Origin of the sequence: Bacillus sp. FSL K6-6038, from assembly GCF_038050455.1 — a bacterium.
Taxonomy (GTDB): Bacteria; Bacillota; Bacilli; order Bacillales; family Bacillaceae_G; genus Bacillus_A; species Bacillus_A pseudomycoides.
The window spans coordinates 75,172-517,500 of record NZ_JBBOUH010000001.1; the positions used below are offsets into that span (position 1 = coordinate 75,172).

The 442,329-nt window shown below is 37.4% G+C and carries 379 protein-coding genes, 24 tRNA genes, 25 rRNA genes, 13 pseudogenes, 8 riboswitches and 3 other annotated features (2 of these 452 cut by a window edge); of the genes and pseudogenes, 343 read left to right on the forward strand and 98 right to left on the reverse strand.

Annotation, left to right across the window (positions count from 1 at the left end):
- From NSQ40_RS00445 to NSQ40_RS00805, 73 genes are all read left to right on the forward strand, one after another.
- Window positions 1–1,019: ribosomal RNA gene (locus tag NSQ40_RS00445) — 16S ribosomal RNA — on the forward strand (it extends 533 nt beyond the left edge of the window).
- Window positions 1,020–1,165: 146 nt separating this feature from the next.
- Window positions 1,166–4,087: ribosomal RNA gene (locus tag NSQ40_RS00450) — 23S ribosomal RNA — on the forward strand.
- Window positions 4,088–4,137: 50 nt separating this feature from the next.
- Window positions 4,138–4,253: ribosomal RNA gene (gene rrf, locus NSQ40_RS00455) — 5S ribosomal RNA — on the forward strand.
- The 16S, 23S and 5S rRNA genes sit together here, the layout of an rRNA operon.
- 227 nt (window positions 4,254–4,480) lie before the next feature.
- Entirely contained in the window at window positions 4,481–4,942 is a 462-nt protein-coding gene (locus NSQ40_RS00460) for a CtsR family transcriptional regulator (RefSeq protein ID WP_003194296.1), read from the forward strand.
- Between the two features lie 148 nt (window positions 4,943–5,090).
- Complete coding sequence (locus NSQ40_RS00465) at window positions 5,091–5,639, forward strand: UvrB/UvrC motif-containing protein (protein WP_003194299.1); 549 nt, start codon at window positions 5,091–5,093, stop codon at window positions 5,637–5,639.
- Window positions 5,640–5,643: 4 nt separating this feature from the next.
- Window positions 5,644–6,708, forward strand: coding sequence for a protein arginine kinase (locus tag NSQ40_RS00470; RefSeq protein WP_003194301.1), 1,065 nt, complete (start codon window positions 5,644–5,646; stop codon window positions 6,706–6,708).
- Window positions 6,709–6,730: 22 nt separating this feature from the next.
- Complete coding sequence (gene clpC / locus NSQ40_RS00475) at window positions 6,731–9,166, forward strand: ATP-dependent protease ATP-binding subunit ClpC (RefSeq protein ID WP_003194302.1); 2,436 nt, start codon at window positions 6,731–6,733, stop codon at window positions 9,164–9,166.
- Between the two features lie 94 nt (window positions 9,167–9,260).
- Window positions 9,261–10,637, forward strand: coding sequence for a DNA repair protein RadA (gene radA / locus NSQ40_RS00480; protein WP_003194303.1), 1,377 nt, complete (start codon window positions 9,261–9,263; stop codon window positions 10,635–10,637).
- A gap of 3 nt (window positions 10,638–10,640) precedes the next feature.
- Window positions 10,641–11,714, forward strand: a complete 1,074-nt coding sequence (disA, locus tag NSQ40_RS00485) for a DNA integrity scanning diadenylate cyclase DisA (protein ID WP_003194305.1) — start codon at window positions 10,641–10,643, stop codon at window positions 11,712–11,714.
- A 160-nt stretch (window positions 11,715–11,874) separates the two neighbouring features.
- Complete coding sequence (locus NSQ40_RS00490) at window positions 11,875–12,993, forward strand: PIN/TRAM domain-containing protein (RefSeq protein WP_003194307.1); 1,119 nt, start codon at window positions 11,875–11,877, stop codon at window positions 12,991–12,993.
- Window positions 12,994–13,009: 16 nt separating this feature from the next.
- Window positions 13,010–13,690, forward strand: coding sequence for a 2-C-methyl-D-erythritol 4-phosphate cytidylyltransferase (gene ispD / locus NSQ40_RS00495; RefSeq protein ID WP_003194309.1), 681 nt, complete (start codon window positions 13,010–13,012; stop codon window positions 13,688–13,690).
- 109 nt (window positions 13,691–13,799) lie between these two features.
- Window positions 13,800–14,276 carry a 2-C-methyl-D-erythritol 2,4-cyclodiphosphate synthase gene (gene ispF / locus NSQ40_RS00500; protein WP_003205484.1) on the forward strand — a complete coding sequence of 159 codons (477 nt, stop codon included), beginning with the start codon at window positions 13,800–13,802 and terminating at the stop codon, window positions 14,274–14,276.
- 89 nt (window positions 14,277–14,365) lie between these two features.
- Window positions 14,366–15,823, forward strand: a complete 1,458-nt coding sequence (gltX, locus tag NSQ40_RS00505; RefSeq protein WP_098159364.1) for a glutamate--tRNA ligase — start codon at window positions 14,366–14,368, stop codon at window positions 15,821–15,823.
- Between the two features lie 48 nt (window positions 15,824–15,871).
- Window positions 15,872–16,118, forward strand: a binding site (T-box leader).
- 297 nt (window positions 16,119–16,415) lie between these two features.
- Window positions 16,416–17,081: a serine O-acetyltransferase gene (gene cysE, locus NSQ40_RS00510; RefSeq protein WP_003194315.1), complete on the forward strand. Its 666-nt coding sequence runs from the start codon at window positions 16,416–16,418 to the stop codon at window positions 17,079–17,081.
- A complete protein-coding gene (cysS, locus tag NSQ40_RS00515) occupies window positions 17,062–18,459 on the forward strand; it encodes a cysteine--tRNA ligase (RefSeq protein WP_018767351.1) in 1,398 nt (465 codons plus the stop codon). The genes cysE and cysS overlap by 20 nt, the downstream gene beginning before the upstream one ends.
- A 2-nt stretch (window positions 18,460–18,461) precedes the next feature.
- Window positions 18,462–18,869, forward strand: a complete 408-nt coding sequence (locus NSQ40_RS00520) for a Mini-ribonuclease 3 (RefSeq protein WP_003205491.1) — start codon at window positions 18,462–18,464, stop codon at window positions 18,867–18,869.
- A complete protein-coding gene (gene rlmB / locus NSQ40_RS00525; RefSeq protein WP_003194319.1) occupies window positions 18,866–19,609 on the forward strand; it encodes a 23S rRNA (guanosine(2251)-2'-O)-methyltransferase RlmB in 744 nt (247 codons plus the stop codon). Before NSQ40_RS00520 ends, rlmB begins: the two co-directional genes overlap by 4 nt.
- Window positions 19,610–19,611: 2 nt before the next feature.
- Window positions 19,612–20,124, forward strand: coding sequence for an NYN domain-containing protein (locus NSQ40_RS00530; RefSeq protein WP_003194321.1), 513 nt, complete (start codon window positions 19,612–19,614; stop codon window positions 20,122–20,124).
- Window positions 20,125–20,191: 67 nt separating this feature from the next.
- Entirely contained in the window at window positions 20,192–20,851 is a 660-nt protein-coding gene (locus tag NSQ40_RS00535; RefSeq protein WP_003194323.1) for an RNA polymerase sporulation sigma factor SigH, read from the forward strand.
- A 130-nt stretch (window positions 20,852–20,981) separates the two neighbouring features.
- Window positions 20,982–21,128 carry a 50S ribosomal protein L33 gene (gene rpmG / locus NSQ40_RS00540; protein WP_002055487.1) on the forward strand — a complete coding sequence of 49 codons (147 nt, stop codon included), beginning with the start codon at window positions 20,982–20,984 and terminating at the stop codon, window positions 21,126–21,128.
- A 32-nt stretch (window positions 21,129–21,160) separates the two neighbouring features.
- Window positions 21,161–21,340 (forward strand): preprotein translocase subunit SecE, encoded by a 180-nt coding sequence (gene secE, locus NSQ40_RS00545; RefSeq protein WP_003194325.1) that lies wholly within the window; start codon window positions 21,161–21,163, stop codon window positions 21,338–21,340.
- 131 nt (window positions 21,341–21,471) lie between these two features.
- The gene (nusG, locus tag NSQ40_RS00550) at window positions 21,472–22,005 is read left to right on the forward strand and encodes a transcription termination/antitermination protein NusG (protein ID WP_000415795.1); all 534 of its coding nucleotides are present in this window, start codon (window positions 21,472–21,474) and stop codon (window positions 22,003–22,005) included.
- Window positions 22,006–22,171: 166 nt separating this feature from the next.
- Window positions 22,172–22,597, forward strand: a complete 426-nt coding sequence (rplK, locus tag NSQ40_RS00555) for a 50S ribosomal protein L11 (protein ID WP_001085872.1) — start codon at window positions 22,172–22,174, stop codon at window positions 22,595–22,597.
- Between the two features lie 180 nt (window positions 22,598–22,777).
- Entirely contained in the window at window positions 22,778–23,470 is a 693-nt protein-coding gene (gene rplA / locus NSQ40_RS00560) for a 50S ribosomal protein L1 (protein ID WP_003205496.1), read from the forward strand.
- A gap of 49 nt (window positions 23,471–23,519) precedes the next feature.
- Window positions 23,520–23,662, forward strand: a sequence feature (ribosomal protein L10 leader region).
- 40 nt (window positions 23,663–23,702) lie between these two features.
- Entirely contained in the window at window positions 23,703–24,203 is a 501-nt protein-coding gene (rplJ, locus tag NSQ40_RS00565; RefSeq protein ID WP_003194331.1) for a 50S ribosomal protein L10, read from the forward strand.
- A gap of 66 nt (window positions 24,204–24,269) precedes the next feature.
- Window positions 24,270–24,629 carry a 50S ribosomal protein L7/L12 gene (gene rplL / locus NSQ40_RS00570; RefSeq protein WP_003194333.1) on the forward strand — a complete coding sequence of 120 codons (360 nt, stop codon included), beginning with the start codon at window positions 24,270–24,272 and terminating at the stop codon, window positions 24,627–24,629.
- A 75-nt stretch (window positions 24,630–24,704) separates the two neighbouring features.
- The gene (locus NSQ40_RS00575) at window positions 24,705–25,304 is read left to right on the forward strand and encodes a class I SAM-dependent methyltransferase (RefSeq protein ID WP_003194335.1); all 600 of its coding nucleotides are present in this window, start codon (window positions 24,705–24,707) and stop codon (window positions 25,302–25,304) included.
- Window positions 25,305–25,594: 290 nt separating this feature from the next.
- Window positions 25,595–29,125, forward strand: a complete 3,531-nt coding sequence (gene rpoB / locus NSQ40_RS00580) for a DNA-directed RNA polymerase subunit beta (RefSeq protein ID WP_018767348.1) — start codon at window positions 25,595–25,597, stop codon at window positions 29,123–29,125.
- Window positions 29,126–29,162: 37 nt separating this feature from the next.
- A complete protein-coding gene (gene rpoC / locus NSQ40_RS00585) occupies window positions 29,163–32,774 on the forward strand; it encodes a DNA-directed RNA polymerase subunit beta' (RefSeq protein ID WP_003194339.1) in 3,612 nt (1,203 codons plus the stop codon).
- Window positions 32,775–32,887: 113 nt separating this feature from the next.
- Window positions 32,888–33,136: a 50S ribosomal protein L7ae-like protein gene (locus tag NSQ40_RS00590; protein ID WP_016116949.1), complete on the forward strand. Its 249-nt coding sequence runs from the start codon at window positions 32,888–32,890 to the stop codon at window positions 33,134–33,136.
- 115 nt (window positions 33,137–33,251) lie between these two features.
- A complete protein-coding gene (gene rpsL, locus NSQ40_RS00595; RefSeq protein WP_001142341.1) occupies window positions 33,252–33,674 on the forward strand; it encodes a 30S ribosomal protein S12 in 423 nt (140 codons plus the stop codon).
- Window positions 33,675–33,703: 29 nt separating this feature from the next.
- Window positions 33,704–34,174, forward strand: coding sequence for a 30S ribosomal protein S7 (gene rpsG / locus NSQ40_RS00600; protein ID WP_003194344.1), 471 nt, complete (start codon window positions 33,704–33,706; stop codon window positions 34,172–34,174).
- 206 nt (window positions 34,175–34,380) lie between these two features.
- The gene (fusA, locus tag NSQ40_RS00605) at window positions 34,381–36,459 is read left to right on the forward strand and encodes an elongation factor G (protein ID WP_018767347.1); all 2,079 of its coding nucleotides are present in this window, start codon (window positions 34,381–34,383) and stop codon (window positions 36,457–36,459) included.
- A 117-nt stretch (window positions 36,460–36,576) separates the two neighbouring features.
- Window positions 36,577–37,767 (forward strand): elongation factor Tu, encoded by a 1,191-nt coding sequence (gene tuf / locus NSQ40_RS00610; protein WP_003205504.1) that lies wholly within the window; start codon window positions 36,577–36,579, stop codon window positions 37,765–37,767.
- Window positions 37,768–38,167: 400 nt separating this feature from the next.
- A complete protein-coding gene (rpsJ, locus tag NSQ40_RS00615) occupies window positions 38,168–38,476 on the forward strand; it encodes a 30S ribosomal protein S10 (RefSeq protein WP_001040596.1) in 309 nt (102 codons plus the stop codon).
- A gap of 34 nt (window positions 38,477–38,510) precedes the next feature.
- Entirely contained in the window at window positions 38,511–39,143 is a 633-nt protein-coding gene (rplC, locus tag NSQ40_RS00620) for a 50S ribosomal protein L3 (RefSeq protein ID WP_003194350.1), read from the forward strand.
- Between the two features lie 25 nt (window positions 39,144–39,168).
- Complete coding sequence (rplD, locus tag NSQ40_RS00625) at window positions 39,169–39,792, forward strand: 50S ribosomal protein L4 (RefSeq protein WP_003194351.1); 624 nt, start codon at window positions 39,169–39,171, stop codon at window positions 39,790–39,792.
- Complete coding sequence (rplW, locus tag NSQ40_RS00630; RefSeq protein WP_003194353.1) at window positions 39,792–40,082, forward strand: 50S ribosomal protein L23; 291 nt, start codon at window positions 39,792–39,794, stop codon at window positions 40,080–40,082. Before rplD ends, rplW begins: the two co-directional genes overlap by 1 nt.
- 28 nt (window positions 40,083–40,110) lie before the next feature.
- On the forward strand, window positions 40,111–40,941 hold the full coding sequence (gene rplB, locus NSQ40_RS00635; RefSeq protein WP_003194355.1) for a 50S ribosomal protein L2: 831 nt from the start codon (window positions 40,111–40,113) through the stop codon (window positions 40,939–40,941).
- A 60-nt stretch (window positions 40,942–41,001) separates the two neighbouring features.
- Window positions 41,002–41,280, forward strand: coding sequence for a 30S ribosomal protein S19 (gene rpsS / locus NSQ40_RS00640; RefSeq protein ID WP_000124454.1), 279 nt, complete (start codon window positions 41,002–41,004; stop codon window positions 41,278–41,280).
- 17 nt (window positions 41,281–41,297) lie between these two features.
- Entirely contained in the window at window positions 41,298–41,639 is a 342-nt protein-coding gene (gene rplV / locus NSQ40_RS00645) for a 50S ribosomal protein L22 (protein WP_003194358.1), read from the forward strand.
- Window positions 41,640–41,642: 3 nt separating this feature from the next.
- A complete protein-coding gene (rpsC, locus tag NSQ40_RS00650; protein WP_000529958.1) occupies window positions 41,643–42,302 on the forward strand; it encodes a 30S ribosomal protein S3 in 660 nt (219 codons plus the stop codon).
- Window position 42,303: 1 nt separating this feature from the next.
- Window positions 42,304–42,738: a 50S ribosomal protein L16 gene (rplP, locus tag NSQ40_RS00655; RefSeq protein ID WP_016116953.1), complete on the forward strand. Its 435-nt coding sequence runs from the start codon at window positions 42,304–42,306 to the stop codon at window positions 42,736–42,738.
- Complete coding sequence (rpmC, locus tag NSQ40_RS00660; protein WP_000855718.1) at window positions 42,728–42,928, forward strand: 50S ribosomal protein L29; 201 nt, start codon at window positions 42,728–42,730, stop codon at window positions 42,926–42,928. The genes rplP and rpmC overlap by 11 nt, the downstream gene beginning before the upstream one ends.
- Window positions 42,929–42,948: 20 nt before the next feature.
- Window positions 42,949–43,212 carry a 30S ribosomal protein S17 gene (rpsQ, locus tag NSQ40_RS00665; protein WP_016116954.1) on the forward strand — a complete coding sequence of 88 codons (264 nt, stop codon included), beginning with the start codon at window positions 42,949–42,951 and terminating at the stop codon, window positions 43,210–43,212.
- 43 nt (window positions 43,213–43,255) lie between these two features.
- Window positions 43,256–43,624, forward strand: coding sequence for a 50S ribosomal protein L14 (gene rplN / locus NSQ40_RS00670; RefSeq protein WP_000615912.1), 369 nt, complete (start codon window positions 43,256–43,258; stop codon window positions 43,622–43,624).
- Between the two features lie 38 nt (window positions 43,625–43,662).
- Complete coding sequence (gene rplX, locus NSQ40_RS00675; protein ID WP_000558201.1) at window positions 43,663–43,974, forward strand: 50S ribosomal protein L24; 312 nt, start codon at window positions 43,663–43,665, stop codon at window positions 43,972–43,974.
- A 26-nt stretch (window positions 43,975–44,000) separates the two neighbouring features.
- Window positions 44,001–44,540: a 50S ribosomal protein L5 gene (gene rplE / locus NSQ40_RS00680; protein ID WP_018767345.1), complete on the forward strand. Its 540-nt coding sequence runs from the start codon at window positions 44,001–44,003 to the stop codon at window positions 44,538–44,540.
- Window positions 44,541–44,573: 33 nt separating this feature from the next.
- Complete coding sequence (gene rpsN / locus NSQ40_RS00685) at window positions 44,574–44,759, forward strand: 30S ribosomal protein S14 (RefSeq protein WP_001085700.1); 186 nt, start codon at window positions 44,574–44,576, stop codon at window positions 44,757–44,759.
- A 29-nt stretch (window positions 44,760–44,788) separates the two neighbouring features.
- Window positions 44,789–45,187, forward strand: coding sequence for a 30S ribosomal protein S8 (gene rpsH, locus NSQ40_RS00690; protein WP_000245511.1), 399 nt, complete (start codon window positions 44,789–44,791; stop codon window positions 45,185–45,187).
- A gap of 32 nt (window positions 45,188–45,219) precedes the next feature.
- Window positions 45,220–45,759, forward strand: a complete 540-nt coding sequence (gene rplF / locus NSQ40_RS00695; protein WP_003194369.1) for a 50S ribosomal protein L6 — start codon at window positions 45,220–45,222, stop codon at window positions 45,757–45,759.
- Window positions 45,760–45,790: 31 nt separating this feature from the next.
- Window positions 45,791–46,153 carry a 50S ribosomal protein L18 gene (gene rplR, locus NSQ40_RS00700; RefSeq protein WP_000628816.1) on the forward strand — a complete coding sequence of 121 codons (363 nt, stop codon included), beginning with the start codon at window positions 45,791–45,793 and terminating at the stop codon, window positions 46,151–46,153.
- A 21-nt stretch (window positions 46,154–46,174) separates the two neighbouring features.
- On the forward strand, window positions 46,175–46,675 hold the full coding sequence (gene rpsE, locus NSQ40_RS00705; RefSeq protein WP_003194373.1) for a 30S ribosomal protein S5: 501 nt from the start codon (window positions 46,175–46,177) through the stop codon (window positions 46,673–46,675).
- A gap of 16 nt (window positions 46,676–46,691) precedes the next feature.
- A complete protein-coding gene (rpmD, locus tag NSQ40_RS00710; RefSeq protein WP_001085234.1) occupies window positions 46,692–46,874 on the forward strand; it encodes a 50S ribosomal protein L30 in 183 nt (60 codons plus the stop codon).
- A 33-nt stretch (window positions 46,875–46,907) separates the two neighbouring features.
- Entirely contained in the window at window positions 46,908–47,348 is a 441-nt protein-coding gene (gene rplO, locus NSQ40_RS00715; RefSeq protein WP_003194374.1) for a 50S ribosomal protein L15, read from the forward strand.
- Window positions 47,348–48,649: a preprotein translocase subunit SecY gene (secY, locus tag NSQ40_RS00720; RefSeq protein ID WP_018783074.1), complete on the forward strand. Its 1,302-nt coding sequence runs from the start codon at window positions 47,348–47,350 to the stop codon at window positions 48,647–48,649. Before rplO ends, secY begins: the two co-directional genes overlap by 1 nt.
- Before the next feature lie 54 nt (window positions 48,650–48,703).
- The gene (locus NSQ40_RS00725) at window positions 48,704–49,354 is read left to right on the forward strand and encodes an adenylate kinase (RefSeq protein WP_003194378.1); all 651 of its coding nucleotides are present in this window, start codon (window positions 48,704–48,706) and stop codon (window positions 49,352–49,354) included.
- The gene (map, locus tag NSQ40_RS00730) at window positions 49,354–50,100 is read left to right on the forward strand and encodes a type I methionyl aminopeptidase (RefSeq protein ID WP_018767342.1); all 747 of its coding nucleotides are present in this window, start codon (window positions 49,354–49,356) and stop codon (window positions 50,098–50,100) included. The genes NSQ40_RS00725 and map overlap by 1 nt, the downstream gene beginning before the upstream one ends.
- Before the next feature lie 68 nt (window positions 50,101–50,168).
- Entirely contained in the window at window positions 50,169–50,387 is a 219-nt protein-coding gene (infA, locus tag NSQ40_RS00735) for a translation initiation factor IF-1 (protein WP_001029884.1), read from the forward strand.
- 35 nt (window positions 50,388–50,422) lie between these two features.
- A complete protein-coding gene (gene rpmJ / locus NSQ40_RS00740; protein ID WP_000868344.1) occupies window positions 50,423–50,536 on the forward strand; it encodes a 50S ribosomal protein L36 in 114 nt (37 codons plus the stop codon).
- A gap of 21 nt (window positions 50,537–50,557) precedes the next feature.
- Window positions 50,558–50,923 (forward strand): 30S ribosomal protein S13, encoded by a 366-nt coding sequence (gene rpsM, locus NSQ40_RS00745; protein WP_003194382.1) that lies wholly within the window; start codon window positions 50,558–50,560, stop codon window positions 50,921–50,923.
- A gap of 24 nt (window positions 50,924–50,947) precedes the next feature.
- Entirely contained in the window at window positions 50,948–51,337 is a 390-nt protein-coding gene (gene rpsK / locus NSQ40_RS00750) for a 30S ribosomal protein S11 (RefSeq protein ID WP_003194384.1), read from the forward strand.
- Window positions 51,338–51,518: 181 nt separating this feature from the next.
- Window positions 51,519–52,463, forward strand: coding sequence for a DNA-directed RNA polymerase subunit alpha (locus NSQ40_RS00755; protein ID WP_000569645.1), 945 nt, complete (start codon window positions 51,519–51,521; stop codon window positions 52,461–52,463).
- 35 nt (window positions 52,464–52,498) lie between these two features.
- On the forward strand, window positions 52,499–52,861 hold the full coding sequence (gene rplQ, locus NSQ40_RS00760) for a 50S ribosomal protein L17 (protein WP_000331491.1): 363 nt from the start codon (window positions 52,499–52,501) through the stop codon (window positions 52,859–52,861).
- 111 nt (window positions 52,862–52,972) lie between these two features.
- Complete coding sequence (locus NSQ40_RS00765; protein WP_003194387.1) at window positions 52,973–53,815, forward strand: energy-coupling factor ABC transporter ATP-binding protein; 843 nt, start codon at window positions 52,973–52,975, stop codon at window positions 53,813–53,815.
- On the forward strand, window positions 53,791–54,672 hold the full coding sequence (locus tag NSQ40_RS00770; protein WP_018767976.1) for an energy-coupling factor ABC transporter ATP-binding protein: 882 nt from the start codon (window positions 53,791–53,793) through the stop codon (window positions 54,670–54,672). The genes NSQ40_RS00765 and NSQ40_RS00770 overlap by 25 nt, the downstream gene beginning before the upstream one ends.
- Window positions 54,660–55,454 carry an energy-coupling factor transporter transmembrane component T family protein gene (locus tag NSQ40_RS00775; protein ID WP_033795814.1) on the forward strand — a complete coding sequence of 265 codons (795 nt, stop codon included), beginning with the start codon at window positions 54,660–54,662 and terminating at the stop codon, window positions 55,452–55,454. Before NSQ40_RS00770 ends, NSQ40_RS00775 begins: the two co-directional genes overlap by 13 nt.
- A 14-nt stretch (window positions 55,455–55,468) precedes the next feature.
- Window positions 55,469–56,212: a tRNA pseudouridine(38-40) synthase TruA gene (gene truA / locus NSQ40_RS00780; RefSeq protein WP_098716193.1), complete on the forward strand. Its 744-nt coding sequence runs from the start codon at window positions 55,469–55,471 to the stop codon at window positions 56,210–56,212.
- Between the two features lie 152 nt (window positions 56,213–56,364).
- Window positions 56,365–56,802 (forward strand): 50S ribosomal protein L13, encoded by a 438-nt coding sequence (gene rplM, locus NSQ40_RS00785; protein ID WP_001260793.1) that lies wholly within the window; start codon window positions 56,365–56,367, stop codon window positions 56,800–56,802.
- Between the two features lie 21 nt (window positions 56,803–56,823).
- Window positions 56,824–57,216 (forward strand): 30S ribosomal protein S9, encoded by a 393-nt coding sequence (rpsI, locus tag NSQ40_RS00790; protein WP_000079986.1) that lies wholly within the window; start codon window positions 56,824–56,826, stop codon window positions 57,214–57,216.
- Window positions 57,217–57,629: 413 nt separating this feature from the next.
- Window positions 57,630–58,058: a DUF2521 family protein gene (locus NSQ40_RS00795; RefSeq protein WP_003194397.1), complete on the forward strand. Its 429-nt coding sequence runs from the start codon at window positions 57,630–57,632 to the stop codon at window positions 58,056–58,058.
- A 66-nt stretch (window positions 58,059–58,124) separates the two neighbouring features.
- A complete protein-coding gene (gene cwlD, locus NSQ40_RS00800) occupies window positions 58,125–58,838 on the forward strand; it encodes an N-acetylmuramoyl-L-alanine amidase CwlD (RefSeq protein WP_016116963.1) in 714 nt (237 codons plus the stop codon).
- A 148-nt stretch (window positions 58,839–58,986) separates the two neighbouring features.
- A complete protein-coding gene (locus tag NSQ40_RS00805; RefSeq protein ID WP_018783612.1) occupies window positions 58,987–60,054 on the forward strand; it encodes an Mrp/NBP35 family ATP-binding protein in 1,068 nt (355 codons plus the stop codon).
- 71 nt (window positions 60,055–60,125) lie between these two features.
- Here the strand turns inward: NSQ40_RS00805 and gerD are convergent, their stop codons facing one another.
- Window positions 60,126–60,746 carry a spore germination lipoprotein GerD gene (gene gerD, locus NSQ40_RS00810; protein ID WP_003205520.1) on the reverse strand — a complete coding sequence of 207 codons (621 nt, stop codon included), beginning with the start codon at window positions 60,744–60,746 and terminating at the stop codon, window positions 60,126–60,128.
- Window positions 60,747–60,884: 138 nt separating this feature from the next.
- Between gerD and NSQ40_RS00815 the strand changes: the two genes are divergently transcribed.
- On the forward strand, window positions 60,885–61,499 hold the full coding sequence (locus NSQ40_RS00815) for a KinB-signaling pathway activation protein (RefSeq protein WP_006093095.1): 615 nt from the start codon (window positions 60,885–60,887) through the stop codon (window positions 61,497–61,499).
- A gap of 215 nt (window positions 61,500–61,714) precedes the next feature.
- Here the strand turns inward: NSQ40_RS00815 and pdaB are convergent, their stop codons facing one another.
- Entirely contained in the window at window positions 61,715–62,479 is a 765-nt protein-coding gene (pdaB, locus tag NSQ40_RS00820) for a polysaccharide deacetylase family sporulation protein PdaB (RefSeq protein ID WP_006093094.1), read from the reverse strand.
- Between the two features lie 397 nt (window positions 62,480–62,876).
- Here pdaB and NSQ40_RS00825 point away from each other — a divergent pair, with 397 nt between their 5' ends.
- The 22 genes and pseudogenes from NSQ40_RS00825 to NSQ40_RS00930 all read left to right on the forward strand — a co-directional run bounded on the left by NSQ40_RS00825 (window position 62,877) and on the right by NSQ40_RS00930 (window position 79,011).
- Window positions 62,877–63,095: a hypothetical protein gene (locus NSQ40_RS00825; protein WP_003194409.1), complete on the forward strand. Its 219-nt coding sequence runs from the start codon at window positions 62,877–62,879 to the stop codon at window positions 63,093–63,095.
- Between the two features lie 222 nt (window positions 63,096–63,317).
- Window positions 63,318–64,869, forward strand: a 16S ribosomal RNA gene (locus tag NSQ40_RS00830).
- Window positions 64,870–65,015: 146 nt separating this feature from the next.
- Window positions 65,016–67,937: ribosomal RNA gene (locus NSQ40_RS00835) — 23S ribosomal RNA — on the forward strand.
- A gap of 102 nt (window positions 67,938–68,039) precedes the next feature.
- Window positions 68,040–68,155, forward strand: a 5S ribosomal RNA gene (gene rrf, locus NSQ40_RS00840).
- An 8-nt stretch (window positions 68,156–68,163) separates the two neighbouring features.
- Window positions 68,164–68,238, forward strand: a tRNA-Asn gene (locus NSQ40_RS00845).
- 4 nt (window positions 68,239–68,242) lie between these two features.
- Window positions 68,243–68,315, forward strand: a tRNA-Thr gene (locus NSQ40_RS00850).
- A gap of 23 nt (window positions 68,316–68,338) precedes the next feature.
- A tRNA-Glu gene (locus NSQ40_RS00855) sits at window positions 68,339–68,413 on the forward strand.
- Between the two features lie 5 nt (window positions 68,414–68,418).
- Window positions 68,419–68,494, forward strand: a tRNA-Val gene (locus NSQ40_RS00860).
- Between the two features lie 16 nt (window positions 68,495–68,510).
- Window positions 68,511–68,594, forward strand: a tRNA-Tyr gene (locus NSQ40_RS00865).
- Between the two features lie 65 nt (window positions 68,595–68,659).
- Window positions 68,660–68,734: transfer RNA gene (locus NSQ40_RS00870), tRNA-Gln, on the forward strand.
- A 5-nt stretch (window positions 68,735–68,739) separates the two neighbouring features.
- A tRNA-Lys gene (locus tag NSQ40_RS00875) sits at window positions 68,740–68,815 on the forward strand.
- Window positions 68,816–68,820: 5 nt separating this feature from the next.
- A tRNA-Gly gene (locus tag NSQ40_RS00880) sits at window positions 68,821–68,892 on the forward strand.
- A 10-nt stretch (window positions 68,893–68,902) separates the two neighbouring features.
- Window positions 68,903–68,975 (forward strand) — tRNA-Ala (locus NSQ40_RS00885).
- 162 nt (window positions 68,976–69,137) lie between these two features.
- Entirely contained in the window at window positions 69,138–70,283 is a 1,146-nt protein-coding gene (locus NSQ40_RS00890; protein WP_033795818.1) for a glycerate kinase, read from the forward strand.
- Window positions 70,284–70,503: 220 nt separating this feature from the next.
- Complete coding sequence (rocF, locus tag NSQ40_RS00895) at window positions 70,504–71,397, forward strand: arginase (RefSeq protein ID WP_003194411.1); 894 nt, start codon at window positions 70,504–70,506, stop codon at window positions 71,395–71,397.
- Window positions 71,398–71,648: 251 nt separating this feature from the next.
- Window positions 71,649–72,476: a diadenylate cyclase CdaA gene (cdaA, locus tag NSQ40_RS00900; protein ID WP_003204777.1), complete on the forward strand. Its 828-nt coding sequence runs from the start codon at window positions 71,649–71,651 to the stop codon at window positions 72,474–72,476.
- Entirely contained in the window at window positions 72,469–73,932 is a 1,464-nt protein-coding gene (locus tag NSQ40_RS00905) for a CdaR family protein (RefSeq protein WP_018767177.1), read from the forward strand. The genes cdaA and NSQ40_RS00905 overlap by 8 nt, the downstream gene beginning before the upstream one ends.
- A complete protein-coding gene (gene glmM / locus NSQ40_RS00910) occupies window positions 73,925–75,271 on the forward strand; it encodes a phosphoglucosamine mutase (protein WP_018767176.1) in 1,347 nt (448 codons plus the stop codon). The genes NSQ40_RS00905 and glmM overlap by 8 nt, the downstream gene beginning before the upstream one ends.
- A gap of 286 nt (window positions 75,272–75,557) precedes the next feature.
- Window positions 75,558–75,741, forward strand: a pseudogene (locus NSQ40_RS00915) (hypothetical protein).
- Window positions 75,742–75,753: 12 nt separating this feature from the next.
- The gene (gene glmS / locus NSQ40_RS00920) at window positions 75,754–77,556 is read left to right on the forward strand and encodes a glutamine--fructose-6-phosphate transaminase (isomerizing) (RefSeq protein WP_003194417.1); all 1,803 of its coding nucleotides are present in this window, start codon (window positions 75,754–75,756) and stop codon (window positions 77,554–77,556) included.
- 91 nt (window positions 77,557–77,647) lie between these two features.
- Window positions 77,648–77,869 (forward strand): annotated as a pseudogene (locus tag NSQ40_RS00925) (transposase); the annotation flags it as partial.
- A gap of 296 nt (window positions 77,870–78,165) precedes the next feature.
- The gene (locus NSQ40_RS00930; RefSeq protein WP_033798413.1) at window positions 78,166–79,011 is read left to right on the forward strand and encodes a DUF2785 domain-containing protein; all 846 of its coding nucleotides are present in this window, start codon (window positions 78,166–78,168) and stop codon (window positions 79,009–79,011) included.
- A gap of 507 nt (window positions 79,012–79,518) precedes the next feature.
- Here NSQ40_RS00930 and NSQ40_RS00935 read toward each other — a convergent pair.
- On the reverse strand, window positions 79,519–80,229 hold the full coding sequence (locus NSQ40_RS00935) for a MerR family transcriptional regulator (RefSeq protein ID WP_097787467.1): 711 nt from the start codon (window positions 80,227–80,229) through the stop codon (window positions 79,519–79,521).
- 149 nt (window positions 80,230–80,378) lie between these two features.
- On the opposite strand from NSQ40_RS00935, the gene NSQ40_RS00940 reads away from it, so the two are divergent.
- From NSQ40_RS00940 to NSQ40_RS00950, 3 genes and pseudogenes are all read left to right on the forward strand, one after another.
- Complete coding sequence (locus NSQ40_RS00940) at window positions 80,379–81,260, forward strand: alpha/beta fold hydrolase (RefSeq protein WP_033798542.1); 882 nt, start codon at window positions 80,379–80,381, stop codon at window positions 81,258–81,260.
- A gap of 339 nt (window positions 81,261–81,599) precedes the next feature.
- Window positions 81,600–81,907: pseudogene (locus NSQ40_RS00945) on the forward strand (heteromeric transposase endonuclease subunit TnsA); the annotation flags it as partial.
- Window positions 81,908–82,037: 130 nt separating this feature from the next.
- A complete protein-coding gene (locus NSQ40_RS00950; RefSeq protein WP_003205528.1) occupies window positions 82,038–82,493 on the forward strand; it encodes an AraC family transcriptional regulator in 456 nt (151 codons plus the stop codon).
- 259 nt (window positions 82,494–82,752) lie between these two features.
- Here NSQ40_RS00950 and NSQ40_RS00955 read toward each other — a convergent pair whose 3' ends face one another.
- The gene (locus NSQ40_RS00955; protein WP_341286044.1) at window positions 82,753–84,327 is read right to left on the reverse strand and encodes a glucosaminidase domain-containing protein; all 1,575 of its coding nucleotides are present in this window, start codon (window positions 84,325–84,327) and stop codon (window positions 82,753–82,755) included.
- A 776-nt stretch (window positions 84,328–85,103) separates the two neighbouring features.
- Between NSQ40_RS00955 and NSQ40_RS00960 the strand changes: the two genes are divergently transcribed.
- The gene (locus NSQ40_RS00960; protein ID WP_003194512.1) at window positions 85,104–86,300 is read left to right on the forward strand and encodes a multidrug effflux MFS transporter; all 1,197 of its coding nucleotides are present in this window, start codon (window positions 85,104–85,106) and stop codon (window positions 86,298–86,300) included.
- 38 nt (window positions 86,301–86,338) lie between these two features.
- On the opposite strand, the gene NSQ40_RS00965 is transcribed toward NSQ40_RS00960, so the two are convergent.
- Window positions 86,339–86,785 carry a hypothetical protein gene (locus NSQ40_RS00965; RefSeq protein ID WP_097786763.1) on the reverse strand — a complete coding sequence of 149 codons (447 nt, stop codon included), beginning with the start codon at window positions 86,783–86,785 and terminating at the stop codon, window positions 86,339–86,341.
- Window positions 86,786–87,070: 285 nt separating this feature from the next.
- On the opposite strand from NSQ40_RS00965, the gene NSQ40_RS00970 reads away from it, so the two are divergent.
- Window positions 87,071–87,583 carry a hypothetical protein gene (locus NSQ40_RS00970; protein WP_003205548.1) on the forward strand — a complete coding sequence of 171 codons (513 nt, stop codon included), beginning with the start codon at window positions 87,071–87,073 and terminating at the stop codon, window positions 87,581–87,583.
- Window positions 87,584–87,600: 17 nt separating this feature from the next.
- Here the strand turns inward: NSQ40_RS00970 and NSQ40_RS00975 are convergent, their stop codons facing one another.
- Complete coding sequence (locus NSQ40_RS00975) at window positions 87,601–87,816, reverse strand: DUF3951 domain-containing protein (protein ID WP_003194507.1); 216 nt, start codon at window positions 87,814–87,816, stop codon at window positions 87,601–87,603.
- A gap of 136 nt (window positions 87,817–87,952) precedes the next feature.
- Between NSQ40_RS00975 and NSQ40_RS00980 the strand changes: the two genes are divergently transcribed.
- Window positions 87,953–88,078 (forward strand): peptide-binding protein, encoded by a 126-nt coding sequence (locus NSQ40_RS00980; protein WP_098101771.1) that lies wholly within the window; start codon window positions 87,953–87,955, stop codon window positions 88,076–88,078.
- Between the two features lie 35 nt (window positions 88,079–88,113).
- Here NSQ40_RS00980 and NSQ40_RS00985 read toward each other — a convergent pair whose 3' ends face one another.
- The 7 genes and pseudogenes from NSQ40_RS00985 to modA all read right to left on the reverse strand — a co-directional run bounded on the left by NSQ40_RS00985 (window position 88,114) and on the right by modA (window position 95,412).
- On the reverse strand, window positions 88,114–88,581 hold the full coding sequence (locus tag NSQ40_RS00985; protein ID WP_258248537.1) for a YusW family protein: 468 nt from the start codon (window positions 88,579–88,581) through the stop codon (window positions 88,114–88,116).
- A 343-nt stretch (window positions 88,582–88,924) separates the two neighbouring features.
- Window positions 88,925–90,565, reverse strand: coding sequence for a peptide ABC transporter substrate-binding protein (locus NSQ40_RS00990; protein ID WP_341286045.1), 1,641 nt, complete (start codon window positions 90,563–90,565; stop codon window positions 88,925–88,927).
- A gap of 143 nt (window positions 90,566–90,708) precedes the next feature.
- A riboswitch (SAM riboswitch) is annotated at window positions 90,709–90,813 on the reverse strand.
- Between the two features lie 195 nt (window positions 90,814–91,008).
- A pseudogene (locus NSQ40_RS00995) lies at window positions 91,009–91,151 on the reverse strand (aldo/keto reductase); the annotation flags it as partial.
- Between the two features lie 38 nt (window positions 91,152–91,189).
- Complete coding sequence (gene proC / locus NSQ40_RS01000; RefSeq protein WP_341286046.1) at window positions 91,190–91,993, reverse strand: pyrroline-5-carboxylate reductase; 804 nt, start codon at window positions 91,991–91,993, stop codon at window positions 91,190–91,192.
- 434 nt (window positions 91,994–92,427) lie between these two features.
- On the reverse strand, window positions 92,428–93,279 hold the full coding sequence (locus NSQ40_RS01005) for a GRP family sugar transporter (RefSeq protein WP_003194497.1): 852 nt from the start codon (window positions 93,277–93,279) through the stop codon (window positions 92,428–92,430).
- A 646-nt stretch (window positions 93,280–93,925) separates the two neighbouring features.
- Window positions 93,926–94,600 (reverse strand): molybdate ABC transporter permease subunit, encoded by a 675-nt coding sequence (modB, locus tag NSQ40_RS01010; protein WP_003194495.1) that lies wholly within the window; start codon window positions 94,598–94,600, stop codon window positions 93,926–93,928.
- Window positions 94,601–94,605: 5 nt separating this feature from the next.
- Window positions 94,606–95,412, reverse strand: a complete 807-nt coding sequence (gene modA, locus NSQ40_RS01015) for a molybdate ABC transporter substrate-binding protein (protein ID WP_018767158.1) — start codon at window positions 95,410–95,412, stop codon at window positions 94,606–94,608.
- A 132-nt stretch (window positions 95,413–95,544) separates the two neighbouring features.
- Between modA and NSQ40_RS01020 the strand changes: the two genes are divergently transcribed.
- The gene (locus NSQ40_RS01020) at window positions 95,545–96,492 is read left to right on the forward strand and encodes a substrate-binding domain-containing protein (protein WP_003194491.1); all 948 of its coding nucleotides are present in this window, start codon (window positions 95,545–95,547) and stop codon (window positions 96,490–96,492) included.
- 63 nt (window positions 96,493–96,555) lie between these two features.
- On the opposite strand, the gene NSQ40_RS01025 is transcribed toward NSQ40_RS01020, so the two are convergent.
- Complete coding sequence (locus NSQ40_RS01025) at window positions 96,556–96,660, reverse strand: DUF3948 family protein (RefSeq protein ID WP_016116987.1); 105 nt, start codon at window positions 96,658–96,660, stop codon at window positions 96,556–96,558.
- A 339-nt stretch (window positions 96,661–96,999) separates the two neighbouring features.
- Here NSQ40_RS01025 and NSQ40_RS01030 point away from each other — a divergent pair, with 339 nt between their 5' ends.
- Window positions 97,000–97,605 (forward strand): lysophospholipid acyltransferase family protein, encoded by a 606-nt coding sequence (locus NSQ40_RS01030; protein WP_026008688.1) that lies wholly within the window; start codon window positions 97,000–97,002, stop codon window positions 97,603–97,605.
- A gap of 71 nt (window positions 97,606–97,676) precedes the next feature.
- Here NSQ40_RS01030 and NSQ40_RS01035 read toward each other — a convergent pair whose 3' ends face one another.
- Entirely contained in the window at window positions 97,677–97,772 is a 96-nt protein-coding gene (locus NSQ40_RS01035) for a DUF3948 family protein (protein ID WP_018767156.1), read from the reverse strand.
- Window positions 97,773–98,267: 495 nt separating this feature from the next.
- On the opposite strand from NSQ40_RS01035, the gene NSQ40_RS01040 reads away from it, so the two are divergent.
- On the forward strand, window positions 98,268–98,708 hold the full coding sequence (locus NSQ40_RS01040) for a YitT family protein (protein WP_003194487.1): 441 nt from the start codon (window positions 98,268–98,270) through the stop codon (window positions 98,706–98,708).
- A gap of 32 nt (window positions 98,709–98,740) precedes the next feature.
- On the opposite strand, the gene NSQ40_RS01045 is transcribed toward NSQ40_RS01040, so the two are convergent.
- The 5 genes from NSQ40_RS01045 to nirB are packed head-to-tail and all read right to left on the reverse strand — an operon-like array spanning window position 98,741 to window position 104,108.
- Complete coding sequence (locus NSQ40_RS01045) at window positions 98,741–99,190, reverse strand: precorrin-2 dehydrogenase (protein ID WP_341286047.1); 450 nt, start codon at window positions 99,188–99,190, stop codon at window positions 98,741–98,743.
- Window positions 99,183–99,893, reverse strand: coding sequence for a sirohydrochlorin chelatase (locus tag NSQ40_RS01050; protein WP_018767153.1), 711 nt, complete (start codon window positions 99,891–99,893; stop codon window positions 99,183–99,185). The genes NSQ40_RS01045 and NSQ40_RS01050 overlap by 8 nt, the downstream gene beginning before the upstream one ends.
- Complete coding sequence (locus tag NSQ40_RS01055; RefSeq protein ID WP_003205558.1) at window positions 99,890–101,314, reverse strand: uroporphyrin-III C-methyltransferase; 1,425 nt, start codon at window positions 101,312–101,314, stop codon at window positions 99,890–99,892. The genes NSQ40_RS01050 and NSQ40_RS01055 overlap by 4 nt, the downstream gene beginning before the upstream one ends.
- A gap of 58 nt (window positions 101,315–101,372) precedes the next feature.
- Window positions 101,373–101,690, reverse strand: coding sequence for a nitrite reductase small subunit NirD (nirD, locus tag NSQ40_RS01060; RefSeq protein ID WP_003194479.1), 318 nt, complete (start codon window positions 101,688–101,690; stop codon window positions 101,373–101,375).
- 12 nt (window positions 101,691–101,702) lie between these two features.
- Window positions 101,703–104,108: a nitrite reductase large subunit NirB gene (gene nirB, locus NSQ40_RS01065; protein WP_341286048.1), complete on the reverse strand. Its 2,406-nt coding sequence runs from the start codon at window positions 104,106–104,108 to the stop codon at window positions 101,703–101,705.
- Between the two features lie 270 nt (window positions 104,109–104,378).
- Between nirB and NSQ40_RS01070 the strand changes: the two genes are divergently transcribed.
- Window positions 104,379–104,735, forward strand: a complete 357-nt coding sequence (locus tag NSQ40_RS01070) for a YxeA family protein (protein ID WP_026008687.1) — start codon at window positions 104,379–104,381, stop codon at window positions 104,733–104,735.
- A gap of 188 nt (window positions 104,736–104,923) precedes the next feature.
- Here NSQ40_RS01070 and NSQ40_RS01075 read toward each other — a convergent pair whose 3' ends face one another.
- Window positions 104,924–105,151 carry a hypothetical protein gene (locus NSQ40_RS01075; protein ID WP_224796006.1) on the reverse strand — a complete coding sequence of 76 codons (228 nt, stop codon included), beginning with the start codon at window positions 105,149–105,151 and terminating at the stop codon, window positions 104,924–104,926.
- Window positions 105,152–105,521: 370 nt separating this feature from the next.
- Between NSQ40_RS01075 and NSQ40_RS01080 the strand changes: the two genes are divergently transcribed.
- Both NSQ40_RS01080 and NSQ40_RS01085 read left to right on the forward strand, forming a co-directional pair.
- Window positions 105,522–106,292, forward strand: a complete 771-nt coding sequence (locus NSQ40_RS01080) for a TatD family hydrolase (protein WP_033795823.1) — start codon at window positions 105,522–105,524, stop codon at window positions 106,290–106,292.
- Window positions 106,293–106,596: 304 nt separating this feature from the next.
- Window positions 106,597–107,130 carry a transglycosylase SLT domain-containing protein gene (locus NSQ40_RS01085; RefSeq protein WP_003205568.1) on the forward strand — a complete coding sequence of 178 codons (534 nt, stop codon included), beginning with the start codon at window positions 106,597–106,599 and terminating at the stop codon, window positions 107,128–107,130.
- Between the two features lie 17 nt (window positions 107,131–107,147).
- Here the strand turns inward: NSQ40_RS01085 and NSQ40_RS01090 are convergent, their stop codons facing one another.
- Together NSQ40_RS01090 and NSQ40_RS01095 are read right to left on the reverse strand one after the other, a co-directional pair.
- Window positions 107,148–107,933: a DUF4931 domain-containing protein gene (locus tag NSQ40_RS01090; protein WP_018767149.1), complete on the reverse strand. Its 786-nt coding sequence runs from the start codon at window positions 107,931–107,933 to the stop codon at window positions 107,148–107,150.
- Window positions 107,934–108,330: 397 nt separating this feature from the next.
- On the reverse strand, window positions 108,331–108,459 hold the full coding sequence (locus tag NSQ40_RS01095) for a hypothetical protein (RefSeq protein ID WP_026008686.1): 129 nt from the start codon (window positions 108,457–108,459) through the stop codon (window positions 108,331–108,333).
- 416 nt (window positions 108,460–108,875) lie between these two features.
- Here NSQ40_RS01095 and NSQ40_RS01100 point away from each other — a divergent pair, with 416 nt between their 5' ends.
- From NSQ40_RS01100 to NSQ40_RS01130, 7 genes are all read left to right on the forward strand, one after another.
- Window positions 108,876–109,010: an RAxF-45 family protein gene (locus NSQ40_RS01100; protein WP_018767146.1), complete on the forward strand. Its 135-nt coding sequence runs from the start codon at window positions 108,876–108,878 to the stop codon at window positions 109,008–109,010.
- 124 nt (window positions 109,011–109,134) lie between these two features.
- Window positions 109,135–111,009, forward strand: a complete 1,875-nt coding sequence (gene abc-f, locus NSQ40_RS01105; RefSeq protein ID WP_018767145.1) for a ribosomal protection-like ABC-F family protein — start codon at window positions 109,135–109,137, stop codon at window positions 111,007–111,009.
- Window positions 111,010–111,183: 174 nt separating this feature from the next.
- Entirely contained in the window at window positions 111,184–112,377 is a 1,194-nt protein-coding gene (locus NSQ40_RS01110) for a sensor histidine kinase (RefSeq protein WP_003194461.1), read from the forward strand.
- Entirely contained in the window at window positions 112,374–113,036 is a 663-nt protein-coding gene (locus NSQ40_RS01115; protein ID WP_018767144.1) for a response regulator, read from the forward strand. The genes NSQ40_RS01110 and NSQ40_RS01115 overlap by 4 nt, the downstream gene beginning before the upstream one ends.
- Window positions 113,037–113,174: 138 nt before the next feature.
- The gene (locus NSQ40_RS01120) at window positions 113,175–114,107 is read left to right on the forward strand and encodes an ABC transporter ATP-binding protein (protein ID WP_003194457.1); all 933 of its coding nucleotides are present in this window, start codon (window positions 113,175–113,177) and stop codon (window positions 114,105–114,107) included.
- A 15-nt stretch (window positions 114,108–114,122) separates the two neighbouring features.
- On the forward strand, window positions 114,123–115,319 hold the full coding sequence (locus tag NSQ40_RS01125) for an ABC transporter permease (protein WP_097786759.1): 1,197 nt from the start codon (window positions 114,123–114,125) through the stop codon (window positions 115,317–115,319).
- Window positions 115,320–115,330: 11 nt separating this feature from the next.
- Entirely contained in the window at window positions 115,331–116,476 is a 1,146-nt protein-coding gene (locus NSQ40_RS01130) for an ABC transporter permease (RefSeq protein WP_003205582.1), read from the forward strand.
- A gap of 16 nt (window positions 116,477–116,492) precedes the next feature.
- Here NSQ40_RS01130 and NSQ40_RS01135 read toward each other — a convergent pair whose 3' ends face one another.
- Window positions 116,493–116,690: a hypothetical protein gene (locus NSQ40_RS01135; RefSeq protein ID WP_018767142.1), complete on the reverse strand. Its 198-nt coding sequence runs from the start codon at window positions 116,688–116,690 to the stop codon at window positions 116,493–116,495.
- Between the two features lie 419 nt (window positions 116,691–117,109).
- On the opposite strand from NSQ40_RS01135, the gene NSQ40_RS01140 reads away from it, so the two are divergent.
- From NSQ40_RS01140 to NSQ40_RS01160, 5 genes are all read left to right on the forward strand, one after another.
- On the forward strand, window positions 117,110–118,837 hold the full coding sequence (locus NSQ40_RS01140; protein WP_097786758.1) for an ABC transporter substrate-binding protein: 1,728 nt from the start codon (window positions 117,110–117,112) through the stop codon (window positions 118,835–118,837).
- Between the two features lie 109 nt (window positions 118,838–118,946).
- Complete coding sequence (locus NSQ40_RS01145) at window positions 118,947–119,903, forward strand: ABC transporter permease (RefSeq protein ID WP_341286049.1); 957 nt, start codon at window positions 118,947–118,949, stop codon at window positions 119,901–119,903.
- A gap of 12 nt (window positions 119,904–119,915) precedes the next feature.
- Window positions 119,916–120,833: an oligopeptide ABC transporter permease gene (opp4C, locus tag NSQ40_RS01150; RefSeq protein ID WP_003194445.1), complete on the forward strand. Its 918-nt coding sequence runs from the start codon at window positions 119,916–119,918 to the stop codon at window positions 120,831–120,833.
- Window positions 120,834–120,843: 10 nt separating this feature from the next.
- A complete protein-coding gene (locus NSQ40_RS01155) occupies window positions 120,844–121,824 on the forward strand; it encodes an ABC transporter ATP-binding protein (protein WP_003194443.1) in 981 nt (326 codons plus the stop codon).
- Entirely contained in the window at window positions 121,821–122,786 is a 966-nt protein-coding gene (locus NSQ40_RS01160; RefSeq protein WP_033795825.1) for an ABC transporter ATP-binding protein, read from the forward strand. Before NSQ40_RS01155 ends, NSQ40_RS01160 begins: the two co-directional genes overlap by 4 nt.
- A gap of 38 nt (window positions 122,787–122,824) precedes the next feature.
- Here NSQ40_RS01160 and NSQ40_RS01165 read toward each other — a convergent pair whose 3' ends face one another.
- A complete protein-coding gene (locus NSQ40_RS01165) occupies window positions 122,825–123,697 on the reverse strand; it encodes a Cof-type HAD-IIB family hydrolase (RefSeq protein WP_367899872.1) in 873 nt (290 codons plus the stop codon).
- A 433-nt stretch (window positions 123,698–124,130) separates the two neighbouring features.
- On the opposite strand from NSQ40_RS01165, the gene NSQ40_RS01170 reads away from it, so the two are divergent.
- The 14 genes from NSQ40_RS01170 (at window position 124,131) to uvsE (ending at window position 137,706) form a co-directional block, all read left to right on the forward strand.
- Window positions 124,131–124,241 carry a DUF3948 family protein gene (locus tag NSQ40_RS01170; protein ID WP_018782013.1) on the forward strand — a complete coding sequence of 37 codons (111 nt, stop codon included), beginning with the start codon at window positions 124,131–124,133 and terminating at the stop codon, window positions 124,239–124,241.
- Window positions 124,242–124,318: 77 nt separating this feature from the next.
- Window positions 124,319–124,429 (forward strand): DUF3948 family protein, encoded by a 111-nt coding sequence (locus NSQ40_RS01175; RefSeq protein ID WP_018782014.1) that lies wholly within the window; start codon window positions 124,319–124,321, stop codon window positions 124,427–124,429.
- Between the two features lie 77 nt (window positions 124,430–124,506).
- A complete protein-coding gene (locus NSQ40_RS01180; RefSeq protein WP_033797748.1) occupies window positions 124,507–124,617 on the forward strand; it encodes a DUF3948 family protein in 111 nt (36 codons plus the stop codon).
- Window positions 124,618–124,686: 69 nt separating this feature from the next.
- Window positions 124,687–124,797: a DUF3948 family protein gene (locus NSQ40_RS01185; protein ID WP_016117022.1), complete on the forward strand. Its 111-nt coding sequence runs from the start codon at window positions 124,687–124,689 to the stop codon at window positions 124,795–124,797.
- 69 nt (window positions 124,798–124,866) lie between these two features.
- Window positions 124,867–124,977: a DUF3948 family protein gene (locus tag NSQ40_RS01190; RefSeq protein WP_016117023.1), complete on the forward strand. Its 111-nt coding sequence runs from the start codon at window positions 124,867–124,869 to the stop codon at window positions 124,975–124,977.
- A gap of 336 nt (window positions 124,978–125,313) precedes the next feature.
- Complete coding sequence (hppD, locus tag NSQ40_RS01195; RefSeq protein ID WP_097786756.1) at window positions 125,314–126,432, forward strand: 4-hydroxyphenylpyruvate dioxygenase; 1,119 nt, start codon at window positions 125,314–125,316, stop codon at window positions 126,430–126,432.
- A 77-nt stretch (window positions 126,433–126,509) separates the two neighbouring features.
- The gene (locus tag NSQ40_RS01200) at window positions 126,510–127,466 is read left to right on the forward strand and encodes a fumarylacetoacetate hydrolase family protein (RefSeq protein WP_003194522.1); all 957 of its coding nucleotides are present in this window, start codon (window positions 126,510–126,512) and stop codon (window positions 127,464–127,466) included.
- A complete protein-coding gene (locus tag NSQ40_RS01205) occupies window positions 127,432–128,601 on the forward strand; it encodes a homogentisate 1,2-dioxygenase (protein ID WP_033795826.1) in 1,170 nt (389 codons plus the stop codon). The genes NSQ40_RS01200 and NSQ40_RS01205 overlap by 35 nt, the downstream gene beginning before the upstream one ends.
- Window positions 128,602–128,980: 379 nt before the next feature.
- Complete coding sequence (locus NSQ40_RS01210) at window positions 128,981–130,396, forward strand: amino acid permease (RefSeq protein ID WP_097786755.1); 1,416 nt, start codon at window positions 128,981–128,983, stop codon at window positions 130,394–130,396.
- A gap of 108 nt (window positions 130,397–130,504) precedes the next feature.
- Window positions 130,505–131,779 (forward strand): MDR family MFS transporter, encoded by a 1,275-nt coding sequence (locus NSQ40_RS01215; protein ID WP_097786754.1) that lies wholly within the window; start codon window positions 130,505–130,507, stop codon window positions 131,777–131,779.
- A 447-nt stretch (window positions 131,780–132,226) separates the two neighbouring features.
- Window positions 132,227–133,312, forward strand: a complete 1,086-nt coding sequence (locus NSQ40_RS01220; protein ID WP_018767130.1) for a D-alanine--D-alanine ligase — start codon at window positions 132,227–132,229, stop codon at window positions 133,310–133,312.
- Window positions 133,313–133,373: 61 nt separating this feature from the next.
- Window positions 133,374–134,750: a UDP-N-acetylmuramoyl-tripeptide--D-alanyl-D-alanine ligase gene (locus tag NSQ40_RS01225; RefSeq protein WP_003205599.1), complete on the forward strand. Its 1,377-nt coding sequence runs from the start codon at window positions 133,374–133,376 to the stop codon at window positions 134,748–134,750.
- Window positions 134,751–135,055: 305 nt separating this feature from the next.
- Window positions 135,056–136,654, forward strand: coding sequence for a DEAD/DEAH box helicase (locus tag NSQ40_RS01230; protein ID WP_033797746.1), 1,599 nt, complete (start codon window positions 135,056–135,058; stop codon window positions 136,652–136,654).
- Window positions 136,655–136,743: 89 nt separating this feature from the next.
- A complete protein-coding gene (gene uvsE / locus NSQ40_RS01235) occupies window positions 136,744–137,706 on the forward strand; it encodes a UV DNA damage repair endonuclease UvsE (RefSeq protein ID WP_003205602.1) in 963 nt (320 codons plus the stop codon).
- On the opposite strand, the gene NSQ40_RS01240 is transcribed toward uvsE, so the two are convergent.
- Window positions 137,699–138,271 carry a rhomboid family intramembrane serine protease gene (locus NSQ40_RS01240; RefSeq protein WP_018767126.1) on the reverse strand — a complete coding sequence of 191 codons (573 nt, stop codon included), beginning with the start codon at window positions 138,269–138,271 and terminating at the stop codon, window positions 137,699–137,701. The genes uvsE and NSQ40_RS01240 overlap by 8 nt on opposite strands.
- A gap of 92 nt (window positions 138,272–138,363) precedes the next feature.
- Here NSQ40_RS01240 and acpS point away from each other — a divergent pair, with 92 nt between their 5' ends.
- The 6 genes from acpS (at window position 138,364) to NSQ40_RS01270 (ending at window position 144,403) form a co-directional block, all read left to right on the forward strand.
- Window positions 138,364–138,723: a holo-ACP synthase gene (acpS, locus tag NSQ40_RS01245; protein ID WP_003194538.1), complete on the forward strand. Its 360-nt coding sequence runs from the start codon at window positions 138,364–138,366 to the stop codon at window positions 138,721–138,723.
- Between the two features lie 156 nt (window positions 138,724–138,879).
- Window positions 138,880–139,827 carry a LolA family protein gene (locus tag NSQ40_RS01250; protein WP_029427332.1) on the forward strand — a complete coding sequence of 316 codons (948 nt, stop codon included), beginning with the start codon at window positions 138,880–138,882 and terminating at the stop codon, window positions 139,825–139,827.
- A 281-nt stretch (window positions 139,828–140,108) separates the two neighbouring features.
- Entirely contained in the window at window positions 140,109–141,278 is a 1,170-nt protein-coding gene (alr, locus tag NSQ40_RS01255; RefSeq protein WP_097786753.1) for an alanine racemase, read from the forward strand.
- Between the two features lie 248 nt (window positions 141,279–141,526).
- The gene (locus NSQ40_RS01260; protein WP_000004571.1) at window positions 141,527–141,814 is read left to right on the forward strand and encodes an antitoxin EndoAI; all 288 of its coding nucleotides are present in this window, start codon (window positions 141,527–141,529) and stop codon (window positions 141,812–141,814) included.
- A gap of 4 nt (window positions 141,815–141,818) precedes the next feature.
- The gene (gene ndoA, locus NSQ40_RS01265) at window positions 141,819–142,169 is read left to right on the forward strand and encodes a type II toxin-antitoxin system endoribonuclease NdoA (RefSeq protein WP_003194532.1); all 351 of its coding nucleotides are present in this window, start codon (window positions 141,819–141,821) and stop codon (window positions 142,167–142,169) included.
- Window positions 142,170–142,234: 65 nt separating this feature from the next.
- Window positions 142,235–144,403 carry a Tex family protein gene (locus NSQ40_RS01270; protein WP_003194530.1) on the forward strand — a complete coding sequence of 723 codons (2,169 nt, stop codon included), beginning with the start codon at window positions 142,235–142,237 and terminating at the stop codon, window positions 144,401–144,403.
- Window positions 144,404–144,512: 109 nt separating this feature from the next.
- Here the strand turns inward: NSQ40_RS01270 and cmpA are convergent, their stop codons facing one another.
- On the reverse strand, window positions 144,513–144,629 hold the full coding sequence (gene cmpA / locus NSQ40_RS01275) for a cortex morphogenetic protein CmpA (RefSeq protein ID WP_017154227.1): 117 nt from the start codon (window positions 144,627–144,629) through the stop codon (window positions 144,513–144,515).
- A 254-nt stretch (window positions 144,630–144,883) separates the two neighbouring features.
- On the opposite strand from cmpA, the gene NSQ40_RS01280 reads away from it, so the two are divergent.
- The 23 genes from NSQ40_RS01280 to tsaD all read left to right on the forward strand — a co-directional run bounded on the left by NSQ40_RS01280 (window position 144,884) and on the right by tsaD (window position 154,545).
- Window positions 144,884–145,369, forward strand: coding sequence for a SprT family protein (locus NSQ40_RS01280; protein ID WP_018767122.1), 486 nt, complete (start codon window positions 144,884–144,886; stop codon window positions 145,367–145,369).
- 83 nt (window positions 145,370–145,452) lie between these two features.
- Window positions 145,453–145,527, forward strand: a tRNA-Asn gene (locus NSQ40_RS01285).
- A gap of 3 nt (window positions 145,528–145,530) precedes the next feature.
- A tRNA-Ser gene (locus NSQ40_RS01290) sits at window positions 145,531–145,621 on the forward strand.
- Between the two features lie 8 nt (window positions 145,622–145,629).
- Window positions 145,630–145,704, forward strand: a tRNA-Glu gene (locus NSQ40_RS01295).
- Window positions 145,705–145,709: 5 nt separating this feature from the next.
- Window positions 145,710–145,785, forward strand: a tRNA-Val gene (locus NSQ40_RS01300).
- 24 nt (window positions 145,786–145,809) lie between these two features.
- Window positions 145,810–145,886, forward strand: a tRNA-Met gene (locus NSQ40_RS01305).
- A gap of 2 nt (window positions 145,887–145,888) precedes the next feature.
- A tRNA-Asp gene (locus tag NSQ40_RS01310) sits at window positions 145,889–145,964 on the forward strand.
- Between the two features lie 85 nt (window positions 145,965–146,049).
- Window positions 146,050–146,124 (forward strand) — tRNA-Gln (locus tag NSQ40_RS01315).
- Between the two features lie 5 nt (window positions 146,125–146,129).
- Window positions 146,130–146,202: transfer RNA gene (locus tag NSQ40_RS01320), tRNA-Lys, on the forward strand.
- Between the two features lie 15 nt (window positions 146,203–146,217).
- A tRNA-Leu gene (locus NSQ40_RS01325) sits at window positions 146,218–146,298 on the forward strand.
- Between the two features lie 3 nt (window positions 146,299–146,301).
- A tRNA-Leu gene (locus NSQ40_RS01330) sits at window positions 146,302–146,387 on the forward strand.
- 92 nt (window positions 146,388–146,479) lie between these two features.
- Window positions 146,480–146,556, forward strand: a tRNA-Arg gene (locus NSQ40_RS01335).
- Window positions 146,557–146,559: 3 nt separating this feature from the next.
- Window positions 146,560–146,636, forward strand: a tRNA-Pro gene (locus tag NSQ40_RS01340).
- Window position 146,637: 1 nt separating this feature from the next.
- A tRNA-Gly gene (locus NSQ40_RS01345) sits at window positions 146,638–146,708 on the forward strand.
- A gap of 76 nt (window positions 146,709–146,784) precedes the next feature.
- A 16S ribosomal RNA gene (locus NSQ40_RS01350) occupies window positions 146,785–148,336 on the forward strand.
- 146 nt (window positions 148,337–148,482) lie between these two features.
- A 23S ribosomal RNA gene (locus NSQ40_RS01355) occupies window positions 148,483–151,404 on the forward strand.
- A 50-nt stretch (window positions 151,405–151,454) separates the two neighbouring features.
- Window positions 151,455–151,570 (forward strand): 5S ribosomal RNA (gene rrf / locus NSQ40_RS01360).
- 11 nt (window positions 151,571–151,581) lie between these two features.
- A tRNA-Met gene (locus NSQ40_RS01365) sits at window positions 151,582–151,658 on the forward strand.
- Window positions 151,659–151,660: 2 nt separating this feature from the next.
- Window positions 151,661–151,736, forward strand: a tRNA-Asp gene (locus NSQ40_RS01370).
- 191 nt (window positions 151,737–151,927) lie between these two features.
- Window positions 151,928–152,401, forward strand: coding sequence for a tRNA (adenosine(37)-N6)-threonylcarbamoyltransferase complex ATPase subunit type 1 TsaE (gene tsaE, locus NSQ40_RS01375; protein ID WP_033795828.1), 474 nt, complete (start codon window positions 151,928–151,930; stop codon window positions 152,399–152,401).
- Window positions 152,382–153,074: a tRNA (adenosine(37)-N6)-threonylcarbamoyltransferase complex dimerization subunit type 1 TsaB gene (gene tsaB, locus NSQ40_RS01380; protein ID WP_018783544.1), complete on the forward strand. Its 693-nt coding sequence runs from the start codon at window positions 152,382–152,384 to the stop codon at window positions 153,072–153,074. The genes tsaE and tsaB overlap by 20 nt, the downstream gene beginning before the upstream one ends.
- An 11-nt stretch (window positions 153,075–153,085) precedes the next feature.
- Entirely contained in the window at window positions 153,086–153,529 is a 444-nt protein-coding gene (rimI, locus tag NSQ40_RS01385) for a ribosomal protein S18-alanine N-acetyltransferase (RefSeq protein ID WP_003205607.1), read from the forward strand.
- Window positions 153,529–154,545, forward strand: a complete 1,017-nt coding sequence (gene tsaD / locus NSQ40_RS01390; protein WP_003194551.1) for a tRNA (adenosine(37)-N6)-threonylcarbamoyltransferase complex transferase subunit TsaD — start codon at window positions 153,529–153,531, stop codon at window positions 154,543–154,545. The genes rimI and tsaD overlap by 1 nt, the downstream gene beginning before the upstream one ends.
- Before the next feature lie 280 nt (window positions 154,546–154,825).
- Here the strand turns inward: tsaD and NSQ40_RS01395 are convergent, their stop codons facing one another.
- Window positions 154,826–156,751, reverse strand: coding sequence for an ABC-F family ATP-binding cassette domain-containing protein (locus tag NSQ40_RS01395; RefSeq protein WP_218012137.1), 1,926 nt, complete (start codon window positions 156,749–156,751; stop codon window positions 154,826–154,828).
- Between the two features lie 183 nt (window positions 156,752–156,934).
- Here NSQ40_RS01395 and NSQ40_RS01400 point away from each other — a divergent pair, with 183 nt between their 5' ends.
- Window positions 156,935–157,564, forward strand: a complete 630-nt coding sequence (locus tag NSQ40_RS01400; protein WP_003205609.1) for a redox-sensing transcriptional repressor Rex — start codon at window positions 156,935–156,937, stop codon at window positions 157,562–157,564.
- A gap of 25 nt (window positions 157,565–157,589) precedes the next feature.
- Here the strand turns inward: NSQ40_RS01400 and NSQ40_RS01405 are convergent, their stop codons facing one another.
- Window positions 157,590–157,784, reverse strand: a complete 195-nt coding sequence (locus NSQ40_RS01405) for a YdiK family protein (RefSeq protein ID WP_016117046.1) — start codon at window positions 157,782–157,784, stop codon at window positions 157,590–157,592.
- 2 nt (window positions 157,785–157,786) lie between these two features.
- A complete protein-coding gene (locus tag NSQ40_RS01410; protein WP_016117047.1) occupies window positions 157,787–158,530 on the reverse strand; it encodes a CPBP family intramembrane glutamic endopeptidase in 744 nt (247 codons plus the stop codon).
- Between the two features lie 436 nt (window positions 158,531–158,966).
- Here NSQ40_RS01410 and groES point away from each other — a divergent pair, with 436 nt between their 5' ends.
- The 17 genes and pseudogenes from groES to rrf (NSQ40_RS01495) all read left to right on the forward strand — a co-directional run bounded on the left by groES (window position 158,967) and on the right by rrf (NSQ40_RS01495) (window position 185,304).
- Window positions 158,967–159,251, forward strand: coding sequence for a co-chaperone GroES (gene groES, locus NSQ40_RS01415; protein ID WP_000917305.1), 285 nt, complete (start codon window positions 158,967–158,969; stop codon window positions 159,249–159,251).
- Window positions 159,252–159,288: 37 nt separating this feature from the next.
- Complete coding sequence (groL, locus tag NSQ40_RS01420; protein ID WP_003194560.1) at window positions 159,289–160,923, forward strand: chaperonin GroEL; 1,635 nt, start codon at window positions 159,289–159,291, stop codon at window positions 160,921–160,923.
- A gap of 167 nt (window positions 160,924–161,090) precedes the next feature.
- A riboswitch (purine riboswitch) is annotated at window positions 161,091–161,192 on the forward strand.
- Window positions 161,193–161,352: 160 nt separating this feature from the next.
- A complete protein-coding gene (gene guaA, locus NSQ40_RS01425; protein ID WP_018783542.1) occupies window positions 161,353–162,891 on the forward strand; it encodes a glutamine-hydrolyzing GMP synthase in 1,539 nt (512 codons plus the stop codon).
- Between the two features lie 161 nt (window positions 162,892–163,052).
- A riboswitch (purine riboswitch) is annotated at window positions 163,053–163,155 on the forward strand.
- A 128-nt stretch (window positions 163,156–163,283) separates the two neighbouring features.
- Window positions 163,284–164,609, forward strand: coding sequence for an NCS2 family permease (locus tag NSQ40_RS01430; protein ID WP_003194563.1), 1,326 nt, complete (start codon window positions 163,284–163,286; stop codon window positions 164,607–164,609).
- 142 nt (window positions 164,610–164,751) lie between these two features.
- Window positions 164,752–165,453 carry a response regulator transcription factor gene (locus NSQ40_RS01435; protein WP_098159273.1) on the forward strand — a complete coding sequence of 234 codons (702 nt, stop codon included), beginning with the start codon at window positions 164,752–164,754 and terminating at the stop codon, window positions 165,451–165,453.
- A 25-nt stretch (window positions 165,454–165,478) separates the two neighbouring features.
- Entirely contained in the window at window positions 165,479–166,966 is a 1,488-nt protein-coding gene (locus tag NSQ40_RS01440) for a sensor histidine kinase (protein ID WP_050780597.1), read from the forward strand.
- A gap of 291 nt (window positions 166,967–167,257) precedes the next feature.
- Window positions 167,258–168,809 (forward strand): 16S ribosomal RNA (locus NSQ40_RS01445).
- 146 nt (window positions 168,810–168,955) lie between these two features.
- Window positions 168,956–171,877 (forward strand): 23S ribosomal RNA (locus tag NSQ40_RS01450).
- A 50-nt stretch (window positions 171,878–171,927) separates the two neighbouring features.
- Window positions 171,928–172,043: ribosomal RNA gene (gene rrf / locus NSQ40_RS01455) — 5S ribosomal RNA — on the forward strand.
- 686 nt (window positions 172,044–172,729) lie between these two features.
- Window positions 172,730–173,719: pseudogene (locus NSQ40_RS01460) on the forward strand (alpha/beta hydrolase).
- A 311-nt stretch (window positions 173,720–174,030) separates the two neighbouring features.
- Window positions 174,031–175,582, forward strand: a 16S ribosomal RNA gene (locus NSQ40_RS01465).
- A 146-nt stretch (window positions 175,583–175,728) separates the two neighbouring features.
- Window positions 175,729–178,650, forward strand: a 23S ribosomal RNA gene (locus NSQ40_RS01470).
- A gap of 50 nt (window positions 178,651–178,700) precedes the next feature.
- Window positions 178,701–178,816, forward strand: a 5S ribosomal RNA gene (rrf, locus tag NSQ40_RS01475).
- Between the two features lie 151 nt (window positions 178,817–178,967).
- Window positions 178,968–179,855, forward strand: coding sequence for a DMT family transporter (locus tag NSQ40_RS01480; protein WP_003202696.1), 888 nt, complete (start codon window positions 178,968–178,970; stop codon window positions 179,853–179,855).
- Window positions 179,856–180,518: 663 nt separating this feature from the next.
- Window positions 180,519–182,070 (forward strand): 16S ribosomal RNA (locus tag NSQ40_RS01485).
- Between the two features lie 146 nt (window positions 182,071–182,216).
- Window positions 182,217–185,138: ribosomal RNA gene (locus NSQ40_RS01490) — 23S ribosomal RNA — on the forward strand.
- A gap of 50 nt (window positions 185,139–185,188) precedes the next feature.
- Window positions 185,189–185,304: ribosomal RNA gene (gene rrf / locus NSQ40_RS01495) — 5S ribosomal RNA — on the forward strand.
- 526 nt (window positions 185,305–185,830) lie between these two features.
- Here rrf (NSQ40_RS01495) and NSQ40_RS01500 read toward each other — a convergent pair.
- The 6 genes from NSQ40_RS01500 to NSQ40_RS01525 form a co-directional block, all read right to left on the reverse strand.
- Window positions 185,831–186,277 carry an ASCH domain-containing protein gene (locus NSQ40_RS01500; RefSeq protein ID WP_170957110.1) on the reverse strand — a complete coding sequence of 149 codons (447 nt, stop codon included), beginning with the start codon at window positions 186,275–186,277 and terminating at the stop codon, window positions 185,831–185,833.
- 335 nt (window positions 186,278–186,612) lie between these two features.
- On the reverse strand, window positions 186,613–187,410 hold the full coding sequence (bacA, locus tag NSQ40_RS01505; RefSeq protein WP_003194571.1) for an undecaprenyl-diphosphate phosphatase: 798 nt from the start codon (window positions 187,408–187,410) through the stop codon (window positions 186,613–186,615).
- A 72-nt stretch (window positions 187,411–187,482) separates the two neighbouring features.
- Window positions 187,483–188,220 (reverse strand): ABC transporter permease, encoded by a 738-nt coding sequence (locus NSQ40_RS01510; protein ID WP_033795829.1) that lies wholly within the window; start codon window positions 188,218–188,220, stop codon window positions 187,483–187,485.
- Window positions 188,213–189,133, reverse strand: a complete 921-nt coding sequence (locus NSQ40_RS01515; protein WP_003194575.1) for an ABC transporter ATP-binding protein — start codon at window positions 189,131–189,133, stop codon at window positions 188,213–188,215. Before NSQ40_RS01515 ends, NSQ40_RS01510 begins: the two co-directional genes overlap by 8 nt.
- 63 nt (window positions 189,134–189,196) lie before the next feature.
- Complete coding sequence (locus tag NSQ40_RS01520) at window positions 189,197–190,240, reverse strand: sensor histidine kinase (protein ID WP_018768088.1); 1,044 nt, start codon at window positions 190,238–190,240, stop codon at window positions 189,197–189,199.
- Complete coding sequence (locus NSQ40_RS01525) at window positions 190,230–190,943, reverse strand: response regulator transcription factor (protein ID WP_003205619.1); 714 nt, start codon at window positions 190,941–190,943, stop codon at window positions 190,230–190,232. Before NSQ40_RS01525 ends, NSQ40_RS01520 begins: the two co-directional genes overlap by 11 nt.
- A gap of 458 nt (window positions 190,944–191,401) precedes the next feature.
- Between NSQ40_RS01525 and NSQ40_RS01530 the strand changes: the two genes are divergently transcribed.
- From NSQ40_RS01530 to rrf (NSQ40_RS01560), 7 genes are all read left to right on the forward strand, one after another.
- Window positions 191,402–192,953, forward strand: a 16S ribosomal RNA gene (locus NSQ40_RS01530).
- Window positions 192,954–193,099: 146 nt separating this feature from the next.
- Window positions 193,100–196,021 (forward strand): 23S ribosomal RNA (locus tag NSQ40_RS01535).
- Between the two features lie 50 nt (window positions 196,022–196,071).
- Window positions 196,072–196,187, forward strand: a 5S ribosomal RNA gene (gene rrf / locus NSQ40_RS01540).
- A 272-nt stretch (window positions 196,188–196,459) separates the two neighbouring features.
- The gene (locus NSQ40_RS01545) at window positions 196,460–197,398 is read left to right on the forward strand and encodes a DMT family transporter (RefSeq protein ID WP_170957120.1); all 939 of its coding nucleotides are present in this window, start codon (window positions 196,460–196,462) and stop codon (window positions 197,396–197,398) included.
- Window positions 197,399–197,897: 499 nt separating this feature from the next.
- A 16S ribosomal RNA gene (locus NSQ40_RS01550) occupies window positions 197,898–199,449 on the forward strand.
- Window positions 199,450–199,595: 146 nt separating this feature from the next.
- Window positions 199,596–202,517, forward strand: a 23S ribosomal RNA gene (locus NSQ40_RS01555).
- A gap of 50 nt (window positions 202,518–202,567) precedes the next feature.
- Window positions 202,568–202,683, forward strand: a 5S ribosomal RNA gene (gene rrf, locus NSQ40_RS01560).
- Window positions 202,684–202,704: 21 nt separating this feature from the next.
- Here rrf (NSQ40_RS01560) and NSQ40_RS01565 read toward each other — a convergent pair.
- Window positions 202,705–203,006: pseudogene (locus NSQ40_RS01565) on the reverse strand (hypothetical protein).
- A 394-nt stretch (window positions 203,007–203,400) separates the two neighbouring features.
- Window positions 203,401–203,502: riboswitch (purine riboswitch) on the forward strand.
- Between the two features lie 110 nt (window positions 203,503–203,612).
- Between NSQ40_RS01565 and purE the strand changes: the two are divergent.
- The 12 genes from purE (at window position 203,613) to purD (ending at window position 216,725) form a co-directional block, all read left to right on the forward strand.
- Entirely contained in the window at window positions 203,613–204,098 is a 486-nt protein-coding gene (purE, locus tag NSQ40_RS01570; protein ID WP_003194581.1) for a 5-(carboxyamino)imidazole ribonucleotide mutase, read from the forward strand.
- Window positions 204,095–205,246: a 5-(carboxyamino)imidazole ribonucleotide synthase gene (purK, locus tag NSQ40_RS01575; protein ID WP_018766463.1), complete on the forward strand. Its 1,152-nt coding sequence runs from the start codon at window positions 204,095–204,097 to the stop codon at window positions 205,244–205,246. Before purE ends, purK begins: the two co-directional genes overlap by 4 nt.
- Complete coding sequence (purB, locus tag NSQ40_RS01580; protein ID WP_341286050.1) at window positions 205,243–206,544, forward strand: adenylosuccinate lyase; 1,302 nt, start codon at window positions 205,243–205,245, stop codon at window positions 206,542–206,544. The genes purK and purB overlap by 4 nt, the downstream gene beginning before the upstream one ends.
- Window positions 206,545–206,633: 89 nt before the next feature.
- A complete protein-coding gene (gene purC, locus NSQ40_RS01585; protein ID WP_003194587.1) occupies window positions 206,634–207,353 on the forward strand; it encodes a phosphoribosylaminoimidazolesuccinocarboxamide synthase in 720 nt (239 codons plus the stop codon).
- A complete protein-coding gene (purS, locus tag NSQ40_RS01590) occupies window positions 207,346–207,600 on the forward strand; it encodes a phosphoribosylformylglycinamidine synthase subunit PurS (protein ID WP_000278826.1) in 255 nt (84 codons plus the stop codon). Before purC ends, purS begins: the two co-directional genes overlap by 8 nt.
- Window positions 207,597–208,280, forward strand: a complete 684-nt coding sequence (purQ, locus tag NSQ40_RS01595) for a phosphoribosylformylglycinamidine synthase subunit PurQ (RefSeq protein ID WP_018766466.1) — start codon at window positions 207,597–207,599, stop codon at window positions 208,278–208,280. Before purS ends, purQ begins: the two co-directional genes overlap by 4 nt.
- Window positions 208,264–210,483 (forward strand): phosphoribosylformylglycinamidine synthase II, encoded by a 2,220-nt coding sequence (gene purL / locus NSQ40_RS01600; protein WP_018766467.1) that lies wholly within the window; start codon window positions 208,264–208,266, stop codon window positions 210,481–210,483. Before purQ ends, purL begins: the two co-directional genes overlap by 17 nt.
- Entirely contained in the window at window positions 210,468–211,883 is a 1,416-nt protein-coding gene (gene purF, locus NSQ40_RS01605; RefSeq protein ID WP_018766468.1) for an amidophosphoribosyltransferase, read from the forward strand. Before purL ends, purF begins: the two co-directional genes overlap by 16 nt.
- Before the next feature lie 116 nt (window positions 211,884–211,999).
- The gene (gene purM, locus NSQ40_RS01610; RefSeq protein WP_003194596.1) at window positions 212,000–213,040 is read left to right on the forward strand and encodes a phosphoribosylformylglycinamidine cyclo-ligase; all 1,041 of its coding nucleotides are present in this window, start codon (window positions 212,000–212,002) and stop codon (window positions 213,038–213,040) included.
- On the forward strand, window positions 213,037–213,624 hold the full coding sequence (gene purN, locus NSQ40_RS01615; RefSeq protein WP_033795841.1) for a phosphoribosylglycinamide formyltransferase: 588 nt from the start codon (window positions 213,037–213,039) through the stop codon (window positions 213,622–213,624). Before purM ends, purN begins: the two co-directional genes overlap by 4 nt.
- Before the next feature lie 24 nt (window positions 213,625–213,648).
- A complete protein-coding gene (purH, locus tag NSQ40_RS01620) occupies window positions 213,649–215,184 on the forward strand; it encodes a bifunctional phosphoribosylaminoimidazolecarboxamide formyltransferase/IMP cyclohydrolase (protein ID WP_003194601.1) in 1,536 nt (511 codons plus the stop codon).
- Window positions 215,185–215,459: 275 nt separating this feature from the next.
- Window positions 215,460–216,725 carry a phosphoribosylamine--glycine ligase gene (gene purD / locus NSQ40_RS01625; protein WP_003194602.1) on the forward strand — a complete coding sequence of 422 codons (1,266 nt, stop codon included), beginning with the start codon at window positions 215,460–215,462 and terminating at the stop codon, window positions 216,723–216,725.
- Between the two features lie 121 nt (window positions 216,726–216,846).
- Here purD and NSQ40_RS01630 read toward each other — a convergent pair whose 3' ends face one another.
- A complete protein-coding gene (locus NSQ40_RS01630; RefSeq protein ID WP_003194604.1) occupies window positions 216,847–218,253 on the reverse strand; it encodes a sigma-54 interaction domain-containing protein in 1,407 nt (468 codons plus the stop codon).
- Between the two features lie 188 nt (window positions 218,254–218,441).
- Here NSQ40_RS01630 and NSQ40_RS01635 point away from each other — a divergent pair, with 188 nt between their 5' ends.
- From NSQ40_RS01635 to NSQ40_RS01655, 5 genes and pseudogenes are all read left to right on the forward strand, one after another.
- Window positions 218,442–219,218 carry an SDR family NAD(P)-dependent oxidoreductase gene (locus tag NSQ40_RS01635; RefSeq protein WP_003194606.1) on the forward strand — a complete coding sequence of 259 codons (777 nt, stop codon included), beginning with the start codon at window positions 218,442–218,444 and terminating at the stop codon, window positions 219,216–219,218.
- Between the two features lie 30 nt (window positions 219,219–219,248).
- Window positions 219,249–220,637 (forward strand): aminomethyl-transferring glycine dehydrogenase subunit GcvPA, encoded by a 1,389-nt coding sequence (gene gcvPA / locus NSQ40_RS01640; RefSeq protein ID WP_003194607.1) that lies wholly within the window; start codon window positions 219,249–219,251, stop codon window positions 220,635–220,637.
- Between the two features lie 29 nt (window positions 220,638–220,666).
- A complete protein-coding gene (gene gcvPB, locus NSQ40_RS01645; RefSeq protein ID WP_080548421.1) occupies window positions 220,667–222,238 on the forward strand; it encodes an aminomethyl-transferring glycine dehydrogenase subunit GcvPB in 1,572 nt (523 codons plus the stop codon).
- Window positions 222,239–222,391: 153 nt separating this feature from the next.
- Window positions 222,392–223,395 (forward strand): annotated as a pseudogene (locus tag NSQ40_RS01650) (amino acid permease); the annotation flags it as partial.
- On the forward strand, window positions 223,385–223,516 hold the full coding sequence (locus NSQ40_RS01655) for a hypothetical protein (RefSeq protein WP_341286051.1): 132 nt from the start codon (window positions 223,385–223,387) through the stop codon (window positions 223,514–223,516). The pseudogene NSQ40_RS01650 and the gene NSQ40_RS01655, both read left to right, overlap by 11 nt.
- A gap of 338 nt (window positions 223,517–223,854) precedes the next feature.
- On the opposite strand, the gene NSQ40_RS01660 is transcribed toward NSQ40_RS01655, so the two are convergent.
- The 3 genes from NSQ40_RS01660 to NSQ40_RS01670 form a co-directional block, all read right to left on the reverse strand.
- Entirely contained in the window at window positions 223,855–224,229 is a 375-nt protein-coding gene (locus tag NSQ40_RS01660; protein ID WP_309440340.1) for a hypothetical protein, read from the reverse strand.
- A 569-nt stretch (window positions 224,230–224,798) separates the two neighbouring features.
- Window positions 224,799–224,963, reverse strand: coding sequence for a toxin-antitoxin system HicB family antitoxin (locus NSQ40_RS01665; RefSeq protein WP_003194620.1), 165 nt, complete (start codon window positions 224,961–224,963; stop codon window positions 224,799–224,801).
- Between the two features lie 15 nt (window positions 224,964–224,978).
- Complete coding sequence (locus tag NSQ40_RS01670; protein WP_003194622.1) at window positions 224,979–225,824, reverse strand: SPFH domain-containing protein; 846 nt, start codon at window positions 225,822–225,824, stop codon at window positions 224,979–224,981.
- 411 nt (window positions 225,825–226,235) lie between these two features.
- Here NSQ40_RS01670 and NSQ40_RS01675 point away from each other — a divergent pair, with 411 nt between their 5' ends.
- Window positions 226,236–226,394: a DUF6241 domain-containing protein gene (locus tag NSQ40_RS01675; RefSeq protein ID WP_231398951.1), complete on the forward strand. Its 159-nt coding sequence runs from the start codon at window positions 226,236–226,238 to the stop codon at window positions 226,392–226,394.
- 202 nt (window positions 226,395–226,596) lie between these two features.
- Here the strand turns inward: NSQ40_RS01675 and NSQ40_RS01680 are convergent, their stop codons facing one another.
- Entirely contained in the window at window positions 226,597–226,977 is a 381-nt protein-coding gene (locus tag NSQ40_RS01680; protein WP_018766479.1) for a YgaP family membrane protein, read from the reverse strand.
- A gap of 357 nt (window positions 226,978–227,334) precedes the next feature.
- Here NSQ40_RS01680 and NSQ40_RS01685 point away from each other — a divergent pair, with 357 nt between their 5' ends.
- From NSQ40_RS01685 to NSQ40_RS01715, 7 genes are all read left to right on the forward strand, one after another.
- A complete protein-coding gene (locus NSQ40_RS01685) occupies window positions 227,335–228,024 on the forward strand; it encodes a heptaprenylglyceryl phosphate synthase (RefSeq protein WP_003194625.1) in 690 nt (229 codons plus the stop codon).
- A gap of 12 nt (window positions 228,025–228,036) precedes the next feature.
- Window positions 228,037–230,268, forward strand: coding sequence for a DNA helicase PcrA (gene pcrA, locus NSQ40_RS01690; protein WP_029427567.1), 2,232 nt, complete (start codon window positions 228,037–228,039; stop codon window positions 230,266–230,268).
- Between the two features lie 14 nt (window positions 230,269–230,282).
- Window positions 230,283–232,292, forward strand: a complete 2,010-nt coding sequence (gene ligA, locus NSQ40_RS01695) for an NAD-dependent DNA ligase LigA (RefSeq protein WP_003194631.1) — start codon at window positions 230,283–230,285, stop codon at window positions 232,290–232,292.
- A 16-nt stretch (window positions 232,293–232,308) separates the two neighbouring features.
- Window positions 232,309–233,502, forward strand: coding sequence for a CamS family sex pheromone protein (locus NSQ40_RS01700; RefSeq protein WP_003194633.1), 1,194 nt, complete (start codon window positions 232,309–232,311; stop codon window positions 233,500–233,502).
- Between the two features lie 95 nt (window positions 233,503–233,597).
- Window positions 233,598–234,368 (forward strand): TSUP family transporter, encoded by a 771-nt coding sequence (locus tag NSQ40_RS01705; RefSeq protein WP_003194634.1) that lies wholly within the window; start codon window positions 233,598–233,600, stop codon window positions 234,366–234,368.
- 156 nt (window positions 234,369–234,524) lie between these two features.
- On the forward strand, window positions 234,525–236,072 hold the full coding sequence (gene pruA / locus NSQ40_RS01710; RefSeq protein WP_003194636.1) for an L-glutamate gamma-semialdehyde dehydrogenase: 1,548 nt from the start codon (window positions 234,525–234,527) through the stop codon (window positions 236,070–236,072).
- A 458-nt stretch (window positions 236,073–236,530) separates the two neighbouring features.
- Window positions 236,531–237,424 (forward strand): DUF4097 family beta strand repeat-containing protein, encoded by an 894-nt coding sequence (locus NSQ40_RS01715; RefSeq protein ID WP_003194638.1) that lies wholly within the window; start codon window positions 236,531–236,533, stop codon window positions 237,422–237,424.
- Between the two features lie 58 nt (window positions 237,425–237,482).
- Here NSQ40_RS01715 and NSQ40_RS01720 read toward each other — a convergent pair whose 3' ends face one another.
- The 4 genes from NSQ40_RS01720 to NSQ40_RS01735 all read right to left on the reverse strand — a co-directional run bounded on the left by NSQ40_RS01720 (window position 237,483) and on the right by NSQ40_RS01735 (window position 240,274).
- Window positions 237,483–238,040, reverse strand: a complete 558-nt coding sequence (locus NSQ40_RS01720) for a cysteine hydrolase family protein (protein WP_341286052.1) — start codon at window positions 238,038–238,040, stop codon at window positions 237,483–237,485.
- 307 nt (window positions 238,041–238,347) lie between these two features.
- Window positions 238,348–238,542: a DUF3926 domain-containing protein gene (locus NSQ40_RS01725; protein WP_033795839.1), complete on the reverse strand. Its 195-nt coding sequence runs from the start codon at window positions 238,540–238,542 to the stop codon at window positions 238,348–238,350.
- Window positions 238,535–239,713, reverse strand: coding sequence for an ArsA family ATPase (locus NSQ40_RS01730; protein WP_003194643.1), 1,179 nt, complete (start codon window positions 239,711–239,713; stop codon window positions 238,535–238,537). The genes NSQ40_RS01725 and NSQ40_RS01730 overlap by 8 nt, the downstream gene beginning before the upstream one ends.
- A 78-nt stretch (window positions 239,714–239,791) precedes the next feature.
- Complete coding sequence (locus NSQ40_RS01735) at window positions 239,792–240,274, reverse strand: MarR family winged helix-turn-helix transcriptional regulator (RefSeq protein ID WP_003194645.1); 483 nt, start codon at window positions 240,272–240,274, stop codon at window positions 239,792–239,794.
- 231 nt (window positions 240,275–240,505) lie between these two features.
- On the opposite strand from NSQ40_RS01735, the gene NSQ40_RS01740 reads away from it, so the two are divergent.
- From NSQ40_RS01740 to NSQ40_RS01780, 9 genes are all read left to right on the forward strand, one after another.
- Complete coding sequence (locus NSQ40_RS01740) at window positions 240,506–240,742, forward strand: YiaA/YiaB family inner membrane protein (RefSeq protein WP_003194646.1); 237 nt, start codon at window positions 240,506–240,508, stop codon at window positions 240,740–240,742.
- A 141-nt stretch (window positions 240,743–240,883) separates the two neighbouring features.
- Window positions 240,884–241,174, forward strand: coding sequence for an Asp-tRNA(Asn)/Glu-tRNA(Gln) amidotransferase subunit GatC (gatC, locus tag NSQ40_RS01745; protein WP_003194647.1), 291 nt, complete (start codon window positions 240,884–240,886; stop codon window positions 241,172–241,174).
- Between the two features lie 15 nt (window positions 241,175–241,189).
- Window positions 241,190–242,647, forward strand: a complete 1,458-nt coding sequence (gene gatA, locus NSQ40_RS01750; protein ID WP_003194648.1) for an Asp-tRNA(Asn)/Glu-tRNA(Gln) amidotransferase subunit GatA — start codon at window positions 241,190–241,192, stop codon at window positions 242,645–242,647.
- Between the two features lie 13 nt (window positions 242,648–242,660).
- Window positions 242,661–244,088 carry an Asp-tRNA(Asn)/Glu-tRNA(Gln) amidotransferase subunit GatB gene (gatB, locus tag NSQ40_RS01755; protein ID WP_003194650.1) on the forward strand — a complete coding sequence of 476 codons (1,428 nt, stop codon included), beginning with the start codon at window positions 242,661–242,663 and terminating at the stop codon, window positions 244,086–244,088.
- 547 nt (window positions 244,089–244,635) lie between these two features.
- Window positions 244,636–245,541 (forward strand): diacylglycerol kinase, encoded by a 906-nt coding sequence (locus NSQ40_RS01760; protein WP_003194652.1) that lies wholly within the window; start codon window positions 244,636–244,638, stop codon window positions 245,539–245,541.
- Between the two features lie 174 nt (window positions 245,542–245,715).
- Entirely contained in the window at window positions 245,716–246,462 is a 747-nt protein-coding gene (locus tag NSQ40_RS01765; RefSeq protein WP_003194654.1) for an HAD family hydrolase, read from the forward strand.
- 157 nt (window positions 246,463–246,619) lie between these two features.
- Complete coding sequence (gene gabT / locus NSQ40_RS01770) at window positions 246,620–247,981, forward strand: 4-aminobutyrate--2-oxoglutarate transaminase (RefSeq protein WP_097786958.1); 1,362 nt, start codon at window positions 246,620–246,622, stop codon at window positions 247,979–247,981.
- A 327-nt stretch (window positions 247,982–248,308) separates the two neighbouring features.
- Window positions 248,309–249,670: a sigma-54 interaction domain-containing protein gene (locus tag NSQ40_RS01775; RefSeq protein ID WP_018782627.1), complete on the forward strand. Its 1,362-nt coding sequence runs from the start codon at window positions 248,309–248,311 to the stop codon at window positions 249,668–249,670.
- A 196-nt stretch (window positions 249,671–249,866) separates the two neighbouring features.
- Complete coding sequence (locus tag NSQ40_RS01780) at window positions 249,867–251,318, forward strand: NAD-dependent succinate-semialdehyde dehydrogenase (RefSeq protein ID WP_003194659.1); 1,452 nt, start codon at window positions 249,867–249,869, stop codon at window positions 251,316–251,318.
- Window positions 251,319–251,611: 293 nt separating this feature from the next.
- On the opposite strand, the gene NSQ40_RS01785 is transcribed toward NSQ40_RS01780, so the two are convergent.
- On the reverse strand, window positions 251,612–252,841 hold the full coding sequence (locus NSQ40_RS01785) for an aminopeptidase (RefSeq protein ID WP_003194661.1): 1,230 nt from the start codon (window positions 252,839–252,841) through the stop codon (window positions 251,612–251,614).
- 229 nt (window positions 252,842–253,070) lie between these two features.
- On the opposite strand from NSQ40_RS01785, the gene NSQ40_RS01790 reads away from it, so the two are divergent.
- Window positions 253,071–254,642 carry a vanadium-dependent haloperoxidase gene (locus tag NSQ40_RS01790; RefSeq protein WP_003194662.1) on the forward strand — a complete coding sequence of 524 codons (1,572 nt, stop codon included), beginning with the start codon at window positions 253,071–253,073 and terminating at the stop codon, window positions 254,640–254,642.
- Window positions 254,643–254,790: 148 nt separating this feature from the next.
- Here NSQ40_RS01790 and NSQ40_RS01795 read toward each other — a convergent pair whose 3' ends face one another.
- From NSQ40_RS01795 to NSQ40_RS01810, 3 genes are all read right to left on the reverse strand, one after another.
- On the reverse strand, window positions 254,791–255,876 hold the full coding sequence (locus NSQ40_RS01795) for a polysaccharide deacetylase family protein (RefSeq protein ID WP_018782624.1): 1,086 nt from the start codon (window positions 255,874–255,876) through the stop codon (window positions 254,791–254,793).
- Window positions 255,877–256,360: 484 nt separating this feature from the next.
- Complete coding sequence (locus tag NSQ40_RS01805) at window positions 256,361–257,479, reverse strand: polysaccharide deacetylase family protein (protein WP_097786959.1); 1,119 nt, start codon at window positions 257,477–257,479, stop codon at window positions 256,361–256,363.
- Window positions 257,480–258,017: 538 nt separating this feature from the next.
- Window positions 258,018–259,214 carry a NupC/NupG family nucleoside CNT transporter gene (locus NSQ40_RS01810; protein ID WP_003194669.1) on the reverse strand — a complete coding sequence of 399 codons (1,197 nt, stop codon included), beginning with the start codon at window positions 259,212–259,214 and terminating at the stop codon, window positions 258,018–258,020.
- A 399-nt stretch (window positions 259,215–259,613) separates the two neighbouring features.
- A riboswitch (purine riboswitch) is annotated at window positions 259,614–259,715 on the reverse strand.
- A gap of 121 nt (window positions 259,716–259,836) precedes the next feature.
- On the opposite strand from NSQ40_RS01810, the gene rlmD (NSQ40_RS01815) reads away from it, so the two are divergent.
- The 4 genes from rlmD (NSQ40_RS01815) (at window position 259,837) to NSQ40_RS01830 (ending at window position 264,424) form a co-directional block, all read left to right on the forward strand.
- Window positions 259,837–261,213 (forward strand): 23S rRNA (uracil(1939)-C(5))-methyltransferase RlmD, encoded by a 1,377-nt coding sequence (gene rlmD / locus NSQ40_RS01815; RefSeq protein WP_033795836.1) that lies wholly within the window; start codon window positions 259,837–259,839, stop codon window positions 261,211–261,213.
- A 261-nt stretch (window positions 261,214–261,474) separates the two neighbouring features.
- On the forward strand, window positions 261,475–262,464 hold the full coding sequence (locus tag NSQ40_RS01820; protein ID WP_018782621.1) for a tRNA dihydrouridine synthase: 990 nt from the start codon (window positions 261,475–261,477) through the stop codon (window positions 262,462–262,464).
- Between the two features lie 597 nt (window positions 262,465–263,061).
- Window positions 263,062–263,595 carry a YehS family protein gene (locus NSQ40_RS01825; protein ID WP_003205667.1) on the forward strand — a complete coding sequence of 178 codons (534 nt, stop codon included), beginning with the start codon at window positions 263,062–263,064 and terminating at the stop codon, window positions 263,593–263,595.
- Window positions 263,596–263,716: 121 nt separating this feature from the next.
- Window positions 263,717–264,424, forward strand: coding sequence for a M48 family metallopeptidase (locus NSQ40_RS01830; RefSeq protein WP_003194677.1), 708 nt, complete (start codon window positions 263,717–263,719; stop codon window positions 264,422–264,424).
- Between the two features lie 70 nt (window positions 264,425–264,494).
- On the opposite strand, the gene NSQ40_RS01835 is transcribed toward NSQ40_RS01830, so the two are convergent.
- Together NSQ40_RS01835 and NSQ40_RS01840 are read right to left on the reverse strand one after the other, a co-directional pair.
- Window positions 264,495–265,190: an N-acetyltransferase gene (locus NSQ40_RS01835; RefSeq protein WP_097786960.1), complete on the reverse strand. Its 696-nt coding sequence runs from the start codon at window positions 265,188–265,190 to the stop codon at window positions 264,495–264,497.
- A 14-nt stretch (window positions 265,191–265,204) separates the two neighbouring features.
- The gene (locus NSQ40_RS01840) at window positions 265,205–266,314 is read right to left on the reverse strand and encodes a mandelate racemase/muconate lactonizing enzyme family protein (protein ID WP_341286053.1); all 1,110 of its coding nucleotides are present in this window, start codon (window positions 266,312–266,314) and stop codon (window positions 265,205–265,207) included.
- A 236-nt stretch (window positions 266,315–266,550) separates the two neighbouring features.
- Here NSQ40_RS01840 and NSQ40_RS01845 point away from each other — a divergent pair, with 236 nt between their 5' ends.
- From NSQ40_RS01845 to NSQ40_RS01905, 13 genes are all read left to right on the forward strand, one after another.
- Window positions 266,551–267,657, forward strand: a complete 1,107-nt coding sequence (locus NSQ40_RS01845) for a M20 peptidase aminoacylase family protein (RefSeq protein ID WP_003194683.1) — start codon at window positions 266,551–266,553, stop codon at window positions 267,655–267,657.
- An 87-nt stretch (window positions 267,658–267,744) separates the two neighbouring features.
- Window positions 267,745–268,353, forward strand: a complete 609-nt coding sequence (locus NSQ40_RS01850; RefSeq protein WP_003194685.1) for a class I SAM-dependent methyltransferase — start codon at window positions 267,745–267,747, stop codon at window positions 268,351–268,353.
- A 354-nt stretch (window positions 268,354–268,707) separates the two neighbouring features.
- Complete coding sequence (locus NSQ40_RS01855) at window positions 268,708–271,749, forward strand: Eco57I restriction-modification methylase domain-containing protein (protein ID WP_258248420.1); 3,042 nt, start codon at window positions 268,708–268,710, stop codon at window positions 271,747–271,749.
- Between the two features lie 117 nt (window positions 271,750–271,866).
- The gene (locus NSQ40_RS01860; protein WP_258248419.1) at window positions 271,867–273,498 is read left to right on the forward strand and encodes an SAM-dependent methyltransferase; all 1,632 of its coding nucleotides are present in this window, start codon (window positions 271,867–271,869) and stop codon (window positions 273,496–273,498) included.
- Between the two features lie 444 nt (window positions 273,499–273,942).
- A complete protein-coding gene (locus tag NSQ40_RS01865; RefSeq protein WP_258248418.1) occupies window positions 273,943–275,253 on the forward strand; it encodes a hypothetical protein in 1,311 nt (436 codons plus the stop codon).
- A 131-nt stretch (window positions 275,254–275,384) separates the two neighbouring features.
- Window positions 275,385–277,343 carry a hypothetical protein gene (locus NSQ40_RS01870; protein WP_258248417.1) on the forward strand — a complete coding sequence of 653 codons (1,959 nt, stop codon included), beginning with the start codon at window positions 275,385–275,387 and terminating at the stop codon, window positions 277,341–277,343.
- 136 nt (window positions 277,344–277,479) lie between these two features.
- Window positions 277,480–278,427: a recombinase family protein gene (locus NSQ40_RS01875; protein ID WP_258248416.1), complete on the forward strand. Its 948-nt coding sequence runs from the start codon at window positions 277,480–277,482 to the stop codon at window positions 278,425–278,427.
- 122 nt (window positions 278,428–278,549) lie between these two features.
- Window positions 278,550–279,083, forward strand: coding sequence for a hypothetical protein (locus NSQ40_RS01880; protein WP_258248415.1), 534 nt, complete (start codon window positions 278,550–278,552; stop codon window positions 279,081–279,083).
- Window positions 279,084–279,202: 119 nt separating this feature from the next.
- A complete protein-coding gene (locus NSQ40_RS01885; protein ID WP_258248414.1) occupies window positions 279,203–279,763 on the forward strand; it encodes a lecithin retinol acyltransferase family protein in 561 nt (186 codons plus the stop codon).
- Between the two features lie 446 nt (window positions 279,764–280,209).
- Window positions 280,210–281,439 (forward strand): S-methyl-5-thioribose kinase, encoded by a 1,230-nt coding sequence (gene mtnK / locus NSQ40_RS01890; protein WP_041488248.1) that lies wholly within the window; start codon window positions 280,210–280,212, stop codon window positions 281,437–281,439.
- A 12-nt stretch (window positions 281,440–281,451) separates the two neighbouring features.
- Window positions 281,452–282,492 (forward strand): S-methyl-5-thioribose-1-phosphate isomerase, encoded by a 1,041-nt coding sequence (gene mtnA, locus NSQ40_RS01895; RefSeq protein ID WP_018766508.1) that lies wholly within the window; start codon window positions 281,452–281,454, stop codon window positions 282,490–282,492.
- Between the two features lie 443 nt (window positions 282,493–282,935).
- Window positions 282,936–283,721 (forward strand): DeoR/GlpR family DNA-binding transcription regulator, encoded by a 786-nt coding sequence (locus tag NSQ40_RS01900; RefSeq protein WP_003194691.1) that lies wholly within the window; start codon window positions 282,936–282,938, stop codon window positions 283,719–283,721.
- Window positions 283,722–283,757: 36 nt separating this feature from the next.
- Window positions 283,758–284,399 carry an L-fuculose-phosphate aldolase gene (locus NSQ40_RS01905; RefSeq protein WP_003194693.1) on the forward strand — a complete coding sequence of 214 codons (642 nt, stop codon included), beginning with the start codon at window positions 283,758–283,760 and terminating at the stop codon, window positions 284,397–284,399.
- A 57-nt stretch (window positions 284,400–284,456) separates the two neighbouring features.
- Here the strand turns inward: NSQ40_RS01905 and NSQ40_RS01910 are convergent, their stop codons facing one another.
- The 3 genes from NSQ40_RS01910 to NSQ40_RS01920 are packed head-to-tail and all read right to left on the reverse strand — an operon-like array spanning window position 284,457 to window position 287,461.
- On the reverse strand, window positions 284,457–285,458 hold the full coding sequence (locus NSQ40_RS01910) for a FecCD family ABC transporter permease (RefSeq protein WP_041488249.1): 1,002 nt from the start codon (window positions 285,456–285,458) through the stop codon (window positions 284,457–284,459).
- A complete protein-coding gene (locus tag NSQ40_RS01915; RefSeq protein ID WP_003205648.1) occupies window positions 285,455–286,489 on the reverse strand; it encodes a FecCD family ABC transporter permease in 1,035 nt (344 codons plus the stop codon). Before NSQ40_RS01915 ends, NSQ40_RS01910 begins: the two co-directional genes overlap by 4 nt.
- 48 nt (window positions 286,490–286,537) lie before the next feature.
- Complete coding sequence (locus NSQ40_RS01920; RefSeq protein ID WP_003194699.1) at window positions 286,538–287,461, reverse strand: iron-hydroxamate ABC transporter substrate-binding protein; 924 nt, start codon at window positions 287,459–287,461, stop codon at window positions 286,538–286,540.
- Window positions 287,462–287,782: 321 nt separating this feature from the next.
- Between NSQ40_RS01920 and NSQ40_RS01925 the strand changes: the two genes are divergently transcribed.
- Complete coding sequence (locus NSQ40_RS01925; RefSeq protein WP_003194701.1) at window positions 287,783–288,832, forward strand: NAD(P)/FAD-dependent oxidoreductase; 1,050 nt, start codon at window positions 287,783–287,785, stop codon at window positions 288,830–288,832.
- A 308-nt stretch (window positions 288,833–289,140) separates the two neighbouring features.
- On the opposite strand, the gene NSQ40_RS01930 is transcribed toward NSQ40_RS01925, so the two are convergent.
- Window positions 289,141–289,509 (reverse strand): hypothetical protein, encoded by a 369-nt coding sequence (locus tag NSQ40_RS01930; protein WP_003205643.1) that lies wholly within the window; start codon window positions 289,507–289,509, stop codon window positions 289,141–289,143.
- Between the two features lie 179 nt (window positions 289,510–289,688).
- Between NSQ40_RS01930 and NSQ40_RS01935 the strand changes: the two genes are divergently transcribed.
- The 9 genes and pseudogenes from NSQ40_RS01935 (at window position 289,689) to NSQ40_RS01975 (ending at window position 297,558) form a co-directional block, all read left to right on the forward strand.
- Window positions 289,689–289,928: a helix-turn-helix domain-containing protein gene (locus tag NSQ40_RS01935; RefSeq protein WP_080547158.1), complete on the forward strand. Its 240-nt coding sequence runs from the start codon at window positions 289,689–289,691 to the stop codon at window positions 289,926–289,928.
- Window positions 289,929–290,413: 485 nt separating this feature from the next.
- Window positions 290,414–290,950, forward strand: coding sequence for a hypothetical protein (locus NSQ40_RS01940; RefSeq protein ID WP_003194708.1), 537 nt, complete (start codon window positions 290,414–290,416; stop codon window positions 290,948–290,950).
- Between the two features lie 22 nt (window positions 290,951–290,972).
- A complete protein-coding gene (locus NSQ40_RS01945) occupies window positions 290,973–291,428 on the forward strand; it encodes a hypothetical protein (protein ID WP_003194709.1) in 456 nt (151 codons plus the stop codon).
- Between the two features lie 227 nt (window positions 291,429–291,655).
- Complete coding sequence (locus NSQ40_RS01950; RefSeq protein ID WP_003194710.1) at window positions 291,656–292,324, forward strand: hypothetical protein; 669 nt, start codon at window positions 291,656–291,658, stop codon at window positions 292,322–292,324.
- A 274-nt stretch (window positions 292,325–292,598) separates the two neighbouring features.
- The gene (locus tag NSQ40_RS01955; RefSeq protein ID WP_003194712.1) at window positions 292,599–293,864 is read left to right on the forward strand and encodes a hypothetical protein; all 1,266 of its coding nucleotides are present in this window, start codon (window positions 292,599–292,601) and stop codon (window positions 293,862–293,864) included.
- 300 nt (window positions 293,865–294,164) lie between these two features.
- A pseudogene (locus NSQ40_RS01960) lies at window positions 294,165–294,746 on the forward strand (ATP-binding protein); the annotation flags it as partial.
- 266 nt (window positions 294,747–295,012) lie between these two features.
- On the forward strand, window positions 295,013–295,393 hold the full coding sequence (locus tag NSQ40_RS01965; protein WP_258248413.1) for a hypothetical protein: 381 nt from the start codon (window positions 295,013–295,015) through the stop codon (window positions 295,391–295,393).
- Between the two features lie 108 nt (window positions 295,394–295,501).
- On the forward strand, window positions 295,502–296,611 hold the full coding sequence (locus tag NSQ40_RS01970) for a PRK06851 family protein (RefSeq protein WP_003194718.1): 1,110 nt from the start codon (window positions 295,502–295,504) through the stop codon (window positions 296,609–296,611).
- A 173-nt stretch (window positions 296,612–296,784) separates the two neighbouring features.
- Window positions 296,785–297,558: a nucleotidyltransferase domain-containing protein gene (locus tag NSQ40_RS01975; RefSeq protein WP_003194719.1), complete on the forward strand. Its 774-nt coding sequence runs from the start codon at window positions 296,785–296,787 to the stop codon at window positions 297,556–297,558.
- A gap of 28 nt (window positions 297,559–297,586) precedes the next feature.
- Here the strand turns inward: NSQ40_RS01975 and NSQ40_RS01980 are convergent, their stop codons facing one another.
- Window positions 297,587–299,113, reverse strand: a complete 1,527-nt coding sequence (locus tag NSQ40_RS01980) for an FAD-dependent oxidoreductase (RefSeq protein WP_003194721.1) — start codon at window positions 299,111–299,113, stop codon at window positions 297,587–297,589.
- Window positions 299,114–299,737: 624 nt separating this feature from the next.
- On the opposite strand from NSQ40_RS01980, the gene NSQ40_RS01985 reads away from it, so the two are divergent.
- Complete coding sequence (locus NSQ40_RS01985; RefSeq protein WP_003194723.1) at window positions 299,738–300,823, forward strand: fatty acid desaturase family protein; 1,086 nt, start codon at window positions 299,738–299,740, stop codon at window positions 300,821–300,823.
- A gap of 163 nt (window positions 300,824–300,986) precedes the next feature.
- Here NSQ40_RS01985 and NSQ40_RS01990 read toward each other — a convergent pair whose 3' ends face one another.
- From NSQ40_RS01990 to NSQ40_RS02005, 4 genes are all read right to left on the reverse strand, one after another.
- Complete coding sequence (locus NSQ40_RS01990) at window positions 300,987–301,679, reverse strand: amino acid ABC transporter permease (protein ID WP_003194725.1); 693 nt, start codon at window positions 301,677–301,679, stop codon at window positions 300,987–300,989.
- A 115-nt stretch (window positions 301,680–301,794) separates the two neighbouring features.
- Window positions 301,795–302,580: an ABC transporter substrate-binding protein gene (locus tag NSQ40_RS01995; protein WP_018766523.1), complete on the reverse strand. Its 786-nt coding sequence runs from the start codon at window positions 302,578–302,580 to the stop codon at window positions 301,795–301,797.
- A gap of 145 nt (window positions 302,581–302,725) precedes the next feature.
- Complete coding sequence (locus NSQ40_RS02000; protein ID WP_003194731.1) at window positions 302,726–303,448, reverse strand: amino acid ABC transporter ATP-binding protein; 723 nt, start codon at window positions 303,446–303,448, stop codon at window positions 302,726–302,728.
- A 192-nt stretch (window positions 303,449–303,640) separates the two neighbouring features.
- Window positions 303,641–304,975, reverse strand: coding sequence for an FAD-binding oxidoreductase (locus tag NSQ40_RS02005; protein ID WP_097786963.1), 1,335 nt, complete (start codon window positions 304,973–304,975; stop codon window positions 303,641–303,643).
- A gap of 397 nt (window positions 304,976–305,372) precedes the next feature.
- On the opposite strand from NSQ40_RS02005, the gene argR reads away from it, so the two are divergent.
- The 11 genes from argR (at window position 305,373) to NSQ40_RS02060 (ending at window position 320,524) form a co-directional block, all read left to right on the forward strand.
- Window positions 305,373–305,822 (forward strand): arginine repressor, encoded by a 450-nt coding sequence (argR, locus tag NSQ40_RS02010; RefSeq protein ID WP_018766526.1) that lies wholly within the window; start codon window positions 305,373–305,375, stop codon window positions 305,820–305,822.
- 276 nt (window positions 305,823–306,098) lie between these two features.
- Complete coding sequence (gene arcA / locus NSQ40_RS02015) at window positions 306,099–307,331, forward strand: arginine deiminase (RefSeq protein ID WP_003194737.1); 1,233 nt, start codon at window positions 306,099–306,101, stop codon at window positions 307,329–307,331.
- 30 nt (window positions 307,332–307,361) lie between these two features.
- A complete protein-coding gene (gene argF, locus NSQ40_RS02020; protein ID WP_003205627.1) occupies window positions 307,362–308,360 on the forward strand; it encodes an ornithine carbamoyltransferase in 999 nt (332 codons plus the stop codon).
- 95 nt (window positions 308,361–308,455) lie between these two features.
- Window positions 308,456–309,871 carry an arginine-ornithine antiporter gene (gene arcD / locus NSQ40_RS02025; RefSeq protein ID WP_003205625.1) on the forward strand — a complete coding sequence of 472 codons (1,416 nt, stop codon included), beginning with the start codon at window positions 308,456–308,458 and terminating at the stop codon, window positions 309,869–309,871.
- A 36-nt stretch (window positions 309,872–309,907) separates the two neighbouring features.
- Complete coding sequence (arcC, locus tag NSQ40_RS02030) at window positions 309,908–310,870, forward strand: carbamate kinase (RefSeq protein WP_003205622.1); 963 nt, start codon at window positions 309,908–309,910, stop codon at window positions 310,868–310,870.
- 199 nt (window positions 310,871–311,069) lie between these two features.
- On the forward strand, window positions 311,070–311,759 hold the full coding sequence (locus NSQ40_RS02035; RefSeq protein ID WP_018766527.1) for a Crp/Fnr family transcriptional regulator: 690 nt from the start codon (window positions 311,070–311,072) through the stop codon (window positions 311,757–311,759).
- Between the two features lie 138 nt (window positions 311,760–311,897).
- Window positions 311,898–312,581 carry a hypothetical protein gene (locus NSQ40_RS02040; protein ID WP_003194745.1) on the forward strand — a complete coding sequence of 228 codons (684 nt, stop codon included), beginning with the start codon at window positions 311,898–311,900 and terminating at the stop codon, window positions 312,579–312,581.
- Between the two features lie 445 nt (window positions 312,582–313,026).
- Entirely contained in the window at window positions 313,027–314,691 is a 1,665-nt protein-coding gene (locus tag NSQ40_RS02045; RefSeq protein ID WP_018766528.1) for a glycoside hydrolase family 13 protein, read from the forward strand.
- Window positions 314,692–314,880: 189 nt separating this feature from the next.
- The gene (locus NSQ40_RS02050) at window positions 314,881–316,518 is read left to right on the forward strand and encodes a PTS transporter subunit IIBC (RefSeq protein ID WP_003194749.1); all 1,638 of its coding nucleotides are present in this window, start codon (window positions 314,881–314,883) and stop codon (window positions 316,516–316,518) included.
- Window positions 316,519–316,521: 3 nt separating this feature from the next.
- Entirely contained in the window at window positions 316,522–317,313 is a 792-nt protein-coding gene (locus NSQ40_RS02055) for an endonuclease/exonuclease/phosphatase family protein (RefSeq protein ID WP_003194752.1), read from the forward strand.
- Between the two features lie 310 nt (window positions 317,314–317,623).
- On the forward strand, window positions 317,624–320,524 hold the full coding sequence (locus NSQ40_RS02060; protein ID WP_258248412.1) for a YhgE/Pip domain-containing protein: 2,901 nt from the start codon (window positions 317,624–317,626) through the stop codon (window positions 320,522–320,524).
- A gap of 34 nt (window positions 320,525–320,558) precedes the next feature.
- On the opposite strand, the gene NSQ40_RS02065 is transcribed toward NSQ40_RS02060, so the two are convergent.
- The gene (locus tag NSQ40_RS02065; RefSeq protein WP_003205730.1) at window positions 320,559–322,751 is read right to left on the reverse strand and encodes a DNA topoisomerase III; all 2,193 of its coding nucleotides are present in this window, start codon (window positions 322,749–322,751) and stop codon (window positions 320,559–320,561) included.
- Window positions 322,752–323,414: 663 nt separating this feature from the next.
- Between NSQ40_RS02065 and NSQ40_RS02070 the strand changes: the two genes are divergently transcribed.
- The 7 genes from NSQ40_RS02070 (at window position 323,415) to ilvA (ending at window position 330,554) form a co-directional block, all read left to right on the forward strand.
- Window positions 323,415–324,368 carry an ABC transporter permease gene (locus tag NSQ40_RS02070; RefSeq protein ID WP_098159102.1) on the forward strand — a complete coding sequence of 318 codons (954 nt, stop codon included), beginning with the start codon at window positions 323,415–323,417 and terminating at the stop codon, window positions 324,366–324,368.
- Window positions 324,369–324,426: 58 nt separating this feature from the next.
- Complete coding sequence (locus NSQ40_RS02075) at window positions 324,427–325,329, forward strand: iron chelate uptake ABC transporter family permease subunit (protein ID WP_371393780.1); 903 nt, start codon at window positions 324,427–324,429, stop codon at window positions 325,327–325,329.
- A complete protein-coding gene (locus NSQ40_RS02080; RefSeq protein WP_018782594.1) occupies window positions 325,323–326,081 on the forward strand; it encodes an iron ABC transporter ATP-binding protein in 759 nt (252 codons plus the stop codon). The genes NSQ40_RS02075 and NSQ40_RS02080 overlap by 7 nt, the downstream gene beginning before the upstream one ends.
- Window positions 326,082–326,154: 73 nt before the next feature.
- Window positions 326,155–327,102 carry a siderophore ABC transporter substrate-binding protein gene (locus tag NSQ40_RS02085; protein WP_258248411.1) on the forward strand — a complete coding sequence of 316 codons (948 nt, stop codon included), beginning with the start codon at window positions 326,155–326,157 and terminating at the stop codon, window positions 327,100–327,102.
- Between the two features lie 300 nt (window positions 327,103–327,402).
- Window positions 327,403–327,512: riboswitch (TPP riboswitch) on the forward strand.
- 60 nt (window positions 327,513–327,572) lie between these two features.
- Entirely contained in the window at window positions 327,573–328,397 is an 825-nt protein-coding gene (thiM, locus tag NSQ40_RS02090) for a hydroxyethylthiazole kinase (protein WP_338133144.1), read from the forward strand.
- A gap of 6 nt (window positions 328,398–328,403) precedes the next feature.
- Complete coding sequence (gene thiE, locus NSQ40_RS02095) at window positions 328,404–329,078, forward strand: thiamine phosphate synthase (RefSeq protein WP_003205735.1); 675 nt, start codon at window positions 328,404–328,406, stop codon at window positions 329,076–329,078.
- Between the two features lie 267 nt (window positions 329,079–329,345).
- Window positions 329,346–330,554, forward strand: coding sequence for a threonine ammonia-lyase (ilvA, locus tag NSQ40_RS02100; RefSeq protein ID WP_003205737.1), 1,209 nt, complete (start codon window positions 329,346–329,348; stop codon window positions 330,552–330,554).
- Window positions 330,555–330,628: 74 nt separating this feature from the next.
- Here the strand turns inward: ilvA and NSQ40_RS02105 are convergent, their stop codons facing one another.
- A complete protein-coding gene (locus NSQ40_RS02105; protein ID WP_033798021.1) occupies window positions 330,629–331,942 on the reverse strand; it encodes an anaerobic C4-dicarboxylate transporter family protein in 1,314 nt (437 codons plus the stop codon).
- Between the two features lie 277 nt (window positions 331,943–332,219).
- Window positions 332,220–332,462, reverse strand: a complete 243-nt coding sequence (locus NSQ40_RS02110; RefSeq protein WP_224796089.1) for a hypothetical protein — start codon at window positions 332,460–332,462, stop codon at window positions 332,220–332,222.
- A 59-nt stretch (window positions 332,463–332,521) separates the two neighbouring features.
- Window positions 332,522–332,623, forward strand: a riboswitch (TPP riboswitch).
- 104 nt (window positions 332,624–332,727) lie between these two features.
- Between NSQ40_RS02110 and NSQ40_RS02115 the strand changes: the two genes are divergently transcribed.
- The 5 genes from NSQ40_RS02115 to NSQ40_RS02135 all read left to right on the forward strand — a co-directional run bounded on the left by NSQ40_RS02115 (window position 332,728) and on the right by NSQ40_RS02135 (window position 337,577).
- The gene (locus NSQ40_RS02115; RefSeq protein WP_003203779.1) at window positions 332,728–333,048 is read left to right on the forward strand and encodes an MTH1187 family thiamine-binding protein; all 321 of its coding nucleotides are present in this window, start codon (window positions 332,728–332,730) and stop codon (window positions 333,046–333,048) included.
- Window positions 333,020–333,796, forward strand: a complete 777-nt coding sequence (locus NSQ40_RS02120) for an ABC transporter permease (protein ID WP_033795847.1) — start codon at window positions 333,020–333,022, stop codon at window positions 333,794–333,796. The genes NSQ40_RS02115 and NSQ40_RS02120 overlap by 29 nt, the downstream gene beginning before the upstream one ends.
- Complete coding sequence (locus tag NSQ40_RS02125) at window positions 333,793–334,791, forward strand: ABC transporter substrate-binding protein (protein ID WP_018766537.1); 999 nt, start codon at window positions 333,793–333,795, stop codon at window positions 334,789–334,791. The genes NSQ40_RS02120 and NSQ40_RS02125 overlap by 4 nt, the downstream gene beginning before the upstream one ends.
- Window positions 334,788–335,537, forward strand: coding sequence for an ABC transporter ATP-binding protein (locus NSQ40_RS02130; protein WP_003194769.1), 750 nt, complete (start codon window positions 334,788–334,790; stop codon window positions 335,535–335,537). The genes NSQ40_RS02125 and NSQ40_RS02130 overlap by 4 nt, the downstream gene beginning before the upstream one ends.
- 498 nt (window positions 335,538–336,035) lie before the next feature.
- Window positions 336,036–337,577: an ABC-F family ATP-binding cassette domain-containing protein gene (locus NSQ40_RS02135; RefSeq protein ID WP_003205747.1), complete on the forward strand. Its 1,542-nt coding sequence runs from the start codon at window positions 336,036–336,038 to the stop codon at window positions 337,575–337,577.
- 98 nt (window positions 337,578–337,675) lie between these two features.
- Here the strand turns inward: NSQ40_RS02135 and NSQ40_RS02140 are convergent, their stop codons facing one another.
- Entirely contained in the window at window positions 337,676–337,993 is a 318-nt protein-coding gene (locus NSQ40_RS02140) for a hypothetical protein (protein ID WP_003194427.1), read from the reverse strand.
- Window positions 337,994–338,228: 235 nt separating this feature from the next.
- A riboswitch (SAM riboswitch) is annotated at window positions 338,229–338,342 on the forward strand.
- Window positions 338,343–338,428: 86 nt separating this feature from the next.
- On the opposite strand from NSQ40_RS02140, the gene NSQ40_RS02145 reads away from it, so the two are divergent.
- The 9 genes and pseudogenes from NSQ40_RS02145 (at window position 338,429) to NSQ40_RS02185 (ending at window position 344,271) form a co-directional block, all read left to right on the forward strand.
- The gene (locus NSQ40_RS02145) at window positions 338,429–339,241 is read left to right on the forward strand and encodes a MetQ/NlpA family ABC transporter substrate-binding protein (protein ID WP_033795848.1); all 813 of its coding nucleotides are present in this window, start codon (window positions 338,429–338,431) and stop codon (window positions 339,239–339,241) included.
- A gap of 12 nt (window positions 339,242–339,253) precedes the next feature.
- A complete protein-coding gene (locus NSQ40_RS02150) occupies window positions 339,254–340,294 on the forward strand; it encodes a methionine ABC transporter ATP-binding protein (protein WP_003194431.1) in 1,041 nt (346 codons plus the stop codon).
- Window positions 340,269–340,937, forward strand: a complete 669-nt coding sequence (locus tag NSQ40_RS02155; RefSeq protein WP_018782580.1) for a methionine ABC transporter permease — start codon at window positions 340,269–340,271, stop codon at window positions 340,935–340,937. The genes NSQ40_RS02150 and NSQ40_RS02155 overlap by 26 nt, the downstream gene beginning before the upstream one ends.
- A gap of 148 nt (window positions 340,938–341,085) precedes the next feature.
- Window positions 341,086–341,378: pseudogene (locus NSQ40_RS02160) on the forward strand (thioredoxin family protein).
- Window positions 341,379–341,392: 14 nt separating this feature from the next.
- Complete coding sequence (locus NSQ40_RS02165) at window positions 341,393–341,647, forward strand: hypothetical protein (RefSeq protein ID WP_003205752.1); 255 nt, start codon at window positions 341,393–341,395, stop codon at window positions 341,645–341,647.
- A 147-nt stretch (window positions 341,648–341,794) separates the two neighbouring features.
- Entirely contained in the window at window positions 341,795–341,938 is a 144-nt protein-coding gene (locus NSQ40_RS02170) for a hypothetical protein (RefSeq protein ID WP_003194771.1), read from the forward strand.
- 80 nt (window positions 341,939–342,018) lie between these two features.
- Window positions 342,019–342,603 (forward strand): TetR/AcrR family transcriptional regulator, encoded by a 585-nt coding sequence (locus tag NSQ40_RS02175; protein ID WP_003194773.1) that lies wholly within the window; start codon window positions 342,019–342,021, stop codon window positions 342,601–342,603.
- Window positions 342,604–342,665: 62 nt separating this feature from the next.
- The gene (locus tag NSQ40_RS02180; RefSeq protein WP_003205754.1) at window positions 342,666–343,907 is read left to right on the forward strand and encodes an MFS transporter; all 1,242 of its coding nucleotides are present in this window, start codon (window positions 342,666–342,668) and stop codon (window positions 343,905–343,907) included.
- 112 nt (window positions 343,908–344,019) lie between these two features.
- Window positions 344,020–344,271, forward strand: coding sequence for a helix-turn-helix transcriptional regulator (locus NSQ40_RS02185; RefSeq protein WP_052100703.1), 252 nt, complete (start codon window positions 344,020–344,022; stop codon window positions 344,269–344,271).
- A gap of 268 nt (window positions 344,272–344,539) precedes the next feature.
- Here the strand turns inward: NSQ40_RS02185 and NSQ40_RS02190 are convergent, their stop codons facing one another.
- Together NSQ40_RS02190 and NSQ40_RS02195 are read right to left on the reverse strand one after the other, a co-directional pair.
- The gene (locus NSQ40_RS02190) at window positions 344,540–345,823 is read right to left on the reverse strand and encodes an MFS transporter (protein ID WP_003194782.1); all 1,284 of its coding nucleotides are present in this window, start codon (window positions 345,821–345,823) and stop codon (window positions 344,540–344,542) included.
- A 108-nt stretch (window positions 345,824–345,931) separates the two neighbouring features.
- Complete coding sequence (locus NSQ40_RS02195) at window positions 345,932–347,245, reverse strand: alkaline phosphatase family protein (protein ID WP_098114416.1); 1,314 nt, start codon at window positions 347,243–347,245, stop codon at window positions 345,932–345,934.
- A gap of 148 nt (window positions 347,246–347,393) precedes the next feature.
- Here NSQ40_RS02195 and NSQ40_RS02200 point away from each other — a divergent pair.
- The 3 genes and pseudogenes from NSQ40_RS02200 to proS form a co-directional block, all read left to right on the forward strand.
- A pseudogene (locus tag NSQ40_RS02200) lies at window positions 347,394–347,654 on the forward strand (YesK-like family protein); the annotation flags it as partial.
- Between the two features lie 182 nt (window positions 347,655–347,836).
- Window positions 347,837–348,121: a YesK-like family protein gene (locus NSQ40_RS02205; protein WP_018766549.1), complete on the forward strand. Its 285-nt coding sequence runs from the start codon at window positions 347,837–347,839 to the stop codon at window positions 348,119–348,121.
- A 104-nt stretch (window positions 348,122–348,225) separates the two neighbouring features.
- Window positions 348,226–348,435, forward strand: a binding site (T-box leader).
- A 44-nt stretch (window positions 348,436–348,479) separates the two neighbouring features.
- Window positions 348,480–349,910 (forward strand): proline--tRNA ligase, encoded by a 1,431-nt coding sequence (gene proS, locus NSQ40_RS02210; protein WP_341286054.1) that lies wholly within the window; start codon window positions 348,480–348,482, stop codon window positions 349,908–349,910.
- Between the two features lie 346 nt (window positions 349,911–350,256).
- Here the strand turns inward: proS and NSQ40_RS02215 are convergent, their stop codons facing one another.
- The 4 genes from NSQ40_RS02215 to NSQ40_RS02230 form a co-directional block, all read right to left on the reverse strand.
- Complete coding sequence (locus tag NSQ40_RS02215; protein ID WP_033798024.1) at window positions 350,257–350,955, reverse strand: CPBP family intramembrane glutamic endopeptidase; 699 nt, start codon at window positions 350,953–350,955, stop codon at window positions 350,257–350,259.
- A 379-nt stretch (window positions 350,956–351,334) separates the two neighbouring features.
- Window positions 351,335–351,796, reverse strand: a complete 462-nt coding sequence (locus tag NSQ40_RS02220) for a hypothetical protein (protein ID WP_003205764.1) — start codon at window positions 351,794–351,796, stop codon at window positions 351,335–351,337.
- 1,473 nt (window positions 351,797–353,269) lie between these two features.
- Complete coding sequence (locus NSQ40_RS02225) at window positions 353,270–353,653, reverse strand: hypothetical protein (protein WP_098114837.1); 384 nt, start codon at window positions 353,651–353,653, stop codon at window positions 353,270–353,272.
- A 12-nt stretch (window positions 353,654–353,665) separates the two neighbouring features.
- Window positions 353,666–354,847, reverse strand: a complete 1,182-nt coding sequence (locus NSQ40_RS02230; RefSeq protein ID WP_098114835.1) for a lipase family protein — start codon at window positions 354,845–354,847, stop codon at window positions 353,666–353,668.
- 60 nt (window positions 354,848–354,907) lie between these two features.
- Here NSQ40_RS02230 and NSQ40_RS02235 point away from each other — a divergent pair, with 60 nt between their 5' ends.
- The 11 genes and pseudogenes from NSQ40_RS02235 (at window position 354,908) to NSQ40_RS02285 (ending at window position 363,350) form a co-directional block, all read left to right on the forward strand.
- Complete coding sequence (locus tag NSQ40_RS02235; protein ID WP_098114834.1) at window positions 354,908–355,285, forward strand: DUF1433 domain-containing protein; 378 nt, start codon at window positions 354,908–354,910, stop codon at window positions 355,283–355,285.
- Window positions 355,286–355,364: 79 nt separating this feature from the next.
- Window positions 355,365–355,748, forward strand: a complete 384-nt coding sequence (locus tag NSQ40_RS02240; RefSeq protein WP_258248410.1) for a DUF1433 domain-containing protein — start codon at window positions 355,365–355,367, stop codon at window positions 355,746–355,748.
- A 79-nt stretch (window positions 355,749–355,827) separates the two neighbouring features.
- On the forward strand, window positions 355,828–356,226 hold the full coding sequence (locus tag NSQ40_RS02245; protein WP_098159486.1) for a DUF1433 domain-containing protein: 399 nt from the start codon (window positions 355,828–355,830) through the stop codon (window positions 356,224–356,226).
- Between the two features lie 134 nt (window positions 356,227–356,360).
- Window positions 356,361–356,657: a WXG100 family type VII secretion target gene (locus tag NSQ40_RS02250; RefSeq protein WP_003204763.1), complete on the forward strand. Its 297-nt coding sequence runs from the start codon at window positions 356,361–356,363 to the stop codon at window positions 356,655–356,657.
- Between the two features lie 621 nt (window positions 356,658–357,278).
- A pseudogene (locus tag NSQ40_RS02255) lies at window positions 357,279–357,470 on the forward strand (ROK family protein); the annotation flags it as partial.
- 128 nt (window positions 357,471–357,598) lie between these two features.
- A complete protein-coding gene (locus tag NSQ40_RS02260) occupies window positions 357,599–358,195 on the forward strand; it encodes a TerD family protein (protein WP_003194791.1) in 597 nt (198 codons plus the stop codon).
- A 23-nt stretch (window positions 358,196–358,218) separates the two neighbouring features.
- The gene (locus NSQ40_RS02265; RefSeq protein ID WP_003194793.1) at window positions 358,219–358,803 is read left to right on the forward strand and encodes a TerD family protein; all 585 of its coding nucleotides are present in this window, start codon (window positions 358,219–358,221) and stop codon (window positions 358,801–358,803) included.
- A 257-nt stretch (window positions 358,804–359,060) separates the two neighbouring features.
- Window positions 359,061–359,639, forward strand: a complete 579-nt coding sequence (locus NSQ40_RS02270; protein WP_003194796.1) for a TerD family protein — start codon at window positions 359,061–359,063, stop codon at window positions 359,637–359,639.
- 72 nt (window positions 359,640–359,711) lie between these two features.
- Window positions 359,712–360,500, forward strand: coding sequence for a TerC family protein (locus NSQ40_RS02275; protein ID WP_016112938.1), 789 nt, complete (start codon window positions 359,712–359,714; stop codon window positions 360,498–360,500).
- Between the two features lie 117 nt (window positions 360,501–360,617).
- Window positions 360,618–362,249: a YceG family protein gene (locus NSQ40_RS02280; protein WP_033798027.1), complete on the forward strand. Its 1,632-nt coding sequence runs from the start codon at window positions 360,618–360,620 to the stop codon at window positions 362,247–362,249.
- 18 nt (window positions 362,250–362,267) lie between these two features.
- A complete protein-coding gene (locus tag NSQ40_RS02285) occupies window positions 362,268–363,350 on the forward strand; it encodes a toxic anion resistance protein (RefSeq protein WP_341286055.1) in 1,083 nt (360 codons plus the stop codon).
- Window positions 363,351–363,385: 35 nt separating this feature from the next.
- Here NSQ40_RS02285 and NSQ40_RS02290 read toward each other — a convergent pair whose 3' ends face one another.
- Window positions 363,386–366,052 carry a cation-translocating P-type ATPase gene (locus tag NSQ40_RS02290; protein WP_003194803.1) on the reverse strand — a complete coding sequence of 889 codons (2,667 nt, stop codon included), beginning with the start codon at window positions 366,050–366,052 and terminating at the stop codon, window positions 363,386–363,388.
- A gap of 194 nt (window positions 366,053–366,246) precedes the next feature.
- On the reverse strand, window positions 366,247–366,471 hold the full coding sequence (locus NSQ40_RS02295) for a DUF1128 domain-containing protein (RefSeq protein WP_003194805.1): 225 nt from the start codon (window positions 366,469–366,471) through the stop codon (window positions 366,247–366,249).
- Window positions 366,472–366,642: 171 nt separating this feature from the next.
- Between NSQ40_RS02295 and NSQ40_RS02300 the strand changes: the two genes are divergently transcribed.
- From NSQ40_RS02300 to NSQ40_RS02310, 3 genes are read left to right on the forward strand one after another with little or no spacing between them, the layout of a single operon-like run.
- Window positions 366,643–367,107, forward strand: coding sequence for a low molecular weight protein-tyrosine-phosphatase (locus NSQ40_RS02300; protein WP_018767220.1), 465 nt, complete (start codon window positions 366,643–366,645; stop codon window positions 367,105–367,107).
- Window positions 367,108–367,160: 53 nt separating this feature from the next.
- Complete coding sequence (locus NSQ40_RS02305) at window positions 367,161–367,661, forward strand: DUF4075 domain-containing protein (protein ID WP_003205772.1); 501 nt, start codon at window positions 367,161–367,163, stop codon at window positions 367,659–367,661.
- A gap of 6 nt (window positions 367,662–367,667) precedes the next feature.
- A complete protein-coding gene (locus NSQ40_RS02310) occupies window positions 367,668–368,537 on the forward strand; it encodes a YihY/virulence factor BrkB family protein (RefSeq protein ID WP_003194809.1) in 870 nt (289 codons plus the stop codon).
- Window positions 368,538–368,718: 181 nt separating this feature from the next.
- On the opposite strand, the gene NSQ40_RS02315 is transcribed toward NSQ40_RS02310, so the two are convergent.
- A complete protein-coding gene (locus tag NSQ40_RS02315; RefSeq protein WP_003194812.1) occupies window positions 368,719–370,644 on the reverse strand; it encodes a heavy metal translocating P-type ATPase in 1,926 nt (641 codons plus the stop codon).
- A 269-nt stretch (window positions 370,645–370,913) separates the two neighbouring features.
- Between NSQ40_RS02315 and NSQ40_RS02320 the strand changes: the two genes are divergently transcribed.
- Window positions 370,914–371,864: a DMT family transporter gene (locus NSQ40_RS02320; RefSeq protein WP_003194814.1), complete on the forward strand. Its 951-nt coding sequence runs from the start codon at window positions 370,914–370,916 to the stop codon at window positions 371,862–371,864.
- A 143-nt stretch (window positions 371,865–372,007) separates the two neighbouring features.
- Window positions 372,008–372,688, forward strand: a complete 681-nt coding sequence (locus NSQ40_RS02325; protein ID WP_003194816.1) for a lysoplasmalogenase — start codon at window positions 372,008–372,010, stop codon at window positions 372,686–372,688.
- A 64-nt stretch (window positions 372,689–372,752) separates the two neighbouring features.
- Here the strand turns inward: NSQ40_RS02325 and NSQ40_RS02330 are convergent.
- Window positions 372,753–373,037, reverse strand: a pseudogene (locus tag NSQ40_RS02330) (hypothetical protein).
- Window positions 373,038–373,232: 195 nt separating this feature from the next.
- On the opposite strand from NSQ40_RS02330, the gene lepB reads away from it, so the two are divergent.
- Together lepB and NSQ40_RS02340 are read left to right on the forward strand one after the other, a co-directional pair.
- The gene (gene lepB, locus NSQ40_RS02335; protein WP_003194819.1) at window positions 373,233–373,766 is read left to right on the forward strand and encodes a signal peptidase I; all 534 of its coding nucleotides are present in this window, start codon (window positions 373,233–373,235) and stop codon (window positions 373,764–373,766) included.
- A 14-nt stretch (window positions 373,767–373,780) separates the two neighbouring features.
- On the forward strand, window positions 373,781–374,203 hold the full coding sequence (locus NSQ40_RS02340; RefSeq protein WP_098102032.1) for a hypothetical protein: 423 nt from the start codon (window positions 373,781–373,783) through the stop codon (window positions 374,201–374,203).
- Window positions 374,204–374,263: 60 nt separating this feature from the next.
- Here the strand turns inward: NSQ40_RS02340 and NSQ40_RS02345 are convergent, their stop codons facing one another.
- Window positions 374,264–377,056 carry a GTP-binding protein gene (locus NSQ40_RS02345; protein ID WP_341286056.1) on the reverse strand — a complete coding sequence of 931 codons (2,793 nt, stop codon included), beginning with the start codon at window positions 377,054–377,056 and terminating at the stop codon, window positions 374,264–374,266.
- A gap of 433 nt (window positions 377,057–377,489) precedes the next feature.
- On the opposite strand from NSQ40_RS02345, the gene NSQ40_RS02350 reads away from it, so the two are divergent.
- The gene (locus NSQ40_RS02350; RefSeq protein ID WP_003194825.1) at window positions 377,490–378,086 is read left to right on the forward strand and encodes a DedA family protein; all 597 of its coding nucleotides are present in this window, start codon (window positions 377,490–377,492) and stop codon (window positions 378,084–378,086) included.
- A 7-nt stretch (window positions 378,087–378,093) separates the two neighbouring features.
- On the opposite strand, the gene NSQ40_RS02355 is transcribed toward NSQ40_RS02350, so the two are convergent.
- The 3 genes from NSQ40_RS02355 to NSQ40_RS02365 form a co-directional block, all read right to left on the reverse strand.
- Window positions 378,094–378,522, reverse strand: a complete 429-nt coding sequence (locus tag NSQ40_RS02355; protein WP_003194827.1) for an EamA family transporter — start codon at window positions 378,520–378,522, stop codon at window positions 378,094–378,096.
- Window positions 378,523–378,663: 141 nt separating this feature from the next.
- On the reverse strand, window positions 378,664–378,810 hold the full coding sequence (locus NSQ40_RS02360; RefSeq protein WP_026008701.1) for a BH0509 family protein: 147 nt from the start codon (window positions 378,808–378,810) through the stop codon (window positions 378,664–378,666).
- A gap of 152 nt (window positions 378,811–378,962) precedes the next feature.
- Entirely contained in the window at window positions 378,963–379,379 is a 417-nt protein-coding gene (locus NSQ40_RS02365) for a pyridoxamine 5'-phosphate oxidase family protein (protein ID WP_003194829.1), read from the reverse strand.
- Window positions 379,380–379,566: 187 nt separating this feature from the next.
- On the opposite strand from NSQ40_RS02365, the gene cax reads away from it, so the two are divergent.
- Together cax and NSQ40_RS02375 are read left to right on the forward strand one after the other, a co-directional pair.
- Window positions 379,567–380,622 carry a calcium/proton exchanger gene (gene cax / locus NSQ40_RS02370; RefSeq protein ID WP_029427592.1) on the forward strand — a complete coding sequence of 352 codons (1,056 nt, stop codon included), beginning with the start codon at window positions 379,567–379,569 and terminating at the stop codon, window positions 380,620–380,622.
- 294 nt (window positions 380,623–380,916) lie between these two features.
- Window positions 380,917–381,714 carry a YfkD famly protein gene (locus tag NSQ40_RS02375; RefSeq protein ID WP_026008703.1) on the forward strand — a complete coding sequence of 266 codons (798 nt, stop codon included), beginning with the start codon at window positions 380,917–380,919 and terminating at the stop codon, window positions 381,712–381,714.
- 37 nt (window positions 381,715–381,751) lie between these two features.
- Here the strand turns inward: NSQ40_RS02375 and yfkAB are convergent, their stop codons facing one another.
- Window positions 381,752–382,879: a radical SAM/CxCxxxxC motif protein YfkAB gene (gene yfkAB / locus NSQ40_RS02380; protein ID WP_016112955.1), complete on the reverse strand. Its 1,128-nt coding sequence runs from the start codon at window positions 382,877–382,879 to the stop codon at window positions 381,752–381,754.
- A 257-nt stretch (window positions 382,880–383,136) separates the two neighbouring features.
- Between yfkAB and NSQ40_RS02385 the strand changes: the two genes are divergently transcribed.
- From NSQ40_RS02385 to NSQ40_RS02410, 6 genes are all read left to right on the forward strand, one after another.
- Window positions 383,137–383,319 (forward strand): SE1561 family protein, encoded by a 183-nt coding sequence (locus tag NSQ40_RS02385; protein ID WP_002174720.1) that lies wholly within the window; start codon window positions 383,137–383,139, stop codon window positions 383,317–383,319.
- 245 nt (window positions 383,320–383,564) lie between these two features.
- Window positions 383,565–385,088, forward strand: coding sequence for a class I fumarate hydratase (fumA, locus tag NSQ40_RS02390; RefSeq protein ID WP_018767229.1), 1,524 nt, complete (start codon window positions 383,565–383,567; stop codon window positions 385,086–385,088).
- Between the two features lie 127 nt (window positions 385,089–385,215).
- Entirely contained in the window at window positions 385,216–385,998 is a 783-nt protein-coding gene (gene pdaA, locus NSQ40_RS02395) for a delta-lactam-biosynthetic de-N-acetylase (protein ID WP_018767230.1), read from the forward strand.
- Between the two features lie 59 nt (window positions 385,999–386,057).
- On the forward strand, window positions 386,058–386,921 hold the full coding sequence (locus tag NSQ40_RS02400; RefSeq protein ID WP_016112958.1) for a DNA-3-methyladenine glycosylase family protein: 864 nt from the start codon (window positions 386,058–386,060) through the stop codon (window positions 386,919–386,921).
- Between the two features lie 10 nt (window positions 386,922–386,931).
- Entirely contained in the window at window positions 386,932–388,317 is a 1,386-nt protein-coding gene (rlmD, locus tag NSQ40_RS02405; protein ID WP_003194847.1) for a 23S rRNA (uracil(1939)-C(5))-methyltransferase RlmD, read from the forward strand.
- A 442-nt stretch (window positions 388,318–388,759) separates the two neighbouring features.
- Window positions 388,760–390,238 carry a WD40/YVTN/BNR-like repeat-containing protein gene (locus NSQ40_RS02410; protein WP_033794569.1) on the forward strand — a complete coding sequence of 493 codons (1,479 nt, stop codon included), beginning with the start codon at window positions 388,760–388,762 and terminating at the stop codon, window positions 390,236–390,238.
- A gap of 235 nt (window positions 390,239–390,473) precedes the next feature.
- On the opposite strand, the gene NSQ40_RS02415 is transcribed toward NSQ40_RS02410, so the two are convergent.
- Window positions 390,474–391,922, reverse strand: coding sequence for a L,D-transpeptidase family protein (locus tag NSQ40_RS02415; protein ID WP_003194851.1), 1,449 nt, complete (start codon window positions 391,920–391,922; stop codon window positions 390,474–390,476).
- A gap of 421 nt (window positions 391,923–392,343) precedes the next feature.
- Between NSQ40_RS02415 and NSQ40_RS02420 the strand changes: the two genes are divergently transcribed.
- Both NSQ40_RS02420 and truA (NSQ40_RS02425) read left to right on the forward strand, forming a co-directional pair.
- Window positions 392,344–393,195: a DnaD domain-containing protein gene (locus tag NSQ40_RS02420; RefSeq protein ID WP_041488256.1), complete on the forward strand. Its 852-nt coding sequence runs from the start codon at window positions 392,344–392,346 to the stop codon at window positions 393,193–393,195.
- Window positions 393,196–393,428: 233 nt separating this feature from the next.
- On the forward strand, window positions 393,429–394,166 hold the full coding sequence (truA, locus tag NSQ40_RS02425) for a tRNA pseudouridine(38-40) synthase TruA (RefSeq protein ID WP_003194856.1): 738 nt from the start codon (window positions 393,429–393,431) through the stop codon (window positions 394,164–394,166).
- A 64-nt stretch (window positions 394,167–394,230) separates the two neighbouring features.
- Here the strand turns inward: truA (NSQ40_RS02425) and NSQ40_RS02430 are convergent, their stop codons facing one another.
- A complete protein-coding gene (locus NSQ40_RS02430; protein ID WP_258248408.1) occupies window positions 394,231–395,646 on the reverse strand; it encodes a sigma-54 interaction domain-containing protein in 1,416 nt (471 codons plus the stop codon).
- Window positions 395,647–395,927: 281 nt separating this feature from the next.
- Between NSQ40_RS02430 and NSQ40_RS02435 the strand changes: the two genes are divergently transcribed.
- Entirely contained in the window at window positions 395,928–396,182 is a 255-nt protein-coding gene (locus NSQ40_RS02435) for a hypothetical protein (RefSeq protein ID WP_003194859.1), read from the forward strand.
- Between the two features lie 232 nt (window positions 396,183–396,414).
- Window positions 396,415–397,827: an amino acid permease gene (locus NSQ40_RS02440; protein WP_258248407.1), complete on the forward strand. Its 1,413-nt coding sequence runs from the start codon at window positions 396,415–396,417 to the stop codon at window positions 397,825–397,827.
- A gap of 192 nt (window positions 397,828–398,019) precedes the next feature.
- On the opposite strand, the gene NSQ40_RS02445 is transcribed toward NSQ40_RS02440, so the two are convergent.
- Together NSQ40_RS02445 and NSQ40_RS02450 are read right to left on the reverse strand one after the other, a co-directional pair.
- The gene (locus NSQ40_RS02445) at window positions 398,020–398,223 is read right to left on the reverse strand and encodes a hypothetical protein (protein WP_018767239.1); all 204 of its coding nucleotides are present in this window, start codon (window positions 398,221–398,223) and stop codon (window positions 398,020–398,022) included.
- A 377-nt stretch (window positions 398,224–398,600) separates the two neighbouring features.
- Window positions 398,601–399,254: a DUF1232 domain-containing protein gene (locus NSQ40_RS02450; RefSeq protein WP_003194865.1), complete on the reverse strand. Its 654-nt coding sequence runs from the start codon at window positions 399,252–399,254 to the stop codon at window positions 398,601–398,603.
- A 137-nt stretch (window positions 399,255–399,391) separates the two neighbouring features.
- Between NSQ40_RS02450 and ytaF the strand changes: the two genes are divergently transcribed.
- Together ytaF and NSQ40_RS02460 are read left to right on the forward strand one after the other, a co-directional pair.
- Window positions 399,392–400,000: a sporulation membrane protein YtaF gene (gene ytaF / locus NSQ40_RS02455; RefSeq protein WP_033795854.1), complete on the forward strand. Its 609-nt coding sequence runs from the start codon at window positions 399,392–399,394 to the stop codon at window positions 399,998–400,000.
- Window positions 400,001–400,117: 117 nt separating this feature from the next.
- Window positions 400,118–400,276, forward strand: a complete 159-nt coding sequence (locus NSQ40_RS02460) for a hypothetical protein (protein ID WP_000532411.1) — start codon at window positions 400,118–400,120, stop codon at window positions 400,274–400,276.
- A gap of 21 nt (window positions 400,277–400,297) precedes the next feature.
- On the opposite strand, the gene NSQ40_RS02465 is transcribed toward NSQ40_RS02460, so the two are convergent.
- Together NSQ40_RS02465 and glsA are read right to left on the reverse strand one after the other, a co-directional pair.
- Entirely contained in the window at window positions 400,298–400,639 is a 342-nt protein-coding gene (locus tag NSQ40_RS02465) for a DUF3969 family protein (protein WP_003194872.1), read from the reverse strand.
- Between the two features lie 176 nt (window positions 400,640–400,815).
- Window positions 400,816–401,745 (reverse strand): glutaminase A, encoded by a 930-nt coding sequence (glsA, locus tag NSQ40_RS02470; RefSeq protein WP_006093333.1) that lies wholly within the window; start codon window positions 401,743–401,745, stop codon window positions 400,816–400,818.
- Window positions 401,746–402,244: 499 nt separating this feature from the next.
- Between glsA and nagE the strand changes: the two genes are divergently transcribed.
- The 8 genes and pseudogenes from nagE to NSQ40_RS02510 all read left to right on the forward strand — a co-directional run bounded on the left by nagE (window position 402,245) and on the right by NSQ40_RS02510 (window position 411,619).
- Window positions 402,245–403,738: an N-acetylglucosamine-specific PTS transporter subunit IIBC gene (gene nagE / locus NSQ40_RS02475; protein WP_003205798.1), complete on the forward strand. Its 1,494-nt coding sequence runs from the start codon at window positions 402,245–402,247 to the stop codon at window positions 403,736–403,738.
- Window positions 403,739–403,999: 261 nt separating this feature from the next.
- Entirely contained in the window at window positions 404,000–405,211 is a 1,212-nt protein-coding gene (locus NSQ40_RS02480) for a serine hydrolase domain-containing protein (protein ID WP_003194879.1), read from the forward strand.
- 43 nt (window positions 405,212–405,254) lie between these two features.
- Window positions 405,255–405,407, forward strand: a pseudogene (locus NSQ40_RS02485) (sugar ABC transporter ATP-binding protein); the annotation flags it as partial.
- A gap of 107 nt (window positions 405,408–405,514) precedes the next feature.
- Complete coding sequence (locus NSQ40_RS02490) at window positions 405,515–406,165, forward strand: DsbA family oxidoreductase (protein ID WP_003194883.1); 651 nt, start codon at window positions 405,515–405,517, stop codon at window positions 406,163–406,165.
- Window positions 406,166–406,277: 112 nt separating this feature from the next.
- A complete protein-coding gene (locus tag NSQ40_RS02495; RefSeq protein ID WP_003194884.1) occupies window positions 406,278–406,424 on the forward strand; it encodes a hypothetical protein in 147 nt (48 codons plus the stop codon).
- Window positions 406,425–406,993: 569 nt separating this feature from the next.
- On the forward strand, window positions 406,994–409,243 hold the full coding sequence (pflB, locus tag NSQ40_RS02500) for a formate C-acetyltransferase (RefSeq protein WP_018767242.1): 2,250 nt from the start codon (window positions 406,994–406,996) through the stop codon (window positions 409,241–409,243).
- Between the two features lie 66 nt (window positions 409,244–409,309).
- Complete coding sequence (gene pflA, locus NSQ40_RS02505; RefSeq protein ID WP_003194887.1) at window positions 409,310–410,041, forward strand: pyruvate formate-lyase-activating protein; 732 nt, start codon at window positions 409,310–409,312, stop codon at window positions 410,039–410,041.
- Window positions 410,042–410,452: 411 nt separating this feature from the next.
- Window positions 410,453–411,619, forward strand: a complete 1,167-nt coding sequence (locus NSQ40_RS02510; RefSeq protein ID WP_018767243.1) for a diglucosyl diacylglycerol synthase — start codon at window positions 410,453–410,455, stop codon at window positions 411,617–411,619.
- 588 nt (window positions 411,620–412,207) lie between these two features.
- On the opposite strand, the gene NSQ40_RS02515 is transcribed toward NSQ40_RS02510, so the two are convergent.
- The 4 genes from NSQ40_RS02515 to NSQ40_RS02530 form a co-directional block, all read right to left on the reverse strand.
- Window positions 412,208–412,327: a YfhE family protein gene (locus tag NSQ40_RS02515; protein ID WP_003194890.1), complete on the reverse strand. Its 120-nt coding sequence runs from the start codon at window positions 412,325–412,327 to the stop codon at window positions 412,208–412,210.
- Between the two features lie 178 nt (window positions 412,328–412,505).
- On the reverse strand, window positions 412,506–413,063 hold the full coding sequence (locus NSQ40_RS02520) for a GNAT family N-acetyltransferase (protein WP_003205810.1): 558 nt from the start codon (window positions 413,061–413,063) through the stop codon (window positions 412,506–412,508).
- 241 nt (window positions 413,064–413,304) lie between these two features.
- A complete protein-coding gene (locus tag NSQ40_RS02525; RefSeq protein WP_003194894.1) occupies window positions 413,305–414,435 on the reverse strand; it encodes an amidohydrolase in 1,131 nt (376 codons plus the stop codon).
- 76 nt (window positions 414,436–414,511) lie between these two features.
- Window positions 414,512–415,450: a TIGR01777 family oxidoreductase gene (locus tag NSQ40_RS02530; protein WP_258248406.1), complete on the reverse strand. Its 939-nt coding sequence runs from the start codon at window positions 415,448–415,450 to the stop codon at window positions 414,512–414,514.
- Window positions 415,451–415,502: 52 nt separating this feature from the next.
- Between NSQ40_RS02530 and recX the strand changes: the two genes are divergently transcribed.
- Both recX and NSQ40_RS02540 read left to right on the forward strand, forming a co-directional pair.
- A complete protein-coding gene (recX, locus tag NSQ40_RS02535; RefSeq protein ID WP_003194898.1) occupies window positions 415,503–416,315 on the forward strand; it encodes a recombination regulator RecX in 813 nt (270 codons plus the stop codon).
- Between the two features lie 9 nt (window positions 416,316–416,324).
- Window positions 416,325–416,642 carry a YfhH family protein gene (locus NSQ40_RS02540; protein WP_033796965.1) on the forward strand — a complete coding sequence of 106 codons (318 nt, stop codon included), beginning with the start codon at window positions 416,325–416,327 and terminating at the stop codon, window positions 416,640–416,642.
- 63 nt (window positions 416,643–416,705) lie between these two features.
- Here the strand turns inward: NSQ40_RS02540 and NSQ40_RS02545 are convergent, their stop codons facing one another.
- On the reverse strand, window positions 416,706–416,858 hold the full coding sequence (locus NSQ40_RS02545; protein WP_003194901.1) for a YpzG family protein: 153 nt from the start codon (window positions 416,856–416,858) through the stop codon (window positions 416,706–416,708).
- Window positions 416,859–416,916: 58 nt separating this feature from the next.
- Window positions 416,917–417,075, reverse strand: a complete 159-nt coding sequence (locus tag NSQ40_RS02550; RefSeq protein WP_018767248.1) for a small, acid-soluble spore protein K — start codon at window positions 417,073–417,075, stop codon at window positions 416,917–416,919.
- A gap of 214 nt (window positions 417,076–417,289) precedes the next feature.
- On the opposite strand from NSQ40_RS02550, the gene NSQ40_RS02555 reads away from it, so the two are divergent.
- Entirely contained in the window at window positions 417,290–417,556 is a 267-nt protein-coding gene (locus tag NSQ40_RS02555; RefSeq protein ID WP_003194903.1) for a YfhJ family protein, read from the forward strand.
- 28 nt (window positions 417,557–417,584) lie between these two features.
- Here NSQ40_RS02555 and NSQ40_RS02560 read toward each other — a convergent pair whose 3' ends face one another.
- Window positions 417,585–418,565 (reverse strand): metal-dependent hydrolase, encoded by a 981-nt coding sequence (locus NSQ40_RS02560; RefSeq protein ID WP_018767249.1) that lies wholly within the window; start codon window positions 418,563–418,565, stop codon window positions 417,585–417,587.
- Between the two features lie 148 nt (window positions 418,566–418,713).
- Here NSQ40_RS02560 and mutY point away from each other — a divergent pair, with 148 nt between their 5' ends.
- The gene (gene mutY / locus NSQ40_RS02565) at window positions 418,714–419,808 is read left to right on the forward strand and encodes an A/G-specific adenine glycosylase (protein ID WP_003194906.1); all 1,095 of its coding nucleotides are present in this window, start codon (window positions 418,714–418,716) and stop codon (window positions 419,806–419,808) included.
- A 114-nt stretch (window positions 419,809–419,922) separates the two neighbouring features.
- Window positions 419,923–425,223, forward strand: a complete 5,301-nt coding sequence (locus tag NSQ40_RS02570) for a lamin tail domain-containing protein (RefSeq protein ID WP_341286057.1) — start codon at window positions 419,923–419,925, stop codon at window positions 425,221–425,223.
- Between the two features lie 11 nt (window positions 425,224–425,234).
- Here NSQ40_RS02570 and NSQ40_RS02575 read toward each other — a convergent pair whose 3' ends face one another.
- Window positions 425,235–425,459 carry a hypothetical protein gene (locus NSQ40_RS02575; RefSeq protein WP_018767252.1) on the reverse strand — a complete coding sequence of 75 codons (225 nt, stop codon included), beginning with the start codon at window positions 425,457–425,459 and terminating at the stop codon, window positions 425,235–425,237.
- Window positions 425,460–425,582: 123 nt separating this feature from the next.
- Here NSQ40_RS02575 and NSQ40_RS02580 point away from each other — a divergent pair, with 123 nt between their 5' ends.
- The 4 genes from NSQ40_RS02580 (at window position 425,583) to NSQ40_RS02595 (ending at window position 428,978) form a co-directional block, all read left to right on the forward strand.
- Window positions 425,583–425,870 carry a gamma-type small acid-soluble spore protein gene (locus tag NSQ40_RS02580; RefSeq protein WP_018767253.1) on the forward strand — a complete coding sequence of 96 codons (288 nt, stop codon included), beginning with the start codon at window positions 425,583–425,585 and terminating at the stop codon, window positions 425,868–425,870.
- 250 nt (window positions 425,871–426,120) lie between these two features.
- On the forward strand, window positions 426,121–426,375 hold the full coding sequence (locus NSQ40_RS02585; protein ID WP_003194914.1) for a YgaB family protein: 255 nt from the start codon (window positions 426,121–426,123) through the stop codon (window positions 426,373–426,375).
- A gap of 257 nt (window positions 426,376–426,632) precedes the next feature.
- Complete coding sequence (gene ntdP, locus NSQ40_RS02590; protein WP_003194916.1) at window positions 426,633–427,163, forward strand: nucleoside tri-diphosphate phosphatase; 531 nt, start codon at window positions 426,633–426,635, stop codon at window positions 427,161–427,163.
- Window positions 427,164–427,217: 54 nt separating this feature from the next.
- Complete coding sequence (locus tag NSQ40_RS02595) at window positions 427,218–428,978, forward strand: ABC transporter ATP-binding protein (protein WP_003194918.1); 1,761 nt, start codon at window positions 427,218–427,220, stop codon at window positions 428,976–428,978.
- Between the two features lie 13 nt (window positions 428,979–428,991).
- Here NSQ40_RS02595 and NSQ40_RS02600 read toward each other — a convergent pair whose 3' ends face one another.
- The 3 genes from NSQ40_RS02600 to hemL all read right to left on the reverse strand — a co-directional run bounded on the left by NSQ40_RS02600 (window position 428,992) and on the right by hemL (window position 436,818).
- Window positions 428,992–430,080 carry an FUSC family protein gene (locus tag NSQ40_RS02600; RefSeq protein ID WP_003194921.1) on the reverse strand — a complete coding sequence of 363 codons (1,089 nt, stop codon included), beginning with the start codon at window positions 430,078–430,080 and terminating at the stop codon, window positions 428,992–428,994.
- Between the two features lie 798 nt (window positions 430,081–430,878).
- On the reverse strand, window positions 430,879–435,315 hold the full coding sequence (locus NSQ40_RS02605) for a glutamate synthase-related protein (protein ID WP_003194923.1): 4,437 nt from the start codon (window positions 435,313–435,315) through the stop codon (window positions 430,879–430,881).
- A 207-nt stretch (window positions 435,316–435,522) separates the two neighbouring features.
- A complete protein-coding gene (gene hemL / locus NSQ40_RS02610; protein WP_003194925.1) occupies window positions 435,523–436,818 on the reverse strand; it encodes a glutamate-1-semialdehyde-2,1-aminomutase in 1,296 nt (431 codons plus the stop codon).
- 127 nt (window positions 436,819–436,945) lie between these two features.
- Here hemL and NSQ40_RS02615 point away from each other — a divergent pair, with 127 nt between their 5' ends.
- From NSQ40_RS02615 to perR, 6 genes are all read left to right on the forward strand, one after another.
- A complete protein-coding gene (locus NSQ40_RS02615; protein WP_003194928.1) occupies window positions 436,946–437,959 on the forward strand; it encodes an ABC transporter ATP-binding protein in 1,014 nt (337 codons plus the stop codon).
- Entirely contained in the window at window positions 437,952–438,743 is a 792-nt protein-coding gene (locus NSQ40_RS02620; protein ID WP_018768003.1) for an ABC transporter permease, read from the forward strand. The genes NSQ40_RS02615 and NSQ40_RS02620 overlap by 8 nt, the downstream gene beginning before the upstream one ends.
- 4 nt (window positions 438,744–438,747) lie before the next feature.
- Complete coding sequence (locus NSQ40_RS02625; RefSeq protein ID WP_003205800.1) at window positions 438,748–439,533, forward strand: ABC transporter permease; 786 nt, start codon at window positions 438,748–438,750, stop codon at window positions 439,531–439,533.
- 76 nt (window positions 439,534–439,609) lie between these two features.
- Window positions 439,610–440,014 carry a potassium channel family protein gene (locus tag NSQ40_RS02630; RefSeq protein WP_016112998.1) on the forward strand — a complete coding sequence of 135 codons (405 nt, stop codon included), beginning with the start codon at window positions 439,610–439,612 and terminating at the stop codon, window positions 440,012–440,014.
- A gap of 45 nt (window positions 440,015–440,059) precedes the next feature.
- Entirely contained in the window at window positions 440,060–440,515 is a 456-nt protein-coding gene (bcp, locus tag NSQ40_RS02635; protein WP_003194937.1) for a thioredoxin-dependent thiol peroxidase, read from the forward strand.
- A gap of 318 nt (window positions 440,516–440,833) precedes the next feature.
- On the forward strand, window positions 440,834–441,262 hold the full coding sequence (perR, locus tag NSQ40_RS02640; RefSeq protein WP_018768004.1) for a peroxide-responsive transcriptional repressor PerR: 429 nt from the start codon (window positions 440,834–440,836) through the stop codon (window positions 441,260–441,262).
- A 63-nt stretch (window positions 441,263–441,325) separates the two neighbouring features.
- On the opposite strand, the gene NSQ40_RS02645 is transcribed toward perR, so the two are convergent.
- Complete coding sequence (locus NSQ40_RS02645) at window positions 441,326–441,682, reverse strand: YgzB family protein (RefSeq protein WP_016113001.1); 357 nt, start codon at window positions 441,680–441,682, stop codon at window positions 441,326–441,328.
- 342 nt (window positions 441,683–442,024) lie between these two features.
- On the opposite strand from NSQ40_RS02645, the gene NSQ40_RS02650 reads away from it, so the two are divergent.
- Window positions 442,025–442,329, forward strand: a 16S ribosomal RNA gene (locus NSQ40_RS02650); it runs 1,247 nt beyond the window's last position.

Here is a 442,329-nt window from a genome sequence, read left to right on the forward strand (position 1 = left end):
CCGCGGTAATACGTAGGTGGCAAGCGTTATCCGGAATTATTGGGCGTAAAGCGCGCGCAGGTGGTTTCTTAAGTCTGATGTGAAAGCCCACGGCTCAACCGTGGAGGGTCATTGGAAACTGGGAGACTTGAGTGCAGAAGAGGAAAGTGGAATTCCATGTGTAGCGGTGAAATGCGTAGAGATATGGAGGAACACCAGTGGCGAAGGCGACTTTCTGGTCTGTAACTGACACTGAGGCGCGAAAGCGTGGGGAGCAAACAGGATTAGATACCCTGGTAGTCCACGCCGTAAACGATGAGTGCTAAGTGTTAGAGGGTTTCCGCCCTTTAGTGCTGAAGTTAACGCATTAAGCACTCCGCCTGGGGAGTACGGCCGCAAGGCTGAAACTCAAAGGAATTGACGGGGGCCCGCACAAGCGGTGGAGCATGTGGTTTAATTCGAAGCAACGCGAAGAACCTTACCAGGTCTTGACATCCTCTGACAACCCTAGAGATAGGGCTTCCCCTTCGGGGGCAGAGTGACAGGTGGTGCATGGTTGTCGTCAGCTCGTGTCGTGAGATGTTGGGTTAAGTCCCGCAACGAGCGCAACCCTTGATCTTAGTTGCCATCATTAAGTTGGGCACTCTAAGGTGACTGCCGGTGACAAACCGGAGGAAGGTGGGGATGACGTCAAATCATCATGCCCCTTATGACCTGGGCTACACACGTGCTACAATGGACGGTACAAAGAGCTGCAAGACCGCGAGGTGGAGCTAATCTCATAAAACCGTTCTCAGTTCGGATTGTAGGCTGCAACTCGCCTACATGAAGCTGGAATCGCTAGTAATCGCGGATCAGCATGCCGCGGTGAATACGTTCCCGGGCCTTGTACACACCGCCCGTCACACCACGAGAGTTTGTAACACCCGAAGTCGGTGGGGTAACCTTTTTGGAGCCAGCCGCCTAAGGTGGGACAGATGATTGGGGTGAAGTCGTAACAAGGTAGCCGTATCGGAAGGTGCGGCTGGATCACCTCCTTTCTATGGAGAATTGATGAACGCTGTTCATCAATATAAGTTTCCGTGTTTCGTTTTGTTCAGTTTTGAGAGAACTATCTCTCAGAAATAAATGTATGTTCTTTGAAAACTAGATAACAGTGTAGCTCATATTTTTTTAATTTTAGTTTGGTTAAGTTAGAAAGGGCGCACGGTGGATGCCTTGACACTAGGAGTCGATGAAGGACGGGACTAACGCCGATATGCTTCGGGGAGCTGTAAGTAAGCTTTGATCCGAAGATTTCCGAATGGGGAAACCCACCATACGTAATGGTATGGTATCCTTACCTGAATACATAGGGTAAGGAAGACAGACCCAGGGAACTGAAACATCTAAGTACCTGGAGGAAGAGAAAGCAAATGCGATTTCCTGAGTAGCGGCGAGCGAAACGGAATCTAGCCCAAACCAAGAGGCTTGCCTCTTGGGGTTGTAGGACATTCTATACGGAGTTACAAAGGAACGAGGTAGACGAAGCAGCCTGGAAAGGCTCGTCACAGAGGGTAACAACCCCGTAGTCGAAACTTCGTTCTCTCTTGAATGTATCCTGAGTACGGCGGAACACGTGAAATTCCGTCGGAATCTGGGAGGACCATCTCCCAAGGCTAAATACTACCTAGTGATCGATAGTGAACCAGTACCGTGAGGGAAAGGTGAAAAGCACCCCGGAAGGGGAGTGAAAGAGATCCTGAAACCGTGTGCCTACAAATAGTCAGAGCCCGTTAATGGGTGATGGCGTGCCTTTTGTAGAATGAACCGGCGAGTTACGATCCCGTGCGAGGTTAAGCTGAAGAGGCGGAGCCGTAGCGAAAGCGAGTCTGAATAGGGCGTTTAGTACGTGGTCGTAGACCCGAAACCAGGTGATCTACCCATGTCCAGGGTGAAGTTCAGGTAACACTGAATGGAGGCCCGAACCCACGCACGTTGAAAAGTGCGGGGATGAGGTGTGGGTAGCGGAGAAATTCCAATCGAACCTGGAGATAGCTGGTTCTCCCCGAAATAGCTTTAGGGCTAGCCTTAAGTGTAAGAGTCTTGGAGGTAGAGCACTGATTGAACTAGGGGTCCTCATCGGATTACCGAATTCAGTCAAACTCCGAATGCCAATGACTTATCCTTAGGAGTCAGACTGCGAGTGATAAGATCCGTAGTCAAGAGGGAAACAGCCCAGATCGCCAGCTAAGGTCCCAAAGTGTGTATTAAGTGGAAAAGGATGTGGAGTTGCTTAGACAACTAGGATGTTGGCTTAGAAGCAGCCACCATTTAAAGAGTGCGTAATAGCTCACTAGTCGAGTGACTCTGCGCCGAAAATGTACCGGGGCTAAATACACCACCGAAGCTGCGAATTGATACCTATGGTATCAGTGGTAGGGGAGCGTTCTAAGGGCAGTGAAGTCAGACCGTAAGGACTGGTGGAGCGCTTAGAAGTGAGAATGCCGGTATGAGTAGCGAAAGACGGGTGAGAATCCCGTCCACCGAATGCCTAAGGTTTCCTGAGGAAGGCTCGTCCGCTCAGGGTTAGTCAGGACCTAAGCCGAGGCCGACAGGCGTAGGCGATGGACAACAGGTTGATATTCCTGTACCACCTCTTTATCGTTTGAGCAATGGAGGGACGCAGAAGGATAGAAGAAGCGTGCGATTGGTTGTGCACGTCCAAGCAGTTAGGCTGATAAGTAGGCAAATCCGCTTATCGTGAAGGCTGAGCTGTGATGGGGAAGCTCCTTATGGAGCGAAGTCTTTGATTCCCCGCTGCCAAGAAAAGCTTCTAGCGAGATAAAAGGTGCCTGTACCGCAAACCGACACAGGTAGGCGAGGAGAGAATCCTAAGGTGTGCGAGAGAACTCTGGTTAAGGAACTCGGCAAAATGACCCCGTAACTTCGGGAGAAGGGGTGCTTTCTTAACGGAAAGCCGCAGTGAATAGGCCCAAGCGACTGTTTAGCAAAAACACAGGTCTCTGCGAAGCCGTAAGGCGAAGTATAGGGGCTGACACCTGCCCGGTGCTGGAAGGTTAAGGAGAGGGGTTAGCGTAAGCGAAGCTCTGAACTGAAGCCCCAGTAAACGGCGGCCGTAACTATAACGGTCCTAAGGTAGCGAAATTCCTTGTCGGGTAAGTTCCGACCCGCACGAAAGGTGTAACGATTTGGGCACTGTCTCAACCAGAGACTCGGTGAAATTATAGTACCTGTGAAGATGCAGGTTACCCGCGACAGGACGGAAAGACCCCGTGGAGCTTTACTGTAGCCTGATATTGAATTTTGGTACAGTTTGTACAGGATAGGCGGGAGCCTTTGAAGCCGGAGCGCTAGCTTCGGTGGAGGCGCTGGTGGGATACCGCCCTGACTGTATTGAAATTCTAACCTACGGGTCTTATCGACCCGGGAGACAGTGTCAGGTGGGCAGTTTGACTGGGGCGGTCGCCTCCTAAAGTGTAACGGAGGCGCCCAAAGGTTCCCTCAGAATGGTTGGAAATCATTCGTAGAGTGCAAAGGCATAAGGGAGCTTGACTGCGAGACCTACAAGTCGAGCAGGGACGAAAGTCGGGCTTAGTGATCCGGTGGTTCCGCATGGAAGGGCCATCGCTCAACGGATAAAAGCTACCCCGGGGATAACAGGCTTATCTCCCCCAAGAGTCCACATCGACGGGGAGGTTTGGCACCTCGATGTCGGCTCATCGCATCCTGGGGCTGTAGTCGGTCCCAAGGGTTGGGCTGTTCGCCCATTAAAGCGGTACGCGAGCTGGGTTCAGAACGTCGTGAGACAGTTCGGTCCCTATCCGTCGTGGGCGTAGGAAATTTGAGAGGAGCTGTCCTTAGTACGAGAGGACCGGGATGGACGCACCGCTGGTGTACCAGTTGTTCTGCCAAGGGCATAGCTGGGTAGCTATGTGCGGAAGGGATAAGTGCTGAAAGCATCTAAGCATGAAGCCCCCCTCAAGATGAGATTTCCCATAGCGTAAGCTAGTAAGATCCCTGAAAGATGATCAGGTTGATAGGTTCGAGGTGGAAGCATGGTGACATGTGGAGCTGACGAATACTAATAGATCGAGGACTTAACCATATAATATGAAGCAAATGTTATCTAGTTTTGAAGGAATATACCTTCAATAGTTTGGTGATGATGGCAGAGAGGTCACACCCGTTCCCATACCGAACACGGAAGTTAAGCTCTCTAGCGCCGATGGTAGTTGGGACCTTGTCCCTGTGAGAGTAGGACGTCGCCAAGCAATTAAAGCACGAGTCATTTGACTCGTGCTTTTTTGTATATTTTTATTTGGTATTAATATGTACAAATAAAAATGAGAAGTTAATTCTGTTGTATAAAATATAAACGTAGTGATTAAAGAAAAGAAATTTTGGCTAGGATAGTGAGGAAGCAAAAGAGTTGCAAATTTCTTTAATACGTATATAATTAAAGTCAAAGATAGTCAAAGTCAATAAAGGTGGCGGATAAATGAGAAATATATCTGATATCATTGAGCAATTTCTAAAGCAAGTTATTGACTTAAGCAATAATAATGTGATTGAGATTAAGAGAAATGAGATTGCGGATCGATTTGATTGTGTTCCGTCTCAAATTAATTATGTAATCAATACTCGCTTTACGTTAGAAAGAGGATTTGTAGTTGAAAGTAAACGAGGCGGAGGAGGTTACATTCGCATTATCAAAGTCAAATTGCATGACGATATAGACATTATTGATCAAATGCTTCATATGATCGAGCATAGTATTGCGCAAGGGAATGCGGAAAGTATCATTATACGATTAGTGGAAGAAGATATTGTGACCAATCGGGAAGCAAAACTTATGCTGAGCGTATTAGATCGATCTGTATTATTAATGGATTTACCTTCTAGAGATGAACTTAGGGCTCGAATATTATGCGCAATGTTAAGGACACTGAAATATAAATAAATACAGCTTTTGTTAAGAAATGTTTTTAGCGGTAATTCATTTTATAGTGGGACTTTTTACAGACAAGATTAAATGAACAAAATAATCTAGTGGTGTATAAAAAGTATCATGAGGTAGATCGTTCCTATTGTAAAGGTGGGGATATAAGATGACTTGTCAAAATTGTAATATAAGACCAGCAGCATTACATTATACAAAAGTAATAAACGGACAAAAGACGGAAGTTCATCTTTGTGAGCAATGTGCAGAGCAAAATGGCTATACGTCTTTCTTTCAATCACCACAATCTAGTTTTTCCTTCCATGACTTACTAGCTGGATTGCTACATGGAGAACCATCAATGTTTGAAAACCAAGAGGATAGTTTTTCAGATGCAAGAGTATTACGATGTTCAACTTGTAATATGACATATAAACAATTTGCAAAAGTAGGTCGCTTTGGATGTGCTTCTTGTTATGAGACATTTAAGGAACAACTAAAGCCAATGTTGAAGCGGCTTCATGGTGGTCATACACATCATTGTGGAAAAATTCCCGAGCGTATGGGAGGAAATATTCATCTAAAGAAAGAATTAGATGAACTAAAATTAAAATTAAAGCAATGTGTACAGAAAGAAGAATTTGAAAAAGCAGCTCAAACGCGTGATCAAATCCGAAGTATTGAAAATCAGCTTAGTGAGCATAGAGGGGGGGAATAGTTCTATGTCACTGGATCGTATTATGAATGAAGCAATTAGTCCGTGGATGAGGGGAGATGGCCCCGATTCTGATATTGTTTTAAGTAGTCGTATTCGTTTGGCTCGTAATTTAAAAGATTATCATTTCCCTATTATACAAACTGATGAAGAAGCTAAGCAGATTACTAATTTATTTCAAAAGAAGTTTGTAAATCAGAAAGTGAAATCCCTCGGGAATTTTGAACTATTAAAAATGAATGAACTAAAACCGCTTCAGCGAAGAGTTTTAGTAGAAAAACATTTAATTAGTCCTAATCTTGCTGGAACAGAATTTGGTACTTGTCTACTATCAGAAAGTGAACATATAAGTGTGATGCTTAATGAAGAAGATCATGTGCGAATTCAATGTTTATTCTCAGGGCTGCAATTATCAGAAGCACTGCAAAGCGCAAACAAAATGGATACATGGATTGAAAAAGCAGTTGAATATGCTTTTGATGAATCGCTTGGCTATATTACCAGTTGCCCCACAAATGTTGGTACGGGGTTACGAGCTTCTGTAATGATGCATTTACCAGCACTTGTTTTGACGAAACGGATAAATCGTATTATACAAGCAATTCAACAATTAGGTTTAGTCGTAAGAGGAATATACGGTGAAGGTAGCGAAGCCTTAGGTAATATATTTCAAGTTTCTAATCAAATGACATTAGGAAAATCAGAAGAAGATATTATAGCAGATTTAGAGAGTGTTGTTCATCAGCTTATACAACAAGAGAGAGTAGCTCGAGAACTAATTATGAAAAATTCAAGTATTGAACTGGAAGACCGAGTATATCGTTCTTACGGTGTACTGGCTAATAGTCGATTAATTCAATCGGCAGAAGCTGCTACTTGTCTGTCAGATATGCGGTTAGGTATTGATCTTGATTATATAAAAAATATATCAAGAAATATTTTAACAGAGTTAATGGTACTAACTCAGCCAGGAATTTTACAGCAATACGCTGGAGGTCCTTTAAGCCCAGAAGAAAGGGATTATCGAAGGGCGACATTAATCCGTGAAAGACTACGAATTGAACAAAATTGAGCGCAAGTAGGAGGCGATTTCTATGATGTTTGGAAGATTTACAGAAAGAGCACAGAAAGTATTAGCTTTATCTCAAGAAGAAGCAATTCGCATTGGGCATAATAATATTGGTACAGAACATATTTTACTTGGGCTTGTACGCGAAGGGGAAGGAATTGCAGCTAAAGCGTTAATTGCTCTTGGGTTAAGTCCAGAGAAGGTACAAAAAGAGGTAGAGGCATTAATTGGTCGTGGAACAGAGATGTCTCAAACTGTTCATTATACACCGCGTGCCAAAAAAGTAATTGAGTTATCAATGGATGAGGCACGTAAGCTAGGTCATTCTTATGTTGGAACGGAACATATTTTACTAGGGTTGATCCGTGAAGGTGAAGGTGTTGCAGCGCGTGTTTTAAATAACTTAGGCGTAAGTTTAAACAAAGCAAGACAACAAGTATTGCAGCTCCTTGGAAGCAATGAAGCTACATCAGGCCATCAAGGTGGTGCATCAGCAAATGCAAATACACCAACGCTTGATAGTTTAGCGCGAGATTTGACAGTTGTTGCACGTGAAGGACGCTTAGATCCTGTTATTGGCCGTAGTAAAGAGATTCAACGTGTTATTGAAGTATTGAGCCGTAGAACTAAGAATAACCCAGTATTAATTGGAGAACCTGGGGTAGGTAAAACAGCAATCGCTGAAGGTCTAGCACAGCAAATTGTAAATAATGAAGTTCCAGAAACATTACGCGATAAGCGTGTTATGACGTTAGATATGGGTACAGTTGTTGCTGGCACGAAATACCGTGGTGAGTTTGAGGATCGTTTAAAGAAAGTGATGGATGAAATTCGCCAAGCTGGTAATATCATTCTATTTATTGATGAACTTCATACATTAATTGGTGCAGGTGGTGCAGAAGGTGCAATTGACGCATCCAATATTTTGAAACCATCATTAGCACGTGGTGAATTGCAATGTATTGGGGCGACAACATTAGATGAGTATCGTAAATACATTGAAAAAGATGCAGCACTAGAAAGACGTTTCCAACCAATTCATGTTGACGAGCCAAGCTTAGAAGAATCGATTCAAATTTTAAGAGGGTTACGCGATCGTTACGAGGCGCATCACCGCGTTTCCATTACAGATGATGCAATTGAAGCAGCTGTAAAACTTTCGGATCGTTATATTACAGATCGTTTCTTACCTGATAAAGCAATTGACTTAATCGATGAAGCAGCTTCAAAAGTACGCTTACGTTCTTATACAACACCACCAGATTTAAAAGAACTTGAAGTGAAACTTGAAGAAATTCGAAAAGAAAAGGATGCAGCCGTACAGAGCCAAGAATTTGAAAAGGCAGCTTCTTTACGAGATATGGAACAACGTTTACGTGAAAAATTAGAGGATACAAAACGTCAGTGGAAAGAGCAGCAAGGAAAAGAAAATTCAGAAGTAACAGTAGAAGACATTGCAAATGTTGTTTCTACGTGGACGCGTATTCCGGTTTCTAAACTTGCACAAACAGAAACAAATAAATTATTGAATCTAGAATCCATTTTACATGACCGTGTAATTGGCCAAGATGAAGCTGTTGTCGCAGTAGCGAAAGCAGTGCGCCGCGCAAGAGCGGGTTTAAAAGATCCGAAACGCCCAATTGGTTCATTTATTTTCTTAGGACCGACTGGTGTAGGTAAAACGGAGCTTGCGCGTGCATTAGCAGAATCTATGTTTGGTGATGAAGATGCAATGATTCGTATTGATATGTCTGAGTATATGGAGAAACATTCTACTTCTCGCTTAGTGGGGTCTCCCCCAGGATATGTGGGATATGAAGAAGGCGGCCAATTAACAGAAAAAGTTCGTCGCAAACCATATTCTGTCGTGCTGCTAGATGAAGTAGAGAAGGCACATCCAGATGTATTTAACATTTTACTGCAAGTGCTAGAAGATGGGCGTTTAACAGACTCTAAAGGGCGTACAGTTGATTTCCGAAATACAATTGTTATTATGACATCTAACGTTGGTGCCGAAGCATTAAAACGTAATAAACATCTCGGTTTTAACGTACAAGATGAGAGTCGTGATTATTCAGATATGAAGGGTAAAGTAATGGATGAATTGAAAAAAGCATTTCGTCCAGAGTTCTTAAACCGTATTGATGAAATCATTGTTTTCCATATGCTTGAGAAAAAACATATTCAAGAAATTGTAACGCTTATGGTTAATCAATTAGTAAATCGGTTAAAAGAACAAGAGATTGAATTAGAGTTAACAAGTACAGCAATTGAATCGATTGCTGATAAAGGATTCGATCGTGAGTATGGTGCTCGTCCACTTCGTCGAGCAATCCAAAAACATGTGGAAGATCGATTGTCAGAAGAACTTCTAAAAGGAGCAATTGAGAAAGGTCAAAAAGTTGTCTTTGACGCCGAAGGGGAATCATTTGTCATTCGCAGTGCAGAAAAGGTAAAATAAGTATAGACAAACAAGGAGGGCTAAATAATAGCCCTCTTTCTTGTACGAGAAGGATGTATGTTTATAGATGAAAGTGAAGTGAAGTAAAAACAAGATGGCTAAAAAGAAAACGAAATTTATATGTCAAGAATGTGGTTATCAGTCACCAAAATATATGGGTAAGTGCCCTGGATGTGGGCAATGGAATACGCTTGTCGAAGAGATGGAACAAGTTGTATCATCGCGTCGCATCAACTATGCAAATGCGATTCAAACGGAAGTAACAAAGCCAAGGCGTCTTACAGAAGTAGAAACAAAGTCAGAGGCACGGATTGAAACAAAATTTCAAGAATTTAATCGTGTACTCGGTGGAGGAATTGTTGACGGTTCCCTCGTACTTATTGGAGGAGATCCTGGAATTGGAAAATCAACCTTACTACTACAAATATCATCGCAATTAGCAGATTCTTCGTATGATGTATTGTATATATCTGGTGAAGAATCAGCAAAACAAATTAAACTTCGTGCAGATCGTCTACATGTAAATGGAAGCAACTTATTTGTTGTTTCGGAAACAGATTTACAGCGAATTGCGGCACATATCGATGAAATGAACCCTTCCTTTGTTGTCATTGATTCCATTCAAACTATTTATTTGCCAGAAGTAACCTCAGCACCAGGTAGTGTTTCACAAGTACGTGAATGTACAGCGGAACTGATGAAACTTGCAAAAACGAAAGGAATTCCAATTTTTATCGTAGGACATGTAACGAAAGAAGGGGCAATTGCAGGACCGCGTATGTTAGAACATATGGTGGATGCGGTTCTTTATTTTGAAGGAGACCGTCATCATACATATCGTATTTTGCGAGCGGTTAAAAATCGCTTTGGTTCTACAAATGAGATGGGTATTTTTGAAATGAAGGAACTCGGTCTTGCGGAAGTATTAAATCCTTCTGAAATTTTTCTAGAGGAAAGACCTGTTGGAGTTGCTGGCTCTACAGTTGTTGCTTCTATGGAAGGGACAAGGCCTGTTTTAGTAGAAATACAGGCATTAATTTCTCCTACTAGTTTTGGAAATCCACGAAGAATGGCTACAGGGATTGATCATAATCGTGTATCACTTATTATGGCAGTGCTAGAAAAAAGAGCAGGTTTATTATTGCAAAATCAAGATGCGTATTTAAAGGTTGCTGGAGGATTGAGATTGGATGAACCAGCAATTGATTTGGCAGTGGCTTTAAGTATTGCATCGAGTTTTCGAGATAAGTCAACTGCCCCGACCGATGCGGTAATAGGAGAAGTTGGGTTAACTGGAGAAGTAAGAAGGGTATCGAGAATTGAACAACGAGTACAAGAAGCGGCTAAATTAGGATTTCAGCGTGCCATCATCCCGCAAAAAAATTTAGGGGGTTGGACAATTCCTGAGGGGATTGAAGTAGTTGGTGTTTCCAATTTAGGAGAGGCGCTTCGTTTGACATTAGGAGGCTAGGCTATGGAAGAAAACAAGCAACGTGTCAAAAGTATGATTAATATTTTGCAGCTTGTTGCACCAGGGACACCTTTGCGAGAAGGCATAGATAATGTACTTCGTGCGCAAACAGGTGGCTTAATTGTCCTTGGGTATAATGATCAAATTAAAAGCATTGTTGATGGAGGATTTCACATTAATTGTGCATTCTCTCCCGCTAGTTTATACGAACTAGCAAAAATGGATGGAGCTCTTATTTTAAATGAGACGGGAAGTAAAATTTTAATTGCAAATGCACAGTTAGTTCCCGAGTCATCTATTGATTCCATTGAAACAGGAATGCGTCATCGCACAGCAGAACGTGTAGCGAAGCAAACAGGAAGTCTTGTTGTTGCTATTTCACAAAGACGTAACGTAATTACGCTATATCAGGGAGGTTTACGTTATACACTAAAAGACATAGGCGTTATTTTAACAAAGGCAAATCAGGCTATTCAAACTTTAGAAAAATATAAAGCAGTATGGAATGATGGTATTACGAACTTGGGTATTCTAGAATTTGAGGAAGTTGTTACGATGTCTGAAGTGGTCCACGTCCTACATAGTGTCGAGATGGTACTCCGTATTAAGAATGAAATTCTAAGTTATATTCATGAATTAGGAACAGAAGGTAGACTTATTCGTTTACAGCTTACTGAGCTGTTGGCTGATTTGGAAGCAGAGGCAGCATTATTAATTAAAGACTACTATCAAGAAAAGACGCAGGATCACTATCAAATTTTAAAAAAATTACAGGAACTTGCAAATGCACAGCTTTTAGAAGATAGTGATTTAGTGAAATTGCTTGGTTACCCAGGGCAAATGAGTTTAGAGGAAAGTGTTACACCGAGAGGATATAGGATTACAAGTAAAATTTCTCGGGTACCACCTCTTATTATTGAAAATTTGATCAATCGATTTAAAACATTGCAAGGCGTTTGTCGTGCAAGTATTAATGAGTTAGATGATGTAGAAGGAATTGGAGAAGTTCGGGCGAAAAAAATACGAGAAGGTTTAAAACGAATCCAAGAGCATTTATATATGAGTAGACACAATTAAGAATATTACATTGATTTCATAATATAACGACACTAGCACATTTTTGGTATATGATATGATATATTGGTAAATAAACCAATTTATAAAAAGACACGTCCGCTTTTGCATTCGGCGTTTTGATTAGCAAAACAATGGTTAATAATGAGTAGGAGGTGGTTGGATGTTAAAACGGATCGTACAGCTCTTCGTTTTAGTAATCGGAGGAGCGTTAGGGATTTATTTAATCCCGAAAGTTATTAATGTATTGGACATGGGTGCAATCCCGTTACTGGAGGGCTCATATGTTCGTGCAATTATTGGTGCAATTATTTTATTTTTAACAACATTTTGGCTCGTAGATTATATTGTTCAGCTTATTAAACATATTGAGGAAGCTCTTGTAAAGGCGCCTGTAACAGATGTTTTATTTGGCACGCTAGGATTAATCTCAGGTCTTATTGTTGCGTATTTAATTTTGATACCAATTCGTGAATTTACAATTCCGGTCATTAGTACTGTATTGCAAATCTTCTTTACACTTCTACTTGGTTACTTAGGATTCCAGGTAGGATTTAAAAAGAGAAATGAATTGTTAGGATTATTTACACTACCACAACGCGGTGGCAAGAAGAAAAATAACAATAGTGATAATGAAGAGGCTGAAACGGAAACAGGAGTAGAGGAATCTTTTTCGCATTGGAAAATTCTTGATACTAGTGTAATTATTGATGGACGTATTGCTGATATTTGTCAAACGAAATTCCTAGAAGGAACGATTGTCATTCCTCAGTTTGTATTAGAGGAGTTGCAACATATTGCTGATTCTTCGGATGCATTAAAGCGTAATCGAGGACGTAGAGGATTAGATATTTTAAACCGTATTCAAAAAGAGATGCCAATTCCAGTAGAGATTTATGAAGGCGATTTCGAAGATATTCAAGAAGTGGACAGCAAGCTTGTGAAATTAGCGAAAGTAACTGGTGGTACTGTTGTCACAAATGATTTTAACTTAAATAAAGTTTCTGAACTACAAGGAGTAACAGTTCTAAACATTAATGATTTAGCAAATGCAATTAAGCCAGTTGTACTTCCCGGTGAAGAACTAAGCGTTTATGTTGTCAAAGATGGAAAAGAGCAAAATCAAGGTGTTGCTTATTTAGATGATGGTACGATGATTGTAGTAGAAGATGGTCGAGAATATGTTGGTTCACAACTTGATGTACTCGTTACAAGTGTACTACAAACATCTGCTGGTCGTATGATTTTTGCAAAGCGAAAATTACTAGAAAAAGCATTATAAGTAGAGGATTATTAGCATGTATACATTAATTATTCCGGCCGCGGGCCGAGGAAAGCGAATGGGTGCTGGTAAAAATAAATTATTTTTGCTTATTAATGAAGTGCCTATTATTGTGCATACATTACGTGTTTTTGAAAAAGATGAAGCATGTAAAAATATTATTATGGCAATTAATGAAGAAGAACGTTCCTATTTTGAAGGGTTAATACAGAGATATCCGATTCAAAAGAGTGTGAAGTTTATCCAAGGTGGGGCTGAAAGACAAGATAGTGTATATAATGCACTTCAATATGTGAAACAAACCGAGTATGTTCTCGTACATGATGGAGCACGTCCGTTTGTAACGAATAAAATGACCCGTGATGTATTGATTGCAGCGAAGCAGAAAGGTGCTTCGATTTGCGCGGTACCTGTAAAGGACACAGTAAAACGGGTAGAACAAAATACAGTTGTTGAAACAGTTGAACGTTCTCAGTTGAGAGCCGTACAAACACCTCAAGGATTTTCTGTTCCACTTTTACTAGAAGCGCATCAAAGTGCAAAACAGGGATGTTTCCTTGGTACAGATGATGCAAGTCTTGTAGAACGTATTGGTAAGGAAGTGGGCGTAGTAGAGGGTAGTTATTACAATATTAAAGTGACAACGCCAGAAGATTTATTAATTGCTGAAAGTTTCTTGCGTGTTCAGAAGGGGTAGTAGAAAGAATATAAAGAAAAGCCCGGTTACTGCCGGGCTTTTCTTTATAGGTGCATAGATATAATATAGAATCATAACGTTCAGTAGTTTAGCTTGAGGAGGATGTAAAATGTTTCGAATTGGACAAGGTTTTGATGTACATGAATTTGCAGAAGGTAGGCCGTTAATTATCGGTGGAATTACGATTCCGCATGAAAAAGGTTTGTTAGGTCACTCAGATGCAGATGTACTTTTACATACAATTGCTGATGCATGTTTAGGAGCAATTGCTGCAGGTGACATCGGAAAACATTTTCCAGATACAGATCCTGCCTTTAAGGATGCAGATTCAGCGGTGTTATTGCAAAAAGTTTGGGAGTTTGTGCGTGAACAAGGGTATGAGTTAGGTAATTTAGATTGTACAATTATTGCGCAGAAGCCGAAAATGGCACCACATATTGAAAATATGCGTAAGCGTATTAGTGAGTTATTAGAAACTTCTATAGGCAATATTAATGTGAAGGCAACAACAACTGAAAAATTAGGATTTACAGGAAGAGAAGAAGGGATTGCTTCTCAAGCAGTTGTATTATTACAGAAAAAATAGTTGTTTTTGATTCGTAAGATGGATAATCAGATTTTTTTGGTGTACAATTATAGAATGTGTTGACATTAAGAATGGAAGGTGTACCAATTATGGAAAAGCAAGTGAGAGTACGCTATGCGCCAAGTCCAACAGGACACTTACATATCGGAAATGCGCGTACGGCATTATTTAATTATTTATTTGCTCGTCATCAAGATGGCAAGTTTATTATTCGTATTGAAGATACTGATGTAAAACGTAATGTTGCTGGTGGTGAAGAAAGCCAATTAAAATACTTGAAATGGCTCGGTATGGACTGGGATGAAGGTGTTGATGTTGGTGGTGAATATGGACCATATCGTCAAACAGAACGTTTAGATATTTATAAAAAGTTATATGAAGATTTGCTAGAACGTGGTTTAGCTTATAAATGTTACATGACAGAAGAGGAATTAGAAGCAGAGCGTGAAGGACAAATTGCTCGTGGTGAAACACCTCGTTATGCAGGTAATCACCGTGATTTAACAGAAGAACAAATCAAGCAATTTGAAGCAGAAGGCCGCATTCCAAGTATTCGTTTCCGTGTACCGGCTGACCGCGACTACACGTTTAAGGATGTCGTGAAAGATGAAGTTGCTTTCCACTCAAATGACTTTGGTGATTTCGTTATTGTGAAAAAAGATGGTATTCCAACTTATAATTTTGCAGTAGCGGTAGATGATCATTTAATGGAAATCACACATGTTCTTCGTGGCGATGACCATATCTCTAACACACCGAAACAAATGATGATTTATGAAGCATTTGGATGGGATATCCCACAATTCGGTCATATGACATTAATCGTAAATGAGAGCCGTAAAAAATTAAGTAAACGTGATGAATCTATTATTCAATTTATTGAACAATATCAAGCGCTTGGATATCTTCCAGAAGCGATTTTTAACTTTATCGCATTACTTGGTTGGTCACCAGTAGGGGAGGAAGAAATCTTCTCTAAAGATGAGTTTATTGAAATGTTTGATGCGGCACGTTTATCAAAATCACCTGCATTATTCGATTCTCAAAAACTAAAATGGATGAACAATCAATATATGAAAAAGCAAGACCTAGATGCTGTTGTTGCATTAAGCTTACCGCATTTAGTGAAAGCTGGTCGTGTAAGTGAAAACTTAAGCGAACAAGAACAGGTTTGGGTTCATGATGTAATTGCTTTATACCATGAACAAATGAGCTTTGGAGCTGAAATTGTAGAGCTTTCTGAAATGTTCTTCAAAGATCATGTAGACTATGAAGAAGAAGGACAAGAAGTATTAAAAGGTGAACAAGTACCTGAAGTACTTCGTGCATTTGCAGCAGGATTAGAAGCTTTAGATGAAGTAGAACCAGCAGCAATTAAGAAGGCAATTAAAGCTGTTCAAAAAGAAACAGGTCATAAAGGCAAAAATTTATTTATGCCAATTCGTGTTGCAACTACGGGTCAAACACATGGCCCAGAACTTCCAAACGCAATTGCACTTCTTGGAAAAGAAAAAGTTTTAAATCGTATTCGTAAAGTAATTGGTTAACATTTGACGAATTTAGAAATATAATAAGAATACTTAAAAACCTAATAAGGGAAAGCGACGAGAAGGAGAAGTAGAAAATCAGGCTTTTTACAGAGAGAACCACCTTTTGGCTGGAAGTGGTTTATAAGTGGATTTTTGAAATGCCCCTTCGAGTCTTCTGCTGAACAACGAAGAGTTTCGGGACGTCATAAGGACGCAAAGTAAGCAGAAGCGGTATAAACCGTTATCATGGATGAGTTTGAGGCTTTATTTGAGCCTAAACAGAGTGGAACCGCGCTTATAAGGCGCCTCTGTCAATATGACAGAGGCGTCTTTTTTTATACCATGTAAATAGGTATGGGTATAAGTTTTTGTACAGATGGATAAAGACTAGGTAACAAACAAGGAAGTTAGCGATAAAGTGAACCTTTAATCAGTGGGGCTTCATTCCTCACTAATTATTAGCCTTCACCAATTGGGCCTTTACGGGTAATTCATCTCCAATCTAACTTCTTTTCTTTCACTGAATGATGAGGTGGAGGTAATACTGTCCACCAATAGCGGGGGAATCAGTTCACTCGGAATAGTAGTCCATAAAGGGGAGGGGACATCGATGTTTAAGAGGCTTCGAGAAGATATTGAAGTCGTTTTTGAACAAGATCCAGCGGCGCGAAGTTATTTCGAAGTCATTTTAACTTACTCTGGATTACATGCAGTTTGGGCACACCGAATTGCACACGCCTTTTATAAACGAAATTTTTTCTTTATTGCGCGTTGGATTTCACAAGTTAGTCGTTTTTTTACTGGTATCGAGATTCATCCAGGAGCCACAATTGGTCGCCGTTTTTTTATTGACCATGGTATGGGAGTTGTTATTGGGGAGACATGTGAAATTGGAGACAATGTAACCATTTATCAAGGAGTTACATTAGGTGGTACAGGGAAAGAAAAAGGAAAAAGGCATCCAACAATTCAAGATAATGTACTTATTGCAACTGGTGCGAAAGTACTCGGATCCATTACGGTTGGAGAGAATTCCAAAATTGGTGCAGGGTCCGTTGTGTTGAAAGAAGTTCCTGCGCATTCGACAGTTGTAGGTATACCTGGTCGTGTCGTAATTCAGAATGGAGTAAAGGTAGGTCAGGAATTAAACCATTCGGATCTTCCGGATCCAATTTTCGATAAATTGAAAGTGATGGAAGCTGAGCTTGAGAAATTAAAAAAGCAACTTGAAGTAAAAGTGGAAAGGAAGGATGAAAATGACTATTCACATTTATAATACGTTAACGCGTCAGAAAGAGGAGTTTGTTCCTTTAGAAGAAAATAAAGTGAAGATGTATGTATGCGGGCCGACAGTATACAACTATATTCATATTGGAAATGCAAGACCGCCTATGGTATTTGATACAGTGCGTCGCTACTTAGAATATAAAGGGTATGATGTACAATATGTTTCTAATTTTACGGATGTAGATGATAAATTAATTAAAGCAGCAAATGAGCTAGGAGAGGACGTTCCAACAATTGCAGATCGCTTTGTTGAAGCGTATTTTGAAGATGTAACTGCATTAGGTTGCAAGCACGCTACAGTTCACCCTCGTGTAACAGAAAATATGGATATCATTATTGAGTTTATTGAGGAACTTGTGAAAAAAGGATATGCATATGAATCAGAAGGAGATGTTTATTACAAAACGAAAGAATTTGAAGGCTACGGCAAATTGTCTCATCAACCAATTGCAGATTTGCGTCATGGTGCACGTATTGAAGTTGGAGAAAAGAAACAAGATCCACTTGACTTTGCATTATGGAAAGCTGCGAAAGAAGGAGAGATCTTCTGGGAGAGCCCTTGGGGGAAAGGTCGTCCGGGATGGCATATTGAATGCTCTGCAATGGCACGGAAATATTTAGGAGATACAATCGATATTCACGCTGGTGGTCAAGATTTAGCGTTCCCACATCATGAAAATGAGATTGCACAATCAGAAGCTTTGACTGGAAAAACATTTGCACGTTACTGGATGCATAATGGATATATTAATATTAACAATGAAAAAATGTCTAAATCATTAGGGAACTTCATTTTAGTTCACGATATTATTAAGCAATATAATCCGCAATTAATTCGCTTCTTTATGCTATCGGTTCACTATCGTCATCCAATTAACTTTAGTGAAGAATTATTACAGAATACGAATAATGGGTTAGAGCGTATTAAAACGGCATACGGTAATTTAAAACATCGCATGGAAAGCAGTACGGATTTAACGGATCATAACGAGAAGTGGTTAGCTGAAATGAAGAAATTCCAAGTTGCATTTGAAGCAGCGATGGATGATGATTTTAATACAGCAAACGCAGTAACAGAATTATATAACTTAGCAAACCATGCAAATCAATATTTACTAGAAGAACATACATCAAAAGCTGTGCTTGAGGCGTATGTAAAACAGTTTGAAACATTATTTGGCATCTTAGGATTAGAATTAACAAAAGAAGAATTACTTGATGAAGAGATTGAAGTGTTAATTCAAAAACGTATTGAAGCTCGTAAAAATCGTGATTTCGCATTATCAGATCAAATTCGCGATGATTTAAAAGAGCGCAATATTATTTTAGAAGATACAGCACAAGGTACAAGATGGAAAAGAGGATAAGCATGATTGATGCAAAGCAATTGAACAGCTTAGCGTTAGCCTATATGGGTGATGCGGTATATGAACAATATATCCGCTATCACCTCCTTCAAAAAGGAACAGTTCGTCCCAATCAACTACATCGTTTAGGGACAAGCTTTGTTTCAGCAAAGGCGCAGGCGAAAGTTGTTTATCATTTTTTAGAGACAGCATTTCTAACAGAGGAAGAAGAAGCGGTACTAAGAAGAGGACGTAATGCGAATTCTGGTACTGTTCCAAAAAATACGGATGTACAAACGTATCGCCATAGTACGGCCTTCGAGGCATTGCTCGGCTATCATTATTTATTGAACAATCGTGAACGATTAGAAGAGCTTGTATATAAAGCAATTGATGTATTAGAGGTAAAAGAAGGAGGCGCATCAACATGAGTAGTGAATACATTATCGGCCGTAACCCTGTAATTGAAGCGTTACGATCAGGGCGAGATATTAATAAGATTTGGATTGCAGAAGGTGCTGCCAAGGGACAAGTGCAAATTGTATTAGCGTTAGCGAAAGAGAATAAAATTATTTTACAGCATGCACCAAAGAAAAAATTAGATCAGCTTGTTGAAGGAAATCATCAAGGGGTGATTGCGCAAGTTGCGGCATATCAGTATGCGGAATTAGAAGATTTATTTGAGGTAGCTGCTAAGCGTAACGAAGATCCGTTCTTCTTAATTCTTGATGAAATTGAAGACCCACATAACCTAGGATCTATTATGCGTACAGCAGATGCAACGGGAGCGCATGGGATTATTATTCCAAAGCGCCGAGCAGTTGGGTTAACGGCATCGGTTGCAAAGGCTTCAACAGGGGCAATTGAATACATTCCAGTTGCTCGTGTGACAAATTTATCACGAACAATTGATGAGTTAAAGGAACGTGGTCTTTGGATTGCGGGCACAGATGCAAAAGGGAAAACAGATTATCGCAACTTAGATGGCAATATGCCGATTGGGTTAGTAATTGGTAGTGAAGGGAAAGGTATGAGCCGTATTATTGGTGAAAAGTGTGATTTCCTTATTCATTTACCGATGGTTGGTAAAGTTACATCCTTAAATGCTTCAGTAGCTGCTAGTCTGCTAATGTACGAGGTATATCGCAAACGTCACCAAATTGGTGAGTAAAAATGGACGATATTTTAATCGTTGACGGTTATAACGTTATTGGGGCTTGGAGAGACTTGAAAAAATTGAGGGATGTAGACTTACAGGCATCAAGGGACGCGCTAATTGATAAGATGGCGGATTATCAGGGCTATACAGGAACAAGAGTAATGATTGTATTTGATGCTTATACAGTTCAAGGTATTGAGAAGAAGATGAAGCAATCGCGTGTTGAAATTATTTTCACAAGGAGAAATCAAACTGCTGATGAAAAAATTGAACAGCTCGCGATTGAGCTTCGTAACATTAATACACAAATTTATGTTGCAACTTCCGATTATACAGAACAGTGGGTTATTTTTGCGCAAGGAGCACTTAGGAAATCAGCCCGTGAACTAGAGATAGAAGTACAGGCGGTGGAACAACAAGTGCGCCATCAAACGCGAGAGGTAAAAGATAAACAACCAGCTATGCGAACGATATTTAGCAAGGATATTACAGAAAAGTTAGAAAAATTAAGGCGAGGAGAGCGTTGAACCATTGACGCTCTTCAAGCGCTTACTGTATAATATTTCTAAATAAATAGCGGTCGGAGGGATCAGAGTGGAAACAGGCTTCGTAAGTACCAACAACGTTACGTTTCGCGATTTAGAGGATGAGGCAATAGTTGAGTTAGTTCGAAAAGGTAATATTGATGCTCTTGAATATTTAATTCACAAGTACAAGAACTTTGTTCGCGCAAAATCAAGATCGTACTTTTTAGTAGGTGCCGATCGGGAAGATATTGTTCAAGAAGGTATGATTGGATTGTTTAAAGCTATTCGTGATTATAAAGAGGACAAGCTCTCTTCTTTTAAAGCATTTGCTGAATTATGTATTACTCGTCAAATTATTACTGCTATTAAGACAGCAACGAGACAAAAACATATTCCTTTAAATTCATATGTTTCTTTAGACAAACCGATTTACGATGAGGAATCTGATCGTACGCTATTAGATGTTATTTCAGAAGCAAAGGTAACTGATCCTGAAGAGATGATTATTAGCCAGGAAGAATATACCGACATAGAACTAAAAATATCTGAATTATTAAGCGATTTAGAAAGGAAAGTCCTTTCTTTATACTTAGATGGTCGCTCTTATCAAGAAATCTCAGAACAGCTAAATAGACACGTAAAGTCTATTGATAATGCCCTGCAGCGTGTGAAAAGAAAACTTGAACGATATATGGAAATGAGAGAAAATACAACTTTAAACTCATAGTATATGTCGCAGGAGGTAAAGTGATTCTCCTGTTTTCTTTTTGTAAGGTAGTAAGCGGCATGTCATTGACATTGTCTTTTATTGTATGATACATTTTTAGGGACATAATGTTACAAGGTTGGTGTAACAAATGAGGAAAAAAGTTGTACTCTCATGTGAAGAGTGTAAGAATCGAAACTACTCCACAATGAAAGATACGAGCTCAGTAGAGCGACTTGAGATAAAGAAGTTTTGTAAAACATGCAATATGCATACAGTTCATAAGGAAACAAAATAAATAATCGAAACAATACACTGGAGGTCCCGTAAATGCGTTTGACGAACTTTTTCGGCGATGTAGGTCGCGAAATGAAAAAAGTAAGTTGGCCTAAGAAAGATGAATTACTCCGTTCAACAGCTACTGTTATTGCGACAGTTGTGTTTTTTGCAGTTTTCTTTGCAGTAGTTGACATGGGTATTTCTTCTTTAATTCGGTTAATTCTTGGTTAGTTCTTGAATAAGAAGCACTTATCCATGATATAATGTTATTTATACGAACTGTGTAAAAGCCCGATGAACGGGTTTTTTCATTTGCACAAAAAAATGTACGTCAGGGAGGGAAGGACGCTCGTCCTAAATGAATGGAAAAAAGTTGGTATGTTGTCCATACTTATTCTGGATATGAAAATAAAGTAAAAGCAAACCTAGAGAAACGTGTAGAATCAATGGGAATGCAAGATAAAATTTTCCGTGTTGTTGTTCCGGAAGAAGTAGAAGTAGAAATGAAAAACGGAAAAGAAAAGTTAACAAAAAGAAAAGTATTCCCAGGTTATGTATTAGTTGAACTAATTATGACTGATGATTCTTGGTATGTTGTTCGTAATACACCAGGCGTAACAGGTTTTGTTGGATCTTCTGGGTCAGGTTCAAAGCCATCTCCTTTATTAGAAGAGGAAGTTGTTACCATTATGAAGCATATGGGAATGGACAATGAAGTGGTTGATTTTGACTTTGAACTTCACGAAACAGTGCGTGTAAATGAAGGGCCATTCGCGAACTATACAGGCGCAATCGAAGAGATTGATATGGAAAAACAAAAAGTAAGAGTGCTTGTAGACATGTTTGGTCGTGAAACACCGGTCGAGCTGGATTTCCATCAAATTGAAAAATTATAAAATGAAACTTGAAATGAATTGTAAAAAGTGATAATATCTTTTAAGTCAGTACGTCTTCGGTAACGGAGACGTTTTTTGAAAAGATTTTATCGTACAGATAAAATAAAAGTGGGAGGGCAAATCACTGCCCAATTGACCACATCACGGACTTAAGGAGGTGTGTCTCGTGGCTAAAAAGGTAATTAAAATGGTAAAACTTCAAATTCCTGCAGGTAAAGCTAACCCAGCTCCACCAGTTGGTCCAGCATTAGGACAAGCGGGTGTTAATATCATGGGCTTCTGTAAAGAGTTCAACGCTCGTACAGCAGATCAAGCTGGTCTTATCATTCCTGTTGAAATTACGGTATTCGAAGACCGTTCATTCACTTTCATTACTAAAACTCCTCCTGCTGCTGTTCTTCTTAAGAAAGTAGCTGGTATCGAGTCTGGTTCTGGTGAACCAAACCGTAATAAAGTGGCAACTGTTAAGCGTGATAAAGTTCGCGAAATCGCTGAAACTAAAATGCCTGACCTAAACGCTGCTAGTGTAGAAGCTGCAATGCGTATGGTTGAAGGTACTGCACGCAGTATGGGCATCGTAATCGAAGACTAATTCGATTTGTTTTTTGTAAAAAAGGTTGCGGGTCTGGAATTCCAATTCGCAACCTTTATTATCGTAAATGAGTATCGTTTTTAAATAAATGGATGGGCGCACATCCTCGGGGGTTCCCGGAATGAAGGCGTAAACGTGGGAGGTTATTCCGCTAAAACCACATTCAAGGAGGAAATAAACATGGCTAAAAGAGGTAAAAAGTACGTAGAAGCTGCGAAGCTTGTTGATCGTGCAACTGCTTACTCTGCAACAGAAGCAGTAGAATTAGTAAAGAAAACAAACACAGCTAAATTTGATGCAACTGTAGAAGCTGCATTTCGTTTAGGTGTTGACCCTAAGAAAGCTGACCAACAAATTCGTGGTGCAGTTGTTCTTCCACACGGTACTGGTAAAGTTCAACGTGTATTAGTATTCGCTAAAGGCGAAAAAGCAAAAGAAGCTGAAGCTGCTGGCGCTGACTTCGTAGGTGATACTGATTACATCGGCAAAATCCAACAAGGTTGGTTCGATTTCGATGTAGTAGTAGCAACTCCTGACATGATGGGTGAAGTTGGTAAACTTGGTCGTGTATTAGGACCTAAAGGTTTAATGCCGAACCCTAAAACTGGAACAGTTACTTTCGATGTAACAAAAGCTGTTAACGAAATCAAAGCTGGTAAAGTTGAATACCGCGTTGATAAAGCTGGTAACATCCATGTTCCAATCGGTAAAGTATCTTTCGAAGATGCTAAACTAGTAGAAAACTTCAAAACAATTGCTGACACGCTGTTAAAAGCTAAACCAGCTGCTGCAAAAGGTACTTACATGAAGAACGCAACTGTTGCTTCTACAATGGGACCTGGCGTACGTGTAGACGTTTCTACAATCGCGTAAAAATTGGAAGTTGACTTCATAAAGAAGTTTTAATATAATCATTTATGTTGTGAATTTAAATAGTGTACCGTAGACAGTGGGTGCCAAATTGGCTTAATTTCCCACCTAGGTGTTAATATACGAAACGGAATTTTTTCTGTGACTATATGCCTCCATGTCTACAATTGGGCATGGGGGTTTTTTAGTGCACTGTCGGTACATCTTCTATATAATCTACAGGAGGTGTAATAACATGAGCAAAGCAATCGAAACTAAACAACAAGTTGTAACTGAAATCGCTGAAAAACTTCGCGAAAGTAAATCTACAATCGTTGTTGACTACCGTGGTTTAACAGTTGCTGAAGCAACAGAATTACGTAAAAACTTACGTGAAGCTGGCGTTGAGTTCAAAGTTTACAAAAACTCTTTAACTCGTCGTGCTGCAGAATCTGTTGAAATGGCTGGGTTAAACGAATTCTTAACAGGACCAAACGCAATCGCGTTCAGTAACGAGGATGTAATTGCTCCTGCGAAAGTTTTAAACGACTTCGCTAAAGATCATGAAGCTTTAGAAATTAAAGCAGGCGTAATCGAAGGTAAACTTGTATCACTTGATGAGGTTAAAGCTATCGCTACTCTTCCATCGCGTGAAGGCTTACTTTCTATGCTTCTTAGCGTTCTTCAAGCTCCAATGCGTGGTCTTGCAATCGCTACTAAAGCAGTTGCAGATCAAAAAGAAGAGCAAGGCGCTTAATTTTCAAAAGATAATTACGTGTTATCGATAAAACAATAAGAACCTAATTAAGGGAGGATATTTACAATGACTAAAGAACAAATCATTGAAGCAGTTAAATCTATGACTGTATTAGAACTTAACGACTTAGTAAAAGCTATCGAGGAAGAATTCGGCGTAACTGCTGCTGCTCCTGTAGCTGTAGCTGGTGGCGCTGGTGAAGCTGCTGCTGAGCAAACTGAATTTGATGTTGTACTTGCTAGCGCAGGCGCACAAAAAATCAAAGTTATCAAAGTTGTTCGTGAAATCACTGGTCTTGGCTTAAAAGAAGCTAAAGAAGTAGTTGACAACACTCCAAAAGCAGTTAAAGAAGGCGCTTCTAAAGAAGAAGCTGAAGAAATCAAAGCTAAACTTGAAGAAGTTGGCGCTTCTGTAGAAGTTAAGTAATTAACTTTTGAAGCTATAAAAAAGCTCGCTCTTATGCGGGCTTTTTTTTTAACTGTAAAGAAAAGAGGTGGCCATATGGCAGACCATTATTTTTCTAATGACCCTTCGAGTAAAAGTGATCGTAAACGATGGGAATATACATTGCGAGGATCTCAATTTGCTTTTTTATCTGATCATGGAGTGTTTTCGAAAAACGAGGTGGACTTTGGTTCTCGTCTTTTGATTGAAGCGTTTCAAATGCCGGATATTAAAGGTGACGTATTAGACGTGGGATGTGGATACGGTCCAATCGGTTTGTCGTTAGCAAAAGAGTTTCAAGAGCGTAGTGTTCACATGGTGGATGTGAACGAAAGGGCACTTGGACTTGCAAAGGAAAATGCTGCTAATAACAAAGTTGAAAACGTTCGTATTTTTCAAAGTAGTGTCTATGAAAATGTAGATGGCAAGTATGCTGCTATTCTATCTAATCCTCCAATTCGTGCTGGTAAGCATATCGTGCATGAGATTTTAGAAAAAGCTGCCCTTCATCTAGTGTCGGGTGGAGAGCTTTGGATTGTTATTCAAAAGAAACAAGGTGCACCATCTGCGCTTAAAAAACTAGAGGAAACATTTTCTGAAGTTGAAGTTGTAGAAAAGAAAAAAGGATATTATATCATAAAATCAAAAAAACGTTGACGGTTATTTTTGGCTATGTTAACATTATACAATGCCAATATATGATTTTCTGCGTTGAGAACGATGTATATTTTTGCTTCTCTTGGAAAAGATAGTAAAATCAGCAGATGATGAAACAGAATGATGGTTTTCTTATAGAAGCCATTTTTCTTTTTTGAGCAGATAGAAAGACTCAACGTATCTATCTTTGAGAGAAAAAAGCTGCGCTACTGGCGTTAGCTATATTTATTTGTGATTTTGCACAATTTTTTTGTGCATTTATAATACTCATGATTTGAGGGGTGAAGCAGTTGACAGGTCAACTAGTTCAATACGGACGCCACCGCCAACGAAGAAGTTATGCCCGTATTAGTGAAGTATTAGAGTTACCAAATCTTATCGAAATTCAAACCTCTTCTTATCAGTGGTTTCTTGATGAGGGTTTGCGAGAAATGTTCCAAGACATTTCTCCGATTGAAGACTTTACGGGAAATCTATCGCTTGAATTTATCGACTACAGCTTAGGTGAACCTAAATACTCTGTAGAAGAATGTAAAGAGCGTGATGTGACGTATGCAGCACCACTTCGTGTGAAAGTTCGTCTAATCAATAAGGAAACTGGTGAAGTAAAAGAACAGGATGTGTTCATGGGAGATTTCCCACTCATGACAGAGACAGGAACATTCGTAATTAACGGTGCAGAACGTGTTATCGTTTCCCAGTTAGTTCGCTCTCCAAGCGTATACTATAGTGGCAAAGTGGATAAAAACGGAAAACGTGGTTTTACTGCTACTGTAATTCCAAACCGCGGAGCTTGGTTAGAGTATGAAACAGATGCTAAGGATGTTGTATATGTGCGTATCGACCGTACGCGTAAACTTCCTGTAACTGTTTTGTTACGCGCATTAGGGTTTGGCTCTGATCAAGAAATCACCGAGCTTTTAGGTGATAACGAATACTTAAGCAATACGCTAGAAAAAGACAACACAGATAGCACAGAAAAAGCATTGCTTGAAATTTATGAGCGTCTACGCCCAGGTGAACCACCAACAGTAGAAAATGCGAAAAGCTTGCTTGTTTCTCGCTTCTTTGATCCGAAGCGCTACGATTTAGCAAATGTAGGTCGTTACAAGATCAACAAAAAGTTACACATTAAAAACAGATTGTTTAACCAACGCTTAGCTGAAACATTAGTAGATCCAGAAACTGGAGAAATTTTAGCAGCAGAAGGAACAATCTTAGACCGTCGTACACTAGATCGCATTTTACCTTACTTAGAGAAAAACATTGGATTCAAGACAGCGAAACCAATGGGTGGAGTGGTAGAAGGCGATGTTGAGCTGCAATCGATTAAGATTTATGCTCCAGAGTCAGACGGTGAACGTTCTATCAATGTAATTGGGAATGCAAATATCACTCGTGACGTAAAACACATCACACCAGGTGATATCCTTGCTTCTATTAGCTACTTCTTTAACTTACTATACAAAGTAGGGGATACAGATGATATTGACCATTTAGGAAACCGTCGTCTTCGTTCTGTAGGGGAGTTATTACAAAACCAATTCCGTATCGGTCTTTCTCGTATGGAACGTGTTGTTCGTGAGAGAATGTCGATCCAAGATACAAATGCAATTACACCGCAAGCGTTAATTAACATTCGTCCGGTTATTGCATCTATTAAAGAGTTCTTCGGAAGTTCTCAGTTATCTCAGTTCATGGACCAAACAAACCCATTAGCAGAGTTAACACACAAACGAAGACTATCTGCATTAGGACCCGGTGGTTTAACGCGTGAGCGTGCAGGCTTTGAAGTACGTGACGTTCACTACTCTCACTATGGTCGTATGTGTCCAATCGAAACGCCAGAGGGACCAAACATCGGTTTGATCAACTCATTATCTTCATTCGCGAAAGTAAATGAGTTTGGTTTCATTGAAACACCATACCGTCGTGTTGATCCAGAAACTGGACGTGTAACGGGCCATGTTGATTACTTAACAGCAGATGAAGAAGATAACTATGTTGTAGCCCAAGCGAACATGAAATTATCTGAAGAAGGGGAATTCCTTGATGAAGATATCGTAGCTCGTTTCCGTGGTGAAAACATTGTCACAAATAAAGAACGTATCGATTACATGGATGTATCTCCAAAACAAGTAGTGTCCGCAGCGACAGCTTGTATTCCGTTCTTAGAAAACGATGACTCCAACCGTGCACTTATGGGTGCGAACATGCAACGTCAGGCGGTTCCGTTAATGAATCCGGAATCTCCGATTGTAGGTACAGGTATGGAGTACGTATCAGCAAAAGACTCAGGAGCTGCAGTAATCTGTAAACATCCTGGTACTGTTGAGCGCGTAGAAGCACGTGAAGTTTGGGTACGTCGCTATGTAGAAGTTGACGGTCAAAAAGTAAAAGGCGATTTAGATCGCTACAAAATGTTGAAATTCATTCGTTCTAACCAAGGAACTTGTTACAATCAACGTCCAATTGTAAGTGTTGGAGATCAAGTTGTAAAAGGTGAAATCCTTGCGGATGGTCCTTCTATGGAAAAAGGTGAACTAGCACTTGGACGTAACGTGCTTGTTGGCTTTATGACATGGGATGGTTATAACTACGAGGATGCAATCATCATGAGTGAACGCCTTGTAAAAGATGATGTGTACACTTCTATCCATATTGAAGAATATGAATCAGAAGCTCGTGATACGAAGCTTGGACCAGAAGAAATTACACGTGATATCCCGAATGTTGGGGAAGATGCACTTCGTAATCTTGACGAGCGCGGTATTATTCGCGTCGGTGCTGAAGTAAAAGATGGAGATCTACTTGTTGGTAAAGTAACGCCAAAAGGTGTAACAGAATTAACAGCAGAAGAACGTCTATTACATGCAATCTTCGGTGAAAAAGCGCGTGAAGTACGTGATACATCACTACGTGTACCACATGGTGGTGGCGGTATTATCTTAGACGTAAAAGTATTCAACCGTGAAGATGGCGATGAATTGCCACCAGGTGTGAACCAACTTGTACGTGCATATATCGTTCAAAAACGTAAAATTTCTGAAGGTGACAAGATGGCCGGTCGTCATGGTAACAAAGGTGTTATCTCTCGTATTTTACCAGAAGAAGATATGCCTTACTTACCAGATGGCACGCCAATTGATATCATGTTGAACCCATTAGGGGTACCATCTCGTATGAATATCGGTCAGGTATTAGAGCTTCATCTTGGTATGGCAGCAAGATACCTTGGCATCCATATTGCAACGCCAGTATTCGATGGTGCTCGTGAGGAAGACGTATGGGGTACAATCGAAGAAGCTGGTATGGCAAATGATGCGAAAACAATCCTTTATGATGGACGTACTGGTGAACCATTCGACAATCGCGTATCTGTTGGTGTCATGTACATGATCAAACTTGCGCACATGGTTGACGATAAACTTCATGCTCGTTCTACTGGACCATACTCACTTGTAACGCAGCAACCTCTTGGAGGTAAAGCTCAGTTCGGTGGACAGCGTTTCGGTGAGATGGAGGTTTGGGCACTTGAAGCTTACGGTGCTGCTTATACTCTTCAAGAAATCTTAACAGTGAAGTCTGATGATGTTGTTGGACGTGTTAAGACGTACGAAGCAATTGTTAAAGGTGAAAATGTTCCAGAACCAGGCGTTCCAGAATCATTCAAAGTATTGATTAAAGAACTGCAAAGTTTAGGTATGGACGTTAAAATGATGTCTAGTGACGATACAGAAATTGAGATGCGTGATACGGAAGATGATGATCATCAATCAGCAGACAAATTGAATATCGAAGTTGAGACAACTAAGGAATAATTGGGATAACCTGTAGACTAAAAGGGAGGTAGGCCCCTTGATAGATGTAAATAACTTTGAATATATGAAGATTGGACTTGCTTCACCTGACAAGATTCGTTCTTGGTCATACGGTGAAGTTAAGAAACCAGAAACGATTAACTATCGTACGTTAAAGCCTGAAAAAGATGGCTTGTTCTGTGAGCGTATTTTCGGACCACAAAAGGACTGGGAATGTCATTGCGGAAAATATAAACGTGTACGTTATAAAGGTGTAGTTTGTGATCGATGTGGCGTTGAAGTAACGCGTGCAAAAGTTCGTCGTGAACGTATGGGCCATATCGAATTAGCTGCTCCTGTATCTCATATTTGGTATTTCAAAGGTATCCCGAGCCGCATGGGACTTGTCTTAGACATGTCCCCTCGCGCGCTTGAAGAAGTAATTTATTTCGCTTCTTATGTTGTAACAGAAAGTGGAGATACACCACTTGATAAGAAGCAATTACTTTCTGAAAAAGAATACCGTGCATATCGTGATCGATATGGTAGCACATTCCAAGCTGCTATGGGTGCAGAAGCAATTAAGAAGCTATTACAAGACATCGATTTAGATAAAGAAGTAGACTTCTTAAAAGAAGAATTAAAAACAGCACAAGGACAACGCCGTACTCGTGCTATTAAACGTCTAGAAGTATTAGAAGCATTCCGTAACTCTGGAAATGAGCCATCTTGGATGATCTTAGATGTTCTTCCAGTTATCCCGCCAGAACTACGCCCAATGGTACAGTTAGATGGTGGACGTTTTGCAACTTCTGACTTAAATGATTTATATCGTCGTGTAATTAACCGTAATAATCGTTTAAAACGTCTATTGGACTTAGGTGCACCAAGCATCATCGTTCAAAATGAAAAACGTATGTTACAAGAAGCTGTAGACGCATTAATCGATAATGGTCGTCGTGGCCGTCCAGTTACTGGACCAGGTAACCGTCCATTAAAATCACTATCTCACATGCTTAAAGGTAAACAAGGACGTTTCCGTCAAAACTTATTAGGTAAACGTGTTGACTACTCTGGCCGTTCTGTAATCGTTGTAGGACCGAACTTAAAGATGTATCAATGTGGATTACCGAAAGAGATGGCGCTTGAACTGTTCAAACCTTTCGTTATGAAAGATTTAGTGGAAAAAGGATTAGCACACAACATTAAGAGTGCGAAGCGTAAAATCGAGCGTGTACAACCTGAAGTTTGGGATGTTTTAGAATCTGTGATTAAAGAACACCCTGTACTTCTAAACCGTGCTCCAACGCTTCACCGTCTTGGTATTCAGGCGTTCGAACCTACATTAGTAGAAGGACGCGCAATTCGTCTTCATCCACTTGTATGTACTGCGTACAACGCGGACTTTGATGGTGACCAAATGGCGGTTCACGTTCCGTTATCATCAGAAGCTCAAGCGGAAGCTCGTCTTCTTATGTTAGCGGCACAAAACATCTTGAACCCGAAAGATGGAAAACCAGTTGTTACTCCATCTCAGGATATGGTATTAGGTAACTACTACTTAACACTTGAGCGCGAGGGTGCAATTGGTGAAGGTATGGTGTTCAAAGATGCAAATGAAGCATTGCTTGCATATCAAAATGGATATGTACATCTGCACACACGTGTTGCAGTTGCTGCAAGTTCAGTAAACAACGAAACATTTACTGAAGAGCAAAAGAGCAAACTTCTATTAACAACGGTTGGTAAATTAATGTTTAACGAAATCTTACCGAAGTCGTTCCCTTATATTAACGAACCGACAAATTCAAACCTTGAAAAAGAAACACCAGCGAAGTATTTCGTTGAAAAAGGTGCGAACATTAAAGAGATTATCGCTAGTCGTGAAGAAGTGGCGCCATTTAGCAAGAAAATCCTTGGAAATATCATTGCGGAAGTATTTAAACGTTTCCAAATTACGGAAACATCTCGTATGCTTGATCGCATGAAAAACTTAGGATTTAAATATTCTACAAAAGCTGGTATTACAGTTGGGGTAGCGGATATTCTTGTATTAGGTGAAAAAGATGAAATTCTCCACGAAGCACAAGCAAAAGTGGATAATGTAATTAAACAATTCCGTCGCGGTTTAATCACGGAAGAAGAACGTTACGATCGTGTTATCTCTATTTGGAGTAATGCGAAAGATGTTATCCAAGGAAAACTGATGAAATCCTTGAATAAGCGCAATCCAATCTTCATGATGAGTGATTCTGGTGCCCGTGGTAACGCATCGAACTTTACTCAGCTTGCTGGTATGCGTGGTTTGATGGCAAACCCATCTGGTCGTATCATTGAACTTCCAATCAAATCAAGTTTCCGTGAAGGTTTAACAGTACTTGAGTACTTCATCTCTACGCATGGTGCGCGTAAAGGTCTTGCCGATACAGCACTTAAAACTGCCGATTCTGGTTACTTAACACGTCGTCTTGTAGACGTTGCACAAGATGTAATTGTCCGTGAAGATGATTGTGGAACAGATCGTGGTTTACTAATTGGTGCGATTAAAGAGGGTAATGAAGTTATTGAGTCATTATATGACCGTCTTGTTGGACGTTTTGCAAGAAAAACTGTAAAACATCCTGAAACAGGTGAAGTATTAGTTGGTGAAAACCAATTAATTACTGAAGATATCGCTCATATCGTTGAAAATTCGGGTGTTGAAACTGTAAACATTCGTTCAGCGTTTACATGTAATACTCGCCATGGTGTATGTAAGAAGTGTTACGGTCGTAACTTAGCAACTGGTACAGACGTAGAAGTAGGAGAGGCGGTAGGTATTATCGCAGCTCAATCTATCGGTGAGCCAGGTACACAGTTAACGATGCGTACGTTCCATACAGGTGGGGTTGCCGGGGATGATATCACACAAGGTTTACCTCGTATCCAAGAGATCTTCGAAGCTCGTAATCCGAAAGGTCAGGCAGTTATCAGTGAAATCGACGGTGTTATCGCAGCGATCAACGATGTTAAAGATCGTCAAGAAGTAGTTGTACAGGGTGAAGTTGAAGCTCGTACGTATGCTATTCCTTACGGTGCTCGTCTGAAAGTAACTCCAGGACAGCCTATCAGTCACGGAAAAGAGCTAACAGAAGGTTCTATTGATCCGAAAGAATTATTAAAAGTAACTGATATTACAGCAGTTCAAGAATACTTACTACGTGAAGTTCAAAAAGTATACCGTATGCAAGGGGTAGAAATTGGTGATAAGCACGTAGAAGTAATGGTTCGCCAAATGCTTCGTAAAGTTCGCGTAAGCGATGCTGGTGAAACAGATGTATTACCAGGAACGTTACTAGACATCCATCAGTTCACTGATGCGAATGCGAAGGTGTTACTATTAGGTAAACAACCAGCAACGGCTAGACCGGTTCTTCTTGGTATTACAAAAGCTTCACTAGAAACAGATTCATTCTTATCTGCAGCATCGTTCCAAGAAACAACTCGTGTTCTAACAGATGCAGCAATTAAAGGAAAACGTGATGAACTTCTAGGATTGAAAGAGAATGTTATTATCGGTAAACTTGTTCCTGCTGGAACAGGTATGAATCGTTATCGCAAAGTGGATCTTGTGAAAACAACACAAGATGACATGAATGTAGAAAACGATGAAGTTTATGTGGAACAGTAAAATTTTCCGTCGTAAATTTTGTATAAAAACAGATAATCCTAGTTGACATTATATGAGTCAAAATGTTACTATAAGCAAGGTTGCTCCTGAACGATGCTTTGGAGGATATGTATATGTCTTATCAAAAAGTGTCAACTGCTGAAAATGTAGTCGTTGGTCATAAACGAACATTGGAAGCAATCAAAAATGGTACAGTTAAAGAAGTTGTCATTGCAGAAGATGCTGACATGCGGTTAACCCATGTGATTACTCGTACTGCATTGCAATATAACGTACCCATAACCAAAGTTGAATCAATTCGTAAACTTGGAAAAGTTTCGGGGATTCAAGTGGGAGCTTCAGCAATAGGAATAATAAGTTAAAACTGTTTTTGTGAGGAGAGAGCATTTGCTCTTCCTTGCAAAAACTTTGTTTTCAACTAATAATGAACCACCTGGATATGTGGTCATACAAACATGCGAAGGGAGGATAAATCAAATGCCTACTATTAACCAATTAGTGAGAAATGGTCGTACTGATAAAGTATGGAAATCTAAATCACCTGCGTTAAACAAAGGTTTCAACTCTTTAAAGAAAAAATCAACTGATATCTCTGCACCTCAAAAACGTGGTGTGTGTACTCGTGTTGGTACAATGACTCCAAAGAAACCGAACTCAGCGTTACGTAAATACGCTCGTGTACGTTTAACAAATGGTATCGAGGTTACAGCTTACATCCCAGGTATCGGTCATAACCTACAAGAGCATAGCGTAGTATTAATTCGCGGTGGTCGTGTAAAGGATTTACCAGGGGTACGTTACCACATCGTTCGTGGTGCGCTTGATACAGCTGGTGTTGACAAACGTATGCAAGGACGTTCTAAATATGGTACTAAGCGACCAAAACCTGCTAAAAAATAATAAACTTAAAATGAAAGGAGGAACTCAATATGCCTCGTAAAGGACCTGTTGCGAAACGTGACGTGTTACCAGATCCAATGTACAATTCTAAACTTGTAACACGCCTAATCAACAAAATGATGGTTGACGGTAAAAAAGGTAAATCTCAAACAATTCTTTATAACGCGTTCGATATCGTTCGTGAACGTGCTGGTAAAGAGCCTATGGAAGTATTCGAGCAAGCTCTTAAGAACATCATGCCTGTTCTTGAAGTACGTGCTCGTCGTGTTGGTGGTGCTAACTACCAAGTTCCAGTTGAGGTTCGTCCAGAACGCCGTACAACTTTAGGTCTTCGCTGGTTAGTAAACTATGCTCGTCTTCGTGGTGAAAAAACTATGGAAGAGCGTCTAGCTTACGAAATCTTAGATGCAGCTAACAACGCTGGTGCATCTGTTAAGAAACGTGAAGACACTCATAAAATGGCAGAAGCTAACAAAGCATTTGCTCATTACCGTTGGTAGGATTCAACGTAAAATAAATGTATGCATAAACCGCTTTATTTGTCGCTTATGGAAGTGTGGAGAGGGAGAATGCCTCTCCCTTTCGTTGGGCGCTCGTTTTACATAATGAGGGTACTGGACACTGGCATATGTAACAATATAAAGTGGCTTTTTTGCTACTTAAAATAAAATAATCCAATCCATATATGGAAGGAGCAAGACACCAAATGACAAGAGAGTTCTCTTTAGAAAACACTCGTAATATTGGTATCATGGCTCACATCGATGCTGGTAAAACAACAGCAACTGAGCGTATTCTGTATTACACAGGACGTATTCATAAAATCGGTGAAACTCATGAAGGTGCATCTCAGATGGACTGGATGGAGCAAGAGCAAGAGCGTGGTATCACAATTACTTCTGCTGCAACTACAGCTCAATGGAAAGGTCACCGTGTAAATATCATTGACACTCCAGGACACGTAGACTTCACAGTAGAAGTAGAACGTTCTTTACGCGTACTTGATGGTGCGGTAGCAGTACTTGATGCACAATCTGGTGTAGAACCACAAACAGAAACTGTTTGGCGTCAGGCTACTACTTACGGCGTACCTCGTATCGTATTCGTTAACAAAATGGATAAGATCGGTGCAGATTTCTTATACTCTGTAGGAACAATCCACGATCGTTTACAAGCAAACGCACATCCAATTCAGTTACCAATCGGTGCTGAGGACGAGTTCAATGGTATCATTGACCTTGTTGAAGAGTGTGCTTACATGTACGGTAACGATTTAGGAACAGACATCGAGCGTGTTGAAATTCCTGAAGAGCACAAAGAACTAGCTGAAGAATACCGTGGAAAACTTATTGAAGCGGTAGCTGAGCTTGATGAAGAAATGATGATGAAGTACCTAGAAGGTGAAGAAATTACTGTAGAAGAGCTTAAAGCTGGTATCCGTAAGGCTACAACTTCTGTTGAATTCTTCCCAGTAATCTGTGGTTCTGCATTCAAAAATAAAGGTGTTCAGATTCTGTTAGACGCAGTTATTGACTACTTACCATCTCCATTAGATGTACCTGCTATTAAAGGTACTCTTCCGGATACAGATGAAGCTGTAGAACGTAAGTCTAGCGATGAAGAGCCATTCGCAGCTCTAGCATTCAAAATCATGACTGACCCTTATGTTGGTAAATTAACGTTCTTCCGTGTATATTCTGGTGTGTTAAACTCTGGATCATACGTGAAAAACTCAACTAAAGGTAAGCGTGAGCGTGTAGGACGTATCCTACAAATGCACGCTAACAGCCGTGAAGAGATTTCAACAGTTTACGCTGGTGATATCGCTGCTGCTGTTGGTTTAAAAGATACTACTACTGGTGATACTCTTTGTGACGAGAAGAGCCTTGTTATCCTTGAGTCTATGGAATTCCCAGAGCCAGTTATCTCTGTAGCTATCGAACCAAAATCTAAAGCTGACCAAGATAAAATGGGTACAGCATTATCTAAGCTTTCTGAAGAAGATCCAACATTCCGTGCTCACACTGACCAAGAAACTGGCCAAACAATCATCGCTGGTATGGGTGAACTTCACCTTGATATCATCGTTGACCGTATGCGCCGTGAATTCAAAGTGGAAGCAAACGTTGGTGCTCCTCAGGTAGCATACCGTGAGACTTTCCGTGCTGCTGCGAAAGTTGAAGGTAAGTTCGCTCGTCAATCTGGTGGTCGTGGACAATTCGGTCACGTTTGGATTGAGTTTGAACCTAATGAAGAAGGTAAAGGATTCGAATTCCAAAACAAGATCGTCGGTGGTGTAGTTCCACGTGAATACATCCCAGCTGTTGGAGCAGGTCTTGAAGATGCACTTAAAAATGGTGTACTAGCTGGTTATCCACTAGTTGACATTAAAGCTGCATTAGTTGATGGATCTTACCATGATGTTGACTCCTCTGAGATGGCGTTCAAAATCGCTGCATCTATGGCGCTTAAAGCTGCGGTTTCTAAATGTAGCCCAGTAATTCTTGAGCCAATGATGAAAGTTGAAGTTGTAATTCCTGAAGAGTACATGGGTGACATTATGGGTGACGTAACATCTCGTCGTGGACGTGTAGAAGGTATGGAAGCTCGCGGTAACGCACAAGTTGTTCGCGCTATGGTTCCACTTTCTGAAATGTTCGGTTATGCAACGTCATTACGTTCTAACACGCAAGGACGCGGAACATTCTCAATGACATTTGATCATTATGAAGAAGTACCGAAGTCTGTTTCAGAAGAAATTATCAAAAAAAATAAAGGTGAATAATTGATTTTTATCGATTGTTCAAGTATAACTACTTATGTAAGCTTAGAAAGCGGGACTTAAGTTTCACTTTCTAGTCTAAATATAAAATAACCTATATAAACTAAGGAGGAATTTAGAATGGCTAAAGCTAAATTCGAACGTTCTAAACCCCATGTTAACATCGGTACAATCGGCCACGTTGACCATGGTAAAACTACATTAACTGCTGCGATCACTACAGTTCTTGCAAAAGCTGGTGGTGCTGAAGCACGCGGATACGACCAAATCGATGCTGCTCCAGAAGAAAGAGAGCGCGGTATCACAATCTCAACTGCACACGTTGAGTACGAAACTGAAACTCGTCACTATGCACACGTTGACTGCCCAGGTCACGCTGACTATGTTAAAAACATGATCACTGGTGCTGCTCAAATGGACGGCGGTATCTTAGTAGTATCTGCTGCTGATGGCCCAATGCCTCAAACACGTGAGCACATCCTTCTTTCTCGTCAAGTAGGTGTTCCTTACATCGTTGTATTCTTAAACAAATGCGACATGGTAGACGACGAAGAATTATTAGAATTAGTAGAAATGGAAGTTCGCGACCTATTATCTGAATACGGATTCCCAGGCGACGATATTCCTGTAGTTAAAGGTTCTGCTCTTAAAGCTCTTCAAGGAGAAGCTGAGTGGGAAGAAAAAATCATCGAATTAATGGCTGAAGTTGATGCTTACATCCCAACTCCAGAACGTGAAACTGACAAACCATTCTTAATGCCTATCGAGGATGTATTCTCTATCACAGGTCGTGGTACAGTTGCAACTGGTCGTGTAGAGCGTGGAGTAGTTAAAGTTGGTGACGTAGTAGAAATCATCGGTCTTGCTGAAGAGAACGCTTCTACAACTGTAACTGGTGTAGAAATGTTCCGTAAACTTCTTGACCAAGCTCAAGCTGGAGACAACATTGGTGCTCTACTTCGTGGGGTTGCTCGTGAAGACATCCAACGTGGACAAGTTCTTGCTAAAAGCGGTTCTGTAAAAGCTCATGCTAAATTCAAAGCTGAAGTTTTCGTATTATCTAAAGAAGAAGGTGGACGTCACACTCCATTCTTCGCTAACTACCGTCCGCAATTCTATTTCCGTACAACTGACGTAACTGGTATCATCCAATTACCAGAAGGTACTGAAATGGTAATGCCTGGTGACAACATCGAAATGACTATCGAACTTATCGCTCCAATCGCAATCGAAGAGGGAACTAAATTCTCTATTCGTGAAGGTGGACGTACAGTAGGTTACGGTGTAGTTGCTACAATCGTTGCTGAATAATCTTTAAATAGATTATTAAAAACTCAAGGGATTCTCCCTTGAGTTTTTTTATTGCTTGTTTATATAGAAGAAAGAGGTGCATTTTCTATTTTTGAATGAGTTTCTTCTATAGTATATAAAACGAAAGTAACGACCAAAAATTGTAAGTTAAATGAGAGTAGATGAAAACTTGAAATTCTTTAAAGTGCCATGTATAATAGCAAAAGTAGAGAAAAGTAGATGCAAACAAAAAGATGCTTGCATCTAGACGAATAACATTGTATAATAGACAATGTTGGTCTTTGACTGCGATGAAGTGGAAGGTTGCTGACACACCCGGCCGCTTTGCCATGGCATGGTGTGGGGAAATTTCCATGGAGAAGGTCTATTTTAGAAATAGGCGAACGAAGGAGGGAAAATAATGGCAAAAGAAAAAATCCGTATCCGTTTAAAAGCTTACGATCACCGTATTCTTGATCAGTCAGCTGAGAAAATTGTAGAAACAGCTAAGCGTTCTGGGGCAACAGTTTCTGGTCCGATCCCATTACCAACTGAAAAAACTGTTTACACAATTCTTCGTGCTGTTCATAAGTACAAAGATTCTCGTGAGCAATTCGAAATGCGCACGCACAAACGTCTAATCGACATCGTGAGTCCTACTCCGCAAACAGTAGATTCATTAATGCGTTTAGACTTACCATCTGGTGTAGATATCGAAATCAAATTATAATTTATATAACTTAAAAATGTAGGAGGTGTAACTCATGACCAAAGGAATCTTAGGAAGAAAGATCGGTATGACTCAAGTATTTGCTGAAAACGGTGAGTTAATCCCAGTAACAGTAATCGCTGCGACTCCAAACGTTGTTCTTCAAAAGAAAACAACAGAAACTGACGGCTATAATGCAATTCAGTTAGGATTTGACGATAAACGTGAAAAGTTAACTAACAAACCTGAACAAGGCCACACTGCTAAAGCATCTACTACTCCTAAGCGCTTCATTCGCGAAATCCGCGATGCAGACGTGGACGGATTAGAGGTTGGTCAAGAGGTAAAAGTTGAAGTTTTCACTGCAGGTGAAATCGTTGACGTAACAGGAATTTCTAAAGGTAAAGGTTTCCAAGGTGTTATTAAACGCCACGGACAATCTCGCGGACCTATGTCTCATGGTTCTCGCTATCACCGTCGTCCTGGTTCAATGGGCCCAGTTGCTCCGAACCGTGTATTCAAAGGTAAAAAACTTGCTGGACGTATGGGTGGAGACCAAGTTACAATCCAAAACTTAGAAATCGTTCAAGTTGACGCTGAGCGCAACTTATTACTAGTAAAAGGTAACGTTCCAGGTGCTAAGAAATCTCTTGTAGTTGTTCAAGGCGCTGTGAAGGTTAGTAAATAATTCACAATAGGAAGGAGGAATTCCAATGCCAAAAGTTACTGTATATAACCAAACTGGTTCACAGGTTGGTGAAATCGAATTAGCTGAAGCTATTTTCGGTATCGAACCAAATGAAGCTGTACTTTTCGAAGCTGTAATGATGCAACGTGCATCTTTACGTCAAGGTACACACAAAGTAAAAACTCGCTCTGAAGTGCGCGGTGGTGGTCGTAAACCATGGCGTCAAAAAGGAACTGGACGTGCTCGTCAAGGTTCTATCCGCTCTCCTCAATGGCGTGGTGGTGGTACGGTATTCGGACCTACACCAAGAAGCTATGCTTACAAACTTCCTAAGAAAGTTCGTCGCTTAGCTATTAAATCTGCATTAGCTACTAAAGTAGTTGAGAACAACATTGTAGTTCTTGAAGACCTAGTGTTAAATGCACCAAAAACAAAAGACATGGTAGCAGTACTTAAAGGATTAACTGTAGAGAAGAAAGCTCTTATCGTAACTGCTGATGCAAACGAAGCTGTAGAGTTATCTGCTCGCAATATTCCTGGAGTAACAGTAATCACTGCTGATGGCGTAAACGTTTTAGACGTGCTTCATCATGATAAGCTAATCATGACAAAAGCGGCAGTGGAAAAAGTAGAGGAGGTGCTTGCATAATGAGAGATCCTCGTGATATCATTAAGCGCCCAGTTATCACTGAACGTTCTATGGAAATGATGGCTGAAAAAAAATACACGTTCGATGTGGACGTTAAATCTAATAAAACAGAAGTTAAAGACGCTGTAGAAGCGATCTTTGGTGTTAATGTAGACAAAGTAAATATCATGAACTACAAGCCGAAAGCAAAACGCGTTGGTCGTCACGCTGGTTTTACTAACCGTCGTCGTAAAGCAATCGTTAAGCTAACTGCTGACAGCAAAGAAATCGAAATCTTCCAAGGTGTTTAATTCTTACTAAAGAAGGAGGGAAATTGAGATGGCAATTAAGAAGTATAAACCAACTACTAACGGTCGTCGTAATATGACAACGAATGATTTCGCTGAAATTACGACTGACAGACCGGAAAAGTCTTTACTTGCGCCTTTAAGCAAAAAGGCTGGTCGTAATAACCAAGGTAAAATTACTGTACGTCACCAAGGTGGCGGACATAAGCGTCAATACCGTATCATCGACTTTAAACGTAACAAAGATGGAATTCCAGGACGCGTTGCTACGATCGAATACGATCCAAACCGCTCTGCGAATATCGCATTAATTAACTACGTTGACGGTGAAAAACGTTACATCCTTGCTCCTAAAAACTTAGAAGTAGGTATGGAAGTTATGTCTGGCGCTGAAGCTGACATTAAAATCGGTAACGCATTACCATTAATCAACATTCCAGTAGGTACTGTTGTTCATAACATTGAGCTTAAGCCTGGTCGTGGCGGACAATTAGTTCGTTCTGCTGGTACATCTGCTCAAGTACTTGGTAAAGAAGGAAAATACGTACTTGTACGTTTAACTTCTGGTGAAGTGCGTTTAGTATTATCTGCTTGTCGCGCTACAGTCGGTCAAGTAGGTAACGAACAACATGAACTTATCAAAATCGGTAAAGCGGGTCGCTCTCGCTGGTTAGGTAAGCGCCCAACAGTTCGTGGTTCTGTAATGAACCCAGTTGATCACCCACACGGTGGTGGTGAAGGACGCTCTCCAATCGGACGTAAGTCTCCAATGTCTCCATGGGGTAAACCAACTCTTGGATTCAAGACTCGTAAGAAAAATAAAGCGTCTGATAAATTTATCGTTCGTCGTCGTAAAAAATAATGGGATTGTAGTACGGTTCATTTCTAGAACCGTACGCCAATCACGAAGGGAGGCACCACAATGGCTCGTAGCTTAAAAAAAGGACCATTTGTCGATGATCACTTAATGAGCAAAATGGAAAAATTAGTTGCATCTGAGCAAAAACAAGTTGTTAAAACTTGGTCTCGCCGTTCAACAATCTTCCCTCAGTTCATCGGTCATACAATTGCTGTATATGATGGTCGTAAACACGTACCTGTGTACATCACTGAGGATATGGTTGGCCATAAGTTAGGTGAATTCGCACCAACTCGTACGTACAAAGGTCACCTTGCTGACGATAAGAAAACTAGAAGATAATGAGAGGAGGCACTTCAATGCAAGCTAAAGCAGTAGCGAGAACAGTTCGTATTGCTCCTCGTAAAGTTCGTTTAGTTGTAGACTTAATCCGAGGTAAGCAAGTGGGTGAAGCGATTGCTATCCTTAACCACACACCAAAAACTGCTTCTCCAGTTGTAGAGAAAGTTTTAAAATCTGCAATCGCAAATGCAGAGCACAATTACGAAATGGACATTAACAACCTAGTTGTTGAAACAGTTTTCGTTGACGAAGGTCCAACGTTGAAACGTTTCCGTCCACGTGCAATGGGTCGTGCAAGCCAAATTAACAAACGCACAAGCCACATTACAGTTGTGGTATCAGAAAAGAAGGAGGGATAATCGATGGGTCAGAAGGTTAATCCAATTGGTCTTCGTGTCGGTGTTATCCGTGACTGGGAATCTCGTTGGTTCGCTGAAAAAGATTACGCTACATTATTACATGAAGACATCAAAATCCGTGAGTACATTACTGTACGCTTAAAAGATTCTGCTGTTGCTAAAGTAGAGATCGAACGTGCAGCAAATCGTGTAAATGTTACAATTCACACTGCAAAACCTGGTATGGTAATTGGTAAAGGTGGTACAGAAGTTGAAGCACTTCGTAAAGCTCTTAACCAATTAACAGGCAAGCGTGTACACATCAACATCTTAGAAGTTAAGAGAGCTGATCTTAACGCTAAATTAGTAGGCGAAAACATCGCTCGTCAATTAGAAAACCGTGTATCTTTCCGTCGTGCACAGAAGCAAGTAATTCAACGTGCTATGCGTGCAGGAGCTAAAGGTATTAAAACACAGGTTTCTGGTCGTCTTGGCGGAGCTGATATCGCTCGTGCAGAATCTTACAGTGAAGGAACTGTTCCACTTCATACACTTCGCGCTGATATTGACTATGCAGCAGTTGAAGCTGATACAACATACGGTAAATTAGGCGTAAAAGTATGGATCTACCGTGGAGAAGTCCTTCCTACAAAAAAGAAAGCTTCTGAGGAAGGAGGAAAATAATATGTTAATGCCTAAACGCGTAAAATATCGTAGAGAGCATCGTGGTAAAATGCGTGGTCGTGCAAAAGGTGGAGCTGAAATTGCTTTCGGTGAATTCGGTTTACAAGCACAAGCTGCTTCATGGATTACAAACCGTCAAATCGAAGCTGCTCGTCGTGCAATGACTCGTTACATGAAACGTGGCGGTAAAGTATGGATTAAAATTTTCCCTTCTAAGCCTTACACTGCAAAACCTCTAGAAGTACGTATGGGTTCCGGTAAAGGGGCACCAGAAGGCTGGGTAGCAGTAGTAAAACCTGGGAAAATTATGTTCGAAATCGCGGGTGTATCTGAAGAGGTAGCACGCGAAGCATTACGTCTTGCAGCTCACAAATTACCAGTGAAATGTAAATTCGTAAAACGTGAAGAAAATGGTGGTGAATCTAATGAAAACTAATGATATTCGTGAATTAACCACTGCCGAAATCGAAACAAAAGTTAAAGCTTTAAAGGAAGAGTTGTTTAATCTTCGCTTCCAACTTGCTACAGGACAATTAGAGAATCCAACTCGCATCCGTGAAGTGCGTAAAGCAATTGCTCGTATGAAAACTGTAGTTCGTGAAAGAGAGATCGGAATTAATCGATAAATTGAGGGGAGGTTTGCATAGTGAGCGAACGTAACCAACGCAAAGTTTATACTGGTCGTGTAGTGTCTGACAAAATGGACAAAACGATTACAGTTTTAGTTGAAACTTACAAAACTCATTCCTTGTACGGAAAACGTGTTAAGTATTCTAAAAAGTACAAAGCCCATGATGAGCAAAACCAAGCAAAAATTGGCGATATCGTAAAAATCATGGAAACTCGCCCGCTTTCTGCTACTAAGCGTTTCCGTTTAGTTGAAATCGTTGAAGAAGCGGTTATTATCTAAATAGACGAATCGGAATTTTTAGTCCGAAGGGAGGTTTCATAACATGATCCAACAAGAATCTCGTTTGAAAGTTGCTGACAATTCTGGTGCACGTGAACTTTTAACAATTAAAGTATTAGGCGGCTCTGGTCGTAAATATGCTAACATTGGTGATATTATCGTTGCTACGGTAAAACAAGCAACACCAGGTGGCGTTGTTAAAAAAGGTGACGTTGTTAAGGCAGTAGTGGTACGTACGAAGAGCGGAGCTCGTCGTCCGGACGGTTCTTACATTAAATTTGATGAAAACGCAGCGGTTATCATTAAAGACGATAAGAGCCCACGTGGTACTCGTATTTTTGGACCAGTAGCTCGTGAATTACGTGATAGCAACTTCATGAAGATCGTTTCTTTAGCTCCAGAAGTTCTATAATTTAAGGTATTGCCTTGCTAAGGAGGTGCAGAATTAAGATGCATGTAAAAAAAGGTGATAAAGTACAGGTAATCACTGGTAAAGACAAAGGAAAACAAGGTGTTATCCTTGTGGCTTTCCCAAAGCAAAACCGTGTTATCGTTGAGGGTGTTAACATCGTTAAAAAACACTCTAAGCCATCTCAATTAAATCCACAAGGTGGAATTATTACGAAAGAAGCACCTATTCACGTTTCTAATGTTATGGTATTAGATCCGAAAACAGGCGAACCTACTCGTGTAGGCTTCAAAGTAGAAGATGGTAAAAAAGTTCGTATTGCAAAAAAATCTGGTGAATTATTAGATAAATAATTTTCTTAAGAAAGGAGGTCACTTCATTGAATCGCCTTAAAGAGAAGTTCCAAAAGGAAATTACTCCTGCTCTAGTGAGCAAGTTTAACTATAAATCTGTGATGGAAGTACCGAAAATCGAAAAGATCGTAATCAACACTGGTGTTGGTGACGCGGTATCTAACTCAAAAGCTTTAGACAATGCAGTAGAAGAATTAACGCATATCGCAGGTCAAAAACCTGTTGTAACTCGCGCTAAAAAATCAATCGCTGGTTTCCGTCTTCGTGAAGGTATGCCAATCGGTGCAAAAGTAACTTTACGCGGTGAGCAAATGTATGAGTTCTTCGACAAATTAGTATCAGTTTCTTTACCACGTGTGCGTGATTTCCGTGGTGTTTCTAAGAAATCATTCGACGGTCGTGGTAACTACACATTAGGTGTTAAAGAGCAACTAATTTTCCCTGAGATTGATTATGATAAAGTAAGTAAAGTCCGTGGTATGGACATCGTAATCGTTACTACAGCGAAAACTGATGAAGAAGCTCGTGAACTTTTAACACAATTCGGTATGCCATTCCAAAAATAATGGAAGCCAACGCTAAGTAGAGGAGGCGAAAACGTGGCTAAAAAATCTATGATCGCGAAACAAAAGCGTACTCCTAAGTTTAAAGTACAAGAGTATACACGTTGCGAACGCTGCGGTCGTCCGCATTCTGTATACCGCAAATTTAAGCTTTGCCGTATTTGTTTCCGTGAACTTGCATATAAAGGTCAAATTCCTGGTGTTAAAAAAGCTAGTTGGTAAAACCCACAAATGGGAAGGAGGTAAAACACATGGTGATGACAGATCCAATTGCAGACATGCTTACTCGCATCCGTAATGCGAACATGGTACGTCATGAGAAATTAGAGGTTCCTGCTTCTAAAATCAAAAAAGAGATCGCTGAACTTTTAAAACGTGAAGGTTTCATTCGTGATGTAGAATACATCGAGGATAACAAACAAGGTATCCTTCGTATTTTCCTGAAATATGGTGCAAACAATGAACGTGTAATCACTGGATTAAAACGTATCAGTAAACCTGGCTTACGCGTTTACGCTAAAGCTGACGAAGTACCACGTGTACTTAACGGATTAGGTATCGCTCTTGTTTCTACATCTAAGGGAGTAATGACAGACAAAGATGCTCGTCAATTACAAACTGGTGGAGAAGTAGTAGCATACGTTTGGTAATATATATTTAAAACGAACGGAGGTGTGACCACATGTCTCGTATTGGTAAAAAGATTCTTGAAATCCCTGCAGGTGTTACTATCACAGTTGCAGAAGACAATACTGTAACAGTAAAAGGCCCTAAAGGTGAATTAACTCGTACTTTCAATGCTGATATGTCTATCAAAATTGAAGAAAATACACTAACAGTTGAGCGTCCATCTGAACAGAAGGAACACCGTGCATTACACGGTACAACTCGTGCTTTAATCGGAAACATGGTTGAAGGTGTAACTACAGGTTTCGCACGCGGACTTGAATTAGTCGGTGTTGGTTACCGTGCTCAAAAACAAGGTGATAAACTTGTATTAAGCGTAGGTTATTCTCATCCAGTAGAAATGACTCCGGAAGCAGGACTTGAAGTTGAAGTACCTGCACCAACTAAAATCGTAATTAAAGGTATCGACAAGCAACGTGTTGGCGAATTTGCTGCTAACATCCGTGCTGTACGTGCTCCAGAGCCATATAAAGGCAAAGGTATTCGTTACGAAGGCGAAGTTGTTCGTCGTAAAGAAGGTAAAACTGCTAAGTAAACCCGTTAGGTGAGAGAAAGGAGTGACAAGAATGATCACTAAAGCTGATAAAAATGCGACTCGTAAGAAAAGACATGCACGTGTACGTGCAAAACTTACTGGTACTGCAGAACGTCCACGTTTAAATGTGTTCCGTTCTAACCAACATATTTACGCTCAAGTTATTGATGATGTAAATGGTGTAACATTAGTAAGTGCATCTACTCTTGATAAAGACCTTGCTCTTAACGGTACTAGCAATATTGAAGCTGCTACGAAAGTTGGAGAATCAGTTGCTAAGCGTGCTGTAGAGAAAGGCGTTAAAGAAGTAGTATTTGATCGCGGTGGTTACTTATACCATGGCCGTGTTAAAGCTCTAGCTGAAGCTGCTCGTGAGGCTGGATTACAATTTTAATGGTCAAAGGAGGGAAAATTGATGCATCGCATTGACCCAAGTAAATTAGAACTTGAAGAACGTGTAGTTACGATAAATCGTGTCGCGAAAGTTGTTAAGGGTGGTCGTCGTTTCCGCTTTGCTGCACTAGTTGTAGTTGGCGATAAAAACGGTCATGTTGGATTCGGTACGGGTAAAGCACAAGAGGTACCAGACGCAATTCGCAAAGCTATCGAAGACGCTAAGAAAAACTTAATCACAGTACCATTAGTTGGTACAACAATTCCACACACAATCAACGGTCATTTTGGAGCTGGTGAAGTATTCTTAAAACCTGCTGCTGAAGGTACTGGAGTTATTGCTGGTGGACCAGTTCGTGCGGTACTTGAATTAGCTGGTGTACAAGATATTCTTTCGAAATCTCTTGGTTCTAACACACCAATTAACATGATTCGCGCTACTGTGAACGGATTAAGCGAGCTTAAGCGCGCTGAAGATGTTGCAAAATTACGCGGTAAATCTGTAGAAGAGCTACTAGGTTAAGAAGGAGGGAAAACAAATGGCGAAAAAGTTAGAAATTACCCTCACTCGTAGTGTAATTGGTCGTCCACAAGATCAACGTGCGACGGTAGAAGCTTTAGGTCTTAAAAAGTTGAATTCAACTGTAGTTAAGGAAGAAACTCCTGCTATTCTTGGTATGATCAACAAAGTTTCTCACCTTGTAACTGTAAAAGAAGCTTAAGGATAACTCATTAATATAAGGAGGTGCCTGGGAATGAAACTTCATGAATTAAAACCTGCAGAAGGTTCTCGTAAAGTACGTAACCGTGTCGGTCGTGGTATCGGTTCTGGTAACGGTAAAACTGCTGGTAAAGGTCATAAAGGACAAAACGCACGTTCTGGTGGCGGTGTTCGTCTTGGCTTCGAAGGTGGTCAAACTCCATTATTCCGTCGTTTACCAAAACGCGGCTTCACAAACATTAACCGTAAAGAGTTTGCTATCGTAAACTTAGCAACGTTAAATCGTTTTGAAGATGGTACAGAAGTAACACCTGAATTATTGCTGGAAACTGGCGTTATCAGCAAATTAAACGACGGTGTTAAAATTCTTGCAAGCGGAGCTGTAGAGAAAAAATTAACTGTTAAAGCGCACAAGTTCTCTTCAAGTGCTAAAGAAGCAATTGAAGCAGCTGGCGGATCAGTTGAGGTGATCTAATGTTTCGTACAATCTCCAACTTTATGCGCGTTGCTGAGATAAGACGTAAAATATTATTCACTTTAGCGATGCTAATCGTATTCAGGATTGGCACGTTTATCCCAGTGCCATTTACAAATGGAGACGTACTGAAAGCACAAGATCAGTTAAATGCATTAGGCATCCTAAATACATTTGGCGGTGGCGCGTTGAAAAACTTCTCCATCTTTGCGATGGGAATCATGCCGTATATTACAGCATCCATCATCGTGCAATTATTGCAGATGGATGTTGTTCCTAAATTTTCGGAATGGTCGAAGCAAGGCGAAATGGGCCGTCGTAAACTAACGCAATTCACGCGTTATTTTACAATTGTTCTTGCGTTTATTCAGGGGTTTGGTATGTCAATCGGTTTTAACGGTATGGTAGGTGGACAGTTAATTTTGAATCCAGGTTGGAGCACTTATTTATACATTGCTACGGTACTGACTGCTGGTACTGCATTTTTAATGTGGTTAGGTGAACAGATTACAGCTAAAGGTGTAGGTAATGGTATTTCCATCCTAATCTTTGGTGGTATTGCCGCAGCGATCCCAAGTGTAATATCTCAAGTGTATCAACAACAGTTTCAAAATGCCGGAGATCAATTGTTCATGAGTATCGTTAAAGTTGTATTGATTTTACTAGCTGTGTTAGCAGTTGTTGTTGGTGTTATTTTCATTCAACAAGCTGTTAGAAAGATCCCAATTCAATATGCGAAGCGTGTAACAGGAGGAAATGGTAATCATGCTGGAGCACAAAACACACATTTACCGCTTAAGGTAAATAGTGCGGGTGTTATTCCAGTAATTTTTGCTGTTTCATTCTTAATTACACCTCCAACTATTGCACAGTTCTTCCCGAAATACGATGTATCGAAGTGGATCATTGCAAACTTTAACTATTCCCACCCAGTGGGAATGATAATATATGTAGCGCTCATTGTAGCCTTCGCATACTTCTATGCATTTGTTCAGGTTAATCCAGAGCAAATGTCAGAAAACCTAAACAAGCAAGGTGGATATGTTCCAGGTATTCGTCCGGGTAAGAATACAGAACAATATCTAACAAAAATCTTGTATCGTTTGACCTTTGTAGGATCTATTTTCCTAGCAGCGATTGCAATTCTTCCAGTTATCTTTACGAAATTGGGAAATCTTCCTCCATCTGCACAGATCGGTGGAACGAGTATGTTAATCGTTGTCGGCGTTGCTTTAGAAACAATGAAGCAGCTAGAAAGCCAACTGGTAAAACGCCATTACAAAGGGTTTATCAAGCAGTGAGTAAGTGGGAAGAATTGTCTTCCCTACATGCTCATGTATTGAGGGGGAACAAGGATGAACTTAATTTTAATGGGGCTTCCTGGTGCTGGTAAAGGTACACAAGCCGAACAGATTGTTGCCAAGTATAACATCCCTCACATCTCAACAGGAGATATGTTCCGTGCAGCTATGAAGGCTGAAACTGAACTTGGTTTACAAGCAAAGTCCTTTATTGATAAAGGTGCGCTTGTTCCAGATGAAGTTACAATCGGAATTGTTCGTGAACGTTTAAGTCAAGAAGACTGTGTAAAAGGCTTCTTACTAGATGGTTTCCCACGAACAGTTGCACAGGCATCTGCACTTGAAGAGATTATGAAAGATCTTGGCAAAAAAATCGACTATGTTTTAAACATTAATGTGGATTCAGGATTGCTATTAAAACGTCTTACAGGCCGTCGTATTTGTAAAGAGTGCGGTGCGACTTATCACTTAGAATTCAATCCGCCAGCAAAAGCTGACGTGTGCGATAAATGTGGTGGCGAATTATATCAACGCTCTGATGACAATGAAGAAACTGTAGCGAATCGTTTAGAGGTAAATATTAAGCAAACAAAACCTTTGCTTGATTTCTATGAAGAGCTTGGTTACTTACAAAGCATTAATGGTGAGCAAGATATCAATAAGGTATTTGCTGATATTGATGTTCTCATTGGAGACTTAGCGTAATGATCATTTGCAAAACTCCTCGCGAGATAGAAATCATGCGAGAAGCTGGCAAGATCGTTGCTTTAACTCATCAAGAGTTGAAAAAGCATATTACTCCAGGAATTACAACGAAAGAGCTCGATCAAATAGCGGAAAAGACGATTCGAAAATATGGTGCTACGCCATCTTTTAAAGGATACAACGGATTTCCGGGAAGCATCTGTGCTTCTGTAAATGAAGAGCTTGTACATGGGATTCCAGGTAAGCGCAAGCTCCAAGAAGGTGATATCATCAGTATCGATATTGGTGCGAAATACAATGGGTACCATGGAGATTCTGCGTGGACGTATCCAGTAGGAAACATTTCTGAATCTGTTCAAAAGCTACTTGATGTCACAGAAAAATCGTTGTATCTTGGTCTAGAACAAATAAAACCAGGCGTGAGATTATCAAATGTTTCACATGCAGTTCAAACGTATGCTGAAGATAATGGATTCTCGATCGTTAGGGAGTATGTTGGTCACGGAATCGGGCAAGACTTACATGAGGACCCTCAGATCCCGCACTACGGTCCACCAAATAAAGGTCCTAGATTAAAGCCGGGAATGGTCATCTGTGTCGAACCGATGGTGAACCAAGGAAGACGATATGTAAAAACACTATCTGATGACTGGACAGTGGTAACGGTAGATGGTAAATGGTGTGCACATTTTGAGCACACGATTGCTCTTACAGAAGCAGGATACGAAATCCTTACCACTTTATAAGTAGCTGGCTCTCCGGGATTTCAGAGCAGTGTAAAATGTTACTGATTTGAAGAAGGGAGAACTATTGAATGGCTAAAGATGATGTAATTGAAGTCGAAGGTACCGTTCTTGAAACGTTGCCAAATGCTATGTTCAAAGTAGAATTAGAGAATGGGCATGTCGTATTGGCTCACGTTTCTGGTAAAATCCGTATGAACTTCATTCGGATTTTACCAGGAGACAAAGTTACGGTAGAATTATCTCCGTACGATTTAAATCGTGGTCGTATTACGTACCGTTTTAAATAATATAGCACTCCGTAATCTTTAAGGAGGTTCGAGACATGAAAGTAAGACCGTCAGTTAAACCAATCTGCGAAAAATGTAAAGTTATTCGTAGACGTGGAAAAGTAATGGTTATTTGTGAAAACCCTAAACATAAACAAAAACAAGGTTAATCAGAAGGAGGTGCATTCGGAATGGCACGTATCGCAGGTGTAGATATTCCTCGTGACAAGCGCGTTGTTATTTCTTTAACTTACGTATTCGGCATTGGTCGCACAACTGCTGAAAAAATTCTTGCTGAAGCTGGTGTTTCTGAAGAAACACGAGTTCGTGATTTAACGGAAGACGAATTAGGACGTATCCGTGACATCGTAGACCGCGTTAAAGTTGAGGGAGACCTTCGTCGTGAAGTTTCTCTTAACATTAAACGTCTAATGGAGATCGGTTCTTACCGTGGTCTTCGTCACCGTCGTGGTTTACCAGTTCGTGGTCAAAATTCTAAAAATAATGCTCGTACGCGTAAAGGTCCACGTCGTACAGTAGCAAATAAAAAGAAATAATAAGTAAAGGAGGTTGAACTAACAATGGCACGTAAAACAAACACTCGTAAAAAACGTGTGAAAAAGAATATTGAAGCTGGTATTGCTCATATTCGTTCTACTTTCAACAACACAATCGTAACACTTACAGATACTCACGGTAACGCACTTTCTTGGTCTAGTGCTGGTGCACTTGGTTTCCGTGGATCTCGTAAATCTACTCCATTCGCTGCGCAAATGGCTGCTGAAACTGCTGCTAAAGTTGCAATGGAGCATGGTTTAAAAACTTTAGAGGTTACTGTAAAAGGTCCTGGTGCTGGTCGTGAAGCTGCAATTCGTGCTCTTCAAGCTGCAGGTCTAGAAGTAACAGCAATCAGAGATGTTACTCCAGTTCCTCATAATGGATGTCGTCCGCCAAAACGTCGTCGTGTTTAATTTTTCTGTATAGAATTTTCCCTTTTGTCTATAATGGATATGATGCATTATCGAGAAATTTCGTACAGAAACATCGCTTGTTGTGCACAATCGGGAACTGCCTAAGGGGGACTTTCGGTTAGACAGAGGTTTTTTCCTTTGTTTAGCCGAGGTTTCGACGTTTTGAAGGAGGGTTTAGTTAATGATTGAAATTGAAAAACCGAAAATCGAAACGGTTGAACTTAACGAAGATGCTAAATATGGTAAATTCGTGATTGAACCGCTTGAGCGTGGATATGGTACTACTTTGGGTAACTCCTTACGTCGTATTCTTTTATCCTCACTCCCTGGTGCCGCTGTAACTGCTATCCAAATTGATGGCGTATTACACGAATTTTCAACAGTTGAGGGCGTAGTAGAGGACGTTACGACGATCATCTTAAACTTGAAAAAGTTAGCTCTTAAAATCTACTCTGAAGAAGAGAAGACGTTGGAAATCGATGTACAGGGCGAAGGTATTGTCACAGCTGCTGATATTACTCACGATAGTGATGTTGAAATCTTAAATCCAGATTTATACATTGCGACGTTAGCAAAAGATGCGCATTTCCGCGTGCGTTTAACTGCAAAGCGTGGCCGTGGGTATACGCCAGCTGATGCAAATAAAAGCGAAGATCAACCAATAGGAGTTATTCCTATTGATTCTATTTATACTCCAGTATCACGTGTGACTTACCAAGTGGAAAAGACACGTGTCGGACAAGTGGCAAATTATGATAAGCTTACGCTTGATGTATGGACGGATGGAAGCATCGGGCCAAAAGAAGCTATCTCTTTAGGTGCCAAAATCTTAACTGAGCATTTAAATATCTTCGTTGGTTTAACTGATGAAGCACAAAATGCTGAGATTATGGTCGAGAAGGAAGAAGATCAAAAAGAAAAAGTTCTAGAAATGACTATTGAAGAACTTGATCTTTCTGTTCGTTCTTATAATTGCTTAAAACGTGCAGGAATTAATACTGTACAAGAGCTTGCGAACAAAACAGAAGAAGATATGATGAAAGTTCGTAACTTAGGACGTAAATCCTTAGAAGAAGTTAAGCATAAGCTTGAGGAATTAGGTTTAGGCTTACGTAAAGACGACTGAGGATTTAATCTCATCAACAAAGGAGGGAACTACGAATGGCATACAGAAAATTAGGCCGTACAAGTGCGCAACGTAAAGCTATGTTACGTGACTTAGCTACAGATTTAATTATCAACGAGCGCATCCAAACGACAGAAACTCGTGCAAAAGAACTTCGTTCTGTAGTGGAAAAAATGATCACTTTAGGTAAACGCGGAGATCTTCATGCTCGCCGTCAAGCTGCATCTTTCATCCGCAATGAAGTTGCTAATGCTGAGACTGGTCAAGATGCACTTCAAAAATTATTCGCTGATGTAGCTCCACGCTATGCTGAGCGTCAAGGCGGATACACTCGTATTGCAAAAATTGGTCCACGTCGCGGAGACGCAGCACCAATGGTAATTATCGAGTTAGTATAATGATAATTAAAAGGGCAGGACAGTTCTTTTCAAGTAACTGGTCGTGGCCCTTTTTTTTTAAATATAGAAAATAGGCTAACTTGATGAAGTAATGAGAGAGGGTGCCTTGCATTGAAAAAAGAGAAACTTCGCACGCAAAATATATCATTTCAATATCCCGGGGCAACTTCTTATGCGCTAAAAGACGTATCATTCTCTTTATATGAGGGAGAATGGGTTTCTGTAATTGGACAAAATGGTTCAGGAAAGTCTACACTTGCAAAATTATTAAATGGTTTATTTTTACCGGAATCAGGCACGATTGTTGTAAATGATACAATGACTTTATCTGAAGAAACGGTATGGGATATTCGAAAGCAAATAGGTATGGTATTTCAAAATCCAGATAATCAATTTGTTGGGACAACAGTGCAAGATGATGTTGTATTTGGCCTTGAAAATATCGGGATGCCTCGGGAACAGATGGTAGAACGGATGAATCAAGCGCTGCAGATGGTCCGAATGGAAGAGTTTCTTAATGAAGAGCCTCATTCGTTATCTGGTGGACAAAAGCAACGTGTTGCAATTGCAGGTGTGCTAGCATTGCAACCATCTATTTTAATATTGGATGAAGCAACATCGATGTTAGATCCACAAGGACGACGTGAAGTAATTGAAACGGTGAGGAAGCTTGTGGATACAAAAGGTATTACCGTGTTATCGATTACGCATGATTTGGAAGAAGCTGCACAGTCAGACCGTGTTATCATTTTGAATCAGGGAGAAATATTAGAGGTAGGTACGCCAGAGCAAATTTTCAAGTCCTCTCATATGCTTAGGGAAATCGGATTAGATGTACCATTCTCAGTGAAAATAGCAGAATTATTAAAAAGGAATGAAATTCCACTGCAAAATACGCATCTTACAATGGAAAGCTTGGTGAACGAACTTTGGAGATTACATTCCAAACAGTAGAGCATCGTTATCAATATAAAACTCCATTTGAAAGACGCGCGCTTTATGATGTAAACGTGTCGTTTCCAAGTGGGGGGTATTATGCCATTATCGGTCATACTGGTTCCGGCAAATCGACGATGATTCAACATTTAAATGGTTTATTGCAGCCGACAAATGGCACGGTCCAAATTGGGGAGCATTTGATTTCCTCACAAAAGAAAGAAAAGAAATTAAAGCCGCTACGAAAAAAAGTAGGGGTTGTCTTTCAATTTCCAGAGCATCAGTTATTTGAAGAAACAGTTGAGAAAGATATTTGTTTTGGACCCTCAAATTTCGGAGTATCGGAAGAAGAGGCAAGACAAAAGGCAAGGGATGCAATTGAGATTGTAGGATTGGATCCAGAGCTATTAGCGCGTTCGCCGTTTGAGTTAAGTGGTGGACAAATGAGACGTGTTGCAATAGCAGGCGTACTTGCGATGGAACCGGAAGTGCTTGTATTAGATGAACCCACAGCAGGGCTTGATCCTAAAGGACAGCATGAGCTTATGGAGATGTTTTATAAGCTTCATAAGGAACAGGGGCTTACAGTAATCCTTGTTACCCATAATATGGAGGATGCTGCTAAATATGCGGATCAAATTGTGGTTATGCATAAAGGAACGGTTTTTTTGCAAGGAACAGCAGAGGAAGTATTTTTACATGCAGATGAGTTAGAACAAATCGGCGTGGATCTTCCAATGTCTTTAAAGTATAAACGTGCAATTGAAGAGAAGTTTGGTATTTCGATTCCGAAGGCTACCTTATCTTTAGAGGATCTTACTCATGAAGTTGTACAGGTGTTACGAAAAGGTGGTCATGAATCATGCAGCAGTTGATTATTGGGAGATATATTCCAGGTAGGTCACTCATTCATCAACTTGATCCACGTGCGAAGCTGTTGATTGTCTTTTTATATGTATTTGTTGTCTTTTTAGCAAATAATGCGATTTCATATGGACTTTTATTTTTATATGCACTCATTGCTTTATTTTTTGCAAAAGTGCCGATTCGTTATGTACTTTCGGGCTTAAAACCAATCTTATGGATTTTTCTGTTTACCTTTTTTCTGCATATTTTTACAAATAAAGAAGGGGATGTACTGCTTCAGCTTGGTTGGTTTTCGATACATGAAAAGGGATTAGAGCAAGGGATATATATTTCTATACGCTTCTTTGTCATTATTTTAATGACGACATTATTAACGTTAACAACAACACCAATTGAAATTACTGATGGTATGGAAACATTGTTAAAGCCATTAAAGCGTATAAAGGTTCCTGTTCATGAAATTGCATTGATGATGTCTATTTCTCTTCGTTTTATTCCAACATTAATGGATGAGACGAGTAAAATTATGAAAGCACAAGCATCCCGTGGTATTGATTTTTCTGGTGGGCCGATAAAGGATCGATTAAAGGCGGTTATTTCTTTGCTTGTACCGCTTTTTATTAGTGCCTTTAAGCGTGCTGAGGACTTAGCGATTGCAATGGAAGCACGTGGGTATCAAAGTGGTGAGGGACGTTCTAAATTTAGGCAGCTACGCTGGAAAACAAGCGATACGTTAACGATAGTAAGTTTACTTTGTTTAGCATGTATTCTAGCATGGGTGCGATCGTAATGGAGAATAGAGAAATGGAAAGAATAAAATGTACAGTTGCATATGATGGCATCAATTTTTGCGGTTATCAAATTCAACCGCAGCATCGTACTGTTCAACAAGAAATAGAGAAAGCTCTGCAAAAGTTGCATAAAGGAGAGCTTGTTCGTGTTCAGGCATCAGGACGAACAGATTCTACTGTTCATGCAAGAGGACAGGTTATTCATTTTGACACACCGTTGTCTCTTGAAGAATGGCAATGGATGAATGCCTTAAATACGATGCTGCCAGACGATATAGTTGTCAGGCAAGTAGAGAAAAAAACAGAAGATTTTCATGCACGCTATGGTGTTGAGAGAAAAGAATATCGCTACCGTGTATTATTATCTAAAAATGCTGATGTATTCCGTAGAAATTACGTATACCAGTATCCATATCCGCTTGAGATAGAATCTATAAGAAAAGCAATTCCTTATTTTATTGGAACACATGATTTCACTTCGTTTTGTTCGGCAAAAACTGACAAAAAGGATAAAGTGCGAACAATTTATGAAATAGATTTAATGGAACAAGAGGATGAGTTAATTTTTCGTTTTGTAGGTAATGGATTTTTATATAATATGGTTCGAATTATTGTTGGTACACTACTTAGCATAGGACAAGGAAAGATGGTTCCTGACAGCATTCCAGAGATTTTAAAAAAACAAGATCGTCGTTTTGCCGGGAAGATGGTGCCAGGGCACGGGCTTTATTTATGGCAGGTAAACTATAACAACTAATCCTGGTGTAACATTTGCTTGACATTAGAAACTCAAAAGGATATCATAACATATGGTATTGTTTCTAAAACCACGATTAGCCCCGGAAGGAAATCGTGTTTAAGATAAACAATAGATTTTTTCTATGGAAAAGATAACGAGGAGGGAAACACATGCGTACGACTTTTATGGCAAAAGCTAACGAAGTTGAGCGTAAATGGTATGTGGTTGACGCTGAAGGTCAAACTTTAGGTCGCCTTGCTAGTGAAGTAGCATCCATTTTACGTGGTAAAAACAAACCAACATTTACACCACACGTTGACACGGGTGATCATGTAATTATTATTAACGCTGAGAAAATTCATTTAACAGGTAATAAATTAAACGATAAAATTTACTACCGTCACACTAACCACCCAGGTGGACTTAAACAAAGAACAGCTCTAGAAATGCGTACAAACTACCCTGTACAAATGTTAGAGCTTGCAATTAAAGGCATGCTTCCAAAAGGACGTTTAGGACGTCAAGTGTCTAAAAAATTAAATGTGTATGCTGGAGCTGAGCATCCACACCAAGCACAAAAACCAGAAGTTTACGAACTTCGCGGATAATTAATTAAAGGAGGGCTTACATTGGCACAGGTACAATACTATGGTACTGGACGTCGTAAGAGTTCAGTAGCACGCGTACGCCTAGTTCCAGGCGAAGGACGCGTTATCATTAACGGTCGTGATTTTGAAAACTATATCCCATTTGCTGCATTACGTGAAGTAGTGAAACAACCTCTAGTTGCAACAGAAACTTTAGGTAACTACGATGTACTTGTAAACGTAAATGGTGGTGGATACACTGGTCAAGCTGGTGCTATTCGTCACGGTATCTCTCGCGCTTTATTAAAAGCTGACCCAGAATACCGTCTAACATTAAAACGTGCAGGTCTATTAACTCGTGACGCACGTATGAAAGAGCGTAAAAAATACGGTCTTAAAGGCGCACGTCGTGCACCTCAGTTCTCAAAACGTTAATTTTTGCGAACTTCAAACCCCAGTCTATTGGCTGGGGTTTTTTATTATTTCAACCAGTAAGCCCCCCTCCTTTAAACGAAGTGAAGGTGGGGGGAGTTCAATATGCCTAATGGAACTATATAAAGTGAAACTCCCACCCATCGTGAGCTTACGGGATAAATTCATTTTGATTTTTCACAATATAAATCACTGCTATGAAGAACAAAAGGTAACCTGCACTCGTATGTTCTTTTTGTTTAAACTTGGTTGGCATGGGGCAGAGAAAGGTTTTATATTGTTTTTTATTTATATAATTATCCTCAATTATTTTTAGTCCCCTTATTATTGCTTGGAATATTTTAGTGCTGCCTTCTTACGTATGCTTCATCTTTAGAAGTTTAGACTAATACGTATTAGGGAGGTTTATAAGTACTATGAATGTCATTGTTAGCTTACAAGAAAAACAAAAAGAAAAGCAGTTGAAATATGAACGGAAGATGCTTCGCGAACTATCATTAAAAACATTAAGATCTAATATTCGTGATGCCTTCGATATGAAAGAGCTGCACAGACAGTACGAGGATTATTGTATTGAACTTGGAATTGAATCGTACTTATTAGGAGCAAGATATAGCAAATTTGGCTATTATGGTGAATCTTTTTTTGATGTGAAATATAGAGCTTTAGAAGAGGAGCAGCAATTAACAGAAATGTTGTTTCAATTTTTAACAAGCATGACCATGCGGGAGATAGAATCAAACGATAAGGAGTTGCTGTATGAGTCCTGTGAACAGTTTATTAGTTCATGGTGGCGCGAAGGGTATGAAAAGGGTGAAAGAAGATATCGTTTAAAGCTGCATTAAGAGAAGCATAAACTTTCCTCTTGTCCCATATAAGTAATTAGAGGGACTAGCTGGAGGAGGAAAGGTATGAAGAGAATTCGAATTATCTCTTTTATGCTTGCTGCGGTTGTACTGTTTTTCTTGGTAAAACAAGAATTTCAAATTACAAAATCGTGGAGAGCTTGGAATTTACCCTTATCTGGAAAAGTAATTGTACTAGATGCCGGACATGGTGGACCAGATGGAGGGGCGGTTGGTGGTAAAGATATTGTAGAAAAAGACATTACGCTTGAAATTACAAAAATGGTACAAGACTATTTGCAAGAACAAGGTGCTTTAGTTATTTTAACGCGAGAGGGAGATTATGATCTAGCTGATAAAGACACAAAGTCATATAGTAGGCGCAAAGCAGAAGATCTCAAAAAACGTGTAGAGATTATTAATAAGCCGGATGTAGACTTTTTTGTGAGTGTTCACTTAAATGCTTTGCCTAGCAGTAGTTCGAAGGGAGCACAAACGTTTTATTATCGGTCTTTAATTGAAAATGAGCGTGCAGCAAAGTTTATACAGGCTGAATTGCGAACTAGCCTAGAAAATACGAACCGCTCAGCTAAAACAATCTCCCGTGTTTATTTACTTAAGTATGCAAAAACACCAGGTGCTTTAGTTGAGGCTGGTTTTTTATCGAATGTAAATGAACGATATATGTTAAATTCAGAGAAGTATCAGCAAAAGGTTGCAGCTGCGATATACCGGGGAATACTACGTTATTTTACGGAAAAAGGAAATCCTCCTGAGTAAGGAGGGTTTTTTGAGTTCCTCTCGTTAACGAAGTTTTCGGAAAATATGTTATACTGGAAATGTAAACGCATTTATTTTGGAAATGAAAATAAATAAACCCAATTTATTTAACATGACTTTATTTTTCATACAGGGGGCTGGGCTGATTATGGTAACGAAAGAGCAAGTAGTGGAGGCGCTTGAAGGGATTAATGATCCATTTCTACATAAAACATTAAAAGAAACAAATGCAATTAAAGAGGTAAATATAAAGCCTGAGAAAGAGCATGTCAGTGTTAAAATTGCAATTGTAAAAACAGGGACTGCTGAACAAATGCAATTGCAGGCTACTATTGTGAAGCTTGTGAAAGAACTTGGAGCAGCAACGGTTGGTTTGCGTTTCGCTGAATTTACAGAGGAAGAGCTAGCGCAGTTTGCGCCACCACAAGAAGAGAAAGAAAGTCAATCTTTATTATCAGAGCATTCTAAAACAACATTTTTAGCAGTTGCAAGTGGAAAAGGTGGAGTTGGTAAATCAACTGTTTCTGTAAACCTTGCGATTTCATTAGCTCGTTTAGGAAAGAAAGTTGGTATTATTGACGCTGATATATATGGCTTTAGTGTGCCTGATATGATGGGAATCGAAAAACGTCCAATCGTAAGAGGCGATAAAATTATTCCAGTGGAGCGCTTAGGGGTAAAAGTAATTTCAATGGGCTTCTTTGTAGAAGACAATGCTCCTGTTATTTGGAGAGGGCCAATGCTTGGTAAAATGTTAAATCACTTTTTTACAGAGGTGGAATGGGGCGATTTAGACTATTTAGTATTAGACTTGCCACCAGGTACAGGGGATGTGGCTTTAGATGTTCACTCAATGCTACCATCTTGTAAAGAAATTATTGTAACAACGCCTCATCCAACAGCGGCATTTGTTGCAGCTCGTGCAGGTGCTATGGCACTTCGTACTGAACATAGTATTCTTGGGGTTGTTGAAAATATGGCTTACTTCGAGAGTAAAGTAACCGGTGAGAAAGAGTATGTGTTTGGAAAAGGCGGAGGAGATAAGTTAGCCGCAGAATTACAAACAGATGTATTAGGACGAATCCCACTTCAGCAACCAGATTGGAATAAAGAAGATTTTGCGCCATCGGTATACGAGGATACACATAAAACGGGTGTCATCTATCGGACGATAGCTGAGCAAGTTATTGATAGAACATCAGTTAAACAAAAATAAATTTATGCAAGTAGAAAAATTCCCCATCCTGTATGTGGTGATGGGGAATTTCCTATGTGCAAGGAGTTGTTTTATTTTTGCTCTTTGCTTCCGCCTTTTGAACCGCCTTCTCCGCCAGATTCTTTTTTTTCAGAGCCGCCGCTCTTTTCGGCTTTTTCAATACCTTTGCTAATGATATCAATTATCTTAGTTTGGAAGAGTGGACTTTCAGCGGACTCTGTTAATACTTGTTGTAAATATTGACGATACTCTTTGCTTTTCATTGTTTGTAGCATCATCTTCTCTACTTCGGGGTTTTTCATAATTTCTATAACGCCTGCTTGATATTCAGGGTCTTTTAATAGAGTTTTCATTAAGGCTGTTTGTTCTTTACTGATACTTTTTGCGAATTTCGCTGAAAACTCTGGGTCTTTAAATAGTTTTTCCCAAAGCTGCTGCCCTTTTTCGGATACCATCGCATCTTCAATCGTTTTTTTGACCACAGTTTCATCCAATATAAGTGCTTGTTTCATTTTCTCATCTGTTAATACATCTTGAATTGCTTTCTTTCCTTGATCGGTTTTTAAAATATCGACAATCATTTTTTTTGTTTGATCGTAATCTAATTCAGATTTCGCTTCTTTTCCTTGTGCACATGCGACAAGTACAGTAAAAAGAAGTGAAGAAACTAAAACGAGCAGCATCCGTTTCATTAGCTGGAGCTCCTTTCAACACAGTTCTCTTTTTTAATATAAATATCTTAGAGGAATTTATACATGTTCATGGCTAGCTTTTTGAAATTGTCATTGATACAATTTAAGTAGAAATATATCAATAATGGGGGATGTGTTGTGAATAGCCGAAAATGGGTACGACTATTTTTAACGACGTTGCTACTTGGGGGGATTAGTACAATCCTTATTGGTTTTATTTTAGGATGGGACAAGTACGCTAAATTTTTTCAAAATTTCGACGGTAAAGAGATTCTAATGATTTCTTTTTGGTTACTTGGCGTTGGTTTTATTTTTAGTGTAATTAGTCAAATGGGCTTTTTTGCGTATTTAACAGTTCATCGTTTTGGACTAGGAATGTTCCGATCGTCTGCTCTTTGGAACGCAGTTCAGCTCTTTTTCATTGCATTTGTACTTTTTGATTTTGTTTATTTAAGATCGGTACTCGTTGCAAATGGAGATGTTTCGTTTGGGAATAATATTCTTGTAGCAGGAATGTTGTTTTTATTTGGAGCACTTGTAGCCTATATAAAGAGTAAAGAGACGAATAAAAAAGCGTTTATACCGGCTTTATTCTTTATGGTCGTCGTAACAATCCTTGAATGGGTACCGGCGCTTCGGATTAATGATACTGATTGGTTATATTTGATGGTTATACCACTTTTATTGTGTAATGCATATCAGTTACTCATATTACATCGTTTAATAGGACAAAGAAGTAAATCAGTTAGTTAACAATATACGAGTGAAAAAGGATACAGCACCTTTCGTATGGGGTGCTGTATCCTTTTTAGTATGGGGGATTTTTATCCTGTGCTATTTGCGGACAGTAACACTTCCACCTCAAAATTCAGCGGAATTAAAGAGGTTAGGTGCAAGATGAACGGTCCATAAAAGCCCGATTGGTGAGGGCTAATAATCAGCGGGAAGAATTCCTACTGATTAAAGTTTTACTTTATGTCATTACTTCTTGCACTTGTGTTAGAAATAAGCTGTGATACAGATACTTGCTCATAGCCATCGCTTTTTAATTTCTGCAGGAGCAGCGGTAGAGATTTATTTGTTTGAAGTGCCGAATCGGAAGCGTGTAATAAAACGATGTCTCCACCTCGTAGATTGTTAGCAACTGTTGATACAATTTTATTTACACCAGGGTTTTTCCAGTCGTTTGAATTATTACTCCAGTGTACAACAGTATATCCAAGAGACTCTGCTACTTTGAGAACTGTTTTATTAAATTCCCCACTAGGAGGCCGCAAGAGCTTGACTTGTTTTATGCCAAGCTTTGTAAACACATCTTGCGAACGTAAAAGGTCTCTTCGCATTTCGTTCGCCTCCAAAGAAGTATAAGATGTATAATTATATCCCATACTGCCAATTTCGTGACCATCCTGTATAATCCGTTCGACAATATCGGGGTGTCGTTCTGCCCATGCTGCAGAAAGGAAGAAAGTCGCATTTTTAATTTCTCTTTCTTTTAAAGTATCAAGAATAGGAACTGCTTTTTTATCTCCCCAGCTAATATCGAATGTTAACGCAACTTGTTTTTTTGCGGTATCGCCTTTGTAAATGACTTTTGGACCAGTTGCAGTTGAAAAAGCCGATTGATGAGAATATGTCTTAAAAAAAAGAAGCCATGCTGTAAACAAGGACAGTATAATAATTAAACTAATGTGCTTAAATTTACGTTTACTTGTTATAAAAAAGAAAAACATAATACTCCGCCCCTTTGTCCAATCCTTTTCAGTTACTTATATGCTCAAAAAGTTGAAAAGAGAACTGAACGATTAATATCGTAGGAAATGGATATAATGGACAATATAGTATGAATTGTAATTTTGGTGGTGATGCATTCGTCATTAGAGTTGATGAATATATTACGTTATTTTATATATATGTTTTGATTTTCTAACATATAAGTCGCTGCTAGGAAGAACAAAGGGTGATCTGCACTCGTTTCTCTCTTTGTTTTAATTTGGCATAGGGCGCGGAAAGAGGGTCTGATCGCTCCTATGCATGACCGGATGTTCTCTTCCACCTAAAGATTAGAGTTTATGTGGGTTTTTTAATTTGTATTTATATAGGCATATGAGTAATTGTTGAGGTGATAGTTTGCTTGGGATTATGATTACAAAAGAAGAACAGAAAGAAATAGAATATGTATTGAAGAGAGAGCTGGATGAGCTTTTATTTGATTTTGCAGACGAGCGAATACATGATGTCGTAAAAAAGACAATGGAAGAACGATATAAAATTCTCTTTTGTTTATTTAGAAGAGTAGCAAATACAGAAGAATGCATCCGTTATGTAAGAAAAAGAATTTTTTATTAAAAAGTGTTGACTCAAGTAGTTAATATATGATAAATTAATAACCGTCGCTGATGCGGAACAGCAGAAAGCGAAAAAAGAAATTAAAAAACTTAGTTGACATCTAAAAACGAAGATGTTAACATAAGGAAGTCGCAAATGAGCGGCAAACAAGTTCTTTGAAAACTGAACGAAACAAACAACGTGAAACGTCAATTTTTATTTTAGATGCTAGACAAACTAACTTTATTGGAGAGTTTGATCCTGGCTCAGGATGAACGCTGGCGGCGTGCCTAATACATGCAAGTCGAGCGAATGGATTAAGAGCTTGCTCTTATGAAGTTAGCGGCGGACGGGTGAGTAACACGTGGGTAACCTGCCCATAAGACTGGGATAACTCCGGGAAACCGGGGCTAATACCGGATAACATTTTGCACCGCATGGTGCGAAATTCAAAGGCGGCTTCGGCTGTCACTTATGGATGGACCCGCGTCGCATTAGCTAGTTGGTGAGGTAACGGCTCACCAAGGCAACGATGCGTAGCCGACCTGAGAGGGTGATCGGCCACACTGGGACTGAGACACGGCCCAGACTCCTACGGGAGGCAGCAGTAGGGAATCTTCCGCAATGGACGAAAGTCTGACGGAGCAACGCCGCGTGAGTGATGAAGGCTTTCGGGTCGTAAAACTCTGTTGTTAGGGAAGAACAAGTGCTAGTTGAATAAGCTGGCACCTTGACGGTACCTAACCAGAAAGCCACGGCTAACTACGTGCCAGCAGCCGCGGTAATACGTAGGTGGCAAGCGTTATCCGGAATTATTGGGCGTAAAGCGCGCGCAGGTGGTTTCTTAAGTCTGATGTGAAAGCCCACGGCTCAACCGTGGAGGGTCATTGGAAACTGGGAGACTTGAGTGCAGAAGAGGAAAGTGGAATTCCATGTGTAGCGGTGAAATGCGTAGAGATATGGAGGAACACCAGTGGCGAAGGCGACTTTCTGGTCTGTAACTGACACTGAGGCGCGAAAGCGTGGGGAGCAAACAGGATTAGATACCCTGGTAGTCCACGCCGTAAACGATGAGTGCTAAGTGTTAGAGGGTTTCCGCCCTTTAGTGCTGAAGTTAACGCATTAAGCACTCCGCCTGGGGAGTACGGCCGCAAGGCTGAAACTCAAAGGAATTGACGGGGGCCCGCACAAGCGGTGGAGCATGTGGTTTAATTCGAAGCAACGCGAAGAACCTTACCAGGTCTTGACATCCTCTGACAACCCTAGAGATAGGGCTTCCCCTTCGGGGGCAGAGTGACAGGTGGTGCATGGTTGTCGTCAGCTCGTGTCGTGAGATGTTGGGTTAAGTCCCGCAACGAGCGCAACCCTTGATCTTAGTTGCCATCATTAAGTTGGGCACTCTAAGGTGACTGCCGGTGACAAACCGGAGGAAGGTGGGGATGACGTCAAATCATCATGCCCCTTATGACCTGGGCTACACACGTGCTACAATGGACGGTACAAAGAGCTGCAAGACCGCGAGGTGGAGCTAATCTCATAAAACCGTTCTCAGTTCGGATTGTAGGCTGCAACTCGCCTACATGAAGCTGGAATCGCTAGTAATCGCGGATCAGCATGCCGCGGTGAATACGTTCCCGGGCCTTGTACACACCGCCCGTCACACCACGAGAGTTTGTAACACCCGAAGTCGGTGGGGTAACCTTTTTGGAGCCAGCCGCCTAAGGTGGGACAGATGATTGGGGTGAAGTCGTAACAAGGTAGCCGTATCGGAAGGTGCGGCTGGATCACCTCCTTTCTATGGAGAATTGATGAACGCTGTTCATCAATATAAGTTTCCGTGTTTCGTTTTGTTCAGTTTTGAGAGAACTATCTCTCAGAAATAAATGTATGTTCTTTGAAAACTAGATAACAGTGTAGCTCATATTTTTTTAATTTTAGTTTGGTTAAGTTAGAAAGGGCGCACGGTGGATGCCTTGACACTAGGAGTCGATGAAGGACGGGACTAACGCCGATATGCTTCGGGGAGCTGTAAGTAAGCTTTGATCCGAAGATTTCCGAATGGGGAAACCCACCATACGTAATGGTATGGTATCCTTACCTGAATACATAGGGTAAGGAAGACAGACCCAGGGAACTGAAACATCTAAGTACCTGGAGGAAGAGAAAGCAAATGCGATTTCCTGAGTAGCGGCGAGCGAAACGGAATCTAGCCCAAACCAAGAGGCTTGCCTCTTGGGGTTGTAGGACATTCTATACGGAGTTACAAAGGAACGAGGTAGACGAAGCAGCCTGGAAAGGCTCGTCACAGAGGGTAACAACCCCGTAGTCGAAACTTCGTTCTCTCTTGAATGTATCCTGAGTACGGCGGAACACGTGAAATTCCGTCGGAATCTGGGAGGACCATCTCCCAAGGCTAAATACTACCTAGTGATCGATAGTGAACCAGTACCGTGAGGGAAAGGTGAAAAGCACCCCGGAAGGGGAGTGAAAGAGATCCTGAAACCGTGTGCCTACAAATAGTCAGAGCCCGTTAATGGGTGATGGCGTGCCTTTTGTAGAATGAACCGGCGAGTTACGATCCCGTGCGAGGTTAAGCTGAAGAGGCGGAGCCGTAGCGAAAGCGAGTCTGAATAGGGCGTTTAGTACGTGGTCGTAGACCCGAAACCAGGTGATCTACCCATGTCCAGGGTGAAGTTCAGGTAACACTGAATGGAGGCCCGAACCCACGCACGTTGAAAAGTGCGGGGATGAGGTGTGGGTAGCGGAGAAATTCCAATCGAACCTGGAGATAGCTGGTTCTCCCCGAAATAGCTTTAGGGCTAGCCTTAAGTGTAAGAGTCTTGGAGGTAGAGCACTGATTGAACTAGGGGTCCTCATCGGATTACCGAATTCAGTCAAACTCCGAATGCCAATGACTTATCCTTAGGAGTCAGACTGCGAGTGATAAGATCCGTAGTCAAGAGGGAAACAGCCCAGATCGCCAGCTAAGGTCCCAAAGTGTGTATTAAGTGGAAAAGGATGTGGAGTTGCTTAGACAACTAGGATGTTGGCTTAGAAGCAGCCACCATTTAAAGAGTGCGTAATAGCTCACTAGTCGAGTGACTCTGCGCCGAAAATGTACCGGGGCTAAATACACCACCGAAGCTGCGAATTGATACCTATGGTATCAGTGGTAGGGGAGCGTTCTAAGGGCAGTGAAGTCAGACCGTAAGGACTGGTGGAGCGCTTAGAAGTGAGAATGCCGGTATGAGTAGCGAAAGACGGGTGAGAATCCCGTCCACCGAATGCCTAAGGTTTCCTGAGGAAGGCTCGTCCGCTCAGGGTTAGTCAGGACCTAAGCCGAGGCCGACAGGCGTAGGCGATGGACAACAGGTTGATATTCCTGTACCACCTCTTTATCGTTTGAGCAATGGAGGGACGCAGAAGGATAGAAGAAGCGTGCGATTGGTTGTGCACGTCCAAGCAGTTAGGCTGATAAGTAGGCAAATCCGCTTATCGTGAAGGCTGAGCTGTGATGGGGAAGCTCCTTATGGAGCGAAGTCTTTGATTCCCCGCTGCCAAGAAAAGCTTCTAGCGAGATAAAAGGTGCCTGTACCGCAAACCGACACAGGTAGGCGAGGAGAGAATCCTAAGGTGTGCGAGAGAACTCTGGTTAAGGAACTCGGCAAAATGACCCCGTAACTTCGGGAGAAGGGGTGCTTTCTTAACGGAAAGCCGCAGTGAATAGGCCCAAGCGACTGTTTAGCAAAAACACAGGTCTCTGCGAAGCCGTAAGGCGAAGTATAGGGGCTGACACCTGCCCGGTGCTGGAAGGTTAAGGAGAGGGGTTAGCGTAAGCGAAGCTCTGAACTGAAGCCCCAGTAAACGGCGGCCGTAACTATAACGGTCCTAAGGTAGCGAAATTCCTTGTCGGGTAAGTTCCGACCCGCACGAAAGGTGTAACGATTTGGGCACTGTCTCAACCAGAGACTCGGTGAAATTATAGTACCTGTGAAGATGCAGGTTACCCGCGACAGGACGGAAAGACCCCGTGGAGCTTTACTGTAGCCTGATATTGAATTTTGGTACAGTTTGTACAGGATAGGCGGGAGCCTTTGAAGCCGGAGCGCTAGCTTCGGTGGAGGCGCTGGTGGGATACCGCCCTGACTGTATTGAAATTCTAACCTACGGGTCTTATCGACCCGGGAGACAGTGTCAGGTGGGCAGTTTGACTGGGGCGGTCGCCTCCTAAAGTGTAACGGAGGCGCCCAAAGGTTCCCTCAGAATGGTTGGAAATCATTCGTAGAGTGCAAAGGCATAAGGGAGCTTGACTGCGAGACCTACAAGTCGAGCAGGGACGAAAGTCGGGCTTAGTGATCCGGTGGTTCCGCATGGAAGGGCCATCGCTCAACGGATAAAAGCTACCCCGGGGATAACAGGCTTATCTCCCCCAAGAGTCCACATCGACGGGGAGGTTTGGCACCTCGATGTCGGCTCATCGCATCCTGGGGCTGTAGTCGGTCCCAAGGGTTGGGCTGTTCGCCCATTAAAGCGGTACGCGAGCTGGGTTCAGAACGTCGTGAGACAGTTCGGTCCCTATCCGTCGTGGGCGTAGGAAATTTGAGAGGAGCTGTCCTTAGTACGAGAGGACCGGGATGGACGCACCGCTGGTGTACCAGTTGTTCTGCCAAGGGCATAGCTGGGTAGCTATGTGCGGAAGGGATAAGTGCTGAAAGCATCTAAGCATGAAGCCCCCCTCAAGATGAGATTTCCCATAGCGTAAGCTAGTAAGATCCCTGAAAGATGATCAGGTTGATAGGTTCGAGGTGGAAGCATGGTGACATGTGGAGCTGACGAATACTAATAGATCGAGGACTTAACCATATAATATGAAGCAAGTGTTATCTAGTTTTGAGAGAATATAAAAAAACTTGTTGACTTTTCAAGTGAATAAGTTATAATAATCATTGTCTCAAATGAATAATGTCTGGTAATGATGGCAGAGAGGTCACACCCGTTCCCATACCGAACACGGAAGTTAAGCTCTCTAGCGCCGATGGTAGTTGGGACCTTGTCCCTGTGAGAGTAGGACGTTGCCAGGCAATATTATTCCGCAGTAGCTCAGTGGTAGAGCTATCGGCTGTTAACCGATCGGTCGTAGGTTCGAGTCCTACCTGCGGAGCCATTATGCTTCCATAGCTCAGCTGGTAGAGCACTTCCATGGTAAGGAAGAGGTCACCGGTTCAAGCCCGGTTGGAAGCTTGGGAACAGTTTTAAATTTTTTTGGCCCGTTGGTCAAGTGGTTAAGACACCGCCCTTTCACGGCGGTAACACGGGTTCGAATCCCGTACGGGTCACCACTTTTGGAGGATTAGCTCAGCTGGGAGAGCACCTGCCTTACAAGCAGGGGGTCGGCGGTTCGATCCCGTCATCCTCCACCATATATTTTATAATGTCGGAGGGGTAGCGAAGTGGCTAAACGCGGCGGACTGTAAATCCGCTCCTTCGGGTTCGGCAGTTCGAATCTGCCCCCCTCCACCATTTTCAAAAAAACAACCTGAAAAGGTTTATTTTTTTGAAAAGACAACCATACTAGTAAATATTAATGGGCTATAGCCAAGCGGTAAGGCAACGGACTTTGACTCCGTCATGCGCTGGTTCGAATCCAGCTAGCCCAGCCATTTACGAGCCATTAGCTCAGTTGGTAGAGCATCTGACTTTTAATCAGAGGGTCGAAGGTTCGAGTCCTTCATGGCTCACCATTTTCGCGGAAGTAGTTCAGTGGTAGAATACAACCTTGCCAAGGTTGGGGTCGCGGGTTCGAATCCCGTCTTCCGCTTTTTTACTTCGGGGCCTTAGCTCAGCTGGGAGAGCGCCTGCCTTGCACGCAGGAGGTCAGCGGTTCGATCCCGCTAGGCTCCATTATAAATTAGAAAAAACCTTACATCTTTTGATGTAAGGTTTTTTGTTTATCTTGCTTAATAAGGATGAGTTTCCATTCATTTCGTTTACAATAGAAAGATAGAGTGAAATATACCATTTGAATTGAAGTGTGTTGGAATAAGGGGAATGGAGGGATCGGTGTTGAAAATTGTTATTGCATCTGATTCATATAAAGAAAGCTTACGAGCGATAGAGGTATGTAAGGCTATTGAAAAAGGATTTACTAAAATTTTTCCTGAAGCTGAGTATGTAAAAGTCCCGATTGGAGATGGAGGAGAAGGTACAGTCCAGTCCCTTGTTGATGCCACAGGAGGAAAGATTATTCCACTTCATGTAACAGGTCCACTTGGTGAGCGTGTAGAAGCATTTTACGGCATTTCTCAAGACAAAAGAACAGCGTTTATTGAAATGGCAGCAGCATCAGGATTACAGCATGTTTCAGTTGAAAAGCGAAATCCTCTTATTACAACAACAAAAGGAACGGGAGAGCTTATATTAGATGCACTGGATAAAGGCGTACAGCACATCATTTTAGGTCTTGGAGGAAGTGCAACGAACGATGGGGGGGCCGGAATGCTCTCTGCCTTAGGTGTAAAATTTTTAGAGAAAGATGGACGAGTAATAGAACCTGTCGGTGGAAATTTACATTCTATTGATTCTTTAGATTTATCGAAGTTGGATTCTCGTTTAGCACATGTAAAACTAGAGGCGGCGTGTGATGTAGATAATCCTTTGACAGGACAAAAAGGAGCATCTTTTGTATTTGCAAAACAAAAGGGAGCAAGTGCAGAAATGATTGCACAGTTAGATGATAACTTAAAGCGTTATGCCCATGTATTAAAAAAATATTTACATATTGATGTGGAAGAGATTGCAGGTGCAGGAGCTGCGGGGGGATTAGGCGCTGCTGTTGCTGCTGTACTACAAGGGGAATTAAGAAAAGGAATTGAAATTGTATTAGATTATACAAATTTTGATGAACATATAAAAGAAGCGGATCTAGTTCTTACAGGTGAAGGAAGGATAGATGTACAAACAGCTTATGGAAAAGCTCCAGTTGGAATTGCTAGACGGGCAAAGAAACTTCATATACCCGTTATAGCTATTGGGGGTTCCGTGCTCCCTAATCACATTTCAGTTTATAAAGAAGGAATAGATGCTGTGTTTGCTGCCACATCAGGTCCAATGACATTAGAGGAAGCATATATAACAGCAAAGGAAAATATTGAAATGTCCGCACGAAATATCGCATCTGTATGGAAAATAGCATCAGAAAGACGTCTCTAATATAGGAGGCGTTTTTTTACTTTCAATTATTTATGAATACATGTGTAATGAGGTTTCCTGGGAGGCGTTTCGTTTTATACATAAAATAGCTTTAGGATATTGGTTTCTACGTAGATATGGGTGAATAAGGTGCATATACATACAAAAAAATGTCGAGTTGAGTCAGACTATAGAAAAGATTTAAAATATTTAGTGAAGGCATAAAAGGGGGAGACTATCTATGAAGAAAGAAATTTCAATCGTTGGAGTTCCAATGGACTTAGGGCAAATGCGTCGTGGGGTTGATATGGGACCAAGTGCAATTCGTTATGCAGGAGTAATTGAAAGAATTCAAAATATTGGGTATGACGTAGAAGATATCGGAGACCTATGTATTGAAAGAGAACAGGAAATAGATGAAAATACAAAATTAAGAAACCTTACACAAGTTGCACATGTTTGTGATGAATTAGCAAGTAAGGTTGATCATATTATAGAAAAAGGTCGTTTTCCACTTGTATTAGGTGGTGACCATAGTATTGCTATCGGGACACTTGCAGGGGTGGCAAAGAACTATAAAAATTTAGGTGTTATTTGGTACGATGCACATGGGGATTTAAATACGGAAGAGACATCACCATCTGGAAACATCCATGGTATGTCACTTGCAGCAAGTTTAGGTTATGGACATCCTTCACTCGTTAATTTATATGAAGCGTATCCAAAGGTTAAAAAGGAAAACGTTGTTATTATCGGTGCGCGCGCGTTAGATGAAGGTGAAAAAGAATTCATTCGTAATGAAGGAATTAAAGTGTTTACAATGCATGAAATTGATCGTATGGGAATGACTGCCGTTATGGAAGAAACGATTGCATATTTATCTCATACAGATGGTGTTCATTTATCATTAGATTTAGATGGACTTGATCCACATGATGCACCAGGAGTTGGAACACCTGTAACTGGTGGATTATCATATCGTGAAAGTCATTTAGCGATGGAAATGTTATCGGAGGCTGATATCATTACATCTGCTGAGTTTGTTGAAGTAAATCCGATTTTAGATGAGAAAAATAGAACGGCAACAACAGCGGTAGCTTTAATGGGTTCTTTATTCGGTGAAAAACTAAAATAAATGTAAGAAAAGCAGCTGAAATGCTGCTTTTTTTTATTTTAAAAAAAGAGTATAATAATGAGTTATATTATACCGCTTTACAAGAAAAGTTCGACATCTTACCAATTTTCACCAAGGGGGTGTCGTTGTAATTGTCGTTTCTTTCATGTATGGTATAATTAACTAGTTGTTGTAAATACATACAGATAGAGCAAAATAATAATATTTCAGTATATGGATAAAATTGCTCATAAGTAGGAGGAAGGGTTAGCATGCCTTTTGGAGATATGAACCTTTTGAAATATCTCAGTACGATATTAGATATCGCCGTTGTGTGGTTTGTTATATATAAGCTAATTCTTGTAATCCGAGGAACAAAAGCTGTTCAACTTTTGAAAGGGATTACAGTTATTATTATCGTTCGTATATTAAGTTATTTATTTGAGTTGCATACATTGCAGTGGCTCACGGACCAAGCTTTAACATGGGGATTTTTAGCAATAATTATTATTTTCCAACCAGAGCTTAGACGAGCGCTTGAACAATTAGGAAGAGGAAGTTTGTTCTCCCGTGGAATTGGTCAGGAAGAAGAAGAGCATGAAATCGTTGCGAATGCTGTGGCAAAGGCAACTGAATATATGGGGAAACGACGCATAGGTGCGCTTATTACATTATCTAGAGAAACTGGAATGGGAGATTATGTAGAAACCGGGATTCCTTTAAATGCGAATGTGTCATCAGAACTACTTATTAATATCTTTATCCCTAATACACCGCTTCATGATGGAGCAGTGATTATGCAAGGAAATACGATTAAAGCAGCAGCTTGTTATTTGCCATTATCGGAAAGCCCGTTCATATCAAAAGAATTAGGAACGCGTCACCGGGCTGCGATGGGAGTTAGTGAAGTAACTGATAGCATTACAGTGGTTGTATCAGAAGAAACAGGCCAAATCTCTTTAACCAAAAATGGAGAATTGCATCGTGACTTAAAAGTCGAACAGTTAAAAGAGATGCTTTTAGCAGAGTTTAGTGGAAATGTGAAGACAACTTCTTCATCTTTATGGAATTGGAATTGGAGGAGAAAGCGTCATGGATAAGCTAATGGAGAACCACTGGTTTTTAAAAGGAATTTCATTACTATTGGCGTTAATGCTTTACATGTCAACGAATTTGTCAGATAAAAACACGACAGGGAATACGAGTGCATCACTTTTTCCAACAGGTGATGTAACGGAGACAGTATCTAACGTTGTAGTAGCAGTAAATTATGATGAAGATAAATATATTGTAAGTGGTGTTCCAAAGTATATAAAAATAAAATTGGAAGGGCCAAAAAATGTAATTACTGCAGCAAGGTCGCAACGTGAGTTTGGAGTATCTTTAGATTTACGTGGGTATTCTACAGGAACATACGATGTTCCTTTAAAGTATACCGGGATGGAAAACAATTTAAAAGCAACAGTTCAACCGGCGAAAGTTAAAGTTACGATTCAAAAGAAAGCAAAAAAGTCATTTCCTGTGGAAGTAAAGTACTCAAATGAGAGTCAAATGCAAGGAAGTATGGTTGAAAAACCGACTATCAAACCAGGAACTGTTGAAGTTATGGGTACAGAAGAGGAACTAGCAAAAGTCGCGCTTGTCAGGGCGTATGTTGATTTGAAGGGGATAACAAAAACAGTAACAAAGACAGCCGAAATTGTACTGTATGATGAAGAGGGCCGGAAATTAGACTTACAAACAACACCGTCTAAAGTAAATGTTACAATCCCAGTTTCAAATCCAACTGCGACAAATAATATTGAAAAAACTGTGCCACTAACTTATGTGAAAAGAGGAAGTCTACCAGAGGGGTTAGCGGTTACAAACATCGGTATCGAACCAAATGAAGTGACAATATCAGGCCCAAAAGATGTTTTGGATAATATAAAGTCCTTGGAGGGCGTCGAAGTAGATCTTAGTAAAATTACGGAATCTACAACATTCGATGCCTCTGTTTTATTACCGAAAGGTGTAACCAATGTAAGCCCCAGTCAAGTGAAGGTTTCTGTCGAAGTGCAAAAACAAAAAACTGTAAAGCATAAGACAATAGATGGCATTTCTATACAAAAAAATGGATTGTCAGATGAATTCACTTTACAACTACTTTCTCCACAAAGTGGAAAGATAAGCGTTGATATTTCAGGAGAAGCAAGTATAGTAGATAAAATAACAGCGGCGCAAATAACAGCATCAATTAATCTACAAAACATATCTTCTGGGACGCATGATATTCCAATTCAGGTTAGCGGTCCTAGTAATGTTTCAATAGAAGCAAAACAAAAAACTGTAAAGGTAACCCTTGTAAAGAAAGAAAAACCAGATCAAGAAGTACAAGGTAAGCCGGAGCAACCAGATTCACAAAAAGATAAAGAGAATGAAACAGAAAAACCAACAGAAAAACCAACAGAAAAACCAACAGAAAAACCAAAAGAAGAACAGAACAAAGAATCTGAAAAAGAGAATGAAGCAGAAAAACAAAAAGAGCAAAATAAAGGAGCGAATAGCAATGGGTAAATATTTTGGTACAGATGGTGTGCGCGGTGTCGCGAATAAGGAATTAACGCCTGAATTAGCGTTTAAAATTGGTCGTTTTGGAGGGTATGTATTAACAAAAGATACAGATCGTCCAAAAGTGATTATTGGTCGTGACACACGTGTATCTGGTCATATGCTAGAAGGTGCGTTAGTAGCAGGATTATTATCAACTGGAGCAGAAGTTATGCGCCTTGGCGTTATTTCAACGCCTGGGGTTGCTTACTTAACAAAAGCATTAGATGCACAAGCAGGTGTTATGATTTCAGCATCCCATAACCCAGTACAAGATAATGGAATTAAATTCTTCGGTTCAGATGGGTTTAAACTAACTGATGAGCAAGAAGCTGAAATTGAAGCTTTATTAGATAAAGAAGTAGATGAATTACCACGTCCGGCAGGAACAGAGCTTGGACAAGTGAATGACTACTTCGAAGGTGGACAAAAATACTTACAATACATTAAACAAACTGTAGAAGAAGATTTCTCAGGTTTACATATTGCTTTAGATTGTGCGCATGGTGCAACATCTTCTTTAGCACCATATTTATTTGCAGATTTAGAAGCTGATATCTCTACAATGGGTACTTCACCAAACGGCATGAATATTAATGACGGTGTTGGTTCTACACATCCAGAAGGTTTAGCAGAATTAGTAAAAGAAAAAGGTGCAGATATTGGACTTGCCTTTGATGGTGATGGAGACCGTTTAATTGCAGTAGATGAAAAAGGAAACGTTGTTGATGGGGATCAAATTATGTACATCTGTGCGAAGTACATGAAAGAAACTGGTCAATTAAAACATAACACAGTTGTTTCAACAGTTATGAGTAACTTAGGTTTCTACAAAGCACTTGAAGCAAACGGTATTACAAGTGATAAAACAGCAGTTGGTGATCGCTATGTAATGGAAGAAATGAAACGCGGCGGTTATAACCTTGGTGGTGAACAATCTGGTCATATTATCTTGCTTGATTACATTACAACTGGAGATGGAATGTTAAGTGCACTTCAGCTTGTAAACATTATGAAAATGACGAAGAAACCATTGTCTGAGCTTGCAGGTGAAATGACAAAGTTCCCACAATTATTGGTGAACGTTCGTGTAACAGATAAGAAATTGGCATTAGAAAATGAGAAAATTAAAGAAATCATCCGTGTGGTAGAAGAAGAAATGAACGGAGAAGGACGTATCCTTGTTCGTCCTTCTGGAACAGAGCCACTTATTCGAGTTATGGCAGAAGCACCAACACAAGAACTTTGTGATGGATATGTACATCGTATTGTAGAAGTTGTGAAAGCTGAAGTTGGCGCTGAATAATTCACCAATTTCATATGAAAAAGGAGCACGTTTTGTGCTCTTTTTTCATATGTTTTATAGACAATGAAAAATTTTCATTGACGGTTTATGCTGTTTGTTATAAGATGGTCTTGTTCTTTTTCTCAAAATTAATATATGAATTATGAAAGCGCCAGAGCTACAAGTTATGTAGTTGACGAGGAGGAGTTTTATCGAGATTTCGGCGGATGACTCCCGGTTGTTCATCACAACCGAAAGCTTTTATTTAAAGCGTTGAGGTGACTCAATGGACAAAGATAAAAGTGTGATGAGGGAAAAAGAACGGATGAATACTGGCTGTATAAGTATATACGGACTGAAACCCAATCGAGAGGAAGGTGAAAGCCGTTACAGACTTACAGGGCTAGCAATATGTAATCCGTTTTTTATATGTAAATAATGGGATCGGACTATGTCGTTACATGTTCGCAAAGCAATGTAAGCATTTGTAACGGCGACTAAACATGTGTGGAATCGTAGGATTTATTGGAGATCAAGATGCAAAAGAAATTTTATTAAAAGGCTTAGAGAAGCTAGAGTACCGTGGATATGATTCAGCGGGTATTGCAGTACAGGCAGAGAACGGTGTTGTTGTATACAAAGAAAAAGGCCGTATTGCAAAACTTCGTGAAATCGTGGATGAAAATGTAGCTGCAAGCGTGGGAATCGGTCATACACGCTGGGCAACACATGGTGTTCCAAGTAAAGTAAATGCACATCCGCATCAAAGTACGTCAAAACGCTTTACACTAGTTCATAATGGTGTAATTGAAAACTATGAATTAGTGAAAAAAGAATATCTTCAAGATGTGACGTTTGTAAGTGAAACAGATACAGAAATTATCGTTCAGCTTATGGAACAGCAAGTCAACACAGGATTAAGTGTAGAAGACGCATTCCGTCAAACGTTATCCATTTTACATGGTTCTTATGCAATTGGCTTACTTGATGCTGAAAATCCAAACATGATTTATGTTGCTAAAAACAAAAGCCCGCTATTAGTAGGTGTTGGTGACAACTTTAATGTTGTTGCAAGCGATGCAATGGCAATGTTACAAGTTACAGATCAATTTATCGAGTTAATGGATAAAGAAATGGTGATCGTAACACAAGAAAGCATTACAATTAAAAACTTACAAGGTGAAACGATTGAGCGTGCACCGTTTACAGCGGAATTAGATGCAAGTGATATTGAAAAAGGAACATATCCTCATTTCATGTTAAAAGAAATTGATGAGCAACCACTTGTAATCCGTAATATCATTCAAAAGTATCAAAATGAAGATGGCGAAATTGAATTAGATGAAGACATTCGTAATGCAATTTTAGATAGCGATCGTATTTATATTATTGCATGTGGAACAAGTTACCATGCTGGTCTTGTTGGAAAGCAATTCATCGAAAAATTTGCGAAAGTACCTGTAGAAGTACACGTAGCAAGTGAATTCTCTTACAATATGCCACTATTAACAGAAAGACCATTCTTCATTTACATTTCACAAAGTGGTGAAACAGCAGATAGCCGTGCAGTACTTGTGCAAACAAATGAAATGGGTCATAAAGCATTGACAATCACAAACGTACCAGGTTCTACGCTTTCTCGTGAGGCGGACTATACACTACCTTTATATGCAGGACCAGAAATTGCAGTCGCTTCTACGAAAGCTTACACAGCACAACTTGCAGTGCTTTCAATCTTAGCAGCTGACATTGCGAAAGCAAAAGGTGAAGTTCTTGATTTTGACTTAACACACGAATTAGGTCTTGTAGCCAATGCAATGGAAGTACTTTGTAATCAAAAAGAAGAAATGGATGCACTTGCAAAGCAATTTTTAGCGACAACTCGCAACTGTTTCTTCATCGGACGTAGCGTAGACTTCTATGTTGGTTTAGAAGGTGCGTTAAAGCTAAAAGAAATCTCTTACATCCAAGCAGAAGGATTTGCTGGTGGAGAATTAAAACACGGTACAATCGCGTTAATCGAAAAAGGTACACCAGTTATCGCGCTTGCTACACAAGAGCACGTAAACCTTGGAATTCGCGGCAATGTAAAAGAAGTAGTAGCACGCGGAGCAAACCCGTGTATCATCGCAATGAAAGGCTTAGAAATGGAAGGTGACAGCTTCGTATTACCAGCTGTACATGAAGCGTTAGCACCGCTTGTAGCGGTTATTCCATTACAACTGATTTCATACTACGCAGCGCTTCACCGCGAGTGTGATGTTGATAAGCCACGTAACTTAGCTAAATCTGTTACTGTTGAGTAGGAGATTGGGAGGTTCATAATTTTATTGTAGATTTGAAATAAAGTTGCACCGTTTTACCCCTTTAGATATGATTATCTAAAGGGGTGTTTTTATGTCGAAAAGAACTAGAACATCTAAAGTTGAAAAGTGGATTAAACAAGGTCGAGGGACCGGTATTGGAGTAGATTATAAACCTTGGTTAAAGATTCAAGATGTATCTTCAAAGGGTCGTTCAACTCGTTTAAAAGGAATAAAAACAAACAGACAGCATGAATTTCTGTCGGATTTAGAACGCAATTATTTTTATTTAACTGAGTATTCGAATTATATTGTTGCTGGCCGCAGAACAGATTTCGAAAAAATAGAGAAACTACATGTGCAGTAAGGCTTGAAATGAAAAGAGATAAAGCAATTGAACTATTACACTATGATAATTTATATGATTTCACTTTGGATATTATCGGAAATAATTCTTATTGATGACTTAAAGCAGAGTCAAAGGTTAATTACAGCTCATGAATCGGGAGTAAAAATAAGATTGCAAAAAATTTTTAAATATAACAACGTAGGTTTAAGAGTATTTGAAAAAACAATCGACCGAATAGAACGAATGATGAGAGGGATGGGAAAATGAGCGATACAAGGACCAAATTGATGCTGGATTTGCAAAGAATTGAGAAGGATAAGTATCAGTTACGCGAAGGTGAGCAGCATCAAGATTTCTTACCTTTGTTACTTCAATATATTGGCGATCCTCAGCCAGAATTACGGGATAACCTGATTTATCCGATGTTTTATATGTGGATTAAGGAAGAGAATAGGTTCAGTGGAGAGGAGTTGCGTAGCCTCTTAACTGTTCTGACTGATGAGAACCATTTGTTCTATAATATTGGCAGCGAGGATGATCAGTCAGTTTTTACAAGGACGTTCTCTGCCTTGCCTATCGCTTTGATTGTGCAACGCCACAGACAGAATCCATTTTTCAATCAAGCGGAAATTGAGCAATTAATGCATGCAATGCTCCGTTATTATAAAGAGGAGAAGGATCTGCGAGGTTACCTTTCAGTAGGAGGCTGGGCTCACAGCGCGTCTCACGGTGCGGATGTTTTTGTCGAGCTGGTGCAGTGCGAGGAGAGTAGCGTCGCACTGCTGCGTGAGGTTCTTGTCGCTATTTCTGGCATGCTTCATAATGGTAGACACATTTTTAGCGATGAGGATGATGAGCGGTTGGTCAACATCGTGGATACGATGATTGACAAAGAGTTACTTCCACATCAAGAAATCGCTGATTGGATTAGCGGCTTAGCGCAATGCTGCAATTTGCCGAGAAGTCGCAGTCAGGTGATTGCTCGCGTGAACAGCAAGAATTTTTTACGCAGTCTCTATTTCAGAAGGGGACAAGATATCCGAGGGGATGAGCTTAACACTGTCATGCTTGGTACTGAGGCAAAATTGAACAGGTTTTCTATCAGTTAAAGGATTAGAGTGTGTTTCAATTTTCGTTTGGTTAAAAATGGCAGTCACAAAATTACTACTGTGACTGCTTTATAAAAGGTTGACCAAAGCCTTAGTTCTTTGTTTGACACCCTCTAGCATGTTCCTCCATTAAAGGGCGCTTTAATGGAGGAAATATCATAGAAATGATCAAACTTTTTTATAAAAGAATGATTCAATAAAATATATTAAGAGCGTGTTTTGATTAATCTTTTTTCAAAACACGCTCTTTCTTTTTGCTTGTTTATCAAGGCTATTAGTATTAATTTGATCAATCTTTATTCTAAAGCTACATTTATTGTTGGTTTTGTAAATTGACAATAAAGTTGTTTAATTACAAATAAAATCGTTATATTTACAATAAAGATGTTTAAAAATTCTAGTCACACTATTCCATTAAATGGTCAGATGTTGAGAAAGGTTATCTGTTATCATTCTATAAGTTTTAACTAGTAATGGAAAAGGGGTAAGCTGATGCTTGCCTCTTTTTTAAGCGTTCATTTCTTGATAAAAGTTTATATATTTCATCAGCTCCGCGATTCCTTTAAATTGAAGAAATAGTTGCTCATTTATATTTTCCAAAGCCAGCTGAAAGGAACGTTCGATTTTATTATAGTTTTGTGTGTTTAATTCATTTAAAAGTTTCTTCATATTTTCAATATAATAAACGGTTTTTCTCAAACTGCTGATGACCAGTATCTTACGTAGTTCTGTTATCGTAAACATTCTATAGCCGTTTTCTTTATTTCTTTCCGAATGGACTAACCCTTCATATTCCCAATGGCGAATAGCCGAAGCATTTACACCTGCTATTTCTGCAGCCTCTCCAATACTCATACATTCCTTTAATTTTCTATTTTTATATTTCGTATAATCAGCATTTTGAATCATTGCAAGTATTTCTTCCACCCTTTGTTTCTCCAGCTGTATATGGAATAGTTGCTCATTTACTAACCAAAGAGCTTTTTCAAGGTTTTGGTTTTTAATCATTCTCATGACTTCATAGACAATGGGTATCTCATACCCTTTTAATAAAGTCCTAATGGTAGTAAATGCTTGAAAGTGTATGGATGTATAGAATCGATGATTACTTTCCGTTCTTGGTACATCAGGAATGAGATTTTGTTCTTCGTATCTTCTCAAAGTTGTTGTACTAACATTTAAGGAATTTGCAATTTGTTTAGGGGTATATCTCTCCATTTTTAACTCCTTATTTAAAGTAAAACCTTCAAGTGCTACAATAACATATTTTTAATGAATTTCTAATATATGAAGAAAAAATAACGAAAATCCGAAAGATTGCATGAATGTTATATGATATTAGTATAAACAATTTGGGAGTGATAGAAATGGAGAAATTCATAAAACTTATGGATCAATCAGAATTAAAAGTTGGCTTAGTCGGTAATCCAACTTTTAAAACAATCATGCTGCCAGTAGCTAAAGAATCCGTTTTTGGCGAAGAAGCTGAAAATTTAAAGCTGTGGGGGATAGACCCTGAATTTGGAAAACACTTTGTCGAGGGACTGCAAAACAAGTTTCAAGTTTTATATTTTGATTATGAAGGACATCGTTTGAAACACCCGAATCCAGAGAATCTAACATCTGAAAACATAGTAAAAGATCTATTATTAATTGCTAATGAGATGAATGTTAAGAAATTTAGCTATTATGGATATTCTTGGTTAGCTTTAGTTGGGCTACAATTAGCAATTAGGACAAATAGATTAGAAAGCTTAATAATGGGTGGTTTTCCGCCAATGGATGGGCCATACAAAGAAATGTTGATTGTAACTAATAAGACATACGAACAGGCAAGGAATAACCAAAATTCTCCTACCTTTAATGAGCAAGATAAGACTAAAAGTCCAGAAAAGATTGATTGGGATAACATAAAGGTGAAAATTAACACGAATCAAACCAAACAGTTTGTAACACTATATAAGAATTTAAAGGAATTTGATGATCGAGAAATTCAACATAAACTAGCTATTCCAAGGCTAGCGTTTGTTGGTGAAAAAGACACCATTATTTATGGAGAAAACTTTGGAGGTGTAACAGTTGACATTGGCGGTACAATACAAAAAAATAAACAAGTGCTAGAAAACTTAGGGTGGGATGTAGAAATTTTGGAAGGAGAAGGTATGGATCACACCAAAGCCATGCAACCTGTAACAGTTCTGTCATTAATAAAACCTTGGTTGGTCAAAAATTCTAATAGTACTCATTAAACTGAATAAGCCCTTCAATTGGTTTGTTTATCAACCATCATTTTAGTTTACTTTTAACCAAGACAATATAATTAAATCAATGTCCAAGATTTTCTTTGCTAAACTAACGGGGGCGGTCCTAGAACAAGGATAAGCGTTAATTTTTCATTTTAGGGGGGCAAGAGTTGAAGGGAAATTCCTCTAACATAACGTATATCGATCTTCCGTAAACAGGCGCGATTCTTAAATAATCCTTAGATTTAAACGATTTTATTGTTGGTTTGAAATAAAGTCGCGACGTTTTTAAAAAAGATGCGAAGCTTTACCCCTTTAGATACGATTATCTAAAGGGGTGTTTTTATGTCCAAAAGAAAAAGAACATCTGAAATTGAAAAATGGATTATGCAAGGTCGCGGGTCAGGAATTAGGGTGATTATCAGCCTTGGTTGAAGATTCAAGATGTTTCCTCGTTAGGTCGATCAACACGCTTGAAAGGGATTAAAACGAGCAGACAACATGAATTTTTATCAGATTTAGAACGAAATTACTTTTATATAACTGAATATTCTTATTTTGTTATTGCAGATGAATTAGGAATTAAACATCCTACAGATCCTAAAACGGGCGAACCGATTGTGATGACAAAGGATTTTTTATTAAGTGTAGAATTAGAAAATGATAAATGTAAATATTTGAAATATATGTCAACAATTTTAAAAAATGCTGTGTATTCTATTTTATATCGTAGTAATCTTGTAATGAACAAGTTATTTATTCTTTAAAGGAGGCAAACAAATCATGGATATTATGATTGAAAAGATTCCAGCATATCGGATTGCTTACATAAGGGAGATTGGCCCTTATGGAATTAATAATGTGCGAACAATGGAAAAATTAAAAGAATGGGCAAAATCTAACCATTTATTTAATGACGAATCCATAATTTTTGGAATTGCTCAGGATAATCCTGAAACTACTAAACTTGAAAACTGTCGTTATGATACCTGCATAGTTGTTTCAAACGACTATGCAGTAACTGATGACTATGTAAGAGAAGGTAATATTGTTGGAGGAAAATATGCTGTTTTTAAAATTAATCATACAGCAGAAGCAGTTCAGAAAGCGTGGGTTGATATTTTTCCAGAATTATCAGGGCAAGGATATCAATTTGATGAAGCAAGACCAATCATCGAAAGGTATGTAGTCAAAATGGTTAATAATCATCATTGTGAAATTTGTGTACCCGTATATTAAAGTAGTAATTGGATAAATTCCAATTTGTTTGATTGAACAAAACGAGCACCTTATATTTCCTCTTTTTGGTTCTTAAAAAATACATTTTCCACTTCACTGGCCAAAAGGAATATCTCAGGGAGAGCATAACAACCAATAATTTTCGTACTAGGAAATATATCTATTGCAGGTACTATATCAAAAATCTGGCCTCTTTAAATGTACTCTTAGCTTTTATAAATACAGCCCTTTTAGTTTTCGTCTAAAAGGGCTGTGCTGTTTACATGTTTAATTTAGTTTTCAATATCCAATATTTATTTCCGTTTATTGTAAATGAGAATTCGACCCATCCATTGGGATCTTCGCGATGAACGAATACTGATGTTCCTAATGCTAATGTACCTTGGTTGTTTTCTGTAACAGACTGACTTTTAATTACTCCATCAAATGAATAGGGTACAACGTAATAGAAGGCAGCTAGTTTAGCAGTTGCTTTCGTTCCCTGTGGATATGTTTTATATGGGATATTATTTGAGAGTGCGTCAACATTTAAGGTATTTGGGTTTTTAGGTAATTTTTTTGCATATAAATAATCTTGCTTTTGGAAGGGTTTAATACGCTCCATAATTTTTGCGATTTTGGTAGACCATTCTTGATCTGTTGAATACATAACATTCATACCTTGCAATGTTGGACCATAGTAATATGATCCATTTTTCTCTAAATATTTATCTCTTACATAATTGGCATTATAGGCAATGCTATCACCGAAAGTTGGTAAATATTTTGCATATTTAAACGGATCCTGATCATAAGCGCGCAAACCAAATAGATTATGTTTGCGATATGCTATTTCAGATTTACCATATCCGGATTCTAAAATAGCATGTGCCGCTAAATAAAGTGCGTTAACACCATACTGAGCTTGAGCTGCAACAAAGTCGTTTCCATGTCCAATTAATGGGCTATCTGGTTGGTACTTTTTAATGTCAGCATCAATTTCTTTACCAGTAACATTTGAAGCATATGTTAAATCAAGGTTTATATATGACGTAGCAGTAATATTATTTTCAGGAATCCAAGTACCGCTGTTATTGAAATAATACGTTGTTCCGTCAATAGAAGCGAATCCAGTTTGCATAACACCATTTAGCTGTAAATAGTACCATGTACTCCCTTCTTGTAGCCAACCCGTTTTCATCGTCCCATTTGAATTTAGGTAATACCACTGGTTACCGTCGAGAAGCCAACCCGTTTTCATCGTCCCATTTGAATTTAGGTAATACCACTGGTTACCGTCGAGAAGCCATCCTGTTCTCATAGCGCCATTAGAGTTTAGGTAATACCAAACTCCGTTATCAAAAAGCCACCCTGTTTTCATAGCGCCATTAGAGTTTAGGTAATACCAAACTCCGTTATCAAAAAGCCACCCTGTTTTCATAGCGCCATTAGAGTTTAGGTAATACCAAGCTCCGTTATCAAAAAGCCACCCTGTTTTCATAGCGCCATTAGAGTTTAGGTAATACCAAGCTCCGTTATCAAAAAGCCACCCTGTTTTCATAGCGCCATTAGAGTTTAGGTAATACCAAGCTCCTTTATCGAAAAGCCACCCTGTTTTCATAGCGCCACTAGTGCTTAAATAATACCAAGCCCCGCTATCAAAAAGCCATCCTGTTTGCATGACTCCGCTTGAATTTAAGAAATACCAATTATTATTGTTTTGTAACCATCCTTTTTTTACAGTTTCATTTGTTTTAATTGCTGTATTGTAAGTTGATACAGTTTCAGCCATCCCTTTTATAGGAATAAAAAGTATGCTTGATGCTAAGATAATTGATGCAGCTTTTTTTAACATTTCTTAATAATACTCCTTTTAGTAGTTTGTTAGTTTCATATTAACCAAAGTACTATTGTAACAAGGGAGGAGGAAAAAACAAACAAATATCATAAAAGTCTAATAAATTACTGTTAAAATAATTTTATATGAGTAGTTTCATATAATTGTTAGTAAAGTGGAATGTAAATAGAAGTAAAAAGGAACAGTGATTGAGTGACGAGCATAGAACTAGAAAAAGTTGACTTATACAGTCAGCTTTTTATTTTGAGGGTGTTGTAAAATTCATACATATTCAAAAATAGATGCATAAAAAAATTCGTTTTCTTGGAAAAATGATACTATTAAACTATCCGAAGAAAGGACGAATTTGCTAGTATAATAACCAATTTTGATATTGAAAGTAACTGTTATGTACTTATTACTGTCCTAGTGGAAGAAATCGAAGTATTGAAATCATTAGCCTTTGGAGCAGGGTTATTAAATCATGTATTAAAAATATTGAGGTGGAGTTTATCTGAGATACTATAATACGATGAAGGGCTTCTAAATCTAGTATTAGGAATCTGAATGAAGTTACATATCATAGATAGAGAAGATCCGTCTCTGTTGAATGTGGGTATTCAGTTAAGGGTTTTTTCATTTAGTTACAAAGGAAAGTACGATATACTTGACGTATCTTTAGAGATGTAACTATAATTGTTACGATTCGAATTTTATAATGGAAAGGGTGAATGATGTAAGTGAATGAAAGTAATCACGATGTATATAAACCTGTAAGAGTAAACAGGTTATGGATGATTCTTGTATTAGGGACACTCACAGCAATTGGGCCATTGTCCATTGATATGTACTTGCCTTCGTTACCAAAATTAACGGATGATTTACAAACGAATGCTTCTCTTGCTCAGCTTACTTTAACAGCTTGCTTACTAGGGCTTTCGGTTGGACAATTATTTGTTGGTTCAATTAGTGATATTTATGGACGGCGCAAACCGCTTATTATTGCTCTTATTATCTATGTTACATCTTCTTTATTGTGTGCCGTTGCACCATCTATTTGGAGTTTAGTTCTTTTACGTTTCTTACAAGGGGCTTCAGGCTCAGCAGGTATTGTTATATCACGTGCTATGGTACGTGATATGTACTCAGGTTCGGAGATGACAAAGTTTTTCTCACTGCTTATGTTAGTAAACGGAACAGCGCCTATTTTGGCTCCAATTATTGGAGGACAATTGTTACAGTTCACATCATGGCGCGGGGTCTTTATCGTTCTTGGAGTGATAAGTGTATTTATGTTAGTATCCGCTATTTTTGTATTGCGTGAGACATTGCCTCTTGAGGAGAGAGAAACAGGTGGTTTAGCAGGAACATTAGCGACATATGGGAATTTGCTGAAAGATCGCTTATTTATGGGGTATGCTTTGTCACAAGGCTTAGTGTCAGCAGCAATGTTTGCTTATATTTCGGGCTCTCCGTTTGTGTTGCAAAATATATACGGGGCATCACCGCAAGCATTTAGTTTATTCTTTGCGATTAATGGTATTGGGATTATTATTGCTAGCCAAATTACTGGACGTTTAGCGGGGAAAGTAAATGAGACAACATTATTTGTAATGGGCGTTGGAATTGCAGCTGTTGGTGGTCTTTCTTTACTTCTTATGATTGTACTAGGAGCAGGGTTGATTGGTGTTTTATGTTCGTTATTTCTTGTTGTATCAAGTGTTGGGGTTGTATCGACAACAGGTTTTTCACTAGCAATGAGAAATCAAAAACAAGCTGCAGGAACAGCATCAGCTTTACTTGGTCTACTACAGTTCATTTCTGGAGCACTTGTTGCGCCTTTAGTTGGGATTGGAGGTAGTAACACAGCACTTCCTATGGGAATTGTGATTGCCTTATGTGAAGTGGGAGCGGTTTTATGTTATATCTTTATGGCAAAGCGTAGTGAAAGACAGTTTGTACTTCGGGAAAAGCAGGATATAGAGGCATAAGAGTACTAAAAAAGAGCTAATTCAAAGTATATTTTGAATTAGCTCTTTTTGTTATTTTCTTGGAGCAGCTCATACATATTATTCATGATTGCATCGTATAAAATAGCTAATTTATCCCAAACCCATCGATTTGAATCAACCTCTTTTTCACCACAGTCAATAATATCTGTATGGTCCGTAATTCTATAAGCTCTTTCTACGATTATCGGAGCAATTTTTGGTATACGAGGAATAGCTTTCAAAATATCTGCAAAGTTTCCGATATAGACATGCCCGATGATTTCAATTGTTAGTGATTCATCAGATATGTTTAGGGTGGTGTCGTATTTGTCTGTATGCACTTGTTTTAAGTAATGGGCAAGTCTAAGTGGAGCGGTTCTCTTCTTTAATACGCGGCGAAGACTTTCTGTATTTTTGATATGGAGTGATCTTTTACGAATAAGAACGGAAAGTTCTTCTTCCATAAACATCATTTTGTTGTACATATATATTGTTAGTCTCCTTTTTTCTAAATAAATGGACAATGCAACCTTAGGTAGGGATGCTTCATTCATATGTAAGTCTAGCATGCTATGTTCCAGATGTGTGCTTACAGTTTTGTAAGGTGCAGAAGAAGAGCTGTGAAGATTCTGGGCGTATAAAGTGACGATACTGTGACAAAAATGGTGATATGTGTATAAAAGTACGGTCATAAGTGTAAAGTTTGAATGGTTCTCGTTATAATAGCAAGTGGAGATAAGTAGTAGGTGTAGACAAAAGGAGAGTAAGAGATGAAGAAATTGTGGAGTATTGTCTTGCTTGGAGGAATGCTTCTTTTAGCAGGGTGTAATGGAGATAAGGATACAAAAGAACCGAAAGAACCGAAAGAAAAAGTAGAACAATCGGCAGAGCAGAAAGAAGATATGAGAGTATATCGTGATGTGCATAATAAGTATGATGAGAAAATGAACAAAGAGTTAAATGAAGCAGTGAAATTATGGGAAGAAGCGAAGGAAAAAGGGGGGAAGGCACTAGTATATCCTAAGTTTAAAGAAGATGTACAAAAAATAACCACGAGTATGTTAACGGATATCGATCATATGCGCAAAGAAATTCGTGTACCGAAGTCAAAAGAACAAGAACATGAGCTATATGTTGGCTTCTTAAATGAGACAGAGCAAGCAATGAAAAAGTTAGAGAAATTAGCGAAAGATGAAGATTCGGCGTTAATTCGTGATATAGAAGTTCATTTTTCAACAGCTTCAACGTACTATAAACGCTTTCAAAAAGAAGCACAAAAATAACCTTGCAATGCGCAAGGTTATTTTTTCTTTTTCCCGTCCCCATCTTCATCTTCAGCTACTAAGACTTTTTGCTCTTCATGAAATTCTGAAATTGTTTGCCCAGTAATGTTATCGAATGGAGTATAAAAGGAAGTTATATTTTTCTTTTTTATAAATAATTTATAGAAGCCTATGATAACTAATATTACGATTGTTAATGGTAATCCTATAACTGCCATAAGTAATGGATCCATCGTAGCTCTCCTTTCTACATAGAGAGAATTTTATTTGTCCTTTACCTTAGTATAAAACAAAAAAGGGAATTACTTTAAATATAATCCAACTGCTGCAAAAGCGTTGTTAGAAGAAGATATGAAAGAAGAAGATATTATGTTTACAGAATATCCTTTAATTCCGATTATGTTCCTGACAGATTCTTATTTGCACAAATTATCTGTATCTGGTTTAGAGTATATGATTGGTTCTGAGCCAAGCTTACGACATGCGAAAAAGTAAGCAAAAAATAAAGAAGTAGGCATTTGCCTACTTCTTTATTTTACTTCCTTCTTATACTCTTTCTTCGTTCCATCTGAGAACACAACTTCTAAGTCGAATTTTTGGTAGTCTTTATCAAGTTGGAATACGTCTACCACTTGATCAATTACTTCTTGATCAGGTGTATTTTTATCAAATGTTAATTTTAGTAGAAGTGGACTTAGTTTGGCAATAGCTTTGTCACTCGTTAGCTTTACATCTGTCTTGTGATCCTCAATCTTTCCTTCCATCTTTTTGTCTGCACCTTTACTTTTGTACTCCGCTTCATAATCTTTCTTCGTATCTTGGTAGTCTGCATTTAAGTGAAATTCGTTAAAGTTAAGTTTTAAATCTTGAGGTGCTTCATTTTTAGCTTCGTCCGTTGTTTTCTTATCAGAAGTTGGAGTTTCCTTTTTTGGTGCAGTACAACCTGTTAGCGCAGGTACTAGCATAAGTGCTAATAAAACTGAAAGTAAAATTCTCATAATATATTCCTCCTTAGTGTATCGTTCCTTCCATACAAGTTTTTCCCAATTTCATGTAATTATGTATGTGCTCGAAATAAATTATTTCCCGAAACGTACGCTGCAAATGGTTATTATACAATAATATTTGGTGGTGGAAATTAAAAAGAAAATATTATCTCTCTATTATTTATAATTGTTATTACACAAATTTTAGCTTTAATCGCTGTAGGACTATTATCTGTATTAAAGGGAAAGAGACATTTAGTAAAAGAAGCATAAAGAAAAAGGGCATCCTTTTGGAGGATACCCTTTTTCTCTTGTAATCGAAGCTTTCGTTAAAATTAACTTCTATAAGGCGAGATTAATTCTCAACCTTTGCCCATTTGAAGTTAAGTGGTCCTGCAAAATCAACTTCAACTATTCCTTTTACATAGGAACGTTCTAAGTATGTTGTTCCATTTTGATAGAGAGGAGAGATAACAGCATCTTTAAATAAGATTTTTTCTGCCTGTTTTAAAGTTTCCCAACGTGCTTTTTCATCACCAGCTAAATCAGTTTTTACTTTTTGGATCAAATCATCAAATTCTTTATTAGAATAGTGATCTAAGTTGTATGAGTTATCAGTTGTAAATAATTCTAAGAATGTAATCGGGTCAGCAAAATCAGGGCTCCAGCCATCAACAGCAATATCATAATTTCCTTGTAGCAATAATGTGACTTGTTGTTTACGTGGTTGAGGCTTCAAGTTAATTGTTAAGCCTTCTAGATTTTTCTCTAGTTGTTCTTTTAAATATTCACCAGTTTTTTTCGAAAGGTCATTATCGCTTGTTAATAATTCAATTGAAATTTTATCAGAACCTAATTCTTGTTTTGCTTGCTTCCAGAATTTTTGAGCATCTTTTGTATTTTCTTTCGTTAAATTGCCATTCTCCTCACGAAAATCTTTTCCAGTTGGTCCCTTTGCAAAGTTTTTTGGAACTAGAGAATAAGAAGGAAGAGAGCCATCATTTAAGAGAACATTTACAAATGCCTTTTTATCTATCGATTTATCGATAGTTTGGCGGATATTTACATTTTGTAACGTTTTATTTTTTTGATTCATTCGTACGAATTGTACACCAACATCTGGTCGTTCTTTAAAGTTACTATCTTTGCGATATTTATCAACAAGATCAGATGTTAAAGTAAGTCGATCGATTTGTTTTGATTCATATAAATTAACGGCTGTTGAATGATCTTTGACGATATTAAAATTAATTTCTTCAAGTTTCACATTATCCTTATCCCAATAGTTGGTATTTTTCTTAAACTTAAAGCTTTGTTCATGTTTCCAATCACTTAATGTAAAGGCCCCATTATAGATAAGCTTATTATCTTCTAATGCATATTTATCACCTTGTGATTTAAAGAATTCTTCATTAATCGGTAAAAATGTTGGGAATGCCGTTAAGCTAATGAAGTATGGAACGGGACGTTCTAATTCAACTTCAAAAGTGTGGTCGTCGATTGCTTTTACACCAAGTTGATCAGCCGAAAGCTCTTTACTATTAATCTTTTTTGCATTTTTTATATCAAAGAATAAAAATGCATATTCAGAAGCTGTTGCTGAATCAACTGCACGTTGCCAAGCAAAGACGAAGTCATTCGCTGTTACGGGTGTACCATTTGACCATTTGGAATCTCGTAAATGGAATGTATATTTTGTTTTATCCGGACTCACTTCATGAGACTTTGCAACACCAGGCACAGGTTTGTTTCCTTCACCAAGGTTATATAGACCTTCAAATACGTTTCTCATTACTTGACCAGAGTCAGTATCTGTAGCGCGTGCAGTATCCATTGTGCGGATTTCTGTACCAGCAGCTAAGTTCAATACTTGTTTATCAGGTGCTTTATCTTTTGCTTTTGCTCCGCTTGCATCGTCTTTATAGCTACCGCATCCTGTTAATAAAATACTTGCTCCTAAAACAGATGCGACAGCAGGTACAAATTTCTTTTTCATGTAAAATTCCTCCCTAAATTGTTTGGGTATTAAAAAAATAGTTAATGAACAACTTTGAGGGAAAGAAAAAATCCCTCTTTTCTTATCGAGAAAGAGGGATTTTTGTTTACAAGGCATGTACCTGTATATAAACGAAGTCCCTCATTCTATCTTTCAAGCATAATGCTTGCAGGAAGTGGCACAGTATTCAAAGTGAACCTGTTGCCGAGGTTTCAAAGGGCCAGTCCCTCCACCTCTCTTGATACAATGAGTAAACATAGTAATTTGTATTAATTTTTTTGTTTCTTTGATTATTCAAAATCTTACACCCGGATAAATGAACTGTCAATGAAATGAAATATAGTTTAAATTTTCAGTCTTTTAAATAGGGATATAAAAAGAAAGAGCACTGTGCAATTGCACAGTGACTCTCGTTTTTAAAAATCAAAATTATCAGGGTCTGGACCAACGCCATCTTCATTTTTGTATATTGCCGCTGTATCGATGCTGCGGTATCCATTTTTAATAACTGCTTTTACAGAATCAATTACTTCTGTGCCATCTTCAACTTAAAAAAAACACCTAAGCCAAACCAAGGCGTTTACACACCGTTATGTAATGTTGTGTAAGCTTGTGAATTTCATATTAATTCCCTCTAGCTTTTTTATTGGTTGCTTCAATTGCTTGATAAATAATCTTCGAAAAATTATTTTCATATAGAACTTTTAAACCTTCTGCAGTTGAACCACCTGGTGTTGTCACTTGTTCACGAAGCATAGCTGGATCTTGTTCTTGCTCAAGCATAGCAGCAGAACCAGCAATCATTTGGATAACAAGATGTTTTGCTGTTGCTTCATCGATTCCATAGCTTTTTGTGGTTTCATTTAAACCTTCAGCAAAATGGTAAAGGAAGGCAGGTGCACTTCCAGTAACAGCGGTCAGCTGATGAACTTCTTCTTCCGTGCATAGCTGTGCTGTACCAATCCCCTTTAAGAGTAGTTGTAAAGTTTCTTGATGTTCAGCATTTACGAACTGTCCCATTGTATATAGAGAAATAGACTTTCCAATTGTCGCAGCTGTATTTGGCATAATCCAGGCAACAGGTGTACCTTGAGGAAGTTTTTCTTCTAAGTAAGATGGACCAATCCCGGCAGCAACCGTTACAACAAATTGATTGGTTAGAAGAGGAGATAACGCTGCTAATAATTGTTCATGTGCAGCTGGTGGCATCGCTAAAACAATGGTATCAACAGTTTTGATATGTTGAGTCCAATCACTCGTAATGGAGATATTATATTTTTTCTCTAATTGTTTAAGCTTTTCTATGTTACTTCGATTGGATACGATAATTTTTTCAATGTGTTCGTTACTTGTTTTGAGAAGTCCAGCAAAGATTGCTTCTGCCATACGGCCAGCACCAATAAATAAAATTCTATGTTTCTTTAGCATATCCTTTATTCCTTCCTGATTAAAATAGGGTATAAAAAACGATAACACCTTTGAGAGATCTTTGTAAAAAGAAAAGACTTATATGAATTTGCTATAAGGATTAGTATATGCCATATTAACTTTTATAGTAATTTAGCTATTGATAGGTTGGTAAGAGAGGAATGAAAGTTTTGAAAATATATAAATCCCAATTAAAACACCTACATAAACCTTTTCTTTTTAGGTGAGAGAGCATCTGGTCATGCTTAAAAGCGGATAGATTGCCAAGCTAAAACAGAGAGAAAACGAGTGAAAGGCCCCTTTTGTTTGTCATAGCGGTAATTTAAATGTCTAAAGATCAAATTACACAGATAGATTGGAAAGAAAAGTGATTAATGAATAGAAAACCCTCTGAAGCATGTATGCTTCAGAGGGTTTAGTAATAGATTGTGTAATTATGCTTTTGTCATACCAAGTAAAACAGCACCGCCGATAATTAGGACACTACCTAGTGCAATAAATCCCATTTGGCGTTTCGTTTTCTTTTCTCCTAAGAAGACAATCGCACCGAATGTAGAGATAACGATGCCAGTTTGAGATAATGGGAAGCTTGTTGCTACTCCAACTCGTGGTAAGGAAAGAAGTAAGAATAAGTTTCCTGTTCCCCATAGTAAACCAGATAATATGTTACGAACTGCATATTTGTTAAACGGTTTATATTTAGATGTCAGTACCACTGCACCAACAAACATACCGACCGCTTGCGGTAAAATAGCAGACCAACCATCGATATTGTACCAACGAATGATAATTACATATACAAGGTAACCAAAAGTAGAAACAATTAAAGTTAAAAGCCCTTTTTTCAGTTGTCCCGGTGGCTGTGCATTTTCTTTATCATCTAGTGAAGTAAAGACAACACCAATTACAATTAAAAGGATTGCAATCGTTCCCATAATAATCGTAGTAGTAGTAGTCCACTCATGGAAAGCGATAACGCCAAAGATAGAAGTCGCAACAAGTTGCATCCCAGTTGAAATGGTTACAGTTGTTGAAACACCTAGCTTTTCAACAGTTTTTAATTGGTTTGCTTGTCCTAAAGCCCAGAATAGACCTGAAATAAAACCGACGATTAAGATTGTCATAGTTAAAGCCGGTTGAGTAAATATATACATAATTGTTGCAAAGAATAAGGCACCAATTGTCATACCTAATGTTTGGCTATATGCACCGCCGCCCATTTTTACGCTTACTAATAAGACGTTTCCCCATGCAATTGCAGGAAGAAGCGCTAATAAAATGTCCATTACAAGACTCCCTTCACTTTTCTATATCAATATAATTTAATTTAATTTAATTTCGTTTTAACGATCGGTAATTTCCCACTTAGAAAGTGGAAGATTACCGATTGTTAAAACAGGATGAAGAATTTACGATATAAATGCGGTTTCATTTCTTCATTTTTTTCAAATACCTAAATATAATAACAGGAAAGTACCTATTTTAGAAAGTAAATTCAAATAGAATGTATATTTCTACAAAAATTAAAATTCTGTTATTTAATCTCGTTTTTTAAGCTTAGTAAGACCTTATCTCAAAAGTCAGCAAAAGCTAATCAAAGTTTTATTTTATCAAAATAAAAAAAGACCTCAAATTGAGGTCTTTTTTAAATGGGGATGGGGGGAATAAAGTTACTTAGCTCTTTTTAAGAAGTGGGGAGAGGGGGACAATCTACTTCCCATTGGCTTTACTTTATAACTTAATTATATGGAATGTGGGAAATAGTAACTATCGAATTAGCTTACAATAGGATTACAATTTTGTAAGGTTGGGATAAAGTGAAACTTTAATCAATGGGGTTTTACAGCACTCGAACAGCAGGATAAATTGTTTCATTCTACAAAACAATTTATTTTTCGGGAAATAAAAAAGCAGCTTTTGTCGAAAGCCGCTTTAAGAAGTAGTAATTCTTTTATTAATTAGCTGGATGCACAATAAGAATAGGAGTGACATACCGACTGTTATGATAACAAGCGTCCAGGCGAGCTGCATGTTACTTGCGTCAATCGCCATATAAATGGCTGTAGGAATTGTTTGTGTTTTTCCTGGAATGTTACCAGCAAACATAAGTGTTGCTCCAAATTCACCAAGTGCACGTACAAAGCTTAAGATCATTCCACTAAGTAGTGCGGGGAATGCAAGCGGCAATGTGACATGTAAGAAGACTTGGTATTCACTGGCCCCAAGATCACGGGCACCGTCTTCAATTTGCTCGTTTGCAATAGAAAAACCTGTCTTGGCCGATTGATACATAAGTGGGAATGAAACGACTGTTGAAGCGATGACAGCAGCCCATGATGTAAACATAATAGAGTGTTGAAATAATGATTCAATCCACTTACCAACTGGGCTGTTATTCCCAAAAATAATAATGAGAAAGAACCCAATAACAGTTGGCGGGAGCACCATCGGTAATAGAAAAATGGTTTCTAATAACACTTTATAGCGCCACGAGGAGCGAGCTAATACTCGTCCAATAATTGTGCCGAAAATCATAACAATAATGGTGGCGAGTGCAGCTACTCGTAAGGAAAGAAAAATAGGCGGCCAAAGTGCATCAAATGCCATGGTAGTTAAGATAGAATTGTAAATCCATATTTTTTAAAGATAGATTGTGCCTCTTTTGACTGTAAATATTCATAGAATGAAGTCGCCTCTTTCTTATGCTTGGATTCTTTTATAACCCCTGCTGGATAGTGGATCGGTTCATGAGAATTAGTTGGTGCTGCATTTGCAATTTTTACTTTGTCTGAAATGAGAGCATCTGTTTTGTATACAATTCCAGCATCTACATTTCCTGTTTCTACATATGTTAACACTTGGCGGACGTCTTTTGTAAATACAATTTTGTTTTGGAGGTCATTCCATAGATTTTCATGCGTAAGTGAAGCTTTTGCATATTTTCCGGCTGGTACAGATTCAGGTGTACCAATTGCTAGTTTCTTCACTTTTTCTTCTTTTAACTCTTGAAATGTTTTAATGGAACTTTCCTTTGGAACGACTAAAACAAGTTCATTTCCAAGAAGATTTTTCCCCTCTTTTTCATTAATAAATCCTTTTTTTACAAGCGTTTGAAATTTATCTTCTGCTGCAGAGAAGAAGATATCAGCAGGAGCCCCTTGTTCAATTTGCTGCTGAAGTGCACCAGAACCACCAAAGTTAAAGGAAAGCTTTATGTTTGGTTCTTTCTGTTTATATTGTTTTTCAATTTCTTTGAAAGCATCTTGTAAACTTGCAGCTGCAGATATCGTAAGTTCAACTGTCTTTTCTTCTTTAGCAGTCGTTTTTTCTTTTTTTTCTCCACTTGTGCAAGCCGAGCTAAATATAAGAAGGAAAGAAAGCATGAATACCCCAATGTACCGTAATGTAAATCTGTTCATAAATATAATCCCCTTTCTTTTCACCATATTAATTATAACTAATTATATTTAATTATAAATAGATATAATTAAATATAATGTGAAATAAATCACTTTTTGAAAAAATAGGAGAAATTTTCTTTCTTTGTTACAATGAAAAGAGAAAGTGAGGAATCGTCTATGGATCATCATTCCTACACAACGGAAGAAGTAGCAAATCGATTAAAAGTCTCAAAGTTAACAGTGTATGATTTAATTAAAAAGGGTGAACTACCTTCCTACAGAGTTGGTAGACAAATGCGCATCGATGCAGTGGACTTAGAACAATATATTAAGCAAATGAAAACAGGGAAAGTACAAACTGCTTCTATGAAACTAAAGGAGAAGAATAGAGAATCTTCCTGTGTAATTAGTGGACAAGAGTTAACATTAGATATGCTAGCGAAACATCTTGAAAGATTTTTAACAGGCTCTAGTATGCTCCGGGCTTATCAGGGGAGTTTAATGAGTTTAATTAAAATGTCTCAAGGAGAAGGAAGTATCGTTAGTTTACATTTGTTTGATGGAGATACAGGAGAATATAACATCCCATATGTAAAACGAATTTTAGTTGGACAGCCATGTATTGTGATGAACTTATTAGCGAGAAATGTTGGGTTTTATGTCCAAGAAGGAAATCCAAAAGGAATACAAAAGTGGGCTGACTTGAGTCGTTCATCGATTCAATTTGTGAATCGTGAAAAAGGATCGGGAATTCGTGTACTAGTAGATGAACAGGTGAGAATTCAAAATGTAGATAAAGCAAATATTCGAGGATATAATTGGGAGGAGTCTAATCATCTTGGTGTTGCCTCTCAAATTGCTAATAGGAAAGCTGATGTCGGCATAGGAACAGAAAAGGTAGCACAAATTGTGAATGTAGATTTTATTCCACTTATGGAAGAACAATATGACTTAGTAATCTTAAAAAATAAAGAAAATGAACAACTTATTGAAGCAGTAAAAGAAATACTGCAATCGACAGAATTTCAAAATGAACTACGAGCAATTGGTGGGTACGATATAAGTAAAACAGGTCAAATTATATATGAAACAAATTGAAAAAGCTGCTTGTCTATGGACGAGCAGCTTTTTCTCTATATAAAGGGGTTAGGGGAAACAAGTTTATAGGACAAGACCTTGAGCAAGTGCGTAAATAAATGCTGTAAGAAGAGCTGCGCCGCTTGCAAGTCCGATAAAGTCTAATTTGTTAAAAGTAATGTTGTTCATAGTTATCTCTCCTTATTTGTTTAATGTAGTAGCAACCGCTTTTGCATCGACAAGAGCGGATAACACCATACTCATTGTATTTACAAATCTATTTGTTTTCATTTTGTTCATCATGCGTATCCGCTCCTTTCCGAATTGTTGTTGCCCTTGTTTCTGTCTTAATTATATGAAATACGACCAGGAGTAACTATCGAATTAGCTTACAGCAAGATTACACCTTTGTAAGAATTAATTTTTGAAAATTGTCACTTAATTTTATTACCAACTACTAAAACTTAGTGTTATAATTGGTGTAAGGATAATAATTAAACTTTGGATATTGAGAAAGGAACGAAACGAATGTATAAGCTAATTACATTTTTGTTGAAATATATATTTAAAACGCTTGGAAAAGTGGAGGTTCAAGGAAAAGAAAAATTACCTGAAGGTGGGCCGTATGTTATTGCTTGTACGCATACGAGTTTTATGGATGTTTTAATGCTGGCAGCTGGGATGTACCCAACGGAAATTCATTATATGGCCAAAAAGGAACTGTTTGAAAGTAAATTTACAAATTGGTTCTTTAAGAATGTAAATGCTTTTCCGGTAGATCGCGCAAATCCAGGGCCAAGTACATTGAAAATTCCATCCCGTTTATTAAAAGATGGGAAAGTAGTAGGGATTTTTCCAAGTGGAACGAGATCGACAGAGGATGTTTCTTTAAAAGCAGGAGCTGTTACGATTGCAATGCGTTCTAATGTTCCTTTAGTACCAGCAGCTTATGTTGGGCCATCAAGTGTAAAAGAATTAATTAAGGGGAAAAGAGCACAATTAATTTTTGGTAATCCGATTCAAGTTGAAGCGGGAGAGACAGTGGATCGAAAAACGGCTATGAAAATGATGACGGATCAATTAAATACAATGTTTGAAGAATTAACAGAGACATTACAACAAAATAAAAAATAGGAAAAGACGACCGGGCATAGACGGTCGTCTTTTCTATTACTATCTATATAAAGGGGAAAGGGGACACAAAATTATAGAAGCGTAGCAGCATAAATGAAAGCTGTAAGAAGAGCTGAGCCGCTAGCTAATCCGATAAAATCTAATTTGTTAAAAGTAATATTGTTCATCATACTCTCTCCTTACTTATTTAATGAATGAGCAACTGATTTTGCATCGACAAGAGCAGATAACACCATGCTCATTGTATTTACGAGTTTATTTATTTTTATTTTGTTCATGATGCGTATCCGCTCCTTTTCGAATGGTTGTTGTTACTTTCTGACCTAATTGTACGAAATATAGAGGGAAGTCACTATCGAATTAGCTTACAGGAGGATTACACTTTTGTAAGGAAACTGAACATCTATGTAAGGATATAAATATTTGACAAGGGATTATGAACTTCGTACGTTAAAGAAAGAGGTGAGCACATGACAAATATTAGAGATATCGCAAAGCTAGCAGGTGTGTCCGTTATGTGCCATTACATAGCGGATTTTTTTGAGAATTTTTTTTGACTGGAAACGCGTTTTATACTTTATAACTGAATTATACCGGTTATGTAGTAATCCATGGATTCTTTTCAAGTGTTACGACAGTGAATAGAATTTGGAGGAATATTGATGGATGAACTATTATTGAATGTGAAAAAGTATGTAGAGCCTGATGAACAAATCTTGTCTTTTATTGATATTGTTGTAATTGTAGGATCGGTATTCATTATTGGGCAAGAAAAAGCAATGTATACGCTCGTTGCAGTATTTATCGGAGCAAAAGTAATCGACTTCATTGTAGAAGGAATTAATACGAAAACAGCAGTTACGATTATATCTAGTCAACCAGATTTAATTCGTGAAACGATTACGAAACATATGACACGGGGTGTTACTGTTTTAGAAGGTCGCGGTGGTTATACTGGAAAAAATAAAGAAGTACTATATGTCGTAATTAATAAGCAAGAGCTTGTAAAATTAAAACAAGTAACCAGTAATGTAGATGAAGATGCATTTGTTGTTATTCACGATATACGAGATGTACTTGGCGGTGGTTTTAAAGCAAGCTAAAAAGATGAACGAGGGGATTCGTTCATCTTTTTTTATTTTATAATTTGGGGAAGGATCTTCATTAGTTTTTCTTTTATTCGTTTTGCAAAGGATGGATTTTTACCAGAAGTTGATATGCTTATAACATATTCGTCATTTCGAATGATTGCAGGTGTATGAAAGGATGACTCTGTGCCATCACTTACGATATTAACCCATTGAAAATCATGTGCAGCTTGTTTAACCATCATATTTACATCATGATGATTTGTTGCAGCATAGATGAGATGAGCATCTTTAATATCTTCTTCTGTAAACATTTTTTCCTTCCATGTAATATAGGTGAGATTCTCCATTTCTTCACCAATATACGGGCTCACAATCGTGACACGAGCTCCTGTATTCTTTAAACCAGCTGCCTTTCGATATGCAATTTTTCCACCACCGACGATCACAACCGTTTTGCCTTGGAGATTACACATAATTGGATAAATGTTATACATGTACATATTCCTCCATTCGCTCTAATAAAGCAGATTTCATGTAGGAATCAAATTGAAGACAATTACAGGTTGTAACGTTAGCATATTTTTTTGCATGCCGATTTATTTTCTGAAGTAATAACCCAGTAAAGAGAAGATAAGGCATGACATATACATGCCTTGCGCGCGATGACTTTTCATTGAGTTCATCAGTAAAAGAAGGTGTTCCTTTTGTTAAAAAGGAGCAGGAAACCGGCAAGCAGAGTCTTTGCTGGGCAGCTGCCCCAATTTGTCTTAATTCATGTATAGGCTGAGAATCACTGCTACCACGGCCAACAAGTAAGATTTCACTATTTGGCATTGGCATAGCTTCACGTATTCGTTTTATGACAAGTTCGATCATAAGCGGATGTGTACTAAAAGGTGGTATAACTGAAAATGTAATGTGTGGATAGTGCTTTTTTATTTTCTCAATTTCAAAAGGAACATCACGTTTATAATGGGCCGCTGCAAATAATAAAACAGGGACAATTAAAATCTCAGTTGCACCTTCAGTGATTGCTTCTACAATCGCATCTTGAACAGTCGGTGTTGTTAGTTCGAGAAATCCAATTTTTTGGATATTTTCACTTCGCTCGTTTATAACAGACTGAACAAAGTGAATGAACTGTTTATTGCCTTCTTGTAATCTGCTACCGTGTCCAATATAAACGATGCCTTTCATCTTGCTATCACCTCTTTCTCATTGATGATAGCTTGTAATTGATAATCAATGTGATGAAGTCCAACTTTATTGGCATATTGTAAAGTTGGTTCATCGATATAGGAGAATGGTAAATTCAGAATATCTGTGAAGCCAAGGCGGTTTACTTCTGTGATAAACGTATCGATTGCAGCACGTCCTTCAAATACAATGCTATCCCATGTGAATTCAGTCAGTGTACGTGAATGAACTTCATCAAAACGATGATCAATTGTATATTCGTGTGTCATGATATAAGAGCCAGTACCTATTTTTTCCTGAATGGCGGCAATTCGATTAATATTTCGACCTAAATAAACAGTTGTTTCGTTGGAAAGTGTTGCAGGTAAGCTTAAAAGCCCATACTGCATAAGTGCCTTCTGTGTAGCGACATTCATATACTGCAATGTTGCTTTTAAGGAGCGAATATCTTTTTGATGCTGCGCACATGATTGGAATAAGATTGCTACACTTTCAGCTGAGCAGAAAACAAGGCGCTCAGCATTAAAAATTTCACTAATCTGCTCAGGTGTTAATACATATTTTTGTTTTTTGAAAGTTGGTATTTGATATATTTCTGCGCCCGCTGCTTGTAACTTTTGCACTAGTATACTTGTTTTGTTTGTTGCAGAGGCAAATAAAACTTTTTTTCCATGTAGTGGCTTGTGTTCTTTCCAGGCAATTTGTTTTCGTAAGGACACCACTTCACCAACAATTGTCATCGATGGATTTGAAATCTGTTCTTTTTTCACATCATCCACGATTGTGGAGAGTGTACCTGTAACAACTCGTTGTTTTCCAGTTGTACCCCATTCAATGACTGCTACTGGTGTATCTTTTTTTCTTCCTGTTTGTAATAAATTTTCGCAAATTACCGGCAAGTTTTTAACGCCCATGTAAAAAGCAATTGTATCGCTGTTTAAGAGGGAGCTGTAATTTACTTGGTCGCTAATTGCGCCTTTTGTATGACCGGTTAACAAAGTTACACTATTACTGTAATTACGATGGGTAAGAGGGATGCCGGCATACGCACTAGCGGCAATACTAGATGTAATCCCTGGAACAATCTCGTATAAAATGTTTTCTGCTGCTAAAGCGGCTGCTTCTTCACCAACGCGACCAAAAATAGATGGATCTCCGCCTTTTAAGCGGACGACCGTTTTACCTTCTTTTGCAGACTGAATTAAATGAGCGTTAATCATTTCTTGTCGCATAATATGATTTGTTGGCATTTTTCCGCAATAGACGAGTTCGCATGTTGGCTTTGTATAGCGAAGTAAAGTTTGATTTAATAAGCGGTCATATAAAACAACATCTGCTTGTTTTAGGCAATCTATTGCTTTTTTAGTAATAAGTCCTTCATCACCAGGTCCTGCACCAGCTAAATATACGTATCCGTTCATCTCTACACCTCATCTATTTTTACTTGAAAGGAAGCCAAAAAGGGCTTCCCTGTACAAGTTACATATATATATAAATATCACCATCAATAACTTCTACTTCATATGTTTGGATACAACCATCATCAGGCTTTTGAACTTCACCTGTTATTAATGAAATTTTCCAGTCATGCAATGGACAGAAGACGAATTCTCCAGAAACAATTCCTTCGGCTAAAGGTCCGTTTTTATGAGAGCATCGATTTTCTACAGCGCGAATATCACCATTTGAAAGGCGAAATAAGGCGATGGATATATCCTTAATGCGCACTTCCTTACCGATTTGCACAGGAAGGTCTTCTGCATGCATTATTTTTATTTTTTCTTTAGTTTGCAACATGTAGATCGCTCCTTACTTTACAGTTTCTACTTCATACATGGCTTTTAATGACCTAGTTTCCAGTGCTTGTCCCCAAGCTTCTTCATATGTGTTACGCGCTTTTTGGAAACGTTCATTTAGCATAGTAACCATGCTTTCATCTTGCAGCACTTCTTTTATATGAGCTAATCCCATTCGTTCTACCCAAGGGGCTGTTCGTTCGCCGTAAATACCAGTTTCACGGTAATGTTGTACGTAAGCTGTGGCAATGCGAAGTACATCTTCTTCTGTAGGGACAATCATTACAAAATCAGCTTCACGCACTTCTGTACCACCGTTGCCACCAATATAAAGTTGGAAGCCATTTTCAACACAAACGACGCCAAAGTCTTTTGTTAATGCTTCTGCACAGTTACGTGGACAACCAGTTACACCCATTTTCATTTTGTGAGGTGTATCTACCATTTCTAACGATTGTTCAAGTAACATACCAAGCCCTAATGAATCTTTTGTACCAAAGCGGCAGAAGCGAGAGCCGACGCATGATTTTACATTGCGAAGGGATTTCGAATAGGCATAACCAGAAGTCATATCGAGGTCAGCCCAAACTTTTGGTAAATCTTCTTTCTTAACACCATATAAGCCGATTCGACTTGCACCTGTTATTTTTACAAGCGGCACATCATATCTTTTAGCAACTTCAGCAATTTTCATTAAATCATCTGCCGTAGTAACACCGCCGTACATACGAGGAATAACAGAAAATGTACCATCATGCTGAATATTGCCATTCATTCTTTCATTAACGAAGCGGGATGATTTATCATCTGCATATTCTTCTGGGCGTGTCATACGTAAATAGTAATTTAATGCAGGGCGGCATTTTGAACAGCCATCTTCATGTGCGAAGCCAAGGACGTTTCGTACTTCTTTTGGCGATTTTAAACCTTTCTCATGAATCGCTGTGACAACTTCATCACGTGATAAAGTTGTACATCCACATATACCAACGGATTGTGCAGATGCATCGAAGCTATCCCCGAGAGTATGAGATAAAATTTGTTCAACAACTGGACGACATTTACCACATGAACCGGCAGCTTTTGTACATCCTTTTACTTCTTCAAAAGTTGTTAAATCTTGTTCTAAAATAGCATGAACGATTGTTCCCTTTGTCACGCCGTTACATCCACAAACGGTGTCATCAGCACTCATACTGGCAACGTCAAGTCCACTTTCTTCACCAGCTTTGTGAAGAAGGGAGGCGGGTGTGTATTCTTGTATATCTTCTTCCTTTTTTAACATGCTAAAGAGGCGTGTACCTTCAGCAGTGTCTCCATATAAAACAACACCAACGACTTTATTGTCACGGATTAATACTTTTTTATAGGAACGCGTACACTCATTAAAGATTGAGATTGCTTTTGTTACGTCATCTTCATAAATTTGTCCAGCAGAGAATAAATCGCATCCTGCAACTTTAAGTTGTGTACCGACGATGCTACCTGCATATCCATCTGTTTGTGAATTCGTTATATGCTTTGCCAGTGCGGTCCCTTGTTCATATAATGGGGCAACAAGACCATAGGCAATACCGTCATGTTCTGCACATTCACCAACTGCATAGACTGATTCATCATCTGTTTGCATATAGTCATTTGTAACTATGCCACGATTTACAATTAAACCAGCATCTTTTGCTAAATGTGTATTTGGACGTATCCCAACAGCCATTACAATTAAATCGCATGTTACAACATCGCCATCTTCAAATTGGATACCTTCAACACGGTCAGTACCAAGAATTTTCACTGTTTTCTTTTCCATAAGAAACTTCATACCTTGTGATTCTAAGTCTTCACGCAGTAATGAAGCGGCTTTGGCATCGAGTTGTTGCTCCATTAAGTAAGGCATTAAATGAACAACGTGAACATCCATTCCTAAGTCAATAAGCCCTCGTGCGGCTTCTAAACCGAGTAATCCCCCGCCAATGACGACAGCCTTTTTATATCGCTTAGCAGCATCCAGCATAAATTGTGTATCTTCAATTGTACGAAAGCCTGTTACACCTGGAAGTTGTGAGCCTTCAACAGGTAAGATGAAAGCGCTGGACCCTGTTGCGATAATGAGCTTGTCATATATGACAATACGGTTCTTTTCTGTAACGATGACTTGTTCTTCCCGATCAATATTTATTACCTTTTCATTTGTATACAGCGTAATATCATTTTCCTCGTACCAACTGTATTCGTTCATAATGATATCTTGGATATTTGTTTTTCCTTGTAAGACGTGAGATAGCATAATGCGGTTATAGTTTGGATGAGGTTCATCACCAAAAATAGTAATATCATAAAGTCCTGAATCTAGTTTTAAAATTTCTTCAATGCAGCGTATACCAGCCATACCATTCCCGATCATAACTAAACGCTTTTTCATATTCATTTCCCCTCTTAAATGTGAAATGTTTAACAAACTTGTATACTCGTATTATAGAATCTTTGGAAAGTAGAGGGTGTGATGTTTATCACAGTTTTGGAGGGTTCACAAATTGTTAAAAATCATATAAAATTTCATTCGAATTCTTACAAAAATGTAAGGGAAATGTAATGGGATTCAATGGCGGGATTAAGTCCTTCTCTTTAAAATAAGTTTATAGAAAACTACACATATTGTGTGGAGGAGGAATTTACCTTGGAGTGGGGAAGAGTGAAAAAGCGAGTAATTATTACTGGAATTGCGCTGGTAGCTGTTATTATCTTACTACTACCAACAAAACTGGGACCAGTAATTGATAAATATAATCCATTTTGTAAAACAAAAGAATATTACACGATTGTGAATGATGTCGGTCAACATATTGGTGATGAATGGTATGAATATGAGTTTGTTGCATATGATGAAAAAGGTAGGGCACAGACGATAAAGAAAACAGTGAAGCACATGTTAAAACGAAGTGAGTCATTGAAAATTACCGCAAAAGGACGTTACGGTGAATCATTGGTAGAGATTGAGGTCCAAAATATTCCTGTGCAGGCGAGAAGTAAGCTATTGGCGACAAGATAAAATATTGTAAAACACTGTAACATACTGAGTATGTTACAGTGTTTTTTATTACATATAAATCATTTAAAGAAGAAATTTTTCGGTGTTAGTATTTAAATATACGTTTACTATATAAAATAAGTTTTAACAAGACAGAGAGTATGGAATTTAGGGGATTTTAGCTGTATAACAAGAAAGCGGACATAAGTTTATACTAGGATAACTGTAGCAGCAGAAATGAAATCCGTAAGAAGAGCCACACTGCTAGCAAGTCCGATTGCATCTAATTTGCTAAAAGTAATATTGTTCATGACAACATTGTAAGGTACATGTAAGTTAATTAGATAGTTGTCATTTGTGAATTCTATTACAATACAAGTAGGAAGTTTGAACATACAACTTGCTGTCTGAAATAGTGATGAATGTTTTAAAACCAACTATTGCATAGCCATTATCTCTTTATGAGATGAGGCTATTTTTTTAAACCTTACAATATTGTAAGGTTTTCGTAAGTTAATTCGATAGCTTATTTGTCATATTTTCTGCATAATAAAAAAAAGATAAAAAATTAGGGAAGGTAATCAGAAGGGAGAAGAATGGGATGCAAAAAAAAGAAGTAGTTAAGTTTCCGATAAAAGATTTCTGTAGCTACTTTACTGTTGCTGTCGTATGTGTTGGACTTTTTGACATAATTACAAATTTAATTGTTAAATAATATAGATGAAAGAACAAGAAGGAGATTCCTTCTTGTTTTTTATTGCCCTTAATCTGAAGCGGCGTATTAAAATAGATGTAAGAGGTGATAGGATGAAGTGGATTGATAGTCATATACATTTAGACCAATATAAGAATAAAGAGCAAATGAAACTAATTGATGATGTAAAAAGAAGTACTGAGATTGATGGACTGATTGCGGTATCAATGAACTATCATTCTTGTCAACAAACATTATCTTTAGCAAGACAACATCCATTTGTACATCCGGCACTTGGTTTTCATCCAGAACAGCCGATTAACCAAAAAGAATGTGAACAAATTTATAAGTTAATTGAGGCAAATGTAGAATGGCTTGTTGCCATAGGTGAGATTGGTCTGCCATATTATTTAAGGCAAGAAAAGAAAGATATCGTATTAGACCCTTATATAAAAGTATTAGAGAGATTTATAATGCTTGCAAAAAGGTTCAATTTACCGATTGTTTTACATGCAGTCTATGAAGACGCTGATATTGTATGTGATTTACTGAAACAGTATGAGATATCACGTGCGCATTTTCATTGGTTTAAGGGGAGTAAAGAAACGATGGAGCGGATGATTCAAAATGGCTACTTTATTTCAATTACGCCAGATGTTATGAAGAAGGAGAAAATTAGAAAAATCGTTTCGTTTTATCCGCTAGAATATATGATGGTGGAAACAGATGGACCCTGGAAATTTCAAGAAAATATTATGACGCATCCGGGTATGATTGAGGGTGTGTTAAAAGAAATTAGCTTGATAAAAAATATTTCTATAGAGAAGGTTGCAGAGCAAATATATCAAAATACGTTTCGGTTTTATGGGGGGAAATGTCTTTAGTTTTTGACTTTTCATGTAGGTAGTCTCCTATTCTTTGTGTAGAATTCAATTTACAATTATATACAAAAAAGGTAGGAACCATTTGAAATAGATATTGGTAAAAATTACACACATAAGAAGTGGGATAGGGATGTTACATTTTTTATAATATTTTACTATTGATTTTCAGAAAATCAGTCTAAAGCACGATGTTAAGATAGAGCTTCGTTTGATATCATTTAAGAGTAACAGGGTGATAGATTGCAGGTAATTGTAAGGAAGGGCTGAAAGGGGACAAATTTCAGCGGAGAAAGAGGTAGAGGTAGTGAAAAAATTCTTTGTAGGATTTTTAGTTGTTCTTGGAATGTATTTGTATTTCCAAGGAGAGTCTGAAGGAATGGAAAGATTGATGAATCAAACAAGTTATGTTGACTCAGAGGAAGCAAAACAGATGAAACAAATTATTACTGAAGAAGCAAAGAAAGTAAATCTTCCAGAATGGATACCTCTTACAATTGCCGAGCATGAAAGTCGTTTGAACCCACGAAGTGTTGGAGACAATGGCACTTCTTTTGGATTGTTTCAGTTACACCGAGGTGGGGGACTTGCTCCTGATCACTTAACGGACGAGCAATTGAAGGACCCGCGGACAAATGCCCAAATTGCGATGCCTCATTTAATGAAAGGGTATAAAAGAGGTGTGCAAAAAGGTTTAACAGATTTAGCGTTACTAAAATATATAGCAAATACATCTGGTTGGCCAGGTAATTTAGGGCCTGAGTGGACGGATCAAAATATGAAGTATAACGAAGGGCTAAAGAACGTATATTATCGAAATAAAGGAGTAGTAAAAGAGTAGGTGATCTGACACCTACTCTATTTGTCTATAAAAAGTTCCATTTCATTTGTAAAATATCGTTCAAGTTGCTGTTTTACATCTTCCAACTTTGTAGAAACTTGAGGGATTTTATACCCGACATATAATGGTGAAACAACAAAACGAGGAACAACCTTACAAATAATTTTTTCATCAAGGTGATAGAAGAATAAATTATAGCTGCTACAACCTTTATGAAAGCCCGTTAGTATGTAACGCACAGTTTGCTGAATATAATGTGCCATGGTGTCGATGGTTTTTATGTCTTCAATGACAATGTTAAATTCGGTAAAACCGATAATTGGCCGTGTAGAAATATTAAGTTCAATTTGTTCATCCTTTTTTACGGTAACGCCTTGAAAGTTTTCAGGTACTATGTTTTCTAGGTAGTTTACATATTTCATTCCGATAATTTGCATATGTGCATGATGCAAACTTCCGCCTGAAAATGGACCGTGATTTTTATATAAAATAACAGAAGTAAATTCGTTGCTCTTTTCTAAAGCTAACCAATGCTTTATAGAAAAATGCAGTAGCTTTTGCATATGTTCAGGTGTGTAGGTTGCAATATGATCATGACAATTACCGGTTTCTATTAGAACAGTTTGAAAGGTATCTTTTAATGTTGGAAATTTATTTTCCAACCAAATAATGGAGTCTTCAGTTTCTAAAATATCAGTGAGATTTTCTCTATCGCAAAAAGGACAAGCGGTGCTTTTATTGCGAATACTTTCTGGCTTTTGTTTTCCAATGTCATTTAAAAAATAAAGTTGTTGTGTATCCATTCGTATATACCCCTTTAAAAATATATGTGAAATTCCCGTCTACTATATTCGTGAAAGGGAAAGGAAAATCCTGTATAGTGGAAAAGGAGGAAATGGTAAAAGAAGGAGATAGAAGATGGAAGAGCAAAAGAGTGTATCATTTTTGGATATATGGCGGACTGCTAATCCACCAAAAAAATATTTCCAAGTAGAACGACATTTGTTATTGCACATCGTTTATCAACGGTAGTACAAGCAGATACCATTTTTGTAATAGAGAATGGCAGTATTACAGGAATTGGTATACACGATGAATTAATGAAGCATCATACATATTATAAAAAGATTGTAGAATAACAATTTTTAATAGAAAAAACAAAAGACAAGATATCCTAATTGTACTTGGGTATCTTGTCTTTTATTTTTTTTGTAATAATGTGTATGGATAATATAGAGTATTTTCATTTTGTTTCTTTTTTCTATTTTTCAGTGCATGTAAGGCAAAGAATGTACCTACAATTGCAAAGATGGCTTTCTTCATATTCATTTTCCCCTTTTTATTGTTCATTTAATTCTTGGCTAACTGCTTTTGCATCAATTAAAGCGTGGAGAATCATTTTTACCATGTTCATCATTTTTATTCCTCCTTTTATAGTCGGTTTAGTTCTTTTACAACTGCTTGTCCGTTTACTAACACCTCGAAGACTGCTTTTACGATTTCTTTCATCAGGACTGTTTCCTCTTTTTGTTTACCTCTTGCTTACATCTTTATTGTATAAGGAGGCACGATTTCGTACTATTGCTTTCCATTACGTGAACATAACAGTTGTGTAAGATTGGATGTAATTTGTTGAAATGTTTAGTCTATATTCATTATTTTCAGAAAAATGACTATTCAAACATCAAATGGGGAAGTATAATAAAGGAGTAAGTATTAAATTCCGTATGAAAGGAGTGAATGAGATGAAACGTTCTTTAGCTGCACGCGCAAAATTTTTAGATTTTATCTATTTTTGTCGTGCGATTTTTCATGATGTGATTGCTAACGGGATACGTATGCCCTTTTTTAGCAATTGCATAGCAGTTATTGAACGATAGAAATCTCTTCACCCATTTTATAAAACGTGTGAAAAGGGAGCTATTTGGCTTCCTTTTTCTATGCCAAAAACCATGGGGAAAGTTTCTTTCCCTATGTTTTTTTACGTTGAAAGGAGTACGGAAAATGACAATTTGTAGTGTAAACAATGTAACGAAATCTTTTGGTGGAAACATCATATTTGAAAATATATCGCTTGAAATAAAAAATGGTGAACGCATTGGATTAGTTGGCAGAAACGGTAGCGGGAAAACCACAATTTTTCAGCTATTAACAGGAATAGAGAATGTAGATGCTGGAGCAATTCATATGAAAAAAGGGACACGTGTTGGTCATGTAGCACAAATTCCGAAGTTTGCTGGTGAAACAAATGTATATGATGTATTGAGCGCTGCCTTTGTAAAAGAGAAAGAATTAGAAAGAAACATGCGAAATTTAGAGAAAAGTATGGCGGAGGAACACGATCCAACTAGTTTAGAGAGGTTAATGGAGAAGTATGGCGCAGTGCAAGAACAATTTTCGTTTTTAGGTGGTTATGAAATAGAAGCGAACATCATGAAAGTAGCAAATGGTTTACAAATAACGGAGCTATTTTCTCGAATTTTTGCTGAACTGAGCGGCGGGGAGCAGACGAAAGTAAGTCTTGCTTATATGCTGCTCAAGAAACCAGATTTACTACTGTTAGATGAACCGACGAACCATTTAGATTTATTTGCAGTAGAATGGCTCGAACAATTTTTGAAAGAGTATACAGGAACAGTTGTTGTGATCTCACATGATCGTTATTTTCTTGATGAAGTCGTTACGAAAATTTTTGACTTGGAAGACGGAGAAATTCATGTATATCATACGAACTACTCACAGTTTGTGAAGGAGAAGGAAGAAAGATTACTCCAAGAGTTCCAATCTTATCAAGAACAGCAAAAGAAAATAAAGAAAATGAAAGAAGCAATTAAACGTTTAAGGGAATGGGCGAATCAAGCGAATCCTCCGAATGAAGGACTGCATAAACGTGCTAGAAATATGGAACGCGCGTTAGAACGGATGGAAAAGTTAAAGAAGCCAATTTTAGAAAGAAAACAAATGGGGCTTCAGTTTGAAGGACAAGAGAGAAGCGGAAAAGATGTTATTGTAATGAAGGAAGTTGGCAAAAATTTTGCTGGGCGTATTTTATTTGAGGGAGCAAATTTACATGTGCGTTTTCAAGAGCGTGCAGCTATTGTTGGACGTAACGGTACAGGAAAAACAACATTATTAAAATTGCTATTAGAAGAAATGAAACCAGATGTTGGGGAGATCAGAATCGGTAGTAGTGTGAAAATCGGTTATTTATCGCAGCATGCTTATGGAAACGTAAAAACCAATGTATTGGAAGCATTCCGGGAGCATGTAGCTGTAACTGAAGGAGAAGCTCGCCATATATTAGCTCGCTTTTTATTTTATGGTCCAGCCGTTTTTAAAAAGGTCAATCAGCTTAGCGGTGGTGAACGGATGAGATTACGTTTGGCACAGCTTATGTATCAAGATGTAAACCTCCTTGTGCTAGATGAGCCCACAAACCATCTTGATATCGAATCAAGGGAAGTGCTGGAAGAAGCTCTCGAACAATATAATGGAACCATTCTTGCTGTTTCACACGACCGTTACTTTTTAAATAAATTGTTTGAAAAAACATATTGGATCGATGAACATACATTGTTTGAATTTGCGGGGAACTATGCATGGGCACGTCAGAAATGGGCAGAGAGAATAGAGAAAGAAGAAGTGAAACAACAAGAGGTTCCAAAAATTAAAGTAATGAATGTAAAAAAGAAGGAATCTATTGGTATAGAAGAAATTGAAGATAAGCTTATGTATATAGAAGAAGATATATATGCGCTGGAGTGCACAATGGAAGAAACAAGCAATGTTGAAAAGTTAGAACGGTTATATAAAGAAAAAACAGAAAAAGAACGATTACGGGCGGAATTATATAATCGATTAGATAGTATGATGGAATAGATGAAAGAAAAACAAGTCATCCTCTTAGGAGATGTGGGGGTGACTTGTTTTTCTATTAATATCCGTTAACGCGAGATGGAAATGGTATAATTTTCTTTATGTTATATTGTGAAAATGATTTTTTACATGTTGGTATGATTTAAAACAATAGTTCAAAAACGCGAGGAGAATTTTATGTTAAGGTATGCGCGTCTCATTACGATTGTTATGATTTGCATGGTATATATAAATCATGTTTCACGTGAAACAGTAGGGTTACAAATATTTGTTGGTATTGCATGTTTAATGTACGTTATAAATCATGTTTTACTTATACAACCACATCAAGGGAGAAGGCTTGAATTTTATGTATTCCTCTCAAATGGAGTAGTTACAGCACTACTAGGTTTTTTATTTCCCGAGACATGTTTGTATTTAATTATATTTGGGATTGATGCGGTAGGAGTATTTATTCATACGTGGCGAAAAGCAGTTGTATATTTTTTTGTGAGTTTTTTCTTTGTATGTTGGTCTGCTATTTTACTATATACGTATCAATATACTGGAAAGATAGAAGTTGATAGTAATGCTATTAATTTTATGTTCGTTGTCTTCAGTGCTTTATCCGGGAACTTAATTAAAAAACTGACAGTAGCCCGCCAAACTGTCGACGATCAATACGAAAAATTGACGTTATCACATATAGCTCTAAAAGAAGCGCATGAACAATTACAGCTTTATGCGAAAGAAGTAGAAGAACTAACTACAGTTCGGGAGAGGAACGATATTGCCCGAGAAATTCATGACACAGTTGGTCATAATATGACGGCTTTACTTGTTCAATTGCAGCTTGCAGAGGCTTTATGGAAGCAAAAGTCAGATGCTACAGAAGAAGTTTTACATACATGCCATGAATTAGCTAGAAAATCCCTTCAAGAGGTAAGAGCTTCAGTTCGTGCGTTGAAGGAAGAAAGAGATCTAGGGAACATAATAGAAAATATGAAAGGAATGTTAAATGAATTTTCAAAGGTAACCAAAGTACAAGTAACCTTTCATTTACAGGGAGATCCAATTATAATCCCATTGTCATTACAACCTACTTTGTTGCGTATTATGCAAGAGTCATTAACAAATGCACAACGCCATGGAAAAGCTAGTTTATGTAAAGTTAGCTTATTGTGTTTAGATGAAAAAGTTATGCTATCGATTACGGATAATGGTGTTGGCGTAAATGAAGTGAGTCCTGGTTTTGGTTTAATAAATATGAAAGAACGTGTAGAAGAACATGGTGGGATCATTCGATTTGAAAGTGAAAAAGAGAAGGGTTTTCGATTACAGATTGAGTTTCCACTTAAGGAAAAGACGTGGGTAATAGGAGGAACGAAATGATTCGTATTATGATCGTTGATGATCAGTCACTTATTCGTGATGGTTTAGCAATGCTATTAAATTTACGTTCAGAACTTGAAGTGGTGGGAACAGCAAATGATGGGGATGAAGTAGTTCGAATAGCAGAACAATTACAACCTGAAATTATTTTGATGGATATTCGAATGCCTCGTATAAATGGCGTTGAAGGGACTCGCTTAATAAGGGAAAGGTTCCCTGATATGAAGGTTCTTATGCTGACGACATTTAATGATAGTGAACTCATTTTTGAAGCATTAGAGCAAGGAGCGAGCGGTTACTTATTAAAAGATATGGAGACAGATGCAATTGTTCAGGCAATATTAACGGTCCATGCAGGGGGAGCGGTATTGCCACAAGATATAACAGCGCAAATTGTGAAGGAACTAAAAAGAACAAAAGTAGTGGAAATATCAGAGCAAAATCAGCCAAAGCAAGTGGAACAATTAACAGAGCGTGAAATAGATGTATTAAGAGAAATAGGCCTTGGATTAAATAATAAAGAAATTGCTGAGAAATTGTTTATTACAGAGGGAACCGTAAAAAATCATGTTTCTAACTTAATCAGTAAGCTGGAGCTGAGGGATCGGACACAAGCAGCTATATATGCAGTAAGATACGGTATTACAACATACACATGACTTTTGGCATAGAGAAAAATAAAAAAGCAGCAAATTATGCTGCTTTTTTATTTTGCATTTCTATCTTAAGGGTGATGGAAGAAAGAGGATGTTTTTTTACAATGAAATTGTAGATTAATGCAAAGGGGCTGAATCGGCATGTTAGTCGTAGATCATATTACAAAGTCGTTTGGAAAGAAGGAAGTTGTAAAGAATGTATCTTTTGAAGTTAAGAAAGGAGAAACATTTGGTTTGCTTGGTCCAAACGGTGCAGGAAAGTCGACGACGATATCAATGATTTGTGGGCTTATTCCATATGATGGCGGTGATATAAAAGTTGGGGGGAAATCTGTAAAAGAATATCCATTAGATGCGAAAAGGAAGATCGGTATTGTCCCGCAAGATATTGCTTTATATCCTACGCTATCTGCGAAAGAAAATTTAATCTTTTGGGGGAAAATGTATGGTTTAAGTGGAGCTATTGCAAAGAAACGAGCAGATGAGGTATTAGCATATGTTGGTTTACAGGATCGCGCAAAGGACAAAATTGAAACATTTTCAGGTGGAATGAAACGCCGAATTAACATTGGTGCGGCACTTATGCATGAACCAGAGTTATTAATTATGGATGAGCCGACAGTCGGGATTGATCCACAATCACGGAATCATATTTTAGAGACGGTAAAAGGATTAAATGAGAAAGGTATGACGGTCATTTATACGAGCCATTACATGGAAGAAGTGGAGTATTTATGTGAACGAATTGCAATTGTTGATTATGGAAAGGTAATTGCACTAGGAACGAAAACGGAGTTATGTAATCGTCTTGCTGATGGCTTTATGGTGAAGTTACAACTGAATCGTTATAGCCAGGAGTTACTGCAGAAAGTAAAAGAAATTCCCACTGTAGAACGGATTATCATTGATGAGGATACGAATACACTCGATATTGGACTGAAGACTGGAGAAGCTGTTGGTACGGTTGTTTCGATCGTAGTAGAAAATCATGTGCAAATTTTAAAGCTTGAAGTACAAGAGCCAAATTTAGAAGCTCTCTTTTTACAGCTAACAGGGCGTTCACTTCGTGATTAAGGAGGTTAGGAACTCATGAAAAGTTTTATTATTGCATGGAAAGATTTAAAAATTCGTTTAATAGATCGGCGTGGATTTATGATGATGTTACTTATGCCACTTCTATTAACGACTATTTTAGGATCAGCACTAAGTAACATATTAGATAGTGGTGGATTACCTAAAACGGTGATTGGTTATTATCAAGAAGGAACAGATGAGTTTGCAAATATATTTCAAAAAGATGTATTGCATTCAAAAGAGATTAAGGATGATGTGAAGGTAGAGGTCGTAGCTTCACAAAAAGAGCTGGAGGATCTGCTAAGAAAACAGAAAATTGATGTTGGAATGATTATTCCAAACGAGTGGAGTGAACATATAAAGGATGGAAAATTAAAAGAACCCAAATTGATTACTGATCCATCAAAAGATATACAAGCAAAAATAGCTGAATCGCTTATTCGTTCCTTCTCAGAGCGTGTGCAAACAGTTGCCGTTTCTACTAAGACTGTCGCAACAGATTTAGCAAAGGCACAGCCAGGAAATATAGAACAGGTTGCAAAAGAGGTAAGTGCTAATTTACAAGCAGTGGCGGCTTCGAATACGGATGGAATTGAAAAAGGAACAATCGGCAAAAAAACAGTGGCTGCGATGCAATATTATGCTGCAGCAATGTTAGTGATGTTTTTACTATATAACATAACAGTAGGAGCAAAATCTATTATAACAGAGCAACGAACTGAAACATTAGCAAGATTATCAAGCACACCGACAAGCTCTTTTGCCATATTATTAGGTAAATTTTTAGGTACATTACTATTTGCTTGTATTCAATTTGGAGTATTTGTAGTTGCTACTTATTACGCATTTCATGTGAATTGGGGTGAAGATGTTTCACAAATTGTAGTAGTAGGAATTGCTTATGCAATTTGTGTTTCTGGCTTATCTATGCTCATCGCGGCATTTATTCGTGAAGAAAAAACAGCGGATTTAATGGGTGGCATTGGAATTCAGTTGTTAGCTATATTAGGTGGATCTATGTTACCAATCTATGCATTTCCGGATACTCTTCAAACAATTGCTAACATCGCTCCGAATAAATGGGCACTTACAAGTTTTTTAAACATTATGTCGGGTACATCAGGGTATGCGTTACTTCCAGTTATATTAAGTTTATCTAGTGCGGGTATTGCTTCCGTTATCATCGGAACCTTCCGTTTGCGTACGAGATAGGAGGAGAAATCATGAAGAAAGTTTGGGCGCTTTGCTGGTTAGAGTTAAAACAAATCTTAATTAAGCCACAAAGCTATACACTCATGTTCGGAATGCCGATTATTTTCACACTCATTTTTGGCGGACTTTTAGGTGGAAGTGGAAACGAGAAAGTAAATATTAGTTTAGTAGACCAAGATGGATCTACATTATCCAACTCCTATTATGAGGAAATAAAGAAAAGTGATTTAATTTCTATAGAAAAGGTAACGTATGAGGAAGCGAAACAAAAAATCAAAAATAAGAAGTCCTCAGGTATTGTGACAATTCCAAAAGAATTTCAAAAGAGTATGACGGACGGGAAGATAGAGAAGGTTAAATTCCAATCAAGTGCTGATTTCACGGGAGGAGCCTCTGTAGAACAAGTATTACAAAGTGCAATGAAAAAGATGGACATAGAAGTAGCGGCAGCAAGGGATTCAGAGAAAAAAGGAGGAATGTCCTGGGAAAAGATGTATGAAACGATTCATACAAAGGTAGAACCAGTTTCACTTCAAAAGGAATCCATTGTACCTGGGGAGAAAAAGCTGAATAACGTAACAGGGCGAGCAGCAGGGTTTTCTATTCTTTTTGTAATGATTGTGATGCTAAGTGCGACAGGAACAATTTTAAAATCAAGACAACTTGGCGTTTGGTATCGTTTATTAGGAACGCCTGTTTCAAAGGCTCAAATACTTGGGGGATATATACTTTCCTTCTTTTTAATTGGATGGATTCAATTTGGAACTTTAATGGTATTAACGAATGTTTTGTTCGATGTACAGTGGGGAAATCTACTAGGGATAATCATACTTGTCTCAGTGTTATTGTTAGCGGTCATTGGTTTAGCACTATTATTAGCAAGTATTGTGAAAACAACGGAGCAGCAGTCAGCTTTAGGTAATATCGTTGTTATTTCAACTTGCATGATTAGTGGGCTGTATTGGCCAATTGAAATAGAACCAGAATGGATGCAAACCGCAGCGAACTTTGTTCCTCAAACTTGGGCAATGCGTGGATTTACCGAATTGATTGCAAGAGGAGGGACATTGGCAGATATAGCAGGATATATTGGTATACTTATGTTATTTGCTGGTGTATTCTTTATAATCGGTTTAACAAGAATACGTTATGATTGAAAAAAGAAAGCAGAGTCTACAGCTTCGCCCGCTGAACTCTGCTTTCTTTTTGTGTATCGTCTTCCCCTATAGAAATAGCAATCGCAATTCCGAGCATAAAGAGAAATGCTAAAAAGAGGACGAACCTTGGGAAGAACGGAAATAGTAGTAATGCCCCGACGATCATGAGTGTTAATGCAACATAGTGCAGAACATATTGGAATAGTTTGTCCATATTTTCGCCCCCCTTTTTGGTAGTTTGTTAGCATTCTATGCTCGTCCACTGAATAATAGAATTATTTTTTTAATCGTTTCTTCATAGTAAAAATAATAGTAAGGTTGTGTCTGCACATAATGCGAGAATACAAGGATTACAGGAAGATGATTATAATGGAATATTGTTAAGTCTACCTAAATTAAAAATCTTGAAATATTTAAATAGAAAGAATTGACAAAATATAACGAACAATATAAGCTAATAACCATAAAGTCTAGCGGAAAGGTCGGAATAAGATTATTACCCCTCTAAACATCTATTTTTTTTGTATTTAAAACCGACTTTTCCGATGGGGTTATAAAATGTTGCTGTGGGAGGCATATATAAGGCAAGCAGTTCATAAGGTGTAATTATTAAAAAAAGTTAGGGTGGGGACAATGAAGAAAAAGACAAAAAAATGGGCTGGTGTGTTTTCTGTTTTACTGAGTAGTTCGCTTGTGTTATCGGCTTGTGGGGGACAAGAGGATAAGGCTTCGACAGAGCCGGCGAAACAGCAGGATGTGAAAGATTTAAAAATAGAGAAGGTTGCAGCGACAGATAAATCAAAAAATCCTGAGAAAGCGAAGCAGAGAAAAGATACAATTATTTTAGGGATTTCAAAACCTGGTGGTGTGTTCTTACCTTATTTCCAAGAGAATGGTTGGGACGGTAACGTAACATCAGTTATATTTGCGTCTCTTGTATCAACAGATAAGCAAGGGAAACCAGTTCCAGAGCTTGCAGAGAAATGGGATGTATCTTCTGATCAATTGAAGTATACGTTTCACTTACGAAAAGATTTAAAATTTAGTGATGGTTCACCGTTAACAGCAGATGATGTAGCATTTACATTAACATTGCTACATGATAAGGCTTATGAGGGTGGTACAGATATTTTACAATATGCAATTAAAGGTGGAAAAGATTATAAAGAAGGAAAAGCTACATCGATTGAAGGGATTAAAGTTGTTAATCCGCAAACAATTGAAATTACGACGGAAAAAGTAAACTCACAAGCGTTAGTAAACTTGGGAGGACCTGTCTTATCTAAGGCTTATTATGGAAAAGATTATAAGCAAAATACTAGCTTAAACTATTTAAAAGATTTATATGGTAAACCAATGGCAGCAGGGCCTTATAAATTTGAAAAGTATGTCCCAGGTCAAGAGGTAAGATTTGTAGCAAATGAACATTATTATGCTGGTAAGCCAAAAGTTAAAAACTTTATTTATAAAATTACAACACCTGACACGAATTTCCAGTTATTCCAAACAGGAGAAACGGACTATGATGGGTTTGCTGCGAATAATGACAATATTGAACAATTAAAGAGCTTAGGCTTTGCTAATTTCAATATTGAAACAGTGAGCTCATACTCATTCGTTTACTTTAATAATAAGAAGCCATACTTAAAAGATAAAAAAGTACGGCAAGCGCTTATTTACGGATTAGATCGTAAAAAATATGTAGATACATACTTCCAAGGGAATGCTTCTGTTGCGAATATACCGATTTCACCAACATCATGGGCATATGATGATAAGGGTATAAATCAATACGAATACAATGTAGAGAAAGCAAAAAAATTGTTAGATGAAGCTGGTTGGAAAGTTGGATCTGATGGTATTCGTGAAAAAGATGGGCAGAAATTAAAGTTGAGTTATTATGCGGCAAGTGGAAGAAAGCAAGAAGAGGTGTTTATACCAATTGCGAAAGAGAATTATAAGGCGTTAGGTGTGGAATTTAATCCAGAAATCATGGACTTTAATACACTTGTTTCGAAAGTTGGAAAGTTTGATTATGATTTAGCAGCTGTTGCAACATCGATCATTTCTGATCCGAGTGAACCTGTAGGTGAGTTTGAATCTACGCATCCAGATAATTCAGCGGATTATAGTAACCCAAAAGTGGATGAATTAATTAAAAAAGGTATTGAAACAGTTGATATTGAAAAAAGAAAACCTATTTATAAAGAATTATATAAAGAATTAAGCGATGATCCCCCTGTCATTTTATTAAATTACCGTAAAAGTATTTCAGCACACAATGCACGTGTAAAAGGAATTAATCCAGAAAAATACGATAGCATTAGTTCAAACTTACCTGTTTTATCTATTGAACAATAGAGATAAGTAATTAATGAATAGAAGACGTTTTTTCATACAGTTGTTAGTTCTTGCTGTTTTGAAAAAATGTTCTTCTATTTTTAAGTAACTATGATTGGGGAGACAAAAGGTGAAAACATATCGCATTCGTAGGTTTCTACAAATGATTCCTACTTTGTTTGGTACATCTATTATTATTTTTTTCTTATTTGCTCTTCTGCCGGGAGATTATGTTGATTCGAATCCAAAGTTAACGCCAGAACGTGCACAGGAATTAAGAGAATTGTATGGATTAAATAAACCTATTATAGAAAGATACTTTCATTGGCTAGGTAATGCGCTACATGGTGATTTTGGTTTCTCGCTGCAATACCAAGAGCCTGTTACATCATTACTTAATAAATTTATTTGGAATACCTTTATTGTTGCTGTTGCAGCTTTATTTTTTACTTGGATCATTGCACTTATTGTGGGTGTTATTTCAGCAACAAAGCAACATTCATGGTTTGACGCACTTGTAACAATCGGTGTTTTTGCAGCGATGTCATTCCCATCATTCTTTATCGGTCTATTTTTAATTAAAGTATTTGCTGTTGATCTTCATTTATTACCGATTGGTGGGATGATTGATATAGGAAGTAATTCGACGGGTTTTACGTACATATTGGAAGTACTAAGGCACATGATTTTACCGGTATTTATTTTAACACTCCTTGGTGTCGGCTCATTGACTCGTTATTTTAGAACGAGCATGCTTGAGGTCGTAAGACAGGATTATATCCGTACTGCACGTGCAAAAGGATTGAAAGAAAAAGCCGTTATTTATAAACATGCACTAAAAAATGCGATTTTACCAGCAATCACATTACTTGCATTTGAATTGCCGGGATTGTTCTCTGGTGCAATTATTATTGAACAAATTTTTAACTGGCCAGGAATTGGGACCATTCAATTAGAAGCGTTAAGTTTTCGGGATTATACGGTATTAATGGCATTTACAATGTTTCTCTCTTGCCTAACAATTATCGCAAACTTTTTAGCAGACATCGTTTATGCGATTGTCGATCCGCGTATTCGATTAAAGTAAGGAGGGAGAAAGATGGAGACTATTGTAACGGTAAAGAAGAAAGAAAAGAGAAAAGGAAATTTGACTTCGCCATGGCGACAAGCATTTACTAGAATTAAGAAAAATAAATTAGCACTATTTGGATTTTATACTTTGATTTTTATGTTTGTATTTTGTTTTATTGGACCATTTTTTTCACCATATGTTTCTGGAACAATTCAAGTAACACAAATTAATAAACCACCAAACTTTTCACATTGGCTTGGCACAGATCAATTGGGAAGAGATATTTTAACGAGATTAATGCAAGCTGGCCGAATTTCATTAACAATTGGTTTAGCTTCGATGCTACTATCCGTCATACTCGGTGCATTATTAGGAGCTATCTCTGGTTTTTATCGTGGTATTGTAGATCATATTATTATGCGTATTGCAGACGTGTTAATGTCTATTCCGGGATTACCATTACTTATCATTATGGGTGCTATCTTATCAGAATGGAAACTTCCATCTGAATATCGACTTTATGTTGTTATGATCATGTTAAGTTTGATTGGATGGCCGGGACTTGCACGTCTGGTACGAGGACAAATTTTAACACTTCGAGAACAATCATTTATGCAAGCTGCTGATGTATTAGGATTAAAGGATTACCGGAAGATTGTACATCATTTAATTCCGAATGTATTCCCTTTATTAATTGTTGTGGCAACGTTAGGTGTAGCGGGAGCTATTTTAAGTGAATCAGCATTAAGTTATTTAGGTCTTGGGGTTGTTCCACCTACGCCATCATGGGGGAATATGATTAGTGCAGCAAACTCATTAATTGATTTCCAAAAACGTCCATGGTTATGGATACCGCCTGGTTTTGCGATTTTTATAACAGTTGTATCAATTAACTTACTTGGTGATGCACTTCGTGATGCATTAGATCCAAAAATGAAGCGGTAGGTGAGGAATCATGAGTAAAGCAGTAATAGAACTAAAAGATTTACAAACACACTTTCATACGGAAGAAGGTACAGTAAAAGCTGTGAATCATGTTAGCTTTTCTGTACGAGAAGGTGAAACAGTTTGTGTAGTGGGAGAATCAGGTTGTGGGAAAAGTGTAACGGCTTTATCTATTATGGGACTTATTGCGGAATCTGGCGGCATTGTTGGTGGTGATATTCTTTATGAAGGCCAAAGTCTTTTGGGGATGAAAGAGAAAGAACTCCGAAGTTTAAGAGGAAATGATATCGCGATGATTTTTCAAGAACCAATGACATCTCTTAACCCAGTTTTTACTGTTGGAGAACAAATTGTTGAGACGTTAAGAGAGCATGAGCTTCTTAGTAAAAATGAAGCATATAAAAAAGCTATTGAATTAATTCGTAAGGTTGGTATTGCACGTTCTGATGAAATTGTTCATTCGTACCCCCATGAGCTAAGCGGTGGGATGTTGCAACGGATCATGATTGCGATTGCACTGAGTTGTAACCCTAAATTACTAATTGCTGATGAGCCCACAACAGCACTAGATGTTACAATTCAGGCGCAAATACTAGATTTATTAAGACAGGTAAAAGAAGAATTTAAAACATCTATTTTATTAATTACACATGATTTAGGTGTTGTAGCAGAAATGGCAGATTATGTTGTTGTAATGTATGGTGGCAAAGTCATTGAAGAAGCACCTGTACTGGAGCTATTCCAAAATCCTAAACACCCATATACAAAAGGATTATTAAAATCAAAGCCAGTAATGGGGAAACGAACAGATAAACTTTATTCGATTCCGGGGCAAGTTCCAAACTTAGTTGGTTTAGATGAATTTTGCTACTTTAGCGGTCGCTGTGAACATTGCATGGATATATGTAAGAATGAGGCGCCAGGCCTTGGAGTGCATGAAGATTATCATAAAGTAGCTTGCTGGTTATATGAGGAGCGTGCAGAGCAATGAGTGAATCTTTATTAGAAGTGAAGAATTTAAAAACGCATTTTCCGATTAAGGGCGGCGTATTTGGTAGAACGATTGGGCATGTAAAAGCAGTAGACGGAGTAAGCTTTACGATTAATAAAGGTGAAGTGTTTGGTCTAGTAGGTGAATCTGGAAGTGGAAAAACGACAATTGGTAAAACCATTCTTCGTCTCGTTCAAAAAACAGAAGGTGAAGTGAAATTTAAAGGGCAAGATGTTCATACGTTATCGAAAGAGGAATTACGAAAGTATCGTCCTAATATGCAACTTGTATTCCAAGACCCGTTTAGTTCATTGAATCCACGGATGAGAATTGGAGAAGCACTTGGTGAACCAATGCTAGCACATGGCTTAGCTACGAAAGAGAATGTTCGTGAAAAAGTGTTAGAAGTATTAGAACTATGTGGTTTAGCACCATATCATATTGATCGTTATCCGCATGAGTTTTCGGGAGGACAACGCCAGCGTATTGTTATTGCAAGGGCGATGGTATTAAATCCAGAATTTATTGTTGCTGATGAACCTGTTGCAGCATTAGATGTATCTATTCAAGCACAAATTATAAACTTGTTCAGTGAATTACAAGAGAAAAAAGGTTTATCCTATTTATTTATTTCACATGATTTAAGTGTTGTCGAACATTTATGTACAAAAATTGGAATTATGTATTTAGGGACAATCGTGGAAACAGCTCCCCGTGACAAGTTGTTTGCAAATCCGCTTCATCCATATACGAAGGCGCTGTTATCAGCTGTACCAATTCCTGATCCCACTGTTAAGCGAGAACGAATTATTTTGCAAGGTGATATTCCAAGTCCAGCGAATCCACCTTCAGGCTGCCGCTTTCATACACGTTGCCCGTTTGCAACGGATATTTGTAAGCAAGCTGTACCAGAATTTCGTGATGTTGGGGAAGGGCATCTCGTTGCTTGTCATCATGTGTAAAAGAAAAAGGGCTCTTTCAAATATGAAAGAGTCCTTTTTTATTTGCTTGAGGATGGTTGTTTTAGTACATACTGTTCAATTGCATGAGCAACACCATGCTCGTCATTTGTTAATGTAACAACATCACATAATTTCTTTACATCTTCTTCAGCATTCCCCATAGCAACAGATAGGCCGGCTACCTCTAGCATTGGTACATCGTTAAAGTTGTCTCCAATGGCAATCGTATCTTGAATTGGAATATTGAAATAAGACGCCATTTCTTGTAATCCATTTCCTTTATGACCATACTTGTCCATAATTTCTAAATTTGTCGGAGCCGATGCTGTAACCATAATTTCTTTATCTTCTTGTAAAGACTGTAGTAGTTGTGAGCGATGCTCTGCGTCAAACGTCAAAATAAAGAATTTCGAGATTTCTAACTCTGGATTATTTACGACATCTTCGATTTTTTTGAAATCAGTAATTAAGTTCGCTTTTTTTTGCTTCTCTGTAATTCGTTCCAGTTCTTCAATTGTGACATCAAGTGCATGCTTATTTTCTTCGAATGCATGCATTACTTTTTCATTCCAATTATAAGGAGAATAAACTCCTTTATTTGTGTACAACTTATATGGAAATCCTTCAGATTCTAGTAATTTAGCAAGCTTGTATACTTTAGCATTTTGTAAACAACGTGCGTTAATTACTTTTCCATCAACGTAAACAATTGCCCCATTGCTTGCTCCAACTGGAAGTGATAATTGATACTCTTCCAATAGTTTTAAAGCATCTTCTTTTGCACGACCAGAGCAAATCATTACAACATGACCGGCTGCTTTAGCATCACGAATAGCTTGTAAATTTTCCTTGGAGATTTCAAGATTAGATGATAGTAGTGTACCATCCATATCTAGTGCGATTAATTTCAAACTGACCACCTCTTTGTTTTTTATTATACATAGTTATCTTGAGGAAACATATAAACTTATCTTGGGCTTTATGGAAATGTTAATGAGACAAACTTTAAAATGATTCCGAAAGAGTATGATGAGGGAGCAAAATTGAAAAGGTGCTCGTTCTACTACGTTTTATTTCGATTTGTAACCCTAATGTTACATTAATGTTACAAGTGTGTATGTGTTGGAAACCGCTGTATAAAGGGGTTTATAAAAAAAATTAATAATATCGTAAAAAAAATGTAATAAATTTTATGTATTTATATTGCAGTATGAAAAAACTTATGTTACATTAATGTTACAAACGTTACACAAGTTAATTTAATGTAACGTTAAGATAAAAACTATGAATTAATCATTTCTTGGAAATTACATATAAATATCTATTAATAAGGAGAGAGTAAATATGAAAATTGAACAAGTATTACAAGTAACAAAAATGGACTTCTTAGGATCAGCAGGTGGAGCAGCAGTATTAACAGCATTGATCGTACTTCTTTCTAACGTTTTAGTATAATAGAAATTTTGTATAAGCAGTAGAACGGATCGCATCACATAAAAAGAAAGTTATAAGTTGAAGGGAGAATGGGAAACATGGAAAACAAACAAGTATTACAAGTAACAAAAATGGATTTCTTAGGATCAGCAGGTGGAGCAGCGGTACTAACAGCATTAATCGTACTTCTTTCTAACGTTTTAGTATAATAGAAACTTTGTGCAAGCAGTAGAACGGACAGTACCAAATAAAAATAAAGTTATGAATTGAAGGGAGAATGGGAAGCATGGAAAACAAAGAAGTATTACAACTAACAAAAATGGACTTATTAGGATCAGCAGGAGCAGCAACAGCATTAACAGCATTCATCGTATTTCTTTCAAGTGTATTAGTATAATAGAAGTTTTGTACAAGTAATAGAGCAGAATGAAGAGTGCAAAATAAAGCTGAAAGGGGAATGGGAAACATGGAAAACAAAGAAGTATTACAATTAACAAAAATGGACTTATTAGGATCAGCAGGAGCAGCAACAGTATTAACAGCATTAATCGTATTTCTTTCAAGTGTATTAGTATAATAGAAGTTTTGTACAAGTAATAGAGCAGAATGAAGATTGCAAAATAAAGCTGAAAGGAGAATGGGGAATATGGAAAACAAAGAAGTATTACAAGTAACAAAAATGGATTTATTAGTATCGGCGAGTGGAGCAGCAGTATTAACAGCGCTCATTGTATTCCTTACAAATGTATTAGTATAATGAATATAGAGAAACAGAATTACCTATATCTTATTAAGACAATTATCCTAAAAAAATAAAGGCCCTAACGTATTATAGATGTTTAATATGTTAGGGTCTTTTTGTTTTTGAGGTAATAAAGAGACATACTACCAGCTTTGATTATGTTGTTTTAAATAGAAAAAAGTCGAATTTTATATGGGAGAAAAAAAGAGGGATTTGACAGAAAAGATAGAAAACTTTAAAAGTCAGAAATTTGTTAGCTTGCTAACTAATTTTTTTATTGGTAGATGGAAGCGTTTTCGGATGGTTCTAAGTATGTAACATTCAATTTATTTACAGGGGGATGAGGAATTTATGAAACAAAAATCTATGGATACGTTAGCTGCACAAATGGAGGATTTCTTTCCGGTACGTGATGTCGATCATTTAGAATTTTATGTAGGAAATGCAAAGCAATCAAGTTATTACCTTGCAAGAGCGTTTGGATTTAAAATTGTTGCCTATTCGGGATTAGAAACAGGGAATCGTGAAAAAGTATCTTATGTTCTCGTGCAAAAAAACATGCGTTTTGTTGTGTCTGGGACTTTAAATAGTGATAGCCGTATTGCAGAATTTGTAAAGATCCATGGTGACGGAGTGAAAGACGTAGCTTTACTTGTTGATGATGTTGAGAAAGCATACTCAGAGGCTGTAAAACGAGGTGCGGTTGCGATTGCTCCACCTGAAGAGTTAACAGATGAACAAGGAACATTAAAAAAAGCAGTAATCGGTACGTATGGCGATACAATCCATACGCTAGTAGAGCGTAAAAATTATAAAGGAACATTTATGCCTGGTTATGAGAAGGTTGATTTTGATATTCCGAGTGACGAATCAGGTTTAATTGCTGTAGACCATGTTGTTGGTAACGTTGAAAAAATGGAAGAGTGGGTTAGCTATTACGAAAACGTTATGGGCTTTAAACAAATGATTCATTTTGATGATGATGATATTAGCACGGAGTATTCCGCGCTAATGTCAAAAGTTATGACAAATGGAAGCCGTATTAAGTTTCCAATTAATGAACCGGCAGATGGAAAGCGAAAATCACAAATTCAAGAGTACTTAGAGTTTTATAACGGTGCAGGTGTACAGCATCTTGCATTGTTGACAAATGATATTGTGAAAACGGTTGAAGCGCTTCGTTCAAACGGAGTTGAATTTTTAGATACACCAGATACGTATTATGAAGAGTTAACAGCACGCGTTGGGAAAATCGATGAAGAAATTGATAAGCTAAAAGAGCTTAAGATTCTTGTGGATCGTGATGATGAAGGGTACTTGCTACAAATTTTTACAAAGCCAATTGTAGATCGCCCAACATTATTTATCGAAATTATTCAGCGTAAAGGTTCTCGGGGATTCGGAGAAGGAAACTTTAAAGCTCTATTCGAATCAATTGAAAGAGAGCAAGAACGACGCGGAAATCTATAAAAATTTACTTATCAGTGGGGGCTGTGTCTCCCACTGATAAAAGTTTCATTTTGTATAAATAGTGAGGAGGAAAATTGATGAAATTGATTACATTTCGTCTTCCTTCAGGAGAGATGCGAGCTGGTTGGCTGGAAGGTGACAAAGTAATTGATATGAATATAGCAAGTAATGGCACTCTTCCTTCATCTATGCTTGCTTTTTTAGAGAAAGCAGATGAGTATGTAGAAATAGCCCATGGTATTCGAAAACCAACAAGTGGCATGTACGCTTTGGAAGATGTGCAGCTTTGTGCAGCCATCCCAAACCCAGGTAGTATTCGTGACTTTTATGCATTTGAGCAACATGTCAAAACGGCTCGTGGACGTCGTGGATTAGATGTTGTTCCAGAGTGGTATGATATTCCGGTTTTTTATTTTACAAATCACCGTGCTGTCATCGGGCCAGAAGTTACAGTTTCTTGTCCGAAACAAACTCAAAAGCTTGACTATGAGTTAGAAATCGCTTGTGTTATTGGGAAAGAGGGAAGAAATATTTCGCGTGAACAAGCAGAAGAATATATTTTCGGTTATTGTATTATGAATGACTGGAGCGCAAGAGATTTGCAAGCTGAGGAAATGAAAGTAGGGCTTGGTCCGGCAAAAGGAAAGGACTTTGCTACTTCATTAGGAGCTTATCTTGTTACAAAAGAGGAGTTAGATGTTTATCGCACTGGTGAACGTTATAACTTAGAAATGACTGCCCATGTGAACGGGGAGCTTTTGTCTAAAGGGAATTTCCGAGATATTTACTATACGTTTGCAGAAATGATAGAACGTGCTTCGCAAGATGTTACGTTATATCCAGGAGATGTAATTGGTTCTGGCACGGTTGGCACTGGTTGTATTTTAGAACTTGGTACAGAAAAGTGGTTACAAGATGGTGACGTTGTAGAACTTACGATCACTGGACTAGGTACATTGCGTAACACAGTGAAACAAGAAACGAAAGCGGGTGATGGGCATGTATTATCGTCACATGGGGGAGCTTCCTCATAAACGACATGTACAATTTCGTAAAGAAGATGGATCACTTTATCGTGAACAGGTGATGGGAACGAAAGGTTTCTCTGGTACACAATCTATTTTGTATCATCATTATATGCCAACTGAAGTAGGACATGCTGCGTTAGCGCATTCTTGTCAGTTACAGTATGAAGAAGATGTGGCGCTTGCTCATCGTCATTTTCGCACGAAAGAGAATAGAAAAACTGGAGATGCGGTAAGTGGGAGGAATTTTATATTAGGAAATGAAGATTTATTAATTGGTGTTGTTAATCCGACAGAAAAAATGGATTATTTTTATCGTAATGGTGATGGAGATGAAATGTTATTCGTTCATTATGGAACTGGGAAAATTGAGACAATGTTTGGAACGATTCATTACCGGAAAGGTGATTATGTAACGATTCCAATCGGAACAATTTACCGAGTTATTCCAGATGAAGGAGAGTCTAAGTTCCTTGTTGTAGAAGCGAATAGCCAAATTACAACACCGCGTCGTTATCGTAATGAGTATGGTCAATTATTAGAACATAGCCCTTTCTGTGAAAGAGACATTCGAGGGCCGGAAAAATTAGAGACATATGATGACAAAGGCGAGTTTGTTGTCATGACAAAGTCGAGAGGTTATATGCATAAACATGTTATGGGGCATCATCCTTTAGATGTTGTCGGATGGGATGGATATTTATATCCTTGGGTCTTTAATGTAGAAGATTTTGAACCGATTACAGGCCGTATTCATCAGCCACCGCCAGTTCATCAAACTTTTGAAGGTCATAACTTTGTTATTTGTTCTTTTGTGCCGCGTTTATATGATTATCATCCGGAAGCAATTCCAGCACCGTATTATCATAGTAACGTAAATAGTGATGAAGTTCTTTATTATGTAGAAGGGAACTTTATGAGCAGAAAAGGTGTAGAAGAAGGTTCAATTACACTCCATCCGAGTGGTATTCCACATGGGCCGCATCCCGGGAAAACAGAAGCAAGCTTAGGGAAAAAAGAAACAATTGAATTAGCGGTTATGATCGATACGTTCCGTCCGCTCCGTATTGTGAAACAAGCGCATGAAACGGAAGATGAGAAGTATATGTATAGCTGGATTGAAGAAGGTTCATATACTAAATAAAGTGAAACTTCCATCAGGGGAGGCTCACTGCCCGTAAATAGCGAGATAAAAGAAAGAGGCATGCTCATAAAATGATTATGCCTCTTTCTTTGGTTGGAATCGACAATTTATAGAATATCAAAAATAATTATAAAAAGATATAGGGATATAGTTATATGTATTGTTTGTATATTATTTATCTTTTTATGTCGAATTACGAATTTAATATGGTTAAAAACCTAAATGATGGAAATGATTGTGTGTTGATTGCATTTTATTCTACTAGCTGATGAGATATTTTTCTGCTTATTTCGACAAAAGTATTGACTAAAAAATATGTTATGAGTAAAATAAGAAATAATTAAAATTTTCAGAAAATTAAAATTTAGAGGTGCATGCTATGAAGCGAATTTTTCAAAAAAAGCCAATTGCAAAACTAATGCAAGAAAGTAAACAGAAAACATTAGCTAGAACATTGGGAGCATTGGATTTAACAATGCTTGGAATTGGGGCTATTGTCGGGACAGGTATTTTTGTTCTTACGGGTGTTGTGGCAGCGAAACATTCTGGACCAGCTATCATTTTATCATTTGCTATAGCTGCGTTAGCTTGTGCCTTTGCTGCATTCTGTTATGCAGAATTTGCATCTTCTGTTCCGGTTTCGGGAAGTGTTTACACGTATACGTACGCAACGATGGGAGAGGTATTTGCATTTTTAATTGGATGGGATTTAATGTTGGAATATTTATTAGCAACATCTGCGGTAGCCAATGGATGGTCTGCTTATTTCCAATCTTTGTTAAAAGGTTTTGGGATTCATATTCCGACCATTTTATCTTCTGCTCCTGGAACAGGAAAGGGTGGCCTTATCGATTTACCAGCTGTTATTATCATTTTAATTATGACTGCCCTTTTATCTAGAGGTGTACGTGAAAGTGCTCGCGTAAACAATATTATGGTTTTTATTAAGCTAGCAGTTGTATTACTCTTTATCTTTGCTGGTTTTAATTATGTAAAGCCGGAAAATTGGACGCCGTTCATGCCATTTGGTCTTGATGGTGTAATGGCTGGGGCTGCAACGGTATTCTTTGCATTCATTGGATTTGATGCTGTATCAACGGCAGCGGAGGAGGTAAAACGTCCGCAACGCGATTTACCAATTGGTATTATAGCATCATTACTTATTTGTACGATTCTTTATATCGTTGTTTCACTTATTTTGACAGGAATTGTACCTTATGGTCAGCTGAATATTTCTGATCCAGTAGCTTTCGCACTTCAGTTTATTGGACAAGATGGTTTAGCAGGTGTTATTTCGGTAGGAGCAATTACAGGGATTACAACTGTAATGTTAGTTATGATGTATGGGCAGGTTCGTGTTTCATATGCAATGAGTCGCGATGGGTTATTACCAAAGCGTCTTGCGAAAGTTCATCCGAAATTTAAAACACCGTTTTTAAATACATGGACGACAGGAATTATCGCAGCACTTATTTCGGGGCTTATCGACTTAAATGTATTAGCACACCTTGTAAATATGGGAACATTATCGGCATTTGCTCTTGTAGCAGTTGCGGTTATCGTAATGAGAAAAACACACCCAGATTTACCACGTGTTTTTAAAGTGCCACTTGTACCAGTTTTACCTGCATTAACGGTTATCTTTTGTGTATATTTAATGCTTCAATTATCAGGAACCGCATGGATGAGTTTCGGCATTTGGATGGTGATTGGTGTAGCATTTTACTTCTTATATAGTCGAAAGCATAGTGTTTTAAGTAATAAAAAAGATGAGGAGAATGCAGCGAATTTATAGGAAAAAGATCCGTTCTAAATAGAATAGAACGGATCTTTTATTTTGAAAATTTACATTTTTCTAAAATTAATATAAGATAAGGAGTGGTTGATTAAAGGGGTGTTGTAAATGAAAAAGACATGGCGTGAATTACAAGCAATGGACCGTAATGTGTGGATTCGTTTTATAGGAGAAACACTGAATGGAATTGCAATGATGATGTTAATGCCATTTTTTGCATTGTATTTAAAAGATAAAGTAGATTCTTTATTACAAGTAGGGATTATTATGGCGCTTTCTCCTATTGCGGCAAGCTTTGGTTCGCTTATAGGTGGCCGAATTGCTGATATATATGGTAGAAAACCTATTATGATATTTTCGATGGCAAGTAATGCATTGTTGATGCTCGGTTTTTTATTTATAGAAGGATTTATTCCTTATGCTATTTTGTCTATTTTTTTAGGGTTAAGTAATTCATTATTTCATCCAGCAGCATCGGCGATGGTAGCGGATGTCACAGCGCCTGAAAAGAGGACGGAGGCATACGGTTTATTGCGAATGGGGCATAATATTGGCGCGGCAATCGGACCGATTATGGGTGCTTCTGTAGTTGTACTTTCGAAAAACCTTGTATTTATTATTGCTTCCTCTACAATGCTGCTTTATGCACTTCTTGTGTTAATGCTTATTCAAGAAACGATGCCGAGAACTGCATTGAAAGAGAACGGGAATACGAAAAAGGAAGCAGAATCTGTTTGGAAAGTTGTTTTGAGAGATAAGGTACTTATGATTTATTTATTGGCTGGTATTATTATTTCCATGGGTTTCTCGCAAACAGAAGGCATGCTCCCCCTTCATTTTGATAATGAAATGAAAGAAATCTTTGGGAAAAATAACCCATATCCATATTTAATGGCTTTAAACGGCTTGTTAGTTGTCTTATTCCAATTCCAAATTTCAAAATGGGCAACAGATAAACCAGTTGGAAAGACGATGTTATATGGGGCATGGTTATTTGGAATCGGGCTGTTATTCATCGGTTGGCTTCCAAGGTGGTTTGGTGAATTTGGAACAGAGGGTACGGTTATTTTAATAACATTACTTGTTGTCTATGCGGTATATACGCTAGGTGAAATGATTATGTCTCCTGTACAAATGACATTTGTTGCAAATTTGGCACCAGAGCATTTACGTGGAACATATATGGGGGCGGCAAGTTTGCAGTGGATTACAGGGAATGCGTTCGGCCCGCTTCTTGGCGGACTACTACTTGATCGATCGCTTGGGCATGTATTGTTTACGATTTTAGGAGTGGGGTGTGTAATAGCCGGTCTTGTATATATTTCTTTAGATCACCTTGTAGAACAAAGACAAAAGGGAAATGTGGCGAAACAATCTTCTTAATCAATAGGTGACATACACAAAAAACAGCATTTCTTCATATATATTAGATACATAACTAGATCAAGGGATGACACAGATTTGGTGCAAGAAAAGGATATGAATTTACAATAGCTGTTCGTAAAAATGCAATTGGTGAAACCGTTCTGCCATTTATCCCGCTATTTGCGGGCAGTAAGACCCCCGCCTCAAAATTCAGCAAAAGTAAAGAAGTTAGGTGGGGGGGAATTGCCCGTAAAAGCCGGATTCGTTCAACTAATAATCAGTGAGGGATGAAGAAAATCCCCACTGATTAAAGTTTCACCTTATGGAAGTTTCATTTTATCGCGCTATTCGAAGGTGGTAAGACTCCTATTGAGAAAAGTTTTACTTTATTTCAAATAGGAACTGCCTATTTTTATAAAAAGTGCTAAAATAGAAAAATGAAAACAATTGGTTAGGGTGATTTCATTGACGAAAATTAAATTAGGTTTATTATATGGTGGGAAATCAGCAGAGCATCAAGTTTCATTACAAACAGCTCTTGCTGCTATTAAAGCATTAAATCAAGAAAAATTCGAGATTCATCCAATTTATATTACAGAGCAAGGCCAATGGATGCGTGGTGAACGCATTGAAGGTGAAGTAACGAGCGTGCAAGCATTGCAAATGAATGGAGAGGAAAATGCAATTTCTCCAGTATCATTAAGTACAGAAATTATACCTTCTTCTTCTAAGCAAGAAGAGGCAATTGATGTTATTTTCCCGCTGTTACATGGACCGAATGGTGAAGATGGAACAGTACAAGGATTATTAGAGTTAATGAATATTCCATACGTTGGTAACGGTGTATTAGCATCAGCTGCTGGTATGGATAAAGTTGTTATGAAAAATATCTTTGCTGAAGCTGGATTGAAACAAGCGAAGTATGCATCTTTCATTCGCAGTGTATGGGAGAAAAATTGCCAAGCAGCTTATGAAAAGGTAGAAGAAGTATTAGGCTACCCATGCTTTGTCAAACCAGCGAACCTTGGATCAAGTGTTGGTATCAATAAATGTAAAGATCGTGAAGAATTAGAAAAAGCATTTGAAGAAGCGTTCCAATTTGACCGCAAAATTATCGTAGAAGAAAATATTGTAGGTCGTGAAGTGGAAGTTGGCGTTTTAGGTAATGATGAGCCAAAATGTTCTGTTATCGGTGAGATTGTACCGAAGAAAGAGTTTTATGATTATAAATCAAAATACATTGATGGCGATACGGCATTAATTATTCCAGCTGAAGTTACAGAAGAAGAGTCAAAGGCGATTCAAAGAGATGCAATTCGTGCATTCCAATCTTTAGATGGTGCTGGATTAACAAGAGCGGATTTCTTCTTAACGAAAGATGGGGAAGTATATATTAATGAAGTAAATACAATGCCAGGATTTACGCCATTTAGTATGTTCCCGCTGCTATGGCAACACACGGATTTGCCATATCCGAAGTTAATTGAAGAATTGATTCGTTTGGCAATTGAGCGTCACGAAGAAAAGCAAAAAATTAAATATACAATCTAACAAAAAAGGGGGAAGCACTATTCAAGAGAATAGTGTTTCTTCTATGTAAGGAGTGGTATGTATGATGAAACGAACGTTAAAACAAGTAGAGCAAATGGTAATGGGTGTAGGTTTAGCGGAAAAATACGTTAATGAAACTGTACAAGGTGTATCTATTGATACAAGAAAAATTACAACAGGAAACTTATACATTCCGATTCAGGGTGATCGCTTTGATGGTCATTCTTTTGTAGAAAAAGCAATTGAAAATGGCGCTGTAGCTACGCTTTGGAAAAAAAATGTGCAAAATCCTCCTGTGAATATACCAGTGATTTTTGTAGAAGATACATTAGAAGCGCTGCAAACATTAGCAAAAAGCTATCGTGATCAGTTAGATGTAAAAGTTATAGGTGTAACAGGAAGTAACGGTAAAACGTCTACGAAAGATATTGTGACAAGCCTCCTTGCAACCAAATTTAAGGTTCAAAAAACAGAGGGGAACTTTAATAACCATATCGGTTTGCCGCTTACTATTTTAAGCCTAGAAGAAAATACAGAAATGGCTGTATTGGAGATGGGAATGTCGAGCCGAGGTGAAATTGAATTTTTATCTAAGTTAGCTCGCCCGAACGCTGCAATCATTACAAATATTGGGGAAGCACATTTGATGGATTTAGGATCTCGCGATGCGATTGCTGAGGCGAAACTTGAAATTGTTACAGGATTACAGGATGGTGGAGTATTTGTATACAATGGTGATGAACCGCTTTTAACAAATCGTGTTCCGAGCATGAACCTAGCTGCGGAGACAATTACATTTGGTGATGCAAGGGCGAATAATTATTATCCAACATCTGTAACGTTGCAGGCGACAGGAACGTACTTTAAGATGAATCAGGATGAGAATATCGTGTTCTATCTTCCAGTTCTTGGGAAGCATAATGTGTATAATACACTTGCATCAATGGCGATTGCGAAATACTTCGGTGTAACGTGGGAAGAAATGAAGCAAGGTTTAGTAACACTTCAAATGACAGGTATGCGAATGGAAATTGTGAAAACAGAAAATGGGTTAACAATTATTAATGACGCATATAATGCAAGTCCAACAGCTATGGAAGCTGCCTTTCATTTAATGAATGGTTTAGACGGATTTTCTAAAAAAATTGTTGTTCTTGGTGATATGCTAGAGCTTGGAGACCAAGAGGTGCAATTTCATTATGAAGTTGGTAAGTTAATTGACCCTGCACGAATCTCCTATGTATTTACGTACGGTAGACTGGGGGCGCAAATTGCTGAAGGAGCAAAAATTAACTTCCCTAATGAACGTGTAAAAGTATATGACAATAAAGAAGAGCTTGTGAAAAATTTACAAGAAGTCGTTGATGTGAAAGACGTTGTATTAGTGAAAGCATCTCGCGGAATGAAGTTGGAAGAAGTTATTACGATGTTGAAATAATTGGTGCGTGTAAATAGGGATGATAGATACAAAAATAGTGGAAACTGCTAATAAGCGCTTACAGTAAAAAATAAAAAAATAAAAGTGAAGAAAAAAGCTCTTTATATGAAATAAGGTAACAGTTGGGTTTGCTTTTTGCACATACAAAACTTATAATTGATAAAGTGTAATAACGTTTAGAAGTATTTTCGCGAAGAATATACGCCCGTTTATATACGTGAGCATTCAGGAAAAGGGCTTTTCCGCAAATTCGGAAAACGCCTTTTTTTAAATGATAAGTATAGGATAGAAAAGGAGAAGTAACATTGACAACATTTCGAGAATTAGGATTAAGTGATTCTTTACTGCAATCTGTTGAAAGTATGGGCTTTGAAGAGGCTACGCCAATTCAAGCTGAAACAATTCCACATGCATTGCAAGGTAAAGACATTATTGGGCAAGCACAAACAGGTACAGGGAAAACAGCAGCATTTGGATTACCACTATTAGATAAAGTGGATACACATAAAGAATCAGTTCAAGGTATTGTTATCGCGCCAACGCGTGAATTAGCAATCCAAGTTGGAGAAGAACTTTACAAAATTGGTAAACATAAACGTGTTCGTATTTTACCAATCTATGGTGGCCAAGATATTAACCGCCAAATTCGTGCTCTAAAAAAACACCCACACATTATTGTTGGTACGCCGGGTCGTATTTTAGATCATATTAACCGTAAAACACTTCGTCTACAAAACGTAGAAACTGTTGTTCTTGACGAAGCAGATGAAATGTTAAACATGGGTTTCATTGAAGATATTGAAGCAATTTTAACAGATGTGCCAGAAACACATCAAACATTATTATTCTCAGCAACAATGCCAGACCCAATCCGTCGTATTGCTGAGCGCTTCATGACTGAGCCTCAACACATTAAAGTAAAAGCAAAAGAAGTAACAATGCCAAACATTCAGCAGTTCTATTTAGAAGTGCAAGAAAAGAAAAAGTTTGACGTGTTAACACGCTTATTAGATATACAATCTCCAGAGCTTGCGATTGTATTTGGTCGCACAAAGCGTCGTGTGGATGAGTTATCAGAAGCTTTAAACTTACGCGGTTATGCAGCAGAAGGTATTCATGGTGATTTAACACAAGCGAAACGTATGTCTGTATTGCGTAAATTTAAAGAAGGTTCTATTGAAGTTCTTGTTGCAACAGACGTTGCGGCGCGTGGTCTTGATATTTCAGGTGTAACACACGTATATAACTTCGATATTCCACAAGATCCAGAATCATATGTTCACCGTATTGGTCGTACTGGCCGTGCTGGTAAAAAAGGTATTGCAATGCTATTTGTAACGCCACGTGAATCAGGACAATTAAAAAATATCGAACAGACAACAAAACGCAAAATTGACCGTATGAATGCACCGACACTTGACGAAGCATTAGAAGGTCAACAACGTTTAATCGCAGAAAAACTTCAAAGCACAATTGAAAGTGATAACTTAGCATACTACAAACGTATTGCAGAAGAAATGTTAGAAGAAAATGATTCTGTAACTGTTGTAGCAGCTGCTTTAAAAATGATGACAAAAGAGCCAGATACAACACCGATTGCTTTAACATCAGAGCCACCAGTTGTTTCAAGAGGTTCTAAAAAGCGCGGTGGTAACGGAAATGGATACCGTGATGGTAACCGTAACCGTAGTCGCGATGGACGCGGTGGAGATGGTCGTAATCGTGATCGCAACCGTGATGGTCGCAATCGTGACGGTAACCGTGATGGTAACCGTGATGGTAACCGTGATGGTAATCGTGATGGTAATCGTAACCGTGGTCGTAAAGGTGAAGGTCAGGGGCGCCCAGGATCTTCAAATGGACGCGGCGAAAGAAAACATCATAGCCGTAAGCCACAAGCTTAATAAAAAAGAGGATGACCAAAAGGTCATCCTCTTTTTTATTTGTGTAATTGTGCATACTACAAGTAAGTTGTATAGAAAAGAGGGACTTTATGCTTGTAAGACTTGGTTATGTAGCGATGAGTGTACATTTAAACAATGCATCTCCATCTCAAACGATGACATATGCACAATTTCAACGTATTAAAGATCGAGAGGCGGCGATTCATAAACTTGAAAGAATTGCTAATTCTAATTTAGAAAATTGTTTACGGTTATTAAAGCATAATAAGGGACATGATATAGCATTTTTTCGGCTTAGTTCAAAGTTAATTCCTCTAGCAAACCATGAAGAATTGTTGGATTGGAATTACATTCGTCCTTTAAAAGAGAAATTAAAAGAAGTGGGTGAGTATGCGAATCGGATGAAGATGAGGATCGATTTTCATCCTGATCACTTTGTTGTGCTAAATTCACCGCAAGAAAATATTTTAAAACAATCAATAAAGACGCTTCAAATGCATCGGAAATTATTGAAAGGAATGGGCATACAGCGGAGTCATCGCGCTGTGTTACATGTTGGTGGTGGATATGATGATAAAGAACTTGCGTTAGAACGTTTCATTGAAAATTGGTCAAATGTTCCTGCAAGTATTCAAGAAATGATTATGTTAGAAAATGATGATACGACCTTTTCATTAAAAGAAACACTATATTTAGGTGAAAAATTGGCAGTTCCAGTCGTGTTTGACCTGCATCATCATATGATGAATAACGATGAAGAAGATTGGTATGAAGATTGGGAGCGTGTAGTAAATACTTGGAAAACATCTTTATTACCAATCAAAATGCATATTTCCAGCCCGAGAGAAGGCAATGATCCTCGAGCGCACGCAGACTTTATTAATGCAGATACATTTCTATCCTTTTTACAGAAAATCAAAGGTAGCGTTTCGCAAATTGATTGTATGATTGAAGCGAAAAAGAAGGATGAATCTTTATTTCGATTAATACGAGATCTTGGTACAAAATCAGAGGTGGAAATGATTGATGGCGGGAGCTTTTATATTAAATAAGCTCTACACCATCGTTTTTTTTTGCTAAAAATGGAGTGCAAATACCACCAATTAGTAGTCCGGTTAAATGGCTAATGGGATTAGCGGACGGATTGAAGAATGTGAAAAGAAGTAATAGTAATATAATTGAAGAAAAGAAAATTAACTCTTTTGGTTGAGAAGACCGATAGCGACTATATAAAAGAAAAAGCTGTGCACCGAGTAATCCGAAAATTCCACCTGATGCGCCGGCATGAACATACCCGATGGGCATAATAATATAAGAGAAAATATTGCCGCTAATGCCAGCAGTAAAAAATAAAATAGGGAATCGAATACTCCCTAGTTGTTTTTCGATAGATTGACCGAGAAGAAATAGACAAATGCTATTGGAAAGAAAGTGCTGAAAGTCTACATGTATAAATAGAGAAGTTATAAATCGCCACCATTCTCCCTTAGAAATATATTCATTGTAAGCAGCTAAAGTAGGGAAGAAAAGATCTCCTATTATCATCATGATTAGTTGCAAGAAAAGTAAAGAGAGAATGACGGGTTGTAAGGTGGTTCGCATATAGGGTATTGGCATTTTATATTTTCACTCCTTTTGCATCAGAAAGATTCTCTGTTATTCTTACAATATGAATGAAGGAATACAAATAGAAGAAGGGGAATTTTGAAATGATTATAGGGATCGGAATTGATATTATCGAACTAAATCGAATTGAAAAAATGCTAGATGGAAAGCTTAAATTTATGGAGCGTGTTTTAACTGAGGAGGAACGTAGTGTTGCTTCTAAATTAAAAGGGAATCGTCTTGTAGAATTTGTAGCGGGAAGATTTGCAGCGAAAGAAGCGTATTCTAAAGCTCTTGGAACAGGTATTGGAAAAGAAGTAAGTTTTTTGGATATTAAAATAAAAAATGATGATAGAGGTAAGCCAGTTCTTATTGCAAATACAGAGCACATCGTTCATCTATCAATCAGTCATAGTAGAGAATTTGCAGTGGCACAGGTTGTTTTAGAAAGCTCGTCACGCTAGTCTGCATATTTTACATCTTTGTCTCATATATTTGATTTAGCGATAAGGAAGAAATATCTTCCATTCATTTATAGGGGCAAAGGGGCTGAAATGATGAAAAGGCGGCTATTTTTAGTTATTGTCGGTTTATTGACCGTTTTCGTGTTAGCGGGTTGTATGGAAAAGAAACAGGAAGACATCGTGCGAGATTTAGAAGCGAAGGTTAAGAGTATGAAGAGTTATCAAGCTGAAGCAAAGTTATCTATTAAAACGGGGAATGAACCACAAGAGTATAACGTGGAAGTTTGGCACAAAGAACCTTCTTATTATCGTGTGAATTTAAAAAACACGAAAAAGGATCAAAGCCAAATTATTTTACGAAATAATGAGGGTGTTTTTGTATTAACACCAGCTCTTAATAAAAGTTTTCGATTTCAAAGCGACTGGCCGCAAAATAGCAGCCAAGCTTATTTGTATGAGTCACTTGTAAGAGATATTTTAAATGATAAGAATCTTTCATTTGAGAAAACGGATAAATATTATGTGTTTAAAACAAAAACGAATTATCACCATCAAAATATGCTGCCGAAGCAAGAGATTAAATTTAATAAAAGTGATTTAGCGCCTGTTTCGGTAAAATTGATGGATAATGATCAAAATGTTCTTGTGAAAGTAGATTTTTCAAAAGTGAAGTTTGATACAAAGTTTGATAAGGGGGCATTTGATACGAAACAAAATATGTCCAGGGCGCAAGTGGATGTGCAAACAACAGCGAAAGAAGATAAGCCATTTGCTATTTTATATCCACGTGATACTCCGCAAGGGATGGTTTTAAATGAAGAAAAAGAGTTAAAGACAGACAGTGGTAAGCGTGCGATACTCACATACACTGGAAATAAGAAATCCTTTACATTGATACAAGAAAAAGCGAAGGTTGCTGAAGCTTCAGCGTCAATAAGTGTAAGTGGAGAGTTAGTCGATCTTGGCTTTACAATTGGTGCTCTAGCGAAAGACTCATTAACATGGTCGCATAACGGAGTGGAATATATGCTCGTGTCTAAAGATTTAAAACCAGATGAGCTGTTAATGGTAGCTCGTTCTGTTGCAGAAAAGCAGGTGAAATAAAGTGGAAATTCCATCAGTGGGGGATTCCAAATTGATGGAAAGTCATCACAAATCAGGCTTTTACGGGCAGTTACTCCCCATCTATTTTCTTTGTTTTTCTCTAAATCTTGAGGGTGGGGTTTTAATGCGCGTGAATAGCGGGATAAACTTTTAAGGCGTGGTGATGTATATGCACCACGTTTTTTCTTGTCTTGAGGAATGGATTTCATAAAAAGACGAATATAAAAGAATGAGCTTCGCATATCGTATATAAGGAAGTGTTTTTTAAGGAAGTGTTTTTTATGGAAAAATCATCGTTTTACCGTGATACGTGGGTAGAAGTAAATTTGGATGCAATTTACAATAATGTAACGCACATTAAAGAAATCATTCCGGAAAGTGTCGAGATTTTTGCTGTAGTGAAAGCGAACGCATATGGACATGACTATGTTCTAGTAGCAAGAACAGCATTAGAAGCAGGAGCAACAAGATTAGCAGTTGCTTTTTTAGATGAGGCACTAGTACTTAGGCGCGCTGGGATTACTGCACCAATTTTAGTAATAGGTCCTTCACCGCCACGTGATGTGAATGTAGCTGCTGAGAATGATGTAGCACTAACTGTTTTTCAAAAGGAATGGGTTGAAGAAGCAGTAGAAATTTGGGATAGCCCGTTCCCGATGAAGTTTCATATTAACTTCGATAGTGGTATGGGTAGAATTGGGATTCGTGAACGTAAAGAGCTAAAAGAGTTCTTACGAAGCTTAGAAGATGCCCCCTTTTTGGAGTTGGAAGGGATATATACGCATTTTGCAACAGCAGATGAAGTAGAGACATCTTACTTTGATAAGCAGTATAACACTTTTTTAGAGCAACTTAGTTGGTTGAAAGCATTCGGGGTGAATCCAACATTTATTCATACGGCAAATAGTGCAGCTACTATGCGATTTGATGGAATTACATTTAATGCAGTTCGAATTGGAATTGCAATGTATGGGTTATCACCTTCTGTAGAAATACGCCCTTATTTACCAATTAAATTAGAACCTGCTCTTTCACTTCATACAACAGTCGCACATATTAAACGAGTCATTAAAGGTGATAGGATTAGCTATAATGTCACATATCGGACGAAGACAGAAGAGTGGATTGCGACAGTACCGATTGGATATGCAGATGGTTGGCTTAGACGACTACAGGGATTTGAAGTGCTCGTTCAGGGGAAAAGAGTTCCTATTGTAGGTCGGATTACAATGGATCAATGTATGTTGCATCTTCCCTGTGAAGTACCACTTGGAACAAAGGTTACCCTGATTGGACAGCAAGGTGATGAGTACATTAGTGCAACTGAGGTTGCCGAGTATTCAAATACCATTAATTATGAGATTATCGCGACAATTAGTTTTCGTGTTCCACGTGTATTCATACGACATGGGGAAGTGGTAAAAGTAATAAACTATTTAAATGATATATAAGCAAACATCTTTGTGATAGTTCCTACTTGCTAGTTATCAATGATGATGGGGGCTCCCGTTCGTGGAAATTCCCCTTCACTTCTTGTTAAAAAGAGATAAAAAGTAAATGAGAGTGAATGTTTTATTTGTGAATTGGAAAACATAAACAAGGAATAAGGAAGTCTTTGCAACAGGCTCCATACAATGGTATTATTACAATAGGTGTCATATATATTTGGGTGTGTAGTTGACGGTGGAGGTGTATTTTTGTGTCCGAATCAAGTGTAACTACTGAAATCGTGGTTCGGTTGCCAAAGCAAGTGGTAACGGAATTGGACGGAATTGGAAAACAAGAGAATAAGAATCGCCATGAACTAATTTGCCAGGCAACACAACTGTTATTGCGTCAACATAAGACGAAGAAACGCTACCAACATGAATCAATGCGACGTGGGTACATTGAAATGGGAAAAATTAATCTTGGTATTGCATCTGAAGCTTTCTTAGCAGAGTATGAAGCAGCTCATACAGTAGAACGCTTAGTTAGCGGGGGGTAATATTTTGATTGTAAAACGCGGCGACGTGTATTTTGCAGACCTTTCCCCAGTTGTTGGTTCTGAGCAAGGAGGCGTTCGTCCGGTTCTTGTCATTCAAAATGACATCGGAAATCGTTTTAGTCCGACTGTGATTGTAGCGGCTATTACTGCACAGATTCAGAAAGCAAAATTGCCCACACATGTGGAAATCGATGCAAAAAAGTACGGATTTGAGAGAGATTCTGTTATCTTGCTCGAGCAGATTCGAACAATCGATAAGCAACGCTTAACGGACAAAATCACTCATTTAGATGAGATGATGATGAGTCGTGTAGACGAAGCTTTACAAATTAGTTTAGGACTAATAGATTTTTAAATCGGCAGTTTAAGTTGCTCTCTTTTAGGGGCAACTTTTTTTATTAGAGGAGGTTTCGGTTGTATATGGGAATGGTAGATAATCGACAAGCGTTAATGAAAATGTTAGTGAAAGAATTAGGCTTTACAGAAAAGCAAGTTCGTCATGTTATTCAATTAACAGAAGAAGGTAATACAGTTCCATTTATTGCTCGTTACCGAAAGGAATGGACAGGTTCTTTAGATGAAGTGCAAATCCGTGCAATCTTAGAAAGATGGCAATATATGATGCAACTTGAAGATCGAAAAGAAGAGGTTCTTCGTCTGATTAATGAAAAGGGAAAATTAACAGAAGATCTGCACCATCATATTGTATCTGCAACAAAGTTACAAGAAGTAGAAGATTTGTACCGTCCTTATAAAGAAAAAAGAAGAACAAAAGCAACAATCGCGAAGGATAAGGGGCTAGAGCCACTAGCTGAATGGTTACTTCTATTTACAAAAGAAGATCCGACAGGTAAGGCAAAGGAATTTGTTAATGCCGAGAAAGAAGTACAATCCGCTCAAGAAGCACTTCAAGGTGCACAAGATATTATTGCAGAACTTATATCGGATAATGCGGCGTACCGCAGCTGGATTCGAAATGTTACCTTTAAAAAAGGAATGATTGCGTCCTCTGTAAAAGATGAAGAAAAAGATGAAAAAAATATATATGAGATGTATTACGGTTATGAAGAGCCACTGCAAAAGATTGTACCTCATCGTGTATTAGCTATGAACCGTGGTGAAAAAGAAGAGGTCCTAAAAGCTTCTGTTGTCCCGCCAACAGAAGAGATTGTTCGTTTTTTACATAAAAAAGTAATTCATGATGTTTCTTCTGAAAGTGCAGATTATGTACAATTAGCGATTGAAGACGGATATAAGAGATTAATTCAGCCATCAATTGAAAGGGAAATTCGAAAAGAATTAACTGAAAAAGCAGAAGAACAAGCGATTCATATTTTCTCTGAGAACTTACGTAATTTGTTATTACAGCCACCTATGAAAGGGAAAGTGGTATTAGCGGTAGATCCTGCGTATCGAACAGGATGTAAGTTAGCAGTAGTAGATGATACAGGGAAAGTTCTGCATATTGATGTTATTTATCCGCATCCGCCTGTTCGAAAATATGAAGATGCAAAAGCAAAAGTTGTTTCTATTCTAGAAAAATATCAGGTTCAGATGATTGCGATTGGAAATGGTACAGCTTCTAGGGAAACGGAAGAGTTTATAGTAGATGTCTTACAGGTAGTACCGCAAGATGTATTTTATATTATTGTCAATGAAGCTGGTGCTAGTGTATATTCAGCTTCTGATTTGGCTCGTGAAGAATTTCCGGATTTGCAAGTTGAGGAAAGAAGTGCCATTTCGATTGGAAGACGTCTGCAAGATCCGCTTGCCGAACTTGTGAAAATTGATCCGAAATCAGTTGGGGTAGGGCAATATCAACATGATGTATCGCAAAAGAGATTAAATGAATCATTAACATTTGTCGTGGAAACAGCCGTTAACCAAGTAGGAGTGAATGTGAATACAGCTTCTGTAGCGCTATTGCAGTACGTTTCCGGATTATCAAAAACAGTTGCGAAAAATATTGTAAAAAAACGTGAAGAAGATGGGAAATTTACAAAGCGTACAGAGTTGAAGGGAATACCACGTTTAGGCGCCAAAACGTATGAGCAATGCATTGGTTTCTTACGTATACTAGAAGGTAAAAATCCACTTGATAGAACAAGTATTCATCCAGAGCAGTATAAAAATGTTGAGTTACTATTAAAGAGTTTAGGATTATCGATTGATGATGTAGGACAACCGCACTTACAAAAGTGTTTAGAAGGAGTAGAGCTCTCTAAATTATCTCAAGAGATAAATATCGGTGAGCCGACATTAATTGATATTATAGATGCTTTAATTAGTCCGGAACGAGATCTGCGTGATGAATTACCAAAACCACTTTTGAAAAAGGGAATTCTCAAATTAGAAGATTTAAAGCGTGGCATGGAGTTAGAAGGAACTGTTCGAAATGTTGTTGACTTTGGTGCGTTTGTCGATATTGGTGTGAAACAAGATGGTTTAGTACATATTTCTAAACTTAGCAAACAGTTTGTGAAGCATCCGTTAGATGTGGTGTCTGTCGGGCAAATTGTAAAGGTCTGGGTAGATGATGTTGATATGAAAAAAGGGCGCGTTGCCTTAGCAATGTTACCTATTGAATAATAATGGGAAGAGGGCAGGTATGACACTGCTCTTTTTTTATGAACGGATGTTAGTGAAATTTGAATTAGTGGGGGAGCCTTCATCCCCCACTGATATAACGTTCACTTTATCAGGAATTTTGATGTGTTTTGCTATAATAGAACCAGCATTCATTTAGTAACTTAATTTGATACCGGTTTTTTTCGAAATATGCACGTTGCATTTGTTTTCGGAGCCACGTAGGCATAAGAATCCCTCCTTGTTTAATCCGGCTCTAACAAGTAGCCCCCTATACATTGAGATAAGATTCGAAGTAAGTAAAAAGCTCAATTTCGGGAACTGCTTATAAGAGTTTGGTTAGCGAAGTTCTATGGATAGATGAGGAAGAGGGTAGTTCATAGAAATTGCACTTTTGAATGAGGATGGGTATATGTACTATTTAATATATGTATAAGAAAGAGGAAAAGTGTAAGTTTATTTTTAGTTTTTGGGGGAATGAAAATGAATGAAAAAGAAGTTCAAAGACTTGTAGAAGAAATATCGTTGCAATATTTCGGTAGGGCTTTTTTACATAAAGCAATGTTCAATAAACGACTACGTACAACTGGTGGGAGGTATTTGTTGCGAAGTCATAATATAGAATTAAACTATCGTTATTATGAAGTGTATGGAGAAGAAGAACTGATTGGCGTTATTAAGCATGAGTTGTGTCATTATCATTTGCATATTATGGGGAAAGGGTACCAACATCGAGATCGAGATTTTCGTCAGTTAATGAAGAAGGTTGGTGCGCCTAGATTCTGTAAGAGAATGAGCGAAGAAGAGAAGGTGATTAAAACTCATATGTATGAATGTATGAGATGTTTTCTTCAATATAGAAGAAGGCGTCAAATAAATACAAAAAGATATGTTTGCGGGAAGTGTAAAGGTAGATTGAAAGAGATAAAAAACACCTTGACAGTTAAAAATCAATCCAGTATATTATAAACATGTCACGTTTGTACAAGAATTTGTATAAACGACTTGACTTATAGTATGAACTTTTATAAGATATAACTTGTCTTTCTTATTCCGCAGTAGCTCAGTGGTAGAGCTATCGGCTGTTAACCGATCGGTCGTAGGTTCGAGTCCTACCTGCGGAGCCATACAGAGAAGTACCCAAGTGGCTCAAGGGGCTCCCCTGCTAAGGGAGTAGATCGCTAACGCGGTGCGAGGGTTCGAATCCCTTCTTCTCTGCCATTCATATTGGCCCGTTGGTCAAGTGGTTAAGACACCGCCCTTTCACGGCGGTAACACGGGTTCGAATCCCGTACGGGTCACCACTTTTGGAGGATTAGCTCAGCTGGGAGAGCACCTGCCTTACAAGCAGGGGGTCGGCGGTTCGATCCCGTCATCCTCCACCATATATAACATATGAATAGTATCGTCGCGGGGTGGAGCAGTTCGGTAGCTCGTCGGGCTCATAACCCGAAGGTCGCAGGTTCAAATCCTGTCCCCGCAACCAATGGTCCCGTGGTGTAGTGGTTAACATGCCTGCCTGTCACGCAGGAGATCGCCGGTTCGACCCCGGTCGGGACCGCCATTTTAACTTCTGCCTTTGAGCAGTTGTTTTTTATTGGTTATTGTGATATGATGATTTTCGTCTCAAAAAACATTATATTTTTTGATGGGCTATAGCCAAGCGGTAAGGCAACGGACTTTGACTCCGTCATGCGCTGGTTCGAATCCAGCTAGCCCAGCCATTTACGAGCCATTAGCTCAGTTGGTAGAGCATCTGACTTTTAATCAGAGGGTCGAAGGTTCGAGTCCTTCATGGCTCATTCTTTTTTATTTCCGCGGGTGTGGCGGAATTGGCAGACGCACCAGACTTAGGATCTGGCGCCTTTGGCGTGGGGGTTCGACTCCCTTCACCCGCATATGCGGTCGTGGCGGAATGGCAGACGCGCTAGGTTGAGGGCCTAGTGGGGGAAACCCCGTGGAGGTTCAAGTCCTCTCGGCCGCACCAAAGAAAAATAAAAAAGTGCTTGCATTTGAAAATGCAGTGTGATAAGATAATTGAGTCGCTGAAATACAACAACGACAAAACATCATGAATAAGCGCCCGTAGCTCAATTGGATAGAGCGTTTGACTACGGATCAAAAGGTTAGGGGTTCGAGTCCTCTCGGGCGCGCCATAACGGGAAGTGGCTCAGCTTGGTAGAGCACCTGGTTTGGGACCAGGGGGTCGCAGGTTCAAATCCTGTCTTCCCGACCACGCGGGTGTAGTTTAGTGGTAAAACAAGAGCCTTCCAAGCTCTGGTCGAGAGTTCGATTCTCTTCACCCGCTTTTAGTTCTTTGAAAACTGAACGAAACAAACAACGTGAAACGTCAATTTTTATTTTAGATGCTAGACAAACTAACTTTATTGGAGAGTTTGATCCTGGCTCAGGATGAACGCTGGCGGCGTGCCTAATACATGCAAGTCGAGCGAATGGATTAAGAGCTTGCTCTTATGAAGTTAGCGGCGGACGGGTGAGTAACACGTGGGTAACCTGCCCATAAGACTGGGATAACTCCGGGAAACCGGGGCTAATACCGGATAACATTTTGCACCGCATGGTGCGAAATTCAAAGGCGGCTTCGGCTGTCACTTATGGATGGACCCGCGTCGCATTAGCTAGTTGGTGAGGTAACGGCTCACCAAGGCAACGATGCGTAGCCGACCTGAGAGGGTGATCGGCCACACTGGGACTGAGACACGGCCCAGACTCCTACGGGAGGCAGCAGTAGGGAATCTTCCGCAATGGACGAAAGTCTGACGGAGCAACGCCGCGTGAGTGATGAAGGCTTTCGGGTCGTAAAACTCTGTTGTTAGGGAAGAACAAGTGCTAGTTGAATAAGCTGGCACCTTGACGGTACCTAACCAGAAAGCCACGGCTAACTACGTGCCAGCAGCCGCGGTAATACGTAGGTGGCAAGCGTTATCCGGAATTATTGGGCGTAAAGCGCGCGCAGGTGGTTTCTTAAGTCTGATGTGAAAGCCCACGGCTCAACCGTGGAGGGTCATTGGAAACTGGGAGACTTGAGTGCAGAAGAGGAAAGTGGAATTCCATGTGTAGCGGTGAAATGCGTAGAGATATGGAGGAACACCAGTGGCGAAGGCGACTTTCTGGTCTGTAACTGACACTGAGGCGCGAAAGCGTGGGGAGCAAACAGGATTAGATACCCTGGTAGTCCACGCCGTAAACGATGAGTGCTAAGTGTTAGAGGGTTTCCGCCCTTTAGTGCTGAAGTTAACGCATTAAGCACTCCGCCTGGGGAGTACGGCCGCAAGGCTGAAACTCAAAGGAATTGACGGGGGCCCGCACAAGCGGTGGAGCATGTGGTTTAATTCGAAGCAACGCGAAGAACCTTACCAGGTCTTGACATCCTCTGACAACCCTAGAGATAGGGCTTCCCCTTCGGGGGCAGAGTGACAGGTGGTGCATGGTTGTCGTCAGCTCGTGTCGTGAGATGTTGGGTTAAGTCCCGCAACGAGCGCAACCCTTGATCTTAGTTGCCATCATTAAGTTGGGCACTCTAAGGTGACTGCCGGTGACAAACCGGAGGAAGGTGGGGATGACGTCAAATCATCATGCCCCTTATGACCTGGGCTACACACGTGCTACAATGGACGGTACAAAGAGCTGCAAGACCGCGAGGTGGAGCTAATCTCATAAAACCGTTCTCAGTTCGGATTGTAGGCTGCAACTCGCCTACATGAAGCTGGAATCGCTAGTAATCGCGGATCAGCATGCCGCGGTGAATACGTTCCCGGGCCTTGTACACACCGCCCGTCACACCACGAGAGTTTGTAACACCCGAAGTCGGTGGGGTAACCTTTTTGGAGCCAGCCGCCTAAGGTGGGACAGATGATTGGGGTGAAGTCGTAACAAGGTAGCCGTATCGGAAGGTGCGGCTGGATCACCTCCTTTCTATGGAGAATTGATGAACGCTGTTCATCAATATAAGTTTCCGTGTTTCGTTTTGTTCAGTTTTGAGAGAACTATCTCTCAGAAATAAATGTATGTTCTTTGAAAACTAGATAACAGTGTAGCTCATATTTTTTTAATTTTAGTTTGGTTAAGTTAGAAAGGGCGCACGGTGGATGCCTTGACACTAGGAGTCGATGAAGGACGGGACTAACGCCGATATGCTTCGGGGAGCTGTAAGTAAGCTTTGATCCGAAGATTTCCGAATGGGGAAACCCACCATACGTAATGGTATGGTATCCTTACCTGAATACATAGGGTAAGGAAGACAGACCCAGGGAACTGAAACATCTAAGTACCTGGAGGAAGAGAAAGCAAATGCGATTTCCTGAGTAGCGGCGAGCGAAACGGAATCTAGCCCAAACCAAGAGGCTTGCCTCTTGGGGTTGTAGGACATTCTATACGGAGTTACAAAGGAACGAGGTAGACGAAGCAGCCTGGAAAGGCTCGTCACAGAGGGTAACAACCCCGTAGTCGAAACTTCGTTCTCTCTTGAATGTATCCTGAGTACGGCGGAACACGTGAAATTCCGTCGGAATCTGGGAGGACCATCTCCCAAGGCTAAATACTACCTAGTGATCGATAGTGAACCAGTACCGTGAGGGAAAGGTGAAAAGCACCCCGGAAGGGGAGTGAAAGAGATCCTGAAACCGTGTGCCTACAAATAGTCAGAGCCCGTTAATGGGTGATGGCGTGCCTTTTGTAGAATGAACCGGCGAGTTACGATCCCGTGCGAGGTTAAGCTGAAGAGGCGGAGCCGTAGCGAAAGCGAGTCTGAATAGGGCGTTTAGTACGTGGTCGTAGACCCGAAACCAGGTGATCTACCCATGTCCAGGGTGAAGTTCAGGTAACACTGAATGGAGGCCCGAACCCACGCACGTTGAAAAGTGCGGGGATGAGGTGTGGGTAGCGGAGAAATTCCAATCGAACCTGGAGATAGCTGGTTCTCCCCGAAATAGCTTTAGGGCTAGCCTTAAGTGTAAGAGTCTTGGAGGTAGAGCACTGATTGAACTAGGGGTCCTCATCGGATTACCGAATTCAGTCAAACTCCGAATGCCAATGACTTATCCTTAGGAGTCAGACTGCGAGTGATAAGATCCGTAGTCAAGAGGGAAACAGCCCAGATCGCCAGCTAAGGTCCCAAAGTGTGTATTAAGTGGAAAAGGATGTGGAGTTGCTTAGACAACTAGGATGTTGGCTTAGAAGCAGCCACCATTTAAAGAGTGCGTAATAGCTCACTAGTCGAGTGACTCTGCGCCGAAAATGTACCGGGGCTAAATACACCACCGAAGCTGCGAATTGATACCTATGGTATCAGTGGTAGGGGAGCGTTCTAAGGGCAGTGAAGTCAGACCGTAAGGACTGGTGGAGCGCTTAGAAGTGAGAATGCCGGTATGAGTAGCGAAAGACGGGTGAGAATCCCGTCCACCGAATGCCTAAGGTTTCCTGAGGAAGGCTCGTCCGCTCAGGGTTAGTCAGGACCTAAGCCGAGGCCGACAGGCGTAGGCGATGGACAACAGGTTGATATTCCTGTACCACCTCTTTATCGTTTGAGCAATGGAGGGACGCAGAAGGATAGAAGAAGCGTGCGATTGGTTGTGCACGTCCAAGCAGTTAGGCTGATAAGTAGGCAAATCCGCTTATCGTGAAGGCTGAGCTGTGATGGGGAAGCTCCTTATGGAGCGAAGTCTTTGATTCCCCGCTGCCAAGAAAAGCTTCTAGCGAGATAAAAGGTGCCTGTACCGCAAACCGACACAGGTAGGCGAGGAGAGAATCCTAAGGTGTGCGAGAGAACTCTGGTTAAGGAACTCGGCAAAATGACCCCGTAACTTCGGGAGAAGGGGTGCTTTCTTAACGGAAAGCCGCAGTGAATAGGCCCAAGCGACTGTTTAGCAAAAACACAGGTCTCTGCGAAGCCGTAAGGCGAAGTATAGGGGCTGACACCTGCCCGGTGCTGGAAGGTTAAGGAGAGGGGTTAGCGTAAGCGAAGCTCTGAACTGAAGCCCCAGTAAACGGCGGCCGTAACTATAACGGTCCTAAGGTAGCGAAATTCCTTGTCGGGTAAGTTCCGACCCGCACGAAAGGTGTAACGATTTGGGCACTGTCTCAACCAGAGACTCGGTGAAATTATAGTACCTGTGAAGATGCAGGTTACCCGCGACAGGACGGAAAGACCCCGTGGAGCTTTACTGTAGCCTGATATTGAATTTTGGTACAGTTTGTACAGGATAGGCGGGAGCCTTTGAAGCCGGAGCGCTAGCTTCGGTGGAGGCGCTGGTGGGATACCGCCCTGACTGTATTGAAATTCTAACCTACGGGTCTTATCGACCCGGGAGACAGTGTCAGGTGGGCAGTTTGACTGGGGCGGTCGCCTCCTAAAGTGTAACGGAGGCGCCCAAAGGTTCCCTCAGAATGGTTGGAAATCATTCGTAGAGTGCAAAGGCATAAGGGAGCTTGACTGCGAGACCTACAAGTCGAGCAGGGACGAAAGTCGGGCTTAGTGATCCGGTGGTTCCGCATGGAAGGGCCATCGCTCAACGGATAAAAGCTACCCCGGGGATAACAGGCTTATCTCCCCCAAGAGTCCACATCGACGGGGAGGTTTGGCACCTCGATGTCGGCTCATCGCATCCTGGGGCTGTAGTCGGTCCCAAGGGTTGGGCTGTTCGCCCATTAAAGCGGTACGCGAGCTGGGTTCAGAACGTCGTGAGACAGTTCGGTCCCTATCCGTCGTGGGCGTAGGAAATTTGAGAGGAGCTGTCCTTAGTACGAGAGGACCGGGATGGACGCACCGCTGGTGTACCAGTTGTTCTGCCAAGGGCATAGCTGGGTAGCTATGTGCGGAAGGGATAAGTGCTGAAAGCATCTAAGCATGAAGCCCCCCTCAAGATGAGATTTCCCATAGCGTAAGCTAGTAAGATCCCTGAAAGATGATCAGGTTGATAGGTTCGAGGTGGAAGCATGGTGACATGTGGAGCTGACGAATACTAATAGATCGAGGACTTAACCATATAATATGAAGCAAATGTTATCTAGTTTTGAAGGAATATACCTTCATAAGTCTGGTAATGATGGCAGAGAGGTCACACCCGTTCCCATACCGAACACGGAAGTTAAGCTCTCTAGCGCCGATGGTAGTTGGGACCTTGTCCCTGTGAGAGTAGGACGTTGCCAGGCTTTTATATCGTCGCGGGGTGGAGCAGTCCGGTAGCTCGTCGGGCTCATAACCCGAAGGTCGCAGGTTCAAATCCTGTCCCCGCAACCAATGGTCCCGTGGTGTAGTGGTTAACATGCCTGCCTGTCACGCAGGAGATCGCCGGTTCGACCCCGGTCGGGACCGCCATTTATACAAAGAAAAGAACGAAACAACTTGTTTCGTATTTTTTTATTTATTTTTAAGAAAACTTATAAAGACAGTCAATCTTACCCTTAGGACAACTCCTAAGGTCTTTTTTATATGTTCAAAATGAAACAAAGTGAAAAAATCTGTATAATAAAGAGCAGAGAATATTGTGAGTAAGGTAGGTGAAACCTTTGAATAAATATGAAATAACGACAACTTCTTCTGAAGAGACACAGAACTTATCAGAAAGGCTAGGACAACTTGTTAGGGAACAAGATGTACTTGTTTTAGAAGGCGATCTTGGTGCTGGCAAGACAACGTTTACGAAAGGTCTTGCAAAAGGCCTTGGTGTGAAACGAGTTGTAAATAGTCCGACATTCAATATTATTAAAGAGTACAAAGGGAGATTACCGCTATATCATATGGATGTGTATCGTTTAGCGGAAAGTGAAGAAGATTTAGGGTTTGATGAGTATTTTTATGGTGAAGGTATAACAGTAGTAGAATGGGCTCATTTAATTGAATCTTTTCTGCCAAATGAGAAATTAAAAATAAGCTTGTTCCATACAGGTGATGATACAAGAAAAATTGTGTTAGAGCCAGGTGGTGAACGCTATATTAGATTATGTGAGGAGCTATTACAAGATGAAAGTACTAGCAATTGATACTTCAAATTATGTAATGGGGATTTCTCTTATTGATGGAAATACTGTTGTCGGAGAAATCATTACGAATTTAACCAAAAATCATTCTGTACGCCTTATGCCGGCTGTAGAACAACTTCTGAAGGAATGTAATATAAAGCCGAAAGAGCTAGATAAAATCATCGTAGCGGCTGGTCCTGGATCTTATACAGGAGTTCGAATTGGTGTGACTGTTGCAAAAACATTAGCTTGGTCGTTGCAAATACCGATTGTCGGTGTGTCTAGCTTAGAAGTAGTGGCTGCGAATGGAGCGAATTTCCAAGGGGTTATTTGTCCATTGTTTGATGGACGTCGCGGACAAATTTATACGGGCTTGTATACATATAAAGAAGAGCAGTTATCTTCTGTAGAAGAGGATCGAATTATTCTTATTATTGATTGGTTACAGATGTTAAAAGATAAGGGGCAACCTGTTTTATTTATCGGCAATGATGTAGAACAACATAAAGAAACGATTGTAGAATATTTAGGAGATCGAGCTGTGTTTGCTTCTTTTACAAAGAACAACCCAAGACCAAGTGAGTTAGCATTTTTAGGATTACAAAAAGAGGAGCAAAGTGTGCATACATTTGTTCCGAGCTACCTCCGTTTAGCAGAAGCAGAAGCAAAATGGCTAGAAAGTCAAAAAAAATAGGGGTTATCAAAATGGATATTACATTTAGAAAGATGACGACTGATGATATTGCTCAAATTATAGTAATTGAAGAAGCGTCATTCCCAACTCCTTGGACTGCTGATGCATTTTATCGTGAATTGACGATGAATGAATATGCACATTATGTCGTAATTGAAAAAGATGGTGTGGTAATTGGATACTGTGGATTGTGGATTATTATTGATGAATCACATATTACGAACATAGCCATTTTGCCAGAATATCGCGGTCAAAAACTTGGAGATGCTTTGCTGAAAGAAGTAATGGATCAGGCAAAAGAAATGGGAGCAAAAACGATGACACTTGAAGTACGAGTGTCAAATGAAGTAGCGAAGCAGTTATACCGAAAGTATGGATTCCAAAATGGTGGGATTCGTAAACGATACTATACAGACAATTATGAAGATGGTCTTGTAATGTGGGTGAATATATAATGGAAAAAAATACGATTATACTTGGTATTGAAACGAGCTGTGATGAAACGGCTGTAGCGGTTGTTAAAAATGGAACAGAAATAGTGGCAAATATTGTTGCTTCACAGATTGAGAGCCATAAGCGTTTTGGCGGAGTTGTGCCGGAAATTGCATCTCGTCATCATGTAGAACAAATTACAGTTGTATTAGAAGAAGCATTAAAGGAAGCGAACATTACATTTGAAGATATTGATGCAATTGCTGTGACGGAAGGGCCAGGTTTAGTAGGGGCACTTTTAATTGGTGTAAATGCAGCTAAAGCAGTTGCCTTTGCTCATAATATTCCTCTTGTTGGTGTTCATCATATTGCTGGGCATATTTACGCGAATCGCTTAGTAAAAGAACTACAATTCCCTTTGTTGTCACTTGTTGTGTCTGGCGGGCATACAGAGCTTGTTTATATGAAAGAGCATGGTTCGTTTGAAGTAATTGGCGAAACGAGAGATGATGCGGCAGGAGAAGCATATGATAAAGTTGCACGTACATTATCTATGCCATATCCAGGTGGTCCTCATATTGACCGTCTTGCTCATGAAGGACAACCAACGATTGATTTACCACGTGCATGGTTAGAACCAGATTCGTATGATTTTAGCTTTAGTGGACTGAAATCAGCAGTTATCAACACTGTGCATAACGCAAAACAACGTGGAGAAGAAATCGCACCAGAAGATTTAGCAGCTAGCTTCCAAGCGAGTGTAATAGATGTACTAGTAACAAAAGCAGCACGTGCTGCAGAAGCGTATGATGTAAAACAAGTGCTTCTCGCTGGTGGCGTTGCAGCGAATAAAGGACTTCGTGCACGTTTAGAGGAAGAGTTTGCAAAAAAAGAAGAAATCGAGCTCATTATTCCACCGTTATCTTTATGCACAGATAATGCAGCAATGATTGCAGCAGCAGGAACTATTGCATATGAGCAAGGAAAACGTGCAACATTGGCTTTAAATGCAAATCCAGGATTAGATATTGAAGCATAGTTATACACATAATTAACCACAACTTGTGGATAAAACCCATATTATCTGTTGATAATATGGGTTTTATTGTGAATATTAAATGTGTATAATTTTTTTGTGATCTGTGGATAATGTGGAAAAGTTATTTTTGTGTTTATATGATAAAGGTGGATATGTGCATAAGGTTGTGGATAACACTATTGAGGTCAGACCTTCGACCATAATCTTTTGTATTGAAAAATAAACAAGGTAGTTGAATGGCTTTCAACTACCTTGTTTTTATCATATAAATATATAAGGGTTATACATGTAACTCTTCCCATTCTGCCATAAACTGCTCTAATTTTTCTTGTTTTGTTTGCTTTGCTGTTGTAATCTCACTAGCTCGTTCGTAGTCAGCATATACTTCAGGCAGACAAAGCTCCTCTTCTAATTGTTCAATTTCTTCTTCTAAATTTGCAATGTTTTGTTCAATTTCTTCAATCTTTCGGATGCGTTGGCGTTCTGACTTCTTACGTTCTTTTTCTTCAAGGTAATTTAATTTTTCTTGAGCGATAGTTTTTTTGACTGGTGCCTCCTCTTCTTGTTGTTCAAATTCCGCACGTTCAATCATTTCATTTTTCTTTTCAATATAGTAGTCATAGTCACCTAAATATTCTTGTGCACCACCTGTTGATAACTCAACAACTGTAGTTGTGACACGGTTAATGAAATAGCGATCATGGGAAACGAATAAAAGAGTCCCAGGATAATCAATTAAGGCATTTTCTAAAATCTCTTTACTATTTAAATCGAGATGGTTTGTTGGCTCATCGAGAATCAGTAAATTAGATTTTTGCATCATCAATTTTGCTAGAGCTAATCGTGCTTTTTGACCACCACTTAAGGAAGATACTGGCTTTAATACATCGTCCCCTGTGAATAAAAAGTTACCGAGTATCGTGCGAATTTCTTTTTCTGACTCTAGCGGATAATCATCCCATAGTTCGTTTAAAACACGCTTAGATGATGTTAAGTTTGCCTGTTCTTGATCATAATATCCAATAGATACATTTGAACCGAAAGAAACTTCACCGCTTAACGTCTTTAATTTATTCACAATTGATTTTAATAATGTAGATTTCCCAATACCATTTGGACCAACTAGTGCGACACTATCACCGCGGGTTAAGCGCATATTTACATGTTCAATAATCGGTTCTTTGTCATATCCAATTGAAACATCCTTTATTTGTAATACATCGTTTCCGCTTTGTTTTTCGATATCAAAGTGGAAGGATGCTGATTTAGAATCACCTAATGGTCTAGTTAGTAATTCCATTCTGTCTAACTGCTTCCGACGACTTTGTGCACGTTTTGTTGTAGATGCACGGGCAATGTTCTTTTGGACAAAGTCTTCTAGTTTAGCAATTTCCTCTTGTTGTTTCTCATAACGCTTCATTTCCTGCTCATGTAGTGCAGCTTTTAAATCTAAATATTTACTGTAGTTACCAACATATCGTCTGCTTTCTTTATTAGAAATTTCATATACTTGTGTAACAAGCTTGTCTAAAAAGTAGCGATCGTGGGAAACGATTAAAATAGCTCCAGGATAGCCTTGTAAATATTGTTCAAGCCATGTTAATGTATCGATATCTAAATGGTTTGTTGGTTCGTCCAAGATGAGTAAGTCTGGTTTTGTTAGCAGTAGTTTCCCAAGAGCAAGTCTTGTTTTCTGTCCACCACTTAACGTAGAAATCGTTGTTTGGTGTGTTTCAACCGGAAAACCAAGTCCACTTAAAATGGAGCGAATATCAGCTTCATATTGATAACCACCTTGATCTTTGTAGTCTAACTGTAATTGATCATAATCAGCGAGTAATTTTTCGTACGTAGCAGCATTTGAAAAGTTCTCTTCCTTACCCATGTCTAGCTCTAACCTTCGAAGCTTCTTTTCCATTTGCTGCAGATGAGTAAAGACAGTAAGCATTTCATCCCAAATTGTTAAAGAAGTTTCTAAACCAGTATTTTGGGCCAAGTATCCAATTGAAACATCTTTTGGTTTTATAATTTCTCCACCATCGTGAGATAATTCACCGGCAATTATTTTTAATAATGTAGATTTTCCAGCACCATTTCGACCAACTAGTGCAATGCGATCTTTTGTTTGAACTTCCAATTTAATGTTTGCAAGAATTGTTTCAGCACCGTATAATTTTGAAAGCCCATTCACTTGTAATAAAATCAATGTTTTCACCTCAAATAATTTCTTAACTTTGCCATGTTTATATTTCTCAATCATACTAAAAATAGTGTATAGTTTAAAATAAGAGAGAAGTCTTCTCTCTATTATACAAGGAAAGTCATAAGTGCTAAACTTCTGTATTTGTTTTAAATCTGTGAACAAAGATAGGAAGAGAGGAGAGGTTATATGGATCAGCAAAAGATTCCACAGGCCACTGCCAAACGATTGCCTCTATACTATCGATTTATCCAAAACTTATCTCTTTCTGGTAAGCAGCGTGTTTCATCGGCTGAATTGAGTGAAGCTGTAAAGGTAGATTCAGCAACAATTCGGAGAGATTTTTCATATTTTGGAGCGTTAGGGAAAAAGGGATATGGATATAATGTGAATTATTTACTATCATTCTTCCGAGAAACGCTTGATCAAGATGATATAACACGTGTAGCACTTATTGGAGTGGGTAATTTAGGGACCGCTTTCTTACATTACAATTTCACCAAAAATAATAATACAAAGATTGAAATGGCATTTGATGTCAATGAAGAGAAAGTTGGAAAAGAAATCGGAGGAATTCCTGTATATCATTTAGATGAATTAGAAGAGCGTTTAACAAATGATATACAAGTGGCAATATTAACAGTACCTGCTACTGTTGCACAGGCTGTAGCAGATCGATTGGCCGAAACAAATATACACGGAATTTTAAATTTCACACCAGCACGATTAAATGTTTCAGAAAATATAAGAATTCACCATATTGATTTAGCTGTAGAATTACAAACACTCGTTTATTTTTTGAAAAATTATCCACAATAAAACGCAGAGGAAATCCCTCTGCGTTTTATTGTTGCTTTTTCTTTGTAAATTTGACTAAGATAAGTCGAAGTGCCAAATTAAAATCAATTGTTGCCATAGCAGCAAACAGCAGTGTCCCAAAGTTCCAAATTGTATCTGTAACGTTCGTAATTGCGAAACGTGTAAAGACACAACCAAGAAGGAAATACAGTGCTGCCATGAACAATGGTGAGTTCCTCATATTTAAAATCCTCCGATAAATCCTTGCATTTTTTCTGCTTCTTTAATCATTTCTTGTATTTGTTCGTTACTTACTAGTACTTGGGCTATTGCAACTAATGTATTCATCGCAACATGTGCCATAATAGGAACGATAATTCGCTTTGTTTTTACATATAAAAAGGCGAATACAAGCCCCATGGAAGTGTATACCAATAAGTGTGTAAAATCAAAGTGAATTGCTGCAAATACAAGTGAGCTAATAATAGCAGCGATAAAGAAGTTGAATTTCTTATATAATGTACCAAATAAAATTTTTCTAAAGACAATTTCCTCTAAAATAGGCCCTATTATTGATATAACAATAAGGAACCATGGGGTGGTCCGTGCTATTTCCATCAAGCGAGCTGTGTTCTCAGATCCAGGTTTAATGCCCAATAAACGCATTTCGATTGTGCCTGCAATTGTTTGAGAAAAGAAAGCTAAAAAGAAACCGATAAAGATCCAACCGATTGTGGCAGGAATACTGGCGCGTTTTGTATCGAAACGACTTTCGCGAATATCTGTTCGAAGTAGTAAAAGTACAATACATAATGCAATGAAAAAGCTAATAATTGCCCAGTGACCAGTCAGTAGCTGCATTTTTTCTTCTCTGGTGAACCCCCTATTATCATATAGTCCGGTTTTCAAAAGAAGCGGTAATCCAACAATACCTGATAATTGCATAAGAATGTATGTAACTATAATCCACCAATATTGTTTTTTCAAATTGGTTAACCATCCTTTCTAACTCTAGTTTATGAGATAAGGCGGGATAACATGTAAACATCCAGCCGGGGATACGTAATAACCATTCATATTATGATTTTTTTGTAAATCTTTCTTTGAAAATGAAATAGGAGACAGGAAAAAGCTGTACCTATAGAGAAAACAACTTATGGCATCTTCCATATTGTAACATACGATAAGTGAAAACGCCGATTCATATATATAAGGCTTTCGCGAGAATGGTTGCAGCGATAACAGAATGATTTTTCTTAGGAAGTTATATAAAAAAAGTTTATATAGCAATTTGCGAAAAAATTATGATTTTTTTACTTGCAAAAGAAAATTAGATTATTTATTATTATAAGTGTGTTAGCACTCGAGGTCGTTGAGTGCTAATAAAGAAAATTTACATAGAAAAATGAGGAGGTTATTGTTCATGCTAAAGCCATTAGGTGATCGCGTTGTAATTGAGCTTGTTCAAGCAGAAGAAAAAACAGCAAGTGGTATTGTATTACCAGACACTGCAAAAGAAAAACCACAAGAGGGTAAAGTTATTGCAGTAGGTACTGGTCGAGTGCTTGAAAATGGTGAGCGTGTTGCTTTAGAGGTAGCAGCAGGTGATCTTATCATCTTCTCAAAATATGCAGGTACTGAAGTGAAATATGAAGGTACAGACTACTTGATTTTACGTGAAAGTGACATTTTAGCAATTATCGGTTAATTATATACATTTTAAAAATCCAAGGGGGTCAATTATTATGGCAAAAGATATTAAATTTAGTGAAGAAGCACGTCGTTCGATGCTTCGCGGTGTCGACACTCTTGCAAACGCAGTAAAAGTAACGCTTGGACCAAAAGGTCGTAACGTTGTACTTGAGAAAAAATTCGGTTCACCACTTATTACAAATGATGGTGTAACAATTGCGAAAGAAATCGAATTAGAAGATGCTTTCGAAAACATGGGTGCAAAATTAGTAGCAGAAGTTGCTAGCAAAACAAATGACGTAGCTGGTGACGGAACAACAACTGCAACTGTATTAGCACAAGCTATGATTCGTGAAGGTTTAAAAAACGTAACAGCTGGCGCGAACCCAATGGGTCTTCGTAAAGGTATCGAAAAAGCGGTTGTTACAGCAATTGAAGAATTAAAAACAATTTCTAAACCAATCGAAGGTAAATCTTCTATCGCACAAGTAGCTGCTATTTCATCAGCTGACGAAGAAGTAGGTCAATTAATTGCAGAAGCAATGGAGCGCGTTGGTAACGACGGCGTTATTACTTTAGAAGAATCTAAAGGATTCACAACAGAATTAGATGTAGTAGAAGGTATGCAATTTGATCGTGGATATGCATCTCCTTACATGATTACTGATTCTGACAAAATGGAAGCAGTACTTGATAACCCATATATCTTAATCACTGACAAAAAGATTTCTAACATTCAAGAAATCTTACCAGTGTTAGAGCAAGTGGTACAACAAGGTAAACCACTTCTTATCATTGCAGAAGATGTAGAAGGTGAAGCATTAGCTACATTAGTAGTGAACAAACTTCGTGGTACATTCAATGTAGTAGCTGTTAAAGCTCCTGGATTTGGTGACCGTCGTAAAGCAATGCTAGAAGATATCGCGATCTTAACTGGCGGTGAAGTGATCACTGAAGAATTAGGACGCGACTTAAAATCAGCTACAGTTGCATCTTTAGGACGCGCTGGCAAAGTTGTTGTAACGAAAGAAAACACAACTGTAGTTGAAGGTGTAGGTAACACAGAACAAATCGAAGCTCGCATCGGTCAAATCCGTGCACAATTAGAAGAAACAACTTCTGAATTCGATCGTGAAAAATTACAAGAGCGTCTTGCTAAACTTGCAGGAGGCGTAGCAGTAATTAAAGTAGGTGCAGCAACTGAAACTGAGTTAAAAGAGCGCAAACTTCGCATTGAAGATGCACTTAACTCAACTCGTGCAGCAGTAGAAGAAGGTATTGTTGCAGGTGGTGGTACTTCACTTATGAACGTATACACTAAAGTAGCTTCTATTTCAGCTGAAGGTGACGAAGCAACAGGTATCAACATTGTACTTCGTGCATTAGAAGAGCCAGTTCGTCAAATCGCAATCAACGCTGGTCTAGAAGGATCCGTTGTTGTAGAACGCTTAAAAGGCGAAAAAGTAGGCGTTGGTTTCAACGCAGCAACTGGCGAATGGGTAAACATGCTTGAGTCTGGTATCGTAGACCCAGCAAAAGTAACTCGTTCTGCACTTCAAAACGCGGCATCTGTTGCAGCTATGTTCTTAACAACTGAAGCTGTAGTTGCTGACAAGCCAGAACCAAATGCACCAGCAATGCCTGACATGGGCGGCATGGGCATGGGCGGTATGGGCGGAATGATGTAATTTCATTCGCCAAAGAAACATTCATCTCTATATAGGGGTGAATGTTTTTTGTTATGGGACAAAAAAATATAGGAATAAAGGTTTCTTGGGATAAAGAAAATAATTTCTGTAGAATTTTGTCGCTTTCTCTCTTGACCGTATTGATACTTCATTGTTAGAATCTAGGAAGATAATATAAAACAATCCTTCATATATCCTCAATGATATGGTTTGAGAGTCTCTACCGGGTTACCGTAAACAACCTGACTATGAAGGCAGTGTGTCTTATATTTATAAAGAGCGGGATACTATCTTTATAAAGCCAGACCTCTGCCTTTTCTTTGTTATGAGACTGAGGGCGGAGGACTGGCTTTTTTTATTATATTGGTAATGCTTTTTGCCAAATTGGTGAAAATATTTATATACAGAACTAACGTTGGGGTGATTATTTTGAAGAAACAGCACGATACAATTATCGTTTTAGATTTTGGGAGTCAGTACAATCAGTTAATTGCACGTCGAATTCGTGAGTTCGGTGTATACAGTGAACTTCATCCACATACAATTACTGCAGAAGAAATTAAAGCAATGAATCCAAAAGGGATTATTTTCTCTGGTGGACCGAATAGTGTATATGGTGAAAATGCATTCCACTGTGATGAAAAAATCTTTGAATTAGGATTACCGATTTTTGGTATTTGTTACGGTATGCAGCTTATGACAAAACACTTTGGTGGAAAAGTAGAACGTGCAAACCATCGTGAGTACGGAAAAGCAGTTCTTAAAGTAGAGAACGGATCAAAATTATATGCGAACCTTCCAGAAGAGCAAGTTGTATGGATGAGTCATGGTGACTTAGTAACTGGTTTACCAGAAGGATTCGTAGTAGATGCAACAAGTGAGTCTTGTCCAATTGCTGGTATGAGCAATGAAGCAAAAAACTTATACGGTGTACAATTCCATCCAGAAGTACGTCATTCTGAGCACGGTAATGATTTAATCAAAAACTTCGTATTCGGCGTATGTGGCTGTTCTGAAGGTTGGAACATGGAGAACTTTATTGAAGTAGAATTAGAAAAAATCCGTGAAACTGTTGGCGATAAAAAAGTACTATGCGCACTTAGTGGCGGTGTAGACTCTTCTGTTGTAGCAGTATTAATCCATAAAGCAATCGGTGACCAATTAACATGTATTTTCGTTGACCATGGTTTACTTCGTAAAGGTGAAGCGGAAGGTGTTATGAAAACATTTAGCGAAGGCTTCCACATGAACGTTATTAAAGTGGATGCAAAAGAACGCTTCATGAACAAGTTAAAAGGTGTAGAAGATCCAGAACAAAAACGCAAAATCATTGGTAATGAATTTATTTACGTATTTGATGATGAAGCTTCTAGATTAGAAGGAATGGACTTCTTAGCACAAGGTACACTGTACACAGATATTGTTGAAAGTGGTACAGCAACTGCACAAACAATTAAATCTCACCATAACGTTGGTGGACTTCCAGAAGATATGCAGTTCAAATTAATTGAGCCTTTAAACACTCTATTTAAGGATGAAGTACGTGTATTAGGATCAGAACTAGGAATTCCTGATGAAATCGTATGGCGTCAACCGTTCCCGGGTCCAGGACTTGGTATCCGTGTATTAGGCGAAATCACAGAAGAAAAATTAGAAATCGTTCGTGAATCCGATGCGATTTTACGTGAGGAAATCCAAAAAGCTGGCTTAGATCGTGAAATTTGGCAATACTTCACTGCACTTCCTGGCATGCGTAGCGTAGGTGTTATGGGTGACGAGCGTACTTACGATTACACAGTAGGTATCCGTGCAGTAACATCAATCGATGGTATGACAGCAGATTGGGCACGTATCCCTTGGGATGTATTAGAGAAAATCTCTGTACGTATCGTAAACGAAGTAAAACACGTTAACCGTATCGTGTATGATGTAACGAGTAAGCCACCAGCAACAATTGAGTGGGAATAGAATAGGTTTATTCGTTTAAAAGAAGACCCATCTATGATTTTATGCATAGATGGGTCTTTTTTGTTGTTTATACGAACGAAAAATAAAAATTGTATAAAAATGTTCGTTTTTAAATTGACATACACCTATATGTGAGTTAATATGAGTATGTAATTGATACGAAAAAATGAATATTACAGCCGTCGTATAATATCGGGGATATGGCCCGAAAGTTTCTACCTAGCTACCGTAAATGGCTTGACTACGAGGCGTTTTTATAAAGGTAAGGGGAAATCTGCCTTTATTTACAGAACGCTTCCATGTATATGCAATGGAAGCCTTTTTTATTTTTATAGATAAAAGAGGGCTAGGGAGGGTTACGACGAGTAATCATATAACGGGGGAAACGTAGAATGAAACGTTATTTTCAGTTCGATGAGCTCGGTACAAATTATAAAACAGAGTTCATTGCAGGGTTAACGACATTTTTATCTATGGCTTATGTACTATTTGTCAATCCTGCTACACTGTCACTGGGAAACATTAAAGGGTTACCAGCAGGAACCGGAATGGATCCGGGAGCGGTCTTTGTTGCCACTGCATTAGCGGCTGCAATTGGGTCACTGATTATGGGGATTTTCGCAAAATATCCAATTGCCTTAGCGCCAGGAATGGGAATCAATGCATTCTTTGCTTATACAGCGGTGTTAACGATGGGGATTCCGTGGCAAACAGCGATTGCCGGAACTTTAATGTCAGGTATTATCTTTATTATTCTTACTGCTTCTGGTATTCGCGAAAAAATTATTAATGCCATTCCATTAGAGTTGAAGTTTGCAGTAGCAGCAGGAATTGGTTTGTTTATCGCCTTTCTTGGTTTTCAAAATGCAGGAATTATTGTGAAGAATGATGCGGTTCTTGTTGGATTGGGGGATTTAACAAAGGGCACAACATTACTTGCGATTTTCGGTGTAGTGATTACAATCATTCTAATGATTAAAAAAATAAACGGTGCTGTTTTCTACGGAATGATTCTTACAGCGATCCTTGGAGTAGCAACAGGATTAATTGATACACCAAAAGCTGTCGTTGGTGCAATTCCTAGTTTAGAACCTACGTTCGGCGTGGCGTTCCAGCACTTCGGAGATATCTTCACTGTTCAAATGGGAATTGTTATTATAACGTTCTTCTTCATTGATTTCTTTGATACAGCGGGTACACTTGTAGCAGTTGCGAATCAAGCTGGGTTAATGAAGAACAATAAATTACCACGTGCGGGAAAAGCATTATTTGCAGATGCAATTGCAACTGTAATTGGTGCGATTCTTGGGACATCTACGACAACGTCTTACATTGAATCGTCTGCAGGGGTAGCAGCAGGAGGGCGTTCAGGATTTACAGCAGTTGTAACAGCCGGATTTTTCTTGTTAGCACTTTTCTTTTCGCCATTATTAAGTGTTGTGACAGCGTCTGTAACGGCACCGGCTTTAATTATTGTAGGGATTTTGATGGTTTCGTCTCTAGGAGAAATTGATTGGAAGAAATTCGAGATTGCAGTACCAGCATTCTTTACGATTATTTCTATGCCACTTACGTATAGTATTGCAACAGGAATAGCAATTGGATTTATCTTCTATCCAATTACAATGGTTGTAAGTGGTCGTCGTAAAGAAATTCATCCAATTATGTATGTAATGGGAGTTTTATTCGTACTATATTTTATCTACGTTCGTAAATAAAGGGGTTTTTGAAAGGTCTAGACTAAGGGGAGTCTAGACCTTTTTTGCGTCTTCAGAAAATCTTAAGGATTTCGTTCCGTTTTTCTTCAGAAGTTTTCTTATAATAGAAGTTAGGGAATGAAAAAGCTATGGGGGAGATATTGTGGGACACGAAACAATACTGGTTGTAGATGATGAAAAAGAAATTCGGGATTTAATTACGATTTATTTAAAGAATGAAGGATATAAGGTGCTACAGGCAGAGGATGGAGCAGAGGGTTTATATATATTAGAGAAAAATGAAGTGCATTTAGTTGTATTGGATATTATGATGCCGAAAATTGATGGTATTCATATGTGTATGAAAATAAGAGAAGCGAAAGAGATGCCAATTATTATGTTGTCTGCGAAAACGCAAGATATGGATAAAATTTTAGGGCTAACAACAGGAGCGGACGATTATGTAACGAAACCTTTCAATCCGTTAGAATTGATAGCGAGAATAAAATCGCAGCTTCGTCGATATATAAAAATGAATGGATTTATTGTCCAAAATGAGAATGAAATTGAAATCGGGAATATGAAAATAAACGTTTCAACCCACAAAGTTGTTGTAGAAAATGAAGAAGTGAAACTAACTCCGAGGGAATTTTCGATTTTGGAGTTACTAGCTCGTAATCCAGAGATGGTCTTTAGTGCAGAACAAATTTATGAAAAGGTTTGGAATGAACGATCTTTCCAATCTGATAATACCGTCATGGTGCATATTCGAAAAATACGTGAGAAGACTGAAGAGAATCCGAGAAAGCCAATATATATAAAAACAGTATGGGGAGTGGGATATAAGATTGAGAAAGATAATTAAAAACATATTTAGGTCAATTGGTTGGATGAATCGAACTTTTAAAAAAATAATATATAAAGTAATAAGGGGAGTACAAAAGAGTTTACGTGTACAACTGATAACTACGTTTGCTTTCTGTATTTTGTTGGGTGTAATAGGAGTGTGGACATCATCTCCGTTTTTTCAAGGAATAAATACATACTCTGTAATTGATTATTCATCTGGTATGCGAGGAATTGATGCAACTGCTGAAAGACTTGCCGAGGTTATTACAAGAGAAGGTGCTGATGTTAACGTCCAAGAAGTTTTTGAACGTCCGGAGTATCAAGGTGAATTAAAAGTGTTAATTGTAGATGAGAATGGAAAAGTTATATATAAGACAAAAGATGCTCAGGAAGAACAAGTTAATCTTCATAGTACTATTCGTAATATAATGAGTTTCAAAATAAATCGCTCTCAATATGAATATCAAAAAAATGTAATAGATAATGAAATCGAAAGAGAGCGTAAAGAATTTACGACTTTTTATCCTTTAACAATTCAAGAGAAAAATATGTATATGATCGCAAGCGGTATACCGCAAGGGAATATTAGAGTAGTACAGAATGATGGGCCGTTTCCATTTTTGATTGGCTTTGTTATTTTTTTATTTTCTTTCTTTTATATAACTAAAAGAAAGATGAGGCAAGTTGAGGCGATGGCGGAAGGTGTAAAAGAAATCGCAAAAGGTAACCTGCAATATAGAATTCCGCAGAAGGGGCAAGATGAATTAAGTTTGCTAGCTGTGAATATGAATCAGATGGCAAAAGAATTATTTTCCAACATAGAAAAAGAAAGAAGAATAGAGAAGCAAAAGAATGAATTGATTACAAATGTATCTCATGACTTGCGAACGCCACTTACATCTATTATGGGTTATTTGCGTTTATTACAGGATTCAAAATATGAAAGTAAAGAACAGCACAATGAATATGTGAGAATTGCTTTCTCGAAATCTGAGCAGTTAAAGAATTTAATAGAAGATTTATTTGAGTATACAAAGTTAACAAATGAAAAGATGGTATTAGAAAAGCAAGAAGTGTGTATAACCGAACTTCTGGAGCAATTAATAGAAGAGCTAGTACCACAGGCTGAAGAAGAAGGACTTATACTCGTGAAGCAGTTTCCTAAAGAACGTGTGTATGCTGCGATTGATTCAGAGAAGATGGTCCGTGTATTTGAGAATCTATTAATGAATGCTATTAAATATAGTAAAGATGATGGAGAGATTAAGGTTTCCCTTCAAAGACAACGCCGGAATATACAAATTACGGTTGCGAACCATAGTGAAGAGTTTACAAAGGAAGAGTTAGGGAACTTGTTTGAACGCTTCTATAAGAAAGATCAATCTAGAAGTAGAGTAACGGAAGGATCGGGACTCGGATTAGCAATTGCTAAAAGTATTGTTGAATTACAAGGGGGAGAAATTCGAGCAGAATATGAGGATGGAATTATTCAGTTTATCGTTTCACTACCAATTATAGAAGAAAAGTAAATAAAGAGAGAGTTATGGAAGAGGAAGGCTTGTTTATAAGGAATAAGCCTTCTTTATATTTTTTAGAAAAACATATTGACGTTTATATAAATGAAGTGTAATATTATATGAGTCGCCGATAGCAACAACACAAAACGCGACAAATGAAATAAAAAAACTTAGTTGGCATTGAAACATGAAAGTGTTAGCATAAGGGAGTCGCGAATGAGCGGCAAACAAGTTCTTTGAAAACTGAACGAAACAAACAACGTGAAACGTCAATTTTTATTTTAGATGCTAGACAAACTAACTTTATTGGAGAGTTTGATCCTGGCTCAGGATGAACGCTGGCGGCGTGCCTAATACATGCAAGTCGAGCGAATGGATTAAGAGCTTGCTCTTATGAAGTTAGCGGCGGACGGGTGAGTAACACGTGGGTAACCTGCCCATAAGACTGGGATAACTCCGGGAAACCGGGGCTAATACCGGATAACATTTTGCACCGCATGGTGCGAAATTCAAAGGCGGCTTCGGCTGTCACTTATGGATGGACCCGCGTCGCATTAGCTAGTTGGTGAGGTAACGGCTCACCAAGGCAACGATGCGTAGCCGACCTGAGAGGGTGATCGGCCACACTGGGACTGAGACACGGCCCAGACTCCTACGGGAGGCAGCAGTAGGGAATCTTCCGCAATGGACGAAAGTCTGACGGAGCAACGCCGCGTGAGTGATGAAGGCTTTCGGGTCGTAAAACTCTGTTGTTAGGGAAGAACAAGTGCTAGTTGAATAAGCTGGCACCTTGACGGTACCTAACCAGAAAGCCACGGCTAACTACGTGCCAGCAGCCGCGGTAATACGTAGGTGGCAAGCGTTATCCGGAATTATTGGGCGTAAAGCGCGCGCAGGTGGTTTCTTAAGTCTGATGTGAAAGCCCACGGCTCAACCGTGGAGGGTCATTGGAAACTGGGAGACTTGAGTGCAGAAGAGGAAAGTGGAATTCCATGTGTAGCGGTGAAATGCGTAGAGATATGGAGGAACACCAGTGGCGAAGGCGACTTTCTGGTCTGTAACTGACACTGAGGCGCGAAAGCGTGGGGAGCAAACAGGATTAGATACCCTGGTAGTCCACGCCGTAAACGATGAGTGCTAAGTGTTAGAGGGTTTCCGCCCTTTAGTGCTGAAGTTAACGCATTAAGCACTCCGCCTGGGGAGTACGGCCGCAAGGCTGAAACTCAAAGGAATTGACGGGGGCCCGCACAAGCGGTGGAGCATGTGGTTTAATTCGAAGCAACGCGAAGAACCTTACCAGGTCTTGACATCCTCTGACAACCCTAGAGATAGGGCTTCCCCTTCGGGGGCAGAGTGACAGGTGGTGCATGGTTGTCGTCAGCTCGTGTCGTGAGATGTTGGGTTAAGTCCCGCAACGAGCGCAACCCTTGATCTTAGTTGCCATCATTAAGTTGGGCACTCTAAGGTGACTGCCGGTGACAAACCGGAGGAAGGTGGGGATGACGTCAAATCATCATGCCCCTTATGACCTGGGCTACACACGTGCTACAATGGACGGTACAAAGAGCTGCAAGACCGCGAGGTGGAGCTAATCTCATAAAACCGTTCTCAGTTCGGATTGTAGGCTGCAACTCGCCTACATGAAGCTGGAATCGCTAGTAATCGCGGATCAGCATGCCGCGGTGAATACGTTCCCGGGCCTTGTACACACCGCCCGTCACACCACGAGAGTTTGTAACACCCGAAGTCGGTGGGGTAACCTTTTTGGAGCCAGCCGCCTAAGGTGGGACAGATGATTGGGGTGAAGTCGTAACAAGGTAGCCGTATCGGAAGGTGCGGCTGGATCACCTCCTTTCTATGGAGAATTGATGAACGCTGTTCATCAATATAAGTTTCCGTGTTTCGTTTTGTTCAGTTTTGAGAGAACTATCTCTCAGAAATAAATGTATGTTCTTTGAAAACTAGATAACAGTGTAGCTCATATTTTTTTAATTTTAGTTTGGTTAAGTTAGAAAGGGCGCACGGTGGATGCCTTGACACTAGGAGTCGATGAAGGACGGGACTAACGCCGATATGCTTCGGGGAGCTGTAAGTAAGCTTTGATCCGAAGATTTCCGAATGGGGAAACCCACCATACGTAATGGTATGGTATCCTTACCTGAATACATAGGGTAAGGAAGACAGACCCAGGGAACTGAAACATCTAAGTACCTGGAGGAAGAGAAAGCAAATGCGATTTCCTGAGTAGCGGCGAGCGAAACGGAATCTAGCCCAAACCAAGAGGCTTGCCTCTTGGGGTTGTAGGACATTCTATACGGAGTTACAAAGGAACGAGGTAGACGAAGCAGCCTGGAAAGGCTCGTCACAGAGGGTAACAACCCCGTAGTCGAAACTTCGTTCTCTCTTGAATGTATCCTGAGTACGGCGGAACACGTGAAATTCCGTCGGAATCTGGGAGGACCATCTCCCAAGGCTAAATACTACCTAGTGATCGATAGTGAACCAGTACCGTGAGGGAAAGGTGAAAAGCACCCCGGAAGGGGAGTGAAAGAGATCCTGAAACCGTGTGCCTACAAATAGTCAGAGCCCGTTAATGGGTGATGGCGTGCCTTTTGTAGAATGAACCGGCGAGTTACGATCCCGTGCGAGGTTAAGCTGAAGAGGCGGAGCCGTAGCGAAAGCGAGTCTGAATAGGGCGTTTAGTACGTGGTCGTAGACCCGAAACCAGGTGATCTACCCATGTCCAGGGTGAAGTTCAGGTAACACTGAATGGAGGCCCGAACCCACGCACGTTGAAAAGTGCGGGGATGAGGTGTGGGTAGCGGAGAAATTCCAATCGAACCTGGAGATAGCTGGTTCTCCCCGAAATAGCTTTAGGGCTAGCCTTAAGTGTAAGAGTCTTGGAGGTAGAGCACTGATTGAACTAGGGGTCCTCATCGGATTACCGAATTCAGTCAAACTCCGAATGCCAATGACTTATCCTTAGGAGTCAGACTGCGAGTGATAAGATCCGTAGTCAAGAGGGAAACAGCCCAGATCGCCAGCTAAGGTCCCAAAGTGTGTATTAAGTGGAAAAGGATGTGGAGTTGCTTAGACAACTAGGATGTTGGCTTAGAAGCAGCCACCATTTAAAGAGTGCGTAATAGCTCACTAGTCGAGTGACTCTGCGCCGAAAATGTACCGGGGCTAAATACACCACCGAAGCTGCGAATTGATACCTATGGTATCAGTGGTAGGGGAGCGTTCTAAGGGCAGTGAAGTCAGACCGTAAGGACTGGTGGAGCGCTTAGAAGTGAGAATGCCGGTATGAGTAGCGAAAGACGGGTGAGAATCCCGTCCACCGAATGCCTAAGGTTTCCTGAGGAAGGCTCGTCCGCTCAGGGTTAGTCAGGACCTAAGCCGAGGCCGACAGGCGTAGGCGATGGACAACAGGTTGATATTCCTGTACCACCTCTTTATCGTTTGAGCAATGGAGGGACGCAGAAGGATAGAAGAAGCGTGCGATTGGTTGTGCACGTCCAAGCAGTTAGGCTGATAAGTAGGCAAATCCGCTTATCGTGAAGGCTGAGCTGTGATGGGGAAGCTCCTTATGGAGCGAAGTCTTTGATTCCCCGCTGCCAAGAAAAGCTTCTAGCGAGATAAAAGGTGCCTGTACCGCAAACCGACACAGGTAGGCGAGGAGAGAATCCTAAGGTGTGCGAGAGAACTCTGGTTAAGGAACTCGGCAAAATGACCCCGTAACTTCGGGAGAAGGGGTGCTTTCTTAACGGAAAGCCGCAGTGAATAGGCCCAAGCGACTGTTTAGCAAAAACACAGGTCTCTGCGAAGCCGTAAGGCGAAGTATAGGGGCTGACACCTGCCCGGTGCTGGAAGGTTAAGGAGAGGGGTTAGCGTAAGCGAAGCTCTGAACTGAAGCCCCAGTAAACGGCGGCCGTAACTATAACGGTCCTAAGGTAGCGAAATTCCTTGTCGGGTAAGTTCCGACCCGCACGAAAGGTGTAACGATTTGGGCACTGTCTCAACCAGAGACTCGGTGAAATTATAGTACCTGTGAAGATGCAGGTTACCCGCGACAGGACGGAAAGACCCCGTGGAGCTTTACTGTAGCCTGATATTGAATTTTGGTACAGTTTGTACAGGATAGGCGGGAGCCTTTGAAGCCGGAGCGCTAGCTTCGGTGGAGGCGCTGGTGGGATACCGCCCTGACTGTATTGAAATTCTAACCTACGGGTCTTATCGACCCGGGAGACAGTGTCAGGTGGGCAGTTTGACTGGGGCGGTCGCCTCCTAAAGTGTAACGGAGGCGCCCAAAGGTTCCCTCAGAATGGTTGGAAATCATTCGTAGAGTGCAAAGGCATAAGGGAGCTTGACTGCGAGACCTACAAGTCGAGCAGGGACGAAAGTCGGGCTTAGTGATCCGGTGGTTCCGCATGGAAGGGCCATCGCTCAACGGATAAAAGCTACCCCGGGGATAACAGGCTTATCTCCCCCAAGAGTCCACATCGACGGGGAGGTTTGGCACCTCGATGTCGGCTCATCGCATCCTGGGGCTGTAGTCGGTCCCAAGGGTTGGGCTGTTCGCCCATTAAAGCGGTACGCGAGCTGGGTTCAGAACGTCGTGAGACAGTTCGGTCCCTATCCGTCGTGGGCGTAGGAAATTTGAGAGGAGCTGTCCTTAGTACGAGAGGACCGGGATGGACGCACCGCTGGTGTACCAGTTGTTCTGCCAAGGGCATAGCTGGGTAGCTATGTGCGGAAGGGATAAGTGCTGAAAGCATCTAAGCATGAAGCCCCCCTCAAGATGAGATTTCCCATAGCGTAAGCTAGTAAGATCCCTGAAAGATGATCAGGTTGATAGGTTCGAGGTGGAAGCATGGTGACATGTGGAGCTGACGAATACTAATAGATCGAGGACTTAACCATATAATATGAAGCAAATGTTATCTAGTTTTGAAGGAATATGCCTTCAATAGTTTGGTGATGATGGCAGAGAGGTCACACCCGTTCCCATACCGAACACGGAAGTTAAGCTCTCTAGCGCCGATGGTAGTTGGGACCTTGTCCCTGTGAGAGTAGGACGTCGCCAAGCAACCTTAGACGAGTCAGAATGACTCGTCTTTTTTGTGTTTTTAGCTTATTGAAGATCTTTAATAAAATTTTTCGAAATGTAATGTGCATATTGCACAGTATGTGAACCTTATTGAGCCTCTAAAAGAAATTTCCAATGCTAAGTAGCTTTGTTGAATTCGTTCTTCTCATATAATAAGATGTCTTCTTTAAGATTTTTATAGATATCTAATAGATCGTCTGGTAGAGTACAATAAATAGACTCTTCTAGGGTATAAGGTTCAAATGTTTTCCGTTATAATTCAAATTCATTAAAAATAATCTGTAGTATTTGGATTTCAAAGTTTCCTAATGTTGTATCTATAATAGATTCAATATTAGGAAACTATAACGAATAGGCATATGGATTCATTAGAAAAGAAAGAAGTCGAACTAGTTATATAATAGGGCGATTAAAACATAATATTGTTTTCCTTAACAAAATATTCATAGTGACTATTTTGTTAAGGAAAGTTTGTTACTTGCGCATTACTATGAATAGTTTTTTCTTTGTTATTCGCTTCTTTTTCTCGATTGTAAATTTTAAGGAGACTTACTATTCTAGATTAGTAAAAATCTTGATGAAGTATGAGGGCATTATATTCGAATTTGATATAATGTAATATAAGGTATTTTTAAAATATACATCGTAGAGAAAGGATTCAAAGAATGAAGAAAATAAGTATTGTTACAATAGTAGTTTTACTCCTCCTAGTTATTGCGTATATGCTAGTTGGGAACTACTTTTATAACTATGCGCTAAATGCGAAATAAGAAAAAGAATTTTTAGAGGGAAACCCTCATTTAAAGAAAACCGTAACTGTATCGGGTAACGTAGTAGCCACTGATGAAATGAAAAATACAGAATTCTTATCAAAACATCAACCAAGTACGACGCCTATACGTTCTTTTGATAATTTGAAACTAACTGGCTATGAATATCGTAATCGGGAATCTAGTCATAAATGGTCAATCGTGGTTCACGGATATAATGGAAGGGCCTCGGAAATGACAAAATACATTCGCCATTTTTATGAAAAGGGTTATAGTGTAGTAGCACCTGATCTTCGTGGTCATGGCAATAGTCAAGGTGATTATATTGGTATGGGATGGCATGATCGTAAGGATGTTACGCAGTGGATTCAGTATGTATTAAAGAAAGATCCGCAGGCGGAAATAGCTCTGTTCGGTATTTCTATGGGAGGCGCAACTGTTATGATGACTTCCGGAGAAGAGTTACCTGCCAATGTTAAGGTTATTATTGAAGATTGTGGTTATTCGTCTGTTATAGATGAATTCACGTATCAATTAAAAGATCTATTTCATTTACCAAAATTCCCTGTTATGAATGCGGCGAATACAATTACAAAACTCCGTGCTGGTTATGACTTGAATGAGGGATCGGCCGTCAAGCAAGTTGCAAAAAGTAAAACTCCGATGTTGTTTATCCATGGAGATGCAGATACATTTGTTCCTTTTGAAATGTTGGATGAAGTGTATAATGCTACAAAGGTGGAAAAAGAGAAATTGATTGTGCCAGGTGCAGGTCATGGAGAAGCTGAAAAAATAGATTCGGAGAAATATTGGAATACTGTATGGGGATACATTGATTGTAGCTTGAATAGGGAGCCTTCCTATCTAAATGTTATGCGTGGATAAGTGATGGTTAAATTTAAGTGAGGATAAAGAAATCTAACGGATTAAAGCCTTATCTTCTATATTTAATGGGGAATTTGAATTGTATTTTAAAAAGGTATTGCTTTTATAATGATAAGTGTGTAATATATTAGAAGTCGCCGATGCAACAACGCAGAATGCGACAAACGAAATAAAAAACTTAGTTGACATTGAAACATGAAAGTGTTAACATAAGGAAGTCGCAAATGAGCGGCAAACAAGTTCTTTGAAAACTGAACGAAACAAACAACGTGAAACGTCAATTTTTATTTTAGATGCTAGACAAACTAACTTTATTGGAGAGTTTGATCCTGGCTCAGGATGAACGCTGGCGGCGTGCCTAATACATGCAAGTCGAGCGAATGGATTAAGAGCTTGCTCTTATGAAGTTAGCGGCGGACGGGTGAGTAACACGTGGGTAACCTGCCCATAAGACTGGGATAACTCCGGGAAACCGGGGCTAATACCGGATAACATTTTGCACCGCATGGTGCGAAATTCAAAGGCGGCTTCGGCTGTCACTTATGGATGGACCCGCGTCGCATTAGCTAGTTGGTGAGGTAACGGCTCACCAAGGCAACGATGCGTAGCCGACCTGAGAGGGTGATCGGCCACACTGGGACTGAGACACGGCCCAGACTCCTACGGGAGGCAGCAGTAGGGAATCTTCCGCAATGGACGAAAGTCTGACGGAGCAACGCCGCGTGAGTGATGAAGGCTTTCGGGTCGTAAAACTCTGTTGTTAGGGAAGAACAAGTGCTAGTTGAATAAGCTGGCACCTTGACGGTACCTAACCAGAAAGCCACGGCTAACTACGTGCCAGCAGCCGCGGTAATACGTAGGTGGCAAGCGTTATCCGGAATTATTGGGCGTAAAGCGCGCGCAGGTGGTTTCTTAAGTCTGATGTGAAAGCCCACGGCTCAACCGTGGAGGGTCATTGGAAACTGGGAGACTTGAGTGCAGAAGAGGAAAGTGGAATTCCATGTGTAGCGGTGAAATGCGTAGAGATATGGAGGAACACCAGTGGCGAAGGCGACTTTCTGGTCTGTAACTGACACTGAGGCGCGAAAGCGTGGGGAGCAAACAGGATTAGATACCCTGGTAGTCCACGCCGTAAACGATGAGTGCTAAGTGTTAGAGGGTTTCCGCCCTTTAGTGCTGAAGTTAACGCATTAAGCACTCCGCCTGGGGAGTACGGCCGCAAGGCTGAAACTCAAAGGAATTGACGGGGGCCCGCACAAGCGGTGGAGCATGTGGTTTAATTCGAAGCAACGCGAAGAACCTTACCAGGTCTTGACATCCTCTGACAACCCTAGAGATAGGGCTTCCCCTTCGGGGGCAGAGTGACAGGTGGTGCATGGTTGTCGTCAGCTCGTGTCGTGAGATGTTGGGTTAAGTCCCGCAACGAGCGCAACCCTTGATCTTAGTTGCCATCATTAAGTTGGGCACTCTAAGGTGACTGCCGGTGACAAACCGGAGGAAGGTGGGGATGACGTCAAATCATCATGCCCCTTATGACCTGGGCTACACACGTGCTACAATGGACGGTACAAAGAGCTGCAAGACCGCGAGGTGGAGCTAATCTCATAAAACCGTTCTCAGTTCGGATTGTAGGCTGCAACTCGCCTACATGAAGCTGGAATCGCTAGTAATCGCGGATCAGCATGCCGCGGTGAATACGTTCCCGGGCCTTGTACACACCGCCCGTCACACCACGAGAGTTTGTAACACCCGAAGTCGGTGGGGTAACCTTTTTGGAGCCAGCCGCCTAAGGTGGGACAGATGATTGGGGTGAAGTCGTAACAAGGTAGCCGTATCGGAAGGTGCGGCTGGATCACCTCCTTTCTATGGAGAATTGATGAACGCTGTTCATCAATATAAGTTTCCGTGTTTCGTTTTGTTCAGTTTTGAGAGAACTATCTCTCAGAAATAAATGTATGTTCTTTGAAAACTAGATAACAGTGTAGCTCATATTTTTTTAATTTTAGTTTGGTTAAGTTAGAAAGGGCGCACGGTGGATGCCTTGACACTAGGAGTCGATGAAGGACGGGACTAACGCCGATATGCTTCGGGGAGCTGTAAGTAAGCTTTGATCCGAAGATTTCCGAATGGGGAAACCCACCATACGTAATGGTATGGTATCCTTACCTGAATACATAGGGTAAGGAAGACAGACCCAGGGAACTGAAACATCTAAGTACCTGGAGGAAGAGAAAGCAAATGCGATTTCCTGAGTAGCGGCGAGCGAAACGGAATCTAGCCCAAACCAAGAGGCTTGCCTCTTGGGGTTGTAGGACATTCTATACGGAGTTACAAAGGAACGAGGTAGACGAAGCAGCCTGGAAAGGCTCGTCACAGAGGGTAACAACCCCGTAGTCGAAACTTCGTTCTCTCTTGAATGTATCCTGAGTACGGCGGAACACGTGAAATTCCGTCGGAATCTGGGAGGACCATCTCCCAAGGCTAAATACTACCTAGTGATCGATAGTGAACCAGTACCGTGAGGGAAAGGTGAAAAGCACCCCGGAAGGGGAGTGAAAGAGATCCTGAAACCGTGTGCCTACAAATAGTCAGAGCCCGTTAATGGGTGATGGCGTGCCTTTTGTAGAATGAACCGGCGAGTTACGATCCCGTGCGAGGTTAAGCTGAAGAGGCGGAGCCGTAGCGAAAGCGAGTCTGAATAGGGCGTTTAGTACGTGGTCGTAGACCCGAAACCAGGTGATCTACCCATGTCCAGGGTGAAGTTCAGGTAACACTGAATGGAGGCCCGAACCCACGCACGTTGAAAAGTGCGGGGATGAGGTGTGGGTAGCGGAGAAATTCCAATCGAACCTGGAGATAGCTGGTTCTCCCCGAAATAGCTTTAGGGCTAGCCTTAAGTGTAAGAGTCTTGGAGGTAGAGCACTGATTGAACTAGGGGTCCTCATCGGATTACCGAATTCAGTCAAACTCCGAATGCCAATGACTTATCCTTAGGAGTCAGACTGCGAGTGATAAGATCCGTAGTCAAGAGGGAAACAGCCCAGATCGCCAGCTAAGGTCCCAAAGTGTGTATTAAGTGGAAAAGGATGTGGAGTTGCTTAGACAACTAGGATGTTGGCTTAGAAGCAGCCACCATTTAAAGAGTGCGTAATAGCTCACTAGTCGAGTGACTCTGCGCCGAAAATGTACCGGGGCTAAATACACCACCGAAGCTGCGAATTGATACCTATGGTATCAGTGGTAGGGGAGCGTTCTAAGGGCAGTGAAGTCAGACCGTAAGGACTGGTGGAGCGCTTAGAAGTGAGAATGCCGGTATGAGTAGCGAAAGACGGGTGAGAATCCCGTCCACCGAATGCCTAAGGTTTCCTGAGGAAGGCTCGTCCGCTCAGGGTTAGTCAGGACCTAAGCCGAGGCCGACAGGCGTAGGCGATGGACAACAGGTTGATATTCCTGTACCACCTCTTTATCGTTTGAGCAATGGAGGGACGCAGAAGGATAGAAGAAGCGTGCGATTGGTTGTGCACGTCCAAGCAGTTAGGCTGATAAGTAGGCAAATCCGCTTATCGTGAAGGCTGAGCTGTGATGGGGAAGCTCCTTATGGAGCGAAGTCTTTGATTCCCCGCTGCCAAGAAAAGCTTCTAGCGAGATAAAAGGTGCCTGTACCGCAAACCGACACAGGTAGGCGAGGAGAGAATCCTAAGGTGTGCGAGAGAACTCTGGTTAAGGAACTCGGCAAAATGACCCCGTAACTTCGGGAGAAGGGGTGCTTTCTTAACGGAAAGCCGCAGTGAATAGGCCCAAGCGACTGTTTAGCAAAAACACAGGTCTCTGCGAAGCCGTAAGGCGAAGTATAGGGGCTGACACCTGCCCGGTGCTGGAAGGTTAAGGAGAGGGGTTAGCGTAAGCGAAGCTCTGAACTGAAGCCCCAGTAAACGGCGGCCGTAACTATAACGGTCCTAAGGTAGCGAAATTCCTTGTCGGGTAAGTTCCGACCCGCACGAAAGGTGTAACGATTTGGGCACTGTCTCAACCAGAGACTCGGTGAAATTATAGTACCTGTGAAGATGCAGGTTACCCGCGACAGGACGGAAAGACCCCGTGGAGCTTTACTGTAGCCTGATATTGAATTTTGGTACAGTTTGTACAGGATAGGCGGGAGCCTTTGAAGCCGGAGCGCTAGCTTCGGTGGAGGCGCTGGTGGGATACCGCCCTGACTGTATTGAAATTCTAACCTACGGGTCTTATCGACCCGGGAGACAGTGTCAGGTGGGCAGTTTGACTGGGGCGGTCGCCTCCTAAAGTGTAACGGAGGCGCCCAAAGGTTCCCTCAGAATGGTTGGAAATCATTCGTAGAGTGCAAAGGCATAAGGGAGCTTGACTGCGAGACCTACAAGTCGAGCAGGGACGAAAGTCGGGCTTAGTGATCCGGTGGTTCCGCATGGAAGGGCCATCGCTCAACGGATAAAAGCTACCCCGGGGATAACAGGCTTATCTCCCCCAAGAGTCCACATCGACGGGGAGGTTTGGCACCTCGATGTCGGCTCATCGCATCCTGGGGCTGTAGTCGGTCCCAAGGGTTGGGCTGTTCGCCCATTAAAGCGGTACGCGAGCTGGGTTCAGAACGTCGTGAGACAGTTCGGTCCCTATCCGTCGTGGGCGTAGGAAATTTGAGAGGAGCTGTCCTTAGTACGAGAGGACCGGGATGGACGCACCGCTGGTGTACCAGTTGTTCTGCCAAGGGCATAGCTGGGTAGCTATGTGCGGAAGGGATAAGTGCTGAAAGCATCTAAGCATGAAGCCCCCCTCAAGATGAGATTTCCCATAGCGTAAGCTAGTAAGATCCCTGAAAGATGATCAGGTTGATAGGTTCGAGGTGGAAGCATGGTGACATGTGGAGCTGACGAATACTAATAGATCGAGGACTTAACCATATAATATGAAGCAAATGTTATCTAGTTTTGAAGGAATATGCCTTCAATAGTTTGGTGATGATGGCAGAGAGGTCACACCCGTTCCCATACCGAACACGGAAGTTAAGCTCTCTAGCGCCGATGGTAGTTGGGACCTTGTCCCTGTGAGAGTAGGACGTCGCCAAGCAACCTTAGACGAGTCAGAATGACTCGTCTTTTTTGTGTTTTTACATAATAAGCGAGTGATCGAAGAAAAAATTCCAATGGGACTTTTATGTCTACATATGGTATGAAGAGACATATATGAAAAGGGGGAGAAAAGCATTAAAGGAATAAGTATGCTATTAATTGCGATTATACTATGGGGGATAGCAATTGCTCCGACAAAATGGGCGTTAGAGTCAATTCAGCCATTCACCCTATTATTTCTTCGTCTTTGCTTTGCTGGCGGGATATGTCTATTGTTTTCTTTTCAGCAGCTACGAAAAAGTATTGTTAATAGGGATGTTCCGTGGAAAAGGATAAGCGTATTATCTTTTACTGGTGTGGCGGGATATTTTATGTTTACCTCGTATGGGATTTCTTTAACAAGTGGATTACATGTTAGCATCATTGATGCTGCTTTGCCTTTAGTTACAATTATTTTCTCGGCACTGTTTTTAAAAGAAAAGATTCAGTTAAACTATTGGATTGGAATTATATTAGGTTTTATAGGAGTAATATGTATTACCATTCCATCTGGTAATGATAATCAAAGCGATTCTCTAGTTGGGGACATACTTATTTTATTAAGTACTTTTTTATTTGCTTTCTATACAATATTATTAAAAAGACCAAAACAAGAAAAGAATCTATCAAACGAAGTATTTACAACGTTAACATTAATCATAGGGGCAATCATTCTATTTCCCTTTGCAGTTATCGAAACTTTTTATTATGGTCTACCTCAAATAGAAACATGGAAGACAGGGCTTAGTTTTACATACCTTGTTGTTTGTGCAACAATCTTAGCTTATTGGTTTTGGAATAAGGCGCTAGAAAGAGTTTCGGCATCAGTAAGTGGGTTGTATTTAAATGCTTTACCACTTATAAGTATTATTGCTTCGGTTATTTTATTAAAAGAATCTTTAACATGGAAGATATTAATAGGAGGATGTCTAGTTTTATTTGGGGTTATCTGGGCGGATAAAGGTAAATTAAGTACTCTAATGAAATCCGTTGATTGACAAACCAAAGAAGATAGGAAGTAAAAAAACATATTAATGCCAGAATATGAAAGGGGGGATGCATCGAATGGCATGCCCTCTTTTTAATTGGTTTAGAGGAGCATACAGGAAGATTAGGGAACCCGTGTAATACAATACTGAATTATACATTTATATACTGTATTTATAATAATGAACAAAGGGATGATAATCCAAGGATGTTTGAAGTGAAATTATTTGATAAAAAACAAATTGCTAATGAAGTATTGCCATTCTTTTGACTCTGAAATAGAATGAAGGCTCCTTGAGTACGCATTTATAATATCTAGTAGGGATAAATAGTTTTACTTTTTTCTCTTTTGGGGGTACTGAGTCTATAGGAATGGAAAGGGTGTATGAATAAAAGATTAATAATCTGTGAGTGTTTATCTATAAAAGAGATAAAAAACAATTTTTTATATAAAAGTCATTGACTATTTCGATATACAGGTGTAATATTATACGAGTCGCCGATAGCAACAACACAAAACGCGACAAACGAAATAAAAAACTTAGTTGACATTGAAACATGAAAGTGTTAATATAAGGAAGTCGCAAATGAGCGGCAAACAAGTTCTTTGAAAACTGAACGAAACAAACAACGTGAAACGTCAATTTTTATTTTAGATGCTAGACAAACTAACTTTATTGGAGAGTTTGATCCTGGCTCAGGATGAACGCTGGCGGCGTGCCTAATACATGCAAGTCGAGCGAATGGATTAAGAGCTTGCTCTTATGAAGTTAGCGGCGGACGGGTGAGTAACACGTGGGTAACCTGCCCATAAGACTGGGATAACTCCGGGAAACCGGGGCTAATACCGGATAACATTTTGCACCGCATGGTGCGAAATTCAAAGGCGGCTTCGGCTGTCACTTATGGATGGACCCGCGTCGCATTAGCTAGTTGGTGAGGTAACGGCTCACCAAGGCAACGATGCGTAGCCGACCTGAGAGGGTGATCGGCCACACTGGGACTGAGACACGGCCCAGACTCCTACGGGAGGCAGCAGTAGGGAATCTTCCGCAATGGACGAAAGTCTGACGGAGCAACGCCGCGTGAGTGATGAAGGCTTTCGGGTCGTAAAACTCTGTTGTTAGGGAAGAACAAGTGCTAGTTGAATAAGCTGGCACCTTGACGGTACCTAACCAGAAAGCCACGGCTAACTACGTGCCAGCAGCCGCGGTAATACGTAGGTGGCAAGCGTTATCCGGAATTATTGGGCGTAAAGCGCGCGCAGGTGGTTTCTTAAGTCTGATGTGAAAGCCCACGGCTCAACCGTGGAGGGTCATTGGAAACTGGGAGACTTGAGTGCAGAAGAGGAAAGTGGAATTCCATGTGTAGCGGTGAAATGCGTAGAGATATGGAGGAACACCAGTGGCGAAGGCGACTTTCTGGTCTGTAACTGACACTGAGGCGCGAAAGCGTGGGGAGCAAACAGGATTAGATACCCTGGTAGTCCACGCCGTAAACGATGAGTGCTAAGTGTTAGAGGGTTTCCGCCCTTTAGTGCTGAAGTTAACGCATTAAGCACTCCGCCTGGGGAGTACGGCCGCAAGGCTGAAACTCAAAGGAATTGACGGGGGCCCGCACAAGCGGTGGAGCATGTGGTTTAATTCGAAGCAACGCGAAGAACCTTACCAGGTCTTGACATCCTCTGACAACCCTAGAGATAGGGCTTCCCCTTCGGGGGCAGAGTGACAGGTGGTGCATGGTTGTCGTCAGCTCGTGTCGTGAGATGTTGGGTTAAGTCCCGCAACGAGCGCAACCCTTGATCTTAGTTGCCATCATTAAGTTGGGCACTCTAAGGTGACTGCCGGTGACAAACCGGAGGAAGGTGGGGATGACGTCAAATCATCATGCCCCTTATGACCTGGGCTACACACGTGCTACAATGGACGGTACAAAGAGCTGCAAGACCGCGAGGTGGAGCTAATCTCATAAAACCGTTCTCAGTTCGGATTGTAGGCTGCAACTCGCCTACATGAAGCTGGAATCGCTAGTAATCGCGGATCAGCATGCCGCGGTGAATACGTTCCCGGGCCTTGTACACACCGCCCGTCACACCACGAGAGTTTGTAACACCCGAAGTCGGTGGGGTAACCTTTTTGGAGCCAGCCGCCTAAGGTGGGACAGATGATTGGGGTGAAGTCGTAACAAGGTAGCCGTATCGGAAGGTGCGGCTGGATCACCTCCTTTCTATGGAGAATTGATGAACGCTGTTCATCAATATAAGTTTCCGTGTTTCGTTTTGTTCAGTTTTGAGAGAACTATCTCTCAGAAATAAATGTATGTTCTTTGAAAACTAGATAACAGTGTAGCTCATATTTTTTTAATTTTAGTTTGGTTAAGTTAGAAAGGGCGCACGGTGGATGCCTTGACACTAGGAGTCGATGAAGGACGGGACTAACGCCGATATGCTTCGGGGAGCTGTAAGTAAGCTTTGATCCGAAGATTTCCGAATGGGGAAACCCACCATACGTAATGGTATGGTATCCTTACCTGAATACATAGGGTAAGGAAGACAGACCCAGGGAACTGAAACATCTAAGTACCTGGAGGAAGAGAAAGCAAATGCGATTTCCTGAGTAGCGGCGAGCGAAACGGAATCTAGCCCAAACCAAGAGGCTTGCCTCTTGGGGTTGTAGGACATTCTATACGGAGTTACAAAGGAACGAGGTAGACGAAGCAGCCTGGAAAGGCTCGTCACAGAGGGTAACAACCCCGTAGTCGAAACTTCGTTCTCTCTTGAATGTATCCTGAGTACGGCGGAACACGTGAAATTCCGTCGGAATCTGGGAGGACCATCTCCCAAGGCTAAATACTACCTAGTGATCGATAGTGAACCAGTACCGTGAGGGAAAGGTGAAAAGCACCCCGGAAGGGGAGTGAAAGAGATCCTGAAACCGTGTGCCTACAAATAGTCAGAGCCCGTTAATGGGTGATGGCGTGCCTTTTGTAGAATGAACCGGCGAGTTACGATCCCGTGCGAGGTTAAGCTGAAGAGGCGGAGCCGTAGCGAAAGCGAGTCTGAATAGGGCGTTTAGTACGTGGTCGTAGACCCGAAACCAGGTGATCTACCCATGTCCAGGGTGAAGTTCAGGTAACACTGAATGGAGGCCCGAACCCACGCACGTTGAAAAGTGCGGGGATGAGGTGTGGGTAGCGGAGAAATTCCAATCGAACCTGGAGATAGCTGGTTCTCCCCGAAATAGCTTTAGGGCTAGCCTTAAGTGTAAGAGTCTTGGAGGTAGAGCACTGATTGAACTAGGGGTCCTCATCGGATTACCGAATTCAGTCAAACTCCGAATGCCAATGACTTATCCTTAGGAGTCAGACTGCGAGTGATAAGATCCGTAGTCAAGAGGGAAACAGCCCAGATCGCCAGCTAAGGTCCCAAAGTGTGTATTAAGTGGAAAAGGATGTGGAGTTGCTTAGACAACTAGGATGTTGGCTTAGAAGCAGCCACCATTTAAAGAGTGCGTAATAGCTCACTAGTCGAGTGACTCTGCGCCGAAAATGTACCGGGGCTAAATACACCACCGAAGCTGCGAATTGATACCTATGGTATCAGTGGTAGGGGAGCGTTCTAAGGGCAGTGAAGTCAGACCGTAAGGACTGGTGGAGCGCTTAGAAGTGAGAATGCCGGTATGAGTAGCGAAAGACGGGTGAGAATCCCGTCCACCGAATGCCTAAGGTTTCCTGAGGAAGGCTCGTCCGCTCAGGGTTAGTCAGGACCTAAGCCGAGGCCGACAGGCGTAGGCGATGGACAACAGGTTGATATTCCTGTACCACCTCTTTATCGTTTGAGCAATGGAGGGACGCAGAAGGATAGAAGAAGCGTGCGATTGGTTGTGCACGTCCAAGCAGTTAGGCTGATAAGTAGGCAAATCCGCTTATCGTGAAGGCTGAGCTGTGATGGGGAAGCTCCTTATGGAGCGAAGTCTTTGATTCCCCGCTGCCAAGAAAAGCTTCTAGCGAGATAAAAGGTGCCTGTACCGCAAACCGACACAGGTAGGCGAGGAGAGAATCCTAAGGTGTGCGAGAGAACTCTGGTTAAGGAACTCGGCAAAATGACCCCGTAACTTCGGGAGAAGGGGTGCTTTCTTAACGGAAAGCCGCAGTGAATAGGCCCAAGCGACTGTTTAGCAAAAACACAGGTCTCTGCGAAGCCGTAAGGCGAAGTATAGGGGCTGACACCTGCCCGGTGCTGGAAGGTTAAGGAGAGGGGTTAGCGTAAGCGAAGCTCTGAACTGAAGCCCCAGTAAACGGCGGCCGTAACTATAACGGTCCTAAGGTAGCGAAATTCCTTGTCGGGTAAGTTCCGACCCGCACGAAAGGTGTAACGATTTGGGCACTGTCTCAACCAGAGACTCGGTGAAATTATAGTACCTGTGAAGATGCAGGTTACCCGCGACAGGACGGAAAGACCCCGTGGAGCTTTACTGTAGCCTGATATTGAATTTTGGTACAGTTTGTACAGGATAGGCGGGAGCCTTTGAAGCCGGAGCGCTAGCTTCGGTGGAGGCGCTGGTGGGATACCGCCCTGACTGTATTGAAATTCTAACCTACGGGTCTTATCGACCCGGGAGACAGTGTCAGGTGGGCAGTTTGACTGGGGCGGTCGCCTCCTAAAGTGTAACGGAGGCGCCCAAAGGTTCCCTCAGAATGGTTGGAAATCATTCGTAGAGTGCAAAGGCATAAGGGAGCTTGACTGCGAGACCTACAAGTCGAGCAGGGACGAAAGTCGGGCTTAGTGATCCGGTGGTTCCGCATGGAAGGGCCATCGCTCAACGGATAAAAGCTACCCCGGGGATAACAGGCTTATCTCCCCCAAGAGTCCACATCGACGGGGAGGTTTGGCACCTCGATGTCGGCTCATCGCATCCTGGGGCTGTAGTCGGTCCCAAGGGTTGGGCTGTTCGCCCATTAAAGCGGTACGCGAGCTGGGTTCAGAACGTCGTGAGACAGTTCGGTCCCTATCCGTCGTGGGCGTAGGAAATTTGAGAGGAGCTGTCCTTAGTACGAGAGGACCGGGATGGACGCACCGCTGGTGTACCAGTTGTTCTGCCAAGGGCATAGCTGGGTAGCTATGTGCGGAAGGGATAAGTGCTGAAAGCATCTAAGCATGAAGCCCCCCTCAAGATGAGATTTCCCATAGCGTAAGCTAGTAAGATCCCTGAAAGATGATCAGGTTGATAGGTTCGAGGTGGAAGCATGGTGACATGTGGAGCTGACGAATACTAATAGATCGAGGACTTAACCATATAATATGAAGCAAATGTTATCTAGTTTTGAAGGAATATACCTTCAATAGTTTGGTGATGATGGCAGAGAGGTCACACCCGTTCCCATACCGAACACGGAAGTTAAGCTCTCTAGCGCCGATGGTAGTTGGGACCTTGTCCCTGTGAGAGTAGGACGTCGCCAAGCAAAAACCTAAGTCATTTCGACTTAGGTTTTTTTGTGGTTAATAACATAATACCTATTTCCGTATGCAAATAATTTTCCTCTATTCACTTTTAACATATCCTCAACTTTTATTTTTACTAAAGAGTACGGAGAAACGCCTCCAGTAAAAATAGATTTTAATTCTGAATGAAGGTACTCCACCAACTGGATATCCTGTATGTTCTAACACTTCTTGCTTGGGGGCTAACTGTGGCCTCTCAATATGTAATGTTTTACCTACTCTAGAAGTGCTTGCTCAGAATCATACAAATATTTTTGACGAATTGTTTTGGAGAAGCATTGATAGTTTGTGTAGCTTCCTCTACAGAATGACAAGTTTGTGAGATGCTCTGCAAAAATGTTTTGTATATGTAAGTATTGTTTATATTTTTTTGCAGTCCTTCATAAGACTTCTTTTCTCCAAGTTAGAGATAATAACATAAGCCCATCATCTATATGTATCTCTCGAATCATAGATGATGGGCTTGAGTGTGAATAGTAGCTATGTTTATCTTTTGATATCAATGAGTTTAAAACGCTCACAAACGAGTAACATGTCTTCAGAAAATTCACGTCCAATTTTGTGTAACTCTTCTGTGAAAAATTTTATATGTGCTTTTCTCCAGTAGTCATAAGTTCGATCACCTTCGCCTTCTGCAATGGCAAATTCTTCGGGCACTTCATTCATTGGTGTTACAGTTACTTCTATTGTTTTAATAATGGCTACAGGTTCATCATGGCTATTCAAGATAATACTATAATCATTTATTGCTGGAAGTGGCTCATTGTCTAGTTCATAGAAGATATGACCAGAGCATGTTGCTGTTTTTACGCTATCAATTACTAATTGAGCAAGATAGTCAGGAGATGCCCCGAACTGCCATGCACTGACAGATTTCGGTTTTTCGCTTTCCCCCCAATATTTATTCCAATATTTTTGCGCTAATTGGTTCATTTGTATCATTCACCTATTTCTCTATTGTATAGTTAAATACATAATTCCCTGCCATAAGGTTCTGTTCATCTATCTTTCCTATAAACCTCTATAATAATATTAAAGAATATTCGGAATAAAGAAGTCAAGCCATTTTAAACGACTACCTAAGTTTTCAAGATTAGATAATTTATTTCGAGTAATAAAACCAACGCTTTTTATGGAGAGTTTGTTTAACGTATCTTTTCGTCAAAATGAAGAAGGTACGTCTGTTAGGGTGGTATAATTGCAACTAACCGATTCTTCCATAGGAATATCGGTTAGTTGCTGTCTTTTTATAGGTGATCTTTCTATAGTTAGAGCAATACGAATATAGTAAATACAATAGCTAACAAAATGCGGTAATAGGCAAATGGCTTTAAACCGATTTTTGCTAGTAACTTTAAAAAAGTTACTACTGCTAACATTGCTACTACAAAAGAAGTAATAAATCCTACTGCAAACATGGGAAGATCATCTATACTTAAATACTCCCAACTTTTTAATAAGTCTAGACCCGTTGCGCCAACCATGACGGGAAGAGCAATAAGAAAAGAAAATTCTGATGCAGCGTTATAATTCACTTTTGCTAACAATCCTCCAGACATTGTGGATCCAGCTCTTGAAAAACCAGGATATACCGCTAAACATTGAAATAAACCAATTGTTAATGCTTGACGATATGTTAAATCGTCTAATGAATAAGCGGTGGCCTCAGTTTTTTTAACTTCTGCAAAAATCATAAGAAATGCTCCTGCTACAAGCCCAATAACGACAGTATATGGCTGAAATAAGTATGTTTTGATTACATCATGTAATAGTAAGCCAACAACTACAGCTGGGAATACACCTAGGAAAACATGTAGTGCATTAAATTTTTTCTCTTTCTGCAAGAGAGGCTTAATGTTACATAAGGAAACAAGTCGTTTATGATATAAAACAGCAATAGCTAAAATCGCTCCTAATTGTATAACGATCTCAAATGTTTTTGCTTTTTCTCCCTCAAAGCCTAATAAGTGTCCGACTAATATAAGATGCCCAGTAGAAGAGATAGGCAAGAATTCGGCCAGTCCTTCTACAATGCCAAGTATGAAGGCAATGATTGTATCGCTCATAATTTCCCTCCTAGTATTTAAATGAAAATGCTGTATATAGAGACATAAAGAGAAAGTTATTATCTTTATAAATTAATGAATATCAATTTTTTTAAAATAGAATATTGTTGCGAGAAAGCCGATAATAGCTGTAGCGGCAATGATGACATAAGAATATTCTGGAGGATATGTTGGTTGCAATTCATTGTTTACTATATCTAGTGCAGCCGTCCAAGGAAACAAATCTTTGTGTTCTGAACTTGTAGTTAGAACATTTACCATTGCTATAACAATTGTTAATATAATAGGCGGAACATAAGTCTTCATGACAAGAGTTAGCAGTACAATAGGGGAAGATAAAATAAAAAGGAATCCACCGCCTATTAAAAATTTCACCAAAAATTGAAAGAGTAATAGGATGCTTAATCCAGGAAAACCTCCTAATAGCCCTAATAGTAAAGTTAGTCCCCATGCAACTATAGTCAGTATCATGATCCAAATAAATAAAAGGATGAATTTACTCATAATAAAATTAAAACGTGATACAGGAATGGTTAATAAGTTTTTTAATGTATTTTCTGTGTATTCACGATTAAAGAGATAAGCGGTAACGACTCCATATAGAAGAACTCCCATAAATAAAATAGTATACATATTAACATTAATAAAAAGGGCATCAAAATTTGCAGGGGAAGCGGATGGTTTTGTTTTCATTTCTATATAAAAAGCTAAAACTATCATAAACGGTGCTACCGCCGCTCCAATAATACTAATTAAGAACATGTTAGAACGTTTTAATTTTAATAATTCTGTGTATAGTAGATTAACCAATTGTTCCACCTCCAACTAATTTGGTGAAGTAATCTTCTAATCTATCTTCGCTCATCATAATTTTTAATACTTCGATATCATTTCGAACGAACGTTCTGTTAATCTGTCCTTGTTGACCGAAATGAGAATAAACGCGAATATTCCCTTCATCATGTACTTCGTAATCAAAAATATGAAATTGTTTTTCTAAAAGCATCGCAGCTTTATTATCATTATTGACTTGGAATTCTAAGTATTTACGGTTTGTTCTTCGAAGTGCATCAAGAGAAGTCTCTTCTAATAACTTCCCTTCATGAATAATCCCCATACGATCTACTAGTTGTTCGACTTCGGCTAAAATATGGCTAGAAATTAATATCGTTATATTTCTTTCTTGTGCCAAAGATTTAATAAGCTTTCGCATTTCTTTAATACCAATTGGATCTAAGCCATTTGTCGGTTCATCTAATATTAATAATTCTGGATAATGGAGTAGAGTTCTCGCTATCCCTAGTCGCTGTTTCATTCCTAATGAATATTTTCCCACTAGCTTTTTCGTTTCATGCTCTAGCCCTACAATTTCTAATGCCTCTTCAATCGCATTCTTTTTATGAACACCGATTATTTTTGCATTAATTAATAGGTTCTCTTTTGCAGTTAAGTTTTCATAGAACCCCGGAACCTCAACGATAGAACCGATTCTCCTTAAAATTTCTTTTTGGTGTTGAAAAAAATCTTCCCCGAATATTTCGATTTTTCCGCTTGTAGGTCTTATTAATCCTAGTAGCATTCGAATTGTAGTCGTTTTACCAGCACCATTTCGCCCGATAAATCCGTAAATCTCTCCTTGGTTTACAGTTATATTTAGAGTATCTACTGATTTTTGTTTGCCATAAATCTTAGTGAGATTTGTTGTCTTTATAATTGCATTCATTTTGAAACACCTGCTTTCCATAAGCTCTTAATTACATGATATAAAGGAGGATTTAACTGCTACTTAATCATTTCTTAACTGTTTCTTAAAAATGGTTTGTTTTGGGATAGAAAATCCAAATGTGGTTCTTTCCCACGGAATACTTTCTACCCATATTTTCCCGCCGTTTTTTTCTACGAGAGCTTTAGCGATAGCGAGTCCTAGACCACTCCCGCCATGAGAATGGTTCCTTGATTGTTCACTTCGGTACATTCTCTCAAATACATTATTTAAATCATGTTTTGAAATTCCAGGTCCTTTATCCCAAATAAGCAGCTGATATTCATTAGTGGTCTCTAAGAGTTTTATTCCTATTATCTTTCCGGATTTTCCGTAATATATAGCATTTTTCATGAGGTTACCTATAACTCGTATAAGGCTAAGATAATCTGCTGTAACGGGACAAGGTGTTTCTGGGATGCTAACTTGTAACTCTAAATCATGTTTTGTTAGTTCAGGTAAAAATTCAATTAAAGATTCTCTAGCAATTTCAGCAAAATTGAGAGGCTCTTCCTTCAATGGAAATTCATCTGCATCTAGCTTGGCCATATTAAATATTTCATCAACTAATTGTTTTAAGTTGCCTGATTTCTTTGAAATAATTTCAAGATATTCTCGTTTCTCTTCTTCTGAAGTAGCAATATCATCTTTTAAAGCATCAACATAGCCAATAATAGAAGTAAGGGGTGTCCGGATATCATGCGAAATACTAGATAGGAGCTGTTTTCTAGATTCATGAGATTTTACAGCTTCAATTTGTACTTTTTCTAGCGCGGTTATTAATTCATTTGTAGAAAAGATTACTTCATCCAATGAATGATCGTTATTTGTATAGAGTCTTGCATGTGTATTTCCCTTGATAGCACGTTTTAATCCGGTAACCATGGATTTTCGATTTTCGATGAAATGAAGTCTTATAAAGAAAAGACTGATTGTCATAATGAAGAGTGCAATAAATAAAGCTAATCTTCCTGTTTCTAATTGATTGTTACTTATATCTATAAATAGGAGTACCGTGATTGCTAAAAGTTGCAATAGAAGAAGATACAGAACTTTATCATTCTTCATGCTTCTCACCTACAAATTTATAACCGATGCCCCAGATGGTTTGGATGAATTTGGGGTTTGAAGGGTCAGCCTCGATTTTCTTTCTAAGCTTTCGAATGTGCACCATAACGGTATTATCATCTTCTATATAATTACTATCCCAAACATTGCGGAAGAGTTGCGTCTTTGTAAAAACTTGTTCAGGATTTGAGGCGAAGAACTTTAATAGTTCAAGTTCTTTTCCAGTTAAAGATATTTCTTTGCCATCTACGTTAACTATGTACTTGTTTACATCAATTGTTAGTCCTTTGAATGTTAAGAGTGTTTTTTCTTGTACGCTAGCGTTACTCCCTAATACTAAAAAACGCCTCATAAGAGCTTTTATTCTAGCAACCACTTCATTAATACTAAAAGGCTTTGTAATATAATCGTCTGCCCCTATGCTTAAGCCTAAAATTTTATCTACTTCTTGATCTTTAGCAGTGAGCATTAATATGGGGATATTTGTTTTATTCCTAAGTCTTCTACATACTTCGATACCATCAACTTTAGGCATCATAAGATCTAGTATGATGAGGTTATATTTATTTTGATTAAATAAGTGAAGAGCTTCTTCACCATTTATAGCGATATCAACTGTATATAATTCTCGTTCTAGATATTTTTTTAATAAATCTCGTATTTCTTTTTCGTCGTCTGCTATAAGTACACGGATATCTTCCATAGTTTCACCTGCTTATAATAGAGTTTTGTATTTTGTTTTCGATAATGAAAAATACAATAGCTATCTCATTATATACTATGAATTGTTAAAATAAGGTTGTAAGTATAGAATCAAATAGAGAAATGCAAATGTATGATAATCTACTAAAGATTTATAGCTGGGAGAAACTAAGTGGAAAGAAGGGGGGAGATCAATGCTACATAAAGAAGAAATAAATCTATCAAAAAAAAATTTGAAAAGCTATTGACGATTACTATATAGAGGTGTATTATTATACGAGTCGCCGATAGCAACAACACAAAACGCGACAAACGAAATAAAAAACTTAGTTGACATTGAAACATGAAAGTGTTAACATAAGGAAGTCGCAAATGAGCGGCAAACAAGTTCTTTGAAAACTGAACGAAACAAACAACGTGAAACGTCAATTTTTATTTTAGATGCTAGACAAACTAACTTTATTGGAGAGTTTGATCCTGGCTCAGGATGAACGCTGGCGGCGTGCCTAATACATGCAAGTCGAGCGAATGGATTAAGAGCTTGCTCTTATGAAGTTAGCGGCGGACGGGTGAGTAACACGTGGGTAACCTGCCCATAAGACTGGGATAACTCCGGGAAACCGGGGCTAATACCGGATAACATTTTGCACCGCATGGTGCGAAATTCAAAGGCGGCTTCGGCTGTCACTTATGGATGGACCCGCGTCGCATTAGCTAGTTGGTGAGGTAACGGCTCACCAAGGCAACGATGCGTAGCCGACCTGAGAGGGTGATCGGCCACACTGGGACTGAGACACGGCCCAGACTCCTACGGGAGGCAGCAGTAGGGAATCTTCCGCAATGGACGAAAGTCTGACGGAGCAACGCCGCGTGAGTGATGAAGGCTTTCGGGTCGTAAAACTCTGTTGTTAGGGAAGAACAAGTGCTAGTTGAATAAGCTGGCACCTTGACGGTACCTAACCAGAAAGCCACGGCTAACTACGTGCCAGCAGCCGCGGTAATACGTAGGTGGCAAGCGTTATCCGGAATTATTGGGCGTAAAGCGCGCGCAGGTGGTTTCTTAAGTCTGATGTGAAAGCCCACGGCTCAACCGTGGAGGGTCATTGGAAACTGGGAGACTTGAGTGCAGAAGAGGAAAGTGGAATTCCATGTGTAGCGGTGAAATGCGTAGAGATATGGAGGAACACCAGTGGCGAAGGCGACTTTCTGGTCTGTAACTGACACTGAGGCGCGAAAGCGTGGGGAGCAAACAGGATTAGATACCCTGGTAGTCCACGCCGTAAACGATGAGTGCTAAGTGTTAGAGGGTTTCCGCCCTTTAGTGCTGAAGTTAACGCATTAAGCACTCCGCCTGGGGAGTACGGCCGCAAGGCTGAAACTCAAAGGAATTGACGGGGGCCCGCACAAGCGGTGGAGCATGTGGTTTAATTCGAAGCAACGCGAAGAACCTTACCAGGTCTTGACATCCTCTGACAACCCTAGAGATAGGGCTTCCCCTTCGGGGGCAGAGTGACAGGTGGTGCATGGTTGTCGTCAGCTCGTGTCGTGAGATGTTGGGTTAAGTCCCGCAACGAGCGCAACCCTTGATCTTAGTTGCCATCATTAAGTTGGGCACTCTAAGGTGACTGCCGGTGACAAACCGGAGGAAGGTGGGGATGACGTCAAATCATCATGCCCCTTATGACCTGGGCTACACACGTGCTACAATGGACGGTACAAAGAGCTGCAAGACCGCGAGGTGGAGCTAATCTCATAAAACCGTTCTCAGTTCGGATTGTAGGCTGCAACTCGCCTACATGAAGCTGGAATCGCTAGTAATCGCGGATCAGCATGCCGCGGTGAATACGTTCCCGGGCCTTGTACACACCGCCCGTCACACCACGAGAGTTTGTAACACCCGAAGTCGGTGGGGTAACCTTTTTGGAGCCAGCCGCCTAAGGTGGGACAGATGATTGGGGTGAAGTCGTAACAAGGTAGCCGTATCGGAAGGTGCGGCTGGATCACCTCCTTTCTATGGAGAATTGATGAACGCTGTTCATCAATATAAGTTTCCGTGTTTCGTTTTGTTCAGTTTTGAGAGAACTATCTCTCAGAAATAAATGTATGTTCTTTGAAAACTAGATAACAGTGTAGCTCATATTTTTTTAATTTTAGTTTGGTTAAGTTAGAAAGGGCGCACGGTGGATGCCTTGACACTAGGAGTCGATGAAGGACGGGACTAACGCCGATATGCTTCGGGGAGCTGTAAGTAAGCTTTGATCCGAAGATTTCCGAATGGGGAAACCCACCATACGTAATGGTATGGTATCCTTACCTGAATACATAGGGTAAGGAAGACAGACCCAGGGAACTGAAACATCTAAGTACCTGGAGGAAGAGAAAGCAAATGCGATTTCCTGAGTAGCGGCGAGCGAAACGGAATCTAGCCCAAACCAAGAGGCTTGCCTCTTGGGGTTGTAGGACATTCTATACGGAGTTACAAAGGAACGAGGTAGACGAAGCAGCCTGGAAAGGCTCGTCACAGAGGGTAACAACCCCGTAGTCGAAACTTCGTTCTCTCTTGAATGTATCCTGAGTACGGCGGAACACGTGAAATTCCGTCGGAATCTGGGAGGACCATCTCCCAAGGCTAAATACTACCTAGTGATCGATAGTGAACCAGTACCGTGAGGGAAAGGTGAAAAGCACCCCGGAAGGGGAGTGAAAGAGATCCTGAAACCGTGTGCCTACAAATAGTCAGAGCCCGTTAATGGGTGATGGCGTGCCTTTTGTAGAATGAACCGGCGAGTTACGATCCCGTGCGAGGTTAAGCTGAAGAGGCGGAGCCGTAGCGAAAGCGAGTCTGAATAGGGCGTTTAGTACGTGGTCGTAGACCCGAAACCAGGTGATCTACCCATGTCCAGGGTGAAGTTCAGGTAACACTGAATGGAGGCCCGAACCCACGCACGTTGAAAAGTGCGGGGATGAGGTGTGGGTAGCGGAGAAATTCCAATCGAACCTGGAGATAGCTGGTTCTCCCCGAAATAGCTTTAGGGCTAGCCTTAAGTGTAAGAGTCTTGGAGGTAGAGCACTGATTGAACTAGGGGTCCTCATCGGATTACCGAATTCAGTCAAACTCCGAATGCCAATGACTTATCCTTAGGAGTCAGACTGCGAGTGATAAGATCCGTAGTCAAGAGGGAAACAGCCCAGATCGCCAGCTAAGGTCCCAAAGTGTGTATTAAGTGGAAAAGGATGTGGAGTTGCTTAGACAACTAGGATGTTGGCTTAGAAGCAGCCACCATTTAAAGAGTGCGTAATAGCTCACTAGTCGAGTGACTCTGCGCCGAAAATGTACCGGGGCTAAATACACCACCGAAGCTGCGAATTGATACCTATGGTATCAGTGGTAGGGGAGCGTTCTAAGGGCAGTGAAGTCAGACCGTAAGGACTGGTGGAGCGCTTAGAAGTGAGAATGCCGGTATGAGTAGCGAAAGACGGGTGAGAATCCCGTCCACCGAATGCCTAAGGTTTCCTGAGGAAGGCTCGTCCGCTCAGGGTTAGTCAGGACCTAAGCCGAGGCCGACAGGCGTAGGCGATGGACAACAGGTTGATATTCCTGTACCACCTCTTTATCGTTTGAGCAATGGAGGGACGCAGAAGGATAGAAGAAGCGTGCGATTGGTTGTGCACGTCCAAGCAGTTAGGCTGATAAGTAGGCAAATCCGCTTATCGTGAAGGCTGAGCTGTGATGGGGAAGCTCCTTATGGAGCGAAGTCTTTGATTCCCCGCTGCCAAGAAAAGCTTCTAGCGAGATAAAAGGTGCCTGTACCGCAAACCGACACAGGTAGGCGAGGAGAGAATCCTAAGGTGTGCGAGAGAACTCTGGTTAAGGAACTCGGCAAAATGACCCCGTAACTTCGGGAGAAGGGGTGCTTTCTTAACGGAAAGCCGCAGTGAATAGGCCCAAGCGACTGTTTAGCAAAAACACAGGTCTCTGCGAAGCCGTAAGGCGAAGTATAGGGGCTGACACCTGCCCGGTGCTGGAAGGTTAAGGAGAGGGGTTAGCGTAAGCGAAGCTCTGAACTGAAGCCCCAGTAAACGGCGGCCGTAACTATAACGGTCCTAAGGTAGCGAAATTCCTTGTCGGGTAAGTTCCGACCCGCACGAAAGGTGTAACGATTTGGGCACTGTCTCAACCAGAGACTCGGTGAAATTATAGTACCTGTGAAGATGCAGGTTACCCGCGACAGGACGGAAAGACCCCGTGGAGCTTTACTGTAGCCTGATATTGAATTTTGGTACAGTTTGTACAGGATAGGCGGGAGCCTTTGAAGCCGGAGCGCTAGCTTCGGTGGAGGCGCTGGTGGGATACCGCCCTGACTGTATTGAAATTCTAACCTACGGGTCTTATCGACCCGGGAGACAGTGTCAGGTGGGCAGTTTGACTGGGGCGGTCGCCTCCTAAAGTGTAACGGAGGCGCCCAAAGGTTCCCTCAGAATGGTTGGAAATCATTCGTAGAGTGCAAAGGCATAAGGGAGCTTGACTGCGAGACCTACAAGTCGAGCAGGGACGAAAGTCGGGCTTAGTGATCCGGTGGTTCCGCATGGAAGGGCCATCGCTCAACGGATAAAAGCTACCCCGGGGATAACAGGCTTATCTCCCCCAAGAGTCCACATCGACGGGGAGGTTTGGCACCTCGATGTCGGCTCATCGCATCCTGGGGCTGTAGTCGGTCCCAAGGGTTGGGCTGTTCGCCCATTAAAGCGGTACGCGAGCTGGGTTCAGAACGTCGTGAGACAGTTCGGTCCCTATCCGTCGTGGGCGTAGGAAATTTGAGAGGAGCTGTCCTTAGTACGAGAGGACCGGGATGGACGCACCGCTGGTGTACCAGTTGTTCTGCCAAGGGCATAGCTGGGTAGCTATGTGCGGAAGGGATAAGTGCTGAAAGCATCTAAGCATGAAGCCCCCCTCAAGATGAGATTTCCCATAGCGTAAGCTAGTAAGATCCCTGAAAGATGATCAGGTTGATAGGTTCGAGGTGGAAGCATGGTGACATGTGGAGCTGACGAATACTAATAGATCGAGGACTTAACCATATAATATGAAGCAAATGTTATCTAGTTTTGAAGGAATATGCCTTCAATAGTTTGGTGATGATGGCAGAGAGGTCACACCCGTTCCCATACCGAACACGGAAGTTAAGCTCTCTAGCGCCGATGGTAGTTGGGACCTTGTCCCTGTGAGAGTAGGACGTCGCCAAGCAACCTTAGACGAGTCAGAATGACTCGTCTTTTTTGTGTTTTTACATACTATTGAAAGTCTTGCTAAATGTCTTGTCGATTCAGAAAACAATACTTAATAAATCAGTTATACTATGGAAGAGAAAATAGACGTTAATGAAACAATATGTATGAAAAGGGTTTAGTGGTTTCCTTACAGCTTATTACTAATTGAAATTACAAATATATTTAACAAGGAAAACCACTAAAAAGATATAATACATAATATATCTTTTTGAATGGGTGTGGGGATTTATGAAAGAGATAAGTATGTTACTAGTAGCGGTTATACTATGGGGAATAGCAATTGCTCCGACAAAATGGGCGCTAGAGTCAATTCAACCATTCACCTTATTGTTTCTTCGTCTTTGCTTTGCTGGTGGGATATGTTTATTGTTTTCTTTTCAGCCGTTACGAAAAAGTATTGTTAATAGGAATGTTCCGTGGAAACGGATAAGCTTATTATCTTTTACTGGCGTGGCAGGATACTTTATGTTTACTTCGTATGGGATTTCTTTAACAAGTGGATTGCATGTTAGTATCATTGATGCCGCTTTACCATTAGTTACAATTATTTTCTCGGCACTGTTTTTAAAAGAAAAGATTCAGTTAAACTATTGGATTGGAATTATATTAGGTTTTATAGGGGTAGTATGTATTACTATTCCATCTGGTAATAATGATCAAAGTGCGTCTCTAATTGGGGATATACTTATTTTATTAAGTACTTTTTTATTTGCTTTCTATACAATATTATTAAAAAGGCCAAAACAAGAAAAGAATCTATCAAATGAAGTATTTACAACATTAACATTAATCATAGGGGCAATGATTCTATTCCCTTTTGCAGTTATCGAAACTTTTTATTATGGTCTACCTCAGATGGACACATGGAAGACAGGGCTTAGTTTTACATACCTTGTTGTTTGTGCAACAATCCTAGCTTATTGGTTTTGGAATAAGGCGCTAGAAAGGGTTTCGGCATCAGTAAGTGGGTTGTATCTAAATGCTTTACCACCTATAAGTATTATTGCTTCGGTTATTCTATTAAATGAATCTTTAACATGGAAGATATTAATAGGAGGATGTCTAGTTTTATTTGGAGTTATATGGGCGGATCAAGATAAGTTGCGTGTTCTAATGAAATCTGTAGATCGACAGACTAAGGAAGATAGAAAGTATAAAATACATTAATGCAAGAACATAAAAAGAGGTGTGTGATTCATCAAATGGCACGCCCTTTTTATAATTGATCTAGGGGAGCGTACAGGATAACTAGGGAAGAAGTGCTTTCTATGAAAATAGGGCTCATTGAGTAAGTGCTCATAATGTGGAGTAGGGAGGAATTGAGTGCTTTTAAGCTCTTCTCTTTTGGAAAGGTTAGGTCTATGGGAAATAGAAAAAGGGAGTATGAATAGAAGGTTAATGATTTGTATTTGCTTATATATATAGAAAAAAACTTTTTATGTAAAAAAACATTGACTATTATTATATAGAGGTGTAGTATTATACGAGTCGCTGATAGCAACAATGCAGAACGCGACAAACGAAATAAAAAACTTAGTTGACATTGAAACATGAAAGTGTTAACATAAGGGAGTCGCAAATGAGCGGCAAACAAGTTCTTTGAAAACTGAACGAAACAAACAACGTGAAACGTCAATTTTTATTTTAGATGCTAGACAAACTAACTTTATTGGAGAGTTTGATCCTGGCTCAGGATGAACGCTGGCGGCGTGCCTAATACATGCAAGTCGAGCGAATGGATTAAGAGCTTGCTCTTATGAAGTTAGCGGCGGACGGGTGAGTAACACGTGGGTAACCTGCCCATAAGACTGGGATAACTCCGGGAAACCGGGGCTAATACCGGATAACATTTTGCACCGCATGGTGCGAAATTCAAAGGCGGCTTCGGCTGTCACTTATGGATGGACCCGCGTCGCATTAGCTAGTTGGTGAGGTAACGGCTCACCAAGGCAACGATGCGTAGCCGACCTGAGAGGGTGATCGGCCACACTGGGACTGAGACACGGCCCAGACTCCTACGGGAGGCAGCAGTAGGGAATCTTCCGCAATGGACGAAAGTCTGACGGAGCAACGCCGCGTGAGTGATGAAGGCTTTCGGGTCGTAAAACTCTGTTGTTAGGGAAGAACAAGTGCTAGTTGAATAAGCTGGCACCTTGACGGTACCTAACCAGAAAGCCACGGCTAACTACGTGCCAGCAGCCGCGGTAATACGTAGGTGGCAAGCGTTATCCGGAATTATTGGGCGTAAAGCGCGCGCAGGTGGTTTCTTAAGTCTGATGTGAAAGCCCACGGCTCAACCGTGGAGGGTCATTGGAAACTGGGAGACTTGAGTGCAGAAGAGGAAAGTGGAATTCCATGTGTAGCGGTGAAATGCGTAGAGATATGGAGGAACACCAGTGGCGAAGGCGACTTTCTGGTCTGTAACTGACACTGAGGCGCGAAAGCGTGGGGAGCAAACAGGATTAGATACCCTGGTAGTCCACGCCGTAAACGATGAGTGCTAAGTGTTAGAGGGTTTCCGCCCTTTAGTGCTGAAGTTAACGCATTAAGCACTCCGCCTGGGGAGTACGGCCGCAAGGCTGAAACTCAAAGGAATTGACGGGGGCCCGCACAAGCGGTGGAGCATGTGGTTTAATTCGAAGCAACGCGAAGAACCTTACCAGGTCTTGACATCCTCTGACAACCCTAGAGATAGGGCTTCCCCTTCGGGGGCAGAGTGACAGGTGGTGCATGGTTGTCGTCAGCTCGTGTCGTGAGATGTTGGGTTAAGTCCCGCAACGAGCGCAACCCTTGATCTTAGTTGCCATCATTAAGTTGGGCACTCTAAGGTGACTGCCGGTGACAAACCGGAGGAAGGTGGGGATGACGTCAAATCATCATGCCCCTTATGACCTGGGCTACACACGTGCTACAATGGACGGTACAAAGAGCTGCAAGACCGCGAGGTGGAGCTAATCTCATAAAACCGTTCTCAGTTCGGATTGTAGGCTGCAACTCGCCTACATGAAGCTGGAATCGCTAGTAATCGCGGATCAGCATGCCGCGGTGAATACGTTCCCGGGCCTTGTACACACCGCCCGTCACACCACGAGAGTTTGTAACACCCGAAGTCGGTGGGGTAACCTTTTTGGAGCCAGCCGCCTAAGGTGGGACAGATGATTGGGGTGAAGTCGTAACAAGGTAGCCGTATCGGAAGGTGCGGCTGGATCACCTCCTTTCTATGGAGAATTGATGAACGCTGTTCATCAATATAAGTTTCCGTGTTTCGTTTTGTTCAGTTTTGAGAGAACTATCTCTCAGAAATAAATGTATGTTCTTTGAAAACTAGATAACAGTGTAGCTCATATTTTTTTAATTTTAGTTTGGTTAAGTTAGAAAGGGCGCACGGTGGATGCCTTGACACTAGGAGTCGATGAAGGACGGGACTAACGCCGATATGCTTCGGGGAGCTGTAAGTAAGCTTTGATCCGAAGATTTCCGAATGGGGAAACCCACCATACGTAATGGTATGGTATCCTTACCTGAATACATAGGGTAAGGAAGACAGACCCAGGGAACTGAAACATCTAAGTACCTGGAGGAAGAGAAAGCAAATGCGATTTCCTGAGTAGCGGCGAGCGAAACGGAATCTAGCCCAAACCAAGAGGCTTGCCTCTTGGGGTTGTAGGACATTCTATACGGAGTTACAAAGGAACGAGGTAGACGAAGCAGCCTGGAAAGGCTCGTCACAGAGGGTAACAACCCCGTAGTCGAAACTTCGTTCTCTCTTGAATGTATCCTGAGTACGGCGGAACACGTGAAATTCCGTCGGAATCTGGGAGGACCATCTCCCAAGGCTAAATACTACCTAGTGATCGATAGTGAACCAGTACCGTGAGGGAAAGGTGAAAAGCACCCCGGAAGGGGAGTGAAAGAGATCCTGAAACCGTGTGCCTACAAATAGTCAGAGCCCGTTAATGGGTGATGGCGTGCCTTTTGTAGAATGAACCGGCGAGTTACGATCCCGTGCGAGGTTAAGCTGAAGAGGCGGAGCCGTAGCGAAAGCGAGTCTGAATAGGGCGTTTAGTACGTGGTCGTAGACCCGAAACCAGGTGATCTACCCATGTCCAGGGTGAAGTTCAGGTAACACTGAATGGAGGCCCGAACCCACGCACGTTGAAAAGTGCGGGGATGAGGTGTGGGTAGCGGAGAAATTCCAATCGAACCTGGAGATAGCTGGTTCTCCCCGAAATAGCTTTAGGGCTAGCCTTAAGTGTAAGAGTCTTGGAGGTAGAGCACTGATTGAACTAGGGGTCCTCATCGGATTACCGAATTCAGTCAAACTCCGAATGCCAATGACTTATCCTTAGGAGTCAGACTGCGAGTGATAAGATCCGTAGTCAAGAGGGAAACAGCCCAGATCGCCAGCTAAGGTCCCAAAGTGTGTATTAAGTGGAAAAGGATGTGGAGTTGCTTAGACAACTAGGATGTTGGCTTAGAAGCAGCCACCATTTAAAGAGTGCGTAATAGCTCACTAGTCGAGTGACTCTGCGCCGAAAATGTACCGGGGCTAAATACACCACCGAAGCTGCGAATTGATACCTATGGTATCAGTGGTAGGGGAGCGTTCTAAGGGCAGTGAAGTCAGACCGTAAGGACTGGTGGAGCGCTTAGAAGTGAGAATGCCGGTATGAGTAGCGAAAGACGGGTGAGAATCCCGTCCACCGAATGCCTAAGGTTTCCTGAGGAAGGCTCGTCCGCTCAGGGTTAGTCAGGACCTAAGCCGAGGCCGACAGGCGTAGGCGATGGACAACAGGTTGATATTCCTGTACCACCTCTTTATCGTTTGAGCAATGGAGGGACGCAGAAGGATAGAAGAAGCGTGCGATTGGTTGTGCACGTCCAAGCAGTTAGGCTGATAAGTAGGCAAATCCGCTTATCGTGAAGGCTGAGCTGTGATGGGGAAGCTCCTTATGGAGCGAAGTCTTTGATTCCCCGCTGCCAAGAAAAGCTTCTAGCGAGATAAAAGGTGCCTGTACCGCAAACCGACACAGGTAGGCGAGGAGAGAATCCTAAGGTGTGCGAGAGAACTCTGGTTAAGGAACTCGGCAAAATGACCCCGTAACTTCGGGAGAAGGGGTGCTTTCTTAACGGAAAGCCGCAGTGAATAGGCCCAAGCGACTGTTTAGCAAAAACACAGGTCTCTGCGAAGCCGTAAGGCGAAGTATAGGGGCTGACACCTGCCCGGTGCTGGAAGGTTAAGGAGAGGGGTTAGCGTAAGCGAAGCTCTGAACTGAAGCCCCAGTAAACGGCGGCCGTAACTATAACGGTCCTAAGGTAGCGAAATTCCTTGTCGGGTAAGTTCCGACCCGCACGAAAGGTGTAACGATTTGGGCACTGTCTCAACCAGAGACTCGGTGAAATTATAGTACCTGTGAAGATGCAGGTTACCCGCGACAGGACGGAAAGACCCCGTGGAGCTTTACTGTAGCCTGATATTGAATTTTGGTACAGTTTGTACAGGATAGGCGGGAGCCTTTGAAGCCGGAGCGCTAGCTTCGGTGGAGGCGCTGGTGGGATACCGCCCTGACTGTATTGAAATTCTAACCTACGGGTCTTATCGACCCGGGAGACAGTGTCAGGTGGGCAGTTTGACTGGGGCGGTCGCCTCCTAAAGTGTAACGGAGGCGCCCAAAGGTTCCCTCAGAATGGTTGGAAATCATTCGTAGAGTGCAAAGGCATAAGGGAGCTTGACTGCGAGACCTACAAGTCGAGCAGGGACGAAAGTCGGGCTTAGTGATCCGGTGGTTCCGCATGGAAGGGCCATCGCTCAACGGATAAAAGCTACCCCGGGGATAACAGGCTTATCTCCCCCAAGAGTCCACATCGACGGGGAGGTTTGGCACCTCGATGTCGGCTCATCGCATCCTGGGGCTGTAGTCGGTCCCAAGGGTTGGGCTGTTCGCCCATTAAAGCGGTACGCGAGCTGGGTTCAGAACGTCGTGAGACAGTTCGGTCCCTATCCGTCGTGGGCGTAGGAAATTTGAGAGGAGCTGTCCTTAGTACGAGAGGACCGGGATGGACGCACCGCTGGTGTACCAGTTGTTCTGCCAAGGGCATAGCTGGGTAGCTATGTGCGGAAGGGATAAGTGCTGAAAGCATCTAAGCATGAAGCCCCCCTCAAGATGAGATTTCCCATAGCGTAAGCTAGTAAGATCCCTGAAAGATGATCAGGTTGATAGGTTCGAGGTGGAAGCATGGTGACATGTGGAGCTGACGAATACTAATAGATCGAGGACTTAACCATATAATATGAAGCAAATGTTATCTAGTTTTGAAGGAATATGCCTTCAATAGTTTGGTGATGATGGCAGAGAGGTCACACCCGTTCCCATACCGAACACGGAAGTTAAGCTCTCTAGCGCCGATGGTAGTTGGGACCTTGTCCCTGTGAGAGTAGGACGTCGCCAAGCAAAAACCTAAGTCGTTTCGACTTAGGTTTTTTTGTATACATTTTTAGCATTGCCAAATGTAGTAATCCATAAATTTAGTAATGCTAAAAAAGAAAAAAAACAAAGAAGAGGCTGTTTAAAATAATAGCGATTTGTTTTGGTTTTCCAGGTTTTCCGAACGAACCTAGAATAGTTCCGATAATGGGACTAATTATTTCTACAAGCAGTATAGGTTTGAAGTAATGATAGTAGAAAAAGTAAGATGTTATAAAGGAAGATTCAATAATTGCACCAGTTACTGCGATGAAAAAAAATAAATATGACCATATATTAAGGTTCTGCATAATTAATCCACCTATAAATTAGTGTGAACTTATAGTAATAGTATCATGAGCTTCACTTAAATATACAAAAAATGATATTACTTGAACCTTAATTTGATTACTTCTTCTTATGCTAAGGTTATACATGGTATGAATTTGAAAATAAATAACTGTTATTGTGATAAATTTAGAAAATGAAATTCAATTAAATCCTGGTTAAGGTATTTTATCGCTACACGGCTAGATCTTCATATGATTGCATCTTATACGCCTATCCTAATTCCCTTTCCCACTTGCATATATTTTCACTTCTTCTTTTGAATATAACTAAAACACGAACGATATCAATAACTAATAAAAAAACATTCGATTATTTGTTGACATGGCTTATGAAATGTTGTTAATATATCCATAGAAACAATATTATATCGCACCTCATATAATCGCGGGGCTATGGCCTGCAAGTCTCTACCTAACGACCGTTATTCGTTAGACTATGGGGGAAAGTCACTCGGTATTTTTCTATTCACAAGGGATACGTATGCCTGAGTAGAGCGCTTTCTCTCATAGTAAAAGAGAAACTGTTCTATTTCAGGCTTTTTTTATTTGAATCGGGGGGATTCTAATATGAAATCACTAGTTGGAATCATAATGGGAAGCACGTCAGACTGGGGAACAATGAAATATGCTTGTGACATTTTAGATGAATTACACATTCCGTATGAGAAGAAAGTTGTATCCGCTCATCGGACTCCAGATTATATGTTTGAATATGCAGAAACAGCTCGTGAACGTGGGTTAAAAGTTATTATTGCTGGAGCTGGAGGAGCCGCTCATTTACCAGGGATGGTTGCAGCGAAGACAAATCTTCCTGTAATCGGTGTTCCTGTTCAATCAAAAGCGTTAAATGGTTTAGATTCTTTACTGTCTATCGTTCAAATGCCAGGAGGAGTTCCAGTTGCGACTGTTGCGATTGGTAAGGCTGGTTCAACAAACGCAGGACTACTTGCTGCACAAATACTTGGATCATTTCATGATGACATACATGATGCATTAGAACTGAGACGAGAAGCAATTGAGAAAAATGTGCGTGAAGGTAGTGAGTTGGTATGACAAGAATCATTTTACCGGGAAAAACAATTGGCATTATTGGCGGTGGCCAGCTTGGAAGAATGATGGCGTTAGCAGCGAAGGAAATGGGTTATAAAATTGCTGTACTAGATCCGGCAAAACATTCACCATGTGCACAAGTTGCTGATATTGAAATTGTTGCATCTTATGATGATTTGAAAGCGATTCAGCATTTAGCGGAAATAAGCGATGTTGTCACATATGAATTTGAGAATATTGATTATAGATGTTTACAATGGCTTGAAAAACATGCGTATTTACCACAAGGCAGTCAGTTATTAAACAAAACGCAAAATCGTTTTACAGAAAAGAATGCAATCGTAAAGGCTGGTTTACCAGTAGCACCATATAGACTTGTGAAGAAGCAAGATGAACTTTTAGAAGCAATTACGGAACTTTCCTTTCCTTGTGTGTTAAAAACAACAACAGGAGGATATGACGGAAAAGGGCAAGTTGTTTTAAGAAGTGAGACGGATGTTGTAAGAGCAAGGGAGCTTGCCAGTCAAGCTGAATGTATTCTTGAAAAATGGGTGCCATTTGAAAAAGAAATATCAGTTATTGTAACTCGTAGCGTAAGTGGTGAAACGAAGGTATTTCCAGTAGCTGAAAATATTCACGTTAATAACATCTTACATGAATCCATCGTACCAGCTCGTATTTCAGAAGAGCTTTCACAAAAAGGAATTGAATATGCACAGGTACTAGCGGATGAACTGCAGCTTGTGGGAACACTAGCGGTAGAGATGTTTGCTACGGCAGATGGTGAGATTTATATTAATGAATTAGCACCAAGACCTCACAATTCAGGACATTATACAATTGATGCATGCGAAACGAGTCAATTTGGGCAACATATTCGAGCAATCTGTAATTTACCTCTAGGAGAAACAAATTTGTTAAAACCAGTTGTCATGGTAAACATTTTAGGCGAACATATAGAAGGGGTCCTAAAGCAAGTGAATAGATTAACCGGGTGCTATTTACACTTGTATGGAAAAGAAGAAGCAAAGCTGCAGCGTAAAATGGGGCATGTAAATATTTTAAATGAAAATGTTGAAGATGCTTTAGACAAAGCGCAAGAATTGCATATTTGGGACCATCAAGAACAACTTTTGGAGGGAAAAAGATGATTAGTCGTTATACACGCCCTGAAATGGGTGCGATTTGGACGGAAGAGAACAAATTTAAAGCGTGGTTAGAAGTTGAGATTTTAGCATGTGAAGCATGGGCCGAACTTGGTGATATCCCAAAAGAAGATGTGAAAAAAATTCGTGAACATGCATCATTCGATATGGAGCGTATTTATGAGATTGAAAAAGAAACACGTCATGATGTAGTTGCTTTCACTCGTGCTGTATCAGAAACACCAGCATTAGGTGAAGAACGCAAATGGGTACATTACGGTTTAACATCTACAGACGTAGTAGATACAGCTTTATCTTATATCTTGAAACAAGCAAATGAAATTCTACTAAACGACTTAGAAAATTTCATTACTATTTTAGCTAACAAAGCAAAAGAGCATAAGTACACAATTATGATGGGAAGAACACACGGTGTTCATGCAGAACCAACAACATTTGGTTTAAAACTTGGTCTTTGGTATGAAGAAATGAAACGTAACTTAGAACGTTTCAAACAAGCAGCTGATACAGTTCGCGTTGGTAAATTGTCTGGTGCAGTTGGTACATACGCGAACATTAATCCATTCGTAGAAAAATATGTTTGTGAAAACTTAGGGTTAGAAGCAGCTCCGATTTCAACACAAACATTGCAACGTGATCGTCATGCACATTACATGTCAACACTTGCATTAATCGCAACATCTATTGAGAAAATGGCAGTCGAAATTCGTGGTTTACAAAAGAGTGAAACACGTGAAGTGGAAGAGTCATTTGCGAAAGGACAAAAAGGTTCTTCTGCAATGCCACATAAACGAAATCCAATCGGTTCTGAAAATATGACTGGTTTAGCTCGTGTTATCCGTGGTTATATGATGACATCTTACGAGAATGTTCCATTATGGCATGAACGTGATATTTCACATTCTTCTGCAGAACGTATTATCTTACCAGATGCAACAATCGCATTAAACTACATGTTAAATCGCTTTGGAAATATCGTGAAAAACTTAACGGTATTCCCGGAGAACATGAAGCGCAATATGCAAAGAACATACGGTTTAATTTACTCTCAACGCGTAATGCTTACGCTAATCGACAAAGGTATGGTACGTGAAGAAGCTTACGATATCGTACAGCCTAAAGCGATGGAAGCTTGGGAGACACAAGTACAATTTAAGGAGCGTGTAGAAGCAGATGAGCGTATTACAAGCAAATTAACACAAGAAGAAATCAACGAATGCTTTAACTACGAGCATCACTTACAACACGTTGATACAATCTTTGAACGTCTTGGATTAAACTGATAATTTTATATGGCACAGAATAGAGTCATTCTGTGCCATTCTTTATAAAAAAATTATTCATATTTTTCAAACTACAGGGGGCTTGCGAAATGCAAAAGCTAGAATTGCTGTATGAAGGTAAGGCAAAAAGAATTTATCGTACAGAAGCAGCAGATATGGTTTGGGTAGAGTACAAAGATAGTGCTACTGCTTTCAATGGGGAGAAAAAAGCGACAATTACAGGAAAAGGTCGTCTGAACAATGAGATTACAACTCTTTTATTCAGAAAGTTACAAGAAGTGGGAATTAAAACACATTTTGTTGAGAAGCTGTCAGATACAGAACAACTTGTGAAAAAAGTAAGTATTATTCCATTAGAGGTTGTCACAAGAAACGTAATTGCAGGAAGTCTTTCAAAACGATTAGGAATGGAAGAAGGAACTGTACTTGCAGCACCAATCGTAGAATTTTACTACAAAGATGATGATTTAGGAGATCCGCTTGTAACAGAAGATCATATTCGCGTATTAAACGTTGCAACGCCAGAGCAAGTAAGTACATTAAGAGAAAAAGCTCTACAAATCAATCAAGTATTGATTGAGCACTTCGCAAGCTGTCGTGTAAGATTAGTAGATTTTAAATTAGAGTTTGGTGTAACAGAAGAAGGCGAAATCGTATTAGCAGATGAAATTTCACCAGATACTTGCCGTTTATGGGATGAAGAGAGCAATGAGAAATTTGATAAAGATGTATTCCGCCGTGATTTAGGCAATTTAACAGAGGCATATGAAGAAATTTTAAAACGTTTAGGGGGAGCTTCACATGTATAAAGTTAAGGTATATGTAACATTAAGAGAGAGCGTATTAGATCCACAAGGAACAGCAGTAAAAGGTGCTCTTCACAGTCTTTCCTTTACAGAAGTACAAGATGTCCGCATTGGTAAATATATGGAGTTAACAATCGATAAATCAGTAACTGATCTGGATAGCAAGGTAAAAGAAATGTGTGAAAAACTATTAGCGAACGTTGTAATGGAAGATTTCCGTTACGAAGTTGAGGAGGTTGTCGCACAGTGAAATTTGCCGTAATCGTTTTTCCAGGTTCGAACTGTGATGTTGATATGTTTCATGCAATTAAGGATGAGCTTGGTGAAGAGGTAGACTACGTTTGGCATGATGCAGAGAATTTAGATGAGTATGATGCAATTCTTTTACCAGGTGGATTCTCTTACGGTGATTATCTTCGCTGCGGTGCCATTTCTCGCTTTGCAAATGCAATGAAGGCAGTGCAAAAAGCTGCTGAGCAAGGAAAGCCGATTTTAGGTGTATGTAATGGATTCCAAATTTTAGTTGAATCAGGATTACTACCAGGTGCATTAATGCGAAATGAAAACTTGAAGTTTATGTGTCGTACAGTTCAGTTACGTGTGGAAAATAATGAAACAATGTTTACGTCGCAATATAAACAGGGTGAAGTAATCGATATTCCAATCGCACATGGCGAAGGAAATTACTACTGCGATGAAGCAACTCTTAAAGAATTAGAAGAAAAGAACCAAATTGCATTCCGTTATGTAGACAATCCAAACGGAAGTGTTTCAGATATTGCAGGTATTGTAAATGAAAAAGGAAATGTACTTGGCATGATGCCACATCCAGAGCGTGCTGTGAGTGAATTGCTTGGCGGCGCTGAAGGTTTAAAAGTCTTTCAATCTATTTTGAAACATTGGAGGGAAACATATGTCGTTAATGCTTGAACCAAATCCAACACAAATTAAAGAAGAACGTATATATGCGGAAATGGGGCTAACAGACGAAGAGTTTGCCATGGTTGAAAAGATTTTAGGTCGTTTGCCGAACTACACAGAAACAGGGCTTTTCTCTGTTATGTGGTCAGAGCACTGTAGTTATAAAAACTCAAAACCAGTTCTTCGTAAGTTTCCAACAACAGGAGAGCGTGTACTACAAGGACCTGGAGAAGGTGCAGGGATTGTAGATATCGGTGATAACCAAGCGGTTGTATTTAAAATGGAAAGTCATAATCACCCTTCAGCAATTGAGCCATATCAAGGCGCGGCAACGGGTGTTGGTGGTATTATTCGCGATGTATTCTCTATGGGAGCACGTCCAGTAGCATTATTAAACTCACTTCGCTTCGGTGAACTACAATCACCACGCGTAAAATATTTATTTGAAGAAGTAGTTGCAGGGATTGCAGGATACGGTAACTGCATCGGTATTCCAACTGTGGGTGGAGAAGTACAGTTTGATCCATGTTATGAAGGCAACCCGCTTGTAAATGCAATGTGCGTTGGTTTAATTAATCATGAAGATATTAAAAAAGGGCAAGCGCACGGTGCTGGTAATACGGTTATGTACGTAGGTGCTTCAACAGGACGCGACGGTATTCACGGTGCAACTTTCGCATCGGAAGAACTATCTGAGAGTTCAGAAGCAAAACGTCCAGCAGTACAAGTAGGCGATCCATTTATGGAGAAACTTCTTATTGAAGCATGCCTAGAGCTGATCCAATCTGATGCTCTTGTCGGAATTCAAGATATGGGAGCTGCCGGTTTAACATCATCTTCTGCAGAAATGGCAAGTAAAGCAGGAATGGGTATTGAAATGTACTTAGACGATGTACCACAACGTGAAACAGGTATGACACCATATGAAATGATGTTATCTGAATCACAAGAACGTATGTTGATTGTGGTGAAAAAAGGTAGAGAACAAGAAATTGTAGATTTATTTGAAAAGTACGGACTTGCGGCAGTTACGATGGGGAAAGTAACTGAAGATAAAATGCTTCGATTATTCCATAAAGGTGAAATGGTAGCGGAAGTTCCAGCAGATGCATTAGCAGAAGAAGCACCAATTTATCATAAGCCTTCAAAAGAAGCAGCGTACTTTAAAGAGTTCCAAGAAATGAAGATGGAAACACCAAAAGTAGATAACTATAAAGAGACATTACTAGCTCTATTACAACAACCAACGATTGCAAGTAAAGAGTGGGTATATGATCAGTACGATTATCAAGTGCGCACAAGCACAGTTGTTACACCAGGATCAGATGCGGCAGTTGTACGTGTACGTGGTACAGAGAAAGCATTAGCAATGACAACAGACTGTAACTCTCGCTACATTTACTTAGATCCTGAAATGGGCGGTAAAATTGCAGTAGCAGAAGCTGCACGTAATATCGTATGTTCTGGTGGGGAACCACTTGCAATTACAGATTGCTTGAACTTTGGTAACCCAGAAAAACCAGAGATTTTCTGGCAAATTGAGAAGTCAGTAGATGGTATGAGTGAAGCTTGTCGCACATTACAAACTCCAGTTATCGGCGGAAACGTATCAATGTACAATGAACGTAGCGGTGAAGCTGTATATCCAACACCGACTGTTGGTATGGTAGGTCTTGTTCATGACTTAAAACATGTAACAACACAAGAGTTTAAGCAAGCTGGCGATCTTATTTATGTAATTGGTGAAACGAAAGCTGAGTTTGGTGGAAGTGAATTGCAAAAGATGGTATACGGTAAAATCTTTGGTCAATCACCAAGCATCGATTTAGAAGTAGAATTAAAACGCCAAAAACAATTACTAGAAGCTATTCAAGCGGGACTTGTTCAATCTGCACATGACGTTGCAGAAGGAGGATTAGCAGTTGCGATTGCTGAAAGTGCAATTGGTGCGAAACACTTAGGTGCTACTGTGAAATTAGATGGGGAAGCAACAGCGGCATTATTCTCGGAATCACAATCACGCTTTGTCGTAACAGTAAAACGTGAACAACAAGAAGCGTTTGAGAAATCAGTAGAAGCAATTCAAGTTGGAGAAGTCACAAATACAAATGAAGTAACAATTCATAATGAAGAAAATGAAGTATTACTTATAGCAAATGTTGATGAAATGAGAAAGGCTTGGAAAGGGGCAATCCCATGCTTGCTGAAATAAAGGGGTTAAATGAAGAATGTGGCGTTTTCGGAATTTGGGGGCATGAAAATGCAGCACAAGTTACGTACTACGGATTGCATAGTTTGCAGCATCGTGGGCAAGAAGGCGCGGGCATTGTTGTCAATAACGGGGAGAAAATTGTTGGCCATAAGGGGTTAGGTTTAGTATCAGAAGTGTTTTCAAGAGGTGAGCTAGAAGGCTTAAATGGAAAATCAGCAATTGGACACGTGCGCTATGCGACAGCAGGCGGAAGTGAAGTAGCAAATGTGCAACCATTACTATTCCGTTTCTCTGATCATAGTATGGCGTTAGCTCACAACGGAAATTTAATTAACGCAAAAATGCTTCGCCGTGAATTAGAGGCAGAAGGAAGTATTTTTCAAACAAGTTCAGATACAGAAGTACTGCTTCATTTAATTAAACGTAATACAAAAGGTTCACTAATCGAGAGCGTAAAAGATGCATTGAACAAAGTAAAAGGCGCATTTGCGTATCTTTTACTAACAGGAAACGAAATGATTGTTGCACTAGATCCGAATGGATTCCGACCACTTTCAATTGGGAAAATGGGGGATGCGTATGTCGTAGCATCTGAAACATGTGCTTTTGATGTAGTTGGTGCAACATACATTCGTGATGTAGAACCTGGAGAACTACTTATCATTAATGACGAGGGTATTCAAGTAGATCGTTTTACAAACGAAGTAGATCATGCAATTTGTAGTATGGAATACATTTACTTTGCTCGTCCAGATTCTAATATTGCTGGCATTAACGTTCATGCAGCACGTAAAAATATGGGAAAACGTTTAGCGATGGAAGCTCCAATTGAAGCAGATGTTGTAACAGGTGTTCCAGACTCTAGTATTTCGGCAGCGATCGGTTATGCAGAAGCAACAGGAATTCCATACGAATTAGGATTAATTAAAAATCGTTACGTTGGTCGTACCTTTATCCAACCTTCTCAAGAATTGCGTGAGCAAGGGGTAAAAATGAAGCTTTCAGCAGTACGAGGCGTGGTTGAAGGAAAGCGTGTTGTAATGATTGACGATTCCATTGTACGAGGAACAACAAGTAAACGTATTGTGCGCATGCTTCGTGAGGCAGGAGCGACAGAAGTACATGTGAGAATTGCTTCTCCGCCACTTAAGTATCCATGTTTCTATGGAATTGATATTCAAACGAGAAAAGAATTAATTGCAGCAAATAACTCTGTAGAAGAAATACGTCAAATCATCGGTGCAGATTCTTTAACATTTTTAAGTGAAGATGGCTTAGTAGATGCAATTGGACGTCCATATGAAGGGAAATACGGCGGCTTATGTATGGCTTACTTTAATGGAGATTATCCAACAGCTCTTTATGATTATGAGCAAGAGCTTTTAGAAAGTATGAAATAAAAAGGCGAGAAGCTTCTACTTCATTTTAAGTAGAAGCTGGCTTTTTCCTAAAACATACTCTATAAAGAGAGTGCCCGCTTGGGTGGGAGAAATTAAAAGACGAGGTGTAAAAAACGATGGCGAATGCATATAAGCAAGCAGGAGTAGATATTGAAGCTGGATATGAAGCGGTATCTCGCATGAAAAAACACGTACAAACAACAATGAGAAAAGAAGTACTAGGCGGTCTTGGCGGTTTTGGAGGTATGTTTGATCTATCAAAATTTGCATTAGAAGAACCGGTATTAGTATCTGGAACAGACGGCGTGGGTACAAAATTAATGCTCGCTTTTATGATGGATAAACATGACACAATTGGTATTGATGCAGTAGCGATGTGTGTAAATGATATTATTGTCCAAGGGGCAGAACCGCTTTTCTTCCTTGATTACATTGCTTGCGGTAAAGCAGAACCTAGTAAAATTGAAAACATCGTCAAAGGTATATCAGAAGGTTGTCGCCAAGCGGGTTGTGCATTAATTGGTGGAGAGACAGCTGAGATGCCAGGTATGTATTCCACTGAAGAGTATGACTTAGCTGGTTTTACTGTTGGAATTGTTGATAAAAAGAAAATTGTAACAGGTCAGTCTATTGAAGCTGGTCATGTATTAATTGGTTTAGCATCTAGTGGTATTCATAGTAACGGGTATTCTTTAGTACGAAAAGTGTTATTGGAAGACGGACAGCTATCTTTAGATCGTATACAGGGTCGCTTAGAACTACCTCTTGGTGAAGAACTATTAAAACCAACGAAAATTTATGTCAAACCTATTTTAGAACTATTGAAAAAGTATGAAGTGTATGGCATGGCACATATTACAGGTGGCGGCTTTATTGAAAATATTCCACGTATGTTGCCGGAAGGAATCGGTGCAGAAATTGAACTAGGTTCTTGGCAAATTCAACCGATTTTTAGCTTGCTTCAAGAGGTTGGAAAATTAGAAGAAAAAGAAATGTTCAATATTTTTAACATGGGTATTGGTATGGTAGTTGCAGTAAAAGAAGAAGATGCAAAAGCTGTTGTTCAACTTCTTGCAGAACAAGGAGAAAAAGCACATATTATTGGACGTACTGTAAAAGGATCAGGTGTTACTTTTAATGGAGGCGCAGAACTATGAGTAGATTGGCAGTCTTTGCCTCTGGAAGCGGCTCTAACTTCCAAGCACTAATTAATGCAGTGGAAGAAAAAAGATTACATGCTGAAATTAGTTTGCTAGTATGTGATCAACCTGAGGCACGTGTTATCGGACGAGCGCATTATCATCATGTTCCATGCTTTGCTTTTTCAGCGAAAGAATATGAATCAAAAGAAGCATTTGAAAATGAGATATTAAAAAAACTGCGAGAATACGAGATTGATTGTGTTATTTTGGCAGGATATATGCGTCTTATCGGGTCAACATTATTAGAAGCCTATGGTGGGAAAATCATTAACATTCATCCATCATTATTACCGAGTTTTCCAGGGAAAGATGCTGTTGGTCAAGCATTAGAAGCGGGTGTGAAAGTAACTGGTGTGACAATTCATTATGTAGATGCAGGGATGGATACAGGACCAATTATCGCACAAGAAGCAGTAACAGTTTCTGAAACGGATACGAGAGAGAGTTTACAAAAGAAAATTCAGCAAGTTGAACATAGATTGTACGTAGATACGGTGAACGAAATCGTTCAATTTATAGAAGAGCCAACTGTTAAATAACATTCAACTAGGGGTGAAGGATAAATGAAAAAGCGTGCATTAGTAAGTGTTTCGAATAAAACAGGCGTTGTAGAATTTGTTAAAGGATTACTTGAACAAGGGATTGAAGTTATTTCAACAGGCGGAACGAAAAGATTATTAGAAGAAAACGGCTTACAAGTCATCGGGATTTCTGAAGTAACAGGTTTCCCAGAAATTATGGACGGACGTGTAAAAACATTACATCCAAACATCCATGGTGGTTTACTTGCAGTACGTGATAATGAAACGCATGTGGCGCAGATGAATGAATTAGGCATTCAGCCAATCGACTTTGTTGTTGTAAACTTATACCCATTTAAAGAAACAGTTGCTAAACCTGATGTGACATTTGCTGATGCAATTGAAAATATTGATATCGGTGGTCCAACAATGATTCGTTCAGCTGCGAAAAATCATAAATTTGTATCAGTAATCGTTGATCCAACAGATTATGATGTTGTACTAGCTGAGTTAAAAGAAAACGGTGAAGTTACAGACGAAACAAAACGTAAATTAGCAGCAAAAGTATTCCGCCATACAGCGGCATATGATGCATTAATTTCAAACTATTTAACTGAACAAATGGGAGAAGAAAGTCCAGAAACATTAACAGTAACATTCGAGAAAAACCAAGATTTACGTTACGGAGAAAACCCACATCAAAAAGCAACATTCTATAAAGCACCATTTGCAGCAACTTCTTCTGTTGCATATGCAGAGCAGTTACATGGAAAAGAGCTATCTTACAACAATATCAATGACGCAGATGCAGCGCTTAGCATCGTGAAAGAATTTACAGAACCAGCAGTGGTAGCAGTAAAACATATGAATCCATGCGGAGTTGGTGTTGGTACTGATATTCATGAAGCATATACACGTGCTTACGAAGCAGATCCAGTATCAATCTTTGGCGGCATTATTGCAGCGAATCGTGAAATTGATAAAGCTACAGCAGAAAAATTACATGAAATTTTCTTAGAAATTATTATTGCACCTTCCTTCTCAGAGGAAGCATTAGAAGTGTTGCAAAGTAAGAAAAACTTACGTCTTTTAACTGTAAATATTGAAAAAGCAGTAAATGCAAGTAAAAAATTAACTTCTGTACAAGGTGGCCTTCTTGTTCAAGAAGAAGATACGCTAGCGCTAGATGAAGATGCAATTACAGTTCCAACAAAACGTGAACCAACAGAGCAAGAATGGGCCGATTTAAAACTAGCTTGGAAAGTTGTCAAACACGTAAAATCAAATGCAATTGTTTTAGCAAAAGATAATATGACAATTGGAGTTGGAGCTGGACAAATGAACCGCGTTGGCTCAGCGAAAATTGCTATTACACAAGCTGCTGATAAAGCACAAGGTAGTGCGCTTGCATCTGATGCATTTTTCCCAATGCCAGATACAGTAGAAGAGGCTGCTAAAGCAGGGATTACAGCAATCATTCAACCAGGCGGATCGATTCGTGATGAAGATTCTATTAAAAAAGCTGATGAGTTTGGCATTACTATGGTGTTCACTGGCGTACGTCATTTCAAACATTAATAGGGGAAGTTTAAAAAGTCCGGTCAAGATAACCTTCGCATTTCTTCGTTGCATTGCCAGTCCGGTACTCATGTAGTATAAGCTACACTCCGTGTCCTCCTGGCAGCTGCGCCTCGAACTGATCGGTTCTCTTGATCCTCCTTTTTAAACTTATATTGTTAGAAGAAGTTCAAAAAGTCCGGCCAAGATAACCTTCTTTTTGAGCATGAACGAATAGAAACAAACTAGGGGCATTGCTCCTGGTTTGTACTTATTTGAATATTGGAGGATGACATATGAATGTTTTAGTAATTGGCCGCGGTGGACGTGAGCATGCTTTAGCTTGGAAGTTTGCACAGTCTGAGCAAGTGGAAAAGGTATATGTAGCACCAGGAAATGAAGGTATGAGAGACGTGGCAACGCCAGTTGCTATTGATGAAAATGATTTTGATGCACTTGTTCTGTTTGCGAAAGAGAACAATATAGGTTTAACATTCGTCGGTCCCGAAATTCCGCTTATGAATGGGATTGTCGATCGTTTTGAGGCAGAAGGACTTCGTGTTTTTGGTCCGAATAAAGCAGCGGCTGTGATTGAGGGCAGTAAAGCTTTTACAAAAGAATTGATGAAAAAGTACGATATTCCAACAGCAGCATATGAAACGTTCACGAACTATGAGGAAGCAGTAGCGTATATTCGAAAAATTGGTGCACCAATTGTTATTAAAGCGGACGGTTTAGCAGCTGGTAAAGGTGTAACAGTGGCAATGACGTTAGAAGAGGCATTACAAGCTGTAAAAGAAATGCTGCAAGATGTGAAATTTGGTGAAGCAAGTAAAAAGGTTGTTATTGAAGAGTTTTTAGATGGACAGGAATTCTCTTTAATGGCATTCGTAAATGGAACAACTGTTTATCCAATGGTAATTGCACAAGATCATAAACGCGCTTTTGATGGTGATAAAGGACCGAATACAGGAGGAATGGGTGCATATTCTCCAGTACCACAAATTCCAGAATCAGCGGTTGAAGTAGCGATTGAAACGGTTTTACATCCAACCGCTCAGGCGATGATCAAAGAAGGTCGTTCATTTACAGGTATTTTATATGCAGGTCTTATTTTAACAAACGAAGGCCCAAAAGTAATTGAGTTTAATGCTCGTTTTGGAGATCCGGAAACAGAGGTTGTACTGCCTCGTTTAGACAATGATTTAGTTGATGTATGTAATAGCGTGTTAGATGGAGAAAAATTAGTGCTTAAATGGTCCGAAGAAGCGGTTATTGGTGTAGTACTTGCTTCAAAAGGATATCCGGAAGTATATGAAAAAGGCGCTATTATTCGCGGATTAGATACATTAGAAGATGCAATTGTTTTTCATGCAGGTACAGCTATGAAGCGTGGAGATTTCGTAACAAACGGTGGTCGTGTACTATTTGTTGCTTGTAAAGCAAAAGACTTACAAGAGGCGAAAGATAAAGTATATAAAGAAATCGCGAAAATTAAGAGTGATGGGTTATTTTATCGAAATGATATAGGATACCGCGCAATTGCAAAGGTAGATTGCTAGAAGCTAACATGTTTTATGTTAGCTTCTTTTTTTGTTTAGTATTTACTTTCGTTCAAAACATAAAAAGTGGTTTGCTTTATTTTGTATGCAGAAAGCAAGTCCTAATAATTAAAGTAGTATATTATCTAGTTGATCCTGAAATCCCAAGCTTCTCCATCTTCCTGTATAATGTTCGAACACTAATTCCTAAATCAGCAGCAGCCTGTTTTTTTCCTTCATAATCATATCCATAATAATGAAGCTTTTTAATAATACTCTCTTTTTCGGCCTCTTTTAATGTACTGCATTCTTTTGAAGGTGACTGTGGTTGAGTTATATTATGTTGTAGGAATCCCGGTAAGGATAATTGGGTTAATTGGCTACTCTTTTCCATATTCATACTGTATTCTAAAATGTTCTCTAGTTCACGAATGTTCCCAGGCCAGTGATATTGCTTTAACTTTTCTAAAAAATCATCTGTATAAGTTTGAATAAATTTTCCTGTTCTTGTTTGTAATTTTTCAATTAAGAAGGGAACTAGTTTTTTTAAGTCTTCTTTTCTTTCTCTTAATGGTGGTAAATGGATAGGAATAACATTTAGTCTGTAGTAAAGATCGGAACGGAATTGTTTAGATTCCATCAATTTTTCTAATGATTGATTAGATGCAGCGATAATCCGGATATTCACTTTTTTAGGAAGTGTTCCACCAATTCTTTGTACAACACCATCTTGCAGTACTTTCAATAGTTTTGGTTGTAAATGGAGAGGGAGATCGGCAATTTCATCTAAAAATAGTGTTCCTCGATCAGCCATTTCAAAGTAACCTGGTTTTCCTTTTTTCCTTGCTCCCGTAAATGCACCTTCCTCATAGCCAAAGAGTTCACTTTCGAATAAAGATTCAGGAATACTAGCACAATTTATTTCAATGAAATCTCCTCTTTGGAACATGCTCTGTTCATGAATAAGTTTTGCCATTAAGCTTTTTCCCGTCCCTGTTTCTCCAGTAATAACAATAGAGGAAGTACTACTTTTCATATTTTTTAAGATTTCTTTTATGTTTTGCAATGTATGGCTGTTCCCAAGGATATATTCAGTTTGTTTTAATTTCGTGCCCATTGTGGGAGTGGAATAATTGGTTTCATGAATGATAGCAGTAATAATCCCTTTTAATTTTTCCATCCAATAGATAAATTCTTTTTGCTGGTCGATTAACTTCTGTTGTTTATTTTTTGAAAAACTAACGAATGAAAGATAACCGTAGTGGCGTTCATTTTGAATCATGTTTTGTATAATTTCTGCAGTTGATGGACAGCTCTTTTGAAAGTGACAACCATGACACATATTCATATGTCCTGGCTTATGTACAAAGGTAATGGGATGCTCGTATAGTTTTTGGAAAAATGGGAGGTAGACACGTTCTCCTTTCTTCTTTTTATATTCTTCCGTTGAAGAAACTAATAGCCCTTCATGGTTGAAATAGGCGATTTCTATTTGTAAGAGTTCGGAAAAGGTATGAATAATTTTTGTGATTGCTGTGATTGTAGACAATTTAGAACCTCCTTTCTATTATATAACCATTGTATGATAATTCAGAAAAATGAAAAAGTGTCAAACGTTTGTCAAAAATGTCAAACAATCGTATTAAGATTGCTTGCTATGATAAGGATTTTCTATGCAATAACATTGGCATGATTTTTGCTTAATAAAAAGTAGATGTAAATAAAGGAGGCTTTTTTATGGAAAGAGATTATTTTCAATTAAAGGATAAAGTGGCGGTTGTAACTGGGGCGGCATCAGGAATTGGGTATGCGACTGCAACAATTTTTGCTGAAGTAGGGGCTGCCGTTATTCTTTTAGATATTGATGAAGAAAAGGGTATGCAAGCTGCACAGAGTTTACGAGATGAGGGACAGCGAGCAGAGTTTTTGAAGTGCGATGTAACAAGTGAATTAGATTGTAAGAATGTTAGCGAACATATTAGGCAGGTATATGGAAGTGTAGATGTGTTGTTTAACAATGCGGGAATTATTAGAAGAAAAACAGTTGTTGAATTAGAGGAAAGGGAGTGGGATTCAGTTATTAATGTTTCATTAAAAGGTGTATACCTATTATCTAAATATATCATTCCAATTATGGCTGAAAAGCAAGGTGGGAGTATTATCAATACAGGTTCCGGATGGGGGCTAAAAGGAGGCGATAAAGCAGCTGCTTATTGTGCTGCAAAGGCCGGTGTTGTGAACTTAACGAAGGCGATGGCAATTGATCATGGTCCGCAAAATATTCGAGTGAATTGTATATGTCCTGGTGATACAGATACACAGTTACTACGTGACGAGGCGAAGCAATTAAATGTGGAAGAGGGAACATTTTTGAAAGAGTCAGCAACAGATCGACCTCTATCAAGAATTGGTACGCCTCGTGATATCGCAAAAGGTGTTTTATTTTTAGCTAGCGATTTGTCATCTTGGGTGACAGGAACGGAACTTGTTGTTGATGGTGGAGGTTTAGCATAATTGAAAGAATTTTAATAAGGGGGTATTAAGATGACGAAAAAGGTACATCCTTACATTCCAAATATGGTACCTGAAGTAAAGGAAGAGATGTTAAAAGAAATAGGCGCTGAATCAGTGATGGAATTATACGCTTGTATACCGGATGAACTAAAGTTGAAAGAGGAAATGAACATACCAAAGGCGCTTACAGAATACGAGTTGCGTCGCCACATTGAAGGGATATTGTGTAAGAACACGAGTACAAGTGAATACCTAAATTTTCTAGGAGCAGGTTGCTGGCAGCATTTTGTACCAGCAGTTTGCGATGAAGTGAATCAAAGATCGGAATTCCTGACGGCATATGCCGGTGAACCTTACGAGGATCATGGTAGATTCCAAGCGTTATTTGAATATCAAAGTCTAGTAGCTGAACTTGTTGATATGGATGTTGTAAATGTACCGACGTTTGATTGGGGGCAAGCAGCAGCTACAGCGATTCGAATGGCTGCTCGTATTACAAAAAGAACAGAGGTATTAGTAGCGCAAACCGTATCACCTGAAAGAATGAAAATTATTCAAAATTATGGCTCCCCAGATCTTGAATTTGTTTTTGTTAGTTATGATGCTGAGAATGGTCTTCTAGATTTAGAAGATTTAAAGAATAAGATTTCTTCTAATGTGGCAGCCATTTATTTTGAAAATCCTTCCTATTTAGGGTTTATTGAATCACAAGGTATGGAAATTGCGGAAATTGCGAAGCAGAATGATGCACTAGTAGTAGTTGGTGTTGATCCAATTTCACTTGGAGTGTTGGCGCCGCCAAGTCACTATCAAGCGGATATTGTTTGTGGTGATTTGCAGCCACTTGGTATGCACATGAACTATAGTGGAGGACAAGCGGGATTTATTGCTACAAGGGATGAAGAAAAGTTTATTAATGAATATCCTTCACGTCTATTTGGAATTGTGCCAACAGTAAAAGAAGGGGAGTATGGCTTTGGCGATGTGGCTTATGATCGGACATCTTTTGCCCTTCGTGAAAAAGGAAAAGAATCAGTTGGTACACAAACTGCGTTATGGGGAATTACAGCTGGGGTTTATTTATCGTTACTTGGACCGAATGGCATGTATGAATTAGGTCAAACTATTATGCAAAATAGTCAATATGCAGTAAAACAATTGAACAAAATCCCTGGGGTGAGAGGTTCAAGATTAAGTTCTCCATTTTTTAAAGAGTTTCTTGTCGATTTTAATGAGACGGGTTTATCAGTCGAAACCATAAATAAGAAATTACTAGAAAAACAGATATTTGGAGGAAAGGATATTTCGAAAGAGTTTCCTATATTTGGTCAATGCGCTTTATATTGCGTTACAGAAGTCCATACGAAGGAAGATTTGGATCAGTTAATTGCCGCCCTTCAAGAAATTGTGACGAATTAAAATAAATGAACAGAAAGGAGAATGAACTCATGAAGAAAATTAAAAGGGATAGTAAAGTTCGTGACTTTCATCAAGCAAAATGGAATGAACCAATTATTTTTGAACTTCATCAGCGAGGAGAAAGAGGAGTAGAAGTTCCGACAGCGGATCAAACGATTGTGCAGGAAGTTGGAGATGGAGTTTCAAAGATTCCTCATTCTATGTATAGAAAAGAAAGAGCGAGACTTCCAGAAATCGGTCAGGCGCGTGTGTTAAGGCATTATGTGAGACTTTCACAAGAGACGTTAGGATCCGATTTTAACGTTGAAATTGGGCAAGGGACTTGTACGATGAAATATATCCCAAAAATTAATGAATTATTAGTACGAAATCCTAAAATAATGGAACTGCATCCTCTTCAAGATGAAAGTACGGTCCAAGGAATGCTAGAGATTATATATAAATTGGATCTTTGTATGAGAGAAATATCTGGTATGGATCATTTTTCATTTCAGCCAAGTGGTGGTACGCAAGCATTATTTGCTATGGCTTCCATTGTAAGAAAATATCATGAATCTCGCGGAGAAGGAGAAAAACGGAACGAAATTATTACAACCATTTTTTCTCATCCTTCACAAGCGGCTACAGCAGCTGTTAAAGGCTTTAAAATCATTACGCTTCATCCCGATAAAGATGGATTTCCTGATCTAGAAAAGTTAAAAGCTGTTGTTTCAGAAGGAACAGCAGGATTTGTTGTAGCGAATCCTGAAGATACAGGGATTTTTAATTCGAAGATTAAAGAGTTTACGAGGGTTGTTCATGAAGCGGGCGGGATTTGTTACTACGATCAAGCAAATGCAAATGGCCTTCTTGGGGTTACTCGGGCGAAAGAAGCAGGATTTGATATGTGTTTCTTTAATCTTCACAAAACATTTGCAGCTCCGCATATGTGTGGCGGACCAGCAACAGGTGCACTTGGAGTGAGCAAAGAGCTAAAAGAATATTTACCTGGACCAATTGTGGAATGCGATGAAGGAAAATATTATTTAAACAATGACCTGAAACATTCCATTGGAAAAGTGCGCGCTTTTCATGGGGTAGCACAAACAATTCTCAGGTCTTATGCATGGATTCGTGCCCTTGGTCCAGGAGGATTAAAAGAAGTGGCGAAAACAGCTGTATTAAATAACAATTATATGTATCACAAAGTACAAAAGATTCGTGGTGCAAGTGCTCCATATGTAAAAGGACAGCGCCTTGAGCAAGTTCGCTATAGCTGGGAAGAGATGAAAAATGCAACGGGTATTACGACAGAAGATGTTCAAAGAAGAATGACAGATTTCGGTTTACACTACTGGACGAGTCACCATCCATATATCGTACCCCAGCCGTTCACGCTTGAACCGACTGAGAGCTATTCTAAGACTGACTTAGATGAGTATATAGCAGCCCTTGAACAAATTTCTAAGGAAGCCTATGAAAATCCCAAAGTCATTCAAAACGCTCCGCAAAATAGTACGATTCACAAATTAGATGAACAGGATTTTCTCGATAATCCGAAAAAATGGTGTATTACATGGAGAGCATATCAGAAGAAGGTGCAGTTACTAGAATTGATTTGAAGGAAATGGGAGGGCAATCAGAATTGTTTTTGATTGTCTTTCGTTCTATAACATTGTAATTCTATTATTACGGATTAAATAGATTGAATGTTCGAAATTATAAAGAGGGGACATTGTATATTTTGAAACGAATCACTTGATTTTGCATAGAATGAATCAGAGTTTTGGTTTACTAGTATTAAGGTCGTTACAATTATTCTATTTTTAGTGATCGGTATTTTCATGATACTTGGTATATTCTTTAGCCCGGCAGTAGGGTTTCATAATCTTACGATAGGTGAGGCTCCTTTCAAAGGAGGATTTTTGGCTATAGTTGGTGTTTTTATGATTGCAGGTTTCTCCTTCCAAGGTACAGAAATGGTTGGTATTGCTTCTGGTGAAAGTGAGGATCCAGAGCGGAATGTTCCTCGGGCAATTCGTAGTGTTTTTTGGAGGGTGTTAATTTTTATGTGTTGGCTATAGCCGTAATAGGGATTATTATTCCATATACAGACCCGAGTCTTCTTAAATCGGATGTGGATCATATTTCTATTAGCCCATTTACTTTAGTTTTTCAAAAAGCTGGACTTGCATTTGCGGCATCATTAATGAATGCTGTCATTTTAACCTCTGTGCTTTCAGCTTGCAATTCTTCTATGTATGCTTCTACTCGCATGCTTTGGGCTCTTGCACAAGAAGGAAAAGCGCCTAAAATTTTGCGTAAGGTAAATAGAAGAGGGGTCCCTACCTATGCTTTGTATGCCAATATTATTTTTGGATTACTTGTCTTTTTATCATCATTCATTGGCGATGGCGTTGTTTATATATGGCTGCTTAATATGACGGGGTTAACGGGGTTTTTAACATGGATTGGAATCGCAATCTGTCATTATAGATTTCGTAAAGCATACGTGGCACAAGGGAGAAGCTTAAATGAACTAACATTTAAGGCGAAATGGTATCCCTTTGGTCCGTTGTTTACGTTAGTATTATGTATCATTGTTATTATTGGACAAGGAAGTGAAGTGGTTTCTGGAGAGGCGATTAACTGGTATGGAATGCTTGTATCGTATATTAGTGTACCGGTGTTTATTATTATTTGGTTAGGTTATAAGTTTATTAAAAAGACGAAGGTTGTCCCGTTAAAAGAGTGTGACTTTAGCCGAGATGATTTGTGAAACAGCCTCTAAATTGATTTTTAAGACAATAGAATATATGAATCTCATTTCTATTCATATTACGCATCCGCAGTTAGCGGGTGCATTTTTGTATGGTTGGATTGTCATCATATATAGTTAGATAGAAAGATAGGAAAAATTATATTGTATGTTGAATGTTTCAAGGAGTTACAATCTGTTTGCATTTTAATTCGCCAATCAACAATAGAAAAATAGAAATAACTAAAGTAAGCGCAGCGCCAATAAGTGGAAGTGCTTGATTATCTCATGGGTTATTTATAAATTGTAGGTGGGGAATATTTGACGCTTACTATTCAGTGTCTTTTTATATTTGATTTGTTGATAAACATTATGAAAAAACTGGTACAAGTTAATAGATGCAATAGGTAAGAGGATCCTAATGGGTTGAAGCGAGGGTTTTACCTATTGTCATCTGTTTTTGCTATAAAGTATTAGAAATCAATAGTATACTGGTATACCCATTTCAGGGAAATCACGCATACCCATACCAGGGAAACCGCCCATGCCCATACCAGGGAAACCGCCCATGCCCATACCGGGGAAACCGCCCATGCCCATACCGGGAAAACCGCCCATGCCCATACCAGGGAAACCGCCCATGCCCATACCAGGGAAACCGCCCATGCCCATACCGGGGAAACCGCCCATGCCCATACCGGGGAAACCACCCATGCCCATACCGGGGAAACCGCCCATGCCCATACCGGGGAAACCACCCATGCCCATACCGGGGAAACCACCCATGCCCATACCAGGGAAACCACCCATACCCATACCAGGGAAACCTATAATACGTTGAGAATCTAATGTCATGTTTTCACCTACTTTTTATAAATTCATATTCTTTTACATGCTATGCTTAAAGAGAATAAAAGAGCTTATTCTCCTTTTAAATTAGGCAAACTAGCTACTGAAACCGCCCGTTATGTGAACTAAGGAAGGCTAGTATGAAAAGAATTAAAAGCTTATGCTATTGACCTTGATGAATATTATGAGATTGTAGTCAGCTATAATAAAGAAAAGAGATAAAGAAACGGCCTGAATGTATACTGTTGTTGTTGTTGAGAATATCAGTAAAATTGAGATGAGGTCAGTGTTTATTAGGATAGGAATATAAAAAAATATAATGAATTTTACATTCGAAAAAGGGAAAGAATCCTAAATGTTTAGGTTGTTTTTTAATAATCGTATAAGTGGAAAGTTTTTATTTTTTTAAGTCTGTTTCTCGTATTATTGTTGTATCTGTTATAAAGCCTGTATTCCATAATCAGTGTTATATGGAAATCATAAAGTTTATTGGTGATTTTATTTTTAATAATTAGAAAAAGCAACTAAATTTAGTTGCTTTTTTTGTGTAGGGAAGAGAACCACTGAATATAAACTTAAGACTCTTTCTCTTTTTTTAGTTTTCCTTTTTGCTTTGCCATTTCTCGAAGTAAATACTCGATGTGAGCGTTAACGCTACGAAATTCATCATTTGCCCATTTTTCGATGACTGCGTGTAATTCAGGATCAATACGTAATGGAAAGCTTTTCTTTTTGGCCATAATTACCTACAACCTTTAATATAGACTTCCTGTGTTAATCACTGGCTGTGCACCTTTATCTGAAACGATGGCAACCAATAAGTTGTTAACCATGTTCGCTTTACGCTCGTCATCTAAATCGAGTACGCCTTCTTCATCTAACATATGAATGGAATCTTTCGCCATTTTTACAGCACCTTCGACAATCTCTTTTCGTGCTGCTAAAACAGCTTTCGCTTGTTGACGCTGAAGCATTGCATGAGCAATTTCTGTTGCATAAGCTAAATGTGTTAAACGAGTTTCTAGTACCTCTACACCAGCAATATCTAAGCGCGCTTCTAATTCACGTCTTAGTTCCTCAGAGATTTCTTCGGCATTTCCACGTAGTGTGATGCAATTGTCATCTTGAAAAATATCATACGGATATTTCGTTGCAACGTGGCGAATTGCTGTTTCGCTTTGAATTTCTACGAATTCATCATAATGTTCAACCCCAAAAATCGCTTTTGCCGAATCGACAACTTTATAAACGACAACAGCTGCAATTTCAATCGGGTTCCCATCTACATCATTTACCTTTAGTTTTTTACTATTAAAGTTTTCAACGCGAAGAGAAACAGTTTGACGAAGTGCGAATGGAATTGTTAAAAATAATCCATTTTGACGGATTGTTCCTAAATAGTTCCCAAAAAACGTAATCACTTTTGCTTGATTTGGTTGGACAATCCCAATACCGGTGGCAAGAATAGCAGCTAAAATTAGACAAAGTACAGCTACTACAAATATTTCTTGTACGAGGCAAAATACACCGATACCGGATAAAGCTAAAAGACCAATAATACCTAGAAAACCATTTACATAAAACACTTGTTTTTCTCTCATACTAAGCGCCTCCTTCTGATATAAAAATGATATCACTTTTATATCATCGAATGCAAGGGAGGAAAATCTTATTTTCTGAAAATAATAAAAAATCTTTCTTAGAAGAATGGGAAATTAGTTTTTTAGGTGTGCGGCGCGATACATCTCAAATTAATATATAGCTACAGTTATTTATCCCGCATTAACGGGCAGTAAGACCTCCACCTCAGAATCCAGTAAAAGCAAAGAGATTAGATGGGGGTCGGGCTAATAATCAGTGGGGGATGAAGAAAACCTCCACTGATTAAAGTTTCACTTTATTAAATTCTGAGGGTGTTGTAATTGATTCAATGCACAAAATGACTTATCAAAAAGTATTAGCCTCCGAAAGGCGAGGATTTATTGAAATGAATTCGAAGAACATTAAAAAAGGTGCGAGAACTGGTTGAAAAAAGCGATCTTCTGCAATACAAGCCACAATACGTTGAAATCTTAGATAGATGGGAGAAAGGTGATTTCACTCAAGCGGTTGAGGAGCATAATTTTTTTGGGAAATACAAGGCGGTAACACTGGTAAAGCCTACAAATTAACAAATCCAGAGTAAGAGAAAGAATTTATTCAAACACAAGGAAAGTAAAGAGCGAAAAAATCCGCTCTTTTTTTAGTGGAATCTCTTAGGGGAAATAAAACAAAAAGAACATTAGTTCTGTTTTGTGATAAAATAAAGAAGACTTAGCCGCCCACTGCAGCAGCTAAGTCTCTTTGAGAGCATCTTGCATCGTGACAAATGATTCAAAGCGGTTTCGCCAGGATTGCTTCTTCAATCGCTGACTCAATCTCTTTGTCAGAAGCATCATAACTTCCTTTTGATCCTGGTTTGTCAGGACTGGAAGTGTGACTTACTTCTTCTTGTTTAGCATGTCCTTTTTTATTAAAATCCATGCTAGGTATTTTTAAGGCACCCATGTTTATATATTTTCCAAATTTACATGCTTCAGTAATAGGACAGAAACGCAAGATTCCTTCTGCAATTTTCATTGCACCAAGCCACAGCAAAACCTTTGACCAAGTGCACCATGGTTTACGTGTGAGTTTAGCTGTGCTACAACTTAGTACAACTAAACCGAGTGTAATTCGGATTAGAGCATTCATTATGCCGATGTTTTGCTTCATCAAAGAAAACACTCCTTCTTCATCAGCTTAGAAATAGCAAACACTATTTCAGTTGTTATTATTCCACGTAAGTTTCGCGATATGTAATCCAACATTTGACGGTGAAAAAGATGTTGGATTGGACGTGTGTATAGGTGTCTTTTTTTGTTATAATGTAAGAATGCATAAAAGGAAGTTTAAAAAGTCCGGTCAAGATAACCTTCGCATTTCTTCGTTGCTTTGCCAGTCCGGTACTCATGTAGTATATAGCTACACTCCGTGTCCTCCTGGCTGCAGCGCCTCGAATAGCTCGGCTCTCTAGATCCTCCTTTTTGAACCAGCACATAAAGGTGAATAGACAAAAGAAAGGGTGTTTTCATGTACGATATTTCACAGTGGAAACATGTATTTAAACTTGATCCGAATAAGGAATTAAGCGATGAACATTTAGAAATGATTTGTGAATCTGGAACAGACGCAGTGATTGTAGGCGGAAGTGACGGGGTAACAATTGATAATGTATTACACATGCTAGTAAGCATTCGTAGATATGCAGTTCCTTGTGTGTTAGAGGTTTCTGATCTTGAAGCTCTTACACCAGGGTTTGATTTTTATTACATTCCAAGTGTTTTAAACAGCTCAAAAGTGGAATGGATAACGGGAATTCATCATGAGGCATTGAAAGAATTCGGGGATATTATGAACTGGGATGAAATTTTCATGGAAGGATATTGTGTTTTAAATCCAGAAGCAAAAGTAGCTCAGCTTACAGAGGCGAAATGTGATTTAACAGAAGATGATGTGATTGCATATGCACGTATGGCAGACAAGCTTCTGAAGTTGCCGATTTTTTACTTAGAATATAGTGGTACTTACGGAGATATTGAACTCGTTAAAAATGTAAAAGCAGAATTACAACAAGCAAAGTTGTATTACGGCGGTGGAATTTCAAGTGCGAAAGAAGCAAAAGAAATGGCACAGTACGCTGATACAGTCGTTGTAGGAAATGTAATTTATGATGATATAAAGGCAGCTTTACAAACAGTAAAAGCTGTAAAAGGAGAGTAGGTGCAGGCACATATGAGTATAACTGATAAATTATTAAATGGTTTAAATCCTCAGCAACAAAAGGCAGTGCAAACAACAAACGGACCACTTCTATTAATGGCAGGTGCTGGTAGTGGTAAGACGCGTGTGCTAACACATCGCATCGCATACTTACTTGGTGAAAAAGGTGTAGCACCTTGGAATGTATTAGCAATTACTTTTACAAATAAAGCGGCTCGTGAAATGCGTGAACGTATCGATAAGCTTGTTGGCCCGGAAGCGGAAGATATTTGGATTTCTACGTTCCACTCAATGTGCGTACGTATTTTACGACGTGACATTGATCGTATCGGAATTAATCGTAACTTTACGATTTTAGATGCAAGTGATCAACTTACGGTTGTAAAAAAGATTATGAAAGAGCGTAATATTGATCCGAAAAAATTCGATCCACGTTCTATTTTATCTGGTATTAGTAATGCAAAGAATGAATTGTTATCTGCTGATAAATATGCAAAGCAAATTTCAATTGCGGATCCATTTGAAAAATTAACAAGCGATGTATATACAGAATATCAAAAACGTCTTTTGAAAAATAACTCATTAGATTTTGATGATTTAATTATGACGACGATCCATTTATTTGAACGTGTTCCAGAAGTATTGGAATTCTATCAGCGTAAGTTCCAATATATTCATGTGGATGAGTACCAAGATACGAATAGAGCCCAATACATTCTTGTAAATAAATTAGCTGCTCGCTTTAAAAACCTTTGTGTTGTTGGTGATTCTGACCAGTCCATTTATCGTTGGCGTGGGGCGGACATTTCTAACATTTTGTCATTTGAAAAAGACTACGAAAATGCACAGGTTATCTTGTTAGAGCAAAACTACCGTTCATCACAAAATATTTTAAATGCGGCTAATGCTGTAATTGAAAATAATTCAAATCGTAAACCGAAAAAATTATGGACAGACAATCAAATTGGAAGTAAGATTTCGTATTACCGTGCTGCAACGGAAAAGGATGAAGCATATTTTGTTGCAAAAAAAATTCGCGATGAAATTCAAATGGGAAATCGAAAATATACAGATTTTGCGGTTCTGTATCGTACGAACGCTCAGTCTCGTATGGTCGAGGAGATTTTCTTAAAGTCTAATATTCCATATAAAATTGTCGGCGGCATTAAGTTCTATGATCGTAAAGAGATTAAAGATATTTTGGCATACTTACGTTTAATTGCAAATCCAGATGATGAGATTAGCTTCGCACGTATTATTAACATGCCGAAGCGAGGAATCGGTGCCACGTCTATCGATAAAATTATTAACTACGGCGTACAAAATGGGATTTCATTAACGGCTGTAATGGATGAAATTGAACATGTCGGAGTAAGTGCAAAAATCACAAAAGCAGTAAAAGAATTTGCAAGTCAATTACACAACTGGGTAAACATGCAAGAATACTTATCTGTTACGGAACTAGTAGAAGAAGTGATTGAGAAAACGGGTTACCGCGATATGCTAAAGAATGAACGTTCTTTAGAAGCAGAAGGACGACTTGAAAACTTAGATGAGTTTTTATCTGTTACACAGACATTTGAATCGCAAAGTGAAGATAAGAGTCTTGTTGCTTTCTTAACAGATTTGGCACTTGTAGCAGATATTGATCGCGTGGATGAGGATCCAACTGCGGGTGAAGAAGTTATTTTAATGACGATGCACTCGGCAAAGGGACTTGAATTCCCAGTTGTCTTTATTATTGGACTAGAAGAAGGAGTGTTCCCGCATACTCGCTCTCTTATGGAAGAAGATGAAATGCAAGAGGAACGCCGTCTTGCTTATGTAGGTATTACTCGTGCGGAAGAAGAGTTATATTTATCAAATGCCCAAATGCGTACGTTATTCGGTAGAACAAATATGAATGCAGCATCTCGATTTATTTCAGAAATTCCTACGGAGTTGCTAGAACCATTAAATGAAACAGCGCCAAAGCGTGAGACATTTAGTGCAAAAGGAAGATCGGCTGGGGCAACAACGACAACACGTTCCCGCTCTGCATTTGTGCGTCCAACTGTGAAAACGACAGGAGGAGAGCAAATTGGCTGGGCTGTAGGTGATAAAGCGTCCCATCAAAAATGGGGTGTTGGTACAGTTGTAAGTGTGAAAGGTGAAGGAGATGCAAAAGAATTAGATATTGCATTCCCAAGTCCAATTGGCATTAAACGCTTATTAGCAAAATTTGCACCTGTAACGAAACAATAGAAAGGAGTAAGGATATGTCAAAAGAAGAGGCAAAGCAGCGTATAGAAGAACTTCGTGATATGTTAAATGCATTCAACTATCAATATCACGTATTAGACAATCCTTCTGTTTCTGATGCGGAATACGACCGTGATATGCAGGAGCTTATAAAATTAGAAGCAGAGAACCCAGAATTTTTAATAGAAGACTCTCCCACCGTTCGAGTTGGGGGAGCAGTGCTTGATATATTTGAAAAAGTAACGCACAAATCGCCGATGTTAAGTTTAGGAAATGCCTTTAATGAAGGAGATTTACGTGATTTTGATCGCAGAGTACGTCAAGGAATTGATGATTCAAATGTAAGATATATATGTGAACTAAAAATTGACGGTCTTGCTGTTTCCCTTCATTATGAAAAAGGACGCTTCGTTCAAGGCGCAACACGTGGCGATGGCGTAACTGGTGAAGATATTACGCAAAATTTAAAAACAATTAAAGCGATCCCTCTTCGTTTGAAAGAAGAAGTAACATTAGAAGCGCGCGGTGAAGCATATATGCCAAAGCGTTCATTTGTAAAATTAAACGATGAGAAAGAACAAAATGGCGAGGCAGTTTTTGCAAATCCACGTAATGCAGCAGCAGGATCACTTCGCCAGCTTGATCCAAAAATTGCTGCGAAGCGTAATTTGTCAATGTTTGTGTACGGCCTTGCTGATGTGAAAGAAAAGACGATTGCATCACATAGCGAATCATTAAACTTCTTAGGCGAGCTTGGGTTTAAAACGAATCCAAATCGCCGCACATGTGAAACAATTGAAGATGTAATCGCTTATGTAGAAGAATGGCAGGAAAAGCGCCCGAATCTTAATTATGAGATTGATGGAATCGTAATTAAAGTAGATGATGTGGCCTTGCAAGATAGTTTAGGAACAACAGCAAAGAGTCCACGCTGGGCAATTGCTTATAAGTTTCCGGCAGAAGAAGTTGTAACGAGATTAACAGGTATTGAACTGAGCGTGGGACGCACAGGGGTTGTGACACCGACGGCAGAACTAGAGCCAGTTCGAGTGGCAGGAACAATTGTCCGCCGTGCATCCCTACATAACGAGGATCTAATTCGTGAAAAAGATATTCGAATTGGTGACTACGTTATTGTGAAAAAGGCTGGAGACATTATTCCAGAAGTAGTTAATGTTATTTTCGATAAACGTACTGGTGAAGAAGAAGAGTATCATATGCCAACGCATTGTCCGGCTTGTGACAGTGAACTGGTTCGTTTAGAAGAAGAGGTAGCTCTGCGTTGTATTAATCCAGCATGTCCAGCGCAAATTCGTGAAGGATTGATTCATTTCGTTTCAAGAAATGCAATGAATATTGATGGGCTTGGAGAGCGTGTTATTACACAGCTCTTTGAAGCAGATTATATTCGGACATTCGCAGATTTGTATCCATTAACGCAAGAGCAATTGTTACAATTAGAGCGTTTTGGTGAGAAATCAGCATCTAAATTAGTACAAGCAATTGAAACTTCTAAGGAAAATTCGTTGGAGCGTCTATTATTTGGACTTGGTATTCGTCATGTCGGTGCAAAAGCGGCTCGCACGTTAGCTGAGCATTTTGAAACGATGGATCATCTTGTGAAAGCAACAGAAGAAGAGTTAAAAGAGATTAATGAAATTGGCGAGAAAATGGCCCAATCAATTGTAACGTACTTTGATAATGAAGACGTGTTAGAATTATTACAACAATTTAAAGAGTACGGTGTTAACATGACCTACAAAGGCATAAAACGTGCTGATTTACAAAATATTGCATCTTACTTCGCTGGAAAAACAATCGTTCTAACAGGGAAACTAGAAGTTATGGGGCGTAGCGAAGCGAAGAAAAAGATTGAAGAGCTAGGTGGAAAAGTAGCAGGTAGTGTAAGTAAAAGTACTGATTTAGTCGTTGCTGGTGAAGCGGCAGGGTCAAAATTAGCACAAGCAGAGAAACATAATATTGAGGTTTGGAATGAAGAGAGGTTCTTACAAGAGCTGAATAAGTAAGAGGTGCAAACTTACCATGAAAAAAATAGCATTAGCGGTATTAAGCCTAGGTCTACTTCTAAGTGGATGTAGTACAGGTATAAAAAAAGAAGAAAAAGTTGTTGAAAAATCGGGTAAATCAAAAGAACAAGCGATTGTTCCGAAATATTCTATTTCTGAGGATTATTACAAAACAACGGTGCCATTTGATCCAGGTTCTGCACGTGGCTTAGTTGTACAAGGATTAAATAGCCGTCTGGATATAGATGAATTTGAAACAGGACTAATGCGTATTGCGAAAGAATCGTTTAGTACGAAGGATTATCTATTCAAAGGTGGTAGCTCTTTAGATAAAGAAACGGTTCAAATGCTTGTAAAGAGAAAGCGTACAGATGCGGAGCAAAAAGAGTTAGAAGAGAAACTGAAAAAAGACGCAGTGAAATTCCCTAATATTGGATTAAATCCGGCGTTACAAGAAGGTTCAGAATCATTAGAGGTTCGAAACAAAAAAACACCAATGTATCTTTCTAATATTTTAGAGCACGATTATTATGTACGAAAAGGTGAAAAAGAAGTTGAACTTGGTGGAGTTGTTATTGGTTTAGCAATGAATTCGGTTCATTATTATACTGAGGAACATGGGTATCCACGTGAGGTGGAAATTTCAGAAAAAGAAATGTTAGATCAAGGTAAGTCTATGGCACAAGAAATTTTAACATTATTGCAAAAGAAAGATCCAAAATTAAAAAATATTCCCATTACATTTGCGATTTATCGCCAAGGATCAAAATCGACACTTGTACCAGGAAAATTTGTATCTTATGCTCAAATAGATAAAGGCAGTGACAAAGTAGGAGATTGGAAAGCAATTAATGAAAAATATTACTTGTTCCCTTCTGAATCAGCTAAAACGGATGTGCGTGAAGATTACGCAATTGTAGAAAACTTTAAAGCAAAACTGAGTGAGTTTTTCAAAGGTGACTACACAGCTATTGTTGGTACAGGATTTTATAAAGATGATCAATTAAAAGAAATGAAACTTGAAATCCCTGTTCAGTTTAATGGAAAAGCAGAAGTGATTGGATTTACACAATTTGTTGCTGGACAAGTTATGCAATACTTCCCGAATTATGTGAAAGTACAGGTGACAATTAAATCTGTTGAACGACCAGAAGCGATTATTATTCGTGAGGCGAAGCAGGATGAACCATTTGTGAAAATTTTAGATTAAGAAAAAAGCTGTTCCTTTCTGGAACGGCTTTTTTTCTTCTGTAATTTTGTTATAATTTCTAATGTTGTGAACAAAAAGGGGTAAGGAGAAAAGACATGGATGAGTTAAGCTTACAGATTATTGTATTACTCGTTGCTTTTGGTTTTTTGGCTGCATTTATTGATTCAGTTGTTGGAGGAGGAGGGCTCATTTCACTTCCAGCACTTATGTTTGTGGGCTTATCGCCTGCATCGGCAATTGCAACAAATAAGCTGGCTGCAACGATGGGGACTTTTACAAGTGCTATTTATTTTATTCGTTCAGGAAAGGTTAATTTTCGTATAGTAGGAAAATTAATCCCATTAACTATTGTGGGTGCGATAGCTGGAGCTTTAGTTGTGAAATTTATTCCACCCGATATTTTACGGCCACTTGTACTTATTATGTTGGTATTTATTGCAATTTATATTATTGTAAAAAAAGATTGGGGAAGTGCGTCCACTTATAAAAAGATGACGAAAGGAAAAGCATTAATGTTTTTCTTTGTTATTTTAAGTTTAGGATTTTATGATGGATTTTTTGGTCCCGGGACAGGTTCATTTCTAATTTTTGCATTTTTATTAATTGGTTTGGACTTTATTCAAGCTGCTGCATCTGGAAAACTTTTGAATTTCGTTAGTAACATTGTATCTTTAATCACATTTCTATTTTTAGATGTCATTCATTTTGAATACGGTATTATTATGGGGTTATCAATGATTTTAGGGGCTTATCTAGGATCAAAGTTTGCAGTACAAAAAGGTGTTGGATATGTGCGGACTTTATTTTTATTGGTGACAATTTTATTAATTGGGAAAAATGTTTTGGAATATGTTCATATTATTTAGCTTCATACATAACGTATGAAGCTTTTCTTTTTTATTATATTTTAAAAATTAATTAATTTTTAAAATATAAGTCTAGGAATATTTGAATAAATCTAAATTATCGTGTAGAATAATGTTGTAAAATGTAAACGTTTTTCTAAGGGGAGGCTAAAAAGAATGGTAGTAGCATACAAGCATGAGCCATTTACAGATTTTTCAGTAGAGGCTAACAAGTTAGCGTTTGAAGAAGGTTTAAAGAAAGTAGAATCTTATCTTGGACAAGACTATCCATTAATTATCGGGGGAGAAAAGATCACTACAGACGAGAAAATCGTTTCTGTAAACCCTGCAAATAAAGAAGAAGTTGTGGGCAGTGTTTCAAAAGCAAGCCGTGAATTAGCTGAAAAAGCAATGCAAGTGGCGGATGAAACATTCCAAACTTGGAGAAAGTCAAAACCAGAAATGCGTGCAGACATTTTATTCCGTGCTGCAGCAATTGTTCGTCGTAGAAAGCATGAGTTCTCTGCTATTCTTGTAAAAGAAGCAGGTAAACCATGGAATGAGGCAGATGCTGATACAGCAGAAGCAATCGACTTTATGGAATATTATGGTCGTCAAATGTTAAAATTAAAAGACGGTATTCCAGTAGAAAGCCGTCCAATTGAATATAATCGTTTCTCTTACATTCCATTAGGAGTAGGTGTTATCATTTCTCCTTGGAACTTCCCATTCGCAATTATGGCAGGTATGACAACAGCTGCAGTAGTTTCTGGTAACACAGTATTACTAAAACCAGCTAGTACAACACCTGTAGTGGCAGCGAAATTTATGGAAGTATTAGAAGAAGCAGGCTTACCGGCAGGCGTTGTAAACTTCATCCCTGGTAGCGGATCTGAAGTTGGTGACTACTTAGTAGACCACCCTCGTACACGTTTCATTAGCTTCACTGGATCACGCGATGTAGGTATTCGTATTTACGAACGCGCAGCAAAAGTAAATCCAGGCCAAGTTTGGTTAAAACGTGTTATCGCTGAAATGGGCGGTAAAGATACAATCGTTGTTGATAAAGAAGCAGATCTTGAATTAGCTGCTAAGTCTATCGTTGCATCTGCATTTGGATTCTCAGGACAAAAATGTTCTGCTTGTTCTCGTGCAGTAATCCATGAAGATGTATACGATCATGTATTAAACCGTGCTATTGAATTAACGAAAGAATTAACTGTAGGTAACCCAGCTGAAAAAGACATGAACATGGGACCAGTTAATGACCAAGCTGCATTTGATAAAGTAATGAGCTATGTTGCAATTGGTAAAGAAGAAGGTAAAGTAGTAGCAGGTGGCGAAGGAGACGACTCTAAAGGCTGGTTCATCCAACCAACAATCGTTGCTGACGTTGCAGAAGACGCTCGTTTAATGAAAGAAGAAATCTTCGGACCAGTAGTAGCATTCTGTAAAGCGAAAGACTTTGATCATGCGCTTGCAATTGCAAATAATACAGAATACGGTTTAACAGGAGCTGTTGTTTCTAATAACCGTGAACATATCGAAAAAGCACGTGAAGACTTCCACGTTGGTAATTTATACTTCAACCGTGGATGTACTGGTGCAATCGTAGGTTACCAACCATTTGGTGGTTTTAACATGTCTGGTACAGACTCTAAAGCTGGTGGACCTGACTATATCGCACTTCACATGCAAGGAAAAACTACTTCTGAAACTTTATAAGAAATAGATGAAAAGGCCTTCCTGTAATAGGGAAGGCCTTTTTCATGTAAGAAGGATTCTGATTGGAAAACTGCTACCTTGCTTAAATACAATATAAAAGAGTGAAAAGAAACAAAAGCACCAGAAAAATTGATTCATTCGTCATATTTTTCTGTATTAATTTTTTGAATTTCCTGTATAATACAATTTGAAAGAAAATCTATGGTTAGACAAGAGGACACTACTTTCGGTTTTGCTCACTGAAAGTAGTGTTTTTGTATTTTTCAGAAAAAATATTGTAACAAATTATGGTAAATGATAAAATGAAACATGAAAGATTGGGAGAAAAATAAGTAGCTATCGAACAGTACTATATAATATATAGTACTGGATAATAAAAGTTATATGAACAGGGATGTATGGAATTTAATTTTTTAACGATTTTATAGAAAGAAATACGACGAAGGAAGTGTTATTTTATGAAAAAGATTGTTCTTATCGCATTATCGTTGTTAGTTATTGGGGGCATTGGTGTTGGGGCAATGACTGTTTTCGGTGTAGCTTTTAATAAAACTGAAATTCATAAAAAAGAAACGGTGGCTGTTGAAAAAATTGATGAAATTGAAATAAAGACTTCTGCAGCAGATGTTGAAATTATTACAGTTGATTCAAAAGATATCGAAGTGTTACTGGATGGAGAAATAAGCAAAGAGCTAGTAGATGAATATAAATTTGATGTAAAAAAAGAAAACAATAGATTAAATATTGAATTTAGTAAAAATCAGAATTATGTTGGATGGGGAATTGGAACTGCCGCAGATGTAAACTTACAAGTTAAAGTTCCAAAGAAAATATATGACACTGTCAAAGTAACCACATCATCAGGAGATTTTGTTGCAAAAGAAATTGAAACAAAGGTAGCGGAGATAAATACTTCTTCTGGGGATGTATCATTATCACATTCTAAGGTAAATGAAAAATTAACAGCTAAAACATCTAGTGGAAAGATTAAGACAGATAAAAGTGAAATCGAAGTAGCAAAATTGAACACACGTAGCGGAAAAATTAGAGTAGAAGGTTTACATTCTAAAGAATTAGCAGCTAATACATCATCGGGTGATATTGAATATAATGATCGTAGTTTGCGGGGAGAAGTAGAGTGTAATACATCAAGCGGTGATGTTAAGATGCAATTTGATACATTTCCTGAATCTTTAAGAGTTGAGTTTGATGGAAGTTCAGGTAAAGCGGATATAAATGTTGCTGGTCTGCTATATGAAGAGAAATCAAAGAATCAGTTGGTTGGAGTAAAAGGTACAGGGGAAAATAAGGTGAAAGTAAAAACAAGTTCGGGAGATTTCAAGTTACGGTAACCTTTAAATAACAGCATAAAAAATCATGTCTCTGTCTGTGAGAGACATGATTTTTGTTTCAGATGGAGTTTCTAAAACTGAAGAATTCTTCTGTACTCATGACATCTGCATATACGTCATTTAAACTTGCCAAAATTGTATTATGGATATAAACAGCAGAAATCGTAGCGTTTTTAAAGATGAGATCTTTTGTTGCGCATGCATCATGCACAACAGTACAACGAAAACCGAAATCAAAAGCAGCTCTTACTGTAGCATCAATACACATATGAGTCATCATCCCGCATATAATAACATGTTCAATTTCTAAGTTTTGCAATTGCTCTAATAGGTCCGTTTCCCGAAAACCGTTTGGATAGTGTTTGAGAATAACAGTTTCATTTTTTAAGGGGCGAACATTTTCATGAATGTGGACTCCTTCTGTGTTAGGGAGAAAAAAAGTAGCATTTTCTTGAATAGATACATGTTGGATATGAAAAATAGGTTGATTCATTTCTCGAAAATGCCGAAGTAGTTGACTTGCATACTCGCTAGCTTCCATGGTGCCACGTAGTTCCATTTTACCATTTGGAAAATAATCATTTTGAATATCAACGAGTAAAAGGGCTGTTTTCATATAATCGATCGTCCTCCGTTTTTATTTCGTATTCATGTAATGTTATTCAACTGGAAAGGGATATTTTCCTTTTAGAGAGAGAATGTGAAGGAGAATTTCACATGAATTTAAAAATAATTGTTTTGTAATGAGCTACTAAGTTCCTTGCTTTCATTGAATTTTGGGATGGGAGTATTACTGCCCGCAAATAGCGGGATAAATCCAATGTTTGTTAGGTAGAGTGAAAAGATCAGGAGTTTTCCTGGTCTTTTTTATTTGATTCAATAAAGAAATTAGTTGAAAAGAGGGTTTCATATTTTTACCATAGTTATTCAATTGTGATATTCTTTAATGATTTGTCTGTCGGTTGTTTTTTTTCTTGCATACAAGAAGAGAGTTCTTCCTGTAAAATATTTATCATTTTTTTAGCTTGTTGCCTAAAGGGAGTAGGTAATTCATTGATGATACACATCCCAACCTTTAATTTTGTTTGAATGACTGTTCTTAGCAAATCCTCATGCATGAACAACGCCTCCAAATCGAATGATTAGCACATCCCCTTCAAATTTTGCGCCCTGAACAGATAAGTGCGTTAATGTTTTTGGTAAAGTAATGTTTCGTTTGACAGAGCCGGCGCGAATGATGAGTTCATCACCTTTTTGATTTAAAGAGAGTTCACTTTTATCTGAGAATGGAATAGAGAGAACAAAAATATATTCATCTCCATCTTTTTTTACATATTGTGTACGCCCGTTGAATTTTACAGCGGTTGGTTCTACATCATCTTTGAATAGAGCAGCTCCTACACGCTCTAGCATAGGTAATCCAACTACTTCTTGTTCAAACATTAGAGCTTCATAAATAGGAAGTGGTTGGAAGCTATCTTGAATTAATGCTTTATATTTTTTCTGCGCGTCTTTCCATGCTTGGAAGTAGGGGTCGGTAACGGTATCAGGGATGACGCGGTTAATCATGATCGCATCCACGTTATAATCATATAAATTCAAATAGGTGAAGCTACGCTGCGCTTCTTTAATAACCATTTTTTCTGGATTTACAACAACGCGAATACTTGTCACTTCACGGTTAGATAAAATATCCCGCATTTCTCCAAGGTGTTCAAGTGTATTTGTTAATTCATCCATAATATCATCAGTAGGAAGTGGGACTCCTAGAAGTGGTTGTGCAACAGGTCGGACAACTTTTAAAACTTTTCTTTTAATCGGAAAGAGTTTTTCCATCCACCAGCCGAGCATATCAGGAAAGCTTAGCATGGCGAAAGTTTCTCCGGTTGGTGCGCAATCAATAATGATGACATCATATGTTTTCTGTTTATAGTAATCGAGTACACGAAGTAAACTAATTAAGTCCTCCATGCCAGGAAACATCGTTAATTCCTCTGTTGTAATATCATCAGCAGCTTTTGATGTGAATAGCAATGTAATATACTTTTGTAATTTCCCCCAGCCTTTTTCCATTTCATAAATTGTATTGATTTCTTGTGCCCATAAATTTTCACGAATTTCTAGTGGCTCAGAAGATAATTTTATGCCAAAGGAATCTCCTAAGCTATGAGCTGGATCAGTGCTCATTACTAATGTTTTTAATCCTTGTTTTGCACTTTGAAGTGCTGTTGCTGCTGAAATGCTAGTTTTTCCTACGCCGCCTTTACCTGTATACAAAATAATTCTCATATTTATATCCCCTTTGCTTCGGTTGTCGAATATTACGAGTGTCGAAATATATGTTTGAATAAAAACCCATAAAGGGCATTATTCAATCGGGATGTTCTTCATCTTAGGTGTAGGAAGCTTTTCGACTTGCTTTTGTTGTGGCGTAGCGATGTGATTCATAATCTTTTGGAAGATTTGTAGTAAAAATGCTTTTTCTTCTTCTGATAATGCTTCTGTCACAAGGTTAAAGTAATGAGCCGCATTGTGTTTTACTTCTTGAACGAGTTGTACGCCAGTTTCTGTTAAGCGAATTAGTACAATGCGTCGATCATTTTCATTCCGATAGCGCTCAATATATCCTTTTTTCACAAGTCGATTAACGACACCTGTCGTTGTGCTCATTGGAATATCGAGAAGCTCCGTGATTTTCGTCATTGTAATATCTGTATTTCGCTCCATCCATAACAGACAGAATACTTCTGTTTTAGAAAGTGATAAATCAAGGCTCACCCATTCTTCTGGGTAGAAAAGCTTCTTGGCATTATCTAGCAGTAAATCTAAAAAATGTTCATATTGCAACAATTATTTCCACTCCCGTATATTTCGAGGTTCGTAATATTTATTTCTATTGTATGTATGTTTGAAATAAATGTCAAACAATTATGATTTGTTTTTTCAGATTAGATAAAAAACAAATTTTATATTAGAAAATTTATGTAATAGAGTAATAAGTAGATAAATATATTTTACATAAAAATCCATAATAGTAATATACTTATCTATTATGGAGGTACAGCTACAAGGGGGAGAACCATGAGGAGAAGAAATACCCAAGCGTTCACATTTTTAGCATGGACTTCATTTGTTTGTGCGCTTTCTGGTATGTTAATTGGTATTTATACATTAGATGAAACACTTAGCGTAAAAGGATACTATTTAATAGGTACATTATTTTTAACAATGTCCTGTTTTGTACTGCAAAAAACAATTCGTGATAATGAAGAAGATAACGAGCGTTTACCGAAAAACGAACCACTAGATAAAGAATAAATTGAGAGGAAAGGCAGAAGCCTTTCTTTTTTTATGTAAAAATGCTGTAAGTACCGTGTGTTGACTTGCTTGAAGTACTGAAAATTTGGTATCATCAATAGTATTGTAGATTGAACGATATATTATGGAGGTGGCCTAGCCGTGTCAAGAATTTCCGTTGAGAATGTAAAGCATGTAGCGCATTTAGCACGTCTTGCAATTACAGATCAAGAAGCAGAAAAATTTCAAAAGCAACTCGATGCAATTGTTACATTTGCAGAGCAGTTAAATGAATTAGATACAACAGGTGTTAAACCAACAACTCATGTATTAGATATGAAAAATATTATGCGTGAAGATGTACCAGAAAAAGGTTTACCAGTTGAAGAAGTATTAAAAAATGCACCGGATCACAAAGATAATCAAATCCGTGTTCCAGCAGTATTAGAATAGAGGAGGGGAATTTCGATGTCATTATTTGATCATTCTGTATCAGAGTTACATAAGAAGTTAAACAACAAAGAAATTTCCGTTACGGATTTAGTAGAAGAATCATACAAACGTATTGCGGATGTAGAAGATAACGTAAAAGCTTTTCTTACATTAGATGAAGAAAATGCACGCGCGAAAGCGAAGGAATTAGATGCAAAAATTGGTGCTGAAGATAACGGTTTACTATTCGGTATGCCAATCGGTGTGAAAGACAACATTGTAACAAACGGCCTTCGTACAACTTGTGCGAGCAAAATGTTAGCAAACTTTGATCCAATTTATGATGCGACAGTTGTGCAAAAGCTGAAAGCTGCTGACACAATTACAATCGGTAAATTAAACATGGACGAGTTTGCAATGGGGTCTTCAAATGAAAACTCTGGTTTCTATGCTACGAAAAACCCATGGAATTTAGATTATGTTCCGGGCGGATCTAGTGGTGGTTCTGCAGCGGCAGTAGCGGCAGGAGAAGTATTATTCTCTTTAGGTTCTGATACGGGTGGTTCAATCCGTCAACCAGCTGCATATTGCGGTGTTGTTGGTTTAAAACCAACTTACGGACGTGTATCTCGCTTTGGTCTAGTTGCATTTGCATCTTCTCTTGACCAAATCGGACCAATTACACGTACAGTAGAAGACAATGCATACCTATTACAAGCGATTTCAGGTGTTGACCGCATGGATACAACTTCTGCAAATGTTGAAGTTGGCAACTACTTAGCTGGTTTAACAGGTGATGTAAAAGGTTTACGTATCGCTGTACCAAAAGAATACTTAGGAGAAGGTGTTGGCGAAGAAGCTCGTGAGTCAGTACTAGCTGCGTTAAAAGTATTAGAAGGTATGGGGGCAACTTGGGAAGAAGTATCTCTTCCGCACTCTAAATATGCTTTAGCAACGTATTACTTAATTTCTTCTTCAGAGGCGTCTGCTAACCTTTCACGCTTTGATGGCGTACGCTATGGCGTGCGTTCTGACAATGTGAGTAACTTAATGGACCTTTACAAAAACACGCGTAGCGAAGGCTTCGGTGATGAAGTGAAACGTCGTATCATGCTCGGTACATTTGCGCTTAGCTCTGGTTACTATGATGCATATTACAAAAAAGCACAACAAGTACGTACATTAATTAAAAATGACTTTGAAAATGTATTTGCTAACTATGACGTTATTATTGGACCAACAACGCCAACTCCAGCATTCAAAGTAGGCGAAAAAGTAGATGATCCAATGACAATGTACGCAAACGACATTTTAACAATTCCAGTGAACTTAGCAGGTGTTCCGGCGATTTCTGTTCCATGTGGATTCGGTGCGAACAACATGCCACTTGGTTTACAAATTATCGGTAAACACTTCGATGAAGCAACAATTTATCGCGTTGCACATGCGTTTGAGCAAGCAACAGATTATCATACAAAAAAAGCAAGTCTGTAGGAGGCGAGCATAGATGAATTTAGAAACAATTATCGGTTTAGAGGTTCACGTTGAGTTAAAAACGAATTCGAAAATTTTCTCTGCGAGTCCAACAGAATTCGGAGCGGATCCAAATACACAAACAAGTGTAATTGACTTGGGATATCCTGGAGTGCTTCCAACTCTAAATAAAGAAGCAGTTAACTTTGCAATGAAAGCTGCAATGGCATTAAACTGTGAAATCGCAACAGAAACAAAATTTGATCGTAAAAACTATTTCTATCCAGATAATCCGAAAGCATACCAAATTTCTCAATATGATAAACCAATTGGGGAAAATGGTTGGATTGAAATTGAAGTAGATGGCAAAAAGAAACGCATCGGTATTACACGTCTTCACCTAGAAGAAGATGCAGGTAAATCAACGCATACAAGTGAAGGTTCATTAGTGGATTATAATCGTCAAGGTATGCCATTAATCGAAATCGTATCTGAGCCAGATATGCGTACGCCAGAAGAAGCATATGCATACTTAGAAAAATTAAAATCTATCATTCAATATACAGGTGTATCTGACTGTAAGATGGAAGAGGGGTCTCTTCGCTGTGATGCGAACATTTCCCTTCGTCCAGTAGGACAAGAGAAGTTCGGTACAAAAGCAGAGCTGAAAAACTTAAACTCTTTCACTTATGTACAAAAAGGTCTTGAGCATGAACAAGTACGCCAAGAAAAAGAATTATTATCTGGTGGCATCATTCAACAAGAAACACGTCGTTATGATGAAGCAACGAAGAAAACAATCTTAATGCGTGTAAAAGAAGGATCTGACGATTACCGTTACTTCCCAGAGCCAGACTTAGTTGAACTTTACATCGATGATGAGTGGAAAGAACGCGTTCGCGCTTCTATTCCAGAACTTCCAGATGCTCGTAAAGTACGCTATGTTGAAGAACTTGGTTTACCAGCTTATGATGCACACGTATTAACATTAACAAAAGAGATGTCTGATTTCTTTGAAGCAACAATCGCAGATGGTGCAGACGCGAAATTAACATCAAACTGGTTAATGGGTGAAGTACTTGCATACTTAAATAAACAACAAAAAGAATTAAAAGACGTAGCATTAACGCCAGCTGGTCTATCTAAAATGGTTCGATTAATTGAAAAAGGTACAATTTCGTCTAAAATTGCGAAAAAAGTATTTAACGAATTAATTGAAAAAGGTGGAGACCCAGAAGAAATCGTTAAAGCAAAAGGTCTTGTTCAAATTTCTGACGAAGGTACACTTCGTAAGGTCGTAACAGAAATTCTTGATAATAACGAACAATCTATTGAAGACTTTAAAAACGGTAAAGACCGTGCAATTGGCTTCTTAGTGGGGCAAATTATGAAGGCGACAAAAGGACAAGCAAACCCACCACTTGTTAATAAAATCTTGTTAGAAGAAATCAACAAGCGATAATAAAGAAAAGTGGAACTGGATAGCCTAACTTATGAAGTTAAGCGGTTATCAAATAGTAAAGATTAATCAGAGAAAGCACCCATATTTGGGTGTTTTTTCTGAGTTAATCAAACGTTTGTTTAAATTAAGAAATCATTTAAACAAACGTTTGATTAACTGACAAAAGTGAGAAAATGTTTGTATAGCAACTATGGTATGATAGTTGCAAAAAGGTGGGAATAATGATAAATCTAGACATAGAGAGTTTTTTCATCTCGTGAAATAATAGATAATTGTTATCCCCTGTTTTGTATGTAAGAAACAGAAAGTACTATGAATGGTGAAATGATATATATTACTTAGTTCAATAAAGCAAAGCTTTCATTAGTAGGTTGTTCTTTATATTTTGCTGATGTAAAGCGGTATGAACCTGGGTCCTTATTTGTCCTTTTAAATGGGCTAAAAGAAGGATATGGAGATGAGAGGAGGTAGGCATAGGAACGCTGAATAAAGATTCGGTATATTCTTTTTCTGTGAATGGTGAATGAGAAATTTCCTGTGCTAATGAATGATGAAGCGAGCAAGAATAATTTATAACCCTACTTCTGGCCGTGAGTTATTTAAAAAGAGCTTACCAGAAGTATTACAAAAATTAGAACAAGCTGGATATGAAACATCTTGTCATGCGACAACGGGTCCTGGAGATGCGACTGTGGCAGCGAGGCAAGCGGCAAATCGTAAATTTGATGTTGTCATTGCAGCTGGTGGTGACGGGACGTTAAATGAAGTGGTGAATGGTTTAGTAGGGAATGAATATCGTCCGAAATTCGGAATCATTCCAGTTGGGACGACAAATGATTTTGCACGTGCAATCGGTGTACCGCGTTCTATTGAAGAGGCGGCAGATATTATTTGTGAAGGTAAGACTGTTCCATTAGACCTTGGTAGAGCGAACGATACATATTTTATTAACATTGCTGGCGGCGGACGTATTACAGAATTAACATACGAAGTACCAAGTAAGCTGAAAACAGTACTAGGACAGCTTGCCTATTATTTAAAAGGTATCGAAATGCTACCGTCATTACATCCAACATACGTTGAAATCGAGTATGATGGAAAGCTATTGCAAGAAGAGATTACGATGTTTTTAATTACGAATACCCGCTCAGTTGGTGGTTTTGAAAAGGTTGCACCATATGCATCTATTAACGATGGTTTATTTGACTTATTAGTGCTGAAGAAGGGTTCTATTGCTGATTTGATTAAAGCAGCAACACAAGCACAGCGCGGTGAGCATATTAATAATCCAAAAGTTTTATATACGCAGGCAAATCGTATTAAGGTTCATTCGCCGGATAAATTAATGATTAATTTAGATGGTGAATATGGCGGAGATGCGCCAATGGAATTTGAAAATATATATCATTGTCTTGAACTATTTGTTCCAGAACATAAAGAGGATACCTTATAAAGGTATCCTTTTTTATTTATATATATAGGAATGTGTCGATGGAATCGTGTCATTAATTCCTTTTGTAAATTGGGAGTTGGTTTGATTTTCAATGTATTTTTACAATGCGTTCATCTTATATCCACATTTACTTGCTACACTGAATGTGAGAAGGGCAGAAAGGTAGGGTGTGTTATGGAGAAGATAAAGGCAATACTCTTTGATAAAGATGGAACATTAATGGATTTTCATTCGATTTGGATTAAAGTTGCAGAAGAACTTGTAGCTGAACTTATAGAACTACATCAATTACCTCAATCATTACAGTTAACTATTTTGGAAGAAATTGGTGTTAAAGGGGCGTTTGTTCATCCAAGTAGTGTATTAGCAGCAGGAACAAGCCTCGATATAGCGAAAATTTGTTGTAAGTATATACCGTCTGTTAAAGAGAGTGATATGCATCACTGGATAAGTGGAAAACTATTTACTCTTATGTACGAACATCGTTCACATATGAGAATGACAGCAGATTTACCAAGGGTTTTACAAACATTGAAAGATAAAGGTTTCATTTTAGGAGTGGTGACAGCTGATGATTTTGCACCGACAGAATTATTTTTAAAGCAGTATCGATTGGAATCTTTCTTTGATTGTATTGTAACTGCAGATACATTTCCGGCACAAAAACCAGATAAACAAATTGTAGAAGCATTTTGCGAGAAGTTTAGCTTGGATTCATCGGAAGTAGCGGTAGTTGGCGATACACCGACCGATTTACATTTAGCGAAAAATAGTGGCGGTTGTTATGCAATTGGTGTTCTTTCTGGGACGGGGGATCGACAAACATTAGCACCACTTGCCGATGTTGTACTAGATTCTGTAGGGGATCTTATTTCTAGCTCTGGTGAATTTATTTGGGAACAAAGGAAGTCTAATGTATAAATAAAATAAGTCTATAGAGACTCATAACAAGTCTTTATAGACTTGTTTTTTATGTCGAAATACTAGGAATGTTAGAACAACACTACATTTGTAAATTGGCATACATCTTGCAATATAGAAAAAGAAAATCATAGCATAGAAAAGGATGGGAGAAACGATGAATACAAAATTCGCTAAAGTAAATGAACAAATTCCAGGACCAAAGGCAGCTTCTTTATTAGAACGCCGTCAAAATATCGTACCAAGGGGCGTGAGTAATGGGATTTCAACATTCGTACAGTCAGCCGATGGTGCGCTTGTAACAGATGTAGATGGAAATCAATTTATCGATTTTGCAGGAGCAATTGGAACGATTAACGTAGGACATTGTCACCCTGCTGTGAAAGAGGCGCTTCATAAACAAGTAGATCAATATATTCATACTGGATTTAATGTAATGATGTATGAGCCATATATTGAATTAGCAGAGAAGCTTGCTGCATTAGCTCCTGGAAAATTTGAAAAACAAGTATTATTTTTAAATAGCGGTGCTGAAGCAGTTGAAAATGCTGTGAAAATTGCTCGTAAATATACGAAAAGACCTGGCATTATTGCGTTTTCAAAAGGGTTTCATGGTCGTACATTGATGACAATGACGATGACAAGTAAAGTAAAGCCATATAAATTCGGATTTGGTCCATTTGCACCGGAAGTATATAAAGCACCATTTCCATATGAATACCGTCGTCCAGAAGGTTTAACAGACGAACAATACGATAACTTTATTATTGAAGAATTTAAGAATTTTTTAATATCAGAAGTTGCACCAGAAAGTATAGCAGCTGTTGTGATGGAACCAGTCCAAGGTGAAGGTGGTTTTATCATTCCAAGTAAAAAGTTTGTACAAGAAGTACGTCGTCTTTGCTCTGAACATGGTATTTTATTTGTAGCTGATGAAATTCAAACAGGATTTAGCCGTACAGGAAAATACTTTGCAATTGATCATTATGATGTAGTTCCAGATTTAATTACTGTTTCAAAATCATTAGGGGCAGGAGTACCGATTAGTGGCGTTATTGGCCGAAAAGAAGTTATGAATGAATCAGCACCAGGGGAACTTGGTGGAACATACGCTGGAAGTCCATTAGGCTGCGCTGCGGCATTAGCTGTTTTGGATATTATAGAGAAAGAAAAATTAAATGCTCGAGCTGTACATGTAGGAAAAGTTGTGATGGATCGATTTGAAGCAATGAAGAAAAAATATAATTGTATTGGTGATGTGCGTGGCTTAGGAGCAATGTGTGCGTTCGAACTTGTTAAAGATCGTACAACGAAAGAAGCGGATAAAGCATTAACAGCAAATTTATGTGCTGAAGCAAATAAACGTGGATTGCTCTTATTATCTGCTGGAACGTATGGGAATGTAGTTCGTGTATTAATGCCACTTGTCATTACAGATGAGCAGCTAGAAGAGGGGCTTACAATTATTGAAGATTCCCTGCAAGCTTGTTATGAGCAAGCGGATATAGCTCGTGTGTAAATAATAGAATGCAAATTGAAAAAACGGCATAAAACCTTTCTTTTTTTAGGTGAAGAGAGCATCCGTCCATGCATAGAAGCGGTCAGACTCTCTTCCAGCCTCATGCAAAGTTAAAACAAAGAGAGGAAACGACCATAGATTACCGTTTGTTCTTTATAGTAGCGCCTTATATGTCGGAAAATCAAAATGGATATAATATATTTGTGACCATTCTAGTTTGCTTCGTTGAATATACAGAAAATTCCCTTAAATGCAGGTTTCATTTTATAATGAAATGTAAGAGATAATAAAGTGAAGCAATGTACTTGAATTTGAGGAGTGGCTGGAATGGTTGCAGAAAAGGAACGAGCATTTATGGATTTAAAAGATGTATTTGAATATGCATTTGATGAGATTTTTGTTACGGATGAGGAAGGAACTGTTGTCCGTGTAAATAGTACATGCGAAAGACACTATCAATTATCTGCTGAGGAGTTAGTAGGTAAGCATGTAAAAGAACTACAAAAAGAAGGGATCTTTTATCCATCTGCAACATTAGAAGTAATTGAGAAGAAAAAGCCAATTGAACTTGTTCAGACAACAAAATCAGGAGAGTATTTACACGTTCGTACAAGGCCTGTGTTTGATGAACAAGGGAATTTGCGAAGGGTAATTAGTTATTCTCGTGATCTCACTGAACTCTACCAATTACGAAAAAAGGTCGAAGAGATGGATAATCAGTTAAAGACATATAAAAAAGAGTTAAGAGAAACGTATGAATATGAGGGGCTTATTTTTAAAAGTGTAGCTATGCAAAAAATAGTTACAACAATCAAAAAAGTCTCTGTGGTAGATAGTACGGTTCTTATTTTAGGCGAGACTGGTGTAGGGAAAAGTAGATTAGTGCGTCATTTGCATGAAGTGAGTCATCGTAAAAATGAAATGTTTTATGAAATTAATTGTGCGGCATTGCCGACAAATTTAATCGAATCGGAACTGTTTGGCTATTCAGGTGGTTCATTTACAGGTGCAAACCGCGAAGGAAAAAAAGGGATTTTAGAGCTAGCTCATAAAGGAACTCTTTTCTTAGACGAGATTGGTGAAATGCCACTTGAAATTCAGGCGAAACTGTTACAAGTATTACAAGAAAAAACATTCCGCTCAGTAGGAGGTAGGGAACTAAAAAAAGTAGATGTTCGTATTGTAGCAGCTACGAATAGAGATTTGGCTGAAATGGTGAAACAAGGTACTTTCCGAAAAGATTTATACTATCGTTTAAATGTAATACCGATTCATATCCCTCCACTTCGTGAAAGAACGGAAGATATTTTACCTTTAGTCTATCATTACTTACATCACTTTAATGAGAAGTATGGACGTGATGTAAAATTGGCACCTAGTACTTTACAAATGTTTGTAGGGTACCCTTGGGAAGGGAATAATAGAGAAATAGAAAATGTGATTGAAAGAATTGTCATTACTGCAGATAACATTGTAACGATTGAAGACTTACCATTATCTATGCATGGATCAACAGTTGAACAGTCCGGTCAAAGCCTCTATAAAATGTTGGAAGAAGTAGAACGGAATATTATCCTTAAAGCGTATAAAACATATGGATCAAGCTATAAAGTAGCAGAGTTTTTGAAAATAAGCCAGTCTGCAGCGACGAGGAAAATTAAGAGGTTTATAGGAGAGGAATTTATATAAATACAAATTGAAAAAATGATATAGAACCTTTCTTTTTAGGGGGAGAGAGCATCCGTTCATGCATAGAAACTGTCCCATTCCAAGTGAAAATAAAGAGAGAAAACGAGTGAAGGCTATTTCTTTGTTCGAATGCTTTTTTGAAAGTATGATAGAAATATAGAAGAAAATGAAGTGAATATAAAGGAGGAAGAAAACGTTGGATAAGAAAGCGACTTATATAAATTTAGAACAGAAAGCAATGTATATAAATGGGGAATGGATCGGGCTACAGGAACAAATTGAAATTAATAATCCTGCGACGCAGGAAGTATTTGCAACTGTTCCAAAAGGCGGGGTCATTGAGGCGAAGCAAGCGGTAGATGCTGCACATGAAGCCTTTAAGTCTTGGTCAAAATTAACTGCAGCTGACCGTGCGCAAAAATTAAAAAAGTGGTTTGCACTAATTGATGAAAATAAAGAAGAAATCGCAGCAATTATGACGAAAGAGCAAGGGAAGCCATTTGCAGAAGCACTTGGTGAAGTGAATTATGCGAATAGTTTTGTAGAATGGTATGCAGAAGAAGGAAAGCGAGTATATGGTGAGATGATTCCAGCTTCTCATCCAGATAAACGCATCTTAGTAATAAAACAGCCTGTTGGTGTTATTGCAGCAATTACACCTTGGAATTTTCCAGCTGCTATGATTACAAGAAAAGTAGCTCCAGCGCTTGCAGCAGGTTGCACAGCAGTTGTAAAGCCTGCAAGTCAAACGCCGTTAACAGCATTAAAATTAGCTGAACTTGCACATGAGGCTGATATTCCAAAAGGCGTTTTAAACATTGTAACAGGTAGTGCAAAGGCTATCGCTGATACGTGGATGAATGATGGACGTGTGAGAAAGGTTTCGTTTACGGGATCAACTGAAATCGGAAAAGAATTAATGTGTGGTGCAGCGAAAACAATGAAAAAAGTGTCACTTGAATTAGGGGGGCATGCTCCGTTTATTGTGATGAATGATGCGGATTTAGATAAAGCTGTAGAAGCGGTAATTGGTTCGAAATTCCGTAATGCTGGTCAAACATGCATATGTACAAATCGCGTATTTGTACAAGAAGCGGTATATGGAGAATTTGCAGAGAAGTTTCAAAAAGCAGTAGGTCAGCTTAAGGTAGGAGATGGATTTGGAGAAGGTACGACTGTAGGGCCGCTTATTGATGCGAATGCAGTAGAAAAAGTAAAGGAACATATAGAAGATGCTATCCAAAAAGGCGGCGAAATCCTTTATGGAGGACAAACAATTGCAGAATTAAATGGTCACTTTATTGAACCAACTGTAATTGGAGGAGCAAACGATACAATGTTATGTATGAATGAGGAAACATTCGGACCAGTTGCGCCTGTTGCAAAATTTGAAACGGTTGAAGAAGTAATTGAACGAGCTAATAATACTCCGTATGGTTTAGCTGCATATGTATTTACAAAAGATATTAGTCAAGCATTTCAAATTAGTGAAGCATTAGAATATGGCATTATCGGTTTAAATGATGGCCTTCCATCAGTTGCACAAGCTCCGTTTGGCGGATATAAAGAAAGTGGTATTGGCCGTGAAGGTGGTCATTTTGGAATTGACGAATATTTAGAAATTAAATACATTTCTTTAGGACTATAATAAAGTAAAAAAAGGTTGTTTTCTAAAATGAAAACAACCTTTTTATTATGTGAGGATAAATTAATATAAAAGAATAAGTTTACATGAGTGCTTTCAATAGATCTGTTACTAATGGAATCACTTTACCAACGAATGTTAAAATCGCAATTGCTGTTGTCATGAAAACTCCTCCTTCTATTTTGAATATTATAATAACAAAACTTTATACATTGATTATATTAAGGCAGTATACTAAAAAGTGAAAAGAGCCTTTTTCTAGGAAAATGGCTCTTTTCATTAAATAATTTGTATTCTTAGAATGCCCAGTTACCTTTACGGAAAATTGGTTCATGTGTTCCGTCAGCTGTAATACCATCAATATCAAGCTCTGCTGAACCAATCATAAAGTCTTCGTGTGTAATACTAGAGTTTGCTCCATTTTCTGCAAGCTCTTCTTTTGTCATCGTTTTACCACCATCTAAGTTAAATGCATAAGCATTCCCAATTGCTAAATGGCAAGATGCATTTTCATCAAATAGCGTATTATAGAATAAAATGTTTGTATTAGAAATCGGTGAATCATGAGGTACTAATGCGACTTCTCCTAAGAAGTGAGAGCCTTCATCTGTTTCTACTAAATGTTTTAGTGCTTCTTCGCCAACATCAGCTTTGTAGTCAACAATGCGACCATTTTCGAATGTTAGTGTAAAGTTATCGATGATGTTACCTGCAAATACTAATGGTTTTGTGCTCGATACTTGACCGTTTACACCTGTTTTTAATGGCATAGTAAAGACTTCTTCTGTCGGAATGTTAGCCATAAATGGTATATTCTTTTCATTTAAGCTACCAGCGCCAGCCCATACATGTTTTTCTGGAAGTTCAATTGTTAAATCTGTTCCAGGACCTGTATAGTGAAGAGCTTTATAATGTTTTTCGTTTAAGTAGTCTACTTTTGTATGTAATGTTTCATCATGTTCTTTCCATGCTTCAACAGGATTTTCTAAATCTGCACGAGTTGCTTGGAAAATTGCATCCCATAGCTTTTCTTGTTGCTCTTCTGGTGCTACATCAGGGAATACTTTTGCAGCCCATTCTTTCGTAGGAACAGAGATTACGCACCAGCTTACTTTATCTGCTTGTACATAATCACGGTATACCTTCATTGCTTCTCCAGCAACCTTATGAGCACTTGCAATTCGTTTTGCATCTACACCTTTTAATAAATCTGGATTTTCTGCATAGATAGACATAAATGCAGCGCCTTCTTTTGCCAATTCTTCACGTGCATGTGCCTTCCAAGCAGGGAATTCTGAGAATGCTTCTTCAGGAGCTAAATCAAATTTTAAACGTGTTAATACCTCATCGTTCCAATCTACATATACATGCTTTGCGCCTGATTTATATGCTTTTTCTGTAACAAGACGGACAAATGGGGCTGCCTCAAGTGGCGCATTAATAGATAATGTTTGTCCAGGCTGAATATTAACACCGACATTTACTGCAAGAGCAGCATACTTTTCTAATGATTGTTCAAATGACATAGGTATAATCCCCTTTATTCAAAAGATTTCTTATATACATAATACAAGAAAATTTAAAAAATATAAACGGTGCCTCAATTATATTAATCTTAATTTCGTATTTTGACGATGTGTTGTGAGAAAATGGGCAATTGATTGAGTAGAATAATCAGGTAAACAAGCATAAACATATATTAAATAAGATTTGAAAGAAAATGGTTATGAATATGTAGTGTGAAAGGTTGATAAAATGGGACGAAATCCGAATCGAAATAGAAAAGATTGTTATCCATATATAGAAAAGAATTGTGAGATAGGACCTATGTCCCCATATGAGCGTTGTGATAAGGCATTCCGAGTTCGTTTTCAAGCTGCAGATTATCAAAAAGGTCTTCCTCTTCCAGTTCAATTCTGTAACGGAGATGAAAAATTGTTTGATAATAAAATTGCTAGCTTCTCCAAGGCTTTACCACATAATTCTTTAGGGGAAGTTGATATTTATGCTTATAAAAAATGGATTGAGGCACTTAAGAAGGGAAAGCCAGATGCTTTTGAATGTTTAACGCTTGGTGGTGTAGTGAAGCTTGCCAATCCACAAGCAGCTTATGCTTATGGGCTAGAAGGACCGGATTCTCACCATTTAAGTATCGCGGTACCTCCAGCTTTTAGTAGTGCCTGGGAAGCAAGTGAAATGACTGAATTGTACTGGCAGGCATTGACACGTGATGTGCCTTTTACTGAATATAATAGTAATTCTCTTACTTTAGCAGCGGCTTCTGAATTATCAAGTTTGTCGGATTTCCGTGGACCTAAAGTTAATGGTAGCGTTACTACAGAGACTTTGTTTCGTGATGGAATACCTGGTGGTCTGATAGGACCTTATATTTCTCAATTTTTATGGCAAGATGTTCCCTATGGAGCTACAACAATGATTCAAAAATATCGTACTACTGTATCTGATAAAGATTATATGACTGCTTACCAAGAATGGCTGGATATCCAAAATGGTTTATCTCCGAAGGAAATTATATTTGATACAGTCACTCGTTATATTCGTAATGGTCGTGACCTAGCTGAATTTGTTCATCAAGATTTTTCCTACCAAGCTTGTCTTTCTGCGTGTTTGATATTACTTAGCTTTGGAAAAGGAGCATTATCATCCAATAACCCCTACTTACATTCAAAAACTCAGAATGGTTTTGTTACCTTCGGTGCCCCTCATATTTTGGATTTAGTGGGTAAGACGGCAAAGGCAGCACTTGAAGCGGCATGGTGTCAAAAGTTTTTAGTTCATCGCAGAATCCGCCCTGAAGAGTTTGGAGGGCGTGTTCATAATCAGCTAACAGGTGATACTCATTATCCGATTCATCCAGAATTATTAAATTCGCAAGTTATTTCCGAAGTATTTAGCAAGTTTGGAACGTATTTACTCCCGTTAGCGTATCCTGAAGGCTGTCCGACTCATCCTGCATACCCTGCGGGACATGCAACTCTTATGGGAGCTGGTGTCACTGTATTGAAAGCCTTTTTTAATGAATCGTTTGTCATTCCAAAACCAGTTGTAGCGAGTTCTGATGGTCTTTCTTTGCTCTCTTATTCAGGACAACCTTTGAAAGTCGGAGGGGAATTGAATAAGCTTGCTACCAATATTGGGCTTGGCCGTGGTACAGCTGGTGTTCATTGGCGTTCTGACACGATAGAAGGCTTAAAGCTCGGGGAAGCAGTAGCGATTGGAATTCTGAAAGATCATAAAGCAACCTATAACGAAAAATTTAATGGCTTTTCTTTTACTAAATTCAATGGTAAGTTTATAAAAATTTAATAGTAGTAAACGATTTCCTTATTGAAATTATCCCATATTGTTAAGAGTTATTAAAAAAATGAGTGCGATATGAAAAGTATCGTACTCATTTTTCTAGTTATAATAATCTTTATTCTTACTCGATTATTTATGGGTAGTAAACCCAAGTTTATTTAATAGAAGTAGCAAACTGTTCAACTGTAGTAGTGTTGTGCATACGAACGCGTTTCATTTTTAACAGTTCATCTGGCTCACCTTTTGTAATGAACTGTCCTGGTTTTGTCGTTGTCGCAAATTGATAATATTTCTTTGTTTCTTCTACAACTTTATCATTTACATGACCAAACGGGTATGCAATTGCAATGACAGGTTTACCAGTGATCTTTTCAAGCTTTTCTTTTGAACCCTTTAACTCTCCCTCATAGTTTGTGATTTTCGGTAAATCAGCATGTGTTGCTGTATGAGATTGGACAGAGAAAATACCCGAATCAACCATTTCTTTTATATCCGCGGTGGATAAGGAGCCTTCTGCATCGATGTTATCAACAATCATATATTCGGTTGCTGTCGGCTTAAATGTATCGTCTTTTAACTTTTGTAGAATATGAAATGCATTCATATTATTTTTCATACCATCATCAAACGTAACAAGAATTGGTTTATTTACTTTATTAATATCGTTCCAACGTTCGAACGTTAATAATGTATAGCCGTTTTCTTTTAAATATTTCATTTGCGCTTCGAAGTTCGCAGGTGAGACAAATAAGCCTTTTATTCCTTGACCATAATAATCCTCAATCGCGTGATACATTAAGACAGGAACATGCTGCTGAAACGTGATGGTGGATGTTGTGAGCAGAATACTTTTTCCACCTTCTTTTAAACCAGATGCTTCAATTTGATATTCACCACGTTTTCCGTCAAATTCTTTAATATCAAAAGGAATTGCAAACTGTTTGTTTTTATCTTTGGATGAAAATAATTTTGCGCTTTCTTTTCCATCAGCAGTTCGCCAAATTTTATATTGTACCTCGGTTAAAGAATCTTTTAAATCCGTTATATGGATAGCTGTATTTGTGGATTCATGTGTAATAGAACTCCAAGATATTGTACCCTGTGGTTGCACTTTTTCTACTTGCTTTTTTGGCTGTTCTTGAACCGTTTTCTCTTTTTTAGGTTCATTATTTGTATTGTTAGAATTACACCCTGCTAGAATGGCAGATGTACATAAAGCAATAGCTGCATATTTTTTCATAACGATCACCTTCTATTGTGTATTCACTTTTTCCCCGCATGAACGGGCAGTAAGACCCTCACCTTAAGATTCAGAGAGAAATGAAGAGGTCGGGCTGATTAAAGTTTCACTTTATATCGTTATAGTAAAGTGATAGTAGTTCAAAGAAACAAATAGTTAAGATGTTTCTCTACTTCGAAGTCTTTTTCTTTTTGCAGGCTTGTTCAGCGTTATGATCATGTAGCCAACAACAAAAATGAAAGGAATTAAAAATACATAACTAGGGATGCCGAAAACATAATGACTTTTTATGCTGAAAAATAATAAATGTAGGAAATCAAAAAGAGCATGTAATTTCATTTGTACCTCCATTAATCTTTTTGCAAATTATAACATTTATAAAAGTGGAGCTAAATGTTCAAGGCTAAAATTTAAGCTAATTTTAAAGTTGGAAAAATAAATAAAAGAAAAGGCTACTTTTTCATGAAAGCAGCCTAAAAAACGATTAATATTTTTCTTTCACAAGTGATGTAAACTGCGCCATTGTTGTATTAGGGCCAACAAAATGTCGCTTAATTAAGTATTGTTCATTTGGTGTGCCTTTTGTAATATGAGTTCCATGATCGGTAGTTACCGCAAATTCATAATGTTTCTTTGTTTCTTCCACAGCTGGGTCATTATAAGAACCTACTGGATAGGCAAGGGCGATCACTTTTTTGCCTGTAAGATTTTCAATTTTTTCTTTAGATACAAGTAATTCTTCATCATAATTACTTGTATAAGCCATCATTGCATGAGTAGCAGTATGAGATTGAATGGAAAAAATACCCGAATCAAGCATTTGTTTTATATCATCTGTCGTAAGACGATTTGGTGTATCAATAGTACTTGAAACGAGGAATTCAGTTGCTGCTGGTTGGAATTTATCATCTTTTAATTTTTGCAAAATATGAAGAGCGTTCATATTATTTTTTCGGCCATCATCCATTGTCACAAAGACAGGTTTATTGACACGATTTACCTCGCCCCAACGTTCAAACGTTAACATTGTATAACCGTTATCTTTTAAATATTGCATATGTTTTTCAAATTGTTCTGGTGGTACATATAAACCTAAATCGCCATCACCTGGTCCAGGATATTTTTCAATAGCATGGTACATAAGGAAAGGTGCATATTGCTGGAATGTAATCGTAGATTTCACTAGAGGAACTTCAGTGTTGTCATTTTTTAATCCCACTGTTTCAATTTGAAATTCTCCACGTTTTAAATGAAATGATTGTAAATGAAATGGGAGAGCAAAATCACGCGCTTTTTCTTGTGATACAAAGGTTTGTTTACTTGTAGGTCCATCAGCTGTACGCCAAATATTGTAACGCACTTCCTTAAATGAATCTCTTAAGTTCTTTGTATAAAGTGTCGTATTCTTTGCATTGTATTCAAATGGATCCCATGAAATGAGTCCTTGAGTTACAGGTATTTCTACTGCTTTGGCTTGTACTTCTTTCGTCTCCTTTTGGCTCTTGTAAGTTGCTTCTTTTGTCTGTTTTTCACTAGTAGTGCTAGTGTTACAACCTACGAGAATAGCAGAAGAAAGCAAAGCGATACATGCATATTTCTTCATAATATCATCCTTCTATTGTGTTTTTAGTTTTGTCTCTTATATGTAATAATTTCTCTATTTGTCTTGTTATAAGAGATTATTGATTCAAATATTTCTATTTGAATCATACCCTTGTCTATCATATCACTATGAAATATAGAGGGGAATATCTCTTTTGGGAGAATTCGACAAAAATGCAGTTCAATTGCATGGGGTTTGTCTTATGTAAAATTTTGTAAATAAAAACAATTGTAGTTATAGATTGCCTTATGAAAAAAGATACCTCCGAAAAATAGCTAATTTCGGAGGTATCTTTAAAAACGCTTTTTTTACTTTTGGGTTTTTGTTGTTGGATATTTCTTTCACTGTAAACAGACAGAATACATCTTCTGGCCAATACTAGTATATATATATTTCTTAATATAAAAAAGAAAAATCGTATTGAAAAATGTATGCAATATTGCATATGATTACATTTCATTTGCAGATTGGTGACCTTCGCTCATAAAAAAATCACCCCAACATTCCAAAATGAAAGGAAGGATAGGGTAATTCATTGTTAAATAAATAATCCAGCAATCGTAGCGGATAAAATAGAAGCAAGTGTTGATGCAAATAGCATTTTCCAACCAAACTTAGATACGACACTTCCTTGTTTTTCGGAAAGGGCACGAATTGTACCAACGATCGCACCGATTTGGCTAATACTTGCGAAGCTAATTAAGAATACGGTAACGATTCCAACTGTACGTGGAGATAATGTTTTTGCAACTTCTTTTAAATCAAGAATAGCCACAAATTCATTTAAAACAATTTTTGTTCCCATGATTCCGCCAGCTGGGATAATATCGTGAGCTGGAATACCCATTAGGAATGCAAATGGTGCAAGAATGTAACCGAAGATTTGTTGCAGTGTAATCGCATGGCCCATTGCGCCTGAAGCTGCGCTAATTACATAGTTTACAACTTCCATCACACCGATAAAGGCGATCATTAAAGCAGCAACGATACCGGCTACTTTTAAACCATCTAATGCACCGTTAATCATTGCACCGATAAAGCTGTCTCCAAATAGACTTCTATCGAATTTCTGAACTGTTTCTTCTTCTTTCTTTGTATCAACTGGTGTTAATAAAGAACAAACAATTAAGCTAGAGAATAAATTCAGTGGCAACGCTGCTAGTACGTATTTCGCATCTAGCATCATAACGTACGATGCTGTAACAGAAGCTGAAACTGAGCTCATTGCCGAACAGCAAATGATGAACATACGGTTTTTATTAAAGTGCTTTAAGTCATTTTTAATAACGATTAATGCTTCGCTTGAACCAAAGAATACAGAGTTTACCGCATGGAATGATTCAACGCGTGGTAAACCAGTAATTTTGGAAATTGCACCGCCGACAATTCGAACGATGAATGGTAAAACACCTAAATAACTGAAAATAGAAAGTAGTGCTGAGAAAAAGACAATAATTAATAATACATTTAAGAAAAAGACAAAGTCTCTTTGAATTCCATTAAAGAGAAAATCGACACCTGTCGTACCAAGTTTAATTAGTTTGTTGAAAACCTTACTAATTAAAATGATGATCTGTTGACCAATTTTTGTGCCAAACATAAACCAACCAATTAAAATTTGGAAACCAATCATAATAGCAATTGCACGGAAGTTGATTTTACTTTTGTTGTTTGACAAAGCAAAACATAAACCTAACACGACAAGAATGCCGATAACGCTCATTACATATTGCATGTAGTTGCCCCTTTCAGAAGTTCGTATAAAGTTTTTACATAAAACGCTCATTATATAACTATATAAATACAATTTGAAAAACCGACATAAAAACCCTTTCTTTTTAGATGGAAGAGAGGATCCGATCAAGCATAGAAGCGGTCAGAGCCTTTTTTAGCCCCGTGCCAAGTGAAACCAAAAAGAGAAAACAAGAGCGGGCCACTTTTTATTCTTCATAGCTAAACGATATACTGAAAAGTCAAAATGAATATATATAATTAAAATAGGAGAGGTTTTATGTCATACGTAAGATGTCTGACCTTTTAGAAAAGTGAAAAATAAAAAAAGACCCATATGGATTCACTTTCATCTATGAGAGAAAGCTAATCAATATGAGTCTTTGTATACACAAACAAGCTAATATTCATTAGTTTTCCCCATAGTCCAGCAATTTTCGGTTGCCGGGTAGAAACTCTCGATCCATATTATCAAGTATATATGAGGGAACATCGTCCGTATTAAATTATTAGTAGCGTAACATTAGTCAACAAAATTCGTCAATAGCTTTTTTTCTTCCAATGGATAAAGAGCATATGAGTATGGTAAAATGTAACGCAGTGTTATGAAAAAGAGAGGTCGGAAAATGAGTAATAAAATGACGCCACCAGTTGAAAAGAACGAGTTTATAGATGTAGTATTTGAAGATTTAACACATGATGGTGCCGGTGTTGCGAAAGTGAAAGGATATCCTATTTTCGTAAAAAACGGGTTACCAGGTGAAGAAGCACAAATTAAAATTATTAAAGTAAAGAAGAACTTCGCATTTGGCCGTTTAATGAAGCTTCATACAGAAAGTCCATATCGTAAAGATGCAGAATGCCCAGTTTACAACCAATGCGGCGGTTGTCAGCTTCAGCACTTAACATATGAAGGACAACTAAAGGCGAAAGAAAAACAAGTGCGTGACGTAATGCAGCGCATCGGTGGACTGCACGACGTACCAGTTCATCCTGTTCTTGGTATGGAGAATCCGTGGGTTTATCGAAACAAAGCACAAGTACCGATTGGAGAACGTGAAGGCGGGCTTGTAGCTGGTTTTTATCGCCAAGGAACACATGACATCATTAATATGGAAACATGCTTAATTCAAGCAGAAGAAAATGATGCATTAATTCAAGAAGTAAAACGTATTTGTGAAAAGCATGGCATCACAGCGTACAACGAAGAACGTCATAAAGGAACACTTCGCCACGTAATGGCTAGGTACGGACAAGTAACAGGGGAAATTATGCTTGTCTTCATTACACGTACGGCAGAGCTTCCAAACAAAAAGGCGATCATCGAAGAAATTACAACGAAGTTCCCAAATGTAAAATCAATTGTTCAAAACGTAAACACGAAACGTACAAACGTAATTTTCGGAGACACAACAACAGTCCTATATGGATCAGAATATATTTATGATTTTATCGGTGATATTAAATTTGCTATCTCAGCACGTTCTTTCTATCAAGTAAACCGAGAACAAACGAAAGTGCTATATGACAAAGCATTAGAATATGCAAAATTAGATGGAAATGAAACAGTAATCGACGCATACTGCGGAATCGGATCAATCTCGCTATTCCTAGCGCAAAAAGCGAAAAAAGTATACGGCGTTGAAATCGTCCCAGAAGCAATTGAAGACGCAAATCGAAATGCTGCATTAAACAACATGACAAACGCTGAATTTGCAGTAGGAGAAGCAGAGGTAGTCATTCCAAACTGGTATAAAGAAGGCGTAATTGCTGATACAATCGTCGTCGATCCGCCGCGTAAAGGCTGCGATGAGGCACTATTAAACACGATCATCGATATGAAGCCAAAACGCGTTGTATATGTATCATGTAATCCAGCAACACTAGCACGTGACTTAAAAGTATTAGAAGAAGGCGGATATAAGACGCAGGAAGTACAGCCTGTGGATATGTTCCCGCATACTACGCATGTGGAGTGTGTGGCTTGGTTGGAGTTGGTATAATAGAAAAGCAGTTGATATAGAAAAAATCTATACCATCTGCTTTTTTGTTTATAAAAATACCATTCAGGACCGACTTTAGTTAAAATAAACATTGCCGATTTTCACGATAGTTTTTCACAAATTATAAATGTCCAAATGTACTTGTGTTTGATAATAAGTTATTAAGCATGATATAAGTGTAAAAGAAGTGGAACATTTGGCTTTATATTTTTTGACTGAGAGTTTGAAGTTGTATCCATAGTGAGAGGATTTGAGTTTGAAATGATAGATAATTTTTGGCGTGATTTACCACGACCATTTTTTGTACTTGCACCAATGGAAGATGTGACAGATGTTGTTTTTCGTCACGTAGTAAGTGAAGCCGGTCGACCGGATGTATTTTTCACAGAGTTTACAAACTCGGATAGCTATTGTCATCCAGAGGGTATGAAAAGTGTGCGTGGCCGTTTGATTTTTACAGAAGATGAACAACCAATGGTGGCACATATTTGGGGGGATAATCCCGAATATTTCCGTCAAATGAGTATTGGCATGGCAGAGCTAGGATTTAAAGGCATCGATATTAATATGGGCTGCCCTGTACCGAATGTGGCATCAAGAGGAAAAGGTAGTGGCCTTATTCTGCGTCCAGACGTTGCCGCAGAACTTATTCAAGCAGCAAAAGCGGGCGGACTGCCTGTCAGCGTGAAAACACGACTTGGCTTTAAGGAGCTAAATGAGTGGGAGGAGTGGTTAACGCATATTTTAAAACAAGATATTGCGAACCTTTCTATTCATTTACGTACAAGAGAAGAAATGAGCCAAGTAGATGCGCATTGGGAGCTAATTCCCGAAATCAAAAAATTACGTGACCGTATCGCACCAAATACGCTACTAACAATCAATGGAGACATTCCTGACCGTCAAACTGGGCTACAGCTTGCTGAAAAATATGGTATTGATGGCGTTATGATCGGACGAGGTATCTTTAAAAATCCTTTTGCTTTTGAAAAAGAGCCGAAAGAGCATAGCAGTAAAGAATACCTTGATCTTTTAAGACTGCAGCTTGATCTTCAAGATCAATATGCGGAAGTACTGCCACGTTCAATCACAGGGCTTCATCGCTTTTTCAAAATTTATGTCAAAGGATTCCATGGAGCTGCTGAATTAAGAAATCAATTGATGAGCACGAAATCAACAGATGAAGTGCGTGCATTGCTTGATAAATTTGAAAAGAGTGTTGATGGGACAGAGGACAGTGAAATGGTGTAACTCTCAAAAAGTTAGAGGGGAAATGATTCACATCAACTCACGTGTGCTTATTTTATTCAGTTTCAAGTTCCCTTGCAGCCGACAACTTTTGTTTTGATAAAGTCTGTTTTCTGAAAGAAAAAGGTCTTAAGAATGTAATAAACCCACCAACACCCTTGTGTTGCCACATATACTCTGCATATGTGGAGTGTGTGGCTTGGTTGAGTTTAAAATAAATTTAAAGCAGAAAATGAGCAGTGTTTTTGAGAGATCAAAGTACTGCTTTTTCTTTTCGTTAACGCAACGGTGGAAAGAGTCTTATAAGCGTACCTCAGGGTTTAATAAATATAGACCAGATCTATAGGCGCAAGGAAGGAGAAGAGAATAAATCAAAAAATCATTTGAATCTTTCCTCAGACTCAAGGTCCTCTTGAGTTTTTTAGTATGACCTTCACAAGTATTAATTTGGGTAAGACTATAAAACATGTCTGTAAAGTGTTAAAGTATTAATTTAGCGGACATTAACTAAAAAGTTATATTAAACATGATAGTTTAAAGCATGTTAGAGGATACGCTTTGACTGCTGGATAAATAACCAACATTTTAGGAGGACAAACAATGGCTATAAGCAATAATGATATTTTAATTAGAGTAAGATATGCTCTGGATATAAAAGATATAGATATGGTGGAGATGTTTAAACTTGGTGGCGTTGAAGTAACAAAAGAAGAAGTGCGAAAGATGCTGACAAAATTAAAAAACAGTTACTATGATGAAGTTGACGATGATAGTGATGTAGTTGAAAATGATTACGAAATAAAATGCAATAATGTTATGTTAGAGTCGTTTTTGAATGGTTTGATTACTTTTAAAAGAGGAAAACAAGATCCAAAACCAGGGCAATCGGATAGACAAGCGATGTCTTTAAAGAGTAATGGAAGTGTTAATAATCTCGTTCTAAAAAAATTGAAGATAGCACTATCATTAACAAGTGAAGATATGCTTGATATATTAGAAGACGTAGGAGTCATCGTAACAAAAGGAGAATTAAGCGCTCTATTAAGAAAAGAAGGTCATAAAAATTACAAAGAGTGCGGCGATAGATACGCAAGGAATTTCTTAAAGGGACTAGCTGTTAAATATAGAGGATAAGGGATAAGTATTGTAGCATTTATGGTAAAGCAGTAAATGATATAATAGATAGAGTAGGGAGTTTGTAGCCTACTCTTTTTTATTTGTAAAAATAACAAGAACAAATACGCTAGGTGATGAAATGATACATACATATTTAGGTGAGACAATCAATTTTCATATAAATTACAAGAAGAAAAAATCAGTACGTCTTTATGTAGATTCTTACGGAAATGTTGAGGTACAAGCTCCGAAAGGGACGCCTGTTGAATATATAATCCAGTTGTTAGAGGAGAAATGGGATTGGATTCAGAAAACACGTAAGGAAATGCAGGAGAGAGTGCTTGGGCCACAGGAAAAGGCTTATGATCAAGGAGAGGGCTTTCTCTATTTAGGAAACACGTACCCGATACAGATTTCTCAAGATACAAGTATTGAGCAAGATAATGCGGTGTTTGAAGGAGATAAGCTGCATATTTATGTGAAAGAGCTTAAGAATGAGAAAATACAACAAGCTTTGAAACGATTTTATTATAAGCAGTGTAAAGCGTTAGTAGAGAAGAGTATTAAATCGTATCAAAGTAACTTTAAAACAAAGCCGCGTTTAATCCGTATTTCAGATAGTAACCGTACATGGGGAACCTGTGATTCAAATCTACAGTTAACGTTTAATTGGAAGCTAGCAATGGCACCTCAGAGGGTGATTGACTATGTAGTTGTTCATGAAATGTGCCATATGGTCCATTTAAATCATGATCGATCTTTTTGGCGTCTTGTTGGGAAGATAATGCCTGATTATAAGGAGATGGAAAACTGGTTAGCGTTATCAAGTTGGAAAATGACGGTTTAGTTATTACTCTGGATATGTGGCTTGAAATAAAGTAGAACCCTAATGAATTAGGGTTCTTTTTGTATATATATTATCGTCCAAATTTCACAACGAAAGCCTCATCCACTTTCTCCATCTCATATCCACGATAACCCTCTGAAAGTAATGCCTGCTGTTCGCTAGCATCACTTATCGAAATGTTCTTAACATCCGTCCAATCTCTTTCTTTATCCTTGCGCAACTCCTTCACAAATACATACCGCATATTCCCACCATACTTTTCCTTCAATGCCGCAATTTCCATTCCTTGTGCGAACTTATCTTTTAAGCTAGGAATATTAAATGGCGCAACTGTACAACAAACGTAATCGTATTTGCTGTCTATTTGTGTTAATTGTTCCATAATCACTGTTGCTAATATTTTCTGCATGCCGTTTCCACGGCACTTTGGATGAACATTTGAGATTTCTTGGTAAATAACACGATCTAAATCATCCTCAGTTAAACCAATATCAAATCCTAAATGTTCGTCATCAATAGGTGGGACTAAGAGTGCACGAAACGCAATCAGCTCTTGATCTACAAATGCACCAATTATTAAGCCGTTTCCGTTTAATATATATTGATATTCTTCTAACGTAAGAGGTTGCAAGCTATCTTTATTTTCTAATGCTTCAATTACAACATTTTGTAAGGATAAAATTTGCTCGATGTGATCGAAAGATAATGGTGCGACCTTGAATCTTTGTTCGTTTTGTTTTAATGTTCCTTCATAAAGAATGTTCATGTGGTGGTCCTCCTTTAGCGAACAACGTCTTGAAAAACGGTTAATTCATTTAGTATATCTTCATTGACATCGACGCCTAATCCTGGTTTTTCTTTTAAACGAATAAAAGGTATATCATAGGATAGATTCCCAATATCTTTTGTGAATTTTAATGGTCCTGTTAGTTCAACACTTGTAATAATCTTTTTCGAAAAGGCAACATGGAATCCTGCGGAAGAGGCAACAGATGATTCAATCATAGACCCAACTTGACATTCAATTCCAGCCATTTCAGCTTGATGAGCTAGTTTGACAGCTGGATGGATGCCGCCACATTTCATTAATTTAATGTTTACTTTGTCAGCTGCTTGCATTTGAATAATTTGGCGCATTTCACGGGAACTTTTTAGTCCTTCGTCAATCATAAGTGGAAGGTCTGTTTTTGAGCGAATATAGGCCATTGCATTAATATCGTCAGCTATAACTGGTTGTTCAATCCAATCAATGTTCAAGTGTCCGAGTGAGCGTAATGCAGTTAACGTAGTAGCGCTATTTTTCCAGCCTTGGTTTACATCCACGCGAATTGCGATATCATTCCCTACTCGTTCACGTACAGCTTCAATTCTCTCAACATCTTTTTGGACATCTGTTCCGACTTTCATTTTAAAAGAGCGATAGCCTTTATTGATCATGGAAGCAGCTTCTTCTGCCATAACTTCTGGGGAGGCGATACTTAAAACATGAGTAATTGGAAACACTTCATGGTAACGGCCACCAATCAATTGATAAACAGGCTGATCTAACTTTTTCCCAATTAAATCAAAGCAAGCAATATCAATCGCAGCTTTTGCGGTAGGAACACTATAAATAGTTTGATTCATGATGTCATGTATCTTCTCGATATTCATTGGATTCACACCTAGCAAGGCAGGAGCTAATGTATGTTTTAAAACTTGAAAGGTACTTTCCCATGTTTCGCCTGTAACGTGATCATCGGCTACTCCTTCACCGTAACCGACAATACCTTCATCTGTTTCAATTTTTATAATAATAGAAGGCATATCATGGTAAGTGCCGTAGCTGATAATAAATGGATCACGAAGTGGTAAACGAATTGCATAAAGGTGAATTGCTGTAATTTTCATTGTATAATCCACGTCCTTTGTATCATAAATTTAAAGTTGCATATATTCTTAATTAGACTAATGATGAGCAATTTTTTAAAAGAATTTTCAGAATTATGATTTTAATTACCTTATTATATTTCAAAAGAAATGAAGGGACAATCCCTTGACATTTGCGTGAATATTCAATATGTTTTTTGAAATAGGATTTTTATAAATGAGAAAACTGCTTCGAATTTAGGAAGGAGAAAGGGAAAGTGAAAACAGTAGAGCTTCAAGATCGTTTAAACGAAATTTTTCAGCATTTACACGAGAATCCTGAAATAAGTTGGAAAGAATATAATACAACGGCCTATATTACGAAATTTCTAGAAGAAGAAGGAGTTTCATATAAAGTATTTGATGATTGCCCTGGAGTTATAGCTGAAATGGGGAACGGGAAACCAGTTATCGCCATTCGTGCTGATATGGATGCATTATGGCAAGAAGTAGATGGGAAATTTAAAGCAAATCATTCTTGTGGTCACGATGCTCATATGACGATTGCGATGGGACTTATTTTGCAGTTGAAAAATGAGCATTGGCAAAAAGGAACTGTCCGATTTATTTTCCAGCCTGCAGAAGAAAAAGGAAATGGTGCTTTAAAGATGGTGGAGAAGGGAGCGGTGGATGACGCTGATTTCTTATTTGGTGTTCATTTACGACCAATTGAAGAATTACCTTTAAAAAAAGCAGCACCATCTATTCGGCATGGGGCAGCGGGATTTTTAGAAGCGAATATACACGGGGATGATGCGCATGGGGCACGACCACATCAAGGTGTGAACGCAATTGATGTTATTTCTATGATTAATATCGGATTAAAAAACATCTGGCTCTCACCGCAAAAATCATACTCTGTCAAAATGACGAAATGCCAAGCTGGTGGAGATAATTTAAATATCATTCCAGGAAATGGGCAATTCGGTTTAGATGTAAGGGCGGAGAGCAATGTATTGCTAGAAGAGTTAACGAACAAGATAGAACATGTCATTCAATCAGCTGAATCAATGGGAACGAAGATTTCTTACGAATGGGTTGATATTGCACCTGGGGCAGAGGTATCGGAAGAGGCAGAACAACTCATGCGGAAAGGAATTCTTGAAATATACGGAGAAGACGGATGCACACCACCACTTTTTACTACAGGAAGTGATGATTTTCATTACTATACGGTCAAAAGGCCGCATTTAAAAGCTGTTATGTTAGGATTAGGGGCAAATTTAAAGCCCGGGTTACACCACCCTTATATGAAGTTTGATCACGCTTGTATAATCGATGGAGTAGAGATAATGAAGCAAACTGTGTTGGAAGCTTTAAAATAATATTGGTTTAAAGTAAACGCCTGATTTTATCAGGCTTTTTTCTATGTTGTATAATAAAAAGTATTATTTCTTAATAGGAGAAAATCAATGAACGAACAATATTATGATGCGATATTAAATATAAAAACAGTAGGAGAGCAAAAGGGATTCAATAAGTCTCTGCATTATCATCGCTATGAACCAACACCATATAGCGGGCTAGAAATATTATTAGATCAATATGAAATGAAAAGCAGTGATCGGATTGTTGATTTTGGATGCGGAAAAGGCCGGCTGAATTTCTATATTCATCATGCATGTGGTGCGTCAGCTGTTGGAATAGAAATGAACGAGATGTTCTACAAAGAAGCAATGGGAAATTTAGAACGTTATGCGAAGAAATCGAGAAATAGTAAAGATAAAATTCAATTTCAATGTTGCTTAGCGCAAGAATATGAGATTGATCCGCGTGACAATCGATTTTATTTCTTTAATCCATTTTCAGTGCAAGTGTTTATGAATGTAATCAATAATATATTGCTTTCGGTGGAGGAAGTAGAGAGAGAAATAGAGATTATTTTATATTATCCATCGGAAGATTATATCTTTTTCTTAGAGAATCAAACGGCATTTGAATTGAAAGAGGAAGTTAGATTGCCTGGGGTGTATGAGCGGAATGGGAACGAGAGGTTTTTGGTTTATGGATTGAGAAGCTAGAAGGAGTAAAAAGATAAATAGTAAATGTCAGCGAGTATTTAGAATTAAATACGGTGAACCGTATCATAAATAACGGTAAACTTTTAATTAATTAAAGGAATGTAACGAGTATAGATATTACTGTTACATTCCTTTTTTATAATAGTAATAAGATTTATTTAAGAGATAAAGCAATAGATAACTTTTATAAAAAGGGGTTATAAAACAATTAGGGTGTGATATGTAAAATCGAAGATTTATTACAATTGATGCATGCTATTTAATAAAACTAGAATCAAGATATAAATTTATTAATCATATATAGCTAATTGAATATATAATTAAGGAATATACTGTTAGCTAGGAGGAATAATATTGGTTGATTCTAGTGCGAAGGAAATAATTGGTGAACTTGTAGGGAAATATTCAAAAAATGAGAAGGATTATAAGAAGGGGACTTATAATGAGACGCAATTGCGTAGCGAATTTTTAGATCCTTTTTTTACTGCCTTAGGTTGGGACATAAATAATTCTAAAGGTTTAGCACAGCATTTAAGGGAAGTCATTCAGGAGGATTCTGTTGAAGTAGAAGTAGATGGCGAAAAAACGACTAAAAAACCAGATTATGCCATGCTTTATGATGGAAAAAGACGATTTTTTGTAGAGGCTAAAAAGCCATCTGTTAACATTTTAAAAGATAATAAAGCTGTATTTCAAACGAGAAGATATGGTTGGAGCGCTCAACTTCCTATATCTGTATTAAGTAACTTTGAGTATTTAGTTATATATGATTGTAGAGTGATACCTAATTCTGATGATGATCCAATTTTAGCAAGAATTAGATGTTTCCACTATACAGAATACGTGGAAAAAATAGAGGAAATATTTGATTTTATGTCTTATAATTCGGTAGCTGAAGGTAATTTTGATAATCTTCTTCCAGAAGATAGGATTGATAAACAGCCTTTTAATAGTTATTTCTTAAAGCAAATTAGAGGGTGGCGAAATTTATTAGCTAGTAATCTTATAAAGCTAAATAAAAGCCTTAATACAGAACAATTAAATTTTGTAGTGCAGCAATTTATTAATAGAATTGTATTTTTACGTATATGTGAAGATAGGGAAATTGAAAAGTATAAATCCCTCTTGGAAATAAAAAGCTATAATATGTTGCGTGAATTGTTCCATTCAGCTGATAAAAAATATAATTCGGGTTTATTTAGCTTCTTGGATGAAAAACTTTTTGATTCGATTAAGTTAGATGACAAGGTTATTGTTGAGATATTTAAACAATTATATTACCCAGAAAGTCCTTTTGCTTTTGAAGTAATAGATGCAAATGTATTAGGAAGTATATACGAGATATTTCTTTCAGAGGAATTATACAATGCTAATAATAAAATAGAGGTTAAGGTAAAACCAGAAGTTATTGAGTCAGAAGGGGTAGTGAATACACCAGTGTTTATTGTTGATTCTATAGTAAGTAAGACAATAAACGAGAAATTGAAAGGAAAAAGCCCTAGGGATATTGAATCAATAAGGATTTTAGATATTGCTTGTGGGTCAGGCGTATTTTTAATCGAGGCATATCAGGCATTATTAGATTTTTATTTAGAATGGTACATAAATAATGAAAGAGATAATTCAGAGATTGTGTATAGTAAAAACAATGGAGAATGGCGATTGACTGTAAATAAAAAGCAGGAGATTTTGCTAAAACATATATATGGTGTAGATATTGATGGGCAAGCAGTAGAGGTAGCCAGATTTAGCTTATTGTTAAAAGTAATAGAAGATGAAAATGGAAATACTATAGATGACCATTTACGGAAAACGGGTATAAAAGTATTACCAGATTTAAGTAGTAATATTTTATGTGGTAACAGCCTAGTAGGTAACTCATATTATGATTTCGATAAACACGTTATAGATGATGTAAACCAATTGGTAAATATTAATCCCTTTAATTGGGAGGCAGCCTTTCCATTAATAACGGAAGAAGGTGGATTTGATATTATTATTGGAAATCCTCCATATATTAGAACACAGAATATGGTTAAATACTCACCAAAGGAAATTGAATTTTATAAGAGTGAGAATTGTGAATATCTAAGTTCTAAAACCAGCAATTTTGATAAGTATGCTCTCTTTATTGAGAGAGGAATTAAATTATTAAAAAACGATGGGACTTTAGGTTATATTATTCCGAATAAATTTTTAACTACAAAAAATGGTGAAAAAATTCGATCTATCATATCTAAGAATAAGTACTTAAGTGAAATAATAGATTTTGGTGTAAATCAAATATTTAAGGGAAGATTAACGTATACATGCATTTTAATTTTGAATAAACAAGAAACGAACCAATTTAATGTACAATGTGTGAATTCCTTAACGGATTGGATTTATAAGAATAATACCGAAATACTAAATTACGATCCAAATGCTATTTCAGAACAGCCGTGGAGTTTTGTAAATGGTGATTTACAAAAGGTATTTTCGGATACTATAAGTAGAAATCCACATAAAATGTCTGATTTTGCTGATATATTTGTGGGAATACAATCTAGTGCTGATAAAATTTATTTTATAGAACCAATAAGTGAAGATGATGACTATGTTGAATTTAGTGATAAAAATGGAAATCGTAGGAGGATTGAAAAAGGTATTTTAAGGCCTCTTATTTGGGATGTTCCCATTAAGCCATTTACAAAGATTACCCCAAATGCATATGCTATATTTCCTTATAAGGAATTTTTAGGTAAAAGTGCAACTGCTTTTTCAGAGGAGGAAATGATACAACTTTTCCCTTTATGTTGGGAGTATTTGAATTATTATAAAGAGGAATTAATGAGCCGAAAAATGAGTGGAGGAGATAAAAATATCTGGTATAGATATGGGCGTTCTCAAAGTCTAACTAAGTTTAATGGGAACCCTAAATTAATATGGACTACTTTAAGCAAAGAAGCAAGGTATGCTTATGATACAGAAAATATTCTTTATTCTGGTGGAGGTAATGGGCCATATTATGGGTTAAGTGAAAAAGCTGAGATAGGGTATTCAACAAAATACATACAAGCTTTATTATATCACCCAGTTATTGAACTAATGATTAGAAATAAAACTAGCAACTTTTCTGGTGGTTATTATTCACACGGTAGGCAATTTGTTAAGGAGTTACCTTTTGCAACAATTGACTTTGAAGATGGAGAGCAGGTAAAATTATATGAAGAAATTATTAATCTAATTGATGAGATTACAGATGCTCAACAGCAAATTGCAATCCAATGGAATGAGCATAGGAAGCGTCCTTTTCGACAAGCTTATCAAATGAAGCGTAATAAATTAGAAGAATTAGTTGGTATTGTATATGGTTTATCTGAGGAAGATGTAACTATCGTGAAAAAATATATTTAACTATGTATAAATTTTATTGAATTTGTAATACATTAAAAGATGATAAGGAACCAGGTCCTCTATTTATGTAATAAATAGAGGATTCTTATTTATGATTCAAAAAATGGAGGATTCATTATGATTGATCAGAAGGCTAGAGGAGGCTATTATACTCCTGAAGAAATATGTAACTTTTTGGTGAAATGGGCAGTTTCTAAAGGAGATGAAGAAATTTTAGAGCCTAGTTGCGGAGATGGGAATTTTCTAGTGGCGGCAGCGCAACAGTTATTGAACTTAAACACTAATCCACAAGATATCTCTAGGCAGCTATATGCTCACGAACTTATAGTAGAAGAAGCTGATAAGGCTAAGGATAGATTATCTCAACTAAATATATCAGATGTAGATAGTATTATACAGGCAGGGGATTTTTTTACTAATATTTCAGTACCTAATATTAATAATAAAAAATTTGATGTTGTTATAGGAAACCCTCCATTCATAAGGTATCAAGATTTCCCAGAAGAGCATCGAGATATTGCTTTTCAGATAATGAATTCTTTAGGATATAATCCTAATAGGCTTACTAATATTTGGGTTACTTTTTTAGTTATAAGTTCACATTTACTAAAGTCGGATGGGAAACTGGCTATGGTTATTCCAGCCGAATTATTTCAAGTGGGATATGCAGCTGAAACAAGGAAATTTTTAAGTGAATACTTTGAGAAGATAACAATAATTACATTTAAAAAATTAGTTTTTGAAGGAATTCAGCAAGAAGTAGTATTATTGATGTGTGAGCGTAAAGCGAATGATCCTGGAATTAGAACTATCGAATTAACAGATGTGCCCGCTTTAATGGAGATTGAACCAGGGGATTTAAATGATTTAGAAATTAAGCCAATTGATCATGATAATGAGAAGTGGACCAAGTACTTTTTAGAAACTAGAGAAATTCTTTTATTAAGAAAATTAAAGAATAATCCTCTAATTAAACTTTCAAATAATTATATTGATGTAAATGTAGGGGTCGTAACAGGACAGAATAAGTTTTTCATATTGACAAAGGAAATGGTAGACGAACACAACTTAAATGAATATACTGAGCCGATTGTCAGTAAGTCCGCACAATTGAAGGGGTGTAGTTATTCTTTAGAAGACTGGAATTCAAATAATGAACTACAGTTACCTACTAATATTTTTGTTCCTCCAAATGTCGATTTTGAAGATTTACCTAATGAGTGTAAGTCATATATACAATTAGGCGAAGAAAATGGAGTTAATAAGGGTTATAAATGTAGGATTAGAAAAAAATGGTATATAGTTCCTTCTATGCAGGTTCCTCAAGGATTCATGTTGAGACAAGTATATGGATATCCTAAATTAATACTAAATGATTTTGGTGGAACGAGTACGGACACTGTTCATCGTGTTAATTTTGTTAACGGTACTAATCCAGAACAAACCGTATGTGCATTTTTAAATTCACTTACGTTTGCCTTCTCTGAGGTAACTGGAAGAAGTTATGGTGGTGGAGTTTTAACATTTGAACCAAGTGAAGCTGAAAAATTACCTCTTCCTATGATTGGTGCTGAACGTTTAGATATGGCACAAATAGATAATTTATTAAGGGAAGGAAATATTGAGGAAGTTTTGAATATTACTGATCAAGTATTATTGGTTGAAGGATTAGGTTTAACACAAGAAGAAGTGAGTACCATTCGAGAAATCTGGACTAAGTTGAGGGATAGACGAATTAACAGAAAGTAATCTTACCTTGTTATTTTATTTATCCTGATATAGTATAGAGAATTATTTAATTTCGCAAATAGCACAAAGTTTGAATAATTATGTAAGGGTTATTTTAAAATCCGCATAATATTTTAAGGATGTTAAAATATTAAATTATTCAAGTGAAAAATACGCCCCCTAAATTATATAGTTGATTAGGGGGCGTAAATTTTAATGTGAAACTAAAGGACAAGAAATGCTTTTTAGTTAAGAAGGTATGGTTTTTGTATTAGAAGTAATCAGGAATAATATTTGTTTATAAATTTAAGTAAAGCACTTAATAAAGTCATAATTAGAAGCTATGAGAGTACTGGTATACATTAAGAAAATCATACCTCAAAGAATACAAATAGGTGGGATGAGAGGGAAAGAAGGATAATGGCCCACTTGCCCACAATTTTTATGAATATAAGGGTGTAAATAATGTGCAAAGAAAAATTAATGATAGTAGCAGATTTAGTTAAAATAATAAATGCAAATACAGAGTATAAAAAGGTGCAACAAAAAGTTATAAAGGAGAAGATTCTAAAAATATATGATTTTCTTAGAAATGAAATAGAATTAAGTGATATTGAATTAGATGATCAGCAAAGAAAAATATATAATGTGTATATTAAAAATATAGAAAAAAAGAAATTTCAAATGTATACAGGTATAATTTACTTAACTTTATTATCCTTATATGAAGATGATGACTTTTTTAAAATGTTAAGATACAGTCCCGTAGATGAGGTATGTTGTGAAGGTTGGCTAAGTATATCAAATAATAAAATGCGAATATGGCTGAGTGAAGTTTTGAATATGCACCATAGGAAGTATGTTAGCGCCAATAGGAAGAATAGAAAAAAAAGTTTGAATGCAGAAGAGTGGAAGAAACAGTGGTATAAAGAAAATGAAGAGGAATTTAGCAACTTAATTATATACCTTAACGGGATTGTTTTTAAATTGTGGAAATCTAATCAAAGAAGACTATCTGATTCCCTTAGCAATGAGATAGATATAATTGGTACTATACTAGAAAATAGCATGAAATTACCAGATGTTAAAAGATATCATCTATTAAAAAAGTTAAGTTGGAATTTATATGAATGGTATCAACAAGAAATACAAAAAATGAAACGCGAATTAACACAAGCTATCTGCAGTTATAATGAGGAAGACATATCAACAATAAAGGCTCAATTAGAGATTTGTTATACAATTATTCATTTAAGAATGGGTAATGAAGAAGAAGAGGCTTTTATAAAATGGTTAAGGGAAACTTTAATTAAATTTTCTTATCCTCTCTTAACGGTTGATATATATATTACAGATTTCAAAAAGGCATATTTAAGTTTGGATTACAAGAGAAAAGAAATAATAGAAATAGGTTTGAAGGAGTTAGGAAAGTATTCTAGTAGTAGGGATATTAATTTATTTATTACAAAGGTTATAAGTGATTATAATAAGCGAAAAGAGAGAGAGGATCATTTATCTCTACAAATTTATAAGCAGTGGAGAGATAAGTGTGTAAAGGCTTTTAAGGATAGAGACTTTAATACTTTGTTAGAAGTACTCAAAAAACGAGAAGAATATACGTGTATGAAAAAACAAGATATACGTATATATAATAAAGTAAATGAATTGTTAGATAAAATAGTAAGAGATAAAGAAGAACAATCATTAGAAAAAATATTTAATATATACGGTTTATATAAAGGAATATATATGAAAAAGATAGTTAATTACATATAATTAACTATCTTTTTTTATTGTAATTTTCTGAAATTTACTTTTTGTGATTTTAAAAAAGTAAATTTGGTAAATGCCATTAAATCAAAATGCTTTAATATGGAGTTATAAAGCATTTAGGAGGTATTAAAGTTATGAAAAAAACGCAGATAAGGAAAGTTAAAGTTCAACGATTAGGACAGAATAAAGGAGAAATGGATAAATTTTTAAAACACTGCAAACCAGTAAGTGAAAATACAATTGATAAATTATTAAAAGGTCAGTCAAGAAAAAAAGATATTTTATATAATAACCCTTTTGAGTCACATGGTGATTGTGATCAACAAAATGAGATACCTTATTTAAATCATAAAGTTTTAAAAAAAATTAAAAAGTTATATAAAGACAGTGAATATACAATTAGCGATCAAGGGCATCTTTGTATTATCAAAAATAAAGAAACTGTAAGGCTATGTAATCTAATAATACTACCTGTTGTTCAAGAAATTATTACTGACGGGATAAATGAGGAAAAACAATTAGAATTAGTAGGGGTTCTAAATAATGAAAAAAGGTTACCTAATATTAAAGTTAGATTAGAGGAATTTAAAAATTCTAATTGGATTGAAAATAAATGGGGAATTGAGTGTGTTTTATATCCAGAAAACAAATGTTATGAAAAGATTCGTTGTGCTATAAAGATTGCCTGTAAAGGGATAGAAACCAAAATGGTGTATAAAAATATTGGTTGGTCTCAATTGGAAGGCGGGTACTTCTATGTACATGGGGGCGGTGTAATAGGACGAAAAAGAAGCCCATACATTTCCGACAGTTTACAACCATTTAATTTAATAATCAATGAGGATATGGATGAAGTTGAAGCTTATAAAAAGTCATTAAAATTATTAGAAGTTTCACATATAAGTGTTACATTACCATTACTTTGTTTTACTTTACTTTCTAAAGTTAATACGTTATTGAAGTTACACAATGTAGAGCCAAAATTTGTACTTTGGTTGCATGGCCCAACTGGTAGCCGAAAAACAACATTGGCAAGTTTATTTTTTAATATTTTTAATCGGAATTTATCACCAGAAATTCCAGCTAACTTTAAGGATACTAAAACAGCCTTAGAATTAAAAATGTTTGAATATAAGGATTGTACTTTATTGGTAGATGATTATCACCCAACAGATAAACTTTCTGAAAAGAAAGATATGGAAAATAAAGCTGAGTTTATTTTAAGGATGTATGGGGATAGAATTAGTAAGTCAAGAAGTAATATTCATCTGACTAAACAGAGAGAATTGATGACAAGGGGGCTATGTGCCATAACAGCGGAAGACTCTATGGGAATAAAATCAAATATAGCTAGGTGTATTAGTATACCTATTGATAAAGATAGTGTGAATTTAGATAGATTAACAAAATGTCAGAAAAATCCGCTTGCATTTCCAACGATGGTATATAATTTTTTAAATAATTTAACTTTATATATAAATAAAACAGGTATATTACCGAACGTAGACCTCAATAAATTTAGGGAAAAGTATAGGGAGACAAAAATACATTTTAGATTAATAGAAAGTGTATGGGCCCTAAAATATGCATGCTTTTTATATTTAAGATACGGAGTGGAACTAGGGGTGATAAAAGAAGAGGAAATGAGAATGAAATTAAATCAAGCAGAAAACCTATTTATGCAACTTGTAAGTAATCAGCATGTTGAAATGGATATAGAAGATCCGTTGCGTATGTATTTAAATACAGTTGACGAATTAATCGCATCTAATAAAATGCCTTTGTCAAAAATAGGGGAAGATATAATTACACAGAAATATGGTTGGTATGATAATCGGTACTATTATTTATTACCTGAATTAACTTATAGCAATATATTTACATTTTGGCAAAAAAGAAATAAAGTTTTTCCTCTAACTATGAGAAAGTTACATGAACTCCTAGAGGAAAATGGAATAATTGAGATAGATAAAGGTTCTGGAAAAAAGTGTCCTAAAGTAACAATTTCAAAAGGTCAGCGGGTAAGATTATTAAAAATAAATAGAAAAAATCTAGAGAGGTATCTAAATAAAGGTGGGCAAGTGGGCTTATAAGTAATAAATAAATTTTTAAGTAGATATTATAAATGTGAAAGGTGATAGTTTATGCAAGATTCTTCCTATAATTTATTAATTGATTTATTGAGTGATTGGATAAAAGAAACCTTAAATAAAGAGGAGAGGGAATAGGATGATAAGAGCAGTAATTTATGCAAGGGTTTCTACAGCTGAACAGGCTGAAGAAGGATATTCAATTGATGCACAATTTGATGTAGTAAAAAGGAAATGTGAACAAGAAGGGCGTATTGTGGTAGCTCAGTATGTTGATAGAGGTATTAGCGGAAAAAGCATGGAGAACCGTCCAGACCTACAGAGATTATTAAAGGATGCTAAAGAGGATAAGTTTCAGGAAATATGGGTTTGGAAAACAAATAGATTAGCTAGAAATCATTTAGATCTTTTAAAAATTGTAGATGAATTAGATAAAAATAATGTGGGATTTAAGAGTTGTAGCGAGGCATTTGATACTGCTACTCCTACTGGGAAGTTACTTATGAACGTATTAGCTTCTATAGGGGAGTTTGAACGGGAAAGTATTGTAGAAAATGTAAAAATGGGAATGAAGCAGCGTGCTAGAGAAGGAAAATGGAATGGAGGCATTGTATTAGGATATAACACCGTAAAAATAAATGAGGATGAAAATACAACAGGATTAGGAATAGATGAAAGAGAAGCATTTATTGTAAAGGAAATATTTAATTTGTATGCCAAAGGACGTGGATTAAAAGCTATTACAAATTTATTAAATAAGCAAGGGTACAAGACAAAAAGAGGGAATTTTTTTACACCTATTGCTATCCGTACTATTTTATTAAACCCCATCTATATAGGGAAAATAAGATATAATGTCAGGGAAAATTGGAGCGAAAAAAGGCGTAAAGGTATAAATAAAAATCCTATTTATGCAGAAGGTAATCATGAAGCCATAATTTCATTAGAATTATGGAATAAGGTACAAGAAATATATAAAAATAGATCTAGAAGGCCCCAGAGGATATTTGACGGTACGTTTCCCTTATCGGGTTTAATTAAATGTCCTATGTGTGGGTCACCTATGGTAGCTGGTAGGGGAAATTAAAGGATGGGAACATAAAGATTATTAGGTATTATCAGTGTGGGGTTTGGAGAAATCAGGGGACAGCAGCATGTCACTCAAATGGAATTAGGGCAGATAAGATTGAAGAGATTGTTTTTGAGAGAATGAGTACTATATTAACAAGTGATAAAATTTTAAGAGATATTATAAAAAATTTAAATTTAAATATAAAAAATAAAGTTAAGCCTTTAGAAGATAAGTTGAATATTATTAATAAAAATATTTTGAATTTTGAGGATAAAAAAGGTAAAGTTTTTGATTTATATGAAGAGGGAATAATTTCAAAAGATGTATTAACGAATAGACTTGGATATATTTCAAATCAAATAGAAGTATATTTGATTAATAGGAGTCAAATTGAAAAAGAATTACAAGAAAACAATTCAGAACCTATTACTTTTGATAAGGTAAAACAATTACTTCAAAAATTTAATGATTTAATAAGGGTGACAGAATCAACAAAACAAAAATTAATATTGCAGTTAATAATAAATAAAATAACTATTAATAATAATAGGGAATTAGATTCTATTGCATTACATTTCAATAGAAAAATAGAAAAATATCTTTTAGGTATAGAAGAAGATGGAACCCCCTCACAGGTTTCATCTTCTTTTAGTTTTACAATAGTAATTTAGAAAAATCCATTTTGTCTTATAAATTTAATTCTAAATAAGGTTTAATCATTCCTTTATATGGAAATCATAAGTTTATATTAAGTGACTATATAAAAAGAAAATGATAGGAGAGGAAAATCATGGCTTATAAAGGTGATATCATTAAAGTATCTCTTGTTAGAAAAATAAATATATTACCAGATCATTATGGTGTATATGATGGAGAAAATGGAGTCTATCATTTTACGGGTAATAGTTTTGAAGATGCTAGAATTATATTTACATCCCTAGATGAATTTGAAAATGGTGGTATATCTTATATAGAGAATGTGTACTCTAAAAAATTTAGCCCCGAAGAAATTATTTACAGAGCTACTAGTAAATTAGGTGGTGACTTTGGAGGATATCATTTAACCAAGAACAACTGTGAGCATTTTGCTTATTGGTGCGTAACTGGAATTCGTAAATCACAGCAAGCCCTCAACATTAACTCAGAGGATGATGATAGGGATATAGTAGAAAGGGCTATAGATGTAACCTTTGATCCATTAATTAATGCTGGTAGGGCAGTCGACAGAGTTTTGGGATGGGATGATAAGGTTCGTGGGGAGAAGAAAGATATAGTTGAAAAGACAATAGATAGAGTTTTTGATCCATTAATGAAAGTGGGGGGAATAATAGATAGGATATTTAAGCTCTAAATCAAGTTGTAATGTCATAAGGAGAATATAATTTTAGCCATGCTTTTTTAATTATTTTATGTATAGTAGTATAGATGTATAATACCCCAAATTAGGCCATGGATATTAAAAAATTTACTGAAAGGGTAGGTACGGTGAACGGTATCATAAATAAAACACAATGAAGTACAGGATGTTTGAACTTTGCTCATTATGTAAGATTGATAGGGGATAAAGCGTATTAAATAAAAAGGAAGCAAGAAGCTCTTAAAATACAAAAGTAGCTTCTCGTTTTCATATAGGAAAACATTGACTCCCATCCTCAACAAGCTATAATAAAAACTAGATGTTCGTTTCAAACAAAATATGATACAAAAAGAACATATAACATAGATTGAAAAATACTTTCAATCTATTATTTTTACGGCTTTTAGAAAACGCTTACATTTAGTGTGGAGGGAGAAACCATGTCTAAGTTCGCAGAGTATTTTTTAATGGAAGCTAATAATGTTATTGAGTATGTGAAAGAGAAGTTACCAATGTTTGAAAACGCAAAAGATTTGCAGTGCAAGGAAATTGGGGATGGCAATTTAAATTATGTGTTTCGTGTTTGGGATAAGGAGAAAGGAACTTCTGTCATTGTGAAGCAAGCCGGAGATACGGCGCGTATTTCAGATGAGTTTAAGTTGTCTACGAATCGAATTCGCATTGAGTCAAACGTTTTGCAGTTAGAGGGGAAGCTGGCACCTGGGCTTGTACCAGATGTGTATTTATTTGATAGTATGATGAATTGCTGTGTGATGGAAGATTTATCAGACCATACGATTTTACGGACGGGACTGATTAACCATCAAATGTTTCCAAAGCTTGCGGATGATTTAACTACTTTCATGGTAAACACGCTTTTATTAACATCTGATGTAGTGATGAATCATAAAGAGAAAAAGGAACTTGTGAAAAATTATATCAATCCAGAGTTATGTGAGATTACAGAGGATCTTGTGTACTCGGAGCCATTTACAGATCATAACAAGCGCAATGAGTTGTTTTCGATAAATGAAGGTTGGATTCGGGAGCATATATATGGAGATGAAGCACTTCGTATGGAAGTAGCGAAGCTTAAGTTTTCGTTTATGACGAATGCGCAGGCACTACTTCATGGTGATTTACATACTGGCTCTGTGTTTGTACGAAAGGATTCTACAAAGGTCATTGATCCAGAATTTGCTTTCTATGGTCCGATGGGATATGACGTTGGGAATGTGATGGCAAATTTAATATTTGCTTGGGTAAATGCAAATGTAGCAATGGTTGATGGAGTGGAAAAAGATACCTATATGAGTTGGCTGGAGTCTACGATTATAGATGTAATCGACTTGTTTAAGAAGAAGTTTTTAGAAGCGTGGAGCACACATGTAACAGAGATTATGGCAAAGGAAACTGGCTTTGCTCGTTGGTATTTACAATCTGTTTTAGTGGATACAGCGGCTGTGACGGGTTTAGAGTTGATTCGCCGCATTGTTGGATTAGCAAAGGTGAAAGATATTACATCGATTTCAAGTGATGAAGCTCGGGCGGGAGCAGAACGGATTTGTTTACAGGCAGCGAAGAAGTTTATTTTACGAGCAAATGAATATAAAACAGGCGCTAGTTTTTTACAAACGTTAAAAGAGCAGTCTGTCCATAGTGCAAAGTAAGGAGAGAAGATGATGACAGAGCAATTAATACCAATTCAGTGGAAAGATGATGCTTTAGTTTTATTAGATCAAACTCTATTACCGAATGAGGTAGTCTATGAATCTTTTACAACAGCTGAGGGTGTATGGGATGCCATTCAAGTAATGAAAGTACGCGGGGCACCGGCGATTGGTGTTTCAGCAGCTTACGGTGTGTATTTAGGCGTAAAAGAGACATCCGAAGATTCAGTGGAGTCATTTATAGAAGAAGTAAATAGAGTCTGCACATACTTAGCGACATCTCGACCGACAGCGGTGAACTTATTTTGGGCACTTGAGAGAATGGAAAATGCGGCAAAAGAACATTCCCATTTATCTATCGCTGATTTGAAAAATAGGTTATTAGAGGAAGCAAAAGGAATTCATAAAGAAGATGAAGAGATTAACCGCCAAATTGGGGAATATGCATTAACATTGTTCCAAGATGGCATGGGTGTACTAACGCATTGTAATGCAGGTGCTTTAGCAACAACGAAATATGGTACTGCAACAGCGCCGATGTACCTAGCGAAAGAAAAGGGATGGGATTTAAAGATTTATTCTGATGAGACACGTCCTAGATTACAAGGATCTACGTTAACGGCACTAGAACTGCAGCGAGCTGGGATTGATGTAACAGTCATTACGGATAATATGGCGGCAATGGTTATGTCACAAGGGAAAATTGATGCAGTTATTGTTGGCTGCGATCGTGTAGCGGCAAACGGTGATGTGGCAAATAAAATTGGAACGCTTGGTGTATCCATTTTAGCGAAATATTATAACATTCCATTTTATGTTGCAGCACCGACTCCGACAATTGATGTAAAAACACCAACAGGTAAGGAGATTCCGATCGAGGAGCGTGATGCTTTTGAAGTGATTAACCGCTTTGGGCAATATTCAGCTCCAAAAGAAAGTAAAGTATATAATCCAGCGTTTGATGTAACGCCGCATGAGAATGTAACAGCAATTATTACGGAAAAGGGAATTGTTAGGGCTCCATTTACCGAGAATTTAAGAAAGTTATTTTAGTAATTATGAAATATATAAGTACAAATTGAAAAACTGATATAAAACCTTTCTTTTTAGATGGGAGAGAGCGTCCGTCCATGCATAGAAGCGGTCAGAGCCTCATTCTGCCCCATACCAAGTTAAAAAAGGGAGAGAAAACGAGTGCAGATCATGTGTTGTTTTCCTAGCAGTAACTTATATGTGAAAACAAAAAAGGAGTTATCCTTAAAAAACGATCTAAAACCTTTTTTTTTAGGTGGGAGAGAGCGCCTGTCCATGCATAGAAGCGGTCAGGTCCTCTTCCTGCCTCATGCCAAGTGAAAACAGAGAGAAAACAAGTAGCGATCATCTTTTGTTCTTCGTAGTAGCGACTTATATGTTGAAAAATCAAGATGGGTTTATATAGAAAATTGCTTATGTATATTAGACATATAAGAAAATAACTAAAAAGAGGACCGATTATCATGTCTAATTCACCGGTAGAGAGAAGAAATAAAATCATTGAGATACTTGAACAAAGGGAGCACGTGGAAGTTTCATATTTAAGCGATGCATTTCAAGTATCATTAATGACAATAAGAAGAGATTTAGAGAAGCTTGAAAAAGACGGCAAAGTCATTCGGATGTACGGTGGTGTAAAACTAAAAACAAAGCGGGTATATGAATATTCGATGGAAGAGCGTCTAAATAGTAATAAGAGAGAGAAGTTAGCAATCGCACGTGAAGCTGCTAGGTTAATTGAAGATGGTGATGTCGTTGCGTTTGATGCGAGTACAACAGCCCTTGAGGTAAGTAAACTTATTAAGGATCGCAAAGATGTAACGGTTGTGACAAATAACCTGAGCATTGCGATTGAACTAGCAGATGCGCCAGAGGTTGTCGTCATTTTACTTGGTGGCTTTTTACGTGGAAAATCCTTATCTGTTATGGGAGCTTCTTTAAAACAGTATTTAGAGGCAATTTATATTGATAAAGCTTTTATTTCAAGTAAAGCACTTAGTTTTCATGAAGGCTTAACAGATACAGCTATTGATGAAGGAGAAGCGAAGCAAGCGATGCTTAGCAAATCGAGTGAAGTCATTGTTTTAGCAGATCATACGAAACTCGGAAAGGTTGCTTTCTATAAGGTTTGTGATAAACAGGGTATTACAAAAATTATCACAGATGAGCTCATACCGTTGACACCACTGCAGCAAGAATGTATTAACAGTTATAAAGAATATGGTACACCCATTATTCTAGCAAACTAGTCGTCACAGAGTTCACACCAAAGGGGATGTATATATATGTTACTACAAAAAGAAAGAGAAGAGATTGTAGCGTATGGAAAGAAAATGATCGTTAGCGGATTAACAAAGGGGACTGGCGGTAATATTAGTATTTTTAATCGTGAACAAGGTCTTATTGCAATAAGTCCAAGTGGTTTAGATTATTTTGAAACAGTGCCTGAAGATGTAGCTATATTGAATTTAGATGGTGAAATTGTGGAAGGGGATAGAAAGCCTTCTAGTGAACTAGATATGCATCTTATTTATTATAGAAAGCGTGAGGACATCAACGCACTTGTTCACACGCACTCCCCTTACGCAAAAACAATAGCATCATTAGGATGGGAACTTCCTGCGGTATCTTATCTGATTGCTTTCGCAGGGCCGAATGTACGTTGTGCGCCGTATGAAACATTCGGAACAAAGGAACTAGCAGAAGCGGCTTTTGAAGGAATGATTGACCGCCGTGCGGTTTTACTTGCTAATCACGGCTTAATGGCCGGTGGGAACAATATAAAAATGGCGTTTACTGTTGCGGAGGAAATTGAATTTTGCGCGCAAATTTATTATCAAACGAAGTGCATTGGAGAGCCAAAATTGTTGCCAGAGGAAGAGATGGCAAGATTGGCGAAGAAGTTTGATGGGTATGGGCAACAATAGAATTAGTAAATAGAAAAAATCCCTCGAGAACAAATCGATTCTCAAGGGATTTTATTTTTATTTCTTAAGTAACAAATACATAAAATAAGGAGCACCAATCAAAGCGACCATAATCCCCGCTGGAATTCCACTTGGCTCTACAATATGACGACCAATTGTATCTGCAAGTAACAATAGCCATCCCCCGATTAAAATGGCAACAGGAAGAAATAATTGATGCCTCGGCCCGACTAAAGATTTTGCGATGTGAGGAGCCATAAGTCCGATAAAGGCGATTCCCCCTGTGACTGAAACGGCAGAAGCTGCTAATGCAACGGCTGCTATAAGGAGTGAGCGGCGTTCTTTTTCGAGTGCGACACCAACACCAATTGCTACATGCTCATTTAATGCAAGGAGATTTAATCGGTTTGCTTTATAGAAAGTAAATGGAATGAGTACAGCTAGCCATGGAAGGAGTGCGAAAACAAAAACCCAGTCATCTCCCCAAATGTTTCCGGCAATCCATTTTACGATAAAGTCTACTTTTGCACGTTCAGCAGATGAAATAAGTACAATCATCGTTCCGGAAAGAGCGAACGTAAATCCAATTCCTGTTAATGTCAGTCTTATCGGTTGAAGCCCAGCAGTTTTACTGTATGAAAATCCATAGATGAGACAGGCTGTAATAAAGGCACCGATAAATCCAACGATTGGTAGCAAGTAAACAAATGAGCCTGCGTCTATTGGAAAATATAAAAAGAAAAGGGCAATTGCAACGCCTGCCCCTGAGTTAATACCGATAATACCAGGCTCGGCTAGATCATTACGCGTTATACCTTGTAGTATAGCTCCTGATAAGGCAAGTGCCATACCAGCTAATAGTGTAATCACAATTCGTGGTAATCGAAGAGAAAATAAAATAAATTCTTCTTTAAATGTACCTTGGCCCAAAAGTGTAGGTAGCAGTCTATCATAGGACAATGAAGCTGCTCCTAGGCCCATTCCAATTGTAATGGTTGCTGCAATAAGCAGGAGTAAGGCAAGTACGATTACTCGTTGTTTTTTAGATTGTTGAATCATGAGAACGACCTTCCTCCTTTACGTACGATGAATAGGAAGAATGGTAAACCTACAATTGCGATAATGGCCGCTATTGGTGTTTCATATGGAGCGTTGATTGTGCGTCCAAGTGTGTCAGCTAATAGCATAAAAGAAGCACCAGCAATGGCAGACATCGGTAGCACAAATCGATAGTCTGGTCCGACAATAGGGCGGACCATATGAGGTACCATTAAACCGATAAATGCCATATTTCCAACAAGTGCAACAGAAGCACCGGCAAGTAAAATGATAACGATAAAAAGAATGATTTTAATGACGATGATTTTTTGACCTAGTCCTATTGCTACTTCTTCGCTTAAGCTAAGAATCGTCAATTTCTTTGAAAATAAGATTGCAATGAATATACTGATTGAAATAACTGGAACAATGACCTGCAATTGGCTCCATGATGTTCCGATTACGCCTCCGGCAGTCCACATGGATACATCTTGTGAGATTTTAAAATAAATCCCGATTCCTTCTGAAATCGCGACTAAAAATGCTGAAACCGCGGCGCCAGCAAGTACAATACGAAGAGGAGAAAGCCCGCCTTTTTTCATCATACCAATTCCGAAAACCATAATGGCGCCGATAGCAGCACCGATAAAACAAGCAATCATTATATAAAAATAGTTTACAGAAGGAATAAGGGCAAGTGTAATTGCCAAGGCAGCGTTGGCACCACCAGTTAGCCCGAGTAATCCTGGATCAGCGAGTGGATTTCGCGTTATACCTTGCATAATCGCACCAGAAACAGCGAGCCCAGCTCCAACAAAAATGGCTGCAATTTCACGTGGTAAGCGAAGTTCACGGATAATGGAGAACTTTTCTCCATTAGCGTTAGAAGTAAGCGCTATCCATACATCCTTTATAGTGGTATCTGCTGCGCCAAATACCATGGCAACCATAAATATAATAAAGAACACAATGGTTCCTAAAATGAGCTTGTATACAAAGGAAGTGGAACGTAGATTGTCTTTTGTCATTAGTTTCACATCTTTTCTTTTCATAGAATAAAGGAAGAGGAATTCTTTAAATAAGAATTCCTCATTGTTGTGTTATTTACCAAGAAAGCTTTTCTTGAAGAAATCTAGTTGGAAATCTAATGTGATTGGATCATTAAAATAGAATTCTTTTGCGTTTATTTCAAATGCTTTATTGTTTTTAACAGCTGGAATGTTTTTGTACGATTCTGTTTCTTGGAATGAATTATTCGTATCGTTGTTTTTACTTATAATCAAGTAATCCCCAGCATACTCAGGTAGAACTTCAGCAGATAATGCATAGTAGCCATCTTTTAGCGCTTTTTCTTTTACTTTTTCCGGCATTTTTAATTTCATTTCTTGATACAGGATTTCTGTTCCACGGCCCCAGTTATCGCCGAATACATAGATTTGTTTGTCGAAGTTTTCAATAACAGAAACGGTTGTATCTTCACCAATTTTTGCTTTAATATCTTTTCCTGCAGCAGCAGCACGTTTTTTGAAATCATCAACCCAAGCTTTTGCTTCTTTTTCTTTATTTAGTAGTTTACCGATTTCTAAATGTTGTGTTAAGTAGTCAACTTTCCCATATGTGAATGTTACAGTAGGAGCGATTTTCTTTAACTTATCGATATTTTTAATGTTTGATAAACCAATGATTAAATCTGGATTTAATTCGATAATTTTTTCAACATTTTCATCAGATACTTCTGTAACATCTTTTAATTTATTCTCAAAACGCGGATTCATTTTAGACCATGAATCTACACCAACAAGGTTTACACCTAAAGACATTACGTTACCTGCGAATGATGATAGTACAACAACGCGTTTTGGATTTGCAGGAACTTCAACTTTACCATTCTCAGATTGGTATGTAATTGTTTCTGATTTGCTTCCCTTTACATTTGAATCGTTTTTCTTATCTGTCGAACCGTTGCTACAAGCACTCATAACGAGTATGAATAGAACTGTAAGTGAAATGAATAACTTTTTCATTTTTTCTTTCTCCTTTTTTATATAGCTTTCTAACGGGATAGATGTCTTGCACTTAGTAGTTAAGGAATCTTATAAATCTTGATATCGAGATTTATTATAATAAAATACTTGAGTGATCTATAAATAAACGAGCCGCTATTTCCCCTACAAATTTGTTAATAGTTTACAAATAGATAATGATTATCAATATCGATTATTTAATAATATAATTTTATATTTTTTATTGTCAATAGTTATTTTGATTGAAAACCTGAAGGAAAAAGGTTATATTTTATTGAGAATGATAATCAATTATATTTGATGGCTGGGGAGTGAACATAAATGAATCCAGAAGAATTATTTGATGTGACCGTGATTGGAGGAGGTCCGGCAGGGCTTTATTCAGCGTTTTATAGTGGACTAAGAGAGATGAAAACAAAAATAATTGAATTTCAACCACAGTTAGGTGGAAAGATACACGTTTATCCAGAAAAAATGATTTGGGATATCGGGGGACTGCCGCCAGTTACTGGAGCGCAGTTAATTGAGCAGCTTGTGGAGCAAGGGTTAACATTTCATCCAGAAGTAGTGTTGAATGAAAAGATAGAGTCAATCACTCGGAATGAAGAGGGAGTTTTTGTGCTAACAACTTTCTCTGGTCAAAGGCATTTTTCAAAAACAGTTATTGTAGCTACTGGAAGTGGAATATTAAAACCACAAAAGTTAGCAATTGAAGGTGCAGAGAGGTTTGAAGTATCAAATTTAAATTATACTGTCAAATCTTTAAAGGGTTTTAAAGATAAGACTGTAATTATTTCAGGTGGAGGAAACTCAGCGATCGATTGGGCAAATGAATTAGAGCCCATTGCGAAAAAGGTTTATTTAACATATAGAAAAGATACTTTAGCTGGTCATGAAGCACAAGTTACTCAGCTTATGAATAGTTCAGTGGATTGTCTCTTTAATACGTCGATTACAAAGTTGATGGCTGATAATAATCACGAAGCAATTGAATATATTGAGTTAACGAATCATGAAACAGGTGAAGTTTCTCATTTACCTATTGACGAAGTCATTATTAATCATGGGTATGAACGTGATATGACATTATTGGAAAATAGTGAACTAAATGTTGAAATCGTTGATAATTATTTTATTGCCGGGAGTGCGAACAGTGAATCTTCAATAGAAGGGCTATATGCTGCTGGAGATATTTTAAAGCATGAAGGCAAATTGCACTTAATAGCTGGTGCTTTCCAAGATGCTGGAAATGCTGTAAATAAAGCAAAACAATTTATCCAACCAGATGCGAGTGAATATGGAATGGTCTCTTCTCATAATGATGTTTTCAAACAACGTAACCGAGAACTTATTAAGCAAATGATGAAATAATCGGTCGTGTTGAGAAGGTTAAAGAATGGAAAGGAATGAATAGAGAAGAATATGTAAATGAATTATGAGAGATTTGAAATAAATATCTTTTTAATAGATAAACACCCAGTTACTTTCCTAATCTTTATTAAGTAAGGAAGTAGGCTGGGTATTTATATAATTACTATGTTTTTTATCATTTGTATTACACTGGTTTCTTCAGTTCACGTCTTTTACATGTATTTTGGGAAGAGAATACATGTAAAAGACGTGAACGTTTGATTTGTAAATCTTTTTTTGTGGTTCATATTTTTTATAGACAAGGAAAATTATGCTGTTCCTTGTGCGTACTGATCAGGAAACTGCTTATTTTGCACAGAGGCAATATATTGTTTCCCGTGTTTTCTAGCCATAGATTCTAGTATGTGACGTACACGTTTTGTAAGATGTCCCTGGTTTTGTAACGCTTCACAGTATGCATCATAGTAAGCATATTTAGCCCAAAGGAAATCATCTTGTTGAAATATGAAATGATGTTTATACCATTCTCCAATTGTATTATAGTTTACGCTTTCATTTGCAGCCTTTGTTTGCTCAATGATTCTTTTTGGTAAAGCTTTAGAAAGCTGAGAAGCAGTATTTGTTGTTTCAGTTTGTAATGATTGCTCTAACATTGTAATGATGTGACGAGTAGCCATATGTTTAACTCTCCTTTGTGTAAATGGATAAATGCCATCTATATTTTTTTAATACTTACTATATTATTATACAATATATGGAATGCATCTACCTGCTTTTTGATTTGTATTTACAAAATCTTTTTATTTTATTTATAAAAATCTTTTATAATAATGTAGACATAAAAAATAATAAGGGAATGAAACAATTGTATATAACGGTAAAAGAAGCAGCAGAATATTTAAATATTCCGGAATCTTACATTGAAGAATTGGTTCAGCAAAAACGAATTCGAGCCGTGTATGACGGTGAGCAATATTTGCTGAATAAAGAACAGTTCAATACGCATTTAGAGCAAATGGAAAAATATAAACAGTTAGTAGAAGAAATATTAAATGAGCCAATTCCAGAGGATATGGATGTAAAAGACGAAGATTAAAACTCATGGGCCTATAGCGTAGTACTCTATGAAAAATGATACAGAATCATTTTTATCCTGCTATTTGTGGGCAGTAATATTCCCACTTTAATTTCAACAAAAGTAAAGAAGCTAGGTGGAGAATAAACTGCCCGTAAAAGCCCGATTGGTGAGGGCTAATATTAATGGAGGATGAAAAATCCTCCACTAAGTAAAGTTTCACTTTATAAATACCGTTTCAAGATCTGTAGGATAAGTATCTTGAAACGGTATTTTTTTATGATGAAATAGTAAAATTGTGTGCATAAATGGCGGCTAATGACATGCTGGGTATTGATAGAAGCTATGCTAGTCTTTTGTACATTAGAGATATACATATTGGATAGATGTACCCCCGTGTTAAAAACATATTTTTATATAATGGGACAATCATAGAGAACGTAACCTGTACAGATACATATACTATCAGTGCAAACGACTTATAAAACAATGAAAGGGGTTTTCTCATGAGCACGATTAGTAGTGATTTGCTGTATGGATTGATTGGAGAGAGTGTTAGAGTGAATCGAGGTGGACCAGAGTCTCAAAAAGGTACAGTGGTCGCAGTGTATTCGGATCATTTTATTTTATTGAGTGAAAACAGAACGTTTTACTATTATCAGTTTCAACATCTAAAAAGTATTACAAAAAATGCGAAAGATGTTGCTGCAGACATTGGAGTTTTACCAACATTTGCACAAGGTGAAGATTTTCAAGGCTTACTTCAAAATTTAAAGTATCGTTGGGTGAAAATTAACCGCGGCGGTCCAGAAAAGATTGAAGGAATTCTACAAGATGTTTCTTCTGAATATGTGACATTAATTGTAAAAGAGGAAGTTGTACAGATTCCACATTTCCATATTAAAAGTATGAATTATGGTCTGCAAGCACTAGAAGAAGATGATTATCAGTCAAATAACCAAAAATCCGATCAGACAGCATATGTTCAATATTCAAGAGCAAGAGCAACAAGACAATCAAGTCGATATAATCGATCCAAATAATAACAAAAGAGGGGAAGGAGGGATGAAATTGGAAAATATATTTCCTGAAAATCAAATAAAAAGCTTGGTTTATCAAGGTGTAAAAGTAAACCTTGGTGGACCAGAAAGCCGTACAGGTGTGTTGCTGGCAGTAGGTGATGATTATCTCGTTCTTCAAGGAAATACAGGAGAGGTCATTTATTATCAACAGAAGCATGTAAAGGGTGTTGTAAAAAAGGCAAAAGAGATAGGGTTAAATCCTTATTTTATTGAGCAATCCTATGCGGATGGTGCAACGTTTCAAGAGATACTAGGTAGTCTTAAGTATAAATGGGTCAAAATTAATCGCGGTGGACCAGAAAGCGTAGAAGGTTTATTAAGTGATGTAAATGAAGAATACGTTACATTAGTGAACCGTGATGAGGTAATTTACGTTATTAACTTTCACATTAAAAACGTAAATCAAATCGTTAAAACTAATAAAGATGAAGAAGAGTAATGTTTGATAAATAAGAGGGGGCAGTATGGAATAGGTAGTGGCGAATGTTTTTTGTTCAATTGCTATTATTTTACTATAGTCTAAATGCCCTCCTCTACTATTCATACAGATAGAAAGAGAGCATTGTGTCACTTTGCATACATGTTTTAGCCCCCTATTATTCTTTTTTAGCTACATGTGAATGAGAGATAAAGAGGAAGTTACGCTTTGGAGAAAGGAGGATACAGGTGAACGAACTAAGCAAAAATATTGGAGAATATATCTATGTTAAATTAATTGGCGAGAAAAGGTTTAAAGGATTATTAATTGATGTAGGCAATGATATTGTTGTTATTTATGATGGGAAAGACTACATCTATATTTCCTTATATCATATTCAATATTATAAATTTTTGGCGAGTCTTGTGACCGAAATACACAAGCCAGAAACAGATTCTGTTATTAAAAGAGAATCACCGTCAATTTCCCTTCGAAAAGTACTGAGCACATCTAAAGGGATTTTTACGGAGATTTATGTAGCTGGTGGTTATCCTATTCATGGTTATGTTGCAAGTGTTATGAATGATTATTTAGTATTCTATAGCCCTGTGTACAAAACAGTATATATTTCTTTAAAACATCTAAAATGGTTAATCCCCTATCAAGAAAATCAAATTCCGTATTCCCTCAATAAAAATGAGCTTTCAGTTAATCCATTAAATATTACACTAGCTAGAACATTTGAAGAACAACTAATCAAAATGGCAAGGAAAATTATGGTGTTTGATTTAGGCGAACATTCAAATAAAATTGGGAAGATGACGAAAATTGAAGATGGTCATATTGAATTGATCAAGGCGCGTGATGAAAAAGTATATTTAAATATTCAACATGTAAAATCGGTTCATTTTCCGTAAGCTTGTTAAGAAGGCTTGCTTTTTCTTTTATGTGTGTAAAAGAAAAGGTCGAGTCTATTTTTATCCCGTAAAAGCCCGATTGGTGAGGGCTAACTATCAGTGAGGGATGAAGACATCTCCTCACTGATTAAATATTTAATCATGGATTAGTAAGAGAGAAAGGTATATTTTTATAATAAAAAATGTGTACGAGCATGTTTATTATGTCCAAGCTATCCTTTCAAAATTGAATAGATTATGTATTATCTAACTAAATATTAAAGGGGTTTTCAGGGTGAGTCAGCTTAGACATTCTTTTTCAATTACATTACTTGGTAGTGGGGGAGGAGCCGCTAAAGCAGTATTGGCAGTTTTAAATCAAACTGTGGCGAATATAAACGATCCCATCTATTCTATGATAAAAGATTTAAAGTTTCATCTCGTTGATATAAAGCAAAAGGAAAAAAGCTATTATGACGAATTATTTCCGAATTTAAAGGGGAAATTCTTTCTTCATGAAATGGATCTTCAAAATACAATACTGTTTAAACAGCATTTGCAGAAAACGGATGCTGGTGTAGTTATCGACGTTTCCGGAGCAGATACGATTCGTATACTTAGTTGTTGTAATGAATTAGGTATTTCGTATGTAAATTCAGCTTTGGAGAATGAGCAGGTGGATCAGGATGATAGCTTAAAGGGGTTTCAGCTTACAGAACGTTATACGAGATTTGAAAAGGAAAAAAATAATTTTACAAATACAAGAGCTATCATAGGATCGGGAATGAATCCTGGTGTTGTTCAATGGATGGTTGTACAGCTTATGAAAGAACAACCGGGAAAAAAACCACGTGCGTGTTATATTATAGAGCATGATTATTCTTTCTTTGCAGACCAAAGTCTTATAAAACCTAATACACTGTATGCTTCATGGGCGGTAGAACGTTTTCTTGATGAAGCAATATTAAGTTATCCAATGTATGTGAGTCATCATCGGCCCATCTATTTTTATGAGGATGTATATGCTTCGGAATATAAAGTGAGATTAGGAGAGAAAGAGTTTCATGGTTGCCTAATGCCACATGAAGAAGTTCTGATTCTTGGTAAAACATTTGATATGGAAGTGGGTTTTCTTTATCGTATTAATGAATATACAACAGATTTAATTCGAAAAAATCTAGATGATGTGGATAAATTATGGAATTGGAATCGAAAAGTTTTTAATCCAGCAGAGGAAGAAATAGTCGGAGAAGATTTAGTTGGTGTGTTACTTGTCTATGAAGACAATGAAAAATATATGTACAATGTAATGAATAGTAGTGAAGTTTTCCAGAAATATAAGACAAACGCGACTTATTTTCAAGTTGGTTGCGGAATCTATGCTGGTTTGTCCAGTTTACTGCTAGATATATTTTCACCAGGTGTGTATTATGTTGAGGAATTATTACTTAATACAAAAAGTAAGTATGGTGAATATTTACATGTTTATATGAAAGATTTTGTGATGGGTGATAATTCATTTACGGATGGATTGCTTCATGAGCGGGTGAAGTGGATATAATTTATCCCGCCATTTGTGGGCAGTAAGACCTCCACCTCAAAGTTCAGCGAAAGCGAAGAGGTTAGGTGGTGGATCAACTGACTGTAAAAACCAGATTGGTGAGGACTAATAATCAGTGTGGAATGAGGCTTCCACTGATTAAGGTTTCATTTTGTGTAATTGTTAACAGGGGGAGTTTGTTCACTCCCTCTTTTAGTGTTATGGTATGAAAGGAAGTTAGAATAAAAATAGTATAGCTATTTTATATAGGATAATATTACTAGAAATTTCACATGACGTAAAAGTTAGATAGGAATGACTTTAAAGGGCTTTACTCAAATTCAAAAAGAGCGCAATCTAGCTGATAATGCTAGTTATGATATTATGCTGCAGGAAATTGAGAGAATCAATGGATTTGTTAGTGAGTTAATGTTACTTGGAAAACCGAAACCAACAATGTATCAATTATGTGATATGCGAAAAGTTCTGTTATATGTTGTTCATTTGATGGAAAGTTATGCAATGCAGTACGCTGTAAAAATACATATACAAGTAGATGAGGCGTTACCTGATATAAATGGTGATGAAAAACAATTAAAGCAAGTCTTATTAAATCTTGTGAAAAATGGGATTGAATCGATGATGCATGGTGAAGATTTGAGAATTTCTGCCTATAAAACGATAGAAGAAAAATTGTTTATTTGCATTCAAGATGAGGGATGCGGTATGGATAGCGAAAGAATAGAGAGACTTGGAAAGTCTGTTTATACGAAAAAGGAAAATGGAACTGGTCTTGGTTTAATCATTACAAATAAAATTATTGAAGAGCATCAAGGGATGATTCAATTCAAAAGTAACATTGGCACAGGGACAAAAGTAGAAGTGACATTGCCAACTATATAGAATTTAAAGACAAGAGTACTTTTCAGAAAAGTGCTCTTGTTGTGTAAATATAAACATTTTATAAAAAGCTTCAAGAATGCTTTTTTTTATAAAAAACTTAGTTTATAATGGAGGAAAATATCGACATGTAGTTTTATTACTCATGTACCGGTTTGTAGTTTTTACTTGTATGAATGTTTATATTGAATTGGGTTTTATGTGAATTAAAAAAGAGGGGTGCACATGCATCCTTTTTTCTATGCTGATATTATGACAGAGGTGGTACGATGGAACTAACATTAAATTCGACCGTATGTTTACACACTATTCAATTTCGAAAAGATCAAAAGAATTATATTGTAAAGGATACAATTACAGGAGAAAAATATGAAATGCCGCCACTTTGGATTGATGCACTTGTAATGATGCGTGACGGATTTTTATTGGGAGAAATTGAAGAAAAGCTAAAGGAAGAGTATCCAAAAGAAGAAGTGAATATTCTAGAATTTACGAGGCAATTGTTGGAACTAGAGCTTGTCGGAATGGTTGATGGAAAAGAAATTATTTGTAAGAAAAAGAAAGATAAAGATTATTTTGCATGGGTTCGTCCTCGGATTGAACAGTTTTTTCTTAATTTAAATCGAAAATATCGAAGCAGAGGTCAATGATGATCTCTGCTTTTTTGTTGCAAGAATAAAAAAATAGGTATTCACCCAATTGAAGCGTCGTGCATATTGTAACTTATGTAAGTAGACTGCTATAAAGGAGTGAGGGCAGTGACAGGGAAAATTTTAAATTATTATGCTGGAGGAAATACCGCGAGAGGTTTTTATAGTTTATATGAGGAAAATGTAAGGGGATTGGAAAGACTTTTCATTTTGAAAGGTGGTCCAGGGACAGGGAAATCCTCATTGATGAAAGCAATTGGGCGTGAGTGGGTTGGAAGAGGATATGATATTGAACTGTTACATTGTTCTTCTGATAATAAATCCATCGATGGTATTATTATTCCAAAATTAAAAGTAGGAATTGTAGATGGAACAGCACCACATGTCATTGAGCCAAAAACACCTGGAGTTGTGGAAGAATACGTAAACCTAGGTGTTGCTTGGGACTCAGGGAAATTACGAAAACATAAAAATGAAATTGTACGTTATATATCGGAAGCAAGCGATGCATTTCAATCAGCATATATTTGTTTCAAAGAGGCATTAGTTATACATGATGATTGGGAGAAAATTTATATTAATAATATTGATTTTCAAAAAGCGAATGAATTAACAAGCCAGCTTATACAAAAGTTATTTGCAGATAACAAAGGAAAACAAGCGTTGGTAAAGCACCGTTTCTTAGGGGCAGCAACACCAAAAGGGGCGGTTGATTTCGTTCCAAATTTAACAGAAGATATCCCGCATCGTTATTTTATAAAAGGACGCCCGGGTTCAGGAAAATCAACGATGTTAAAAAAATTAGCTGGGGCAGCGGAAGAGAAAGGATTTGAAGTTGAAGTATATCATTGCGGCTTTGATCCAAATAGCCTAGATATGATTATTGTAAGAGAATTAGGTTTTGCGATCTTTGACAGCACCGCGCCACATGAATATTTTCCAGAGCGAGAAGGTGATGAGATTATTGATATGTATGATCTCATCGTTACGCCAGGAACGGATGAAAAATATGCAACAGAAATTCGGGATGTTTCCATTCAATACAAAACAAAAATGAGTGAAGCAATGTCGTTCTTAGCGAAGGCAAAAGCAGTTCGAGATAAATTAGAACGGATTTATATTGCTGCGATGGATTTTACAAAAGTAGATATGTATAAAAATGAAATTCAGGGTGAGTTTGAGCGAATTGCAAAGCTTGTTAGCGAGCAACAAAAATGAAATGTTTATAGAGCTGCCAGGGAAGGCCTAGCAGCTTCCTTTTAAATTTAGTTATGTTACATACTATAGAGTTACTGAGATATTGATGTTAAAAGTAGAATAACACGCCAATAATAAGTAGATTATATTTGTCGAATTTCCAGGGAAATGATCAGAAAATGAGGATGATATATATGAGGGATAAAATTCAATTAGAATTACAGAAAATTGAAAAAGAGAACAATGTGAAAATTTTATTTGCTGTCGAATCTGGAAGTCGTGCATGGGGATTTCAGTCGAAAGATAGTGATTATGATGTTAGATTTGTATACATTCATTCAGTAGACTGGTATTTATCTATTAATGAAAAACGTGATGTGATTGAGTATCCAATTAGTGATGCTTTAGATATAAGCGGTTGGGATATTAGAAAAGCTCTGCAGTTATTTGCAAAATCAAATCCAGCACTATTAGAATGGATCCGTTCTCCAATCTTTTATTCTAAGAACTCTGATCTTCCAGAGCGTCTACAGAAAATGAGCGAAAATGATTTTGATCCTAAAGCAACGATGTATCACTACTTACATATGGCTTCAAAAAACTATCGTGAATTTCTACAAGGAGAGAGCGTGAAGTTGAAAAAGTACTTCTATGTATTGCGCCCTATTTTAGCTTGCAAATGGTTAGAAGAGAAAGGGACATTGCCGCCTGTAGAATTTGAACGATTCATTACTGAATTGTCGCTAGAACAAGAGCTTTTTGATGAAATTGAAGATTTACTACTAAAGAAAAAGGATGGTGTTGAGTTAGACGCTGGTCCGAAGATTATCGTATTAAATGAATTTTTAGAGAGGCAGATAAAGTATTATCAAGAGTATGTGAAAGGTATTGAAAAGGGAAAGGGCATTGAGGTTGAGAGGTTGAATGGCTTGTTTCGGGATATGTTATTTGAGAAAGAGCACCAGTAGATTGGTGCTCTGTTTGTTTTAGTTAACTTTATTCTCCATCAACCCGTTTTAACGGCTTATCTGCCGGCCCCTCAATTACATCTCCTTCAATTGAAAAGCGTGATCCATGACAAGGACAATCCCACGTACAATCACCGCTATTCCATTCTACTTCACAGCCAAGGTGTGTACAGGTCGTATCAACAATATGCAATTTTCCTTCGTTGTCTTTATAAGCGCCTGCACGTTTTCCATGTACTCTTACAACGGCACCTTCACCATTTTCAAGATCTTCTGGTTTACGCAGAGCAAATTCTAACTTGCCTTCGATCAAATGTTTTGCTACATCAAGGTTTTGAGAAACAAATGTTTTTATATCTGGATCTGCATGGAATCGTGATGGGGCAAAGAGTTCTTTATACGGGTTATCTATTTTTGTAATAGAGTCCTTTAGTAGTTGAGCTGCAGCAGTTCCTGTTGTCATCCCCCATTTTCGATAACCTGTTGCAACGAATATATTTGGATTATTTTCATTAATATGGCCGATGTAAGGTAGTTTATCTAGGGTAATTAAGTCTTGTGCTGACCATCTGTAAGGGATTGCATCTATTCCAAATGTTTCTTCTGCGAAAGAGTGCAATGCTTCATAATGAAGCATTGTATTGATTCCTTGTCCTGTTTTATGACTTTCACCCCCAACAAGAATAATTTTTTCTCCATTTACTGTTGTGTAACGTAAGGAGCGTGTAGGAGTGTCTATGCTTAAATACATGCCTCCGGGATAATCTTTTTTTGCTTTTATAGCTAGAACGTAGGAACGTTCTGCATACATTCTTGTGAAGAAAAAGCTATTTGCATCATAGAAAGGAAAATGAGAACAGGAGACGACATATCCACATGTAATACGATGGCCATCTTTTGTAATGACTTGCGGATAGAATCCTTTCTCGATATCGATTGCAGTGGTTTGCTCATAGATTGTTCCGCCTGCTTCAATAAACTGTTCAACAAGGTTCTTTAAATAATGAAGAGGATGGAACTGTGCTTGTTTTTTCATAACAAGTGCTCCCTGAACTGAGATAGGAAGTGGAATGGACTCTACATAGTCACAAGGAATATTTAGTTTTTTATAAGCTTCATATTCTTTTGTTAATTTCCGTAATCCGTCATTGCAAGTTGTATATAAGTAGGCGTCCTCTTCAGTAAAGTCACAATCAATGTTATTTGTTCGGACTGTTTCTTTTATAAATTGCAATGCTTTTTCGTTTGCCTCATAGTATAGGCGCGCTTGATCAGCTCCAAAATGATCAATGAGCTCATCATAAATGAGATCGTGTTGTGCTGTGATTTTTGCAGTCGTATGGCCTGTCGTTCCATTTAAAATATTTCCGGAATCGATTAAAACAACTTTCATGCCCTCTTTTGCAAGTAAATAAGCAGTTGTGATGCCTGTAATTCCAGCACCAATAATTGCAACTTCTGCTTTTATATTTTCTGATAGCTTGGGGAAAATAGGGAATGAAGTAGAATCGCGCCAGTACGGTTCTGGAAATTGGGGAAATGAATTGTTTGTCATCGTATGTCCCTCCTGTTTTAAAATAATTTACTACTTATTTTTTCCAATTTATATAAAATTCATGTAGCTTATTTTCAATCTAGGAGAAGGAGATACTACTGTACAGTGAACAGAAGAAATTAAGAATAAGTTTTAAATATTTACAAAACATAAATATTATTCTAATATAATAAAAATGAGTATTCCTTTATAAGGTTATTTTAAATGACAGTCGATTCTATAAAGAATTATTGATGTTCATATATAAGCTTTTCTTGAGTGAAGCAGACTTTCTTATATGTGAAAGTATTTATATATATAATGGATAAAAGCTTATAAAACCTATGCTTTTCCTTTGGTGAAATAAAATATTATTATAAAAATATAACCACATTTTATTACTAGGTCATAAAAGTTATTGACAATATGGAAAGTCTATTGATATGATTCATCATGTGGAAAGGTTGATAAAGAGTAAAAAGAGAAATGTTTTTCATTGATAATAAAAGCGAAAATGAGTGACGATAGAGTGAGTATGATTTACTTATTATAAATGCTTTTTGTAATTAACTAGTATTATCAATCTGGAAACAAGAATTGATTTATGCAAGTTGCGTAAGCGCGGCATAAGAAAGGGGCAAAAGGATGAAGGAGCTTCATACGTTTGGATGGTATGCAGCACGTGTATCGCCGCATTTGCCAAAAAAAGCATTTAAACCAGTTCCAACTCGTTTGTTTGGTGGACTGGCTTATTTACTTGTGGCGGTAGCTGGGTTAATAGCGATTGGTTTATTCGATTTGAATGTGTGGGCAAATCTTGGAATTGCAATTGTTCTAGGGTTATGTTTTGCTTCACTTGGATTTTTAGGACATGAAATCTTGCACGGAACAGTTGTAAGAAAAGCATGGCTTCGTGATTTTTTAGGGGCAATTGCATTTATGCCATTATCTACAGGACCGAAATTGTGGAGAAAATGGCACAATGCGACGCACCATGTTCATACACAGCATGAAGAACATGACCCTGATGCGTGGCCAACACTTGAAAAGATGAAGAAGAGTAAATTTTTAAGATGGGTGTATCGTATGCCCTTGCATGTGCGTTCTTTCTTCAGTTTTCTGTCACTAACAATTCAATTTACAATACATTCAACTCGTATGTTCTTTCATTTTATAAAAGAATTTAAGTCATCGAATCAGAAGTCTGTATGGCTTCAACTTCTTTTGCCATGGACGGTTTGGATTAGTTTGCTATTTATTATGGGGCCTACGAAGTGGTTGTTTGCTTATGTGATTCCATTACTCATTGCAAACTTTATTGTAATGGGCTATATTGCAACAAATCACCGTTTAAATCCAATTGTTCCTGTAAATGATCCATTAGCTAACTGTTTATCTGTAACAGTGCCGCGCTGGGTTGATGTTTTGCATTTTAACTTCTCATATCATACGGAACATCATTTGTTCCCTGCTATGAGTTCTAAGTATTACCCATTAGTAAAAGAAAAAATTAAAGAAATGTGGCCGGAGCGTTATCATGAAATGCCGATGACGAAAGCAATGGCAGCACTTTGGAACACACCTCGCGTATATTATCAAGGCAGTGAATTAGTTGATCCTCATAGGGAACATTTCTATGGTTCTTTAGGGAATGGGTTAGACCCTGATAATATTGCATATCGTGAGGAGCATATAGAAGAACAGGAAACTATCAAAAAAGTGAATCCATGATTCTGGAATAGATTATTTAGAACCCTTTAACTATAAAAGCAAGCTACCTAAAAAGTAGCTTGCTTTTTTTAGTTTGTATTTTGATTGTTTTTTTGCATGTAATAGTAACTTTTCATTGATTCCTTTTTCAATCTAATAGATGAAAGGGTTGCTACAATTCTTCCTATAAAGAGACTGCTTTTTCTTTCTCTTTATTTACTTGTATAGAATTACTTTGTTTACGCTGAAGTTTTTTCTCTAAGAGATTTACGAGGTAAGTAAACAAAAGGACGAGTACAAGATAATAGGCACTAACAACAATGTATGTTTCAAGTTGCTTAAAGTTTCCAGCAGCTATAGATAAACCGGATCCCCAAAGCTCAGACATTCCTACGTATGCGACAAGGGAAGAATCTTTTAATCCAATGACAAATTGGTTTCCGAGCGGTGGGATTGATAATCGAAATGCTTGCGGTAAAATGATACGGCGCATAGCGAGTGGATAGGACATTCCTAAAGAACGAGCCGCTTCTAATTGGCCGCGATCGACCGATTGAATGGAGCCACGGAAAATTTCTGTAATATATGCACCGTTATGAATTGCTAAAGCAATGGCACCAGCCCAAAATGGAGACAGAACGATAATAGACGTAATGCCGAAATAAAGAATCATGATTTGAACGATTAATGGTGTGCCTCGGATAACAGCAATATATATGTGTGCAATACTATTTAAAATTTTATTATTGGAAATACGAAAAAAGGCGAATAGAAGTCCGATTAATGAACCAAGTAATAATGAAGTTAATGTTAATTGTAAAGTCATGACAATTGCTTTTAGAAATGTTGGATATGTAGATATGAAAATTTCAATCATCAACGTCACCTCAATATAGAATTTATTTTAGGAAATAGATGCAAATACCCCACGGCTGAGGTGGGGCATCGCTTATGGATTAAAAATGATTTGTTTTTTAGAAGGGTAAATCATTTTATTTTGTCTTTTCCTCTTCTCCAAGAATATTTTTTCCAAACCATTTTTTACTGATTTTTTCATATGTGCCATCTTTAATAATTTCCTCTAATGCTTTGTTTACTTTCTTCACCATCTCTTTATCATCTTTGCGAATTGCAATTCCCATTTCCTCAAGATTTAATGGTTTGCCAGCTTCTTTTATATTTGATTTTCCTTCTTTTATCATACGAAGACCAACCATTTGATCCGTAATAACAGCATCTACTCGGCCCGGTTCCAAATCCATAAGAGCTGTAATGTCACTGTCGTATTCTGTGATTTGATCTGTATGTTTTTCCACAAGTGTTTTAAATGTACTAGCTTTTACAACACCGATTTTTTTTCCTTTTAAGTCTTCTACTGAAGAAATGGAATTGTTCTTTTTAGCTACGAAAATTTGTGCACCAGAGCGATAGTATGGATTCGTAAAATTAACGGCTTTTAGGCGGTCTTCTGTAATTGCCATACTTCCTAATATGACGTCATATTTTTTTGCTTTTAGACCTTGAATCAATGTTTCCCAAGGATTTGTAACTGGAACAGGCTTCATTCCCATTTTTTTTGCGAGTGCCTCACCAATTTCGACATCAAAACCAACTAGTTTTCCGTCATTTTCTTTGAAATTAAAAGGTTTATATAAGCCGCTCATTGCATAGCGAAACTCTTTCCCTTCATTTGTTGAAGTTTCCTTACTACAGGCTCCAAGGACGAAGGATACACATAGTGTAATTGCTGCAAAAACAGTAAGTATTTTCTTTCTCATCAAAACCCCTCCTATATATTCATCCTGCACATACGGGTTAAACAGCCGTATCTTAATTGCTATGGAAAGTTTCCATGGGTGGGGCAATTAGGCCACCCGTATGAGTTTTAATGGTTTAAGTATTCGTGGGGAGTGAAGTCCCTCTCTATAAAATGTTTCGTAAAAACTGTTTTGCTCTCTCATTTGACGGTGCTGAAAAAAATTGTTCTGGTGGTGCATCCTCTACAATTTGTCCATTATCCATAAAAATGACGCGATCTGCTACATCCCGTGCAAAGTTCATTTCATGGGTGACGATTACCATTGTCATTCCTTCACCAGCAAGCTCTTTCATAACTTGGAGTACTTCTCCAACAAGTTCAGGATCAAGAGCAGATGTAGGTTCATCAAATAGCATGATTTTAGGATTCATTGCAAGTGCGCGTGCGATCGCAACACGTTGTTTTTGTCCACCAGATAAAAGGTGAGGTGTCACGTTTGCTTTGTCTTGTAATCCAACCTTTTGTAATAGGTCGGTTCCAATTTCTTTCGCTTTTGTTTTGTCCATTTTTTTTACATGAATAGGTGCTTCTATGATGTTTTCTAATGAGGTCATATGTGGAAAGAGGTTAAAATGTTGAAATACCATTCCAACATTTTCGCGGACTTTGTTTAAGTTTGTACTTTTAGGATTAATTCGTTTCCCTTGTAAGTGAATTTCTCCTTCATCGTACATTTCTAAAAAGTTGAGACAACGAAGTAAAGTGCTTTTTCCTGAGCCGCTCGCGCCAATTAAAACAACAACTTCTTTTTCTTTTACTTCTAAATTGATCCCTTTTAAAACGTCTAATGAACCAAATGACTTTACTAGATTTTGAACTTGAATCATACCAATCCCCCAGTCAAATTTGTATTTTACAAATGTTGCCCCTTATTTTTGTTATTAGTCATAAAGTGCCAAAACCCTTTATTTTTTGCGAAAAACATTGTCTAGGGAACGTGAAATTAGGAAGATGATTCGGTTAGTAAGGTGATAAAAAGAGGCTTTGAAGAAAATAAAAAAGTGAGAGAAATTTATATTTTATTTATGGAAGGGAGGGATGCTTTGTGGGAATCGAAAAACATTACAAGGGTCATATACTGTTTTTACTTTACGTAACCTTGTAAAGTTTGTGCCATAGTAAGTGTTTTGCCAATCTGTAATATCAATATCAGGCCAATTGACATAATCACCTAATGTATAAGGTGCCATAGCATTTCGTAAATCTTTAATCCAACGTATATTTTGTTGTTCCTCATTGTCGCATTTCCAAGATGTAAGGTATTCTTGAGCAATAATTGCTTTTCGATGGAAATAAGCTGTTTCACTTGAAGCAATGTCTTCTACAGCTCCTATGAGTGATTGATGCCAAACGCTCGCTGAAGAATTTGGAGTATGACTAAGAAAATGCTTTAGAACTTGAATCCCTTTAAGCGGAATTGTCTTATATACATAAGAACCAGAACGTTTGAATTTTTCTGGGATGTTACCACTATTAAAGAATTCAACTGCTTGTATATAAGGAACTTCTTCTATGAACAGAGAAGGAGTTCCAGCTTGTAATACAGGTGCCAGTAAATCGAGGAGTTCCGAAGGATGACCAACAAATTCTCCTTTTACTTCAATTTTATTTCTCTGTTTAGAAAATAATTCAATAGATGAAGTAAGACGCTCATCTATATAAGGTGCCCAGTTTTGCCAAGCTTGAAATGCGGTAATAAAGTCTTTCCATTCCCAAGTGAGTGAAAAAATCGAGACGTTTTGAATGGGGTGAACACGAAATGTTAAAGATGTAACAATTCCGAAGTTCCCACCGCCACCGCCGCAGCATGCCCAAAATAAATCAGCGTTTTCTCTTTCGCTGGCACGAATAAATCTTGCCCCTTTTTTACCAACTGCTTGCACCATGTCTATTTCTAATAGTTGATCACAAGTTAATCCAAATAAGCGTGATAACATACCAATGCCACCACCAAGTGTTAATCCAACAATTCCAACGCTGGCGCTGGTGCCAGCTGGTAATGTGACGCCATATTTCCACAGCTCTTTATAAACAGCACCAAGGTCTGCTCCAGCCTCAATGGTTGCTGTTAAGCTGTTCTGCTGGACTATAATTCGATTCATTTCACTTACATCAATAATAAGTCCACGATTCACAAGGGAAAAGTTTTCATAGTTATGGCGACCACTTCGTACACGAAATGGTATATGACGTTCACGTGCCCACTTCAAGGCATTGCATACATCTTGAGTATTTTGACAGAAGACAATTATGCAGGGGAGCTTTGGAAGACTTAAATTTAAGTTTATGCGAGCTACATCATATTCAGGATCTTCTGGAGTTACAATGCACCCTGTTAATTTTGTTTTTTTCATTATATTGTTCCTTTCCATATGAGATTGGTTCTTATTATTGTATGAGAAAGCTTGTTTAAGAGTGTTTGAATTATAAATAGTATGTATATGAAGAATGAATAGGCTGATTAAAATGTTAGTATATTTTTCTGGGAAATTTAATTGAAATTAGAAACATATGGATGTGTATTCAGCAGTATGTATTTAGTGTTGCCATACTAGATACTATAGAAATTTTTAGCAGTACTCCAACAGAAGTCCCCTTTCTCAAGCACGTGCAGGACATAGTCCAGGATGAAATCATATAAGAGGGATAATTATAAACTATGAACGTTTCCGCAACATTTACCTTTATCTCTTTCGAATGGAAATTATAGCAAGATATAATAAAGTTATAATATTCGAAAGGATGTCTTTTATGAAAAAGGAGAAAAGACAACGGCTAATTAAACAATTGATAAGAGAGTGTGAAATAGATACACAAGAGAAATTAGTAGAATTGTTAGAAGAACATGGTGTAGTAGTTACACAAGCAACGATTTCACGAGATATTCGTGAATTAAATTTAATAAAGGTAACCTCTGCAAGTGGATTAACAATATATAAGATTTTTTCAGAAGACAGTTTACAAACGGATATGAAATTAAAGAAAAAAATAAAAGAAGTTGTTGTGAAAATTGATTGTGTAGAGCAATTAACAATCATTAAAACATTACCGGGAAATGCCCATGTTATTGGTGTATTATTGGATTCTTTAGATTGGAAAGAAAAAGTAGGATGTATATGTGGAAATGATACGTGCCTTGTGATTTCTCGATCACAATCGGATAGGAAGGTTCTAGAAGAAAGATTGAAATTGATTATGTAAGTGAAGATCCTATTTCTAATTTTTATTAGAAATAGGATCTTTTTTTGAAATTTTAATATGAATTAGTAAAGGGTTATTCATTATATATACGTAATATATAGCTGTTTTGCAAAATATGGAGCAAAAAACCTTATAAAAATACAAATATATATTATTTTAAAAAATAAATTGTGAAATATTCCACTTGAAAATGTTAGCGCTTTCACAAGAAAGGAAGTACGTACCGTTTATTATGTATTTGTAGACATCAAACAAATTTAAAAGGAGGTACAACAAATGAAACATCCGATACATGTTACTTCAGAAATTGGGGAATTACAAACGGTTTTATTAAAACGTCCTGGTAAAGAAGTGGAAAATTTAACGCCAGATTATTTGCAACAATTATTATTTGACGATATCCCATATTTACCAATTATTCAAAAAGAACATGATTATTTTGCACAAACATTACGCAATCGGGGTGTTGAAGTTCTTTATTTAGAAAAACTAGCAGCTGAGGCGTTAGTTGATAAAAAACTTCGTGAAGAATTTGTTGATCGTATTTTAAAAGAAGGACAGACTGACGTAAATGTTGCACATCAAACTTTAAAAGAATATTTACTTTCCTTTTCAAATGAAGAATTGATTCAGAAAATTATGGGTGGCGTGCGGAAAAACGAAATTGAAACTAGTAAAAAAACGCATCTGTATGAATTAATGGAAGATCATTATCCATTTTATTTAGATCCAATGCCAAATTTATATTTTACTCGTGATCCAGCAGCTAGTATAGGTGACGGTTTAACAATTAACAAAATGAGAGAACCGGCACGGAGACGTGAATCATTGTTTATGGAATATATCATTAAACATCATCCACGATTTGCAAGTCATGATGTGCCAGTTTGGTTAGATCGTGATTATAAATTTCCGATTGAAGGTGGCGACGAACTGATTTTAAATGAGGAAACAATTGCAATTGGGGTATCTGCTCGTACTTCAGCTAAAGCAATTGAGCGTTTAGCTAAAAACTTATTTAGTCGCCAAAATAAAATTAAAAAAGTGCTAGCAATAGAAATTCCAAAATGTCGTGCTTTTATGCACTTAGATACAGTGTTTACAATGGTCGATTATGACAAATTTACAATTCACCCAGCTATTCAAGGACCAAAAGGAAATATGAATATATATATATTAGAAAAAGGAAAGGATGAAGAAACTCTTAAAATTACCCATCGTACATCTTTAACTGAAGCTTTAAAAGAAGTGTTAGGTTTAAGTGAATTAGTACTTATCCCTTGCGGAGGAGGAGATGTGATCGCTTCTGCTCGTGAACAATGGAATGATGGATCTAATACATTGGCGATTGCGCCAGGAGTAGTTGTTACATATGATCGCAACTATGTATCTAATGCTTTATTACGTGAGCATGGTATAGAAGTTATTGAAGTACTCAGCTCGGAATTATCTCGCGGTCGTGGGGGTCCACGTTGTATGAGTATGCCGATTGTTCGAAAAGATATTTAGTATAAAAAACGGAGAAAGTAGGGATGAATCATGTTGATGACTAAACCAAACTTAAAAGGAAGAAGTTTTCTTGCTGAAAAAGATTTTACGGAAGAAGAATTATTATACTTTCTAGATTTAGCAGCAGAATTAAAAGAGAAAAAGAAAAATGGTATTCCGCATCGTTATTTAGAAGGTAAAAATGTTGCACTCTTATTCGAAAAAACTTCAACTCGTACACGGTGTGCATTTACAGTAGCTTGTACAGATTTAGGTGCCAACCCTGAATACTTAGGTAAAGGTGATATTCAGCTCGGAAAAAAAGAATCTGTTGAAGATACAGCAAAAGTTTTAGGGCGTATGTTTGATGGGATTGAATTCCGTGGTTTCGATCATGCGACAGTAGAATCTTTAGCAAACAATTCTGGTGTGCCAGTATGGAATGGCTTAACAGATATGTGGCATCCAACACAAACACTTGCAGATTTATTAACAATAAGAGAGCATGTGGGACGTTTAAAAGACGTTAAGCTCGTTTATGTTGGGGACGGGCGGAACAATGTAGCAAATAGCTTATTAGTCGGCGGTGCAATTGTTGGAATGGAAGTCCGTATTTGTACACCAGAATCATTATGGCCAGCACAAGAAGTTATTGATTTAGCAAAAAAATATAATGATCGAGTAATGGTAACAAGTAATGTTCAAGAGGCTGTTGCAGATGCGGATGTAATTTATACAGATGTATGGGTATCTATGGGGGAAGAAGATAAGTTTGCTGAACGTATTGAATTATTGACGCCTTATCAAGTAAATATGCAAATGATTAAAGAAACTGGAAATGAAAATGTGGTGTTCTTACATTGTTTACCTGCATTTCATGATGCGGAAACAATGTACGGAGAAGAAATTTATGAAAAATATGGAATAAAAGAAATGGAAGTAAGTGACGAAGTCTTCCGTAGTAAGCATTCAAAAGTATTTGATCAAGCAGAAAATAGAATGCATACAATTAAAGCGGTTATGGCAGCTACTTTAGGAAATATGGAGTAAAGAAGGAAGGTAATCTTCCTTCTTTCTCCTCCTTTAGACACTATCATTCACTATTGTTGTTTTCTTCTTATTGCAATTAAAGAGAGGTGAGTGTAATGGGTGAAGAAAAGAAACTAGGACTATTTACTTTAACAGCTCTTGTCGTTGGTTCCATGATAGGCGGTGGAGCATTTAACTTAGCAAGTGATATGGCAAAAGGCGCTGGTGCGGGAGCCATTATTATCGGTTGGGTTATAACAGGGGTTGGGATGATTGCTCTTGGATTATCATTTCAAAATTTAACTGTAAAAAGACCAGATTTAGATGGTGGTATTTTTAGTTATGCAAAAGCAGGATTTGGTAATTTTATGGGATTTAATAGTGCCTGGGGATATTGGCTATCTGCTTGGCTTGGTAATGTAGCTTACGGTACATTATTATTCTCTTCATTAGGTTATTTCTTCCCAGTTTTTGAAGGTGGACAAAATGTAGCTTCGATTATTGGAGCGAGTATATTGCTATGGTGTGTTCACATGCTAATTTTACGTGGGGTACAATCAGCAGCACTTGTAAATTTAGTAACAACAATTGCAAAATTAGTGCCTGTATTTGTCTTTATTGTTGTAGGAATTTTCGCCTTCCATATTGATATTTTCTTAGATGGTTTTTGGGGACAAGCTGGTTCCTTTTCTTGGGGAGCAGTAGGTAGTCAAGTTAAGAGCACAATGCTTGTAACTCTTTGGGTATTTATTGGTGTAGAAGGGGCTGTTGTCTTATCAAGTCGTGCGAAAAGCCGAAGCGATGTGGGGAAAGCAACAGTCATCGGATTAATTGGTACACTCATCATTTATATCCTACTTACATTACTATCTCTTGGTCTTATGCAACAAGCTGATGTTGCTAATTTGAAAAATCCGTCTATGGCGTATTTATTTGAAAGCGTTGTCGGAAAATGGGGCGCTATTTTTATTAACTTAGGTTTAGTAATTTCTGTATTAGGTGCTTGGTTAGGATGGACGCTACTCGCATCTGAAATTCCATATTTAGCTGCTAAAGACGGAGTGTTTCCAAAGTGGTTTGCGAAAGAAAATAAAAACAAAGCTCCTATAAATTCATTATGGATAACAAATGGTTTAATTCAAATTTTCTTATTAACATTTGTTGTTTCAGATCAAGCATATCATTTTGCATTTTCTCTCGCGTCCTCTGCTATTTTAATTCCGTATGCTTTTTCAGCATTCTATCAATTTAAGCACAGTTTACAATCTAAAGAAAAAGATCGAACAAAAAATATAATCATTGGTTTGGTAGCAAGTATTTATGGAATTTGGTTAGTGTATGCAGCTGGCTTAGATTACTTATTACTAACAATGACATTATATGCACCTGGTATTTTCATCTTTTACAATGTTCAAAAGCAAACGAATCCAAAACAAATATTTACACGTGTGGAACTGGTATCCTCTGTAGCTATTGGTGCCTTAGCATTTTTCGCGATTTATGGATTAATTACAGGGAGTATCACTTTATAAAATTTTGTGAAACTGAATTAATTGGAGGGTTGAAATATGACACGAAGAAAAATCGTAGTTGCACTAGGGGGAAATGCTATACAATCTGGAAATGCTACTGCCGAGGCGCAGCAAGAAGCATTAGAAAGAACAGCAGAACAACTTGTTAAAATTATGGAAAATAACATTGATATTGTTATTGCACATGGAAATGGCCCGCAAGTAGGTAATATTTTATTGCAACAAAAAGCAGCAGATACGGAAAAAACACCGGCAATGCCGTTAGATACTTGTGGTGCAATGAGCCAAGGGATGATCGGATATTGGATGGAAAATGCAATTGAGAAGGCTTTGAAAAAGCGTAAAATAAAAAAAGAAGTAGCCACGGTTATAACACGTGTTGTCGTGGATGAAAAGGATGAGGCATTCCGAAATCCAACAAAACCAATTGGGCCTTTCTATACAGAAGAAGAAGCAAGAAAGTTAATGGAAGAAACAAAAGCTGTATTTAAAGAGGATGCAGGAAGAGGATGGAGACGCGTTGTTCCATCACCAAAGCCTGTGAGTATTCACGAGCATAAAGTAATCAATTCATTAGTTGAAGGTGGAAATATAGTCATTGCTGTTGGAGGTGGAGGAATCCCCGTTATTGAGTCTGAGGAAGGGTTAAAAGGTACTGAAGCTGTCATTGATAAGGACTTTGCAGCTCAAAAGTTAGCAGAACTAGTAGATGCTGATACACTTGTGATTTTAACGGCAGTTGATTATGTTTATGTGCATTTTAATCAGCCTAATCAAAAGAGATTAGAGGCTGTTACAGTCGATGAATTAGAAGGGTATATACAGGAGAAACAATTTGCAGCAGGTAGTATGCTTCCAAAAATTGAAGCTGCTATTAGTTTTGCAAATGCAGATCCAAAGCGAAAAACAATTATTACTTCATTAGAAAAAGTATATGAAGCGTTAGAAGAAAAAGCTGGTACGATTATTTCTAAGCAGGACGTATATGCTTGTGTATAAACATAGCTCTTCTATTACTAGTAATTTCAAAAAGAATGAGGTAGCAACTTCATTCTTTTTTTGTTTGTTAATTTTTGGATAAAACGTTCATAAAGTATTCATGATAAACAAAAGCTGTGTAAGTTAAGTGTGATAAAATAAAATTGAATACGCTTTCTCGATGTTTCACTCCGATATATAGCAAGAGAGAAGGAATTTTATGAACAGACGGAACGTAGTTAAAGACTTGAAGCAGTTTGAATTATTTTCTCATGTAACAGATACAAAATTAAAAAGCCTATCAGAGTTTGTTTATTGGCGAACTTATAAGAAAGGTCAGTTTTTATTTTTAGAAGGTGATTCAAGAGAAAGAATTTATTTTATGCTAGATGGTTTTGTAAAGTTAGAGCGAGTAAATCAAAACGGGAATTTATTATATGAAGACTATGTAAAGCGACTTTCTATTTTCCCTTATGGTGGTATGTTTACAGACAATGCATATAATTATACAGCGGAAGCAATGACAGATGTGGATGTTTACTATATTCCTACAGTGATTTTTGAAGATATGGTAAAAGCAAGTCGGACACAGCTAATGTACGTTGTTCAGCAGTTATCCTCTATATTAAAAATTAACGAAAATCGGGTGCAAAATATTACAATCCCAAATGCACAAGATCGTGTTATCCAGACATTAAATTATTTAATGAATGATTTAGGAGAACAAGATGGTGAGGAAATTGTAATCGCATGTCCACTTACAACAATTGAAATTTCAAAGATATCTGGAACATCTCGAGAGACTGTTAGCGGTGTATTAAAACAATTGAAAAATGATAGTATTGTTACGGTTCTAGGTAAAAAAATTACTATACATAATCCAACGTACTTTGAGGAAATTTCGATGTGAAAACTTCATATTGTATATTAATAGAGTTCTTTATATATTTATAAGGAACTTTTTTATGTTATTCCCTATAAAAAGACTGTATATTCCGATAATGTTAGCTAAAATCGATAATAAAAAACAAAGGAGAAGGGAGAAAGAATGATTCGGATTGAATATGATCGATTAGTAGCCATTTTTTACAGTGTCGGAGTATTACTATTAATAAAAATGCCAAATGATAATGAATTAATTGGAGAAAAATTATTTCACGCATACGGGATTCCAGTAGATACATATATTTATATGGGGTATAAGATTTCGAATATCTGGATTTGTTCTTTTGCATTACAAGCAATTTCTTTTCTATTTCTTATAAAGTGGTTAGAAAAGAAGGATTCTAATTGGTTAAAAAAGCTAAATAACATAAAAGTAGTGTGTATGAGTGTCTTGATTATCATAATGCCATTTACTTTAAATGAAATACTTCAAACTCTTGATAAAACATGGCATTACACAGGGAAAAAAGGACTAGAGGCAATTGAATACAAAAAAGAGGATAGCCAATGTACGATGGAGAAAAAGGGGGATAATTTTGAACAAAATTGCGTCGTCACTTTAAAAAATTATCGCAATCATTCACAAGCATTACAACTTGTTTTATATCAAGATGCAAATCAAAAATTAAAGAGTTATCAGGTACCAACACCTATTTACTTACAGCGACATGAAACAAAGCAATTTGAGTTTCAAGTTCCAGTTGTTTATGATGACGTCGTAGTGAAAAATAAAGCACCAAATATTAAATTGCGGTCATTAAATAAAAATCATAAGACAGATAATTAGTTTATGAAAATGAGGTTTGTTATTAGGAGAAAGAATTATAAATGAAAAAGAAAAGTAAACTTTAGTCATCCAAAATGTTGCGAATAATCGGGCATAAATTGGATGACTTTTTATTTGTAATTAAGACCCACACATCAGAATTCAGGGAACCAACTGTCCGTAAAAGCCCGATTGGTGAGGGCTAATAATCAGTGGGGGATGAAGAATCCCCCACTGATTAAAGTTTCACTTTATTAATGATAAAGGGGAGTGAGAAATTCCCACCAAGTATGTACACCATAAAAATATGTAAGGTTAATGAAATGGAGTATTGTTTCTTAAAGAAAAGTAGATATTTAGTAATAAGATGAAATTTCTCATTGCAAACTCTCTATATTTTGTTATGATAGTGTTACGAAAACGTTTGCATAAATTTTTAAGATGGATGCAAAAGGAGAGAATTATTATGAATAAAACATGGTGGAAAGAAGCTGTCGCTTATCAAATTTATCCACGTAGCTTTATGGATTCCAATGGTGATGGTATTGGAGATTTACAAGGTATTATTACAAAACTTGATTATTTAAAGGATTTAGGTGTCGATGTAATTTGGATTTGTCCAATGTATAAATCACCGAATGATGATAATGGTTATGATATTAGTGACTATCAAGACATTATGGATGAATTTGGTACAATGGCTGATTTTGATGAATTACTAGATGAAGTGCATAAACGTGGTATGAAGCTCATTATTGATTTAGTTATTAATCACACGAGTGATGAACATCCTTGGTTTATTGAATCGCGTTCGTCTAAAGATAATCCAAAACGTGATTGGTATATTTGGCGCGATGGTAAGGATGGAGAAGAGCCAAATAATTGGGAAAGTATCTTTAGCGGTTCTGCTTGGGAATATGATGAAGTAACAGATCAATATTTCTTACACATATTCTCACGTAAACAACCAGATTTAAACTGGGAGAATGCACAGGTCCGTGAAGTTTTATATGATACTGTAAACTGGTGGCTAGATAAAGGAATTGATGGTTTCCGTGTAGATGCAATCAGTCATATCAAAAAAGAAGAAGGCCTAAAAGACATGCCAAATCCAAAAGGGTTAAAGTATGTGCCTTCTTTTGATAAACATATGAATGTAAATGGAATTCAGCCACTTTTAGAAGAGTTGAAGGAGAATACATTTTCAAAATACGATATTATGACTGTTGGGGAAGCCAATGGTGTCAAAGTTGAAGATGCTGATCTTTGGGTTGGAGAAGAAAACGGTAAATTTAATATGGTATTTCAGTTTGAGCATTTAAGTTTATGGGATGCAGAAAAGAAAAAGGAACTTGATGTTGTGGAACTGAAAAAGGTGTTAACGAAGTGGCAAAAAGGTTTAGAAAATAAGGGATGGAATGCGTTGTATATTGAAAATCATGATAAACCACGGATTGTTTCTACGTGGGGAGATGATAAACAGTATTGGCGTGAAAGTGCAACAGCTTTAGGAGCAATGTACTTCTTTATGCACGGAACACCGTTTATTTATCAAGGACAAGAAATTGGTATGACAAATGTTCAATTCCAAAATATTGAAGATTATGATGACGTAGCAATTAAGAATTTATATCGCGAGAAAATTGCAGAAGGCGTATCACATCAAGAAATGATGGAAATTATTTGGGCATCTTGTCGTGATAATTCACGTACACCAATGCAATGGAATGATGAAGAAAACGCTGGTTTTACAACAGGGAAACCGTGGTTTGGAATGAATCCAAATTATAAAGAAATTAATGTTCAAAAGCAGCAAGTAGAGACTAGTTCTATTTTTAATTTCTATAAAAAGATGATTGCACTAAAAAAAGAGCATGATGTATTTAATTATGGCACATATGATTTGATTTTAGAGAATGATCCGCAGGTTTATGCGTATACGCGTACGTTAAATGATGCAAAAGTTGTTGTGATTAGTAATATATCTAAAGAAAATGCTGTGTATAATGAGGATACATTCTCTTTAGAACGCAAACGTTTGCTTTTAAATAACTATGAAGTAGCGGAACATAATAAATGTACTACAATTACTTTAAAACCTTATGAAACAAGGGTTTATCGTATTTCTTAATAAAAAAAGATGCTCTCGTAGCATCTTTTTTTATGAAAAATAATAAATTTATATTGCAATATGAAAACGCTTTTATTAAAATAGATTTATGAAAACGTTTGCGTTAAAAAAGGTATCGTTTTCGTAGGCAAAAAGAAATTATTATCTATATTACTAGGGATTTTATAAATAAAGAGGAGGAAAAAACAGATGAAAATTACGTCTTTTGATTTTTGGCAGAAGTTCGGGAAAGCATTGCTAGTTGTTGTAGCTGTTATGCCAGCTGCTGGCTTAATGATTTCCATCGGTAAGCTAATTGGTATGTCTGCTGGGGATGTAAATGCAGTACATACAATTGCTAGAGTAATGGAAGACATCGGTTGGGCAATTATTACAAACTTGCATATTTTATTTGCAGTAGCAATTGGGGGGTCTTGGGCGAAAGACCGGGCAGGTGGTGCATTTGCAGCACTGTTAGCATTCGTCTTAACGAACCGAATTACGGGAGCTATATTTGGTGTTAACGCTGAAATGTTAACGGATTCAAAAGCGAAAGTTTCTTCATTATTAGCAGGAGATTTACTTGTAAAGGATTATTTCACTTCTGTACTTGGTGCACCAGCATTGAACATGGGAGTATTCGTAGGGATTATTACAGGGTTCTTAGGAGCTACCTTATATAATAAATACTATAACTATAATAAATTACCACAAGCATTAGCGTTCTTTAACGGAAAACGCTTTGTACCGTTCGTTGTAATTGTATGGTCTACAGTTACTGCGATTGCTTTATCACTTTTATGGCCATTTATCCAAAGCGGATTAAATGAGTTTGGTCGCTGGATCGCAGCATCTAAAGATAGTGCACCAATTGTTGCACCATTTGTATACGGGACATTAGAGCGTTTACTATTACCGTTCGGATTACATCATATGTTAACGATTCCTATGAACTATACGGAGCTTGGTGGAACATATACGATGTTAACTGGAGCAAAAGTTGGTCAGGTTGTTGCGGGACAAGATCCATTATGGCTTGCATGGATTACTGATTTAAATAACTTGTTAGCAAAAGGGGATACAAAAGCATATAACGATTTATTAAATAATGTTGTTCCAGCTCGTTTCAAAGTTGGGCAAGTTATTGGTTCAACTGCATCATTAATTGGTATTGCATTTGCGATGTTCCGTAATGTCGATAAAGATAAACGTGCAAAATATAAACCAATGTTCTTATCTGCAGCATTAGCAGTATTTTTAACAGGTGTAACGGAACCAATTGAATTCATGTTCATGTTTATTGCACCAGTATTATATATTGTATACGCGATTACAACAGGACTTGCATTTGCATTAGCGGATTTAATTAACTTACGTGTTCATGCATTTGGATTTATTGAGTTAATTACACGTACACCAATGATGATAAATGCGGGGTTAACAAGAGATTTAATTAACTTTGTTGTTGTGTCAGCGGTATTCTTCGGTTTAAACTTTACATTATTCAATTTCTTAATTAAAAAATTCAATTTACCAACGCCAGGTCGTGCAGGGAACTATATTGATAATGAAGATGAATCAGAAGAAGGCACAACGAATGTAAAAGAGGGTTCATTAGCAACAAAGGTTATTGAACTTTTAGGTGGAAAAGATAATATTGCGGATGTAGATGCTTGTATGACACGTTTACGTGTAACAGTGAAAAATTTAGAAGCTGTTGCACCAGAAGCACAGTGGAAGCAAAACGGTGCTTTAGGTCTCATTGTAAAAGACAAAGGTGTTCAAGCGGTATATGGTCCGAAAGCTGATGTGTTGAAATCAGACATCCAAGATATGTTAGGTGCATAATAAATGAAATTACTCACTTTAAACTGCCACTCTTGGCAAGAAGAGAATCAAATAGAAAAAATAAGACATCTTGCTAAAACGATTCAAGAAGAAGGTTACGATGTTATTGCCTTGCAAGAGGTTAGTCAGTCTATAAAAGCTCAAAATGTATGCGGTAATAAGAAAAAGGATAACTTTGGCCTTGTATTACTTGCAGAGCTTGAGAAGTTGGGTTCAGGAAATTACAATATTGTTTGGGATTACTCGCATATTGGTTATGACATATATGAAGAAGGTTCAGCTATCATAACGAAACATCCTATTGTGAAACAAGATTCTTTCTTTGTATCAGAAAGTAAGGATACTTCTTATTGGAAAGCACGTAAAATTGTAAGTGCAACAGTCTCTTATAAAGGAAAGAATATGACGTTTTATTCATGTCACCTTGGGTGGTGGAATGATGAGGAGGAAACGTTTCAAGGCCAAGTGGATTGTTTAACGCAGCATGTGAATGAAAACGAACTTTCAATTTTAATGGGCGATTTTAATAATAATGCCCGTTTACAAGGAGAAGGATACGATTATCTCATGCAAAAAGGGCTTTATGACACATATGAACTAGCTTTTAAAAAAGATGAAGGAACAACTGTACAAGGAAAAATTGCTGGTTGGGATGAAAATAAGCAAAATTTACGAATTGATCTTATTTTAAGTAACAAACCAAAAACAGTTATTTCTTCAAAGGTCATTTTCAATGGTATAAATCGAAATATTATTTCAGATCATTTCGGAGTAGAAGTTCAATTAGATATATAATAATAGAAGAAATCCTCATAGCAATGTAAGCGCTATGAGGATTTTTTTTGTGAATACAAGTATTTCCAAGATAAAATACTTGTATTTTTTATGACATTTCCTATATATTTGTTATTACTGAATGTAAAACCGATTTGGTCATTTTGTATGAATACTTTATCGACTTCGTTATATAATGAAGTAAGTGAAGTGTTTCGTTTGGAAAAATAGTACATTTTCGTTTAATCCACGATGAGGAAAATGATATAATTGCAAAATGCATGCATCATTTTCTAAAGAAGGAAAAATATATAATTAGGTGATAGCTTATATGAAACAGATATGGCGTATTTATACGACAGACTTACGGAATGTAGCCAAACATTGGGCTGCGATTGTAATTGTATTAGGACTTATGATTTTGCCATCGTTATATGCATGGTTTAACATTAAAGCTTCCTGGGATCCATATGGGAACACGAAAGATGTTCCAATTGCAGTTTCCAACCAAGATGCTGGATCAAATTTACGGGGAAAAGATATTAACATCGGGAATGAAATTGTAGATTCGCTCAAAAAGAATAAAAATATGGGATGGAAATTTGTTGATGAAAAGCAAGCAATTTATGGAGTAGAACACGGGGATTATTATGCAAGTATTACGATTCCGAAAGATTTCTCTGAAAAAATTGCAACGGTAATTAGCGATAACCCACAAAAACCAGAACTTGATTATTTTGTGAATGAAAAGGTCAATGCCATTGCACCGAAAATTACAGCGAAAGGTGCATCAGGTATAACAGAAGAAATCAGTAAAAACTTCGTTAAAACAGCAAACGGTGAGATTTTTGAAATCTTCAATGACCTTGGAATCGATTTAGAAACAAACTTACCAAGTATTGAAAAAGTAAAGGATCTTGTATTTAAGTTAGAAGCAGAGTTCCCAGAAATGTATAAACTTGTGGATACAGCGTTAGATGATGCGACTAGAGCACAAGATCTTGTGAAAGTTGCACAAGAAGATTTACCGGTTGTGGAAAGCGTGATTAATGACGGACAGGAAACGCTGAAAAACTTAGATAAATTCTTTGCAAACAATGACCAAAGATTAAAAGATGCTCCTGGAGCGATACGGAACGACTTAACTGTGGTGAAAGATGGCATGGATAAGGCAACAGCCTTTACTAATTTCTTAATGAATCCAGGAGTTGACTTGAATCTTCCAGATCTTTCTCAGCTGCCTAAACTTCCAGAGTTCCCGGCAATGCCACAACTTCCAGATCTTCCAAAGTTGAATACTGAGGGATATAAAAATATTGCCAGAAATATTAATCAAACGGTAAACAATGTGTTGAGTTCAGCACGTACGGGAACTGCATATGCACAAGGCGTTATGAATGGCTTGCAAAATGGAAAGTTTGATCCAGAGAGAGCGAAGCAAGAACTCAACCAGGCTTCCGATAATCTGCAAGGTCATACTGACGGTGTTTCTTATCTTATCGATGTGTTGACTAAACTTAAAGAAGCGGCACCAAATAAGGAAGAAACGTTTTTCCAAAAGAGAATAGATCATTTAACTAATTTAAAAAATGGTATGGAGAATGCAAACAATGGTATTAAAGATCTTGTAAATATTATTGGCACAGGTCAAGAAGTAAAACAAGATGTGAGAGATGCTGTTAATCAAAAATTAAATGCAGTAAATGGTTTAATTGATCAAGCTGAAAAAGATTATAATGAAACTTTTGTAGCGGATTATGAAAAAGCGGTCAGCACTGCTGAACAAATTAAAGATGAAGCAGGTCAGCTTAAAGATCAAACAACTAATACAATAAATGAAACATACGAAAAAACAAAGGCTGAATATAATAAAGCAAGAGATAGTATTGAGAATGCTAAATCTGACCTTCAAAAAGCAAAAGAAGACTTGCAAAATAAAGGTGTTAATGGTCTAGATTCAACGAAAGTAGCTTTAAACAGCTTAAATGGCCAATTCCAAGCAGGTATCAGTATGATTGATGATATGATTCCTGTACTAGAGAGTGCAAACAAGGTTTTAGCTGATGTAAACAGTGATAAAAATCTTGATAACGGAATTGCAAAATTAAATAAAGTAAAAAGTGCTCTTGAAAAGGGTGTGGATGCAACAAATAAAGGGGTTACACTTATTAACAATGGGCAAAAACCTACAAAAGATGTAATTGAAAGCATTAATGAAGCATCGAAAAATGGTTCAGCACAATTAGGAGACTTCTTAGCTCGTTACGATTCAGAAATCGTTCCAAGCTTTAACGTAGCAATCGCACGTACAAAAGAGACGTCAAAAAATACATCTAAGCTTTTAAACGACGCAGATAAAAAGCTTCCAGATGTAAAAAAACTGCTTGAAGATTCATCAAAAGGCTTAGTAGAAGGTACGAAGAAAGTTGAAGATATTAAAGCAGAAATGCCAGCTACTGAGAAAAAGATTAAAGAATTAGCAGATAAAATTCGTAAATTTGAATCGGAAGAAGATATAAAAGATATCATCAAGTTATTGAAAAATGATGTTGAACAGCAAAGTGATTACTTTGCAAATCCAGTAAATTTAAAAGAAAATAAATTATTTGCGATGCCAAACTACGGTTCGGGGATGTCACCATTCTATACAGTGCTTGCATTATGGGTAGGGGCACTTTTAATGGTTTCATTATTAACAGTAGAAGTACATGAGCCAGAGGCAAATTATAAGAGTCATGAGATTTACTTCGGACGCTTTTTAACATTCTTAACGATAGGTCTTGCACAGGCGTTTATCGTATCGATGGGAGATATTTTCTTACTTGGTACGTATGTAGTTGATAAGTTTTGGTTTGTTCTATTCAGCTTATTCATTGGTGGAGTCTTTGTTTGTATCGTGTATTCACTCGTTTCTGTTTTCGGAAACATTGGGAAATCGATGGCAATCATTTTACTCGTACTACAAGTAGCTGGATCAGGCGGAACATTCCCAATTCAAATGCTTCCAAAATTCTTCCAATTGATATATCCGTTCTTACCGTTCACATATGCAATTAGCGTGATTCGTGAAACAGTGGGCGGAATGCTTTGGGATATTGTGATAAGAGATCTTCTCGTGTTAAGTGTCTTTGTGGTAATCATGCTTGTACTTGCATTGGTACTGAAAACACCGATTAACAAGTCGAGTGAGAAATTTGTTGAGAATGCAAAAGGAAGTAAAATTATTCATTAAAAAAAGTTCCTACCGAGAGCGGTAGGAACTTTTTTTATTCAAATTTTAACTTTTTTAATGCTTCTGCTAGTGCGTTATTTAATGGCTCTTCTTCTTCTTTTTGTTGCTGCTTCATATATTTTTGCACGTAGCGTTTATCTGCTTTATTTCCTGATTCTTTCTTGCGGCGCTCTTGGAATGTAGAAAGCTTCTCGCGATATCCACATTTACATGCGAAGATTTGCCCATCTCCTTCACCGCGAAGTTCTAGTTTTTTCTTACATTGAGGGCATCTTGCATTTGTCGTACGGGATACATTTTTACGATGACCACATTCGCGGTCTTGGCATACAAGCATTTTACCTTTTTTGCCGTTTACTTCAAGCATCGGTTTGCCACAGTCTGGACAAGTTTTTGTTGAAATGTTTTCATGCTTATACTTTTTATCGCTTGATTTAATTTCAGCAACGATTTCTTTTGTATAGTTTTTCATCTCGGAAATGAAAATTTCTTTTTTTAATTTACCTTTTGCGATAGCTTCAAGTTTTTGTTCCCATTCAGCAGTTAGTGTAGGAGATTTTAGTTCTTCCGGTACTAAATCAAGTAACTGACGACCTTTTGATGTAATGTGAATATCTTTACCACGTTTTTCAATCAAGAATGAATTAAATAGTTTGTCAATAATGTCAGCTCGTGTAGCCACAGTACCTAATCCACCAGTTGATTTTAACGTATCAGCAAGTTGTTTGTTTTGCGTATCCATGTATTTTGTAGGGTTTTCCATTGCTGAAAGTAACGTTGCTTCATTAAAGCGTGCAGGTGGTTTTGTTTGACCTGATGTTTGAGCAATTAGTTTTACGCTTAATGTATCGCCTTTTTCAATGCGAGGTAAAATTTGCTCTTTTAAATCTTCAACTGCATCGTCATCTTCAAAGCGGTTTTCATATACTTCTTTCCAACCAGAATGTAAAATCGTTTTGCCACGTGCAACAAACGTTTCATCACCAATTTTCGTGCGTAATGTTAGTTGTTCATATTCAAAGGCTGGGAATAAAACTGCTAAGAAACGTTTTACCACTAAATCATAAATTTTGCGTTCTTTATCTGTGAAAGCTGAGAAATTCACATAGCTTTCCGTTGGGATGATTGCGTGATGATCGCTTACTTTACTATCATCAACAAATGCTTTAGTGGATTTTATAGGCTTATTTAAAATTTTATGAGCTAAAGGACGGTATTCTCCTACTCCACACGCTTTTAGACGCTCTGGAAGTGTTCCGACGATATCAGATGAAATATAGCGTGAATCTGTACGAGGGTAAGTGAGTACTTTATGTTGCTCATATAATTTTTGCATAATGTTTAATGTTTCTTTTGCAGAGTAACCAAAGATTTTATTCGCATCACGTTGTAGCTCAGTTAAATCATAAAGACCAGGAGCGAATGATTTTTTCTGCTTTTTCTCAATTTCCGTGACAGTGGCATTTTGTTTATCGAGTTTTTTCACAATCGTATCGATTTTCGCTTTATCAAAACTACGACCATTGCCTTTCCCATCTTGCCAAGTTAGCTTTAACTTATCTGTTGTTTGAGCTTCAATCCCGTAGTATGTTTGAGCTTTAAAGTTTTTAATTTCGTCTTCACGACCTGCAATGATAGCCACAGTAGGTGTTTGTACACGACCACAGTTTAGTTGAGCATTAAATCGAGTAGTTAATGCACGTGTTGCATTAAGCCCGATATACCAGTCAGCCTCCGAACGTGCGACAGCTGAAGCGTATAAATTTTCATATGCTTTACCTGGCTTTAAGTTTGCGAAGCCATCTTTGATTGCTTTATCAGTAACAGATGAAATCCATAGACGCTTGATAGGTTTATTAATTTTAACTTTATCAATAATCCAACGCGCGACTAATTCTCCCTCTCTTCCTGCGTCTGTAGCCACTATTATTTCGGTAACATCTTTTCTAATCAGTTGACTTTTAACGGCATTAAACTGTTTGCCAGTTTGCTTAATCACTGTCAATTTCAAACGTTCAGGTAGCATTGGCAGATCTTCTAGATTCCACTTTTTATATTTCACATCATAGCTTTCTGGGTCTGCTAATGTAACAAGATGCCCTAAAGCCCAAGTAACGATATATTTATTACCTTCAAGATAACCATTTCCTTTTTTATCACACTTCAATACACGTGCAATATCACGTGCAACAGAAGGTTTTTCAGCAATTACAACACTTTTTGCCATATTTAAAACATCCTTTCAAGTTTCCGTAAGTTAAATATAGCATACATCCTTTGCGGATTCAGTTATGCCGAAGATTCTAACCTTTTGTTATGAATTAAATACTCTATATCCTTGACTAGTTAAGAGGGTGAAAATTTTAGTATTTCGGATATAACAAAATAGTAGGATATCTTTATCCTTTTTTAAAAGGACAAACCATTATTTCACAAGGCGGAAAAGTATCAAAACGCGATGTTGCGAAGTATATGAAACAATAAAATCAAGATGATGAGCCGCGTAATCCTGCGTTAGCGGAAGCTTTGGCAAAATTGAAATTTGGTTCAAAAGAAAAAGAAGAAAGTGCAATTTTTCTTATCTCAAAGGGAAGTTGGGCTTTTTATTAATTCTATAGATATAATAAGTTTCCTAATATGAATAAAAAAGCGATATAAACAATAATGGAATTCATTGACATTGTTAATGAATTTCATTATCATTAAGGAGGTAATCTAATTATTGCCAAAACGTCAGATTGAAAGTATAGAGTATACCTTTAATTGATAAAGAGAATCATTTTCTTTTCTGTTATCTTATAAATAGACAAAGGGGGATAAAATGATAGGATTATAATCTGTATGAAATCAAATGATGGCGACAGAACATAATCTGCACCATGAAGAAATTATGAAAAAGAGATATTTGTTTATCATGCTTATTGTTTTATCAATTGTGTCTATTTTTATCGGTGTAAAAGAGGTTAATCTAGCAGATATTTTGCACTGGAATCAAGAAAAAATGCAAATTGTATTTATTAGTAGATTACCACGTCTAATCAGTATTATTGTTGCTGGTGTTAGCTTAAGTATAAGTGGTTTAATTATGCAGCAACTTAGCAGAAATAAATTTGTATCCCCGACAACTGCGGGGACAATGGATAGTGCAAAGCTAGGGGTTTTAGTTTCATTGATGCTATTCACGACAGCGAGCCCGCTTGAAAAAATGTTTGTTGCATTTGTCTTTGCATTAGCTGGTACATTTTTATTTATGCAAATTTTGAAGAGAATTAAGTTTAAGGATGCGATTTTTATCCCGCTTGTGGGAATTATGTTTGGGAACATTATCAGCTCTATAACGACATTCTTTGCTTATAAATACGACCTAATTCAGAACATTTCTGCATGGCTACAAGGGGATTTTTCAATGGTGATGAAAGGAAGATATGAAATTTTATATTTAAGTATCCCACTTGTCATTATCGCCTTCTTATATGCAAATCGATTTACAGTTTCTGGAATGGGTGAAGATTTTGCGGCCAACTTAGGGATGAATTACAACCGAGTGCTAAATATCGGACTAATTATCGTTTCTTTAATCGCCGCATTAGTTGTTTTGACTGTTGGTATGATTCCATTTCTAGGGCTTATTATTCCGAATATTGTTTCTATTTATCGTGGAGATAATTTAAAGAATAGTTTACCTCATACTGCTTTACTAGGAGCGGTCTTTGTACTTGCTTGCGATATACTTGGCCGCGTCGTTATTTATCCGTACGAGATTTCTATTGGCCTTACAGTGGGAGTGATTGGAAGCGGAATCTTCCTTTATTTATTGGTGAGGAGAAACGCATATGCAGCATAGAAAACAAACAAGTCATAAAAAAATGTTGGCAGTGCTTGCCATTGCATCAGTTGTAGCCATGGGGATATTTTTATTTATTAACTTAAATATGAATACATTAGATTATGCATTGCCAAGAAGAGGTAAGAAATTGTTGGCAATGGTTATAACGGGCGGAGCAATTGCGTTTTCGTCTATGATTTTTCAAACAATTAGTAACAACCGTATTTTAACACCAAGCATTATCGGTCTAGATTCACTTTATATGTTTATGCAAACATTTGTAGTGTTTGTATTCGGTTCAAAACATATCACAATGATGAATACAAATGTTAATTTTCTTGTATCAGTAAGCTTAATGGTTATTTTTTCACTGTTTCTTTATAAATTTCTCTTTAAGAGAGAAGGAAGCAATATTTATTTCTTATTGTTAATTGGATTAATATTTGGAACGTTCTTTCAAAGTTTATCCTCTTTTATGCAAGTACTCATTGATCCAAATGAGTTTCAAATTGTACAAGGGAAAATGTTTGCAAGTGTAAATAACGTGAGAACAGAGTTACTTGTAACGTCTATCATTGGGATTCTATTAGTTCTCGCTTACGTATATAAAGAACTGAAGTTATTAGATGTACTATCGCTAGGAAGAGAAGAGGCTATTAATTTAGGTGTAGATTACGATAAAGTTGTGAAAAAGCTTTTAATTGTAATTGCAATTCTAGTTTCTATTTCTACAGCGCTAGTTGGACCAATTACATTTTTAGGATTACTTGTAGTAAACGTTGCGCGTGAATGTTTACGTACATACAGGCACAAATATTTAATAGCAGGTTCTATCTTTATTAGTATTATTGCCCTAGTAGGGGGACAATTAATTGTTGAAAGGTTGTTTGAATTTAATACAACTTTAAGCGTTATTGTGAATTTTGTTGGTGGAGTATACTTCATCTATCTTCTATTAAAGGAGAGCAAGGCATGGTAGAAGTAAGAAATATATCAAAGCAATATGGAAATAACAATGTTGTTGAAGATGTTTCTATTAAAATAGAAAAAGGTAAAATCACATCTTTTATCGGACCGAATGGAGCTGGAAAAAGTACGGTTCTTTCTATGATGAGTAGGCTGTTACAAAAAGATGCTGGTGAAATCTATATAGAGGATAAAGAAATTGGCGAATGGAAGAGTAATGAGCTTGCCAAAAAAATCTCTATTTTAAAGCAAACGAATCATATCAATTTAAGACTTACGATTCGGGAATTAGTTAGTTTTGGGAGATTTCCGTATTCACAAGGAAATCTGTCCGAAGAAGATTGGAATCATATCGAGGAAGCCATTAACTATATGGAGCTTGAAGATATTCAATATAAGTACTTAGATCAGCTTAGTGGTGGGCAGCGGCAAAGGGCATATATCGCTATGGTTATTGCTCAAAATACAGAATATATTTTGCTAGATGAGCCATTGAACAACTTAGATATGAAGCATTCCGTACAAATTATGAAAGTGCTAAGACGCTTAGTTGAAGAACTGGGTAAAACAGTTGTAATTGTAATCCATGATATTAACTTTGCTTCTTGTTACTCTGATTATATTGTTGCTTTAAAAGATGGAAAAGTAATGAAAGAGGGAGCAACAAATGAAATCATTGACCCGATTGTTTTGAAGGATATTTATGATATGGATATTCATATTGAAGAAATAGCGGGAAATAATATTTGTATTTATTTTTCATAAGAGGAAGTTATTTTGATAGTACTAGCTTGCTATCGATTTAAATAATTTTAAAAAATTTATAGAGGTGATTGAAGTGAAGAAATTAGCGATGCTACTATTAACTTTCATGCTTGCTATCGTCGCGGTAGCATGTAGCAATAACGCTTCTTCTGAGAAGAAGACAGAAGCGAGTGAAAGTAAATCAAAAGAGATGACGATTAAGCACAAATTAGGAGAAACGAAAGTTAAAACTAACCCGAAAAAAGTTGTCGTATTTGACTTTGGTTCCTTAGATACATTAGATAAATTAGGTGTTGAAGTAACTGGTGTACCACAAAAGAATACACCAGAGTACCTTTCTAAATATAAAGATAAAAAGTATACAAACGTTGGTGGTTTAAAAGAGCCAGATTTTGAAAAAATTAACGAAATTGCACCAGATTTAATTATTATTTCTGCAAGACAAGCTGATTCATATAAAGAATTCTCAAAAATTGCTCCAACAATTTATGTAGAACATGATACTAAAGATTATATGAAATCATTTAAAGACAACACAGAAATGTTAGCAAAAATCTTTGGAAAAGAAGATAAAGCGAAAAAAGAAATTGCAGCAGTTGAAAAGGATGTAAAAGCATTAAATGAAAAAGCTACGAAAAGTGACAAAAAAGGTTTAGTTATTAAAGCAAATGACGGTAAAGTAAGTGCGTATGGTCCGGAATCTCGTTTTGGTATTATCCATGATGTGTTTGGAGTAATTCCTGCGGATAAAGAGATTCAAGCATCTACTCATGGTAATAATGTATCATTTGAATATATTCTCGAAAAGAACCCTGATTACTTATTCGTAATCGATAGCGGTGTTGTTACTGGTGGTAAATCTTCTGCGAAACAAGTAGTTGAAAATGAACTTGTTAACAAAACAAATGCTGCGAAAAACAACAATGTAATCTATTTAGATGCAAACTACTGGTACCTATCTGGTGGCGGACTTGAGTCTGTATCAGAAATGGTGAAAGAAGTATCTAAAGGCTTAAAATAATATGAAAGATAGTGGTAGGGATTTTAATTTCCTATCACTATTTTATATATATAAATCCATTTTGATTTTTCAATATATAAGTCGCTGCTCCGAAGAACAAAAAGTGACCCGCTCTCATTTTGTTTGAACTTGGCATGGGGCTAAAAGAGGACCTGACCGCTTCTATGCATGGCAGGATGCTCTCTCCCACCTAAAAAAGGGTTTTTATCGTTTTTTCAATTTGTACTTACATATTAAGATGACAAAAACGTGTAACTTGTTATTTTAAGAGAATAAGAGTAGACTCTGAATTAGATGAATAAGAAAACACATGGGAGTTTGCGGAAGCAAACTGAGAGTACGGCTAATCTGTCGTTGACCATTTGAACCTGTTGGATAATGCCAGCGTAGGGAGAGTGTAAAAGCACATATTCAGGCACTTTGCATACGCGAAGTGTCTTTTTGTGTATCTCCCATTACTAAATTAGGAGATGAAAAGAATGAATTTACAAGAAATCGCAAAAGTAGTGGAAGTAGTAAGAGAGTCTAATCCACTTGTGCATAATATTACAAATGTTGTTGTGACAAATTTTACGGCCAATGGTTTACTTGCAGTAGGAGCATCACCAGTTATGGCGTATGCAAAAGAAGAAGTGGCTGAAATGGCTAGCATTGCAGGAGCACTTGTTTTAAATATGGGTACGCTTCGTCCTGAAGAAGTAGAAGCGATGCTAATTGCTGGAAAGTCTGCGAATACACATCATGTACCAATATTATTTGATCCAGTTGGTGCTGGAGCTACTTCTTACCGAACTGAAGTAGCAAGACATATTCCAAGTGAAGTGAAATTAGCAATGATTCGCGGGAATGCAGCGGAAATTGCTAATGTTATCAATGAAAAATGGGAAATTAAAGGTGTTGATGTTGGTGCTGGAAATGGAGATGGAGATGTTGTAGGAATTGCGAAACAAGCAGCAGATGAACTAGATACAGTCGCGGTTATTACCGGAAAAGAAGATGTTGTAACAAATGGTGAGCGAACTTTTATCATTCGTAACGGCCATCCAATCTTAACGAAAGTTACAGGGACGGGATGTTTGTTAACTTCTGTAATGGGAGCATTTACAGCGGTTGAAAAAGATTATGTGAAAGCAGCAGTTGCTGCATTAACGTTTTATGGGGTAGCAGCAGAAATCGCTGCTGCAAAAACCGTGGAGCTAGGACCGGGCAGTTTCCAAATCGAATTTTTGAATCAGCTAGCAAACATTACTGTGGATGATATTGAACAATATGGAAATATCCAAGAGGTGCAGTAAGAAAGGATGAGGGAAATGGCGCGCATTAATCAACAGCAAATGTCCAAATTATTGCAAGTGTATTTTATTATGGGTAGTAACAATTGCCAAAAGGATCCATTACGAGTAATGAAAGAAGCGCTAGATGGTGGAGTGACCCTTTTTCAATTTCGTGAAAAGGGTGAAGGAGCTTTAACTGGCAAAGAACGAGTCCATTTTGCAAAGCAGCTACAAGCACTTTGTAAAGAATATAATGTTCCATTTATCGTGAATGATGATGTAGACTTAGCAATTGAATTAGATGCAGATGGTATTCATGTTGGACAAGATGATGAAGGAATTACATCCGTTCGTGAAAAAATGGGAGATAAAATTGTTGGGGTATCTGCTCATACGATAGAAGAAGCACGCTTTGCCATTGCAAATGGGGCGGATTATTTAGGAGTAGGACCTATTTTTCCGACGAGTACGAAGAAAGATACAAAAGCGGTGCAAGGAACGAAAGGATTACGTTATTTTAGAGAAGAGGGAATTACAATCCCGATTGTTGGTATTGGAGGAATTACAGTTGAAAATGCTGCCTCTGTTATAGAGGCAGGGGCTGATGGAGTTTCTGTTATTTCTACCATTAGTTTAGCGGATTCGCCTTATGAAAGTACGTCTTTACTGACAGGTATTTTTAATGATAAAGTGAAACTTTAATTAGTGGGGAGTCTTCATCCCACACTGATTATCATCCCTCACCAATTGGGCTTTTACGGGCAGTTAATCTCCCACCTATCTTCCTCGTTTCTCTCTGAATCTTGAGGCGGGAGTCTTACTGTCCGCGAATAGCGGGATAAATAGTGAAAATCGTTGATATATGGGAAGAACCATTTCTAATCTGAAGAAATGGTTTTTTGTCGTATAAAACAAAGTGTGCGGCTCAAACTAATATGTGTGAACATATATCGTTTCGGAGGGGAACATATGATTTCTTTACAAGATATTATAGCTGCTCATGAGAAAATGAAAGGCATTGTACATATGACACCACTGGATTATTCAAGTACATTTAGTGAATTATCAAAGAATGAAGTGTATTTAAAGCTTGAAAATCTACAAAAAACCGGCTCTTTTAAAGTACGTGGTTCTTATAATAAGATGGTTTCTTTAGAAAAAGGAGAACTAGAAAATGGAGTTATTGCAGCATCTGCTGGAAATCATGCACAAGGAGTTGCCTATTCTAGTAATATGCTCGGTATTCCTTGTACGATTGTGATGCCAAAAGGTGCCCCGCTTAGTAAAGTGCTAGCGACGAGGCGATACGGAGCACACGTGGAATTGCAAGGTGATGTATTTGACGATGCTTTAGCTTACGCACTTGATTTAAAAGAACAAACGGGAGCGAAGTTTGTTCACCCGTTTGATGATGAGGCTGTCATTGCTGGTCAAGGTACAGTTGGATTAGAAATTATGCAGCAGCTTGATGATATAGATGCAGTAATCTGTCCTGTTGGAGGCGGAGGTTTAATTGCAGGTATAGCGATGGCGATTAAAGAACAGAAGCCATCGGTAAAAATATATGGTGTACAAGCGCTTGCCTGTCCAGGTATGAAGCAATCCTTTGAAGAAAAGAAAGTAATTACAGTAGAATCTTCACCGACTATGGCAGATGGAATCGCGGTAAAAAGACCAGGTGAGCTTACTTTTCAGCTTGTAGAGCGCTACGTAGATGATATTTTTTGTGTGGATGAAATGGAAATTGCACGAACGATGCTAATGCTACTTGAACGCAATAAATTATTAGTAGAGGGGTCCGGTGCTAGTTCATTAGCGGCGCTACTATATCAAAAAGTACCTGTGAAAGAAAAAAAGGTTGTGTCAGTTTTAAGTGGAGGGAATGTCGACGTAAACTTTATCACTCGTATTATTGAACATGGAATGGTTGAAGCTGGTCGATTTGTTCACATTGCGACAACAATTAAGGATAAACCAGGACATTTGCAACACTTACTTGAAATTGTGACAAATTTTGAAGCGAACGTATTACATATTCATTTAGAGAGAATTGGAACAAAGGTGTTTCCTGGGTATGCACAGCTCCATTTATCGTTAGAAACGAAAGATAAAAACCATATTGAAAAAGTGCTAAGCGCGATAGAGAAGAAAGGATATAATGTAGAGGTTATTGAATAAAGAATTTAAACAAACGTTTGATTAAATGAAAAAAGCACAAACTTTATTCAGAAAAAGTTTGTGCTTTTTATATATTAAAACATAATTGAAATTAGTAGCATCCCAATTCCAATGGAAGCAAATGTCGCAACCAGACCAGGAATCATAAAGCTATGATTTAATACATATTTACCAATACGTGTTGTTCCTGTACGGTCAAAGTTGATCGCAGCAACAATTGTTCCGTAGTTTGGAATGAAGAAATAACCGTTTACTGCAGGGAACATGGCAATAAGAAGTGCTGGTGAAATACCAAGTGATAATCCGAGTGGCATTAAAGCACGTACTGTTGCAGCTTGGCTATATAGTAAAATAGATAGGATAAATAGCGCAATAGCGAATAACCATGGTGCGCTTGTTACTAGGTGTTGAATCGATCCTTGAATCGTACTTAAGTTTCCATTGAAGAATGTGTCTCCCATCCAAGCGATACCGAAGATTGCAACAACGGCTGTAGCGCCGGCTTTGAAGACATTTCCAGATACAATGCTTTCTACATTTGGCTTACAGAAGATAATAATAAGAGCAGCAATTGTTAACATTACCATTTCAATTGTGTTTGGCATTGAAAGCCGAACTAATTTTCCGTCTATCATCCATCCTGGACGAAGTGCTTCGAATGAACCAAGAAGAACAACAAAAATAGTTGCAAATAAGAAGAGAACAACAGATAATTTGGCGCCCTTTGCACCGATAAATTCTTTCTTTTCTTCAAGTTTAGGAATCATTCCTTCTTTTAATCGTTTCAAGTATTCAGGGTCTTCATTTAACTCTTTACCCATTTTGCTGGCAACGAAAGCAGCTAGCATACAAGCGATGAAAGTAGAAGGAATACTTACTTTTAAAATATCTAACAATGTAATTTTATAATCAGCTAGCATTGCTAACAGGGCCACAGTTGCAGCAGAGATTGGACTTGCTGTAATTGCTTGTTGCGAAGCGATTACGGCAATTGACATCGGGCGTTCAGGTCTAATTCCTGATTCACGTGATACCTCTGCAATAACGGGAAGTACGGAATAGGCAACATGCCCAGTTCCAGCGCACAATGTAAATAAATATGTCACAATAGGTGCGAAAAATGTAATGCGCTTCGGGTTTTTACGAAGTGCTTTTTCTGCAAGATGAACAAGGTAATCCATTCCACCTGCAGCTTGTAAGGCACCTGCAGCTGTAATGACTGCTAAAATCATCAGCATAACGTCAATAGGAGGAGCTGTAGGTTGTAAATGGAATACGAATACAAGTATTGCCATACCAACTCCACCCATTACCCCTAGTCCAACTCCACCAAGGCGTGCACCGATAAAAATGCAGAGTAATAAGGTAATAAATTGTAGCCAAAACATGATGAAACACCTCCGAAATCTATATGGTAAGATATTTTTGAATAATTTAATTTGAATGCCAATTATTAAATTAAACAAATAAAAACCTGTTAAATCAACCTTTTTATTATATAACACATAAAATGTAACATTCACTATATTTTGTGACATTATTTCGGAAAAACAATTACTTTAATTTAATATATAAATAAGAAATAATGGACGTATAGTAAATGTGTTGCAAAGAAAAAAGCAGAAACGAATTCATCCATTTCTGCTTTTTTCTTATGAAAGAGACTTATTTTAGAGATTCTTTAATTTGTGTGAAAATATTAATAGCAAAAATGATAATAGCAAGAACAACAAGAATACTTCCACCAGCAACAAAAGGTATAGCTGCATGGTAGCCATAAATCTCAAGAGCGAGTGCAATCATCGTAATCGGTAGTCCGATATTTAAGAGCCAAAAATGCCATTTACCAAGTTTTGAGGCACCAGCTTCTTTGAAAATATATGACCAATAGTTTATGAGCGGTATCATATTATGAAAAAAATGTGGATTTGTTTGTTTGAAAAAATAAATCATGCTACAATGAAAACGAATTAAGACCGGGGAGCCAATTGGCTGAGAGGATGTAAGTAAGCATCGACCCTCAACCTGATCTGGATAATGCCAGCGTAGGGAGTTACTTAAAGTGATGTAAGCAGATGTTGTTGTATAATAACTTGCATACAAGGCTTTCCTACGTATTTTGTAGGAAAGCCTTTTCTTTTTACAAAACATATTTTGCAAGGAGGATTTTCGGATGTCACAACAAGTTACAATTTCATTTTCAGTCGTACCACAAGCAAAAACGAAAGATGTGTATGCCGTTGTTGATAAAGCAATTGAAGTCGTACAACAATCGGGTGTTCGTTATGAAGTAGGTGCGATGGAAACAACACTAGAAGGAGAATTAGACATGCTTCTTGACGTGATTAAACGTGCACAACAAGCTTGTGTCGATGCTGGAGCAGAAGAGGTTATTACTTCTATTAAAATTCATTATCGTCCAAGTACAGGTGTAACGATTGATGAGAAAGTTTGGAAGTACCGTGATGAATATGAAAAACCAGAAACGATCTAACATAACAATTACAACGATTTGGCTTATCCTTCTCATTGCTATATGGGAAGGATCTGTTTCATTATTTCGAATTGAACCGTGGATTTTACCCAAGCCTTCTACTATTGTACAGGAACTGATTGGAATGAAAGATTTATTGTTGCCAAATACAATGCAAACACTACAAGAAGTTATCATCGGATTATTCTTTGCGATTTTACTTGGAACGAGTATTGCAATTATTATGGATGTGATTCCGTTATTTCGCATTTTAATTAATCCGTTACTCGTAATATCACAAACGATACCGATTGTTGTGCTAGCACCTTTATTCATTATTTGGTTTGGGTATGGGATGCTGCCGAAAGTGATGGTCGTGATTCTTGTTTGCTTCTTTCCGATTGCCTTGAGTATTTTAGAAGGTTTCCAAACAGTAGATAAGAACATGCTTAAGTTATTACAAACAATGCGTGCGACGAAATGGCAAATCTATCAGAAGGTAAAATTTCCAGCCGTGCTTCCATACTTTTTCTCTGGATTAAAAATTGCGGTTACATATAGCGTAATGGGAGCGATTATTGGAGAATGGCTTGGTGCGAGCGAAGGATTAGGAGTTATGCTCACAAGAGCTACAAAATCCTTTTTAACAGCTCGTGTATTTGGTATTGCAGCAATTATTGTCATGGTGACAATGCTCTTGTATTTTATCGTAGAATTTATGGCAAGACTAACAGCACCATGGATATACAGAAAGGACGACAGAAAATGAAAAAAGGCTTAAAAGTGATGCTAGCTGCAATACTTGCAGCTGGTGTTGTTGGCTGTAATGCGGCGAAGAAAGAAGAGAGTACAGATAAAGGGAAGAAAGTAAAAGTTGTTTTAGACTGGTTCCCGAATACAAACCATACTGGTTTATATGTAGCAAAGACGAAAGACTACTATAAAAAACAAGGTTTAGACGTAGAAATCATTCAGCCGGGTGATAACGTATCGGCAGAGCAAATGATTGCATCAGGAAAAGCTGATTTCGGTGTAAGTTATCAAGAAAACGTAACATCAGCTCGTGTTGAAGGAATACCGGTTGTTTCAATTGGAGCAATTATTCAACATAATACATCTGCATTTGCATCACTGAAAAAAGATAATATTACCTCTCCGAAAGGGTTTGAAGGTAAGCGCTACGGCGGTTGGGGTGCACCAGCAGAAGAAGCGACGTTAAAAACAATTATGGATAAGCATCAAGCTGATTTTAGTAAAGTAGAAAAGGTTGTTCTTGGACAAACAGATTTCTTTAAATCAATTGGCCGCGATGCAGACTTTGAATGGATTTATTATGGCTGGGATGGCATTGAAGCAAAACGACAAGGAAAAGAATTAAATACGATCATGGTAAAAGATTTAGATCCAGCGTTAGATTTCTATAGTCCTGTCATTATTACAAGTGAAAAGCATACAAAGCAAGATAAAGATTTTGTGAAAAAATTCATGAACGCAACGGCAGAAGGATATAACTTTGCAATTAAAGAGCCAAAAGAAGCGGCTGATATTTTAATTAAAAATGTACCGGACATTAATAAAGAGTTAGTACAGGAGAGCCAAAAATGGTTAAGTACGAAGTATCAAGACGATGCGAAAGCGTGGGGAGTACAGAAGGAAGAAGTTTGGACGAATTATATGAATTTCTTACACGATAACAAAGTTATTAAAAAGAAAATTGATGTAAAAGATGCCTTTACAAACGAGTTCCTTCCAAGCGAAAAATGAACGGATTACAAATAAAAGATGTTGTGAAAGCATTTGATGGGAAAAATGTACTAGAAAAGATTAGTGCTTCTATACAAGAAGGTGAGTTTGTCTCGTTTGTAGGCCCAAGTGGTTGCGGAAAAAGCACGTTATTAAATCTGATTGCGAGTGTTGAAGAGGCAACTAGTGGTGAGGTAATCTATAACGATACCCTTGTTCAAAAACAGGATATTGTAAGTTATATGCCGCAACAAGATTTGTTGCTCCCGTGGCGTTCAGCACTACAAAATATTGTTCTTCCATTAGAAATTGATGGGAAGCCAAAGAAAGAGAGACTTACAGAAGGAATGGAAGCCTTGCAACAATTTGGTCTAGCTGAATACGCAAATTATTATCCAGATGCATTATCCGGTGGTATGCGTCAGCGTATTAGTTTCCTTCGTACCTATTTATGCGAAAAGCCGATTATGCTGCTTGATGAACCCTTTGGTAAGTTAGATGCATTTACAAAAATGGAAGTGCATCGTTGGCTTTTAGATTCATGGCATCAAGAGAAGCAAACAATCGTGATGGTAACACATGACTTAGATGAAGCGATTCTATTATCTGATCGTGTATTCATTATGTCACAAAGGCCAGCTACGATTGTAGGTGAAGTAAAGGTTAACTTACCACGTCCTCGAACGATGGAAATGTTAACATCTCTTGAGTTAAAAGAAGATAAGGCCGAGATTTTAGGGATATTGGCTCCTTATATGAGGAAGTAATGAAAGCTTCTTAACAGTTTTTGTGACTGTTAAGAAGCTTTTTGTTTTAGAGGGAGAAACAATGGGTTAAATGATTGAACAAAGAGTGGATTCACTCATTTTAGATTTTACAAGTCTGTATGCAATGGAGAAAATGTCCAAAGGAATTTTAAAAGAAAAAGAGGAACCAAAAGATTCATAACGAATAAAATATAAGAGCATGGTGCATGCTTATTATAAGACAATAATGATTTATAAAGGAGTGAAAGGATAAGATGACTTTATCAACTGTTCTTCAAATGGTTTTAGCTTGATATGGGAGAAGTCTGCCCATTTTTAAAGTTTAAGCCAAATTGAAGACAGCAGGTAAAGAACCTTAATCCTTTTTTACAATAGTAATGTGTAATGGGTAAGGTGTGTTCACCTTACCCATTTTTCATATATACAATTAAATAAGATCTTTATTTTGCTGTTCTCCCTATTTGGCTTGTTAGTTATAAAGAAAAGGAGAGAACAAAAATGAGCGTATTAACAGTAGAAAATCTTACACATACGTATGGAGATAAAACCATTTTATATAATGCTTGTTTTCGATTATTACAAGGTGAACATGCGGGGCTTGTCGGAAGTAATGGTGCAGGAAAGTCAACATTGCTTCGGCTTTTAATAGGAGAAGTTTTGCCTGATGGGGGAATGATTGAATGGTTTCCGCATGTAAAGGCGGGGTTTTTAGAGCAGCACATTGATTTACAAGAAGGAACAACAATTGAGGAATATTTACAAAGTGCATTTTCTCATTTGTATGCGATTGAACGTGAAATGATAGTCATTGCTGAAAAGATGGCAAAGGAAACAGACTTAGATAAGTTATTAGTACACTATGGTGAATTACAAAATATACTAGAGGGTTCAGATTTTTATCAAGTTCATACGAAAATAGAAGAAGTAGCAGCTGGTTTAGGATTGTTAGACTTAGGGATGAAAAAAGATGTTTCAAAATTAAGTGGTGGCCAGCGTACAAAGTTATTACTTGGGAAGCTTCTTTTAGAGAAGCCACATGTTTTACTATTAGATGAACCAACAAACTATTTAGATACAGTTCATATAGATTGGCTAAGGGCGTATTTACAAGCGTATGAGCATGCCTATATTGTTGTGTCACATGATGAATCATTTTTAAACAATATTACGAATGTTATTTATCATTTAGAAGGGCAAACAATAAAGCGCTATACGGGGAATTATGAAAGATTTTTAGAAAGTTATCGCTTGCAGAAGCAGCAATTGCAAGTGGCTTATACGAGACAACAAAAGGAAATTGCAAATTTAGAGAGTTTTATTCAAAAAAATAAAATTCGAAAAGCAAAGCAGGCAAAAAGCCGTGAAAAGGTATTGGAGAAAATGAAAAAAATTGGAAAACATAACGATGTACCACGGCCGCGTTTTCATTTTCAGATTCACACTGAGCCTGTGAGCCGCATATTACAAGCACAGCAAATTCAAATTGGTTACGTGGAGCCATTGTTTCCATCCCTTAATTTACAAGTGAAAAGGGGCGAAAAGATTGCAATTGTTGGTCATAATGGAATTGGAAAAACAACAATGCTAAAAACGTTGTTAGGACAATTAGAACCATTAAGTGGGAGAGTTCATATTGGAGAACGGGTACAACCTGCATATTTTGCTCAAGAAGAATTTAGGGTAGAAGTTACACCACTTGAGCAAGTATGGTCAGGTCGTCCAGATATGACGCAAAAAGAAGTTCGTCAATCTTTAGCAAGGTGTGGTTTAAAGGAAGAACATATTCGGCAGTCTCTTTGCCTTTTAAGTGGTGGAGAACAAACGAAGGTACGTTTATGTGAACTTATGTTAATGCGGAGTAATGTTTTAATTCTAGATGAGCCGACGAATCATTTAGATGTACAGGCGAAAGAGGCATTGAGAGAAGCTTTAGAACACTATCAAGGAACAATTTTACTCGTTTCTCATGAACCTTCTTTTTATGAATCTTGGGTGACGAGAGTTTGGAATCTGGAGGAAATGAACGTTACTAAAAAATAAGAGAGCCGTTTATTTAGGAGTGTAATGGGCAAGACATAAAATATTTTAGTATGAAGATCATGAAGCAGCTACATGTTACGTAGCTGCTTTCATATTATTTATTGATTTACTTGTAGTCGTTCTTGAATGAATAATAGTAATTTAACAATACTGTCTTCCGTATAAATATCAAATTTTTGTCGATGAAATTCACCATGGTCGTTATAAAAAACAAGTTCTCCTTTACCAGCAACTTCGTTTATCAACATATGAAAACTAAGTGGCGTTGCTACGATGGAGCCGTTATCATCTCGTAAAAGTATTTGGCATAGTGTTCCTTGTTGTGCCTCTTCATATAAAAAATCGTAATGAAAGGATTGAGAGAGTTTTTCTATCTGAGATAATAGTAGGGTTTGTATAGCATGTTTATCTTGCATACAGTATAACCTCTTTTCGTTTGTTTATATAAAGTATTTGCTGTTCTAGTATATTAACGATAAGGATACTTTGTACATAGCTATTGCTCAGTACGTCTAGAGACTACCAAATAGATAATTAGAAGAAAGAAATCAATTATTCGTAAATAAATTATATTCAGAAAAATCCTATTGACAAAATTTTTTGTGAGATTTACTATTAGTACCATAGTTTTTGAAAAATTTAATACAAATACTCTTATCCAGAGAGGCGGAGGGACTGGCCCTATGATGCCCGGCAACCGAGCTTATGAATTATAAGCTAAGGTGCTAATTCCTGCAAAACGATTTTCGTTTTGGAAGATAAGAGAGGAGCCTATTTTGTCTATTCGACACCTCTCTTATTTGAGAGGTGTTTTTTGTTTAAGAACAGATATATATAAGGAGGAATTGTATATGAAAAAGTTGTTGTTAAGTATTGTAAGTGGAACGGTATTGTTATTAGGCGCATGTAGTGCTGATTCGGGGAAGGAAGCAAAAGCGCTAGATGAGAAAAAGATTACAGTTGGTGTAACAGGTGGACCACATGAACAGATTTTTGAAAAAGTAAAAGAAGTGGCGGAAAAAGATGGTCTACAAGTTGATTTAAAGGTATTTAATGATTATGTAGCACCAAATGTATCGTTAGACGAAAAAGACATTGATGTGAATAGCTATCAAACGAAATCCTATTTAGATGTATTTAAAGCAGAACGCAATATGAAATTGACAGAAGTATTTTCAACGGTAACGTTCCCAATGGGAGTATATTCTAAAAAACTGAAAGATGTAAAAGAGTTAAAAGATGGAGATGCAATTGCTGTACCCAATGATCCAACGAATGAACTTCGGGCATTAAAATTATTTGAAAAAGCAGGTGTTTTAAAGGTTGATCCAAAAGCAACCGAGAAAGCAACTGCAAAAGATGTGATTGAGAATCCGAAGAATTTGAAAATTGTTGAATTAGAGGCGTCACAATTACCAACGCAGCTAGATGAAGTGAAAGCAGCGGCGATTAATACGAATTTTGCATTAGGTGCAAAACTAAATCCAGCTAAAGATTCTATTTTCCGTGAAGGAAAAGATTCACCATATGTAAACTGGGTGGTTGTTCGTACGGGAAATAAGGATGATGCAGCTGTAAAAAAATTAAAGAAAGCTTATCAATCTAAAGAAGTTAAAGAGTTTATCGAGAAAAAATTCGATGGTTCTGTTTTGCCATCTTGGTAGGAGCTGACTATAATGATTGAACTGAAAAATGTATCCAAAGTATTTACAACAAAAAAAGGTAAGGTTGAAGCTCTTAAACCAATTTCTCTTAAAGTAGAGAAAGGAGAAGTATTTGGAATCATCGGATATAGTGGCGCTGGTAAAAGTACATTAATCCGTTGTGTAAATTTATTAGAAAAACCAACAACAGGAAATATAATTGTAAATGAAAAAGATTTAACAACTTTATCTACAAAAGAGTTAGCGCAAGCGAGACAAAAAATCGGAATGATTTTTCAAGGATTTAACTTATTAAAAACAGTCAATGTTTATGAAAATATTGCATTACCTTTACGTCTAGCTGGGATTCCAAAAACTGAAATTGAAAAAAGAGTAGAAAAATATTTACGTATTGTTGACCTTTTTGATAGAAAAGATGCATATCCAAGTGAGCTTTCTGGTGGTCAAAAACAGCGTGTTGCGATTGCGCGTGCACTATCCTATGAACCAGAAATTTTGCTAAGTGATGAAGCGACAAGTGCATTAGACCCAGAAACAACAGATTCTATTTTAGATTTGCTACTAGAGATCAATGAGAAAATAGGTATTACGATTTTGCTAATTACACACGAAATGAATGTAATTCAGCGTATATGTGATCGAGTTGCTGTAATGGAGAATGGGGCTGTGGTTGAGAGCGGCACAGTAAAGGATATTTTTACAAATCCGCAACATGTAACCACGAAAAAATTTGTAAACAGCGCTTTTGCAGCTAAAATTCCGGAAGAGGTACAGAAAGAGCTAAAAAACACTGGGGAGATTGTAACGCTTTCGTTTATAGGGAACTCTTCAGGAGAACCAGCATTGGCTGTTGCTACAAAGCGATTCCAAGTGTATCCCAATATTTTATCTGGTAATATTACACAATTAAAGCGTGAAGCGTACGGTAAACTCGTTGTTCATATGCAAGGTGAAGAAAACGAGGTACATAGAGCTTTAGTATTTTTACAGGAACAAGGAATCATCGTAGAAGGAGGTAGGAAAGAGTATGGGAAACAAGTCCTTTTTGGATGAATGGAGTAACGTGATATGGGAAGCAACGATTCAAACGTTTCAAATGACATCAATTTCACTACTTATATCAATTATTATTGCATTGCCACTAGGAGTAACACTTGTTTTAACAAGGCCTGGTGGTCAACTAGAGAATAAAATCGTATATCCTATTTTTAATACAATTATTAATGTCATTCGTTCTATTCCATTTATTATTCTATTATTTTTCATTCTACCGTTTACAAAACTGCTTATGGGAACTTCAATTGGTGTGAAAGGTGTGATTGTACCGCTTGTTGTATTTACAGCTCCTTATATTGCACGTTTAATGGAAACAGCTTTACTAGAAGTGGATCGTGGTGTAATTGAGGCGTATCAAGCGATGGGAGTTTCTACTATAAAAATTATTTGGCACGTTATGGTTAGAGAAGCGCGTCCATCGCTTGTGCTCGGCTTGACCATCGCAACGATTGGATTAATCGGTGCAACTGCGATGGCTGGACTTGTAGGAGCAGGTGGTCTTGGAGATTTAGCATATCGATTTGGTCATTTGCGTTATGAGCCAGAAGTGATGTATGCAACAGTCTTTATCCTAATTATTCTTGTTCAAGGATTACAATCTCTAGGGAACGGGATTGCGAGAAAATTAAAGAAAGATTGAAAAAGTGCGGTAGCTCTAATATAAGAGGTACCGCACTTTTTTATTTTTTGGAATATAGGTATAAATAAAATTGAGACCTAATTTTTTTTAGATATCATATCGTGGTATCATTTAAATTTTTCGTGTAAAATAATAGTAAAAATATGTAATAGAAGAATTAATAGCATATATTGAAGAACAAGGATGATTACTTTTATTCATAAAAACCGGAAATTGTGGCGTGATGTGATGTTAGAGAAGGTAAATCGTTTGTTAAAGCATTATAAAAATATGGAAAATATTGTAGTTTCATTGGAGGATATGAAAGAAATTTCAGCGAAGTATTTAGTATTTACAGCACCAACAGTTTTATTATTTCATCAAGAAAAAGAAATACTTTGTGAGTCACGATTTATTTCCTCAGGGAATATAGAACGAAGATTACAAATGTTCGGAAAATAAAAAGGGGATTTCATATGGGATTTGTAATAGCGGCATTATTATTTTTAGTTTTAATTGGAATGATTGTAAAATCAATTAGATCGAATAAACGGAAAGTAAATCTTTATAAATCAGGTACTGGTGATAGTACATCCACTACGGCTACTTCTACACCATTTTTCTTTGCAGGATCTGATAGCGATAATTCACATGATTGTGGAAGTTCGTTTGGAGGAGATAGCGGTTTTTCAGGTGGTGATGGCGGCAGCTGTGGCGGAGGTGGAGATTAAAAAAATACGCTCTTTATGGGCGTACTTCTTTTTAAACAAACGTTTGATTAGTTGACTTGAATCCGTATAGAATCAGCTAAACAAACGTTTGTTTAAATGCAGTGTATTAATAAATAAGGAATATATGATGTTATAAGGGGAATGAACATGGAGAAGAAGCCGAAAGTTAAAAATAAAGGGAAGGTAGCTTTATTTTTATTAGTTGCAGGAGGAGTATTTATTGTTAAACTTGGTTTGAAGGTTGGAGCTATTCATACACTTCGAACATGGTTTGAGAATACTTTTTCCTAAATAAGGAATATGACCTCTTGTAAAAGAGGGTTTATATTTGTTAATATTAGACTGAACGGTCGGTTTGGTGAGGTGTGAACATGAGGAAGAGTGCAGAAGAGATAAAAAAAGAAATAGCGTACCAAGCGGAAGAGTTATTTTCACAAAAAGGATACGCTGCAACATCTATGGAAGATATTTGTGAAATTACTGAACGTAGTAAAGGTAGCATTTATTATCATTTTAAAAGCAAGGAAGAATTATTTTTATTTGTAGTAAAACAACATACGTATGATTGGCTTGAAAAGTGGAATGAAAAAGAAAAGCATTATCATACGAGTACCGAAAAATTATATGGGCTTGCAGAGTACCACGTGGAAGATATACAACAGCCTATTTTTAGTGCCGTGGAAGAGTTTTCTACAAGTCAAATTGTGAGCAAAGAAACTCTGGATGAAATGCTGGTTTTAGCAAGGGCATCATATGGTGTTTTTGAAAAATTAATTGAAGAAGGTATAAAATCTGGAGAATTCCGTCAAGGAGATACCAGGGATCTTATGTACATTGTCAATGGCTTATTATCAGGGCTTGGGGTACTTTATTATGAGCTAGACTCTACAGAAATGAAACGCATTTACAAGAAGGCAATAGATGTACTGCTACAAGGAATGGCAGCTGAATCTTAAATCAGCAGCTTTTCTTTCATACTAAATTAGACTGGACGGTCGGTTTATAAAGGGGAGATAGTATGAAATCTTTATTTAAAAATCGAGCATTTATGCTTGTTATGGCGTCTGATATTTTACAGCAGTTTGCAATTTGGATTCGAAATATGGCACTTTTGTATTTCGTTATGGAGCGAACAAATAATGATCCCGTTTCAGTTTCATTATTATCGGTTATGGAATACGCACCCATTTTTGTTTTTTCATTCATTGGTGGTGCGTTAGCAGATCGTTGGAATCCGAAACGAACGATGGTAGTAGGGGATATGCTGAGTATGGTATCTATTATTGGAATTGTGTTCTTGTTAAAAATGGATTATTGGCAGGCTATATTTTTTGCAGCGCTTGTTTCAGCGGTTGTTGGACAATTTTCTCAGCCTTCATCGTCACGAATATTTAAACGCTACGTAGAAGAAAAACATGTTGCAAATGCAATTGCAATAAACCAAACGCTACAGTCACTATTTATGATTTTTGGGCCAGTTGTAGGATCAATTGTTTATACACAGCTTGGGTTGTTTATTTCACTATATAGCTTAATTGGATTGTTTGTGTTATCGGCTATTACTCTTTCGTTTTTACCAAGATGGATAGAAAAAGAGAAAACTGAGGGTATTTCATTATGGAATGATATAAAAGAGGGATGGAGGTATGTCCTTCAAACAAAAAATTTATGTATGATTACAATTACTTTCGCAATTATTGGATTAGCAGTAGGATTAACAAATCCATTAGAAATATTTCTTGTTATTGAACGATTGGGAATGGAGAAGGAGGCTGTTCAATATTTAGCAGCTGCTGATGGAATAGGTATGCTCATTGGAGGCGTCGTTGCAGCAGTCTTTGCTTCAAAAGTGAATCCGAAAAAAATGTTTGTGTTTGGTATGGGTGTTTTGGCTATGTCTTTTCTTGTAGAAGGACTGTCTACATCATTTTGGATTACTAGTTTGATGCGGTTTGGAACGGGAATTTGCTTAGCTTGTGTGAACATTGTTGTTGGAACACTTATGATTCAGCTTGTACCGGAGAATATGGTAGGACGTGTAAATGGTACAATTTTACCGCTTTTTATGGGAACTATGCTAATTGGAAATTCACTAGCTGGGGGATTAAAAGAAGCGACTTCAATTATTATTGTATTTTGTATAGCGATGTCACTTATTTTACTCGCGATTTTACCAATTTTACGTATGAGAATAAATGAAGAAGTTAGAAATAAAAAAGAGGATGCAAATCAAAAGGGGGTTACGGATTCTTTGGTGTAGGAATTCTACTAGAACAGGAGCGATTCATGCTCCTTTTTTATCCCGCATTAACGGGCAGTAAGACCCCCACTGATTAAAGTTTCACTTTATATGGGGATTTTTTGACAACTATATGTACCAAATATATACTGATGTTGTAAAAATGATTTTACAGGTTAGGAGAAAAGATGTGAAAAACCAAATTTACGCATTGCGCACTGAAAATAATATTTCACAAGGTGCATTAGCTGATAAATGTAAAGTATCGAGACAGACGATAAATGCAATTGAAAATAATAAATATGATCCAAGTTTAGCTCTGGCATTTCGTTTAGCTGAAGTATTAGGGACAACGGTTGATAAATTATTTTTGTATAAGCAGTAGAGTTTTTATATAAATACGGATTGAAAGACCGACATAAAACCATTCCTTTTAGGTGGGAGAGAGCATCCGCCCATGGGTAGGAGCGGTCGGTGTCTTTTTTACCCCATGCCATGTGAAAACAGAAGGAGAAAACGAGTGGAGAACTTCTTTTTTTTTCATAACCACGACTTAGATGTCGGGAAATTAAAATAGATATATATGGTAGTGGGAGGTATCGATAGAATAATAGAAAATGTCCCTTTCTGCATGCAGAAAGGGACATTTTCTATTATAGTGTTTCCGATTTTGGAGCAGGTGGTGTAACAGAAGTCGCATTTTCTGGTACTCGTGTTAGTATGAATCCGCCGATTATAAATAAAACGATAATGCTTAGTACACCAGCATTTGTTCTTCCTGTTAACTGAGTTGTTACACCGACTAATACGGGTCCCATAATAGCTGCGAACTTACCGAAAATATTATAAAATCCGAAGAATTCATTTGCAGATTCTTTCGGTACCAACTTTGCAAAATATGAGCGGCTGAGCGCTTGAATTCCGCCTTGAGAAGTTGCGACAAGCATTGCTAAAATCCAAAAGTCGAGTGTTGTTTTTAAGAAATAAGCGTATGCACAAATAATGATATAAATAATAACACCGACATAAAGCATTTTCTTGTCTTTGAACGTTTCAGATAGTTTCCCATACAGCAAGGCGAATGGACAAGCGACAATTTGTGTTACAAATAAAATAATAAGTAAGTTTGTCGCACTAATACCAAGGTCTGTGCCATAAGCTGTGGACATTGTAATAATTGTATCGACGCCATCAATGTAGAAGAAATAAGCAAGCAAGAACAAAAATACAGTGCGATATTGACGGATATTTTTAAATGTATTAGCTAAGCGCTTAAAACTCATTGTGATCGGTTTTGGGTGCCGTTCAATATAATGCGTTTGTTCCACATTTTTGAGCATCGGAATCGTAAATAATCCCCACCAAAGAGCTGTAATTGCAAAGGAAATTTGACTGGCGATACCAACTGATAATGGGATTGTTCCTTTTTGGGCAAGGATAATTAGAGTGAGGCATCCAATAAATGGAATTGTACTTCCGATATAGCCTAATGCAAAACCACGAGTTGAAATTCGGGTCATTCGATCTTCTGTTGTGATATCTACTAAAAATGCATCATAGAAAATGTTTGCTCCAGCAAATCCAACTAAAGCGAGCATATAGCAGCCTAGTAGTAAATACCACTGTGATGTTGGAACAACAGCTAGCATACTTGTAAATATAATACCGAGTCCAAAAAAGAATGTGAAAAAGCGTTTTTTAAAGCCTTTATAATCGGCAATTGTACCGAGAATAGGAGCGAGAATAGAAATTAAAAGTGTTGAGAGAGAATTTGCATATCCCCAATAAGCTGTTGAAGTTGCTCCAGATAGACCTGCTTCTTTTGCAGCAGCTTTGAAATAAATAGGAAATAGTGCAGTTGTAATGACGAGCGAGTATACCGAGTTGGCCCAGTCATACAATATCCAGCTTTTTTCTTGTCTGGACATTTTTTTCATAGAATGTTCCTCCTTATAGTCGTTCTAACATTAGTGTACAAAAATAGAAATAGGAAAAAGAGAAACAGAGGTAAGTTTTACGTATTTTTTACATAGATACACATTTCTTTACAATTGAAGTAAATCCTCTATTATAGTTCCGTCAGTTTCACCAAGGTATAATCCGAGCAACCGTGCAATGGTCGGTCCTTCGTCAATGAGACGCATATAAGGAATAATTGCACCTTGGCGAATGCCTTTTCCAGCGGCGATGAAGATGGTCTCATAGTTTGGTTTTGTTGGAGAATAGCCATGCGTACCGAACGTGTATTTTTTACTGGGAGTTACATCTTTTTCCGAGATTTCTTTTATAAACTCTCCTGTGTAGTTTTCGGTGAAGTAATAGCCTTCTCTTGCTTCAAGCATAAAAAGGCAGTTTCCATCAGCACCGCGCTCTTTTGCGCCTTCATCATGAAGGATAAATTCGATTCCATTTTGTTTATCTTGAAGGAGTTCTTCAAGAAGGTGTTGGACAACTTGTATAGTTTGGATATCATTTTTATCCTTTACATATACGTAAGCAGAGCCATCACAGCTTTGGCAATAAGCTTTCCAATTTGTTAATTTGCCATCTTGATTTACTGAAATGAGTCCTTTTTGATGGAAAAGAACATTTAATTGAATAGCCTTATTCTCACTTAGAGCGCTATGATCACCGAGGGCAATAATTGTACTTGCTTCGTATATACCAGTTTCTTTTAATGCTTTGATAATCTTCCCCAGTCTCTCATCGTGCCGCTGAATAGCAGCTGTTGTCTCCGTAGAAGAAAATCCATGATAATGCCTTTGTGTATCTAAATCTGTAAAGTGAACAAACATGACGTTCGGTTTTTTTGTTTGTATGGTATGTACGGCTGAGGCGAGGACAAAATCATCAAGTTCGGGCTGTGACAACCCTTTTCTAATATGGCCAAAACGACGATTTAAATCTAGCTGATACAACGGGCTTCCACTAAATAATGAAACAAGAACTTGATTTTGCCACGGTCTGTTTGGAAAAATTTCAGGTAAGTTGTAGTCAATTTTTGCTCTTCCTGTAACAGGCCATAGAAGTGCAGCTGTTGTTAAATTCGCTTTTCGTGCCTCGTCATATAATGTCGTTCCTTTAATAGAACGGCGGTACCAATGCCAATCTGGTGATTCCCTGCCAGGCTGAAGTAATGTATTGCTTACAACACCATGTTTGTTAGGGTAGTTACCAGTTACAATAGTGGCGTGACTTGGATATGTTACAGAAGGATAAATAGCTTCTACTTTTTTTGCAATTGCACCTTGTTCTATTAAAGACCGAAAATGAGGAAGTTCTTGTAATATAGGAAAATCTAAAGCTGATAAACAGTCAAAAGATAAAACAATTACATGATTTGTTAATGGCTTGCCCATTGTGTATACCTCCTGTTATATAACCTATTATTATATATTACTATTAATACCTAGTAATAAAAATATCTTTCGGAGAAGAAAGTATTTTTTATATATTCAGACTGATAAGAGTATAATGTGCGTAAGAAGAAATCAAGAGGGAAGAAAGATGGAAACCTTTTTAATAACTAGTGTCCTAACAGTAATTGTTGTTTTCTTTGTGTCGTTCATGTTACGAAAAAGCTTTCCGAATCGCTCATTTGATATTACGTTTGGTCTTATTATCATTATAATTTGTCTAATTTGTTTTCTAATCACGTTATTTTTTATTGGTGGATTTGAAGGTATGGCATATGGTTTCTTATGTTTCTTTATACTAATTGGAACAGTTGTTGGAATGTTACTTCATCAAATTGTAAAATTGTTTAGGGCGAAAATAAAAATTGATAAGGGACATTTAGTAGATCCCTGCAAATTTTATGATACTTATTATTGTATATCACTATTAATATCTGATTATAAAAAGTCATCCATGAGGAAGGTTTATTGTTTATTTTTTGAATTTTAAAACATATAATAATTATAGGAAAATTGATGGGAGGAGGAAATGGAATGAATGGATTTGAAGTGTTTTTTATAATTGGAGCTGTAACAATTCTCATTGTATTTGCTGTTTCATTTTTATTAAAGAAGCAATTTCCAAAGAGACCGTTTGATATTATATTTGCACTTATTTTAATTCTCCTTTGTTTAGCTTTCTTTCCTTTTACTATCTTCGCTATTGGAGGATGGGATGGAATGGGTTATGGTATTGCATGTTTCTTTGTTTTAGTGGGAACAATCATCGGTATGATTACTCATCAATTTGTAAAACTCTTTCGGAAAAATTATGTGTAAATTCAGTATAAAACAGAAAAAAACGAAAAGAATATATAAAAATAAGAAAATTAGTTATTGTTTTAAAATAGAATTTATATTATGATATTCAACAAATTTATTTCGTTATAACGATGAAAAAGGATTAGTACATGTCCCACCTTTTTTCTAGAGAGAGAATCCGTTTGGCTGGAAGGTTCTTAAAAAGGCGATATGGAACCTACCTTTGCGTTCTGCATATGCAGCGGGAAGTTCCCGTTATCAAAAAGAGAGCATGTACAATTTATTTGTGCATGAATCAGGGTGGTAACGCCGGCAAAAGCTCGGTCCCTATTTAGGGGACACGGGCTTTTTTTATTTTCTAAAGGAGGAAAAGAATATGGCAAAAGAACAAGTACAAGCTATTACAAAAATGGAAGAAGACTTTGCTCAGTGGTATACCGATATTGTGAAAAAAGCTGAGTTAGTTGATTATTCAAGTGTAAAAGGATGTATGATTTTACGTCCGTATGGATACGCGTTATGGGAAAATATGCAGAAAGTGATGGATGGGAAATTAAAAGAATCCGGTCATGAAAATGTGTATATGCCAATGTTTATTCCAGAGAGCTTACTACAAAAAGAGAAGGATCATGTGGAAGGATTTGCACCTGAAGTAGCATGGGTTACACATGGAGGAGACGAGAAGTTAGCGGAACGACTCTGCGTTCGTCCAACATCTGAAACTTTATTTTGTGAGCATTTTTCAAAAATTGTCCAGTCTTATAATGATTTACCTAAATTATATAATCAGTGGTGTTCGGTTGTCCGTTGGGAAAAAACGACGAGACCATTTCTTCGTACAACTGAGTTTTTATGGCAAGAAGGTCATACAATTCATGAAACGGCAGAAGAATCTCAAGAAGAAACGTTAAACATTTTAAACCTGTATGCCTCTTTCTGTGAAGATTACTTAGCAATTCCAGTAATTAAAGGACAGAAAACGGAAAAAGAAAAATTTGCAGGGGCGAAAGCAACATATACGATTGAAAGTTTAATGCATGATGGAAAAGCGCTTCAAACAGGAACATCTCATAACTTTGGGACTAATTTCTCTGAAGCGTTTGATATTAAATTTTTAGATCGTAATGGAAAATGGCAATATGTACATCAAACATCTTGGGGCGTATCAACAAGAATGATCGGTGGACTTATTATGGTTCATAGTGATAATAACGGGCTAGTGATGCCGCCAAAAGTAGCACCAGTACAAGTTGTTATTGTACCAATTGCTCAGCATAAAGAAGGTGTGTTAGAAAAGGCAACCCAGCTACAAGGACGTATTCAAAAAGTTGCGCGCGTAAAAATAGATGCTAGTAATAAAACGCCAGGTTGGAAATTTAACGAGTATGAAATGAAGGGTGTTCCAATTCGATTAGAAGTTGGTCCAAAAGATATAGAGAAGAATCAAGTGGTACTTGTCAGACGCGATACGAAGGAAAAAGAGTTCGTATCAATGGATCAATTAGAAGAGCGTATCACATCATTATTTGATGAGATTCACGATTCTCTATTTAATAAAGCAAAGGCATTTCGCGATGAAAACACATATAGTGTTACAGCCTTTGAGGAAATGAAGCAAGCGGCTGATGAAAAGCAAGGGTTTATTAAGGCAATGTGGTGTGGTGAGCTGGCTTGTGAAGAAAAATTAAAAGAAGAAGCAGGAGTATCATCGCGTTGTATACCATTTGAGCAAGAAGAATTAGTACAAGAATGTGTATGCTGTGGGAAGAAAGCAGAGCATATGGTGTATTGGGGCAAGGCGTATTAATTATGTAAGTTTTAAAATAGACCTTTATCTCGAACTTATAAAATTTGAGATAAAGGTCTATTTATATGTTTGTTTAAATTTACAGTATGTATTTTGGGGATGGAGTTATTTTGTTTTAATTATTTCATTTGTTTCCTATGAACCAATAGAACAATATCGAAAAGGAACGATGGCGGATGTGTTAAGATTAAATTAAATGATAATTTGATTTTGGCAAGGGAGGATGGCGGAAACTTAGGTGATAAGGCACAAGGCATGAACGTCATGTATGCAAGCGATGATCTTGTTCCACGATGTTAGGATTCAAAGCATTTCGTACAGCCACTTACATAATATTTAGTATAATCTATAAAAATGTAGAAAGATTGTAAGTAATATGAGCTATTATGCAAGGGAAAATGGAATTTGTTTTTTTGTAGAGTAATGAATACATGATTCCCGTTACTGTTGCAGAAATAATAAATGCGATATCGTAGTTATGAGCAATTCCAAATAGTAAACTAGATAGGATTAATCCAGCTAGAAAAGAATATTTTGTTTCAAAAAATTTAAGTATAATCCCACGATATATAATTTCTTCTTGAATTGGTCCTATTAATGCAATTGATAGGATAGCAATTATATTAATAGTGAGTGATTGCTCATATAAATTTTCTATTCCTAAATGTTCAGCTTGGATTTCAGCAGAATAAGAATATAAATTTGTTATTTTATCGATAAAAGTATCGATTATATATACTAATAAAATATATAGATATGTTTGAGATGAATATAAAGGTTTGATATTGCATACAGATATAATTATTTTTTGAAAAGGTGTATATTTTAATATAAACAGAATCAATATAAATAAATAAAAAATATCAAATATAAAATCTTGTACAATTATAAGACTATCATTGTTAAATTTTTGTTGAATGAAATTTAATGAACTGGTCATTTTTAATGGAATACCTATAATTATTATTGCTATAAAGTTGACTAACAATGTTCCTAAAATAAATTCTTTCCAGGATATTTTAATTTGCTGTAATTTTGTCTCCATGCATGTTCTCCTGTTATTAATTTTTTCATTTATAATATTTTGTTTTATAAAGTTAATAGTATTAGATGGAAAAAGTATAAAGTATATTATCTTTCTTTATTAATGACAATGTATTTTAAGGTAATTTGTGATCTTGGTATGGATTGAACATCAATGAGATGTGTTTTTTTGTTTATGGATTTTACACCTCTTTATTTACAGTGTTTTGAATGTATACTTTTCTAGTCGTTTTTGAGGGAAATGGGTAAGTTGCGATAAAGTCAATAAAATCTAGGGAAATGAATGTAAACAAATATCTAAAAGTTTACTTTCAAAAATATAAAAAGAATCCTGGGATTCCAGCATTCTTTTTGATAAATTAACAAGATATATTATTTAATTATTGAAAAGGAACGTCGTATATAAACCATGTTCCATTTTTTTTATACATATGGAATTGAATGTTGGTACCTATCCATGGGGGCATATTAATAGCTGCGGAATCCTTGTAATCTTCGTTTATTACTACAGATGATCTTGCAAATCTAAAAGATGATAGAATTGTTTTATAAAATTCAGGTGCTTCTTTTAAAAATTGTTTCTTTTCCTCGGTCATTTTTTCATCATTTTTATAGAAAAGATAAGTTATTTCATAATTTTTTTCTTGTATTGAATGTAGATATAATCTTACTATTGTTTTAGGTTTTTGTTCTTTTAGTGTATAAATATCTTGGGATTTTTGTAATTTATCATATAACTTTTGTTCTGTATGATTTAAATCTGCTAAATAAGGTGAAAGAGGAAATACAAACCAAAGAATAATGATTACTAAAATTAATAAACCTATTTTTTTCTTATTCATTAAAAGCCTCTCATTCCTTATATTGACAATATAAGGAATGAGAGGCTTTTAATACATATAATGCGGTTTTGCTAGGTTTTTTATTACAAATAGATTTTCTTTGTTTGCCTTTTAGTATTTACAGTTTTGAATAAGATTAATTATTTTGATGGATGTAAATTTATATACAAAAGTTTACATTCGTATTTATAATAAAAAAGCACTTTTCAATGTTTTAAAAGTGCTTTAACTTGATGTTGATGTGATGGAACCTCAAGTATGTAGAAATTTGAAAAAGTCCCTTCATAATGTTAAAGGGACTTTGTTCACACAAATGATCTGCACATCAATTCATCTTTGATATACAGATCATTTGTATGATAATTTTTATAAATAATTGCGGAATAATGAACTTACATTACTGCTTTTAAAAGCTCTCCTACTAATGGGATGATTCCACCTAAGAATGATAAAACTGCCATTGCGATTGCCATATGATTTCCTCCTCTTTTTTCGTAGTAAGGTATGATAATTTTTATAAATAATTGTTGAATAATGAACTTACATTACTGCTTTTAAAAGTTCTTGTACAAATGGAATGATTCCACCTACAAATTTTAAAACTGCCATTGCGATTGCCATATGATTTCCTCCTCTTTTTTCGTAGTAAGGTATGATAATTTTTATAAATAATTGCGGAATAATGAATTTACATTACTGCTTTTAAAAGTTCTTGTACAAATGGAATGATTCCACCTACAAATTTTAAAACTGCCATTGCGATTGCCATATGATTTCCTCCTCTTTTTTCGTATTAAGGTATGATAATTTTTATAAATAATTGCGGAATAATGAATTTACATTACTGCTTTTAAAAGTTCTTGTACAAATGGAATGATTCCACCTACAAATTTTAAAACTGCCATTGCGATTGCCATATGATTTCCTCCTCTTTTTTCGTATTAAGGTATGATAATTTTTATAAATAATTGCGGAATAATGAATTTACATTACTGCTTTTAAAAGTTCTGTTACTAATGGAAGTACTCCACCTAAGAATGATAAAACTGCCATTGCGATTGTCATATTATTTCCTCCTCTGTTGTTGATGCTAAGATGTGATTTATCTTTATGCTTTTATTATAGTAAGCGCTTACATTTTTATCAATACATTCTTATATGCAATATTACATATAGGGAGGTAACGAAATATCACATTTTCGCATTAAGACATGTATTAGAAATTAATTGTTCTCTAAAACAAAAAAATGAACTGAATTCTCATAGACAACTGTAGTGAGGTGGAATTTTTGTTTTGGGATACTCCAAAATATTAGGTTGATGGGCATATGGTGCTATTTCTATCACTGAAAGTAAACTAATATTTAAAAGTTTACTTTCAAAATCATTAAAAAAAGTCCTACATAAGAAGACTTTTTTAATGTATATAAATTAATATAGTAATAGCAATTTTTTAGTTTTTTTCTACTTCTCTTATTTTTTTCCACAACTGTTTGCTAAGTGAACATGTTCATTAAAAATTTTGTTGTTAATTTGTTTTTCATATTTTTTTAATGTTTCATTTATTTCACTACCAGTTTTACTTTCGAAACTTTTCTCTAGTTCTGCTGCTATATCTCTTATACTTGTTTGTAAATCGTGAAATACCCCTATGTTTTTTTGAAGAGCATATGTATCTTCTTTTATAATATCTATTGATTTAAACCCTACCTCTGTTTTTAACATCATACGCTGCATTTCTCTTTCAATTTGTTTTTTAGCAGCTTGTAATTCATCAACAACCTGACTTGCTAAATCTCCTGCAGCATTTTCGATTTGTTTTTCTATCTTTTTAATTTCTCCCATAAAATCCATCATATAATTATCCCCTTATTTAATCTGAAAATTTCCTGCTAATTGGTTGTCTTTATCTCTTAGTGAATTTGCTGCATCACTAATTTCATCTCCGAATTGGCTTAAACTTTTTTGTTCTTTTCTTAAAATATGAATTAATTCTTCTGCTATGTTTGCGTCATGAAAATAGTCATTTCCACCTTTTCTAATTTTAGCAATTTGTGAGATGGCTTCATCTACTTCGTGTTCTTCTAATAAATGATATTTTCCACCTGGCCCTGTTTCATGTTTTAATTGATTTTTTAACTTTTGAACTGCTTCAGCTTCTTTTCTTTGAAACTCTTCTATATTTTTTGCGATATCTGATAATCGATTGCTGAGCGTTTGAATTTTTTTTGCTTGTCTTATAATATCTTCAGGTTCTAATTTTAATATGGGACTTCCATTTGAATGAAACTCTCCTCTATATGTATCTCTGCCGTGTCCGTCCATAGTTAAACGTGTAAGAAATCCTTGTTCTGTATCGTTCTGTCTCACTGTGTATTGCTTACCAATTAGAGGTGCACCGAATTGAGTGTGGTTACCAATCGGGTCATTTTCATGTGTATAATCGGTTGCTTTATTTTCCATTTTCCCTTCATCTACTCGTTTTTTTGCTTCAGGACTTAGTAAACGATAGGGATTCGGTGCAGCCCATGTAGTTGCATAACAATCTAATTCTGCAGCAATAAGGTCCGCTTCTGCACCACCTTTACTATGTCCAGTAGTATGAAGAGAAGAAGGGTGATATTTTTCTACGATGTCATTTTTTGCCCATTTTAATCCAGTATCAAATGATGTTGCAGAATCAGGTTTTATTGTTTGACTGTTACTTGGAGTAATTACTTTAGAATGTGTTTTAATTCCGAACGAAATCTGATCAATATCTGTCACGAAATCTGCTAATTGCTTAGGCTCTGTTCCACGAAATGCTAGGATTATATCATCATAATGTGTTGCATTTTCATCATATTTGTCTGCCGGTACTACTGCGATAGCTTCTAATCCATTTTTTACTCTTTGACAATCTGCATCAATTGATTCTATAACTACCCATTTTTTACCATCAGCCCCTTTTATTTCTTTACCTTTTTCTAAAACTTCGTCATCATAAACTTGATCTGCTAGTTCGAAATAATCTTTATCTGTTGCAATGGTATTTCTTTTAAATTCATTCATATGTTTCTCAACTCATTTCATGGTATATTTTAACTATATTTAAATATAAGGGGATTTACGATGAAGAAATCGGTAATCATTTTATCCATTATTTGTATTATAGCAGGAGGGTATTTTACAATGGAATACTTAAATCAAAAAGAAGAAGAGGAAAAGTTTTGGAAAGTACAAGAAGCAAGAGTAGAAAAGTATATTCGTTATAATATTCAGGATGTAAAATCTATTACGTTTACAGAAAAGAGTGTAAGTCCTATGGGAGTCCCAAGATTAAAAGGCTATATAAATAATAATAAAGAATTAGATTTCATAGCTCGTATAAGTACAACTGAAAACTTTGAAGACCAATTCACGCGTTCTGGGAAATTAGGAAAACTTATAAAAGACCCTGAAAAATCCGTATCTGAAATTGAAAAAGAAGAGAAGGAAAAGAAACAATAGTAGTCTTTGGACTACTATTGTCTTCTATATTCCATGTTAAGAAGAATGCATTGGTGAGTTTTTTATAAGGTGGTTTTCTATGAAGAAAATAATCATCTGGTTTGTATCTGCTGTGGTGCTCATAGCAGGAGGGTATTTCACTATGGAATACTTAAAACAAAAAGAAAAAGAAGAAAAGTTTTGGAAAGCACAAGAAACAAGGGTAGAAAAATATATTCATTACAATATTAAAGATGTGAAATCTATTACGTTTACAAAACATGAGGTGAATCCGATGGGAATCCCTACTATAAAAGGATATATAAATGGTGATCAAGAATTATGGTTTGGTGCTAGTATCAGTACAACGAAAGACTTTGAAGATGATTTTGGACGTTCTGGAGAACTAGGAAAACTAATAAAAAAACCTGAAAAATCGGTATCTGAAATTGAAAAAGAAGAGAAGGAAAAGAGAAAAGAGTAGTCTTTGCACTACTCTTGTTTTCTGTATTCCATTTTAAGAAGAATGTATTGGTAAGTGTTTTTTATAGGGGGAATTTCCAATGAGGAAAATAATCATCTGGTTTGTATCTGCTGTGGTGCTCATAGCAGGAGGATATTTTACTATGGAATACTTAAAACAAAAAGAACTAGAAAAAGAAAAAGAAGTAAATTTTTGGAAAGTGCAAGAAGCACGGGTGGAAAAGTATATTCGTTATAATATTAACGATGTCAAATCTATTAAGTTCACAGAACATAAGGTGAGTCCAATGGGAGTTCCTCATGTAAAGGGATATATAAATGCTAATAAAGAATTACGATTTGATGCTGGTATCAGTAATACGAAGGACTTTGAAAATGATTTTGGATGTTCTGGAGAATTATATGATAACTACATGAAAAAACCAGCAAAGTCTGTATCCGAAATTGAAAAAGAAGAGAAGGAAAAGAAAAAAGAGTAGTCTTTGCGATTACTCTTGTTTTTTTATTATAGAAAATAAAATATTTGAAAGTTTCTAACAATGTTTTATAATGTATTTAGTAAAATTAACCAAAATATACATTTTACTCATTATATACTAAAGGAGAGATTAAAATGGCTGGACAAATTCGTATGAGTCCTACGGAGCTAAAATCAAAAGCTAAACTATACGGACGAAGCTCTGATGAAATTAAAGATATTCTTGGAAAATTACAAGGATTACAAAATGAATTACGTGGAGAATGGGAAGGTCGTGCTTTTGATGGTTTTGATCGACAATTCAACGATCTAAGACCAAAAGTAGAAAGCTTCTCACAATTATTACATGAGATTGATGTTCAACTTACTAAAACTGCAGATGCTGTTGCTTCTCATGATGAAGAATTATCACGTAATTTCGGTTTGAAATAAGAAATGTTGTAATTTCCATAAAAACACAATTGGCCATGCAATTTATGTTGTATAACCAATTGTGTTTTTTAATAAACAGAGAGAACCTATGAAAGTAAACTAATATTCAAAAGTTTACTTTCATATTTATAATAAATAAAAAGCACTTTTTATTGTTTTAAAAATGTTTTAACTTGATGTTGATGTGACGGTACCTCAAGTATGTAGAAATTTAAAAAAGTCCCTTCATAATGCTAAAGGGACTTTGCTCACACAAATGATCTGCACATCAATTCATCTTTGATATACAGATCATTTGTATGATAATTTTTATAAATAATTGCTAAATAATGAACTTACATTACTGCTTTTAAAAGCTCTCCTACTAATGGGATGATTCCACCTAAGAATGATAAAACTGCCATTGCGATTGTCATATTATTTCCTCCTCTGTTGTTGATGCTAAGATGTGATTTATCTTTATGCTTTTATTATAGTAAGCGCTTACATTTTTATCAATACATTCTTATATGCAATATTGCATATAGGGAGGTAACGAAATATCACATTTTCGCACCTTGTCCTATTTCTTCAACTTTTGGTAAAGAATCTGCGTGTACAAATGAAGCGTTAAATGCTAAAGATCCACAAACGATTATTATTGGTGGTGGTATTACGGCAAGAGGTACTAAGTTATTAGATGAAGTGAAAGAAGAAGTACAGAAATATTTGCATCAAGAAATTTATAATACATGTGAGATTAGTTTAGCGCAAAATCGCAATCATGCGGGAATGATTGGTTCAATTTACCACTTATTACATCCCTATGAATAAATGATACAGATATTTTCATATAATTGAAAATTTATTCTTTTTTTCAATTGACAAATGATGCTACAATATAAGAGGAGAATACAATATTTTCCCATTTGGAAAATACCTTGTAGAAAGGAAGAAACTTCATGCCTATTATTTTAGAAAAAGGACAGAAGATTGATTTAACGAAGGGACAACCAGGAGTAGCAAAATTACAGGTTGGCTTAGGATGGGATCCAATTGGACAATCAGGTGGATTTCTATCTTCGTTATTTGGAAGTAAACCAAACATCGATTGTGATGCATCTGTGATTATGCTAGAAAATGATCGTTTTTTAAATAAAAATGATCTTGTTTATTTTGGAAATAAACTCTCTGCTTGTGGAAGTATTATTCATTCAGGTGATAATTTAACAGGTGAAGGTTCTGGCGATGATGAAACAATTTTCGTGGAATTACATAAAGTTCCGAGTCGTATTAATCGTTTAGTATTTGTTGTAAATATTTATGATTGCGTGAATCGTCGCCAAGATTTTGGCATGATTCAGAACGCATATATTCGTATTCAAAATCCGCAAACACGTGAAGAATTAGCGCGTTATAATTTATCGGAAAATTACGGCGGGAAAACAACGCTAGTTGCAGGTGAAATGTATCGTGATGGAAGTGAATGGAAGTTTTCTGCAGTTGGAGAAGGTACACAAGATAAGAATTTAAGTGAGATTGTATCACGTTATCAGTAATACAATTTAAGGAGGAATAATATATGGCATCGATTTCGTTAAAAAAAGGACAGAAGGTAGATTTAACAAAAACAAATCCAGGTCTTTCTAACGTTCTTGTAGGTCTTGGTTGGGATACAAATCGCTATGATGGACAAAATGATTTTGATTTAGACGTTAGTATTTTTCTAGTAGGTGCAAATGGAAAAGTATCGGGTTCAGAAGACTTTGTGTTTTATAATAATCCAAAGGGTGCAAATGGTTCGGTAGAGCATCTAGGAGATAATCGTACTGGCGAAGGCGAAGGCGATGATGAAACAATTAAAGTAGATTTAAAGAATGTTCCTGCTCATATTGAGCGTATTTGTTTTACAATTACAATTTATGATGGAGAAAGCCGTAGCCAAAACTTCGGACAAGTATCTAATTCTTTCGTACGTATTGTAGATGAAGAAAAAGGTGCAGAGCTAATTCGTTATGATCTTGGTGAGGACTTCTCTATTGAAACAGCAGTAGTAGTCGGTGAGTTATATCGTCATGCTGGGGATTGGAAGTTTAATGCAATCGGAAGTGGATTCCAGGGCGGATTAGGTGCTTTGTGTAGCAACTTTGGTTTAGATGTAGAGTAATAAGAAAAATATATAAATACAAATTGAAAAACCGGCATAAAAGCTTTCTTTTTAGGTGGGAGAGGGCATCCGGTCATGAATAGAAGCGATCAGATTCTCTTCCTGCCTCATGCCAAATGAAAAGAAAGTGCAGGTCACTTTTGTTTTTTCACAGCAGCAACTTAAATGTTGAAACATCAAAATGGATATATATGAGTGAACATGTACTTTACTCATGTATATACTTTTTAGAATCATAGTATAAGAGGTGAATATAAATGGTTATTCAATTGCAAAAAGGACAGAAGATTGATTTAGGTAAGACAAGTCCAGGTCTTACAAAAGCAGTTATCGGCCTTGGCTGGGATATTAAATCATATGATGGCGGATCTGATTATGATTTAGACGCATCAGCTTTTTTATTAGATGCGAATGGAAAATGTACGAAAGAAACAGATTTTATTTTCTATAACAACTTACAATCTCCTTGTGAATCAGTTTTACATACAGGTGACAACCGTACAGGTGAAGGCGAAGGCGATGATGAGCAACTTGTTGTGGATTTAACTAAAGTTCCAGCAGATGTTCATAAAATTGCAATTACAGTTACGATTTATGATGCAGAAGGTCGTAATCAAAACTTTGGGCAAGTTGCAAATGCATTTGTTCGTTTAGCAAATGAAGAGACAAATGAAGAAGTTCTTCGTTTTGATTTAGGAGAAGATTTCTCCATTGAAACAGCAGTTGTCTTTTGTGAATTATACCGTCATAATGGACAGTGGAAGTTTAATGCAGTAGGAAGTGGATTCCAAGGCGGATTAGGTGCGCTTGTAAGAGCGTATGGCTTGGATGCATAAGAAGGAAACGAACTTCGTTTCCTTTTTTTGACCTTTCTATAAATCTAGCAAAGAATAGGGGAAAACAGTAAGATGAGCATTTTACAAGGAATCCTTGATACGTATGCCCAATTTTTTGACTTGGACATGTGGATTAAAGTGTTACAAGATCCTGTATCTTGGGGATTAATTGGTACACTTGTTGTACTTGAAGGCTTACTATCTGCCGATAACGCCCTTGTGTTAGCGGTAATGGTAAAACATTTACCAGAAGAAAAACGCAAAAAGGCATTATTTTATGGGTTAATTGGTGCATATGCATTCCGTTTTATTGCAATTGGAATCGGTATGTTCTTAATTAAATTATGGTGGGTAAAAGTATTAGGAGCACTGTACCTTGCATGGCTTTCTATTAAATATTTCATTGATAAACGAAAAGAAAATAGTGAAGAAGAAGAACATGGCCTGAACCAAAACAGTATTCTTTTTAGAATATTTGGTGTATTCTGGGGAACAGTTGTCATGGTTGAATTAATGGATATTGCATTTTCAGTAGATAGCGTTCTTGCAGCGTTTGGTGTATCCAATGAAGTATGGATTCTGCTTCTGGGCGGAATGCTTGGTATTTTAATGATGCGTGGTATTGCAGGTGTATTCTTAAGATTACTAGAACGTATTCCAGAGCTTGAATCAACGGCGTATATTTTAATTTTAATTATTGCAGCGAAGATGTTACTATCTGTTATTCATATTGAAGTGCCACACTGGCTATTCTTTATGATTTTAGTTATCGCATTTGGTGCAACATTTATTTTGCATTATATGCGAAATTCTGGACAAGCCCGAGAAGAGATTGCAGCTACTAAGAAAGAAGATAAATAATTGAAATGGGTTTGCTCGTTATGCGAGCGCCCATTTTTTATAACTTAAAATAGTTTATAATAAAAAGATAAGATATTATTTCTTTAAAAAAGTAAATGTTTCTGGAGGTGAACTGTCGTGTTTTCGCGTTTTACACTTCATCCATATGCATTAAAAGAAGAAGCTGACTTAAAACAATTCGAAATGATTTTAGAAAAACGCCCACAATATGAATTAACAGAGAATGAGATGAAATTTAGCTATATAGCTTGTCGTATTCTTGGTGTCCCAAACGATGTAGATGAATATTTTAATGAACTATTTGATTATAGCGAAGCAAAAGGGATTACTGTACTGCACGAACAGAATTTAAATAAAGTAATCGATTCTGAGAAGCTCCGCCAAATTCAAGAAGTATTTACATTACATCAAGAAGCGCCAAACGGACTTACTGTAAACCGCCTTGTTGCACATTTATCAGGAAAGCAATTGTTACCAAAAGTGGATAATCCAGATTTACAACACTATATACATACAGCATTTATCGCTGTATTGAAATTGTATGAGAAACAGCATAATCAATCTTTAAAAACAGAAGGATTTCGCCGTTTCTTAATTGATATAATTAAATTAAGCGAAAATTACGTAGCAAAATGGTTTTCTGCAATTAATTATAAGAAACAAATGCCGCGTATCGTTTGGTACGGTGATGCGAAAGAGAGTCAGATCTATTTCTTATATTTTCTTATTATGCTCGGATGTGATGTTCTCTATTATCATCCAGAAGGAAAAGATGGTTTTGAAAGCATTGATGATGAAGCTAGGACTTTTGTCGTTTCTCATCCAGGTCGCGTTTCATTAGAGTCATTCCCTGATCGGCGTCGTGAGCGTGTTGCAACGGTAGCTTATCAAGCATCGAAAGAAATTGAACAAGTGCTTCATCATGATAATTCATTATTATACAAACCGTGGCAATTTCGTACGTACACGCCTGTAGCACGTACGCTGAAGACAACATACGATGAACTCTTTATAATTACGAAAGAAAAAGCATTTATACGCCCGACATTCTTTGTGGAAAATAAACATATTTATATTCCGTCTTTATTTGCGAAAGTGTCAGGTGTTTCAAAAAATGATAAAGAATATTTTCAGCGATTGAAAGCTGTCACATCGTTTGATAACAGCTTATTAATTAATACATTCCCATTTACAAAAGAACAAAAAGCGAATTTTCAATTTCATTATCGTGATGCGTTAGACCGTGCTGGAAATCTGCATCCCGATCAAATTATGAATAGTCATTGGTGGCCGCATAAGCGTTTACCTGAAGGGCTGCAACATGGGATTGCAGAAGCTATTATTCATACGTGTGAAAGTGAACTTTGTAAACCAGTTGGAAAAGAGACAAAACAAGAAGTAGCACTGTATGTTTTTGCACAGCTTTCCCAAATTCCACCTCATATTTTAGAGTTACTTGAGAAATTTGATTATTCGCAAGAAGTACCGAAAATTGTTATATTTAATAATGAAAAGAGTGGGGAATTAACTCGTTCTGATGCTGTCTTGTTGTTGTTTTTAAATCAAATTGGAATTGATGTACTACATTTTAATCCAAGCGGTCGAAATGATATTGAGCAGTATATTGAAGCGGGAGCGTTTGATTCGCATTGGCTCGAAGAAGTGAATTTCGATCTTGAATTTCATGGTTCATCAGCCTACAAGAACTTATCTCAAACAATTAAAGGACTATTTCGTCCATTTTTATAAGGAAAGGGAGAATCATACATGAATAATCCAGTCGTACTAGATTCAAAAACAGAATTGAATGAGCAAATTGCACAAGATGTTCGTTTACAGCTTAGACAAGATGCTGAAGTTCAACGTATTTATAATGCTGTTGATATTAAAGATCAACTGGAATTAATTGAACTTGGTAAAGAACCTTCTATGGAGATTTCACGTTTTGCAGATCAAATTTTACATACCATGTCTTTATCCAAGATAGAGGATTCCGGTGAACTTTTAAAACAGCTTGGTAAAATTATGGACAGATTTGATAGTAAAGATTTCGTGGAAGAGAAAAGTGGCTTTTTCTCTCGTATGTTTAAAAAAGCGGATAAAATGATTGAACAAATCTTTAGTAAGTATCAAACGATGGGCCGTGAAATGGACAAAGTGTACGTGGAAATTACGAAATACCAAGATGAAATGAAAAAATCAATTGGTACGTTAGATGGCTTATATGAACAAAACTTAAAATATTATTTAGACTTAGAGAAATATGTAGTAGCAGGAGAAATGTTATTAGAGCGTCTAAATACAGAACTAGTTCCAATGTATGAAGAACGCGTTCGTAACAATGATCAATTGGCAGGTATTGAATTAGAATCTTTAAGAAACTCTGTCGAAATTTTAGAGCAACGCATTGATGATTTAGAGAAGGCTCGTATGGTTGCGTTATTAACAGCACCACAAATTCGCATGATTCAGCGTGGTAATAACAAATTAATCGGTAAAATTAATACAGCGTTTATTACAACAATTCCTATTTTTAAAAATGGAATTATTCAGGCTGTGAATGCAAAACGTCAAAAGCTTGTTGCGGATTCTATGGCTGAGCTTGACCGTCGTACCAATGAACTACTTAAGAAAAATGCACAAAACATTGCAACGCAAAGTGTAGAGGTAGCAAGAATTTCTGGTTCTTCTAGTATTAAAATGGAAACACTTGAAGAAACATGGAATATTATTTCAAGAGGTATGCAAGAAACACAGCAAATTGAAGAACAAAACAAACGTGAACGTGAAGAAAGCCGCAAGCGTATGGCGGAACTTACAGAGAATATAAAAAAAGAATTACAAGGGTAATGTAAAAAGGCAATGAGGAGCTCCCTCATTGCCTTTTAATTTTTCTTAAACACTTTTATCATTTCGTTTATAACAAGTGGAATAATACTTAGTAATATAACAAATCCCCAATCTTTTAAAGTTAAAGCATGTACGCCAAATATATTAGCAATCGGTGGAATGGAGATAATGCATACTTGCATAAGTACACCAATAAGTAGGGAGAAAACTAAGTATTTATTTGTGAATACTCCGATTGAAAAGATTGATTTTGTACTTGATCGTAAATTGAATGAATGAACAAGCTGTGAAAAACTGAGTACGACAAACGCCATCGTTTGGGCATGTAATAAAGCATCATCATCAATTTGAGATGGGAAAAGAGGGAAGATATTTGTATCTCCTGTATATAATTTTGCCCCAACAATAAAGGCGATTAACGTGATGAACCCAATTATAATCCCGTTTAAAATAAGAAAAGGAACGCTACCATGAAACAAGCTTTCTTTTGCATCACGCGGCTTTTCTTTCATCACATCCGGATCTTCTGGGTCAACACCTAGTGATAGAGCTGGGAGTGTATCTGTAATTAAATTCACCCACAAAATGTGAATCGGACGAAGTGGGGTAGCCCAGCCGAGTAAAATAGCTAAGAAGAGTGCAATAATCTCTCCAAAGTTGCAAGAGAGTAAGAAAAGAATCGATTTTTTAATGTTGCGATAAATATTTCTTCCTTCCTCAACAGCTTTTACAATAGATGAGAAGTTATCATCTGTTAAAACCATGTCAGCCGCACCTTTAGCAACATCTGTTCCTGTAATCCCCATTGCGACTCCGATATCAGCTTGTTTTAAAGATGGTGCATCATTGACACCATCTCCAGTCATAGAAACAATATTTCCTTTTGCACGTAGTGCTTTCACAATTTTAACTTTATGTTCAGGAGAAACGCGTGCAAAGACGTTTAAATGATTAATTTCATTTGTTAGTTTTTCGTCTGAAATACGATCTAATTCCGTTCCAATCATGACTTCGGATTCTTTTTCAGCAATACCAAGTTCTTTTGCAATAGCAAAAGCGGTATCTTTATGATCTCCTGTAATCATAACAGTACGAATTCCCGCGTTTTTACATTCTGCAATAGATGCTTTTACTTCTGTTCGCGGTGGATCAATCATGCCGACAAGTCCGATGAATATAAGATTTTCTTCCATGTGATTGGTGTTAACGTTTTTTGTATCATACTGTTTGAAAGCAAATGATAGTACTCGTAAAGCTTTTTGAGACATCATTTGAGCAGCTTCTAATATTTGTTCTTCAATTGCTTCGGTTAAGGCCTCTGTCTTACCATTTATAAAGATATGTTTACAACGAGGTAAGAGTTTATCAATTGCTCCTTTTGTCATGCTGTAATAGTTTTCATTGTACTCATGCAATGTTGTCATCATTTTACGTTCGGAGTCAAATGGTAATTCGTTCACGCGTCTATGTTGATCTTCTAAAGTGTCTTTTTGAAGATGAAAGATGCTGCCAGCAACAAGAAGAGCAATTTCTGTTGGATCGCCAGTTTGTGATTCAGCCTTATAAGATGCATCGTTGCATAAAATCATATTTTCTAATAATAAGCGCTGAGCATCATTGTTTATATTTAAATTTTTTAGTTTATCGTATGTACGGTCACTATAGAAATGAGTAACTGTCATTTTATTTTGTGTTAATGTTCCTGTTTTATCTGAACAAATAATTGTAACAGAACCGAGTGCTTCTACGGCTGGAAGCTTGCGAATAATCACGTTTTGTTTAATCATACGTTGCACACCAATTGCAAGAACAATGGAAACAATAGCTGGTAATCCCTCTGGAATTGCTGCAACCGCTAAGCTAATGGCAGTCATAAACATTTCTAATGTGTCTCGGCCTTGGAAATATCCGATGAAGAACATGGTGATACAGATTGCAACTGCTACAAAACCTAAATATTTCCCGACTTGAGCTAAGCTTTTTTGAAGTGGTGTTGCATCATCATCCGCTTCATGCAAGAGAGTAGCGATTTTTCCAATTTGAGACTTCATTCCTGTTTCAACAGCAACACCAACACCTCGGCCGTATGTAACAAGGGTCGACATAAAGGCCATATTTTTTTGATCACCGAGTGGTATTTGTTCTTCATTTTGAAGAGAAGGATGGTAAAGTGAATCTTTATCCACAGGAACAGATTCGCCTGTTAAAGCAGATTCCTCAATTTTTAAATTGGCGGTTTCAATAAGCCGTAAGTCACACGGAATATAACGTCCAGCATCAAGCATAACGATATCTCCTGGAACAACATCTTCGGACGGAATTTCTTTTAGTTCACCATCCCGTTTTACAATTGCTTTTGGCGTTGCCATCTTTTTTAATGCTTCTAAAGCTTGTTCTGCTTTCGATTCTTGAATGACACCAATTACAGCATTTAAGACAACAACGAGAGCAATAATGCTCGCATCGGCCCACTCACCAACAAAGGCAGAAATAAGAGCGGCAATTAAAAGAACATAGACGAGAACATCATTAATTTGAGAAAAAATACGTTGCCATAAAGTCCGTTTTTGTTTTGTAGTGAGTTCGTTTCGTCCATATTTTTTTAATCGAATTTGCACCATTTCGTCTGTTAGACCATGTTGTTCATTTGTTTCAAGTGCAAGTATTGCTTGACCTTTCGTTTTACTGTACCAATTGCTCATAGATAAACACCTCCGGTAAAAGCAGTTAGCAATGGTAATAAGATAAATATTAAAAAAAGAGTTTGGTGAAAGGGAAGGTCTATGGTGAAGTTCTCCTTTTATTGTACAGTATTTGGAAAATAGATGTAGAAAAGTGGAAGGGTGTCATTAATTTGTCGGAAATAAAAAAGTCCCTTTGTATAAGGGACTTTTCATTATTTTTTAATTAGCGTACCTAATTCTTCAGTAATAGCCTGCATTTCACTAATGCTGAATGTTTCACGTTTCATTACATGGTCGTAAATATCTCGTAAATCTTCGTACATTTCTTGGTTAAAGCTTTCAGCTCTCATTGCTCCTGCGTTTACCATGCGTAACTTTTCTTTAATAGCTTCTACCATATATTCAACATTTTCTTGCGATTTTACGGATAAATCCACCGAAGTGTCCCCCTTTGAAATAACATAAAGATATCTTAACATTTTTTATCATTTTCGTTAATGAAACTTTTCAACCCTATTAAATTAGTAGGGATTTCCTTTATAATTAATAATTGGTTGTTTATACTATATGTATATATAAGAAATGCACCAAGAAGGGAAGAAACAAATATGATTCAAGTATTGTTTGTTTGTCTTGGGAACATTTGTCGTTCACCGATGGCAGAAGCGATTTTTCGTGATATTGTCGTGCAAGAAGGATTAGAAGATAAAATTCAAATTGATTCTGCTGGAACAGGCGATTGGCATATTGGTCATCCACCTCATGAAGGAACACAAAAAGTTTTAAAAGAAAATGAAGTCTCTTTTGAAGGAATTAAAGCACGTCAAGTAGAAAAAGAAGACTTAACAAAGTTTGATTATATTATTGCCATGGACAACAAGAATATAGCGGATTTAGAAAGTTTAGGTAAAGCTGGAGGCTATATTGGTAGACTGTCTGATTTTGTTCCAGACGGTGGCTGGACGGATGTTCCTGACCCTTATTTTACAGGGAACTTTCAAGAAGTATATGACCTTGTAACAGAAGGGTGTGCAAAATTGTTAGCATTCATTCGAAATGAGCAAGGAATATGAGAAAGCTTAGAAAGAAATACTTTCTAACATAAGAAATGAAAGGGTGAAGGAATATGGCAAAGAAGAATAATATAGCTCGAAACATTGCAATTGGGGTAGCAGCAGGTGTAGCTGTTTCTATGCTTAAGAAAGAAAATCGTGAAAAAGTGAAAAATACAGCAGAAAAAGCAAAATCAAAAATGATTGAAATTGGCGAGAATGCAAAGATAAAAGAAAAAGTGCAAACTGTTACAGATAAAGGACGCGAACTTGCAGATTTTAATGTAGTAAAGGCGAAGGTAGCGGAAATAAAGAAGCTAACGCCAGCTGTTGTTGGCACGTTAAAGGAAACAAAAGAAATCTTTAGTAAGAAAAAGATTGAACGAGAGGAAAAGCCAGAAACAATTGAAATTCAAGCTGTGTCTCCAAAAGTAGAAGAAGAACCGGTAGTAGCTGAAGATGGTGGAATGAAAGAAGCGCGTGAATTATTTATGAAGGACTCTAATGCAGAAGAAAAAAAAACAGAAGCATACATTGAGTTAAAGCAAGATAAAGAAGAGAAGAAAAGTGTTTAGAGAAATATGAAAAAATTTCTAGAGAAAGCAAGGGGAAATCGTGTCTATTCGTTTGGGAAAGATCTATATGACCGAACGATGCGAGATGACGTAGCGGGCCTAGCAGCACAGCTCGCTTATTTCTTCTTGCTTGCTATTTTTCCTGGACTTGTTTTTTTAATTACGCTTCTTGGATTTATTCCAATTCAAACAGAGGATGTGCTCAGTTTATTAGAGGCTTATGTGCCAGAAGATGCAATGAACTTAATTGAAGTGAACGTAGATAAAGTTGTAAATGAACAAAATGGTGGTTTATTATCGTTTGGTTTATTATCAACGTTATGGTTTGCATCAAATGGTGTAAATGCAGTTATGAATGCATTTAACCGAGCCTATGATGTAAAGGAAACGCGCTCTTTTATCGCGACGAGAGCTTTGTCTATTGTGCTTACACTAGCGATGATTTTTATGATTGTCTTCGCGTTAATTGTTCCTGTATTTGGACAAGTAATTGGTGCAGCTGTTTTTAAAGCGCTTGGTTTATCAGAAAGCTTTTCTTTCGTATGGAGTATTATACGGCTAGTAGCCAGTTTCTTAGTGTTATTTGCCTTATTTAGCTTTTTATACACATTTGCACCTGATCGAAAGTTAAAGAGAAGAGAAGTTATATCAGGGGCATTATTTGCAACGGTTGGGTGGATTGTGGTATCGTACTCATTTGCCTATTACGTGGATAAATTTGCAAATTATGCAAATACATACGGTGGTCTTGGTGGTATTATCATTTTAATGTTATGGTTCTATTTAACGGCTTGGGTCATTTTACTTGGCGGAGAAATTAATGGATTACTACATTTTTATCGAACAAGTGACAATAATTCCCGTGATGAAAAATAATTTTTTGTTCCATAATAAAGAGGAACAGGGGGGATTCAAAATGAGTAATAATAAAAAAAATCATAATAACAAAAATCAAGGTAAAAAAAATAGTAGCTCACATCCAAAACATAAAACGAGTAGCAGTGCTAATGGACATAATAGCTATCATTAAAAAAACGGGTTCCCTCTGGGGACCCGTTTAGTTATTTCCTTTTAATAAACGTAAGCCGTTTAAAATTACAAGGATTGTACTTCCTTCGTGACCAATAACGCCAAATGGAAGAGCTAAAAATTGTAGGAAATTAGAGCAAATGAGCATTGCGATTACTGCTAATGAAAAAATAACATTTTGTTTTACAATGCGGTTCATTCGTTTTGATAAACGAATGGCCTGTGCAAGGCGAGAGAGTTCATTTTTCATTAGAACGACATCTGCTGTTTCTAAGGCAACATCTGTCCCTTCGCCCATAGCAACGCCAATACTTGCTGTAGCGAGTGCAGGAGCATCGTTAATACCGTCGCCAACCATTGCCACTGTACCGTATTTTTCTTTTAGTTGCTTCACCGTTTCTACTTTTGTTTCTGGTAAGCATGATGCGTAGTATTCTTTTATGTTGCTTTCAGTCGCAATTGCTTTAGCCGTCTGTTCGTTATCACCAGTGATCATGATAGCTTCAACACCAATGCTTTGTAAATCACGAATAGCAGCAATTGTTTCCTGGCGAAGTGTATCTTTTAAAGCAATAAGCCCAAGAATTCCTTTTTCATTACTAATATAGACAACAGTTTTTCCTTCTTGTTCGAGTGTCGTAGCGATACCATTGTGAAAAGTTTTTGTTTCTTCGCCAATAAAATCGGCCTTTCCAATCTTATAAGCTGTATTTTCTAAAATTCCTTTTAAGCCAAATCCAGTGACATCTTCTACACTTTCGGGTTTCGTTAATGTAATGTCATATGCATGTTTTGCGTACTTGACGATAGCTTCTGCGAGTGGGTGTGTGGAATGACTTTCGATAGAAGCTGTAATATACAACACATCTTTTTCTGTTATTTCATCACGTACGTAAACATCTGTTACAGTCGGTTTTCCTTGAGTTAATGTTCCTGTTTTATCAAAGGCAATTGCCTTCACTGAGGCAAGGCGTTCTAAATGAATACCACCTTTAAATAAAATACCGCTTCGTGCGCCGTTAGAAATAGCAGATAATGTTGCTGGTGTAATCGATGCGACAAGCGCACATGGAGAAGCAACAACGAGTAAAATCATGGCACGATAAAATGTTTCGTTCCAGCTCCAATCTAGTAGGAAATGAGGAACAAACATCATTAGAGCAACGATGATAAGTACACCTTTTACATATGTTCCTTCAAATTTTTCGATAAAAAGTTGCGATGGTGATTTTTCACTTTGCGCGTTTTGAACGAGACGGATAATTTTTTGAAACAATGTTTGGTCGCTTCTTTTTGTAATTTTAACTTCAATAGCCCCGCGTAGGTTCACGGTTCCAGCGAATACTTCATCACCAAATTTTTTCTCATTTGGGATAGGCTCCCCAGTGATAGCCGCTTCATCGATATTTGTTTCACCGCTATGAATTGTACCATCTGCAGGTACGCGTTCACCTGGCTTAATTAAAATGATGTCATCAATTTCTAACTGAGCTACTGGAATACGTTCTTCTGTTCCATGTGAAATGAGCAAGGCTTCTTCAGGTTGTAAATCTAGCAGTGCTGAAATTTCTTTTTGGCTTTTACTTAATGTATAAGCTTCCATTGCACCGCTTAGTGCAAAGATAAATATTAAGATGGCACCTTCTGCCCAGTATCCGATAATAGCGGCACCAATGGCAGCGAAGAGCATTAACATTTCTACATTCAATTCTTTTTCTTCTATTGTATCTTCGATGCCTTCTTTCGCTTTCGCATATCCTCCAATTATATAAGCGAGGATATAAAAAACTATCCCAGCAGTTGTTGCTTCGTTTTTTGTGAATAACCAACCGGATAAAATGAAAACACCAGATAGGATTGCAAAGATAAGTTCATAATGCTTTTGGAATGATTGAATCCAGGATGGGTTAGACATATCCTTTTTTGATGGTAATACTTTTACTTCTGAGTTCATTATTACTCGCTCCTTCCAAATTCTTATTGAGAAAAAGAATCAAAATCGAAATCCCCATAAAACGACGAAAGCTGCCATCCATACGGATAGCAGCATTTCTATTGAAAAATTTTATCAGTTATTATCTTGTAATTATTCTATATTATATCATATGTTTTTACTTGAGAATATGTTTTTGTTTATATGTCAAATTGAAAAACTTGTTTTTTTGCGTTTCCTTTGGTATATATGAATACTGTTCGTAAAAAGGTCGGAAAGGAAGACGATAAGTGAAGACAGAGAAATTTTTTACCCATCCAATTGGTGTGTTTGCTGCAGCGCTAGCAGCGACATTTCTATGGGGAAGCGCATTTCCTTTTATTAAATTAAGTTATGCTGAACTCGGAATTCAGCCACATGAAGTTGGCGAGCAAATATTATTTGCTGGTTATCGCTTTTTCTTATCTGGTGTGATGCTCTTATTCTTTTTTAAAGCAATAGGAAAAGATATGCATTTCAAAAAAGAAACAGGGAAGCAATTAGTGCAAATTGGTTTATTTCAAACATTTCTACAATATGTATGCTTTTATATTGGTATGAGTTACAGTTCTGGAATTGAAGGTGCTATTATTTCTGGTACATCATCTTTTTTTCAAATTTTAATTGCGCATTTTTTGTATAAAGATGATGCATTAAATATTCGAAAAGTAATTGGCGTGTCTATCGGTTTTTGTGGTGTGATTCTTGTGAATGTTCCAAGTGATGGAAGTATGGCGTTTCATTTTGGAATTGGTGAATTATTGCTTCTTGGGGCCGCGATGATGTATTCATATGGAAATATATTGGCAAAAGAAGGAAGCAAAACATTAGATGTTGGGTACATGACAGCCTATCAGATGATTTTTGGATCTATCGGATTATTATGTATTGGTATTTTTCAAGTTGGATTTATGCCTTTTGTATTCAATATGAAAGCACTATCTATGTTACTTTATTTATCCTTCTTATCAGCGGCGGGGTTCTGTATATGGAATACAGTTATGAAGTATAACAAGGTCGGAAAAGTATCGATGTATATGTTCTTTATACCAGTATTTGGAGTCTTATTATCCAGCATGATTTTAGGGGAAGCAATTCATTCATTTGTTTTATTTGGATTAGCATGTGTAGCAGCGGGTATTATCGTAGTAAATCGGACACCAAATATGCAAAAAACGGAGCAAGAGAAACAAGCGGCATAAAAAGAGTAGGATTAATTTCTTTTAGTTTTAGAAAAAAGGATAGGAGTGTTCCTCTTTTTTTGAAATTTTATATGATAAAAACAGGAGAAGATAGGTTATATCACGAAGAAATATTAATATCCATTTATTGAGGAGAACATGTTATGAATGAAATTTATATATTATTAATTGGACAGGTCATTGTATTTGTTGTAGGTGCGGTTTATGCAATAGCACAGACAAAGCAAACGGGAGAAAATGAGCCTTTACCATTATTGATTCGTCTTATTCTTAGTTTTTCTTTAACTGGTGGTGCGATCTGGATTTGGTTACAAGATCCATCTGTAGAGTATCGTCAGTGGGCTGCAATTGGTATGACTTTATCTACGCTTGGTGATTTATTTATGGCAGGGATCATTCCATTTGGACATCGGTTAATCGGCGGTATGGTTACCTTTGCAATTGCGCATTGTTTTTATGTAACGGCATTTTTGCAAACGGGTATCTCATGGAATGGGTTCTGGATTGGAGTAGTAGCATACGGTTTATTTTTAATAATTGGTTGGTTCTTTTTTATTCGCAATCAAAAACAAGATAGGCTGTTTACAATTGGTGCGCTCGTATATGGTTTATGGGTTGGGGGAATGGCGTGTTTTGCATTTGCATTATACTATACAAACAACGGAATGTGGTGGATTCCAGCGCTTGGCGGATTGTTATTTGTGATTTCTGATTTTATTATTGGTGTAACGGATATTGGTGGTCGCAAAGTAAAGTATGATCCACTTTGGATCTGGGTAACATATGTTGCTGCACAGATGTGTATTGTATATGTTGGAATATAAAAGAGGATATCTCTAAAAGTAGCTATTGAGCTACTTTTGGGATATCCTCTTTTTTGATTATATATTATGCTACGATGTTCTTTTGCTGTAAAGCGGAAAGACTATATTCGTCAGCCGCTTTATAACCTTGAGATAATAGCTCATTAATGTATATTTTGTTATAAATAAAGCAGAAAACTAAATTAGAAAATCCGAATGTAAAAGCACTTGCAATTAAGATAATTAAAAACCATTTCCAATCCTCACGGAATATAGCAGGGAAAAATCCGAAGAAAAAGACAGTCTAGCTAAAACCTAGTTTTGCCTGTTTAATTTGTCCAGTATTTTCGTTCCTTAACATAACTTTCATAAAAAATGAGTCCTCCTTGGAGTATATGCATTAATTTATAAAAGACCAATCTAGTATATCAATTACATTTAAGAATATTATTCAGATTTATAAAATTTTATAGGTTTTATCTTATTCTTTCGGAATTTTGTGGAAATTAATAATAAAAACTATCTATAATAAATGTAACAAAGGGAGAGGAATGAGAGATGGAAAATGAAAAAGAAAAGTCGCTTTCGTGAGCTTTTTGAAATACTAGCTATTGCGTGTTTGTTGTTTTTTTTAGTGAAAATTTTTGTGTTTTTTCCAACAACTGTGCAGGGAGCATCTATGAGGCCAACATTGCAAGATGGGGATAAAGTAATTATTAATAAGTTAGCAAAGAGATTTGAAACCTATGAGCGTGAAGATATTATTGTAGTAAAGACTGATAATTTTTATGTGAAGAGAATTATTGGGTTGCCAGGAGATGTAATTGAGATGAAAAATGACCAATTATACGTAAATCATCAAGTGCAAAGTGAACCTTATTTAGATAAAAATAAAAAACAAGCGAAACAACTTCTTATTAATTTAACTGAAGACTTTGGTCCTATTACGATTCCGAAAAATAAAATTTTTGTCATGGGAGATAATCGTTTAGTGAGTAGAGATAGCCGTAACGGCTTAGGACTGATTCATAAAACAGAAGTGCTTGGCACATTAACTGCAATCTATTATCCGTTTGATCATATGAAAATTGTGAACTAGAAAGAAGGGACAATATGGAGGATATGATTGGACACATTCTAGTAGGAGTTGGTCGCGCAGCAATTGCATTAAGTGAAATATGTGTTGATGCAGGTAAAGGGATTGTAAGAGGGACTGTTAGTATTATAAGAGTCGCTGGAGACTTTATGTTAGATGAAGTGGTAGAGCATGCATTAGAAAGATTAGCGGAACGAGAAGAACGGAAAAAGAAAAGAGTGCAGCGACACATAGAAAAACTGAAGCGGTATACATGGTTCAAGGTTTTATATGAGGATAAGCGCTGCCAGGAAATTTTAAATTATAATAAAGCATGCAGGGATGTATTAAGCAAACGTCGTTATGTACATAAGTTAATTCATAAAGAAGATGAAAGAAAGAAATTCATTAAGCGTGTGAAAATTGATGCAAAGGTTAATGATGTTAATTGTGATATGTGAAATAGAATATAAGTAAAAAACCAAGCAATTGTTACAATTTGCTTGGTTTTTTGTATTTACCTAAATTGTAGGTGCCTCGTTCGTTGCTATTTTCAAAGAAGGGGCTTCATCGTTTTTTTCATTTAGCATGAATTTGTACTGCAATAACTGTAATTTAAACAGTGTTAAAGGATCATGATATGTTTCTGGATTTGTTCTTAGTTTCGTTAATGCATTTTCATCTTCATTTATTTCGAGATGTGCAGCTTCCACAGTTTGCTTTAATATGCTAAGAGGTTCTTTAAAGAACATCATAATATCACGTTCTAATGCACTCTCGAATAATTCAAATTGAAGGAAGAACTGTTCAGAAATAGTTGTTGTTACATCTGTATAGTCTTCGGTCTCGATATAATTTTTATATTTGTTGTAAAGCATGGATTGATTTTTCTGCATGTTACCGAATAGCTTTCCAGCACTTTTTAATAGAAATTGTGTTGGTGTAAAGCGTAGTAAAATATTCACATCATCAACTTTGATCCGGTTTGTCATCCTTGCAACATCGCGGCGCCAATCATCAAGTAGTTGGAAATCGCATGGTAGTTTCATACGTTCTTCTTCGTATAACTTATTAAATGTTTCACTCATTTCATCTAAATAAGATTGACTTTGAATAAATTCATTATGGACTTTTTCAATCCATTCTTGAATAGATTGAGTAAACTTAGGTAATATCATTTGTTGTAAATGTTTTTGAATTCTTTCATTCATTGCTGCATTTAATTCTTCAGGAACTTGTTTAAAGTCACTATCTTCATGAACTAAATCGGAACAGCTCTGCAATAATTCAGGAATTTGATCATGAAGATCATGTATAATTTCATCTTTCGTTAAACGATATGAGTCTGTAATAGAGCGAGTCTTATCTTTTTCAATAGCAGTCAGGTTATTAATGAAGCCATTTAATTTCACTAAAAGGTGTTTATTCCAACGGATTGACTTTACTAACATATTTTCTAATTGTACGCGTTCATTTAAGAGATACGTGATGGTCTTTTGAATAAACCATAATAGTTTTTCCGTGCGTTCGGTTTCTATATTTCTATTATTAAAGTTTGAAGTAATGGATTCTGTTAAATCACTTAGTTGCCCGCTGTTCTCTTCTAAAGATGAGTAAGGGAATACTCGTGCATTTGGAAAATGTACACGTATTTTAGACTCGGTTTCATTTAGCATTTTATTTGCTGTTTCATCACTAAAGATTGTATTGATTGTATTTAAAACAAAATGAACTTGTAAAGTCGGTATTTGTTCTCGTATGTATAGTAGTGTATCGATTTCTTCATCAAGTAAAGGCGAAGAGGTATTAAGAACATATAATAGATTATCGGTTGCATGTAAGTATTCAAGATTTGTATTCTCTTTATTGCCATTTCCATCAAAACCTGGTGTAACGATAAATGAGAATTTATTTTTTCGTAAAAACCTACATGGTAATTTAAACTCAATACATTTCTGCTCAGATTCTGATTTTGGAGGAACAGCCATCATTTCGTAAAATTCATCCAAATTGGAAGTAGTTCTTATTGTTAAATCTGTGAGTTCTGTAATTTCTGTCTGCGCATTATCTTTAAATATGATAGCGGCTCCAGGAGAATTTTTTAGTATACTTTCCCCTAATATAGAATTGATAAAGGATGATTTACTAGTATCATTCGTACCTGTAACGAGAACTTGTTGTACGTTTAGATCGGAAAGTTCTCGAACAAGCCATGTGAAAGAATGACCTAAGTCTACATCATTCTTTTCTGCCCATACGACAATAGTTTCAAATAAGCTTGAAACTTTGTCTAGATCAACTGTGTTAACTGTTTTTGAACTAGAAAGGAGTGTTTCAGCGCTTTTTACAAGTAATGTATCAAGGCTTTTAGGTGAAATCTCATTCCATGCTAACGTTGCAGCGGAAACAAATAGAGAATGTTCTGCTTTTGTTAAGCTAAACCAATTTGTTAACAAGTCTGGAATAAGTTCCTGTAGTTCATGCATCAAGTATTGTCCTGTAATTAATTCACAGTAGGTGTCTTGATAAAGAGTAACAATTTCATCCCATGAGTCGTAAGAATCTACCTCGACGTGTAAAAAAAGGTGATTGATTGTTTGAATCCATAATAAGTAGGTTGACTCATCTTGATAGATTTTCCAAAGTGATGAGACAAGTTGCTTAAATTGAATGGAATCGACGGTATATAAAACTTTTAATGCTTCATAAAAATATTTTGGTTTCATTTGTTTTGTGAATCCTTGATTCACATAACTTGTTAAAATCTCAAACCAATGTAATGATTTCGTTCGAATTCCTTCTTGAACAGCAAGGTCAATAGCATTGTTCCAATCCTGCTGTTTCTCATAAAAGGAACGAGCAATGGCAGTGATATTTGGATAGTCTGGTTGGAATGAAACTGCTTCACTAATGACCTTAAAAGCAAGTCCTAAGCGATTTTGTTCGATGTACAGAGAAAGAAGTTGCAATGAAACTTCCATTGTCAGTGTTGTGTCTTCTGTTTGAATCGATGTATAGATTTCTTCTGCCATTGAAAGCAATCCTAATTCAAAATAAGCGTCTGCTATATTTTTTTTTGCCCATAGAGAGAGATCATTGTTTACTTTCTCCCACTTGAAGATGGCTGTTTCGAAATCTTTATGATGATAATTAACTTCTCCTTGTGCGAAACGAATGTTAGCGATATTGGAAAATTCATTTTCAGCTTCATTTACATATGCTTCCCCAAGTACTTGAGGAGCCTGAACAGAATCCTGTTCAGTTAAGAATGTTTCATAGTATACCTTTTGAATCAATTGTTTTTCTATGGTCATGTTTTTTCCCCCTGTATAATTTAGAAAAATGATTTTTATGTAAAAGGATGCATAGTACTCTACACGGATGGAAGATGCATGTAATCTTTTTAAATATATGTTTACTGCCTATATCATTTTTCTTGAGAGTCAAACCGATGCTAAATGTAACTTTTCTTTATTGTAACAAAAATCACGCTTGTGAAGTCGGATTTTCTTATAATTATGAAGTGAAGTATGGATTTATCACGCTATTCGTGGACAATATGCATTCACACCTTAAGGTCCTGAAAAATGAAGATTAAAAGTAGTAAAAAGTTTCATTACAGGTAAGATGAATAGGAGTAGAGTTCATTATAAAAACGATGTATAGTGAATATGTATACCATGTTTGCTTAAAAGATAGAGAGGGTACAATATGGAATAACGATTGTGCATAGGATGTGTCATCCAAATGGAACAACATATTGGTGAGTTAATCTCACATTATGGGTATTTGGGAATTATTATAGCTCTTGCGGGTGGAATAGTGGGTCTGCCAATACCAGATGAGTTTTTGCTGACGTTTGTTGGTTATAATATTTCGAAAGGAACTATGTCAGGGACAGCTGCTTTTTTAAGTGGAATGGCTGGTGCGGTACTTGGAATTACTTTAAGTTACATACTTGGCTTAAAACTTGGACTGCCTGTATTAAAAAAATATGGTCCAAAGATAGGAATTAAAGAAAAGCAAATTGAAAAAACGCATGTTTTGTTTGAAAAATATGGTCCTTTTTTAATAATGATTGGATATTTTATACCAGGAGTTCGTCATTTAACTGCATATTTTGCTGGTATGTCAAATTTAACGTTTTGGAGATTTTGTCTATACGCATACGGTGGTGCTTTCATCTGGATTAGCGTTTTTATTGGACTTGGATGGAAACTTGGAGAGAAGTGGCGCTTTGTTGAATATAGTTTGCATCATTATGGAATGTGGATTTTAATTATCTCAGTAGTAGTTGTACTTATTGTATGGCTCTACATAAGAAGAAAAAAAACCGCTAGTTAAGCGGTTTTTAGCTGAAAGCAATGAAGAGAACACCTGCTGTAATACATACAACACCCATTCCAGTCATGAAGTTTAATTTTTCGCCTAATATAATTATTGCAAGAATAATTGAAAATACAACACTTAATTTATCTACAGGAGCAACTTGTGAAACTTTTCCTGTTTTTAAGGCGAGAAAATAAAACAGCCATGATGAGGCACCAGCTATACCACTTAACGTGATAAATAGCAGTGCTTTTTTATTCATTAGAACGTCACCAATATTTTGAAATTTACCTTGTATCATAATTACACCTATCATAAATAGTGCCATGATGATTGAACGGATAGTTGTTGCCACATTGGCATCGATTCCTTCTAAACCAAATTTTCCAAAAATGGATACAAGTGCTGCAGCAATTGCTGATAATAATGCGAATAATAGCCATGAACTCATAGTAAAATTCCTCCAGTCTTGTATTATTATACATGAAAATCATTCTCAAGTATAACGGATAGCAAGAGGATGTTTTGAATATAACTATGAAAATAGTAAAGGCCCATCTAACATAAAGATGTTAGATGGGCCTTTGATCTATTATTCTGCAATTTCTTCATATAAAAAGTACGTTACATTATAAATGTGTTCTACTTCATCATCTGTCATAAATAAAAGCTCTTCACGCTCAATTCCCTTTTTCTTTTCAATAAACTCAATCATATTTTTTCGTTCTTCTCTTTTCATCATTTTGTTTCTCCTCCCAATCTGTTTTAATACAGTTTATTTAAGTTGATACTATTATATAACAGATTCTTTAGAAAGTTCCATCTTTTTTATCTTTTTTTTGATAAGAACTTTTCGACAAAACAAGCCCTTTTAAAGGGCTTGTTTTTAAATTACAGTCGTAAAAACTCTGGTTGAGTCGTACCAGCACTATCGATGTAGTAAATTGTATTTGGATTGATCTTTATAAGTACATAGTTAGGATCTTCAGGGCCGAGTAACCAGCGTTTTAAGTTGTTGTTCCAAAATTTATTTTTTAATGTTTGCTCTTCTTCAATTGAAGCGGTGCCTTCTACTTCGATATAATCTTCATCCCATTTCTTCCCTTCTCTTCCGAGTAGCACGTGTACATTTGAATTTTGTTCGATATCTACTACCTTTTTGGAATTACGATCTGTTGCGACATATAATACAAAGTCTTCATGAAAAAACATCATAAAACAGCTATGTGGCTTATTTTCACGCACGGTAGCTAATACACCTGTTCTTTGTCCTTCAATAATAGTTGCAATTTTTTCTTTTAAATTCATTTTTTGAGCCCCTTTCTGTTATCCGTAATTTTATTCTGCGAAAACTTGTTGCTTAAAATTTTTTACACTCTTTCATACTTTTTTCTTCAATCGTATTTTTTAAACGTATTTGTGATGAAATGGGACAAGTTAGGAGAAGAATAATGATAATAGTGGGGGAAATACATACGATGGAAGGATGGAAAATATGTTTAATAAAATTTTCTTAATACTTGCACTTGCTGGTGTACCGCTTTCTATTCTTGGAAATACGTTGCATTGGCCACAAACGATTATGTTTGCTGTGTATTGCATTACAATTATTGCTCTCGCTGCTTTTATGGGAAGAGCGACAGAAAGTTTAGCTATTGTTTCTGGACCAAGAATTGGTGGGCTATTAAATGCAACCTTCGGGAATGCGGTTGAACTTATCATTTCAGTTTTTGCATTACAAGCAGGGCTAACTGAAGTCGTACTTGCTTCACTAACTGGTTCCGTTCTTGGCAACTTATTGTTAGTTGGAGGTCTATCTTTTTTTGTAGGAGGGCTCAAGTATAAAAGACAAAGTTTTAATGTTTATGATGCAAGGCATAATTCAGCCTTACTAATATTCGCAGTTGTTGTAGCATTTGTTATTCCAGAAGTTTTTTCAATGAAGATGAGTATAGACAAAACATATCAATTAAGTATTGGGGTTTCAATCATCATGATTGTCATGTATTTAGCCGCACTATTCTTTAAACTGGTTACGCATCGTGGTGTGTATCAGCATAAAAGCGATGAAGTAGAACATGAGGAAGAGCCTGAATGGTCAAAAGGGAAAGCATTACTTATTTTAGCGATTGCAACAGCGGCTGTTGCTTATGTATCCGAGGCGCTTGTTCATACATTTGAAACGGTAGCAAAATCATTTGGATGGTCGGAATTATTTATCGGGGTTATCATTGTTGCGATTGTTGGTAACGCCGCGGAGCATGCCTCTGCAATTATTATGGCTTATAAAAATAAAGTGAATATTGCAGTTGAAATTGCAGTCGGTTCAACCTTGCAGGTTGCCATGTTCGTTGCCCCTGTTCTCATCATACTTTCGATGTTTTTTACGGTAAAAATGCCCCTTGTATTTACAATGCCGGAACTTGTGTCCATGATTACAGCGGTCTTTTTAACAATTGCAATTTCAAATGATGGAGATACGAACTGGTTTGAAGGAGGAACATTATTAGCCGCTTATTTCATTATGGGAATTGGCTTTTACTTGTTATAAAAAATTGGGATAACAATATTACGGAGAGAAAATAATAGAGATAGTTAATATATAAATCCATTTTGATTTGCAGGCATATAAGTCGCTGCTACGAAGAACAAAAGGTGACATGCACTTGTTTTCTCTCTTTGTTTTCACTTGGCATGGGGGGCAGGATGAGGATCTGACCGCTTTTATGCATGACCAGATGCTCTCTCCCACCTAAAAAGAAAGGTTTTATGTCGGTTTTTCAATTTGTATTTAATAGCTATTTAAATGATTTATACACTCTTAAATTAGGAAGGGGTAAAGTAGGTGAAACGAGTGTACAGCATATGTCTTTCAACTATGGTCTCGTTTATTTTATTATTTCCTTATAGTAGCTCTGCAAAGACAACAATAAACGTAAAGATGCCTTCATCTGTTTTGAATATTTCAAAGGACAATACGTATCCAAATGAAGCGCAAGATTTACCGCGTTTGCAGCCAAGTGAACTAGCGAAAGAATTACTGAAAACATCGACCATTCGAATCGAAAACCCAGATTTAATTCGGTTGTTTAATGAAACTTCGATTTCAAATGCACCTCTTGCAGTTGGATATAGGGCGAAAATTTATTTAGGTCAATGGCCGTTAAATTATGAATCAACAGATACAGCGATAAATTGGGAATATAAGCAAGTGAATCGTAATGTATATGATAACCGTGGTGTGGAGCGGTTATATCCGCTTCGGTACAAACAAGAATCGCAAAAAACGGTAGAAGGTGGTTTAACAGCCTATATTAAAGATACAGATGATGTGAAAAAGATGATTCTTTTAAAGGCGATGGAGAAGGTGCAGCTTCCTCTTTCTTTTAAAACAACAATTGGTTATGGTACTGGAAATGAGCGTGTATATAATATCAGTCCAAAACAACTTGGGTATTTATATGCATATACACCAGCGGTAAATGAAAAAGGAAAAGTTACATTTGGAGAAGTATATCTTGTTTTAAAAGGAAATCAGAAGAGGCTTGTCATTAAAAATATTACTTCACAAGGAATTGGGGCATCTATTCCTATACAAGATTATGTATCCTTTAAATTTATTTCTTCGCCTTATCCACAATAGCAAAAAAACGTCAGCTAAATATGCTGACGTTTTTTTGCTATAGTGTAATATTTGTTTCTTTTGTTAAGAAATCCTCGGTTGGATAATAGCTGTTTTTCACAAGAATATTTGGCCCAAGGCATTTTACAGCAGGGCAGTGACAACTTAATGATTTCGCTGTTTTCGAACTACACCATCTGTCGTAGGCTTCTTGTAATGTGTTTGTTTGAATGTTACCAAGCAGTGGAATATCACCAAAGTCTGTTACGATAATGTTGCCATCAAAAATATTTACATTTAAGCGAGAACGCCCATCTGGATCGTTACGAACCGTCACGTTTTTGCTTAAATGTAATTTTCTTAATGTAGCTAAGTCACGTTCATCATTACTACATGCGTAGAAAGGTAGTGTGCCAAATAACATCCATATATTTTCATCACGAATATCTAATAAATGCTCGATTGCACTTCGAATTTCATCTTTTGTTAAAATTTCAAGGTTGCTAGCAAAATCACTTGGGTACATAGGGTGTACTTCATGGCGCTTACAGCCCATTTCTTCGACGATTTGACGATGAATGTGTTCAATATGTGGTAGGGTACGTTTATTTAACATTGTTTCTGCTGACACGAGAACACCTGCATCTGATAAAGCTTTACTATTTGTAATCATTCGTTCAAATAGTTTAGCACGTTGTTCATAAGTAGGTTTGCGCTCCATCATTGCAAATCCACCTTCAACGAAATCATCAATTGTTCCCCAGTTATGTGAAATATGCAACACATCTAAATAAGGAATAATTTGTTCATAACGGGCTAAATCTATAGTTAAGTTTGAGTTGATTTGAGTGCGAACGCCTCGTTCATGGGCATATTTTAAGAGTGGTGTTACATAGTTGTCGACGGATTTTTTTGAGAGCATTGGTTCTCCGCCCGTAATACTTAAAGAACGTAAATGAGGAATCTCATCTAATCGTTTTAATAAAAGTTCCATTGGAAGCGGATTTGGATCTTTTGGCTGTAATGTATAACCAACAGCACAATGCTCACAGCGCATATTGCATAACGTTGTCGTTGTAAATTCAACGTTTGTTAATAGTAGTTTGCCGTACTCTTCAAGGTCCATATACGCTTCCCATGGATCGTAAGAAGGAGTAATCGGCTTCATTGTTTGTGATATACTCATCTGAAATACTCCTTTGACTGTTGAAATAACAATTTGTCCATCCTCTATAATAGAAGAATATGGACGTTTTATAAAGTGAAACTTTTTGTAACAAAAATTCTTCATCTGTTGATTTCACTTCAAGTGATGGGGGAAGTAATTTAAATGTCTGCTTGTATGTAATCAAGTATTGTGGCAAAAATGATGAAAATTCATGTTCGTGATAATCATTTTTGCGGTATAATAAGAGTAACTCGAATAAAAAGGAGAGTGCCTTTGTGGGAAAAGCAATTCAAGATAAAGATTCACAATTAGTATATTTAAAAGAACGTTTAAATATGTTCATCGAAGTAATTGATACAATTGAACCAGAAGAGGTAGAATTAGAAGATGTAGATCGTCTTCTTGCGATGTTAGATGAATTAGAACTGAAATGTGAGCAATTTAAAAAAGACGAATAATATAAAACGGCTGCCAATTATATATTGGTAGCCGTTTTCTGTAAATGCGCTGTTTTATTAGAAAATATATAGATTTCCTGCCCGATTAAATAGAAGGAATATGGAAAAAAGGGTATAATCAAGTTGTGAAAAATTTCGTTTGATCTTAAGAGTCATAAAATAAAAACAAAGACTCTAGAGATTTAAGGGTGAAAATTTCATCTCGTAGCGTTTTGGTAGCGTTCACAATTGAGGGGGAAGTAACAATGGAAAAGCTTCAAGAAAGTATGTATCAACTGATTGTTGAAACATCAACGAATTTACCGAAAGATGTTCGTCGTGCAATTCAACGAGCGAAAGAACGAGAAAATGCAGGGACTCGTTCTGCAATGGCGCTTGGCACCATTACAAATAATATTAAAATGGCAGATGAAAACATCTCTCCAATTTGCCAAGATACAGGGATGCCAACCTTCAAAATTTATACACCAGTTGGCGTAAATCAATTACAAATGAAAGAAGCAATTTACAGTGCGCTTGAGCGGGCGACACAGGACGGGAAACTTCGTCCGAATTCTGTTGATTCTCTTTTCGGAGATAATAGCGGTAATAACTTAGGACCAGGTACACCTGTGATTAAGTTTGAGCAGTGGGAGAAAGATTATATTGATGCTCGTTTAATTTTAAAAGGGGGCGGCTGTGAAAATAAAAATATTCAGTATAGCTTACCTTGTGAATTAGAAGGACTTGGACGAGCAGGTCGTGATTTAGAAGGGATTCGCAAATGCCTTCTTCATGCGGTATATCAAGCACAAGGACAAGGGTGTAGTGCAGGAGTAATCGGTGTTGGTATCGGGGGAGACCGTACGTCAGGTTATGAGTTGGCAAAAAACCAACTATTTCGCACATTAGATGATGTGAATCCAATTCCTGAATTACAGAAGCTTGAAGAATACGTATTAGAGAATGCGAACAAGCTTGGCATTGGTACGATGGGATTTGGTGGAGAAACAACCTTACTTGGTTGTAAAATTGGAGTATACAATCGTCTGCCAGCTAGTTTCTATGTGTCTGTTGCATATAATTGTTGGGCGTATCGTCGCCTTGGTGTAACAATTCATCCTGAAACAGGTGAGATTATCGATTGGTTATATCAAGAAGGTGAAAATACACTTCAACAAGAAGTGGAGCACGCAAAAAGTGAGCAGCGTGAAATTGTACTGCAGGCACCAATTACAGAGGAGCAAATTCGTGAACTTCGCGTTGGAGATGTCGTTACCATTAACGGGATGATGTACACAGGTCGTGATGCAATTCATAAGCACTTAATGGATAACGATTGCCCGGTAGATTTAAATGGACAAATCATTTATCACTGTGGTCCAGTTGTAGTGAAAGATGAAAATGACAATTGGAAAATTAAAGCGGCAGGTCCAACGACAAGTATTCGTGAAGAGCCATATCAAGGCGACATTATGAAGAAGTTTGGTATTCGTGCTGTCATCGGTAAAGGCGGCATGGGAGAAAAAACATTAGCGGCACTAGCAGAACATGGTGGTGTATATTTAAATGCAATCGGTGGTGCTGCGCAGTATTATGCAGAATGTATTAAAGAAGTGAAAGATGTCGACTTCTTACAATTTGGTATTCCAGAAGCAATGTGGCACCTACGTATTGATGGCTTTAAAGCTGTTGTAACAATGGACTCTCATGGTAATAGCCTACATGCAGATGTAGATAAAACATCATTTGAAAAATTAGCAAGCTTTAAAGAACCGGTATTTAAGTAAGTGGAAAAATGCATCTCGAATCATTCGAGGTGCATTTTTTGGTACATATAGAAAAACTTGTTTAGAATGAAAGGAATATTGAAAACAGAAACTACAGGTACGATGATATATGGAAAGGAGACTATTTATGAAGCATAGATGGTTATATATAGGTCTCATTTTTTCAATTATAATGACACTTGTTCCAGTTTCTGCTTTCGCGTATACGAACGCACCAAATCACTGGGGGATTCCGCGAGCAAAAAATGAGACCCCGCCAGATGCAGGGAAAAAATTTACTGATCTACTCCGGGGTAATGGTGGTTTTTATTTAGGAGACACGAAGAAAAAAGATATATATTTAACATTTGATAATGGATATGAAAATGGATATACTGGAAAAATTTTGGATGTACTAAAAGAAAAGAAAGTGCCAGCAACATTTTTTGTAACGGGTCATTATATAAAGACGCAAAAAGAGTTATTATTAAGAATGAAAAATGAAGGTCACATTATTGGAAACCACTCTCGAAGCCATCCTGATTTTACAACTGTAAATGATGAGAAACTTCGTGAAGAATTACAAAGTGTAACGGATGAAATTAAAAAAGTAACCGGACAAAAAGAAGTGAAATATGTACGTCCTCCGCGTGGGATTTTTAGTGAGCGTACGCTAGCTCTTGCGAAAGAAATGGGATATTATAACGTATTTTGGTCGCTTGCATTTTTAGATTGGAAAGTAGATCAGCAAAGAGGATGGCAATATGCTCATAATAATGTAATGAATATGATTCATCCAGGATCCATTATATTACTTCATGCTATATCAAAAGATAATGCAGAAGCGCTTGCGAAAATCATTGATGATTTGCGCGAGAAAGGGTATCATTTTAAAAGCCTGGATGATTTAGTAAAAAGCAATCAGCCGTAAGCATGTATGCTTACGGTTTTCTCATGCTATAATGATGTGTAAAAAGGATGGGGAAACGTATGTGGAGCGAACATGTTACGTTAAAGGATTCGTACCATTTTGAAGAGGTACTCAGGCGTTTGTCTTTTGATCCACTCAATGTTGTTCAATTAGAAGAGAAAATAGTTTATGTCCCACTTCTTATGGATGAAGAACAAATTGTTGTCCGCGTACAAGGAATTGGTACGCTTCAAAACCCACAATTTTGGGTTTCAAGTCAGACAGGTGAACAAGAGAAGGTTATGAAACGCATCTATTCCATTTTTCAATGGAATGAATCTTTTCAAGATATACAAACCCATTTTAGAAACACATCATTACGTCCACTTTTTGAAACATATGCCTATACACCACTTGTTTTAGAGTTTGATTATTTTGCTTGTCTTCTTCGTTGTATTATTCATCAACAAGTTCATTTGAAATTTGCTACTTCTCTTACAGAACAATTTGTAAAGCGATATGGAACAGAGAAGAATGGCGTTTTCTTTTTCCCAACACCAGAAAGGGTAGCGAATATTTCAATAGAAGAGCTCAGAAATCAGAAATTTAGTCAACGAAAAGCTGAATATATGGTAGGACTAGCAAAACATATTGTGGAAGGTAAGCTAAATTTAGTGGAGCTAGAAAAACAAACAGAAGAAGTAGTAGCAGCACAATTGTTACCAGTACGAGGTATTGGTGCATGGACGGTGCAAAACTTTTTACTGTTTGGGCTCGGACGGAAAAATATGTTCCCAAAAGCAGATATTGGGATTCAGCGTGCACTTCAAGGTATATTTCAATTAGAGAATAAACCAGATGATGCATTTTTAGAAAAAATGAAACAAGAGTGTGAACCATACTGCAGTTATGCAGCGTTGTATTTATGGAAAAGTATAGAGTAGAGGTGTAATAATGGTACAAAAGCAACATGAGAGTAAGTTGGAAGTTGGTCAAACGTTTCCTGTGACAATTAAGCGTCTAGGGATTAACGGAGAAGGCGTTGGTTATTTTAAGAGACAAGTTGTTTTCATTCCAGGGGCATTACCAGGAGAAGAAGTTGTTGCGGAAACAACGAAAATTCAGCGTGGCTTTGCTGAAGCGAAAGTGAAAAAAATTCGTAAAGCATCACCGCATCGCGTAAAACCGCCATGCCCAGTATATGATGAATGCGGTGGTTGTCAATTGCAGCATTTAGATTATAAAGAACAGTTGAATCAAAAGCGAGATATTGTGGTACAAGCCTTTGAAAAGTATATGAACGGAAGCATGGAAGCTGACATTCGTCCAACACTTGGTATGGGAAACCCATGGCATTATCGTAATAAAAGTCAATTACAAGTAGGACGTAAAGATGAAAAAGTGATTACAGGATTATATAAACAGAACTCACATCAATTAATTGATATTTCTCACTGCATGATTCAGCATAAAGCAACAAACGAAGCGACAAAAGTTGTACGACGTATATTAGAAAAATTGAACATTTCTATTTACAACGAGAAAAAACAAAAAGGTCTAGTGCGTACAATTGTGACACGTGCTGCAGTTCAAACAGGGGAAGTACAAGTCACATTAATTACAACAAAAGAAGAATTACCAAATAAAGAGCAATTTATCGCAGAAGTACAAAAACAAATGCCAACAGTCAAATCGATTATGCAAAATGTGAACTGGCGTAAAACATCTGTTATTTTCGGTGACAAAACATTCAACTTAGCTGGAAAAGAAGTCATTCAAGAAACACTCGGTGATTTATCATTTGAATTATCAGCACGTGCATTCTTCCAGTTGAATCCAGAACAAACTGTTGTCCTTTACAACGAAGCGAAAAAAGCTGCTGCGTTAACAGGAAAAGAAAAAATCGTTGATGCATATTGTGGCGTTGGTACAATTGGGCTTTGGCTAGCAAATGATGCAGCAGAAGTGCGCGGTATGGATGTCATTCCAGAAGCGATTGAAGATGCAAAGAAAAATGCGAAACGTCACGGATTTACAAATACAAAGTACGAAGCTGGAAAGGCAGAACAATGGCTACCAAAATGGGTGAAAGAAGGCTGGCGTCCAGATGTAATCGTGGTTGATCCACCGCGTACAGGTTGTGACGATAAGTTACTTGAAACAATTTTAAAAGTACAACCAAAGCAAGTTGTTTATGTTTCTTGCAACCCTTCATCATTAGCACGTGATGTGAAAGCATTAATGAAGAGTTATGAAGTGGAATATGTACAACCGGTTGATATGTTCCCACATACGGCGCATGTGGAAAATGTGGTAAGGCTTGTTAGAAAAGAAAATTAAAGGTGTAGCAGTGAGAGATAGGTCTTATCGAAAAATCGATAAGGCCTAATTTTTATTCAGGATGAATTACGCTGAATCGTATCATAAGTAACGGATAGTGATTTGAATTAAAAAATGAATTGTTTATTTTAGATGAAAACCTGATGTAATGCTTTGTTTGTCATCACTAAACAGCCTTAGAACACTTATTTGAGCGAATGCATCTGCGATATGAGTACAGTGAATTTTTGGTTTACGTCTATTGGAATAATGTTAATAGAAATTAGCACTGATCTTTGCATGATGGAGTGCTTTTTTATTTGTTTTTAATTCCTATATAAATTCCGATTACTTTAACTTTAATTCGTATGTAAGTAAATAATATGATGATCAAAGGATTATACAAATATTTGGTAAAACAAAGTATACTCAATATAGATAAATATAATCAATTTAATTAGGAGTGATTTTTATACTTAAGCAAAATGCAAAAAGGATACTTATATCATTATTAACAAATCCAATATTAATAATTGGATACTGGATTTTTTGTTATGAGTTAGCTTCATTCTGTACGTATGGAAGAATGAATTATAATATTTATATTTTATTATTATGTATAGTATTTTTTATATCTATAATTACATTTACTACAATGAAAATGATAAAAGATAGAGAATATGAATCTAAAAAATTAACTAATTTAACTGCATGGAAATACATTTCTATTATCATTATTGTGGTAATCACATCATTTTATGGAGTACAGATTTATAAAAGTGCAACAAATTATGGAGGCAAGCTTGCATGGTTTATAGAAAGGTTAAAACATGAAAGGTCAGTTAAATTTAAACATAATAATATATATGAATATGGGGTAGAAGGTATTTTTGAAGATATAAATAAAAAATATACTTTGCCAAAGAAATTATATATGGCAACTGATTTTGATCTTACATTTCATTCAGATGGAACAATCACAGCGTTTGATACATTTGTTTATGGGAAAAATGCTGATGGGAAAGAGGAAACTTACTTAATAACTTATAATAAAAAAAAGTCACAAGACATTACTATAATACGAAATGGATATGCAAATCCTGATTATGATGATGATAAGCTAGTAGAACCTTTAATTAAAACGGTTAAGGCTATTCCAGTTAAGCGAACAGTTAGTAAGTGGAATGAAGGTAAGTATGGATTGATTTATTACGGGAAAAGGAATTGGGGGTACAATACGGAGGGAATTATTAATATTAATGAGGACGGTAAGGAGCATAAACTTGAAGAAGCAACTTCTGAAATCATTGGATATACTGTATCTATATTTGTCCCTGGAAAAGAGAAAGAGTTAGTACCTGCTAGATATAACTTAATAGGTGACCCGAATTGGAGTAAACTAAATACTAAACCAAATCAAAAGAGTTCTAAAGAGAAGCAACAAGATTTAACTAATAGCAAGGAACAGTTTTTCCTATCAAAAGAAGTTGGTTATAAACTAAATATGACAGAAAAAGCATTAGGTAGTGCTTTTTATTCACTAAGCAAGACTATTGATGGAGGTAAAACATGGGAGGTTATAAATACAGACCCATTCATCGGAGGAATTGGTAGTGTATCAGGAATAACTTTCATAAATGATAAACTTGGATTTTTAGGAGCAATCCGTCCTTCTGGTACTAACGGAGAGCTATATCGTACAGATGATGGGGGCGTATCTTTTAAAAAGATAAATTATACACCTCATGAAGTGAAATTAGATCATACACAGTCTATAATAAGTCCTTTTGATTCTCCTGGTATGCCTTATGAGAAAGATGGAGTTTTTAATATGTTAGTTGGACAAGGAGCAGATGGAGATTATAATGGCGATAGTAGCGCACTTTATCAGTCAAAAGATAAAGGAGAAACATGGGAATATATAAAGGAAGTTGAAAAATAGTTAGAGTTAGTACTAAAGGTGAATAAATAAAATGGCCTCCGTTGCAAGTGCAACAGTGAACAATACCATAAGCAAATGGGGTTTTTATGGCAGTTGAATATAAGTATACAACTGTTTTCCATCCTGCACAGGAGAAATACGGAGCATAAATAATAAAAATAAAGAAGCAGAAAATCACTTAGGATTTCCTGCTTCTTTGTTTTTATAAAGAAAATACTTGAGATACTGCTATTTGCTAGTACACGACAACCGGTTCATAAGTGCTGAGATTATCATACACAGTTTTCGCAACACTAGGAGGAAGGTTAACACATCCGCCCGATCCTCCCGTTAAATAGGCATTATTGGCCCAGTTTGTCCGCCAGCCGGCATCGTGGAATCCTTGTCCGCCATTTGTGAACGGAGCCCAGTAATCTACATTAACGGAATAATCGGGTTTACCTACTGCGCTACCTTTGAGTGTGTACGGTGATCGTTTATAGAGTACATACCACACACCTGGTGATGTATCTTCACTCGTGCTATGTTTACCAGTTACTACATTCGTTGTGACTTCCAATTTTCCATTTTTGTAAATCCAAATTTGCTGTTCTGCAATAGACACTTCCGCATACGTGTCTCCAATGCCATTATTCGCTGTTGTTTCATAACCGATGCCTTCATTATTCCAGCCATTTCCGTAAATATTAGAAGCGGAAAGCGATTTTTCCCCTTTTTCGAAGGCTTCTTGGATTCGTTTTGCTTCTTTTTCAATATGTATTGCCCAGCCATAGCCTTGTCCTTTTACTGATATGACCGAACCAGAATGGGTTTTAAATGCGAAGTCTTTATTTAATGTTGATTTAGAATTATTAATTTCAGCAATCTTGTTCTTAATGTCGCTCGCGTCGATTGTAACTTTCATATCCTTTGACATAGAGGCATTTTGAATTAAATCTTTAGCTTTTAAAGAGTAAACTTCATTTTGTACCTTATAATCAATGGTTTGTTGAAGAAGATCCTGTAGCGCTTGTTCTTCTTTTTTGACAATCGAATCGTTTTCCTTAATAGGCTGTATGTATACAGGATTCAGATGGATTTCACTTTTATATTTCTGCTTGTCGTAATCCTTCAATAGACTAGCAACATCATACTGTTTTCCGTCAATGCTTTTTGAGATAACAACTTTGCCCTGTTCGAGCTTCGCCATAGCATCTTGAGGCGCTTTTAAACTTTTATTCATAGATATGAGTTTTTCTTCTACAAGTTTTTTCATCGTTTCGCTTCGATACTGATCCGCCTTTTCTGGTAGCAACGAATAATTCTTTTCCTTTGAGGAAGGGAAAAATGTCCACTGGCCTTTTAATAGTTTCTTAACTTTAGGCAAATCTTCTTCCGTAAGTTCCGTTTGCGTATCTTTTTCATCTAAAATTTGTTGTTGGCCGACATAGACTTTGTTTTCTAATCCAGATGTTTTTAATTTCTTTAGTGCCTGATCAGCAGTCAGACCACCGACTTTTGTGTCATTAATCGTAACCTGTGAATTGAAACGAGTTGCCTGATAATAACTCATTCCCCCAATTAGAAGTGCAATTGTAACGACGCCACCTGCTGTGATAAACTTCCAATTTTTAAAACGCTTGCTTGAGTTTACTCGTTTTCTATCAACTTCTTCAACTGATTCATTTATTGTGTTGTTGTTCATAAACTATTCCTCCGTATACATCAACGTCAACCGATTTTAAACTAAAACCATTGACTAGTGTACCTTATTATTCTTAAAATTTCATTATTTTTGACTAGATTTTATTGTATTAAATTGGTTAAATTTGTATTCTTAAATAAAATGAGATATCAAAAGGATAGCTAAATTCTTTTGATTCACAATGAATAGTCCCTTACAATGCCCTTGCAAGCCCATCCCAAGCCCATCCCAAGCCCCTTACAAGTAATAAATCATTACAAAAACAAAACAAAAAAACTACTACTACAAGAATCATCCTAAAAGAAATAAAACCGTATTAGTCATTTTTTTAAAATCAAATTGCCAAATTTCCTCATTCGTCCTTATATCTATTAAGGAAAGGGTAATTTCCTATGTGCCGCAAAAGATGGGAGGAATCAATATGGCAGTATACCGGAATGTACAGGTGAATTTTTGGCAGGATGATTTTGTATTGGACTTAACGCCGGAGGAACGATACTTTTACATATACTTGCTGACATGCTCTAAAACGACGCAATGCAGCATTTATCCGTTGCCGAAGCGTTTGGCGGAGATGGAAACAGGCTATAACCGGGAGACTGTTGAGAAGCTACTGCAGCGGTTCATTGACTATGGAAAAATATTATATGATGCAGAAACGAAGGAGCTATACATCCAGAACTGGGTGCGCTATAACCTAGTTACGAACACGAACATAGAGAAATGTGTGTTGCGTGAGCTAAAGACTGTGAAAAGCAAAAAGTTTTTACATATGTTTCTTCAAAAATGTTTGGAGGAAGGGCTGAGCATTCCGCTGTTATTGGAGCATTTTGGCATGCCGGTTGAAGAGTCTCAAGCTGTTCCTCAAGATGATGCCGAAAGCTGTGAAACAGATGGGGAAATTGATTCGGGAGGTAATGTATTCACGTTTTATGAACAAAACTTTGACAGCTTGTCACCGCATACGATGGAGGAACTGAATGCGTGGATGGATGATCTGTCAGATGAACTTGTATTGAAAGCACTCCAGATTGCCTATGAAAATAATAAGCGGACGCTTGCTTATGTGAAGGGCATTTTACGAGACTGGCATGAAAAAGGATATACGAGGCTTAGTGAAGTAGAGGAAGCAGCAGTGAGGTTTCGGAAGAAGGAACCGTCTGTTGCCCATGATACTGAGAAATTTCTAAATGATTGTGAAGAATGGGAGAAAAACGTACCGTCTGAAGAAGAGCTACAGAAGTTCTTGCAGGAACATGGGTGGCGTCCGTGAACTAGAAAAGGGAGATTATACATTATTGATTTAATATGTGTGGTCTATGCGCATAATACATTGGCAGAAGTAGACGCCTAATCAGCTGTCTTGTGTTACTATGAAAAGAAGATTACGAAAAACATCATAGAATGCTTAAAGTTTTTGTTTTATGTAACGGAAAAAGAAAGGTGGTGAGTCTGTTAATAAAAACATGAATAGGAAAATGTCTATGTTTTTAATAGCAGAAAACAATGAACAACTACAAATTAACAATTCAATATGACGGAGGCCGTTATAAAGGCTGGCAACGTCTTGGAAATAATGATAATACGATTCAAGGGAAAATCGAAAGTGTATTATCAGAAATGACTGGAAGAGAAATCGAAATTATTGGATGCAGCAGAACAGATGCTGGTGTACATGCTCTTCACCAAGTAGCAAATTTTAAGATTGATGAGAATTTACCAGAACTTAAAGTTAAAAAGTATTTAAATCAATACTTACCAAACGATATTAGTATTACTGATGTAGAGTTAGTCTCAGAACGCTTCCACGCTCGCTACAACTCAAAATCGAAAACGTATTTATATAAAATTTGGAATGAGGAACATACAAATCCATTTATGCGTAAATACAGCATGCATGTTGGGAAAAAGTTAAATATTGAAAACATGCAAAAAGCAGCACAATATTTAATTGGTTCACATGATTTTACTGCTTTTTCTAATGCTAAATCTAAAAAGAAATCTATGGTTCGTGAAATATATATGCTCGATGTCGTGGAAAGTGAAGGTTTCATCCAAATTAGAGTGAACGGAAATGGATTTCTTCACAATATGGTGAGAAAAATCGTTGGAGCGTTAGTAGAAGTTGGATTAGGTCAGTTAGATGCTGAAGTGATCCCACAAATTTTAGAAGCGAAACAACGAAATCAAATTAATTGTCTTGCGGATGCGAGTGGATTGTATTTGGAGAAGGTTGATTTTTAGGAAAAAATAAAGACCGTCCTTTCGGAACGGCCTTTTATTTTTATGCTTATAGAACATTCTATGATTACGTATTTAGCCCATACTTTTTTAATCGATATTGCAAGTTTTGTCTACTTAATCCTAAGTATTTTGCGGCTTGCGAGATATTTCCATTATGTTCTTTAAGAATTTGAATAATATATTCTCTTTCCATTTCTTTTATTGTGTTCTTTAAAGTTTTCGATGTATGATCTAATTTATCTGTTTCCCATCTAGCTAGAGGAGGTTGAATAGGGGATTCGTTTTTTGTTAGCTCATAAAAACGAGCTGGGATATGGGATGTTGTAATAACGTCCTCATCTTCAATTAAGTTCATAGCCCCTTCAATTATGTGCTCTAATTCGCGTATATTGCCGGGCCAATCGTGTTTATAGAAGAAATTTATTACGCTGTCATCCACACCTTGTACTCGTAAACCAAACTGCATATTATATTTTTCAATAAAGCTATGAAGAAGCGGTAAGATGTCTTCTTTCCGCTGTCTTAAAGGTGGGAGAAATAAAGTAACGACGCTTAGTCTGTAATATAAATCTTTTCGCAGGCGATTATGCGTGATAGCTTCAATCGGATCTTCATTAATGGTAGCTATGATTCGAACGTCGACTTCTTTTTCTTGTGATCCGCCGATTCTTCGTATTGTTTTATCTTGTATTGCCCGCAATAATTTGGCCTGAAGTGCAGGGCTTAGCGAGTTAATTTCATCTAACAATAAAGTTCCACCATGTGCTTCTTCAAATAAGCCTGGTTTATCGATTGCGCCTGTAAACGCTCCTTTATTCGTACCGAATAATAAGCTTTCCATTAAAGTTTCAGGAATGGCAGCACAATTTTGTGAGATAAAAGGTTTTCCAGCACGTTGACTTTTATTATGAATACTTTGTGCAAATAGTTCTTTTCCAGTTCCTGTTTCTCCCACAATCAGTATAGAGGAAGAGGTACGCGCTACTTTTTTTGCTTCTGTAATAACCGATTGAATCGCGCCTGAATTACCTATTATATGATTGAAGGTAAATTTCGTATGATGCCCTCGAATCGCGCGCCCTTTACTCGTTTGCCTTAATGGAGGAAATTCTTTTACGATTTCAACAGCGCCCTTGATTTTTCCATTCTTCACTATAGGGAAGGTGTCATTAATCGTTGTAATCTCTTGCCCCTTATTATTAAAATAAGTCTGTTTTATATTTTTCTTTGCTTTTCCAAGTGTTAATGCCTCTATAAGAGTACTATTCTGGTTTTCTTCAAAAGCAAATACTTCTAAAAGATTTTTATATAGTACATCTTTATGATCCATCGATTCAATCGCCATCATTTTGCGGTTATAAATGATCGTCTTACCTTCTTCGTTAATCATATGAATGCCAATATCAATTTCATTCAGTAAAGTTTCATATAGCATATTCATTTTAACTAATTTTTTGAAATTGATTTCTTCTGTATACATGTTTCATCTTCTCCTTGTTATACCCTATGAAGACTGATTTTTCTTAATTTTAATAAAATTTTTGCGAGTATGCAAAAAAAATTTGCATGTTTAAGGTGAAAAATCTTTAAAAGAGAAGAAAGATATTGCGTGGAATTCAGATTTTTTCAGTACTATCTCTTAATCCTAAGTAAGAAATTAGGTTGGTATATATCTTGCATGAATAGTAGTTGAATCTTATAAATTTGGAGGTGGGGGAAAAGAGTTACATGCGCACTTAATAAGAAAGAGGGGTTTAAAAGATGAAAACAGTAATAGAAAACGTGTACAGCCCTTGCTATGGCAGAGTTACAAAATTATTTATTAATGAAAGTTCCTACGTATATGAGTGGGAGAAATTAGCTTTAATTGAAACGATGGATGAACGGAAAGTAGAAGTTAAAGTGGGAATCAGCGGTTATGTGGAATTGCTAGAAGTAGAAGAAGGACAAGTTATCACGGAGCAAACATTATTAATAACAGTCAGGGATGATTTATTGATTACAGGAAGTGATTAATATAGTCCTTCTGGATGATGTACCGTTTTCTAAGGATCTTTTAAACAATTGTGGAAAATTATAAAAAAATTTTAGTAACAACTATGTATCGTGTGATAGGTATTTCCTTGGATTGGGAGATTTTCTTTTGAAAAATCTCCCTCTTGTTACAAGTCTATCGCAATCATGAGTATGCACTTTATTTTTTCATATTATTTTTTAAAGCGTTTACATTTCTGCTAGGGGGGCTCATATGGAAAAGCAAAATCAGGAGTTAAAGCGAGAGCTAAAAAGTCGACACATATTTATGATTGCACTTGGAGGGGTTATTGGTACCGGACTTTTCTTAGGATCAGGTTATACAATTCATGAAGCTGGACCTGGAGGGGCAATTGTAGCTTATCTTGTTGGGGGATTTGTTATGTATTTAACAATGCTCTGCCTTGGAGAATTGGCAGTTGCTATGCCTGATGCAGGGTCTTATCAAACGTATGCTACAAAGCATATTTCACCTGCAGTAGGTTACGTAGTGGGATGGATGTCATGGTTAAACTGGTCCGCTACGATAGGAATTGAACTGATTGCAGTTAGTATTCTAATGAAACGTTGGTTTCCGGATGTATCATCATGGATTTGGTGCATAATTTTTGCAATTTTACTTTTTGCTATTAATGCATTATCCTCAAGAAGTTTTGCAGAGGTTGAGTTTTGGTTTGCAAGCATTAAAGTAATTACGATTATCGCATTTATTATTTTAGGCGGGGCAGCTATGTTTGGTTTCCTAGATATGAAAGGAAATGAACCAGCACCCATGCTTTCTAGCTTTACTGATTACGGAGGACTGTTTCCAAATGGGCTAACAGCTATTTTAATTACAATGATTGCAGTTAATTTTTCCTTTCAGGGAACAGAATTAGTTGGTATTGCAGCTGGAGAGAGCGAAAATCCAGAAAAAACAATTCCAAAAGCTATTAATAATACAGTTTGGCGTATACTAGTTTTCTTTGTACTTTCCATTTTTATACTTGCTGGGTTGTTCCCTTGGCAACAAGCAGGAGTGATAGAAAGTCCATTTGTAGTTATATTTGATAAAATTGGTATTCCTTATGCAGCAGATATTATAAATTTCGTTATTATTACTGCAGTATTATCAGTAGCAAATTCTGGATTATATGCGACTTCTCGTATGCTATGGTCTATGTCTAATCAAGGCATGATTAGTCCGATTTTTGGTAAGCTATCTAAAAATGGTGTTCCAATTTATGCATTGATTGTAAGTACGATTGTAGGTTGTCTTTCTTTATTATCAGGTATTTATGCAGAGGATACAGTTTATTTATGGCTTCTTTCTATTGCGGGATTCGGTGCAATATTGGTTTGGGCATCTATCGCTTTATCTAACCTTTTGGCTAGAAGAACATACTTAAAGCAAGGAGGAGATATTAAGGACTTGAAATTTAAAACCCCATTGTATCCGTTTGTCCCGCTTCTTGCTTTGGTATTAAATTTAACGGTAATTGTTGGTATGGCGTTTATTCCGGAACAACGCATGGCATTGTATTGTGGTATTCCATTTACGATTGTTTGTTTACTGTTTTATCATTTTACAAAAAATAAGAAAAAAACAATGGAACGTATTGAAAAGAAGGATGCAATAGAAGTATAAAGTTTATGATGGAATTTTAGGTTTGATTTTTATGTAGATGAGTAATAGTGTTATAAAAAAATCAACCGTAGGTACATAATCACAGCTTTATGTTATATGTAGAGAATGACAGGATATCATTAGTATTGAAATGAAAATCAAAAAAACGAGCTAATCTACCAGATAGCTCGTTTTTTATAAAATACATGTAGACTAAGAGGATTGATCTTTTTTGATTTGTAGTTTAACAGTCCAAAAAGCAGCAAGCATAATCGCTGCGATACAACCGCTAACTGTCCCGAGTAGCTGTGCATAAGGAAGGCTATTCATGTCGCTGTTGAGAAAAAACATCATGCATAGGATTGCAGGGAAAAGGTATAGATAATATAAGCGTTTCAGTCGTTTATCTTTTATCATCAACTTAGCCCCTTTTTATAAATTTATAATTAAATTATAACATGAAATTTTCCAATTTGTGTGGTGGAATTCTGATTTGTGAAAGAGTAAGAAAAGTTTCATCTTAAGTTATGGATAAAATGAAGAAGTTGAAGTTCAGCAGTTGATTGAGTTTACGAAAGTGATTACCGCTTTTATCTATGAATGGTGTCATACACAAAAATAAGAAAAAATTAAGGTTTTCCTAATAAAAGGATAAGATACATCATGTAATATGAAAAGTACCTGTCGTGGAATCGTACAAACTTTGATGTTTGTACGATTTTTTTAGGATGGAACTATTTCAGAAGCTAGTCAAATTAGAATTTCGAAATAGTTCCATTTTTCTTGAGCAGCCTCTAAGTTTTCTTCTTTATATCAGCCAATTTCTCTTTTGCTAACTCAACTGCAATTGCATCATCCAAATAGCCAATTGGAAATATATAATCTGGAATAATGTCTGTTGATAAAACAAAGTACAGTAGGGCACTTCCAATGATAGCACGCTCATTGAGAGGAGTGGACTCTTTGCAAAATTGATGATACATATCTGTTAATTGCTCAATGAAAGGACCTGTACTATCAATTTGCTCTAGTTTTGTTGAGAAACTCTCATGAATGCGTCTCTGACCTTCTGTTGTTTGTGCATATCTTTCATAATTTTCAAGTTCCTGTTTCACACGAGTTGTTGTGTACTCATAATCAAATAAGTTGGAGGATTGTAATGTTTGTTGAATTGCATCAAGTGATGTGTACATATCTGTTTTTTCTTTTTTTGTATGAGGGGAATCTGTATAGATTGCATCATATAACACTTGCGGTGGAATTTGCAGACATTCTGCAAATTTTTGCAGGTGTTTTTGTTTTGCTTGTTGTTTACCATTTATAATTCTTGAAATTGTGGAAGGATCAATGTTTGTAAGTGTTCCTAATTGGCGCATAGATAAGGCACGTTCTTTTAACAATTTTTTTAATAAGGTACCAAGTTTATCATTTGGATTTTGAGTAGACATAGTTTTGGCACTCCTTTTTTTTCTAAGGTGTTGAAAAAATGTGGCGCTTTTTATTACAAGTATATGAAGCTGACAGGCACAGTTGCTCAACATTTGCATAATATGCAATGAAAAGTGAACAGAAGGAGTGAATGTTGATGAGTACAGCCAGTTTATTTTCAATTTTTTTGATTGGAATTGCTTCTAATTTAGATAATGCAGGTGTAGGTATTGCGTATGGGATTCGCAAGATTCGAATTTCTTGGTTTAATAATTTTATCATCGCCTTTTTTGGTTTCTTGTTTGCTCTATTGGCTGGCTTTTTTGGAAGTTGGATTTCATTGTTTATTTCAGATTTTATCGCAAATTTAATTGGTGCACTTGTACTTGGGATAATTGGGGTATTTGTTTTATGTCAACCCTTACTTAGTAAGCAAGGGGAGGTATCAGAGAAAGATGGAAGCGTGATGGGAATATTACGTAATCCTGAGAACGCTGACTTTGATAGATCTAAAACAATCAGTTTTTCTGAAGCATTGGTATTAGGTGTTGCATTATCAATTAATAATCTTGCAGGGGGATTTGATGCGGGAGTAACCAACTTGAATCTTTGGTGGACTGCAATTATCTCAGGTACATTTAGTTTCATTTGTATTAGCGGTTTTTCCTATATAGGGAAGAGATTTTTAGCGGAATACTTAGGAAAATGGGCAACAATTATTGCGGGCATTTTACTAATTCTTATCGGAATCGATCAATTGATGTGAGAGCAGATTGGAAAACAATATTCGAATATTTCCTTGGAAATACAACAAAGTACTGCATATATCGACGTGTTTTTCTTCATACTAACATTGATTTCTTTTAAAGAAAGGGGGATGAGTATGGGACGTGGTAAAGCATTTGATCATAAGAAAAAAGGTCATGATCATCAGCCGCCTAAAGGAGCATTCATTCATAAGGATGTAAATGAGCATACGTTAGAAGAGGAAGAATTACCAGTTAATATTGAAACGTACAAAAATAGTTTAAAAAAACATTAAAGCACCTATATAGGTGCTTTTTTAGCGGATGTCCTCAATTAATTGCTGTGATTCTTCATACATGCCATATTCACCTAGAACTTGAATGCAACGCCATTTTAATTCCTCAATACTTGGTTCAAGTTCTTCGGGAAGGACATGATGAATGTCTTCAAGCCCCATTCCAAAATGAATAAGCTCTAGTACTTGATCATCAATATTTCGATCCATTAATAATTCCAATACTTCTAAATTGAATATGTATCGATAAGCCTCATCGGGGGAAACAACTTTTAATTTTAGGCTTTCTACAATACTGAGTATAAAAAGAAGGATGGTTTTTTCTAGGACAGGCTGTTCCTCCATTTGAAAAATAAGTTTCATTTCTTTTACACCTCCACCGTATAGCGTTAGGTTGTACTATATTATTCGGGAGGGGGGAACAAATATGCATAATAAAAAAAGTTATCCTATTTAAGTGGGGCAGGATAACTTTTTTATTTGTTGGAATTTGAAATTTAATTATAGGTAATGAAGAAAACTGTCATTAAGAAACCTTTTTAAAAAATACTCCAACCTTCCTGAGCGGAGAGTAACTCTAATATTTTAAATCCAGCGATACTATTTCCATTTGCATCTAGAGCTGGTCCAAAAATACCGATTCCCATTTCGCCTTTTACGCAGCCAAAAATACCACCGGCTACCCCACTTTTTGCGGGAATACCAACGCGGATTGCAAATTCACCAGATTCGTTGTACATGCCACATGTTACCATAAATGTTTTGCAAATTTTTGTGATATGTCTTGGAATAATTTGTTTTTTCTTATATGGATCGTAGCCATCCATTGCGAAGATTAAACCAATACGTGCTAAATCAATACAGTTTACTTCAATAGCACATTGACGTGTGTATAAATCCATTAATTCCTCGATATTGCCATCAATGATGCCATTTTGCTTCATATAGTAGCAAAGAGAACGATTTAAGTAAGCAGTTTCTAGTTCAGAGATGGCTACTTTTGAAGAGTAGTTAATTGTAGGATTGTCTGTAATATCACGTACGAAGCGGAGAATTCGTTCCATCTTCTCTTCGTTACTATCTCCTGTAAGCATACTTGTAATAGCTAACGCACCAGCGTTAATCATTGGATTAAGAGGTTTAGAAGGGCTAGTTGTTTCTAGCTTAATAATAGAATTGAATGGGTCACCAGTGGGCTCCATTCCAACTTTAGAGAATACATATTCTTCACCGCGATCTAGAAGAGCAAGAGCAAGTGTAATTACTTTTGAAATGCTTTGAAGGGTGAAGAGTGTTTGTGAGTTACCAGCATGGATATATTCTGTCTCTTTATGGTAGATAGCGATCCCTAAATCGTCTGGATTTGCATTTCCTAGTTCGGGGATATAAGTAGCAAGTTTACCTTTTTTTGTATATGGCTTTACTTGTTCTAACAGCTGTTGCAAGTTATTTATCTCGATGCATTGCATAATACCAACGCTCCTGTTCCTGTTTCACTAAGTTTACTGTTCCCTATAAACTTGGAAATAAATAATAACATGAAAAAGTGGAATGATAAAATGCAACTTCTATTTGAATAAAAATTGAAAACAATATAAACCCTTTTTTAGTTGGGAGAGAGGATCTGGCCATGCATAGAAGCGGTCAGATCTTCTTCCTGCCCCATGCCAAGTAAAACAAAGAGAGAAAACGAGGGCAGGTCACCTTTTATTCTTCATAGCCGTGGCTTATATGTTGGAAAATCAAAATGGCTGTATAGTTGCCTTATCTTTCATTTTAGTCGGTAATAAAAGGAAAATCCCCCTTTTATATAACAGTTTGAAAATGGGGAATATATCCATAAGAAGTTCATAAATAAAAGCTACACATCTATACAACTATATGTTATTATGATTATGTAATAGAAAGCGTTTTCTAAGGTGCAATTATAATGATAACGATTTCATAAATTGAATAGGGGGAATTACAATGTTGCAGTTTCTACAACGTATTGGTAAAGCGTTAATGCTTCCAATCGCAGTGTTACCAGCAGCAGGATTATTGCTTCGTTTAGGTCAACCAGACGTATTTGATATTCCTGTTATGGCACAGGCCGGTGCAGCAATTTTTGATAACTTAGCACTTATTTTTGCAATTGGTGTTGCAATCGGTTTATCTGTTGATGGTAGTGGTGCCGCAGGTCTTGCAGGTGCGATTGGTTATCTAGTTATGAAGAATACAACTAATACTTTAAGTGTTAGTTATTCAACAGCAGAATTAAATGATAAATTAAAAAGTGTTCAAGACTTACTCGGTTCAGTTGATCCAAGTAAGTTAGCAGATACAATGACAAAAGTTTCAAAAGCATCGGCTTTAACACCGAAGATAAATATGGCTATACTTGGTGGTATTATTGCCGGGGTTGTCGCTGGCTTATTATATAACAAATTCCATAAGATTAAGTTACCAGAATGGTTAGGATTCTTTGCAGGAAAACGATTCGTGCCAATTATTACTTCTGTTGTCATGCTTCTTTTAGGATTAGTATTCGGTCAAATTTGGCCAACAATTCAAAGCGGTATTGATGCAGTAGCACACGGTATTGTAAACTTAGATGCAATCGGAGCTGGTCTATTCGGTTTATTAAATCGCCTATTAATTCCAATTGGTTTACACCATGTAATGAACACATATTTCTGGTTTGTACTTGGTGATTTTACAAATGCAGCAGGCGATATTGTTCATGGTGATATCGCACGCTTCTTTGCGCAAGATCCATCAGCAGGTATGTTTATGACTGGGTTCTTCCCAATTATGATGTTCGGTTTACCAGCAGCATGTTTCGCAATGATTGCAGCTGCTAAACCAGAAAAACGTAAAATGGTTACAGGAATGTTAGCTGGTCTTGCTTTAACATCATTCTTAACTGGTATTACAGAACCAATTGAATTCTCATTCATGTTCTTATCTCCAGTATTATATGGTATTCATGCTGTATTAACAGGTATTTCGTTATTTGTAACAACAAAACTTGGTATTCACGATGGTTTCTCATTTAGTGCCGGTGCGATTGATTATTTCTTAAACTTAGGTATTGCAACAAAACCGTTATTATTAGCGGGAATTGGTTTGATTTATGCAGCAATTTACTTTGCGGTATTCTATTTCTTAATTAAGAAATTTAACTTAAAAACTCCAGGTCGTGAAGATGATGAGGAGTTAGTAGAAGAAGATGAAGTACCAGTTGCAGGATCTATCGGTGAAACTTACGTAGCAGCATTAGGCGGAAAAGACAACTTAACCGTTATTGATAACTGTGCGACTCGTTTACGCCTACAAGTCAAAGATGCAAACTTAGTAAATGAGCCAGCATTAAAACGTGCAGGTGCAAAAGGTGTTATGAAATTAAGTAATACAAGCGTGCAGGTTATCGTAGGTACAAACGTTGAATCTGTAGCTGATGATATGAAAAAACATGTATAAATAATTGTAAAAGAGGATGTTCAAAAAGATCGATAAAGTTGATCTTTTTGAGGGCATCCTCTTTTTTTATAGAAATATTATCGGGAATCTTACTTTTTGGAATTTTCTTTTTCTTTTTTTGTGCATATTTGTTGGTAATACGTTCGTCACATGATAAAGTAGGGATGGTATAAAACAAAACTTCCATTAGTTAGGAGAAATTAGAGGGTATCTTTTTTATGAATGGATTAAATTATTGGTAAATAAGGGGAAAAAAGAACCATGAATGAAGAAAAGGATAGTGTCAGTGTGAAAGCTCGTCGACCGGTTACATACATAAAAAGAACGGTCATTCTCATTGTATTGTTTTCGCTTGTATATTTTGCGTTTACAAAAATTACTTCACATAATAAGAAAGAGAATGCGTTAAAAGCAACTAAGGAAGTAAAGAAAGAAACGGTACAAAAACAAGCAGAACAACCTCCGGAAGTGCCACAGCAAGCTAATAAGGAAGTGGAACAACCTGTCCAAGGACCACCACAAGAAATTAACGAGAATGCCCAATTAGATGAGTATTTAAAGAGCAAAAATTTTAGTGGAACAGCAGTTGTTGTGAAAAATGGAAAAGTACTTTTGAATAAAGGGTACGGGCTGGCAAATCAGACGAAAAAAATACTAAATAATTCAGAAACAACATTTTATATTGGCTCAATTTCAAAGGCATTCGTAGCGACAGCGACTATGCAGTTAAAAGATCAAAATAAACTTCAAACAGAGGATACAATAGCGAAATATATTCCTAGTTTTCCAAGAGGTAGCGAAGTTAAATTAGTTCATCTATTGACACATACATCTGGAATTCCTGAATATGAGGCAGGAGCAGATGATATTTCTCATGAGGAATTGTTGAAGCGAATTGGACAACAAAAACGTTTATTTAATCCAGGTGAAAAATGGAAGTATTCGGATTCCAATTATTCAATACTTGGTTACATTGTTGAGAAAGTTAGTGGACAACCATTAGAAGAATATATTAAACAACATATTTTTGATGTTGTAGGCATGAAAAATTCGGGTTTTGGTGCTGAATTAGAGAAAACAAAGTATCCTTCTACTGGTTACAAGATTGTAAATAATAATATGACAGTACCTGCTATCCCGAGCATGTCACAATTATATGGAAATGGCGACATATATACGAGTGCAAATGATTTATACTTATTTAACGAAGCGCTATTTTCTGGGAAGCTAATATCCAAAGAAAGCTACAATCAAATGTTTACAGCATTTAAAAAAGATTATGGATTTGGATGGTATGTAAATCCGGGAAGTTACTCTAATCACGGTGTAATGCCGGGATGGAATTGTTTAAATGGATTTAGTAGAAGTGGTAATGCGTATGTTATTTTATTATCTAATATTCAAAATAACATTAAATCATTTGGTACGGTTAATAATGATATTTATACGATGTTGCAGCATATTGAAGTGTAAGAGACTATCTTTTGAGGTAGTCTTTTTTTCATGTAAGTTGAGAATTGATGTAAAAGAAGACGGCATTCCACTAGAAGCAGTTCAATATTTTTCAGCAAGTGGTGGGTCACTTGTTTCGATATCGGTATCTGAACATGCGGATTTTGAAAAAGCGGTATACTATGCGGTAACAACAATTATAACCTTTAAAAATTAGAAGACATCGTAGTAGGATGCCTCTTTTATTGGAAAAGTATAGAGTTGACAATTAAATTTTGTTGTAACTATAATTGTTTCAACTTGATCATAAAGGGGAAATTAATCATGACATTAAAAATAAAAGTCTATTCGGATTACGTTTGTCCATTTTGTTTTTTAGGTGAAAAGCCACTGCAAGAAGCAATTCAAGGAAAAGATGTAGAAGTAGAATGGATGCCGTTTGAATTACGACCATATCCAGCGGAGCGAATTGATCCATGGAATGAGCCAGATAAATTAGGGATGTTCCAAAGTACAATTATGCCATGGGCAGAGCAAATGGGTGTTGATATGAAACTGCCCCGACTTTCACCGCATCCATATACACATACAGCTTTTGAAGGATATCAATTTGCGAAAGAACATGGAAAAGGAAATGAGTATCAGCACCGTGTATTCACAGCATTTTTCCAAGAAGAACGAAATATCGGCGAAATTGAAGTGCTAGTAGAAATTGCTGGAGAAGTCGGATTGAATCAAGAAGCATTTCGAGCTGCTTTAGAAAATCACACATATAAAGCAGCTCATGAAAAAGCAGTACATCATGCATATTATGAACAGGGCGTACAAGCTGTACCGACATTTATTATTGGTGATAGCGTTGTCCAAGGTGTCCGAGATAAAAAAACGTTAGAAGCAGTGATTGAACAAGAATTGAAAAAAGAAACTACAACTTTGTCAGAAGGAATGACATGTAACATAGATGGTTGTGAGTGATAAAAACAGCTGTTGGGAGTGTCCCAACAGCTGTTTTTATTTTAAATAAGTTCTGCTATTTCTCTATGTTCAAGCTTATATGTAGCAAAAACCAAAAGAGGAGGTATTAGAAATGAAGTATGCAATTCCCCCGCAGTATTTGCCCGTCCCAAGTAAAAGACGTTCTGGATTACAAATGGATCAAGTTACATTTGTTGTTGCTCATGATACCGGAAATCCAAATGCAACAGCTGCTCAAAATATATGGAGAAGAAAATGATTTATCCCGCATTAACGGACAGTAACACTCCCATCTCAAAATTCAGCGAAAGCAAAGAAGTTAGGTGGGAGATGAACTGTCCGTAAAAGCCCGATTGGTGAGGGCTAATAATCAGTGGGGGATGGAGAAAACCCTCACTGATTAAAGTTTCACTTTATATTGTGTGGGGACGAACGAATGGATTAGTGCAAATTCGAAATATGTAAAATATATTTCCAATTAATCATGAAAAGAAGTGTACCAAACAGGTACACTTCTTTCTATTCTGTTCTAAAAAAACTATAACAGAATAGGAGGTAAGGGTATTACAGTTTAAAATGGGTATGACCCTTTATACTACAGAATAGGATTCGTTTATAAGAATGCCAAAAATATACAATTAAGGAAAGAGTTAATTTAAAAGAGTTTTAAATGAAGTTAACACTATGTGTATAGTGGTTTGTTCAATATTTCACAAACGTGTCACAACTATCTCATTCGCTTTTTAAAAAAAAGTAGTATTCTAAATGTGTAAGCTGTTATATAAAAAATCTTAGTCCTGTACTAATCAAAAAATGGAGGAGATTAGGATGACTCAAGTATTAGAAAATGTAAAAAATGCATGGACAAACTTTAAAGGTGAAAAGTGGAAAGCAGAGATTGATGTCCGCGACTTCATTTTAAATAATGTAAACACTTATGAAGGTGACGAAGCCTTCTTAGCGGGAGCAACAGAAGTAACGAAACAACTTTGGGATCAAGTAATGGAGTTAACAACACAAGAACGTGAAAATGGTGGCGTTCTTGATATGGATACAAGCATTGTTTCTTCTATTACATCTCACGGTCCTGGATATTTAAATAAAGATATTGAAAAAGTAGTTGGTTTCCAAACTGACAAGCCATTTAAGCGTTCATTACAACCTTATGGTGGTATTCGTATGGCAGAACAAGCTTGTGAAGCTTATGGATACGAAATGGATAAAGAACTTAGTCGTATTTTCAGAGATTGGCGCAAAACGCATAACCAAGGTGTATTTGATGCTTATACTCCAGAAATGAGATTAGCTCGTAAATCAGGTGTTATTACAGGTCTTCCAGATGCATATGGTCGAGGACGTATTATTGGTGACTATCGTCGCGTGGCATTGTACGGTGTTGATCGTTTAATCGAAGCGAAAAAAGAAGACTTAAATTTAACCGGCGGTGTAATGAGCGAAGATACAATGCGTTTACGTGAAGAGTTATCTGAGCAAATGCGTGCACTTCAAGAGTTAAAACAAATGGCTGCTTCTCATGGTTTTGATATTTCTAAACCAGCAACAAATGCACAAGAAGCATTCCAATGGTTATACTTCGCTTACCTTGCAGCGATTAAAGAACAAAACGGGGCAGCAATGAGCCTTGGACGTACTTCTACATTCTTAGATATCTTCATCGAAAGAGATATTGAAAATGGTACATTAACTGAAGAAGCGGCACAAGAAATTGTCGATCATTTCATTATGAAATTACGTCTTGTGAAATTTGCGAGAACACCTGATTATAATGAATTATTCTCTGGTGACCCAACTTGGGTAACAGAATCTATCGGTGGTATTGCACTTGATGGTCGTCCATTAGTAACGAAAAACTCATTCCGTTTCTTGCACACATTAGATAACTTAGGACCAGCTCCAGAGCCAAACTTAACAGTTCTTTGGTCTAAACAATTACCACAGAACTTTAAAAACTACTGTGCGCAAATGTCTATTAAAACATCTGCAATTCAATATGAAAATGATGACATTATGCGCCCAGAGTATGGCGATGATTACGGTATTGCTTGTTGTGTGTCTGCAATGAGAATAGGTAAGCAAATGCAGTTCTTCGGAGCTCGTGCAAACTTAGCTAAGACACTATTATATGCAATTAATGGCGGTAAAGATGAAAAATCAAAAGAACAAATTGGACCTGAATTTGCACCTATCACTTCTGAAGTATTAAATTACGAAGAAGTTATGCGCAAATTCGATATGACAATGGAATGGTTAGCTGGTTTATATTTAAACACATTAAATGTTATCCATTATATGCACGATAAATATAGCTATGAACGTATTGAAATGGCACTTCATGATACAAATGTTCTTCGTACAATGGCAACGGGTATCGCTGGCTTATCTGTAGTAGCTGATTCTTTAAGTGCAATTAAATATGCGAAAGTAAAACCAATTCGTGATGAAAATGGCATTGCAGTTGACTTTGAAATTGAAGGTGATTTCCCTAAATACGGTAACAACGATGACCGTGTAGATGAAATTGCAGTAAACCTTGTGAAAACATTTATGAACAAGCTTCGTAAACATAAAACATACCGTAACTCTGTTCATACAATGTCAATCTTAACTATTACATCTAACGTTGTATATGGTAAGAAAACTGGTAACACTCCAGACGGTCGTCGTACTGGTGAGCCATTTGCACCAGGTGCAAACCCTATGCATGGACGTGATACAAAAGGTGCACTAGCATCACTATTATCTGTTGCAAAATTACCTTATGAAGATGCGCAAGATGGTATTTCTAATACATTCTCAATTATTCCAAAAGCACTTGGTAAAGAAGATGATGTACAAGTTAAAAACTTAGTATCTATGCTTGATGGATATGCAGTGAAAGAAGGACATCACTTAAATATTAACGTATTTAACCGTGAAACATTAATGGATGCAATGGAACATCCTGAAAAATATCCACAATTAACAATTCGTGTATCTGGTTACGCAGTTAACTTCATTAAATTAACTCGTGAACAACAAATCGATGTAATTAACCGTACAATGCATGAAAGCATGTAAGTAAAAAGTTTCCCTCTGTTGTAATAAAAGCAGAGGGAGGCTGTTTCAATAAAGGAGGAAGTTAACATGGTAAAAGGAAGAATTCATTCTGTAGAGTCTTGTGGTACTGTTGATGGCCCAGGAATTCGTTATGTCATATTTACACAGGGGTGTCTATTACGCTGCCAATATTGTCATAATGCTGATACGTGGGAAATCGGTAAAGGAAAAGAAATAACAGTTGAAGAAGTGATGCAGGATGTTACATGTTATCTTCCTTTTATTGAAGCTTCCGGTGGTGGCATTACTGTGAGCGGTGGGGAACCATTACTGCAGTTAGACTTTTTAATTGAGCTATTTAAGAAATGCAAAGAAATTGGAATTCATACAACAATCGATTCTTCTGGAGGCTGCTATTCTGAAGAGCCAGAGTTCCAAAGAAAATTAAATATTTTAATGGACTATACAGATTTAGTATTATTAGATTTAAAACATATCGATCCTAAAAAGCACCGTAAATTAACTGGTAAAACGAATGAACACATTCTACAATTTGCTCGTTATTTATCTGATAAACAAAAACCAATTTGGGTAAGACACGTATTAGTTCCAGGTGTTACTGATAGTGAAGAAGATTTGCAGAGATTATCTAGCTTCATTCAAAGCCTTTCTAATGTAAAGAAAGTTGAAGTCTTACCATATCACAAGCTTGGTGTATATAAATGGGAAGCACTAGGACATAAGTATCCTCTTGAAGGGGTAGAACCTCCAACAGAAAAAAATGTTCAAAAGGCAAAAAATATTTTACAAGCAGTCTAATCCATTTGGATTAGACTTTTTGCTTTCTTTTAATAAAATCTAGAGTATATCTATAGAAAAGAGTATACTGAAAGTGGAATATCCATATTTTTGTAAAGAAATAAGAGGATAAATTTACATAATTGTAAAGGGAAAACCAAATAGTAACAAGAATTAAGAAGTAGCAGGGTGAGTATCATGGAATATGATCATTTGTAAGTTATTGCGAAAGCTCTGATAGGAAAGTATAATGTAAAGATATGAGCACAGATAGGATTAAGGGGTCAATCTTATATGCTTTGCATATCCACGACAGGTACATAGCTAACATGAAAGTGTTGGAATCCAAACATGTAATTTTTTTTAGGAAAATGTTTTTCCTATTGTCGTATATGCAATATGGGAAAGCGAAAAAGCTAGGAGTGGATTTGTTTGATAAAAAACCCCAAGGTTTTAATATTAACTGCACATTACGGTAACGGTCATGTGCAAGTAGCAAAAACATTAGCACAAACATTTCGTCAAAAAGGAATTGAGGATGTGATTGTGTGTGACCTATTTGGAGAGTCACATCCAGTCATAACGGATATTACAAAATATTTATACTTGAAAAGTTATACAATAGGTAAAGAGCTATATCGCTTATTTTATTATGGTGTAGAAAAGATTTACGATAAGAAAATTGCATCGTGGTATGCGAATTTTGGGAGAAAACGCTTAAAAGCATTATTACATGCAGAAAAACCAGACATTGTTATTAATACATTTCCAATTATTGCAGTACCGGAATTGAAAAAACAAACAGGTTTCTCAATTCCTGTTTATAATGTGTTAACAGATTTTTGTTTACACAAAATATGGATTCATCGTGAAGTAGATCGTTATTTTGTAGCGACAGATCATGTGAAAAAAGTAATGGTTGAAATTGGTGTACCTTCAGAGCAAATTGTAGAAACTGGGATTCCAATTCGTAAAAACTTTGAATTAACTATTAACCCGGAAATCCTATATAGTAAATATCACTTATCTCGTGAGAAAAAGATTTTACTTATTGTAGCAGGTGCCCATGGTGTATTAGGAAATGTAAAAGAATTATGTCAATCATTTATGACAGTTCCTAATCTTCAAATAGCTGTTGTCTGTGGGAAAAATGAAGCCTTAAAACAAGAGTTATTAGGGCTTAAGGAACAAAAGCCTGAGGCATTAACAGTATTTGGTTATGTAGAGAATATCGATGAGTTATTCCGTATTACCTCTTGTATGATTACAAAGCCAGGAGGCATTACATTAAGCGAAGCGGCAGCTTTACAAGTACCTGTCATTTTATATAAACCAGTACCGGGACAAGAAAATGAAAATGCAATATATTTTGAAAAAAAAGGAGCTGCACTTGTAATTCGTGAAGATGAGGACATTTTTGCGAAAACAAAGGCACTATTAGAAGATGATAGGAAGCTCTTACAAATGAAAGAAGCGATGGGAAGTATCTATCGTCCAGAGCCAGCTTGCCACATTGTAGATGCAATTTTAGAAGAGAACCATGTGCAATCTAATCATATGCCGATTAAGTCGCCAGCTCTTGCTCAATCTTTTACGTAATATGAAACCCTCTTTGTATTTGGAAAGAGGGTTTCTTTGTTGTTTTGTAGGAATTCAGTATAAAAGTTAAAGTTAGTCACAAGGTATAACTGCCCTAGCCAAAACAGTTCCCCTCGATAAAGTTGTATGTTTTTATATATTCGTTATATGTTATCCACAAGAGAATGCGGTTTCAATAGACGGTAAAGTCGGAATATTAACAACGATATCCACATTGTCCACAATTTTCAGAAAAAATATCCACAAAATAAACATGATATTTGTGATTAAGTTTATAATAATCCAAAAGAATTGATAAATTTATACACAATTCTATTAATTTTGTGGATAAAGTTTTCCACAAAAAATACCCCTTATAATATAAGGGGTAAATCTTTACTTTGTCATCCAAAAAGTAAAGGGTAGGAGAGGGTAAAAAAATTACCTCAAGTTTCACTTTATCCCACTATTTGTGGGCAGTAAAATTCCATCCCAAACTTTGACGAAAGCAAAGAAGTTAAGTGATCAACTGCCCGTAAAATCCCGATTGGTGAGGGCTGATAATCAGTGAAGGATAAAGCACCCATTGATTAAAATTTCACTTTATAATTATACACCTTTAGGGCGATATCCCGCTGCACGATCTGCTCTTCGAAACTCTCGTTGATAAAGAACCTCTTGTGTACTATTTAATGTATTTCTTGCTTTTTCACGTTTCTTTCTATCCATTACAGATCACCTCGTGTCATAAAGTTATTATCTATCATTTCCAATGACATAAAGAGGTATACACAATAAACAAGTATATTCATTTTATCCCGCTATTCGCGGGCAGTAAGGTCCCCACAAAATAGGTGGGGGATAAGTTTCCCACTGATTAAAGTTTCACTTTATAATTAGTGACATACTACGCTTCTTTTAAATGATGAGTATCTTGGAATGTAGTATCACGCATTGTAGAAAGAGTATATTGATCTTTTGGAATTTCATATAAGTTATATACTTCTTCGATTGCGTTAATTTGATCATAAACAGCTTTTCTAGTTTCGTTTGCTAGGTTTACATATGGTAGTTTTTCAGCTGCTTTCATCGAACGAATATTTACTTTGCGAATACGCATAAAGATTATTTCAATATCTAACTCATAGAAAAGCTCGCTGAAAAAAGCATCTTTTGCTAATTTATTATACCCCTGGCCATGATACGGTTTTCCAAGCCATGTACCAAGAAAACCAGCTTTTTCTTGCACATCAAATAAAGTAATCGTGCCGATAGGGTTTCCCCATTCATCTAAAATTGTGCGTGAAATTAATTCACCACGCTCTTCTGCTTCTATTGTTTGCTTTGTTAAAAATAAAAACTCTTCGTATGAATAAGCTTTTTGACGCACAAAAGGGAAGACAGCAGGATCCACCATTAAATCATATAGAACGTGGCTGTCGTGTAAGTCGCGTTTTTTTAACATACTAACTCCTCCTCATATGAGGGTAGCATGACGAAAAAACACCCCACCCTCGAAATTTTTATATCAACCTTTAAAAAATTTCGGGGTGGGAATCGAACCCACTAGAACCAGTCTATAACGCTGGTGGCGCACCATTTGCCTTCCCCATTCATCAATTTGAAATGAAAAATCACGACACAAATTGATTATGGTTTCATTCAGTTTATAATCGTATAATACTTTATCTAGTCAAAAAAATAAACTAGTTTTTTTTATTTTTTTTGTAAATTATTTTTCCATCAATCATAGTTAGTACGGGCTTGGCTAAGTAATGAAATGGGTGATGTGTCCATAATACAAGATCGGCATCTTTTCCAACTTCAATACTTCCAATTCTTTTCTCTAAACGTAAGTTTCGAGCGGGAATGATTGTAACTCCTTCTAATGCAATTTTTTCATCTAATCCTTCCCTGACAGCGATGGCTGCACAAACATTTAAATATTGAATGGGAGTATAGGGATGATCTGTTGTAATAGAAACTTCTATCCCATGCTTTGATAAAGTATGGTAAGTATCCCATGATTTATTTTTTAGTTCAATTTTTGATCGGCGTGTTAATGTCGGACCAACAGATATTTTTAAATTTTGATTGGCAAGTTCTTTTACAATAAAATGTCCTTCTGTGCAGTGTTCAATACGTAAATCAAGATTGAATTCTTTTGCAAAGCGAAGAGAGGAAAGAATGTCATCTGCCCGATGAGCATGAATACGTACTGGAATTTCTCGGTGCAAAGCTTTTAGAATAGGGAGCATTCGAAAATCTGCTTCGTTTCCATAATGTTGTGCTTCGTAAAAAGATTCACGAAGCAATCCCATAATCCCCATACGAGTAATCGATTCTTTTGTGCCATTACTATGAACTCGTTTTGGATTTTCTCCAAATGCAATTTTTAATCCAGCAGGTTCTTGAATAATCATATGATCGATACAAGTTCCGGCAGTTTTAATCACACATGTTGTCCCGCCAATAATATTTTGACTTCCAGGCATAACGTGGGCAGTTGTAACCCCATTTTGAACCGCATCTTGAAAAGCAATATCAAAAGGATGGATACCATCTAAAGAACGAATATGTGGTGTTAATACTTCAGATGTTTCATTGGCATCATTTCCAGCCCATCCAGTCCCTTCATCGTATAGGCCGAGATGAGTATGCACATCGATAAATCCTGGTAAAAGGTGAAGGGCTCTTGCATCAATAACAGTCATATCTTGAGTGGGCTCAATATGTGGTTTTATCGCAGCGATTTGATTGTGTTTAACCAATACATCTCCTTGAAATTTGGAAGAAGTAATGGGATATACAATGGCCTGCTTAAATAGCGTTTTCATAGATACCTCATTTCCATTGGCTAATAACCTTTAAATTAGTAAATAGAACAATTTTAATGGGTTTATTTCAGAAGTACTACAGTGTATGCAATATAATATTTTGTAATGCAGGGTTTAATGTAGGAAAAGAATATTGGTATCCGTGCTGTATTGCTTTGTTAGGCAATACATGTTGTCCTTGTAGCACAAGCATACTCATTTCTCCAAGTAAAGCATGTAGTGCAAATGCTGGAACGGGAAGCCAATGTGGGCGATGCATGATAAATGAAAGTGTCTCTCCAAACTCTTTCATTGTTGTAGGATTTGGTGCTGTAATGTTAAGAGGGCCTTCTATTTCTTTTGTGTCTATTGCAAAATCAATCATGCGGATGACATCATCTAGATGAATCCAAGACAGCCACTGATTACCTGAACCGATTGTGCCACCAATAAATAATTTGTAGGGAAGCAACATTTTAGGAAGGGCACCACCCTCTTTTCCTAAAACAATTCCAAAGCGTGTATAGACGGTTCGAATTCCGAGAGAAGTTGCATGAGAGGCTGCTTCTTCCCATAGTTTTACTGTAGTTGCTAAAAAGTCACTGCCATGTTCTTTGTTCTGTTCTGTAAAAATTTTTGTTTCAGATGTACCGTAATAGCCAATTGCGCTAGCGTTAATAAAAGTATGGGGCTTATTTGGTAATATTTGTAATTGTTTGATGAGACTATTTGTTGTATGAAGACGACTCGTTATAATGTTTTCTTTCTGCTTCTTTGTCCATCGACCGTTATTGATAGATTCTCCAGCTAGATTAACAACAACATCGATAGAGGTGAGAGGGAATTTAGGTGAGCATTTATCCCATTGGACGTAGTGAATGTTAGAGTTGAAAGGTGTCTCTTTTTTTTCTCGGGTAAGAATGTAAATGGTGTACCCTTTTAGGCTTAAAAAAGTAGCTAATGCTTTACCGATAAAACCAGTTCCCCCAGAAATTGCAATTTTCAACTGAACTTCCTCCTCATTATATATATTCATGAAAAGCAAAATTGTTCCGCAACTATGTTAAAATAATAGCGGGGTGAAGAATATGGCTGTCATTACAAAAATAGAAGTACAAAAACGAACGAAAGAACGATTTAATATTTATATTGATAAAGGACAAGGTGAAGAATACGGATTTAGTGTGAATCAAGTAACCTTAATCAAGCACGGTTTGCAAAAGGGTTTAGAAATCGATGAAGTAGAGTTAGCAAATATTTTATACAATGAAGAAGTACAAAAAGCATATTTGCAAGCAATTTCTTATTTATCCTATCAAATGCGGACGAAACAGGAAGTAGAAGAATACTTACGAAAAAAAGAAATTGGACAAGCCGTCATCTCTGAAGTTATTTCGAAATTATTACATGATCACTATATTAATGATAAAGAGTATGCCATTTCGTATGTGCGAACTCATAGTAACGTGAACCAAAAAGGACCGACAATTATTAGACGGGAACTTTTTAGTAAAGGTGTCCAAGATATAATTATTACTCATAGTTTACAAGAGTATCCGAAAGAGAAGCAAATTGAAAATGCCTTTGAGCTTGTAGAAAAAAAGAAAAAGTCCTATCAAAAGCATTCTTTTTTACAAATGAAACAAAAGCTAGAAGAAATGTTAGTCCGTAAAGGATATAATCGTGATGTAATTCAAATTTGTCTAGAAGAATTAAAAGAGGAAAAGGATGATACGCAGCAACAAGCTGCATTGTTATATCATGGAAATAAGTATCATGAGAAGCATAAAAAGCATGATGGATGGACATATGAAAATAAGATGAAACAAGCATTATATCGAAAAGGATTTTCTATTGATGAGATAGAGACATTTTTACAAATGAAACGTGAAGAGGGATGAGAGAATATGATGAATATGCCAAAACGTTATAGTGATATGACACCACATGAGTTAAGAGAGGAAATTGGCATTTTAAAAGAACAGGCTGTGAAAGCAGAGCAGCTTGGTATAGTAAATGAGTTTGATGTATTAATGAGAAAAATGGCAATGGCTCGTGCTTATATGACAGATATAAACGCATTTCAGATTGGTGAAACGTATGAACTTATAGAAGAACCGGGTGTCTTCTTTACGATTACGTATTTCAATGGGGTATTTGCTTGGGGACATAAACAAAATGAGACAGAGGAAATTGGTATTCCTATTTCGCTATTACAAGAGAAATAAAAAACCAGAGAGCCTTGGCTGCTCTGGTTTTCATTTTTCGTAGTTGTTAAAGGAGATAGGCAATTAAATTTGGCGTTTTCTCATCTCATTCGCCAAAATAATGAGAGACTGGTTTTGCTGCGTCTGTCCATTTACTTGCGCTTTTGCATGTTTCGGACGTGCCCAGGTAGGGTTGAATAATTCAGAACGACGATCTAAATGATTACGGTAGCTCATCTTTATCACCTCATGTAGGAAGTTAATTGCAATAACTCTTTAGAACGGACTATTGTTTTTACTCTTCCTGATGATTTGCGGCACGCATACGTTCCTGTGGGTGCGTGTTAATTGTGCCGTTAGGTCTTTTCGAAGCAAAACGAGCTTTTGCTTTCGTTGGACCATCGATTTTGCTGTTGTTTTTTGATTCAGACCAAAATTCGGCTTGTCTACCCAAGAAGAACGCCCCCTCATTATTAAATGATACTTACTAAGAAGTATCATTAATAGAATGTGCAAAATAGAGAAAATTATGCTTGAACATAAAATGAAACTTCTGTTGGCGATGGAAGAAGTTCATGAATGCGTGTATCCTTTTGTTCATTTATAATTTTGATGTGGTAATGAGGTTTGGAAATAAAGTACGAAATTAATAAAAGGAGAAATAAATAATGAATGATAAGTATGAAGTACTAACAAAAGAATTACTTGAAAAAAATAGCTTTCTGTCTTATTCTCAGGCTCGTGCATGGATTGAGTTATTATGGGAGGACTTCCAAGTAACGTATGCAAAGTCTGGTCGTTATCAAGGTGAAGAAATGACGGAGCAAATTGTAAGAACATGGATTAATAACCATGGTGAACGCCTTCATGAAATCCGCACGAATAATCCGAAATATAGTCATTTAATTAATCAAGATGATCATTTAAAGCATTAAAAAAAGCGACCGAAGTTGGTCGCTTTTTTTAATGCGGAATCAATTCCAATTTTTTACGAAGCTTTTCTTCACTAAAAATCCATCCAGTATAGGAACTAATAATATTTAAATTTTGATCCAGTTGGACAATTGCAACGAATGGGTAATAGTCTTTACTACGGTACCGTAAATCGATAAAACGCACTTCATAATAGTTGTCGTAATCAAAAATATCCCAGCGGTATACGGGTGAAAAAGATAAAAAAGCAGAAATGTTTTCATCTTTTTGTGCAGCTCGCATAATTTTATTATCTGGAAGTGGAATACGATCAAATTTATCATGCACCATAATATGGCCGCGGTGCCAACGCGTAACATAATAGTGTTTTTTTGTTACAATAGCCAAATGATAGTGATAAAAGCGATAAGAAGGAGAAATAATGACTTCCTCTACATCTTCAAATCGTTTGTAAACTACACTTTTTACATTTTGTCTCATTACAATTCGACCGACATAGTAGACAAACATTAATATATATGCAGCTAAAGCAGTATATCCTTTATGGGAGCCAACAACCATACAAGCGATAGCGAGTATATGGATAAAGAAAATAACAGCATCAAATGTATTAATTACACCTAATGCAACCCACCTTTTTGTAAAAGGCCTCAACGCTTGTGTACCATAGGCGTTAAAAATATCAACAAACACGTGAAGAAAGACGGCGATAAATGACCAAAGTAGTAGATGAAAATAGGGAGCTTCTGTAAAGAAGGCAAAGGAAATTCCGCTTATAAGGAAAGACCAGAGAATAACAGCAGGAATGGAATGAGTAACCCCGCGATGGTTTCGTATATATTTTGCATTATTACGTAATTTTAAGACGGTATCAATATCAGGAATATTGGAGCCAGCGATCGTTGCAAGCATAACAGCTTGTGGTCCGAAATCACTCTGGCTAATGGCTGGATCTAACGTTGCTAAACCACCTAATGTGACGCCCATAACAAGGTGAGTGGCCGTGTCCATGAAAATACACCTCCGTTTTTTATTAATGTAACTCTTTTTATTCGATATCTCAAGGCATTTGCCTTCTATTTCCTATATCATCTTACTTAAATTTTTTCCTAAAATCTTTATAATAGTACGTATATGCAAAAAATGAGGGGGATCAAGTTTGGCACTTGAAATATTAGATGATTTTAACATAGAGAAGTTTCAACATGATTTAATTAGTTGGTTTGAAAAAGAACAGCGTGATTTACCTTGGCGTAAAAATAAAGATCCGTATCGCGTTTGGGTTTCTGAAATTATGTTGCAGCAAACAAGAGTGGAAGCTGTAAAACCATATTACGCAAATTTTATGGGAAAGTTCCCAACGTTAGAAGCGTTGGCATCGGCAGATGATGAAGAGGTATTAAAAGCATGGGAAGGCCTCGGTTATTATTCTAGAGCGCGGAATTTACATGCAGCGGTGAAGGAAGTAAAAGAAGTATATGGTGGGAAAGTACCAAGTGATGTGAAAAAAATTGAAAAATTAAAAGGTGTTGGTCCATACACAAAAGGTGCAATTTTAAGTATTGCATACGGTATACCAGAGCCAGCTGTAGATGGAAATGTAATGCGTGTTTTATCCCGTATATTATCGGTTTGGGATGATATTGCGAAACCTAAGACGCGAAAAGTATTTGAAGAGATTGTACGTGAAATCATTTCAAAGGAAAATCCATCTTATTTTAATCAAGGCTTAATGGAGCTAGGTGCGCTCATTTGTATTCCGAAAAATCCAGCTTGTTTACTTTGTCCAGTTCGGGAACACTGTCGTGGTTATGCAGAAGGTGTACAGAAAGAGTTACCAGTCAAAAGTAAGGCGAAAGCTCCTAAAATGGTGCCGCTTGTTGCGGGTGTGCTGCAAACAGAAGATGGAAATTATGTAATTAACAAAAGACCGAGTACAGGGTTACTTGCGAATATGTGGGAATTCCCAAATGTTGAAATTAGCGAAGGGATTCGAAATCAGAAACAACAGCTTACTGATTATATGAAAGAAAACTTTTCCATTTCTGTTTCCATCGATGAGTATGCAATGAATGTGCAACATACTTTTACTCATCGGACATGGGATGTATTTGTATTTTATGGGAAGGTAACAAGTGCTATTAAAGAAACAGATACATTAAAAGTTGTATCTAAAGAAGAATTTGAAAAATTACCTTTTTCTAAATCGCATCGTATGATTTATGAAGAATGTGTTAAAAAACTTCAGCCTTAATGGTTGAAGTTTTTTCGACATAAACATAATAATTACTTACAAATATTTCATATTCCCTTAACAAATGACAAATACAATGAAAGTTGTAATGAAAAATTTAAAGGGGGATAGGAAATGCTTAAAAAAGTAATCAGTTCAGCAGCTGTAGCGACTTTCTTACTTCAAACGTTGACTGGGCCAGGCCATGTCACTTTTGCTGAGGAGAAGGAACAAAATCAGCACACTCTCATTTCAGAAGTGCATTATACGGATGATCTGAGCTATATCGAATTGTATAACCCATCAGCGAAAGTTATGGATATGAAGAATGTTCAACTGAAGGTCAATGGAAAAGTGCTAAAACTTAAAGATGAAAATGAAAAGCAATCTGTACAACCAAAAGAAACGAAGTTAATCGTATTTGGAAATAAAACAGTTAATGAGATTAATGAGCGCTATAAGACGGAAATAAAAGAAAAACAAGTTTTATTTGCTACTGAGGATTTAAGTGATAAACAAATTAGGATTGAAGTAACGACTGAAAAAAATGAAACGGTAGATGTCATTGAAACAAGAAAAGAGAATAAAGATGTATCCATTCATTCTTTTTGGAATGAAACAAAGAAAGAAATGAAAAATGAAATACCATCACCTGGGACTTACACTGTATTCCAATCGCATAAAAAAGAAAATCCACCTACAGAACCCACACAAAAAGAGGCAGTCCAGCCAGACTCCAAAAAACTAGAGCCTGCACAATCAAACTCCAAAGAAACGATAGAAAAGCAGCCTGCACAAAAAGATAATAATCAAAAAGAAAAGTCATTACAAGAAACAGCGCATGTACCTAAAATGAAAATTAATGCACATGAAGATTTACCGATTGAACTTCAGTTAGCAAGTGTATACGATAAGGCAAAAGTAAACCTTGTATATCGTAGTGCGTCCGGTTTGTTAGTGAAAAAACTGGAAATGAACAAAGGTGAGAATAATTTGTATTCTACTGTTGTTCCAAAGCTAGATGTTTGGTCTGATACGTTTACATATTGGTTTGAAATTGAACAGGATGGAAAGATTATTACCTTTCCAGAAAAAGAACAATATGTAAGTACTGTTGAACGTCATGTAGAGGATTATACAAAGAATAGGGCAGTTATGATTACTGAACTAATGCCAGATACGATAAATGTGAACGGGAAAGATGGATATGAGTTTATAGAAATATACAATAATTCTAGTGAAGCAATACAGTTGAAAGATTATAAACTTATTTATAAGTATTCAGAAACTGGAAGTGAAGATTGGAATTTTACAGAAAATGCAACAATTCCATCAAAAGGAACGAAAGTGTTTTGGATTAAAAATGAAGGAAACGCAGCATTATCAAAACAAGACTTTATTCAAGCATACGGCGGGAATATAACCGAAGAACAAGTTCTTCCACTTAAAGTGGATGGAATGTCTAATAGCGCTGGGAGAACCATTCAATTTGCTGATCAGTACGGAACAGTTTTATCATCTGCAACATATGGGAAAGAGGATGTAAAAGTTGGTCAGAGTATGGCGTATGCATACAAAACCGAAAGTACTGAAATGCAAAAAGTAGGTTGGTTTGAAAAAGGAACACCTGGTGTGCAAATACCATTTCAAGTACCGCTAGAGCTAGTAAAGCAATCAGATCAAGTAGGCGTTGCGATTGAGCATACGGCATTACCTGCTCATATAGTAACAGAAGATTTAACTATCACTGCAACGATTAAGGGCGGAGAGAATGTAGCAGTTTTGTATACCCAAGATGGCAAGTTAGCACACAAAAAATTGCAGATGAATAAAGAAGGAAATAGCGATGTTTATAAGGTGACAATTCCTCAAAAAGAGCTATGGGGAAATTCATTATTCTATAAAATTGTCGTGCAAGGGAATCAAGAAACAATTGAAAAATCTTATGATACAAAAATAGAGCATAAAAAAATAGAACCACAAAGCGTACCGCCGTTGTTGATTACCGAAGTGACGCCGGACACGACGAATGTTGGGAAAGCAGATGGATATGAATTTATTGAAGTGTATAACAATAGCACACAAGATCTTAATTTTAAGGATTATACAATTCGATATCGTTATCCATCTGAAGGACCAGAAGGTGATCTCATTTGGGGATCTACTCCAGATGATGTTGTAATTCCATCAGGGCAGTCTCTCGTATTTTGGATTATAAATGGTGAAAACAATGAGAAAACCGTTGCTGACTTTAATAAACAATTTGGTGTGAACTTAGTAGAAAATAAAAATATTGTTAGAATATATTCAAATGGAATGGCGAATGGAAGTGCACGTGGTATTGTCGTTGCAACAAAGACGGGGACAGAAATTGCATCTGCTTACTACAATGATCAAGCAAACCAAGCTGATGTGAAAGCTAATAAGGGAATTTTATATCGCTATCCTCAAGATGGCTCGCAAATTATGCAAAAGATTAGTAGTGCAGAACATAATGCATCCCCTGGAACTATATTCGAAGGACAAGTACCAGCTGAACGAGTTGCTTTGAAAGAGGATACGATTGCGCCGACGATTTCACATAAAGCAGCAGAAGGACTAGTTTCTGAATTTCAAGATCATAAACTGAGTTTTTCTGTTCTTGATAACGAACGGGTTAAGAGTGTGAAATTATATTACAAAACGAATCCGAATGCAGAATATAAAGCTGAAAATTTAGTAGAGGATCGTGTAGATAAAAAATATCATTATACCATTTATTCACCTGAATTAATTGGAAAAGAGAAAGTGACATATTACTTGGAAGCTTCTGATGGCTTCAATGTAGTAAAAAGTGATATGTATTCAGTGCAAATAGCTGGAGAGAAAGATAAAGGACCTCTTCGTCTTAATGTAAAAGATGATGAAGTGGTTGCAAACCAAGTTTTATTAAAAGGAACCTCTTCGTCGGTTGGGGCTGAACGACTTGCTCTTTTAGTGGACGGAAAGAAAGTTGAGACGAACACATATCGTTCGTTAGAGAAGCCTGCTTATTTTGCTTTCGATGTGAAGCAAACTGACTTGTATTTTAAAAACGCAGTCACAATTGGGAATGAAGTATTACGTATATTTGATGATACGTATAGTGATTATGTCACATTAACTGTAAAAATTGATCAATCAAAAATTAAATATAATGAGCCGTTCAAAATTGATATTCGATCTGGCACAAAGACGTCACCATTTGACAATCGAGTTGAAGAGAATAAAGATGATTTTTATTTAAAAAATGTTCGCCTTGTATTAGCGGATGGAACGACTTTATATGATCCGAATTTTGCAAATCCAAATCAGGAGTTATCAATTGGTGATGGAGATACATCAACACCAGTATTTACGTTTGGATTCCAAGTTCCAGAAGAAAAGTTTATTTCGAATGCATATTTATGGGATACAAAACAAGTGAAGGATGGAAAGCATCGAATTGCAGTGCAAGATGGTGTGAATAAAGAAGTCGTTGCAAATGTAAAAGTTGATAATACACCACCAAAGATTTCAACTACGGTACAGAACGAGAAAAAATATAAAGGGAAAATTCCAATTGATGTAACAGTTACAGATGATATAGCAGGAGTGAAAAGTAAAAAAGTTATATTGGATGGTAAGGAAATTGTAACTCCATATGAAACATCATCTGCACAATTAGCAGCAGGAAAGCATGAGTTACATGTAGAGGCTGAGGATCAGGTAGGAAATCGTGAAGAAAAGATAATTATGTTTGAAACTTGGGCAGAAAATCCAACAGATCCTACTCCAATTGCACCTAAAGATGAAGAAAAAAATGTGAGCACGAATCCGACACTTGAAGCAAAAGTAACTGATCCAACAAATGACGCAATGAAGGCAATATTTTATAAAGGGTATACGTATAAGCCGAATGAAACGGATCGTATGAAAATTACCGAAAATTCGATAGAACAAGAACCACCACAAGCTTTTGCTGTGAATGGTGAGAAAAGTTTTGACCAAGATCAGCTAAGTAAAGTTAGTAAAAAAGATGGGAAATATTATACAACGGAATCAACAGAGAAATTTCCATATCATCGTTTTGATGTAACGGTTGCTGATGATGTGAAAAACGATGATACGGTAGAAGTAAAATGGTATGGACATTCTCTAGAAGGAAGAAAAGTTACGATGTATGCTTGGAACTACATGACAAATAAGTGGACAGAACTTACATCGAAAATTGCTGGAGATAAGGACTTTGAATTAAAAGGTGCTGTATTAGCGAAAGAATATGTAAAAGATCAAAAAGTAAGTGTAATTGTACAAGACCAAATTCCAAGTTCACCAAATAAGTTTGATTACACATTTGTATGGATGTCGGATACACAGTATTACTCTGAAAGTTATCCCTATATTTACAAAAGTCAGGTTGACTGGATTGCTGCACAAAAAGATCCATTAAATATTAAATATGTATTCCATACAGGGGATCTTGTTGATAAATCATATCAAGAATTTCAATGGCAGCGCGCAGATGAATACATGAAAGTACTTGAGAATGCGAAAGTACCGTATGGTGTGTTGGCCGGGAATCATGATGTAAATCATAAAGATGAAGACTATACAGCATACTCGAAATATTTTGGGGATTGGCGTTTTAAAGATAAGCCATTTTATGGCGAAAGTTATAAGGATAACCGCGGACATTATGATTTGATTTCAGTAAAAGGCAACGATTTTATTATGCTGTATATGGGATGGGGCGTTACAGATGAAGATATTCAATGGATGAAGGAAGTATTGCAGAAATATCCGAATCGAAAAGCGATTTTATCATTCCATGAATATTTACTTGTATCAGGCAATCGTAGTCCGATTGGTGACAAAATTTTTAATGAAGTAGTTAAACCGAATAAGAATGTGTTAGCTGTGTTGAGTGGGCATTATCATGACAGTGAGACATTAGTTGATGAAATTGATGATAATGGGGACGGCATCGTAGATCGTAAAGTATATCAAATGCTGGCGGATTATCAAGGTGGTCCAGAGGGTGGACAAGGATATATGCGACTTTTACAATTTGATACAACTGCGAACAAAATGTATGTCAAAACGTACTCTCCATATTTAAATGAATATAATTTTTATAAACCAGAAGAGTATCCAGGAAAAGATGAATTTGAATTAGACATTGATTTAAAACCTGCGATAAAACAAGTCGCAACAGACTATGTAGAAGTAAACGTGTACACGAATGAAGTAATCGGTAAAGATAATTTTGTGGCGAATTGGCGCAACGCAAAGGTAAAATGGGAGAATTTAAAGGAAAATACGACGTATCAATGGTATATAAAAGTCGAAGACCGATATGGTGGTCAAGTGACTTCACCAGTTTGGTCCTTTACAACAGGTAAAAAAGGTTGGAGATGGAGCGTGTTCCCAAATTAGGGAACACGTTTTTAGTCATAAGAAACTTTGGTACTGTGCGTCCAATCCGCGTCGCTTCTTTGAAGACCACCTCGAGATTCGATCTCTTTTATAATTTCTTTGTAAATCGTTTGGCCTTCTACGTTTAAATAAGGCATGATTTGTTGCAAGGAATGGTGAAAATAAGCTAATTCATCTTGTTTCCACTCTTCTTTCGAAATCATAGATAGTTCTGTCATATCGCGTCCAATGTACATGTGTACACCTCCATCATATGTAGTTTGAATGAGCCTAGGGAGATGTATGCGTAAATTAAAAAATAAAATTGCGGATATCTTTTGAAAGGGTTGGTTACATTATTGATTGTGGAGGTGAGAAAGATGAGTAAAAAACAACAAGGTTATAACAAAGCAACTTCTGGTGCTAGCATTCAAAGTACAAATGCTAGCTATGGTACAGAGTTTGCAACTGAGACAAATGTACAAGCAGTAAAACAACAAAATGCACAATCAGAAGCGAAAAAAGCACAGGCTTCTAGCGCTGGTGTTCAAAGTGCAAATGCTAGCTACGGCACAGAGTTTGCAACTGACACAGATGTGCAAGCAGTGAAACAACAAAATGCACAATCAGCAGCAAAAAAATCACAATCTTCTAGCACGAATCAATAACAAAGAAAAACACTTCTCGATTCAAGAGAAGTGTTTTCTTTGTTTGGTAATGTGATTATGACAGGGGGAAAATTACTAGTGATAGTTTAAGGTCGATTGCTTTAAGAATTTTGTTGAGGGAGCCGACATAACTTCTAATAAGTCAACAAATGTAGTCAAAGGAGAAGGAGATAGGACATTAGAAAATATTTAGTAGCGATGTATCCTGTATGAATAGATGTTGGAATTTATTAAAAACAGGGGGTAAATAATGAATTCATTTGATAAGTTGGTAGGAGAACAATTACAAACAATGGATGAGTTGTTGAAATTACAAGCGCATTTAGAGAAGTACCAACAGATCGAAACAAGTGAACAAGAAAAAGACGATAAAAAAGAGTTGCATTTTATTCGTCAAGAAATACACAAAACGGAACAAGCATTGAAGCTTTTGCATGAAAAATTTGAGCAACAAACAAATGAAGTGATTCACTCTTTTGAAACTGAAAAAATAATTTCTAACTAAAGAAGTGATGTATCCGGATGCTTTAGTTGGAAAAGCCCTTTCTTAATTTATGAAAAAGGGCTTTTTGTCGCATCAGGATTTGTCAATGGAGAGTAATAGTGTTTTACGAAAGCTGGATTGTGTCGGTTTAGTTTTAAAATTTTGACAAAAAAGTTATAATAGAAAAAAAGTGAATTCGGCTCAATACGTTTTTAAAAGGAACGATACTAGTTGGGACAACTTTAGAAGAGCATTCACAGTGAAAGAAGGGAGAACGTATGGGATTTCCCAAAGAAGGAGAAAAAATACAAATACATAGTTATAAACATAATGGTTTCATTCATAGAATGTGGGAAGAAACTACAATTTTAAAAGGGACACAAAGTCTTGTAATTGGTGCAAATGATCGGACTGTAGTAACCGAATCAGATGGTCGAACATGGATTACGCGTGAGCCTGCAATTTGTTATTTTCATTCAAATTATTGGTTTAATGTAATCGGTATGTTAAGAGAAGAGGGAGTGTATTATTATTGTAATTTAAGCTCTCCATTTGCATATGACTTTGAAGCATTAAAGTATATTGATTATGATTTGGATATTAAGGTATATCCAGATATGACATATACACTTTTAGATGAAGATGAGTATGAAAAGCATAGTCAGATGATGAATTATCCTCCAGTAATTGATACGATTCTAAAAAGAAATGTAGAGTATTTAACGCAGTGGATTCATCAAAGAAAAGGACCATTCGCGCCAGATTTTGTAGATATGTGGTATGAACGATATTTAATGTATAGAGATTAGAACAAACCTGCAGGGGTTTTCCCGGCAGGTTTGTCCTATTAAGGGGGGGATCATATGAGAGGAATAAATCGATACTTACAATTTGTAAAACCATATCGATGGCTTATTACAATTACAATTATTATTGGACTCATTAAGTTTGGTATTCCGCTTATTATGCCGTGGTTATTAAAGTATATTATTGATGATGTCATTCAAGGTGGTGGATCACTTCAGGAAAAAACATCACAATTGATAACAGCAATCGGGATTGCCTTTTTTATTTTTGGTGTACTGAGACCACCTGTTGAATATTATCGTCAATATTTTGCACAGCGTATTGGTAATACAGTACTTTACGACTTACGAAAACATATTTTTGGTCATCTGCAAAAGTTAAGTTTACGCTACTATTCAAATACAAAAACAGGTGAAATTATTTCGCGTGTAATCCATGATGTAGAGCAGACGAAGGATTTTGTTATTACAGGACTTATGAATGTCTGGCTTGATACAGCTACAATTTTCATTGCAATTGTAGTTATGTTTTCTATGAATATAAAATTAACGCTTGTTGCATTGTTAATTTTGCCGATTTATGCAGTTGCAGTGAAATATTTTTTCGGGCGTCTTCGTAAATTAACGAGAGAGCGTTCACAAGCATTGGCAACGATGCAAGGTTATTTACATGAGCGTATCCAAGGGATGCAAGTGACGCGTAGTTTTGCATTAGAACAGTATGAAAAAGGGCAGTTTGAAAAGAAAAATAATGATTTTTTAACAAAAGCATTAACACATACAAGCTGGACAGCACGGACATTTTCTACAGTGAATACGTTAACGGATTTAGGACCGTTACTTGTTATTGCGTTTGCGGCATATGAAGTGATTCAAGGCTCTTTAACACTTGGAACGATGGTTGCTTTTGTTGGCTATATGGATAGTTTATATAGTCCATTACGCCGCCTTGTTAACTCTTCTACAACACTCACACAATCATTTGCATCAATGGATCGAGTGTTTGAACTGTTAGATGAAAAGTATGATATTGTAAATACTCCAAATGCAATTGAAGCAAAAAAGCTTTCTGGTGAAATTGTATTTGATCAAGTTTCCTTTCGGTATAATACTGATGAAAAAGATGTACTACATGACCTTTCTTTCTCAATTCGTTCTGGAGAAAAAATTGCCCTCGTTGGAGCGAGTGGAGGTGGAAAGTCATCCTTAGCTAGTTTAATTCCAAGATTTTATGATGTTTCTAGCGGTGCGATTTATGTAGATGGTGTGAATGTGAGAGAGTATAATGTAAGAAATTTACGTAGTCATATCGGTATTGTCTTGCAAGATAATCTGTTATTTAGTGATACGATTCAATCTAATATTTTATATGGAAACCCGAAAGCAACGAAAGAGGAAGTTATTGCGGCTGCAAAAGCAGCGCAGATTCATAATTTTATTATGAATCTACCAGATGGATACGATACAGTTGTGGGAGAAAGAGGCGTAAAGTTGTCTGGTGGACAAAGACAGCGTGTAGCGATTGCACGTGTCTTCTTGAAAAATCCTTCTTTACTTATATTAGACGAAGCAACATCGGCTTTAGACTTAGAGAACGAAAGACATATTCAAGAGGCTCTTCAAACATTAGCTGCGGACCGTACAACAATAATCATTGCTCATAGATTGGCAACTATTACACATGTGGATACGATCATATATATCGAAGATGGTGAAATAAAAGAAAAGGGTTCTCATGAACAATTAATGCAAAAACGAGGATTTTATTATGATTTATATCAAATTCAACATATAGAAGAAACAGCCCCTTTGGCGTAAAGGGGCTGTTTTTTCATTCATCTTCTTTTTTTTCATCAATTTGTAGTTCGTCTTCGGGTTTGTGATACGTATAAAAACTATCTACAAGTAAATCTAAATGTTCAACTTCTTCACTGTAATTAATAATTGAAGAAATAAGAGGGAAGAGATGTAACCATATTTTATATGATTCTTCATTATCTTTATTTTGATAGTCCATAAATATATCGATTAATTCCTGCTTACCAGTTTCTACTTCATCAAGCATCTCAACAGACTGTTGTTTTTTCGCTTTGCCAATAAATTTTAACAAAACTTGTTCATGATAGTGTGTTAATGAATCTAATTCATTTTGAATGGATTCTTGAAATGGTTCAGGCATATATCGTAATTCGTTTTCAGTGCGATGTAATGCTTTTAATGTACTTAATGCACGACTCGTTGTAGCTAACATTTGTCTAAATAAGACGAGCTTACGAATTTTTGCAAATTGTACTTTTTTCGTATAGCTTCTTTCTTCTTTGTAAAGTAAGTAGTAATGATTTAATTTAATCATTTTTTCTTTCATACGATCAATATCTGTTTTTAGTGTTGTAAAATCAGAAGCTTGCCTGCTGTTCATACGAATCCATTTCACAATTTCTTCGGTGTTATCAACGATACGATGATATAGTTTTGTTTCGTATTTTGGCGGCATAAACATTAAATTTACAAGTGAAGCCGCGACAATACCGACCATAATGGTTGCAAAGCGAAGCAGAGCGAAGTCAAAGAAGTTTGCTCCTTGATATTCCATAATCGCAATAACCGTCACTAAAGCAATTGATATTGTATTTTCTAAACGTAATTGTAGTGTAAGAGCAATAACTAATATACAAGTTAATCCAATAATAAAAGGATTGTGTCCAAAAGCAAATGCAAATCCGATAGCGAATACTGCACCAATTACGTTTGCTTGGATTTGTTCGAGTGCTGTCAAATACGAGCGATATACAGATGGCTGTACAGCAAAAATTGCTGAAATCCCCGCAAATACTGGACTCGGTAATTGGAGCAGAGTACAAGCAAATAAAGCTAATGTAATGGCAATACCCGTTTTTAAAATGCGAGCACCAAGTTTCATACCCTTTTTAATATCCTTTCTCTCTTGTCATAATGAATGTACAACATGATACTATACATTCATTACAATATGTTAGCAAGTGATATTTTAGTGATGTTCAAAAAGTCCGGTAAAGATAGCTGTCGCATTTCTTCGTTACGTCGCCAGTCCGGTACTCATGTAGTATAAGCTACACTCCGTATCCTCCTGGCTTCCGTGCCTCGAACTGTTCGGCTCTCTTTATCCTCCTTTTTGAACCCATATTTTAGTGATGTTCAAAAAGTCCGGTAAAGATAGCTGTCGCATTTCTTCGTTACGTCGCCAGTCCGGTACTCATGTAGTATAAGCTACACTCCGTATCCTCCTGGCTTCCGTGCCTCGAACTGTTCGGCTCTCTTTATCCTCCTTTTTGAACCCATATTTTAGTGATGTTCAAAAAGTCCGGTAAAGATAGCTGTCGCATTTCTTCGTTACGTCGCCAGTCCGGTACTCATGTAGTATAAGCTACACTCCGTATCCTCCTGGCTTCCGTGCCTCGAACTGTTCGGCTCTCTTTATCCTCCTTTTTGAACCCATATTTTAGTGATGTTCAAAAAGTCCGGTAAAGATAGCTGTCGCATTTCTTCGTTACGTCGCCAGTCCGGTACTCATGTAGTATAAGCTACACTCCGTATCCTCCTGGCTTCCGTGCCTCGAACTGCTCGGCTCTCTTTATCATTCTTTTTTAGTGAAAAAACCTGCTGAATTTCAGCAGGTTTTCAAATTGTTATTATAGATTACTATGTGATGCTCACTTAGTCAATTTTAAGCAAATGGACATTATTCAGTCGAAATAGATGGATCTGCTTGCTCTTTTTTCGGAATGACTTCATAAAAGTGAGACTGAATGTCCTCTAATAATGGTGTTAAGAGAGCAGCTTCTTCATATTGTTCATGCTCCTTTAATACACGAACGTAGTCTAATAATAATTCTGTGATGTCTGATTCCCCGTTTTTGCTAAGTTCACGTAATGTTACATTCGCTCCTTTTGCAATTCTTCTTCGCAAAGCAGCTTCTGTTAAACCAAGTTTAGGTTGATGGCGTAAATAAACGACACCACCAGTCATACCTGCACAAATCCATGGGCCAGGATCACCAAGAACGAGTGCGCGACCGTTTGTCATATATTCAAAAGCAAAGCCTTTAATATTTGCATGAACACCGAGATTCCCGTGTTCTTTTTCTCGAAGTGGTTTTGTGATTCTTCCCCCGATGATCATATCTGCTCCAGATAAGCGGATGCCAGCACGTGCATCAGCGTTACCTTGCACATATAAAGTTCCTTTTTGTGCACCATACCCGAATCCTTTTCCGACAGAACCGTTATAGTATGTTCCATCTTTTCCTCTTGCTTTTGTGATATAAATGCCACCGCCAAATGAGGTTTTTCCGATACCATCTTGTGCACCACCATTGACGTGAATAAATAAGTTTTCACTATTGTAGGCACCTAATCCGTTTCCAGGAACGGAACCATTTGTGTATTTTAGTGTAATTGGTTCCAGCGTATTGTTGTCATATAATTTACTGCGGACTCGGTAGCATGATTCAAGACCACCCATTACGCGTTGATCCACACCAACACCAACTAGCTCTTTTGATTGGAAAGAATCAGTTGTTGCATAATGTTGTTGCTGGGCTGCTCCTGTTATCATGTAGGATGTACTGTCTAATGTTTGTAATAAATTTTGTAAATCTAATAGTTCTGTGCCTCGCGTTTGTTCTAGCAAATCAGAGCGACCAACAATTTCTTGTAAGTTCGTATAACCGAGTCCACCGGTTAAACGTTTAAGTTCTGTTCCGAAAGTAGTAAATAGGTGCAATAAACCTTCTACAGCATTTTCAAATTGCCGCGGAACGAAGCGACGTAGTCCATGTTCTTTTGCCTGCGCTTCGGATTCGATTTGTGTTGCAATACCAACATGACACGTATCTAAGTGACAGCCCCGGCACGTTGTACAACCGATTGCAATCATGGATAAAGTACCGAATCCAATACGGTTTGCACCAAGAAGCATAATTTTAAGTGCATCATTTACACTGCGGATACCACCATCTGCCCAAATCTCTACGTTGTGTCTCATATTTGCTTCTAATAGAGCGTTGTGTGCAGCTTTTACTCCGATTTCAACTGGAAGGCCTACATGTTGCAGTGCATGAATACGAGCGGCACCTGTTCCACCATCAAAGCCGCTAATATTAATAAAATCAGCACCAGCTTTTGCAATTCCTACAGCGATCGTTCCGATATTAGGGACAACTGGAACTTTGACCGCGACTCTTGCAAGTTGATTGGCTGTTTTAATTTCAGTAATAATTTGTGCTAAGTCTTCAATCGAGTAAATATCATGGTTATTGGAAGGAGAAATCAAGTCCGAACCAATTGTTGCATTACGAGCTTCTGCAATTTTAGAAGTTACCTTTGATCCAGGCAAATGTCCCCCTTCACCAGGTTTTGCTCCTTGACCAATTTTGATTTCAATTAAATTTGATGAATTTAACAGTTCGGCATTCACCCCAAAACGTCCTGATGCAATTTGTTGGCCGCGTGTATGTGGGTATTTACCAATCATATCTTTAATTTCTCCGCCTTCACCGTTTAAACTAATCATATTGAGACGGTCTGCCGCCTCTGCATAAGCGCGGAATGCAATTTCATTTTGGGATCCAAATGACATCGAACTAATAATAAACGGCAAGTCATGATTTTTTACGCCAATTGAAACATGCTCAGTCGGCACTGGTTGCTCTGCTTCTTTCATTTGGACAAGGTGACGAATTGCAATCGGATTCTTATCTTCTACCTCAGCTAATTTCTCCCGATAATTATCGTAAGCATTCCCTTTTGCCACATCACCAATTGCTTTCCAAATACGAGGGAATATATGAAACGTTTTTCGCATTCTAACTTTTGGGTTGTTATAATCAAGTGCCCGGACTTTAGCGTCTTCTGCTAAAGATTCAAGTGAAAATGCTACAGTGCGTGATCCTAAAAAGTTTGTAATTTGTAGTATGTTTGCAATTTCTTCGTGTAAACCAATTGAAGAGAAGAGACGGCCGTAACCACGCAGTTCATGGATACCGATAGTTGAAATGACTTTTTCAAGACCTTTGTTTAGCGCTTTATATAAATTAGAAATTGGTATCGTTGTCCCATCATTTACGGTTGCGAACATTAAATATGGATTAATAACATCTGCACCTAGTCCGTACAGTGTAACAATATCGTGTAAAGAACGGAGAGCGCCAGATCTTATAACAATGGAGCATTTTCGGCGTAATTTGTGCTCAGTTAGTTCTTGATGTACTTTAGCTGTAATCAAATGTGGATCGATCCATAAGTGTTCATTTTGATGAGCTTTTGCATCATCAAGTAATAAGAGAGAAGCACCTTTTTTAATAGCTGCTGTAGCTTCGGCACTAATTCGATTTAATGCATCTTGTAAAGTTTCTGATGCTGGAAAGGAAACAGATAACTTGTAAACTGTACTATGAATTGCAAATAGATTTACAAGTTGTTCATATGAAATGGTTTCTGAATCTTCTGAAATTGATTGTGCTAAATGACCTTCTAGTATAATCGGTGACAAAAGTTCGGTAACAAAAGTTTGCTGCTCACCACTAAACAAGCTAGGACGTTCTCCTAGTACTGTGCGTGTAGAGAAGTGTTCAATTTCTCGGTCGCGATCGATTGCTGGGTTTGTAACAACAGCAACACTTTCTTTTATAAAATCGGCAATGTTTCGTCTGTCTGTATCAAGTGCAGCGAGAGGGGCGTCATGGCCGAGTGAACGAATTGGTTCAACACCTTTTGTTGCCATTTGTTCAAGAAGTTGGATATGCTCGCGATCCCAGCCGAAAGCTACATATTGTTCTGTTTCAACTTGAGAGAGGTTAGATAGCCCTTCGACCTTTTCCATAGCTGGAATAGATAAGTTGAAATGATAATCTGAAAAATTAATACGTTGTTTCATGCGTTTATATACTTCTTCTTGGTATGTTTCATATTCGTAGAGAACGAGGGCACCTTGTTTATTCCACTTCAAACCTACTTTTTCTCCGGGAGCAAGTGACTTTGGTTCTGCTACATATTCAGATGGTGATACGACACCTGGTTCAGAAGAAAAGATATAGGAACTTTCTGTTTCTACTTTCCAAACTGGTCGCAAACCAAGTGAATCTACACTAAAAACAGCTTCATCTTTATAACGTGAAATAATGCCGGCCGGCCCTTGGGCGAAATGTCCCCATGCTTCACGAATATACGTATATAAATCTTGCATATGTGGCTCGTATAATTTAATCTCATTAATAATTGGTGGAAATAATACATCCATTGCTTCAAATAGACTGTAGTTGTAGTGAACGAGAAGTGTTTCTAAGGTGCGGTTTAAATCTTGAGAATCACTGCCTCCAGCAGTAAGTGGTACATCGATCATTTCGGCTTGATCACGTAACTTGGAAATTGTATTAATTTCACCATTATGTCCAAGGATACTAAATGGTTGCACGCGAAAAAAATTAGATAATGTATTTGTAGAATAGCGATTATGTCCAAGTGTCATTGTTGATGCAATAAGTGAATGTTGTAAATCATCATAGTAGGCAACAAGTGTATCGCCAGCGCCAAGAACTTTGTATACAACATGGTCGTGGCTTAATGAAGCAACATGAATTGCTGTATTTTCTTCAATTTCAATTGTTAAAGAGAATAGTACTTGGTCGATGGCTTCATTTTTTGTTTCTGAAAGAATAGCAATTTGCCAAAATAAAGGTTCTTCTTGTTTGCCAAGAGGACCAAGTGCATCAGAATTTATAACATCATCACTTTCGAAGAGAACGATGAAATTTTTATTGTTTAATTTATTACGAATACTGTTCTTTAAAAGAGTAGGATTTTCTTTTTTGTTTAGAAAAAAATGTCCAACGATAAAGTGGGGATGGTCCACAATCGCTGGATTATATCCACTATTTTTTAATTTTTCTTTCCAAAGGGCTTTCGGTAAGTCGATATGAACACCAATACCATCGCCTTCTCCATTAATAAAGCCAGCACGGTGATTCATTTTTATCAGTGATTGTATACAAAGATCGATGTTTTCTTTTGTTGGAACATTTTGTTTTTCCATAACGGAAACGATTCCACACGCATCGTGTTCTGTATTTGCGTAATTTCGAAATAAAGACGGTGTCCATTTATTTGTATTGTTAGGCATCCGTCAATCCCCCCTCTATTATAAAGTTAAGAATAATCTAATTATTCAAGGTGTATATTGCCTTATAAACAACAGAATAATTAATATGAATTTCAATATAAAACAGATAATTATGAATAATTATACTATTAATGTGTGATTTATGAAATAGAAAAAAGAAAAAAAAAGAGGGTGGCCTCTATTTTTTTCTTTTGAGCATGTATTTTCTTATGCGTTCGCTAAAGCAGCAAATGCTCTACCGACAGCTTCGATTGTATATTCGATATCTTCTTTTGTATGTTCTGTTGTTAAGAACCATGCTTCATACTTAGATGGAGCTAAGTTAATTCCTTCGTTGAGCATAAGCTTGAAGAACTTACCGAACATTTCTCCATCTGTATTTTGAGCAGCGTCATAATCTTCAATTGTATCTGTAGTGAAGTATACAGTTAACGCACCTTTTAGACGATTTACGGTAATATCGATGCTATGTTTTGCAGCTTGTTCTAAAATTCCTTTTTCAAGCATTGCTCCAAGTTCATCTAATTTTTCGTATACACCTTTTTGTTGCAGTACTTCTAAGCAAGCAATACCAGCTGCCATAGATGCTGGGTTTCCAGCCATTGTACCAGCTTGGTAAGCAGGGCCGAGCGGTGCAACTTGTTCCATAATTTCTTTTTTACCACCATATGCACCGATTGGAAGGCCTCCGCCAATTATTTTACCAAGTGCTGTTAAATCTGGTGTTACACCAAGTAAGTCTTGAGCACCGCCGTACATAAAGCGGAAAGCTGTGATTACTTCATCATAAATAACTAGTGCGCCAGCTTCGTGAACAAGCTCATTTACTTTTTCTAGGAAGCCAGGTTTAGGTTCGACAATTCCGAAGTTCCCAACGATTGGTTCTACAAGAATAGCTGCTACCTCATGTCCCCATTTATCGAGTGCTTCTTTTAATGTCTCTACGTTATTAAATGGAACGGTAATAACTTCTTGAGCGATACTTTGGGGCACACCGGCTGAATCAGGAGTACCAAGAGTAGAAGGACCTGAACCAGCTGCTACAAGTACTAAGTCTGAATGACCGTGGTAGCAACCAGCAAACTTCATAATTTTTGTACGACCTGTATAAGCGCGAGCCACACGAATTGTTGTCATAACAGATTCCGTACCAGAGTTTACGAAACGAACTTTATCTAAAGCAGGCATTGCTTCTTTTAACATTTTTGCGAATTTTACTTCTAGTGCTGTTGGTGTTCCGTATAAAACACCATTTTCAGCTGCTGTTTTAATTGCTTCTGTTATGTGAGGATGAGCGTGTCCTGTAATGATTGGACCGTATGCTGCTAAATAATCGATATATTTGTTACCATCTACATCCCAAAAATAAGCACCTTTTCCGCGTTCCATTGCAACAGGTGAACCGCCACCAACTGCTTTGAAAGAACGAGAAGGACTGTTAACACCACCAACGATATGTTCTAACGCTTCCTTATGTAATGCTTCTGATTTTGTGAAATTCACTACAATTCATCTCCTTACAAAAATCTATGTATTATTCTAACATGTTTTTCAAAAAGACGTATTGTTTGTGATAGGAAGGGCAGTTGGGTAAACTATTCGTTGTGGTATCGAGGAAGGGGGTCCGATTATGAAATCGGTAATTGAAGTACAAGGATTACGTAAAGAATTTACAGCATATTCAAGCCGCTCTGGTTTAAAAGGTGCGTTTCGCGATTTATTAAATCGTAATTATAAAATAGTGCCAGCAGTGAATGATGTTTCGTTTACTGTAAATCAAGGTGAAATGGTTGGTTATATTGGTGAGAATGGTGCGGGTAAATCAACGACAATTAAAATGTTAACCGGAATTTTAACACCGACGTCTGGCCAAATTACAGTAAATGGAATGAATCCACATAAACAGCGAGAAGAGTTTGTGAAAACAATTGGTGTTGTATTTGGTCAGCGTTCACAGCTTTGGTGGGATATTGCGGTACAAGAATCATTTCGTTTATTAAAAAAAGTGTATGGTGTATCTGATAGGCAGTATAAGGAACATATGGAGCATGTCATTGAAACACTAGATATTGGACCATTGCTAGATAAACCGGTGCGTAAATTGTCGCTTGGTCAACGAATGCGTTGTGAATTAGCAGCAGCGTTAATTCATAATCCACCGCTTTTATTTTTAGATGAACCAACGATTGGACTAGACGTTCTCGTAAAATTAAAAATCCGTGAGTTTTTAAAGGAAATGAATGAACGTTATAAAACAACAATTTTATTAACAACACATGATATTACTGATATTGAAGCGTTATGTGAACGCGTCATTATGCTGGATGAAGGAAACATTATGTATGATGGATCATTAGAAAAGCTTCGTTCGCAGTGGGGAGCAGAAAAAGAAATACATTTTCAATTTACAGCACCAGTTTCATATCAACAACTGTTAATGCTAATGCCGGATAATCATGTAGTTTGGTCACAAGGGAAAGAAGAATATACATGGATTGCGAAAATACCCAATGAAGAAGTTATAATTTCTATGCTTATTTCCAAAGTAGTCCAAGCCTTTCAAATTAAAGATTTAAAAATTAATGAAGTGTCGACAGAAGAAATTATCCGTAATATTTATGAAGAGGGTATGATTCATGGGTAAGTATATTGAAATGATTCGTATTCGTTTTTTAATGATGCTTGCTTATCGGACAAATTACTATAGTGGAATTTTAATTTATACGATTAACATCGGAGCGTATTATTTTTTATGGCAAGCTATTTACAGTGGGAAAGAGAATATCGAAAGTTTATCGATTTCTCAAATGACAACCTATATTGCCATCGCGTGGATGGCTCGCGCTTTTTATTTTAATAATATTGACAGAGAAATTGCGATGGAAATTCAAGAGGGACGTGTAGCTGTTGAATTAATTCGTCCATATAACTACTTAGGAATGAAAGTTATGCAAGGTCTTGGAGAGGGGATCTTCCGTTTTGCATTCTTTTCTATTCCCGGTATGATCATTGTTACACTTTTATTCTCGTTGCAAATTACAACCAATTTTCAAACGTGGTTATATTTTTTTCTGTCGTTAGTTTTCAGTTTTATTATTAATACGCAAATTAATTTAATGACAGGCATGCTTACTTTTTTCTTATTTAATAATAGTGGAATTATGTATGCAAAACGTGTGGTTATTGATTTATTTTCAGGTTTATTACTACCCATTAGCTTTTATCCTCTATGGGCACAAAAAGCAATGGTGTTTTTGCCATTTCAAGCAATCAGTTATATTCCGAGTATGATTTTCTCTGAAGGAATACAAGGAAGTAAGTTGTATCAGGCTTTATTATTTCAAATGATTTGGGCAGTCGTACTTATTGTTCCAATTGTGCTGATGTGGAAAACGGCGAGAAAACGCCTAATTGTACAAGGGGGATGATGAGATGCTGTATATGAAACTGTTTTTGCAATATGCAAGCCAATATATAAAAACTAAACTAGAGTATCGCGGCGATTTTATCGTTGGATTATTATCTGATTTACTACTCCAAGCTGTTAACTTAATTTTTATTCTTGTTGTTTTCGGACATACACAAGCATTAAAGGGATGGAGTCGAGAAGAAGTTATTTTTATTTATGGCTTTTTCTTAGTACCATTTGCTATCTTTTCCGCTTTCTTTAATATATGGGATTTTAATGATCGATACATTATTAAGGGAGAAATGGATCGTGTTTTAACAAGACCGATTCATAGTTTATTCCAAATTATATTAGAGCGAATGGAACTGGAGTCTTTGATTGGTGCAGTTACTGGGATTATTGTAATGGGATATGCGTCAGTGCAGCTTCAATTATCCTTTTATTGGTACGATTTCTTTCTTTTCTTGTTCATGGTAGCTGGAGGTGCCCTTGTATATGGCGGGATATTTGTGACGCTTGCAAGTATTGGCTTTTGGTCAGATGCGAAAAGCTCTATTATGCCATTGATGTATAACATTGGGAATTATGGGCGATATCCTGTAAATATTTATAACCGTGTGATCCGGTTTGTTTTAACGTTTGTCTTACCATTTGCATTTGTTGGTGTATATCCAGCGGCGTATTTTCTTAGAAAGACAGAATGGAACAGTTATGCGTTTGCGACACCGTTTGTTGGTGTAATTTGTTTTACAATTGCAATCACGCTTTGGAATTTTGGAGTGAAGAAATACCGCGGTGCGGGAAACTAACGACAGATATACAAGTTTCATCTACTGTGGGATAAATTGTTCTTTGTCCTCATACATATAGGATGAGGTGGAGGACATGTTATGGGGACTTATTTTATTAATTTCAGCCATTGCTGTGTTAAGGAGTATTCAAATATTATGGAGCTCATACTCAGATTCGAAGCGTTTCTTTTCCTTGTATAACCTAACTTCATTATTTCTAATTTACACAACGGTGCTTATCGCATTTGGATTAAGTTATGTTGTATTAGAGGAAAGTGGATTTGCCGTCTTAAGAGAAGACGGAGAAAGTTTAACTGTCCATTCTTTCCAACTGGTAGAAGTATGCTTATATTTTAGTGCGGTTACTTTATTATCTGTTGGGTATGGTGATGTAACTCCTGTTGGAATCGGACGCTGGATTGCAATTATTGAAGCGTTGATTGGATATACATTGCCGTTTGCATTCGTAGTTCGAACAGTGATAGACAATGAAAAATGAGATAACATTTGTTATAGTAGAAGGAAAAGACAAGGAGTGATAAAGATGGTCGCAGTAGGAGAAATGGCACCGGATTTTACACTAGAAGGAAGTAACGGAGAGCAGGTTAAGCTATCGGACTTTCACGGGAAAAATGTAGCACTATATTTTTATCCGAAAGATATGACACCAGGCTGTACAACAGAAGCGTGTGATTTCCGAGATGCATACGGATTATTTCAAGAAAAAGATACGGTTATACTTGGTATAAGTCCAGATCCAGTGAATAGACATTTGAAATTTATTGAAAAGCATGATTTGCCATTCTTACTTTTAGTAGATGAAGATCATAAAGTGGCGGAACTATATGATGTATGGAAGCTGAAAAAGAATTTCGGAAAAGAGTACATGGGAATTGAAAGATCTACGTTTCTTATTAATAAAGATGGTGAACTAGTAAAAGAATGGCGTAAAGTAAAAGTGAAAGGGCATATCGAAGACATCCTTTCTTATTTAGATTAAGGTTCTGCATAAGCAAGAACTGAAGGGAATTTATTATGATGTAATTACTATGAGGCATATGTCTATACACTTGTGCTGATGTTTCATACATTAAAAGGGTAGGGCATACCTCCTCAGATGATAGTATTCCAAGTGCGATTATTTCGCACTTTTTTCTATGTAAATGTATAAAGGAAGGACAAATATACATAAGAATAAGGTTAGATGAAAAATAAACTACACAGTTATAGTAGAAATATTGACGATTGACAAGAAAAGGAGTACACTCTTTATAAGAATTATAAAATAATAATCCGTATAGAATCGGGGTGCATGACGGTGGTCAAAGAAGAATTAAAAGAAGCGCTAGAAATGCTGAAAAATACGGGTGTACGCATTACTCCACAGCGTCATGCTATTTTAGAGTACCTTGTGGAATCTATGACGCACCCAACAGCGGATGAAATTTATAAAGCGTTAGAAGGTAAGTTTCCAAATATGAGCGTTGCAACTGTTTATAATAACTTACGTGTATTTAAAGAAGTTGGGCTTGTTAAGGAATTAACTTATGGAGACGCTTCAAGTAGATTTGATTATGTTACAAGTCAGCATTACCATGTAATTTGTGAAAAGTGTGGTAAGATTGTTGATTTTCCTTATGGAGGTTTGGAAAAACTTGAAGATGAAGCTGTGAAAGCAACCGGCTTTGTTATTAATAGTCATCGTTTAGAGATTTATGGCGTATGTCCAGAATGTCATAAGGCGTAATATATAATAAAGAAAGAGGTCAACGGTTACGTTGACCTCTTTCTTTATTATATAAACTCCATTTTATGCTTTATAGCTCTTTTTATTATACCTCTCATCAAACTCTTTTCCTTCTAAATTACGATCAAGCGTTAAGGGTTGATTGCAATGCATACATGCGTCTACTCGGCCGAGCATTTTGGTAGGTTTGTTACAACTTGGGCAAATGATTTGTACGGTTTTTGTAGATAACATACCAATCCAAAAGTAAACGACGGTGCTAGCGATAACTGCTAAAAAGCCAACCATCATAAAAATGGTCATAATAATAATATTTTCGCGAAAAAATACGCCTAAGTATGCAATGAAGAGTCCGATAAATACTAAACTTAATGCAAAGGTTCGAATTTTATTGATTTTGTTCGAATATTTAATCCCCATTCCCATCACGCTCCTATAGGAATAATATAACATAAAATTTTGAATTTTTGATTTAAAAGAAGTGGGGTTTGTTAAAATGATGAAAAGAAGAAATAAACGGGATGTGAAATTTTTTTATGAAAAGTATTGACCATGTATAAACTGCATGATATATTAATAACCGTCGCTGATGCGAAACGGCAGAAAGCGAAAAAAAGAAATTAAAAAACTTAGTTGACATGGAAAAATGAAGGTGTTAACATAAGGGAGTCGCCATTGAGCGGCAAACGAGTTCTTTGAAAACTGAACGAAACAAACAACGTGAAACGTCAATTTTTATTTTAGATGCTAGACAAACTAACTTTATTGGAGAGTTTGATCCTGGCTCAGGATGAACGCTGGCGGCGTGCCTAATACATGCAAGTCGAGCGAATGGATTAAGAGCTTGCTCTTATGAAGTTAGCGGCGGACGGGTGAGTAACACGTGGGTAACCTGCCCATAAGACTGGGATAACTCCGGGAAACCGGGGCTAATACCGGATAACATTTTGCACCGCATGGTGCGAAATTCAAAGGCGGCTTCGGCTGTCACTTATGGATGGACCCGCGTCGCATTAGCTAGTTGGTGAGGTAACGGCTCACCAAGGCAACGATGCGTAGCCGACCTG

Coding starts and splice junctions, on each gene's coding strand:
- NSQ40_RS02170 (WP_003194771.1), top strand. CDS start 341,795: ATGGAGAAGAAGCCGAAAGTTAAAAATAAAGGGAAGGTAGCTTTATTT.
- NSQ40_RS02435 (WP_003194859.1), top strand. CDS start 395,928: ATGAAAACAGTAATAGAAAACGTGTACAGCCCTTGCTATGGCAGAGTT.
- purL (WP_018766467.1), top strand. CDS start 208,264: ATGTCGTTAATGCTTGAACCAAATCCAACACAAATTAAAGAAGAACGT.
- NSQ40_RS01715 (WP_003194638.1), top strand. CDS start 236,531: ATGAAAAAGATTGTTCTTATCGCATTATCGTTGTTAGTTATTGGGGGC.
- NSQ40_RS02150 (WP_003194431.1), top strand. CDS start 339,254: ATGATTGAACTGAAAAATGTATCCAAAGTATTTACAACAAAAAAAGGT.
- nusG (WP_000415795.1), top strand. CDS start 21,472: ATGGAAAAAAGTTGGTATGTTGTCCATACTTATTCTGGATATGAAAAT.
- NSQ40_RS01190 (WP_016117023.1), top strand. CDS start 124,867: ATGGAAAACAAAGAAGTATTACAAGTAACAAAAATGGATTTATTAGTA.
- NSQ40_RS01030 (WP_026008688.1), top strand. CDS start 97,000: ATGTATAAGCTAATTACATTTTTGTTGAAATATATATTTAAAACGCTT.
- NSQ40_RS01440 (WP_050780597.1), top strand. CDS start 165,479: ATGAATCGAACTTTTAAAAAAATAATATATAAAGTAATAAGGGGAGTA.
- uvsE (WP_003205602.1), top strand. CDS start 136,744: ATGCTTGTAAGACTTGGTTATGTAGCGATGAGTGTACATTTAAACAAT.
- lepB (WP_003194819.1), top strand. CDS start 373,233: ATGAAAAAGAAAAGTCGCTTTCGTGAGCTTTTTGAAATACTAGCTATT.
- NSQ40_RS01005 (WP_003194497.1), bottom strand. CDS start 93,279: ATGGACATTTTATTAGCGCTTCTTCCTGCAATTGCATGGGGAAACGTC.
- NSQ40_RS01765 (WP_003194654.1), top strand. CDS start 245,716: ATGGAGAAGATAAAGGCAATACTCTTTGATAAAGATGGAACATTAATG.
- acpS (WP_003194538.1), top strand. CDS start 138,364: ATGATTATAGGGATCGGAATTGATATTATCGAACTAAATCGAATTGAA.
- NSQ40_RS01700 (WP_003194633.1), top strand. CDS start 232,309: ATGAAAAAAATAGCATTAGCGGTATTAAGCCTAGGTCTACTTCTAAGT.
- purD (WP_003194602.1), top strand. CDS start 215,460: ATGAATGTTTTAGTAATTGGCCGCGGTGGACGTGAGCATGCTTTAGCT.
- NSQ40_RS01945 (WP_003194709.1), top strand. CDS start 290,973: ATGAAATTGGAAAATATATTTCCTGAAAATCAAATAAAAAGCTTGGTT.
- pflA (WP_003194887.1), top strand. CDS start 409,310: ATGGTAAAAGGAAGAATTCATTCTGTAGAGTCTTGTGGTACTGTTGAT.
- NSQ40_RS02185 (WP_052100703.1), top strand. CDS start 344,020: ATGTACCAAATATATACTGATGTTGTAAAAATGATTTTACAGGTTAGG.
- NSQ40_RS01090 (WP_018767149.1), bottom strand. CDS start 107,933: ATGGATACACAACAACTTTATTTTTTAAATGACATTGGAAAACAAAAG.
- NSQ40_RS01500 (WP_170957110.1), bottom strand. CDS start 186,277: ATGAACCAATTAGCGCAAAAATATTGGAATAAATATTGGGGGGAAAGC.
- NSQ40_RS02530 (WP_258248406.1), bottom strand. CDS start 415,450: ATGAATATATATAATGAGGAGGAAGTTCAGTTGAAAATTGCAATTTCT.
- NSQ40_RS00930 (WP_033798413.1), top strand. CDS start 78,166: ATGAGCGATACAAGGACCAAATTGATGCTGGATTTGCAAAGAATTGAG.
- NSQ40_RS02305 (WP_003205772.1), top strand. CDS start 367,161: ATGGCAAAGAAGAATAATATAGCTCGAAACATTGCAATTGGGGTAGCA.
- arcC (WP_003205622.1), top strand. CDS start 309,908: ATGACACGAAGAAAAATCGTAGTTGCACTAGGGGGAAATGCTATACAA.
- NSQ40_RS02350 (WP_003194825.1), top strand. CDS start 377,490: ATGGAACAACATATTGGTGAGTTAATCTCACATTATGGGTATTTGGGA.
- purH (WP_003194601.1), top strand. CDS start 213,649: ATGAAAAAGCGTGCATTAGTAAGTGTTTCGAATAAAACAGGCGTTGTA.
- NSQ40_RS01100 (WP_018767146.1), top strand. CDS start 108,876: ATGAAACGTTCTTTAGCTGCACGCGCAAAATTTTTAGATTTTATCTAT.
- cysE (WP_003194315.1), top strand. CDS start 16,416: ATGTTTAAGAGGCTTCGAGAAGATATTGAAGTCGTTTTTGAACAAGAT.
- NSQ40_RS02420 (WP_041488256.1), top strand. CDS start 392,344: ATGGCAGTATACCGGAATGTACAGGTGAATTTTTGGCAGGATGATTTT.
- groL (WP_003194560.1), top strand. CDS start 159,289: ATGGCAAAAGATATTAAATTTAGTGAAGAAGCACGTCGTTCGATGCTT.
- NSQ40_RS01665 (WP_003194620.1), bottom strand. CDS start 224,963: ATGGCCAAAAAGAAAAGCTTTCCATTACGTATTGATCCTGAATTACAC.
- glmM (WP_018767176.1), top strand. CDS start 73,925: ATGGGTAAATATTTTGGTACAGATGGTGTGCGCGGTGTCGCGAATAAG.
- NSQ40_RS02040 (WP_003194745.1), top strand. CDS start 311,898: ATGATTCGGATTGAATATGATCGATTAGTAGCCATTTTTTACAGTGTC.
- NSQ40_RS01725 (WP_033795839.1), bottom strand. CDS start 238,542: ATGCATGAGGATTTGCTAAGAACAGTCATTCAAACAAAATTAAAGGTT.
- purM (WP_003194596.1), top strand. CDS start 212,000: ATGGCGAATGCATATAAGCAAGCAGGAGTAGATATTGAAGCTGGATAT.
- cdaA (WP_003204777.1), top strand. CDS start 71,649: ATGCCTTTTGGAGATATGAACCTTTTGAAATATCTCAGTACGATATTA.
- gcvPB (WP_080548421.1), top strand. CDS start 220,667: ATGAAGAAAATTAAAAGGGATAGTAAAGTTCGTGACTTTCATCAAGCA.
- NSQ40_RS02605 (WP_003194923.1), bottom strand. CDS start 435,315: ATGCCTAACAATACAAATAAATGGACACCGTCTTTATTTCGAAATTAC.
- NSQ40_RS02050 (WP_003194749.1), top strand. CDS start 314,881: ATGAAAATTACGTCTTTTGATTTTTGGCAGAAGTTCGGGAAAGCATTG.
- fusA (WP_018767347.1), top strand. CDS start 34,381: ATGACAAGAGAGTTCTCTTTAGAAAACACTCGTAATATTGGTATCATG.
- NSQ40_RS00490 (WP_003194307.1), top strand. CDS start 11,875: ATGTTAAAACGGATCGTACAGCTCTTCGTTTTAGTAATCGGAGGAGCG.
- NSQ40_RS02120 (WP_033795847.1), top strand. CDS start 333,020: ATGAATATGAAAAACCAGAAACGATCTAACATAACAATTACAACGATT.
- NSQ40_RS01250 (WP_029427332.1), top strand. CDS start 138,880: ATGGAAAAGAAACAGGAAGACATCGTGCGAGATTTAGAAGCGAAGGTT.
- ispD (WP_003194309.1), top strand. CDS start 13,010: ATGTATACATTAATTATTCCGGCCGCGGGCCGAGGAAAGCGAATGGGT.
- nirD (WP_003194479.1), bottom strand. CDS start 101,690: ATGTTGCAAACTAAAGAAAAAATAAAAATAATGCATGCAGAAGACCTT.
- NSQ40_RS01720 (WP_341286052.1), bottom strand. CDS start 238,040: ATGAAAACAGCCCTTTTACTCGTTGATATTCAAAATGATTATTTTCCA.
- cax (WP_029427592.1), top strand. CDS start 379,567: ATGTTTAATAAAATTTTCTTAATACTTGCACTTGCTGGTGTACCGCTT.
- NSQ40_RS01875 (WP_258248416.1), top strand. CDS start 277,480: ATGATAAGAGCAGTAATTTATGCAAGGGTTTCTACAGCTGAACAGGCT.
- NSQ40_RS02360 (WP_026008701.1), bottom strand. CDS start 378,810: ATGAAAAGAGAAGAACGAAAAAATATGATTGAGTTTATTGAAAAGAAA.
- NSQ40_RS00990 (WP_341286045.1), bottom strand. CDS start 90,565: ATGAAAAAGAAATTTGTACCTGCTGTCGCATCTGTTTTAGGAGCAAGT.
- rpsG (WP_003194344.1), top strand. CDS start 33,704: ATGCCTCGTAAAGGACCTGTTGCGAAACGTGACGTGTTACCAGATCCA.
- NSQ40_RS01880 (WP_258248415.1), top strand. CDS start 278,550: ATGAGTACTATATTAACAAGTGATAAAATTTTAAGAGATATTATAAAA.
- NSQ40_RS01200 (WP_003194522.1), top strand. CDS start 126,510: ATGAAATTGATTACATTTCGTCTTCCTTCAGGAGAGATGCGAGCTGGT.
- NSQ40_RS00460 (WP_003194296.1), top strand. CDS start 4,481: ATGAGAAATATATCTGATATCATTGAGCAATTTCTAAAGCAAGTTATT.
- NSQ40_RS01185 (WP_016117022.1), top strand. CDS start 124,687: ATGGAAAACAAAGAAGTATTACAATTAACAAAAATGGACTTATTAGGA.
- NSQ40_RS01480 (WP_003202696.1), top strand. CDS start 178,968: ATGCTATTAATTGCGATTATACTATGGGGGATAGCAATTGCTCCGACA.
- pruA (WP_003194636.1), top strand. CDS start 234,525: ATGGTAGTAGCATACAAGCATGAGCCATTTACAGATTTTTCAGTAGAG.
- glmS (WP_003194417.1), top strand. CDS start 75,754: ATGTGTGGAATCGTAGGATTTATTGGAGATCAAGATGCAAAAGAAATT.
- NSQ40_RS01240 (WP_018767126.1), bottom strand. CDS start 138,271: ATGCCAATACCCTATATGCGAACCACCTTACAACCCGTCATTCTCTCT.
- NSQ40_RS02260 (WP_003194791.1), top strand. CDS start 357,599: ATGCCTATTATTTTAGAAAAAGGACAGAAGATTGATTTAACGAAGGGA.
- NSQ40_RS02555 (WP_003194903.1), top strand. CDS start 417,290: ATGAATGATAAGTATGAAGTACTAACAAAAGAATTACTTGAAAAAAAT.
- NSQ40_RS01120 (WP_003194457.1), top strand. CDS start 113,175: ATGTTAGTCGTAGATCATATTACAAAGTCGTTTGGAAAGAAGGAAGTT.
- pdaB (WP_006093094.1), bottom strand. CDS start 62,479: ATGTTTTTCTTTTTTATAACAAGTAAACGTAAATTTAAGCACATTAGT.
- opp4C (WP_003194445.1), top strand. CDS start 119,916: ATGGAGACTATTGTAACGGTAAAGAAGAAAGAAAAGAGAAAAGGAAAT.
- NSQ40_RS02035 (WP_018766527.1), top strand. CDS start 311,070: ATGAACAGACGGAACGTAGTTAAAGACTTGAAGCAGTTTGAATTATTT.
- NSQ40_RS02585 (WP_003194914.1), top strand. CDS start 426,121: ATGAATTCATTTGATAAGTTGGTAGGAGAACAATTACAAACAATGGAT.
- NSQ40_RS01865 (WP_258248418.1), top strand. CDS start 273,943: ATGTGCAAAGAAAAATTAATGATAGTAGCAGATTTAGTTAAAATAATA.
- rplC (WP_003194350.1), top strand. CDS start 38,511: ATGACCAAAGGAATCTTAGGAAGAAAGATCGGTATGACTCAAGTATTT.
- purS (WP_000278826.1), top strand. CDS start 207,346: ATGTATAAAGTTAAGGTATATGTAACATTAAGAGAGAGCGTATTAGAT.
- NSQ40_RS01520 (WP_018768088.1), bottom strand. CDS start 190,240: ATGAAGAATGATAAAGTTCTGTATCTTCTTCTATTGCAACTTTTAGCA.
- rlmB (WP_003194319.1), top strand. CDS start 18,866: ATGAGTAGTGAATACATTATCGGCCGTAACCCTGTAATTGAAGCGTTA.
- NSQ40_RS02645 (WP_016113001.1), bottom strand. CDS start 441,682: ATGGGGATTAAATATTCGAACAAAATCAATAAAATTCGAACCTTTGCA.
- NSQ40_RS02465 (WP_003194872.1), bottom strand. CDS start 400,639: ATGAAACTTATTTTTCAAATGGAGGAACAGCCTGTCCTAGAAAAAACC.
- NSQ40_RS02440 (WP_258248407.1), top strand. CDS start 396,415: ATGGAAAAGCAAAATCAGGAGTTAAAGCGAGAGCTAAAAAGTCGACAC.
- NSQ40_RS01910 (WP_041488249.1), bottom strand. CDS start 285,458: ATGATTCAACAATCTAAAAAACAACGAGTAATCGTACTTGCCTTACTC.
- groES (WP_000917305.1), top strand. CDS start 158,967: ATGCTAAAGCCATTAGGTGATCGCGTTGTAATTGAGCTTGTTCAAGCA.
- gatB (WP_003194650.1), top strand. CDS start 242,661: ATGAATTTAGAAACAATTATCGGTTTAGAGGTTCACGTTGAGTTAAAA.
- NSQ40_RS02175 (WP_003194773.1), top strand. CDS start 342,019: ATGAGGAAGAGTGCAGAAGAGATAAAAAAAGAAATAGCGTACCAAGCG.
- NSQ40_RS02250 (WP_003204763.1), top strand. CDS start 356,361: ATGGCTGGACAAATTCGTATGAGTCCTACGGAGCTAAAATCAAAAGCT.
- nirB (WP_341286048.1), bottom strand. CDS start 104,108: ATGAAAAAGCGTTTAGTTATGATCGGGAATGGTATGGCTGGTATACGC.
- NSQ40_RS02080 (WP_018782594.1), top strand. CDS start 325,323: ATGGTAGAAGTAAGAAATATATCAAAGCAATATGGAAATAACAATGTT.
- NSQ40_RS01870 (WP_258248417.1), top strand. CDS start 275,385: ATGAAAAAAACGCAGATAAGGAAAGTTAAAGTTCAACGATTAGGACAG.
- pflB (WP_018767242.1), top strand. CDS start 406,994: ATGACTCAAGTATTAGAAAATGTAAAAAATGCATGGACAAACTTTAAA.
- NSQ40_RS02140 (WP_003194427.1), bottom strand. CDS start 337,993: ATGCAAGATAAACATGCTATACAAACCCTACTATTATCTCAGATAGAA.
- argR (WP_018766526.1), top strand. CDS start 305,373: ATGAAAAAGGAGAAAAGACAACGGCTAATTAAACAATTGATAAGAGAG.
- rplJ (WP_003194331.1), top strand. CDS start 23,703: ATGAGCAAAGCAATCGAAACTAAACAACAAGTTGTAACTGAAATCGCT.
- map (WP_018767342.1), top strand. CDS start 49,354: ATGATCATTTGCAAAACTCCTCGCGAGATAGAAATCATGCGAGAAGCT.
- rplX (WP_000558201.1), top strand. CDS start 43,663: ATGCATGTAAAAAAAGGTGATAAAGTACAGGTAATCACTGGTAAAGAC.
- NSQ40_RS01920 (WP_003194699.1), bottom strand. CDS start 287,461: ATGAAAAAGTTATTCATTTCACTTACAGTTCTATTCATACTCGTTATG.
- rlmD (WP_003194847.1), top strand. CDS start 386,932: ATGGTACAAAAGCAACATGAGAGTAAGTTGGAAGTTGGTCAAACGTTT.
- NSQ40_RS01860 (WP_258248419.1), top strand. CDS start 271,867: ATGATTGATCAGAAGGCTAGAGGAGGCTATTATACTCCTGAAGAAATA.
- disA (WP_003194305.1), top strand. CDS start 10,641: ATGGAAGAAAACAAGCAACGTGTCAAAAGTATGATTAATATTTTGCAG.
- NSQ40_RS01775 (WP_018782627.1), top strand. CDS start 248,309: ATGGTTGCAGAAAAGGAACGAGCATTTATGGATTTAAAAGATGTATTT.
- NSQ40_RS01990 (WP_003194725.1), bottom strand. CDS start 301,679: ATGATTGAAATTTTCATATCTACATATCCAACATTTCTAAAAGCAATT.
- NSQ40_RS01020 (WP_003194491.1), top strand. CDS start 95,545: ATGAAAAGAGAAAGTGAGGAATCGTCTATGGATCATCATTCCTACACA.
- NSQ40_RS02165 (WP_003205752.1), top strand. CDS start 341,393: ATGGGATTTGTAATAGCGGCATTATTATTTTTAGTTTTAATTGGAATG.
- NSQ40_RS02110 (WP_224796089.1), bottom strand. CDS start 332,462: ATGATACCGCTCATAAACTATTGGTCATATATTTTCAAAGAAGCTGGT.
- NSQ40_RS01790 (WP_003194662.1), top strand. CDS start 253,071: ATGGGACGAAATCCGAATCGAAATAGAAAAGATTGTTATCCATATATA.
- pdaA (WP_018767230.1), top strand. CDS start 385,216: ATGAAGCATAGATGGTTATATATAGGTCTCATTTTTTCAATTATAATG.
- NSQ40_RS01045 (WP_341286047.1), bottom strand. CDS start 99,190: ATGTATAACATTTATCCAATTATGTGTAATCTCCAAGGCAAAACGGTT.
- rplL (WP_003194333.1), top strand. CDS start 24,270: ATGACTAAAGAACAAATCATTGAAGCAGTTAAATCTATGACTGTATTA.
- ligA (WP_003194631.1), top strand. CDS start 230,283: ATGTCAAAAGAAGAGGCAAAGCAGCGTATAGAAGAACTTCGTGATATG.
- thiM (WP_338133144.1), top strand. CDS start 327,573: ATGAAAAGAATGAATTTACAAGAAATCGCAAAAGTAGTGGAAGTAGTA.
- rplA (WP_003205496.1), top strand. CDS start 22,778: ATGGCTAAAAGAGGTAAAAAGTACGTAGAAGCTGCGAAGCTTGTTGAT.
- ispF (WP_003205484.1), top strand. CDS start 13,800: ATGTTTCGAATTGGACAAGGTTTTGATGTACATGAATTTGCAGAAGGT.
- NSQ40_RS02005 (WP_097786963.1), bottom strand. CDS start 304,975: ATGAAAAAAACAAAATTAACAGGGTGCATTGTAACTCCAGAAGATCCT.
- NSQ40_RS01655 (WP_341286051.1), top strand. CDS start 223,385: ATGATTTGTGAAACAGCCTCTAAATTGATTTTTAAGACAATAGAATAT.
- rpsE (WP_003194373.1), top strand. CDS start 46,175: ATGCATCGCATTGACCCAAGTAAATTAGAACTTGAAGAACGTGTAGTT.
- NSQ40_RS01025 (WP_016116987.1), bottom strand. CDS start 96,660: ATGAACAACATTACTTTTAACAAATTAGACTTTATCGGACTTGCAAGC.
- NSQ40_RS01080 (WP_033795823.1), top strand. CDS start 105,522: ATGAAGTGGATTGATAGTCATATACATTTAGACCAATATAAGAATAAA.
- NSQ40_RS02145 (WP_033795848.1), top strand. CDS start 338,429: ATGAAAAAGTTGTTGTTAAGTATTGTAAGTGGAACGGTATTGTTATTA.
- NSQ40_RS02400 (WP_016112958.1), top strand. CDS start 386,058: ATGTGGAGCGAACATGTTACGTTAAAGGATTCGTACCATTTTGAAGAG.
- ilvA (WP_003205737.1), top strand. CDS start 329,346: ATGATTTCTTTACAAGATATTATAGCTGCTCATGAGAAAATGAAAGGC.
- rplB (WP_003194355.1), top strand. CDS start 40,111: ATGGCAATTAAGAAGTATAAACCAACTACTAACGGTCGTCGTAATATG.
- truA (WP_003194856.1), top strand. CDS start 393,429: ATGAACAACTACAAATTAACAATTCAATATGACGGAGGCCGTTATAAA.
- NSQ40_RS01835 (WP_097786960.1), bottom strand. CDS start 265,190: ATGAACATTCTTTATGAAGGAACATTAAAACAAAACGAACAAAGATTC.
- NSQ40_RS02315 (WP_003194812.1), bottom strand. CDS start 370,644: ATGAACTCAGAAGTAAAAGTATTACCATCAAAAAAGGATATGTCTAAC.
- NSQ40_RS01225 (WP_003205599.1), top strand. CDS start 133,374: ATGATGAAACGAACGTTAAAACAAGTAGAGCAAATGGTAATGGGTGTA.
- NSQ40_RS01155 (WP_003194443.1), top strand. CDS start 120,844: ATGAGTAAAGCAGTAATAGAACTAAAAGATTTACAAACACACTTTCAT.
- fumA (WP_018767229.1), top strand. CDS start 383,565: ATGGAAAAGCTTCAAGAAAGTATGTATCAACTGATTGTTGAAACATCA.
- abc-f (WP_018767145.1), top strand. CDS start 109,135: ATGACAATTTGTAGTGTAAACAATGTAACGAAATCTTTTGGTGGAAAC.
- NSQ40_RS02480 (WP_003194879.1), top strand. CDS start 404,000: ATGAATGAAGAAAAGGATAGTGTCAGTGTGAAAGCTCGTCGACCGGTT.
- NSQ40_RS00520 (WP_003205491.1), top strand. CDS start 18,462: ATGATTGATGCAAAGCAATTGAACAGCTTAGCGTTAGCCTATATGGGT.
- NSQ40_RS00950 (WP_003205528.1), top strand. CDS start 82,038: ATGGATATTATGATTGAAAAGATTCCAGCATATCGGATTGCTTACATA.
- NSQ40_RS02570 (WP_341286057.1), top strand. CDS start 419,923: ATGCTTAAAAAAGTAATCAGTTCAGCAGCTGTAGCGACTTTCTTACTT.
- NSQ40_RS00725 (WP_003194378.1), top strand. CDS start 48,704: ATGAACTTAATTTTAATGGGGCTTCCTGGTGCTGGTAAAGGTACACAA.
- NSQ40_RS01985 (WP_003194723.1), top strand. CDS start 299,738: ATGAAGGAGCTTCATACGTTTGGATGGTATGCAGCACGTGTATCGCCG.
- NSQ40_RS02155 (WP_018782580.1), top strand. CDS start 340,269: ATGGGAAACAAGTCCTTTTTGGATGAATGGAGTAACGTGATATGGGAA.
- NSQ40_RS01270 (WP_003194530.1), top strand. CDS start 142,235: ATGGGAATGGTAGATAATCGACAAGCGTTAATGAAAATGTTAGTGAAA.
- NSQ40_RS01160 (WP_033795825.1), top strand. CDS start 121,821: ATGAGTGAATCTTTATTAGAAGTGAAGAATTTAAAAACGCATTTTCCG.
- NSQ40_RS01210 (WP_097786755.1), top strand. CDS start 128,981: ATGAAGCGAATTTTTCAAAAAAAGCCAATTGCAAAACTAATGCAAGAA.
- NSQ40_RS00935 (WP_097787467.1), bottom strand. CDS start 80,229: ATGGAGAGATATACCCCTAAACAAATTGCAAATTCCTTAAATGTTAGT.
- radA (WP_003194303.1), top strand. CDS start 9,261: ATGGCTAAAAAGAAAACGAAATTTATATGTCAAGAATGTGGTTATCAG.
- rplR (WP_000628816.1), top strand. CDS start 45,791: ATGATCACTAAAGCTGATAAAAATGCGACTCGTAAGAAAAGACATGCA.
- NSQ40_RS02540 (WP_033796965.1), top strand. CDS start 416,325: ATGAATATGCCAAAACGTTATAGTGATATGACACCACATGAGTTAAGA.
- NSQ40_RS01125 (WP_097786759.1), top strand. CDS start 114,123: ATGAAAAGTTTTATTATTGCATGGAAAGATTTAAAAATTCGTTTAATA.
- NSQ40_RS02290 (WP_003194803.1), bottom strand. CDS start 366,052: ATGAGCAATTGGTACAGTAAAACGAAAGGTCAAGCAATACTTGCACTT.
- NSQ40_RS01280 (WP_018767122.1), top strand. CDS start 144,884: ATGAATGAAAAAGAAGTTCAAAGACTTGTAGAAGAAATATCGTTGCAA.
- gatA (WP_003194648.1), top strand. CDS start 241,190: ATGTCATTATTTGATCATTCTGTATCAGAGTTACATAAGAAGTTAAAC.
- NSQ40_RS02450 (WP_003194865.1), bottom strand. CDS start 399,254: ATGTCTACTCAAAATCCAAATGATAAACTTGGTACCTTATTAAAAAAA.
- NSQ40_RS01730 (WP_003194643.1), bottom strand. CDS start 239,713: ATGAGAATTATTTTGTATACAGGTAAAGGCGGCGTAGGAAAAACTAGC.
- pcrA (WP_029427567.1), top strand. CDS start 228,037: ATGAGTATAACTGATAAATTATTAAATGGTTTAAATCCTCAGCAACAA.
- NSQ40_RS01975 (WP_003194719.1), top strand. CDS start 296,785: ATGAGGGATAAAATTCAATTAGAATTACAGAAAATTGAAAAAGAGAAC.
- rplF (WP_003194369.1), top strand. CDS start 45,220: ATGTCTCGTATTGGTAAAAAGATTCTTGAAATCCCTGCAGGTGTTACT.
- rpsJ (WP_001040596.1), top strand. CDS start 38,168: ATGGCAAAAGAAAAAATCCGTATCCGTTTAAAAGCTTACGATCACCGT.
- tsaD (WP_003194551.1), top strand. CDS start 153,529: ATGGAAAAAAATACGATTATACTTGGTATTGAAACGAGCTGTGATGAA.
- NSQ40_RS01820 (WP_018782621.1), top strand. CDS start 261,475: ATGATAGATAATTTTTGGCGTGATTTACCACGACCATTTTTTGTACTT.
- NSQ40_RS02105 (WP_033798021.1), bottom strand. CDS start 331,942: ATGTTTTGGCTACAATTTATTACCTTATTACTCTGCATTTTTATCGGT.
- modA (WP_018767158.1), bottom strand. CDS start 95,412: ATGAACAGATTTACATTACGGTACATTGGGGTATTCATGCTTTCTTTC.
- rimI (WP_003205607.1), top strand. CDS start 153,086: ATGGATATTACATTTAGAAAGATGACGACTGATGATATTGCTCAAATT.
- NSQ40_RS02240 (WP_258248410.1), top strand. CDS start 355,365: ATGAAGAAAATAATCATCTGGTTTGTATCTGCTGTGGTGCTCATAGCA.
- NSQ40_RS02060 (WP_258248412.1), top strand. CDS start 317,624: ATGAAACAGATATGGCGTATTTATACGACAGACTTACGGAATGTAGCC.
- NSQ40_RS01215 (WP_097786754.1), top strand. CDS start 130,505: ATGAAAAAGACATGGCGTGAATTACAAGCAATGGACCGTAATGTGTGG.
- NSQ40_RS02580 (WP_018767253.1), top strand. CDS start 425,583: ATGAGTAAAAAACAACAAGGTTATAACAAAGCAACTTCTGGTGCTAGC.
- hppD (WP_097786756.1), top strand. CDS start 125,314: ATGAAACAAAAATCTATGGATACGTTAGCTGCACAAATGGAGGATTTC.
- ytaF (WP_033795854.1), top strand. CDS start 399,392: ATGAGTACAGCCAGTTTATTTTCAATTTTTTTGATTGGAATTGCTTCT.
- NSQ40_RS01905 (WP_003194693.1), top strand. CDS start 283,758: ATGTTACTACAAAAAGAAAGAGAAGAGATTGTAGCGTATGGAAAGAAA.
- NSQ40_RS01400 (WP_003205609.1), top strand. CDS start 156,935: ATGGATCAGCAAAAGATTCCACAGGCCACTGCCAAACGATTGCCTCTA.
- purF (WP_018766468.1), top strand. CDS start 210,468: ATGCTTGCTGAAATAAAGGGGTTAAATGAAGAATGTGGCGTTTTCGGA.
- NSQ40_RS00940 (WP_033798542.1), top strand. CDS start 80,379: ATGGAGAAATTCATAAAACTTATGGATCAATCAGAATTAAAAGTTGGC.
- bacA (WP_003194571.1), bottom strand. CDS start 187,410: ATGAGCGATACAATCATTGCCTTCATACTTGGCATTGTAGAAGGACTG.
- NSQ40_RS02075 (WP_371393780.1), top strand. CDS start 324,427: ATGGGGATATTTTTATTTATTAACTTAAATATGAATACATTAGATTAT.
- NSQ40_RS02190 (WP_003194782.1), bottom strand. CDS start 345,823: ATGAAAAAAATGTCCAGACAAGAAAAAAGCTGGATATTGTATGACTGG.
- NSQ40_RS01525 (WP_003205619.1), bottom strand. CDS start 190,943: ATGGAAGATATCCGTGTACTTATAGCAGACGACGAAAAAGAAATACGA.
- NSQ40_RS00575 (WP_003194335.1), top strand. CDS start 24,705: ATGGCAGACCATTATTTTTCTAATGACCCTTCGAGTAAAAGTGATCGT.
- bcp (WP_003194937.1), top strand. CDS start 440,060: ATGGTCGCAGTAGGAGAAATGGCACCGGATTTTACACTAGAAGGAAGT.
- NSQ40_RS02325 (WP_003194816.1), top strand. CDS start 372,008: ATGAATGAAATTTATATATTATTAATTGGACAGGTCATTGTATTTGTT.
- NSQ40_RS01805 (WP_097786959.1), bottom strand. CDS start 257,479: ATGAAGAAATATGCATGTATCGCTTTGCTTTCTTCTGCTATTCTCGTA.
- NSQ40_RS02115 (WP_003203779.1), top strand. CDS start 332,728: ATGTCACAACAAGTTACAATTTCATTTTCAGTCGTACCACAAGCAAAA.
- NSQ40_RS01095 (WP_026008686.1), bottom strand. CDS start 108,459: ATGAATATGAAGAAAGCCATCTTTGCAATTGTAGGTACATTCTTTGCC.
- NSQ40_RS00470 (WP_003194301.1), top strand. CDS start 5,644: ATGTCACTGGATCGTATTATGAATGAAGCAATTAGTCCGTGGATGAGG.
- truA (WP_098716193.1), top strand. CDS start 55,469: ATGGAAAGAATAAAATGTACAGTTGCATATGATGGCATCAATTTTTGC.
- NSQ40_RS02270 (WP_003194796.1), top strand. CDS start 359,061: ATGGTTATTCAATTGCAAAAAGGACAGAAGATTGATTTAGGTAAGACA.
- NSQ40_RS02225 (WP_098114837.1), bottom strand. CDS start 353,653: ATGATGGATTTTATGGGAGAAATTAAAAAGATAGAAAAACAAATCGAA.
- NSQ40_RS02180 (WP_003205754.1), top strand. CDS start 342,666: ATGAAATCTTTATTTAAAAATCGAGCATTTATGCTTGTTATGGCGTCT.
- rplW (WP_003194353.1), top strand. CDS start 39,792: ATGAGAGATCCTCGTGATATCATTAAGCGCCCAGTTATCACTGAACGT.
- NSQ40_RS01795 (WP_018782624.1), bottom strand. CDS start 255,876: ATGAAAAAATATGCAGCTATTGCTTTATGTACATCTGCCATTCTAGCA.
- argF (WP_003205627.1), top strand. CDS start 307,362: ATGTTGATGACTAAACCAAACTTAAAAGGAAGAAGTTTTCTTGCTGAA.
- NSQ40_RS00905 (WP_018767177.1), top strand. CDS start 72,469: ATGGATAAGCTAATGGAGAACCACTGGTTTTTAAAAGGAATTTCATTA.
- NSQ40_RS00795 (WP_003194397.1), top strand. CDS start 57,630: ATGAATGTCATTGTTAGCTTACAAGAAAAACAAAAAGAAAAGCAGTTG.
- NSQ40_RS01660 (WP_309440340.1), bottom strand. CDS start 224,229: ATGACATTAGATTCTCAACGTATTATAGGTTTCCCTGGTATGGGTATG.
- NSQ40_RS01935 (WP_080547158.1), top strand. CDS start 289,689: ATGAAACAATTGTATATAACGGTAAAAGAAGCAGCAGAATATTTAAAT.
- NSQ40_RS02625 (WP_003205800.1), top strand. CDS start 438,748: ATGCTGTATATGAAACTGTTTTTGCAATATGCAAGCCAATATATAAAA.
- gcvPA (WP_003194607.1), top strand. CDS start 219,249: ATGACGAAAAAGGTACATCCTTACATTCCAAATATGGTACCTGAAGTA.
- NSQ40_RS01545 (WP_170957120.1), top strand. CDS start 196,460: ATGAAAGAGATAAGTATGTTACTAGTAGCGGTTATACTATGGGGAATA.
- NSQ40_RS01405 (WP_016117046.1), bottom strand. CDS start 157,784: ATGAGGAACTCACCATTGTTCATGGCAGCACTGTATTTCCTTCTTGGT.
- NSQ40_RS02055 (WP_003194752.1), top strand. CDS start 316,522: ATGAAATTACTCACTTTAAACTGCCACTCTTGGCAAGAAGAGAATCAA.
- NSQ40_RS00590 (WP_016116949.1), top strand. CDS start 32,888: ATGTCTTATCAAAAAGTGTCAACTGCTGAAAATGTAGTCGTTGGTCAT.
- glsA (WP_006093333.1), bottom strand. CDS start 401,745: ATGCAATGCATCGAGATAAATAACTTGCAACAGCTGTTAGAACAAGTA.
- NSQ40_RS02215 (WP_033798024.1), bottom strand. CDS start 350,955: ATGGAGACAAAATTACAGCAAATTAAAATATCCTGGAAAGAATTTATT.
- NSQ40_RS01635 (WP_003194606.1), top strand. CDS start 218,442: ATGGAAAGAGATTATTTTCAATTAAAGGATAAAGTGGCGGTTGTAACT.
- gerD (WP_003205520.1), bottom strand. CDS start 60,746: ATGAAACGGATGCTGCTCGTTTTAGTTTCTTCACTTCTTTTTACTGTA.
- NSQ40_RS01705 (WP_003194634.1), top strand. CDS start 233,598: ATGGATGAGTTAAGCTTACAGATTATTGTATTACTCGTTGCTTTTGGT.
- rpsH (WP_000245511.1), top strand. CDS start 44,789: ATGGTGATGACAGATCCAATTGCAGACATGCTTACTCGCATCCGTAAT.
- thiE (WP_003205735.1), top strand. CDS start 328,404: ATGAGGGAAATGGCGCGCATTAATCAACAGCAAATGTCCAAATTATTG.
- yfkAB (WP_016112955.1), bottom strand. CDS start 382,879: ATGAGTATATCACAAACAATGAAGCCGATTACTCCTTCTTACGATCCA.
- purB (WP_341286050.1), top strand. CDS start 205,243: ATGATTAGTCGTTATACACGCCCTGAAATGGGTGCGATTTGGACGGAA.
- rplP (WP_016116953.1), top strand. CDS start 42,304: ATGTTAATGCCTAAACGCGTAAAATATCGTAGAGAGCATCGTGGTAAA.
- NSQ40_RS02130 (WP_003194769.1), top strand. CDS start 334,788: ATGAACGGATTACAAATAAAAGATGTTGTGAAAGCATTTGATGGGAAA.
- rpsM (WP_003194382.1), top strand. CDS start 50,558: ATGGCACGTATCGCAGGTGTAGATATTCCTCGTGACAAGCGCGTTGTT.
- NSQ40_RS01055 (WP_003205558.1), bottom strand. CDS start 101,314: ATGAACGGATACGTATATTTAGCTGGTGCAGGACCTGGTGATGAAGGA.
- NSQ40_RS01685 (WP_003194625.1), top strand. CDS start 227,335: ATGTACGATATTTCACAGTGGAAACATGTATTTAAACTTGATCCGAAT.
- rplV (WP_003194358.1), top strand. CDS start 41,298: ATGCAAGCTAAAGCAGTAGCGAGAACAGTTCGTATTGCTCCTCGTAAA.
- NSQ40_RS02285 (WP_341286055.1), top strand. CDS start 362,268: ATGAATAATCCAGTCGTACTAGATTCAAAAACAGAATTGAATGAGCAA.
- NSQ40_RS02045 (WP_018766528.1), top strand. CDS start 313,027: ATGAATAAAACATGGTGGAAAGAAGCTGTCGCTTATCAAATTTATCCA.
- rocF (WP_003194411.1), top strand. CDS start 70,504: ATGAAGAAAGAAATTTCAATCGTTGGAGTTCCAATGGACTTAGGGCAA.
- NSQ40_RS00980 (WP_098101771.1), top strand. CDS start 87,953: ATGTTTACAGAATATCCTTTAATTCCGATTATGTTCCTGACAGATTCT.
- NSQ40_RS01850 (WP_003194685.1), top strand. CDS start 267,745: ATGAACGAACAATATTATGATGCGATATTAAATATAAAAACAGTAGGA.
- NSQ40_RS01040 (WP_003194487.1), top strand. CDS start 98,268: ATGGATGAACTATTATTGAATGTGAAAAAGTATGTAGAGCCTGATGAA.
- NSQ40_RS02135 (WP_003205747.1), top strand. CDS start 336,036: ATGAGCGTATTAACAGTAGAAAATCTTACACATACGTATGGAGATAAA.
- NSQ40_RS01825 (WP_003205667.1), top strand. CDS start 263,062: ATGGCTATAAGCAATAATGATATTTTAATTAGAGTAAGATATGCTCTG.
- secY (WP_018783074.1), top strand. CDS start 47,348: ATGTTTCGTACAATCTCCAACTTTATGCGCGTTGCTGAGATAAGACGT.
- purK (WP_018766463.1), top strand. CDS start 204,095: ATGACAAGAATCATTTTACCGGGAAAAACAATTGGCATTATTGGCGGT.
- NSQ40_RS02575 (WP_018767252.1), bottom strand. CDS start 425,459: ATGTACATTGGACGCGATATGACAGAACTATCTATGATTTCGAAAGAA.
- NSQ40_RS01175 (WP_018782014.1), top strand. CDS start 124,319: ATGGAAAACAAACAAGTATTACAAGTAACAAAAATGGATTTCTTAGGA.
- infA (WP_001029884.1), top strand. CDS start 50,169: ATGGCTAAAGATGATGTAATTGAAGTCGAAGGTACCGTTCTTGAAACG.
- NSQ40_RS02230 (WP_098114835.1), bottom strand. CDS start 354,847: ATGAATGAATTTAAAAGAAATACCATTGCAACAGATAAAGATTATTTC.
- NSQ40_RS02000 (WP_003194731.1), bottom strand. CDS start 303,448: ATGATTCAAGTTCAAAATCTAGTAAAGTCATTTGGTTCATTAGACGTT.
- NSQ40_RS02495 (WP_003194884.1), top strand. CDS start 406,278: ATGAAGTATGCAATTCCCCCGCAGTATTTGCCCGTCCCAAGTAAAAGA.
- NSQ40_RS02560 (WP_018767249.1), bottom strand. CDS start 418,565: ATGGACACGGCCACTCACCTTGTTATGGGCGTCACATTAGGTGGTTTA.
- NSQ40_RS02430 (WP_258248408.1), bottom strand. CDS start 395,646: ATGTATACAGAAGAAATCAATTTCAAAAAATTAGTTAAAATGAATATG.
- NSQ40_RS02445 (WP_018767239.1), bottom strand. CDS start 398,223: ATGATAAAAGATAAACGACTGAAACGCTTATATTATCTATACCTTTTC.
- rpsC (WP_000529958.1), top strand. CDS start 41,643: ATGGGTCAGAAGGTTAATCCAATTGGTCTTCGTGTCGGTGTTATCCGT.
- NSQ40_RS02265 (WP_003194793.1), top strand. CDS start 358,219: ATGGCATCGATTTCGTTAAAAAAAGGACAGAAGGTAGATTTAACAAAA.
- NSQ40_RS02490 (WP_003194883.1), top strand. CDS start 405,515: ATGACATTAAAAATAAAAGTCTATTCGGATTACGTTTGTCCATTTTGT.
- arcA (WP_003194737.1), top strand. CDS start 306,099: ATGAAACATCCGATACATGTTACTTCAGAAATTGGGGAATTACAAACG.
- rpmG (WP_002055487.1), top strand. CDS start 20,982: ATGAGGAAAAAAGTTGTACTCTCATGTGAAGAGTGTAAGAATCGAAAC.
- NSQ40_RS01050 (WP_018767153.1), bottom strand. CDS start 99,893: ATGAAAGGCATCGTTTATATTGGACACGGTAGCAGATTACAAGAAGGC.
- NSQ40_RS01130 (WP_003205582.1), top strand. CDS start 115,331: ATGAAGAAAGTTTGGGCGCTTTGCTGGTTAGAGTTAAAACAAATCTTA.
- NSQ40_RS02600 (WP_003194921.1), bottom strand. CDS start 430,080: ATGAAACTTGGTGCTCGCATTTTAAAAACGGGTATTGCCATTACATTA.
- rpmD (WP_001085234.1), top strand. CDS start 46,692: ATGGCGAAAAAGTTAGAAATTACCCTCACTCGTAGTGTAATTGGTCGT.
- NSQ40_RS01980 (WP_003194721.1), bottom strand. CDS start 299,113: ATGACAAACAATTCATTTCCCCAATTTCCAGAACCGTACTGGCGCGAT.
- NSQ40_RS02520 (WP_003205810.1), bottom strand. CDS start 413,063: ATGTTAAAAAAACGCGACTTACACGACAGCCACGTTCTATATGATTTA.
- NSQ40_RS02340 (WP_098102032.1), top strand. CDS start 373,781: ATGGAGGATATGATTGGACACATTCTAGTAGGAGTTGGTCGCGCAGCA.
- alr (WP_097786753.1), top strand. CDS start 140,109: ATGGAAAAATCATCGTTTTACCGTGATACGTGGGTAGAAGTAAATTTG.
- cmpA (WP_017154227.1), bottom strand. CDS start 144,629: ATGCCTACGTGGCTCCGAAAACAAATGCAACGTGCATATTTCGAAAAA.
- rpmC (WP_000855718.1), top strand. CDS start 42,728: ATGAAAACTAATGATATTCGTGAATTAACCACTGCCGAAATCGAAACA.
- NSQ40_RS01205 (WP_033795826.1), top strand. CDS start 127,432: ATGTATTATCGTCACATGGGGGAGCTTCCTCATAAACGACATGTACAA.
- NSQ40_RS00465 (WP_003194299.1), top strand. CDS start 5,091: ATGACTTGTCAAAATTGTAATATAAGACCAGCAGCATTACATTATACA.
- proS (WP_341286054.1), top strand. CDS start 348,480: ATGGCAAAAGAACAAGTACAAGCTATTACAAAAATGGAAGAAGACTTT.
- rpsS (WP_000124454.1), top strand. CDS start 41,002: ATGGCTCGTAGCTTAAAAAAAGGACCATTTGTCGATGATCACTTAATG.
- proC (WP_341286046.1), bottom strand. CDS start 91,993: ATGCTAAAGAAACATAGAATTTTATTTATTGGTGCTGGCCGTATGGCA.
- rpsK (WP_003194384.1), top strand. CDS start 50,948: ATGGCACGTAAAACAAACACTCGTAAAAAACGTGTGAAAAAGAATATT.
- NSQ40_RS01830 (WP_003194677.1), top strand. CDS start 263,717: ATGATACATACATATTTAGGTGAGACAATCAATTTTCATATAAATTAC.
- clpC (WP_003194302.1), top strand. CDS start 6,731: ATGATGTTTGGAAGATTTACAGAAAGAGCACAGAAAGTATTAGCTTTA.
- NSQ40_RS01035 (WP_018767156.1), bottom strand. CDS start 97,772: ATGAACAATATTACTTTTAACAAATTAGATTTTATCGGATTAGCTAGC.
- NSQ40_RS02245 (WP_098159486.1), top strand. CDS start 355,828: ATGAGGAAAATAATCATCTGGTTTGTATCTGCTGTGGTGCTCATAGCA.
- NSQ40_RS01740 (WP_003194646.1), top strand. CDS start 240,506: ATGAGGAGAAGAAATACCCAAGCGTTCACATTTTTAGCATGGACTTCA.
- NSQ40_RS00805 (WP_018783612.1), top strand. CDS start 58,987: ATGGTAACGAAAGAGCAAGTAGTGGAGGCGCTTGAAGGGATTAATGAT.
- rplN (WP_000615912.1), top strand. CDS start 43,256: ATGATCCAACAAGAATCTCGTTTGAAAGTTGCTGACAATTCTGGTGCA.
- NSQ40_RS00960 (WP_003194512.1), top strand. CDS start 85,104: ATGATTCTTGTATTAGGGACACTCACAGCAATTGGGCCATTGTCCATT.
- NSQ40_RS02310 (WP_003194809.1), top strand. CDS start 367,668: ATGAAAAAATTTCTAGAGAAAGCAAGGGGAAATCGTGTCTATTCGTTT.
- NSQ40_RS02345 (WP_341286056.1), bottom strand. CDS start 377,056: ATGACCATAGAAAAACAATTGATTCAAAAGGTATACTATGAAACATTC.
- NSQ40_RS01925 (WP_003194701.1), top strand. CDS start 287,783: ATGAATCCAGAAGAATTATTTGATGTGACCGTGATTGGAGGAGGTCCG.
- rlmD (WP_033795836.1), top strand. CDS start 259,837: ATGAGTAATAAAATGACGCCACCAGTTGAAAAGAACGAGTTTATAGAT.
- NSQ40_RS01840 (WP_341286053.1), bottom strand. CDS start 266,314: ATGAAAATTACAGCAATTCACCTTTATGCAATTCGTTTACCACTTCGT.
- gabT (WP_097786958.1), top strand. CDS start 246,620: ATGAATACAAAATTCGCTAAAGTAAATGAACAAATTCCAGGACCAAAG.
- NSQ40_RS00530 (WP_003194321.1), top strand. CDS start 19,612: ATGGACGATATTTTAATCGTTGACGGTTATAACGTTATTGGGGCTTGG.
- NSQ40_RS02615 (WP_003194928.1), top strand. CDS start 436,946: ATGAAATCGGTAATTGAAGTACAAGGATTACGTAAAGAATTTACAGCA.
- rplM (WP_001260793.1), top strand. CDS start 56,365: ATGCGTACGACTTTTATGGCAAAAGCTAACGAAGTTGAGCGTAAATGG.
- NSQ40_RS01180 (WP_033797748.1), top strand. CDS start 124,507: ATGGAAAACAAAGAAGTATTACAACTAACAAAAATGGACTTATTAGGA.
- NSQ40_RS02525 (WP_003194894.1), bottom strand. CDS start 414,435: ATGAAAACGCTATTTAAGCAGGCCATTGTATATCCCATTACTTCTTCC.
- NSQ40_RS02630 (WP_016112998.1), top strand. CDS start 439,610: ATGTTATGGGGACTTATTTTATTAATTTCAGCCATTGCTGTGTTAAGG.
- NSQ40_RS02205 (WP_018766549.1), top strand. CDS start 347,837: ATGAATGGATTTGAAGTGTTTTTTATAATTGGAGCTGTAACAATTCTC.
- NSQ40_RS00975 (WP_003194507.1), bottom strand. CDS start 87,816: ATGGATCCATTACTTATGGCAGTTATAGGATTACCATTAACAATCGTA.
- NSQ40_RS02125 (WP_018766537.1), top strand. CDS start 333,793: ATGAAAAAAGGCTTAAAAGTGATGCTAGCTGCAATACTTGCAGCTGGT.
- NSQ40_RS01115 (WP_018767144.1), top strand. CDS start 112,374: ATGATTCGTATTATGATCGTTGATGATCAGTCACTTATTCGTGATGGT.
- NSQ40_RS02065 (WP_003205730.1), bottom strand. CDS start 322,751: ATGGCAAAAAGTGTTGTAATTGCTGAAAAACCTTCTGTTGCACGTGAT.
- NSQ40_RS00965 (WP_097786763.1), bottom strand. CDS start 86,785: ATGTACAACAAAATGATGTTTATGGAAGAAGAACTTTCCGTTCTTATT.
- ntdP (WP_003194916.1), top strand. CDS start 426,633: ATGGGATTTCCCAAAGAAGGAGAAAAAATACAAATACATAGTTATAAA.
- NSQ40_RS01785 (WP_003194661.1), bottom strand. CDS start 252,841: ATGTCATTTGAACAATCATTAGAAAAGTATGCTGCTCTTGCAGTAAAT.
- NSQ40_RS02355 (WP_003194827.1), bottom strand. CDS start 378,522: ATGAGTTCATGGCTATTATTCGCATTATTATCAGCAATTGCTGCAGCA.
- NSQ40_RS00985 (WP_258248537.1), bottom strand. CDS start 88,581: ATGAGAATTTTACTTTCAGTTTTATTAGCACTTATGCTAGTACCTGCG.
- modB (WP_003194495.1), bottom strand. CDS start 94,600: ATGGCATTTGATGCACTTTGGCCGCCTATTTTTCTTTCCTTACGAGTA.
- NSQ40_RS00970 (WP_003205548.1), top strand. CDS start 87,071: ATGAAGAAATTGTGGAGTATTGTCTTGCTTGGAGGAATGCTTCTTTTA.
- gltX (WP_098159364.1), top strand. CDS start 14,366: ATGGAAAAGCAAGTGAGAGTACGCTATGCGCCAAGTCCAACAGGACAC.
- NSQ40_RS02235 (WP_098114834.1), top strand. CDS start 354,908: ATGAAGAAATCGGTAATCATTTTATCCATTATTTGTATTATAGCAGGA.
- NSQ40_RS01900 (WP_003194691.1), top strand. CDS start 282,936: ATGTCTAATTCACCGGTAGAGAGAAGAAATAAAATCATTGAGATACTT.
- NSQ40_RS01430 (WP_003194563.1), top strand. CDS start 163,284: ATGAAACGTTATTTTCAGTTCGATGAGCTCGGTACAAATTATAAAACA.
- rplQ (WP_000331491.1), top strand. CDS start 52,499: ATGGCATACAGAAAATTAGGCCGTACAAGTGCGCAACGTAAAGCTATG.
- NSQ40_RS01940 (WP_003194708.1), top strand. CDS start 290,414: ATGAGCACGATTAGTAGTGATTTGCTGTATGGATTGATTGGAGAGAGT.
- NSQ40_RS00955 (WP_341286044.1), bottom strand. CDS start 84,327: ATGTTAAAAAAAGCTGCATCAATTATCTTAGCATCAAGCATACTTTTT.
- NSQ40_RS02275 (WP_016112938.1), top strand. CDS start 359,712: ATGAGCATTTTACAAGGAATCCTTGATACGTATGCCCAATTTTTTGAC.
- NSQ40_RS01915 (WP_003205648.1), bottom strand. CDS start 286,489: ATGAAAAGAAAAGATGTGAAACTAATGACAAAAGACAATCTACGTTCC.
- NSQ40_RS00755 (WP_000569645.1), top strand. CDS start 51,519: ATGATTGAAATTGAAAAACCGAAAATCGAAACGGTTGAACTTAACGAA.
- NSQ40_RS02545 (WP_003194901.1), bottom strand. CDS start 416,858: ATGAGCTACCGTAATCATTTAGATCGTCGTTCTGAATTATTCAACCCT.
- NSQ40_RS02070 (WP_098159102.1), top strand. CDS start 323,415: ATGAAAAAGAGATATTTGTTTATCATGCTTATTGTTTTATCAATTGTG.
- NSQ40_RS01515 (WP_003194575.1), bottom strand. CDS start 189,133: ATGAATGCAATTATAAAGACAACAAATCTCACTAAGATTTATGGCAAA.
- NSQ40_RS01135 (WP_018767142.1), bottom strand. CDS start 116,690: ATGGACAAACTATTCCAATATGTTCTGCACTATGTTGCATTAACACTC.
- NSQ40_RS02515 (WP_003194890.1), bottom strand. CDS start 412,327: ATGGATAGAAAGAAACGTGAAAAAGCAAGAAATACATTAAATAGTACA.
- NSQ40_RS01885 (WP_258248414.1), top strand. CDS start 279,203: ATGGCTTATAAAGGTGATATCATTAAAGTATCTCTTGTTAGAAAAATA.
- rplO (WP_003194374.1), top strand. CDS start 46,908: ATGAAACTTCATGAATTAAAACCTGCAGAAGGTTCTCGTAAAGTACGT.
- tsaB (WP_018783544.1), top strand. CDS start 152,382: ATGAAAGTACTAGCAATTGATACTTCAAATTATGTAATGGGGATTTCT.
- NSQ40_RS01995 (WP_018766523.1), bottom strand. CDS start 302,580: ATGAGAAAGAAAATACTTACTGTTTTTGCAGCAATTACACTATGTGTA.
- NSQ40_RS02365 (WP_003194829.1), bottom strand. CDS start 379,379: ATGAATTTAAAAGAAAAAATTGCAACTATTATTGAAGGACAAAGAACA.
- NSQ40_RS01965 (WP_258248413.1), top strand. CDS start 295,013: ATGGAACTAACATTAAATTCGACCGTATGTTTACACACTATTCAATTT.
- NSQ40_RS01170 (WP_018782013.1), top strand. CDS start 124,131: ATGAAAATTGAACAAGTATTACAAGTAACAAAAATGGACTTCTTAGGA.
- NSQ40_RS01930 (WP_003205643.1), bottom strand. CDS start 289,509: ATGGCTACTCGTCACATCATTACAATGTTAGAGCAATCATTACAAACT.
- cwlD (WP_016116963.1), top strand. CDS start 58,125: ATGAAGAGAATTCGAATTATCTCTTTTATGCTTGCTGCGGTTGTACTG.
- NSQ40_RS01110 (WP_003194461.1), top strand. CDS start 111,184: ATGTTAAGGTATGCGCGTCTCATTACGATTGTTATGATTTGCATGGTA.
- NSQ40_RS02415 (WP_003194851.1), bottom strand. CDS start 391,922: ATGAACAACAACACAATAAATGAATCAGTTGAAGAAGTTGATAGAAAA.
- arcD (WP_003205625.1), top strand. CDS start 308,456: ATGGGTGAAGAAAAGAAACTAGGACTATTTACTTTAACAGCTCTTGTC.
- rpsL (WP_001142341.1), top strand. CDS start 33,252: ATGCCTACTATTAACCAATTAGTGAGAAATGGTCGTACTGATAAAGTA.
- NSQ40_RS01670 (WP_003194622.1), bottom strand. CDS start 225,824: ATGAGAGAAAAACAAGTGTTTTATGTAAATGGTTTTCTAGGTATTATT.
- tuf (WP_003205504.1), top strand. CDS start 36,577: ATGGCTAAAGCTAAATTCGAACGTTCTAAACCCCATGTTAACATCGGT.
- rplD (WP_003194351.1), top strand. CDS start 39,169: ATGCCAAAAGTTACTGTATATAACCAAACTGGTTCACAGGTTGGTGAA.
- NSQ40_RS02595 (WP_003194918.1), top strand. CDS start 427,218: ATGAGAGGAATAAATCGATACTTACAATTTGTAAAACCATATCGATGG.
- secE (WP_003194325.1), top strand. CDS start 21,161: ATGCGTTTGACGAACTTTTTCGGCGATGTAGGTCGCGAAATGAAAAAA.
- purN (WP_033795841.1), top strand. CDS start 213,037: ATGAGTAGATTGGCAGTCTTTGCCTCTGGAAGCGGCTCTAACTTCCAA.
- purE (WP_003194581.1), top strand. CDS start 203,613: ATGAAATCACTAGTTGGAATCATAATGGGAAGCACGTCAGACTGGGGA.
- mtnK (WP_041488248.1), top strand. CDS start 280,210: ATGTCTAAGTTCGCAGAGTATTTTTTAATGGAAGCTAATAATGTTATT.
- NSQ40_RS02620 (WP_018768003.1), top strand. CDS start 437,952: ATGGGTAAGTATATTGAAATGATTCGTATTCGTTTTTTAATGATGCTT.
- cysS (WP_018767351.1), top strand. CDS start 17,062: ATGACTATTCACATTTATAATACGTTAACGCGTCAGAAAGAGGAGTTT.
- NSQ40_RS01140 (WP_097786758.1), top strand. CDS start 117,110: ATGAAGAAAAAGACAAAAAAATGGGCTGGTGTGTTTTCTGTTTTACTG.
- NSQ40_RS02300 (WP_018767220.1), top strand. CDS start 366,643: ATGATTCAAGTATTGTTTGTTTGTCTTGGGAACATTTGTCGTTCACCG.
- NSQ40_RS01760 (WP_003194652.1), top strand. CDS start 244,636: ATGATGAAGCGAGCAAGAATAATTTATAACCCTACTTCTGGCCGTGAG.
- NSQ40_RS02220 (WP_003205764.1), bottom strand. CDS start 351,796: ATGAATAAGAAAAAAATAGGTTTATTAATTTTAGTAATCATTATTCTT.
- NSQ40_RS00775 (WP_033795814.1), top strand. CDS start 54,660: ATGCAGCAGTTGATTATTGGGAGATATATTCCAGGTAGGTCACTCATT.
- NSQ40_RS02195 (WP_098114416.1), bottom strand. CDS start 347,245: ATGGGCAAGCCATTAACAAATCATGTAATTGTTTTATCTTTTGACTGT.
- nagE (WP_003205798.1), top strand. CDS start 402,245: ATGTTGCAGTTTCTACAACGTATTGGTAAAGCGTTAATGCTTCCAATC.
- rpmJ (WP_000868344.1), top strand. CDS start 50,423: ATGAAAGTAAGACCGTCAGTTAAACCAATCTGCGAAAAATGTAAAGTT.
- recX (WP_003194898.1), top strand. CDS start 415,503: ATGGCTGTCATTACAAAAATAGAAGTACAAAAACGAACGAAAGAACGA.
- NSQ40_RS01680 (WP_018766479.1), bottom strand. CDS start 226,977: ATGAAGCAAAACATCGGCATAATGAATGCTCTAATCCGAATTACACTC.
- NSQ40_RS02460 (WP_000532411.1), top strand. CDS start 400,118: ATGGGACGTGGTAAAGCATTTGATCATAAGAAAAAAGGTCATGATCAT.
- mtnA (WP_018766508.1), top strand. CDS start 281,452: ATGACAGAGCAATTAATACCAATTCAGTGGAAAGATGATGCTTTAGTT.
- purC (WP_003194587.1), top strand. CDS start 206,634: ATGCAAAAGCTAGAATTGCTGTATGAAGGTAAGGCAAAAAGAATTTAT.
- NSQ40_RS01810 (WP_003194669.1), bottom strand. CDS start 259,214: ATGCAATATGTAATGAGCGTTATCGGCATTCTTGTCGTGTTAGGTTTA.